A 461,373-nucleotide genomic window follows, 5' to 3' on the forward strand; every position below is an offset into this window, starting at 1 on the left:
GGAACACGAGCCCGGCACCGAGAGTGTCCTCAAGGCATGGCGCGCCGCAGGCCTCCCCCTCGGCAATCACACCTGGTCCCACATGAACCTGAACAATAGTCCAGTCGAAGCATGGGAGCAGGACCTCCAGAAGAACGAACCGCTCCTCCGCGAATACGCCACCGGAGCTGACTGGCACTGGCTCCGTTACCCCAACCTCGCCGAAGGACACGACGAGAAGCGAACCGAAGCCCGAGCCTTCCTGAAGACGCAGGGATACCACATCGCCTCCGTCACCATGAGCTTCGGCGACTACGCCTGGAACACTCCCTACGCACGCTGCGTCCAGACCCACGATGAAGCCGCCATCGCAAACCTCGAAGCCAGCTACCTCAAGGCCGCAGACGAAACCATCACCTACACCCGCAGCGCCTCCAAAGCAGTCTTCGGCCACGACATCCCCTACGTCCTCCTCATGCACGTAGGCGCCCTCGACGCCAAGCTGCTCCCCGGCCTCCTGGCGCTCTACCAGCAGCGAGGCTTCCGCTTCATCACCCTCGAAGAAGCCGAGTCCGATCCCTTCTACGCAAGCGACCGCAACATCGTCCCCGAAGCCAACCCAGCCACCTTCGAAGCAGCCGCCGCCACCAAAGGCATCAAGCTACCGCCACACCCAGCCCTACCCAAAATGGACGACCTCTGCCAGTAAGAGGCGCCCTCCAACGAGCCGAATCCACAAGAAAAAGCGGCCGGCACGCACCAAGTGTGACTGAGACGTCTCAATCAGTGCAGGAAACATCCATTTACCCTTAGGAATGGCAGTTTTCTGGGACCACAAAGACGAGCTCGAAAAGTACGAATTCATGATGGGCGTTGAGCGTGGGCGCCTCGCCGTCTCGCTCGATATCCTCACCGACGCCCTCGCACTCATAGGCCAGCACGGCGTCTACTGCGTCTCCACACGCCACCCAGGCCAACCCGCACTCGACCTGAAAGCCGTGATGGGCGGCATCAATGACGCAAAGGAACTCATCGGCTCCGCCATGGAAGAGCTCCGCAAGAACAAGGAAGCCACTGGCAAACCAAACGCACAGTAGTACACTAAAGCAACGCATCCGTAGCTCAGCTGGATAGAGCGGCAGCCTCCGAAGCTGTAGGTCAGAGGTTCGAATCCTCTCGGGTGCACCACCTTTTGAAAGCTCCGGCAACTGCCGGAGCTTTTCTCTTTCCGACACGCAAACGCAGAAAAGCCCCGGCAATTGCCGGGGCTTTTCGTTGTAAGTGCAAACGACGAGTTAGAAGAACAACTTCGCCGTGAACTGCAGCTGACGCGGTCCAAACAGCACGCTGCTCGTAGAGGTCGGATTGCCGAACGGCACTGCCGTGTAGGGTCCGATCGTCGTTGCCGTGTTGAATTGGTAAGCCGTGGTGCTCTGCGAGATGATGTGGCGGCGGTTCGCAACGTTGAACGCTTCCACGAAGAACTGCATGCGGATGTTCTCGTGGATCGGAAGATCGCGCGAGACACGTGCATCGACGTTACGGATACCCGGTCCGGGGATCGCGTTACGCTTGATCTGCGGTGCTCGCCCCGAGCTGTTGGATGCGAACAGGCTGACCTGACCGCCCGTAACGCCACCATCGATACCGCCGGTGTTGTTACCCGACATCGTTGCAGTCAGAGGCAGACCAGTCTGCTCCGTCGCCGTTCCAGACACGGTCCATCCATTGGCCGCGTAGCGAGCATAACGGTTGGCAATGTTGAACTTCGGGGCATAGACCACGCTGCCGACGAAGCGCCCGCGCATGTCCAGATCCGAACGACCATACTCACCAAGCGTACCCGGCAGCTTCAGGTTAAACGGATCGAGAATCGTGTTCGTTCCGTTGAAGGTGCCGTTCTGACCGGAGACCTGGCTACCGTCGATATTCTTTGACCAGGTATAGTTCACCAGCATTTCGATACCGTTCGACATGCTCTTACGGATCGAGAAAGCGCCGGAGTTATACCAGGTGTTCAGACCGCTGTAGCCCGTCAGGATGATGCCGTCGTTCGGGGACAAACGTCCCTGTCCGCCGGTAGACGTCGTGGCATAGAACGGAACCGTGATAGCGCGAACTGCGCCATTGGCTTCCGTGATGTTGTACGTGCGGGTAAGTGATGTGCGATTCAGATTCGAATCGATGAAGTACGGCAGACGCATACCACGCGTGCCGACGTATGCGAGCGACAGGCTGATCTTGCCCGGCAGCTCCTGCTCCACAGCGAGATCGATCGAATGGGTGTACGGGTTGCTGAACTTCTTATCCTGTCCGCGGAAAGCGAACGTCTGCGCAGCCGCAGCGCCTGCGCCCTGAACGATGGGCGTATTCGCACCAGCGAATGGAGCAGCAAGCGTCGGTCCCGGCGGCGTGAAGAGCACGTTCGTGTTCTGCGGTGCACCAGCGGCAAATGAATAGGTGGTCAGCGTATTTGCGGTCGGGCAGGTTGTCGCGATGATCGTGCAGGTTGGTGTGCTGATAACGGGGAAGTTGTACTGCTGCTGGAAGACGCCGTTCTCGACGCGTGTTGCGTAGAACGTCGAATTCGAAGTCAGACCGTAGAAGATTCCATAGCCGCCACGCACCACGGTTCCCGGGATCGGGCTCCATGCAAATCCAAGGCGGGGCTGGTACATCTTGTAGTTCGTGTTGATAGTGCTGGTAACTGCATTGCCGAGCGGGCTGGGCGCGCCGTTTGCGCTGTTGGTGTAGGGGCGCGGCGGCTGCGGCACGAGCTGCACGTCATAACGCAGGCCAAGGCTGACCGTCAGGTCCGAGCGCACCTTCCAGGAATCTTCCGCAAACACCGCGAGATCCTTGTTCCAGAAATCATCCTTGCCGGCGCCCGTGATGGGATCGTTGACCTGGGTGAAATTGGAGTAGCGGCGGCCTGCAGCCGGATTGGTATTGAACACGTCCAGTACATAGTTCTGGAACGCCGCGAGAGCACCGGTGACCGTAGCGCAACCAGCAGTTTGTACACCGGAAGCGCACTGGCCCGTCAGAGCCGAATAGGTGTAAAGACCGCCACCCTGGAACAGGTTCTGAATCTGCTCGTGGATGAAGTTCAAATCCACGCCAGCCTTGAGCGTGTGCTTACCCTTGGTGATGGAGTACGTGTCGCTCGCCTGCCAGCGGTGCTCGTCGGGGAATGCACCACGCGGCAGTGCGTTGGGCAGACCGTAAGAGAACAGGCCCGAGATGGAAACGTTCGGTCCCGGTGAGTTTGCCTGCGTCACTTCCAGATCACGCGACCACTGGAAACGCGCCTGATTGGCAGAGCTGGATGTCAGCACATGCTCCCAGTTCGCAATAAAAATGCGCTCATGGAAGTCCGCGCGGCCGTTGGTCGAAGCCGAGCTGTTGTTTGCCGTTGCAGACGTGGTGTAGCCATTCGGCTGCTTGTAGTTCTGGAAGTTGAATTCGGCAGAGATGTGGTCACGGTTGCTGAGCTGGTAGTCCAGTCGCGGGAAGAAAATATCCTGCGTCAGGTTGCGCGATGCCGCCGTGAGGTTACCCGTGATGAAGGACTTCGCAGCAGCGCACTGAATTGCCGTTACGGGAGCCGGGCAGGTGTAACCAGCCAACGTACCCGTAGGGATCGACGAGGTGTACAGCAGCGGGTTGACCTTGCGGAAACCGTCATAGGTGAAGAAGTAGAAGAGCTTGTCCTTGATGATCGGACCACCTACGGAGCCACCAAACTGCTGCTGCTGATGGACCGTTGGGGTAAGAAGGAACTGGCTTGCACCCGGCTGACGGCCCTGGAACTTCGAGAGTGGATCGAGTGCATTCAGCGAGGGGTAACGCAGGTAATAGAACAGGTCACCGTGCAGCGTATTGTTACCGCTGCGGGTGATCGCATTGATCTGTCCGCCGGCAGCCTGACCAAACTCAGCCGAGTATCCCGAAGTGGACGACTGAAACTCCTTGATCGAATCCTGCGAGAAGACATACGGGGCGCCAATCGCGCGTCCACGAGCTTCCGAGAAGAACGCCTGCTGATTGTTGGCGCCATCGATCAGGTTGGTGTTGTACAGACCAGAGACACCGCGGTAGGAGATGAGACCGCTGTTTCCGTCCGGCACCACGTTGTTCGTTAGCAAAACGAAGTTGTCATAGCGACGACCGTTGACCGGCAGGTTGCTCACCAGGACTTCGCCTACGTTCTGCGAGATCTGAACCTTGTCCGTGTCGATCAGCGGAGCCGTATCCGATACCGAAACTTCCGTCGACACACTGGCTGCTGGCAATGCCGCGTCGATAGTGACTGTCTGACCAACGTTGAGGCTGACGTTCTTTTGATCGATCTTGCCGAAGGAACCGCCACCAATTACGACTTCATACTTACCCGGCTGGAGGAAGGTGCTGGTGTACACGCCCGCCGAGTTCGTCGTAAAGGTACGGGTAGCGCCCGTCTCCGTGTTGATGATGCTGACCTGCGCATCAGGAACCGCCGCACCACTCTTGTCCGTGACGTTGCCGGTGATCGTGGCCGTACCGGCATTCTGCGCGAGCGCTGTGCCTACCGAGGTAAGACCACAGGCGAGAACTGCCGTGGCCCAGACTTTATTGGAAAGGAAGTAGTTCTTCAACTGGCGTACTCCTAAAGACTTCAATTTCCCCCGGCACCGAACGCGGTGATTCCTGGGGTTAGAAACTTCGTCCTATACCGGACGAGGGCTGCGTTCCGATCGAATAGCGTCAGGACTCACTGACAGCCGAAATCGCAAATTGGGGATTAAGTTCTACGGTCGGGCACAGTCCCGCTACCTGTCAAGCAAGAAAGATGAAGTTGAAACAAACAGCGCAAAAAAGCCTCCGAAACGGGGATAAATCCCGCTTTTCGGAGGCTTTTACTGATTTCTGTAGCCTGATTCTGTTGTGTATCGGAAGCTGACTTACTTCGATTTCGAGTGCTCTTAGTGCAGTTTGTCAGGGATGACAGCGTGCTGAAGCAGGACGTCAAACGGCACAATACGCAATGTGTTTTCGTGCGTCGCTTCCAGCACCACCGGGCACCCCGCTCCGGCTTGGTAAACCTGCAGCCAACGGGCAGCGCAGACGCACCAGCGATCGCCTGCCTTCAGGCCCGGAAAGCCATACTGCGGCATCGGTGTCGACAGGTCATTGCCAAGGTGCTTCGACACAGCGAGGAACTCCTCCGACACGATGCAGCACACGGTGTGCACGCCAAGATCATCCGGTCCTGTATCACAGCAGCCATCACGATAGAAGCCAGTCATCGGATCGCAGCCACACGTCTGCATCGGCTGGCCCAGCACGCTCTTCGATTCAGCTTTGATCGGCTCTTCGTATTCCACTGCGTCACCTCAACTACTGCCTGTAACAACAAAGTTCACAACCTTCGCACAGCGTTCCCGATAGCGCAGGTGAACATCGTGAGAAGCGTTGTGAACTCTGTGTTCGAAACTATTACTTCGCTGTCATTGCCAACTGCTGCTGATATTCCGCGTAGGGTCCCTTGTGATCGGTGACCTTGCCATGCTCAAAGTGCCACACTCGTGTGCCAACTTCTTCGATCAGATCCTGATCGTGCGTCACCAACAACAGTGTGCCCTCGTACTTCTGCAGTGACTCGTTGAGCGCATTAATGCTCTCAAGATCAAGATGGTTTGTAGGCTCATCCAGAATGAGGATGTTCGGCTTCTGCAGCATCAGCTTGCAGAAAAGGAGCCGTGCCGCCTCGCCACCGCTCAACGCTTCCGTGCGCTTGGTGCCTTCTTCGCCACGGAACAGCATCTGTCCCAGGATGCCGCGGATCTCTTCCGTCGACTTCTTCGAGTCGAAGCCGTGCAGCCACTCCGCGACGGTCGTGCCCATCTGAATGGCGGCTTTATGGTCCTGTGCAAAGTAGCCGATCTGCGCCTCATGGCCCCACTTCACGTCGCCCTGCGTGCGGTCGAAGTCGCTGTCCTGCACATCGGGGAAGCCCGACAGTAGCGACTTGATCAGCGTCGTCTTGCCGGTACCGTTACGGCCGATCAGCATGACCTTGTCACCGCGCATCAACTGCGAGGTGAAGGGAGCGAAGACAGGTCCGTGCGTGCCATCAGGAGCAGGAGTGTCATACGTCTTGCTGAGGCCTTCTACGTCCAGCACATGCTTACCGCTGGGGCGAAGCGTGTCGAAGCGAATGAACGGGCGCTGGATGTTCGACCGCGCCAACTCAGTTGTGGCAAGACGCTCCACTTCCTTCTTGCGGCTGTTCACCTGCGAGGACCGTGTACCTGCGCTGAATCGCGCGATGAAGTCCTGCAGTTGCTCGATCTTCTTGGTGCGCTCTTCGTTCTGGCTCTCGATGCGCGTACGCACGCTGACCTTCTGCAGCACCATGTCGTCGTAGCCACCGTTATAGGTGATGATCGTCTGGTAATCGATGTCGGCGATGTGCGTGCACACGGCGTTCAGGAAGTGACGATCATGCGAGATGGTGATGAGCGTGCCACGGTAAGCCAGCAGGAAGTCCTGCAGCCAGTGCACTGATTCAAGATCGAGATAGTTCGTGGGTTCGTCCAGCAGCAGCGCATCCGGCGAACCGAACAAGGCCTGCGCGAGCAGCACGCGAACCTTCTGGCCGCCCTGCAGCTCGCTCATCTTGCGCTCGTGAACAGAGTCAGGAATATCGAGGCCCTGCAGCAGAATGGCGGCATCGGCCTCGGCTTCGTAGCCATTCTCGTCGCCGACGATGCCTTCGAGCTCGCCCAGACGGCTGCCGTCTTCGTCGGTCAGCTCGGCCTTGTTATACAGGTTCTCGCGCTCTTCCAGAGCGGCCCACAGAGGAGCGTTGCCCATGATAACGGTATCGATCACGCGATACGCGTCGAAGGCATACTGATCCTGGCGAAGGATGCCGAGCTTGCGTGGGCGAACAACGATGCCCTTCTGCGCTTCCAGCTCGCCTGTGAGTACCTTCATGAACGTGGACTTGCCGGCACCATTGGGTCCGGTCAGACCGTAGCGACGGCCTGAGATAAATTGCGTGGATACGTCTTCGAAGAGAATCTTCGAGCCGTACCGCATCGTGACATTCGAGACTGAGATCATCGTCTCTTATTTTCTCATGCGGTGAACACAGGGCGAAACACGCACAAGTTCCGGTGCTCTACGCGCATCACATGATGCGTGATGAGTGCGAAAAAAGCAGCAGCCAAGTCAACTGAGATCAAGAGCGCAAAGCAGCCGAAGCCGGTCCTGACCGAACGAGAAGCCGCGCGCAAAGTGAAGGAAAAAGCCGCGAAAAAGAAGGCCAGCATGAAGGCCGCTCGCGAGCAGCAGAAGACTGCGGCGGAAGAGCTCGAGCAGCGCCGGCTCGATAATCCCATGAGTTTTTGCGGGTGGCCTGCTACCGATGACGATGGCCTTACGATGCCTCCCTTCCCCGCGGATGCGATGCGTCTTGGCTTTCCTGTGAAGGTGATGGGGCGTAGCGATTTGAAGAGCAACGACACGCGTCGTTGGCAGCAAAACCCGCATCTACGGGTTTCGCTTGGGTATCTGTGCGAGATCTTTGGGTATCTGCGGCAGCATGACATCCGTATGTACCGGATGAGCAGTGACTTAGCGCCCTATTACACGCATCCGGATATGCCGCAGTTCCACAACATGGTTGAGGAATCGCGCGGGGATCTGGAACATATTGGCAAACTGGCGCGGGCGCAGGGGTTGCGGCTTAGTTTTCATCCTTCGCAGTACATTGTTTTGAATAGTGGGAACCCGGCTTTGACGAAGCGGTCTGTGGCGGACTTGGAATCGCAGGCTAAGATGTTGGATTACATGGAGTTACCGCCGGAGGCGATCATGGTGATCCATGTGGGCGGTGCTTATGGGGATCGCAGGGCCGGGTGTGACAACTGGGTGAAAACCTGGAAGACTTTGAGCGAGTCGGTGCGTCGGCGGATGGTTCTGGAAAATGATGACATCCGCTTTTCGGCGGCGGATGTCCTTTCGATTCATGAACGTACGGGTGTGAAGTGTGTCTTCGACTACCAGCATCACTGGTGCATGAACCCCGAGGGATTGCCCCTGGTGCCTACGCTGGAGCGGTTCCTGAAGACGTGGCCGACGGGTGTTCGTCCAAAGCTTCATTTCAGCTGTGCGCGCACGGAAATGCGCGAAATGAAACGTCTCAGTAGAAAAACGGGTTTGAAGGAGACGGTTCTGGTTCCGCCCATCTGGACGGGGCATGCCGACTTCAACAATCCCTTCGAGACGATCACGTTTCTGCGGAGCATTCAGCACCTGGAGACGGACATCATGCTGGAGAGCAAGGCGAAGGATCTGTCGCTGCTCCGGTTGCGGAAGGACATCGCCCGCTATGCTCCGGAGCTTGCGCCCCGGTATGCCATCAAGCTGGATCAGCCGGTGGAGGATGCCGGTGAGGTCGTGGAAGAAGAGATGGAAGAGAGCGCGGAATAAGCGCTGGTCTTAAGTATGAGTTCAGGTATGTACTGTCTGCTGATCTGACGTTCTGCAAGCGTTGACCTACTGGAGTTCCGCCCTCATGAAGAAGTCGTCCATCGCGATCCTCTTTCTCCTGCTCGGCATGCTTTGTCTGCCGGTTTATGGCTGGCTGTATCTGAACTACGGACATCCGCCGGTTGCCGTGGCCGATCCTTCATTCCCGATGGAGGCGCAGATCGTGCACAAGCCTCTGTCGCACCGCATCAGCAAAGAGATGCCGGCGGCTTCACCTGTACCGATCCATGAGGAGACGCTGACGGCTGGTGCGGGTGTGTACATGAAGCAGTGTGCGTTCTGCCATGGCGTTCCGGGTGCGACCTCAAAGGTTGGCGAGCAGATGTTCCCGGATGCGCCGCAGCTTTGGGAGAAGCACCGTGGCGGCGCGGTGGTTGGGGTGTCGGATGATCCGGTTGGTGCGACGTACTGGCGCGTGAAGAATGGCATCCGGCTTACGGGCATGCCTTCGTATGTGAAGGTGCTGAGCGATACGGAGATGTGGGAAGTAAGCAACCTGCTCTCGGTTGCGAACAAGCCGATGTCAGCGGATGTGCAGAAGATTCTGACGCAAACGGGCAACTAGACGATCTGCTCAACTTTTGCTCACTGCGCGTACCGGCAGTCACCTGCCGGCGCTCCGGCTCGTCCAATAGGCAGGAACGAGAAGGAGTTCAACATGCGCACCATTCCTGGAACGATTGCAGTAGCTGCTCTGCTTGTAGCTGCGCCCGCTTTTTTCGCGGGCACGTGTCAGGCGCAGAGCGTCCACACGGATTATGACCATCATGCGGATTTCAGCCGCTACCACACCTTCTGCGTCGATCGGGTGCATGCCGCCGATCCGCTATATGAGGGACGCCTGCGCGACTCGCTGGGTGTTTCGCTGACGCACCGCGGCCTGAAGCAGTCGGGACAGACGCTGCGGACACGCAACGATCCGGGCGCAGCGCCTGTGGAAGTGCAGAGCGGTTGCGACCTGGCTGTGCGTGCCATTGGCAGCGTGCGGAATCAGCAGGAGTACACGACGTTCTACAACGGCTTTGGTCCCGGCTGGGGCTATGGCGGATGGGGCGGCGGCTATGGCTTTGGCGGCGGATGGGGTGGGCCGTGGGGCGGCTTCGGTGGTGGCCCGGCGATCACGCGTGTAGAGCAGATCCCCGTCGGTACGCTGGTGGTCGACCTGTATGACACGCGGACGAAGAAACTGGTCTTTCGCGGCATCTCGACCTCGAATGTGAGCAGCCATGCGAGTACGAATACGCGGCGGCTGAATATCTCGATCGACAAGATGTTCAAGAAGTTTCCGCCGAAGGACAAGGACAAAGGCTAGGCCAGCAGAGTTCATTTGAGAGAGCGCCCCATGTGGGCGCTCTTTCTGCGTTGCGGACAGGTTTGGGAAGCAAAGTGGTGCGATTCAAGCGCAATGCTCGATACCGCACAACTCGCGCGGTCGCGGGGGACTCCCACTGAGCTGAGGTAATCCTGTGAAAACAATTTTGAAGGTGTGGATGCCGGTCGCGGCTGCACTTGTACTGTTTTTCGGCACTGCGCCGGCTGCACCTGCCCAGATCTCTTTCGGAGTGAACATTGGCGGCGGACCACCGCAGTGTCCATACGGTTATTACGACTATGCGCCGTATAACTGCTCGCCTTACGGGTACTACGGACAGGATTGGTTCAACAATGGCGCGTTCTACGGCGCGGGTCCGTGGTTCCGTGGTCCTGCGGGCTTTCGCGGCTCGGTGAATCGTCACTACGACCCACACTTCGGCTATCGCGGAGGGTTCCCGGGCCGCGGTGCGCCTGGCTACTATCGCGGCGGTGAGATCCATGGCTTCGCGGGTAATCAGTACCGTACCGGCAGCGGGGCCTATCGCGGCGGTGGACGGCCCGGTGGTGGCTTCCAGGGTGGCGGACGTCCTGGTGGCTTCCAAGGTGGTGGACGCCCCGGTGGTGGTGGATTCCAGGGTGGTCGTCCCGGTGGCGGTGGTTTCCAGGGCGGTGGTCGTCCCGATGGTGGCGGCGGTCGTCCTGGTGGCGGTGGACACGACGGCGGCGGTCGTCGCTAGGATCGCCTGATGCAAACGGAACGCCCACCCGATGGTGGGCGTTCCTGTTGGTGCGAACTTATAATTCCGGCAGTTAGCAAACTATGTGAGTGGGGTGGGACTGTGCGGACACGGATGATGCTGTTGTTGCTTTGCTCGAGCCTGGCGGCGTATGCCGGGACGGCCAAGGAAGTTTATAAGTACCCGCTGAAGACGATCGATGGCGAGAAGACTTCGCTGGCGCCTTATAAGGGTAAGGTCCTGATGGTCGTGAATGTGGCGAGTGCGTGCGGCTACACGCCGCAGTATGCTGCGCTGGAATCGGTCTATGAGAAGTACAAGGACAAGGGTCTGGTGATTGTCGGCGTGCCGGCGAATAACTTCGGCGGGCAGGAGTCGGGTACCGAGGCGGAGATCAAGACCTTCTGCAATCGGAAGTATCACGTGACGTTTCCGATGATGTCGAAGGTATCGGTGCTGGGTGCGGACAAGACGCCGCTGTACCAGTACCTGACGGACAAGACGACGGATCCTAACTTTAGCGGTGAGATCAAGTGGAACTTCACCAAGTTCCTGATTGGCCGGGATGGTCAGCCGGTGAACCGGTTTGAGCCGGCGACCAAGCCGGATTCGCCGGAGGTAATTGCGGCGATTGAGGGTGCGTTGAAGAAGTAAGTATGCTGGGTCTCAAGGTCGCGGCTTCAGCCGCTGAGGGACGTTTGGGATTGCCAAGCAGACCTCAGGGGCTGAAGCCCCTTTCATTTTTGGGGGCTGGTGCGGCACGGCTGAAAGCCGTGCCCTTACGATTCGTGCCTTCCTCCGCATCTTTCGAGCGATGTTATAGGTTGGGCTTTCAGCCCTCTGGGGCTTGGGCGATGGCGTACCCAGGCCTTCGGCCTGGGCTAAGATGGGTCGCGCCTTTGGCGCTCATTGCTGCGGAGCGGCATGTTTAGCAGTGCCATCGATCTGGCCAACAGGAACAGGCTTCAGCTGATGAGGGCAAATCCCTCAGGGGCTGAAGCCCGGTTTTCTTTGGGAGGTAGATGGCATGGCTGAAGCCATGTCCCTCCGAAAGAGGTTCGCGCTTTGCGCGAATAACCCACCCTTTCGCGATAGTGCCGCGAAAGAATGGGGCACCCGTTTCGTGCCCACGTTGGGCGGACTGTAAACGGTTCTTCATCGGCGCGATGCAGCTCATTGCGGGTCCGCAGAAGATTGTGCTGAAGGATGTGTCAATCGACTCATCCGTTAGCTTTGGGCCGGTGGCCGATGGTGGCAAGGGCTTCGGCATTGGCGTGGACATGGTCATTCATCTGCCCGGTCTTGAGCGGGAGCAGGCTGAGAAGCTGGTGCATGATGCGCACGAGGTTTGTCCGTACTCGAACGCTACGCGCGGGAATATTGATGTGAATCTTTCGGTGGCTTGAAGGTCCGCTCGCAGGACAGTAACAGGCGCCGACGGGCGTCTGTTACTGTCCTCACTTCTCCCGCGTTTTACGGCGGCCTCGAACGCGCATCGGTGTCAAGGCGTCTCTACTCACGGTGAGTCACCAGTGAATTGCGCTTGCAACTTTTGCCGCTGAAAATGTTCTATAAATAGTTCACCTCATGGCAAATACTTCCGACCCATCGCTCTTGCTGCAGCAGCTTTTCCGGGACGACCTAAACCAGAAGTTCAAAGCTCTGATTGAAACGAAGCATTTATATCAGCGGGTAAAGCTCGAAACCGATCGATCTCAGGTTCCGCACGACAAGAACTCGCTTTGGGCCGAATCAGGCGTACTAGACCGTTTCGACGCTTACATCTCCCGCCCTTTTCAATTGCTCCGATCAGACGAGGACGTGGACGTGAACGCGCGACAACCGTTCATTGTGCTGCGAAACATGAAGCTATTCTGCCCAAGTTGCAAATGCAGAGAGGCATTTGCGGAGATATACCATCAGGACATTACTCGGTCTCATAACCCTTTCGCCGAAGTGACGGTTAAGCTTCAAGCGCCACTTTCCGATTCACTGCAAATCTTTTGTATCGCTTATCAATGTCAGATATGCAAGGGCGACCCGATCACCTTTATCATTCGGCGAACGAAGACACACCTCTCCATTGATGGCCGGTCTCCGATTGAGGGAATTGCAGTGGCAAAGTACATTCCGGAAGAAGAACGAGGCTACATGGAAGCCAGCATACTCTCGCACCAATGCGGAATGACTCTAGCTGCGATTCTATACCTGCGGGTCTTTATCGAGCAGTTTGCCCGTCGCGTGACCAGACTTGAAGGCCGCACGACAGGGGACGAGTTACTCGACGCTTATTCTGCCCTTTTAGTTGAAACGCATCGGGCAGCCATGCCGTCTCTGAAGAGCTGCTATGACCGGCTTAGCGTCGCAATACACGGTGGAGTCGATGACTTGGAGATGTATCAGGATGTGAGCAATCTCGTGAATAAGCACTTTGATCTCCGACGGGCCCTGGGGACTACGCTTCCGGTCGGCCCTAAATCTTGAGAGCCCTTTCGGCGTCTTACTGCTACATGGCCAAGCTATGACGCGTTGTTCCATTACAAAGCATTGACGTTTGGAAGTAGTCCTACCATTAGCACTCATGACTCTTGGCCCTAGTCGCACCATAGATACCTAACTACTGTTCGTGACTGCCGGACGATAATAATAAGGGTCGACAAACGGTCGGCGAATGCTGGGTGTAGATACCTTTGAAGCGGTATGCTGTTCGTCATGAAGAGAGTGGTTGCTGCTGTCGTGTTGAGTCTTTCGCTTGTTGCGTCCACCGTGTCTGCGCAGGCAGTCAATACGCTTACCCAAAAGGAGAAAACCGAGGGTTGGCGGCTGTTGTTTGATGGCAAGACGACGGATGGGTGGCGGAGTGCCCGGGGTGGTGGCTTTCCTTCGACGGGGTGGGCGGTGCAGGATGGCACGCTGACCGTGACGGAGACGGGTGGCGAGGAGGCGGGCAATGGTGGCGATATTGTTACGACGCGCACCTATGAGAACTTTGAGCTGCAGGTCGACTTCAAGACTTCGCCGGGTGCTAACTCCGGGATTATGTACTTTGTGGACCTGGACCTGATGCCGTGGCATAACGGGCATGGGTCGCCGATTGGGTTTGAGTACCAGGTGCTGGATGATGCGCTGCATCCGGATGCGAAGCGCGGCAAGGATGGCGACCGGACGGTGGCGTCACTCTATGACATGATTCCGGCGGCGAAGGATAAGCCGATCAAGCCTGTAGGCGAGTGGAATACGGCGCGCATTGTGGTGCGTGGGCAGCATGGCGAGCACTGGCTGAATGGTGTGAAGGTGCTGGAGTATGACCTGGATTCGCCGGAGTTTCAGGCGATTCTGGCAGGGAGTAAGTACAAGGTGTTTCCTAGTTATGGGCATGGCGGGAAGGGCTACATCCTGCTGCAGGACCATGGGTTTCCGGTGTGGTTTCGGAATGTGAAGGTTCGGGAGTTGGCGGGTAGCGGGCGGTAGATCCCACCCGTTCTAAGGTCTTCGCTGGGTGCGTGCCGGCTGATAAGAAATCCCTCAGCGGCTGAAGCCGGTTTTGTTTTGGGTTTGTAATGGCATGGCTGAAGCCATGCCCCTCCGAAAGAAGTCGCGCTTCCGCGCGATACCCACCTTAGCTGCGCGAAGGTGGGGCACCCAGTCGGCTTCCCCGCTTGTTTTATCGGTAGCTGAAGAACCCACGTCTCACGTGCGAGACGTGGGGCACCCGGTTGCATTTTGGGGCTATGCTGTTTGGCATGAAGAGAGCGCTTGCTGCCGTTGTGTTGAGTCTTTCGCTTGCTGCGTCTGCTGTGTCTGCGCAGATGGTGAACACGCTTACGCCGAAGGAGAAAGCCGACGGGTGGCAGCTGCTGTTTGATGGCAAGACGACCGATGGGTGGCGGAGTGCCCGCGGTGGTGGCTTTCCTGCGACGGGATGGGCGGTGCGGGATGGCGCGCTGACCGTGACGGAGGCGGGCGGTGAGGAGGCGGGCAATGGTGGCGACATTGTGTCGACGCGCACCTATGGGGATTTTGAGCTGTCGGTGGACTTCAAGCTTTCACCGGGTGCGAACTCCGGGATCAAGTACTTTGTGGACCTGGATATGACGCCGGGCCACGAGGGCCATGGGTCGGCCATTGGGTTTGAGTACCAGGTGCTGGACGATGCGGTGCATCCGGATGCGAAGAAGGGCAAGGATGGCGACCGGACGGTGGCGTCACTCTATGACATGATTCCGGCGGCGAAGGATAAGCCGATCAAGCCCATCGGTGAGTGGAATACCGCTCGTATTGTGGTGCGCGGGAAGCATGGCGAGCACTGGCTGAATGGTGTGAAGGTGCTGGAGTACGACCGCGATTCGCCTGCGTTTAGGGAGGTTGTGGCGGCGAGTAAGTTCAGTGGCTATCCGGGGTTTGGTGCGAAGGATAGCGGGTACCTGCTGCTGCAGGATCATGGGTTTCCGGTTTCGTTTCGGAATTTGAAGATTCGGGAGTTGGGTGGGGGTGCGAGGTAGGTCGCACGTTTGAGGCTCTCCGCTGGGTGCGTGCCGGCGGATCAGAGATCCCTCAGCGGCTGAAGCCGGTTTTGTTTTGGGTTTGTAATGGCATGGCTGAAGCCATGCCCCTCCGAAAAAGGTCGCGCTTTCGCGCGATGCCCACCTGAGCTGCGCGAAGGTGGGGCACCCGGTTTTGTGGCTTCCCGCTTGTTTCTACGAAGCTAAAATACCCACGTCTCAGGTGCGAGACGTGGGGCACCCGGATTTGTGCGCTTCCTGTATGAGTTGTCAGGAAAGACAGAACTGGGCCTGGTTGCTGGGTTACTTTTCGGTTGCTGCTGTGATGGCTGCTTTGAGGGTTTCGTAGTCGAAGGGGGCGTCGTGGCGGAGGCCGTTGAGGAAGAAGGTGGGGGTGCCGTGGACGCCGCTGGCTTCTCCGCTGGCGATGTCCTTCTCGATGAGTGCGGTGAAATTGCTGCCGTCGAGGGCTTCTTCGAGCTTTTGGGGGCTTAGGCCGAGCTCGGAGGCGAGTTCAGGGAAGAGATCGCCGCTCATCTCGGATTGGTTTTCGTAGAGGGCGTCGTGCATCTCCCAGAACTTGCCTTCACTTGCAGCGAACTCGGCAGTCTCCGCCGCGGGTTCTGAGTAGCGGTGCATGGTCAGCGGAAAGTTGCGATGGACGAAGCGGAGGCGATCGCCGAAGTGCTTCTGCAACTGCTTGACGATGGGGTAGGCGACGCCGCAGGTGGGGCACTGGTAATCGCCGTACTCGACGAGTGTGACGGCGGCGCGGGCGTTGCCCTGGGCGTGGTCGTCTTCACTTACCGGGAGAGAGAGTTTTTTGGTCATGATGCTCCTGTGGCTCGCGTGCGGTGCTGCGGCCTTCACGGGGTGTGATGCGGGAATGGGACGAGGGTCCGTGCGCCACCGCGAGTCATAAACGGTTGGAGTTTGCGATACCAAGCAGAAGGGCCGACTCTTTCGAGTCGGCCCTTCTGGTTTGGAGCGGTTGTGGCTGTCCGTTATTCGGCGGCGAGCTCTTCCTGCTCGCCTTCCATACGCATTGCTTCGAGCTCGCGCTCTTCGGCGTCGTGCGCTTCCTGGACTTCCTGCTGGATCTTCGCTGCCGCCTCTTCCAGCTCGGGTGAGAGCTGAACGTTGCGGTAGTACTCCATGCCGGTGCCGGCGGGGATGAGGCGGCCGACGATGACGTTCTCCTTCAGGCCGCGGAGGGTATCCACGGCGCCGTTGATGGACGCCTCGGTGAGGACGCGGGTCGTCTCCTGGAAGCTGGCGGCCGAGATGAAGCTGTCGGTGGACAGCGACGCCTTGGTGATGCCGAGCAGGAGCGGACGGCCGGTGGCGATACGGCCACCTTCCTTGGCAACACGATCGTTCTCCGCGTCGAAACGGAAGCGGTCGATCTGCTGCTCCATGAGGAAGTTGGTGTCGTTGACTTCGTCCACCTTCACCCAGCGCAGCATCTGCCGCACGATGGTTTCGATGTGCTTGTCGCTGATGGCCACGCCCTGCAGACGGTAGACTTCCTGGATCTCGTTGACCAGGTACTTCTGCAGTTCCTTCTCGCCGAGAACAGCCAGGACGTCGTGCGGGTTCAGCGGGCCGTCGAAGAGTTTTTCGCCGGCTGCCAGACGCTCACCTTCCTGCACGTTCACGTAGATGGAGCGGGGTACGGAGTACTCGCGCTCTTCGCCGTTGTCGCCGGTGATGTAGATCTTGCGCTGACCCTTCACCACATCGCCGAAGCGGATGACACCGTCGATCTCAGCGATGGTGGCTGTCTCACGCGGCTTACGCGCTTCGAACAGTTCCACAACGCGGGGCAGACCGCCCGTGATGTCCTTGGTACGGGTGGACTCACGCGGGATCTTGGCGAGGATGTCGCCGGGGGCGACCTCTTCTCCATCCGCGATCATCAGGTAAGCACGCGACGGCATCAGGTAACGCTTCTTGGAACCGTCATGGCCGTTGATCATCAGAGCGGGCTGACGCTTTTCATCGGGAGCGTCCGCAACCACCAGGCGCGACAGGCCGGTGACTTCGTCCACTTCGTCGTTGAGCGTGATGCCTTCCTGAAGATCCTTGAACTGGATGACGCCGCCGATTTCGGTGACGATCGAGTAGGTGTAAGGATCCCACTCACCGATCGTGGTGCCGATGTCGACCTGAGCTCCATCTTCCACGCGCAGCTTCGCGCCGTAGACGATGGGGTAACGCTCACGCTCACGGCCCTTGTCGTCGATGATGGCGACCTGGCCCGAACGGTTCATGGCAACCAGGTTGCCGTCCTTGGCGCGCACGGTGTTCAGGTTGATGTACTTCAGCATGCCGGCGTTCTTGGCGTCGAGGCGCGACTGATCCGAGACACGCGATGCGGTTCCACCGACGTGGAAGGTACGCATCGTGAGCTGGGTACCAGGCTCACCAATGGACTGTGCCGCGATGACGCCGACGGCTTCGCCCATTTCGACCATCTTGCCCGAACCGAGGTTACGGCCGTAGCAAAGTTTGCAGACGCCGCGCTTGGATTCGCACGTGAGTACCGAGCGGATCTTGACCTTCTCAACGCCGGCAGCCTGAATGTCGGTCGCCTTCGTCTCGTCGATCTCCTGGTTCACGTTGACGATGACCTTGCCATCGACATCCTTGAACTGCTCCAGCGTGACGCGGCCGATGATACGGTCACGCAACGGCTCGATGATCTCGCCGGCTTCAATGATCGGCGTGACATAGATGCCCTGCGTGGTGCCGCAATCGGACTCGGTGATGATAACGTCCTGTGCCACGTCGACGAGGCGGCGGGTCAGGTAGCCCGAGTCAGCGGTCTTCAGCGCGGTATCCGCCAGGCCCTTACGAGCGCCGTGGGTCGAGATGAAGTACTGCTGCACGGTGAGGCCTTCACGGAAGTTTGCCGTGATGGGCACTTCGATGATTTCGCCCGACGGCTTCGCCATCAGTCCACGCATACCGCTGAGCTGACGAATCTGCTGCTTGGAACCACGCGCACCGGAATCGGCCATGATGTAGATCGGGTTCATGACTCCTTCCTTGTCAGCCTGCTTCATGTTGTTGAACATCTCATCGGCGACGCGCTCGGTAACTCCCGACCACATCTGGATGACCTTGTTCGAACGCTCGCCGTTGGTGATGGCGCCGTCCAGGTACTGCTGCTGCACGGCGATGACCTGCTTTTCGGCCTCGTGCACAACGGTGTACTTGGAAGCCGGGATGACCATGTCATCGAGACCAACGGACAGACCCGAACGCGTCGCGTAATGGAAGCCGAGTTCCTTGATGCGGTCGAGCGCCTTCACCGTGACTTCGAGGCCCAGGTTCAGGTAGCAGTAGTTGATGAGCTGTCCGATGCCCTTCTTCTTGAGGAGGCCGTTGACGTACGGCATGCCGTCAGGAAGAGCGTCGTTCAGGATGGCGCGGCCGACGGTCGTCGAGATGAACTGCTTGTTGTACTCGACAACTTCCGTGTGCGTCAGATCCTGGTCGTCATACGCGGTCGTCAGATCGAGCACGGGACCGGTGTAACGCAGACGGATGGGCGACAACGTCTCAACCTGCTTGGCTTCGAGCGCCATCAGCACTTCTTCGATGTTCGCGAAGACGCGGCCCTCGCCCTTCGCGCCAACCTTGGCCTTGGTCACGTAGTACAGACCGAGGACGAGATCCTGCGTGGGGACGGTGATGGGCTGACCCGATGCGGGCGACAGGATGTTGTGCGCAGCGAGCATCAGGACCGATGCTTCGACCTGTGCTTCCGGCGACAGCGGGATGTGAACGGCCATCTGATCGCCGTCGAAGTCGGCGTTGAAGGCCGTGCAGACGAGCGGGTGGATCTTGATTGCCTTGCCTTCAACGAGCACCGGCTCAAACGCCTGGATACCCAGACGGTGGAGGGTTGGTGCGCGGTTCAGAAGGACCGGGTGATCCTTGATGACCTCTTCTAGGATGTCCCAGACGATGGGCTCCTGCATCTCGACCATTTCCTTGGCCTGCTTGATCGTGGTGCAATGACCAGTCTGCTCAAGGCGGTGGTAGATGAAGGGCTTGAAGAGCTCAAGTGCCATCTTCTTCGGCAGGCCGCACTGGTGGAGCTTCAGCTCTGGTCCGACGACGATAACGGAACGGCCCGAGTAATCGACGCGCTTACCAAGAAGGTTCTGACGGAAGCGGCCCTGCTTGCCCTTGAGGGTGTCGGAGAGCGACTTGAGCGGACGGTTGTTCGCGCCACGCAGCACGCGGCCACGGCGGCCGTTGTCGAACAGAGCGTCGACTGCTTCCTGCAGCATGCGCTTTTCGTTCCGCACAATCACTTCAGGCGCATGGAGGTCCATGAGCTTCTTGAGGCGGTTGTTACGGTTGATGACGCGGCGGTACAGGTCATTCAAATCGGAGGTTGCGAAGCGGCCACCATCCAGCGGCACGAGGGGGCGAAGCTCAGGCGGGATCACGGGGATCACGTCGAGAATCATCCACTGGGGCTTGTTGTCCGAACGACGGAAGGCCTCAACGACCTTCAGGCGCTTGGCATACTTCAGCTTCTTCTGAAGGCTCTGCTCGACCTTCATCTTCTCGCGCATTTCAATGGCGAGCTCTTCAATCTCAACGCGCTTGAGCAGTTCCTTGATGGCTTCTGCGCCCATCATGGCCTTGAAGCCCGAGGGACGGTACTGCTGGTCGAGCTCGCGGAAGCGGGTCTCGTCCTTGATGATCTCGCGCTCCTTGACGGGCGCATCACCGGCGTCGATGACGACGTACGATTCGAAGTAAAGAACAGCCTCGAGCTCGCGCAGCGAGATGTCGAGCAGGTGGCCGATACGCGACGGCAGGCCCTTGAAGAACCAGACGTGCGAGCAGGGCGAAGCCAGCTCAATGTGGCCCAGGCGCTCACGACGGACCTTCGACAGTGTGACTTCAACGCCGCACTTGTCGCAGATAACGCCGCGGTGCTTCATGCGCTTGTACTTGCCGCAGAGGCATTCCCAGTCGGTGATGGGTCCGAAGATACGCGCGCAGAAGAGGCCATCGCGCTCCGGCTTGAAGGTACGGTAGTTGATCGTCTCGGGCTTGGTCACTTCACCGTGCGACCACGAACGGATCTTCTCGGGGGAAGCGAGAGAGATACGGATCGCGTCAAAGTCGGTGATGGGGCCGGACAGTTCAAAGGGGCTCGAACGGAACATGTTGTTAGTCTCCGTGCAGTCGCGGCGGTTTGCCGGTCCTGCGGTTGTGCTGCTGTTCGCGGTCACTTGTGGCGGGCCGCATGCCCTAATCCAAAAAGTTTGCGCGTGAGGTGAGCAGGGGAGGATGAGTCCCCTGCTCTTCACACGACTTAGTCAGCAGCAGCTGCGATGGGCAGCATCGGGATCTTCTTGAGATCCTCCTGCTTGACCAGCTCGACATCGAGGCAGAGCGACTGCAGCTCGCGGATGAGCACGTTGAACGACTCCGGCACGCCGGGCTCGATCGCCGCCTCGCCCTTCACGATGGCTTCGTAGATCTTGGTACGGCCGAAGACATCGTCGGACTTGGCAGTGAGCAGCTCCTGCAGGATGTATGCAGCGCCATAAGCTTCAAGCGCCCACACTTCCATCTCACCGAAGCGCTGTCCGCCGAACTGTGCCTTACCACCCAGCGGCTGCTGCGTGATGAGGGAGTACGGTCCGATGGAACGCGCGTGGATCTTGTCGTCCACAAGGTGGCTCAGCTTCAGCATGTAGATGTAGCCAACGGTGACCGGCTGTTCGAACGGCTCGCCGGTCATACCGTCGAACAGTTCGGACTTGCCCGAGGAGGGCAGACCAGCCGCTGCGAGGAGCGCCTTGATCTCCGTCTCACGTGCGCCGTCGAAGACCGCGGTGCCGAACCAGATGCCACGCTTCATGCCGGCCGCAACACGCACCGTCATTTCGTCATCCAGTTCCAGCAGCTGGTTGAGAGCAGCCGTGTCCTTGAAGCGCGCCTTGAAGAGCTCGCGGATCTCGTTGGCATTCTCAGCCTGTGCTGCCATCTCGGCGATCATGGCGCCCAGCTTGTGCGCGGCCCATCCAAGATGCGTCTCGAGGATCTGACCGACGTTCATACGCGAAGGCACGCCAAGCGGATTCAGCACGATCTCAACGGGGGTACCGTCGGGAAGGTACGGCATGTCCTCTTCCGGCAGGATGCGAGCAACGACACCCTTGTTACCGTGACGGCCTGCCATCTTGTCGCCGACTGAGAGACGGCGCTTCATCGCGATGTACACCTTGACCATCTTGATGACGCCCGGGCTCAGTTCATCGCCCTTCTGCAGCTTGCTGATCTTCTCATTGGTGATCTTGCGCAGAACATCGATCTGGCGCGAGGTCATCTCTTCGATCTCATCGATCTGCTCGTTCACGCGGGGATCCTTGTCGGCGTAACGGATACGCTTCAGGTTGCGCGTGCTGATCAGCTCGATGGTATCGCGGTCGAGGTTATCGCCCTTCGAGAGCAGCTTCTTGTTGGTGCGCTCGTCATGCAGGTCAGCCTGCACTTCCTTGCCACCCAGGATTGCCTCAAGGCGCTTGAGACGCTCGTCCGTCAGAATGCGGATTTCGTCAGCCAGGTTCTTCTCCAGCTTCTCAATCTGCTCCTGCTCGATGGACTTCGCGCGCTCGTCCTTTTCCTGACCCTTGCGGGAGAAGATGCGGATGTCGACGACGGTGCCTTCGATACCGGGAGGGCACGTGAGCGAAGCATCGCGAACATCGCCGGCCTTTTCACCGAAGATGGCGCGGAGCAGCTTCTCTTCCGGCGTCAGCTGGGTTTCGCCCTTAGGCGTTACCTTGCCGACGAGGATGTCGTTGTGACCAACCTTTGCACCGATGCGGATGATGCCCGACTCGTCCAGGTCACGCAGAGCGTGCTCGGAGACGTTGGGGATATCGCGCGTGATCTCTTCCGGTCCCAGCTTCGTGTCGCGCGCTTCGATCTCGAACTCCTCGATGTGGATCGAGGTGTAGTAGTCCTCGCGGACCAGCTTTTCCGAGATGAGGATTGCGTCCTCGAAGTTGTAACCGCGCCACGGCATGAAGCCGACGAGCACGTTACGGCCAAGACCCAACTCGCCCTGCTCTGTGCAAGGACCATCTGCGATGACCTGGCCCTTCAGAACACGGTCACCCTTGCGGACGATCGGCTTCTGATTGATGCAGGTGTTCTGGTTGGAGCGCTTGAACTTCGTGAGCTGGTAGATGTCCGAACCAACCTCACGCGACAGCTGCGTGGGGTGATGCTCGCCTTCTACACGGACGATGATGCGCTCGGAGTCGACCGAGTCGATGATGCCGTTACGACGGGCAAGGATCACAGCGCCGGAGTCGCGCGCGGTGACGCCTTCCATGCCGGTACCGACAAACGGAGCCTCTGCGACGAGCAGGGGAACCGACTGGCGCTGCATGTTGGCGCCCATCAGTGCGCGGTTCGCGTCATCGTGCTCAAGGAAGGGCACGAGCGATGCGGCCACGGAGACGAGCTGCTTCGGCGAGACGTCGATGTAATCGACCTCAGCCTGCGGCACCAGGACGAAGTTACCCTGGCGGCGAGCGTTGACCAGATCTTCGGTCAGCTTGCCGTTCTCATCGAGCGTGATGTTTGCCTGCGCGATCGTGTGGCGATCCTCTTCCCATGCGGACAGGTAGAACGAGAACGGCTCGGTCTCAAGGACACGCTTGCCATCCTTCGCCAGCTGCTGCTTGAGCGCGTGCGACTCGTTGATCTCAATCGGATCACCCTGACGGAAGCCGCTCTCACCCGCGTTGGTGACGGCGACGTAGTCGACGACCTGACCGTCCTTGACCTTGCGGTAAGGCGACTCGATGAAGCCGTACTCGTTGATGCGCGCGAAGCACGACAGCGACGAGATGAGACCGATGTTCGGGCCTTCCGGCGTTTCAATCGGGCAGATACGGCCGTAGTGAGTGGGGTGAACGTCGCGGACTTCGAAGCCAGCGCGCTCACGCGACAGACCACCAGGTCCAAGGGCCGACAGACGGCGCTTGTGCGTGATCTCGCTCAAGGGGTTCGTCTGATCCATGAACTGCGACAGCTGCGAGGATCCGAAGAACTCGCGGATGGCAGCCATCACGGGCTTGGCGTTGATGAGGTCGTGCGGCATCGCCGTCGACATCTCCTGGTAGACGCTCATCTTTTCCTTGATGGCGCGCTCCATACGCACAAGACCGATGCGGAACTGATTCTCCATCAGCTCGCCAACCGCGCGGACGCGACGGTTGCCAAGGTGATCGATGTCGTCCACAAGGCCGATGTTGCGACGCAGCTTGAGCAGGTAACGGATGGTTCCGTAGAAGTCTTCCGGCGTCAGCGTGCGCTTGTCCAGGTTGGTTGCGTCCTGGCTCTCGTACAGCTTGATGTTGAACTTGAGACGGCCCACGCGCGAGAAGTCATACTTGCGCGGATCGAAGAACATGCCTTCAAAGAGAGCGGTCGCGGTGTCCAGCGTCGGCGGATCGCCCGGACGCAGCTTGCGGTAGATCTCGATGAGAGCTTCCTCAGGCTTGCGCACGGAGTCACGCTTGAGCGTGTTCGTGATGATATTGCCGACGTCATCCTTCTCCGGGAAGAAGACCTCAAAGCCCGTGGAGCCGGTCTGCAGAATCTTGTGCAGCTTGTCCGCGGTGGCTTCCTGGTTTGCTTCGTACAGCAGCTCGCCCGTGGTCAGATCGACCACATCGGCAGCGAAGATGGCATTGTCGAAGTCGCTCTGGGCAACTTCGATTTCCGTCACGCCGCCTGCGCGCATCTTGGCCAGCAGGGACGAGCTGATCTTGCGGTTTGCCGCAACGATCTCCGTGCCGTCTGTGCCGTTGATGGCATTTGCCGGCTTGATGCCGACGATGTTGGTCGTGCCCTCTGCAGGGATCTGCCAGTACATCTTGCCGTCACGCAGCGAGATGTTGTCTGCCGTGTAGAAGGTCTTGAGGATCTCCTCGTCCGTACGCAGGCCGAGCGCGCGCAGGAAGATGGTTCCGAGGAACTTGCGCTTGCGATCGATGCGGACGTACAGGATGTTCTTCTGGTCGTACTCGAACTCAACCCACGAACCGCGGTACGGGATGATCTTGCCGAGGAAGTAGGTACGGTTGTTCGCCGTCTCAAAGAAGACGCCGGGCGAACGGTGCAGCTGCGAGACGATAACGCGCTCGGTGCCGTTGACGATAAACGTACCGTTGGCGGACATGAGGGGGATGTCGCCGAAGAAGACTTCCTGCTCCTTCATGTCGCGCAGGGTCTTTACGCCCGTCTCAGGATCCTTGTCGTAGATCTTGAGCCGGATGGTGACTTTCAGCGGTGCGGCGTAGGTCATGCCGCGCTCTTCGCATTCTGCCTGGTCGTACTTCAGTTGCAGACCGACCGGGTCACCGCACTTGGTGCAGAAGTCAGGGGTGTTCTTGTTGTAGGTACCGCAGAAATGGCAGAGCACGTCGCCCGGGTGGAAGGGGTCGGTGATGACCATGTGGCCGCAGTTCACGCAGGCCGTGCGCAGGTGGTTCAGGCCCTTGAGGTAACCGCACTTACACTCCCAGTTGCCGATGGAGTAATCGACGAACTCGAGCTCGGAGACGTTGCGGAAGTCGGTGATTGGAAACACGGATGTGAAGACCGACTGGAGTCCATTGTCCTCGCGCTCCTGGGGGAGCTTGTCCATCTGCAGGAAGCGCTCATAGCTGCGGCGCTGTACCTCGATGAGGTTCGGGATCTGGATTGCGGTTGGGATCTTCGAAAAATCGAGACGGCTGCGAAGGGCGCGCGTTTCGGTGTTGCTTGCCATACGTTGAGACTCCCCTGGTTCGTGCCGAGGCCTCTCTTGTCCACGTCGCCGCATCCGATGCGTTGACTGACTTGAGAGCCGGAAGATGCCGTGTGGGCGGCTCTTCCGTGGGTGATGTGCGCTTTGAAGACTGCCGGAGTTCTACCTCGGTGAGAACCCTGGCGCGCAGTGAAATGGGCAGAATACCCGGTGGTTGATACGAAAGTCGTTCGGTTGCTACAAAACTGGGTGAGTGTCTTCGTGCTCTCTGGTTCCTGGGACCATTGCGAACAAGTGCCGGACTACTGCGGCCTTCCGGAAAATTTCTCCGGGGACGCGAAATCGCTCACAGGGACAGGAATGCCCGTGAGCGCAAGATCCGACTTTTGCACTGAATCGATGATGAAAATACCTGCCGCCCCTTAGTGAGGTTGCCCGCCTCAGGGTTGCTGCCGCTATTACTTCCAGACTGCACCGCAAACCTCCGCCGCCCGAGGTTTGCAATGGCCGGCTCACAGATGAGCCGGATGAGGTTCGATTGTCGTTTGTGTTCGACCGTCGCGCCGTTACGCAGTCCTACGCAGGGCGGTCATCTTCCAAAAGTAAGGATACTGCGATTGGAAGATTTGTGCAACTTATGAAACACGACAAAGCGGCTCCCGGCTGGAAAGCCGGGAGCCGCATGCCGGAACTACTTGATTTCGACCGTTGCAACGCCGTCGAACTTCTTGGCAACCGCAGCTGCCTCGTCCTTCGAAACGTTCTCCTTGAGGGGCTTGGGAGCGCCGTCAACGAGGTCCTTCGCTTCCTTCAGGCCGAGAGCCGTAACTTCACGCACCATCTTGATGGTGTTGATCTTGTTCGCGCCGGCATCCTTGAGGATGACGGTGAACTCGGTCTTCTCTTCTGCAACGGGAGCTGCAGCGCCGCCGCCTGCTGCGGGTGCTGCAACAGCTGCTGCTGCTGCCGAAACGCCGAGGCGCTCTTCAAGCTTCTTTACAAGTGCCGAAGCCTCGAGCAGGCTCAGGCTAACGATCGCGTCTTCCAACTGCTGGATGTCTGCCATGATGTTTTCCTTTTAGATCAATCTGGTGATACAAACTCGTGTTGCTGATTACGTCTCCGAAGCGTTCGTACTGCTTCGGCTGCCCTGCTCTTCCGGAAGGTTTCCGATGCGCCCAGACTGCGCACCTTCTGGTTGAACGGAGCGAATCTTTATGCGCCTTCGGCTGGAGCCTCGGTCGCTGCAGCGACCGCCTGCGGCGATGCACCCTCGGTGTCTTCCGCTGCCGGAGCAGCTTCGATCTGAGGTGCTGCCTCAACTGCCGGAGCCTCTTCCGCCGCGGGAGCTTCTGCAACGGGTGCGTCGGCACCCTTTGCAAACTTCTCCTTCTCGACGCCCTGGTTGATAACGACTGCGAGGTCGCGACCAGTTGCGTTGATGACGGTTGCCAGACGCTGTGCCGGAGCATTGATGAGCCACAGCAGCTTGGAGAAGAGCTCTTCCTTGCCCGGCATGGTTGCCAGAGCCTGGACTTCGCTTACGTCGAGGACCTGGCCGTCGACGATGCCCAGCTTAAAGGTGAACTGCGAGTTGTCCTTCACCCAGCCGGCAAGTGCCTTGGCGAGTGCAACGGGGTCGCCCGAGGTGTAAGCGATGGAGCTGACACCCTTGAGACCGCCGAGTGCGCCCTCAATCTTGGTGCCCGCGCCGGCCTTGGGAGCCAGCTTGTTCTTGAGCACGCTGTACTTACCGCCTGCGTTGCGAACAACCTTACGGAGGTCAATGTCCTTGTCCGCGGTCATCGCGGAGAAGGTGCCGATGATAGCAGCGGTCGCGCCCTGGAGGTCTGCTGCCAGTCCCGCGACCTTCTGGTGCTTCTTTGCTTTGGTCAATGCCATGGTTCAATCCTCTGCTGGGCTTTGGCCCAGATAACCGGGCACAGTGGCCCGATCGGAAACATCTGCCGCGCTTTGCGGCGAAAGTCGTTACGCCTTGGCGGCGAGATCGGCGACAGCCTGATCCAGCTCAATGCCAGGGCCCATCGTCGACGAGAGATAGATCGCCTTGATGTACTTGCCCTTTGCGGCGGAAGGCTTTGCCTTCACCACAGCACCGATGACGGTCATGGCGTTCTCGACCAGCTTGATCGCGTCGAAGGAGCTCTTGCCCACGGGAACGTGAACAAGCGCAGTCTTATCTGCGCGGAACTCGACCTTACCGGCCTTGATTTCCTTGACGGCAGCGGCCACATCCGTGGTCACCGTACCGGTCTTCGGATTCGGCATCAAGCCGCGGGGTCCGAGAACCTTACCGAGACGACCGATGGAGCGCATCATGTCCGGCGTTGCGATCAGGGCGTCGAAGTCGGTCCAGGATTCCTTCTGGATCTTCTCAACGAGCTCTTCACCACCAACGATGTCGGCACCAGCCTCAGTCGCCAGGCGCTGGTTTTCAGCGGTGGAGATGACGGCAACCTTCTTCGTTTTGCCAAGGCCGTGCGGCAGGATCACAGTCGCGCGGACCATCTGGTCGGCGTGACGAGTATCCACGCCAAGGCGCAGGGTGATGTCGACGTTCTCATCGAACTTCGCATACTTGATCTTCTGCAGAAGGGGGACCGCGTCGGTCAGGGCGTAGGGGCGGGGCTCAACAGCCGCGCGCGCCTTTGCCAGATTCTTCGAAATCTTACGAGCCATTTGCTATTCCTTTGTCTCCCACCGCACGAACCATTGGACAAAGCGGGCTGATGGATTCTTCTAGCCCAGTGGGTATGCCTCGCGTTGACTACAGCTTTTCGCTTTCGCTCAAGCTCCCCAACGAGGGCCCCACCCTTTGTCCGCAGCGTTACTTCTACGCTGAACCCGCCCCGAATTGCGATTACTCAACTGCTGCGGGGGACGAGCCGTTCGGCCGTGGTGATTGACGAAGCTGCTTGCGCAGACTTCGATGTGCAAGAGGACCGGCGGTACAAAGACACGCACGGAGGCTCAGACACTCTGACTAGTATCCCCGGATTCAAGTGAAATGTCAACGAAAGGGAGAGATTTCCAGCAAGTAGGGCAGTTTGCTGCAAAAGAGTGCGCAATACCTCAATTGTTTACCCGGTCATATCTTCCACCGGGTGGCGTAGTTTGTTGCGCATTGAGAAACATACCGGACGGTTGTATTTGCGATAGATCGCTTGGATAGAACAACTTACCGATGCATAGGACGATGGTCTCTACCGTGCACTTCCTTGTTTGCACTAATACATGTACTGGAGACGATTGCCGCATGAACCTGATCAAGACGTCCGCTTCACCGAAAAACAACCAATACGCATGGCTTCCGGTGTTCTGTGGCATCGCGGTGATTTGCGTGGAGTCGACGAACAAGATGGGGGCCGGTCAGACCGGCATCTGGTTGCGGGAGCTGTTGGGGCTGTTTGGTACCGGTAGCGCTACGGCTGTAGAGATGTTGAACCACTATCTGCGTAAGGGTGGCCACTTCACCGGCTACGGCCTGCTGGGGCTTTTCTTCGCAAGCGCGTGGCTCTCCGTTCTGCGTGGCAGGTATGCCGGCACCTGGAGCACGTTGCGGCTGCGTGCGGGTGCCTTCGGTGTTGCTTCCACGCTGGTCGTTGCGAGTGCCGATGAGATCCACCAGATGTTTTTGCCGTCGCGCGGTGCCTCGATCTGGGATGTGTTACTGGACACGAGTGGCGCACTGACGTTGAACCTGATCGTCTTCGCCTACCTTGCGATGCGCCGCAACGCGATGGTGCAGACGGGACCGGTTCTGACATTAGGACTTTCGATGGTGGGGATTCCACGGCGTATGGCTGGATCGCGTCGTGTGCGCGGTTTTGTGCGTCGGTCGAATCGTAGCGTCTCAGCGATGAAGCGGACGATTCGTCGGAACAACGCGGACCGCTTTCACGCGGTGATTCATGATTAGTGGATTTGGATGATTTCCAAGTACCAGGGGCACGGCTTATGCCGTGCCCCTGGTGCATTACAGTGCATTACCAAAGCCTGTTCACCACTATGCTTTTCTATTGACGCCGAAAAGCCAGGTCACAGAGACAAGCGAGATCAGTACGACAGCGCCGGCTGTGTCAAGAAACACGTCGGTGACCATGCCGGTACGGCTTGGTAAGAAGCTCTGGTGGACTTCGTCGAGCGATGCGATCAGCATGGTGCAGAAGATAGCCATGGCGATGCAGTAGGCGCGCCATGTCGCCGTGGACAGATGCTTCATGGGTGTCACCCACGTGAGCAACCATGCCCGTAACCAAACCAGCCCCATGCTGCCGTAGCCGAGGAAGTGCCCCGTCTTACGGATGTAGTGATGAACCTCGGGCCAGCGGGCATCTGGCACGGCGCCGAAGAGTGCTTCGAAGCTGGTTCGCATCCACGTGGATGTGTGATCTGCGGAGAAGTTGGGCGTCGATTCCATTACGATGACGCCGAGCGCGACGATCACGGGTGTCCACACGAGCAGGAACCAAAGGACAGCCGAACCGGAAGCCAATGGCTTGCGGCCGCCAAGCAACGCGGGGCGCGTCAAGCGCGGCACTCGCGTAAAGGCGATAAAGCGTTAGAGGGGTGCAAAGGTAGAGGGCGGGACGCGTTCGACGAGCTGCGAGACACTGCGGAACATGGAAGGTTTCTTCGTTGCACAGGATGATGATACTAAGTCGCACGCAATGCGGGATGAATCGCCTACCCACGCCGCGCGCGACTTATTACTTCACGCCCGGAGTGGCCGGCGCCGCTGCAGCTGGTGGCGAGGTGAAGAGCTTTGCCGCGTTGAGTCCGGTCTTGTAGACGCCCCAGGCCAGCGGCAGCGCTACGAGGAGCCAAGCGCCTGCAATCAAGGCGGGGGATGAGGTGCGTGCTTCTGTCATGCAATCTCTTTCGCGGTGCGTTAATGGGCGGGGGCGTCAACTGCACCGGCGAGAGTCTCGCGCATCCAGTACTTTTCAGCGACGGGACGGACCAACAGGTTGGCGATAAAGCCGACGACCAGCAGACTTGCCATGATGTACAGGACCAGGCGGTAGCCGTCGAGACGGTTGAGGCCGGCGGTCTTGTAATGGTCCAGGATGCCGTTGACGATGAGCGGTCCGATGATGCCGGCGGTAGACCATGCAGTCAACAACCGGCCATGGATGGCTGAGACGTTGAAGCCGCCAAAGAGATCCTTGAGATATGCCGGGATCGTCGAGAAGCCGCCGCCATACATGGACAATGCGAGGCAAGCGAGGACCACGAATAGCGGGACCGAGTTGATGTGATCGGAACCGGTGTACGGCATCAGGAAGTACAGAACCGGACCAAGCGTGAAGAAGCAGAAGTACGTCGCCTTGCGCCCAAAGCCGTCAGAAGCACTGGCCCAGAAGAAGCGGCCGGCCATATTCAGGAGGCTGAGCATGCCCACGAATCCGACCGCTGCGCCGGGCGTGATGCGGCCCTTGAACAGATCTTGAATCATGGGTGCGGCTTGCTCGAGAATGCCAATGCCGGCCGTGACATTGGTGCAGAGGACAATCCACAACAGCCAGAACTGCGGTGTACGCCAAGCCTGTTCGACCGCTACGTTGTGGGTACTGACCAGACCAGTTGCAGCCTTGGGTACGTAACCGGCGGGCTTCCAGTCGGGCGGGGGCACACGCATGGTGAAGACGCCAAACATCATGAACAGAAAATAGAGCGAACCCATGGTGATCCAGGTGAGCGGGATCGGGTTCGCGTGACCTGCAGCTTTGAAGTAAGCCATGAGCGTGTTGCCCAGGGGCGCACCGATGAGTGCGCCACCGCCAAAGCCCATGATGGCTAGTCCCGTCGACAGGCCCGGACGGTCTGGGAACCACTTGATCAGCGTGGAGACAGGCGAGATGTAGCCCAGGCCGAGGCCCATGCCACCGACGACGCCGTAGCCAAGGTAGATCAGAGCGAGACTGTGTAACGAAGCACCGAGCGCTGCAATCTGAAAGCCCGCACCGAAGCAGATGGCGGCGTAGAACATGGCTCGGCGCGGGCCGGCCTTTTCAAGCCAGGCACCAAAGACGGCGGCGGAGAGCCCGAGGACGGCAATGGCAATGGAGAAGATGTAACCGACTTCCTTCAGAGACCACACCGCACCGTCTGCGCCCTGCAGTGCGAGTAACGGGTTCTTAAAGACAGAAAAGGCGTAGACCTGACCGATGGACAGGTGAATCGCTAAGGCTGCAGGGGGTACCAGCCAGCGGCTGAAACCCGGTGCAGCGATGGACCGCTCACGGTCAAGGAAACTGATTGCCATAAGGACTGATCTCTAATCCCGGGGCACGGGAAGCGATTGTGAAGGAACTGGGGGAGTCCGGGCGGTTGTCGAGTCGTCTTGCGACGCAAACGCAAAGAGACCGCGCGCCAATGGCACACGGTCCCTTTTGTGATGCAAGAACGGAGTTGTGCGGACAGCTTACGCTGCTTCGCTGTTGCCTTCTTCGCCGCCACCCTGCTCGGCGAGCTGCTTCTGCAACTCTTCCTGCTTCTTGGCCTTGGCTTCTGCACGCTTCGTTGCCTTCGCGTCCAGCTCCTGCTCGGCGCCGAGCAGTTCGATCACGGCCTTTTCGCCGCCATCGCCCTTACGGAAACCGGTGTGGATGATGCGTAGGTAGCCGCCCTGACGGTCGCTGTAACGCGGCGCCACGGTGGCGAACAGGCGGGTGACTGACGCGTCGGTCATCATGAATGCGAGTGCCTGACGGCGCGAGTGAACATCGCCCTTCTTACCGAGGGTGATCATCTTCTCGACGAGCGGACGAACTGCCTTGGCCTTAGCCAGGGTGGTTTCGACACGGTCTTCAATCAGGACCGAGGTGACCAGGTTGCGCAGAAGTGCGCGACGGTGGCTGGGGTTACGTCCGAGTTTATTTCCTGCTTTGCGGTGACGCATGGCTCTTGCCTCTTATCTGAAATGCAGGAATCAGGGCATTCGCGCCGCATTGTTCCTGTACTGCTTGCTGATCGCTCAGCACTTGAGTCATAAAACTAAGTCCGGAGCAGACGGTGCGAACCCGTCTGCCCCGGCGGTAACTAGAAGTTCTCCGTCTCCGGCAGAACCAGATCGTCCTCGTCCTCATCTTCGTCTTCTTCGTCATCGAAGTTGCCGAAGGATGCGGCCAACGTTGCTGCAGGCAGAACCGACGTCGGTCCGGGGACCGGGTTGCCAGACTCGTCGATCTTCATGCCGAGCGAGAGGCCCATCTGAGCAAGGATTTCCTTGATCTCATTCAGGCTCTTGCGGCCGAAGTTCTTGGTCTTCAGCATCTCGGCTTCGGTCTTCTGGATCAGCTCACCGATGGTCGAGATGTTGGCGTTCTTGAGGCAGTTGTAGCTGCGGACCGAGAGCTCGAGTTCCTCAACCGAACGGTTCAGGTTGTCGTTGCGCATGGCAGGACCGTCGTGCGATCCGTCCAGTCCGCTCTCCATCTCTTCTTCGAAGTTGATGAAGATCGTCATGTGATCCTTCATCAGCTTTGCCGAGAGACCGAGTGCGTCGGCGGGCAGAACCGTGCCGTTCGTCCAGATCTCGATGGTCAGCTTGTCGTAGTCGGTGATCTGACCGAGACGTGCTGCCTCGACGGCGTAGTTGACCTTACGCACGGGCGAGTGAACCGAGTCGACCGGAATGAAGCCGATGCCGAGATCCGGATCGAAGTTCTTGTCTGCCGAAACGTAGCCGCGGCCACGCTTCAAGCGCATTTCCATGTCCAGCTTGCCACCCTCAGACACGGTCGCGATGTACACGTCCTTGTCGAGGATTTCGACGTCGCCGTCGGCTTCGATCATGCCGCTGGTGATCACGCCCGGCTCATCCGCGCGCAGATAAAGGGCCTTGGGGCCATCGCCGTTCAGCTTGAACGGGATCTGCTTCAGGTTCAGGATGATGTCGGTCGCGTCTTCCACCACACCGGTGATCGACTGGAACTCGTGCAGTACGCCTTCGATCTTCACGGCGGTGACAGCGGCGCCTTCGATCGAGCTAAGCAGGGTGCGGCGCAGGCTGTTGCCTACGGTCGTACCGAAGCCACGCTCAAAGGGCTGTGCGCTGAACTTACCGTACTTTTCCGTCAGCGTTTCGGTTTCGACCGCAAGACGCTTCGGCTTTTGAAAACCTCTCCACAACATGGGTACTCTCCTCATTTCCTGGCTCTATCCAAGACCGCGAAGCATTCTGCGGTTGGTAAAGGTCGGATCCTGCAGTTGAGTGACTTCAAGAAACTGCCGAGGCAATTTCTAAGTGGCACTTACGGCCATAACATCGAGTGGCCGCATCTCGAACGAAGAACTGATAAGCAGGGCATGCGAGCCGGAAGATACCGGCCCGCAGCCTGATTACTACTTCGAGTAAAGTTCGACGATCAGCTGTTCGTTGACCGGCAGCTGGATCTCTTCACGCTTCGGCAGGGCGATGATCTTGCCCGTGAGTGCCTCGCGGTCGATAGAAATCCATGAGGGCTGCATCAGGCCGGCAGCGAACTGCTGCGAGCTTGCCAGGATCTCGAGCTTCTTGCTCTTCTCGCGGATCTCGATGACGTCGCCGATCTTGACCTGGAAGGAAGGAATGTTCACCTTCTTGCCGTTGACCGACACGTGACCGTGGCGGACGATCTGGCGAGCCTGGCGACGGCTGATGGCATAGCCGATGCGGTACGCAACGTTGTCGAGGCGACGCTCAAGCTGCTGCAGAAGCAGTTCGCCGGTAACGCCGGTCTTGTTGGAAGCCTTCTCGTAGTACGCGCGGAACTGGGTCTCGAGCGTGAAGTAGATGCGCTTTGCCTTCTGCTTTTCACGCAGCTGCAGGCCGTAGCCGACGATCTTCTTCGCGCGAGCCTGACCGTGCTGGCCTGGGGGGAAGTTGCGCTTGTCGATGGCGCACTTCTCACTGAAGCAACGCGAACCCTTGAGGAAAAGCTTGACGCCATCGCGACGGCAAAGCCGGCAGACAGCTCCTGTATAACGTGCCATTACTTACTCTCTTTCGATAATTTCCGGTGACGATCGGTTTACAAGGCTGGCAGCCTCTCCATCCCGATCCACTTGCATTTGTCATCCGGCAGCGAAGCTTGCACCTCGCTGCCGGATGAGTACTTATACGCGGCGGCGCTTGGGCGGACGGCAGCCGTTGTGCGGGATCGGCGTAACGTCGCGGATGCTGCGGACGTCGATGCCCGCGGCAGCCAGCGCACGTACTGCCGACTCACGTCCCGAACCAGGACCGGAGACGCGCACGTCTACCGAGCGCAGACCGTGGTCGCGAGCAGCGGTGGCGGCATTCATAGCAGCCTGCTGCGCCGCGAACGGCGTGCCCTTACGCGAACCACGGAAGCCGAGCGAGCCCGAGCTCTTCCAGGAGAGTGTGTTGCCCTGCTGGTCCGTGATGGTCACGATGGTGTTGTTAAAGGTCGCCTGAATGAATACCAGACCGTACGGGACATTTTTCCGTTCCCGCTTCTTGAACTTCTTGCCTTTGCCGGTCTTACCGGCCGCACTCTGCTGCTTAGCCATTACTTGGTCGCCTTCTTCTTGCCGGCAACCGTGCCCTTACGGGGACCCTTGCGCGTGCGTGCATTGGTGTGGGTGCGCTGTCCGCGGACAGGCAGGCTGCGGCGATGACGCAGGCCGCGGTAGCTCTGGATTTCGATCAGGCGCTTGATATTCAGGCCGATTTCCTTGCGGAGATCGCCCTCAATGCCGCCTTCCTGCTCGATGACAGAACGGATCTTGTTCAGCTCGTCTTCGTCCAGCGTCTGGATCTTGCGAAGCGGATCGATCTCCGCCTTGCCAAGGATTCGCAGCGCGCGGGTTTCGCCGATGCCGTAGATATAGGTGAGGCCGATGCGTGCCTGCTTGTTGTTGGGCACATCGACGCCAGCAATACGTGCCATGGTGTCTTCCTTTAGTTCTCTGCCGTGACGATGTCGTACACGGCTGTTATGCGGAGATCCCGGGGTTCATCGCAAGCCTTGACTTCGGCTAACTCGCCCCAGAAGACCACTCCCGAAGGAGTTATTGGGTTCCGCGTGGTTACTGCACTTACAAACTGCGCAGGATTAACCCTGGCGCTGCTTGTGCTTTGCGATCTCACAAATGACCCGAACGACACCCTTACGGTGGACGATCTGGCACTTGTCGCAAATCTTCTTGACGCTTGCGCGTACCTTCATTTTGCTGCTTCCTAACTTCAGACGGGACTTACCCGACTGACTGCTGACTCGCTACGGTTTACTTGTAGCGGTACACAATGCGCCCGCGGTTCAAATCGTACGGGCTCAACTCGATAGCGACGCGATCACCGGGGAGGATGCGAATGAAGTTCTTGCGCATGCGGCCGGAGACGTGGGCCAGCACCTGGTGCTTGTTCTCCAGCTCCACCTTGAACATCGCATTCGGCAGGGTTTCGACAACCACTGCCATCACTTCAATTGCATCTTCCTTCGGCAAACCGTCTCCTTATAACTTCTCGACTACCAACTGCACTTACAAACTCTGGTTAACGCGTCAGAACGACCGGGCCATCCTTGGTCACAGCGACCGTGTGCTCAAAGTGGGCGCTCATGCTGCCATCCACCGTCACCGCAGTCCAACCGTCCTTCAAAACCTTCACATCCGCACTGCCGGCGTTGATCATCGGCTCAATCGCCAACACCATCCCCGCCTTCAGCTTCGTGCCCTTGCCCCGCTTGCCGTAGTTCGGCACCTGCGGGTCTTCGTGCATGCTCTTCCCGATGCCGTGGCCCACGAAATCGCGGACTACGCCGAAGCCTTCAGCCTCGCACATCTCCTGCACCGCAGCACCCACGTCGCCCAGGGTATTGCCTACCTGGACTTCCTGGATCGCCTGCATCAGGCTCGCCTGGGTCACATCCAGCAACTTGCGCGTCTCCGGGCTGATACTGCCCACGGGATACGTCATCGCCGCGTCCGAGTAGTAGCCGTCCAGAATCACGCCGCAGTCGACCGACACAATGTCGCCCTCCTGCAGAACACGCTTGGCCGAGGGAATGCCGTGGATCACTTCGTTGTTCACCGACGTGCACAGGCACGCCGGGTAGTTGTTATATCCCTTGAACGCCGGCTTCGCGCCAAGTTCCTTGATTTTCGCTTCGGCAACGCGCTCCATGTCCATGGTGGTCGCGCCGGGCTTCACTGCCTGCTCGACTGCCTGGTGCACCTGCCGCAGGATGGCGCCGCTGGCGCGCATCTTCTCAATTTCCTGCGGTGTTTTGATCGCAATTGCCATTCGCTTCTGCTACACGCCTCTGCTGTTACGCGGTTCTGTGCCGCAGACGCTCCAGCGCCGTGGCGATACTTGCCGTCACAGTTTCGACGGACTTTTCTCCATCAACAACCTCAAACCTGCCGAGGCCACGGTAGTGCTCGATGACCGGCGCTGTCAGCTCAGCGAATTGCTTCATTCGCTCCGCAAAGACCTCTTCGGTGTCGTCGGGCCGCTGCACCAGCGGCGTTCCATCTACATCGTCCAAGCCCTCAACCAGCGGCGGATGCGTATAGATGTTGTAGATCTTCTTGGAAACAGACCCCGTGCGCCGCCCCGTGATGCGACGCAACAACTCATCATACCGAACTTCGATACTTACTGCAATGACCGGTAGCCGACCGGCAGCCGTCATGTCGCCATCCGCGCCCGGAAAGCCGGGGCCGTCAAGCTGCTCGTCCAGCCATTCTGCCTGGCCGAGTGTCCGCGGGTAGCCATCCAGGATGTAACCGCGGCCCACATCCGGCTTCGACAAGCGTCCCTGCACCATGCGGTTGACCAAGTCGTCCGGCACAAAGATGCCCTGTGCCACCAGATCCTGAAACTCACGGCCAACAGGTGTTCCCTGCTTGATGTTCTCCCGGATGATGTCTCCGGTCGAAATCTGGGGGATGCCCCACAGATCCATCAGGATTTGAGCCTGCGTGCCCTTGCCGACGCCCGGTGCTCCCAGAAGAAGAACCGGCCCGGGGATGAAACCATCCGCCGGGACCGGAATTGTGTTCGTGTTCGTCTCCGTCACGTGCGCTTACCAGCTCCGCCGACCGCGTGTGCGACCGCTCTTCGGCGTGAAGCCGTCGTAATGGCGCATGATCAGCTGCGATTCGACCTGCTGCACCGTGTCCATGGCCACACCCACCACGATCAGCAACGACGTGCCGCCGAAGTAGAAGTTGACACCCAGACCGTTGGTGATCCAGCTGGGCAAGCGGTCGAACGCCGAGCCGACCAGCCAGAGGTGATTCAGGTGGATACCCGAGATCAACATCTGCGGGATCAACTGGATGACGATCAGGTACAGAGCGCCGACCAACGTGATGCGCGTCAGGATGTCGTTGATGAAGTCACTGGTGCGGCGGCCGGGGCGGATACCAGGAATGAAGCCACCGTACTTGCGCAGGTTATCCGCGATGTCATCCGGACGGAAGACAATGGAGATGTAGAAGTAGGCGAAGAAGATGATCGCAGCCATCGAGAGCAGCTGGTACCAGGGCTCGCCGGGCTTCAAGCCGTCCGCGATGACGCGCAGGAACGTGTGGTTCTGTACGAACTGCGTGTTCGCAAAGAGCAACGGTGCCGACAGAATCGAGCTGGCAAAGATGACCGGCATAACGCCACCGGAGTTCACCTTCAGCGGCAGGTGCGTCGACTGGCCGCCCATCATCTTGCGGCCGACGATACGCTTGGCGTACTGCACCGGGATGCGTCGCTCAGAGCGCTCGACGAAGACGATGAAGTAGACCACAGCGATCATGGCTGCGATAAGGATGGCGATGGCCAGCGGCGTGAAGCCACCCCATGCGCCGTCGCGTGCCTTCTCGTAAAGATCGTTGATGCCGTTCGGCAGACCAGCCACGATACCCGTGAAGATCAACAGGGACATACCGTTGCCGATACCGCGCTCGGTGATCTGCTCACCCAGCCACATGATGAAGGCCGTACCGGTTGTCAGCGTCAGCACGCAGAGCGCGATGAACTTGCCCGATCCCATGGTGACCATGGGCGCGCCTGTCTGGGACTTTGTCAGAGTCAGCGCAATCGCGAACGACTGAACGATCGCCAGCAGCACCGTCACGTAACGGGTCCACTGCGTGATCTTGCGGCGGCCGACTTCGCCTTCCTTCTGCAGCTTTGCCAACGGCTCATAGATGACGGTCAGCAGCTGGAAGATGATCGACGCGGTGATGTACGGCATGACGCCCAGCGCGAAGATGGTCAGACGACGCAGCGACCCACCGGTGAAGAGATCCACCAGGCCGAGCGACGAGCCGGCATTCTGCGAGAAGTACTGCGCGAGCAGCTCTGCATTGATGCCGGGTGTGGGAATGTGTCCGCCGAGACGGTAGACGGCAAGCAGGCCCAGCGTAAACAGCACACGCGTGCGCAGCTCGGGGATGCGGAAGATGTTGGCAATCTTGTCGAACATCGGGCGGTGATTTCCAGTCGGGCCTTGAGGCCCTTGTTCCTAAACTTTGTTCGGAGGGTCTACGGGCAAAGGCCGAGCCAGATGGCTCGACCCTTCTCCCATGATTTCGCGTACCGCCATTCTACGCCCGTGGGGGCGAGATAGGCTTACGCTGCGGCCGCTTCCGACTCAACTGCTTCGCCGAGAACGATAGCCTTGCCGCCGGCATTCTCGATTGCGGTCTTTGCAGCCGCCGAGAACTTGTGCGCGTACACGGTGACAGCGGTCTTGATCTCGCCGTTTGCCAGCACCTTCACAAGTGCGCGCTTCTTCTTCAGCAAACCATTCGCGCGGATCGACTCCAGCGTGAACTCGGTCATATTGCGGGTCGAAGCAACGAGCTCGATCGTGTCGAGCGACAGAACCTGGTACTCCACGCGGAAGATGTTTGTGAATCCACGCTTGGGGAGGCGGCGGTGCAGCGGCATCTGGCCGCCTTCAAAACCGCGCATCATGCGCGAACCGGAACGCGAACGCTGACCGTCATGACCACGGGTCGACGTCTTACCCATGCCCGAACCCATACCCCGGCCGACGCGCTTTTTGTTGCTGTTTGCTCCCTTGGGTGCACCAAGGTTTGAAAGATTGAGTGCCATGGTATTTCCTCGCTAACGCCAGCCGTAAAGGCCGACTCGCATTGCCGGGTTGTCCGGCAGGTTATGCGGGCTGCATTGCTACAGCCCGGGTCCAGTGTCCTCGATGGTGCCGAGGACGGTACAGAGTACTTACTCTACGACGCGAACCAGGTGAGGGATCACCGCGATCATGCCGCGGATCGAGGGGGTATCCTCGCGCTCCACGATCTGGTTCAACCGGGTGAAGCCCAGGCCCTTGACGACGAGCTTGTGCTTGACCGGTGTTGCGATCTTCGAGCGGAAGTACTGGATCTTGATCTTGCCCGTTGCTTCTGCCATTGCCTTATCCTCTTTGGTCGGGCAGGAGACTCTGTCCCCTGCCCGCCGAATTGCTTACAGTTCCGAAATGTCCTTGCCACGCAGAGCGGCAACCTGAGCCTTGTCGCGCAGCTGAATCAGTGCGTCGAACGTAGCCTTGATCACGTTGTGCGGATTTGCGGTGCCGAGCGACTTCGTCAGCACGTTCTGCACGCCTGCCGAGGTCATGACTGCACGAACCGCGCCGCCGGCGATGACTCCGGTACCTTCCGGTGCCGGCTTCAGCAAAACCTGGCCCGAGCCGTAACGGCCCAGAACGAGGTGGGGGATGGAAGTCTCTGTGAGGTTGATCTTGTACAGATTCTTCTTCGCCGCTTCAATGCCCTTGCGGATTGCCTGGGGCACTTCCTTCGCCTTGCCGCTGCCGTAGCCAACAATGCCCATGTCCGAATCGCCAATCACAACCAGCGCTGCGAACGACATATTCTTACCGCCCTTAACGACCTTGGTCACGCGGTTGATCGCGACGACCTGGTCCTTCAGGTTCAGCTTGCCTGCATCAATCTTCTTGCGAATCGCCATGTAAATCCTCTTGGGGAACTCTGTCCCTGTCTCAACTGTTTCTCGAACCGTCAGGCTCTCTTAGAACTCGAGTCCACCTTCACGAGCAGCATCGGCCAGAGCCTTGATGCGGCCGTGATACAGGTAGCCACCGCGGTCAAATACGACACGGGTAACGCCCTTATCCTTGGCGCGCTCGGCGATCAGCTTACCTACCGAAGCGGCTGCTTCGATGTTGCCGCCAGACTTCTTGTCCTCACCCTTCTTGGTGACGGTAGAAGCCGAAGCCAGCGTCGTTGCCGAAGCATCGTCGATGAGCTGCGCGTAGATGTGGTTGAGCGAACGGAAGACGTTGAGGCGCGGACGCTCTGCGGTGCCCGATACCTTGGCGCGGACACGCGCGTGAACCCGCTTGCGGATTACATTGCGCTGAGGTGCTGTGATCATGGTCTTTTTCCTTCCCTATCGGCGCAGCCACCCAGTGGCCGCGTTCGGTTCGGTGAGCGATGGCATCTTGTCCATCGCCTCGGTGTTGTGCAACTGCGACTTCTGCAGAGTGCTTTGAGTTTTGAACCGGCTCGCCCGAAGCGAGCCGGCCCATCCATTCCATTGCGGTACGCGCACACCGCGAATAGCGGCAGCGAGAACCGCGCGAAGTGCTTACTTCGAGCCGGTCTTACCGACCTTCTTCTTCAGCTTCTCGTCCGAGTAGCGAACGCCCTTGTTCTTATACGGATCGGGCTTACGCAGCGAACGCATATCGGCAGCAACCTGGCCGACCTTCTGGCGATCGATGCCCTCGACCGTGACGTGGGTCTGCTTCGGATCGATGGTGACGGTGATGCCGGTGGGCAGCGGGAACTCGATGGGGTGGGAGTAGCCGAGGGTGAACACGACCATATCCTTACCCTTCAACTCAGCACGATAACCAATGCCGACGATGTCGAGATCCTTCTTCCAGCCGTTGGTCACGCCCTCAACGGCGTTGAAGACCAGGGCGCGAGCCAGGCCGTGAACAGCCTTCTGCGAATCGTTGTCGCGAACCGCGTGCAGGAAGCCGTCCTTCTGCTCCAGACGGATACCCGTCGGCAGCAGAGCGTTCGTCTGACCCTTGGGTCCGGTTACTTCTACGATGTTGCCGTTCACCGTGTACTTCACGGTGGAGGCCATCGGAATCGGCTTCAAACCAATACGTGACATGTGTTTCTATCCTTGCGGCTTGCGAGTCCCGGAGAAAGCTTCTAGCTCTTAGCCACTAGCTGTTAGCCAACTCGTTCCACTGCAGCCAGTGCGACAATTGCCGCACTTACAACTCAAACTTGATACTTGCGAAAGTCGGATCCGGATCGCCCGAAGCGATCCGGCCCATGCATTTCATCCCGGTAGTCTCACGCCGCGAAGAGCGGCGTCGAGAACCGCACGAAGTGCCTACCAGACGTGTGCGAGGACTTCGCCGCCAACGTTTTCCTTGCGAGCGGTGCGGCCGGTCATGACGCCCTTGGGGGTGGTCAGGATCGAGATGCCGAGGCCACCCTGCACGCGACGGATTTCGTCGCGGCCGATGTACACACGCGAGCCAGGCTTGGAGATACGCTTCAGGTCCAGGATTGCAGACTCACCCTCGGCGCTGTACTTCAGATACACACGCAGAATACGGTGGCCGTCTTCTTCCAGCGCCTTGTAGTTTGCGACGTAGCCCTCTTCCTTCAGGATGCGGGCAATCTCAATCTTCAGGTTGGAAGCGGGCACGTCCATCTTCTGGTGGCGCGAACGCATAGCGTTACGGATGCGGGTCAGGAAGTCTGCTACGGGATCGGTCAGGTTCATGGGTCTTCTCTTCTACCTCTCGTTTGCTGCGGGCGACATACGCCGGCAGAACCTGCAGAGGATTTCGTTGTGCTACTTGGTGAGTTCCGGACCGGCCCACGGCGAGGTGAGCCAGCCCGAACTGTTTCCCTGGGTAGTGCTTACCAGGAGGACTTGACGACGCCTGGAATCTCGCCCTTGAGTGCAAGGCTGCGGAAGCACAGACGGCAGATGCCGAACTTGCGGAGGAATGCGCGGGGACGGCCGCAGAGCTGGCAGCGGTTATGCTGGCGGCACTTGAACTTGGGCTTCTTCGCGTCTTTTACGGCTTTGGCGGTGGTCGACATGCTTTATTACTCCGATCTCTGTAAGGCTATGCGCGGAAGGGCATGCCGAAGTGCTTGAGGAGGACGCGCGCGGAGTTATCATCCTTCGCCGTCGTCACGATGGTCACGTTCATGCCCTTGAGCTTCTCAACCTTGGAGTAATCGATCTCCGGGAAGATGAGCTGATCGCGCAGGCCCAGCGTGTAGTTGCCGCGGCCGTCAAAGCTCTTGCTGGACACGCCCTTGAAATCGCGAACGCGGGGCAGAGCCACGCTGATCAAACGATCCAGGAACTCGAACATCGACTCGCCGCGCAGGGTAACCATGGCGCCGATGCTCTGGCCTTCACGAACCTTGAACTGTGCGATCGACTTCTTCGCCTTGGTCATGACCGGCTTCTGACCGGTAACGGCCGCCAGATCGCTCACAAGGGGATCGAGAATCTTGTTGTTCTGCGTCGCCTCACCGAGGCCCATGTTGATGACGATCTTCTCGATCCGGGGAACGGCCATGACGTTTGCCATGCCAAGTTCCTTCTGGACCGCCGCCTTCAACTCATTGTTGTACTTATCGCGTAGACGTGCCACTTAGCTACTTCTCTTTCTCCACGGTGCCGGGGTAGGCCGCGAGGCCCTTGTACCGTTTCGTGGGGTGCTCCATTGAGTAGGGAGTCCTAGCCTTCAGTCGTAGAGGCTGCGGGTTACGCTAACAACTCAGACTTCAAACTAAGACTTCGGGCTACTTGACCTTCGGGTAAGCCAGAACTTCACCGGTCGTCTTGGCGAAGCGGATCTTCTTGCCGTCTTCGATGCGGAAACCAACGCGGGTCGGCTTGCCGTTGCCATCGACCAAAGCCACATTCGAGAGGTGGATGGGAGCTTCCTGCTCCGCGATACCGCCCTTGATGTTTGCCTGGGGATTCGGCTTGACGTGCTTCTTGATCATGCCGACGCCCTGCACCAGGACCCGATCCTTCTCTGCAATGATGCGCAGAACGCGACCAGTCTTACCCTTGTGCTTGCCAGCGATCACGAAAACCGTGTCGTTCTTCAGAACATGTGCCATGTAGTACTCCTTGTCCCACACCGTGGTCCCGGTGGCTGGGCCTCTGCGAGTACCTCCGCAGGTCGAGGTTGAAACATTGGACCAAACTTGTCTACTCTACGCGAAAACCCGCTGCGAGTAAAGCAACGCGCAGTATATTTTCGGAATCGGGATCCAAGTCCCTTCGATTCCATAAACCGACCGCAGCGAAGCGATCACCAGCCACGAAAAACGGAGACCGCATTCACGGTCTCCGCTGATCACTTTTGTCGAACTGGCGTTAGATAACTTCGGGCGCCAGCGAGACGATCTTCAGGTACTTCTTGTCGCGGAGTTCGCGGGCCACGGGTCCGAAGACGCGGGTTCCGACGGGCTCGCCGGAATCGTTGATCACAACGGCTGCATTCTGGTCGAAGCGGATGTAGGTGCCATCCTTGCGACGGGCTTCCTTGCGCAGGCGAACGATGACAGCCTTCACAACCTTGCCCTTCTTCACGGTGCCATCGGGCGAAGCTTCTTTCACCGCAGCGGTTACCACATCACCCAGACCAGCTTTCTTACCTAGGCCGCCACCGAGGGGCAGGATCACCTGCAGACGACGGGCGCCCGAGTTATCGGCAACGTCCAGGATGGAACGCATTTGTACGGACATTGTTTTCTCTCCTGACCCGACTGGCTTTCCGCCCGGGCCGGGGGCTGTTCGCCCCAAATATTCTTGATGGTCGCGGCCGCGGAGAGGATCGCTGTACAACATCTACAACGTTCGTCGCGCAGGACGCGTCGTGCCCTAGCATGGTGCCGAACGGTGCCGACTCCGGGCAAACTTTAGGGGTCCCCATCTCAGTATCGAGATGGGGAGGCCCAAACTACTTGGCGGCAGCGGCTGTCGCTTCGCTCAACGAGAGCGACGAGCGACGCACGATCTCTTCGAGGTTCCAGCGCTTCAGCTTGCTGGTGGGACGGGTCTCGCGGATACGGACCTGGTCGCCAACGCGTGCCGAGTTCTGCTCGTCGTGCGCATAGAACTTCTTGTTGGTCTTGACGACGCGCTTGTACTTCGGGTGCGCCTTGCGCATTTCCACCGAAACAACGATCGTCTTGTCCATTTTGGTCGAGGTCACCAGGCCGATCTTCTCGGTGCGGTGGCCAATCTTCTCTGCCGGAGCAGTAGTCGTAGCAGTTGTCTCAGCCATCGTTATGCCTTCTTCGCCTTGGTCTTCTTCGCGGGTGCAGCCGACTCGGTCGGAGCCGTTGCCTGACCGAGCGCACGCTGGCGTGCGACGGTCTTAATGCGCGCGATATCTTTCTTCAGTTCGCGCAGCTTGTTCACGCCTGCCGTATCGCCCAGGCTCTTCTGGAAGCGAACGCGGAAGAGCTGTTCGCCCGCCTGGGCTTCCTGCGTCTTCAGTTCGCTATCGGTAAACTCTTTGATCTTGCTCAGTTCCATCGGTATCTCTCTCGGTGCGCCAGACTCAAGCGGTCTGCGCCAAACTCTTAGTGCCGGAACAGCGGACTACGCTGTTGCAGCCTTGCCTTCGGTCGCAACCTTCATGCCAGGGCGCTCAACGAATACGGTGCGCAGGGGCAGCTTGTTGGAAGCCAGACGCATTGCTTCCTTCGCAACCTCAACCGAAACGCCTTCCATCTCGAAGAGCAGCTTGCCGGGGCGAACAACCGCAACCCAATGGTCAAGTGCACCCTTACCAGATCCCATTCGAACTTCTGCGGGCTTCTTGGTGATGGGCTTGTCCGGGAAGATCCGCAGCCAGACCTTACCGCCACGCTTGATATAACGCGTCATTGCGATACGGCTTGCTTCGATCTGGCGATCCGTGATGTAACCGCACTCCACAACCTTCAGGCCGAAGTCGCCGAACGCGAGTTCGGAACCGCGCCATGCCTTACCGCGCATCTTGCCCTTTTGCTGTTTGCGGTACTTGACCTTCTTTGGCATCAACATAACGTGCTATCTCCGGCTGCGGCCTTGGCTGATATGACTCAGTCAGTCTCCGCGCGCTTTCTTTTCTTGATGATGGCGGACCGGCTTACACCGGTCCGCAGTTACTGAAAACCTACTTAGAACGCACCTGTGGTGGTCACAACGTCGCGGCGCTTCTTCTGCTCGTAGATGTCGCCACGGTAGACCCAGGTCTTGACGCCGATGATGCCGTACGTCGTGTGAGCCTCGGAGAAACCGTAGTCGATATCAGCGCGCAGCGTGTGCAGCGGCAGACGACCCTGCAGATACCACTCGGAACGTGCGATTTCGTTGCCGTTCAGGCGGCCCGAGACGCGGACCTTAATTCCCTTGCAGCCGAAACGCAGGGCCGAATCAACCGACTTGCGCATGGCGCGACGGAACGAAACACGCTTCTCAAGCTGCAGTGCAATGTTCTCACTGACCAGCTGTGCGTCCAGTTCCGGCTTGTTCACTTCGAGAATATCGATGAACACTTCGCGGCTGGTGCGCTTCTGGATGTCTGCCTTCAGCTTGTCGATCTCAGCGCCCTTGCGGCCGATGATGATGCCCGGACGCGCGGTCTTGATGATCAAACGGAGCTTGTTGCCTGGGCGCTCGATCTCGACGGACGAGACACCAGCGGCCTTCAGCTTTTCACGCAGCTCAGCCTTCAGCTTTACATCCTCAACGAGGAGCTTGTCGTAGCCGCGCTCTACAAACCAGCGCGACTTCCACGGCTTGTTGATGCCGAGGCGGAACCCATACGGATGGACCTTCTGACCCATAACTTATCCCTTCACTTCGCGTCCGCGGACGTTGCCGCGAACTTACTCAGTACTTACTCGCTGCTAACTGCTCAGCGCGCCGGGCCGGCTTACAGCCCGGCCTATGAACTTACGCGGTTGCCTTTGCTGTCTTCTTGGCAGCGGCCTTCTTCGCCGGTGCCTTCGTAGCAGCCTTCTTCGGCTTGCCGGCTGCCTTGGTCTCTGCGGGTGCTGCAGCAGAACCAGTCTCAACCGTCTTGCGCTCGGTGACCGTCACGATGATGTGTGCCATGCGGCGCTGATAACGGAACGCACGGCCCATGGGGGCAGGGCGGATCCGCTTCATACGCGGGCCTTCGTTTGCTACTGCCTGCTTCACAACAAGGCGATCGATATCGAGATCGAAACCCTGTTCCTGGCTCAGGTAGTTCGCATTCTGCACGGCCGAACGCAATGCCTTCTCGACCACGGGGGCGATGCGCTTCTTGGTGAACATCAGTGTGTTCAGCGCGGACTCCACGCTGAGGCCCTTGATGGTATCCAGCACCAGCTTCGCCTTTTGCGGGCTGACTCGCTGGAACCGCGCTTCCGCGCGGAACTCTCGTACTGCACTCTTCTCGGCTGTCTTCGCCATAACTTCTTCCTTATCGCGGTCGCAGGCTTACCTGCTGAACCGCTGACTAACTAACTTGCTGTTACTTACCCTTGGCCGTTTCAGCCTTGGCAGCATGACCCTTGAAGGTGCGCGTTGCGGAGAACTCGCCCAGCTTGTGTCCAACCATGTTCTCCGTCACGTAGACCGGAATGAACTTGCGTCCGTTGTGGACGGCAATGGTGTGGCCGACAAACTCCGGAAAGATGGTGGAGCGGCGTGACCAGGTCTTCACCACTTCCTTCTTGCCCGCTTCGTTCAGCACTGAGACCTTGGTCATCAGGTGCGCGTCGATAAACGGTCCCTTTTTCGTAGAACGTGCCATATATCCCTCTCGCTCCCTGAATTACTTGCTGCGGCGGTTGACGATAAATACGTCGGTCCGCTTGTTGTTACGTGTCTTGAATCCACGGGTTGGCTGTCCCCACGGGGTCACTGGGTGACGTCCGCCAGAGGTCTTACCTTCACCACCACCGTGCGGGTGATCGACAGGATTCATCGAGACACCGCGGTTTGCCGGGCGGATACCGCGCCAGCGGCTGGCGCCGGCCTTACCGAGCGAGATGTTTTCGTGGTCCGTGTTGCCAACCTGGCCGATGGTCGCCATGCAATCCACCAGCACGCGGCGGGTCTCGCCGGAGGGTAGCTTCAGCAGGGCGTAGTCGCCTTCCTTGGCGATCAGCTGTGCGGACGAACCGGCGGAGCGCACCATCTGCGCGCCCTTACCAGGACGAAGCTCAACTGCGTGGACCGTCGTACCAGCCGGGATGTTCTTCAGCGGCAGAGCGTTTCCAACCAGGATGTCGGCTTCCGGACCGCTCATGATCTGCATGCCAACCTTGAGGCCGACCGGCTGGATGATGTAGCGCTTCTCACCGTCGCGGTAGTTGATCAGTGCGATGCGCGAGCTGCGGTTTGGATCGTATTCGATCGTTGCCACGGTGCCCGGGACGCCGTACTTTTCGCGCTTGAAGTCGATGAGACGAAGCTTCTGCTTGTGACCGCCGCCGTGGTGGCGCATGGTCAGTCGGCCCGAAGAGTTACGGCCGCCGGTACGCGGCTTCACTGTCAGAAGCGGCTTGTACGGCTCGTTCGTCGTGATGTCCGAGTTCACCAGCTTCGACTGGAAGCGCAGTGTCGGTGTAATGGGTCGGAATGTTTTGATCGGCATTTCTATTTCCCTTGCCTTCCGCATAGCTAGTCAGGCGCGCGGATCTCATAACTACTTACTCGGATATCAACAAGCTTCACCTGCCACGAGACCTAGCCGACTAGCTGACTCGCACACTTGTTAACTCACTACTTACAGGCTTACAGCGAGTTCACGTACTCCGGCATCTTCTCGCCCGGCTGGAGGCGAACATACGCCTTCTTCCAGTCCGGCTTGAAACCGGTGAACTTACCGCGGCGGCGTTCCTTGCCAAGGAAGTTAGCAGTGCGAACACCAGCTACCTTTACCTTGAAGAGGTTTTCCACGGCCTGCTTGACTTCGGTCTTGGTTGCGTCGCAGGCGACCTCAAATACGAGGGTTCCTTCGGATTCCTTGGCAACCATGCCCTTTTCAGTGATCAGCGGGCGACGAATGGTGGTGTAAAGGGTAGCCATTACGCAACCTCCTTCTTCGCAGCCAGCTTACGGCGCGACACATTCTTCTTCAGCACATCCTGCAGCGCCTCAATGGCAGCCTGCGAGAAGATGGCGTGCTCATAGCGGAGCAGGTCGTAGGGGTGAACTTCCGAGCTCAGAACCAACTCGACGCCGTCCAGGTTACGCGAACCCAGGAACAGGTTCTCCGTCAGCTTCTGGCTTGTCTCAACCAGCAGGGCAGTCTTCTTCGCGTCAAGGACGTCCAGAGCCTGGCGGTAGAGCTTGGTCTTCGGCTCAGCGGTTTCCAGTGTGGAAACAACCGTCAAACGACCGTCGGCCAGCTTGGAAGCGAGTGCCGATGCAAGTGCACCCAGCAGCTTCTTCTTTGGGAACTGGTAGTCGTAGGAGCGGGGCTGGGGTCCGTGGACCGTACCACCGTGGCGCCAGATAGGCGAACGAACCGAACCCACACGGGCGCGACCGGTACCCTTCTGCTTCCAAAGCTTCTTACCGGAACCTGAAACAAGCTTCTTGTTCTTGGTTGCGGCTGTTCCCTGACGCATGGAAGCGCGGTAGTGGTTCACCGACTCCCAGAGCAGGGCCTTGTTTACTTCGACGCCGAACACCTCGTCCGCAAGCTCCAGCTCGCCGACCTTGTTCCCGCCGAGATCGACCACATTGATCTTTGCCATCTCTTATTCCTTCGGCTGCCGTTCTATTGCGGCGGCCCTACTTCGCTTGTGTCATCCCGCTGTCGACTGGCTCATGGAGCAGTCCGCGGCAATGCAGGTAATACGGTATTGCTTGAAACTGCCAGACAAACCGAGGAGGCTGTCATCCGCGACGAAGCGGAGGGCCTGCTTTCGCATAGCCGCTCCGCTCACGCGGCAAAAGTTACTTCTTCTTGCTCGGCGAAGCCTTCTTCGAGGCCTTCAGCGGATCGAGCGTACCAGCTCCGGCAAATCCACGACGCTCGCGCGGCGGGTTCTTTGCCTTTGAGATCAGGATCGTTCCCTGACGCGGTCCGGGTACTGCACCCTCGACGAGCAGGAGCCCGTCTTCCAGGTCGATACCGCGGATGCGGAGGTTGCGAACCGTGATCTGCGCGTCACCGAAGTGACCCGGCATACGCTGGCCCGGGAATACGCGCGACGGGAACGACGATGCACCGATCGAACCCTGAATCTGGAACATGTGACCGTGCGACTTGGGGCCGCCGGCGAAACCATGGCGGCGAACAACACCCGCGAAGCCGCGGCCCTTGCTCTTGCCAATGATGTCGACGAACTTCTCGCCGTCGAAGATGTCGACCAGAACACGATCGCCAGCCTTGACCTGATCCTCACCCTCGGTGTTCGTACCTGAAGCCGACTCGATGCCGACCTCGCGGAGCTCACGAACCGGCGGTGCATCTGCCTTGGCGAAGTGACCCGTCATCGGCTTGTTGATCTTGGAAGCCTTCACGAACTCGACGAGGCCGATCTGGGCGGCATCGTAGCCGTCCTTCGCCTGCGTCTTGAGCTGCGTGATGACGCAGGGGCCGACCTTGATCACGGTTACCGGGTGAACCACACCGGCATCGTCGAAGATCTGGGTCATGCCGATCTTCTTGCCCAACATACCTGTTACTGACATCTTGACTCCTCATCATGCCGTGCGAGTCGTTCCGCAACAGCACTGCCGGGTTTACCCGAATCTTGTTTGCTTGCGCTTTCGCGCGGGTGCTACCTGCAGACCGCTCTTAGCGAGTAACGGTCTTGATCTCTACGTCCACACCGGCCGGCAGGTCGAGCTTCATCAGCGCGTCCACGGTCTGCTGGGTGGGTTCAAGAATGTCGATCAAGCGCTTGTGCGTACGGATTTCGAACGCCTCACGCGACTTCTTGTCGACGTGGGGGGAACGCAGCACGCAGTACTTGTTCTTCATGGTCGGGAGGGGAATCGGACCCGCAACCTGTGCTCCGGTGCGCTTCGCGGTCTCGACGATCTCGCCGGTCGACGTGTCCAGGACACGATAGTCATACGCCTTCAGGCGGATGCGAATTCTCTGCTGTGCAGCCATTGTTCTACTCTCTATCTACGCAAAGATCTGCTTGACGCGGGAGGCCTTTAGGCCAACCTTACGAATATACCGTGATCCTGATCCCGACGCAAGAAAATGTAGCCGAAATATGGAGGAAAGGGGCGCCTCGCCGCGAAAGCGCCCCGCCTTGTTCTGCTCGAACCACTGCTACCCCTCTCATGCTCCTCCGACATCTGCCCGTCTCACCGAAAAACCTCCAGGTACCGCACACCACTCGATGTCGTATCGTTACCGCTCGTAATCAACACCTGGCCGTTGCTCAGGAGCGTCGCAGTCCCACGAAACCGGTTCGAAAGTGTGTTGGGCCCGTTCGTTGCGATCTGCGTCACCGGGTCAAAGATCTCCGTGGTGGCGCTCGGATACTCGACCTCGTCATATCCATTTGCCAGCAGAAACCGCCCGTCCAACAGCCGCACCAGCGCATGAAACGTCCGGCCCACGTGCAGCGTTCCAAAGTCAGTGAATTTACCGGTTGCGGGATCCCAGACCTCGACCTGCGCCACCTGCTGCGTTCGAATGTTCTGGTCTTCGTTCGTCATCCCGCCAAAGATGACCACACGCCCGTCGTCCAGCACGCCCGCCGAATGCCCGGAACGACTGATGCGCAGGCTGCCGGTGGAAGACCACTTGTTCGTCGCCGGGTCGAAGATCTCTGCCGTCTTCAACGCATCGAGCGAGCAGGTCGCGGCGCAGTTATTCGGCCGCCCACCCACCACCAGCACACGACCATCCTTCAACCGCGTCGCTGTGTGCTGCCACCGTCCGTCCTTCGTGGACGGCCCCACGTCGAACCTGCCCGTCACCGGTGAATAGATCTCACTCTCCGTGTTCGATGAAAAGTCAGGACCGTACTGCGAAATGCCGCCCACCACCAGCACGCGCCCATCCGCCAGCAGGGTCATCGTATGTTCACGACGGCCCCGGTTCATCAGAGGACCCGCGGTGAATCGGTCTTGCGCGGGATCGTAGATCTCTGATGTCTTGAAGACCTCGCGGAAGAGGTTGGCGCTCGTGATGCGGTCATAGCCGCCCGTCACCAGCACCTTGTCATCGGCAAGCGAAACCGAAGCATGCCCCTGCCGAGGCGTCACCATCGTCCCCGCAGGCACCACACCGGCCGAGCCGTTCAGATACCGCTCTGCCCGCGTATGCAGAGCACCGGTTCCCCATCCACCGATCAGCAGCACACTGCCATCCGGCAGCAACTCCGCCGTATGTCGGTCGTACCCTTCGGGCGTCCCGCCCTTGTCGCTGATCATCTCCGCGTAGCCGCTCACCTGCACCTGGGCTTCCGCGTACTTGGTCGGATCGGCAACGCTCCATGCGCGGACCTTGGCGGTCATGGCTTTGTTCGGCGCGACATAGAGACCGCTGGTGCTGGCGGACCCGCCATTGACCACTTCGAAGGCCACACGCGTGTCCGCCGTGCCCGTTACCGTGGTGGAGAACTGCTGTTTCTCCAACAGGAAGAGCGAGACGCTGCTCGGTGCAATCGCTACGGTCACTGTTGCCGGTGCTGGTGTTGGTGTTGGATCTCCACTGCGTGGCGACCCGCCGCTACCCGCGCCGCCGCAACCCGTGAGCGTCGACAGCGCGACACTCAGAAACAAACTACATAAAAATGAAAGTCTCATCCCCCATCTCCTGGGACTGACTTCGGCGCGAAAGATCCGCAAGGCCAAAGCAGCTTCTGTCGTGATGCCGGCGCAATGGGGGGAAACGCCGACGTCAGATTGTATGAATTCCGTTGGTTAACTTAATGATCGGCAAAAAAAACATCGAACCGAAGGCGCGCAATTAACAGGGCGGTGCAAAGACCTGGCCATGCTTTCTGGCGATCGCAAGGACGCGCTCAATCTCTGCACCATTCGGCGGAATGCGCGGCGCGCTTTCACCCAACGGCGTTCCTGCCTCTGACAGAAAGGCCTCCAGGCCGCTGGTGCATGCAATCAGAACATGTGCGGTTTCAGGGTTACTGTTTACAAATCCGTGCAATGCATTGCTCGGGACAAATCCTCCCTGTCGCGCACCGATCTGGAAAGACTCGATAACATCGTCCGTCTGGCGCAGGACCGTAAGGGATCCCTCCAGCACATAGAAGAATTCAACGTCTGGATGTGAGTGAACGGGGATGCCGACGTTATGCGGAACCAATGCCTGAAACAGCGCAAACTGGCCATCCGTCTCTCCGCTGGATACAAGCGGTGTAACCGTAACGCCGAGCACCTCCATGGAGGAAAGCGGGTCGGCCTCAACCAGCCTTGCGGCCGGAACGTAAGTTGGAGCGAGCATGTGAATCTCCTTTGTTGGATTGATCTTTTTCGTGATGAAGACTGGTTAAAAGCGCGGATACCGCCCAGCGCACAGCCTGCGCGGCATCATCCGAGGAAAGCGCGCCACGGTCTCGCATGAGCTGCCATGCGGGCGCACTATATAAGGCAAGAAATACAGCCACAACCTGCTGCCGCTTCTTCGATGAAAGATGTAAGGTAGCTGCCTTCAGAGCAGACTGAAACGCCGGCCGCCCCTCAATCGCTCCCTGATCGCGAACGGCCATCCCGACACCCGAACTTAGAAATGCCCGGACCAGCGCACCGTTCTGATCGAAGTTTTGATAGAGCTGCGGCGCGAGCGAAAGAATATCCGCCTCCGTCTCCGGAAAGCGTGTATCTGTCTCTTCTTTCAGCCGCTCCCAGGTAGCCGCGATCAGTGCGTCTTTCGAAGGAAAGTGACGGTACACCGTCCTGGCTGAAATGCCGGATGAAGCTGCAATCGCTTCATGACTCAGCTCGCCCGTGTCGCTTAGCAACACCATGGCGGTCGTGATGATCTCTTCTCTTGTCGAGTCCTTGTGACGCTGTCGAAGAGAGTCCTGGGGGGAAGACGTTGCACTCATGTCATAAAACTGACATCACGACACTTCTATGTCAATCGAAAACGACACAACCCGAGACGAAATCGGGAAATGCGAAACTAGGTAAGTTCTGGAGCCCTTAACGGCCCGCGTGAGGTTACACCCAGCGAGTGTTCGCCGCGCCGGTGCTGCCGAGGCGAACACCCAAGCACCCGCCGAAACGCCTTACTGAATGCACTCTCTGAGTCATAGCCCAGCGAGCATGCAATTGCCGCAATCGGCTCTGCAGACGTCTTCAACTTCTCGCCGGCAAGCAGCATGCGCCAACGCGTCAGGTATTCCATCGGGGTAGCACCCGCAGTCTGTTTGAACCGCAGCGCAAAGATCGACCGCGACATCCCCACGCGCTCCGCCAGGCTCTGCAGCGTCCACGCGCGACCCGGCTCCTCATGCATGCACGCCAGCGCCGCGCTCATCTGCTTGTCGGTCAGCGCAAACAGCCAGCCCGTCCCGGCCTTCGCGTCATCCGCCAAATGCAGGCGCAGTGCCTGGATCAGCATCATGTACGCCAGTTGCTGCGTAATCAACGCGCCGCCCGGCTGCGGATTGCGCAGCTCTTCCCTCATCCGCTCCAGGGACCAGCGCATCACGGCTCTGTCCGACTCCTTCGCGATGTGGACGATGGGCGGCAGCGATTGCAGCAATACAGAAGCGTGGCTGCCGCTGAGCATGAAGTGCCCACCCGCAAGGTAGTTGCCGGTGATCTCCCGTTCGGGTAATGCAGCAGCGGCCCGAATCTGCGGCAGCAAAGTGTAGAAGTCGATCGGCGTCAGCGACAGATCCGTTGCCAGGCTGAACGGCAGACCGCGCGGCAGGATGAAACACTCCCCTGCTATCAGGTGCACTGGCTCCGGCACGCCCTCCACCCGCAACCAGCAGTGCCCCGACACCACCGCATAGCACTTGATGCCCGCATGCTTGCCAAACTGGATGGCAAGATCAACGCCCACACCAAACCCGCCGGACGAGTAACTCTGCGGCTTCAGGAGCGCCAGCACCTCAGACAGTGGATCCATAGCAGCCCTCCGGACGATCGCGCCAGAACTACGGACGCACAGCATAGATCGTACCGCTCCTGGATCCCATCTGAATCCCACAGGCCGCGAGAGCACCTGACTTCCACGAAAAGGAAACACCCCATGCGAGTCTTCCTCACCGGCGCCACAGGCTTTATCGGCACCTACATCATCCCGGAACTCCTCCAGTCCGGCCATCAGGTCATCGGTGTCACACGCTCAGAGGAAGGTGCCAACACCCTTCGAGCCGCAGGCGTGGAACCCTTCATGGGCACGCTGGAAGACCCAGCAGGCCTCGCCCGCGGCGCAGCCCAGGCCGACGGAGTCATCCACTGCGCCTTCGATCACAACTTCACCAACTTCGCCGCCAACTGCGAAAAAGACCGCGCGGCCATCTCAGCCATCGGAGAGGTCCTCAAAGGCTCAGACCGCCCCTTCCTCGTGACCTCCGGCGTCGGCATCGGCTCCTCCGATGTACCCGGCGAGCCCGCCACGGAAGACAGAATCAACCTCGCCCACCCCAACCCGCGCACCGCATCGGAGCAGCTCGCAGTCTCCCTCGTTGAGCAGGGTGTGAACCTCTCCGTCATCCGTCTCCCGCAGGTCCACGACACCGTGAAGCAGGGCCTCATCACCTACTTCCTCACACTCGCGCGCGAGAAGGGCTACGTCGCCTACCTCGGTGAGGGCCAGAACCGCTGGTCCGCCGCCCACGTCACCGACACCGCACGTCTCTACCGCCTCGCACTCGACAAGGCGACACCCGGCGCTCGCTACAACGCCGTAGCAGAGGAAGGCGTGCCCGCCAGGGACATCTGTGAAGTCCTGGGCCAAGGCCTGAAGATGCCCGTCAAGTCCCTGTCAACGCAGGAAGAGATTAGCGACTACTACGGCTGGATGGCCATGTTCGCTGGCATGGACCTGCCCGCATCCAGCGAGCAGACGCGCAAAGCCCTGGACTGGACCCCAACCGGCCCCGATCTCATCACCGACCTGAAGAACATGCAGTACTAACCAGACACACCGTCAACGCAGAAGGGAGAGGCTTTCGCCTCTCCCTTCTGTCATGCTCTCAATTTCCCGCGCAAAGACTAAGCGCGTCTCCGGTGCCGCGAGTGCTTCTTCCCGCTGTGCGGAGCAAACGTCCACTGCCGCACCGGGCCGACATCCACGTGGATGAACTGGCCCTTGGGGTAGTACCCAACACCGCCCGCGCCCAGCGACAGCGCGGCATCGCGCAGAGTTGCTGCCGAAACACCCGGCAGGCGAAGATCAATGGCCTTGGCCTCAATGTGCTGCGAATGCTCCGCGGCGTTTGTTGTGCCGCTCGCGCGCAGTGCATCATTGGTCTCCTGGGTACGGTAGGCCGACAGGATATTGATCACACCCGTCGACTTTCCCACCTTGGCCAGCATGGTGTGCAGCACATCGAAGGTGCGCGGATCAAACGTGGTGACTTCCTGGTTGTGGCTGTCGCGCAGGAAGTTGCTGAGCTTATCCAGCGCCTCGGGGACATACGTATCACCCACGCGGTAGACGACATCGATCATCTCGCCGCTCGGATGCACCAGCTTCAACTCGTACTTCTGTCCCTCGACCGGTAGTTCCGCTTCGTCATCCGGCAGCAGCCCCATGCCGGGCAGTGCAACATTCACGAAAGCATGCGCAATGGCCCGCAGGCGAGGATGCCGGCGCGATTCAAATCGGCGAGCGCTCGCCGAAGGGGTGACCGCACCAAGCAGCACAACAACACAGAGTGTGGAGAGAAGACCAACAGAAGCGAACGGACGGAAGGGCCGGGGGAGACGCAGTGTCAAAAGCAAAACTCCTGGATTTGATTCGCACCGCCAACGCTGGGAACAGACCTTCGCCTATCCGCGAAGAACTGCCAAGGCCGAACGGGAGAGGCGGTGCACACGAACGACAGCCCTCCCCTCGATACTAATCGACACAAACGCGTCTCCCGGAGTCCGCCGGCCCACATCCGGGGGAGCGCCCACGCCAAAATGGGGAGTATCCGATGCAAAAACCGGGAAAACCGTTACTAAGTGCCCATCTACGGTGCCACACCCGGCACTAAATGGCGCGACGGTGCAGACGTTTCAGGCCGAAAAGCTGGGCCGACGGTCCTCACGCCCTAGGTTCCCGTTGCCAAACCCTGCGCCGCAGGGCTACGGTTTCTGCTAACGAAAAAGATCTCTCAGAGCGTAGTCATAGGTGACACCTGTGCCTACGGGGGCATTCCCTTGATCCTGAAGTATGTGCGGTCCGTTGTAGTTCTCGTCCTCCTGGCACTCTCTTACGCAACACCCATGCGGGGTGACGACTTTTATGTCTCTCCAAAGGGCGCGGACACGAATCCCGGCACAAAGGCGCGGCCCTTCGCCTCACTCGAACGCGCAAGAGACGCAGCACGAGCAGCTAAGCATGACGCCCCCATCACCATCTGGTTGCGCGCTGGCGACTACCGCAGAACAACAACGTTCGCCCTCACCTCAGCAGACAGCGGGACCGCAGCCATGCCCGTGGTCTATCGCGTCATGCCCGGAGAGAAAGCACGCATTGTTGGCGGCGCGACGGTCAGCAAATTCAAGAAGTGGAGCGGAGAGATCCTGCGCGCCGATCTACGGGCACAAGGCATCACCAGCTACGGAGATCTCCTATCGCGCGGCATGGGCCGGCCGAACCTCGCAGCACTGGAACTCTTCTTCAACGGCAAGCCGATGACGCTGGCACGCTGGCCAAACACGGGCTGGGCCTACACCGGCGCAGCCACGAAAGACAAAGCGCCGAACCAGTTTGCCTACCAGGGCGACCGCGCAGCGCGGTGGGTCAACGCACCCGATGCATGGGTGCACGGCTACTGGTACTACGACTGGGCCGATCACTACGAACGCATCGCCGCGATCGACACGGCGCACCATCTCATCGACACCGCAGCGCCTAATCCCACCTATACCTACCGCGCCGGGCAGCGCTGGCAGGTGGTGAACGTCCTGGAAGAACTGGACGAGCCGGGCGAGTGGTATCTGGATCGCACAGCGGGCGCGTTGTACTTCTGGCCGCCGTCTCCCCTCCCCTCGGGAACGACAGAGGTCTCCTTACTCGACAGGCCGCTGGTCAGCATCGAAGGCTCGTCCTACGTGGAGTTCCGCGATCTCGATTTCGAACTGACACGCGCCGATGGCATCGTCATCCATGACGGCAACCACAACCGCATTGCGCACTGCACCATCGCCAATACCGGCAACGCAGGCGTGGTCATTCGAGGCGGAGCAAACGACTCCGTAGAAGACTCAGAGGTTCGCGCAACCGGCGATGGCGGCATCGTCCTCGATGGCGGAGACCGCAAGACGCTCACCGCCGCCGCACACCTTGCAGCACGCAATCACATCCACGACTACGGCCGCTGGTCGCGCACCTACACACCCGCCGTCAACGTGTCGGGCGTGGGTAATCGCGTCGTCGGCAACACGATCGACCACGCTCCACACTTCGCCATCTGGGTGCACGGCAACGAGCACCAGATCGAGAACAACGACGTCCATACCGTCGCGATGGAGTCAGGCGACGTGGGCGCTTATTACATCGGCGCAGACACCACCGAACGCGGCAACACCGTGCGCGGCAATTACTTCCACAACCTCGGTCTCGGAGACGTCAACGCCGTCTATCTCGACGACGAATCCAGCGGGTCGCTCGTGACAGGCAATGTCATTCGCGGAGCCGCTCGCGGCGTCAAGATCGGCGGTGGCAACGACAACGTCCTCGAAAAGAACCGCTTCGTTGACGACGACATCGGCATCCACTTTGACGCACGGGGCATGGGCTGGCAAAAAGCCTACTTCGACGGCACCAACCCCGCTCTCCTCAACCGCCTGAAGGCAATGCCCTACAACGAAGAACCATGGCGCAGCCGGTACCCCCAACTCCCACGCTTTCTCAACCAGACGCCAGGTCTCCCCACCGGAAACGCCATTCACGACAACGAGTGCTGGTGCAGGCTGTGGGTCGACTACCGGGACAAGCTGACCGAAAAGAACATGGACTCCTCCGGCAATCAGGTCCACACCGAGAAGGCCGTGTGGAACCCCGACTGGGTAAAAGGCATGGGCCTCGACATCGATACGCCCCTGGTCACGCGCCGGCTGACAGGGGTCAGTCCGACGCAGGCAAAGTTGACCATCGAGAACCAGGGACGCAGCACGCAGTCCGGCGCGTTTGCCCTCTGGATCGAACCCGGAGCAGATGCCAGAATCGTAACGCCACCGGAGATTCCCTTCTCCCTCAAGCCCGGAGAAAAGACCGAACAGACAATCACCATCGAGCACCGTACCCCGGTTCACCTCGGCGCCTATCTCAAGGGTGAAAGCTTTATTCCCGCCGGCATCACGATGAAGTAACGCACCGTCTTGCCCACATGCTTCTACTAGGGATGCAGCGCAGGAGTCTGCGCTCGCAACCACTGCAACAGACCCGCTGGATCATCCGTAATGATGGCGTCCACATGCGCGTCGGCCATGCGCTTCCAGCCTTCCGCTGTGTTGATCGTGTACGGCGCCACTTGCAATCCAGCCTTGTGCGCAGCAGCCACCGACTCCGGCGTCACCAGCGAATCATCCGGACTCAGAATGCCCGCGCCCGATACCTCCGCGATATGCGGAAAGTCCTTGTTCGAATCCTTGATTCCCATCAGCGAGTCATACTTCGCCATCCCAAACAACGCCGACAACCGGATCTCCGGATCGATCTTCTTCATCGCAACCAGCGTGCGGAAATCGAAGCTCTGCAGGATCACGCGCGACTGTAACTTATGCTTCCGCACCGCAGCATCGATCATCCGCACGAACTCCTCCGGCGTAGGCGTGTACTCCGGATGCAGTGGCGAGATCTTCGTCTCGACATTGAAATCGAACGTACCCTGCGGAGCCAGGTCCAGCACCTCATCAAAGGTCGGGATCGTCGTATGCGGCACCGCCACCTGCTGCGGGAATGCCTTGAGCGTCCTCGATCCGCAGTCATACTGCTTTAGCTGCGCCAGCGTCAGCGAGTGAATCAAAGTACCCGGCGCAACCACCGGCCCCACACACTGCCGTTCATTCGCCAGGACGGACTTCATGAAGGCATCGTCAGTCACCGGCGGTGTCAGGTAAGGAAAGTGCGACACCACCAGCACGTTATCCTTCGTCACTGCCAGATCAAGCTCCAGCACGTCCGCGCCATTCTTGATCGCATACTCAAACGCAGGCAGCGTATTCTCCGGCCGCGCCGCACGACCACCACGGTGCGCATGAATCAGAATGGTTTCACCAAGACCGGACAGGGTAACGAAGAAGAGACATGCAAATACGAAGAGCGAAGACACTTTCTTGGGCATGACTTACATCTACGCGGACCACATGAAAGCCGCGTCAAGTTCAAAGACAAACGCGTGAAGACAGGCGCGGAGGCGGTAAATCTGGCAACATGCCAACCTACGCCACCAGCTGAAAACGGACCAGGTACCTCGGTTAGGATGGGGCACCCACCAATTCCCCCTTGGAGCTGTCATGCCCCGCATCTTGTGCCGCCCTCTCTCTTTGCAGCGCTGCGTCCTTGCAGCGTCTCTGACGTTCGCCGTCACGGCCGCCGCACAGGTAGTCACAGTCGACACCAAACCCGTCGTCGGATCCTCAAACCCTGCCACGGCAGAGCCGCCAGTAACACGGCCTACCTCCGCGCCCTGCACCGTCACACTCTTCGACAATCAGGTCTTCAAGGACTACAGCGCCAAGCCACTTACCTATGCACCGCCCACCGGTTGCCGCGGCCACTGGGCGAAGGTCGTCCTCACCGTCGACTTCACCGTCACCGCCGGCCGCCAGTTCGACCGCACTGCTTCGCTCTACCTCGGCAACGCCAACATCTTCTACGGCACCACGGCCGAACCGCGCGCGGCTCTGAGCCCGTCCTGGCACGTCGAGCGCGATGTAACAGACCTCTCGGCTCTCTTGAAGACTTCGCAGTCGGGACAGGCCATCGTCTACAACGTGGTCGACAGCACCTACACCGGCATCATCTACGGCACGGCGAAATTGCTCTTCTATCCTGCCGACTTCAGGAATCCACCCGCGGTCGTTCCGGACGTCGTCATCCCGGTCAGTGGCACCAACAGCCCATACGAACTCGACACCACCAGCTCGCAGCTCACCACCTCGGTGGTCGCTCCGCGCAACACCGTTAAGGCCTACCTGGACGTCATCGCGCAAAGCCAGTCCAGCGACGAGTTCTGGTACCTGTGCGCCCCGAACGACGTCGCAGCCAAGCTCCAGAGCTGCCCCAGCACCGCCTTCCGTGAAACTGAAATCACCATCGACGGCAAGCCTGCGGGCGTCGCTCCCGTCTATCCATGGATTTATACCGGCGGCATCGATCCGTATCTCTGGGAGCCCATCGTCGGCGTCCAAACGCTCAACTTCAAGCCCTACCGCGTAGACCTCACTCCCTTCGCCGGCGTGCTCAGCGACGGCGCACCGCACACCGTGGGCGTTAGCGTCTACAACGCCACCAGCTACTTCCTTGCCACGGCAAACCTACTGCTCTACACCGATCCCTTCCGCGCGCAGACAGGCGGCGGTCTGCTTGAAAACACACTCAGCCTTGCACCCACGCCGCTGGTCGTTGAGAAACTCACAACAGACGCCTCCGGCACCACAACAGGTACCGTCACCGTCGACTCCGCACGCACCTTCACCGTCAAGGGCTACGTCAACAGCGCTCTCGGTCGCGTCGAAACCACCGTCGAGCAGAAGGTCAACTTCAACAGCGCACAGACCTTCAACGTTGGCACCAACGACATCCAGAACGCCGTGCAGACCAGCACGGTCAGCAGCAAAACGACTAGCCAGTTGGGCTTCCTGAAGGAGACAACGGACAAGCAGATCTCGTTCCCGCTGACGCTCAACTATGCCTACACCGTCAACAACGACGGCACCTCGGCGCAGGTAGTCACGAGCGATCAGAAAGACGTTGAGACCGAGACGAAGTCCATCAACGGCCTGCCCATCTTCGGCAGCAGCCGGAACGAGGTAGTACACACAACCGACACGCTCAACTACAGCGCAGCCGGTGCGCTCGTCTCAGCAACACCAACCAGCGCCTCGGCCACTTACAAGGCAGAAGACACACTCGGTAAGTGCTTCAGCCGCCAGGTAACCTCCACAGCCCGCGCCGTCACCAATGTCACCGATGGTGCAGGCTGCCCGGTGAAACGCTGATCCAACGCAACAATGAGAAAGCCCCATGTCGGAGACCGGCATGGGGCTTTCCACTTCGTGCCGCACTCGAACAAAACGCGAGTCGCGCATGAATGCAGTAGAACCCTCGTGGTCGCGGAACTCTAGCGACCATGCGACGGATCGCGTTCCGCTGCAACGTCCAGGTCAAGCAGCATCCCCGGCAACTCCGGCACGTAACAGTTGCCGTCACTCGCGTAGGTCTTCATGCAGGCCCGCGTTATGGCAGGCCGGCGAGGACTCTGGGAATACTGCCAGGCAATCGCTCCTGGTGTTCCACTCGCAGCCATAGGCGGTGGCGTCACCGTGCATCCGTTCGAAGGCGGACAGCTGTCCTGAGCGACGAACAGCGCAATCGGATGGAGATGCTTCGCCGCCACCACCTCGCGAACATTCTGTGCCGTCGTAATGGTCTTACCCGGTCCGTCCGAAACCGGCTGGCCGCTCACATAAGCCCCCGCACGGAAGCCTCCGGCGCTAACGGCCTCTGTCCACGCAAAGAGGTAATCCGCTTGCTCCGCGAGCAGACGGCCACCCTCTTCCTGATCAAGGAACAGCGTTGCCCCCGAAGGGAATCCCTCCCGTAATGCCGCCTGTATCGCGTCGTGAGCGTCGGCCTTGCCGAGTGCAACAGCAGAAGTACCGCGCTTCGCCTTGGCCAGGATCTCCTTATCAAGGCGACCGTTCCACAAAACCAGGAAACCCAGATTCTGCGACTTGATCAGCGTCCGCTTTCCCTGCCAGCCGTTCGACTGCATGCCCGGCGGGTTGTTGAGCCAGTAGCCAACAAAAGCAAAGCGCTTCGCGATCGTCGGCAGGACCTGGTCGCCCGGGTACAGGTTTCGGTCGAGCCCCAGAAAACTACCCGCCGGCTTTTCAGAAGAACCCATCTGGGCGTGGGCCTGTGCAACGGAGCAGCATGCAAGCCATCCCGCAAAGAGCATTGGCGTGAAGCGGTGGACCAGGCTGCGCTTGAACATGCAAACTCCTCGTTGCGAACGCCGCCCTACGATCGAAATGGGTCGCGTCTGGCGCTCGCTCCAAGAATGATAGGCGAGTCTGGATCTTGCTCAGCAACGCAGCGCAAAAGCAGTTCCGCAAAAGCAAAGGCCGCAGCGAACTGCGGCCCTTACTGTTGCACGAACTTTCTCGTCAAGCGTAGGCGCTTACACCGCCTGCCCTAGCTCGGCAACGACGGCAGCGAACTTATCGAGGATCTGGTTCCAGCCCTCGACCTGGCCACTCGTCTTCGCAGTCTCCATGCTCTCGTTTCCAATGAGCGTGAGCTTGGTCTTACCGTTCCCCAGATCCTCAAACGTAATCACGTCGTTGGCATCCTCGATCGCCTCGTGCTCCATGCCGTAGTGCTCAGGCTCGACCTTGTTCCCCTGCGAATCGGCAAAGTACATCGACAAGACAATCTTCTCGTTGGGAACAATCTCGCGATATTCCCCACCATTCCAAAACTCCTGCCCGTCCGGCGACTTCATGCAGATCAGGAACTTGCCGCCCACTCGAAAATCCATCTCGTAAACCGGCGTCGTAAAGCCCTTCGGCCCCCACCACTGCATCGCGTACTTGGGGTCAGTCCACGCCTTCCAGACCACTTCCCGTGGAGCGTCGAACACTCGTGTGACAACCATCCGCTCTGTCTCGCTAACCGCGTCTTTCGTCATCATCTCTTCCCCTCCGTCTCTTTCATTTGCTTCACAACCACATCCAGCTTGTCGAAACTCTCTTCCCAGAATCTGCGATAGGAAATGGCCCAATCGCTGACTGTCTTGATCGCCTCAGGACGAAGTGTGCACACACTCTCGCGCCCACGCTTCGTCTTCATCACAATGCGCGCCCGCACCAGGTACGCAATATGTTTCGAGATCATCTGCTGCGACAACGAAAATGGTTCCGTCAGGTGATGAATAGAAGCAGGCCCCTGCGAGAGCCGCTCGACCATCGCCCGTCGAGTCGGATCAGACAAAGCCGCGAATGTCGTACCCAATCTATCCACAACCATATGGTAGTGGGTTTCTTCCATCTGTCAAGACGGTTTTTCGTCGTTTAACGACGAGCAGCAGAAAGGGCCGCAGCTTTCGCTACGGCCCTTTCTGTTATTGCTTCTGAGTCCCGCCTAAGCCTTCATTTCCGTCCTTGAACACGTCGCGCGAGCGACGTCGAGAACGGCACGAAGTGCCTACTTGATGATCTCGGAGATGGTGCCAGCGCCGACGGTACGACCGCCTTCGCGGATGGCGAAGCGGAGGCCCTTTTCCATGGCGACGGGCGTGTGCAGCGTGATCTCCAGAGCGATGTTGTCGCCCGGCATCACCATCTCCGTGCCAGCCGGCAGCTTCGCCGATCCGGTCACGTCAGTGGTGCGGAAGTAGAACTGGGGACGGTAGCCGTCGAAGAACGGGGTGTGACGGCCGCCCTCTTCCTTGCTCAGGACGTAGATCTCGCCCTTGAAGGTGGTGTGCGGCGTGATCGAACCCGGCTTGGCAAGAACCATGCCGCGCTCAACGTCGTCCTTGGCGGTACCGCGGAGCAACAGACCCGCGTTATCACCAGCAAGACCCTCGTCCAGCTGCTTCTTGAACATCTCCACGCCGGTAACGGTCGTGTTCTGCGTGTCGCGGAAGCCAACGATCTGTGCCGGCTCGCCGACCTTGATCTTGCCACGCTCGATACGGCCGGTAACAACCGTGCCACGACCCGAGATCGAGAAGATATCTTCGATCGGCATCAGGAACGGCAGGTCGACCAGGCGGTCAGGCTGCGGAACGTTCTTGTCGACAGCGTCCATCAGCTCGTCGATCTTCGCTTCCCACTGGGCTTCGCCGTTCAGTGCGCCAAGCGCCGAACCACGGATGACGGGAACGTCATCGCCAGGGAAGTCGTACTTGCTGAGCAGCTCGCGAACTTCCATCTCGACCAGGTCGATCAGTTCTTCGTCTTCAACCGCATCGCACTTGTTCAGGAACACAACGATGTACGGCACGCCAACCTGGCGAGCGAGCAGAACGTGCTCCTTCGTCTGGGGCATCGGGCCGTCGGTGGCCGCCACTACGAGAATGGCACCGTCCATCTGCGCTGCGCCCGTGATCATGTTCTTGATGTAATCGGCGTGGCCCGGGCAGTCAACGTGAGCATAGTGACGGTTCGCCGTCTCATACTCAACGTGCGACGTCGCGATCGTAATACCGCGCTCGCGCTCTTCCGGTGCGTTGTCAATCGTGTCGAACGAACGGAAAGAGTTCTTCGGGTTGTGCTTGGAAAGAACCTTCGTGATCGCAGCCGTCAGCGTCGTCTTGCCGTGATCGATGTGACCAATCGTGCCCACGTTAACGTGCGGCTTGGACCGGTCGAACTTTTCCTTACCCATGATGTTTCTCCTCTTGCCTTACGGCGAAGTTCTGAAGCTAAACCCGTACGGCGTACGCCGCGTGAAGCTTACGCAGAAGTGGCACAGCAAAGCTGTGCCCCCTCTTCAAATCAGGTTCTGAAGGCCGGGCACAAAGCCCGGCCCACAGAACGATGTACTGCCGACACCTAGCGGGTATCGCGGCCCTGTGCCTTCGCGATGATCTCTTCCGAAACCATGCGCGGCGTCTCCTCGTACTGCTTGAACTGCATCGAGAAGTTACCGCGGCCCTGTGTGGATCCACGCAGGTTGGTCGCGTAGCCGAACATCGTGCTCAGCGGCACCGTTGCCTTGATCGCCTGAACGCCGCCGACCATCTCCATGCCTTCGATACGACCGCGGCGGGAGTTGAGGTCACCAATAACCGTGCCCATGTAGTCTTCCGGAACGGTCACTTCGACCGACATCACCGGCTCCAACAGGACAGGCTTTGCCTTGCGAGCAGCTTCCTTGAACGCCATCGATCCGGCGATCTTGAATGCCATTTCGTTCGAGTCGACGTCATGATAGCTGCCGTCGTACAGGGAGACCTTCACGTCCACCATCTCGAAGCCAGCGAGCACACCACCGGCCATGGCTTCCTGAATGCCCTGGTCGATCGGTTTGACGTATTCCTTCGGAATCGCGCCGCCCTTGGTGTCGTTCGTGAACTCGTAGCCCTTGCCCACTTCGTTCGGCGAAATGCGGATCTTAGCGTGACCGTAGTTACCCGAACCACCCGACTGACGGATGTACTTACCCTCAGCCTCCGAGTTGCTGCGGATCGTCTCGCGGTAGTTCACCTGCGGCTTACCGACGTTCGCCTCAACCTTGTGCTCACGCATCATGCGGTCGACGATGATTTCCAGGTGAAGCTCGCCCATGCCCGAGATGATCGTCTGGCCATTAGTGATGTCCGTGCGAACGCGGAAGGTAGGATCTTCCTGCGCAAGCTTGGCCAGCGCCATGCCCATCTTCTCCTGATCGGCCTTGGTCTTCGGCTCAACGGCAACTTCGATAACCGGCTCCGGGAAGTCGATGGACTCGAGCACGATCGGCGCCTTGTCGGTGCAGATCGTATCGCCCGTCACAAGGTTCTTCAGGCCCACAGCGGCGCAGATATCGCCGGCCAGAATCTCCGTGATCTCTTCGCGCTTGTTCGCGTGCATCTTCAGCAGACGGCCAATGCGCTCCGTCTTGCGGGTACGCGGATTCAGAACGGAGTCGCCCGTCTTCAACACACCCGAATACACACGGATGAAGATCAACTGACCGACGAAAGGATCCGTCATGATCTTGAAACCAAGTGCGGAGAACGGCTCGGTATCTTCCGGCTTGCGGATGATCTCGACTTCAGCATCTTCCGGATCGTGACCGATCATCGGCGGGATGTCCAGCGGGCTGGGCAGGTAGTCGACAACCGCATCCAGCAGCGTCTGAACGCCCTTGTTCTTGAACGACGAACCCATCAGAACCGGGAAGATCTTCATGGCGATGGTCGCCTTGCGGATCGCGTTCTTCAGTTCGGCAACCGTCGGCTCTTCGCCTTCCAGATACTTCTCCATCAGCGCGTCGTCCGAGTCCGCAACGGCCTCGATCAGGTGCTGACGGAACTCCTTCGCCTTGTCCAGAAGATTGGCGGGAATCTCTTCCACGTCATACTTCGCGCCCATGGTCTCGTCGTGCCACAGGATGGCCTTCATCTCGACCAGGTCGACCACGCCGGCAAACTTCGCCTCAGCGCCGATCGCAAGCTGGATCAGGACAGCATTCGCACCAAGACGCTCACGGATGGTGCCCGTTGCGTACTCAGCGTCGCCGCCGTTCTTGTCCATCTTGTTGATGAAGCAGATACGCGGAACCTTGTACTTGGTAGCCTGGCGCCACACGGTCTCAGACTGCGGCTGCACACCGGCAACGGCATCGAAGCAAGCCACGGCGCCGTCCAGCACGCGCAGCGAGCGCTCCACCTCGGCCGTGAAGTCCACGTGGCCGGGCGTATCGATGATGTTGACGCGGTAGTTGTTCCACGTGCAGGTCGTCGCAGCGGACGTGATGGTAATACCGCGCTCCTGCTCCTGCTCCATCCAGTCCATGGTGGCAGTGCCTTCGTGAACTTCACCAATGCGGTGATTCACGCCGGTGTAGAACAGAATGCGCTCGGTCGTCGTCGTCTTACCGGCGTCGATGTGGGCCATGATGCCGATGTTGCGGCATTTGTCGAGTGTGATAGTGCGTGCCACGTTGTGTTCTTCTTCTCCGGAACTAACTTCCGGTGTCCTTCGCAGATTCAGGAGTAAGCCAGACCGCCTGACTTACTCCTGATTTGCTTGACCAAACTACATTGAGTTACTCGCGAGAGTGCGCAGCGCCTACCAGCGGTAGTGAGCGAAGGCCTTGTTGGCCTCAGCCATGCGGTGCACGTCTTCCTTCTTCTTCATCGCGGCGCCGCGGCCATTGGCAGCGTCCAGCAGCTCGGCCGTCAACTTGTCGACCATGCCCTTCTCGCCGCGCGAACGGCCGTACGACACGAGCCAGCGGATTGCCAGCGAGGTGCGGCGCTCCGGGTTCACTTCGATCGGCACCTGGTAGTTCGCACCACCAACACGGCGGGACTTCACTTCCAGAAGAGGCTTGACGTTCTCAACAGCCTTCTTGAAAAGCTTCAGAGCCTCGTCGCCACCCTTTGCTTCCAGGTTCGTCATGGACTCGTAGAAGATCTTCTGTGCGGTCGACTTCTTGCCGCCCCACATCATGCTGTTGACAAACTTTGTAACGAGCTGCGAACCGTACACCGGATCCGGAGCTACCTCGCGCTTGGCGATATGACCTTTACGTGGCATCTTTCTCTCTCTTCTTCTTCCTCCAGCGCCGTAGACCTCTCAAGCATCTGGACCTGTGGTTCAAAGCAGCGGGCAGAACTCAATCCACCCGCTGCCGGAATTCCTTGAATCTCAAAACTACTTCGCGACAGCCTTCGGACGCTTTGCGCCGTACTTGCTGCGGCTCTGCTTGCGCTTCGCAACGCCAACAGAGTCAAGCGTTCCGCGAACGATGTGGTAACGCACACCCGGCAGATCCTTCACACGACCGCCACGAATAAGGACGATCGAGTGCTCCTGCAGGTTGTGGCCTTCGCCCGGGATGTAGCTGGTCACTTCGATACCGTTCGTCAGACGAACACGCGCAACCTTACGGAGCGCCGAGTTCGGCTTCTTCGGTGTCTGGGTATACACACGGGTGCAAACACCACGCCGCTGTGGCGATCCCTGCAATGCCGGGCTGGCCGTCTTGTAGTTCGGCGCAGTGCGGCCCTTCTTCACAAGCTGATGAAACGTAGGCACGGTAACTCCCTGAAACTCTTGTCTAAACTGCTGAACTTTGGGTGTCTGCTTGAACCGCGCACTGTCAGGAGTGGCGATCTCAGGCTTTCTCTGACGGGCTGCGGCGCCGAAAAAAGCACCTGCAAACCCCTCCAGCCCTCGCAGTCGCAACCTACACGCACCACGGGACGGAAACCTCGGAACCCTTCTACTGTAGCAATTCACCGCTGGAGCGTCAACGAACGGCGCGAAATCTGTTGACAACCAATCCCACTCCAACTGAAATTGTACTCAGGCCCGAGCGGATTGGCGTCCGCCCGGGGTTTTGAGGTGATCGACTCACCTCAGGAAGTGCTTCAGAATGAGCAACGCAAGTCCAATCAGCGCCAGAATTACCTTCTCTGACGCAGAAACAGACAGGCGAAGCCCAGGTTCTTTGGGCATCATCCACCTCTCACAATGAAATGCGCCTTCGGGGACTTCATCTCCCCGAAGGCGATTCGCTTTTCAGGGCGAATGTCGTCTGTTCGGGGTGCCCGTAAGCGCCGCCAACACTGTGAGTGGTGACGGCAGTATTCCTCAACAGCCCTGTACTATCTGCCGCTTACCCGCCGCTCGAATCCTGAAGCCTGCAATGATCTACCCCGTAATCCACCCGATCAAAGCCCGATTCACCGCCTCCGGTTGCTCCAACGTCGATCCGTGTCCACAGTCCTTCACGATCACCAGGCGAGCACCCGGAATCGCCAAAGCCATCTCCTGCGCGCGCTCCACCGGCGTCAGAGCATCGCCATCCCCCACCAGCACCAGGGTCGGCACCTGGATCGCCGCCAGTCCCGGCACGCTGTCCGGTCTCTCGATAATCGCCTCCGTCTGCCGCTTGAAACCCTCCAGACCAACCGCAGCAATCATCCGTTCCGACACCTCCCGAAGTCGCTGGTCGTTCTGACGGTCCGGATGAAAGATCGCCATGGCCACCCCGGCGGCCAGCGTCTGAAAGTCCTCACTCTCCGTGCGAGCCAGGATCGCCCGCCGATTCGCCGTCTGCTCCGGCGTATCCGGCCGCGCAGACGTATCCAGCAGCGCCAGCTTCATCACGCGCTCCGGAGCCTGCCGCAGGATCTCGAAGCTTAGGTAACCGCCCATCGAAATACCGGCAAGCGCAAAACGCGGCGGAGCATTCTCCAGAATCGACGCCGCAATCTCGCCCATGGTCTTTCCAGTCAGCGTCGACGCAACGGTAACCGGGCCGTAAGGCCACAACGCCTCCACCTGCGATCCAAAAACCTCCGCAGAACACAACAATCCAGGCACAAGAACAATCGGTGTCATTCACCCTCCCCTGCCTTGTTGGATGCACCACTCCAAACCTCGCCCGCCCTTCGATTCCTCGCGCGCTATGAAGCCGTTCACTTCCATCGTGCCGCAAAGAAAAGCCCACGGACGTTGACCGGCTATGCGTCCTAAATTGTCTTGCCTCCCGCCTTCCCTTCCCTGCTAGCCTTTCCCCATGCGCTTTCCTGTACTTGCCTCCACGGCCACACTGGCTGCCAGCCTACTCGTCGCTCCGAATGCCACGGCCCAGCGGCCCGGATCGGACACAACGAATGTCTTCACACCCGAGATGAAGTTCTTCGCCAATCCCGACCCGCGCATCGCGCAATACGAGGCATCGCAGGGCACAGGAACACCCGTCCGCTCCATCGGCGCCGTAGAACTCTCGCCGGACGGCAAGAAGATCGCCTGGATGGTCGCCAATGAACCGGTCGCTGGCGCTCGCCGCGGTGGCGGCATGCAGCTCCACATCAGCCCGGCACTCTCGCCCAGCCCGTCCGAACCGGCCATCTCCGCAGGCGACGGCTGCTTCAGCAGCCTGCCCCGCTGGTCGCCCGACGGCGCAACCCTCGCCTTCGTCGGCACCTGCGCCGACCACCAGCCGCAGATCTACCTACGAAACAGCGCAGGCAAGGTCTCCCAGCTCACCCACATCAAGGGCACGCTGACCTCACCCGCATGGTCGCCCGACGGCTCCTCCATCGGCTTCCTCTACGTTGAAAACGCCACGCGCTCCGCCGGCGCACTCGCCGCCATGAAGCCGCCCGCCGGCGTCATCGGCCAGGACGGCGTTGAGATCCAGTGGGTCGCCGCTGCCAACGCCAAATCCGGCGAGATCAGCGTCGTCACACCCAAAACCCTGCACGCCTATGAGTTCGACTGGGCGCCCGACTCGAAGCACATGGCCTTCGTCGCCGCCAACCCGCCCGGCGAAAACACCTGGTGGATCGCGCAGATGTACACCGTCGCCACGGGCGATCCGGCCAGCGCCAAGTCCATCCTGAACCCCGTAACCGCAGGCGGCTCGCTGCACGGCCTTCAGATCGCCGTCCCCCGCTACTCGCCCGACGGCCGCAACATCGCCTTCATCGGCGGCCTCATGTCCGACCAGGGCTCCACCGGCGGCGACATCTACCTCATGGGCTCCGACGGCAGCGGCCTGCAGGACCTGACCACCGGCCGCAAGTCCACACCCGTCTACATCGCCTGGGCCGACAACGACCACATCGCCTTCTCGGAAGATCAGCCCGGCAAATCGCACCTGAGCGTCCTCGGCACCAACGGCAAGGAACTGCTCGAAGGATGGACCGCGCCACAGTCCATCAGCAGCGGCCGCGCCTCACTCTCCTTCTCCTTCTCGCCCTCCGCCAAGATGGTCGCCTTCGTCTCGGCAGGTCCGGACAAGGCAGCCGAGGTCTACGCAGGCGACCCGCGCGGCCTCCGCGCCGTCACCCAGATCAACGAACACGCCACCGGCGCCGCCAGCAAGACCGTCTCACTCGAGTGGGAAAACGAAGGCTTCCACGTTCAGGGCTGGCTCACACTGCCCGAAAACTACGACGCCAACAAGAAGTACCCCATGATCGTCAGCGTCCACGGCGGCCCATCGTCTGAGGTCGGCCCCGGCAACGCAGGCGGTGGCAACGGACTCTACGCCCATCTCGGCTACTTCGTCCTCTCGCCCAACCCCCGCGGCTCCTACGGTCAGGGCGAAGCCTTCGTCCAGGCCAACCGCAAGGACTTCGGCTACGGCGATCTCCGCGACATCCTCAAGGGCGTCGACACCGCCGAAATGAAGTACAGCATCGACGACAAGCGCCTCGGTCTCACCGGCTGGAGCTACGGCGGCTTCATGAGCATGTTCGCCATCACTCAGACCAACCGTTTCCGCGCCGCCGTCGCAGGCGCCGGCATCAGCAACTGGCAGAGCTACTACGGCGAAAACTCCATCGACCAGTGGATGGTGCCCTTCTTCGGCGCCACCGTCTATGACGATCCGGCCGTCTACGCCAAGTCCTCCGCCATCAACTTCATCAACAAAGTCACCACACCCGAACTCATCCTCGTCGGCGACCGCGACGGCGAATGCCCGGCACCGCAAAGCTACGAGATGTGGCACGCACTCCGCGCACTCGGCAAGAAGACCGAACTCGTCGTCTACCCCAACGAAGGCCACGGCTTCAGCAACCCCGCCCACTCCGCCGACCGCACCGCCCGCACCGTGGCATGGTTCGAAGACAACATGAAGTAAGCGCTCCACAACAAAGCAGGAAAGGCCCGGCGAATTCTGCCGGGCCTTTCCTGTTCACGCAGCTTCACAGGAAGCGAATCCCAGGAAACCGCACAAAAATTGCTGTGACTGCTATCCGGCATGGCGTCTCTCAGACACCGGCGGAGTGCAACGCCCCTCGTTTTGAAACCCTCCATCTCAACAAGAGCCCAGCCTATTCCGGCTGCCCGCTCAACAGTTACTTGGAGACACAAGCAATGAGTTCCAGCAAGAACCCCATCTCGCGCCGCAAAGTCGTCACCAATCTGGGCGCAGGCATCGCAGGCGCCGCGCTGACCGGCGCTATGCCCGCCGCAGCGCAGGCCCAGACCAAGGGCGGTCCCACCGTCGCACCCTTCGTCGATCCCACCACCAAGTACCCCAGGCCGCCCTACCCCGGCCAGACGCAGCCTTGGCCCGGCCTCGCTAGCAAGATGACACCGCGCCCCGACCACGGCGAGACCAGCTACAAGGGCTCCGGCCGCCTCGCAGGCCGTAAGGCACTCATCACCGGCGGCGACTCCGGCATGGGCCGCGCCGCAGCCATCGCCTACGCCCGCGAAGGCGCTGACGTCGCCATCAGCTACTACCCAACCGAAGAACCCGACGCACAGGAGGTCATCGCACTGATCAAGGCAGAGGGCCGTAAGGCCGTCGCCATCCCCGGCGACCTCCGCGAAGAGAGCTACTGCAAGTCCCTCGTTGCCAAAGCCGTCGCCGAACTCGGCGGCCTCGATATCGTCGTCTCCAACGCCGGCCGTCAGCAGCAGTGCGAAGATCTTCTGCAACTCACCAGCGAAGCCTTCGACGCCACGATGAAGACCAACATCTACGCGCCCTTCTGGATCATCAAGGCAGCGCTGCCGCACCTCAAGCCCGGCGCCTCCATCATCGGCACCACCTCCGAGCAGGCCTACGATCCCTCTCCCAACCTCTACGACTACGCCCAGACCAAGGCCGCGACCATGAACTACATCAAGTCGCTCGCCAAGCAGCTCGGCCCCAAGGGCATCCGCGTCAACGGCGTCGCACCCGGCCCCATCTGGACACCGCTGCAGGTATCCGGCGGCGCCACCCAGAAGAAGCTCATCAACTTCGGCGGAGACTACCCGCTCGGCCGCGCCGGCCAGCCGGCTGAACTCGCCAGCATCTACGTCCAGCTCGCCTCCAACGACGCCAGCTACACCAACGGCAACATCTACGGCGCAAGCGGCGGCGGCGGCCAGCCGTGAAACTCACCAAAGCGGCTTTAGCCGCCGGGATAGATACAGCTGCCAGGTAAGAGCGGCTTCAGCCGCCGGGATAGAAACAGGTACTACGTAAGAGCGGCTTCAGCCGCCGAGATGAGCATCTCGGCGACTGAAGCCCTTTTCTCTGCCAATGACTCGGAGCATTCACAGACGCCAGATCACCCGGGAGTAAGCTCATGCCAAGGTGAGCATGAACGTACTGGTCCTCAACGGCGGATCGTCCTCGATCAAGTTCTCGCTCTTCCACGTCACCGACGGCCAGGCTGAACCGAAACTCCTGCTCGACGGCGAACTCAGCAACATGGCCGAGCCGAAAGCGAAACTCACGCTCTCCCACCCCAAACAAGAACACTCCGTGCCAGGCGCCGGCACCCACGCGGAAACCATCGCCATCGTCCTCGACGCCGTCGAGAAGGCAGCCGCCGGCACCATCGAAGCCGTCGGCTACCGCGTCGTCCATCCCGGTCCACACCTCCACGACCACGCACTTATCACCGACGCCCTCCTCAAAGAGCTCGAAGCCGCAGCCGACTTCGCCCCCTTGCACGATCCCGAAGCCATCGCCATCATCCGCGAAACCATGCAGCGATTGCCCGCCGTGCCGCACGTCGCATGCTTCGACACTGTCTTCCACCAGACGATGCCGCCTGAAGCCAGCACTTACCCCATTCCCAAAGACCTGCGCGATCGCGGCATCAAGCGCTACGGCTTCCACGGCCTAAGTTGCGAATCCGTCGTCCGCCAGCTCCAGCAGACAGGCCAACTCCCGCACCGCATCGTCATCGCCCACCTCGGCAGCGGCTGCAGCGTCACCGCAGTCCTCGACGGCCAATCCATCGACACCACCATGGGCTTTACTCCAACCGGCGGCATCGTCATGGGCACACGCCCCGGCGACCTCGACCCCGGCCTCATGCTCTACCTGCTACGCCAGGAGACCGCCACCGATGCAGCGAGCAAAGTGGAACAGATGTTGAATCACCGCGCTGGTATGGTCGCTCTCACCGGCCTCGCAAACGACATGAAAGCCGTGCGCGAAGCGGCCACCAACGGCGACGAAGCCTCACTCCTCGCCATCAAGGTCTTCACCCGCAGCATCCGCAAGGCAATCGGCGGCTTCGCCTGGCTCATGGGAGGCCTCGACGCCATCGTCTTTACCGGCGGCATAGGCGAGCACGACGCCGCCACTCGCTCCGAAGTGATGCAGGACACAGAAGTCTCGCTCGATTCATCGCACAATGCGACACAGGGTACGGGCATTCGCCGTATCAACGCACCACACTCCAGGACGGCGGTCTACGCCGTTACCGCCCAGGAAGATCTTGTCATCGCCCTGCACGTGAAACGCATCGTCTCGGCAAACGCATAGAACGACCATCCGGTGCCGCGGTCCGGGCATCGCACGAGGCCCAATCGCATGAGCTCCATGGAAATCATTCCCGCCGCCGACGTACTCTCCGCAGAAGAACACCGCAAGATCGACGCCTACTGGCGCGCCTGCAACTACCTCTGCGTCGGCATGCTCTACCTCGTCGCCAATCCCCTGCTGCGCGAGCCGCTCAAGCCCGAACACATCAAGAACCGCCTGCTCGGCCACTGGGGCTCTGACCCGGGCCAGACCTTCGCATGGGTCCACCTCAACCGCCTCATCAAGAAGTACGATCTCAACCTGATCTACCTCTCGGGCCCCGGCCACGGCGCACCCGCGACCCTCTCCAACAGCTATCTCGAGGGCGTCTACTCCGAGGTCTACCCCGATAAGAGCGAGAACATCGAAGGCCTGCAGAAGTTCTTCAAGCAGTTCTCCTTCCCCGGCGGCATCGGCAGCCACTGCACCCCGGAGACACCCGGCTCCATCCACGAAGGCGGCGAACTGGGCTACAGCGTCTCGCACGCCTTCGGCGCAGTCTTCGACAACCCCGACCTCATCGCGGCCGTAGTCGTCGGCGACGGCGAAGCAGAGACCGGCCCTCTCGCCACCTCCTGGCACTCCAACAAATTCCTGAACCCCGTGCACGACGGCGCGGTCCTCCCCATCCTTCACCTCAACGGCTACAAGATCGCCAATCCGACCATCCTCGCCCGCATAACACCAGAAGAGCTGGAGCAGCTCTTCCGCGGCTACGGCTGGGATCCCTACATCGTCGAAGGCGAGGATCCCGCCCTCATGCACCCGTTGATGGCGCAGGTCACCGAACACTGCATCAACCAGATCCGCGCCATCCAGACCAGGGCCCGTACCGCAGCCCCCGGCACACCCGTCGAGCGCCCACGCTGGCCCTTGATCATCCTCCGCTCGCCCAAGGGCTGGACCTGCCCCAAGGAAATCGACGGCCACAAGCTCGAAGGCTCATGGCGCGCCCACCAGATGCCCGTGCTCGATCCCGTCACCAACCCCGCACACCTCAAGCTGGTCGAAGACTGGATGCGCAGCTACCGTCCCGAAGAGCTCTTTGACCAGGGCGGCGCACTCATCCCCGAACTCAAAGCCATGGCCCCCGTCGGCGACCGCCGCATCACCGCCAACCCGCACGCCAACGGCGGCAAGCTGCGTAAGCCGCTCGACCTGCCCAACTTCGCCGACTACGCCGTCAAGGTCGACCGGCCCGGCAAGACATTGCTCTCTTCGACCAATACCCTCGCGCACTTCCTCTGCGACGTCATGCGCCGCAACATGACCAGCTTCCGCGTCTTCGGCCCGGATGAGACAGCCTCCAACAAACTTCAGGCAATCTACGAAGGCAGCCACGGCAAGACATGGATGGCCGCCCTGCTGCCCCAGGACGCCGACGGCGGCGACCTCTCCACCAGCGGCCGCGTCATGGAAATGCTCAGCGAACACACACTCGAAGGATGGTTTGAAGGCTACGTCCTCACCGGCCGCCACGGCTTCTTCTCCACCTACGAAGCCTTCGTCCACATCATCGATTCCATGTTCAACCAGCACGCCAAGTGGCTCGAAAAATCCAAGCTCGAACTCCGCTGGCGCACGCCCATCTCCTCCATCAACCTGCTCATCACATCGCTCGTCTGGCGGCAGGATCACAACGGCTTCACCCACCAGGATCCCGGCTTCCTCGACATCGTCACCAACAAGAGTCCGGAAGTCACGCGCATCTATCTCCCGCCAGACGCCAACTGCCTCCTCAGCGTCGCCGACCATTGCCTGCGCAGCACCGATTACATCAACGTCATCGTCGCCGACAAGGCCGAACACCTGCAGTACCTCACCATGCCGCAGGCCATCGACCACTGCACCAAGGGCATCGGCATCTGGGAGTTCGCCAGCAACGACGACGGCATCGAACCCGACGCCGTAATCGCCTGCGCCGGCGACATACCCACCTCCGAATCACTCGCAGCCGTAGCCATCCTGCGCGAGCGCTGCCCTGACCTGAAGATCCGCTTCGTCAACGTCGTCGACCTCTTCCGCCTCATGCCGGAACGCGAACACCCGCACGGCCTCTCCGAACGTGAATTCGACAGCCTCTTCACCATCGATAAGCCCGTCATCTTCAACTTCCACGCCTACGCCTCGCTCATCCACAAGCTCACTTATCGCCGCAAAAACCACGACAACTTCCACGTCCGCGGCTACAAGGAAAAAGGCAACATCAACACACCGCTCGAGCTCGCCATCCTCAACCAGGTCGACCGCTTCAACCTCGCCATCGACGTCATCGACCGCGTACCAAAGCTGCAAGCCTCCGCCTCGCACACCAAGCAGTGGCTGCAGGACCAGATCATCGAATGCGTAAACTACGCCCACGCCAACGGCATCGACGCACCAGCCCTCCGCAACTGGACCTGGAGCTCCATGCCACCGAAGTAACATCCGGTCGCAGACAAGCCGCGCAATAGAAAACCGCCGCAACGCAATCGCGTAGCGGCGGTTCTCTCTATGGATGGATAGCGAGATCAACTCCCCCAAGAAGCTTGTCATCCCGTAGCGAAGCGGAGGGATCTGCATGTAAGCCCCACCGACAATCCCCTACCGGCATGCCAACATTCCAACCCCGTTTGCGCGAAGCGCGAACCTCCACGGCCCCAAACGCCTCTGCCCCTACAAAACCCTAAGGCAATAAAAGCCCCGCCCCCTGCGGCAACGTTAACGTATCCCCCAAAGGCCGAATCTCCGTCCGAACCGTCTCCTGCTGCTTCGTCAGCGACTTCAACATCAAGATCTTCCCACCCATATGCACGCTCATCGACCGAGTCTTCCACTCGGCGCCCTTCACCGGCGCACGCTCCAGTCGAAAGTTCCCGCCCTGCTCCACCTTCCCGATTAGCCCAAATCCAAACGTAACCGGGTGCGAGATCGTCGCCTGCAGCGTGCACAGCCGCTCCGCCGGCTCCATCACCGACACCGTACCGGCCATCGCCGCACCGACACGCTCTTCATACGTCGATGGCTGAAACTTCGGATCGGGCACAAAGCGGAAGACCCGGCAATCGCCCTGCATCCCCTCGGACGTAATCAAAAAAGCCCGCGGCAATAACTGCAGCAACCGCGCCGCGTGCAGTTCATCATCCTTGTGAGCCTGGCCCTGCCGACGATACTCCTCAGGATTCGCCACCAGCGCCTGCAGTCGCTGCTCCTCGGCAGCAGCCTGCTGCGCCGTCAGCGGATTTCCATCGACCGCGACCAGCCGCCGCAGCATGCCGTCGCCCACCTCCACCACATGCTCCCGCCACAGGTGGCCTCCCGTGCGGTCTGACCGCTCCTCGGCCGTGTACGCAAAGTGCCCGGCATGCTGCCGCGACGCAACCTCGTTGGCCGCCATCGCACTGATTGCCGCAGGCACCTGCGCAACACACACCGACGCAGCAAACACCAGGCCGGAAAACATCGTTGCAATCGACGGAACGCTTACGCTTCGGGCCACATGCTGCCGGGGAGTGCAGATCATCGTCATCGCTTCCTTCTACCAGACCACACTGGCATCGGAGCATGAAACGCCCTGGAAAGGTTGTGACAGCCAAAAACGCTTCGCGCACTCCTTGCAGCCATTTGGAAGCCACGCGAAAACTCTTTCCAGCGCAAAGAAGCCCCGGCACCGCACACAGCCCACCAAGCGCACCCAGCGCACCCGCGCGTCCAACCCACCCGGAGCACCCAGCCCACCAAGCGCACCAAAGGTGCGCGCTATCCCAGCCCAGGGCAAAGCCCTGGGTCACGGCACAACAACCGATCTGCGGGCTGTAGGCCCGCGCTAAATCCCGAACGATCGCAAACGCAAAAGCCCCCCAAACAAGGGGGCCTCGCACGCCGGGTGCCCCATTCATGACGGCTTCATCGTCATGAGTGGGTTCGCAGAAGCAGTCGCCGATGTCGCGACCAAGCGCAAGTACTCACAGCGCACCAGCGCACCGAGAGCACCCGCGCGTTCAACCCACCCGGAACACCCGGAGCACCAAGCGCACCAAAGGTGCGCGCTATCCCAGCGCAGGGCAAAGCCCTGGGTCACGGCCCAACCACAGCTCTGCGGGCTGTAGGCCCGCGCTAAATTCCGAACGGCCGCAAACGCAAAAGGCCCCCAACAAGGGGGCCTCGCACGCAAAACCAACAGTCTTAGTGGCTCGGCCCAATCTCCTGCACCGGACGAATCCAGATATTCCGAAAGCTCAGCGGCTCGCTCTTATCGCCATGCGCCTGCAGCTTGATCGGAGCCATGTCGTACGCCTTGTAGACCGGCTTGCCCACGTACAGTGTCTCGCCCTTCAACTCGAAGTGGTTCTCCACCAGCACGCCATTCTCAAACACCGTCACATACGCCGGCTTCAGCACCGTGCCATCCGCATTGAAACGCGGCGCAGTCCACACCACGTCATACGTCTGCCACTCACCTGGCTTGCGCGCAGCGTTCGCCAGGGGTGCCGTCTGCTTGTAAATGCTGCCCAGCATGCCGTTCGTGTAGGTCGGGTTGTTGTAGCTGTCCAGGATCTGCAGCTCATAGCCCGCATCGCCCTTACCCGTCGACGCCAGGAACAGGCCGCTGTTGCCGCGACCCTGGCTCTCGCCCGTAATGCTCGCAGGGATACGCCACTCCAGGTGCAACTGATAGTCCTTGAACCTCTGCTTGGTCTCGATGTTGCCCACGCCGCCCTTCTTCACGGTCATGATGCCATCGGCCACAGTCCAGTCCGCGGGCGAACCATCCTTCACCGCCACCCACTCCGACAGATCCTTGCCATCGAACAGCTTCACGGCATCCGACGGAGCCGTACCTACCGTCGCGGCGGGCGTCACCACCGGAGGAACCGGCTGGTAGAACTCCGTATCCTCATGCTTGGGGCCGGCGGCGGCGGGAGCCTGCTGCGCAAAGGCAGCAAAAGGAGCAGCTGCAACGGCAGCCAGGACGATCAGAGACGAAAAATTAGCACGCACCATAGTGCGGGAAGAATATACCGCCCACCCAACACTTTGCATGTCCTATGTCCGCACCACCCCTCCAGCCAGGGAAATTTGGTGCCGTAGATTGCACGTCCTCGTCCGCACCGGGGTCTCTCCACCTGATTTACACTGAGGAGCAGACATTTTCGGGCACTTCCCGTCCCACGTAGAGACCGCGGCACAGCTCAACGGGCTGCTGCGGGGAGGTTTTTCTTGCAGCGTCGTCTTCTTTCCTTGTTCGTCATCCTGTTCTTCGCCGTGCCCGTGGGCGTTTCCCTTTCCGGCTGCGGCGGCAGCAGGAGTGGTAGCAGCGGCGCCTTCTGCAACGGCACCATCGGCCCTCGGGTCGGCGATGCGCAGAGCATCGTGCTCCAGCCCACCGTTGGCGGCGTCAGCCTCGGCTTCACGCAGACCTCTTCCGTGACCACACCCACGGCGACCGACTGCCAGGGCAACGCGGTCACCATCGCGAAGTACACCTACGCCTCCTCGAACCAGAACATCGCGGACGTGAATCCCAACACTGGCAGCATCTGCGCCGGTCAGTGGAATCGCAACAACGCCAGCGGCATCCCGGACTACACCTTCTGCACCAACACCACCAACGTCAGTGGCGTGGCAGAACTGACGGCATCCGGCGGCGGCGCCAACAGCAACAAGGTGCTCGTCTACGTCCATCCGCAGATCACCGCCATCACGCTCGGTGCCAAATCAACCGACTGCGTCAACGATCCTGCGACGAACTGCCCCGCGTACACCGCAACGGCAACGACCTCGGCTCCGGCCTACGACCCCAACACCTGCATCTCCTTCAACCAGAGCGCGCAGCTCGTCGCACGCTTCTTCGCCGGATCGAGCAACATCACCTACAGCGCTGGTCACGCGAACTTCTCCGCGCAGACCGCCGGCTTGGTCACCTTTGAAAACACCAGCGGCGTAGCCACGGCCCTCGCCCCCGGAACGACGATCGTCACCGCGACCATCGCCAATTCGACCTCGACCGCCGGCCTCATCTCCGTCTGCCCCCCCAAGACCATCACCATCAGCACGCCCAACGCAGTCAATGGCGCGGTCACGGTGAACCCGAACAACACCGAGCCCATCACGGCCACCGTGAAAGACATCAACGGCGTTACGCTCACCGGCCTGAACCTGACCTACACCTCGACCACGCCGGTCTCAGCACCTGCCTCCAGCACCGGCATCGCACCGGTCTTCCCGGGCACCGCCGCCATCAACGCCTTCTGCCTCCCGCCCAACTGCAATCCGTCGCCCTACGGCAACGTCGGATTCCTGGGAACGGGTAAGCCGGTCGCCTCCAACACCCTGCTCTCCACCACGCCCGGCAATAGCAGCACCCGGCTCTGGATCGGCAGCACAGACTCCAAGTACCTCGTACCGGTCGACCTCACCACCGGCGTCGTCCCGTCGCCCACCGCCCTGCCCTACACACCAAACTCCATGGTGCTCTCGCAGAACGGTGCCACCATCTTCATGGGATCGCCCTTCGGCCTGATGACCTTCACCACGGCCTCCAACACGATCGCCAGCGTCTCCACCACGCTCCAGGGAACCGTGCTCGCCGTCTCGCCTGACAGCGGTACCGTCGTCATCAGCGACTCCACCCGGAACCAGATCTCCGTCGTCAACACGGCAACGTCGACCGTCACCAGCACCTTCACCGGTATCGGAACACGCGCCGCTTACACCCCCGACGGCGAGACACTCTACGTCACCACCGCAGCCAACCACCTGCTCGTATACTCCGCCTTCACCAGCTGGCAGGAGTACGACCTCTCCGCAACCGGCGGTGCCAATGATGTCGCCGTAGCCATACCCAGCGTAGGCGCCTTCGTCGGTGGCTCAACTGCCATCAACGGCCGCTCGTACTGCCCCACCACCGTTGCAAGCCGGACCGTCTTCTACCCGCAGGCCTCGCTCACCACGGTCTCGGCAGCAGTTGGTGACCGAGTCGCTTCTACCAACGACGGCCGCCACCTCCTCGACGTCCGGCTGGCCGCCAGCGGTGGAACGCCCATCGTGAACGACGTGACCTTCCCCACCTCCACGGCAAACGACGGTGCCAACGGCTCGCGTACCTTCACCAACACGCTGCCCACCGGCGACTGCCCGGAGAGCGGCCTCCCGCCGGCCTTCGGTACCGCCGTTAACACCGCGGTACTCACCGGCGTCACCACCACCGGCATCACCGGCGTCTTCCCCGCATCGGACTCCAGCATCGCCTTCACCACCTACCTGCCTACCGCAACCGCGGCAGCAGGTGCGATCCTGCCGGGCTACGTCCCCGCCGCATCGGGCACAGGCACCACACGATCCATCGCCCTCACTGGCAGTGCAACCGCACCGGTCTCCGGCGTCTTCTCTTCCGACAACAAGTTCTTCTTCACCGGAACAGCAGGCGACAATCAGGTCCACGTCATCACCCGCAGCACCCTGACGGACACCAGCCAGATCGCACCCAGGCTGCCCAGCAACACCAACACCACGGGCACCGCAACCCCCAACCTGCTCGTCCAGTACCCACGCACAGTCACCAACAACTAAGCAGGGTAAAAAGTAGCAAAGAGAAGGCCGCCAGCGATGGCGGCCTTTCCACTTCCCACACGCACCCACCAGGCGGGTGCCCCATGTCTCGCTTCTGAGACATGGGTTCAAACCCATCCCATCCGCAAAGACAAAACCCCACATCTCCAAGAGACATGGGGCTCCATTCCTACTCCAACAAAATCAAGCCAGACGCTTCGCCATCACCGTCCGCGACACCGCATCCAGTACCCCGTTCAAAAACGTAATGCTCTCCGGAGCAGCATACCGCCGCCCAACCTCCAGCGCCTCATTGATGATGATCGGGTGCGGCGTACCCTTGTACCCCAGCATCTCCGCAATCGCCATCCGCAACAGGTTCCGGTCCACCACCGCCATCCGGTGTACCCGCCAGTGCTGCGAGTGCGTCTCGATCAGATCATCGATCTCGTCACTCCGCTCCACAGCCACCCGGAACAGATCCTCCGCAAAGCTCTGCGTCTCCAGATCAACCGTCTGCGCGCCCTCATCATCCGTGCGGCTCTGCCAGAACACCTTGCGAACCTCGTTCGCCGTCTGCTTGCCCAGATCACTCTGATACAACATCTGCATCGCCAGCTCGCGTGCCTTACGCCGAGCGCCCATTAATTTCCACCTTCCACTGCACGGTCCACATCAGCCTGCGCCGCACGACCAGCAGCCACGCCGCTGCCCTCATGCTCACCTGCAGCCACATGCCCGATCTTGCGTGCAATCGATACCATCTCGATCGCCGCCACCGCTGCCTCAAACCCCTTATTGCCGGCCTTCACACCCGCACGATTCAGCGCCTGCTCCAGCGTCTCGCACGTCAGCACGCCAAACGCATGCGGCACGCCCGTCTCCTGCTGGCTCTGCCCAATCCCGCGCGCCGCCTCGTTATAGATCGCCTCATAGTGCGCCGTCTCACCGCGCAGCAGGCAGCCCAGGGTGATGATCGCGTCATACTTCCGCTTGCCATCCGTATCCCGCAGATCCGCCATCATCCGCGCCGCCGCAGGAACCTCCCACGCACCCGGCACCCGCACAATGTCGATATCCTCGCGGCGCCCACCACTGCGCAAAATCCCATCCAGCGAACCCTGCAGCAGACGATCCGTGATCACGGCATTCCAGCGAGCCGTCACAATTCCAAACCGCATCCCAGCCGCGCTCAGATCACCCTCAACGGCAATCGGCACACCCGCCAGCACATCCTCGCGCTCCCAGAACCCAAATACCAGCCCAGGAAGCGGGTGCCCCACGTCTCGCTTCTGAGACGTGGGATCGACTACTGAGGACGTCGAGGGATTCGCGTCACTCAAATCCACCGTAAACATCCGAGACTTCCAATGCGTCTCCACCACATCCGAAAGCCGCGAGCCAAGTTCCTCAGCAGCCAGCCAACGCTTCACAACACCATGCACGATCTCGATCTGCGTGCACTCCACCAGCAACTCCGGCACAGCCGGCGGACGGCCCGTAACAAACTCCACATTGCCCAAAGGCGCCAGAAACGCCGAGCCCTTACCCGCACCATCATCCCAGCCACGGCCCGGCTCAAACCCAAGCTCACCAAACAGCGACGAAAGCCGCTCCCAGGCCGCCGCCGAACCCACCGGCTTCACCACTGTCAAACCCTTGATCATCCCTTGATTGTACGGAAAACACCGCCTCAGCACGTCAGCAACTCAGCAGCACCCTCCAACCCGTCCCCCTCTTTCGGGGCGTCACCAAACCGGGTGCCCCACCTTCGCGAAGCTAAGGTGGGGATCGCTCCGAAAGGAGCGACCAAAACCTCTCACCCTCCCCAACTAACAGGAAGGCACAAACCGGGTGCCCCATTCTTTTCCAAAGGAAAAGGGTGGGTTATTCGCGCAAAGCGCGAACCCCCTCGGAGGGGCACGGCTTCAGCCGTGCCATCACACCCAAACCCAAACAGGCGCGGCCAATCCCAAACACAGGAGAACCCTGCAATCCCCGCGCCCACACACCGCTCACGGCTGGCCCAACCACAGCAAAAGCTATCATTCAGGAATGGCCCGCACACCCTCCAACACCGATCTCCCCCTCGGCACCCAGTGCCCCGCCTTCGAACTCAAGGACGTCCTCTCCGACCGCGGCATCGGCCGTGACGACATCTTCGGCGGACCGGACGACCTCACCGAGCGGCGCGGCCTCCTCGTCCTCTTCCTCTGCGTCCACTGCCCCTTCGTCCAGCACATGGAGCAGGCGCTCACCGCCCTCATCGCCCGCTACGCCGACCGCATCGCCACCGTCGCCATCATGTCCAACGACATCCTCGAGCACCCCGAAGACGGCCCCGACTACATGCGCGATCAGGCCACCCGACTCGGCTGGGACAAGCTCGGCATCCCCTACCTCCTCGACACCACCCAGGACACAGCACGCGAGTTCCACGCCGCCTGCACCCCCGACCTCTACCTCTTCAACACCAACTACGAACTCACCTACCACGCCCAGTTCGACCGAACCCGCCCCTACCGCGAATCCGACGCAAAGAACGGCCTCGAACGCCACCCAGAAATCCACGCCCAACCCAACGGAGCCGACCTCGAAGCAGCCATCCAGGCCCTCCTAACCAACCAACCCCCAATCACCCCACAAATCCCAAGCCTCGGCTGCAACATCAAGTGGCGCTGAACAGCTCCAAACAACCAAAGCGGGTGGCCCCACGTCTCGCTTCTGAGACGTGGGTTCGCAGGACAGTTACGGCCGACAAGATACTTAGGCACAAGCGGCTAGTGCGACAAACCATAAGTTGGATTTTCGGGAATTCGCACATCCCAGGCCATGTCGCTCTTCCAGGAAGCCTGAGTCTCCTGCGCGCTAAGCCGCTTGAGAATTCGCCCGTCAGCAACGTTTAGTACATAGCCAACGACTTGGCACATGATTCCGCCATAGGAACTGCTGCAGGGAACCTCCGCAAAAACATGAATCGCAGATGAGTCGGCACTCCACGCAATACCCGACATATTGAACTGCGGGTTTTCTTCAATGCGCTTGCACGTGGCTTCGTCGCCATTGGCGGCCTTGCACGGCGGGAATTGCGCAACCATGTCTCTTTGCGCGACACCCGTTAAGTTTTGTCGATGTGGCGTACTGTTGGCGTTCAACGTATAGACATCGACAAAAAATCCCGCATAAGAAGTAGTTCCGCCCGACACGAAAAACGCCTCCGAATTAGGTGCCCATAGCAACTCATGCGCCCCCTCCTGCAGTGTGATGACGTGTGCCTTCTTCCCCTCGATAATCCGCAGCGAATAGGGGAAATTACCATGCTTATGGCCACAGAGCACCCGCGCCGAGCTCTTGTGGTCTGGAGCAACAATGCTGTGGGTCTCCTGCGCGCAGCTAAGGTCCAGGATGCTCGCATGCTTCGACCAGATTGGTCTTTCAACCGCCGCGTGATCAGCTTGAGCTAGCAACTCACTACCGAGTAAGGAAAAGAACACTAGTAAAACCTTCAAAAGGCCCTTCGACATGGGATCAACTTACACCGAGTGAGTTCCAGAATGGACATATCGCTGCTCAGCAGGCTGAGGGCCCGCGCTATTACAGCCCGGGCTTGATATCGTGGCCGGGTGCCCCACGTCTCGCTTCTGAGACGTGGGTTTATAGGATGCCAGCCCTCGGATCAATCCGCATCGGCAACCCACCCCGCTTCCGAGCCGTCCATGGCGACTCCACCTCCACCGGTCCTTCGACACCGGTACTCCAGTGTCGAAAGCTCGACCAGTCCCATAACTCCGGCGACGTCACCAGCCCGCGAGTAACCGGGTTGCGATGTATGTAGCGTCGCTTCTCAATGATTTTTCTCTCCGAGAAGACGTTGAAGTCGTAGTATCGCTTCTGCCAGAACGGGCGCTGCGCATTCTTCACCGCCACGGATATTTTCAGGGCCTGCAAAGCCTTCGCGAGCGGCACTCCCAGTGGCTCTGTGAGCAGCAGATGGACATGCTCAGGCATGACGACGTAAGACATTACAAAGAATCCATACCGTGCACGCATGACTTCCAGAGACTGCACGAAGATATCGCGCGAGGCCGCCGCCCGAAGATAGGCCTTTCGTTCAAAGCAGGAGAAGGTGACAAAATGCATGTCCCCTTCCTGCTGGTATCGAGCGAGACCCTTCGGCATGTCGGCATCGTACTGGGGTCGATCAGAAATGTGTCACGAGTAATTCAGGACTCGCTCGCCTGCGTCCCGAATCCGAACCACCATCTCACTTCCGAGACGTCGCTTTGCAGGATGCAGACCCATTCGCGCAAAGCGCGAACCAAAGGGAGCAGTGGCCTTCAGGCCACTAGAATCTGGCCCTATCGCAAAGGGCTTTAGCCCTGGACCCGTCGCATAAAAATCAAGCAACGAGGCGCACTGAAGGTGCGCGACTTCCCAGCCCAGGGCAAAGCCCTGGGTTTCCGTAGAAAGCGGCAGTGCGGGCTGTATAGGCCCGCGACAAGATCCCGCCATCCACACACCTGCTTCCCCGAAGCCGAGATCGCAAACGCACCACCCGCCCCGAATCCATCTTCCCCCGCCTCAGGCAGTCGAAGAATGGATGGGATAGTGCGCAGCGGGCTGAAAGCCCGCGCTATCCTAGCCCAGGGCGAAGCCCTGGGTCAGCGTCCACCACAAAATTGCGGGCTGTAGGCCCGCGCTAAACCCAACCGCCACACCGCATCACAAGCAGGGTCACAAACACTCCAACCCATTCGCGCAAAGCGCGAACCGGAGCGAGCAGTGGCCTTCAGGCCACTGGATCCCGTCCCATCGCAACAGGGGCTTCAGCCCCGGACCCGTCGCATAAAAGTCAACCAACCAGGCGCACTGAAGGTGCGCGACTTCCCAGCCCAGGGCAAAGCCCTGGGTCAAATTCAGGAAGAGGAACTGCGGGCTGTAGGCCCGCGACAAAAACCCTCCGGCCACACCCGTGTTCCACAAACAGCCGAAGGTCTCGCGCAAAGGCCACTGCATCCCGCCCCATCGCAACAGGGGCTTCGCCCGCGAAAGCCGCCTCCCATCAACGCCAATCGACCTGTCAAGCCCCCGCACGTCTCCGAATCGCCCTAACTCTCAGCAAGAAAGCCACTTACAACCCAAACTTTGTTGGCGGTCTATTTCCACCAATTCCCTAAAATAGAAATAGACCCAGAAAGAAACAAAAGCGCGCCGCAAACATCGCGGCGCGCTAAGTCGTTTGTTATCTAATTTTTACCCGTAACTCGTTTGGAATCTAATTTTTGCCGTTTCGGGAATCGTCAACTCCTTTGTTTTCTGATTTTTACGAAAACTAGGGGGAGGGGGGTCTACGGATTGCTCGGCGTCTGCGGCTTGCCGGCCGCCGGCACAAACGGAGCCAGCAGGAAGTCCCGCGCCGACACCGTGCCGTTGCCAAGCACGCGGTTATAACCCTTCGGCGTCGTGTAGTACAGACCGTTGAAGCCCGGAATGCCCTGGTGGAAGACGTTCCGTGTCAGCCCAATCTGGTGCGACAGAGCCAGCGCATAGATGTAGTAGTTCTCATTGCCCATGCGAGTACCAAAGCGCTGCACCGCCAGTGCCGTAAGACCCGCAAAGTCCGGCGCCGAAGCACTCGTGCCGATCACGCCCACCGCCTGGCCGCCGATCACCGCAACGTCCGCGCTGTCATCCGCACCGCAGGAGATCGCACCGCCCGGGCAGCCGCCCATGTGTAACGACACGTCCGGCACCGTACGGAACCGAGCATTGCCCGTGTTCGTCAGCGCCTGGAACAGCGGCTTCTTGAACAGGACACTGTCGCCGCCGCCCGATCCCCAGTACTGGCCCGTCGATGACGTGCCATAGAAGATGTCGCCCACCAACGGGTCCGCAAAAGCCGACTCACGCACATACGCCGAGTTCAGGTCCGTGCTCGACGTATACGTCGTCACCAGGTTGGTGCCACCCACGCCCACCACGTTCGGGCTCGACGCCGGGAACATCGCAGAAGGCAGCGCCGCACCGCAGTCCGGAATGCCATCGAAGCACGCCACCGGGAACGAAGTCAGCGCGCCCGCATCACCGGAGCTCGCGACAAACGTGATGCCCTGCGCAACGCCCTGCGCCATCAGGTCGTTCTCTTCCTGCAGCAGGTACGTGTAGTCGGTGCCGCCGTTGTAAGCCGCCGTGTAGAACGCCTCGGGCCCGCCGAAGGACATGCTGACCACGTCCGCCTGGTTGTCGTTCACAATCTTCGCCAGGCCAGCCAGGATGTTGTCATCCGCAAGATCCGGCACGTTGTACAAGATGACATTGGCGTTCGGTGCCATGCCACCGCTCTGCTGCAGATCCAGGTGTGTCTCGAACGATCCATCCGGATCGTACGGCGCTCCACCGTTGATCTGTACCGTCGAGAACTTCGGCGTCGCCAGCTTCTCATGGCTGAAGTACTGCGTCATATCCGCCGGGTTAAAGTCGCCCGCCATCAGAATGCCGATCGTCGTTCCCTTGCCCGTGTACGTCTTGTACGAAGGCCAGTTATAAGCCTGCTTCAGATCGGTAAACCAATACGCGCCCGTCGGACTGTACCGATTGCTCGGGATCACAGAAGCCGCTTTGTGCGCGAACGCACGCATCCGCACAAAGCCGGACAGTCCGCTGATCACCGCACCCTGCTGGGCAAGCGCACCGCTCACCACCGGCTGGGAAGCAGCCATCACCGTCTTCCTGCCGTTAGCGAAGGAACCAGCATGCAACTGCGTCTGCAACGCCGACTCCACAGCGCTCGCCGGCCCACTCACCTGCAGTCGCTGCGGTCCCACCGCGGTCGCGGTCAGTCCCTGCGCAGCAAGCTGCTTCTGCACCGCAGCCACCTGCGCAGCCGTCGGTGCAAACTTCGCCGTGAACTCCGCCGGCGTCATCCAGTGGTGGTACTGCGGAGACGAAGAATCATGAATCTTCGCAATCTGCGACTCAAGCGCAGCGCGGTTCTGCAACGGCAGATACACATTAAACGAGACAGACTGGCCTGCCGCAGCGCGGCCCTTGTCCATCGCCTTTTCGGCGGCGTGCAGGGCTCCTGTGGAAACGGCAACAAGGCAGAGAGCGACAACTGACCTGGGAAGAATCGTACGGATCATAGAACCTCAAAAGGCGGTACGCGAGAGCCTTAGCTGGCTCCGGGCAGTGATGCATGGGGGAGGGTGAGAAGGACTATCTCACCACGTCTCACAACACACAACGCCCATTGGTCCCGGGCCTAATGGGTGTAACTGGCAGTCTGAACACCACCCCTAGGGAGGCCACTGAGTGCACAAAACCTGCAGCAGACGCGGCTTTCCGCGCAATTTCATTCAGCCTCGCAGACACTCAACGGAGGGCAGTGCAAGTCGAGCGCTATGCAGCGATCCACCATCCCGACGCAATGGCGGAGGATGACGCGGGAAGAATTCATCCGACAGAAATGAGAAAGGACGCAACAGGAACCCGATCGGTTCCTGCTGCGTCCTGTCCGTGCAGACTGCTGCTGAGGTTACGACTTCATCTTCATCGCTTCCGGATCCCAGCGAACCGCCGTTCCCTTTTCCAGGCTCGCCAGGCAAAGCAATGCAGCCCCGGCCGCACGATAGCCAAACGTGGCATCCTCAACTGGTTCCTGCCGCGTCCGCATGCTTGAGAAGAAGTTGCGGAAGTGATCCACCGTGTCGTTGTAGCCATTCGGCAACAGGTACGTCTCTGTCGTGTTGTCCGTAATGGTGTTCCGCGGATCTTCCGGATGCTTCTTCAAGTAGTCGTCACGAAGCTGCTTCTGCATGCCCAGCGTAAAGCTGTCGATCGACATGCCCGGTCCCTTCTCACGCGGCACACGGTTCAGGATCAGGCCCTTGCCGTTGATCTCCAGCGTGCCTTCCGATCCCGTAAACGTGAAGCCCTCACCCTCGGCACCGCCGTCCACAAAGTTGACACGCAGCTCCAGGTTCCAGTCGCCCCCCGGACCCGAATAGTCGAACAGTCCCAGCAGCACATCCGGCACATCGCGGCCATCCTTCCAGAAGCGCAGACCACCCGTCGCGTATGCCTTCGTCGGTCCATGCGATCCCGTGATGAAGTGCGTTCCGCTGAACAGGTGAACGAACAGATCGCCCGCAACACCCGTGCCGTAATCCTTGTACTTACGCCACTGGAAGAAGCGTTCCGCATCCCACGCATGCTTCGGCGCCGAACCCTGGAAGCGCGGCCAGTCGCAGGTCTGCGTACTCGCATCCAGCGGCACCGTGTACTCCCACGCACCCTGCGCGCTGTTGCGATCCCAGTGCGCCTGCACCATGTTCAGCTTGCCGATCGCGCCGGAAGCCAGCAGCTCCTTCGCCTTGGTATAAGCGATGTTCGACACACGCTGCGATCCCACCTGCAAAATGCGGCTGTGCTTCTTCGCACTCTCAATCATCAGTGGGCCGTCAGCATACTCGTGGATCATCGGCTTCTCGCAGTAAACGTCCTTGCCTGCTGCCATCGCGTCCAGCGACGCCTGACGATGCCAGTGATCTGGAGTCGCGATAATGACGGCATCGATATCCTTGCGCGCCAGGATCTCCTTGTAGTCGCGCGTCGTCATCACATCCGCGCCAAAGACCTCCTTCGAGTGCGCCAGGCGACCGTCATAACAATCGGCCACCGCCAGCAGCTTCACACCGGGTACGGACAGCGCGTTGCGCGTAATCGACTGGCCACGCCCGCCGGCGCCAATCAGTGCAACCTGGATAGTGTCATTCGGCCCAATGCGGCGCTGCTCCTGCGCAAACGTCAGCAGGGGGAACTGGGTTGCAGCTGCGGCAAGACCCGCGTGCTTCAGAAAAGATCGACGATCTAACGGCATACAAGAACCCTCAAAGGAACACCGTCATCCTAAGCGATCTTGTACTCCACTTGCGAGCGCGACAATGCTTTCGCTTGTGCAGCCTGCGATCGTCCAGACCGCCCCGGTCCGAGGACGCGACCGCCATGCCAGCGCATGGAAACCCTCTCCGTTCTGCGCTACGCGATCAACAACCCGATCAAGCGGGCAAATTAAGGCCCCACACTTCACGCCATCACCTGACGCCCCAAGAATCCCCGCAACGTTTCTGTAAATTTCTTCTACATTGTTTGCAGACCGTGGCCGCATGCGACCAGGGAACACCAAGGGAAGCCTCACCTATGAATTTCATTCTTCGCTCCGCTCTTGCGGCAGCAGCAGTACTCGCACTCACCGCGCCCATGGCGACGCCGGCTCAACAGATGACCCTCGCAATGGACGGACAGAGCCCCTCCATCACGGTCCCCAAGGGCGGCATCTCCATGGACGTGAACGCCATCGACAAGTCCGTCGATCCCTGCACGGACTTCTACGAGTACGCATGCGGCAACTGGCGCAAGAACAATCCCATTCCCGCGGACAAGGTGCGCTGGGGCCGCTTCGACGAACTTGGCGAGCACAACCTCTACAGCGTCTATGCGCTGCTGCAGCAGGCCGCCGACAAGCCGGCAACGCCGCTCCAGGCAAAGTACGGCAACTACTTCGCTGCCTGCATGAACGACGATCTGGCCAACACCCTCGGAACCAAGCCCATTCAGCCCGTCCTCGACAAGATCGGCGCCTGGAAGGACAAGACCGCCCTGGCCAAGTTGCTTGGCACGCTCGAAGATCAGCACGGCATTGGGATGTTCTACAACTTCGGATCCGAGCAGGACCAGAAGGACAGCCAGAAGCAGATCCCCGCACTCATGCAGGGCGGCCTCTCGCTGCCCGACCGCGACTACTACCTGCAGGATGATGACCGCATGAAAGGCATCCGCGAAAAGTACGTCGCACACGTCACCAGGATGTTCACGTTGCTCGGCGACACGCCGGAACAGGCCGCTACGGAAGCGCAGGCCGTAATGCGCATGGAAACTGCGCTCGCCAAAGGATCCCTGCCACGCGTGGAGATGCGCGATCCCAACAACATCTACCACGTAAAAACCCTGGCCGACCTGCAGGCGACCACGCCCACCTTCCGCTGGTCCGACTACTTCGGCTCCATCCGCGTCCCGGTACAAACGCTCAACGTGGCCACGCCCAACTACTTCACCACGCTGAACTCAGAGCTGCAGAACGCATCCATCGCCGACCTCAAGAGCTACATGCGCTGGCACGTAGTCCACGGCGCCGCCGGCAACCTCTCCAAGCCCTTCGACCAGGAGAACTTCGCCTTCTTCAACCAGACACTCTCCGGCCAGAAGGAGCAGGCACCCCGCTGGAAGCGCTGCACACAGGCCACCGACCGCGCATTAGGCGAGGCCGTAGGGCAGGACTGGGTCGCCAAGAACTTCACACCCGCTGCCAAGGCCAACATGCAGGAACTCGTGCATGAACTCGAAGCCGCCCTCGGCGAAGACATCCAGGGCCTCGACTGGATGAGCCCCACAACCAAGGTCGAAGCGCACAAGAAGCTCGTCGCCTTCCGTGACAAGATCGGCTACCCCGAGGTCTGGCGCGACTACAGCACCGTCACCGTAAAGCGCGATGACCGCGTCGGCAACGCCTCACGCGTCGCCATCTTCGACGACCGCCGCGACCTCGCCAAGATCGGCAAGCCCGTCAACGAAAAGGAGTGGGGCATGACCCCGCCCACCGTCAACGCCTACTACGACCCGTCCAACAACGACATCAACTTCCCAGCCGGCATCCTCCAGCCGCCGTTCTATGACTTCAAGATCGACCCCGCCGTCAACTTCGGCGCCATCGGCGTCGTCATCGGCCACGAGATGACCCACGGCTTCGACGACCAGGGCAGCCAGTTCGATCCCCAGGGCAACGTCCGCATGTGGTGGACACCGGCCGACAAGGCCGAGTTCGACAAGCGCACCGCCTGCGAGGTCAAGGAGTACGGCGACTTCGAACCCGTCCCCGGCCAGAAGCTCAACGGTCAGCTCACCCTCGGCGAAAACACAGCCGACAACGGTGGCCTCCAGGTTGCTTACGTCGCCCTGCACAAGGAACTCGCCAAGCTTGGACCCGACGCCTCGAAGCCCATCGACGGCTACACCCCCGACCAGCGCTACTTCCTCGGCTTCGCTCAGGTGTGGTGTGAAAACACCCGCGACGAAACCGCTCGCATGCGCGTCAAGACCGATCCGCACTCCCCCGGTCGCTTCCGGACCAACGGTGCTGTGCAGAATTCCGCGAAGTTTGCGGAGGCCTTTTCCTGCAAGCAGGGTCAGCCCATGGCACCGGTCAACGCCTGCCGCGTCTGGTAAAACTCCTTACAATCCAGCAAAAGCAGGAGCCTTCGGGCTCCTGCTTTCATTTCGCAGCATCGTCCGTCTACACCCTACGGAACCACACCAGGAACTAAGCCATGTCCTTGCCCAACGGGCGCCGGTAGCGGAATCTCGCCTCGGCGCATACAATCTTAGGAGCATTTCACTTCCCGGAAACAGCGAGCCTGCATGGCGTCTTTCGATGCGCCGCGGCCGAGTGGGAATCGAAGGAAACACATGAAGTTGAGCGGAAACGGCCGGTTTGTTCTGGCCTGTGTGGTATCGGGTGCCCTGGCCCTGGGTATGACCTCATGCGGCGGCGGCACCATCGGCTATCTATGGGTGATGGAAGCCAAAGCCACAACCAACGGCGCTGGAAACACCATCACCGGTTACAAGGTCGACAACTACTCCGGCAACCTGACCGAGATGGTGCACTCGCCATTCTCCTCAGGCGGCAACAGCCCGGTGATGGCTGTCGTCAAGCCCGGCGGTCGTTACCTTTACGTCCTGAATCAGAATGACGGCGTAAGCTCCGTCGTCCAGTTCAGCGTTGGCGGCGACGGTGTGTTGACCTCGCAGCAGGCCTTTGCCTCTCAGGGCGGCACGCCGCAATGGATGGACATCGACGCCTCCGGTAGCTACCTCTACGTCCTGGATAGTGTCTCGCCGGCACGCGTCACCACCGGCACCACTACCACGGCGCCGAACTGCACGTCCGCCACCGGCCTGCTCGCAGCTCCCTGCGGCGCCGTCACCGTCTTCTCCATCGATCCGGACACCGGTCGCCTCACGCTCGTGCAGAACCAGTCGGTACGTGTCAACGGTACCTACCTGACCTACACCTCCACCGGCCCCAATCCGAGCCGTATCAAGGTCACCTCGGCCGGTTCGGTCCTCGTGGTCAACGGCGATCAGACGATCACCTCGCTCGCAGTCGGTACCGGCGGTCAGTTGACCGTGGGTGCAAACTCCACGCAGGTCATCGACACGCCTGTCGCAGGTCAGACCGTTCCGTACAACTACACCTCCATCACCAGTGGCGGCACCTACATCTACCTGACGGATGGCACCAACAACCGCATCCTGCAGTACACCGTCAGCACCTCGGGCGTTCTGCAGCCGGTCACCGGCGGCATCGTCAACAACTTTGTGGCAGGCGTCACACCGGTGTGGACGTACACCGATTCGTCGAACAAGTTCTTGTACGTGCTCAATCAGAACAATTCGGTGACCACGTCGCCCAAGAGCAGCATTGCGGCGTACACCATTCAGAGCAACGGCGTCCTGGCGCAGCAGTCCAACAACCTGAACCCCTACGCTGTTGGATCAGGTCCCGTCTGCATGGTGGAAGATCCCACCAAGCAGTGGGTCTACACCTCCAATCAGGACGGCACGGTGACCGGCTACCATATCGATCACGACCGCGGCACGCTGAATGTACTGATCCACGGTTCCACCTTCCAGGCACAGGGCAAACCCTCCTGCCTGGTCATCAGTGGCATCACCAGCTAAGTCGGTATCACGCGGCTGCCCGGCTAAACGCCCGGCAGCCGCACATGCATCAAGTTTGAGGAAACGCATCGCATGAAGTTCAACCAGATCTGCCGCATCGGCGCGGCCTCCGTGCTTTCGCTCGCCGCCTGCCTCGGCCTCACAGCCTGCAGCCGCGATTACACGGTCGGCTTTCTCTACGTCACGTCGTCGCGCGGAAGCACCAGCAGCGCCAACGGCGTTCTGAATGAGTACGGCATCGACTACCAGACCGGATCCCTGATCCGCCTGGCAAGCTCCGGCCAGGACACTGGCGGCCGCAACCCCGTGGCACTGACAATCACGTCCAATCAGAAGAGCGTCATCGTGGTGAATCGCGATGATTCGAACCTGGTCGTCTTCGCCATCGGCACCGACGGCAAGCTGTACGCCAAGACCACCACCACGGTCGCAGGTAGCTTCCCGACGGCAGTCGCCCTCTCCGGCGACAACAAGTTCCTCTACGTTGCGTTCACGTACAAGCCTGGCTTCACCACTGCGAACCCAGGCCCCGGCGGCGTCGAAGTCTTCCCGTTGACCTTCGATAGCGAAGGCACCGCCGCGCTTGGCACACCCGTTGCCAACGGTGCGCTGAACTACTTCCCGCTGGGTTACGCTCCCACCGGCATCGCCGTCTCGAACAACGTGAATAACACCACGACGACGGGCGTCAACGGAACCTGCTCAGACACCACCTGCTCCAGCTACGTCTACGCGATCGGCCAGGATCCCAACACGGCCATCACGAACAACCTGCTGGCCTTCAAGCGGACCATTAGCACAGGCGCCATCGCTCCCATCGGCAATACTGTGATCGGTACGGGCACGGCTTCGTCCACAGGCTACAACTCGGGCATCCAGGCCAGCTCCATCACGATCGCTCCGCTCGGGAACTACGTGTACGTCACGGACCGCTCCGGCAACCAGATCATCGCGTACAGCATGGCCTCAGGCGGCATCCCCACGGCCATCACCACGGGACCGTTCGCCACACAGTCGCAGCCCACGGCCGTCACCATCGACCCGCGCGGCAAGTTCCTGTACGTAGCGAACTACAACTCCAACACGGTGCAGTCGTTCGCCATCGCCCAGTCCACTGGCGCGCTGTCCGCAACGGCCGGCTCCTCAGGCGCATCCATAGCCACCGGCACAGGTCCCACCTGCGTCACGGTTGAAAACGCTCTGGGCATCTACGTGTACACGTCCAACTTCCTGGATAGCACGGTGACCGGCCTGCAGCTCGACTCCGCCACCGGCCAGCTCGTGAAGGTGCGCAACACACCGTTCCCGGCCTCCGCAGGACCATCCTGCGCAGCCGCAATCGCAAACGGCTCGCACTCGACACAGTTGATCCAGTAGCAAGCCAGCAAGCCAGCAAACGGGATGCGCACACAGCGCATCCCGTTTTTCTTTGCAATCCCCCCAGCCGCCGTCATCCTGAGCGAAGCGAAAGACCCCGTCGCCGCTGGCGCACGCGAAAACCCTCCTGGGCTTTCGCTGCACAATCGATCCTGCCCGCAGAAACAAGTCCTACAACAGGCGCCGCCGGCAAATAAAATCAAACCATGCACCGAGTCCACCTGATCACCACCGGCGGCACCATCGAAAAGCGTTACGTCGAGCAGGATGGCTCCATGGAAAACACCGTCCCGCAGATCCGCCGCTGTCTCTCCATGCTGCGCCTGCCCGACACGGCGATCACCGTGGAAGAGTTGATGAATATCGACTCGCTCGTCATGACCAACGACCACCGCAAACTCATCGCTGAGAGAGTCCTCGCACAGGCCACCGAAGGCACACCTGTCCTCGTCACCCACGGCACCGACACCGTCGTTGAGACCGGCAAAGTCGTCGCAGAAACGCTTGCGCAGCACTCCGCCGCCGCCACCGTTCCCGTAGTCTTCACCGGCGCCATGACTCCCTTCGGCATCGAGGGCTCCGACGCCCTGCAAAACCTGACTGAAGCCCTGCTCGCCACCCGCATGCTACCCGGCGGTGTCTACCTCGCCTTCCACGGCCAGGTCTTCCCCATCGCAAACGTCCGCAAAGACCGCGAAAACAGCCGTTTCCTCCGCATCGACTGAGATCGCAGGTGTAAGCGACAAATTCGCCACCAGATCCTGACCGGGTTAATACCACGGCGGTTATGCCTAATGTCCGAAAGTGCGCGTTCAAGGCCACGACTTCCTAGCCACGGCAAGAGCCCTTGGGGATGCTTTGCACCCAAAAGTGCGGGCTGAAGGCTCGCGACTTCCTAGCCCAGGGGCAAGGCCCTGCGTATGCGCACATGCCGAAAGTGCGGGCTGAAGGCTCGCGACTTCCTAGCCAAGGGCAAAGCCCTGCGTATGCGCACATGCCGAAAAGCGGGCTGAAGGCCCGCGACTTCCTAGCCCAGGGCAAAGCCCTGGGTGTGCTTCGCGTCCCGACAATGCGGGCTGAAGGCCCGCGACAAAAGGCCTGAATCTTGGAATACCGTCCCGCCCGGACGAGGCGTCGCGGTCCTCCTTCGTACTCCAAAGGCGCGACGAGATTAGCCCAGGCGACACAAAGGCCATCACCGACCACACTCGCAAAACCCCCGAAATTGGAACATCCGACTGCCGCAAGCATCCCCGGCCAATCGGCAGTAAACTAACAAAGGCCGCGGGAGTGGCGAAATTGGCAGACGCACTAGACTTAGGATCTAGCGGAGAGATCCGTAGGGGTTCAAGTCCCCTCTCCCGCACCAAGATTCCCGCAACACCAGAGAGATCATGAGCGACAACACACAGATCGAACCGACCCTCCGCGTCACCCAGTCTGACGACTACAACGACGTGTACGCAAACAGCGTGCAGATTCGCATGAGCGTCTGGGACTTCCAGCTGGTCTTCGGCACCATGCAGTCCAACTCGCCCGATGAGGTCACCTTCCTCACCAAGCAGGGCATCTTCCTCAGCCCGCAGCAGGCAAAGGCTCTCTTCAACGTTCTGGGTCAGAACCTGGCTCAGTACGAGGGCACCTTCGGCGAACTCAAGCTCGAGCCCCAGCAGATGGGCAACGGCGGACCCATCAACTAGTCCTCGGCGCAGCACTCGCTGCGTCTGCGCTGACTTCTTTGCTTTCGGAGGGGCATGGCTTCAGCCATGCCATAACCGCCGGAAAAGAATTTGGCTTCAGCCGCTCAGGCGAGCTCGCTGCGCTCGAAGCAAGCTGATCGTTTCATCCCCTGCGCGTGCGCCTATGGTGCACGCGCAGAGGTTTGTTACAGCTGACATCGCACGGAACGCAGGACCGTAAGAGCAAATCGGCGTTAGCCGCTGAGGTACGTTCTCCGCAGCCACAGCGAGAGCGCCAAAGATTGAAAGCGCCACGACCGGAGAAGCCATCCATGCTGAGAGCGACAGACAAACAACGTCCCCCCTTGTCGCTCCCCCTGCTCTTCGCTCCGGTCTTCATCGCAATCGTCGCCTTGCACGCCACACTCCTGCGACTGCCCTACTTCTGGGATGAAGGCGGCTACTACATTCCCGCCGCGTGGGACTTCTTCCGTCTCGGCACCCTCATCCCCGAGACGACCATGCGCAACGCGCATCCGCCGCTGCCATCCGTGCTGCTGGCCGCCTGGTGGAAAATCGCCGGCTTCCACATCCTCAGCACACGTCTCTTCGTCTGCCTCATCACAACCTTCGCGCTGCTGGCTGTCTTCCGCCTCGCACGCATGTTCGCAGGTGATGCGGCCGCACTGGCCGTCATGATCCTCACCGCCATCTACCCCGTCTGGTTCGCACAGAGCACCCTCGCACACGCCGACATCTTCGCCGCTGCCTTCACGCTCTGGGCGCTCGCCTTCTACGCTGACCGCCACGGCTGGACGCTACGGACACCAACCTCCACGCCAACTGCCAACGCGATCAGCACCGGCCTGCTCTTCACACTCGCGTGCCTCTCGAAAGAGACGGCCATCGTCATCCCGGCGGCACTCTTCTGCTTTGAGTTCCTGCTACTTGCCGATCGCATGCCCGCGGTCAAGCATCGCATCAGGCAGCAACTCCCCACGACATACGCAGCAGACGCTGGCCCCGAACATCGGCTGGATGGCCGCATGCTCCTGGCACTTGCCACGCCCGCAGTCTTCCTTGCGCTCTGGTACCTCTATCACCACCACAAGACCGGCTTCACCTTCGGCAACCCCGAGTTCCTCCGCTACAACGCCACGGCGAACATGTCGTTCAGCCGCATCGCGCTCTCGCTGCGCCACCGTCTCGTCCACCTGACGGTTCACATGAACCTCTATGTGCCCATGCTGGCCCTCAGTGCGGTCTTCCTGCTGCCCTCCCGCTACGCCGAAGGCCGTCGCTTCCTCCCAGTCCCCGCGCTGCGCATGATCGTCGTCCTCATCGTCGCCCAGTGGATTGCCTTCTCCATCCTCGGCGGTGCTCTGCTCACGCGTTATCTGCTGCCCGCCTATCCGTTGCTGCTGATCGTCTGCGTCGCCGCATGGAAGAGCCGCGTCCGCCTCTGGCACGGCATCGCCGCACTGACACTCGTCGGCTTCGCCATCGGCTGCGAGGTCAATCCGCCCTATCCCTTCGCGCCGGAAGACAATCTCAGCTACCGCGACATGATCGTCGTCCACCAGCACGCCATCCGTGTGCTGCAACAGAAGTTTCCCGGTGCAACCGTTCTCACCGCATGGCCTGTTCTCGCCGATCTACAGCGCCCCGAACTCGGCTATCTGAAGACGCCCGTGCGCACCACACCCATCGAGAACTTCAGCGCAGAAGAGATCGCCAAGGCAGCCTCCAACGCCGGCTCCTTCGACACTGCTCTCGTCTTCTCCACGAAGTACGACCCACCACCCGGCGGCCTCAACCTCGCAGGCACCAGCCGCAAGGACGACAAACGCTTCTACGACTACCACCAGGACATGCTGCCCGGCGAAGTGGCCCGCGCCCTCGGAGGCAAAGTCGTCTGGCAGGAAGAGCGCAAAGGCGAGTGGGCCGCCGTCCTCTACTTCCCCCGAAGCTACGACGTACAGCTCAAAAAACCCGCACGACTGCCGCGATAGCAGACTTGATTGCACCAAGAAACCCTTCTGGGAATCGCAAAGTCGTCACGGTCCGTTGTGCTCAGAAGTCCCGCTCCGGCCAACCTATAATCAACTCGATGCGTCTTGTACCCCTTCTCCGGCGTTCGGCTGCCGCTGCCCTGCTCATTCTTCCCACGTCCGCCGCGCTCGCGCAGGCAGACGAGGCTGGTGGCCGGGTCGTCCTCGTGCTGCCCTTTGACAATCGCTCCGGCCAGTCCAACATCGACTGGATCGGCGAGTCGTTCGCCAACACGCTCAACGCCCGCCTGCGATCCGCCGGCTTCCTCACCATCTCGCGCGACGACCGTGTCTATGCCCTCGACCACCTCGGCCTGCCCACCGGCTTCCGTCCCTCGCGTGCCACCACCATCCGCATCGCGCAGACTCTCGACGCGCAGTTCGTCATCGTCGGCAACTACTCGCTCAAAGACGGCAACGTCATAGCGCAGTCCCAGGTCCTCGCCGTCAACCAGCTCCGCATGTCCGCCCCCATCGAACAGAGCGCCGGCCTGCCGCGTCTGCTCGATGTCGAGAACAACATCGCCTGGCTCAGCGCACGCAGCATGGACCCAAAGTTCGCCGTCGCACAGAACACCTTCCAAGCAGCCTCCGCCGGCCTGAAACTCGACGCTTATGAGAGCTACATCCGTGGCATTACGGCAACAACAGACGACGAGCGACTGAAACGTCTCAAAACTGCCGTAGAGCTGTCTCCAACCAACGCGGATGCGCTCCTCGCGCTCGGTAAAACCGAGTACGCAAACGGCGAGTACGACAACGCCGCAGCCGTCCTCGCAAAGGTCCCCGCCAACGACCGGCTCGCGCTGGAAGCAGGCTTTTACAGGGGTTTAGCCAGTTTTAACAACGCAAAATACGCCGAAGCAGAAGCAGCCTTCGCAGCAGTAAGCATCAAGCTGCCACTGCCCGAAGTAACAAACAATCAAGGCGTAGCCATGGCCCGCCAAAGAAAAGACGCAACAGCCCTGCTACAGCGCGCCTCCACCGCCGATCCGCAGGATGCCGACTACCACTTCAACATCGCCGTAGCTCTGCGCCGCCGCGGCGACAACCTGCACGCCAAGACGCAGATCGATCAGGCCGTAAAGCTCCGCCCCAACGACGCGGAAGCCAAACAACTACAAGGAGTTGTGACCGGCGCCACGCCGCCGGCTCCCGGCTTCGATCCGCAGGAACGCATCCGCCGAACTTACTCCGAAGCCGCATTCCGCCAGGCCGCCTTCCAGATCGATCAACTGCGGGCCGCACGTCTCGCAACGCTGCCCCCCGCGCAGCAGGCCACCGAATACACGCAAGCCGGGCAGGACTATCTGAACCAGGGCCTCGTCCTCGAGGCCGAACGCGAATTCCAGTCAGCCCTCGCGGCCGACGGAAATTCCCCAGCCGGACACCTCGGCCTGGCCACAGTGCGCGAGCGCTCCGGCAATGCCGACGACGCCCGCAAAGAGGCCCAGGCCAGCATCGCCAGCAAGCCCACAGCGGCCGCCTGGCTCCTGCTCGCACGCCTCGACTTCAGCGCGAATCAGACCGCAGCCGCAGCCTCGGATATCAGCAATGCGCTCCGCCTCGAACCGACTAATCCCGCGGCGCTCAGTATGAAATCGTCCTTCCAATCGCGGGGGATCACCGTCCAGTGAAGAGCATGTCGTTCCGGCAATCACTCTTCCTCTTCGTAGCGTTCTTCATGGCCCTTACGCCGCGAGCCTGGAGCGCCATCACGCCACCTCATCCTCCCGCCGTAATTCGCGTAGATTCCATTGAGCTGCACGATACGCTGCAGCCAATCCGTGCCCGCGTCTTCGCATCTGCCATCGATCGTGCGAATCACGACGGCGCACGTGCAATCCTCGTCAGCCTCAGTACACCCGGCGGCATCGACAGCGCCACCGACACTATGGTCGAGGCGATGCGCCGCTCGCACATTCCCATCATCGTCTGGGCGGGATCACCGGACACGCGCGTCACCGGCGAAGGCGTGCGTCTACTGGCAGAAGCCGACGTCGCCCTGATGGCCCCCAAGACTTACCTGACACCGCTATGGACTGAGCCGACGCGCAGCATCTCCGAGACGGTCCACGCTGCCTACGGTCGAGAACTGGCAGCCAGCCTCTCGGACAGCTTGGCCGCACACGGCCGCAAGCCAACCGCAGTCAACGAGCTCTCTGCCGGCATCCACTGGTTCAGCGCGGAGGAGTCTGTTGCCGCAGGCTTCGCGGATGGCATCGTATCCCTGCCAGCCGAGGCCTTGCGGTTCGCCGCCGAGCATCCTATCCGTCGCCGCTCAGGGATTGTGACAGCGCCCGAGCTGTCTACCGCCGATATCAATTCCATCAGCACCGGCCCAACCGACCTGCTGCTGCTCTCGTTGATGAACCCGGATCTTGCCGTGCTCCTGCTGACGCTGGGTCTTCTCCTGATCTACCTAGAGATCAACACCCCCGGCACTATCGTCCCCGGCGCGGCCGGCCTTACACTCGTCCTGCTGGCGGCCTATGCGCTGCACCTGTTGCCTCTAAGCACCCGCGGCGTGCTGCTGTGTGTGCTGGCGGCTGTGCTCCTACTGTGGGAGTCGCGCGTTCCGCGACATGGCATCCTTGCGACGCTCGCCGTTGTCGCGCTGTCTGTAGGCCTTGGCCTGCTGGTTCGCGGCCCCGTCCCGCAGCTTGAGGTCAGTTGGGAGACCGCGGTAGGTGCGGGGATGGGCATTGGTGGTGTCACTGCCTGCCTGCTCGTCCTGGGAGCACAGGCGCGCCGCGCAAAGATCAAAACTGGCTCAGAGGCGATGCTGGGCTGGCTGGCGGTTGCGCAGACGCCACTTTGCCCGGATGGGCAGATCCTAGTCCGCGGCGAGCTCTGGCAGGCCCGTCTGACCAGCAGCGTCTCGTTCGTCGCCGCTGGCGATCGCGTCAAGGTCCTTCGCGCCGACGGCCCGACCCTGGAAGTAACGGCCGTTCCGCTGACCCAATTCTCCTGAGAAGTCAGGCACGGGCAGGGTGCTCGAAAAGTTACTGCTCCCGACGCGACCAGGCCGGTTCTTTCCAGAATCTCCCGCGTCCATCAAATACGCTCGATGCCGAGGTACCTGGGTGCCGTTGCTCTCAAGTAAACTGAACAGAGCCGGTGCATCCACCCGGCGCGAGGTCTTGCAGTTGATGCTAAAGCGGTATGCTTCCCTTCTTGCTCTTCTTCCCGTCCTGTCGGCCGTGACGCCCATGGCCCTGCACGCTCAGGACACCGCTGCCGCACCCACGCGCGCCCGCCGCGTGCTATCGCACTTTGATATCGGCGTCTCCGGCATCGCCTTCTTCACAAAAGATGTCAGCGGCACCGTTGCCAGCAGCTCCTTTGGGCAGAACTATAACTTCACCCAGAGCGCCAGTTCCGCAGCCGGTGTATTGGCCACGATCCGCGCGCAGAAGTCGCCGTGGAAGGGCCTCGAGTTCAACTACGGTTATGGCCGTACGACCGAGAGCTACACCTGCTGCAACGTGAGCAGCAACAACGGTACCTACCTGGGTCCATTTCAGAGCCAGGCGACAGCCAGCGAATACACCATCGGCTACCTTGTACGGCCCGACCGCAAGATCTTCGGCTTTCAGCCTTACGTCGCTGCGGGCGCCGGCGTCTACGAGTTCAAACCCACAAAGAATGGTGGTCAGGGACTGCAACCTCAGGCTCGCGCGACCTATTATTATTCCGTCGGCGGCGAGAGCATGATCACTCCCTCCTTCGGTATCCGTGCCGGCTTCCGTCAGCTGTATTACAAGGCTCCGGATTTTGGTCAAAACTATCTGAAGATCACCAAGACCACCTTCACCTCTGAGCCACAGGTCGGCATCTTCTACCACTTCTAAACCCCGTTCCCCCACGGAGCATGCAACACATGAGTCCCACGTTCGGCGATACGGAAGATGATGTCACCCTGCGGGGCCGCCGCATGGACGAGCGCCGCGGCAAAGAGGTCGACGATGCTCCGGCCGACCGCGAGGTCACGCTGAACACCGGCACCGTGCTGGCGCTGTTCTTCACGCTGGCGCTCATCTGTGCGGTCTTCTTTGGCTTCGGTTATTCGATGGGCCGCAAGTCCAATCAGCCCGCCGTAGTAAGCACCAGCGACAGTGCCCCTGCACCCGCACCGGTCGAGGCCACAAACACCTACAAACCCTCACCCGGCTCGCCGGTCATCCAGCCCGTGCCCGGCTATCAGGGTTCGTCCGCAGCTGAAACTAAGCCGACTCTCGCCGTCAAGCCCGCTCCCGCACCCTCTGCTGCCGCGACGCAGTCTGCCGACGCCGCCTCGGCGGTGGTGCGCAAGCCGGTCAAGCCGGTCACAGCACCCGACCCAGCCGAAACGGCAGCGGTCAAGCCGGCGCCTACCGCCGCTCGCACACCCGCGCCCGCTGCGGTGCCGGTGACGACGTACAACAGCGCCGTCCCAACCGCCGGTATCACCTACGTGCAGATCGCGGCAGTCAGCCACAGGGAAGACGCCGACGTCTTGCTAAGTGCGTTACAGCGCCGCGGTTACAAGGTGCTGGCCCGGACCGACACGGCTGACAAGCTGATCCACGTGCAGATCGGTCCGTTCACCGACCGCAAACAGGCCGAAGTGACCCGTCAGAAGCTACTCGGCGACGGCTATAACGCCTTCCTGAAATAAGCCGGCAATCGTGGTTGATCCCACGTCTCATTCTGAGACGTGGATCAAATAGCCCGACAATCCAACCCAGGAATCGAAGCGTGACCGCTACTCCGCAGAGGTTTCCAAAGGCCGCATAGCCTCCGGTAAAGCCTGCTCAATCGCCCCGCGCACCGCGGCGATAAACTCGGCGCGATTCTTGTACATGGCAGGATCGACCGCGGGCAGGAATTCCACTCGAGCCACGCCCGGATAGACCTTCGCAGAACCCTTGTGCATCATGCTCTCCGTTCCAGAGATCGCAACCGGCACAATGGGCGCACCGGTCGACTGCGAAAGATGAAACGGCCCCGCCTTGAACGCCTGCAGACGCCCCGTGCGTGAGCGCGTTCCCTCAGCAAAGATCAGCATCGAGAGGCCGCCGCGAATCACTTCCGCGGCATAACGAATCGACCGCACGCCCGAATCGCGACCGCCCTCGCGATCGATGGGCACGTACTTCGCCATGCGCCACGCCTTGCCGATCACAGGGATCTTCAACAGCTCCGCTTTAAGCATGATGCTGGGCTCGCCCGGGATCAGCGGCACCATCAGTGGCGGGTCAAGATTCGAGACATGGTTTGGCACAAAAATGCAGGGTCGATCGGGGATGTTCTCCCGTCCGACCTGTTCCACGCGGATGCCTGCGGCGCGGAATCCGACCGAGCAGATCCACTTGCCAACGCGGTACATCGGCTTGATGTCCCCGGTGAGAAACGTCCACGGAATCATCACCAGTCCGGCGGGTATTCCAAGACCGGCAAATGCCAGCACCATCTTGATAGCAGCCCACATCAGCTTGCCTTTGGCGACGAAGACACCTCAATGGCCCTCGGAAGTTTGTTGTAGATGTCGCCAAAGCCGCCGTTGGAAAGGATCGCAACGACGTCTCCGCTCTGCAGTTCCGGCGCCAGGGCAGCCGAAATAGTGTCCGCATCCGCCAGCAACTGTGCGGGCACACCGGCAAGATTCAGCGCGCCCACCACGGCTGCCGGATGTAGTCGCTCAGCTGGCGGGATGCTCTCACTTTGGTAGACCTCGGCCAGCACCACGCGGTCGGCGATTGCCAGACTCTCAATCACCTCGCGTTCAAAGACGTTGCGTCGTAGCGTGTTGGACCGCGGCTCCAACACCGCAATCAACCTGCGGCCTGGATATGAACCGCGCAACGCGCGCAGTGTTTCGCGGATCGCCGTAGGGTGGTGCGCAAAGTCGTCAATGACGGTGATCCCGTTGATCTCGGCACGCACCTCAAGCCTGCGCTTCACACTGCGGAAGGTCTTCAACGCCTCTACGATGGAAGCAGCGTCCACGCCCTGCCCCGCAGCCAGCGCGGCTGCAGCGGAAGCATTCAGCGCATTGTGCTCGCCCGCCATGGGCAACTCAAGCTCCGCAAACAGCTTACCCTGCCGCAACAGCTTCCAGCGCGACACCGGCCCTGCCTGGAAGTCCGTCAATCTCCAGAATGAACTGTCCTTGAAGCCATACCGCTCCACCGGGCAAAATGCCTTCGCGACGCACTCGCTTACATTCTCACTGCCGTCGAAGGCGACCAGCCGGCCGCGCCGTGGAATCAGGTTCACCAGCCGCTTGAAGGCGGTCTTCACCTGGTCCAGATCCTTGTAGATGTCCGCATGGTCAAACTCCACATGAGTCAGGATGGCGGCATCCGGGAAGTAGTGCAGGAACTTCGGCCCCTTGTCGAAGAAGGCGGTATCGTACTCATCACCCTCCAGCAGAAAGGGCTTCGTCTCACGCACAGCAAAGCTGGTACCGAAGTTCTCCGCAACACCGCCGATCAGGAACGAAGGCGCCAGCGCCGGATTTTTCTGCGAAGCGACCTCGTAGATCCAGGCCAGCAGGCTGGTGGTGGTCGTCTTGCCATGCGTGCCAGTTACAACCAGCGGCTCGCGGTTACGAAGGAACTCATCGTGGATCAGCGCTGCCATGCTGGTGAACGACAGCCGGCGATCCAGCACGGCTTCCAGCTCGACGTTACCGCGCGAGATCGCATTGCCAACCACGACCAGGTCCGGAGCGGGTTCCAGGTGCGCCGCATCGTACGGCTGCATGGGCTCAATGCCCATCGCGCGCAACTGGTCGCTCATCGGCGGATACGCCGCCGCGTCGGACCCCGTCACACGGTGCCCCTGCCCCTGCAGCATGCCCGCGAGCGATGCCATCGCCGTGCCGCATACGCCGATCAGGTGGATATGTTTTGCTTTTGTTGCTGCGCTCTCGCCAACCATCGGTCTTTACTTTACCGCCGCAGGCGTCGCATCGACTGCGGCTTCCATCACTTGCAATGAAGCCACCTCGGTACACTGCAGCCGCGCGCGCACACCCAGCGGCAGCGTCACGTTCGGCGTATTTACATGACCGCACTGCAGGCCGATGGAAATTGGTCCCTGAAAGTCACGCAGATTATGAAGCAGCGCCCGCTCCAGCAGATCGTTCTCCGCGGCATCGTCCACGCACTGCGCCATGTCGCCGAACACGATGCCTTTCACTCGATCCAACAAACCCGCATACCGCAGGTGCAGCATCATGCGATCCCACTGGTACGGCTTGGTACCGACCTCTTCCACGAAGAGGATGATGTCACCCTCAGGCATCGTCATCGCGTACGGCGTCCCCAGTGACTCCACCAGCAGTGCCAGGCATCCGCCATACAGCGTGCCTTCCACGGTCTCGCCCGCACGCAGGACACGCATGCCCTCGCGCCGGTCCAACGACCACGGCTCCGTGCGCTCCAGCGCATGACGCCAGCTGTACAGATCCACGCCATCCGCCAGCACGTCACCGCGCGCAAAGTCCGGCGAAATCATCGGCGCATAAAACGTTCCCAGTCCGCACGTCTGCGCGAACCAAAGATGCAGCGAGGTGTGATCGCTGAAGCCAATGAACGGCTTCGGATTCGCCTTGACCAGCGCGGCATCCAGATGCGGCAACAGCTCCGCCGTACCCCATCCGCCCCGCGTGCAGATGATCGCATCGATCGTTGGATCCGCAAACGCCGCATGCAGATCTGCAACACGCGCAGCAACATCGCCGGCGTAGTACAGCGGCCCGCTTACAAGCGCCGACGGATAGAGAACGGGCTCATATCCCAAGGACGCAAACCGAGTCATCCCCCAGCGCACCAGCTGTTCCTTGGGAGTGCTCGCCGGCGACACCACAGCAACGCGCGCACCAGCCTTCAGTGCCTTTGGACGAATCAAGAGGCCAGCCCCTGCAAACTTACCTCGCCCTTGCAGACGATCTCGGCTGGCCCGGTCAGCATCAACTGCTCGCCGTCATTCCAGACCACCTGCTGCGCACCGCCCAGCGAACTCGCCGTCAATGACCGATCGCAGCCAAGCAACACGATGCTGGCCGCGGCCGACGCGCTCGTACCTGTGCCGGAAGACTGTGTGGGACCAACACCGCGCTCGTAGATGCGGAACGCGATCTCGCCCTTCGAAATCACGCGGACAAACTCAACGTTCGTGCCCTTCGGAAAGTCCTTGTGCGTGCAGATCATCGCACCAAGCTCTTCCCATCCAAGCCCGCTCGCACGGAACGCAGGGTGATCCGTGAAGATCACAAAGTGCGGATTGCCGACATCGACCACGGCACCCGCGACCTCTCCGACACCATCCACGACAACGGCCTGCTCCAGCACCTTCGGAACGCCCATTGATGTCTGGATCAGGAAGTGCTCCTCATGCGCGTCGTCGCCACACTCGATCACGCGGCACTGCTTTGTGCCGCCGGGCGTACCCATTGTCGTATCGCGCAGGCCTTCGCTGTACGCAAGCCAGGCCGCAACGCAGCGCGTGCCATTGCCAGAGAGTTCCGCCTCCGAACCATCCGCATTGAACAACCGGAGGAAGAACGTGCCGTCATCTTTGCGAGCCAGAAACTCGACGCCATCCGCGCCCACGCTGTAGTTTCGCGAACACAGCAGCCGAGCCATGCCGGCATGATTGTTATTCGCCAGCGTCTCTTCAACAACCAGAAAATCATTGCCGCACGCATGCGCTTTTACAAACGGAATCATCGCGCTCCTCCGAACATGGTGCTGCGATAAATTCGCGCACAACCCTGCCCGCTGTTACAGATCACTTCCAATTCCGACAGACCTTCCGGATGCGCGGCAACTGCCTTCGCCACCGGATCGCCGTCGATTGCAATCACCAACTGCGCGTACTTCGCCGGCAACTGGCTCGCCTGGTCAAAGCTTTGCGAATCCAGCGGACTCACCAGCCGGCGCAGCGGAATACCCGCATCCTGCACAGCGCCCATGTGGTCGTTCGTATTGAACATGATGGTCGCGCCCGGCCCGGCGTTCAGCATCTCCTTTGCCAGCGTGGTCTCGAAAGGAATGCGCGTGATCGAATTCATCAAGCCTTCCTCAAAGACCAGCGGCGGCGCCGTCAACCACTTCGGAACCTTTGCGTTCTCACCGCGCACACGCTGCAGCATCGTGCCAAACGTACCCATCATCGCCACAACATTGAAAACGATGCTGAACAGGACCAGGAAGAAGAAGAGGTCCGCCTGCTTCTTACTCCGCGCACGCAGCCACTTCTCCACCGCAGCGAGCACCAGCGCCGTAAAGATCGTCAGCGCAGGCAGCAGCTCCATCCCATAGCGCGAGTTGTAATACGACCCCGGATAAAGCTGCGGGATGAACATCGGCACGTGTCCCCACGCGATCGAGTACACATAGAACGGCAGTGGAAGCCACAACAGCAGCGTGATTCGCGAAAGCTTTTGCTTCCACGCCATCCACCCACCGGCCAGCGCGGCAAACATCACGCCAAAGCCGAGCTCATACGCCGCCGCATCCACCTGCGCAGCGCGCGTGAAGTAGATCAGCGCCCAGCCAGGGTTGTGCATGCCACGTCGCGGTGCCGATCCTGCAGGCGTCGTCTTTTCTTCAATCGCCTTGGCAGAGTAAGGCCCACGCATGAAGTCGAGCCAGTCATGCTGATACACCGCGTTATAAGCAAACCAAAGCACAGGTCCCATGGCGGCCAACACGGTCATGATGAGCAAGCTCGACTTGGTAGCCTGCTTTGTCGCGTCGCTCGAACGCCACCACGCCAGCGCCAGCACCACCCAGATCGCTGCACCTACAATCCAGCCGTCGTAGCGCGTAAATACCATCGCCATCGTCAGCAGACCGCTTAGCAGCATCCGCGTCTTGGCAGTCGAAACCTTGTTCGCGCCAAGCGCTTCCACGGCTTCGTACGCGATGACGGTGGACCACAGCAACAACGCGAGAAACAGCGGCTCTGTCATCGCTGTCGTCGACAGGTAAAGCAGGTTCGGATTCAGCGCAAAGAACGCCGTCGCTGCGAACGCCCAGGTCGGCGTGACCAGCTTGCGTGCCAGCGCATAACATCCCGCATTGCCGAGCACATAAGCAGCCAGCGAAGGCCACGCGCCCGCAATACCGTTCTGCCACCAATCCATGCGCTGCACAAAGGGCAGCATCAACAGATGCGGTAGCGGCAGCCAAACGCCGCCCAACTGCGCCAACCCCGGATAGCGAGCATCGAGAATCCGACGTGCAATGCCCAGGTGCGCGACGGCATCGCCATACAGCAACATCCATCCGCGCGAGGCAGAGACCAGGAGCGCAAGAAAAGCCAGGATTACCGACGCCAGCGCGATCGGCATAATCTCCTGCCGGTTCGCGGGATAGACCGTGTTTGGATCCTGCGGTGCACGACGCGGTGGCGCCGCCCGGCGCATCGCAGCACGCGGCGACTGCATCGTCTGACCGGAAATAGTCTTACGCGGCATCGAGATCCAAATGCGAGATCTGCCGGAAGAGTCCGAAGCGCTCATCGATCTCCTCACGCGTTGTGTTTTCCAAACGCTCCGTACCAAAGCGCTCCACGGCAAACGAACCCATCACGCCGCCGTAAAACAACGCTGTGCGAAAGACACGCGGCGTCAGCTTCGGCTGCGACGCAATGTACCCATAAAACCCACCGGCAAACGAATCGCCCGCGCCTGTCGGATCGACCACCGATTCAATTGGCAGCGCCGGCGCACGGAATGGCACCAGGCTCACGCCACCGTCTTCAAACGAACGATCGCTGAAAAAGGCCGTCGCTCCATACTCGCCATGCTTGATCACCAGCGACTTCGGTCCCATCGCCATGACCTTCTTCGCAGCCGTCACCAGGTTATGCTCGCCCGTTAGAAGACGCGCCTCACCATCGTTGATGATCAGGATGTCCTCCACGGCAAGCACCTTGTCCAGGTTCGCGCGATGATCGGCAATCCAGTAGTTCATGGTGTCACCGGCAACCATCTTTACGTCCGGCATCGCCTGCCGCACACGCAGTTGCAGCACCGGATCGATGTTCGCAAGAAAGAGATAGTCAGTGTCCTTGTAGCTGGCAGGGATCTTCGGATCGAACGAGCCGAAGACATTCAGATCAGTGCCAAGCGTCTTCGCCTCGCCCATCGTGCCTTCATAACTGCCTGTCCAGTGGAAGGACAGACCATCGGCATGCTCGATGCCGCTGGTGTCGATGCCCTTTGAAGTCATGACAGCCTCGTGCTCCGGCAGGAAATCCTTACCCACGACACCGACAACGCGCACATCAGTGAAGAATGAAGCAGCAAGCGAGAAGTGCGTCGCTGCCCCACCCAGCACCTTAGTGCGTGAGCCGCTGGGGGTGGTCAACGTGTCAAACGCTACAGAGCCAACAACGAGAATCGACATTCGTGCCTTTCCTTGATGGCAGGACAGCCTCGCGCGGGCTTGCTACTGCCGGAGTTTCGTGGAGATCCTTCGCCTCGCTCAGGATGACGATCAATCGTGAGTAAAGTTACTTGTCGTACTTATCGAGAAAGATCGCGAGTTTTTCCCGCGTCGTCGCCGGGATCATGCTCTTGTCCGTCATGATGGCCCACTGCAGTGCGCTAGCGATCGGCGTTCCGCTGTTGTCCTTTGGCAGTGCCTTCACGGCACCGGTCAGCACACGCTGTGCATTCGAAGAGTTCTCATGCACGACCTTGATGACCTGTTCGACGGTCACATCATCGTGGCCTTCATACCAGCAGTCATAATCGGTAACCATCGCCAGCGTGGCATAGCTGATCTCGGCCTCGCGAGCCAGCTTGGCCTCCTGCAGATTCGTCATGCCAATCACGTCGGCGCCCCACGAGCGGTACAGATTCGACTCGGCACGTGTGCTGAACTGCGGGCCTTCCATGTTCACGTACGTTCCGCCCAGCTTGCCGACGACACCGGCTTCCTTGCAGCCCTGCTCGAACGCCTTTGCCGCAACCGCGCAAACTGGATCGCCAAACGCCACGTGCCCCACGATGCCATCGCCGAAGAACGTGGCATTACGCGCAAACGTGCGATCGATGAACTGGTCGGGAATGACGAAGTCCGTCGGCTTGTGCTCTGCCTTCAAGGAACCTACTGCTGAGATCGAAAGGATGAACGACACGCCAAGCTTCTTCATAGCGTAGATGTTCGCGCGGAAGTTCAGTTCCGTCGGCAGAATGCGGTGACCGCGGCCATGGCGCGCCAGGAACGCGACCTTGCGACCCTCCAACGTGCCCAGCACAATGGTCTCGGACGGATCGCCGAACGGCGTCTCTACCTTGATCTCACTGGTGTCTGTCAGTCCCGGCATGTTGTACAAACCACTGCCGCCAATGATGCCGATCTCTGCCTGTGCCACGTACGTTCTCCTTGATGGTGTTGCGTTTCTTATTGAACTAGCCGATGCGTCGCATCGATCACAGCGCGCGGCACTCCTATGCCCGGCAGCAGCGACCGAAAGCCCATCGTCAACTCATGCTGCGGCATCTGCGAACCCGCCTGCATCAACGGCCCACGACCCTGTGCCTCGCGATACTTCGCTTCCAGCTGCTTCGCCATGGCGCGGTCATAGCCCTCGCTGATGAACACGCCTGTGTCCTCCAATGACAGCCAGACATCACCTTCCGACGTGCTGTAAAGCAGGTGATCTTCATCACCATTGGGCAGATCCACCTTCTTCAACGCGCTGTATTTACGAGCGAGAGCGCCCGCATAGATCTTCAAAAAGCTGCGCGCGGAATCGCGGTTTTTCCACTGTGAGTAGTAGATCGTGCCGATGGATGCCGGCGTCTGCTTCACTGCGGGCGCGGCATTCCGGTTCTGCGCCGCAAAATAGATGCCGCCATTCCACGCGACGGCAAGCGGACCCGCCATCTGCTGTCCGCCGAACAGCTCCGTGATGATCCGGACATCCAACTCGCCCATCACACCCACGTCATACGGATCCCAGTCTTTATCCAGCAAGCCATGAATGTCCGGCATCGTCAGCACCGGAACAGGCGTCTTTGCCAAGTAATCCTGCGCATGCAGGATCTCGTGCGACGATCCGGGCGGACGATCCAGTGCGCCGGCGAAGGCCACATCCACGCCACCCGACTGCAGCAACTGCTGCTCAAATCCAAGTCCTGCGCCGTAGGGAAACAGCAATGACTCCTGCAGCAGCAGTGGCGCGCGCGCCAGAATCGGCGAGCCCGCAGTGTCACTGGCCATCTCACGCATCCGGTCGCCAATCTCCGGTGAATCCGCCAGCGTCTTTCCCAAGTCCTTCAACTCGTAGTCGACGAAGACGGCCATCGCCTGGCCCTCCGTTACACTCTCACGCGCAGTCGAAGCCTCGTCCAGCTGGATATGCCGGTTGTCGTCGCCAACGTTCTTGCTGATGTCGGTCGGCCCCGGCGTGCCCCACTTCTCCAGATGCACGCGGTCGTCCTGTACGGCATGCGTCAACTCATGCGCCAGCACGGACTTCTGCTCGTCCGGCTTGACCCAGTCCAGCATGTTAACCGTACGCGTCTTCGGGTCGTAATACGCGGCCACCTGCTCGGTCAGCAAGCTCAGCAAAAACGGCTTCAGCGCAAAGTCGCGATCCAGCAGCCCGAACTTCTTCAACACCAGTTCGCTGCGTTCCAGACGCTTTGCGCCCTCGTCTTCGCTCATCTTCGAACGCAGATCGCGCTGCACCTGGTCGCGCGTCAGCAACTTGCGCTTCACCGGCCGCGAAGCCTTCAGGTGCGAATCCTTCGCAACAAACGCCAGGATTTCGTCAACCGAGCGGAAGAGCTCTGCCGCCTGGTCCTTCGTCATGGGAGCCTTGGACTCGCTCAGGCCACTCTCGCTGTGCGTCGTCGACGTTACGGGCGGCGGTGCAATCGGCTGCGGTGGCACCGTCTGCGCGGGGAGCGAGGCGGTGGCGGCGAAAAAGACGGCAGCAAGGGGACACAGTGGGAGACGGCGGGCGCGCTTCAAGACAGTGACAACTCCAGTGGGACGCGAGCGGCGCGCGCGGGCCATGGGCCGTCGCGGAACCTATAATCCAGTGTACGGGCAAGCGGGCCTTCGGGCCGCGATGCAACGCCCACAGAACGCACCATGACAGACTCCTCACTCACCACCGTCCGTCCTACCGACCAGCTCGCCGCCCTGCGCACCGGTGCGGGCCTCGCTGCGCTCTCCGCAGGCTGGATCGCCGTCACCGGAGGCGACCGCGTCCGCTGGCTCAATGGCATGGTCACCAACTCCGTCCAGGCACTTACGCCCGGCGAAGGCGCCTACGCCTTCCTGCTCAGCGTTCAAGGCCGTATCCAGGGCGATGCCACCGTCTGGGCCGAAGCCGACCGCCTTCTGCTGCAGACCGCGCCCGCACAGATCGAGCCCATGATTGCGCTGCTCGACCGCTTCATCATCATGGATGACGTGGAACTCGCCGACCTCTCCGCGGAGAAGCACGGCCTGCTGGTCGCCGGCCCTGCCGCAGTCGAAAAGCTCGCCGCCATCGGCGTTGCCGCGCGGGCCTCGCGCCTGCTGAAACGACAGAACATCGACTGGCAGGGCAAGCCGCTCGTGCTCATCACCGCACACAGCCCGCTTGTGCCACGCTTTGAGCTTTGGGCAGATTCCGCCACGGATATCTCCGATCTCACCGCAGCCCTGCAAAACGCCGGCGCGACAATTTGCGACGAGGCCGGCCTGGATCTGCTGCGCATTGCTGAGGGCACGCCGCGCTTCGGCACCGACATACGCGACCGCGACCTGCCCCAGGAGACGGAACAGACCCGTGCCCTGCACTTCAACAAGGGCTGCTACCTCGGTCAGGAGATCGTGGAGCGCATCCGCTCGCGCGGTAACGTCCACCGCACCTTCACCACCTTCGCGCTGTCCGGGGAGATCCCGGCGCCCGGCACCGCGCTCACCGCAGACGGCAAGGCCGTCGGCGAGCTGACCAGCATCGCCGCAGAACCCATCGACGGCCAGCGCCTCGCGCTCGGCTTCGTCCGCCGCGAAGCCATCGACCGCGGCCTCCCGCTGACCTTCGAAGGCGGCACCGCAGAACCCCGTACCGCCGCAGCCGCATCCTAAGGCCAATTAAGAGAGTTTGAGAGAGAGCAATGTCAGAGCAGGAGCAAAACAAACCCTTCGTCATCAACGACCGCCGCAAGTTCCGCATGGACGGTGAACCGCGCGAGACACCCGCGGAGAGCCCCGCAGCCACGGTTGCAGAGACACCGGCAGCCGCGACCGAACCAGTCGCCGCAAACGTGACGGAGATGCCGGCGCCCGCGGTGACCGAGCCTGCGGAAGCTCCCGCGCACAAGCACCACAACGAGCCCATCCCCTTCAACAGCGCGCACTCCATCACACCCGTGCCCGAGCCCGCGGAAGAGGAGACCGCAGCAGCCGAATCAACCGAAGGCGAACCCGATCTGCCGCCGCCGCCCACCGAAGAGGAGATGCAGCAGGTACGCCTCGCCTACGAGACGACCTCGGAGCGCCTCGACACCATGGTTCGCTCGCAGAACCTGGGCGCAGAGCACCCGCCCGCCATGGACTTCACACAGCTCGTGCAGTCCATTTACATGTCGGCCATGATGCAGCTCGGCGCAGGCACGCAACAGGGCCAGCAGGCGCGCGTCGACATCCTCGGCGCAAAGCAGAGCATCGACATGCTCGGCATCATCGGTGAGAAGACCTCCAGCAATCTCACGGACGTGGAACGCCGCCTGATCGACGCTGCCCTCTTTGAGCTGCGCATGGGCTTCCTCGAAATCACGCAGCTGCTCGCCCGTCAGGCGCAGGCCAAGCAGGGACCGCCACCCGCAGGTCCCGGTACTGGCGGCAGCGGCTTCGGCGGCGGCGGGTTCACCGGTGGCGGTCCCCGGATTGTCCGCTAGCAACACAAACAGCGGCGCAGAACTCCTCTTCCTGGGAACGGGCACGTCCATGGGCGTGCCCACCCTGGGTTGCAAATGCGCTGTCTGTCACTCGACCGATCCACACAACAACCGCATGCGTTCCTCCATCGCCCTGCGCTACCACGACGCCGCACACGACGTCCGGCGCACCGTCCTGATCGACACCGGTCAGGAGTTCCGCATGCAGGCCATCCGTTTCGGCATCGACCATCTGGACGCCGTCCTCTACACCCACGGCCACGCTGACCACGTGCTGGGCTTCGACGACCTGCGGCCCCTTACCTTTGGCCACGCCGCGCATCTGCCCATCTACGCAGACGATCCCACAGCAGACCTGCTCGAGCGGATCTTCGACTACACGTTCCGCAAGGTTGATCGATACCCAACCAGCGCCCGCGTCGATCTGCACCGCCTCAGCTCCGAACCCGGCACCACCGTCGAGCTCTTTGGCGCAATGATCGAACGCATTCCCGTCCGGCACGGCCATCACATCATCGCCGGCTATCGCTTCGGCGACGCGGCGTACCTCACCGATATGAGCGACCTGCCCGAGGCCAGCTACGATCGCCTGCGCGGCCTCGATATCGTCGTGCTCGATGCCCTCCGCCGCGAACCGCACCCCAGCCACTCGCATCTGGACAAGAGCATCGCCATCGCCCAGCGCATCGGGGCGAAGCAGACCTACTTCACCCACATCTCACACGACCTCGAACACTCTGCCACCGAAGCCGAACTGCCCGAAGGCATCCACATGGCCTACGACGGCCTGCAACTGAACTTCGACATCGCAGCCTTTCCAACCGAGGGAGACGCAGCATGATCGTCTTCCGCTCGCTCGCTGAAGTGCCCGCCGACTTCGGCCCCAGCATCGTCACCATCGGCAACTTCGACGGTTTGCACTGCGGCCACCGCACCGTCATCACCGAGGTCGTCGCCCGCGCCCGTAAAAAAAACGCTAAGGCAATCCTCGTTACACTCGATCCGCATCCCGCGCGCGTCCTGCGCCCCGAGTTCCCGCTGCGCCTGATCACCCCGCTCGACGTGAAGCTGGAACTGCTCGCTGACACCGGCCTCGATGCCGTCCTCCTGCTGCCCTTCACGCAGGAGTTCTCGCGGACCACCGCCCGCACCTTCTGCGAAACTGTCCTGCGCGACACGCTCCACGCCGCCGAGGTCCACGAGGGCGAAAACTTTCGCTTCGGGTACGGTGCCGAAGCCGACATGCACTCGTTGGAATCCCTCGGCAACGGCTGCGGCTTTACCGCGCACATCTTCGCGCCGCTCACCATGGGCCGGCAGACGGTCTCGTCCAGCCGCATCCGCACCGTCATAGGCGAAGGCAACATGAGCGCCGCCCGACACATGCTCGGCCGCCCCTTCGCCGTCGACAGCACACCCGCACGAGGTCGCGGCTACGGCACCCAGTACGCCGTACCCACCATCAATCTCGCTCCCTATGCCGATCTATTGCCGGCGAACGGCGTCTACGTCACGGACCTGCGCGTCGGCACCGGCGCCTCTGCTATCACCTTCGAAGGCGCCACCAACATCGGAAACCGCCCCACCTTCGGCGAAGACTCCTTCGCAGTCGAAACCTACCTGCTCCGCTTCCACCCAATCCCGCTCGACGAACAGACGCCACTCCGCATGACCTTCCACAAGCGTCTACGCGAAGAGAAAAAATGGCCGTCCCCTGAGGCCCTGAAAGCCCAGATCGGCCAAGACGTGGCCCGAGCCGAGCGCTGGTTTCACCTGCGCAAGGCACTCGCTAGGGCGCCAGGCGCAACGAGATCCCGTTGATCGGAAGGGCACAGCTTCAGCTGTGCCAAGAATCAACTCTGGAGCCCGGCTTTAGCCGCCGAGGTTTAGCTTTACGATCTGGACTCGCCAACATCGCTCCAGAAAGATTCTGCACCCTACCGGGGAGCAGGCACCCGAGGTGGCTCGGTCGTCGTGCGCGGCGCGGCAGGCTTTGCCCCCGTATACGGCCGATAAGGCCCTAAAGGCGATGCCACGTAACCCTTCGGCGACGGCGCAACCTTCACACTACCGGCAGAATCATCCGGCATTGCATCCGGCGCAGCCTCCGGTGTCTCCCGCACGACCGGCGCGGGAGCCTTCACAGCGGGCTTCTCCGCCGAATCGTCATCGTCATCCGAATCATCATTCGGCACCACTGGCTGCTTCTTCACTACGGGCGCCACACTATCCGCACCTGCGTTCACTTCCAACGTCTTCTTCGCCGCCGTCGGGAAGCTCTCCACCGGCGTCCGCGCAATAGCCGCCTTCATGAAGTCGATCCACATCGGTAGCGCGGCCTTGGCGCCGGTCTCCTTCTCGCCAAGCGACTTGCGATCGTCGAAGCCGATCCACGAGCCCGCCGTGACACTGGGCGAAAAGCCGATAAACCACGCATCGGTGTAGCTGTTCGTCGTACCCGTCTTGCCACCCAGCGGATGCTTCAGCGTTGCGCCTGCCACCGCAGCCGTACCGTACTGCGGCACCGCCTCCAGCAGCTTCATCATCGTTCGCGCCGTATCGACCGAGACCACTTCCTTCACCTGAGGCGCCGACTGCTTCAGTGGCAGGCCGTCCGCCTGCACAATGCGACGAATGACATGCGGCTTGATCAGGATGCCGTCGTTCGGAAATACCGAGTAAGCGCCCACCTGCTCCTGCAGACTGATGCCCGCCGAGCCGATCGCCACCGGCAGAAACGACGGTAGATTCGAAGTCACACCAAACCGGTGCGCAACCTCGATCACCTTCTTGATGCCCACCTGGTTCGCCAGCTTCAGCGCCGGGATATTCCGCGACTCCGCGAAGGCATTCAGGATCGTCATCGCGCCCTTGTAATCCGCCTCGTAGTTATGCGGAGTGTAGGGGCCGTTCGGCGTATAGAAACTTGTCGGTCCGTCGACAATGATGTCCGTCGGCTTCGTGTGCAGATTTTCGATCGCCGCCGTGTATACATACGGCTTGAAACTGGAACCCGTCTGCCGCTCGGCCTGCGTTGCGCGGTTAAACTGCGACAGCGAGAAGTCGCGGCCGCCCACCATCGCAAGCACCTCGCCGTTGTTGTTATCCACCGCCATCATCGCGGCCTGCGCGCCGGTATCCTGTTGCAGCGTCGCATGCATCGTCTTATCGCCGGACGTCGCATCCTCGATCCGCACATAAGCAATGTCGCCGCGCTGCAACAGCTTGTCGCCATTGCCCATCGTCGTCCACGCCCAGTCGGCTGGAGTCATCTCCGCATACCGCTTGCCGATGCGCACAATCACGCGCCGCGCCGTCGCCTCTGTGACCAACGCGTGGAAGTAAGCGCCATTCTCCACCGACTGCGTCCAGTCCGGATGGACGTACGTCTCCAGGTCCGCGCCGGTCGCCGCAATGTTGACCAGCTTCGCCTTCCATCCGTGCCGGCGTTCGTACGCCGCAGCACCATCCATCACGGCCTTGTTCGCCGTAAGCTGCAGGTCGAGATCCATGGTCGTGAAAATCTTCAGACCCGAGCCATGCACAGCATCTGACCCGTACTCCTGCTCCAGCTGCCGGCGCACCTCTTCCACAAAATACGGCGCAACCGTGTTCGTCTGAGGTTCGATGTGCAGGCCCATCGGAGCGGCCTTCGCTTCTTCATATTGCGACCGCGTAATGTCCCCGTCGCTCAGCATCTCGCTCAGCACCAGGTTGCGTCGCTTCAGCGCACGCTCCGGATGACGCAACGGCGAATACGAAGTCGGCCCCTTCGGCAGCGCTGCCAGCAAAGCAGCCTCCGGCAGCGTCAGGTCGTGCACCTTCTTCGAAAAGTAGTACTCGCTGCCCGCCTCAAACCCATAGACGCCGCTGCCCAGGTAGATCTGGTTCGCATACAGGGCAAAGATCTGCGGCTTGGTGAAGTGCCGCTCAATCTGAATCGAGAGCAGAATCTCCTGGATCTTGCGCGAGTACGTCTGATCCATCGACAGGAACAGGTTTCGCGCAAGCTGCATCGTCAGCGTCGAAGCGCCCTGCCGCCGCCCCTTTGACCGCAGATCGACGTACGCCGCACCTGCCACGCGGAACGGGTTGATACCCGCATTCTTCTCAAAGCTCTTGTCTTCGATGGACAAAATGGCGTCGTGCAGCACCTTCGGAAACTCGCTGTACGGAACCACAACGCGCCGCTCCAGCGCAAACGATCCGATGCTGCGGCCATGCACATCCAGCAGCTCTGTCGTGGTCGCCGGATGGTAATGCTCCAGATCTTCCATCTGCGGCAGATCGGTCGTGTTGACCAGCGTCAGCCCGACCAGGCTGCCAAAGATCGCCGAACAGCCCAGCAGACCGTAGAAGATGCCGCGCCGGGCCTTCGCCCGCGTTGGAAAGTACTTCGCCCACCTTGTACGCGCGTACGGCACACGGGGCGATCCGGCACGCTGCGTCTTGCGCTGCTGCGCCGTTTCTTCGTCGCGAGTGAACAGGGATGGCACAGTTTTTTACGGTAGCACGGAGGCGCCCAGGGGGTGGATAACCGATAGGAGTGAGGACCGACCGGGGAAGTTGTCACGGACGCCAACAATCTTCATCGCACCTCCCTTTAACCCCATCAGCTTTGGGCTGGAAAGGAAAGGGTGCCGCTAAGAGCGGCACCCTTTCAGAAACAAGAAACTAAAAACCAGAAACCCTCTTACGCCGCCTTGGCCTTCAACAGATCCAACGCCTTATTCAATTGCTCATCGATCTGGGCATTCGGCTTCGCCACCGGCACCGCAGGCTTTGAAGAGTTCACCGTCTGCGTGCTCGAAGCACCATCCGGAGTGTCCTCGTCGTCCTCGTCTGCAGTTACGACTTCAATCGCCGAAGCCACAGCGACCGGCGGCGTCAAACCCTCGTCCTGGAACTTCTTACCGCTCGGCGTCTCGTACTTCGCAACGGAGAGAATCAGCGCTGCACCGTCCGGCAGTTCAAACGTACGCTGCTGCGATCCGTCGCCAAACGTCTTCTCGCCCACCAGCTCGCTTCGCTTGGAATCAAGCAGGGCGCCGGCGACAAGCTCCGCCGGTCCAGCCGTGCCGTGGTTCACGAGCGTCACCATCGGCGCAGTTGCATTCACGCTCTTACCTGGCTCCGCCGTAAACGTCTGCTTCGAGACCTTCTGACCCTCCAGCATGGCAAGCGTGCCGGTCTTGATGAACAGATTCGCCATGCGCAACGCCTCGACGTTGTCGCCGGTCGAAACATCACGTAAGTCCAGCAGAATCTTCTTGGTATTCGTCTTGCCCATGTTCTTCAGCTTCGACTCAACCTGCTGCACATGCTCCTTATCCAGCGTCACCGGCTTGATGTACAGGATGCTGCCGCTCTCGTAGAAGACCTCACCAGTCGGCGCATGCGCCACTTCCGCACGAGTAATCGTCAGCTTCTCCGGCACAGACCTGCGAGGACGAATGACCGAAAGGTTGACGTTCGTTCCCTTTTCGCCCTCCAGCATCATCTGCACCGTGGCCAGCGACAGGTCGCGCGTACTCTTGTCGCCGATCGACTCGATCATGTCGCCATCATTCAGGTTGGCCTTATCTGCAGGGCCACCCGGCACAACGGAAACAACGGTCGCATACCCAAACCGCTTGGCCACGTTCAGGCCAATCTGCGCCTTCGGCTTCTCGCCACGCGCCTTATACGCCTTGTACTCTTCCGGTGTCAGATAGCTCGAATTCGCATCGAGCGACTCCAACAGACCGCGCAGGGCAGCATCTGTCACCTTGCCCATATTTGGGTCGACTACATAGTCACCCTGGATATGCCGCAAGACCTCGCTATACACCTGCATCTGCCGGTACGCACCCTCCTGTGGCTGCCCCGCCGCCCGTACACGGCGGGCGTTGGCACCCAGGAACATCGTCAACAACAGAACAGCAGAGACAGCGAGCGTAGAGATCTTAAGCGACTTCGGCATCGGCAGAGCGTACCCCGGGAGACGGACTTATGCTTCACCAGGTTAGACGCACCCCGGTCGAGATAGCATACGCCCGATTTGGCGTTAGAGTTGGTGCACAGGAGCCACATTTCCAGCCCCCATGCGCGAAATGGCCGTAAACTTCGGAGATTCTGTTTTGAGGGTGTCCGCATGCGTTTCGCCAAACGAACCGGCCGGCTACTCCTGTTGCTGGCGATCGCCTATCTGTCTTCCCTCGTTCTGTTTGTGGGCGGCATGCGGTTCGCCACTGTCGCCTACCGCCATCGCTGCGCGCGCCTGATGGCGGACTTCCAATCGTTGGAGTTGCACAAAACATCATGGTCGGAAACCCAGCGGATGATGACCAGGTGGGGACGTCACGGCCGGTATGAGGGCACCTGCGACGCGAACTTCTGCCGCTACACCATCCGTTTGGGAAGTCCCATCGAACAAGCGTTTAAGACCTCGACCTCATTTGCGGCCTCTAGTCGGTCCCTCCTGATACCGTTGGCTCTGTACTTCCATCCAGCGATCATCTTTGGAAATCGCCCCGCCAGCTTCATGGTTTCATTTGTTGTTCAGGGAAATGTTGTGTTGCGTAAAGGCGATAGTTTCACTGTTGGAGGAAGCGGAGAGTCCACGCTTGTTGCAACCAGCCACTCAGCGGACCGTGTGAACGGGGGCGATCCAGGCTGGCTCATCTCCGGAACAGAGCAACTGGCGACGCATCCTTACTATTCGGTCAGCCGCCCGGGCGGCTGTTCGACCTGCTCCATGGTGCAGGTCGTCTTTAGTCTGCAGACACCAACGGAGCAGGCGCGAAGCCTCACACGCTTCAACTTTGAATGCATCGGCCGTATACGTCCCTGCAAATACATGGAGGAAATCTTCCCTGCGTCGGCCGAGTGGAATCTTTACGATCGTCAACGGAGCGATAAGCCAGATCCCGAGAACAAAGCGGAACTACCCGTCGATTGCCGCGTTCCTCTTTTCGCCCGGGCTCGGGAAGCGGATGCGGTTTTACGCGTTATGTCGCTTGCTCGAAAGGAAGCATCAGATCCAGATCCTTTGCGTCCACCAACGACCATGGAGCAAGCCCACGTGCGGATTATAGAAAAACTAAAGGGCGGGGAAGGCTGGCAAATAGGAACAGAGTTGCTCGTATACACCCACCCATCCTTGGCTTATCAACCAAGAAAAATCGAGGTGCCGCTCACAGCGGGTTCTACCTTCTATCTGCTACAGACAAAGTATCCAATGGAGGCGCCAGACACAGTCGAGAGCGGACGCTGTCTGACCATTCCTGACCTTCCCGGCGTGCGCGCACAACTCCGGCAAGGCATCCAGAAAGAAACGCCGCTCCGCGTTCCCGATCCGTGGCGGGGCTACTTCAAATGGGGAGGCTAAGACGGGGATCTTGGTGGCGGTGACTGGGCTCGAACCAGTGACCTGCGGGTTATGAGTCCGCCGCTCTAACCAGCTGAGCTACACCGCCATGGGTGTTGGGGAGTACCGTCTGTCTGCGGCGGGAGCCGCGAGGCACTCCATGTAGTTTACTGGAAGTCGGCCCGCAGACCAAACCGCTGGCCCGGAAAAAGCATGCCAATCACCCTCGGAGTCATTCCCGCCCGCCTCGCCTCCACCCGCCTGCCCGGTAAAGTGCTGCGCCCACTCCTCGGTCGCCCCATGCTGCAGTGGGTCGTTGAGGCTGCCCTCCGCTGCCCGCAACTCGACGCTGTCGTCGTCGCCACCGACAGCGAGCAGGTCGCCGACCTCTGCAAAATCAACGGCTGGCTCTGTCAGATGACCGACGCCGATCTGCCCAGCGGCACCGACCGCATGCGCGCCGTCGCCCTCCAGCGCGAGGCAGACATCTACGTCAACATCCAGGGAGACGAACCGCTCCTGAAGCCCGAGCACATTGACGCGCTCCTCCGCCCCTTCGCCCGCGGTCCCCAGGTCGAATGCACCACCGTCAAAACCGTCTGCGCACCCGAAAACATCACCAACCCCAACGCCGTAAAGGTCGTCAACGCCACCGACGGCCGCGCGCTCTACTTCAGCAGGGCCACCATCCCCTACGATCGGGACGCCAATCTCGCCGGCGACCTCGCCAACGGTAAAGCCACCTACTGGAAGCACCTGGGCCTCTACGCCTACCGCCGCCCTGCCCTCCTGCGCTTCGGAACCCTCGAAGCCAGTCCGCTGGAACAGACCGAACGCCTCGAGCAGCTGCGCCTGCTCGAAAACGGCCTCGCCCTGTACGTCGAAGCCGTTGATTTCGACACCGTAGGCGTCGACACCGAGGCCGACATTCCTCGAGTAGAGGCCCTCCTGCGCAAACGATTCGCGCTGTAGATTGAGCTGCATGCGCTAAAGTCGGCAGTCTTTGCCGGAGCCGCATGTACGGCAGACACAATCCGCAGCCAATGCCGCAAGTGTTAAGGATCACGAACGCGAACAGCGCCAAAGGCCTGACCGGGGTAGCCGACGCTATGAGGGCCGAGGGCCGGACCGAATCTTAGCCTTGAGCAACGCGCTAGGTTGGTGCCGTTTCTTGATGCACAAGCGCCAACGGCGCGCCCTATAGGGCCGCGCCGTTGGTGCTGCTTTCATAGAACGAGACGCCAATCCTACTCCGCCACAACGCCCTTGATCTTCCGTGCCAACGGAATCGTAACCTGTAACCCTTCGGCCTCAACCTCAACCTTCACCACCGCCAGCGACCGCGCAATCCACGTCGCCGCCTTCAACTCCGCGCGAGGCGTGGAGCTGAGCACCGCCAGCACCCGGCAACCAGCGCCCAGCCCGGAATTAACCCCCACCACCGCATCTTCCGCGACGATGCACTCCTCCGGGGCGAACCCCAGCATCTCGGCTCCGCGGCGATACGGCTCTGGATCGGGCTTACCCTTGGTCACCATGTCAGCTGTAACCAGGTTCTTCGGCCACGGCAGACCTGCAGCAGACAGCCGCCCCTTCAGCAGGCGCTCCGTGCAACTGGTCACAATCGCCCAGCGCTCCTGCGGCAGCTTCGTCAGCAGCTCCATCACTCCCGGCAGCACCTGGATATCGCCTACATCCTCGATCTCCATGTCCTCAATGATCCGCAGGCCCGCATCCGGATCCAGATCGGGCCGCAGCATCTGAACGATGTCGCGAGCGGGAACACCATGCGGCAGCACAAAATTCTTCGCATTGGGCACGTCATGCATCATGGCCCAGCGCCGCCAGCAGCGCGTCGCACTTGCAATGGAACTGATCAGCACACCATCCAGGTCAAACAGGAAGGCCTTCGCCTCGGTCGTTACAGCAGCCAACTAACCCTCCAACACAAACTGCTCAGCAGCCTTCAAAATTTTCGTCACAGCATCCTGCGAATTCGATTCGCAGTACACGCGCAGCAGCGGTTCCGTGCCACTCGCACGCAACAGCAGCCACGTCTCCGCCGCGTTCTTTAAACCAAACGACGCAGGATTCTCCAGGTAGAACTTGATGCCGTCCATGTCCTCGGACTTCAGCACCTTGTACCCGGCGATATCCGTCAATCCGCTGCTCGCCCGCTTGATCGCCGAATGCTTCAATTGCTCATTGATATGCATGTCGATGCGGCCATACTGGTGCTCGCCAAACTCCGCCTGCAGCATCGCAACCAGCTCGCCCAGCGTCTTCTTCTCTTCCGCCATCACGTTCGCAATCAGCAACGCATTCAGGATGCCGTCACGCTCCGGCAGGTGCCGCTTGATCCCGACCCCGCCCGACTCCTCGCCGCCGATCAGGATGTTCTTGCTCTCATCCAGCATCAGGTCACAGACATACTTGAAGCCAATCCCATGCTCGTACAGCTTGCGGCCATACTTCGCCGCGATGCGGTCCAGCATCTTCGTCGTGTTGAATGCACGCGTCACGTCGCCGGGCCACTTCTTCTTTTCCAGCAGCCACCAAAGCAGGATCGAGTAGATCTTGTGCGCATCCACCACATTGCCATGCTCATCGACTGAGCCGATGCGGTCCGCGTCGCCATCCGTCACCAGGCCTGCCGCGCACTTCTCTTCCACAACCTTCTTCTGCGTCAGCGCAATATGCGGCAGAATCGGCTCCGGATTGATACCCGGAAACAGCGGGTTATGCTCCGCACGAATCTCGACACACGGCACGCCCGCGCGCTCAAAGATGCCCTTCAACACGCCCGCGCCCGCACCAAACATGCTGTCAATCAGGAAGCGCTGGCCGCCCTTGGCAATCAGCGGTAGGTCCGCAAACGCCTCGACGGCCGCAACATAGTCCGGCATAAAATCCACTTCGGTAATTGCGCCAGGCGTCTTTGCCTCAGGCAGCGGCACGCCCAGGTAGCCCTCAATCTGCTTGATGATTCCCGGCGAACCCGACCCGCCATAGCTGGCCTTGTACTTCACGCCATTCCACTGCGCGGGATTATGCGACGAAGTGATCATGATTCCGCCCGCCGCGCCCAGCTTCCGCACGCCATAGCTCAACGCCGGTGTCGCCGTAATGTCCTTCGCCAGCAGCACGGGAATGCCGGCCTGGCTGATGACCTCCGCCGCCAGGCGCGCAAACTGAGGCGACCCGAAACGGGTGTCATACCCGATACAGACGCCCTTTGAGGCATCCTCATGCGCAACAACATAGTTCGCAATCGCAGTTACAGCGATGCGCACGTTGGCATACGTAAAGTCATCGGCAATGATGCCGCGCCAGCCGTCGGTGCCAAACTTGACGGCGCTAGGGGTTGTAGGGATCTTCGTCGTTTCACTCATCGGAATGCTTCGATTATCCCATCCGGGGGGGCCGGGAGCCACAAAACTGCCCCCCCATCCGCTCCGAGGAACAAAAGCGCCTTTTACCGCGGCATCCAGATCCTTCGCCCCGTCAATCAGCGGCGGACATCGCTTTGAGAACAAGAATCGCCTTTGCACCAAATCTGGTGCAAAGGTCAGCTGTACAGCACTCCGGCCTTAACTGAGCGGATCCTCCTGCGTCGTGCATGGCTCACAGCGTCCACAGCAAGACGATCTTCCACAAGTCGCCGCGCGTGCTATCCAGTTCCTGGCTCGGAGGACAAAAGCAATGCCCCGGCAAGCCGGGGCCATTGCGTGTCTTCAAGGGCTTAAACAAGGTCCTTGCGGCCCGAGTGGCTCAATTCACTAACTACACGCCCAACCTCCTGCGAGTGCGCCCTCGTCGTGATCAGAAGGGCATCGTCTGTCTGCACAACGACCAGGTCGCTCACGCCCAGCAAGGCCACCGTCAATCCCGGCGCAAAGACATAATTGCCAAAAGCATCCATGTGCAGCATGCTTTTGCTCTCCACCACGTTCGCATGGCCCTTGCTGCCGCCCTTCTGCATGGCATGTTCGTGCAAGGCATTCCACGATCCCAGATCGTTCCAGCCAAAGTCGGCCGGTAGGCAATAGATATGCCCCGCGGCCCCCTTCGCCGATCGCGGCTCCAGCACCGCATAGTCAATGCTGATGTTCTCGATCGCCTCGAACTCTGCAGCAAACACAGCCTCAAACTCCGGCGTGCCAAAGGCTGCAGCAATGCGCTCCAGAGGAGCGGCCATCGCAGGGCGGTGCTCGCGGATCGCATTCGCGAGCGTCCGTGCCGACCAAAGGAAGATACCCGCATTCCACGAGTAGTTACCGTCCGCCACAAACTCAATCGCTCGGTCGATCTGTGGTTTCTCCGTGAACCGCTGCACCGAACGCGCCGCGATTGACGCATCAGCAAAATCTGCCGGAGCACCCTCTTGGATGTAACCGTAGCCAGTCTCTGGCCGAGTCGGCGGCGCGCCCAAAACCACAATGTTCTCGCCTGCCGCTGCGATCTGCATCCCCGAGCGAATCACCTCGGCAAAGCGTGCGTCGTTCGCCACCACATGGTCCGACGGAAATATACCCAGGATCGTATTCGGCGCTGTGCGTTCCACAATCATTGCTGCCAGCGCGCATGCAGGCGCCGTGTTCCGCGCAAACGGCTCACACAGAATCCGATCCTCGGGCACCTCCGGCAACTGCCCTTTGATCGTCGCAGACAGCAGATCATTGGTGATCACCAGAAAATCTTCAATCTGCGCCAGCGGACGCAAACGCGCCACCGTCTCCTGGATCATGGTCTTGCCGCTTCCCGAGAGCGGCAGCACCTGCTTCGCGCGAGACTTGCGAGACCGCGGCCAGAAACGTGTGCCGCTACCGCCTGCAAGCACAACAGGAACCAGCGCTACCACCTTGTTATCAATTGTGTTTGCCATGATCTAAACGAGCCCTCCGAAGAACGTACGCATCCGCTCAAGACCCTTGTCGATCACATCCGCTGACGTCGCATACGAGAAACGCAGATGCTCCTCCGTACCGAACGCCTCACCCGGCACGCACACTACATGCGCCTCCGACAGCAACCGCGAAGCAATCTGTGAAGCGGTAGAAGCGTCCTTCTTGTCAAAGTACGCGCTGACATTCGGGTACACGTAGAAAGCGCCCTGCGGCACCGTGCACGTGATGCCAGGAATCGTCTTGAACCCAGCCAGGATGCGGTCGCGCAGCTCGACATACCCCTTGCGCATCTCCTCCACGCAATCCTGCGATCCGTTCAGCGCAGCAATGGCCGCGTACTGCACCGGCGTCGAAGCGTTGCTGGTACTCTGCGACTGCAGCTTGCTGATGGCGGCAATGATCGGCTTCGGTCCCAGCGCAAAACCCGCACGCCAGCCCGTCATCGCATACGTCTTTGACAGCGTGCCGCAGATCACAATCGAATCGCGGCAATCCGTCACCGATCCACCGGACGTGGGCTTCCCCTCGCCCTCAAAGTTCAGGTAGTTGTAGCACTCATCCAGCAGCACCACGATGCCACGACGGTGCGCCAGGCGGATGATGCTCTCCATATCCGCCGCCGGAATGATCGACCCCGCAGGATTCGTCGGCGAGTTCAGGATGATGCAGCGCGTCCGCTCGGTAATCGCCGCCTCTACCGCCGCAGCGGTCAGGCGAAAATCCTGCGCCTCATCCGTCTTCACAAACACCGGCGTGCCGCCCGCGAACTGGATGATGTCCTTGTACGAAACCCAGTAAGGCACCGGCACAATGACTTCGTCACCGTGGTCGACCAGCACCTCAATCGCATTGAACAGCGCCTGCTTGCCACCCGTGGCAAAGCAGCACTCGTCAATCTTGTAATCCGTGCCGAAGTCCGCGGCATGGCGGGCGCAGATGGCCTTGCGAACCTCCGGAATGCCCGCAACCGCGGTGTACTTCGTCAGGTTCTTTTCGATCGCATCGATCGCAGCCTGCTTGATGTGCTGCGGCGTTGCGAAGTGCGGCTCGCCCGCACCGAAGTCAGCCAGGTCGATGCCCGTGCTCTTCAGGCGCAGGGCCTCGGCGGTAATCGCCATGGTGGCCGACACTTCAATGCGGTTGATGCGGTCGGAGAAGATTTTGGTCCCGGAAAGGACTTCTGCAGCAGCTGCGCTCATACGGACGATTCTAGCAATCGAGGCGCTCTCTCGAATATGTAGAGTTGGCCTAAACTTCGCCCGGAACCTCTCCGCCCAGCGGAGCGACATGCGCCGCGCGCTTTTGCTGCAGCCGCTCCAGCACCAGCGGGGGCACCAGCTCGCTGATATCGCCATTCAACTGGTAGACGCCCTTGATCAGTCGCGAGGAGACATACGTGTACTTTTCCGCAGGCATCATGAAGACGGTCTCCAGCGTCTTGTCCAGCTTGCGGTTCATCATTGCCATCTGGAACTCGTACTCATAGTCCGAAATCGCGCGAATACCTCTCAAAACCGCCTTCGCCCCCTGCTTACGGGCAAAATCCACCAGCAGACCGTCAAAGGTCTCCACCGACACATTTCCAAAGGAATGCGTCGCCTCCCGCAACATGTCCACACGCTCAGACGTCGTGAACAGCGGTGCGCCCTTGCTGGAGTTCCGCAGCACGGCAACCACCAGGTGATCGAAGATCGTAGACCCGCGGCTCACCAGGTCAAGGTGCCCATTCGTGGGCGGATCGAAAGTTCCGGGATAAATCGCGCGGACGGTCTGCATGCACCTGTGAGCATACCGCGACAGCGCAAACCAGGGGTAAGCCAAAGGCCCTGAAACCGCAACACGCAGCCATTGATGATCCTGCGAACACGCACTCAGACCGAATCGGCAGATGGACGTGATCCGTCACTAGGAAGCCCACGACTCGAACTCGTCAGACATTTGACCGTCAGTTAAGATTTGGCCTTCTTGCGGCGAATGACGACATACCAACTCATCCCCACGATCAGATAGGAGACATAGATCAAGGGGAGATAGCGATAAGGCGCTGGCGGAATGGGATAGATAGAGAGAAGGACGGCCAGGAAAATGATCAATGTTGCGCCCAGCGAGAGCGCGATCCTGCCAGCGCCGAGACGACCGCGCTGGTAGAGATGAAAGGGCATCGCAGCTGCAACAACGCCATAGGCAGTGAGAAAGCCGAAGACTGCAACGGTGCCCAGCAAACCGTAGACCTCCGCGCCGGTGACACCTCGCAAGGTAAGGGCGGTAACGGGAGCGTCCATGGCGAGAACGGCGATCATTGCCGCCGCAACCGGCGTTTCATTCCGGGCATGCGTCTTCGTCAGCCAGACAGGCAAGAGACCATCATGCGCCATGACCAGAAGAACCCGGGCCGAAGCAATGATGCAAGCGATGACTCCGGAGAACAGGGCTACCAGGACTCCAACGTCAATAAAGACGCCAAAAAGCGGAACGCCGCCCTCGGATGCGAGGAACCGTAGTGGGGCGCTAGCCTCGCCAAGACTTCTGCCAGCAGAGTGGAACCCCGCGGTCTCCGCGTAGCAGCAGAGGATAAAGAAAACCCCTGCGACAAGCGCGCTGCCGAGGATCGCCTGCGGGATCGTGCGCAGTGGGTCTTTCGCCTTTGAGCCAAGCGCTGCCGCGCTTTCAAAGCCCACAAAGCCGAAGATCGCAAGCATGACGCCAAGACGAGCGCTGGAAAATGTAACGCCCCTAAGGTGCAGTTGGGCCGGGTCGATCGCGAAGCCCCTCTTCCAGAGCGTAATCATGATCACGATGAGAATAAGGCTCAACGAGGCAGCCTCCACCCAGAGCATGATCTGGGCTGAGACTTTCACTTCGCGGTAGGCAATAGCGAATGCGATAACCACGATCAGAGAAGGCAGCAGCAAGGGGATCACTTGGACGTGCCAGCCAACTAAGGAACTGATAATGGCTCCCATGATCGAAGACGCCGTCGAGATGTATGCGAACAAGAGTCCCCAGGCGACGACAGCGGCAAAGGCGGGCGGCAGGTTGCCGCGGACGTACACATACAAAGAACCAGGCGATGACGAATCACGCGCAAATACCGAAATACAGAGACCTACCAGCATCATCGCGGCCATCGCCACAATGTAGACAAGCCATGCCCCGTTGCCGGCAAGCCCGGCGACCATCGGCACCGCAAAGACTGGAATGGTGCTGGGTGCTATCGCGGCGACAGACTGGGCAAAGACTTCGACCGGCGAAAGTGCATTCTGACGCAGACCGTACCCCGCTGCGGGCTGCGCCGGCGCTGGCTCTTCCGCAATCGCCGCGGAGGATGACCCGCGGACCACATTAGGGGTAGGCATGTGACGAATTACAGGCGGGATACTGGTTTATGTCAATCAACGAGCTCATCAGACCTGAGCCGTGTCCTGACGTCAGCAATTCGCGCTGAAGCTAAGTCCCACGATGCGATCTCCCGATTGGGACGTTCGTAAGGGCAACTTTCCCAACGGAAATTCGTTCAATCACGAGGCCGCATGGCACCCGGGAGCAACTGACGAGCACCTGCGATCCCGCCGGCGCGATTCAGCCCAGGAAGGCTGAATGCCGTGGACAGTTCTGCGTCTGAGACGTTTAGATCACGATCCTGCACATGAAGGTTGATCTGGTAAGGCGAAGCCGCGACAGCCAACAGAGACCACAACGCAGCGCGATCTGTTCCATAGACATCCAGCAAGCGAACGCCCGCTCCGCTCTTCTCAAGGAAGCTTATCGCCGTCGCAATGTCTTGAATCCGAGCCTGATCGTCGCTGACGTTGTAGGTGACAAAATAAGCGCCGCTCCGGTCCCGATTCGCAACCGCGGTGGATGTCTGAAAGACGTTCAGTAAGAGAATGGGCCGATGTGCAGCCAGCAACGTGCGGGCAGTCTCGCTGCTCAAGGCTGCATGTGCACCGGCGGGATCGACGACGATCGCAGGTGTGCCGCGACCGGGAATGTAGGTAGCACTCACTCGGTCACCTGCTCCAGGGCGACCCAGTGTGAGCTCTCTCCCCTTCTGTTCACTTAGCACCCGATCCGGCCACTGAACTCCCAGGGCAAGCGTCAGCGCAGTGCGTTTTACCCCAGGACTCGCGCTCTTCAGGGCATCCTGGCCCATCAGACGCCATTGGTCGAAGACACCTTCGAAGCTCAAAGCATTCGCAGGTAAGGGACGAGCCGACGTAGCCATCATCTCCTGAAGCTTGTGGGCCTTCATCGGCTTTTCCACGATCGAAGCCGCGTCGGAGCGCTTCAGAACCCGCTTTGCAAAGAAGCGATACACGGCCTCACGGCTGGCCTGGTTGAAGTTGTGATTCTCGTGGATCTGCACCACCTCCACGTCGTCGCGCTTGCCGTAAAGGTCGTAGATCGCCTGGATCGCGGGGAACTCTTCCCTGGGTACGTTCTGCGTCCAGTCACCGGTCGCTGAGACAAGCAGCATCGGCTTCGGTGCAAACATCGCTGCAATCTCTACGTTGTTTGTCCCCACGCGAAGACCCGGCGCATTCTCACAGACATCGCCTCCCTGCATCATGGCTGAGACCATGTTCACTGGCGCAGCAAACTGGATACGATCGTCAATCGCCGTGAGCAAAAACGTCTGCGTCCCACCACCGGACGCGCCTGCCATTCCAATCTGTTGTGCATCGACATCGCTCAAAGCGGAGAGGAAATCCAAGCCGCGTGTCGAGTTCCATAGTTGCAGACCAAGCGGCGTAAACGACCATAACTGCCGCGCCGGATTCGCAAAGTCGTGCGGCGTCTGGATCGTGTCCGTGTATCCGACCATGTCATAAGCAAAGACAACGAATCCAAGTTGCGCCAGTGTGACTCCGAACGATTCGCCAGAGTACAGAGGCTGATTCTCCAGGCGGCCATACTGCCAGTGCCCATGGGGATTCAGGACTGCAGGATGCTTCTGTTTGCCGTCCTTCGGCCGATAGAGATTGCCACCAAGATAGTAGCCGGGCATCGTCTCAATCAGAACCTTTTCAATGGTGTATCCATCGCCCTCTATGCGGTCGAAGATCTGCGGATGCAGTGGTGTCTTTTGCGGCATGGAATAAAGACCACCCGCGCTCAGCACCTGATCCCGCAGGTGTTTCTTTCTCGCCTCCCAGGAGGAAAGATTCTCGAAGTGAGGCACCGCGACATGTGTTTTGACATCGGGCGTATGGGTGTTCCGCAGATCCACCGAGGGGATCTGAGCTGCGGACGGCAGAGCCAGTGATCCCAGAAAAAGCGCAAGGATCGAAACGGAGACATTCCTACAAGTACGCTTCAATTGCATCGAATCAACCCCGGCGGAGAAGTACAAAGGAAGGCCAGCAAGTGCTGGCCTTCCCTTCCGTTCTAAAACGTTATCTTCGCACTGAGTTGCAGAATACGCGGATCAAGTGCGCTTGTGATGGTTCCAAACTGTGCGGAGTTCTGAGTCACGTTGGGCGCCGCAAAGTTCACGTTGTTCAACAGGTTAAAGACCTCACCGCGGAGCTGGAAGTTCATTCTTTCCGCGATGTGTGTGTCCTTCACAATCGAGAAATCCGAGTTGAAGTAGCGTGGGCTTCGAAACTGCCCCTTCGGCGAGTTACCGAAAGTCCCTACGGTATTCGGCGCAAAGGCCGCAGTGTTGAACCAGCCCGCTGCCTTCGCTGCGTGTCCGCGCCCCTGATCCAGCGTGACAGCAGTGTTGTTGTACTGCGCATGATCCCTGCCAACACCCGAGAAGCTGCGGTCGGCACCACTCAGCACGGTCAACGGAAACCCGCTCTGCCACACGACAATCCCGTTCGTCTTCCAACCGGTAGTAAGTCGCTGCACAAGCCCGCCACCGCCCCTGTACCCCGGAATCTCCCAGACGGCGGAGAACTTCAGGTTATTCGTCACGTCGCCTGCCGACGGACCATAGTCGAGCGTGCGTGAGTAAGGGCTGCTCCAACCAAGATCGTCCAATGACTTAGCCCAGCTATAGTTCACGAGCAGCAGCAGTCCCTTATGCATGCGCTTCTCGTAGGCCACCTGCAAAGCGTTGTAGTTCGAATTGCTTGAAGACTCCAACTGCGCGATGCTGCCGAAGAGCGTATTGGCGCGCCGTGCATTGGTATTGCCCGTGGTCGACGCAGCCCCGTTGTAAATAGCCGGGTTCAACTCGCGGGTCTGCGACTCCGACAGATGATAGCCCCGGTTGCCAACGTAGCTGATGCGGGCGAACGAAGAAGAATCAAGCTGGCGCTCGACAGCCAGGTTCCAGCTTTCGGTGACGGGAGGGCGAAACTTCTTCGCGAAGCTGCCCTTGATCTGTACCGGCAGAGTAAAGGCAGCAGAGGTCGTGGGTGTGGTGGGACCGTACTGCGCAGGAAATGGATTCCCGCCTGCAAAGCCCGCGTACGGATCCGCAACATCCACATTGTTCAACGTGTACTGCGGCGAGAAGGGAGCAGTATCGGCCATGCCGTTGTAGTCTCCCGATTGAATTGGCGTGTAATACATGCCGAAGCCGGCGCGCAACGACGTCTTACCATCATTCGTCAGACGATAAGCCAGACCAAGGCGAGGTCCCAGTTGCGCCCAGAAGGCGTCGGAGCCAGCCTTGGGACAGGACGCATCATGGTCGTCGCCACCAAACGTTACCCCCACGGGCGCATTTGGATAACGCACAGACTTAGCCGAAGGGGTATAGCAGACAACGCGGCCCTGGCGGTCATAGTAAGGCAACCACGGATCCCAACGGAGACCTGCATTCAGGGTAAGCCGTGAGGTCGCGCGCCAGTTATCCTGCGCGAAGAGGCTCCATTGCACGCCGGAGAAGTCCTTGAACTCGCCTCCGCCCTGCAGCATCGTCTGCACTCTTCCGGTAACGAAATCAGCAAGACCGTTTCCAGTCAACTGACCGTTGTAGGTGTAACGACCTGATTGCAGAAAGGTATTGTCAATCGTGTTCGAGACACGCAGAGCCTGACCGCCGAAGTGTAGTTCGTGGGCGCCCATGACCTTCGTCACCGATTCACGAACCGAGAGGTCGCCGCGGTTGAACGTACCGCGATGATTCGTGGAAAGCGTAAAGCCGCTGGTGATTCGTACGTCCAGCTCCGGCGGTGCGGCCTCTGAAATCTTTGCCCCGGCTTCCGCCATTCCGAAGGGAGCGCTGGATCCAGAACCGCCTCGCTGCAGATTCAATCCGAACGATGTCGTAAATTGCAGCGTGCCGCTCGGGCTATAAGTATCAATCGCCGAGATCGTCTGAACCTTCACATGGTTCGCAAGGTTCGTGGCGGCAATCAGATTGTCCGTTGCAACCGACGCGGGGGAATCATAGACCGTGAAAAAGTAATGGCCACTGATGCGGTGCTTACCAACGGAGTAGTCCAGCTTCGCCAGGGCCTGATCGTCGGTCGTCCGCTGTGGAGTGCCGCTGTAGGTCAAGCGACCTGCCGCACCATTTGGAAGCGGAATGAACTTGAGGATGTACGCAGATACCGGACTAACCGGAATCTGATTGCGCACATAGTTCGCGCCAGTAACCGGATTTTTCAACTGCGTCCCAAGAGCGCTGAAATCTCCCGTACGCTGCGCTGCAGTTGGAACAAATGTAACTCCAGAAGCAGTGGTTGAGCTGACGCGCGTTCCCTGGTACGTTCCAAAGAAGAAAAGCTTATCGTGTAGGACCGGCCCACCCAACGTCACGCCGAACTGGTTCCGATGGAGCGAATCGTGTGTCGTTCCAAAGTAATTCTTTGCGTTGAGCGAACCGTTGCGAAGATATTCAAAGGCGCTGCCATGGATCTGGTTGGTACCAGACTTCGAGACAATGTTCACAACACCGCCGCCAGCATTGCCATACTCTGCACTGAAGTTAGCGGCCTGCAACGCGAACTCCTGAATTGCATCGGGATTCGGAAACGGCAGGCTGGCATTCAGATAGGTATCGTTGTGGCTGACACCGTCCAGTTGATAGTTGATCTGGGTGCGCGTGCTGCCATTGACGCTGGCCGTTGCCTCGCCCGGATAAACGGCACCCTGGGTCGCAATGGGGTTCACATTCCGTGCAAGATCGACCGCGCCAGGAGCAAGCTGTAACAGAGCTGCTGCGTTCCGACCATTCAGCGGTAGGTTCTCAAGAAACTTCTCCTGGATAACGGTATTGATGACCGCATCCGTGGTGTTGACGGTGACAGATCCACCTTCCACCGTGATGCTCTGATCCGTCGGCCCAACGCTCATTCGAACCACGAGGCTCTTGTTATCGCCAACGTGCAGAACAATGTTTTCTACCTTCGTAGTCGCGAAACCTGGACTATCTACCTGCAGCGAGTAAGTTCCGGGCATAACTCCCGGGATGGTGAAAACACCATCACCGTTCGTTTCAGAGACGCTCTCAGTCCCGGTCATCGTATTGACAAGCTTCAGATTGACTCTCGCGATGAGAGCATCCTGGGCATCGTGGACAACGCCGCTCACGGTTGCACTGCTGGCTTGTCCCATCGCTGAGGCAGAGCTGACGAGTAGAACGAGGCCGGAGAGAACCCCTTTTTGACGCACGTCGAACCTTCGGAAGTACATGGCTTCCCTCTTGGTGAAGTTGGTTATGAATTCTTAGTTTTGCGGTGGCAACGTACCGGTAACGGCGCTGCCAGGACTCCCGGTGGGCAAGGCACTCTCCACCAGGACGGATTCTTTTCGTTCAACAGTCCACAGATGACCCGGCTTGGACCGATCCCAGTCGAAGGCCTGCCCTCCCGTTGGAAGCGACAGAGTGCTCACATACTCCAGGCGAGCACCGGCAGCGGGAAGACGCAGTACATACATCTCCGGCAGATCGTGCCCGGTAACGTACAGCAGTCCTCCGCGACCCCAGCGCCCGCCCGATGCGCTCATGTGGCCGAACTTATCGAGCACATTCTCAGGAAATAACCACGATGCCTCTGCAACAAACTGAGCGTTGAATTTCACTAGTGTCGTCGCGGTGTGATTCCGTGCTGGATCGCCACCCCTGTTGTCATAGTTTGCGAAGCACGCCCACCACGCACCATCGTGCCAGTCAATCCAGGTCAGCGAACCACTCGTCGGACCGAAGCTATGTGTGCGCACATGCTGCATCGTCGCCGTGCTGAACCACTCCACAGAACTGATCATGGGCAGGTTTGGAAAGTTGGACATGGCGCAGACAAGCTCGGCAGCCAGAACCGAGCAGCTATTCATGTGGATGAAGACCTTTGGATCTCCCTCAAAGAGCGCCACACGCTTGCCGCTGACTTTGTCGTACTTGCCAATCTTGCTGTCTTCAATGGCATAGACAAAGCGAGCATCCGTCGCGACGCCCTGTCTCGCCTCTTGGGCTGGGAGACGCCGCAACTCCCGATACCCGGGCGCAGTCTCAGCCTGAGTGGCGATCACTGCAAGCAAAGCCGCAAGAATCGCAACCGCATAGGCTTTAGCGTTCCCCATCATTGGCATACTCCTCTCCCATGTAAGTGGTCGTGTTCAGGTAGCGACGAATGCCGAACGCTTCCGCCTCGTATTGATGGTGGCTCACCGCACCGGTACGCGTCAGATCGACCGCGAGGTTCCGGCCTTGGATCCCCGTCATGCGCACATGCAACAGAGCCGCCATCGTTGCGGTCAGGTCGATATTGCCGGAAGGCTCCTGCAGCGTGCGAGTGCCCTGAAAGTGAGGTCCCATGCAGATCAGCGGAATGTGCTCCATCCACGGGTTCAGCCCGCCGTGCACACCGGCGTTCTCATTCGGGGCATCCGTGTCCTGCAGGATGGGCACACTGCCACCTTCGCCAAAGGCGTTCTTCTGCCCCGTTGGGCGCATACTCACCACCAGATCGGGGCCGTCGCCCGTGCACAGGTGAACCTTCTCCAGAGCAAAGGTCCCTGCAACCGACCCCTTCGATGCGCCCGCCTTGCAGCCCTTACCCGTCATGGATCGCGTAAAAAGAAGCTGCACATCCTGCCGCCTGGCCATCGTCGTCGTCAGGGATGTCAGCTTCTTCTGAAAGTCTGCGCCGGCATGCGGGTGAACATAGAACGACGAAGTCGGACTGTCGTTCAAAGCTGTCACTTCATCCGGCTGAAGCCCGGCCTCGCGATAGATCGTACGGAGATCGATCGTCCCGGCGATATCGCCGAAGCCGTGGTCCGCCGTAATGAGGATGTCGGTCGACGAGAGCTCGTCACGTTCACGCAGCGTCGCGAGCAACTTCCCAACTTCTGCATCGACTGCCTTCAGAGCAGCAACCGCCTGAGGCGATCCCACGCCATACTTATGCTGCGCACTATCCGGCTCCGTCATCCAGTCGATCACCAGATCATGCGGCAGCTCAGGCAGGATGTACTCGCGCAACACCTTCTGGGTCCACAGCACAGAGGTGAGGCCCTCATGCGCCGGCTGCACACCAAAGCGCTCACGAATCGTGCGATCGACATCTGCCGGGTACGCAACAACTTTGCCGTCGGCCAAACCCGCGTTGATCAGCGTAGCCGTGCCGTGCCGCGCCTCCGGTGCAAGCAACGTAGCTGCACCGGAAGATCCAGAGGTAATACCGACAAAGTGCTTCCCATCCGCAGTCATCATTTCGCTGAGGGACGGCTTCGCAAGGATATGGTCGTTACGCGAGGCGGCGCGAAGGATCAGGTTGCGCGACTCTCCCGTCGTTAAAGGCTGCTTCGAAGTCTCGGGCATATAGAGCATGTTCGAGAGAATCCCATGGTCGTCCGGATAGCTACCGGTGGCAATCGTCGAGGCGTTCACGCGCGTTACCGTGGGATAGATGGCGTGATGATCTGCAAACACCACTGAGGTCTGCTGTAGCGCGAACAGGTTCGGCATCTTCGCCTGCGTGATCTGATCCGGCCGAAGGCCGTCGATAAGGATAAGCATCACGCGGTTGTGCTTCTGCTGGGCGAACCCGCTGCTGCACAGACAAAGCATTAGGGGCAGATACCCGAGTCGTCTTGAAAGTTTGTTTGGCATGTCTTGATGTCCGGAGCGTAGGGCAACCCAAAGCAGAAACGTAAGACATTTCACCGTCATACGACTGTTAAACGTATAAACCGCATGCTTTCAGTGGCTTTGCGAGCAACGAAGCCATGTTAAATGTGCCGGACCAACGTGTGATTTACGATTCCGTAATAGTCGAAGGCCATCATGGAACTACGGAAGGGCCCACGTGCTGCAGGAGTTACGATCTCCCGGCGACGCAACCGACTCTCTGTCTAGGGAGGGAGCGGTCGATCGCGAACTCCTGCGCCGCATCGTGCTCTCGATGCCGTTCGCAAAGTCTCCTCGGCTCTCTCACTTCCTCCGCTACATCTGCACCGAGGCAGAGGAAGGCCGACAGAGCGGGATCAACGAGCAGCGTATCGGCAGCGCCGTCTTCGGACGAGACCCGGATTACGACTCTGCGATCGACAGCATTGTTCGGTCACATGCCAGCCGACTCCGCCTGCGCCTGCGCGAATACTTTGAGACAGAGGGTCTCCATGAGCCGGTAATCCTGACCGTGCCCAAGGGTAGCTACGTGCCCCGCTTTGAATCGCGCGTGCTCCAACCACTCCGAGAGACCGAAGAGGAGGCCGGCGACACACCGCAGGTTGAGCCTGCCCAGCTCATCGCAGCCCCCTACCCGCAAACGGTGCCCTTTACCCAAAATGATGCGCACGAGGACCGTCAAGCAGCGGTTTCGATCAACAACTCCAGCCGCTGGCGAATAGCGTTCACCGTCGCAGCCACGATCGCAGTCGCATTGGCGATCACCCTCGGCGCGCACCTCTGGGGACCTCCCCACCACAAACATCACATCTTATGGAGCGACTTCCTCGATCCTCGTCATGGCCACATAACGCTCGTCGAAGCAGACAGCGGACTCGTCATGCTGCAGCACTTCACACACCGTCCCGTAACGCTCGCGTCTTACATCAGCGGCGACTATCTCCGGGACGTAGCCTCCGCAGACCAGAGGCCGGAAGTAGTCTCACGCCTCGGAAGCCGACGCTACACGCCTGCGGTCGACAGCGCCATCTATCAGAAGGTCTCTCATCTACTGCCTGACACGCAGGAGAGCATCGACGTCCGCTACGCTCGCGATCTGCGCCTGGACGACCTGAAGCAGGGAAACGCAATCCTTCTCGGCACGCATGAGTCCACCCCATGGGTTGAGCTCTTCGAGAATTCCATGAACTTCACCTTCCAGAATGATCTTGCCGCGGGAACGACCGCAATCGTCAATCGTCATCCGCTGGCGAAAGAGCAGGCGATCTACCCGATGTTGCCCGCCGACCCCGATCACACCGTCTACGGCCTGGTCGCCTATCGCCCCAACCTGACACACACGGGGCATGTGCTGATCATCGAAGGAGAGACGATGGCGGGCACACAATCTGCATCGGAGTTCCTGCTCGACGACGCGCATCTGCTGCCCTTTTTAAAGTCCATCCAGAGGCGCGACGGCACCATCCCTCACTTTGAGGTACTCATCCGATCCAGCAGTCTGGGCGGCGAAAGCTCCCGCATCGCACTCGTCGCCTTCCGATCCGAAGCAGACTGAGTGAATTGATCTCATCGCAAGCGGCCGTTCTCCATCGTTAGGAACGGAAGGTATCCTCTAGTCGGTGGAACCACAATCACGATGACAAACAAGCAAGCCAAAACAGCAGTCGACCTGACGACCTCAAGCCCAGTGAACCAGGTCACGCCCTCAGAAGCACTCCTGACACGACGAGAAGTCCTCGGGATGGTCGGCATGGCCGGCGTCGCAACCTTGACCGAGAGAGCATTCGGGGCAGTCGCGGAAGTTCCGCAAAAGCGCCCGCGAATCGCGTGCCTGGTCAGCTTTTGGGGTGCGCCCGGATCACACGCAGACTGGATCATCGACAAGCTCATGGACGGCTATTGGTGGAAGGGAGTCGATACACCTTCAAGAGTGGAAGTTGTGTCGGTCTACCTGCATCAGTTCGACACCAGCCTGCTCGGACAAAAGGTCTGCAAAGCAAACAACATCCCCATCTTCAAGACAGTGGGAGAAGCTGTCACGCTCGGCGGCACCGACCTTGCGGTGGACGGTGTTGTGATTGTCGGCGAACACGGAAACTACCCCACCAACCTGAAAGGACAGTGGCTGTTGCCTCGCTGGTGGATGTACCAGCAGGTAGTCCACGTCTTTGAGAAGAGCAAGCGCTCCGTACCCGTCTTCAACGACAAACACCTGTCCTACAACTGGGATGAAGCGAAGTGGATGTATGACAAGTCGCGCGAACTCGGGTTCCCTCTAACGGGAGGTTCCTCCATCCCAATCTACTTCCGCACCCCGGAGGTTGAACTCGCCATCGATACCCCCATCCAGAACTCCATCGTCATCGGCGGCACCGCGGACGAGGGTGCGCTCTTCCATTGCATCGACGTGCTGCAGGCGTTCGTCGATCGCCGCAAGGGCGGTGAGACTGGCGTGAAGGCCGTCCAATGTATTCGCGGATCAGAGACGTGGAAGTGGGTCGAACGTACTCCCTGGGCCGCTACTCTCCTTGAATCCGTGCGGAAGAAGTTCAATCTGCCGGCGGGCCACTTCCAGGCAGGAAAGAACCCGAATGTCTGCATCGTCGAGTACAACGACGGAACGAACGCGGCGGTGATTGCAGGTACCGATGTGGGCTGGACCTACGCCGCTGAGATAGCGGGCCAGAAGGCGCCGACCATCATCTCCATGCTCGGCTGGCCGGGTCCGTTCTCGCAATACCACGCGTCCAATGCGCACTCGCATTGGCTGATCGAGATGATGGTCACAAAGAAGGAGCCCTTCAACGCCGAGCGGTTGCTCTTGTCCACCGGCATCACGGACTACAACATGGATTCGTGCTGGGAGAACGGGCGCTACTCCGAAGTCGGACGCCGGATCGAGACCCCGTTCCTGAACATGACCTATCGCTCCACACACGGCCCGCTGTTTGAAACAGGACCGCGTCCACCGGCTCTTCCGTACCGGCGGGGCTTCGAATCCTAGAACGCGTCGCGGTTATGCCGTCGCCTGGGTAAAGGCACGTCGTAGATTGCCACCGAGGAACTTGCGGATACGCGTCTCGGTGTAACCCCGACGCAGCATGGCTTCGGTGATCATGGGCAGATCGCGGACGTCACGCATGCCGCGTGCAAGTGTTGGGCCGCCGTCGAAATCGCTGCCAAGCGCGACGGCATCTTCACCAACCAGTTGAATCGCGCGATCTACGACGCCAACCCAGTCATCGATGTGCATCGCAACCTCATCCGGCACATCAGCGCCCAGCATTGGGAAGGTCGGCCCCATCAGTTCGTCGATCTCGTAGATCGTCTTCCCTTTCGTGCGCTCCGGGATGCTGGTGGTATCCCAGAAAGTCTTCTTCCGATGCGCGGTGAGCCATGTGTACTCACGTGGATAGGCGAACTCACTGCCGATCTGAAAACCGATGACACCACCTCGGTCCACAAGCTTCTTCAACAGGTCATCCGGAATGTTGCGTGGAATGTCATTCACTTGGCGAAGTCCTTGATGGGTAGCGATAACGGGACGTTCGCTGGCATCGATCACCTGCGCCATCGTACTGTCGGCAGAGTGCGATACGTTGATCACCATGCCCAGGCGATTCATCTCCCGCACCACATCGCGGCCATGCGGCGTCAGCCCTTTCCACTGCGCGGCGGAACAGCAGGCATCGGCATAGTGCTGGTTCCAGTTATGCGCGGAGACCTGCGCAGAACGCAACCCAAGCTGATGGAGTGAGCGAAGGACGCCCAGGTCGCCATCGAGATCGTAGCTGCCTTCGATGTCGAGTACTGCGGCGACCTTGTTCTCTTGTTGCAGGCGGACAAGGTCGCGACCATTCAGGGCTAGGCCAAGCTGCGGGTTCGCCTTATGCACCTGATCGAGCGCGTGATCGATGCGGCGCAGTGCCTGCTTCGTCTCGTAGCGACCAGGGTAGTACTCCTCCGGCACATAGACCGAAAGGAAAAATGCATCGATGCCACCCTCCTTCGCCCGAGGCAGATCCCATTGGCCAATCGCAACGCGGTCAGTGATGTTGCCGCCATGATAGAACTCACGGTCGAGCGCATGCACGTGACCGTCGAACACATACGCACTTCGGTGCAACGCCGCAGCTCGCGCGGAGGTCGCGCCAAGCGCGGGCACAGGCAGCGTGGCCGAAGCAGCAGCAAGGGCGGCACGCTTCAGGAAATTGCGGCGATTCAGAACGTCGGACGTCATCATTCTCTTCAAGCAAAACAATACGCCAGCAACGGGAGTCCGGCTTACCTCCCCGTTCACACGGTTGATGCAACCTCATTCCGCATCAACAGCATGTAAAGCCCACCCGAGACAAACAGCCCGACAAACCAGGCGTAGTCATACAACGGATGAAGCGCGGGAACCACAACGCCGATCAAGGCGGCCATGACACCTGCGATGAGAGCGATCACCGCCTTCGGATTGAAACCACGCGAATACTCGTAGATGCCATCGTGACGGTACAGCGCATCACGATCGAGACGCGTCTTGCGCAGCAGGATGTAATCCGACACCATGATGCCGGCGACAGGCCCCAGCAGTCCCGAATAACTGACAAGCCAGCCGATGTAGTTGGTGTGGCTCGCCATCAGCTTCCAGGGCTGCACGGCCAGCCCCAGCAGGCCTGTGATCAGGCCACCCGTACGAAAGCTGATGTAACGCGGTGCCACGTTGGAGAAGTCGTTGGACGGGCCAACGACGTTCGCGCTGATGTTTACGTTGAGCGTTGCAATCAGAATGCTGATCAGTGCAAGGAAGGCAAGCACAGGCTGGTGGAAGTGACCCAGCAGAACGATGGGGTTCCAGATAGGCTCGCCAAAGATAACCGTAGAAGCAGAGGTGCACGCGATGCCGATGAAACTGTAGAGCACCATCGCGATCGGTAAACCAAAGGCCTGCCCGACGATCTGCGACTCCTGCGACTTCGCATACCGCGTAAAGTCCGGGATATTGAGCGAGAGCGTCGCCCAGTTCCCAACCATGCCCGTAAGCGACAGAAAGAAGAAAGCCCAGAAGGCCTTGGTCGACGTGAAGTGACTCGGCGCGTGAAGAATGGGGCCGAGACCGCCTGCCTTGTGCACCATGAAGAAAAAGAGGCCGAGGGACATCGTCAGCAGAAAAGGTGCGGCGACGCTCTGCAGATGCCGGATAGACTCAATACCGAACCAGATCACGATCATGTTCAGCAGCCAGAAGCCACCGAAGGCAAACCAGATGACAGCGCCATTGCCGATGGTCGAAGGCCAGATGACATTGATGATGGCGGAGATCGCCTGGCCGCCAATCCAGGACTGAATACCGAACCAACCGCAAGCAACAAACGCGCGCAGCAGCGCCGGAATGTTGGCGCCACGTGTACCAAAACTTGCACGCACAAAAACAGGAAACGGGATGCCATACTTGGCGCCGGCATGAGCGTTCAGCACCATCGGAATCAGTACGATCAGGTTGCCGAGCAGGATCGTCAGGATCGCCTGCTTCCAGTTCATGCCGCCAGCAATCAGCGACGACGCGAGCATAAACGTCGTGACCTCCATCGACATGGAGAACCACAGCGCCATGTAGTTATAGGTGGTCCAGGTCCGGCCCGCTGGTGCAGTGGGCGCAAGGTCTTCGTTGTAAAGACTGCTATCAGCATCAAGCAGGACTGCGGTACCGCGAGGCGCTATAACCATGACCAACCTTTTCCCTGGGGGACGATGGAATCTGGTGCGGCCACGGAGCAGGCGAGAACGCCTGTCCGATGGACGCGTGAAGCTGAATGCTGATGCTCCACGTATATCATCAAGTTAATCGTTTAACCCTGATTGGCCTTGCGTACCGCCATACTTTTGGCGCAAGAACTGGAGATTCGTTTGCTTTCCTATCGACCGCAGATGTGGTGTTCCGCAGGCGTCATCCTGGCGTCGTCCCTGGTTTCCGCGCTGGCGCAAAGCGCTGTAACGGCCTCGCCGAACCCGCCCAGTCTTCCGAAACAAGCAACGCTGGCAGTTCTGCCCATGCCCTCCCACGTCACCGCCGGGACCGGCCAGTTCGTCTTTGATCGCGGCTTTGACGTGGTACTGTCGGGCTACCAGGAGCCGCGTCTCGATCGGGCGCGCATGCGCTTCCTCCAGCACCTCCGACGGAAGACCGGGATTCTTCAGTGGCCCCAGGCTTCTGGCCTACCGCAAATCGTGGTGGAGACGAAGTCTTCCAGTGCGGCCGTGCAGCAGGTCTCTGAGGACGAGTCTTACCGGATCGATGTGACGCCGATGAAGATCGTGCTCACCGCTGCCAACCCTATCGGTGCGTTGCGCGGACTGCAGACGATCCTGCAGTTGATCCACACCACGCCGCAGGGGTTCGCGATTGCTGCGATGCAGATTGAGGACAAGCCTCGATTCCCATGGCGCGGCCTGATGATCGATTCCGGACGGCACTTCATCACGCCCGATGTGATCCGTCAGACGCTCGATGGCATGGAACTGGTGAAGATGAACGTGCTGCACTGGCATCTGGCAGATGACCAGGGCTTTCGCGTTGAGAGCAAGGTCTTCCCTCGCCTGCAGGGCATGGGATCGGACGGCCAGTTCTACACGCAGGAGGAAGTGCGCAGCATCGTCGCCTACGCGCGCGACCGCGGCATCCGCGTGCTGCCCGAATTTGAGATGCCGAGCCATGCAAGCTCATGGTTCGTGGGCTATCCCGAGCTTGGTGACAGCAAGGGGCCATACCGTCTGAAGCATGCGCTCGGTCAGTCCTGGGAGAGACCGCGCGACGCTGCCGAGGATTCCTCGATGGACCCAACGCAGGAGTCGACGTATAAGTTTCTGGATCGCTTCGTCGGCGAAATGAGTTCCCTCTTCCCGGATATCTACTTCCACATTGGCGGCGATGCGGAAGACGCCATGATCGAATGGAAGACCAATCCCCGCATGAAGCAGTACATGGATGCGCATGGCATGAAGGATCCTGCAGCGTTGCAGACCTACTTCGACCAGCGCGTTGAAAAGCTCATTGCGAAGCATGGCAAGCGCATGATGGGCTGGGATGAGGTCTTGCAACCAGACACGCCGAAGAGCGTTGCGATTCAATCGTGGCGCGGGCTGGACTCCCTCGCGAAGTCTGCAGCAAGTGGACACCCTGCCGTACTGTCGTGGGGCTATTATCTGGATCTGAACGAACCAGCCTCGCGTCACTACGCGGTCGATCCGCTGGCGGATGCGGCAGGCGCCTTACCGGAAGCGCAGCGTGCCAACATTCTCGGCGGTGAGGCCGCGATGTGGTCAGAGTACGTAACAGCGGAAACAATTAGCGGGCGTCTGTGGCCGCGTGCTGCGGCGGTAGCGGAGCGCCTCTGGTCACCGCGAGAAGTAAGCGATAGCGCATCGATGTACAGGCGTCTGGACACGATCGCGCAGGAGCTCACCTACGCTGGTGTGCCTTATGTTGCCGCTCGCGCGAGCGCCTATGACCGCTTAACCACAACTGTTCCCGCTGCCGCATTAAACGTACTGGCAAGTGTCGTTGAGCCGCCAAGAGGGTACCCGCGAGGTGGCAGCAGAACCTATGACTCTTTCTCACCGTTGAATCGTCTGTCCGATGTTGTCCCTGCCGAGAGCGATCTGGGGCGAGAGTTCTGTGCGGTAGCTGGTCGCATCGCGTCTCACTCAGCGAATGCCGAGGATCTGAAAGACGCACAGAAGTGGCTGGAGCAGTGGCGTGACAACGATACCCTGCTTGCGCCGGGCCTCGGGCAATCGGCATTAACGGCTGAGTTGGTCCCGCTGTCGAAGAACCTGAGCCGTGTTGCATCGATCGGTCTGGCTGCGCTGGAACGTATGAATCATCCGGGCGCGAGCGCTGCGGATGCAGAGACCTTTAAGAAGAATCAACTGGCCGCATTGAAGACGGCCAGTGCACAGACGGCAGAGCTTAATTTCGCGATCACGCCTGGGGTCGAGGCATTGGTTTCCGCGATTCAACGATAAGTTCCTCAAAGCAAAAAAAAGGGGTAGTGAGAGATCCTCACTACCCCAGCTTCGTGTGGAGGCCCACTAGAAGATCAGTTTGCCGGCCAGCTGGATCGAACGTGGATCCGCAGCATTGGTGATGACACCGAACGAGCCGCTCGTGTTCGCTCCGCCGCCAACGCCGCTGATTGGGTTGGCACCGGCCGTAAAGGTGGTGTTGGGCAGACCGTAGTTCACATGGTTCAGCACGTTGAAAGCTTCTGCACGAATCTGAAACTTCAGGCGCTCTGTGATCTCTGTCGTCTTGAAGATCGAGAGGTCAAAGTTCTGCGTTCCCGGTCCGCGAACATGCGGCAGAGTGCGTGGCACGTTGCCGTACGTGAAGTCCGAAGGGTTCTGGAAAGCAGCGGTATTGAACCACTGGTTACGCGTCTGGTTCGGCACGGAGACCGACGCACCGGGCACGTAGTTGGGACGTGTCGCAGTGAAGGCATTCGCGCCGGAGATCGTAAGCGGCGTGCCGGTCTGCATCACGCCAATAACATTGACCTGGAATCCACCCACAACGCGGTTGACGAAGCCGTTATGTGTGTCGAACTTCTGACCGCGACCGAAGGGCAGGTTGTAGAGCAGGCTAAGCGTGCCTCGCTGCGAGACATCCGAGGGATCCAGACCGTATTCCGCACTTCGGTTGTAGACGTTCTGATAACCGCTGGTGCTGAAGCCGGAGATACCGTTGATGTAGCTAAGTGCGGACTGAACGCCATTGCTCATCAGCTTGCCCATCGTGTATCCAAACAGAACCGTGAGGCCCTTGCTCGCCTGACGTTGCGCCGTAAGTTCAAGGTAGTGCGCGATCAACATGCCGTCATGCGGATACGTGACAGTAACCGTGCCGTATGCAGGCAGCGGCAGCAGCGACTGCTGGCGCGTGATCGTTGCAGAACCCAGCGAGCCGGGGATCTTACCAGCATTGGGGTTGGCAACAGTCGCCGTCAGTGCCGCACGGCCCAGCGAGAAGTACTTGGGATCAAGCTGGTTCATGTTGTAGTTACCAGCGACGATGTGCACGCCGTGGTTACCCACATAGCTCGCCTGAACCACAATGCTGTAAGGCAGTTCGCGCTGCAGGCTAAGCGTGTACTGCTGCGACGACGGAGTCTTCGCGTTGCTTGGCTGGTAGGCAGCAGCCTGGCCAAGGAAACCGAGCGGTCCCAGTGCGGCGCCGAGCGGCTGCGTTGGCGCATACGGGAAGCCATTCTTGAACTGGAAAGCCGCGAGCCGCGTGTCGTTGCCAGCAGGGTTGTAAGTGGTGGAGGTAGTCGCGAATCCGTTCGTGATGCCGGTATAAACCGAACTGAAGGTGTTCGCGTAGTAGATGCCAAAGCCGCCACGCACAACGGTCTTGCCGTCTTCTGTCAGGCGAAGCGCGAATCCGACGCGGGGACCGAAGTCACGATAGTTCTCACGCAGGAAGTTACGGCCCAAATCATTCGTTGCGGCATAGTAGGTGGCGCCGGTAAAGCCACCGCTCGACGCAGTCGGATCGAAGTTGCTGTATCCGTTGTTCTGCTCATACGGCTGCTGCTGGTAGTCATAGCGCAGGCCCAGATTGAAGGTAAGCCGGCTGGTCGCCTGCCAGTCATCCTGCAGGAAGAACGACGTGCTGAAGGCACGGTCGGCCTGTCCCAGATTGGTTGCGATCGTAGCGGAACTCACCGCACCCGAAAGAAACGTCGCGTACGTGTTGCCGCTGTTGACGCCACCTGCAGGAGCCGCCGCGCCCGACGGATCCGTCGTCAGCGCTGCAGCGAACGAGAAGTTGCCGGAGGGAGCATTGCGCTGCAGATTCGCGCCGACATTGAAACGAAGATCCGTGCCGAAGGTCAGTGCATGTCGCCCAAGAACCTTCGTCACGGTGTCGGTGATCTGCGGATTCGTATAGGCGCGATATCCAATCTGCTGGTTCGCTGCGGGCAGACCATTACCAACGATGGGGATAGCAAAGTTCGGCACATTTGCAGGAAGACCAAGCTGCTGCGGAATATTCAGCCCGGCACTCGCCGCTGCGAAGGGCAGTTCCTGCCGCGTCATCGAGAAGCGCAGATCATTGATCAGCGTGGACGAGAAGGTATGGGTAAGTCCAACAATCGCGCTCTTGATGTTGTAGTTGTCATACCGATTCGCAACGATCGGATTCGGATAGTACGTGCCACCAGACTGTCCGCCATTGGTGAACTGGTTGAAGTAAGCGAAGCGAATCAGCAACGCGTCCTTCTCCGTCACGCGATAGTCCAGCCGTCCCAAAGCCTGGCGCATGTTGCTGACACCGCGCTGCACAAACAGGAAATTATTCGTGTTGGTGAAAGCATTCGTCGGCGTGACATTTGGCAGCGGATAGAAGGCATTCTGGTACGCCTGCGCAACAGGATCGATGTTGGTGATCTGGTTGTTGGCATAGGGCGTACGACGCGCGATCGTTCCCGTAACCACAGTGCTGAACGGGTTGTAGAGCTGAATCGGCTTGCCCGTGGAATCGCGCAGACCCGAGAAATCACCGGCCCGCTGCGCTGCTGTAGGCACGCTCAAGAACTGCGGAGTGCCCTGGATGAAGCGATACTCTTCGTAATTACCAAAGGCGAACGCGCGATCCTTGTAGACAGGTCCGCCAAGCGATCCACCGAACTGGTTGTACCGCAGCACAGGCTTGCTCACGCTCGCAGTTGCAAAGGCATTGCGAGCATTCAAAATATCGTTGCGCCAGAACTCGTACGCGGTACCGTGGAACTTCGATGTACCGGAGCGGCTGACAAGATTCACCACACCGCCCAACGTGAAGCCATACTGAGCGGAGAAGATGCCGCTCTGCACCTTAAACTCTTGAATCGCATCGACGGTCGGGTTGATCGCGATCTCGCCCGTGGTCGCAGCCAGATTGTTCTGTCCATCGAGGATGTACGAGTTGGAGCCAGTCGGTGAACCGTTGATGGAGATAGCCGAAAGGTTCGTGCCGCGGTTTGCGAATCCGCCCTGAGCCACCGTGGTGGTAATGCGCACACCAGGAGTCAGCGTCGCAAGCGCAATCGTGTTGCGGCCATTCAACGGCAGGTCTTCAATCGACTTCTCACCGATCAACACACCAAGCGTTCCGCTGGTCGTGTCGAGCGAGGCCTGCGATGCCTCAACAGTAATAGACGCCTCCGCAGAGCCGACCTTCAGTTCCAGATTTGCTTCCACACGACTGCCAACCGTAACGGCAATCCCTGTCACCGTCGACGATGCGAAGCCCGGCTTGCTCACTGAAACCGTATAGTTGCTGCCAAGCACAAGCGGCGGTGAGTTATAAAAGCCTGCGCCGTTGCTGGTGAGATGGATGACGGCATTGCGATCGGTGTCCTGGATATCGACCGTCGCGCCCGCCACAGCGGAACCCGTGCTGTCGCGAACCACACCGATGATGTTTCCTGTTCCCTGCTGCGCATGCGAGACGGCCGCAGCGGCAAGGCTGGAAACAACCAGCACAGTTCGGACAGAGGGGCGGAGAGAACGAAAGCTTAATGCAGACCACGGCCTGGAAGAGTTCAACATGTGGTGCTCCTGAATTGTTTTGGAATCGTGCCCGTACTTACGGTGCTACCCAGAACTCGAACGACTGCGGTGGTACGGTAATGTCCATCGAACGGCCGCTTGCTTTTCCAAGCGACTGATCGAGCGCGGAGATGGTGTAGCGGTGGCCCTCCAGCGACCTGGAGGCCATACCAGACAGATGAAACGTATAAGGTGCCGTGCCGCGGTTTGAAAGTGCGATCCCAAGCTTGCCGGTCTTGCTGCGCCACACCAGGATGCGTTGGTCATGCTGCACCACACTCTCGTCCACGGTCAGCCGCGTGGAGTCCCAGGGCAGATACTTCAGGAAACCTGCGATCGCGTTATAGTTCGGCGCGTTGTAGTCCCAGTGCCCCGCTTCAATTTCAGGACGCAGGTTCTGCTTCAACTCACCCTGCGGCCTCCAGAAGCCGAGCGCATAGCCCGAACCCTCCAGATTGGTGACCGGCTTCAACGCATGCAGCCAGTACCAGGTCGGCGAGTTCTCGAAAACCATCCAATTCATGATCGACTGACCGGTGTTCATGAAAGGCGATGCAATCTTCTTCAGGTCCGCTGGCTGGTACTCAAACTCATTGGAGTACACAGGCTTGTCGCCGGCACCCTTCATGTACTTCGCCTGCAGGTCGATCTGGTCGTTGGAGTTTGATCCCACCTGGTGCCACGTCCACGCATCGATCTGCTTCAGCAGCTCAGGATCCTTGCGCAGCTCCGCGGCATAGGTACCCGCCGGGCCATCCCAACTGTTCGCATGAATATGCAGCTGCGGCGACAGCTTGCGAAGCTTCGGCACAACATAGTGCAGTGTCTTTGCGTAATCCTCGGGACTATAGAACGCGATCGCATACGGCATCTTCGGACGCTCGCCTGCCTTCGGCTTGTCGCCGTCCAGCGGTGTCATGCCGAACACTGGCTCGTTCTGAAGACCCCACTGCGCCACATGGAGCCCATGTGCCTGCAGGTAGCGCACGTCCTCTACCAGTGCATCAGAAAACGCATTAAAGAATGCGGGATCGTTGCCGCCAAGTGTTCCACCGTAATAGCTCTTGCTCTCTTTCCAGAAGGGCGGCGGCGACCAGTACTCCACGTCGAAGCCTTCAATGCCAACGGCATCCTGCATGGCGCGCAGGTCGTCCATCTGCCCGGGATAGCGCTCGATGATGTGTTGCTTCGACGCGTCATTCCCGCGGAGATACAGTCCCATGGCAAGACGCGTGTAGCGAAAGCCGTGCAGCATGTCCTTGTAAAGACGCGTACGCTCCGAAGGGATCAGGTCATGCGGTACAGCAACCACTTCCTCGGGCATGCCCTGATTCAGCGAGCCGATGCTGTCGCTCTGAATCTCAAAGCCAAGCCCCTTGATCACCTGCTGCGGCTTGTCCGGGCGGATCCGGTACGACGCGCCTGGCTGCTGCGACGTAGCCGCAGTGGTCGCGTTTAGGCAACATGCCAGTACCAAAGCCATGGACCGAACAGGCCACTTCGCGAAAGCCAGCTTCGACATCAAACCCTCATTGCTGTTTAGTTAAACGGTTAACAATGGGCCAAGCATAGAGGTCAGTGTTTTGAGTGTCAAGACATTTGTCATTCCCTGTTCACCTATTGTCTTTCGCCGCGTGGTTACGGGCCCGTGCGCAGAGGGTGCGGGTGAGAAAATGGCCCAGGAGAATTCCTCAATACTATGGCTGCACCCAAGCTAGGTGACATTGCGAAGCGCGCCGGCGTCTCCATCGCTGCGGCATCGATTGCACTGAACAACCCGGACACCAACCGCGTCAGCGCCACCAAGCGTGCAGAGATCCTGCGGATCGCGGAAGAACTTGGCTACGTCCCCAATGAGCTGGCCAAGGCGCTTACGGAGCGCAGAACCCGGCTGATCGGCTTGATGGTTCCGCTGAAGGACCCCATCTTCTTCAACCACTTCATCGCGCAGGTCCTTGGCGGCATCCAGGCCACGGTCATGCAGCGTGGCTATAACCTGCTCATCTACTCGCCCACCGGCAAGCCCGGCCGCTTCACCCGGGACCAGATCCTTGAAAGCCGCTTCTCCGACGGCCTGATCTTCATCAACACGCGCTTCTGCCTCACACGCGATGTCGCGGAGACCATCCGCGAACTTGACCGCGCGAAGATCAACTTCACCATGGTCAACTCCTACTACGGCCGGGCTGACGTGAACTATGTGGGTGTCGATGACCCCGCGCTTGGCGAAGCCGCCGCGCAATACATTGCCGGTCGCGGCCATCGTCACATCGCCTTTTTAAGCGGCTCCAGCGATCTCCCCACACACATTCACCTGCTCAAGGGGTTGCGCAAGGGCCTTGCAGAGGCCGGCCTCGAACTGACCGACAGACATATCGGCTGCACCGGCTACGACCAGGCACGTGCCTACGAGATTCTTGACAGCTGGTTTGCCGAGAAGCGGGCCAGGCCATCGGTCGTCTTCTGCGGCGACGATCAGTTACTGATGCATCTCTACGATTACGTGGAAGCGCGCGGCCTGAAGATCCCGGACGATCTTGCAGTAGTCGGCCGGGGAAACATCGGCGTCATCTCCATGCTTCGGCCCCGCCCAACCTCGTTCACCATCCCTGCGTTCGAGGCCGGAAAGCTCTCTGCTGAAATGCTCATTGACTCCATCGAACGCCCTGAAACGAAGAAGCGGCGGGTTTTGCTCCCCTTTACCTTCTACGCCGGCGAAACTGCCTGAGCTGTCGCGCTCTGGCACAGTGGCCGAAATAATCCCTGAAAGTTCCATGGTTAATCGGTTAATGTAGTGGAGTGTTAAACCCCGCTGGCATCGGCGATCTCTCCACACCGGTCGCGTCGACCGTTCACGATGAGCGATCGACGAATGGTACCCACCCCATTCGCTGGCTCTTTGCCGGGCTGCTCCTACTCGCCTCGGTGATGAACTACATCGATCGACAGACACTCTCTGTGTTGGCCGTAACGGTTCAGCATGAGATGAAGCTCACGGATGTGCAGTACGGCTATGTGGTGCAGTGCTTTCTGCTGACCTATATGGTGATGTACGTCGTGTCGGGCCGGCTGGTAGATCGTTACGGCGCACGACGCACGCAAGGCGTCTTTCTGCTCAGCTGGTCGTTGGCGAATGCATTGACAGGCTTTGCCACAGGATTCGTCTCCCTCATGGGATGCCGAGCCATGCTGGGCGCGGCCGAACCCGGCAACTACACTGCTTCCCTGCGCGCCGTGAACGATTGGTTCTCTGCAAAGCAGCGCGCGCTCGCCGTCGGTATCTACAGCATGGGCGGCACCCTCGGCGCTGCGATTGCCGTTCCTCTTACGACCACACTTGCCCTTCGGTACGGATGGCGTAGCGCCTTTGTTGTAACTGGTGCCATGGGCGCCGTCATCGCCGTGCTCTGGTTGCTCGTCTATCGGGACCCGCCAAGGCGTGCTGAGCAGCCTCTGCTGCCTGCCGTACCCTGGAAGACCGTCTTGCGCCAGCCGCTCCTGCTGGAAATGCTGGGCACCCGCATGTTGACGGACTCCGTCTGGTACTTCTTCCTCTTCTGGATTTCGAAGTATCTGCAGGAGTCGCGCGGCTTCACACTTGCTGAGATTGGTGCCAGCGTCTGGGTACTCTTCGTCGGTGCAGATCTCGGCGCGCTCGGCGGCGGTGCTGTCTCAGGCCTCTTCGTCGCGCGACACGGCCTGCTGAACGCGCGTCTGCGCACCATGCTGCCTGCCGCCATCTGCATGTTCAGCCTGGCAGTGGTTCCCACGCTGCATGACCGTGTTGCCATCCTGAGTCTGCTCACGCTACTGGCCGCGTGCCACATGGTGTGGATGACCAACGTGACCACCCTCACGCTGGATCTCTATCCACGCACAATGGCAACCACCATCCAGGGCCTGATCGGCGCTGCCAGCTCCATCGGAGGCTTGATCTCCGCGGGGCTGATCGCACACACCATCCAGACGCATGGCTACCGTCCCGTATTTCTGATCCTCGCGTTGATGCATCCCATCGCCGCCACAGTTTTGTTTATCCGTCTGCGTCCGCTCATGCGGCGCACGGAGATATCCATGGAGAAAACTCAAAGCAATGAAGCTTGAAACCAGGCAGTATGACGTAGTGGTGTGTGGTGGTGGTTTGGCCGGTGTCAGCGCGGCAGTGGCCGCCGCGCGCGGTGGCGCGAGGACATGCCTCGTGCAGGATCGTCCCGTACTGGGCGGCAACAGCTCGTCCGAAGTCCGTGTGACACCACATGGCGCTGCAGCCTTCCACGCCTACGCACGCGAAACCGGCATCATCTCGGAACTGTTGATTGAAGAGCGCGCCGTCAACCACGAAGAGATCTTTGAGAATGGCTGGACGAACTCCGTCTGGGACATGGTCATCTACGACCTCGTCGAACGCACGGAGAACCTCACCCTCTGCCTGAACACCGCCGTCCTTGGCGTCGTCGTTGAAGGCCGCCGCATCACTGCGGTCAAGTGCCGCATCGCCAATGCTGAGACCGATCTGACCCTGGAGGCAAAGACCTTCATCGACTGCACAGGCGACGGCCTTGTCGCGGCAGAAGCAGGCTGCGAGTGGCGCATGGGCAGCGAGAGCAAGGCAGAGTTCAACGAGCCGCATGCACCCGCCGTCGCCAACGGCGACATCATGGGCAACTCCATCCATTTCAAGACGAAGGACATGGGCCGTCCCGCTCCGTTCAAGCTGCCGTCATGGGCAATCGAGCATAAGGATGGCAGCTTCTTCTACGATCAGGGCCGACTTCCGAAAGAGGTTCGTGGCGGCTATTGGTGGATTGAGATTGGCGTTCCCTATGACACCATCCACGACTCGGAGACCATCCGGCATGAACTGACACGTCACACCCTGGGCGTCTGGGATTGGATCAAGAACAAGGATCCGAAGACCATGAAACTCGCCGAGAACTACGCGCTCGATTGGATCGGCCAGGTTCCCGGAAAGCGCGAAAGCCGCCGCATCATGGGCCGCTACCTGATGAATGAGTGGGACGCCATTCGCTGCACGCTACATCCCGATGAAGTTGCGTTCGGCGGATGGTTCATCGACCTGCACACACCGGGTGGTCTACTGGCGGGCAGCAGTGAGCCGGCCAGCGCGGAAGGCTACTCCGAGACAAGCGAGTACGCGACGCGCTCCTATGCAGGCCCTTACGGTGTGCCACTGCGCATGCTCATCTCGAAGGACATCGATAACCTGATGATGGCCGGCCGCAATGTCAGCGCTACCCACTGCGCGCTGGCGACGGTACGTGTCATGGCGACGACCGCCCTGATGGGCCAGGCCGCCGGTGTAGCGGCTGCGCTGGGTGTCACGCGAGGCTTGGATGTCGCTGCGATCTCGGACAACGCCTCGGGTGACGTGCAGCAGTTGCTGCTCCGCGACGGCTGCTTCCTTCCCTCAGTCCGCAATCAGGACCCGCAGGACAAGGCGCGTTCCGCCAGCGTCACAGCGTCTTCTTCGGCAGTCTTCAGCGGCCTGACGCCGGAGAGCGTAGGCGCGCACGAGGGCCTGGCCTACTGGCGCGATCAGGCCGTGCCTCTGCGGGAAGAACTCACGCAGCGCCGCGGTCAGTGGCTCGCACTGGGTGGACCTTGCCCCCAAAAGATCAGCTTCTGCCTCTCCAACAAGACGCAAAAGCCGCAGCAGGTTGGCGTCTCGCTGATGAACGTCAACCACGTGTGGGACTACCGCGTCGCCGGCGAAATGATCGCCGCCACAGGCGTGCTAACAGTAAACCCTGGCGAGAAACAGTGGGTCGCGTGGCAGATTCCCGCCGATGCAGAGCTGCCAGGCGAGGGCTACATCCGCCTGGACCTGTCCGCGAACGACGCAGTCTCCTGGCACGTCGCAGGCGCCGTCGAACCCGGCCACGTGTCGGCCTTTGAAATGGCTCCCGGCAAAATGCGGCGTTACTCGAGCGGCGTGACACTTGCCATGCTCGTCGAGCCGGCACAGTCAAGCTATGCAGCGTCCAACGTTCTCTCTGGCCACACGCGGCCCTACGAAGGAACCAACCTCTGGCGCTCCGATCCGGCGCAGTCCTTCCCCCAGACACTCGATCTGCAATGGAAGAACGCACACACGATCCAGTCGGTGGAGATCACCTTTGCCGGTCACCTCCTGCGCGAATATCACGCGTATGCACCGTTCTATAAGGACCCACAGTGCGTTCGTGATTTCGACATTCAGGCGATGGTCGATGACAAGTGGGTAACCGTGCAGGAAGTTCGCGGCAACTACCAACGCCTCGGCAAATACACTCTCGCCCACCCAGTCGAGACAGCCGCTCTTCGCCTTTACATCATCGCGACGAACGGTGATCCATCGGCTGCCATCTACGAGGTACGCGCCTACTAAGACCCCGTAAGGGATGCGTCAGGAAGCGAACCATCGGAAGGCAAAGCACTGTCCTGAGGGTCTCCCTCAGGACAGTGCTACGAGACCGGCACTAATTCGGCGTAGGCCTCGAAACGCTATCCACCACGATCACATTCACCGGCACCTTGCCGGACTCCAGCTTCAATCCAAACTGCTCCACCAGCGCCGGAAGCAGCGGAGGCGGCACGTCGCCGCTCTCAGGCGGTGGCGGAGCCTTCTGCAAGCCCATCTTGATCGCCTGGTTATCGTCCATCTGGTACTTGAGCGTTCCCCCATAACGAACCGCGCCAAGCCCCGTCTGATCCACCACGGGATGGTCCAGGATGTCCGACTGCAGCAGACCGCAGAACTCCTTCATGGTCGCGTTGTTAATGCGCAACTGCCCGGGAGGCAAACCGAAACCAGGTATATCCCCCGCGTCAGCAGGCGCTGGCTTCATCTTGATACCGCCCTTGGCCACACTCAACGAAAAAGCGGTCATCACGCGCGACTCCACGTGATATTTCAGCCCATAGCGTTCCGCCGTCAGCTTCGCTACCTCGCTCATAAACTGCTTCAGACTTGGCGCTCCAGGCGTCTCAGGCTTGGCGTCAATGTCGTACTTGTCCTCCCTCGCCCAATCCGGCAAACCGACGATCTGCGCGGCATTCAACGACAAAGAAATAGTCATAAGCTTTTCAAGCGTCAGACCACGCCCGATGAAGTTTCCGCGGTTCAGCAGAAACGCAAAATTGCGCTCGCCCGGAGCCTGCGGCTTGATCGTCGCCACCTCAAAGCTCGGATCGGCATTCGGATCCATCTTGGCCTGCGGTGGCGGAGGCGCAGGGATCTCCCATGCAGTCTCCGCCGTCGCACGCACAAACACCAGCGGCGCCTTGTTATCGCCCGAAGTACGCGTACCGCCGATCGAGTCGCCATCCGGCGACATCTTCCCTTCGTACGTAATGCCAACGCGCTCAATGTCCAGACTCAGCGTCCCACCACTCCAACCCACCTTGTCGATCGGTATCGCCGGCGACTTTTGATCAATAAACCAGAGCGTCCCCTTCCAATCCGTCCCTGCCTTCTCGATCTTCACCACCCACCGGTTATCCCGACCATCAGCCTGGCGCACCCCACCCTGCCACGTGCCCGCAAGATTCAGCGCCACCGGCGCCTGCGCCGCAACAGCAGCCTGCGCCGCAACAGCCGGAGCCTGCGCCGCAACAGCAGGAAGTGTTACAAACGCGAACAACGAAGCGAACGCAAACAAAAGCGATCGGAGTGGTGAGGAAGACAAGACGCGCATACAGACCTCGCAGAAAGGGATGCGGCAGAAATCACGAACATCATACGGCCTCCCAGGCCGAGCGACTACAAAGTATGCAGCGACATTCAGCCCTCGAAGTCGCATTTGGGAAACAGCGGCTCTGTAGGGCGTGACAAAATCTTGATCATCCCGCGCACTTCTTCTGCGCTCAAAATTGGCCTCAGGCGAGAAAGCACAACCGCCCAGGTGTTTACATGGAAGAATCACATGCCATCCACCCTCTCCATCGCTCGCACGATTGCTACCTGTGTCGCATGCGCGGCAGCCTTATTTCCACTCACCACAATGGCGCAGAAGCCCGCGCCATTCAGCTCCGATGTCGTGCCAAAGGCGACGACAAGCGATTACGCAAAGGAAGCCAGGGACGGCGAGTACGTGCTGCATGACGTAGTCTTCGGCAGCGGCGAAAGGCTCGCAACCCTGCGCCTGCACTACAAGACTCTCGGCAGCCCGCATCGAAACACCGCAGGCCGCATCGACAATGCCGTCCTCATCTTGCACGGCACCGGCGACAGAAGCGGCAGCATGCTCACGGACGACTTCGCAGGTCCACTATTTGGACGGGGCGATCCGCTCGATATCCAGAAGTACTACATCGTACTGCCGGACGACATAGGCCACGGCAAATCGAGCAAGCCATCAGACGGATTACACGCAAGCTTCCCGCATTACGATTACGACGACATGGTGCAGACGCAGCACCGCATGCTGCTGGAAGGCATGGGCATTGCGCATCTGCGCTTAGTACTTGGTGTCTCCATGGGTGGCATGCAGGCATTCGTCTGGGGTGAGACCTATCCCGGCTTCGCCGACGCACTGATGCCGCTGACTTGTCTGCCGGTGCCGATTGCCGGCCGGAACCGCATGATGCGGTACGCCGCGATGCAAGCCATTCGCAACGACCCCGCCTACCGCAACGGCGAATATAAGACGCAGCCGCCCAGCGTTCATACCGCCAACACGATGACCTTCGTGATGGGTTCCAGTCCGCTGGTTTTACAAGAGGCCGCTCCCACTCGCGCTGCTGCAGAAGCCTATGTGGACCGCGCGCTGGCACAGCGCGATGCAACCACCGATGCAAATGACTTTCTGTATTACATCGACAGTTCGCGCAATTACGACGCGTCCCAGCACCTCGATCGCATCACGGTTCCCATCACATGGGTGAACGCTGCAGATGACTTCATCAATCCGCCGGAGCTACACATCGCAGAGCACTACGCACCGCAGTTGAAAAAGGGCCAGTTCGTTCTGTTACCGATATCGAAAGACACACGTGGGCATGGAACCAACATGCTCGCAAGGATCTGGCGCCCGTGGCTGGTTGCACTGATGCAGCGCTCGGAACCATCGCACCCAGTCCACCGCAAGAGTGGCGGGAACTAATCTGCGACCAAGAACCTAATTGTGCAATTTGTAGAAGAAACTTCCGCCCCCGATGCCCCACCCGAGAAAGCGTTTGAGAGAGCAGGGTTTCTAACCAGCATCCTGTTAATCATCGAGTGACCTTTCCCTCAGACCTGCTACCAAGGACAGTTCTACAGACGATCAAAGACCTCGGGCTTGAGCGGCGCTGGGGTGGCGCAAGCCTGTCCTGCCATGGCTCACGTACTGCGGCCTCTACTTCGTTCCGAGCAGCAGCGGTTCTGTTTCGATCAGCCTCAAAGACTTCACCATTGAGGCGGTCACGGTCTTGTACTTCTTGAAGTGTTCCGATCGCAGGTGGGCTTGGTAGCCAGCTGGACTGGCATACGTCTCGAAAAGACGTATCTGGTTGGGCTCGCCCTTCACGACGACTGCGTAAAGTGCGAGCACGCCGGGCTCTCTTTGAATGGAGATTTCGATCTCTTCACGGAGAGCTGCTTTGTAGGCGTCCAACTGCGCCGGATTGATCTCCAGTTCAGCCAACCGTACGACCCTTTCCGGTTGCTTCTGGGCCACGATGGGAAATGGATTCCAGAGAGAAGCCACGATCAGCGAGACCGCAGCGGCGATCATCAGGGTCTTTGCTTCCATGTCTTGCCTCCTGGCGCAGACCGCCCATCAAATTTAGCGCACGCCTCATCAAACGATAAACGCTGCGCTTGCGACCTCTGCACCTGATACTCCCGCAAAGTCGGGTTTCTGGAAACATTCGTCGCGGAGTTGCCGAAAACACCGTTTTCAGGGAGGGGCCTCCGGCGTTCGGGGATGAATGAGTATGCCGCGTGTGAAGATTAATGGGGACGGACCTCGGGCTTGATCCGGGGGGATGGGGTGAGAATATGCGCTCATTGACACCAGCAGTTCTAATCGCAGGCCTTATTTCGTGCACATTGTCATTCGGACAACCGAAGAAAGGCATCCCCGATCTGAGCTTGATTCTGGAGCCCGGACCGTTAGTCGATGGCGTGCCGCAGACGTTCACGTTCCGCTTGACGAACATAAGTGCGCGGGATCTCCTCATACCCCGGCCGAACATAGGCTGTAGTGAGCCGACTGCCGCTGGCAATCTTTGGATGAAGGAATCTTGGCAACCTTTGGCCGGGAAGGAGCTAGGAAACGGTGTAGCCTACTGCGACTTCGGATACGCACGGAAGCCGCCTCCGACCGTCTTGGAATTGGCCCGCAACTGGACGCGGCTTCAGCCAGGAGAGTCGATCTCCATTACTGCGACCAATAGAGAATTACGTTTTGAAACTCAAGGCCCTGGCAAGTACTCGTTCTTAGGTGAATACCTGCCCCCAGCAATGAGCGAGGCCGACCTTCAGATGTTGAACTCTGCGGGCATCGCGGTCCCACAAACGAAGACCATCAGTGGGAGCCTTCAATATCAAAGGGAGGCTTTGGGTCTAAACTGGATGACTGTTTTTTCAAAGCTGGGCCGCTGCAGCTGAATGCGTGCTCTATCGCATGTCAATTCACTTGTAGGAGCCTATCCCGGGAGTTTCCGAAAACACCGTTTTCAGGGATTTAGGCTTGAAACGTATGATCGTTCAGTGATTGATGCTTCGCTGAACCCGTGGAGACCGATCTCTTCTGTTCTAGTGGGTGTAGCCGCTTTAGTCGCTACCGTAGTTACATTGGCACTCTTCAAGAGCGGGATTTGGCGCATATGCTTCTGGTGTGATTTAACGACTGCGGAGCTTTCGTCGCTGTCTGTCATAGCCTCATGTGCCGTGGCGACTGGAGTTGGATGGGCTTGTACAGCCATCGTTCGGCGGCGGACACCAGTCGGCTTTTGGGAAAGCATTGATTGGCGTCCGACTTGGCGCGGCATCCTTACGGGTAGCGCGATTGGTGTCTTCTGCTGCCTTCTCACGATGCTCATCTCCACCAGGCGAAACGACCTGTCTCTTCACGTAGCAGTCATAGATAGACCCTTACTTCTGGTGGTTCTCAGCGTTGTTCTTCTGGAGCCTCTGACGGAAGAGATCTATTTCCGCGGCATCCTCTTTTGTGGCCTGAAGAGCAAATTGAACCCCTACCTTAGCGCTGGGATCGTCACAGCCATCTTTGCTTTCCTACACCCTCAGCATCGGGGGATCGTCCTGCCAATAGCCCTGACGCTAGGAGTTTTTCGCATTGTGGGCCGTTCGACCAGCAGTTGCTTTGCCTTGCATTTGGCCTACAACCTGTCCATGTTGCTGTGGGGCTTTAGATAAAAAGCCTAGGCGCTCCCACAAAGTCGGGTTTGCGGAAACTGCGGTCTTAGAGTTGCTGAAAACACCGTTGTGCGGGAACGGTGATCCTCTAGAATGCGATTGCGCAAACGAATATGCACTTCTTGATCTTCATGGACGGTCTCCCAGCGGATCTGGTCTGGTCCGCCTACGCTATTCTGCTCATCGTCGCCTTGTCCCTCCTTCGAGCGTCGAGGACAGCCGGGGCTTGGCGACGAACGTTGATGCGTCTCACAGGCTTCGCCACATTGATATTGTTTTCCAGCCTCACAGTGATCTTTGCGCTTGGCAGTGCCCTTGGCGGCGATCCACCACGCGAACATAACAAGTTCATTTCGCCTTCCGGTAGCCGGTTCGCCCTCCTCAGTCACAGCGCTCTGCGCGACGGCGCGGCAACACAAGTGTCCTTGAAGGAAGGATGCTGCCGACGGTGGATCCCGTATGAATACTTCGGGAGCGGGGATGACTACATGGATGGCAGTTCGCTGAAATGGATCGACGATCATCACCTTCTGATCAGATACGCGCTTGATGCTTCCGGAGAGCAACGATGCGATCAAAGAGCAGGTGACGTGACGATCTCTTGCGAACCACTGCCCGATCCGTTTCCGGCCACGTCCCCTAGAACAAAACCGTAATGCCTGGAAAGTCGGGTTTTGGTGTGCGGCACATGGCATAAGTACAAGGCTCAAAACGCCTAGCTCCGACTCGGTCTCGATCTTCCCAAGAAGGCAGTCGGATTTCCGGAGACAGCGATACAGGAGCTGGCGGTAACCCCGTTTTGCGGGAACACGTCTTCTCCCGAGCTAGCGCCTCTGCACGCGTGAGAATATGGCTGCATGAAGTGGAAGATGCACTCAGGGTCGGTGGAACGGTTGCTGCCGTTCTCGCGGTTTGGGCAGGCATAGCCATTTTCGACATGTGGCTTCTTGTCCCGCTTGATCCCGCGCTGACGGATGGTCAAGCCATCTCAATCAGGCTGGAATATACGGGGGTGTTCGCAGTGGCTTTCATCCTATTCGGCGCATTATCGCGGATGGCCTTCAAGAAGGTCAAAAGCGAGCCTGACCAGAGTGCATAGACGTTCGACGCAGTTTGACTTTGCCACACTCCCTGAAAGTAGGGTTTTCGGAAACGGTTCAACCAGCTCTCGAAAAGCGTTTGTCGTCAACCGCACGGAGAACAAGTCTCGCGTACTAGTAGCAAGCAGTTAGAACCGCTTTCGAAGAACCCAAGTCGTCATACACCGGTAATCCTGCACAACCGTAGTCTTCAACGGATCCACCAGCACCGCATCCAGCTCCTCGGTCAGGTGGAGCAGCGTCTCCTCGTCCACCAGGTACCACTCCGACCCATCCGGAATCAGGAACAGGCCATTCCGCAATTGCTGGAAGTCCATCCCGATCCGCGACCCCAGTCGAACAAACAGCAGCCCACCCGGGCGCAGCGTCCGCCAAAGCTCCGCCAGCATCGCGTGGAACTGGTCATCATCCTGCGCAAAGTGCAGCACCGAATTGCAGATCACAACATCCGCAAACTCATCCGGAAACGGCATCGCCTCGATCTCCGCCACGCGAAAGTTCTCAGCTGGCAGCGTGCTCCCCAGTGATGCCGAAAGCGCCCGAACATGCGCCACAGCCTCCGCGCTCACGTCACACGCGAAGACATCAAAACCCGATCGCAGCAGGTAGACAAGGTTCCTGCCAAAGCCGCAGCCCGCGTCCAGCACCCGCATTCCCGGCGCGATATTGCCGCGCAGGATCTGGTCGAAGACATAGATGTCGATCTGGCCGAACTGCTCCTGCAGCGTCAACGCGGTATCTGTAGCAAAAGCCAACTCGTATCCCTCTCGAACGTCGATCCGCTATGCGCTCCAGCGCGTTGCACCACAAAGCAAAAGGGCCGCAAACGCGGCCCTTTTCAGTTTACTGCTCAGACACTAGCGACGCGAAGGCTTGACGATCTCTTGTGCCTTCACTTCCCCGTCCTCAGGCGCAGGCGGCAACGGCGCAGGGGGGGCGCCAACGCCAATGGCCATCTTCGCGCGAAGCTCCTTGTCCATACGGGCAAAGATCTCGGGATTGCTCTTCAGGAAGTTACGAACATTCTCACGGCCCTGGCCGATGCGCTCGCCAGAGTAGCTGTACCATGCGCCGCTCTTGTCCACGATGTTCTGCACAACAGCCAGATCCAGCACATCGCCCTCACGGGAGATGCCTTCGCCGTACAGGATGTCGAACTCCGCCTCACGGAACGGCGCCGCAACCTTGTTCTTCACAATCTTCGTCTTGGTACGCGAACCGACGACAACGTCGCCTTCCTTCACCGCGCCGATACGGCGGATGTCGATACGGACCGACGAGTAGAACTTCAGCGCGCGTCCACCGGTCGTCGTCTCGGGATTACCGAACATGACACCGATCTTTTCGCGGATCTGGTTGATGAAGATCAGGCACGTGCGGCTCTTCGACACGGTGCCGGTCAGCTTACGCAAAGCCTGCGACATCAGGCGGGCCTGCAGGCCCACGTGCGAATCGCCCATCTCACCATCGAGTTCGGCCTTCGGCACCAGTGCCGCAACCGAGTCGACGACCAGGACGTCAATCGCGCCGGAACGTACCAGCGCTTCGGTAATCTCAAGTGCCTGCTCGCCATAATCCGGCTGCGAGATCAGCAGGTTGTCCGTATCCACGCCCAGCTTGCGCGCATAGACAGGATCGAGCGCATGTTCTGCGTCCACGAAGGCTGCCAGGCCGCCGGCCTTCTGTGCCTCTGCGATGATCTGCAGCGTGATCGTCGTCTTACCCGACGATTCCGGTCCGTAGATCTCAACCACACGTCCGCGGGGCACACCGCCCACTCCCAGCGCAGCGTCAAAGGAAATCGATCCCGTCGAGATGACGGAAATCGGCACAATGGCATCCTTCGCGCCCAGCCGCATGATGGAGCCCTTGCCAAACTGCTTTTCAATGCCTTGAAGGGCAAGTTCTACGGCTCTAGCGCGATCATCAGCCACGGGTAATTCTCCTTGTTTGTCGAGTCATCCTAGCATCGGTCGAGGGCAATAGCAAACAAAAGGCGAACATGCACTCTCCCACAGAAAACTTGCCCGCCGGCTGGTCGAGACCAGCCGCTTCAGGCGACCGCTGATGCCTCGACCGCCGCAGCAACGTCCCGGTCCAGCTTTGGGCTGGGGGTTTCGTCGTGAAAGTACCGCTTCAGCGACAGTATCGCTTTCTCAAAGTATTCATACGACAACACCGCGATGAGCACTGAGGCAGCGAGGACGATGAAGCCGTGGGCCAGAACCAATAGCAACTTGGAGTGCGTAACACTGCGCAGAGGTGGTCCAAGCAGGTCATCCATCGCTGACTTGAGTGAGTAGTGGTAGATATACAGGCCATAGCTGTACTTTCCAAAAAAACGCAGCACAGGATTCGAGAACACCGCGGCAAATCCACTGGTCGTGTTCAGCGAGGCCGCCAGCAAAGACGCAAAGGTCAGCCCAAGCACCGTGAGGCCAACCGTTCCTACGACAGCGTTCCCCAGCGGAATAAAGCTGCCGTACCAGACCCCATAAGCCACAAGGAGTGACGCCCCCGACAAGAAAGAAAGCCAGGCCCAGCGTAGAACCGGAACGCGGAAGCGCGAACGGATCGCAAGCGCGACAAGGCCGCCAATCAGCAGCGCATCGAATCGCGATGGACTCCAGGAGTAGATGCTGTAGGGAAATTTCGCTGTGACGCCGCTGAACTGCAAATACAACCGCAGCAATAACGTGCTCGTAGCCACGATAAGAATGGCTGTCGCAATCTTCCTCTTGGTCTTCAACCAGTAAATCACCAGGGGCCAGGCCAGATAGAACTGCTCCTCCACAGCCAGCGACCAGAAGTGCTCCACGTTGACCCATGGCGCATTCGTCGCGGCAACAGCACTCATGGACAAGCTCGTCGTGTAGGTCAGGTAATACAGGGCGCCCGGAAAGAACCAGTGGTAGCCGCGTGCGTAACTGATCCCGATGATGAGGAAAAGAAATGCGTAGTAAAGCGGAAAGATGCGCAGCGTACGACGTCCGTAAAAGTTCCGGAAGTAATGCTTGCTCGACAGCGTGTCATACAGAATGCCCGTAAGCAAAAACCCCGAGAGCACAAAAAACAGATCGACACCCACCCATGTGCTCGATCTCAGATTCGCGATCAGCCGGACAAGAAAACTTCCCTCGGGATTTGGGTTGGACCAGAACAGGTGGTCGAACAGAACCAGGAGAATCGCCGTACCCCGCAGTCCATCAAGCGCGGGAATGTGTCGTCCCGTGGTGGAGTCGTCCAGAGTCCTGGTCATTGTTGCTCTCTTCCCTAACGTTGCAGTAAGTCTATGGGCTCATGCGGATCACGGATGCGGAAGTGCTTCGCCAGCGACGGGTACGCACGCGCCACCTCGCGATACATCTGCCAGGCAACGTTGCGATAGCTCCAGTGCCCCGCGGGTGTCGACCGCAGTTCGCTGATGTAAACGGCCTCCGCAAAGTCCATGGTGAAAAGCGACCGGCAGCGCGTCGCCAACGGCAGAACATAGTCCGCAACACTGGTGCCATCTACCGGGGCCACAGCAGCCTGCGTCTTACCCGCAAGCGGCGCACCCCACGCCATCCGAACACCGCCCTCACCAAACTGCGGCACCGGCACCGGCGCAGGCGAATGAGCGCTCAGTTTCGGTGTCGTTGCAACCGCCGCTGCGGGCACATCTACCCCGGTCACATTGCCATGGAATCCAAACGCCCGCTCCACCAGCTCCGTATACCTTGCAAAGACAGGCGACACAGACACATGCGGCTGCCCCGGGAAGTCCGGCACATCGTACCCATGCACCGTCGTGCAAGCCTGCAGCAACTGCGTGCAACGGCGATGACGATGCATGTCACGGAAGCCGCCAATATCCATCAGGATGTCGAATCGGAGACCATTCGCCGCAGCAAACGCGCGCGGCAGCTCATCGTGACGGCCGCGATGCTCCAGCCCAAGCTCGATCAACTCCGCAATACGCACTTCACTCAGCGAAGCGACCGCATCCCGCACCTGCCGGAAGCGGTAGTGCGTGTGCGGATACAACAGCGAAGCTGCAAGATCGATCTCCAGCGACATCGCCTCACCCGCGGGCGGCGAAATCAACTCGACATTCGGAGAGTCCGCGGGCATCGGCTCAATCGCCGCTTCCCCCATCAACTCCCGCGCAGCCTGCCGCAGCACCGGTCGGCTCTTCGCCTGAAACTCGCTCGGCGAGGTGTACTTCACCAGCGTCGGGCTCGTACGAACCTCCCGCAGCAGATGCTCACCGGCACGCGCAGCCAGATCCGCATCCATCGTCCGGATCTCTTCCAGGATCTCGCCCGCAGCGCCATGGTTCACATTCCAAGCCGGACCCGCCGCAGCAGCCCGCAGCTTCTCACCCAGGTCCCGAATTTCGGCATAATCACTTCCCAGCAGCCGGGCGATCTGGCCCTCAAGCGTCCGGGCGTTCGTAATCTGGCCCAGCGATGTGTTCGTCGCCAGCGGCAGCAGGTAGCGAGCCATGTCATATGCACGAGCCTTCAAGGTCCGTGTGTAGCTCGCCTCGTCCATGCCCTCCGGCCGAGCCGTATGCGCCTTCAACTCGGCCAGCATGCCCTCGCCAACCTCGGTGTAGCCGTCAAAAAGCGCATCTACGCATTTGGTGTACTCATCTGCGGACTGAATCGATTCAAAACGCGGCTTATAGTACCCGGATTTGCGGAAATTCTGGTACCGCGTCGACCGTTCCTGACCATCCCAGCGAGGCTCATCCACCAGCGAAATCGCAGCCAGCAACGACAGCCGCTCAATCGCAAAAGCCACATGCGCCAGATCCGCAATCGACCGGTGGCCATAGGCGAAATAGAAGGTATTCAGGAACTGTTCAGCCTTCTGCGCACTGATCTCAGCCAGCGATTCGCGCAGCGTCAAAGCGCTCCGCGAGTACTTCGCCATGGCATACGCCAGCACCTCGGGGTCGGCGCCGTGAATAGCGTACACATCGGTTTCGTTGGCCGGGGCAGTTGTCTGAACGTCGCTCATGGGATCAACAGAAGAATACCGCGAGCCCGTCAACCAGCCAGTATCAAGCATCGGATAAGCATGAAAGATGCCCCCGTTGAACTCCCGCCAGCACCCCATCGCATGTGGCGCCTGCGGCAACGGTGGTCGCGACTGCTCTTCGCGCACTGGCCAGTACCGGCAGCGCATGTACAGGCAAAACTGCCTGCCGGCCTGATCGCCGATACCCTCGATGGCACCGCCTGGCTCGGTGTCGTTCCTTTCACTATGGACCGCGTGCGTTTCCGCAGCGTGGGCGAGCACGCCTTCCGCGTCCCCACGGCGCACGCCTTCCCGGAGCTGAATCTGCGCACGTACGTCCGCACACGCGATGGCCGAACTGGCGTCTATTTTTTCTCGCTGGATGCCGCCAGCCTGCTCGCTGTCGTCGGCGCTCGCGTCGCCTTTGGCCTGCCATACTTCTGGGCGAACATGTCCGAGACGATCTCAGTAGACGGCGTCATCGACTATCGTTCGGAGCGTCTGCTGGGCGGTCGACACGCCCCGGCAAGCTTCGCCGCACAGTACCGCTCGCTGCGCAAGCTCAGTGCAGATGACGATCTACGCCGCTTCCTCACCGAGCGCTACGCAATGTTCGTGCGGCGCTTTGGCTCAGTCCAGGTCGGTCACATCCATCACGGACCATGGCAACTGGAAGAGGCCGAGGCGGAGATCCGGATCAATACGCTGCCACAGAGCTTTGGCTTCACGCTGCCGAACCGCCCGCCAGTGCTGCACTACTCGGAAGAAATCGAGATGCAGGCGTGGACTCTGCGCCGTCATCCCTGACGCATTTACACTTTGACCAGTTCCGCTGGAGCCACTGCCTGATGCGTCTTTTGCCACTCTGTTTCTCCGCCTTTCTTCTTGCCACCACGCTCCACGCACAGGCTGATCTCGCTTTGCCGACTGCTGCACAAGCCGAGGCCAGGAGCATCGATGCTCAGCGCCTGCGCGAGCATGTGAAGACACTCTCAAGCGATGCGTTCGAAGGCCGCGCGCCCGGCCAGCCCGGTGGCGAGAAGGCCGCGCAATACGTCGCGAATGCCTTTAAGGCAGCAGGCCTGGAACCAGCCGGTGACAACGGCACCTACTTCCAGAAGGTCCCGCTCGTGGGTGTAAAGACACGCGCAGCAGAAACGAAATTCGCACTTGTGCCCGAAAAGGGCGAACCGATGAATCTCACCTTCGGCACGGACTACGTCACCAACAATCAGACACACACCGAGAGCGCCGACATCGACGCGCCGATTGTCTTTGTGGGTCACGGCATCGTGGCGCCGGAGTATGGCTGGGATGACTACAAGGGCATCGACGTGGAGGGCAAGGTCGCTCTTGTCGTTGTGAATGAGCCCGCAAGCGATGACCCGAAGTTTTTCAACGGTAAGTCGCTCACCTACTACGGGCGGTGGACTTACAAGTTTGAGGAAGCAGGCCGCCACGGCGCCGTGGGCGTGCTAATCGTCCATCGCAGCGATCTGGCCAGCTACGGCTGGCAGGTGGTGCAGAACTCATGGAGCGGCGAGCACAGCTACCTGCGCAACGATCCCGACGCGCGCCTGAAAGCGGCAAGCTGGATTCAGCACTCGGTTGCGGATAAGCTGCTTGCCAGCATCGGCATGACGGCCGACGAAGCCATTGTTGCGAGTGACAAGCGCGGCTTCACCGGACGCGATCTGCCCGTGCGGTTGAAGGCGCATGTTGCCAGCGACATCCACAACTACGAGTCGGCCAACGTGATCGCGAAGATCACCGGCGCAAAGCCGGGCCACGACGTTCTCTACACCGGCCACTATGACCACTTTGGCATCGACCGCACGCGCACCGGCGACCCCGTCTTCCATGGTGCTGCCGACAATGCGACGGGCACGGCGATCGTGCTGGAGATGGCGCGCGCCTTCGCCTCCGGGAAGGTACAACCTCCGTCGACCGTGATCTTCGCCGCTGTCACGGGAGAGGAGCAGGGCCTGCTGGGATCGCAGTACCTGGGCACGCATCTGCCGGTGCCTGCCCGCGAAGTCTCGCTGGATCTGAACTACGACGAACTGCTGCCGCTCGGCGATGTCGCCAGCGTCAGCGCCGGCGGCGCACAGCGCACGACCGTGTATCCGCTGATCGAGTCACTGGCGAAGAAGGACAGCCTGGAACTCCGCAAGGGCGGGGTTGATGCCTCGGGCGGCTACTACCGGTCCGATCACTTCAGCCTGGCTCGCGTCGGCATCCCGGCGTTCTCTGTCGGCCAGGGCAGCAAGTTCGTCGGACACGATGAGGCCTGGGCTCGCACGCAGGAGAAGGACTTCAATGAGAACAAGTACCACACGCCCGCAGACATCTACTCGGACAGCATGGACTTCACCGGCAACGCCCGCATCGCACGCTTCGGCTTCGAGCTCGGCTGGCTGGTGATGAACCAGCCAAAGCGCGTGGAGTGGCTGAACGGCGATGAGTTCGCGGCAGCGCGGAGGAAGAGCGACGCGCAGTAGCACTTGCGTGTTCTTTCTCCGTATGTGACCGTCTTGACGTCGCGTTCACCGGCCATGCGTTGATCGTGTTCCAGCGCCAGTTCGTATAATCGCCCTTGAAAGTTGAGGGTTCAGCAAGCATGGCAGCAGGTCTTGAAGGTCGCGTCGCACTCGTCACTGGAGCATCGCAGGGTATCGGCAGGGCGATCGCGCTGGAGCTGGCGAAGGCCGGTGCAACAGTCGCTCTGGCGGCTCGCAATGAGGGCAAGCTGGCCGAGGTGAAGGCCGAGATTGAGGCGGCCGGCGGTACGGCTGAAGCCTTCGCTTTGGATGTGTCGAACGAGGAGGCCATCAAGGCTGGCGCGAAAGACATCCTCGCGAAGCTGGGCGCCGTTCATATCCTGGTGAACAACGCGGGTGTGACTCGCGATGGCCTGGTGCTGCGGATGAAGTCCGCTGACTGGGACGATGTTCTGACGACCAACCTGAAGGGTGCGTTCCTGCTGACGCAGGCGCTGCTGCAGCCGATGATGAAGGCTCGCTGGGGCCGGATCATCAACATCTCGAGCGTCAACGGTGAGCTGGGCGCTCCGGGGCAGGCGAACTATGCTGCTTCGAAGGCGGGCCTGATCGGCCTGACGAAATCGCTGGCACGCGAATTTGCGAGCCGCAACATCACCGTGAATGCCGTGGCACCGGGCTTCATCGAGACGGATATGACGCACGTACTGACGGAAGACCAGAAGAAGGCGATGCTGGGTGCCGTTCCATTGGGACGCGCGGGCACCGTGGACGACATTGCCGCAGCGGTCCGGTTCCTGGCAGGCGAAGAGTCGAGCTATATCACCGGTCACACGCTGGATGTGAACGGCGGGCTGTACATGGGGTAGGGGTACCCCTCCCCCCATTTTCGTAAAAATTACTTTCTAAAGGACTTAGCAGGCAGGGTGTCTGTAAAAATTAGATTCTATTGGGTTTACACGCAAAAATTAGATTCTAAAGGACTTAACGCCAGAGGCTCATCCCACCCTCCTTCTGCTGAAGGGCCTATTAAAAGGATAGAGGAATTGGAGAAATAACCCGCCAACTCTATGTCGTTTGTAATGTGACAGATGCGGGATTTGGGGCTTGACAGCGATTTCGTAGCTGCCCCGGTTGGCGATCTGTGGCAATCTTTTCGCATGGCCGCACCTTCCGACGCGACGATCACGATCCGCCCCGCAGTCTGGCCACAAGACCATGCTGTCGCGACGCTCCTGTTGCATCACTACGCACGCTTCCTTGTCGAGAACCCGGCTGGACCGGTAAACATCTGTCTGGTGGATTACGACAAGGAGCTGGAGCAACTGGGCCAGCGGTACGTCGAGCCGCATGCTGCCCTGCTGCTTGCTTTCCTTGGGGACCAGCCGGCTGGCTGCGTTGCCATCAAGTTGCGGCCGGACCGTCCTGGAGCGACCGAATTGAAGCGTTTGTGGACTGAGCCGCTTGCTCGAGGCAGGGGCATGGGGCGTGCGCTGGCGGATGCGGCTATCCAGTGGTCCCGAAGCCACGGGGCAGAGTCCGTACTGCTGGATACGGTGGCGAACGCCATGCCCGATGCTGTGCGACTCTACCGTGCGCTGGGCTTCGCCGAGACCGACCGGCACAATGACAATCCCGTGGACAACCTGCTGTTTATGGAGCTGCGTATCGGTCCTGGATGAGACCGGTCGGAATGCAGGGCAGCGACAGTTCGATGGAATGTACCGAATTTTCCACTGGAGAAAATAAACTTGTACGCGACGCACGCAGATGCACGCCATCCGCTACAGGATGGGCTTGTCTGTCCCGCTAACCCTAGGCGCTGTGTTGCAATGCTGGTCATGCGCAGCAAAGGTATCGACTGCGCGACTCCGTCTCAGCCTCGTCACGAATCCGCGGTGGTTCGCGCATTCCGCCGGAGTTGAAGTTTCCCCTTGTCAGCGATTTCGGCCCTCGTTACTTTGTGGTCAATGGCTGACATGCACATGATGATGCCGGTGGCACTGCCAACGGCAAGAGCAACGGGACCCGCGGCGATGAATATCGGGACGACGATTCGCGGCTACCGCCTGCAAAAGGGCATGTCGCAAGGTGATATCGAGAAGCGCACGGGTCTGCTGCGCTGCTATCTTTCGCGCGTAGAGAACGGGCATACGGTGCCGTCGCTGGACACGCTGCAGAAGATTGCCGGCGCGCTGGACCTGCCGCTGAGCCAGTTTTTCGCGGACGACCCGGTGAGCCGCGACGTTGCGGCAATTGCGCTTTCAGAGGACGAGATCCGGTTCCTGACACAGATCCAGCGGTACAGCGCTCACCTGTCGGACAGTGATCGGAAGCTGCTGCTGGCGATGGTGCGAAAGTTTGCCCAGACGACGCTGACATAATCGTTGACGTCCGGAGTATTGCTCAGAGGGACGCCTCGCAGGCTCCTCCAAGAGCGCCCGGGATCCTACGGGTACCACTAACGCGACTACAGCTCGCTGACGATCCACCAGATGCATCCGGCGTGGGCATGACGTTGCCTTCAGCCCGCCCTTCGACTGTCCTAAGTCCTGCTTCCCCAAGCTGATGTAAATGAGCGTGCCTCAAAGCCGCCTGGCGTGTCTGGCACGCCATCGCTGAGGCTGTCTACTGCAGGTGGGATAGGAAGTAGCCGAAGAGTGCCATGGCGAGCGCTGCGCCGGCGAAGGTCATCTTCTGGCGCGTGAGGTAGCGTTCGCGACCGCTGGTCATGCGCGGGACGAGCGGCACGGCGATGGCAAGGCCGCTGGTGAAGCCACCGATGTGCGCCATGTTGTCGATGTGCACGTCTGCCATGTGAATGCCGCGCATGAGCGGGCCGACGTTAGTGCTGAGACCGATGACAAGGTTGAGCACGGCAAACTGGATGACCGAGCGGCGGATGGCCCGCAGATCTTCCAGAGGGATGCCACGAAAGCCGGGACGCGGCTCTGAGAGCCGCTTGTTGCTGAAGAGGACGATGAGCACGCCGGCGATGCCGAAGACGGCTCCTGAGGCGCCTGCGCCAACCTCCCCTGAGGCACCGGTATAGAAGTTGACCGCGACGGAGAGCAGGTTACCCGCGGCGCCGGTGAGCAGGTAGACGCTGAACATGCCGAGCACGCCGAGCAGCGGCTCGCCGATGACGCCCAGGTTCCAGAGGCACCACATGTTCAAGCCGAGGTGGACGATGCCTACGTGAACGAACATGGCGGAGAGGATGCGAAACCACTCGTGGCCACCGAGGACTGCTTCGGCATTGTTTGCGCCGAAGCGCATGAGGTCATCGGGGGTGGGTGTGAGGGCATCGACACGCGCCAGCACCATCCACACATAGACGGCGATGTTGATGCCGAGCAGGATGTAGGTCGCGGGCGCCTGCGAGAAGCGGCGGAAGCTGCTGCTACGCCGCCGCTGAACAGGCGCAGCGGCCTGTTGCAGAGCTTCGTCCTCGCGGCGTACATCTGCCGTTGAAGTGCCGGGAAACGGATTGAAGTTGGACTCGGTGCCGGGGGCGGTTCATGAAAGCGCGCGGTGCGGCCGCTGCTACAGGTCGCTCTCGCGGCCGTGCGAGAGGCGGCGCTGCTGCACGGTGTGCGAGATCAGGCCGGGCGCGGGCGTTGCGATGGCAACGAGGATCCACATGAGCACCGAGATGACGAGGCCAGCGACCGCAGCAGTCTGCAGCGTGAGTGCCATGGAGAGATGACGCATGTGCAACTCGGCAAAGGTCATTTGAGCCCAGGGGCCGCGATGGACGATCATGGTCGCCAGCAGGAAGGCAAAGGCGGAGAGGGTGAAGAGAGACAGCAGCACCACGTCGATGGTCCGATGCAGACGCTGACGTGCGCGGCAGTGCCAGCACTCCGCCAGATGAGTCTCGTAGACACCGAGCACTTCGGTCGAGACCGACGAAACGTCATAGCGCCAGCCGGAGAGGATGTCACCGACGACCTGGTCGCAGCAGCCTTTGTCGCTGCCAAGCAGCGCTCCGGCAACGCCGTGTGCTTGCAGGTCCTGCACGTATCCTGTGGGCTCTTGATTCATCATCGCTTCACGTTCCATCTTATTAGGTTCGATGCACTGATGCCAGTACCGATTCAAGAACCCGGCAAAGTCGACAGGGGTCCAGACGGCAGTCTTAGAGGCAGAGGCTTTCCATGGGGTCAGACTGGGGTGCCAGGAGCACCCGGTTGCCGAGCAGGCTGAGGCGGTCTCCGAGGGCCTGTTCGGCTGCCAGGCGGGCCAGTTCCGGCATGTTGTTGCTCTCAGAGAGATGGGCCAGGACGACGTAGCGTGCGCCGCCGTCGTAGTCGCGGGTGAGGAACTCCGCCGCGGCCGTATTGGAGAGGTGACCGACGCGGGAGAGCACGCGCTGCTTAACGCTCCAGGGGTACGGACCGTCGCGCAACATCTCAAGGTCGTGGTTCGATTCCAGAAGCAGGACGTCGCAGTTTTTCAGCGCAAGTTTCACGTTTTCAGGAACATAGCCGAGATCCGTGGCGTATCCGAAGCGCAAGCCCTCTGCGGAAAAGACGAATCCGCAGGGGTCCGCGGCGTCGTGCGGGATGGTGAAGGGCAGGATGTCGATGTCGCCGATGGCGAGGTGGCGGCCCGCACGGAAGTACTCGACGGCGGGCAGGTAGCTGGGATCTTCGCGGAGGCTCTTCTTCGTCTCGGTGGAGAGATCGTCGCAGAGATCGTCCTGTGTGGCGGCGATGAGTGCGCCGCCGGGATCTGTGGTGGCATCGATGCCGGGGCTCGGCGGGTTCGCCGGAATTTCGATCGGGTGAAATGGCGACGTGCGCGCGGCCGCGTCGACATCGATATCGTTCGCGAGAAAGTTTTCCAGAGGCTGGTCGTCTGTTTCGCTGGCTTCGACGGCGATCTGGTGGGCGAGCGCCTGGGCTTCAAGCCGCTCCTGCTTTTCGCGGGCGGTCTTTTCCAGCCACTGTTTGTAGCTCATGGTGGTGCGCGGCGTCATCTGGCGAACCCAGGCGCGGTGGGTCGCCTCAGTGAAATAGACCGGGATGCCGAGCTTACGGGCCATGACGGGCAGGCCGCTGACGTGGTCGGCGTGCTCATGCGTGATGAGGATGGCGTCGAGTGCGTAGGCATCTTCGCCCACGGCAGCCATACGGCGCATCAGTTCGCGGCAGGAGAGACCTGCATCGACGAGGATGCGCGTTCGCGACGAGGCGATGACGGCGCTGTTGCCTTTGGACCCCGAGGCGAGAACCGTCATCCGCATCATGGGTGCTAGTTTACCGATTGGTGACGTGGATTACGAGGTAGTAACTAGTGTGGTTCGGCTTATCGGGCCCAGGTGGCGACGACGGTCGCTGATGCCGCGATCCGGCAGACCCAGTCTTCACGAACTCAGGCATTGCGCATGGGCGCCAGGAACTTCACCGTGCTCTTCATCACGACTTCGTCGCGCTGGTTGAAGGTGTTGGTGAAGATGGTGACGAGACCGTACTGCGGGCGCTTTTGCGAGGGGCGGAGGGCGATCACTTCGCTTTCGGTGCGGAGGGTGTCGCCGGGACGGACGGGCTCGGTCCAGCGAATCTCTTCGACGCCTGCGCCGATCATGCCGCCGTGGACCTTGATGTTTTCGACACGCATTCGCATGACGATGGCTGCGGTGAGCCAGCCGGAGGCGGCCAGGCCCTTGAAGAAGGTGCTTTTGCCGGCGGCTTCGTCGAGGTGAAAGGGCTGCGGGTCATACTTTTCCGCGAACTCCGTGATCTCCTGCGCGCTGACCTTGGTGCTGCTCATGGAGGCGAACTTGTGGCCGAGCTTGAAGTCTTCGAAGTAGAGTTCGTCCGACATGGGTAGCACTCCTGTGCAATGCGAGATGGGTTCGGCGAAGGCCGTGTGCGCGGGCGTTGGATCTAGCCCGCGAGGTCTGCTTGAGGCGCAGGAAAGTGCCCTGCGCGAGAGAACCGAAGTCTACCAAAGGCAGTGCGGAACGGGCCGGGCTGCGGAGCGGTATCCGGCCAAGTGGAACGTGCAGTTACGGTTAAGCGGCGTGCCGAACATGTGATTCACTGTTGCGAGGGGAAGCGAGTTCCCCGGGGAATCGAGTGACTCATGACTGACCTTTACACACGCGCACGCGCTGCTGCGGACTACCTTGCCGCACAGACCCTACACCGGCCGCGGCTGGGCATCATTCTGGGGTCAGGTCTGGGCGACTTTGCGGAGAGCGTGGAGGATGCGGTTGCCGTTCCGTATGCGTCGATTCCCCACTTTCCACAGAGCACCGTGGAGGGCCACAGCGGGCGCATGGTGCTGGGTACGGTGGCGGGTGTACCGGTTGCCGTGATGCAGGGCCGGGTGCACGCGTACGAGGGCTACCCGATGGACGAGGTGACGTTTCCGGCGCGGGTGCTTGGGTTGCTGGGTGTGACGTCGCTGGTTGTAACGAATGCTGCGGGCGGCATCCGTGCGGACTTTGCACCGGGGTCGATTGTGGGCATCAGCGACCACATCAACCTGACGGGCACGAACGCTGCCCTGGGTGCGAATGAGCCGCGCTTCAGCGTAGCCGAGGGCGCCGGTCTGCGCTTCTTTGACATGACGACTGCGTACACGCCGGCTTTGCTGCATTTGGCGAAGAAAGAAGCTGCGACGCAGGGATGGACGATGCAGACGGGCGTGTACCTGGCTGTGCTGGGGCCGAGTTATGAGACGCCTGCGGAGATCCGTGCGTTCCGTGTGCTGGGTGCGGATCTGGTGGGTATGAGTACGGTGCATGAGGTGATCGTGGCTCGGCACATGGGGATGCGGGTGCTTGGGTTGTCGCTGGTGACGAACGCTGCGGCGGGGGTGACGAGCGAGAACATCAATCATCTGGAAGTGATGGAGATTGGTGCGCAGGCGGGGGCGCGGTTCGGCGCGTTGCTGAAGGCGCTGGTGCCGCAGATTGCCGCGACGGGTGCCGCGTAGGCATGGCAGAACAGCTTACGTTGAGCGGTGTGATCCGGCCGGTGGTGCTGGCGGTGGGTGGCTGTTCGGGCAGCGGGAAGACGACGCTGGCGCGCGAGCTTGCGGAGCAGTTGAATGCAGTCCTCTTCCCTCTGGATTTCTACTATCGGTCGCTGACGCACCTGTCGCGTACGGAGCGGGACCACTACAACTTCGACCATCCGGATTCGCTGGAGCACGATCTGATCGTGCGGCATGTGGAGGCTTTGCGTGAGGGCGGCGCGATCGATCGGCCGACCTATGACTTCAATACGCACTCGCGTGTGCCGGGTGTGACGGAACACATTGCGGCGACGCGGTTTCTGATTGTGGAGGGGATTCTTGCGCTGCACTACGAGGATCTGCTGCCGCTGTACGACTTTACGGTCTACGTCGATGCACCGCATGAGGTGTGCCTGACGCGCCGGATCCATCGCGATGTGCGGGAGCGCGGCCGCACGGAGGCGAGCGTGATCGAACAGTTCAACACCTTTGCGCGGCCGATGGCGGAGCAGTATGTTCTGCCCTGTCGCGAGAGTGCCGACGTGACGGTGGCGGGGACGGAGGCGCTGGACTGGTCGATTGAGCTGGTGCTGGGCTCGCTACGCCGTCGCGGTCTGCTGGTGAGTGATGGCGCTGTCTAGACAGCTGCTGTCGAGGCCGTCGTAGCTGAGCAGTGCGACGACTTCTTCGCGGGCGGCGATGGCTGCCCTGGCACGGTCGGTTGCGGCGATCGGTGCCGCTGCGAAGCGCACGTGGGCTACTACGTCGTTTCTGCCGGCGAGCCGGAACAGGTGCGGCATGAGTGTGTCGTCGCCGAAGTACGCTACGGTTCGTGCGGCGTTTTCGCCGTCGAGGAAGCTGTAGGAGACGGAGGCGGGCCAGACTTCAGCGCCCTGCCGGATGGCGGATTCGAAGAGTGCTCCGTGGAACGGGAGGACGCGGTCGCCGGCGGTGGTTGTGCCCTCTGGAAAGATCACTACGGGAACGCGCTCTGCGAGGGTCTTTGCTACGACGCGGTTTGCCTCTGCTGCGGCGCGTGCCCGGCCGCGCTCGAGGAAGATGGTGCCGCCGCGTGTGATCAGCGGACCTACCAGGGGCCAGCCGCGGACTTCAGACTTTGAGACGAAGATGGCGGGCAGCACGGAGCCGAGCGTGAGGACGTCCACGTAGCTCATGTGGTTTGCGACGACGAGGCCGGAGGCTGGGGGGCGGCCTTCGATCACCATTCTTATGCCCAGTGAGCGGAGGATGTAGCCGGCCCACATCCCTCGCCATGCGCCGCGTTCGGCGAGGGTACGCGGCCGCACGATGCAGCCATGTACCCAGGCCGCGCACATGGTGATCAGCATCCTGACAAGTCGTACGATGGTCATCAAAATGTTCTTGCCAGTCCGATCTTTCTGCGGTGCTCGTTAGAGGTAGCGGCGGGCGATACGCGGGTTCATGGTTTCGAGATCGATCATGGTGAGGAAATCGATGGTCTTGAAACAGCGGTCGATGGCGGGTGAGGAGCAGATGCGTGCTCCGACAGCCAGGTAGGCGCGCAGGAGGCGTGGAGCTTCGGCCTCGTCCAGCAGGGCGTCTTCCAGGGTTGGCATGGCGTAGGTGGCGGTGGGCTGCGTCATGAGCGTGGGTTCGATGCGGTAGGCGAGCAGCGACTCGTAGACGGCGCTGCCTTCGCGCGGGCACTGCGAGGTGAGCGAGCAGCAACCCATGAGGTAGCGGCTGCCGCGCGCGACGGCGTAGCGCATGATGCCCTTCCACAGCAGGTTCAGGACTTCTGAGGTGCGGTGGTCGCGGTGTACGCAGGCGCGGCCAAGCTCCACGATGCGCGAGCGCATGGACTCGTAGGGCGTGAAGTCGAACTCCTGCTCAGAGTAGTAGCCGAAGTTGCGTGCGGCCGTTTCGCCAGACTGCATGCGATAGGTTCCGACGACTGCGCCGGTGCGCGTGTCTTCGACGATCAGGTGGTCACAGACATCATCGAAGTGATCGGTGTCGAAGCCCGTCTCGTACGCGGAGTCGAGACCTTCTTCGAGTTCCAGATTGAAGACCATGAAGCGAAGACGGAAGGCTGCATGCCGCTCTGCATCGGTGGTCGCAAGCCGGGCGCGATATGGCCCGCACTCTGCGATGACGTGCGGTTGAGCGAGAGGCATGACCAGTGTGACCGGTATCGAATGTTGCGACGGCGTGAGAACGCTGTTCAGCATGGCTTCGGCTCCAGGCGATGCGCGGCGTGAAACGCGCTTGGGATCGCTTCTGATGCAGAGTTTGGCCTGCCTTCGCAACGATGCCGCGAATACACGGTAAAAGTGCGTGTACGGAATGGTTGCAATGCGATGAAACGGCTGTAACCCGCTGCGGGAGCGCGCACTGTAGGCTGTTCGAGGATGATCACAAAGCTTGAAGATCGACGGCACAGCTGGGCATGGCGCAAGCTGATCGAGCCTGTGGTGCGCATGCTGCGGCATGGTGCGTCGCCGCAACGATTGGGATGGAGCCTGGCAGCCGGCTTCATCATTGGGGTGAATCCGATCATTGGTTCGTCCACGGTGCTGACCGTCGCGGTGACTCACCTGTTCAAGCTGAAGCACGCAGCATCACAGATCGGCGTACACGGCGCATACCCCATGCAGTTGTTGATGTTGCTGCCATTCCTGCACGCAGGCACGGTGTTGTTTGGGACTGATCCACTGCCGCTGGAGAAGACGGAGTTGCTGCGGCTGATTCATGAGCATCCGCTGCAGCTGCTGCGATCGCTTTGGATGTGGGAATGGCATGCGCTGGTGGTGTGGCTTGGGTTTGCAGCGGTGCTGATGCCGGCGCTGGCGATGCTGCTGGGGCACATGCTGGAGCGGGCTATGCGGCATCCTCGGTCAGCAGTCGTGTCGGAAAGCTAAACCTCAGGGGCTAAAAGCCCGGTCCGCGGGAGGGCGTTATTGGCACAGCTTAAGCTGTGCCCTTCCGATCAATCGGCATCTGTGGCTTGTCGCGATCTTGCGACGTGCGGAACCACTGTACGATCTGCGGTTTTTCGCACAGCGGAAACTTGCTCCTAGACGATGACCGGGATCTTTGCGATGCCGGCGAGGCCGAAGATCTTGCGGTAGTGTTCGACCAGTTCCGGCGGGCCGCTGGCCTTCTCGTAGTTGTCAGAGAGTTTGACGGCTGCGCGGCCTTCTGCGGAGGTGAGTTTGCAGACGAGCGAGATGGGCTCCAGCGCGTCTTCGTTGCGGGGATGGCAGCCGCGGAAATCGTTCGTCAGAAGTGTGCCCCAACCGGATGAGAAGCGGATGCGGCGTTCGTGGCGCCACTTGCGACTGTCTTCAAAGTCGGCGGCGCTGCGGAAGTCGCGGACGCTGACACCGGGCGTGACGATGCCGGCGAAGTAGGCGTGCAGGCTGAGAATCTCGTGCACATCGAGGCCATCACTGGCGATGAGCAGTTTGTTCTTCGGATCTTTGCCGCGCGATTCGAGCCATGCGATGTACTCGTCGCCGGCGACGAAGGGATCCTTCGAATCCACACGTTGGCCGGTCCAGTCGGCTACCCAATCCGGAGCGCCTTCGAGGAACTGCGTGGTGCCATAGGTGTCGGGCAGCATGACCTGCAGTGAGCCGCCGTAGGTCTGCTGCCATAGCTCGAGCATGCGGTACTGCGCGGTCTTGATGTGCTCATCGTTCGAGGACATGGCAGCCATCGCCATGGGCAGTTCATGCGCGTTGGTGCCGATGGCTTCCATGTCGTGCTTGTAGGCCAGGAAGGTGTTGCTGGTGCCGGTGAAGGTGCCCTTGAGTTCGCTGTGCATCGCTTCAACGACGAACTCCTGCCAGAGGAAGGAGTGGCGGCGGCGTGTGCCGAAGTCTGCAACGGCGAGGCCGGGAACGCCGCGCAGACTTTCGATCTTGCCCCAGAGACGGGTCTTTGCATGGGCGTAGAGGATGTCGAGTTCGAACTCGCTCATGCCCTTAAGTGCGGCGCGCGTCTTCAATTCATTCAGGATGGAGAGCGCGTAGATCTCCCACATGGTGACTTCAACCCAGGTTCCCTCGAAGACGAGTTCGAACTGGCCATCACGCTCCGAGAGTTGGAAGTCAGAGAGGCGGAAGTCGTTTTCGAGCCACTCGAGGAACGCCAGTTCGAAGATGCCGCGGGTGCCGTAGAAGGTATTGCCGGCGAGCCAGATCATCTCGGATTTGCGGTAGCGCAGGCGGCGCACGTGTTCGAACTGGGCGAGGACGGCCTCGCGCGGCACCATCTCGGCCAGGCGGAAACGCGCAGTGCGGTTGCGCAGGCCAAAGGTCACGCGGGTGTTGCGAAAGTGTTTCCAGATGAACTGGAGCATGAGCAGCTTGTAGAAGTCGGTGTCGAGCAGCGACCGCACGATGGGATCGAGATCCCAGTTATGGTTATGCGCGCGCTCAGAGAAGTTAATGATCATGCTGTCTTTAAGAGCGTACCAAGCGGCGGGTGGACTCAGAGATTGCCTTGCAAAATATCGGTATCGTTCTGCGGCGGGTCTAACATCACCCTGAAGGGAATTACCTCATGCCGTATCGCATCTCGCGCAGGACCTTTGGCCAGCTTGCCGGCTCGCTAGTAACCGCAGCTGCCCTGCCGTTTCGTATGTTTGCCGCACCCTCTGTGTCGCGCGCCACCGCGACCGGTGACCGCCGCTTCCCTGCCGGGTTTCTTTGGGGATCGGCTACGGCGTCGTACCAGGTGGAAGGTGCGGTGAACGAGGACGGCCGGGGCAAGACGGTGTGGGATACGTTCAGCCATACGGCGGGCAAGACCCATAACGGTGATACCGGCGATGTGTCCACGGACAGCTATCACCGCTATGCCGAAGATATTGCGCTGATGAAGGACCTGGGATTGAAGACGTGCCGGTTCTCCGTGGCGTGGTCGCGGATCTTCCCGGACGGTGCGGGGCAGCCGAATCCCAAGGGCATCGACCACTACCGGAAGTTTTGCCAGGCGCTGCGTGCGGCCGGAATTGAGCCGTGGTGCACGCTGTATCACTGGGATCTGCCGCAGGCGCTGGAAGACAAGGGTGGATGGCAGAACCGCGAGACGGCGAAGCTGTTTGCCGATTATGCCGGGTACACGGCGGGCAAGCTGGCGGACGTCTGCTCGCACTTTATGACGATGAACGAGATCAGCACGTTTGTGGAGCTGGGCTATGGGAACGGCATCCACGCGCCGGGGCTGAAGCTAAGCCGCGGGAAGCTGGCGCAGGTGCGTCATCATGCGGTGCTGGCGCATGGGCTGGCGGTGCAGGCAATTCGCGCGGCTGCTCCGCATGTGAAGGTGGGATCGGCGGAGAATCTGACGGCGGTTGTTCCGGTCTTCGATTCGCCGGAGCATGTGGCGGCGGCGAAGAAGGCGACGGTCGAGGAGAACGCGGGGTACCTGACCGTGATGCGTACGGGCAGGTACACCGACCAGTATCTGCAGACGCTGGGAGCGGATGCGCCGGAGTTTACGCAGGAAGAGATGAAGGCGATCGGATCGCCGCTGGACTTCCAGGGCTTGAATATCTACACGGCGACCTATGCCCGCGCGGTGAAGAATGCGAAGGGATATGACATTGTGGGGAATCCTGCGAGCTATCCGCACATGGAGAGTCCATGGCTCACCGTGGGTCCGGATGCGCTGTACTGGGCGCCTCGACTGGCGAACGAGTGCTGGGATCTGAAGGAGATCTACATTACGGAGAATGGCTGCTCGTCTGCCGATGTGGTGGCGGGTGATGGGCACATCTACGACACGGATCGCGTGATGTATTTGCGGAACTACCTGACGCACCTGCAGCGGGCGACGAGCGAGGGTGTGCCGGTGAAGGGGTATTTCCTTTGGAGTCTGCTGGATAACTTCGAGTGGGCGGACGGGTATGACAAGCGCTTTGGGATTACGTATGTGGACTTTAAGACACAGAAGCGGACGCCGAAACTTAGCAGTGAGTTTTATAGGAACTTGATTGCGCGGAATTCGCTGTAGCCGCTCTCAGACGTTGCCGCCTAACTTTCACAGCTGTCATCCCGCATCGAAGCGGAGGGATCTGCAGGTGTGCCGGCCCGCCAAGCCGATCCGATGCAGCGGGCGAGGACATACACCCATTTGCGCGGGCGCGAACCGCTACTCACGAGCGCGCTTCCAGTCGTACTGCGGGGTCTCGACCCCACGAGTCCAGCCTTCTGCGAGGTCGCTCCACGAAGGGTTCCCCTTCTCGATGAGGGCGACCTTGCGTTCCCGCCGCCAGTCCTTCCAATCTTTCTCCCGGGCGATTGCGTCCTGAATGTACTGGAATGACTCGAAGTGGACCAGCCTGGCCACTCGATAACGCGTGGTGAAGACGCTCCCTTTACCGTCTCGATGTTGCAGCACACGGTGGACGAGACTGTTCGTTACGCCGACGTAAAGAGTTTTTGAGCGACTCGACAAGATGTAGACCCAGTAGCCGTGGACCTTTGGCATGTGCGGGATCGTAACAAAGTTCGTGCTGCGCACGAACGGATTTATTGCGTTGCCCTCTGGGATGGGATGGACGGGCTGGCTTACATGCAGATCCCTCCGCTTCGCTGCGGGATGACAACTTTAAAGGAAGATGACAACGGGAGCATGGCGCGTGCTGAGAACGACGCTGGCGGCGCCTCGCCCGTTCGCAGAATCTTCATAAAACCCGCGTTGTTAAAGGCGAGGACACGATAAACTGGAGAGCGATATGGCGACGAAACAGGAACTCCTCCAGACCCCGATTAAGCACATCGACATCAGCGAGCACAACGTTGTTCCGCTGGTCGATGCGATGGCCTCCATGGCCTACTCCTCGCGTGACCTTGCTCGTGCCGCGACCATTTACGACATGATGCTGCGCGATACCGAGTGTGGCGTGATCCTTTGCCTGGCCGGATCGCTGATCTCTGCGGGCCTGCAGAAGGTGATTGTCGACCTGGTGCGCAACAACATGGTGGACGCGATCGTTTCGACGGGCGCGAACATTGTTGACCAGGATTTCTTTGAAGCGCTTGGCTTCCGCCACTATGTGGCCGGCGAAGAATACAAGTATGGCGCGGGCGATGCTGAACTGCGCGAGCTGATGATCGACCGCATCTATGACACGTTCATCGATGAGGAAGAGCTGCGGATCTGCGATGAAGCGACGCACCAGATCATCAACAGCATGAAGCCCGGCGTCTACTCATCGCGCGAGTACATCCGCGAGATGGGCAAGTACCTGGTGGACAAGGGTCGCACGCCGAAGAACGGCAATGCGGATTCGATCGTGCTGGCCTGCTACGAGAAGAATGTGCCGATCTTCTGCCCGGCGTTCTCGGACTGCTCGTTCGGCTTCGGCATTGTGGCGCATCAGCATGCGCGCCAGGGTAAGGCGATGTGCTCGATCGACTCCGGCAAGGACTTTTACGAGCTGACGCAGCTGAAGCTGGAGAATCCGACGACCGGTCTGCTGATGATTGGCGGCGGTGTTCCGAAGAACTTTGCGCAGGACATTGTGGTGGCTGCGGACATTCTGGGTGTTGAGGCCAGCATGCATAAGTACGCTATCCAGATTACGGTTGCGGATGCACGCGACGGTGCCCTTTCGGGATCGACGCTGAAGGAAGCTTCGAGCTGGGGCAAGGTCGACCTGACGTGGGAGCAGATGGTGTTCAGCGAGGCGACGATCGCCCTGCCGCTGATTGCCGGCTATGCCTTCCACAAGAAGGCTCATGCGGCCCGGACCGGCAAGAACTTCTCGCAGGTTCTGGAGCCCGTCACGGCGTAACTGCTTCATAACATTCTGCATGGAAGATATGCCGGAAGTGCCCCCTTGGGCTCTGCCGGCATTTTCCTTTTGGCCTGCAAACCTTTTGCCGAGAAAGGCAGTCTCTTTCGTGGAAGTGGCCATCCCACGGAAGCGGTACGGTCGCCCCGAATGGCACGTCCTAAGATGATTCCTGTATGCACCGCATTCTGCTGATCGACGACGAAGATGATATCCGCGAGGTCGCCTCGCTGACCCTGGAAGCCACTGCTGGGTGGGAGGTCATCACGGCCAGTTCGGGTGCCAGTGGTATTCGAGCGGCGATTGCGGAGCAGCCGGAAGCGATCCTGATGGATGTGATGATGCCCGAGATGGATGGGCCCACGACCTTCCGCGAGATGCAGAAGAATCCGCTGATTTCGCAGATTCCCGTGATCCTTCTGACGGCAAAGGTGCAGGGTGTTGACCAGCGCCGATTCGCTGATCTTGGTGTTGCTGCAGTCCTGTTCAAGCCATTTGATCCAATGACGTTGGCGGCGCAGATCGCACAAGTCCTGGATTGGGATCCGGTCGCAGCGTAAAAGTTACGCAGTCCTGCCAACCCTACGGCGTGTCGGCCCATCTTCCCCAATATGACCGACGCACTGCAAGCCTCGATCGCCGCGATATGGCAGAAGTCCATTCCGCAGACACGCGAGCGTCTGGCGATCCTGCAGCGGGCCGCGGATGACCTGGCGAACTCGCGCACGATCGATCCGGAACAGCGTGCCGAAGCGCTTTCTATTGCGCACAAGCTGGCGGGATCGCTGGGTATGTTTGGCTTCAACGATGCGACGGAGCATGCGCGCGCCATCGAGCTGACCCTGGAGAATGATGGGCTGCCGCAGCCGGAGCGGCTTGAGAAACATGTTGCCGCCCTTACCGCGTGCATGCAGCCGCGTCTTGAGAGCTAAACCACGCCGCAGGACAAAAGCGCGATCGCTCCGCGCAACCCATCGCATTGCGATCCCTTCCAAAGCTCTATGCACCTTCTACTGATCTGGATCCTTAGCGCGTTGTCGCTGATGGTTGCCGCTTATCTGCTGCCTACCGTAGAGATCGAAAGCTTCGGCACGGCGATGATTGCCGCTGTGCTGATCGGGCTGTTGAATGCGACGCTGGGATTTCTGATCCGGGTGATGGCGTTCCCGCTGACCTGGCTGCTGCCTGGACTGATGTATTTAATCTGCGACGCCATCATGATCTGGATTGTCTCCCGCTTCCTGCGTGGCTTTGCCGTGAAGAACTTCACGGCTGCGTTCCTGTGCGCGCTGGTAGTGGCCGTTGTGAATATGCTGCTGGGCGGGCTTGCCTAAGGCCAGCAGGTAGCATAAAGGTATGAATCCCGGGGCCGGCCAGGACAACACCGACGAAACACCCATGCCGGTGGCAAGGCCTGCCGGTGATTCCCCCGCAGGTGTTGCAGCGGTTCCTGCAGTCGAAGGGCCCGAAGTTCCGGGCGGCAGCAGTGATGGCTTTGCGCCGCTGAGTATCCCGCTCTTCCGTGATCGCTGGATCGCCTCGACGGTATCGGGTGTGGGCACGTGGATGCAGGACACTGCCGCCACGTGGCTGATGACGGCGCTGACCGGATCGCCACTGCTGATTGCGTTGATGCAGACGGCGGCGAGTGCGCCGGTGCTGCTGCTGGGCCTGTTCGCCGGCGCCACTGCCGACATCTTTGAGCGGCGCAGGCTGCTGATCTTCTGGCAGACGTGGCAGATGGCTGCGGTGGCGCTGATGGCGGTGCTGGCGCTCTTCGGTGTGATCAGCCCGGTGATGCTGCTGGCGCTGACGTTCCTGATGAACATCGGCTCGGCGATGAACAGCCCGGCGTGGCAGGCGATTGTGCCCGAGCTGGTGCCGCTGGACCAGTTGCCCAATGCCGTCTCACTGGCCGCGGCAAGCAACAATTTGGCGCGCGCCGTGGGGCCTGCACTGGGCGGCCTGATGGTGGCGGCGTTTGTAAAGGCGAGCACCGGTGCGGGGTGGGTCTTTGCGTTGAACGCGGGGTCGTTCGCCGCGGTCATCTGGGTGTTGTATGTGTGGAAGCGTAAGCCGCTATTCAAGTCGGCACTACCGGCGGAGCGCATCATGGGCTCGGTGGGAACGGGTTTGCGCTACCTGCGGTATGCGCCAACGTTGCAGGCGGTCTATCTGCGGTCGTTCCTGTTTACCTTTTCGGTGGCCGCCGTGTGGTCTCTGCTGTCGGTTGTTGCGCGGCGCGAATTTGAGCACGGGCGTATCTCAGGTGCGCTGGGCTACGGCATTCTGAACGGTTCGATGGGCCTGGGTGCGGTGATTGCCGCGGTGATGCTGGCGCGGGTGCGGGCACGCTTCAGCGCTGACCGAATCCTGGCTGCGGCGAGTCTACAGTACATCGCGACCATGCTGGTGCTGGCGTATGTGCACTACGCATGGCTCGACATCCTGTTCCTGATCGCGGGTGGATTCGCGTGGACGAGCACGATGTCGACGCTGAATGTCAGTGTGCAACTGTCTTCGCCGGGGTGGGTGCAGGCACGTGCGCTGGGCATGTACCAGATGGTCTTTCAAGGCGGCCTGGCGCTGGGCTCGATTGCGTGGGGCGCTGTCGCCGAACATACCAGCGTGACGGTTGCGCTGGCCAGCAGTGCCTGCATGATGGCGCTATGCCTGCCGCTGACGCTGCGGCTGCATGTGCTGCGCGGCACGCTGCCCGATCTGTCGCCTTACCAGTGGAAACGTCCGGCGCCGCACCTTGAGATCGAGCCGGCACCGCAGGACGGCCCGGTGCGCATCCTGATCGATTACGTCGTGCCGGTAGAGCATTACAACGAGTTTGTGAAGAAGGTCCACAAGGTGCGCGATGTGCGACTGCGTGCGGGCGCCATTCGCTGGGGTGTCTTCCGGGACGGCAACGATCCTGAGCGGCTGGAGGAGACCTTCGTGATGGAAAGCTGGCTGGACTATCTGCGCAGCCGCGAACGCATGACCACGGACGACTTCACGCTGCTGCAGGCCGTGCGGGACATGCATAAGGGCGATGATCTGCCGCGCGTGACCCACCAGGTCTACGCGAAAGAGATCACCGACGAAGCACACCACGCCTAGACGACAGGCAGGCTGGGAGGACTACTCCCAGCCTGCCAGCACGATCTTGCCGATGGAGCGGCCACTCTCAAGCCAGGCGTGCGCCATCTTCAGGTTCTGCGCGTTGATGGCGCCGTAGTTCTGCGTGATGGTGGTCTTCAGGGAGCCGAGGTCCATCAGCTTTGCAACTTCGGTCAGGGAGTCATGCTGACGGAGGATATCCGGCGTCTCGTAGTAGGAGCGCGTGAACATGAACTCCCAGCAGATGGAGCCGCTCTTGCGCTTGAGCGGGCGTGCGTCGACGGGCTTCTGCGGGTCGTCGATGATGGCGATCTTGCCCTGCGGCGCGAGCAGCTCCGCGATGCCGGGATAGTGCGTGTCCGTGGCTGAGAGAAGCGCGATGTACTCGACCTCGCCGAGGCCGAGTTCCTGCATCTGGGTGCGGATGTCGCGGTGATGATCGATGACGTAGTGCGCGCCCATCTTGGTGCACCACTCTGTTGTCTCGGGGCGGGAGGCCGTGGCGACGACGGTCAGCGGTGTGAGGTGCGAAGCGATCTGCATCAGCATGGAACCCACGCCGCCCGCGGCGCCGATGATGAGGATGGAACCCTTGCGAGTGGCGTTGTAACTGATGCGGCGCTGCTCGACGCCGAAGCGGTCGAAGAGAATCTCCCAAGCCGTGAGCGACGTGAGCGGGAGGGCGGCGGACTCGGCGAAGCTCAGTTTCTTGGGCTTGTGCGCGACGATGCGCTCATCCACGGTGTGGAACTGTGCGTTGGCACCCTGCCGCGCGATGCAGCCTGCGTAGAAGACCTCATCGCCTTTTTTAAAGAGAGACGTCAGCTTGCCCACACCGACGACGACGCCGGCGCAGTCCCATCCGAGGACCTTGTAGTCCTGACCGTCGTCCGGGTTCACAGCCTTGCGCTGCTTGGTGTCGACCGGGTTCACGGAGATGGCTTTGACCTCAACCAGCAGATCGCGATCTCGCGCGATCGGCTCGACGAGCTCAATGTCGAGGAGGGCATCCGGATTGTCGATTGGAAGCGGTGTCTTATAGCCAACAGCCTTCATGCACTGAGTCTAAACGCAGGTCGCCCGGGGTCAATGCACCGCGCGAACGTTGAGACGTACATGTTGCGCCGGGCTATAGGAGATATGGAATCCGGACGTTGGGCATGGTCTCGCTGAAGTCTTTGGTATTGCGAGTTACGAGCGTCAGATCGTGCTCGAGCGCTGTGGCGTAGATGATGGCGTCCGGCAGCTTGAGCCTAGTAGTCCGACGTAACAGTGCCGCGCGTTCGGCAATTTGGATGGACAGGTCGAAGGTCGCGAACAGATCGAGCAGCCTTCGTGTCTCCCGCGCGTTTTGCTCCACGACCCCGGCGAGTACTTCGATGAAGTTGATACGGCTGATGAACCGTTGATCGTGCTGAGACACCTCGAGACTCGCCTCAGCGTGGCCTCTTGAGAGATCAATCAGAATGTTCGTATCGAAGAGGGCACCGGGCTTCATGCCTTCTCTTCAGTCCATTCTGGATCCCACTCCCTTACCCATTCCTGTCGCATTCTTTCCTGATATGCCAGCCCGTCCTCGGGAAAGTCCTTCCAGGAACCAAAGGCTGCCTGCAGGATCGCGTCTCGTTCTTCGGGATCTTTGACAAGCGGTTCGGGTAGTTGCTCGGATTCGGTGGTCAGGAATGCTCGCAAAGCCTGCTGCACAATCTCTTCACGAGACGCGTTCGTCTTCACGGTCAGGCGGTCAAGCTCGCCTAGTTCCTGCTCCGGAATGTCGATCGTCAGCTGCATCTTGCGGAAATGATACACCCGGCACAAACGCGGTCAGGCCGGGCCAAAGGCCCGGCCTGACTGGTGTTTCCCCTATTGGGACTACTTCTTGCCGAGGGCGAGTTCGAGCAACATCTTCTCTTCCAGCTCGTGCGCCTTGGCCGAGCCGGTTGCCGGGCTGGCTGCAGCGGAGCGCGACACACGCAGTACGCGGCGGTTGCCGGCGGTGCGCTTCAGAAGTGGGTACGCGTAACTGAGCGCGCCCATGTTGGCCGGCTCTTCCTGCACGAATACGACTTCTTCGGCGGAGGGGTACATGTTGAGCGCCTTTGCCAAGGCCTCTTCCGGCCAGGGGTAGAGTTGCTCGACGAAGACGATGGCGGTGGAGTAGTCGCCACGCTTGGCGCGTTCCACACGCAGGTTGTGACCGATCTTGCCGCTGCACACCAGGATGCGCTTTGGGTCCTTGGCTTCCGTATCGGCGAGCACGGTCTGGAAGTGCTCCGCTCCGAAGTCTGCGATGGGCGAGATGGCATCGGGGTGGCGCAGCATGCTCTTCGGTGTGAAGACGACCAGCGGCTTGCGGTATTCGCTGAGTGCCTGGCGACGCAGCAGGTGGAAGTACTGCGCGGCGTTCGACGGCTGCGTGACGTACATGTTGTCGGTCGCGCAGAGTTGCAGGAAGCGCTCCATGCGTGCGGACGAGTGCTCCGGGCCCTGGCCTTCATAGCCGTGCGGCAGCAGCATAGCGACGCCCGAGTACAGATGCCACTTGGCTTCACCGGCCGCGATGAATTGATCGATGATGATCTGCGCGCCGTTGGCGAAGTCGCCGAACTGAGCTTCCCAGAGCGTGAGTGTCTCCGGGAAGTCGCGCGAGTAGCCGTACTCGAAGCCGAGGACACCGGCTTCGCTCAGCATGGAGTTGTAGGCCTCGAACTGGCCCTGGTTCGCATTGATGTTCTGCAACGGCGACCAGCGCTTTTCGGTCTCGACGTCTGTAAAGAAGCTGTGGCGCTGGTTGAAGGTTCCGCGCTGCGAATCCTGACCGGAGAGGCGCACAGGTGTGCCCTTTTCCAGCAAAGATGCGTAGGCTACAAGCTCTGCGGTTCCGTAGTCGAAGGGTTTGGTACCTGCACCCATCTCGTCGCGCTGCTTCAGCAGAGCCTTGACCTTGGGGTGAACGTTGAAGCCTTCCGGTGTCCTGGTGATCAGCGACGTCAGGCGCTTGATCTCGTCGACCGGGAGACCGGTGACGGCGGGATCAACCTGCGGCAGATAGCCGCCCTTGTACTTGTTCCAATAGTCCGGCAGTTCGGCCAGAGTGGGTGGGTGCAGGGCTTCCTTGCCCAGCGCCTGGTCGGCGAGAAGCTTGTCGCTGGTCGCCTTGATCTCCGATGCCGCGTCTACGCCAATGCGCTTTGCGTAGCTCTTGTACAGCAGCTCAGTTTCCTTGATCTTCGCGTAGCGGCGCGGCTGCGTGACCGTGGGGTCATCCACTTCCGAGTGGCCGTGCCGGCGGTAGCCGATAAGGTCGACGACGACGTCCGAGGCGAAGGTTGCGCGATACTCCGCAGCGATAGCGGCGACGCGGACGACGGCGTCCGGATCTTCCGCGTTGACGTGGAAGATGGGGATTGGCAGGCGCTTCGCCATGTCAGTTGCGAAACGCGACGAGTTGGACTCAAGCGGCTCTGCCGTGAAGCCGAGCAGGTTGTTCACGACGATCTGGATGGTACCGCCAACGGTATAGCCGTTGATGGTGGCAAGGACCAGAGTCTCTGCCCAGATGCCCTGGCCTGCAAAGGCTGCGTCGCCGTGGATGATGATCGGCAGCACCTTCTTTGGGCCGTCCGCGCCAAGGCGGACCTGGCGAGCACGTGCGCGCCCCATGATGACGGGGTCAACTGCCTCAAGGTGCGATGGGTTGGAGGCGAGGTGCAGCTTGATGTTCTTACCGTCGGGTGCCGTATATGTGCCCGTTGCGCCCTGGTGATACTTCACGTCGCCGCCGCCAAGGTGGCTGCGCGGATCGACGTCCTCAAACTTGGTGAAGATATCCGCTGCGGAACGGCCGACGGTGTTGACCATCACGTTCAGACGGCCGCGGTGGTTCATCGCGAAGTGACAGACTTCCACGCCGAGCGCTGAGCTGACTTCAAAAGTGCGATCGAGGTACGGGATCAGTGCAGTGAGGCCTTCGAGGGAAAAGCGCTTGGTGCCGAGGTAACGCTGCTGGATGGTCTGTTCGAAGATGTCAGCCTTGATGAGGCCGGTGAGGGTCTGGGCCTGCTGCTGCGGTGTTTCTACCGGCAGTTGCTCCATCTTCTGCTGCAGCCACTCACGCTTTTCGGGCGACGCAATGTGTGAGAACTCGAGTGCGATGTTGCCGCAGTAATAGCGGCGTGCCTCTTCGGCGATTGCGTCGGAGCCTTCAGGCAGGTCGATGGGAAATGGCTCCGCGGGCAGGTACTGCTTGAGCGGATCGAGCGTGGCCTGGAGGTAGCCCCAGCGCCGGAAGATTTCAAAGACTTCCGTCCGCAACTGCGGGTTGCTCAAGGTTTCCTCTGTCGCTGCGGCTGCTGTCTGCGCCGCCGCTGCTGCCTTACCGATTGACTTCGCCCTGTTCGCCATGCTTCCTCGTGTTCATAAGGATAGACCTTTGCGTTATCGCATGGGGAGCGCGGGATGTGCGATTTACGGTATCGATGTTCGTTATTCGGCCATTTCTTCCCCATTAAGGGGATAGCGTTCCGAGTCACGGAGACAACGCGTTTTCGATCAAGGACGTCAGAACGATAGCGAACAGAAAGCGAACACGGAGGCAGTCATGCAGGAACGCACAATCGAATTTGAAGAGCCGGTGATCCAGGACGAGAGCCAGCAGGCGCTGCAGGTTGCAACCGAACGTGCAGAGCGGGCGGAGGCGGAGTTGGCGAAGTTGAAGTCTGCGCAGCAGCACACGTCGCACACCGTGGCGGAGATGGACCTGAAGCAGCCACCGTCACCCAGCACCGCACAGAGTGCTGCTCCTGTTGCAACTGAAACGGATCGCGGTTCAGCGGATGAAGGCGGCGAGGCCGAGTTGCGCAAGGACCCGATGATGGCCACGCTGTTGGACGCGCTGGATGGGGGCAATGACGTCGGCCATTACGGCCGGTTGGTGTTTGCGATGGTGGCTCGGCATTTCCTGCCGCATGACGAGGTGCTGGCGTGGCTTACAAAGGATGCCGACTTCTCGGACACACAGGCACGCGCGATGCTGCAGCAGGTGGAGGGTCGCGACTATACGCCGCCCAAGCGCGAACGTCTGATTCAGTGGCAGGCTGAGCAGGAGTTCCAGTTCATCGATGCGAATGATCCGGATAGTGGGAATCTCTATCGGAACCTGAAGTTTCCGAGCGAGATCTACGAGCACATTGAGCACTACCAGGAAGCGAAGGCCTAAACAGCCTTTGCTTGCAGGACAGCTTCAGCTACCGGGATGTGGGTTCCGGCGGCTGAAGCTTTTGTTTTATGCGGAGGGCTTTGCGCCGTGCTCCGCGCCCTGGTGGTCGGCTTTGAAGCCGTAGGTCTCGTAGTGGGTAGTGAGCCTGCCGTTGCGCACGGTGCAGACGGTGAAGCCCTCGGCGAAGCCCATACGCGCACCCTCCCACCAGTTGCCGCAGACGGCGCCGCTGGTGAGGTACTGCACGCCCTTCCACTCGACGCGTTCGTTGATGTGCGTATGGCCCTGCAGGACGCCGATGACATTCTTGCCCTCGAAGAGCGGGTAGATCTGGTATGCGTTTGAGACGGACAAAGTGTTTCGAACGGCAAGGGGCGCCTGCATCTCCATGTATTGCGGAAATGCGGTGACCAGCGGCATGTGCGTCGTGACGATGATTGGCGTGGCGGGCGATTGCTTGGCGAGGTCTGCCTTCAGCCACGCGATCTGCGCGTCGTCGATGAAGCCGTAGTAGCTGCGATCCGGTGCGATGCCGATGGAGTCGAGCACGATGAAATGCACGCCCTTGTGGTCGAAGCTTTGGTAGAGCGGACCGACGTGATCCTGAAAATAGCTCTTGCCGAAGCCCGCATCCTGGGGACTCATGCCGCTCTTTGGGTTCAGACCGACGACGTCGTGGTTTCCGATGGCGTGGTACGTCTTCAGTCCGAGTTGCTGCTCGGTCTCCGCATAGAGGCTGTAGAGTTCTGTCGAGCGTGCGGCGGGTACGGCGAGACCGTCAAAGATGTGATCGCCGCCCTGAATGGCGAAGTCGGCGTGGAGTGTGCGCGCTTTCTTGAAGGCCATTGCGCAGCCGGCGGCAGCGTGCAGTTCGGGCTGGAGATGCGTGTCGGTCACGTGCAGAAAGGTGAAGTCGTGCGACGGCGCTTGCGCGAGCAATGAAGCGGGCGCGGCGGCGACAGCGCCCGTGGCGGCAGCGAGCGACAGAAATCGGCGACGGGAGAGAGGTGGCATAGGCCAAGAGTGTAACGCCCGCTGCGCGGCTGGAATATGAACGCTCGTCTTCATCTCGTGGTGAAGGGTGGCTAGGAGAGTGACACTTCTCTTCACAGCATGAAAGGGCCTGCTCTGGCGCATCGCATTACACGTGCCGTGACGCTGCGAGCCTTCGGATCACGTTAAAGTAAGTCCCATGCCCCTCTCCCCAGGCTTTCCCAAGGCGCTCGCGCTGTGTGCGATGGCGCTCGCCGCTTCGTTGAGCGGATGTACGACGAAAGTGACGGCCATTGTCCCGGCGACCCCGGTCGCAACAGCCAAGCCAATCTGGGTTGGCGCGTGGGGAGCTTCCATGAGTAACGCCGAGGCTTTCAATGACAACACCGGCGGCAACGAACGCAGCTACCGCTTCCTGGTCACGTCGACGATCGATGGCAGTCAGGCTCGGGTGAAGTTTTCAAATGTATACGGCAGGTCGCCGGTCACGCTTGGGGCGGCGCGACTGTCATGGGGCAAGGATGGATCAGCGGCGATCGACACCGCACATGACACAGCGCTGAAGTTCAACGGCAGCAGCAGTGTGACCATTGCACCGGGCGGCACGGTCACCTCCGATCCTGCGGACTTCGCCTTTGGAATGGGACAGGTGCTGGCCGTTTCCGTTTATCTGAAGGGGACGTTCGATCCAGTAAGCCGGCACGATGCCTACTTCATCAAGAACTACACGACGGCCGATGGCGCGGGCGATGTGACCACCGATGGCACCGGCGCCGCCTTTACGCGCACGCTGCCCGATTGGCTGCTGATCAACGAGATCGATGTGTACGGCGAGTACCAGGGAACGCTGGCGATGTTTGGCAGTTCGACTACGGACGGCTTCAAGGCGGATTACAGTTCCGACCGCATCTACCCTGCGCCCAATGTCCCGATAGCCGATCAGCATGCGAACCGCGTGACGGATTGGATGGCGCGACGACTGAATGCGGCGGGATATCGCATCGGTGTCCTGAACGCCGGTATTCCCGGCAATGCTGTGACAGAGCTTCCAGGCTTTGCGCCGACGCCCATCAAACGGTTCGCGCAGGATATCCAGACGATGCCGAACCTGCTGGGCGTTGTGAGCTACTTTGGCTCGATCGATCTCCGCTCCTCCGATTGCGTGAGCGCACCGGCTATGGAAGTCGCGACACAGCAACTGGTAGCGACCGTCGCCGCGGCGAAGTTGCCGCTGGTACTGACCACGCTGCCTCCCACCGGGTTGTGCAACAACCCGGCACAGGCAAACTACGGTCCGCTGCCGTCGGCGGCAAACCCATACGCCGGCGGCCTCACGCCGGGACCAGCCAATGGTGCCGAGGTGCAGCGTGCCGCGTTCAACCAGTGGATTCTGTCCACCGGTGCCAACCTGCCGGGCGTGGTTGGGATCGCCGATTACGATAAGGCCTTGAGCGACCCTCAGCATCCCAGTTTCTTACTACCTCAGTACAATTCTGGCGATAACTTCCACATGAACGGTATGGGTTACGGCGCTGAAGCGGCCGCGGTACCGCTCACATTCCTGCCAAAATAGGACCTTTGGTTCGTGAGATGAACGTGTCGTGAAATGTCAGCGGCGCGCTTGAAACTTCAGGGCCGCGTAGACGTTCTCTCACCCATGCGATTCCCCGTGAGAACTCACCGCATTGGCCTTTTTCTGAGGATCTGCACCGTGTTTATAGCTGCTGGGACGGTGTTGAGCCTGAGCAGTTGTACCAGCACACCTACGGCGCAGACAGCGGCTCCCGCTACGCAGCCGATGTGGGTAGTGTCCTGGGGTGCGGGGAGTGAGAACAGCCTGGCGTCTGCGGCGAATCCCGGCGGTTCCGAGCAGAGCTTTCGCTTCATCGTGTTGCCCACTACAGACGGCACACAGGAGCGGGTGCACTTCTCCAACAGGTTGAGCAAAGGACCGGTCACCATCGGAGCAGCGCGGCTTGCCGCGGCAGTGAATGTTGGCCCCGCGATCGATCCGGCACGCGACGTCGCGTTGACCTTTGACGGCAGTCCCTCGGTCACGCTTGCTGCGGGCCAGGAGGTGGTCTCCGACCCTGTGAACATCACCTATAAATTCGGCGAGAAGCTGGCTGTCAGCATGTATCTGAAGGGGACGTTTGCGCCGCTGACGCAGCACACCTCGGAGGTGCAAACGAACTTCGAGAATGCATCCGGCGGAGGGAACGCCACGGCCGATACCAGCGGCGCTTCCATGGGGACGACCATGACGGACTGGCTGATGGTGAACGGTATCGACGTCTACGGCAGCTACCAGGGTACCGTTGCGATCTTTGGCAGTTCTTCGGTCGATGGCCACGGTTCCGGCGATGGCAACACCAACAGCTATCCGGTTGCGAATGTCGCTGTCCCAGGGCAGGACAACGACAGGCCGTCCGACTGGCTTGCCCGACAACTTCGTGCTGCCGGCTATCAAATGGGTGTTTTGAACGCTGGCGCGATCGGCGATCCTGCTGGGGAAGATGGCACAACTGCGGCCGGCAACAGCATCGCGGGCATCGACCGCATGCAGCATGATGTGTTGCAGCAGGCCGGTATCAAGACCGTGATCATCTACTTCGGCGGCATCGACCTGCGGTCCGATTGCAAACTGGCCACCGACATCGAACCATCGCTGACGAATATGGTGCAGCAGGCGCAGGCGGCAGGTGTCCGTACGATCCTGGCGACACTACCACCGTCGGAATACTGCCAGGGCGCTTCTGCCTCGCTGATTCCATCCAGTGGCAATCCGTACGCGGGCGACGTCAATCCTGGCCCGGAAAACTCTGGCTCGACGCAGCGACGCGCTCTGAACGACTGGATCAGGACCTCGGGTGCCGCACTCCCAGGCGTGGTCGCAATTGCAGACTTCGATAAGGCTCTCGCCGATCCGGCCCATCCGGATTTCATGATCCCGAATCTCAACTCAGGCGACAACTTTCATCCGAACGGTGCGGGTTACGGCGTACAGTCCAGCTCGATCCCATTGGACAAGATCCTGGGGCAGTAGAACGCTCGCGAACAGACAAAGAGGCCGGGCTATCTGCCCGGCCTCTTCTGTTGCTGTACATCAGGTCTTTAGCGGTCCTTGGAGGCTGCCAGCTTCTCTTCCGCAACGCGAATCTCTGCGCGCGCGTAGTCGTACTTCTCCGCGTCGTCGCCAGCTTCCGTCCAGTCCTTGTTTGCTGCGTCGAGCTGCTGTTGTGCCTGAGCCGGATCAATCTCGGTGGGCTTCAGTGCGGTCTCGGCGAGCACGGTAACGCGCTCAGGGAGAACTTCAACAAAGCCCCACGCGACAAAGAACTTCGCATCGCCGGAGTTGCCGCCGTGCAGCTTGACTTCGCCTGCGCCCAGTTCTGCGAGCAGCGGAGCGGCGCCGTACAGCGCTTCCATGTAGCCCGAGATCGCCGGCAGCTCAATCGCGTCGGCCGTGGTGTCCACCAGGACGCGGTCCGGTGTGACGATGCGGACTGCGAGCTGGCCGTGTGTGCTTGTTTCGTCTGCCATGGCGTTTCTTGGTTTCTTGTTTCTTGTTGCTGGTTTCGTTGAACAGCGGAAGAGTTGGGATTGTTGCCGGCCTCTGGAAACCAGAGGCCAGCAACAAGAAACTCTCTTACGCGTTTGCCTTCATCTTCGCAGCAGCTTCCAGAACTTCCTCGATGCCACCCTTCATGTAGAAGGCCTGCTCCGGGATGTCGTCGTGCTTGCCTTCGATGATCTCCTTGAAGGAGCGGACCGTATCGGCAACCTTGACGTACTTGCCGGGGTTGCCGGTGAAGACTTCTGCGACGTGGAAGGGCTGCGACAGAAAGCGCTGGACTTTACGCGCACGGAATACGGTGAGCTTGTCCTCTTCCGAGAGCTCGTCGATACCGAGGATGGCAATGATGTCCTGCAGATCCTTGTAGCGCTGCAGAATTCCCTTCACCTGCTGAGCCACGTTGTAGTGCTCCTCGCCCACGATGCGGGGCGAAAGAATGCGCGACGTGGAAGCCAACGGATCGACGGCCGGATAGATACCGATTTCCGTCAGTGCACGGTTCAGAACGGTGGTTGCGTCCAAGTGGGCGAACGTCGTGGCCGGAGCCGGATCGGTAAGATCGTCGGCCGGTACGTAGATGGCCTGCACCGAGGTGACAGAGCCCTTCTTCGTGGACGTGATGCGCTCCTGCAGCTGACCCATTTCCGATGCAAGGTTCGGCTGGTAACCCACTGCCGAGGGCATACGGCCCAGCAGCGTGGAAACCTCAGAACCAGCCTGCGTGAAGCGGAAGATGTTGTCGATAAAGAGCAGCGTGTCCGCGCCTTCTTCGTCGCGGAAATGTTCCGCGATGGTGAGGCCGGTCAGCGCCACGCGCAGACGCGCTCCTGGCGGCTCGGTCATCTGCCCGTAGATCAGCGCAGCCTTCGACTTGCGCCAGTCGTTCGGATCGATAACGCCCGACTCCTGGAACTCGACCCAAAGATCGTTACCCTCACGGGTACGCTCTCCAACGCCGGCGAATACCGAGTAACCACCGTGCTGCATGGCGACGTTGTTGATCAGCTCCTGAATCAGAACCGTCTTGCCTACACCGGCGCCGCCGAAGAGACCGATCTTGCCGCCCTTAAGGAAGGGCTGGATCAGATCGACGACCTTGATACCAGTCTCGAACATCTCTTCGCTGGTGGACTGCTCGTCAAACGCGGGAGCCTGCCGGTGGATGGGCATGCGCTTCTCTGTCTGAACGGGTCCGAGGTTGTCGACGGGCTCGCCAATAACGTTGAGCACACGGCCCAGCGTCTCGCGGCCGACTGGCACCATGATGGGTGAGCCGGTGTCGTAAACCTTCATGCCACGGACCATGCCCTCCGTCGCTTCCATTGCGACGGTGCGGACGCGGCCCTCGCCAAGGTGCTGCTGCACCTCAACGATGACGGACAAGGGGTTCGGAATGTCGAAGCCTTCCGACGTGATGCGCAGCGCCGAATAGATCGGCGGCATATGCTTCTCGTCGAACTGAATGTCAACGGCCGGGCCGCTGATCTGGATTACTTTACCGATGTTCTCTGCCATAAGTTCTCTCTTGCCAGCGCGCGATTAAAGCGCCGCGGCTCCTGAAACGATCTCGATAATTTCCGTGGTGATGGCTGCCTGGCGCACGCGGTTCATGGTCAGCGTCAACTTGTCGATCATGTCGCTGGCGTTGCTGCTGGCGGCGTCCATGGCGGTCATACGGCTCGCGTGCTCCGATGCCACCGACTCCAGCAGAGCGTGATAGATCTGCGTGGTCACGTAGCGCGGCAGCAGGTGGCGGAAGAGGCGCGAAGGATCCTGATCGTACAGGTAGTCGACGTCGGCCGTGCCGAACTTCTTCGCTTCCTGCTCCATCTGGGACTCTTCCGGCGTGTTGATCGAGACGCCGGCGGTTGCTGCGGCGTGGGCCGCTGCTTCCTTCTGTTCTTCCGTCATCTCTTCCGAGACGGTGATCTCAGGCGAGCCGAGCTTGCGGATCGGCAGCAGCTTCTCAACCACAACGCGCTGCGCGATGACGCTCTTGAACTCGTTGTAGACGATGTAGACGGAGTCGATCTCGCCGCGTTCGTAGCGGTCGATGATCGAATGCGCGCACTTGTCGACGTCGCCGAAGCTGAGTTTGGCGAGCAAGGAAGACAGGTCATGCGTGAGTTCGATAGGCTGCTTGCGCTCGCGGAGATCTTCCACGTGGTGCGAGAGACCGTTGTCGTACTCCTCATCCACGTGCTTCCAAGTGGCCTCGGGGTAACGACGCTTGAACATGTCGCGCGCCTTGCGACCTACCGTCTCGACGTCGATGTTCTGCTCGCCGGGCATGGGACTTTCTTCCGTCTGCGTCTTGGGTGCGCGGCGGTAGTCGATGAACTTCTGTGCGGCCTTGCCGATGTTCGAGTTGAACGCGCCAGCGAAGCCCTTGTCGCCCGCAATGACTAGGACGAGCACGTTCTTCTCTTCGCGCTCGACGAGCAGCGGGTGCATCACATCCGCACCGTCTTCACCGTAGAGGTCGGCGCGGCGGACCAGCGACTGCAGAACATTCGCCAGCATCTGGGCGTACGGCCGAGCCTGCAGCGCGCGCTCTTGCGCACGGCGCAGCTTAGCCGCCGAGACCATCTTCATGGCCTTCGTAATCTGCCGCGTGTTTTTAACGGAGCGAATGCGCCGCTTGAGATCCAGTACGTTTGCCATGGAACCCTACGCCGTTGCCAAAGCCGGCTGCTTCTCGTTCAGGCTCGCTTTGAAGCTGGCCTTGTAATCGTTGATTGCGTTCGTCAGGCGCTTGGTAATGTCATCGTCGAGCGCCTTCTTGCTCATGATGTCATCCAGAATCTGCTTGCCCGTCGTGCCCATGTACTGGTGGAAGCCAGTTTCGAACGCCTGTACCTGCTTCACGTCGATGTCATCGAGCAGGCCCTTGGTACCAGCGAAGACGATGGACACCTGCTGTGCGGCGGTCAGCGGCTGGAACTGGGGCTGCTTCAGAATCTCGACCAGGCGCGAACCACGGTTGAGCTGCTTCTGCGTTGCAGGATCCAGGTCCGAACCGAACTGCGCGAAGGCTGCGAGTTCGCGGTACTGTGCGAGGTCGAGCTTCAGCGTGGCACCGACCTGCTTGGTCGCCTTCATGGCGGCAGCGAAGCCGACACGCGATACCGACAGACCGACGTTGACTGCGGGGCGGATGCCCGAGTTGAAGAGATCGGTTTCCACGAAGATCTGGCCGTCCGTGATCGAGATCACGTTGGTCGGAATGTACGCAGAGACGTCGCCAGCTTGCGTCTCGATGATCGGAAGAGCCGTCAGCGAACCGCCGCCGAGCTTGTCCGAAACCTTCGAGGAGCGCTCGAGCAGACGCGAGTGGAGATAGAAGACGTCGCCGGGGTATGCTTCACGACCCGGGGGACGGCGGAGCAGCAGCGAGATCTCGCGGTATGCCGCAGCGTGCTTCGACAGATCGTCATAGATGATCAGTGCATGCTTGCCGTTATCGCGGAAGTACTCGCCCATGGCGGTCGCAGCGTAGGGAGCGATGTACGACATCGGAGCAGGCTCAGATGCGGTTGCAGCGACGACGATGGTGTAAGCCATGGCGCCATACTGCTCGAGCGTCTGCACGATCTGTGCGACGGACGAGCGCTTCTGACCAACTGCGCAGTAGATGCAGATCAGGTCGTTCTTCGCCGAGTTAATGATGGTGTCGAGCGCGATGGCGGTCTTGCCGGTCTGACGATCGCCGATCAGCAGTTCGCGCTGACCACGGCCGATCGGGATCATGGTGTCGATGGCCTTGATACCAGTCGCCATGGGTTCCGTAACCGACTTACGGTCGATGACGCCGGGAGCGAGACGCTCTACGGGCGACGAGAACTCCGTAACGATGGGTCCTTTGTCGTCGATGGGCTGGCCAAGTGCGTTCACGACGCGGCCGATCATTGCCGGGCCAACGGGCACGGACATGATCTTGCCGGTGCGCTTGACGGTGTCGCCTTCGCTGATCTGCGTGTAGTCGCCCAGCAGGACGGCGCCGACCTGGTCTTCATCCAGGTTCATGGCGAGGCCGCTGATGCCGTGGGGGAACTCGATCAGTTCGCCGGCCATGACCTTGTCCAGGCCGTGAATGCGGGCGATACCATCGCCCAGCGAGATGATGGTGCCGACTTCGTCGACCGCAATCTTGGTCTCGTAGTTCTCGATCTGCTGACGAAGCAGTTCTGTGATCTCGTCTGCGTTGAGCTGTGCCATGTGTCCCTTTTCCGTCTGTCTGCGCCGCAACCGCAGCGCCTTGCCAAAATTCTGTTACTGCAAAACCTATACAGGCTGCGCGTTACGCGCCGGCCAGATGCGTCTTCAATCCCTGCAACTGCCCACGAACCGAACCGTCGTACACGCTGGATCCGAGGCGAATCACCGCTCCGCCCAGCAGCGCAGCATCCTCAGACCAAGTGACGCGAACCTTGCTACCAGCCAGCTCGGACGCCTTGTTCTCCAGCAGATTGCGCTCGTTGCTCTCGAGCGGCTTTGCGCTGGTGATCTCCACGTCTGCAATGCTGCTAGCCTCGTCGGCCAAAGTACTGTACTCCGCGGTGATGTCCCGCAGGGAGTGCATGCGGCCGTGATCCATCAGGACTGCGATGAAGTTGCGAACGGTCTTATCCAGACCGACGCGTCCCGCGAGAGCGTCCAGAACCTTCAGCTTGTCCGCCTGCGGCAGAGCCGGATTCAGCAGGAACTCACGAAGGTCACGACTGGTGTCGAAGGTTGCAGCAAAGTCCGCGAGCTGCGAACGTACCGCATCGATGTTCATGCCCTGTGCAGCGGTGACCTGCTGAAATGCGCGAGCGTAGCGAAGCTCAAAGGCGGCCATTAGTTACGGCTCCCTTCTGTGAGCTTGCCTGCGAAGTTCGCGATCAGCACGCGGTCATCTTCGGGCGTGATATTCAACTGTGCTGCGGCACGGTCCACCGCGATACCAGCGGCATAGGCACGCAGGTCGCGCTGTGCGGCTGCAGAAGCTGCAGCAATTTCCTGCTCAGCGGACTGCAGGATGCGCTGCTTCTCTTCTTCGATGGTGGCGTGGATGTGGGCTTCTTCTTCCGCGGCAGCCTTATCGTTTTCCGTGCGGAGCGCGGCGATCTCGCCGTCCAGCTTGCCGAGGCGATCCTCAACGGCGGCCAGGCGGGCCCGAGCTTCTTCGGTTGCGATGCGTGCTTCCACGATGTTCTTCTGGATGCCCTCGGTACGTGCGCGGAAGGCCTTCGGCAGCATCTTTGCGAGACCGTATCCGACCGCGGCAAAGAGGACGAGCGCATTGAACCACTCAAACACAGCCGAAGCCGTTCCTGGGTTCATGCCGAGCATGCCGCCAAGCTTGATGACCGAAGGCGACTTACGGAAGGCCTCTTCGCCGCCCTCAGCTTCCTTCTTCGAATCCTTATCGTTGGCTTCCGGCTCGGAGCGCTGGCCAGAGGCCGTCGACGCCGATGCGGGGGCAGCTTCCTGCGCACGCAACACGGGCGTAGAGGTCGCCAGCGTCAAGGCCAGCAGTGCAGCGAATACAAACTTCATCTTTGGGGCAGTCGTCATGAGCTTAGGCAGCTCCCATTCCCGAGCGATGCGGCAGGATGGCTGCGAGCACGCTCTGCGAGAGCGAGGCTGCGCCGGCCTCGAGTTGCGCCTTGGCTTCAGCGCCCGACCGCTCGACGGACTCGCGCGCGGCGAGGATGCGACGCTGTGCGGCTTCGCGTGCTTCGGCAACTGCCTTGTCGCGCGCATCGCCCGCAGTTTTTGCGCGGGCATTGCGGGACTCGATGATCTGCGAGCGAGCCGAGCGCAGTTTCGTCTCGTACTCAGCCGTCTTCGCTTCCGCGGATGCGATGGCAGCTTTCGCTTCGTCCATGGCGCCGCCGGTGCGGCCATGACGGTCTGCCAGCGTCTTTTCCAGCGGCTTACGCACCAGGACCTGGTACGCCGCTAGCAGAATCAGGAAGAAGATCACGGTCGGCACGGAGCCGAGCACAAGATCGCCAATTGTTTTCAGAATCTCTTGCATGATGGACCGTGGGCCTCGTCCGAGGAACTCCGGGCCTTTTGCGACGACCGGGGACGGCCGTACAGGCGGAGCGTAAGGGACACAGGCAACCCTCTTGTTATACCAATCCCGGCTGGTGAGGTCAATGAATCAGGCTGTGAGGAAGACAGGTATGGGGCTTGGATTCCCGTGAATTTTCAGCGATTTCCGCAGTTTTCGGGCAGATGTCACACTGGAACGGTGAATGACACAGCCGCTCGCCCCCAGGAACCCGTAACGCGAACCCAGAAGCGCATTGTGATCGCCAGCTTCGGTTCGCTTGGCGATCTGCACCCGTTCCTTGCGCTGGCGGTGGAGCTGCGTGGACGCGGTCATTCCGTCACCATCGCCACGGCACCGCACTATGCGGATCGCATTGCTGCGCTGGGGTTTGCGTTTGCGCCGATTGGGCCAGAGATCTCGCCGGAAGATCCTGCCCTGCTTCGTCGGTTGATGACTACCGTGCGGGGGCCTGAGTATCTCTTTCGGACGCTGTTCCTGCCGCATCTGCCGCAGATGTATGCGGACCTGGAACGGATCTGTGCTGGTGCGGATCTGCTGATTGCGGGTGAGGTAGTTTTTGTGGCGCCGTTGCTGGCGGAGAAGACTGGGTTGAAGTGGGCTTCGGTGTTGCTGTCGCCGATCTCATTCCTTTCGGCCCATGATCCTTCGGTGCTGCCGCCGCTGGCTCGTTTCGGCGGGCTGCATGGCTTGCCGCACTTCGCACAGGTTGCGTTGCGGGCGATGACACGGATGGGCTTCCGTCGCTGGTCTGCGCCTCTGCACAAGCAGCGTGCGGCGCTGGGGTTGCCGCATAAGGCGAACGCTCTGCTCGAAGGAAAGCTGGAAGCGGACCGCGTGCTGGCGATGTTCTCAGAGCACTTTGCGAAGCCGCAGCCTGACTGGCCTGCGGGAACGGTGCAGACGGGTTTTGCTTACTTTGATCAGACTGCTGCGCAAGAGGCTGCGCCGTTGACGCATGATGCGGCTGCGCCGGTGACTGCTGCGAGTGCGCGTACTGCGGAGCGTTTACGCGAGTTTCTCAGTCAGGGCGAGATGCCTGTGGTGTTTACGCTTGGGTCTGCGGCGGTGCATGTGGCGGGCGATTTCTTCCATGTGAGTGCGGGTGCTGTGTCTCGTTTGAACCTGCGGGCTGTGATGATTACGGGGCGCACGGATCTTCGGGGGCTGGAGACGGAGCGCATTCTTACGGTGCCTTATGCGGACTATCGGACGCTGTTTCCTTATGCTGCCGCGGTAGTTCACCAGGGTGGCATTGGGACTACGGCGGAGGCGTTGCGGGCTGGGGTTCCTTCGCTGATTGTGCCGTTTAACTTCGATCAGCCGGACAATGCGGCGCGGGCTTTGCGGCTGGGTGTGGCGTTGTCGTTGCCCCGCCGGAAGTACAACCGGCGGCATGCTTATTACGCGGTTCATCGGCTTTTGCGGGATGAGAAATTGCGGGGTCGTGCGGAGGCGCTTGGTGAGGCAATTCGCGCGGAAAACGGCGTAAATCACGCCGTTCAGGCCATCGAAGAGCTGCTTTAAGGCAGGGTCTGCGCAGGAATGAATCGATTCAGTGCGAGGCCCGGGACTTATGGGTCCGCCAAACCACGCCTGTCACGAATTTTTCTCTTGCAGTGCCGGCAAACGGGCGTAGCCTGAAGTCACTCCTAGACCCGTTCCAGGGTCCATCAGGCCGCGAGACCCGGGAAGTTCCTCCACTCCCCTCTCCCGCGGCCTGATCCATGTCCGGCACCCGCCTATCGGAATCCCATTCCAAACTCTGAGAACCGCCTAGTGAGCCGGCACCATGACGGCGTTCTCGTCCACCTTCGGTATTCCGAAGTGTCCCCCCAGATGCAGCAGGTCGAGCGGTCGCAATGTGCAGTCGACGTTGATGACGGTCATGTTGCGGTCGCCGCGGTTCAGGACGGTGAGGCCGTTGATATTTGCTCCCGTGTAGTGCAACCACAGATCGGTGATGGTGGTGGCGTTCCTGCCGTTCGCGTTGACCAGGTGCTTCCATCCGGCTGCGCGATATTGGCCGTCGATCATGGCGAGCGCACCGGGGTCGTAGCGTGCGTATTCATTCGCGTGGAAGGTACGGACGCTGATGCTGTTGAGACCGGCGACGATGCGTCGCGTCTCCGAGTCCTGGCCTGCGAAAAAGCTGTCGGTCAGTCCCAATAGATTGCGGTCGAAGGTGAAGGCCGTCTGCGAGGCGGAGCTGGTGAGCACCGAGTCAAAGGTGGGTATCCAGCCTGCGGGCGGTGGGGGGCCCGGCGGTGGCGGCATGGGCGGCGCCTGCTGCACGGTGGGGTACGAGTTGGGATCGCTGGGACTGTAGACGTTGCCGTTCTGCACGGGCGGCGGAGCCTGGGTCTGCGGCGCGGGCTGTCCCAGCATCTGCGCGTGAGCTTTCCCTGGGGCCGCTGTCGTGAGCAGGGTGGCAGCCAGAAGGACAGCGACGGAAGTGGGCGAGGCAGAGCGAGCGATCCCCATAGGTGGTTGGACACCAATTTCACTCAATGGTCGCGGTTGGTCGTGCGCTGATTTACGACACAGGAATCGGACAGGCGACACCGTTGGGTCACTGCCAAGGCGGGCCGCCTTGCGCTATGATGATGCGCATGAAGCTGCTTCGCCGCCGACGCGCAACCCTACACGACCTGGAAGCCAGGCTGCAGGAGAGTATTGCCCAGATTCCCGCTGCCGTTGAGGCAGCCATGCCGCGCAACCGTCACAACAAGGTGACCGTTACGGTCGCCTGGATCGCGGGTGGCATCGGCGTTTTGACGCTGGGCCTTCTCGCCGGTCGCGAGTTGCGTGTTCGCTATAAGTTCAAGCGCCGCACGCCGTATGACTACTACGCGCATGCCGGCGACCAGACGCCCGATCTTGAGTTCGGCGTCGGCATTTAGATCCGATCCGGTTTCTCCGGGTACAAGCCGGGCGCCCCACTGAAGCCTGTCCTGCGGTATCGAAGGACGAAGCTAAGGTGGGGTTTGCTATGTGCGGCCATCAAATTCTGAAAAGGTAGAAACGACTATGAGCAACATCGCATTCCTCTTCCCCGGCCAGGGGTCGCAGACAGTCGGCATGGGCCGCGATCTTTTCGAGAAGTTTCCCGCTGCGAAGGCTGTCTTCGAAGAAGCGGACGAGGCATTGGGTTACAGCCTGTCGACGCTGTGCTTTGAAGGCCCGGAAGAGCAGTTGAAGCAGACCGAGTACACGCAGCCCGCGATCCTGACTGTGTCGGTGGCGGCCGCGCGGGTGCTTGCGGAGCATGGTGTCACGGCGGCGTTTGCCGCGGGCCATTCGCTGGGTGAGTACAGCGCGCATGTTGCGGCGGGTACGTTCTCGTTTGCCGATGCGGTCCGTACCGTGCGTTCACGAGGCCAGTTCATGCAGCAGGCCGTGCCCGAGGGCAAGGGTGCGATGGCCGCGATCCTGGGCATGGACGCTGCGCGCATTGGGGAGCTGTGCCAGCAGGCCAGCGACGAGATGGATTGTATGGTGGCGCCGGCCAACCTGAATGCTCCGGAGCAGACCGTGATCAGCGGTGATGCAGCCGCCGTGGCGCGTGCGAGTGAGCTCTGCAAGGAAGCAGGCGCGAAGCGTGCTGTTCCCCTGCCGGTATCTGCACCGTTCCATTGCAAGCTGATGGAGCCGGCCGCAGATAAGCTTGCGAGCGAGCTGGAACGCGTGGTGTTTCACGATCCGACGATGCCCGTGGCGAGCAATGTGGACGCTCGATTTGTCTCGCGCAGCAGCGAGGTTCGCGACTGCCTGATTCGCCAGGTGACCGGCGCCGTTCGCTGGACGGAGTGCATTGCGCTGTTAAAGGACGCTGGCGCGACAACGTTTGTCGAGGTTGGGCCGGGCAAGGTGTTGAGCGGTCTGATGCGGCAGATCGACCGTGCGCAGCCGATGTTGAACGTGGAAGATGCAGCGAGCCTGGAAAAGACGCTGGCTGCGTTGAACGCTGTCTAGTTACCGATCGTCTGATGGGGCTTCGCTCTGTGGGTCGCGTGAACGCTGCCCGGGCTGAAGCCCCATTTTCTTTGTGGATCGGATTCAGCAGGCTAAAGCCCGCTGCTGGCTCTCCTGTGGTGAGTGCGATAGGGTGGTTTGGGTTTGTAAGACAGGACAAGATGCACGAGGCAGCCTTGAACGAAGAGTTGCATGAAGCGGCGATTCGCCGTGCGCGAGATGAATCGAATCGCGCGATTGCGCGACGGGATCTGGCTGGCGTTGGGGACTCACTTGGCGAAGACTATGTGGGAGTTATTGGTGACGGGACGTTCGTCGGGTCGCGCGCCGAGTATCTCAGGTTATTCCGGGAAGGCTTTAACTATCCGAAGCAGAGCATGACGTATGTACGCACGCCTGAGGTTGTCGATGTCGCAGAAGACAGGACGCTGGCCGCCGAGCATGGCAACTGGGTTGCGACGATCCCTTCGGGGGCCGTCGTTTATACCGGCAGCTATGCTGCGATGTGGCGGCGAACAGCCGCTGGGTGGAAGATTCGATCCGAGATCTTTGTGACCCTGCATGGCTGACTACTTGGCCGTTGGGGAAGGTCGCTTTACCGATGTGAAGTTTTGATTGCATGATGGTCGGACCCGGCAGTTAAGAAGAATCAGCGGATGCTGGAGAGATTGAGCGAATGAGAGCTTTTCCGGCAAAGAGTTTGACACTGCCGCAACGCGTCGGTCTGTGGCTGTTGGGTTGTGTTGTTGTCATCATCTTCGCCGTGGCGAACGTTGGTACGGATCTGTCGCTTTCCCAGTTCTCCGCGCCAGCCGAAGCGCCCTCTTCGAACACTTCCGTCGATCAAAGTCTTTACGTGACGGCTCGCAATCTTGCGGCGCTCGCGGCTACGCCGCAGGAGCAGCAATACGCGGTACTTGCGATGCGTTCGGCGGATCACGAACTCGATCAGAGCTTCGCGTCGGTCATTCGCAACTCGGCAAGCCAACGCCTCGCCCTAACACCCGCAGCCGTGTCTGTGCTTCAACGTGCCGCTGAGCTGAAGCAGGTGATCCAAGCCGACCGCGCAGCGGTTGCAGCCGCGAGTGCAGAAGGATCGGACGCTCCTGATGGCGGCGACGAACGGCTGCGTACCGCGCAGGCACAGCTCGTTCTGGACCAGGATGAGCTTGAGAATGTGCAGCAGGATATCGCTCAGATGGGTGGCGATCCTCAGACTGATGTTCAACAGGCCTTCGATCAACACCGCGCCCTTGAAAGTCAGGCAGCGATACTGCCGAGAAATGCCGCACCCGCAGCGCTCGAGTCGTCGCGGTCGCTGCATTCCGTTGTGGGGAAGGTGCGGATCCTGGCGTCTTTGAAAGAGCGGCGCAGTGCGCTAATAGAGGCACGGACGAAAGCGTTGGCTGCTCAGCATCGTTTGCAGCAGCAACATGAGGTTCTGACGAACAAGAGTTCTGTCCCCCCATCGGGGAAAGATCCTGCGTCGAGGGCAGGCAAGCTTGCCAACCTGCAGGCTGCGGCCGAACGCGAGAAGGACATGACGGTCCTGGACAAACGAGTCCGCGACCTGGGGCAACTGGCGGCCGTCTACGAGGACTGGATCCATCTCATGCAAAGCCAGCGCAGGGCTCTGCTCGCGTCACTGGCAGGCGATTTCCTGACAATCGTCATGGCGGTGCTTGGCGTCTTCGCGCTGAGCGGCCTTGCGCAGTACCTGATCAATCGCTGGGAGAAGAGCCATCACCACCGCCTGAAGCATCCCCGTGTGGTCATTACGCTCTTTCTGGAGGTGGTGGTCGTCGCGCGGATCGCGGTTGTGATCTTCGGCATGCCGGGTGATGTTTCCACGATCATAGGTTTCGTCACCGCGGGGATCACGGTTACGCTGAAGGACTTCCTGGTCTCATTCGTGGGGTGGTTCGCTTTGATGGGACGACGTGGGGTTCAAGTGGGCGATTGGGTTGAGATCGACGGGACGCAGGGAGAAGTTCTAGAAGTCACTGCACTCCACACCTACCTTCTGGAAGTTGGGAACTGGGCAACAAGTGGACAGTTCACCGGCCGGCAGGCGGTGTTTATGAACAAGTACGCGGTGGAGAAAAAGTACTTCAACTTTTCGACTTCGGAACAGTGGATGTGGGATGAGTTAGTCATTCCCGTGCCCGCGACCAAGTCGATCACACAACAAATGTTGGCCCAGGTGCAGCAATTGATTGCCGCCGAGACGCAGGACGATTTGGCGGCCGCTGAGGCTTCCTGGGGAAGGCTGGCTGCAACGAATGGCCTGGAAGAGCGGAAAGGCGCACCCACGGCGGTCGTTCGCACTTCCGCGACCGGGCTTGAGGTGGTCGCACGATATGTCACTACGGCCCCTGCACACTTCGCTACGGCTGTTCGCCTCCGCCAGGTGGTGCTTGGAGCACTGGGATTGGGTTTGACTGCCGACCCTGACGTTCTGAACAGTCCATCGGCCACTTAGGCCGACCCCACTGGTACCAGGCGGTCGGCTTGCAGGGGATGCACCTGAGCTGGCTCGATCGCGTCTGACTGAACTTATGCACCAGCAAGACGAGTGGGCTGCTGCCCGGAAGCAATCAGGAGATGCTGATTGCTTCCGGGTTTTGCTTTGCGCGGTAGTCGGCGAGGAAGCGGGCGATGCGGCCGATGGCTTCTCGCAGGTCAGTCTCGTGCGGCAGAAAGACGATGCGGAAGTGATCGGGGTTAGGCCAGTTGAAGCCGGTTCCCTGGACGAGCAGGACGCGTGTTGCTTCGAGTAGTTGCAGGAGGAACTGGCGGTCGTCCGCGATGGGATAGATGGCGGGATCGAGGCGCGGGAACATGTAGAGCGCTGCCTGCGGCCGGACGCAGGTGATGCCGGGGATGGCTGTGAGCAGCTCATAGGCGAGGTCGCGCTGTTTGCGCAGACGGCCGCCTTCGCGGACGAGATCGTTGATGCTTTGGTAGCCGCCGAGCGCGGTCTGGATGGCCCACTGGCCGGGGACGTTGGCGCAGAGCTTCATGTTGGCGAGCATGTTGAGGCCTTCGATGAAGTTGGCGCCGGCTGCCTTATCGCCCGAGACTACCATCCAGCCTGAGCGATAGCCGCAGGCACGGTAGCTCTTGGAGAGCGAGTTGAAGGTGAGCGTGAGGACGTCGGTGGAGAGGCTTCCCATCGCGGTGTGCCGTGCGTCGTCGTAGAGGACCTTGTCGTAGACTTCGTCGGCGAGGATGACGAGTCCGTGCTCGCGTGCGATGGCGACGATGCCCACGAGGATGTGGTCGGGGTAGACGACGCCGGTGGGGTTGTTTGGGTTGATGACGACGATGCCCTTGGTGCGCGGCGTGATCTTCGCGCGGATGTCGTCGAGGTCGGGGTTCCAGCCGTTGGCCTCGTCACAGATGTAATGCACGGGCTTGCCGCCCGAGAGGCTGGTGACGGCTGTCCAGAGTGGATAGTCGGGCGCGGGCACGAGTAACTCGTCGCCGTCGTCGAGCAGCGCGGTGGCGGCCATGGCGATGAGTTCGGAGGCGCCGTTGCCGAGGTAGATGTCGTCGAGCGTTACACCCTGGATGCCCTGCGTCTGGGTGTAGTGCATGACTGCCTTGCGAGCGGCGAAGATGCCCTTGCTGTCGGAGTAGCCTGCCGAGTTTGGCAGGTTGCGGATCATGTCAAGGCGGACTTCTTCCGGTGCTTCAAAGCCAAAGACGGCGAGGTTGCCGATGTTGAGCTTGATGAGTTGCTGGCCCTCCTCCTCCATCTGTTTGGCGCGGTCCATGATGGGTCCGCGGATGTCGTAGAGGACGTGATCCAGCTTCCGTGATTTGTTGATCTTCTTCATGAGTCGCTCGCGTGCAGGTTTGTGGGAAGCGCGGCTGCGAAAGCTTTGCTGTAACCACCATACCGGGTTCAGCGGGCGGAGGTCGCCGCCTGAAGTTGCGAATCGATTTGTTTCCAGGTTCGGGGCAGAGCGTTTGTCGTGTAAGAAGTGACAAATGGATGAAGCAAGGATGACATCCGCTTTGTAAGGCGAGGCCTACGTTGGTTCCCTGCTACTGCAGAGGTATGTCCGCACGGTGGAACGATCTGCAGGGTAAGAGGAGAACCCGATGAAACGCTCTTGGAACGTCAGCAACGTGGTCCTGACCAGCTTTGCATTGCTGGGCTCGATCGTGGTGTCATCCCCTTTGTACGCCCAAGCACATCCGCCTCTGATCGATCCGATTCCGGCGGCGATCCCTGCGTCGAATATCACGGTCAACCTGACGACCGTGATGTCGAACCTGGTGCAGCCGACCGCAGGTACGACGGCTCCTGGTGATGGAGACCACCTTTACATTGCCGACCAGATTGGCCAGGTGTGGAGCGTGGATGTGTCCCGCCATGGTGCCTCGTCGTCACCACACTTATTCCTGGATATTCGCAGTTTGATTGTTCCGCTTGGCCTTGGACCAGCGAAGTATGACGAGCGCGGGCTGTTGGGTATTGCGTTTCATCCTAACTTCCGTCGGAATCATCTTTTCTATACCTTTTCGTCGCAGCCGGTGAAGGGCACGGCGACGTTCAGCACGCTGCCTGCGGGTGCCGTTCCGAACTGCCAGAACGTCTTGCAGGAGTGGAAGGTGATGGACATGGGCGACGACAACTATGTGGTCGATACGTCCAGCGTTCGTGAGGTGATGCGGGTGGATAAGCCGCAGTTCAACCACAATGGCGGTGCGATGTTGTTTGGCCCGGATCGTCTGATGTATCTGTCGATCGGAGATGGTGGCGGTTCGAACGATGTTGGAGTGGGACACGCCGCGGCAGGCAATGCGCAGACGCTGGCGCCCGGGAATGTTCTGGGGAAGATTCTGCGCATCGATCCACGCGGTCATAACTCGGCCAATGGGCAGTACGGTATTCCGGACGATAATCCGTTTGTTCGTTCCACACTGTCGCCGGCGCCACAGCCCGAGATCTATGCCTATGGCTTCCGGAATGCGTGGCGGATGTCGTTCGACGCAAAGACTGGTGCTCTGTATGCGGGGGACGTAGGCCAGAACGATGCGGAGGAAGTGGATATCGTTCGCAAGGGCAGGAACTACGGATGGCCAGTGAAGGAGGGCACATTCCTATTCGATGGCTTCCTGCCGGGGCGTACGGGCGCAGGGTATGTCTGGCAGAACAGCCCGGGTGCGCCAAGCGGATTGATCGACCCGATTGCGCAGTATGACCACGGCGAGTCAGAGGTCGCTCCCCTGCACTCTGGTGTGCATGTGCGTCAGGCGGTCATTGGTGGATTTGTCTATCGCGGCGAGCGTTCGGAGGCGCTGGAGGGCAAGTACATCTTCGGCGATTACGGCTCAAATACCTCACCGATTCAAGGACATCTGTACGTTCTGCGGGGCCGCGACAGGCACATCGAGGAGTTACAGGTAGAAGGCCGGTCTACGCTGAATCTGGCGGTGATGGCCTTTGCGCAGGGCCGCGATGGGGAACTCTATCTGCTTGCGAGCCAGACGGGAACGGTGCTGGGAAACACTGGTATCGTGGCGCGGATCGGGTCCAACAATGCGGGACACGACGATGACGATGATCATGGGCACGGTCATGATCATGATCATGATCATGGGGACGACAGGGACTAATGATGATCTATGGGTCCAGGAGTTATCGCTCCTGGACCTGTAGCTGTTTCGATCGAGTTACTGCTCTTTATGCGAGCCGGATGGAGTTGCGGCCTTCCTGCTTGGCTACGTAGAGGGCGTCGTCGGCTCGGCGGGTGAGTGTGGCGATGTCGTCGCCCGGGAGTTTTGCGGTGAGACCGATGCTGACGGATACGGTGACGAGCCGCGCGGCGACGCCGGATCGGATGCGCTCTGCGACAGCGATTGCGTCGTGTGCGTCGGTGCCGGGCAGCAGGATCAGGAACTCATCGCCGCCGAAGCGACCGACGTAGTCGTAGGGGCGAAGCGAGGCGACGGCGAGTTCTGCGACTTCGCGCACGATCCTGTCGCCTTCAGAGTGGCCGTCTGTGTCGTTGATGCGTTTGAAGTAGTCGATGTCGATGAGGCCGAGTACCAGGGGTTCGTCGCGGCGGCTGCTGCGTACCAGTTCGGCGTGCAGGGCGCGTTCGATGCCGCGGCGATTGAGGGCGCCGGTGAGGAAGTCGCGTTCCGCCTCGTCTTCCAGCTTGCTCATGAGTTCATCGTTGAGCAGCAGGAAGAGCAGGAGGCCCGCTGCCATGAGGAAGAGGAGATAGAGGAAGAGGACGGAGGACTGGATGAGGTCCGGGCGCATGTAGTCTGCGGGCGCGCCTGTTAGGAGTGTGCCGACGGCCTGCCAGAGGCTGACCGCGGCGAAGAGGAACATGACCCACGCCAGGGCGTGCTGGGAGCGGCGCTTGCCGTGCCGCACGAGATCCCTGCCGGTCATGAGCCGGATGAAGAAGCCGTAGAGGGCGAGGATGACGATGCGCGCGACGAGCGAGTCGCGGACTTCTGTGTAGTAATACAGCAGGAAGAATGGGATGAGCGGGAGCGCGCCGATCATCCTGCGGTGCACCGAGAGACCGAGGTTCGACCGGATGCCGAGCTGCAGCAGCGTGAGGAAGACGCAGACAAGGGTGTCGCCGACGATGGTGTTGAGGAATGTTCCCCACCATCCGTTGGCCGCTACGAAGACAAAGAGGGCGCAACTGATGGCGCCCGCGCCGAAGGCGGCGGCGAAGTATCCAGCTCCCTTTGTATTGCGATTGGTGAGCTGCACACCGGCAAATGCGCACGCCAACAGGATGGCTGCGGCGAGCAGGCAGAAGAGAATCGTCAGATTGTCCAGGTGCAAAGTTGGGTTCCTGACACTCAGGGTAACCCGCCGAAGGCACTTGGTCTCGACAGCACAGCCTGCGCATCCGCGGGTATTCTGCCGATATAAGTCTCTGTCACCTGGCGAGATCCGCCCGTATTATGCCCTTTAGGCGTGACACACGGATTGCGTCGGTTCCGAGAAGAAATGATCTGCTGCAATGCAGCAGATCTGTCACTCGGAATGAGGTGAAACATGGCAGACGCGACGGAGGTTTTATGCAACCCACAGTACAAGAGCAGGACCAGGGAATCATGTCGTACCTGAAGTATCCCGTCCATTTGCCTGCGGATCTTTCAACGCTTCGAGAGCAGTACAAGAACGCCAAGCCCTTTCCTCACCTTGTCCTTGACGACTTTTTCGATGAGAGCACGCTGAAGGCGCTCTGTTCTGAGATTCCGGGCGCTTCGGATGAGACCTGGGTGCACCATAGTGATGACCGTCAGGAGAAGTTTGGCCTTCGCTCCGCGATCTCACTGGGACCGGAGGGGTATGCATTTGCTTCGTTCCTGCATTCCGCGAGCTTCCTTTACCTGCTGTCCGAGATTACCGGGATCTGGGGGCTGCTGCCGGACCCCTATTTGCAGGGCGGAGGGTTCCACATGATCCCGCCGGGCGGGTACTTCGATGTACATGAGGACCGTAAGACGGACTACACAACCTCGCTGCAGCGACGCCTTGTTCTGATCACCTACCTGAATGAGAACTGGGCTCCTAACTACGGGGGCGAACTGGAGTTGTGGGACAAGACGGGCACCAGGTGTGAATCGAGGCTCGCTCCCCTGTTCAACCGGGCCGTCCTGTTTGAAGTGGCTGATAACAACTACCACGGGAACCCGAATCCAGTGGCCTGCCCCGTCGGTCGTACACGCAACAGCTTTGCGACGTACTTCCATACCGTGCCGCAGGAGGGCGACGGTAAAGTGGATCGCTTTTCCTCCAAATTCGCACCGAAGATGTATCGCAAAGAGCAGGCGGCGTGGAAGAAGATCGCAAGGAGTTTCCTGCCTCCCATTATTTGGGAGGTCGTGAACAAGGCCCGCCGAAGCTACTAAGGCTCGCGGGCTTCGTCCCGGACGCCGCCCTGACAGAGCTCCTTCGTTTGGACGGCCTGAAGCGACCCGATAGACTGACAGGGTGCAGGTCAGACCGCCTACGGGTGGTTTGTTAAACGGGAAGCTGGTGTGAATCCAGCGCTGTCCCGCAGCGGTGATGGGAACGAAAGGTTGCGCGGCGCGAGCCAAGCACTGTCTCTTGTGAGATGGGAAGCGGCAACGGAGTAGGGTGCCCAGAGTCCGAAGACCGAGCCTGCCGCCACCACCATGGAAGTGCAGATGCGCTGACCGTGGGTGCGCTTGAGGCTACCGTTCTCGTGGACTGGACCGGTGACCACTGCAAATCTCCGTGCGTGAGCGCGGCGGATGGGCCTGCGCATGGGTGGTTCTTTCACGCTTCAGGAGAGAACCGAGCATGGCTGTACCCAATGTTTTATCGTCACCCCCCTCAACACTGAAAACTGCGAACCTTGGATTTCCTCGCATGGGTCGCGAGCGTGAACTTAAGTTTGCGCTGGAAGGTTACTGGAACGGCAAGCGTACTGCCGATGACCTGGCGGCTGTTGCGAAGAGACTGCGTGCGAGCCACTGGCAGTTGCAGCAGGCGGCGGGCATCGACTTCATTCCTTCGAACGATTTTTCGCTGTATGACCAGGTGCTGGATACGCTGGTGCTGATCGGCGCAACGCCCGAGCGCTTTGGAGCTGGGCCGGTGACGCCGGACCGCTACTTTGCGATGGCGCGCAACAGCCACGAACAGACGGCGATGGAGATGACCAAGTGGTTCGATACGAACTATCACTACCTGGTGCCGGAGTGGTCGGCGGGCCTGACGTTCAAGGTGGACACGGCGAAGCTGCTGCGTGAGGTGGGCGAGGCGCGTGAGCTTGGGATCGAGACGCGACCTGTGCTGATTGGGCCTTTGACGCTGTTGCTGCTTGGCAAGGGTGTGGATGGGTTCGATGCGTTGACGCTGCTGCCGCGGGTGATCGCTGCCTATGTCGATGTTCTTGCCCAGTTACACGTGGCGCGTGTGGAGTGGGTGCAGATCGATGAGCCGATCCTGGCGACGGATCTGCCGGAGGGTGCGGCCGAGGCATTCCGTACGGCGTATGCGGCTTTGACGAAGTCGCCGGTGAAGCTGATGCTGACGACCTACTTCGATGCGCTTGGCAGCAATCTGCCGCTGGCTGTGGAGCTTGGCACTGCGGGTATTCACATTGACGCGGTGCGTGCGCCGGAGCAGGTGGATACTGTTGTTGCAGCGTTGAAGCCTGCGCAGATGTTGAGCGTTGGTTGCGTTGAGGGACGCAACATCTGGCTGACGAACTTTGCGCATGCGTCTTCGTTGCTGTCTGCGGCGGTTGCTGCGCTGGGTGAGGATCGTGTGATCGTTGCGCCGTCTTCTTCCCTGCTGCATGTGCCGCACGATCTTCACAGCGAGACGGAGCTGCCGTCGCGGCTGCGCGGATGGCTGCGGTTTGCGGAGGAGAAGCTGGACGAGGTGGTGGCGCTTGCGCGCTTCGATACCGTTGCGGCTGCAAGGAATGCGCTGGCGATTGCGGATCGTGCTGCGGCAGAGACGACGGTGAATCCTGTGGTGCGTGCGCAGCTTGCAGCGCTGGAGTCGAAGGACTTTGCGCGTGCCGCGGTGTACGCGGAGCGGACCGCCGTGCAGCGTGCGGAGCTGGGACTGCCGTTGTTTCCGACGACGACGATCGGATCATTTCCGCAGACGGCTGAGGTGCGCAAGCATCGTGCGGCGCATAAGCATGGGCACGAGACGACGGAGCAGTATGAGGAGTTTCTTCGGGTCTCGATTGAGGACTGCATTCGCCAGCAGGAGGCGATTGGCCTGGATGTGCTGGTGCATGGCGAGTTTGAGCGCAATGACATGGTGGAGTACTTTGCGGCGTTCCTGGATGGCTTTGCCTTCACGGAGTACGGCTGGGTGCAGAGCTATGGGTCGCGTTGTGTGAAGCCGCCTGTGATCTTTGGCGATGTGGCGCGGCCGAACCCGATGACGGTGAAGTGGACGGAGTATGCGCGGTCACTGACGAGCCGACCGATGAAGGGCATGCTGACCGGACCGATCACGATCCTGCAGTGGTCATTTGTCCGCAACGACATTCCACGCCAGCAGACGGCGTGGCAGATCGCGCTGGCGCTGCGGGATGAGGTGCGTGACCTGGAGGCTGCAGGTATTCGGATCATCCAGGTGGACGAGCCTGCGCTGCGAGAAGGTTTGCCGTTGCGTCGTGCGGACTGGGATGGATACCTGGATTGGGCGGTGGATGCGTTCAAGCTGGCGACTAGCAGCGTGGGCAACGAGACGCAGATCCATACACACATGTGCTACTGCGAGTTCGACGACATCCTGCCGTCGATCGCGGCTCTGGATGCGGATGTGATCTCGATGGAGACGGCTCGTTCTCAGATGGAATTGCTGGAAGCGTTCCGTGCGCATGGGTATCCCAACGAGATTGGGCCCGGTGTGTATGACATTCATTCGCCGCGTGTGCCGGATACGGTCGAGATGAAGAAATTACTCGACCTGGCGCTGCAGGTGTTGAAGCCCGAGCAGATCTGGGTGAATCCTGACTGTGGTCTGAAGACCCGTGCGTGGCCGGAGACGTTGGCCGCGTTAACCAACATGTGCGCAGCGGCGGTGGAACTGCGCGCGAGCATGGGCGCCTGACACCCGGCTGCTCCCGAACAGGCGGCGCGCATGCTTGCGTCGCCTGTTCCGGCTAGCGGGAAAAGCGTTTGCTCCTTGATCTACAGCAAAGATTCCAGGTGATTGCGCTATTGTGCGCAGTGTCCCCCTGAAGCGGTATGTACCTCCTTCTTCGAGGGGCATAGGTTGCTCTTAGGGCATCCCTGCATGTGCTAACGACGAGTGTCGTGATCGATTGTGGTGATTTGTGGCGGGTGCCTGATGGTCTTACCTGCGGCGTTATTTGCGGCAGAGCGTCGTGGAGGAATTGCGTGTTGGCAACAAGTGTAGAAGTGCTCGAATTCAGCAAGATCAGTCTTGGAGAGTTAATGAGCCTGTCAAACGAAGCGATTGATGCGCTTCCGTTTGGCGTGGTGGGCCTGTCGCGCGAGGGTGTGACTGAGGTCTATAGCCACACCGAATCGAAGCTGGCGGGTATTCCGCCTGAGTCGGTCCTTGGCACTCATTTTTTCCTGAGCACGGCGCAGTGCATGAATAATTTCATGGTGGCCCAGCGTTTGGACGATGAGGCCGAACTGGACACGGTGGTCGATTATGTGTTGACCTTTCGCATGCGGCCCACGCCGATACGCCTGCGGTTGTTGAAAAAAGCCGAATACCCGAGATCGTACTTACTCATCCAACGCTGAGAGAAGCCGTCCGCTGTGCAGTGGGGCCGCATCGTTGCTATAAACACATGCGGGACTGCATGCAGAGGATACTGAAAGCGTGATGAAGAAGACGTATGAGTGCTGAGACGGCAACCGAGAACGAATTACTGCTGCAGTTTCTATATGCCTGCCCGGTGGGACTGGTTGAGATAGAAGCGGACGGCGCGATTGGCATGATCAATCCGCTGGCGATGCAGTTGATGGTGCCGCTCATGCGGCCGCCGCAGGGCATGAACTTCTTCGACATCATGGAGCCGTACGCGCCGGAGCTGCGCAACCTAGTGGAGGAGTTCACAGCTCTACATGGCGAGGTATGCAGCAACCTGCGCATCTTCATCAGCCCCGGGACAAAGCAGAGTGGGTACCTGGCGCATGTGCTCTCCTGCACGCTGGTTCGGCTTGCCGCGGACCGCTTCATGGCTACGCTTTCGGATGTGTCGAAGGTGGTTGCGCAGGAGCGCCGGCTGGGCGAGGCAGAGGTATGGTTCTCCTCACTGCTGGATGGCGTGAGCGATTTTGCAGTGCTGTCGCTGGATGCGCAAGGGCTGATCGATGGCGTGAGCGCGTCGGCGCTGCGGCAGACAGGCTTCTCCAATGAAGATCTTCTGGGGAAGACGCTGGATGTATTCGACTCCCCTACTCCTGCGACGAGTGCGGTGACGGTGACGGAGCAGATCAGCCTGGCATGCCGCGATGGCTGGTACCTGATCGAGGGCTGGCAGAAGAGGAAAGATCTGCCGGCGGACTGGTGCCAGCGCCTGATCGCTGTGCGCAGCGAAGAGGGTGAAGAAGATCGCACCGTGACCGGCTATACCGTGATCCTGCGCGAGGTGGTTCGACAGAAGCACGATGCGTTGGAGCTGAAGCAGATGCTGACGCGCGACCATCTGACGGGCGCGTCGAATCGCGCTCATTTTTTCGAGATCGCCGGTCGGGAGTGTTCGCGATTCGTGCGGTATGGGCACTCGCTGTCTGTCGTCGCGTTGGACATCGACCATTTCAAGTCAGTCAATGACACGTACGGCCATGCAGCCGGAGACAAGGTGTTGCGTGAAGTGTCCCGACGTTGCATGGTGTTGTTGCGCCCGGCAGACACGTTTGCGCGGGTCGGCGGCGAAGAGTTTATGGTGCTTTTGCCCGGCACGGATCTGCGTGGAGCGCGACTGCTTGCTGAGCGGCTTCGAAGTGCGCTCGAAAACATGACGGTGAGTTACGGCAACGAGATGATTACGGTGACCGGGAGCTTTGGCTGTGCCGAGGCGGTACCGGATACCTCGTCGCCCGCGCCGTTGATGGAATCCGCAGACAGGGCCCTATACAACGCGAAACAGATGGGCAGAAACATGGTGGTTCTGGCGGTAGCGGGCGAGGTGCCGGGTGAGTGAATGCGGTGCGCTGCTCTCGCGACCGGCTTTGGCGAGAGTGCTGCAAAGCCTGCTGGTGGCAGCACTGAAGACATCGAGAGGAAGAGCACAGAAGAAGGGCGAGGATCACGGTCTGGAGTCGTGGCCTGAGACCTTTGCACTTGGCGAGGGAGAGACCTCGCTGGGCTGTGATTCGCTCGAGATGCTTTGGATCTCCGCAGCGGTGAACGAGATGTTCCATCTGCATGAAGCGGGCCTGGAATTGGAGTTGCTGCAGGCGGCGACGTTTGGCGGCTGGATGGATGCCATCGAAGAAGCCTGGTCGCGCGGTGTGAGCGACCTTACGTTCTGCACATCGGGCACGACGGGAGCAGCGAAGCGTTGCACACACAGCTACGCGTTTTTGAGCGAGGAGATGGACTTTCTCTCCAATTACTTTGCCAGCGCGCGACGCATCGTGGGATGTTCGCCGGCTCATCATCTGTATGGATTTCTGTTCTGCGCGATGCTGCCAGACCGCCTGAGTCTCGGCGTGACTACGGGCCTGCCGAAAGGGAATGGTTCTGCGTCGGGTGCCGTGCGTGAGGGCGATCTGATCGTGGCGGTGCCGGAGATCTGGCGTTGGCTTGAGCGATCGGTGACGTGCTGGCCTACAGGTGTGCAGGGTGTGGTGTCCGGCGGCCCGTGCGATCGTGAGGTGCTGCGATCGTTGGTGAAGCAGGGGCTTGCTGGGATCACCGAGGTGTATGGCTCGTCCGAGACGGCCGGCATTGGTGTCAGGTGCTGGCCGAACGCCGGATACCGCCTGATGCCGCAGTGGTCGCCGCGAGACACGGACGCTGTGCCGCAGACATTGATTCATTCGTCGGGAGTTCGCGTGGACCTGATGGATCGTGTCGCGTGGTCACCGGATGGAACATTTGAAGTCGCAGGACGGCTGGATGGCGCGGTGCAGGTGGGCGGCGTGAATGTCTATCCGGAACGGATTGCAGAGAGGCTGCGCGAGCGGCCAGGTGTACGGACCGTCGACCTGCGGCTTCGATCGGCTGAGTTGGGCGGACGGTTCGAGGCGACGATCGGACTGCAGGAAGACGCGACAGAGGATCAGATCCGCGCAGGGCTGGAGGCGTGGATGCGTCTGCATCTGACCGTAGCGGAGCAGCCGAAGACGCTTGCCTTCGCGAGAGCTTGATCAGGCCTGGAATGTCCGCTGCGCACTAAACTGAACGCATGACGCCTTTGCTCTCCGTTGAGAACCTTTCCATCCGATTTCGCGGCGATGGCCCCGCTGTTGTGGACGGTATTTCGTTCACGATCGGTGAGGGGGAGGTGCTTGGCCTGGTGGGCGAGTCGGGGTCGGGCAAGTCGGTGACTTCTCTTGCGATCCTGCGGCTGCTGGCGCCGGGATCTGTCGTGTCGGGTGCGATCCGGTTTGCGGGGCACGATCTTCTGCAGCTCTCAGAGAACGAGATGCGGGCGCGGCGTGGGCGTGAGATTGCCATGATCTTTCAGGAGCCGATGACAGCGCTGAATCCGTCGATGCGCATTGGCGACCAGATTGGCGAGGCAGTGCGTGTGCATCATCCGGAGATTCCGCGCGGTGAGGTTCGCGAGCGCGTGATCGAAGCATTGAACGATGTGGCGATGCCGGAGCCTGCGCGCCGCTACAGCGACTATCCGCACCAGTTCAGCGGCGGGCAGCGGCAGCGCATCATGATTGCGATGGCCGTGGTGAACAAGCCGCGGCTGCTGATCGCAGACGAGCCGACGACGGCGCTGGATGTGACGGTGCAGGCGCAGATCCTGCGGTTGCTGCGCGATCTGCGGGAGCGGCATGGGTTGAGCATGCTGTTCATCTCGCACGATCTGGCGGTGACGGCACAGACGGCAGATCGCGTGGCGGTCATGCGGCGCGGACACATCCTGGAGAGCAACACGGTGGATGCGATCTTTCATCACCCGCAGGATGCGTATACGCGGGCGCTGCTGGCGGCGGTGCCGACGATGACGACGGACCGGTCGCGGCCTTTGGCGACGCTTTAGGGTAGGGAACAGGGATCAGATTTCCGGGACCTCGGCACTTTGCGGGCCTCCGATCCCACGTCACAGAAGCGAGACGTGGGGCACCCACCTCTTTCCTCTTCCCTGCTCCTTGCTTCCTGCTCCTTGCTCCCTGCTCTCTGCTCCCTGCTCTCTGCTCCCTGCTCCCTGCTCCCTGCTCCCTGCTCCCTGCTACCCAGTGGACTGTTCGGTTAGCATGAGTAGGTTCGCGCGAAGGCGCTGACGACCGTCCTCAAAATGCGCGCACTGATCCTTTCCGACATTCACGGCAACCTGGAAGCACTGCAAGCCGTTCTGGCTGCTGCGGCCGGCGGCTATGACACTGTATGGAACCTGGGGGATGTGGTGGGGTATGGCGCCAGCCCGAATGAGGTGACGGACGTGGTGCGGGAGATCGCGTCGGCCAGCGTGCGTGGCAATCATGACAAGGTGTGCTCGGGCGTGGATACGGCGGAGACTTTCAACACTACGGCGCGTGAGGCGGCGATGTGGACGCGCGAGCATCTGCGGCCGGACACGGCGGCGTGGCTGCGGGAACAGCCTGCGGGACCGCTGGTGCCGCCTATGACGGATGTTGCGCTGGCGCATGGGTCGCCGATCGACGAAGACATTTACATCCAGAACATTCGCGATGCGTGGCTGCCGCTGCAGAGCATGCAGCAGCAATGCACGTTCTTTGGGCATACGCATGTGCAGGGCGGATTTGGATGGGAGGACGGCCGCTGGTTTGCGGTGACGCCGAAGCACTCGCGCAATGGTTCGCCGAGTGCGTGGGCGTTATCGATCCAGGCTGGGCGGCACTATCTGCTGAACCCGGGCTCTGTCGGGCAGCCTCGTGATGTGGATCCGCGCGCGGCGTATGCGCTGTATGACAGCGTGGCCTCTACGGTGACCTTCCACCGCGTGTCGTACGACATTGAGCTGGCGCAGGGGCGGATTCTGCTGGCGGGTCTGCCAGAGCGGCTGGCGAAGCGGCTGCGCGAAGGCCGATAGGTCTCGCTGGCAGAGGCTCTGCTACAGAATGGCCATCTTGCCGTCGGGCGTCTTGCGGAAGGCGTGGAGCTGGTTTGCCTGCGCGCCTACGTGCCGGACGACGAGGGCGTCCTTTGCCATTTCAAGATGGGTGAAGCCGATGACACGGTCGCCGAAGGGGCCGCGCTTTTCGGGCGGGATGGACCAGTTCACAAGCTCTGCACCGCCGCCGCCGCTGATGACGAACGAGGTCGGGTGGCCATCGAATTCGATGTGCTGCAGGTCGTGGTCGTGGCCGGTGATGTACAGGTCGACCTTGTGCTGGCGCAGCAGACCGTCCCATCGCTGGATGAGCGTACGGTTGTCGCGGTGGATGCCGTTGGTGAAGAGCGGATGGTGCGCGATGACGGCGACGAAGGGCGTGGTGCGTGGCTTGGCGAGTTCGGCGGCGAACCACTGATCCTGCGCGTCGGCGTCGCGGTGGCTCATGACGTAGCTGCTGAGCGTGAAGTCGAATTCCTTTGTGCCGGGCAGGTTGCTGTCGAGGCAGATGAAGGTGACGATGGGATCCTTCTCGGGGTACTTGAAGGTGTAATGCCGGTCGGGCATGGTCCATCGCGTCTTCTTCTGACGGGGGTAGTCGATCTGAATCTGCGCCTTGTCGAAGGTGCGCTTTTCGTAGTCGTGATTGCCGAGCACGGCGTAGGCGGGCCCGGGAAACAGGTTAGCCGGGTACATGTCTTCGAACTGGGTCTTCCAGCGGGCGTCGTTGACGCCGTCGTGCATGTGGCCGTACCAGTTATCACCGAGGAGGAACATGGCGCCGGGTGCGCTGCGATTGTTCTGGCCCCAGCGGGCCATGGAGGAGGCGACGGCACGCTGCTGGTCGATGTACTTGTCCGTGCCCCAGTCGCCGATCATGAACATGTGCTGCGAGGCGGGGTTGGGTGCAACGAAGCCGCCCTGGGCGAGCAGTGTGCCGGGGCGGAGGGCGGCGACCGCCGAGAACGCGAAGCTTTGCCGCAGAAATGAGCGGCGCGAGAGAGATGGGAAATCCGCCAAAGATCTGCTCCTGTATCGGCGGACCAAAAGCCGCTTCTTTGAGTGTGGTGCCCTGAGCTTAATGAAGAGTTAAGCGGGGCCCATTCCGCGCAGATTGGCGCGTCTTTCAATTCCGATGCGTGAAGCGGCTTTTATGGGTGCCTGTGGAGCAGGTGGCCACATCTTCGTTGTGGCTGGGCGGAAGGTATGTGTTTCGCTTGCGGCGAGGTGAAGGATGTGGCTCCCAAGGGGGGAAGCTAAACCTCAGCGGCTGAAGCCGTTTCGTTTTTGGGGGTTGTTGGCACAGCTGAAGCTGTGCCCTTCTTAACGGATGTATCTGAGGCTGGCTGATGGCGGTGCGTGTTGCGCACTGCCTTGGACATTGGTGTCGCGACCTGCGGAATGCAGGGCCTTCGACTGCATTTCGCTGCGCTCAGGATGACAAATGTTTGGGGCAGTAAAAGAACGGCTAGCGGGCCATGTGGCCTGGGTCCGGCACGAAGTAAAGGAAGGCTCCGAGCGCGATGAGGAGTGCCAGGTAGCCTGCGAGGGTGCCGACGCTGTTCTCTTCGGGGGCATCGTTGGTGAACATGCGCCAGCCCATGCCTGCGGCGAGGAAGAGGAAGACGCCTTCGCGCATGAGTGCGAAGAGCACCAGGCATGAGGCCAGGATGAGGCCGCGTCCGAGTTTGTTCAGGGCGTAGGTGGCCTGCGCGCCGTCGAGGCCGAGGACGGGGATCAGGTTCAGAAGGTTGATCCATGCACCGGTGTAGGCGAGCGCCTGAAAGAGCGGGTTGTGCGTCGCGAAGAAGAGGCCGAGGCAGGCGAGGGCTGCGCCGAGGCCCCAGAGCGGGCCGGCGAGCGCGATGGCGGCAAGCTGGTCAAGCCGCATGCCCTGGTGGAACCAGCGGACGTAGGCACCGAGTCCCGGCAGGAACATGGGCAGATCGGCCTTGAGGCCGCGGCGGCGGATGGCGACGTAGTGGCCCAGTTCATGAATCAGGATCGAGATGGTGAAGCCAAGCGCGAACTTCCAGCCGAAGAGTGCCCAGTACAGACCGAAGTAGCCCAGGAAGCCGAGCAGGAACTTCATCTTGAAGAGGACGAAGAGGACGCTTTTGAACTTGGCGGCGGCGACGACGATGGGAAAGAGCGGGCCGAGGCGCTTCTTCCACTTGGCCTGTCGGTCCTGCACGGCGGATTGGCGACCGATGAGCGTCGCCATGTGCGTGCGGATCTGTTCGGCCTGCGCGGCGTCTGGCGGCAACCATGCGAGCGCGCTGTTCCAGATCTGGTGCGCTTCGGCGAATTTGCCTTCCGACTCGGCCTGCGCGGCGGCGGCGCCGATGCGATTCAGGTGCGCAGCGTAGACGAGTGTGCCGCAGTCCGGGCATGCGAGCACGCCATCGTTGATGTAGTGCTGGCAGCTGGGGCAGGAGTAGATCTGCTCTGGCGGAGGGATGGTTTCAGCGGCCGGCAGGATCTCAGGCGAAGTGGAACTCGAGTTTGTGGCTGTTTCCAAAATATGCTCAACGCTGATTTTACGCTTCGGGACCCGACGCGGAACGGGGTGCCCCATGTCTCGCTTTTGAGACGTGGGTTTCGAGACTCCGTTCGAAGCGTGCGGTGAAAGAAAAACCCCACATCTCAGAGGCGAGATGTGGGGCACGCGATTTCATTGACCAAAGGAAGGCTGTGGGCTGCTGCTTACTGACGAGTGTTGGCGCAGGCTGGTGTCCAGCAGGAGGGCTTCGGGTTCTTGCCGAGGCTGAGGAGGTTGGCCATGATGCGGAAGCTGCCGGGGACGCCTTCGGGCATTTCGCGGAAGAAGGCGTAGGCCAGGTAGGCGTAGTACCCCTTGCCGTACTGGGCGTAGAGCAGACCGCCCTTTTGCGGGTCCTGACCGGTGTCGTGGACTTCGGTCAGTGCGGTCCACTCCGGCCCGAAGGACTTGGGGAAACCGTGGCCTCGCTCCTCAACCCAGTTGTCGAAGTCGGCCGGGACGATCTTGTTAGGCCAGGTCATGACTGGGTCGTCCGCGTGCAGGAGGGTGACCTTCGCGTCTTCTTCGACGACGGTGTGGCCCTGGTCGCCGGGGACAGAGATTGGGAAGGGCGCGTAGTCGTGGTCGTAGGTGGCGTCCTGGTACTGACTGATGACGACACCGCCGGCTTTGACGTAATCGAGCAGGCGACTGTTCGCGGCGCGGATGGCGGGGCGTGCGGTGTAGGTGCGGACGCCGAGGATGATGGCGTCGTAGCTGTTCAGGTCGCCGCGCTGCAGGTCGGTGTCGCTGAGCATGACGGGGTCGACACCGATCTCATGCAGGCTGTCGGGTACTTCGTCGCCGGAGCCCATGACATAGCCCACCTTCAATGCCTGCGCCACCTTCACATCGACGCCAGTGATGCGGCTGGTGGAGGGCGCGTAGCGCGGGTAGGGACGAATGCCGGGGTAGCCGATGGTGGTGAAGCCCTGGGTGTACTGCTTGCCGTTGTACTCGGCGACGGCGGTGATGGGGTAGGTCTGCGTGGCGAGGCCGGGCGTGGTGACGCGGAAGCGGAGGACGACGTCTTCGTTATCGCGCATGGTCTTGAAGGTGGCGCTGGCGGGTTCGGAGGTCCAGCCCTTGGGCAGTTCGAGCTTCAGCGTGCCGCTGGCGGGGCCCTTGACGCTGCTGTGAATGGTGATCTGCAGCGGCAGTGCGGTGTTGGTGAGCGGAAGGATACCGCTGGCGGGCGAGACGCTGACGGAGATGGCGGGTGCTACGAGCAGGGGTTCCTGCAGAACGCCGAGGCCGTTGTATCGATGCGGCGTCTGCACGACGCCTGTCAGTGTGGCGTGCGTGCCGGCGAAGGTGTAGTTGACCTGTGCGGAGAGCGGATAGGGCTCGGTGGGCAGCGTGAGGAAGCGCGGGTCCTTGATGTCGTAGAAGCTCTGTTCAAGGCTGGGCCGCGAAAAGTACGGTGCGGTGGGCGCGGCGTCTGCCGGCACGGTTGCGAGCAGGAAGGCGTCGGTTGCGACGCCGGCGGCGAGCGGGCCGATGGGCGGCGGTGTTGGCGCGGCGGCGAGGCGGCTGCCGCGGCCCTCCGCCGTGGAGGCTACGGGCGGAGCTTCACCGCCGGTGGTGGTTGCGGATGCTGCGGGTGGCGGCGGTGCCGGTGCTAGGGGCGGGGGCGGTGTGCGGACCTTCCAGTCGCCACCGAAGGACGGGACCAGCGTGATGGCGTCGACGGCGACGGGCGTGAGGCCCTGGTCGGCGACGTGAATGTTCACGCCAAAGTTCTCACCGGCGACGACGGTCTGCGAGATGACTGGCTGCGGCGGGCCACCGGGGCCGATCTGCTGCGGGCCGCTGGGGCCTGCCTGGACGGTGGCAACCATGCTCATGCCGAGCGACTGTGCGAGCGCCTGGTTGAACTGACGCTCCTTGGTCTCAAGCTCGAAGATGGCGTTGTAGCGGGCCTCTTCCGGCAGCTTTGCCTTGCGAAGATCGGCGATGAGGGCGCGTGTGAGATCAAGCCCCTTGGCCAGCGCGAGTGCGGATTTTGAAGGGTCGTTGGCGTCGAAGCGGGCGTTCGCTTCCCTTACCTGTGCGTCAATGGCAACCAACTGCGTGCGGGCGGAGCCCTGTGCGGCGGTGGGCAGAACGGACGCGATGGCCGGGAGTGAGGTGTCGATGCCCGCGAAGAAGTTGTCTTCCTGCTGAGGGAGTCTGGATCCGCCAACGCGCGAGGCATAGAGATGGTAGCTGGCGTCAGCACGGCCGGGCGGCGGTGTGGCGACGCCGCCGTTCTGGGACTTCTGCTGGTTCAGGCCTTCGCGCGAGATCTGCGCGTAGCTTTCCCCGAAGAGTGCGTTGTAGGTGCCGCCGGGAACGGTGACGGTAGCGGGCGGGACGAAGTCCATCGTCTCGCCGGTGATGTAGTTGCGGTAGAGCAGCGGCTCAGTTTTGCCGGTGGCGTAGTCGTAGACAGTCTTGCCGGTGGCACGGGCGAAGGGCGAGCGTGCGTAGACCTTAAGCGGCGACCACGGCTGCAGGCCTTCCTTGATCTGTTCGGGGAACATCTTCGGATCGCCGGCGGCGTTGTAGACCTCCTGCGCGGTGACGCCGGCGGTCTGGTGATGGCCGTGACCGTCCGAGGAGTTGCCGGAGAAGACGCTGGTGATGACCATGGGGCGGGTCTCGCGGACGACGCGGACGGCATCGCCGAGGACACGTTCGTGTCCCCACTGGCGCAGCGTCTCTTCGCGAGTTTTGGAGAAGCCGAAGTCGGCGACGCGCGTGTAGTAGAGGTTGACGCCGTAATAGTGGTTGGCGGTGAGGTGTTCCTGCGTGCGCAGGATGCCGAGACCATCCCAGAACTCGGGTGTCATGACATTCTGGCCGCCTTCGCCACGGTTGAGGCTGAGCAGCGAGACGGTGGCGCCGAGACCGCGGCTGACGTAGGCGAGTGATGCGCCGTCCTCATCGTCAGGGTGCGCGTTGATCTGCAGGAGCGTGGCGCGCGTGGAAAGCTTGCGCAGCGACTGTGCCAGGCCCGCGGCACCGCGATCAAAGGGCAGCGGCGTTGCGAAGGCGTTCTGCTGGATGTGAAGTTCCTCAGCATCATGCTGTGCCTGAGGGCGGGCCATGGCAGGCACGGCGAGAACAGCGCACACGGCGAGGGCCGCGTAGATGGGTTGCAGAACGGTACGCTTCACCATGTCTCCTGCGGCTGTGGGTGAACCACGCCGGTGCTTAATTATTTGCTGATACACAGGACTGTAACCTAGCGCATGAGGTTTTGAAAGGTTCTTTAGAAAGTTCTTTGCTGCGGCTTCCGGAGAGCGGCGCACGCTGTCTGCGAGCGCGGGTGGCGCGGGTCTTGTCTAGCTTGCAGCAGCTACGAGCCGACCGATCTCCGCGAGCATGGCGTTGCGTTTGTCTTCGGAGCCGGGGCACTGCGTGATGTAGGCGGCGACGATGAGCGGTGCGCGGCCGCCGTTGGGCCACAGAACGGCAATGTTGTTTGTGGTGTGCTCGCCGTTGGAACCGGTCCTGTCCGCGGCGCGCCAGCCCTTTGGCAGCTTTGCGCGGATGCGGGTGAGGCCAGTAGTGCTGGACTGCATCCAGTCGAGCAGTTGCTGGCGTGAGTCGGGCTTGAGGGCGTCGCCGAGCAGGAGCGATTGCAGGTTGTGCACCATGGCGTCGGGCGAGGTGGTGTCGCGCGGGTCGCCTGCGAGGGACTCATTCAGCGCGGTCTCTGTGCGGTCGAGACGGGTGACGGTATCGCCGAGGGATTGTGCGTAGGTGGTGATTTTGCCGGGGCCGCCGATCGTTTCCAGCAGGACGTTGGCTGCGGTGTTGTCGCTCCTGATTAGGATGGCGGAGCAGAGGGCGCCGAGTGTCATGGAGGTGCCGGCGTGCTCGGCTGTGAGTGGGGAGTTGCCAAGAAGAGGTTTGGGCGGCACATCGACCTGGCGGCGCAGGTCGTCTTTGAGGGTGTCGACGCGATGCAGAACGGCGGCGGCCAGCAGGAATTTGAAGGTGCTGCACATGGGAAAGCGCTCGTCTGCGCGCCAGGCTGCGCGCTCGCCGGTGGCGGTGTCGAGCAGGCTGACGCCGATGCGGCCTCCGTTCTTCTTCTCCATCGCGGCGATCGCGGTGGGCAGCGCTGTGTAACGGCCGGGTGCGGCGAAGGTGAAGCGGGGCAGCGCGAGGGCGACGGTGGCGGTGGCGAGGAAGCGGCGGCGTGTGAGCATGTTGCTTTGAGCGGAACAGGTGTTGGCCGCAGATGCGAGTGCGGAGTATGGTTCCTCTCTTTGGGAAGGCAAACTGCTGCGCTGCGAATGACAATCCCTGTCCGCGAAGAGGATGGGGTGAACGATCGCGCAATGCGCTTGCACCTCGTGCGGAGACGCGCGCATCTTTATAGTCATGCGTTCCTTCGATGTACGTCTCGTGAAGCGTTCGGTCCTTCTTGCCGCTGCTGGTGCAGCCCTTGCCCTGTCCGTTGCCGGATGCAAGGAGAAGTCGCCTGAGGCGACGCCCGCGACGACTGCCGCAGCCACGCCTGCGAAGGTGAAGCCGCCCGTTGTGACTGCTCCCCCGGCTGTGAAGGCGCACCTGTATGACGACGATGCCGACCCGAACAAGCAGATTGCCGATGGTCTGAAGCAGGCGAAGAAGGAACACAAACGCGTGATCCTGGACTTTGGCGGCGACTGGTGCGGTGATTGCCAGGTGCTGGATATCTACATGCACCGCGAGCCGAACGCGGAGTTGCTGAGCAAGAACTTCGTCGTGGTGCACATTTCGGTAGGCCACATCGACAAGAACCTTGAGATTGGCGACCGTTACGGCGTGGCGCTGCACAAGGGTGTGCCCGCGCTGGCGGTGCTGGATGCGAATGGCAAGGCGCTGTACGCGCAGGCCGGCGGCGAGTTTGAATCGATGCGTTACATGCAGGAGTCGTCCGTTACGGAGTTCCTGAACAAGTGGAAGGCGTAAGCAAGCCGCAGGCTGACATGGCGGCGGAGGCTTCGCCGGTGGGTTCTCGGTCGCGTACGGTCCAGAACGGATCGCAGGTCGACAGCACAACGGCGCGGTCGACCCAGCCGGCGCGCGAGCTTCGTTCTGCGCTGATGCAGCATGCGCGGACAGCTCGGTCGCTGGGGCATGACTGGGGTCATGAGGGTTTGCGGCTGAGCGATAAGATCCGCCTGGCTTACTGGAACGCCTTTCAGCATGACTGCCTGACGACTGCGAAGGCCACGGCTTATTCGGCGATTTTTGCGATCTTTCCCGCACTTGGATTTTTCGCGGCGATGGTGACGCTGCTGCCCTACTCCGGACCGGTGCGGTCACAGATTGCGATCTTTCTGAACCGTGTTTTGCCTGCCAGCGTCGCTCCTTTGTTCGAGCAATACCTGATCAACGCGCATAGCTCTCCGAAGAGTACGGGTGTTTTGCTGGGCGCGGCCGTCGTGAGTGTGGTGGGTGCGGCCGGTGTGCTGGGGACGCTGATGGAAGGCTTTCGTCGTGCTTACAATCTGACCGAAGAGTGCTGGGGGCCGGGAATCCGTGGCGTTGTGCGGAAGCAGGTTCAGTCGTTTCTGCTGGTGCCGATTGCGCTGGTGCCGCTGACCGTGGCGAGTGTGCTGGTCGTCTTTGGGCACCTGATGCTGCTGGGGCTGATGCGTTTTTCGCCGAGCGGCTGGGACAGCGGCCTGTACTTTACGGCGAACACGGTTCGCTGGATCGGGTCGTTGAGCGCGACGGCTGCGGTGCTGGCGTTCATCTACCGCTATGCGGTCCCGGTGCGGCCGACCTGGCGAGATGTGGTGCCGGGCGCGGCGTTTGCGACGGCGACGTGGTTTGTCTCGACGCTGGCGTTTGGCTTTTATGTGACCCACTTTGCCAATTACTCGCGTGTGTACGGGTCGCTGGGCACCGGTATTGTGCTGCTGGTCTGGTTGTTCCTGACGGCGCTGACGGTGCTGTGCGGCGCAGAATTGAACGCGGAACTGGCGCGTGATGCCAACCTGGTGGTACGGCCTGCGCCGGCGCCGGTTGTGCGGTAAGCATCGGAATCCACGTCTGCGACGTGAGACGTGGGGCGCCCGCCTCATCTCCCCTGCAGGAATTTTCACGGTCGCGAATTTCGCACAGCTGGATTGCCGGATGCGCTTTGGTTCTCGATAATGCGTAAGGTCCTACTACAACCTGCCGTAACGTTTCAAACGGACCGTCTAGAATGAACAGCAGCGAGCGCCGGAGCGGCGAACGTTTTGGAGAGCAATGAGCGACAGCAGCGGATTTCTGGGCAACGGGCGCAGTGCAAAGATTGTGGCCACACTGGGGCCTTCGTCTTCAAGCGAAGAGGTTTTTCGGAGCCTGGTACGTGCCGGCCTGGATGTTGCCCGGCTGAACTTTTCGCACGGATCGCATGAGCAGAAGGCCGAACTGATCGCGATGGTTCGCAAGGTGAGCAAGGAAGAGGGCAAGCCCATCTGCATCCTTGCCGACCTGCAGGGGCCCAAGATCCGCACGGGCAGGCTGGTTGGCGGCAAGCCCGTACTGCTGGAAGCGGGCAAGCAGCTCATCATTACGCCGAACGAGATGGAAGGTACGGCCGAAAAGGTCAGCACTGTCTTCACGACGCTGGCGGAGAATCTTAGCCCTGGCGACACCATCCTGCTTTCAGACGGCCTGATCGAACTGACCGTGGCCGAGATCCAGGGCACTGACGTGGTGTGCGACATCATCAACGGCGGCATGCTGGGCGAAAAGAAGGGCATCAACCTGCCCGGCATTGCGGTGAATGTGCCCGCGTTGACCGAGAAGGACGAAGAAGACCTGGTCTTCATTGCGACGCAGGGCGTGCATGCGCTGGCGCTGTCGTTTGTTCGTACCGCAGAGGACATTCGTTATGCGCGCCGCCGCATGAAGCAGTTGAACTGCACGGCGTGGGTCGTCGCCAAGCTGGAGAAGCCGCAGGCGATTGAGAACCTGGAAGAGATTCTGGAAGAGACCGACGCGCTAATGGTTGCACGTGGCGATCTTGGCGTGGAAGTGCCACCGGAGAAGGTGCCGGCGATCCAGAAGCACATCATCCGTCGTGCCCTGGCCTATCGCAAGCCGGTAATTACCGCGACGCAGATGCTGGAGAGCATGATCGACAACCCGCGCCCCACACGCGCGGAAGTCAGCGACGTTGCCAACGCTGTGTATGACGGCACAGACGCCGTGATGCTGTCTGCCGAGTCTGCTGCGGGTAAGTATCCCGTGCAGGCCGTTGCCATGATGGCGAAGATCATCGTGGAGTCGGAGGCGCAGATGGCGCTGGACCGCTCGACCGGGCCTCGTCCCCTGCACCATGCACGCGGCGCCAAGCTTAGTGTTGCAGAGACGATCTGCGAAAGCATGGCGCACTCAGCCGAAGACCTGGACCTGAGCGCAATTGCCATCTTTACGGAGACCGGCACGTCCGCACGCCTGATTTCGATGTACCGGCCCAACGTTCGCATCTTTGCGCTGTCGAACGACGAAGAAGTAATCGGCAAAACGATGATGCTGTGGGGCGTGCATTCCCTGTCAGTGGATCGTTTTGGCGCCGGTGATCTGCAGGTTTCTATGGCCGAGGAGACGCTGCGGACACGCGGTTTTGTGAAGGCTCGCGAGATCCTGGGAATCGTCGGCGGTACGGCGAGCCGCATTGGCGGCACCAACTTTATGAAGCTGCACGAGGTCTCAGACCAGTAGCTTTTGAAACCGCAATAAAGCTGAAGGGCACGGCCAATGGCCGTGCCCTTCTTCTTTGCAGTAGAGCTTATTGCGGTGCGGGAATGCGGATCTGTGTGGCGCCGCAGGTCCTTACAGCGGAGCAGCTTTGGGCCTTCAGATTCTTGTCCATACAGACCTCGACGGCAGTGAGGTAGTTGTTGCCGCAAGTGAGTGCGATGCTGCCGGCCGGGAGCGATGGATTACTCTGCCGGAATAACGAGATGATCTGCTCTGGCGCGAGAGCGGTGGACTCCGTCAAGCCTCCCAGTTCGGCGGGGATCTGGATGGACCGTTCGGCGCGGCGTGCGAGCGTGAGGAACTGGTCCGCGGGGAGGCCGGAGCAGGTGCCGTGCGTCTGCCACTCATGCTGCAGGAGTGACGCGTCCGGGTAGATGTCTGCGTACTGCGAGGGAGCGTTGGGGCCGGGCGCTTCGCTACAGTCTCCCGGATAGGTGCCGTCATGGTTCTGCGGCCACAGGCCGTGCAAGGTGAAGGCACGGTGCTGTGCGCATTCCGCCGCTGCCGGATGGGTGTGGCAGAACTCGGGCGACCAGGACAGGTTGAGTAGGTAGAAGTCGAACTGCCCGGGCGCGGCAGTGAGCGCGTGGCTGTTGTGGTGGCGGTCTGAGCGTGGCTGCGGCGCGGTTCGCCGGTCGCTGGCAGGAGCTTCTGCAGTCGCGTCTTCCCGGTCGTAGCTCTCCCAGTTATCGTCCTTCGCTTCGCCTGACCTGCCGTGATGGTGACGATGGCGCGATTCGGCCTGATAGCGGTCGTTGTACTGGTCATCGCGATCGGAAGCACGACCGCCTATGGAGACCTGAGTCTGCTGGGCGGATCTGCAGCCACTTACAAATAAGGTGAGGGTAACCAGAACGAATGTTGCTGTAAGCCGATTCATCAACAAACTTGGATGTGCTCGGCTTGTAGGCGGGTGTACCGGTAGGTCGAGTCGGCTACGTCTGCCTTGAATTCCGTCTTAGTTGGTTACGAAACGGCCAAGCGTGCTATGCATAATTTTGCACATTCATTCCCAATACCAGCCCGGCCATAACTCCCTGCCGCGATTTTTTATCTCGTGAAACCACTTGTTAGCCAGACTTACGTGCGTCACCCACTAAGTGAACGCCGTCACTGCTGCCGTGACGAGCTTCTTTCATAAGCCGGAACCGCGTGATCTTTTCTTCGATCGCTTTGGTCACAAGGTAATTCAGCGAAACGCCCTGTCCCCGTGCAACAAGTTCCGCGTGTCTTCTAAGGGAGGCGGCAAGTTTTACGCGGACAGTCTTATCTCTGACGACAGGGGATTCAAGAACAATAGGCTTACCTGGGGGCGCGTTACTAGTGTCATCCTGCATGACTCACTCAGATTGCTCTTCAGATGTGCGCAGACAGCATTCTTCACCGGCGCTTGATCGAACTATCTCTTTATGTTCTGGACCGTGTAAAGGCTTCAACCTTCCCTGATATCAGGGGTGATATCCAAATGACATTCTGTTTTACTTTGAAGGTGATTTACAGTACTCAGGAATGCAGTCCTTGCTGCATGCTTGTGAGACGAGTTTTTATCCCCGCGACTGGATGACGAAATGGCCGGAGTGCAATCTTCATCGAGAGCGGATGCAAGCAGCCTTACCCGTACAGAACTGGGCAGTCTTGCCGAAATTATTGCTGCCCTCACAACTGCAATTGATCTGGCCGAAGATAACGGTACGGGGCACACGCTGCGCACCTGCATTATTGGCATGCGTATCGGTCGAAGGATTTCGCTTACGCCTCCGGCGCTTAGCGATCTCTACTACGCGCTGTTATTGAAAGACATTGGCGGCTCTCACACACAACTGTGGGAGAGGAAAGCTACAGGTCAAGACGGTGTGCTGGCACGGCGTCTGTTACGCGAGGGAATGGGCAGTATGTCCTGGCTCGAGGGCGGCCGGGCTGCGCTTGGCCTTTATGGAGCCGAGCCGCTCTCACGCCGCGTGAGCAAGCAGCTCGGATTTTTATGGAAGCAAAAAACACTTCGATCCGAAGCAATCAATCTTCGCTCTGCGGTTGCCGGTCAGCTTCTTGAGAAGCTGGGAGTTTCGACCGCGACGCGCGCGGCTGTCTGTTCCATCGATGAACGGTGGGACGGTCGTGGTGGCCCGGACGGCATGGACGGTACATGCATTCCGGTGATCGCTCAGATTGTGAAGCTCTCGCAGACGATGGAACGCTTCCACGCACAGGGCGGCAGCAACTGCGTGATCCCATGGCTTCACCGCCGTTGCCGCGGGTGGTTTGACCCAGGCCTGGTGGCCGCAGCGACCCGTCTGTTCGAGACACCCTCTTGCTGGTGGCAGCTTGAACAAAAGGATCTGCAGGCGTACGCCATTTCGCTGGAACCAAGCGAACATATGCTGGCCGCGAACAGCCATACGATTGATCAGATTTGTGAGGTGTTCGCGGAAGTTGCTGACGCGCGCTCCGAGTACGGCTTCGCGCATTCCTTCCGGGTGGCGGATATTGCCGTGCGCATGGCGCGTTCGCTGCAGATGAGTGAGCGACAGGTGAATACGTTGCGCCGTGCCGCTCTGCTGCATAGCATCGGTAAACTCACCGTACCGCGTGAGCTACTGGAAAAGCAGGGTCCACTTACAAAAGACGACCTGCCTGTGCTGCGCAATTATCCCCTTCGCACCTGCGAGATACTGGAACGCATTCCTGAGTTTCGTGAGGTGGCATTACTCGCGATGATGCACCACGAACGACTGGACGGCAGCGGTTATCCGAAACACCTTTCAGCCGAACAATTGAGTCTGTCCGCTCGAATCCTTGCGGTCGCCGATGTCGCTGAGGCGCTTGCGGCAGAACGTTCCTTTCGACGAAAGTACACACGGCAGCAGATCTACCAGATTCTGATCCGGCAGACGCCGCATGCGCTGGACAAGCACTGCGTTCATGCGTTCTTTCAGAGCAGCGCGATGTCACGCGTGGCTTAGGAGCACACGTCGGGCTTGCTGATGTTATTGCGTGATCGGCATGGTTGAAGCGGCGGTGAATCGCAGCGTATTCTTCGGCAGCACTGGAAGCCCCAGGTTAAAAGAGTATGTGACGGTCACCCTGACCGAACATCCCGCCGCGTTGATGCCGTTGCCTGTGTAGCAGGCCGTGCCGGCTGCCGTCGTGCCAGGCCATGTGGTTACTACGGTTGTGTTAGCAGCCCTCACACCGAGTGGCGCTATGGAAAGCAGGAAGGTCTTGACCGAGTTGCTGGTCGCGGTGCAACTGTTACTCGTAGGTGTGGCGCAAGCAGCACCTCCCCAGCCGGCACCACGCACCATGGCATAGCGGGCTCCCTCGAGCGCAGCGCTGGCGACATAGTGGTTGGCGTAGAGCGCAAGCGAACCGTTGACGATGCCGAGGATCACCGTCATGATTACACCGATCGCAAACGCAAACTCCAGCAGACCGCTGCCCGCGTTGTCCCGCAGACAGAGATCCAAGGCTTGCGCGATGAGACCAAACCGTTGCCGCCCACGCGGATGGATTGCCGAACATTTCATTGGGCAGACCTTATGCGAGCTTCACTTCGCATTGCGATGGTTGCCGGAATGCCTGGATACCTCAGGAGCGGCCTGTAGGTTGTTGTGGCGACGACGTCAACGTAGTTGAGGACGTTGTAAGTGCAGAGTGGACCGACGGCGCACGAAGCAACAGCCGAGCTTCCGTCAGAACATTCGCAGCCGAAAGTTGCCGTGGTTGAGATTCCCGAGATACCCGCCGCATTGAGGGTGACGGCGCTTGCAATACCGGTTAGATCCGTGGGAGTTTGCGAGCCGTAGAGTGCAGCAGCATGGGTCGCGGAAGCCAGTTGTATCCCGACGACGTATGCCCGGCCAAAGTCAATTGCAGCGATCAAAACGAGGATGAGTGCGGGCATCACCAGCGCTGCTTCCAGCACGCTGCTGCCGCAGTCTTCCCGCAGAAGGTGCGCAACAGAATGCCTCTGCATGAGATTGTCCTTTTCGTAATCGCTTCGCGTTTTCACTGGACAAGCACCGCAGTGTCCGACTGCAGTGGCGAACCGTTGGCGAGCGCGGAGTAGTTGCTGCCGATGGTGCTGATCACCTGCCCAGTAAAGTTCAGTTGATCCGCCACCAGGATGTTGTAAGCCGAACTGAGTGCGCCAACTGCGTAAGCTACTTTCGCGCTTGGCTGGTAGATGGCCCCTTCGAACTTACCTCCCCCCAGCAGGCTTCCGATGTAGGTTCCGGTGGTGGTCACACCTTTGGCCTGCCACATGAGAACACCGCCGTAGGTTCCGCTGGTGGCTGCGGTGAAGACAGTCGTGCTGACGAGGGGCACCGGCGCCGTGATGGAGAAGCCACCAAGGCTGGATGCAGGCGCTGCGACATTGCCCTGGTTGTAGAACATGACCCCATTTGCGGTCACAGTGGAAAGTAGAGGCAGCGTCAAGTTGAGGCCTCCCTGCGTTCCAAGGCCGAGGATGCCGGGGCCGTCGCGGATGATGTAAATGCCGGGCTTGAAGGTGATGTTCGCAGCGATGGCTGCGGTGAAGTTAATTCCGCCGCAATAGATACCGGGGTTGAATGTGTAGGTTCCGGGAAGCGTGATATTGACCGCGTACTTATTCCCAGTAAAGGTGTTGACGCCCACCGTCGTGGGGCATGGGGAGGATGCACTGGCAGGCACGGGAAGATAGGCCAAGGGGTCGGCGGGGGTTGGGACAGGAACGCCTGTATTCGGTTTGGGAGTGGAGCCGCACAACAGGCCCGAGGTTCCACCCGTAACGTTGATTTTCGGTGCGCTACCGAAGGCTGCGAGACATGTAAGCGCGGCGGGGCTGTCTGACTCGACGACAATGCCACACGTCGCGTTAAGAGCGAGAGCGACGGGAAAGGTGATGGAGCCGGCCGCATGCGGATTGAGTGCGTAGATGCATGGCCCGGTGCCGCGTCGGGCCTCGGCGCGTGCGCTTACCTTGACGTGGTCATAACCGACGACGCGCGCGAAGTAAGTGCGGACCTCCTGCGTGACGACTACTTCGACGAATTTCGTATTGCCCGTGTTTGGGTCTTTGGCGCTACCAAGCGCGCAGGGTGGATCGTTCAGCGTAACGGTGATACCGGTGCCGGCTGTGGCACAGTTCGTCAGGAAGGAGACGCCTGTCTTACCGTTCTCCTGTAGCGCGTTTTTTACTGCGGCCTGCATGGCCGGACAGCTTGCTGTGGCCGCGCAGACACGGATTTCCAAACCTCCAGCCATGGCTGCGGCGTCGGCTAGGGTTTGTACCTGGCGACGCACGAGCCTCAAATGACCCACGTCAATCGCCAGACCAAGGAAGCCGAGCAACACCACGAAGCAGAGTGCAGTCACGACGAGCACCTGGCCCGAGTCGTCCTTCAGAAAGGCGCGCAGCGGTTTCACGGGGCCTGCTCATTGTTGATGGATTCCAGAAGCAAGGCGTCGCCGATTTGTAAGTCGAACTGTGACACAAAGCCCGCGGGTAGTTCCAGAACACTGCGTACAGCGGTGCTGACAGGGGTCACACGCCATGGTTGCAGTGACTGCCAAAGGCGCACGATGCGATGGTGTCTGTCGAGGCCGATCACATCAATTGCGAATCGCATGCCGAAGGTGTGAACGCCGGAGGACGGCTTGATCCAGAGGCCGGCCCCCGTGTCCAGTTTTGTTCGTCCTAACAGGCCCCAGACGCGGAGCCGCGAGGTGTCGGCGACCTCAATGGAGTCGCTGAGCCGTACGGTCCGTGCCTGGTTCCAGATAGCGATGCGTTGCAACGTGCGACCTCTCGGTGTGCGTTAGATGGAGCTCTTCTTACGGCGATAGACGATGACAGCGACGACGATTGCGGCGAGAACAGCGGCGACGATCCTTACCAGATCCACTGAGTCCATATCGGCGATTCCTCCTTCCATTGAATGTTTAAGCGTTAGAAGTCTTTACTTACCGAAGCCGCTTAATGAGCTGGTCATGGTGAGTACTGCAGGCGCTAGCAGCACGATGAAAAGGCAGGGGAAGATACAGAAGACCAGGGGAAAGACGATCTTGATCTTCGTCCTGGCGGCTGCTTCCTCCGCGTGCTGCTTCCGCTTGATTCGTAGGTCAGCGGCGAAGCGACTCAGTGCACGCACGATGGGTGTACCGAAGCGCTCCGTCTGGTTGAGCATGCTGACGAAGGCAGTAATCTCCGGCAGCTTGACTCGTTCGGCCAGATGTTCCCATGCCTCCATGCGCGGCCTCCCGGCCTGCTGCTCCAGCTGCACTCGCATCAGCTCATCCTGGATGTCCGGGTGACTTAGAGCCAGCTCCTTGCAGACACGGAGCAGGGCCTGATCGAGTCCGAGGCCAGCATCGACGCAGATGACCAGCAGGTCAATCGTGTCGGGCAGACTGCGGCGGATTCTTTCTTTCCGCCTGCGGACCTTTTCCGTTAGCCAGAAGTTGGGGGCGACATAACCAGCAGCAGCAAATGCGAAGATCCAGAACCATGTGTTGCCTGCGATAAAGCTGCCGAGGAACGCGCCCACCAAAGGCGTTAGAAACTGTGCGGCGAAGAAGATATCCGGTGCCGAGGAGGTGCGTATCCCCGCAAGCGTCAGGCGCTTTTGTAACTGCGAGCTCAAAGAGATGCCAAGGCGTTCGCGCATCCCGCGCGACAAATGCAGAACGGCCTCTTCTACCTGCTCCTTCTGCGTGGTGCTTCGATGATCTGTTCTTTCTGTCTCAACTACAGAGAAAATGCGGCGCGCCTCCGCATCCGGGCGTAACAGCACGGGTGCTACGACGAGTGCCGAGATGCAGAAGACAGTGAATGCGGCGGCGAAGAGGAAGACAGTCTCCATGCGCTAGACCTCAATCCCATTGACGATGTGGCGAATGATGAGGCCACCGATGGCGAGAAGGACGATGCTGCTGTAAAGCAGCTTCTGCCCGAGTGGATCGTGGAAGAGCATGCTGGAGTAACCCGGGCTCATCAGGTTGATGGCGCCCAGCAGCACGACGGGCATCAGGCAAAGGATCCAACCGGAGAGGCGACCCTGCGCGGTGTGGACCTGTATCTCTCCCTTGATGCGGATGCGGTCGCGAATGACGGTCGTGGTGTGATCCATGATCTCGGCGAGGTTGCCGCCCGTATCTTTTTGGACCATGATGCCGGTGACGACAACGCGCAGGTCCGCAGAGGGCATGCGGTCCATCAACTGCATTAGCGCATCGCGTATGGGCAGGCCGAAGTTCTGCAGGCGAAAGACTTCGGCAAACTCGGACTTGACGGGTTCCGGTCCCTGCTCAGCGACGTTGCCGATGGCGCCAATCAAAGAATGACCTGCGCGCAGAGACCGCGCGCATAACTCGATCGCGTCCGGCAGCACCGCATCAAAGGCAGCGATGCGGCGCTTGCGGCGCATCTGCAGCCTGAGTATGGGGAGGTAGGCAAGGCACGCGGCGATGGCGAGCGCTGCCAACAGGTTTCCGGTAATCCAATCGGTAAGCACGAGCGCGGAGAGGCCGATGCCGCTGCTGGTAAGGATCAACGCGGAGACGGAACCGTCTACCCTCGCCTGGCGCTTCAACGTCTTTAAATTCTCGAAGAGTTGCGCCTCTGCGAGCATGTCGTCTGACCAGCCAAATGCTCCCGTCTGTGCTGAGGGCTTGAGGAGTAACTCTCCAACTCCTGCGGGCATTGTGTCCTGCGAGACGAGGGCTGCCAGACGCTGATTGAGTGCAGTCTGCTCGGGTCGCGGCCGCAGCAGGATGGCAAGCGCGCAGAAACACATGGTGGACGTCGCGAAGAAGACGAGGACAAGCAGGGTCATAACACGCCTCAGATCTCCACCGAGTGGTTGACCAGGCCCGCGGGCAGTGCGATACCGGCTGCTGTCAGCTTTTCCGCAAAACGCGGCATGATGCCCGTGGAGTAGAAGCGACCGCGAAGTCTTCCATTCGGACCTGTTCCCTTTTTCTCAAAGAGGAACAAGTCGTTCATGCTGATGGCTTCGCTGTAAGCGCCTGTAAGTTCTGTAATGTGCGTGATGCGGCGTGAGCCGTCTGCCATGCGCGCCACCTGCACGACCATGTGAATCGCGGAGGCGATCTGCGCGCGAATGGCCGCCTCCGGCAGACGCATCTCGCCCATCATTGCCATTGTTTCCATACGCGCCAGTGCATCGCGCGGTGAGTTGGAGTGGATGGTTGTGAGTGAACCGTCGTGGCCCGTGTTCATGGCTTGCAACATGTCGATGGTCTCTTCGCCACGCACTTCGCCAAGGACGATGCGGTCCGGCCGCATACGGAGCGCGTTGATCATCAGTTCGCGCTGTCGCACGGCGCCGCGCCCCTCCATGTTTGGAGGTCGCGTCTCCAGACGGACGACGTGCTCCTGTCGCATCAACAGTTCTGCAGAGTCTTCAATGGTGACGATGCGTTCTTTGCTCGAGATGAAGCCTGAGAGGACGTTGAGTAAGGTGGTCTTACCCGCGCCTGTGCCACCGGAGACGACGATGTTGATGCGCGCTTCCACGGCTCGCTGCAACAGTTCCAGCATCGGCTTGGTCAACATCTGCGTGCGTAAGAGATCGTCGGGACCCAGCGGCGTGCTGCCGAAGCGGCGAATCGACAGGATGGGGCCGTCGATCGCAAGCGGTGGGATGATGACGTTAACACGCGAGCCGTCGGAGAGACGTGCATCCACCATGGGCGAGGACTCATCGACGCGTCTGCCCACGGCAGAGACGATCTTGTCGATGATGTGCATGAGGTGCCGATTGTCCTTAAAGACAACGTCGGTAAGTTCCAGCACGCCGCGGCGTTCGACATACACGGAGCTGTACGTGTTGACGAGAATATCGCTGATGGTGGGATCACTCAGCAGCGGCTCGATGGGTCCCAGGCCGAAGACTTCGTCGAGAATTTCCTGCGAAAGCTTGTCACGCTCAGCGCCGCTAAGGGGCACGGTCTGCTCGCCAATCAGTCGTTGGATCGTGAGCAGCAGTTGCTGCTGGCCGGCGCGCGTCTCATTCATCTCGCTCAACCGGTCCAGGTCAAGCCGCTGCACAAGCTCCCTGTGCACCACGGACTTCAGGTGTTGCTGCACGCTATCGGGCACGCTGCGGCCCGTGCGCAGAGGCGCGTTTACTGGCCTGGAGAAGAGGATTTCTGATGTTGCCATGGCGTGCCCTCGATCAGTTCGCACGCGTCAGTGCGATGCGCGGTGGAAGGCCCTGCTTCATCAGCGAGATAAGACCGTTCTTTTTCGGCGCCGCCTTGACGCGGCTGGAAGTACCAACGATGGCATCTGCCCACTTGACCATGGCCTGCGCGATCTCAGACTTTGCGCTGGGAGAGATTGGCTCGCCCAGGTTCTGGGACCGCACCAGCTCGGGATAACAATCGGGGAGATGAATCGATACCGGCAGCTTGACCGCCTTCTCAATCTGGTCGACGTCGATGGCGTGCTGGGTCGCGGAGCGGTTCAGTACGATCTTGAGTTTCTCCGTGAACGAATCGATTGGCGCAAGTCTGTCGATGTAACGGGATAGGTCGCGCACGGAGCCAATCTCAGGACTGGCTACGACATAGAACTGCGAAGATGCCTCAAGGATGGCAACGCCGACGTCATCCACCGGCGCTACACTGTCGATGACCACGTAGTCATACTCAGTGCGAAGAAATGCCAGGGTGCGTGTTATCGCCTCTGCCGTCAGTGGAGTTCCTCGACCACTGACATCCGGCGACGAAAGTACATCGAGGCCGCTGGGGTGATGCCCAACGAATCCCCGCAACAACTCACTATCAAGCCGATTAAAATTTCGTACCACTTCGCTGAAGCGGCATCGGCTGCCGTCCATGCCGAGGTAGACACAGACGTGGCCGAGTTCCGCATGTTGATCTATCAATAGTGTCCGCTTGTTATGGCTTTGCACCAGGAACATTGCCAGGTGGACTGCAAGCGTGGTCGTTCCCACGCCGCCCTTCGTGCCGAAGAGCGGCAGGATCGAGCCCTGCGGCATCGCCTGCATGCCCTCTGCATTCAGCCATCGTGTCTCAAGGCGGTCGAGCAACTCGTTCAGTGCAGAGGAGGCAGGATCAGAGAGAAACTCGCTGCAGCCGGACCGCATGGCAGCTAGCATTAATTCGGGGTTGAGCGATGCGCCAACCGCTACCACCGTGATCCGGCCCGCGAATGTCTGTGAGAGGTACCTTGCTGCTTCCGATGCCTGCGCGGTCGAACTGTCAAAGTCCACGAGCGCCACATAGACACTGGAAGATCTCAGGCCCGTGCCAAATGCGGGACGACGTGCGCTCGAGACGTAATCTTTGTGGTGCGAGTAAGAAGCATCCCAATTCTTGTGGGCGATTGCTTCTTCCACAAGGTGAGCGGTCCTGGTCTCCATGGCCACGGTGAGTACCACGACGGAGAGCCCATCGGCGTTGTAAGTTGTGTGGGACAACGAATGATCTCCTGTCATAACGCTCCTAACTCTTCGGCTTTATCTTTGGCATTGCCTGGTCGAATTCTTTTTCGTCGAGCACGGGTACGGGCGACTTTGGTTCTTCCCACGTCGATGTGCCGGACATGGGATCCACGATCTCCGGCGTGACGAGGACGAGAATCTCAGTGGTCGATCGCTTGATGTCTTTCGACTTGAAGAGCGCACCCAGTACCGGCACGCTGGCGATCCCCGGCGTCTTACCTAGCTGGTCTGTTGTCCGCTTATCCAGTAGGCCGGAGATCGCAAAGCTCTGACCGCTACGAAGTACCACCTGCGTCTCTGCACGGCGCGTGGAGATGGCTGGAATGGTGTACCCGCTAATCTGCACCGCATTGGTGTAGTCCAGGGCACTTACTTCCGGCGCAACCTTCAATTGGATGCTGCCGTCCGGATTCACAACAGGAAGAAATTCCAGGCGCACACCATAAGGCCGGAACTGAATGGTGATGGAAGTGAGCCCGCCTGCACCGCCCTGAACGACGGGGAATGGAAACTCACCGCCTGCAAGGAAGTTCGCCTTCTCGCCGCTCAGCGTTGTGATGGTTGGTTCGGCAAGGATCTGGAGCACCTGGCGCGATGCAAGATCCTGCAGGGTGGCTCCCACGTTGAACTGCGAACTGTAGAGCAGGAAATTCAATGGGTTGGTAACTGAAACCGTCTTATTGCCCACAGACGAACTGCTCGCGCTGGCGCTACCCGCAGAACCGGTGGTCGACGCATTGAGGTTTGTCGGGAACTGTGTCGTGGTCGTCTGAGCCAGGTTGTTGCCGCCAGCACTGAAGAAGTTGAAGGCAAACTGATCCAGCTTGGAGCGATCGACTTCAACGATGCGCACCTTCAGGCGTACCTGCTTGATGGTGGAGGAATTGACGACGAGCGTGTTCGACACGTCCTTGGAATAAAGACCTGCCATCTTGTAAGCGGCGTCATACAGACCGGCCGTGCTGACGCTGCCGGTAAGTACAACGCGCCCCTCTTCCGCCTGGACGTGAATGTCTTCAGTCGGCATCGCGCCCTTGATGGATTTGCGCAGGGTGTCGGTATCGATGTCGGAGGAGAAAAGGTAGGTCTGCGATCCGCCCTCTTCATCCCATAACGCGACCGAACTGATGCCCGGCTGCTTCGAGGTCAACAGCACTTCATTCGGGCTTGCGGTGTAGGCGTAGAGCACAGCTGGATTGGTGACGTACACCTTCGCAAGTCGATGGGCCGTGCGCAGCGAGACCGATCGCCCGACGGTGATGTGCTGCATGTCACCGGAGAAGTTGCTGCTGGTAAAGGCTGCATCATTTGCAGGAGATGCAACCACGACGGGCTGCTGCCCCACGCACGCAAGGGCGCCGCAAAGACCGACGTGCATGGCTGCCGTGAGACGCATGGGATGGAAGGCTTTACCCATCAGAAGCTCTCCATGGTCTGCTTCTCACCGCGGACGACTTCAACGCGATACGGCCTCGGGCTTGCAGCCACCTTGGTGGCGGATGCTCTGACCGGCGCAGGCTTCGCAATCAGCGCCGCTACATGAACCGCCGCACCGAGCGAAGAGAGCTGGGTTGGCGGGTCGTCATGCAGCGCGTGATCGGCGCTGTTCCGAAGCACAAAATGAACGGTTCCCTGTGCGCTTGCGAGTACGACCTTCTCCGCATCTGCTGGTGTAACCAGCAGTGTGACAACGTCCACCGTGGATGCTTTGCCATCTGGATCCGGCTGCATCTTCTGGCCAGCGGTTAGGATCTGCGCATCCTGCAGAACGGTCGATGTCACGGCATCGGGCGACGCGGGGGTGTGGAATGTGACGAGCACATCCACGCGCGTGCCGGGCAGCAGATACCCCGCCACACCAACCACCTGGTCCGACTTGAGCGAGAGTGCGCGCATACCCTGCGGGATGCGTGTTGAAAGGCCGGTACCAGCGCCCACGGCAGAAACCTGACGGTCAAGCACCGGCTCCCCTCCCGCAACGGGATACATCGCGGTGCGGCCCACAACGTCTTCCGTCTTCTGGAAGGCGCCCTTCAACGGCTGGCTGGCGGGCCAGTTCACCATGGTCAGACTTGCGGGTTCAAGTACCTGTCCTGCATCGAGATTCTTCGCGGTCGCGACATACCGCAACTGAGCGGACGATGACTCAGGTTTGGCGAAGCGTCGGCTAAGCCAGTAGGTGAAGAGCCCGGAGATGAGAAGGGCAACACACAGCGCAAGGATAAGGCGGCGAGCAATCATGGTCAGCCACGCCCCATCGCAACCAGGAGGCAGCCCGCAGCGATTGCGACGCCATACGGCAGACGAAGCGAAGACAGATTCCGCACGTGATGGACTTCGTGCGGCTCGAGACCTTCGTGCCTATGGTGGCTGACAAGCGTGCCTACATTCGACAGCGTCTCTCGCAGGCGACGATGCCGCAGGGCGAGAAGGACCGCCATGACCCCGCCGGCAAGTGACGTGAGTACAAGCAGGTATGGCATGTTGGCGAAACCGTAGAGTGTCGCTACGGCAGCCATAAGCTTGACGTCTCCACCACCCATGCCACCGGCTAGGAAGAAGGCAAAGAAAATAGCTCCTGCGACGAAGCCTGAGAGCAGAGCGGCAAGCAAGCCGCGCCAGCCATCGAAGACTACGTGCAGAACAAGGCCGACCGTAAAGGCAACCAGAACAAGGCGATTCGGGATCCTGCGGGTTGTTACATCCCAGATGGCAGCAGTAAAGGCAGCAAGGTTGGCGGCGGTCGCATACATAAGATCTCGTTCGATATGGATCATGGACCTGTCCGAAAGTCAGATTTTCCGGCAGCGCGCAGCACGGGCGGTTGCCCGTGCTCTGCCGACAAAACTAAACGCCCGTAAGCGAAGTGGTGATGGTGGTGAAGAGACCCGCAATGGTTGTGCCGAGCGTACGCAGTGTAGCGATGGCGACGAGGCCTACCAGCGACGCGATGAGGGCATACTCGATAAGGTCCTGTCCGGACTCGTCAGAAAGCAGATTCTTGAAATTAACAGTGAGGGTCTTCATGGGTTTTCCTTTGGGGTCAGGGCTCTTACGAACTTGTTACATTTGAGAGAGAAAGTCAGCAAAACCACCTGCAGACGCTTTCAATAGTCGTGAGACTATCACTGCAAAACAGGTCAAAAATCGGCTCGACGACTTAAATGCAACATTGGATATCCCCTGTGATATCACGGGTCATGAAAGTCGAATTGACGCAGGAAACTCGCACGGGCGCGGCCGCAACTTAGGTTAAAAACAAGAGGTAGTTTCTTGTCTCAGGTGCCGACGGCTATTGAATTAACTTAGCCCACGTCGATAAGGATTCGCCCCGTGATGGATTTCCTATCCCCTTCCTTTGCGGGTTACAACGCCGCTCGAATGCTGGCAATGCTGGTGGTGCCGACTCTGACGGCATACACCATCCTGGAATTGGCTCGGCAGGTGCAACGGTCCACTGGATCGCGCCGGGGGTTGTGGCTCGGCTGCGGCTCCCTGGCGGTTGCCATGGGTGTCTCCTGCACCATCGAACTCTCCGCGGGATACCGTATCGGCACTTCTCCCATACCTTCGCCCGATCACCTGCTGCAGGCGCTATGCTGCTGTATCGGCTGTATATTGGCACTGTTTTCCCTGAGTCGTCCAAAGGTGCCGACCGGATGGGTGATCGCCAGCAGTTTGGCGCTCGCCTTTGGATTCACTGCTGTGGACGATGTCTCCGGCCTCTTCCGCACGCATCGAGACCTCGCGGAGTATGAGGCTTCCGGTCTGAGCTTCCTGGTGGCCGCCGCTGCCTCGTATCTTTTTTTGAAGATTGGCGCCCTTGCCAAGCTTCAGCAGATGTCATCTCCCGTCCGCAAACTGGGAGCGACGATGGCCATGGGCCTGCTTATGGCAGGTTGTCTTGTATTTACGTTCCAAACGGACAAGTCGGTTGCGCTGGTGGGCACGGAAGACTTTCTGGCAGGCGGCTTTCCACTCACAGCGTTATGCCTGGGTACGATTAGCGTGCTGGTAATTGCACTGGGCGCTACGAGCGTCAGCAGGCAGACCTTCCTCCTGACTAAGGAATTGCAGAGCAGCCTGGATCAACAGCGCATGCGTGATGTGATCGTCGATCAACGCGTGACGCGGCTGCAGAACGAAGCACTGCTGCAGGAGATGCAGGAACGGCAGAGTGCCGAAGGGCAACTGCTGTTCGCGGCATTTCACGATAGCCTTACCGGTCTTGAGAATCGTAGCTCAGTCTCGCTCAAATTGGAGGACCTGCTGCCGACGCGGCAGCGACAGCAATCACGTCCCTGGGCCCTTCTCTTGAATCTGGATGACCTTAAGGGCGTGAACGACCTGGTCGGTCGATGCGCCGGCGACATGGTCCTGCAGGAAGTTGCGAAGCGACTGGCCCGCTTCACCCTGGAAGAGGATGTACTTGCCCGCGTTGGTGGCGATGAATTCCTGCTGCTGTCGAAACACATCCCCACGGTGGAGCAGGCGCTTCGCAAAGCGCACCTGATGCTATCCAGCGTGGAAGAGCAGATCGCTGCAGCAGGTGTGGTTGTGAATCTCTCCGCGAGCATTGGTTTGTGTGAGGTGGGCACCAGCCAGCACAACTCGGAGGACGTCTTCCGCGATGCCGACACTGCTGTGCAGGTCGCGAAGCGTGAGGGCGGCGGCCGATGCAAGCTGTTCGTCTCAACCATGCGTGATGACGTGCTCGAGGCGCAACGGAAGAAGATGGAATTGAAGTCTGCCGTTGAGCTGAAAGAGTTTGTTCTCTACTATCAGCCGTTTGTCGACATGCGTGATCGCAGTATCTATGGTGTCGAGGCACTAATCCGGTGGAATCATCCAACTAAAGGCCTGGTCGGACCGGGCAGTTTCATTCCGCTTGCGGAAGAGACCGGACAGATTCTCGCCATCGGACTCTGGGCGCTGCACCAGGCCTGCCGCGAGTTTGCGGTCCTACAGGCGAACTCTTCAAGAGACTTGCTCGTCTCCGTCAACGTATCGCCGCGGCAGCTCTTCGAGACACCCTTTCTGAAGATCCTTCAGGACGTTCTGGATGACACTGGCATGCCGCCGTCGCAGCTTCAGCTTGAGATCACAGAAAGCATTTTCATCAAGGATGCCACGTCGATCGGCTCGCTGTTGCATGATATCCGTGCCCTCGGCGTTAAGGTGGCGTTCGATGACTTTGGCACAGGCTACTCCTCGCTGAGTTATCTGACGCGTTATCCGATCGACACCTTGAAGGTGGACCAGTCGTTCGTGCGTGCCATGAACCTGAGTGAAGGTGGAACGAACCTGATCCTGTTCATCGTCGCTCTTGCGCATGAATTCAAGATGTCGGTAACGGCTGAGGGCGTGGAGGAAATCGAACACGAGAGTGCGCTGCTGAAGCAGGGATGCATGCACGCTCAGGGCTATCTCTACAGCCGACCCGTCCCACTGGACGCGATGATCAGCCTGCTGCGGACCGGCCTGGCGCTCAGCAAGGCTCCGAAATCGATGTCGGCTACCGCAAGCAGGCTTCTGCTGGTGGGCGGCGTGGCAGCCCTTCCCACGCCTTAATCGTAGTGCTTTCGAACCGTTCCATGAGGCTGCAGGCGATGCCGGCATCCTGCGACAGCCGACCCCGGAAAACAAAAATACACCGCATCCCTGGGATGGAATGCGGTGTCGGAAAGTCATTCAGATGAACCTGATTGGCGCAGCCGCATGCCTTATGCGGCTACTGCTTAACGGTCGGGTGACGCTACCTTCGGCATGAAGGCTGCTCGCCGATTGAGCTGGAAGCAGGCTTCGTCTTCCGCGGTACAAACCTGCTTCTCCTTGCCGTAGCTGATGGTGTCGACGCGGTCGGGTGTGACTCCGTTCAGAATTAGGGCATCGCGGGCTGCGGTCGCGCGCTTCTCTCCAAGTGCGAGGTTGTAGTCGGCACTTCCCCGCTCATCGGAATACCCGCCGACCAACACCTTCACTGCCGGGTGCAGCTTCAGGAAGGCTGCGGCCTCCTGCACGGCCTGTTGCGCATCGGGGCGCAGCGCGTAGCTGTCGTAGTCGAAGAGCGCGTCCTTGATGTTCTCGTGGAAGGCTGCTTCGCTTACGGGAGAGTTGTCCACAGCAGCGGCCGGTGCCGGGGGAGGTGGTGGCGGCGGGGCAGGTGCTGCAGCGGTGGCCGGCGGTGGCGGCTTCAATGCCTGCATGTCCATGTCATGCATCGCCCGGTTCGCATCACGGCGCTGATTGCCGGGATCCGGTGTCCATGTCTTAGTGCGCAGATGAAGGACCAGGCCCGCGCCGATCACTAAGTGACTCTGCGAATTATTCGCTGCGTTGGGAAATCCGGTGTGGAGATAGTTCACTTCCACGACTCGGACCGCGAGTCGATGTGTCAGTGCGTAATCAAAACCTCCGCCAAGCTTGTACGCAAAGCTGTTGGCAGAAGTACTGTACGTTGTGTTGGTTGGAAAGTAAGAGTCGCTGCCATGTGCCGCACCGAAGAGACCATGTGCAAAGGTCTCGATGCGGCGGCCGTGCAGAACGACCTGGGGGCCACCCATGTAAGTGAGCAGCGTCAGGTTCTGGCCCAGCGCGCCGATGGTGTTGGCGTGGGCGCCTCCAACATCGACGACGGCACGAAGCCAGTAGCGAAGGGTGACGCCGCCCTGGATGGAACCGCCATTCAGACTGAAGCAGTCACAGCCGGCGGGCGGAGCATTGGCGCGGATGTAGTTGTACTCCCCCGCCAGTGTGAAGCGGGGGACGGTGGGTGCTGGATCGTAGGCCCCCACCTGCGCGTGCGCAAGTGGGAGGCCGAAGAGAACCATTAGCAGTGGAGCAGTGATCGAACGCATGACTTATACCTTTCCCTTGCCGGGTGATTGCCCGGTCGTGCGGCTTGCCGCGTTAGTACAACAGGGCGATGTAGGGTGACGTACCCACTGCATCGGTCTGAAGAAGGACGAACCTGCCGGGGGCGATGGCGTAGATGGTGCCGTAAGCTCCCAGCGTGTAGCGTCCTGCAATTGCGTCCCTCAGGGTGTAAGTCGTCGATCCGGTAACACCGAGCTGCAGGACGTTGAGGGTGCCAACGCCTATGTTCTCGTCCAGGGTCGACGTTGCGTTTCCTGCACCGTCGGCGGTGAAGTTACCGGAGCTGCGCAGGGTTGCGATGGTGCTGGCCGGGACCTGGTCATAGACGAAGACCCCGTTCAGCGTTGCCGTGGTGAAGGGAGAACCAACCTGCGGCTCGATGGTGCCGATGCCCGCATAGCTGCTCTCAAGGAAGTAGCCGTTGTTCGGTGAAACCAGGTAGAGGATGCGTGGTGCCGGTGTGACCGCCTGTACTCCCAGCAGGGCGAGGAGGTTCGTCAGGATCGAGCCCGGCGGCGGGTAGTTGAGTACCGTGCGGCCGTTGGCTGCGACAGCGCACGTGTTGCTGCCGGTCGTCTGGTAAGTGCCCAGCAGATCGCCGATCAGCGGTGCGCCGCCACCGACTGCGCCGGCGATGGCGTTGACCAGGCCGGTCGTTCCGCCTGTGTCAACGTTGGTGGTGGTGCAGATACCGGCACCGTTCCCGGATCCGCGGAAGATGGTGGCGGAGGACAGGCTGGCTACGCTCTGCAGCGTGCCGCCGACCAGACCAGGGTTGACAGGCGAGTTCTCATAGCCGACGTAGGGCGCGCCCATCGACGTGGCGTCGAAGGTGGCCTGCGTCTGCAGCTGAGCCGTACCGGCCTGCAGGACGAAGGAGGAGTGCTTGTCCGTCGACAGAACGAACAGGTGGCTTGCATCGACTACATAGACCGCGTAGTCGGTTGGGAACGGCACGCCGTTCAACTTGGAGGTAGCCATGGAAAGCTGTACACGACCATTTGCGTCAGCCGAGCCGTAACTGCCAGTCAGTGTGGACTGTGCGAAGTTGGTTGCAGCCAGGTTGGCATCACCCGTTCCGGAGATGGTGCCACCCGTCGCGGTGAACTGGCCGACCGAAGCAGCCGGTCCTGCAACCAGACCCACCGTGCAGGTTGGGAAGCAGGGCGCGTCACCCTGCAGACCGAAGACATAGCTGCCCGTCAGGCCCGCGGCAAACTTCGTCGTGTCCTGCAGCAGCATGGTTCCGGAGCCCTTGGTTCCGCCAAGCTGGTTGCTGTCGAACTGCACCATGCTTGCGACTGCGGATACCGTGACCGGCGAGACCGGTGCGCGGAGTGCGATGGCGTACGTGTTGGTGGACTGCACGGTGCCATCTGCGGCAAGCGTGCTGAGTGTGAGCGATCCGCGAAGATCCGTACCGATGGTGTAGGTACCGAGGAATTCGCGAGTCGCAATGGTGTTACCCGGTGCGAGTGACGTCTGGTGATTGCTGTCCATCTCACCCGCACTCACCACGCCCGTGCCGTCTGCCGTGAAGCTTGCAGCCGTAGCCGTGCGGTAGGCGAAGACACCCAGCAGGATGTCGTCATTGCCCTGGAAGAGATACGCGTACTGCCCCTTCAGCTTGGCGTCGTCCGGTGTGGTTGGGTAGACCACCAGCAACACCAGCGGCAGGCTTGCGGTCTTCGGCGTGCCCTCCGAGTCGGTTGCGGTGATGGTGAAGCTGCTGGCGCCCGGTGCCGTCGGCGTACCGCTGATGGTGCCGTTCGTTGCGAGCGACAGACCGTTGGGCAGCGCACCGGCAGTGACCGTGTAGGTGTAAGGACCAACGCCACCCGCTGCCTGCAGCGTCTGCGTGTAAGCCACTCCCACGATGGCGTTGGGCAACGACCCTGTCAGCGTCAGCGCAGGGATCGCCTGCACGGTGATGGTGACGGGAGCCGTCGTAACGTTCGCAGGATTTGCCGAGTCGGTTGCAGTTACGTTGACGTTCGTGACGGCTACCGTTGTCGGCGTTCCGGTGACGGAGCAGTTCGCGTTCAGGGTCAGTCCAGCCGGCATCGTTCCCGCAGGAACCGTGCAGGTGTAGGGTCCGGTACCGCCCGTGACACCGATGGTGCCCGTGTACGGAACAGTGACCGTGGCCGTGGCAGGAGACGTAAGCGTGAGCGTCGTCGTTGCCGCGTTCACCGTGATGGTGGCGGTGCCGGTCTTCGTCGCAGCCGGTTGGCTCGAGTCCGTTACCGTCACCGTGATAGGCGTTGCCCCGGGCGTGGTGGGCGTTCCGGTAATGGAGCAGTTACCGTTCACCGTCAGGCCGGGTACCGTGCCGCTGACTACCTGGCAGGTATACGGGCCCGTTCCACCCGTGACCGGGATAGTACCGGTGTAGGGCACGTTCACGGTTGCGGGAGTTGGGGAGCTGATCACGAGTGTGGATGGAGCAGCAGCGATGGTGATGCTGACCGGTCCAGCCGTTGTCAGTGCAGGATTGCCGCTGTCAGAGACGTTGATAGTCGGCGTGCTGGTGCCGGCCGTCGTCGGTGTGCCGGTGACCGTGCAACCAGCGCCCAGTGTCAGGCCCGCAGGCAGCGTGCCCGCACCCAGCGTGCAGGTGTAGGGTGCTGTGCCACCGCTGACCGGCAGCGTTGCCGTGTACGTCGTGCCGACAGTTCCGTTCGGCAGTGCGCCCGTACCAAGCACCAGCGCAGCAGGGCTGATCGCAATGCCGATGGTCGGTGTGATGGTCTGCGGCGGATTCGCCGAGTCGTGGATGGTAATGGTCGGTGTGCTGGTACCGGCCGTCGTCGGGGTGCCTGTGACCGTGCAGCCTGCACCGAGTGTCAGACCGGCGGGCAGTGTGCCCGAGGTCACGGTGCAGGTGTAAGGACCAGTGCCGCCAGAGACGGGGATCGTCTGCGTGTAAGGGACACCAACCGTGCCACCAGGCAACGAGCCCGTGCCAACCGTGAGCGGTGCCGGATTGACGGTGATGCTGACGACCGGCGTGATGGTCTGCTGTGGGTTCGATGAATCGTGAATGGTAATGGTCGGCGTGCTCGTGCCGGCTGTCGTCGGCGTTCCGCTTACGGCGCAGTTCGCGCCGAGCGTAAGGCCTGCAGGCAGCGTGCCCGAGGTGAGTGTGCAGGTGTAAGGTGCCGTTCCACCCGTGACCGGGATCGTCGCCGTGTAGACCGTGCCAACCGTGCCGGCAGGCAGCGTTCCGTTACTGACAGCAAGAGCGCTCGGGTTAACGGTGATGCTGACGACCGGCGTGATGGTCTGCTGTGGGTTCGATGAATCGTGAATGGTAATGGTCGGCGTGCTCGTGCCGGCTGTCGTCGGCGTTCCGCTTACGGCGCAGTTCGCGCCCAGCGTAAGGCCTGCAGGCAGCGTGCCCGAGGTGAGTGTGCAGGTGTAAGGTGCCGTTCCACCCGTGACCGGGATCGTCGCCGTGTAGACCGTGCCAACCGTGCCGGCAGGCAGCGTTCCGTTACTGACAGCAAGAGCACTGGGGTCGATCGTGATGCTGATCGCTGACGTAATGGTCTGCTGTGGATTCGACGTGTCCTTGATGGTGAGCGTCGGCGAGTAGGTTCCCGTCGCACTCGGTGTTCCCGTGACCGTGCAGTTTGCATTGACCGTCAAGCCCGGGGGCATGGCGCCCGATGCCAGGACACAGGTGTAAGGAGCAGTGCCGCCGACGATCGGAATCGTCTGGCTATAGAGCGTGCCAACCGTACCGTTCGGCAGCGTTCCATTTGTCACCATGAACCCGCTGGGATTAATGGTGATGCCGATGGCCGGCGTGATGGTCTGCTGTGGGTTCGAGGAGTCGTGGATGCTGATGACCGGCGTGCTGGTACCGGCCGTCGTGGGAGTTCCGCTAACCGTGCAATTTGCACCCAGCGTCAGGCCCGCAGGCAGCGTGCCTGAAGACAACGTGCAGGTGTAAGGACCGGTGCCGCCGGTGACCGCGATCGGCTGCGTGTAGACTACGCCCACCGTGCCCGGAGGCAAGGTGCCGCTGCTGACGGTCAACGCCGCAGGAGCGATCGTGATGCTGACCGTCGGTGTAATCGTCTGCTGCGGGTTCGACGAGTCGTGGATGCTGATGACCGGCGTGCTGGTACCGGCTGTCGTGGGAGTTCCGCTAACCGTGCAATTTGCACCAAGCGTCAGTCCCGCAGGCAGCGTTCCCGAAGACACCGTGCAGGTGTAAGGTCCGGTGCCGCCGGTGACTGGAATTGGCTGCGTGTAGACCACGCCAACCGTGCCCGAAGGCAAAGTGCTGTTGCCAACGCCAAGTGCAGAAGGTGCGATCGTGACGCTGACCGTCGGTGTGATCGTCTGCTGCGGGTTCGACGAGTCGTGGATGCTGATGACGGGCGTGCTGGTGCCGGCTGTCGTCGGCGTGCCGCTGACGCTGCAGTTTGCGCCGAGTGTCAAGCCCGCAGGCAGCGTTCCTGAAGCCACCGTACAGGTGTAAGGACCGGTGCCACCGGTGACAGGAATCGGCTGCGTGTAAACGGTGCCAACCGTGCCGCCAGGCAGCGGACCGGCTGTGACCGTTAGCGTCGCAGGAGCGATCGTAATGCTGACCGTCGGCGTGATCGTCTGCTGTGGGTTCGACGCGTCGTGGATGCTGATCACCGGCGTGCTGGTGCCGGCGGTTGTCGGCGTGCCGCTGACGCTGCAGTTCGCGCCAAGTGTCAGGCCTGCGGGTAGGGTGCCCGATGCCAGCGTGCAGGTGTAAGGCCCTGTGCCTCCAGTGACCGGGATCGTCTGCGTATAGGTGATGCCAACCGTACCCGATGGCAAGGTGCTGCTACTGACGCCCAATGCAGGGGGTGCGATGGTGATGCTGACCGTCGGAGTGATCGTCTGCTGTGGGCTTGACGAGTCATGGACGGTGATGGTGGGCGTGCTGGTGCCTGCCGTCGTCGGCGTACCGCTGACCGTGCAGTTGGTGCCGAGTGTCAAGCCTGCGGGCAGCGTGCCGCTGGCCAGCGTGCAGGTGTAGGGCGACGTTCCACCCGTTACCGGCAGGATTGCGCTGTAGACCGTGCCAACCGTGCCGTTTGGTAGTGTGCCACTGCTGAGCGCCAGGCCTACGGGGTTGATCGTGATGCTGATAACCGGCGTGATGGTCTGCTGCGGGTTGGACGCGTCCTTGATGGTGATGGTCGGCGTGCTGGTGCCTGCCGTCGTTGGCGTGCCCGTAACTGTGCAGTTCGCACCCAGCGTCAGGCCTGCAGGGAGTGTGCCACCCGTCACCGTGCAGGTATACGGCATCGTTCCACCCGTGATTGGGAGTGGAGCGCTGTAGACCGTGCCAACCGTGCCGCTCGGCAGGTTCACGCTGGTGATACCCAGGCCGCTGGCAGCAATGGTGATGCTGACATTGCCCGTGGTACTCAAAGCCGGGTTTGAGGAATCGGTCGCACGAACGGTGAGCGGGCTTGTGCCCGTAGCCGTTGGCGTACCACTGACGGCGCAGCCTGCACCGAGCGAAAGCCCCGCTGGCAGTGTCCCGGTAACGATGGAGCAGGTGTAAGGTCCAGTACCGCCACTGACGCCGATCGTTGCGTTGTACGGCAGGCTCACCGTGCCGTTGGGCAGTGTTCCCGTGGTGATGGCGAGCGTGCCGTTGGAGGCGCCCGCAGTGACCGCGATCGTGAACGAAGCACTCGCGCGGGTGCCGGTTGCATCGGTTGCGGACGCTACAAACGTCGAGCTGCCAACCGTGGTCGGATTACCCGAGATCACGCCAGACGTCGAGAGCGTAAGACCAGCCGGGAGTGCGCCCGACGAAACCGCCCAGCTATATGGCTGGGTTCCACCCGCTGCCTGCAGTGTGCTGCTGTAGGCGGTGCCCACAACGCCCGCAGGGGGATTGCCGCTGACCGTCAAGGCTGCGCCCGCTGCAGTGATGGTGATCTGTCGCAGGGACGTGACGGTGGCAACGACATCGCTGCGGTCGACCGCCTGGATCGTAAAGTTTGACGTGCCCGCAACAGTCGGCGTGCCGCTGATTCTGCCAGTCGACGGATCAAACGTCAGGCCGGGAGGCAGCGTGCCAGCGACCAGGCTCAGCGTGACGGGGGTTGTGCCACCCGTGCTGCTGACGGTCGCGCTATAGCTTGTACCCACAACACCAGACGGCGTATTGCCCGTGATCGCCAGTGCCGGATTCACCGTAATGGTGACGACCTTTGTGCTCTGCGTTCCGGAGACCATAGCCGTCAACGTAACCGTAATCGGCGTGGAAACATTGGTTGGTGCGGTGTAGATGACGCTGGACGAGCTATCGCCCGCAGCCACCGTTCCACATCCAGCGCCGGAACAATTCGCACCGCTCGCTGTCCATGTAAGTGGCAGATTCGTTGGGTTTGTTGCGGCAACGCTGAACGACTGCCCAGCGTCGATCGTTGCCGTGCTCTTCGAAAGACTGGTGATGCCTATGCCTGCGTAACCACCGCCACCGCAACCGGATAACATCCCCGCAAAGCCGGCAATCACGACCATCAACAACACGGGCAGGGATTGTTTCTTGCTCTTGTGGGATCTCGGTGTTCCACCCCTCCTGGAAGAAGGGACTTCGATCACCGGTTGGTGGTCCGTATGTGTGTCCAATACGGGGAAAGCGTAAGGAACAAAACGGGGGATTTCCATGGCAGCTCCTAGCAAAAAGGCAAGTCAAACAGTTGGCACACGATATGAGTGCGGACGTGTCTCTCTTTGCTTGTAAGCCCCATAAGGGGTGCTTGACTGCGGAGCGGAACATAAACATCAGTTTGGATATCACGCTTGATATCAACGTCTTCTAAGAAGCAAACGTCAGGCGGCAAAGCTCGTCGCATAGGCTGCGCGACCGCAAAAGATCACAGACGTGCGCCCCGTCAATAACAGTGAGTTCAACGCACCCTCCGTCCGACTAAATTGCAACGGCTACTTGAAAGTTCTGCGACTGCGCACTTCTTTATTCCCAATTTGGGAACAGGAGGACTGGCCAAAACTGTTTGCATTGCGATATCTTCACGAAATAAATACGGATGTTTGGCGCGTCAATCTAACACTTTAGCGGTGTTGCTCCTTCAATTCGCAGCATGGGAAGCTCGGTTTGTTGCCTGGCGAACTCTGTACGGTAGGCAACATAACGCGGACGGTCCGGAGCCCTCTGCACACAACTTTCACGGCACCGTTTCAGCAAGAGAGATGCAAATCCCCCAGTCGAATGATCGAAACGCGGATCATCGATTAAATGCAGTTCCACTTGTCATTGGCAAGTCACCTTTGTAGAGCGCTCGCATCCCATGGGGCAGCCGAGGAAACATGGATCAGAAACGCGCTTTATCTTTTCCGCTACGTCTTTGCCCCTCCATCCGGCAGCAGGCGACTGAGATTGCAAATCAAGAAGGCATCTCACTCAATCACTTCATCAGTCTCGCTGTGGCCGAAAAACTCAGCCGGCTGGAACATGACAGCTGGATCCGGCAGAACGACGCCAAAGCCCCTTCGCCGACCGCGATCCGCGCCAACGCCCCCACGGCACAGATCCGAAGGCGCTAGGCCTGACGTGTAAACGTACAACCTCAACAGCCTGAGGGGTATAGCCGTGCACGACGCAAAGTCCGAAAGCAGACACAAAAACAGCTTCGATGGAAAACCAATTTGGGGTAATTTGCCTCGTATTAGTGGTAGGCGTGTGGCGACAACGTTTCCCCCTGCACACGCCCAGAGGCAGATCACACTTTTGAAAAATCATTTGTTAAGCATCTTTCCCGTCAACGGGCAAGAAACATATGTGCGTGTCAGTTGCATAGCGTTGACCGAGGTGACTTTCAGTTGCGCAGACCCTTTCACTTGTAATTCACAGGACGCACTCCGAACCTGCCTTTTGGCTTGTTTCACCGAAGCAGAAGTTGACGATGTAATAAAATTAATCGATGGTGGAGAGACAGTTCACCGGCAACTGACCGACGCGGACGCCCGCGCGCTCGGATTTCAACCTAACATCCATTAATGCATTACCGCTCTCGCATTACGCATTGCGGTCTCCACAGGAAATGATTTGACCGCTTCGCTGCAAATACCAGAAATTCTGTACTCCAAGATCGTGGCTGTTGCTGGAGCGCAAAGCTTATCCGTTGAAGAATTCATGATTCTTGCAGCCGCCGAAAAACTGGCAGCCCTGCAGCACCATGATTGGCTCAACGGTAAGTCACAGCCAGCCCAGGAAAACCCCTGCGGCGATTCCTGACGTTGAGGCTTCCAAAACGTCGGGACCTCTCATCGTGCTCGCGTAACAGCTTTGAATCCCACATCCCCACGAGATAGCCGCGCGCCCGCATGGCTTACAAAAACTCTCAGGATCCGCTAGCACTTCCTGTTCATTGCGCCGGCGGAACGAGCGGCAAACGCCCGCGCTGCAATTAGCGTGTTTTGGTCAGTGAAAGGCCGTCTCTACGGCGAGTCCCAGCCTGCCCGCAGCCCGCCCGTTTGGCTTCTGAAGAACTGTGATGTACCATTCGGCCATGCAATCCTCCTGGATTTCCGACCGTGCGTTCAGTGAAGATTGTCAGCTTTGTTGTTGTTGTCGATGAGACCGTTGCTCGTCCAATAACAGCATGTGCTCCGGCACGTTCTGCCCCCTAGACTCCCCATATCAGCAGCGAACGCGATCGTGCTCCTGCGCGATGTTGCGCGTTTCCTGCAGAGGATTCCGATGCAGAATCACCCCTTCGACACGGAAGGTCGACGCAAACTTGCGCGATCTTCATCCCTTCGTTCCAATCACCTTGTCCTGGCATCGGCTCTTCTGCTTGGGTCTGCGACAGGCCTTCAAGCACAGGTGGATACGGGTTCTCTCGCCGGAAGAATTACCGATGCAACCGGAGCTGCACTTCCTGATGCCGATCTGGTGCTGCGCGAAGAGGCAACGGGAGTCACGGCCCGACTGCGCTCCGGCAATGACGGCAGCTTTAATTTCAGTCCTCTGAAGCTTGGTACGTACTCGCTCACGGTCACGCGTGACGGATTCAAGCAGAGCGTTACCAGCCACCTGAATGTGACGATTCAATCGCGCCTGGAAGTGAACCCACACTTGGAAATTGGGGCCGCGGGAGAAGTCATACAGGTATCCGCAGGCAGCCCGCTGCTCGACACACGATCCTCGTCGGTGCAGCAATTGGTTGAGGAGCGCACCATCAACGCACTGCCCCTCAACGGCCGGAATGCCACTTTCCTGGCGCAGCTTTCACCCGGTGTGACCTTCGCGCAAAACGACTCGCGAAACCTGCAGGCCAGCGGATCCTTTACTGCCAACGGTGCGCGTCGCACCCAGAACGACTATCTGCTGGACGGCATGGATGACAATGCCGCCATCGCCGATCTCGTGAATCAAGGGCAGTACGTCGTCATGCCACCACCCGACGCACTGCGTGAGTTCACCGTGCAGACGAGTACTTACTCGGCAGAGTTCGGTCACTCTGCGGGCGCCGTCCTCAACGTCAGCACAAAGTCCGGCGACAACAGACTGCACGGCAACATCTGGGAATATCTGCGCAATGACGCGCTGGATGCGAAGGACCGCTTCGTTCTTCCAACGCAACGCAAGCCCGCCTTCCGGCAGAACCAGTTTGGAGGCACGCTCGGCGGTCCAGTCGTGATTCCGAAGCTGTATGACGGCCGCAACCGTACCTTCTTCTTCGCGGACTATCAGGGCACGCGCGTCGCCCAGGGGAAGACCTATACCAGCACCGTACCGACGCTGGCAGAACGCAACAGTGGCTTCACCAATCTTCAGGATCTGATTGCATTGCAATCGGGGACCCTTACCGATGGCCTTGGCCGCACTTTTCCAACTGGCACCGTCTTTGATCCGTCGACGACGCGCGCTATACCGAACGGTGGAATTGATCCCATCACAGGTCTGCGCGGCACTGCCGGCGCTTACGTCCGCGACCCTTTCTACAGCGGCTCGCTGGGTGGTGTGACAAACTTCAATACCACCGCCAATCGCGCACTCCTGAACCAGATTCCTGCGGCACGCCTCGCATCGAATGCTGTTCAGTTAATGAATCTGTACCCCGCACCCACCGGCAGCACGCTGCAGAATAATTACGTTAGCAGCCCGGTAAACCGCACCACCACGAACAGCTTCGATGTGCGCTTCGACGAGACGCTCAGTCAACGTGACTCGGCCTTCGTGCGCTACAGCTTTGTGGACACAACGCAGGTTGTTCCCAGCCCGTTTCCTGGCGTGGCGGACGGATCAGCTTCGCGCCCAGGGAACGGCCGCACACAATCGCAGAACATTGCCTTCAGTGAAACGCATGTGATCACACCGCGGCTCGTCAATGAAGCTCGCATCGGCTACAGCAAGGTTCGCGACACGCGACTGCAGTTGAACGCCAACACACTCGGTGTTCCCGCGCAGTACGGCATCCCTGGCATTCCGCAGGTCGCCGGCAACGGTGGCTTGCCTCAATTTACCTTCGGCCAACTCAGCGCACTTGGCACGCCCGGCACACTTCCGAGCGACAAGTCGAGCAAGGTACTTCAGTTCACGGAAAACCTCACCATCGATCGGGATCGACATCAGATTCGCGCGGGTGTCGAGTATCAGCACGTCGCCTTTCCAACGCTCACGCCCACGACGTCACGCGGAAGCTTTACCAACAGCGGCCTTTACACCTCCATCGTCGCAAATACCGACGCATCCACAGACCGTGCGCAGTTTCTGCTGGCTCCGCTCCCGGTCTCTGGATCCAGCCTTCAGAGCTTGGGAGGATCCAACGCTGTCACTGCCTCCAGCTTCTCGCCTATCTTCAACCTCAAGCGTCAGTACGTCGGAGCCTACGCACAAGACAGTTGGAAGGCATCGAAAAGTCTTACGCTGAACTATGGGGTCCGCTGGGAGTTTCTTGGTATCCCGGCGGAAAGCAGTGGCCGTTTCGCAAACTTCGTTCCAGCGCAGACGGGCGATACGCGCGACAACACCTCGCGCTTCTACGTTCCACAATCGCAGGTGGCGAACGTCCCCGCCGCATTTCAATCACTGCTCGCGCAGGACGGAATCGTCTTCACCCCAATGGCAGACAACGTACTCGGTTACGCGCAGAAGGGTAACTTCGCACCACGGGTAGGATTCTCATACCAGCCGAAGGACAAGCTGGTCATTCGCGGGGGTTATGGCCTCTTTTACCAGGGATACGAGAATCACGGCCTGAGTATCAGCCCATGGGTCAACTACCCTTTTCAGATCACGACGAATTACACCGCGGGAAGCTCGGTCGCCCCCGTGACCGCGAACAACTCTGTCGGCCCTATCTCGAACGGCCTGTTGAACGTTCCGTTGACTGCAGCGAATGCCTCGCTTGGATCGATCTCACTCTTTGGCGAACCACGTAACCCCAAGACCACTTACAGCCAGGCGTTCAACCTGCAGGTACAGTATGAAATCGCACCCAACACGTTAGCCTTCATCGGGTATGTCGGCAGCAACGGCAAGCACATCATGTCGTCGATGGCCTCCAACGCAGTGGGTTCGATCCTTGCACCCACTGCGAACACCCGGAACAACTCCTTCTTCAAGAGCTTTGCCTTCGGTGGAAACTACGTCTCGCGCGGTGCTTCCATCAACTACAACTCACTGCAGGCGGGTGTAGAACATCGCTTTAGCCACGGCTTTAGCCTGCTCGCTAACTTCACTTACTCGAAGTGCCTGGGCACGGCAAGGGATCTGCTCGATAACGGAGTTGGTGGCTATCGTGCACCCTACGTTGCCGGTTATGGCATTGGTGCAGACTACGCTCCATGCGATATCGACGTTCGCCGCATTCTGCATACCAGCGGCAGCTATGAACTCCCTTTCGGCAAAGGCCACGCATACGCTACGTCTGGCATTGCCTCCGCGCTCGCTGGCGGATGGCAGATCAACTGGATTTTCTCCGCACAGGACGGGCAGCCCTTCTCCGTTGCATGCACAACTACGACCGCCGCAGGCCTGGGCTGCTTTGCGCTAAAGGTCCCTGGCCAGCCGCTCTACGGCAGCGGGAATCGCGTGACGAATTTCCTGAACCCAGCAGCCTTCGCGAACCCCGCAGCCGGCAGCCTTGGGGGGCCGCCTGCACAGGTAAGTGGACCACCCTTTCGGCGGCTCGACTTTTCACTCTTCCGCCGATTCAACCTGGGCGAAGCGCGTTACTTTGAGTTCCGTGCCGAGAGCTTTAACCTGACAAACACACCGAACTTCGCCCAGCCAGGCAGCCTCAACTTCACTTCGCCGAACTCCTTCTCATCTATCAGCGCGACGCGCGACAATCCAAATGATCCGCGCGAACTGCAGGCGAGCCTCAAGCTCTTCTTTTAGCCAAGTCGACATGATTTCGAAGTTTGTAACAGGAGGCATAGATCTATGAACCGTCGAGATTTTCTAGTACAAAGCGGAGCGGCTGCAGCCGCGTCAGTATCTCTGGGTGCCGATGCTATCGCGCAGTCAGCAGCAACGAACACGGGCGCGAAGGCACCGGGGAGAAAGCCAAACATCATCCTCTATCTGTCCGATCAGTTTCGATGGGACTTTGTCGGCGCCAACGGCGCAAACAGCTCCACCAAAACCCCGAATCTGGATGCAATGGCAAAGCGTGGGAAAAACTTCACGCACGCAGTAACCAATCAACCCGTCTGCGCCCCCGCACGATCTGTGTTGATGACCAGCCGCTACGCAACCGAGACTGGCGTGTGGCGTAATGGCCCTGCACTCGACCATACGTTGCCGACACTCGCGGGTGAGCTGCGCAAGGCCGGCTACACCTCCAACCTCATCGGTAAGTGGCACCTGGCTCCCAGTGCAGAGGCAGCAGGAGGTGGCCCGGGTTACGTGAAGCCCGAGTATCGTGGCGGCTTCCTCGACCTATGGGAAGGTGCGAACGCGCTGGAGCATACATCGCATCCTTTCTACGGCTCGCTCTTCGATGGAGATGGCAAGGAGATCAAGTTCCAGGATCAATACCGCGTCGACTTCCTGACGGACCGTACCGAAAGGTTTCTGCGCCAGAAGCACGAGAAGCCTTTCTTCCTCTTCGTCTCTCAGCTCGAGCCACATCAGCAGAACGACGAGAACCGCATGGTTGGACCGAAGGGATCGGCTGCTCGCTTCATCAACGCGCATGTACCACCGGACCTGCGCGCGTTGCCCGGCGATTGGCACCAGCAACTCCCGGACTACTACGGCGCATGCGAGAGCATAGATGCTTCCGTTGGCCGCATTAAAAAAGTTCTTCAGGAGACTGGCCAGGCCGACAACACTATCTTTGTCTTCATCAGCGATCACGGCTGCCACTTCATGACACGCAACCAGGAGTACAAGCGCTCGACGCACAACAGCTCTGTGCGCATTCCACTCATCATCGATGGTCCGGGCTTTGAAGGTGCCCAGCAAATCCCAGAACTTGTAGGACTTATCAACGTTGCACCCACCCTGCTCGAAGCAGTGGGCGTGCCCGTACCATCAAGCTGGAAGGGCCGCAGCGCTCTGCCACTCCTGAAGGACACGGCCGCCCGCGAAGCATGGCCGAATAAAGAGCTGGTGCAGATCAGCGAGTCAATGACAGCACGCACTATCAAGACGCAGGACTGGACCTACTGCGTGGCAGATATCTCCGGCGCAAAGAAGGCCGCAAGCCCAACCTATCTCGAATGGCAGCTCTATGATCAACGCAACGACCCGCACGAACTGGTCAATCTCGCAGGTCGCAAAGAATATCTGGAAGTCGCAAAACAATTGCGAGGCGAGCTGGTTGAGTTACTGAAATATGCTGGCGAAGGCTCACCCGAAATTCAACCTGCAACGCTCTACCCGTAAATTACGTTTTCGTAAAAGAGGAGATGCCCGCATCGCTGCGGGCATCTCTTCTTTCGTGACAGTGACTTATCGCCAGAGGTTGGTTTTTGCCATGTCGAGGACCTCGTGACCGTCTCCATGCAGCATGGCCTTCAACATGTAGAGGTTGAAGCCGGCAGCCTGCGCCAGCGTGATGGTAGGAGGCAAGGAAAGCTCCTGCCTTGCAACGACAACGTCGATAACGGCCGGACCGGGGTGAGCGAAGGCTTCCCTGAGTGCGGGTATCACCTGCTCAGGCGTCTCAACGCGCCATGCGCGTATGCCCGCACCCGATGCGATGTTCGCAAAGTTTGTCGGCGTGAAGCCGGTGGCATAGGTTTCGACACCGGCCGCCTTCATCTCCTGCTCGACGAAACCCAGCGCACCGTTATTGAAGACGACCACCTTCACGGCTAGATTGAGCTGCCGCAGCGTAAGCAGGTCACCGAGCAGCATGGAGATGCCGCCATCGCCTGAGAGTGTGACGACCTGGCGAGAGGGCGCCGCGGACTGGACACCAATGGCCTGCGGCATGGCATTCGCCATGGTGCCATGGTTGAAGCTGCCGATAAGGCGGCGCTTGCCATTCATCTTGAGATAGCGAGCTGCCCAGGTGGTTGGTGTCCCTACGTCGCACAGGAAGACGGCGTCCTCGGCAGCGAGATCGCTGATGCATTTGGTAAGGTACTGCGGATGGATCGGTGACTTGCCTCGCTCACCCACGGCGCGCTCATCGAGCTCCTTACGGATCTTCCGGAAGCGCTCGGTCGAATCTTTCAGGTGGCTGCTATTGTGCTTTGTCAGAAGTGGCTTCAGGGCGTGCAGTGTGTATTTCACATCGCCAATAAGACCAACATCAATTCTTGTACGGCGGCCCAACTGTTCGCCGCGAATATCAACTTGAATGACGTTGATGCCTTCCGGATAGAACTGTGAGTACGGAAAGTCAGTACCAAGCATCAGGAGCGTGTCGCACTCCTGCATGGCGCGGTACGCCGAGGGCATACCGATGAGACCGTTGAGTCCGACATAGTATGGGTTGTCGTACTCGAGATACTCTTTACCGCGCAAGGCCACGATGATAGGGGCCTGCAGCACCTCGGCGACGGCAAGCACTTCTGCACGAGCCTCTGCACAGCCGGCGCCAGCGAGGATCGTGATCTTCTTTGTCTCGTTCAGAAGTTTCGCTGCGTCTGCCAGAGACTGCGCAGGTGGCAGAACAGACGCAGCCGGACCGGAGATACCAAGGCCAATCGCCGGAGACGATGCAAGCTTCGTAAGGATGTCTCCCGGAATAACGACAACAGCAACACAACGCTTTGCAATCGCTGTGCGCATCGCGATGGCGAGGACGCGAGGAACCTGCTCGGGCGTGGAGATGACCTCACAGAAATCGGAACAGGAAAGAAAGATCTGCTCCGGATGAGTCTCCTGGAAGTAGTTCGTCCCCATCTCCGCACTGGGGATCTGAGCAGCAATCGCAAGGACCGGGACACGGCTACGGTGACAGTCGTGCAGGCCATTGATGAGATGGAGATTTCCCGGGCCGCAGCTTCCGGCGCACACCGTCAACTGGCCGCTGATCTGAGATTCACCACCGGCGGCGAATGCAGCCACTTCTTCGTGTCGCACCATCTGCCACTCGATTCCCTCGTGCGACCGTATGGCATCGGTGAAGCCATTCAGCGAGTCACCGGCTACGCCATAGACGCGCTTGACTCCTGCTTTCATGAGCGTTTCGACAAACACATCAGCAACTTTGGCGAGAGGATCTTTCTTCCACATGAATGGATGCTTCCTTTTCCGATACGAGGATCTTTACGGTTGGATGCACGAGTTGATGGAGGTTGGACCGCCACAGCCGCGATTGGCACCATTGATTGATCGCCAGGCTTGGATCGTAATGGCGAAATCGCTCAAGCCAGTCCGCCATCCCGTTGTGTATGGTGTTTTGAAGCCATGAGTCAGCCAGACACACGCATCCAGCCCAAGCAGCACTTCGAAATTCTTGACGGCCTGCGGGGCGTTGCCGCCATGATGGTGGTCATCTTTCACGTGTGCGAGACATGGAACGGCGGAGACCACGCGCGGCAGATCATCAACCACGGCTATCTCGCCGTGGATTTTTTCTTCATGCTTTCCGGCTTCGTAGTCGCCTACGCGTACGACGATCGCTGGCAACCTGCCAATGGCCGGCAGCGCATGACGCTTTGGGACTTTTTTAAGCGCCGGATCATCCGCCTGCAGCCGATGGTCATCATGGGCAATCTTCTCGGCGCACTGCTCTTCTACCTGAGCGCCAGCCCTAAGATCTTTCCGCTCGTCGCGACCACCCCCGTGTCGAGGCTTATCCTCATCACGCTCATCGGCTGCACGGTGATCCCGATCCCCATCTCCATGGACATTCGCGGCTGGCAGGAGATGCATCCACTCGCGGGCACAGCCTGGTCGCTCTTCTTCGAATACATCGCCAACATCGCCTATGCGCTCGGTCTGCGCAGGGCTTCCAATCGCGTGCTCGTGGTTTTCGCTGCACTATCCGCGGCCGCGCTTACGCACTATCTTGTCACCACGCCGCGCGGCGACATCACCGGTGGCTGGTCCGTGAACGCCATGGAACTTAAAGTCGGCTTTCTCCGGCTGCTCTATCCATTCCTCGCCGGCATGCTTGTGCAGCGGATGCACAAGCGACTTCACGTCCGCAACGCGTTCCTGTGGTGCAGCCTGCTGCTCGTTCTCACCTTTGCGCTGCCACGCTTTGGCACACCGGCCACACTCTGGAAAAACGGACTGTATGAGGCACTCATCATTATCCTCGTGTATCCGGTCATCGTCGCTATGGGCGCGGGCGAACAGATCAATGGACGCACCGCCACCCGGCTCTGCCGTTTCTCGGGTGCGATCTCGTACCCGCTCTACATCACGCACTATGCACTCATCTACATCTACACAGCCAAGGTCTATGACGGGAAGCTCACTCCGGCACAGGGTGTGGGCTGGGGCGTGGCTTTGTTCTTCACCTCGATCGCCATCGCCTATGCCTGCCTTAAGCTCTACGACGAACCGCTGCGCCGCTGGCTGAACAAGCGCTTCCTGCTCACAGGGGTTACTACAACGTAGTTTGAAGCATTGACAGACTGCCCTACTCTCAGCGTTTAATGGCCACGACCAAAAACGGCAACTTTCCGGGTTGCCGAAATTGGACGCTTAGGAGAGCCTTCATGAACGATTCCCGCAGGTTATGGTGTGCCGTAGCACTTGCGAGTCCCCTAGCCTTAATCAGTGTTTGTGCTCACGCACAAAGCAGCTTCGGACAGATCTCTGGCGTTGTCGCGGACCAGACCGGCGCAGCAATTCCGAACGCAACGATTTCGATCACATCAATCACAACCCAGTCGACCCGCACGGCAACAACGGATTCGGACGGAAACTATATCGTCACGAACCTGCCCATCGGGGAATACGTCATCGCCGTAAAGCAGGCGGGCTTTCGAACCGCTCAGCAGTCCAACGTCACCATCACGGCAGACGCAAAGGTGACATCGAACTTTGCAATGCAGATGGGCCAGGTCTCCGAAGTCGTCGAGGTCCAGGGCGGAGCCATTGAAACCCTCAACACGACCTCTGGAGAACTCTCCCGCGTCATCGATGCCAAGCAGGTTGAAAACCTCGCACTGAACGGTCGCAATTACACACAGTTGCTCACGCTGGTTCCTGGCGCGGTCGTAACCAACCCGGATATCTTCGCCGTCACGACCTCGCTTGCCTCGAACAACCAGACCATCAACGGCAATCGCTCCGACTCCAACAACCTTACGGTGGACGGCGCGTACAACCAGGTGGCCGGCTCCAACGGCTCACTCATGAATAACGTGGGCCCTGACTTCATCAGTGAGGTCAAGATCAATACGTCCAACTCGTCTGCGGAATACGGACGCACGCAAGGGCCCACCTTTAACATCGTCACCAAGAGCGGCTCCAACGCCTTCCATGGAGGCGCCTTCGAGTTCCATCGCAACAGCTATCTCGATGCCACAAACTACATCGCTCGCAAGAAGACGCAACTGATCTACAACGATTTCGGCTTCTTCCTCGGCGGTCCCATCATCCGCGATAAACTCTTCTTCTTCGTAGGTGAGGAGTGGAAGCGGCTGCGCCAGCAGGCGACGGCAAGCACCTTCACCGTGCCAACAACGGCCATGCTCAACGGCGACTTCAGCTCTCTCTGCTCGGCAGCAAAGGATGGATCCGGCAATCCTGGTTCCTTCAACGGCGCAGGCGTTTGCTCGGCGGCCAGTGGCACTTTTGGCCAGCTCTACTATCCGGGTACCAGCACGCCCATCCCCAACAACAACATCTCGTCGTTGATGACGCCGGACGGCAAGGCAATCGCCAACGTCTACAAGACGATCATCGCCGGCGGCCTGAGCTACCGTGACGGTGGCATCCCATCGAACAATCTCACCCTGGCTCCTTCGAATCCGCTCGACTTTCACCAGGATCTCGTTCGAATCGACTATGTAATAAATCAGCAGCACTCTCTTTTTGCGCGTTGGATACACGACCAGAACACGCTGATCGACCCCTATGGCACCTTCTCAAACGGAGGCATCCTAAACACAACACCAACGACACGCAACCGCCCCGGGCAGAGCTACCTGATCAGTGAAACCTGGAGCATCCGCCAGAACCTGATCAATCAGGTACAGGCCAACGCAAGCTGGGCCGCGCAGCGCATTCCTCCTTACGGCAATAACTGGAAGCGTGAGACGTACGGCTTCGGCTTCAACAAGCTCTATCCTGGCGTCGGACCATATCCAAACGGCATTCCGATCACAAACATCAGCAACTACGCCGGCTTTCAGGGTCCTAACTTCTCCCTGATATCACCGTCCACAGATATTCAGATCGCAGACAACATCACCTATGTAAAGGGTGATCACAACATGAAGTTTGGCATCGCCTACATTCGCGATCGCGTCGATCAGAATGGTCGGTCTAACTACACCGGAACGGTGGGATTTAGCCAGAACGGAACAGCTACAGCACGGTCCAGTAACTGCGGCCAGGCCGCCTTCAATACAACATGCTACTCACTGTCCGACGCCTTTCTCGGTAACTTCCAGTCGTATTCTGAGAACAGCGCTGATCCGGTTGGCCACTTCCGCTTCAATCAGATTGAAGGGTATGTACAGGATCAGTGGCGTGTTACAAGACGCCTAAGCCTCGACCTTGGCATGCGCTATCAGTGGCTGCAGCCCTTCTACGCGCAGGGAAACAACCTGACCAACTTCGATCCGGCTGCGTACAACGCGGCGAATGCGGTATCTGTGACGGCGGGTGGATCGCTAGCAAATCCGGGCGCCGGCAATCCCTATAACGGCCTGGTCCGGGTGGGAGACGGAGTTCCCGAGGACCAGCAGAAGCGCGTAACGAACGTAAACTCTTCGATCTTCGGCTTGATACCTTCGGGCGCACCCCGCGGCTTCTACAAGATGAACGGTGCCGTGGGACCGCGCTTCGGCTTTGCCTATGCCGCGAATGACAAAACATCCATTCGTGGCGGTGCAGGACTGTTCTACTACCGCCCGCAGGGAAACCTCGTCTTCAGCCAGCTGAATCTCCCACCCTTCCTGCAGAACACGCAGTTTGGCGTTGGCAACCTGGCCACACTTGGTTCCCTCTCGGCAAACAGCACCGGCCTGCAGGCAGGTATCAGCGCGGTTGATCCTAAGAACAAGACGCCGTATACGTGGCAGTACAGCGTGGGTGTCCAGCGTCAGTTGCCCGGGAAGGTACTGCTGGAAGCCAGCTACGTGGGCAGCGTTGCCCATCACCAGTTGCGTCAGCCAAACATCAACATCCCGGATCTAACACCGGTTTTCGCAAATCAGAACTCTGCTACGCCTAACTCCTCGATCGCTGCATTCAATCCCTACAAGGGTTTCAACGCGATCAACTCCAACCGCTTTGATTCCAACTACAACTACAACGCACTGCAGGTCTTCGCTTCCAAACGCAGCGGAGCCATTACAGCCACGCTCTCGTACACTTACTCGAAAGCGCTGGGTGACTCTGCAGGAAACAACATAACCCTGGAGAACTGGCGAGATCTGGCCTATAACTACGGCCCGCTCTCCAACGACCGTCGTCATGCCTTTGTGGCAAGCTTTACGATTCAGGCACCGGAACTCAAGGGCCGTAACTTCCTGCTGCGGGAGATCGCAGGAGGGTGGCAACTGAGCGGTGTGGCACGTCTGCAGAGCGGCGCTTATTACACCATCCAGCAGACATCGACGATTCAGCTTGGCACAACGCGCGCCGATTTCGTCGCGGGCCAGGGCCGCGTCTACAACGCACACGCAGGCATCTGCGGCTACCTGAATAACGGAGCCGGCGGCGTCTGTAACGACAGCGCGAAGCCCTATGTGACGACGCCCAAAGCGCAGGCCAACCACTATGGCAACGCGCCCGTTGGAGGCGTGGTCGGACCCGGTCTGGCACAGACGGATGCGACTCTCTCCAAGACCTTCCCCTTCGGAGAGATTGCTCGTCTTAAACTGCAGGCCGATATGTTCAACGTGCTGAACCGCACCAACTTCAACGGCATCAACCTGAACACGAGCAGCAGCAACTTTGGCACCATCTCGTCGGCGTTCCCACCGCGGCAGATGCAACTCGGCGCCCGCATTCTGTTCTAAGAAGGCGGTTAGACAAACAATAAGGGGAGCGGCTCATGCGCCGCTCCCCTTATTGTTTGTGACCTCACTTACTCAGCCTTGCCGATGGTGTGTCCTTCATACGCTTTACGGACCACCTCGAAGGCTTTCTTCTTTTCCATCTTCTCGGAGAAGAGGCCCTTCCGGTTATAACCATCCTGCAACTTAGGAATGTTGCGCGTTGTCGAGCGGAAGTCCATCAGAACCCACGGTGTAACACCGCGCACCTGCGGGATCTTCCGCATCATCGCGAACTGATGCTCGTAAACATTTGCTTCCTGCTCCTCGGTCCAGCGATCGTGGTCCCCGCCATGATTACCGATCTTTGCCTCAGCACCGAACTCCGAAAAGATGACCGGCTTATTGACCGCAAACGTCCACACTTTACGATCGGCCTCTTCCGGCTGCCCCTCATACCAGCCGATGTACTCGTTCTGGCCGACAACATCAAGAGCCTGCATCAATGGGTCTTCCTGGCGGATCTGATCCTCACTCACCTTTGGACCAATCAATGCTGAGGTGATCAGGCGGGTGGGGTCGGTGCGACGCGCCTCATTCGCCAGATCCGTAAGAAACTTCGTGCGTGTTGGATTGTTCGGAGTCTCGTTCGAAACGGACCAGAAGATCACCGAAGCCTTATTGCGATCGCGGCGGATCATTTCATGCAGCATGACGACTGCCTTGTCGTACACATCGCTCTTATCGAACGAGATGCGTTGCCACAGTGGAATCTCAGACCAAAGCATGATGCCATCGCGGTCCGCATAACGCTCCATTCGCTCATCGTGCGGATAGTGGCACAGTCGAGCGAAGTTGGCATGCAGATCATGAAGCATGCCGAAGAGATTCTTCACGTCCTCATCCGTATTCACACGGCCACCACGCAGTGGAGCCTCAGCGTGAACGTTGGCCCCCTGCAGAAAGACCGGCTTGCCGTTTAGTAGGATCTTCGTGCCATCCACCCGCAGATCGCGAAATCCGATTTCGTCCGCAACCTCATCGGATCCAGAGGCGAGACTTACCCGGTAAAGCTTTGGAGAGGCAGGAGACCACAAGGTCAAGGAAGAAGCGTCGGCCGTAAACTCGGCGCGTCCATTCGCATCCGTTGTCACAGTTTTATTGACGCCCGCCTCAGGAATGCGGATCGTCACCGAAGTTCCAGCGGTTGCGTCCTGCACATGGACGTAGCCACTGAGAGTGCGTGCGGCCTTCTCCGAAAAAACGTTGCCGTGTTGCAGATGGACATCGTAGTCATCGATGAAATGATCCGGAACCGTAACAAGAGAGACGTCGCGCGTGATGCCGCCATAGTTAAACCAGTCATAGGAGACTGTCGGGATGTCATCTTTGTGCCGCGTCGAATCGACGGCGATCACCACTGCATTCGTTCCGGCATGCGCCGCCGCTGTGACCTCGCAATCAAACGGCGTGAAGCCGCCTTCGTGCTGGCAAATGCGCTTTCCGTTGACCCAGACGAAGGAGCGGTAGTTCGCCGCGCCTACATGCAGAAACGTACGGCTCCCCGGCTTCGGTTGAAACTGAAATTCGCGCTGGTACCAGACCACACCCTCGAAGCGGAAGAGAGTGGGATCCTGAGAGTTCCAGTCGCCCGGCACTTTGAGTGTCGGCGCTGCGTAAAAGTCATACTCTGAATTGTGCGGTCCGGTGCTGATGTTGGGTCGTGTGTTTTGCGCGTACCCGCTGTCGCGCACGTTCCCCTGATCGTCATACAGTTCGCGGGCGGGAGGCTGCTCAATCAGATAGTGCCACGGGCCATTCAAGGAAGTGGTCTGACGATGATCCACTCCCACAATCAGTGTCCGCAGCGGCTGTTGAGCCAGACCAATTGAGAAGGAAGCGCCGAGGGCGACGATCGAGCAAACCCGCAGAAACAGCGTTCGGGAAGAATTGGCCACGTGAGAGGCTGGCATGCAGCTCCTTGGAAAGTAGAAATCCGTTGCGCAGCGATGCTACTACTTTGCAACTACGGAAAAGAAGCAGCACGACTTGCTACGCGCGCTCACCATTCAGACTTCAGCCGTTTTCGTCCGTGATACCTGTTGTCTCCGCGATCAATGAAATGCGATCATCGGAGCCACCATGTTGAACCGTCGAAGCTTTCTGCAGAATGCCGCCGCACTCACCGTGTTGTCTTCCCTACCCGCGCGAGCTGGCACACGACTGCCGATCCGTATGGCTGTTGAGTACAACATGCTGCCCGAAAAGCTGTCGATTCTGGACCGCTTTCAACTCGCTAAAGATTGCGGCTACCAGCAGATCGAGTGTCCGACGACACCAAACCCGGCCGACGCGCAGACGATGAAGTCTGCTTCCGAGAAGGTCGGTCTGCCAATCCATTCCGTGATGAATATGGATCACTGGAAGTACCCATTCACCTCCGCTGATCCGGCAGTGGTAGAGCGAAGCCTCGAGGGAGCCCGCACATCCATCCACAACGCACACCTGTGGGGTGCGTCCACCGTTCTACTGGTTCCGGGCGTCGTAAACGCAGGCACGCCCTACCAGGACGCATACGTTCGCTCACAGGTGGCGATTCGCAAACTCATTCCTCTTGCTGAAGAGTTGAATGTGACGCTCGCGCTTGAGGAAGTATGGAACAAGTTTCTCCTCAGTCCACTGGAGTTCGCTCGCTACATCGACGAGTACAACTCGCCGCGGGTACGTGCCTACTTCGACGTCGGGAACGTCGTTCTCTACGGCTATCCGCAGGACTGGATTCGCACGTTAGGTAAGCGCATCGTCAAACTGCACATTAAGGACTTCAAATTCATCCGCGGTAAGGACGGAGCAGACTCCGTGGCCCGCTGGGTCTCGCCCGGCGACGGCGATATCGATTGGATGTCCATTCACGCGGCACTCGGTGAGATTGGCTATCAGGGCACGGCAACTCTCGAACTCGATCCAGGCGACACGGATTACCTCAAAGATATGCGCCGCCGGTTCGACCTCATCCTTTCTGGCGAGATGCATCCCAGGGCGTAACCGGCGGTCCGGCACCCATGGAAAAGTACGGATGGCACGTGCCTGTAATATCCCTTCGGAAGTATCATTCACCACATGCAATGGCCTCGTCTTTGTCTCCTGCTCATGGCTGGCATCGCTCCTCTGACTGCACACGGGCAAACACCCGGTGCACTGCCGGATGGTCAGCACCGCGACACGGTGCAGCGCGCCTGCTCCGCCTGTCATACCGTGCAGATGTTTGCCGGACGCAGGATGAGCCGGCAACAGTGGGGCGCGACTGTCTCCAACATGATCGGTCGTGGCGCAAAGATCAGCGACGACGAGTTCGACCAGATCGTCGGGTATCTTGCAACGACTTTTCCGGTCGATGGCAAACCGGGCGCCACAACGGCGCAGACCAAAACTCCGCGCAAGCCCAGCTTGATCGATCAGGCTGGCTCTGACGACAAACAGGTTGTGGATGAAGATGCCGCCGCGCGTGGCAAGACGGTCTACATCGCAGGATGTATCACCTGCCATGGCACGCGGGCACGCGGTGGCGCACGCGGTGCCGATCTGTTGCGGTCTGTGCTTGTTCTGCACGACCGCTACGGAAGCACGCTTGGACCCTATCTCGCGCAGGGACACCCAAAGGCCAGGCCGGTCAGCCTGAGCAAGGAAGAACTGGTCGACCTCTCGCACTTCCTGCATCAGCAGATTGGTGACACGCTGCGCACCGGCCCGAATAATAGCCCTCTGAATATCCTGGTGGGCGACGCCCGGGCTGGCAAAGTCTATTTTGAAACCACGGGCGGCTGCACGCAGTGCCATTCAGTTACGGGCGACCTACAACACATCGCCAGCAAGTACGATCCACCCGCACTACAGCAGAAGATCGTCTTCCCCGATAACCGCGCCATCACAAAGCAGGGAACAGCATCGCGTCAGCACAGCGCCGTGACAGTCACCGTCACAACGCCCTCAGGGACGACGGTAACTGGCGAGCCGACCGATATCGACGACTTCCATGTTTCACTGCGCAATGCCGAAGGACGTTACTTCACCTTTACCCGCAGTGCCGATCTCAAGGTAGAGAAGCATGATCCGCTGGCCGGCCATCATGCTCTGCTCGACACCTACACCGACAAAGATATTCACGACGTGGTGTCGTACCTGGAGACCCTGCAATGAAGGTTCTTTCCGCGCTCTTCCTTGCTCTGTTCGCCCTCGCCACGGTGCCTACCGCGAGCCCTCAAATCGGTGGCGGGCTTGATCCGGCGGCGCTAGTGCATCCGACATCGGATTCGTGGCCGACTTACAACGGTGACTACTCTGGGCGGCGGTTTAGTGCACTCACCCAAATCAACGACAAGAATGTGAAGTCGCTCAGCCTGGCGTGGCTCTACCAGTTACCCAATCTCGGCGACGGCCTGGTGCGACGCCTTGCCGGTACGCCAGTCGTCGTAAACGGCGTCATCTACATCACCGTGCCTGACCATGTTTGGGCGATCGACGCACGCACCAGCAAGCCCTTGTGGCATTACGCGTGGACATCAAAGGGCGGTATCCATCTTGGCAATCGCGGCGTCGGCATCTCCGGAGATTCGGTGTACTTCGAGACGCCGGACTGCAACCTGGTCGCGCTGAACATCGCGGATGGTAAGAAGCTGTGGAGCCAGTCCATCTGCGATCTGGACCAGATGTACTACGCATCGGTCGCGCCCCTGGTCGTAAAGGACCATGTCATCACCGGCGTCAGCGGCGACGATCTGGACCGCCCCGGATATCTCGAGGCGCATGATCCCAGGACGGGCGCGCTACAGTGGCGCTGGTCGGTTGTCCCGAAGCCGGGTGAGCCGGGCTCCGAGACTTGGCCCAATGCCGACGCGATGGCACACGGCGGCGGCATGACCTGGATCTCGCCCACCTACGACCCTGCATTGAACCTCGTCTATATCGGCACCGGAAATCCGCAGCCAGTCATCGCCGCCAGCGGACGCAACGGCGCGAATCTCTACACAGAGTCCATCGTCGCGCTCCACGCCGATACCGGCAAGATGGCCTGGTACTTTCAGCCGTCACCGCATGACACCCATGACTGGGACGCAGTGCAGACGCCCATCCTCTTCGACGGCGTGATCGAAGGTAAGCCCCAGAAACTCCTCGCACAGGCAAGCCGCAATGGCTGGTTCTTCGTTCTGGATCGCGAGACCGGCAAGAACTACGTCAGTTCCGAGTTTGTAAAGACGAACTGGACGAGGGGCATTGATGCCAAGGGTCAACCCATTGCCAATCCCGCCAAGGAACCACAGATCGCCGGCGTGCTCGTCGCGCCGGACGCATCCGGCGGCGTGAACTGGGCGCCTTCCACCTTCAGCCCGGCGACCGGACTCTTCTACATCAACGCGACCCATTCGTATTCCATGTTCTACATCTTCGACGACAGCGATAAGCCAGAAGGCTGGGGCGGCCACGAGATGGGACACTACACCCAGGCCATGCTGCAAGCCGTGGACTACCGCACCGGCAAAATCGCGTGGAGTCACAAGTGGGAGACACCGGGCGGCGAAAGCGGCCTGCTCAGCACGGCCGGAAACCTCGTCTTCGCCGGCGACTCAAACAACAATCTCATAGCGCTGGACGCGAAGAACGGTACGCCGCTCTGGCACACCAACCTGAGCACCGGCATGTCCAACGGACCCATCACCTACGAACTGGACGGCCACCAGTATCTTCTGGTGGGTGCCGGCGACAAGCTCTTTGCCTTCATCATGAACTAGGTACCCACAGACGCAACGCGGCTAACTGGTGGCCAAAGACGGGATCGAACCCGACGCGAAGGCCTTTCCAGGCCCGCGGGCATACCACAAAGCTACGCTCGAAGAGCGCGGCTTGAAGAGTTTTGGATGTAGGAAGAGTGGTGGCCAGAGACGGGATCGAACCGCCGACGCCGGCCTTTTCAGGGCCGCGCTCTACCACTGAGCTATCTGGCCGTGGGTTGTGCCACTTCTGCTTTGGGGGCTGAAGCCCGGGGTCCCTTGGTGCCGCCGGTGATTCCAAATCCTCTACATACTGCTGCGGCTGGAACGACTTCCTGAGTATACCAACGGAGTCGCAGAGCGCCAAATCGGCCAGTGCGATTCGCTGAAAGGCCCGCCATTTTCACCGGACCGCGAGGCTCTGTCAGCTATGCTTAGGCATCGTTCCCAAACTGCGCAAAGTGCCGCTATCTGCGGCCCGCATGCGCCTTGCGAGGTCACTACTGATGCTTTTCTGGAAGAGTGTGTTCTGCGGTGCGCTGCTGGGTGCGGCCATCGCAGGCAGTGCAGGCGCATCGGCTCAGACGGCGGCCGGCAGCAACGAAGCGCGTACCGCCGCACGTGTGGAAGCACTGCGAAACAACCCCGCCGCACTGCGCGCCCTGCTGGTCTCCATGCCCAAGGGCGGCGACCTGCATATGCACCTCTCCGGCGCCGTCTATGCCGAAACCTTCCTGCAGAACGCCGCCGCCGACAATCTCTGCGTTGACCCGGTCAAGGGCGTCCTGCTGCCGAACCAGGGCCTGACAAAAAGCCTGCCGCCAAAGCCTGTCTGCGTTGAAGGCTCGCAACCCGCCGCCTCCGCCTTCACCAACCAGACGCTCTATGACCACTTGGTCGACAGCTTCAGCATGCGTGCCTTTGTACCCAGCGCCGGCGTTAGCGGACACGACCAGTTCTTCGCCACCTTCCCGCGCTTTGGCGGCATCGCGAAGTCCCACCAGGGGGAATGGGTGGATGAGGTCGCGACACGCGCAGCCGCACAGAACGAACAATATCTTGAACTGATGACGTCGCCCGACTTCAACGGTGCGATTCGTCTCGCCATACAACAGCACTGGGACGGTAACCCTGCGAAGATGCGCGAGGCCCTGCTCGCCGGCGGCCTCCGCGACAACATCGCGGTCGATCGCGCAGAGCTGGACGCCATGGACGCAACGCGCAACGCACGCGAGCACTGCGGCACGCCCGAAGCAAAGCCCGCATGCAAGGTGCAGGTGCGCTACCTCTACCAGATCCTCCGGTCTGGGCCTCCGGAGCGTGTCTTCGCGCAGACCCTGCTTGGCTACGAGGTCGCCAGCGTGGATCCCCGCGTCGTCGGTATCAACTTCGTACAGCCCGAAGACACCTACCTGTCGATGTCGCAGTACGACAACCACATGATCATGCTGCAGTACCTGCACACCATCTACCCGAAGGTGCACCTCTCGCTGCACGCGGGTGAGCTTGGCCCGGGCATGGTGCCGCCGGAGGGGCTACGCTTCCACATCCATGACGCAGTCGAGAAGGCCGGCGCGGAGCGCATCGGCCACGGCGTCGACATCATGTACGAAGATGGTGCCGACGCGCTCCTGAAAGACATGGCAGCGAAACACGTGATGGTCGAGATCAACCTGACATCCAACGACGTCATCCTCGGCGTCACCGGCACACGCCACCCGTTGCACAGCTACCTCGCAGCAGGTGTTCCCTTCGCACTCTCAACCGACGATGAGGGCGTCTCACGCATCGATCTGACCAACGAGTATGTGCGAGCAGTCGTCGACCAGGGCCTGACCTACGCACAGTTAAAAAGCTCCGCACGAGCCTCGCTGGAACACGCCTTCCTTGCAGGCAACAGCCTGTGGCAGGCACCAGATAAGTTCACCACCATGCGACGCGAATGCAGCACCAGCAAGGGCAACGCACCCGCTGGCGCATGCGAGGATTTCCTGAAGACAAGCGATAAGGCCCGGCAGCAGTGGGAACTCGAAAAACGCTTCCGCGACTTTGAAGCTGGCACCAAGAAGGAGACACGATGAGAACGGCACTTGCAGTTCTGGGCCAGACGCTACTGATGTTTGTGGCAGCGCTCGGCGGATTCATGGTGGGCGCGGCAGTACCGGCACTCCGCATCTCGCGCGTGACGGCGCATACAGACCTCTACACACGCACTTATGACTTTGACTGGCTGATTGCGGTACTGCTCGTCTACGCAGCGCTGATCGCCTATGGCATCATGCGCAAGCGCACTAAAACCTGCGCTATCTCCGCCACCATCGCGCTCGTCATCACCGTCGCCATCGTCGTCTTCTTCACCCAGATCGGCGTGAAGGAAGTCTACGCAATGGCCTAAGCGCGAATCGATTGCCGTACTCATGGCATGTTGACGTGCTGCGTCATCTCGCAGGGCTTCAAAGATCTTGGGGTGGCAGGGCCTCGGCCCTGCCTTTTTCAACCTCTCGAGGGCAGGGCCCCGGCCCAGTCTTTCAATCGTTCGGAGGGGCAGGGCTTTAGCCCTGCCTTTTTGCCGTTAATGAGACGGGGCTTCAGCCCCTGAGGGAAAGGCTCAGGCGAACCACCTATAGCGCCCTGTTCGACTGCTCAAGCCACGCCAACGGCGTAACAAACCGAAGTCCATCCCGCTCCAGCAGCGTACGCGTCACGATAAGCGTGTCCGCACGCGATGCAGGCTCCGCACCATCCAGATGCGACGCATCGTGCAGCAGAACGTTCGACGCAACGCACCGCTTCGCATTCGCATGCAGACCCTTATCCACGCGCGCCTGAATCGCCGTCGCGCCGATCGTTCCCCAGTCATGCGCCGTCACATTCCACATCACGGGCGTCAACCCCAACGATCGTGCGATACGCAATACGCCGGGCCGCCGCGCGCCATAAGGCGGACGAAAGAGCACCGGCGAAACGCCAAGCGTGTCCTCGATCGTCTTCTGACACGCCGTCAACTCTTCCCGCACACGCGCATCGCTCTTCTTCCGCAGATTGGGATGCATCGTCGTGTGATTGCCAATGGCATGGCCACCCGCAACCACGCGGCGAGCCAGCTCCGGATGCTTCCGCACATGCTCGCCAATCAGGAAGAACGTCGCGTGCGCGCGGTGCTCCGCCAGCAGGTCAAGCAGCGCAGACGTATTGCGCGGGCTAGGTCCGTCATCGTAGGTCAGCGCAACCGTATGGGTCCCGTCCGTGCTGTCAGGCCCCGCGATCAACGTCCTGCCGAAGATCTGTGACGTGGGCCAGTTCGCCGCATAAGCGTAACCACCCGCCAGCAGTCCCACCGCAGCCGCGCCCACACCGACATCGAACAACGCATTCATCGGCCTAGTGTACCGACTGCCGCCGGCGGGTCAGGACTTCTCGCACACCGTAGACGGCTAGTCCGCTCACCAGCACAAACGCCACGGGCCGCAATTCAACCAGCAGACGCGGCCGCGACAGCAGGATGTAGACAAAGCCACACATGGCCAGCAACGTCGGCAACGGATACAGCGGCATGCGGAAGCGGCCTTGCTGCCGGCGCTCGGCACGGTGCTTCGGCATCATCACCGCCACGCCCTGCAGCAGGAACTGGAAGACGATACGCACAACCACCAGCGACGCGATCACCTCCTGCAAACGGAAGAGGCAGCACACCATAGTCACGCCGCTCAGCGTCAGCAACGCCACCGTCGGCACGCGATGCTTCGGATGCAGCCGCGCAAAGACCGCGGGAAAGTTACCATCCTCGGCCGCCGCATACGGGATGCGCGAGTAGCCAAGTAACAACGCAAACACGGAAGCCAGCGACGCCACCGCAATCAGCACGACGGCAAAGCTTGCCGCCGTATGCGACCAGGCATGCGACGCAAACGCAGTCTGCGTAAAGATGGCGATGGTGTACTGCCGCGCGCCCGCATCCTCATGGATCAGCGACTGCCACGGCAGCACACCCAGCACCGCCGTATTCATCAGCAGGTACAGCGTTCCTACAATCGCAATGGATCCAAGCACCGCGCGAGGAATCGTCCGCGCGGGATCGCGCACCTCTGCACCCAGGAAGCAGACGTTGTAGTAACCCCAGTAGTCGTACGCTGAGATCAGCAGACCGCCGCCCAACCCCAGGAAAAATGCATGTCCCAGGTGAAACGCTCCCGGCGGAAACGACAGCGCCATGGTCGAGGAGAAGTGCGTGAAGCCGATGACGATCACCGCAACCAGCGTCAGCAACACCACGATGCCCAGCGCCTTCGTCGCCTCGCTCACCTTGCGCACCGGCTGAAACAGCAGTGCGGTGCAGGCTATGCAGGCCGAGATCGCGATTACCGTCTGCACGGTGTGCGATGCGCCCGGCAGAAACCAACTGACATACTGCGCGAAGCCAATGCAGCCAGAAGCGATTGACAGCGGCGCGGAGAACAGCAGTTGCCACGCATACAGGAACGAGAATGCACGTCCCCATCGCGGTGAAAAGCTGTGTTTCAGATACGCATACGATCCACCGGCCTCAGGGTGAGCTGTTCCCAGCTCGCTCCACGTGCAGCCATCTGCCATGGACAGCAGCGCACCCAGCAGCCAGCCAAGCATCGCCTGCGGCCCACCCATGACGCCCACGATAAGAGGCAGGGTAATGAACGGCCCGACACCGACCATGTCGATCACATTGGCGCCCAGTGCGCCGGCGGTGCCCATACCGCGCTGCAGACCAGCGTGATGAGGCTTGGGTTGTGGGATCATTCGGCGATGGTATCGCGTCCACGCACCGCGCGGCTGCCTCAACTGGTCGTAGCGGGCGATTTCCGGCTGCATCGTAGCCTACCTACTGCTGCGACCGTCCAATCAGGCATGCGATTCTGCAGCCCTGTCTCCGCGTTGAGTTTGCTTCTGTGTGCCTCTGCTGCGAACACACCCCACGCACTCGCCCAATCGGCAACACAGGCCGACGCCGTCTCACAATCCACAACACTCAAGGTCGATGCCCGTCTGGTCGTCGTGCCCGTCACTGTCCGTGACAGCAAGGACCACTTCATCCGGACGCTCACCAAGGAAGACTTCACGCTGACCGCAGACGGCAAGCCGGAGGCGATCCGCTACTTCGACCGTGAAGACGATCTGCCTCTGACCGTAGGCCTGCTCGTCGACGTCAGCGGCAGCCAGCGCACCGTTCTGGACGCGGAACGCACCGCCTCGTCCGCCTTCCTCGACGGCATGCTGACGCCCGGCCGCGACCGCGCCTTCGTCGTCCAGTTCGGCAAGTCGGCTGACCTGCTGGCGGACGTGACACCCTCCCTGCCAAAACTGCAGGCAGGCCTGCAAAAGATCGAGGCTGACTCCGACAACCGACCCAGCTTCCGCAACGGCGATCCAAACGAAAACAGCAACGACCCCAGTGACAACAGCAACGGCGGCCGGGACAACGGAGGCTACGGCGGTGGCCGTCACGGCGGTCGAGGCGGCCCGGGCGGCGGCCCCGGTCGCGGCGGTGGCACCGTCTTGTACGACGCCGTCTACCTCTCCTCGAACGAGGTGCTAAAGAAGGCGCCCACATCCACTCCCGCGAACAACGCAATGACAACCGACGAAGCTCCGGCTAAGACGCCAGCTATCAACGGCCCAACGCGCAAGGCGATCATCCTGCTAACCGACGGCGACGATCGCGGCAGCAAGGAATCCATGACCGACGCCATCGAAGCAGCCCAGCGCACAGACGCCACAATCTACGCCATCTACTACAAGGGCGAAGAGGACCGCGGCGGCGGCGGAGGCGGCTTCCCCGGCCGCATCCCCGGCATGGGCGGTGGTGGACGTGGCGGCGGCGGCTTCCCCGGCGGTGGCGGACGCAGCGGCGGTGGCGGCAACCGCGAACGCATCGACGGCAGGAAGATCCTCGAGCGCATGGCCGACGAAACCGGCGGCCGCGTCTTCGAAGTCACCAAAAAGATGACTCTGACCGAGATCTACCGCGAGATCGCCGAAGAACTCCGCAGCCAGTACCGCCTGGGCTTCTCACCCGCCAACAACGACGCCGGGTACCACAAGCTCATCGTCGACGTCCCCAAACAGAAAAAACTTATCCTGCAGGCGCGCGACGGCTACTACACCGGCAACGAATCCAAGTAGCCGGAAAAAAGCGGATATCCCCACGTCTCGCGTCTGAGACGTGGGATCAAGGTCCAGCTCCGATCCTTACAGATCCAGCGAGTTCCCCTGCGGCTCAACCACTTCACTGATCTGCAACACGGGCTGGATGTCCGTCGCATTCGCCACATCGCCCGTCACCTCGGCACCATGCGCCGCCATATCCGCCGCCAACGCCTCTGCCGACGGGAACTCAAGCAGCGTAATCACCTCATACGCAGCCGCGCTGCCATCCGGCGCAGACACACCACGCATTACCGTCGACTTCGTCATGCTGCTGAAGCGAGCCGCGGCCAGCGGCATGTGCTTGGTCAGGTAGTACTCATAGTCAAAACGCGAGCCGGCAGACTTCGGGTACAGAACAGAGAGAACGATCATGCGGAGAGTATAGGTCGCGCCACCTCCCTCCGTCCTGCCGCTAGGCACTCAGCCCCAGCGTCTGTATCTCCTCCGTAAACTCATCCAGAAACACATCGGCAGAAGCCGGGTGCGAAGGCAGCCCCCGCAACCAGTGCATCAACCCATGAACGGCCACCGCAGCTCCCACGGCCTCTGCCACCCGCCACACATGCGTGCCCGCCCAGTGCTCCAGCGTAATCATCAGCAGGATCAGCACCGGCACGCCGAAGATGTAAGTCGCCAGCGTCATCGGCAGACTGCTGCGCCCCGGCAACGGCGGACGCGTAAACGGCACATGCGCCTCCAGGTAGAAGAAGACATCGATCAGCAACACCGCGCAGATCACCCCATAGACACCCTGCAGCCAAAGCTCCACACCACGCCATCCACACGCCGCAAGCGCCAGCAGCAACATCACAATCAACGCGCAGCACCCACCAAAGACAAACAGCTTCGCGGTCGAGATCACACGCTGCGTCTGCAGACCCGCCAGCCGAAAGACCCACCGAGCCCCCAGGTCCGCCGGCAGCGAAAACGCCGTCTTCAAACCCGCGACCATCCAGAACAGCAGCAACGGCAGCACCACCTGGGCACCCGTCTGGATAAGACTTACACGCAGGCTATCTCCCAGCACCTCAACCCGAAACGCAGCCGTCAGACTCAGCGCAACACCCGCGCCCGCATACGCCGCCAACCCCACGTGATAGCGGCTCAGTCGAGCCAGCGACTGCCGCATAAAGTGAAACACCGCACGACCATCTGTCGTACGCAATACCGTCCCATGCACCAGCCCCGCCCACACACGGCCGTCGCGCAACTCCGCACTCCGCGTGCCCTCCAGAGCCATGCGCTGACGCCGCGCCCACGCCGCCGGATACAGCGACACCGCACACACCAACAGCACTGGCAGACAAAGCCACGCCTCCCGCGCCAGCATATACGCATACGGCGTCGCAGCAGGCCCGCCAAGGCACACCTCATACACCGCCAGAAACCACAGCGGCGGAAACCAGCGGCCAACATCGCTCTGCCCTGACAGCAGCACAGGCAAACTCTCCGTCACAATCCCCATCCTCAGAAACAGCACCAAAAACGCCGACACCAGCACGGCCTGCACAACGGGAGCCACATAGCGAAACAGCCGCTCCGGCACCATCGCAACCACAAGCGACTCCAATGCCAGCACCCCCAGCGCCGAAGCCGCTCCCGCCGCAAACACCGCCACCGCATGCGCGAACATGGCAACCGGCAGCCTACGGCCTGCAAGCACCGGCAGCAGCAGCGTCCCAAAGACGTTCGCAGCAAACAGAAACAGCAGCAGCAACACCGCAACCGCCCGCAGCTTCGCCGCAAAGATCGTCCAGCCACGCAGCGGCATCGGCAGCAACACAAGAAAGTCCATGCGTTCCGGAAACAGCCGCTCCCACTGCAGCGTCGTCACACATCCCATAGCGCAAAAGGCATACAGCACAAACAGGTAATGGACGCCCGCAGCACCCCATCCCCGCAGCGCACCCGCCAGCGTCACAATCCAGAACGCTGTAATCAGCATCGGCGCAGCCACACCCGCCAGCGCGCGCACCATCGACGTCTCCGCCGCAGCCGCATCGCCGCCCTGAAAGAACTGCCGCAGAAAATGCCCCATCAACGCCCGCTGCGGTGTCACCCGTTCCGGCCGCAACAGCCCGCGCACAACCGCCCGCACCCGGCTAAACAAGCGCACCCCGCATCACGCTCACCAAGTCCTCCGCAACGCCCGCCGTATCGCGCTGCTGCACCATCTGCGCAAAGACCCGCTCCAGCGTCGGCTGCGACGTCATGCGCGTCAGTTCACCCGGCGACGCATCGGCCACCACCTTCCCCGCCGCCAGAATGATCACGCGATCGCACACCTGCTCCACCACCTCCAGCACATGCGAGATGTACAGCACCGCCTTCCCCTCCCGACGCAGCACCACCAGCAGATCCTTGAACAGCCGCGCCGTCACCGCATCCAGGCCACTCAACGGCTCGTCAAAGATGATCAGCTCCGGGTCATGCAGCAGCGCCGCACTCAACAACACACGCTGCTTCATCCCCTTGCTGTAGTCGCTGATCGGCGCCTCCACCGCGGCCTTCAACCCGAACAGTTCCAGCAACGCACGCGCCTTTCGCTCGATCGCCTCCTCGGGCATCGCACGCAACCGCCCAGCAAGCTGCAGATACTCCAGCCCGCTCAGATGCGTGTACACCTGCGCCTCCTCCGGCACATAACCCAGCCGCGCCCGGTACGCCGGCAGATCCTCGTAGATGCTCTGCCCACGGAACGAAATCGTCCCATGCGTCGGCTCCACCATGCCCGTGATCATCTTCACCGTGGTCGACTTGCCCGCGCCGTTCGGCCCCAGGTAGCCCAGCACCACACCCGCCTCCAGGCAGAAGCTGACATCCTCAACTGCGGGAATCCCCCGATACCGTTTCGTCACCTGTCGCAGCTCCAGCAAGCAGCACCCCCTATGTAGCATTCTTCATACACTTGACGAACCGGCATGGTCAAGTAGCAAACTACATAGGTCAGATCGGAGGACTTCGACGTGTCCGAAACCGTTCGCCTCTCGCACTCCGCCGCGCTCATGCTCAAAACCCTCAAAGAGGGCCATGGCTACGGCTTCGACATCATGAACATCACCGGCCTGCCCAGCGGCACCGTCTATCCAGCACTCCGCCGCATGGAAAACGACGGCCTCATCGACGGCACCTGGGAGAGCGAGCAGAAGGCCCAGAAAGAAGACCGGCCCGCCCGCCGCTACTACAAGGTCACCGCCGCAGGAAAACTCGCACTCGTCGAGGCCGAAAAGAAGTACCCGCTGATCGCGCAGTTCGCGCGGCCAAAGGCTGTGAAGGCATGAGTCCGCACCAGCAACTGCGCAGCCTGCATCGCCAACTTGGCCGCGCAGCGAAGGTTGTCCCACGCATCAAGCGCGAGACATGGCAGGCAGAGTGGGTCGCGGAGCTGAGTCATGCCTACGCGCAAGATCCGGCAGCGGCAGCCGAACTCGCGCAGGGGCTCGTGCCGGATGCCATCATGATGCGGCGCATCCATCTCCAGCACCGCGTGGAAGCCATCGACTGGCGAAGCCCGGAATTTTGCCTGCGCATCCTGCTTGGTGCCTTTGCTGCACTCGCCGCCGGCGGACTCGTGCAGCCGCACTTCCGGAATGCAGTGTTCTCAAGCTGGGGTCTGATCACCTTCGCATGGTTCTTCACGCTCGCAATCCTCACCGTACCGTCGACAGTAGTAGTCTCGCGATTCAGTGCGCACGATGCATACGAAGGTGAAGCGGCATCCATGCGTCAACGCGCGGGCCGATGGTACTTCCTTGGTGCCAAGCTTCTCTTGCTGGTCATGAGCGTTTACCTGCTGGCAGTACACCTGACCTTGCCGCTCGTCCATCTCATCGGAAGAAGCGCGAATGGCCTGCTCATTCCCTGCGGCCTGGTCTTCAACGTGATTGTGATTGGATGGGCCTTCAACGATCAGCGGGAGCGTTGCCCCACCTGCATGCGCCTTCTACGCAGCCCCGCACGCATGGGACCGCCTTCGTGGAGCCTGCTTGATTCCAACGCTACTGAAGAGATGTGCGATCGCGGCCACGGCCTGCTGCATCAGCCGGAGTGGCAGACGAGCTGGTGCCAGAATGCACGATGGCTGCAACTGGATGGCACATGGCGAGAGCTGTTCCGGCCCTAGCGGATCGGTGATAGGGCACGGGGCGTACCGCAGTACGAGGCCTCGCTGAACTGCGGCTTACCGCCGAGATAGCCGCCGCGCAGACCGGCATCAATGCCGGACTTAAGTTTCAGCGGATAGTGCCGATAACCCGTTGGCTCCTATCTCGGCGGCTGATGCCGCTGATCCCCAAAGGTCAAATCAATGCAACAGACTCAGACTTCGCTAAATCTTGACCGTACCCTCGTCTTCCCCATCCCAGTAGGTGATGCGGTCCGCATGGGCCTTAATGAGAACCATGCCGGGAGTATCGATGCCCTGCTTGAACCACCGCTCGAGTTCGGGCTTCCAGTGCTTCTCGAACACGGTTTTGTCGCGAATCAACTCTGCCGTCGCTTCCATGGCAATGAAGAGGGGCGGCTTGCCCAGCAGGTGTCCCTTGCCCTGCAGCGACAGGCCCACCTTCGGGTCAACCTTGATCTCCTGGACCATGCGTGACTCCTCAAAGGTGAAGAACCACGAGTCGCCATCAAACTCCACATCACCGTTGTTACTCATGGGACGAGCAGCAATCGCGCCGCCCTCCGTCTTGGTCGACAACATGGTGAAGTCAATGTCGCCAATCTTCTCTGCAATGTCCTTCATGCTCAGTTCGTTCATGCCCAATCACCTCAACGCTGAAGTGAGATGCACGTTGAAGGTGTGCGCACACACGTCATTTCATCGCAACAAACAGGACACCATCGAATGAAGTAACACCAACGGAGAACCACCACCATCAATAGAGCGGGTGCCCCACATCTCGCTGTTGAGATGTGGGATGGAATCTCGGAAGAAGTTCGCGGAGGGTACAGACGCAAGCAAGCCCGGCGCGAGGCCGGGCTTGTCCACGCGAAGCGTCGAGAACAGCACGAAGTGCTCACGCGAAGCGTCGAGAACGGCACGAAGTGCCCTACTGCTGCTGTTGCGCCTGCTGCATCTGCTGCATGCGCTTGATGCTGTCGGCAACAGGCTGCGGCGGTGGCGGCACCTGCTGCGCCTTCTCCACCAGCATCGACCAATCCTCAGGAACCGGCAGCTCCTGGTCCGGCAGCGGTGTGCCCTCACTGGGCGAGACGCGCACCGCAACCGTCAGGTCTGTATTCGCCGATCCGCGGAAGATACCGTGCGTCGGCGGTACGTCGCTGTAGTCGCGGCCGATGGCCGTCCGGATGTGTCGATCGCTCGCAATCAGCCAGTTCGTCGGATCAAGCCCCACCCATCCAAACTGCGGCAGATATGCCTCGACCCAGGCATGGGTGGCACTCGTCGCACTGCGATCCTTGTCGCCCTGCCCGTGGTACAGATAGCCGCTGACATACCGGCAAGGAATGCGCAGCCGCGACCGCACCAGAGCAATCATGATGTGCGAGAAATCCTGGCACACGCCGCTCTTCTGCTCCAGCGCCTTGTCGATCGGCGAGTCCGCCTCGGTCGACTTCGGCACGTAATCGAAGTAGTGAAACAGCTTCTCATTCAGGTCGTGCAACACCATCAAGGGATCGTCGCGACGGCGCACATCCAGCTTGTCGCCAAGCTGTTCCAGCAGCGGCGTTGGCATCGTGAACTCACTCGGAAACAGAAACTCCCAGAAGTCGCCATCCTGCACATCCGCATCCAACGCCGCCCACGCGTCGGGCGACAGGAACGATGGCACCATCGGCGCGGGCTCCATCTCCACCAGGCTCTCTGCCACAATCACCAGTTGCTCATGGGCACCCGGAATGTCGAAGTGGTGCACATGATTCGCCAGGTGATCGCGATAGCTGAACACACGGCAACGCGGGCTGACCGAAAGCTGAAAATTCAGGCAACGCTGCACAGCATCCGACCGCGGGTGCATGCGTGTCTCCATGATGCTTTCGCTCACCGCATTCGAGTAGACGAACTTCGTAAGATGCCGGACCGTGTAGTACATGGGGACTCCGTGTTTCTTCCTAGTGATCCTAGTGCCCGGGAAACCTATTAATCTTTCAGCCGGCAACTAGAAACAAGAAACCAGCACCAAGAAACTCCCTACCCCGCAAGCGCCGCCTGGATCGAATAATCGACATACAGCTCATAGATTGCGTTATGAATCTCGCGGCACTGCATCTGGATGTCTCGCAGATACATCACCACATCGCCAGTCATAATCTCTTCCACGCTGGAGTAACTCAGCGTCGCACGCAGTCGCCCTGAAATACGACTCAGGTTATGCGAACGCACGCCGCCGCTGACATCCTGCACAGCCTCCAGCGCATGTTGCATCGCATCGATGGAGAATCGCAACGAGTGCGGAAAGTCTTCATCAAGCAAAAGAAATTCCAGGATCCAATCCGGCGCAAGATCCGCGGTGTACACCTTGCAATAAGCTTCAAACGCGGTTGCACTCCGCAGCAGACCCATCCACTCCAGGTACTCATTGCTGTCCGGCAGTGCGTCGTGCTTCGCCCACAGCTCCGGCTGGTAGGCCTCCATCAGCATGGCCGTTGCGGAAGCACGCTCCATGAAGCGGCCCACCTGGATAAACTGCCAGCCCTCGCCGTGGCTCATCGTGGAATCGGTCACACCCTGGAACTGGTGGACGCCCTCCATCACCTGGCCCAGAAATTCAGTCGGCCCTTCACTCTGCTGCAGCAGCGCCTCGGCATGCATGTCGCTCTGCATCTCCGGCCGCGTCACCTGCAGATACAGACTGTTCAGTTTCTGCCACATCTCGGTGGAGATCTGTTCGCGCACATGCCGCGCGTTTTCCCGCGCCGCAATGATGCATGACAACACGCTGGAGTGCACGTCCTCATCGAACGTCAGGCAACGCGCCAGTGCAATGGCATCGCCCTCAAACTTCACGCCCTTCGGCGAACCCAGCGCCTGCAACACGCGCTGCCAGCGGCGATCCGCGCTGCTCTGCGGCTCATCCAGCATCAGGTTCAGGTTCACATCCAGCAGCCGCGTCGTATGCTCCGCGCGCTCCAGGTAGCGACTCATCCAGTACAGGCTGTCTGCAACTCTTGAAAGCATCTAGCTCGCCTTCTGCAGCTTCTTGCTGCTTCGTTCTTCGATGCTTCGCTTTGCTGCTTCGTACTCCTCTGCGGTGAGCGGCGGGATATCGGAAAAGTCAATCTCACTGTCGGGACGGGATGCCAGGCGTCGTAGACGCTCAGCATCTGCAGGTGTCCTAGTAATTCGTGCTCCTGCTTGCACTGTCACGATAGAGCCTTTGCTCTCGTCGTTCTGCAGGTCGTGCTGAGATGATCCGGACTCGTGTTTGCTCATCATCGCCTCGTAACGTATGTGCCACCATCAATAGAAGAACACCGCCCGCCTGACCAATTGCCTGATGCCGAAGCTCGCCTTCGTAGATGCGATCTGGAAGGTAGAAGAGGTTTGGGTCTTCCAGAGCCTCGCGGGCGTCATCGAAGCTTACCTCGTGCTTGCGCAGATTCTTTTCTGCCTTCGCTTCATCCCACTCGTATGTCGTCATGCAGTCTGGTGCTCCGGCTACATGGCGTTAGTCCATACAGTGTAGTGCAGTCTTCTTCGAGGCCTAAAAATCCATATGCGCCCGTAACGAAGGCACCCACACCGGTCCACGGTCGCGGTTATAGCCGGGATTGTTGATGTGGGACACACCTGTCGCAAAGTACGAACCACGCCACACGTGCAGGTTGTAGTACCCCTCCACAATGTTTTCGCGACCATACCGCAGGTTGCCATCGCCCAGGATGAAGCCGGCGCCGCCACTCGCCAAATATTGCTGGTGATAGCGCTTGATGGCATTCGAGCTGAACGCCAGGCCCAGCTTGTCGTCGGCACGGCCCCACTGCTTGCCGTCGTAGCTCGCGCCCGCCAGCGCCGACTGTTCAATCTCCGTATAGGCAAACGACTCGGTCTTACCGTCGTTCCATCCCACGCGCCCGGCCACCGTCAGGTGATCGGTCACCGCCTGCTCCATGTTGTAGCCGAAACCGTACTTCACCGAATCCGGGTGCCGATGCAGGGAAATGTCCGGGGTCGCATCCGCCCCATTCCGGAAGGCCGTAATCGCCTCGCGATAGCTGCCCATGTTCGCATTGTTCACAAAGGCCAGCACCCGATGCGTGCCTTTCTTGCCAGGCAGAAAGCCGCGCCGCAGCTCGAACTCCATATTCTGCCCGCGACTGCGCTTCACCGCCCAATCCAGATCGATGCCGTTGGCCACCGTCGGCATCAGCATCAGCGCATAACGCACCGCCCAGTTGCGATCCTGGTAGTCCAGCGTCGCGCCATAGCTGTAGCCGCGCGTGTCCGCCGCGTAGTCCCACGCACCGTTGTTGTCGATGCTCCAATTCGTGAACTGCAGATGGCTGTCGCTCAGCACGCTGTTGATGTCGAAGACATCCGGCGTCGACATCTTGCCCACACGCACTTCCAGCCGCCGCACCGGCACCTTCGTCGCCAACGCCAGCGGACCGCGCGTATTGTCCGTCATCTCATCCGTAAAGCCGATGGTCTGGTGCACCATCACGCGCGCAATATAAGGTTTCGATCCAAGATTCGGATTCCGAACCACATCCAGATTCGTAAAGCCCGCAAGACCCAGCGCCTGGCTGATGCCGCGGCCGCCCGTCGCCTCCACATGCAGGATCAAATCCGTGTTGTAGCGCAGCGCCTTCGTCGACTCGCCGCCCTCCAACAACTGCCACGGCTGCAGTCCCAGGAACAGCGTACCCACCAGCGAAACCTTGTACTCGCCGCGTGAGACCAGGCTGTTCAAACCCTCATATGGCGAGTGAAACGCCCCGTGCCCCTGCAAAATACTGTTCGCCTGCCCCGCGATATACCAGGGCCTCGTCTCCGAGTGCGGAAACATCGTCGGCGCCGCCGTCTGTGTCGCGGAGGCATCCGCCGCAGGGGTCGTCGCCGAAGGTTGCGGTCCGGCGGGAACCTGTGCCGCCGCACTCAATCCAAACAGAAACACCACACCCAGAAGCGAAGACCGGAAATCCATTACTGACTCAACACCCACGTATCCTTGCTGCCGCCACCCTGCGAACTGTTCACAACCAGCGACCCCTTCTTCAACGCCACGCGCGTCAAGCCGCCCGGCACGATGCTCACCTTATCGCCGTACAGCACATACGGCCGCAGATCCACATGCCTCGGCTCGAACCCATTACCAAACAGACAGGGTGCGCGGCTGAACTGAATCGTCGGCTGCGCAATGTAGTTCCGCGGATCCGCCTCGATCTTCCGTGCAAACTCCTCACGCTGCGCCGCGGTGGACTGCGGCCCAATCAACATCCCGTACCCGCCGCTCTCACCCACGGCCTTCACAACCATCTTGTCCAGATTCGCCAGCACATGCTGCCGCTCAATCGGCCGCGCGCACAGATACGTCTCCACGTTCTTCAGCACGGGCTCTTCGCTCAAGTAGTACTTGATGATGGCCGGTACATACGCGTACAGCGCCTTGTCATCGGCAACACCCGTTCCAAAGGCATTCGCCAGCGTCACATTGCCCGCGCGATACGCATTGAACAGCCCCGCCACGCCCAGCATACTGTCGCCGCGGAAGCTCATCGGATCGATGAAGTCGTCATCCACGCGCCGATAAATGACATCCACGCGCCTCAGACCGCTCGTCGTACGCATGTACACGACGTTGTCGTGTGTCACCAGATCGCGTCCCTCGACCAGCTCGATGCCCATCTGTCTGGCAAGATACGCATGTTCGTAGTACGCACTGTTAAAAACGCCCGGCGAAAGCAGAACAATATTCGGCTCCGGACGCCCCTCAGGCGCCAGCGACCGAAGCGTTCCCAGCAGCAACTGCGTGTACTGCTCAATCGGTCGCACGTTGTACTTGCGGAACATCTGCGGAAAGATCCGCTTCATCACGCGCCGGTTCGTCAGCATGTAGCTCACGCCGCTGGGCACGCGCAGATTATCTTCCAGCACGACAAACTCGCCGTTCTCCAGCCGGATCAGGTCCGTCCCAACCACCGCGATATACACATTCCGCGGCACCTGCAGCCCGATCATGTGCCGCCGAAACTGCTTGCAGCTGTACACCAGCTCACGCGGCACCACACCCTCTTTCAGGATGCGGCCCTCCGTGTAAATGTCCTTCAGGAACAGGTTCAGCGCGGTAATCCGCTGGGTCAGGCCCTTCTCCACCGTCGCCCACTCTGTGCTTGTGATCATGCGCGGCAGCAGGTCATACGGAAAGATCTTCTCCGTACCCTCATCCCGGCCATAGACCGTAAACGTGATGCCCTGGTTCAGAAAGGAGAGATCCGCAGCCTGCTTTCGGCGCTCGACTTCAGCACGCGGCAGGGCAGAAAACTGCTCCATCAGAACTTCGTAGGTGCCGCGCAGCTGGTCAGGCCCGGCGAACATTTCGTCGTAGGCGTTATCCAGCAGGTAGTCGTCCAGGTTGGGGCGAAGCGGCTCGAGATTGTCCATCGGTGGCCTCAGTATAGAGGCGAGAGGGCATCCCGGCAGCATCCCACGGCAGGACAGCTATCGCAGCATCATAACCGGGGCCGGTGTCGCACGTGGCTCGACCGCATCACCCAGGGCGCTCCGTCGCTTACTATCCGGCACCATCGTCAACGTCTGCTCACGCCGCTCGCGGATCACGGTCATCACCACGGGACGACCTTTGCTCTCATGCAGAGCACGCGTCCAGTCCTTCTCCGTCGCCACTCGACCACCATTCATCCGCGTGACCACGTCGCCCGCACGCAGACCCGCCGCAGCCGCCGGGCTGTTCGTCTCCACCTCGTGCACCAGCAAACCCTTGCCGTCTTTCACGCCAAAGTAGTCGGCCAACTGCGCGCCCATGGCATCCACCGTCGCCCCCGTATAGGTCGGCGTCGGCAACAGATGTCCCGTAATGAAGCCATTGCCGAATCTGCTCTTCGGCGCCGGCGCCTCCGGCGGTGCAACAACAATCGCCGTGTCGTCCACTGGAACCGGCACAATGTATCGCTGCCGAGCCTGCTTATCCACTTCCTCACGGGTCGACATCACCGCCGTCACCGTCTGCTCCGCACCGCCGCGGCAGATGTACAGCGCAATCGACTTTCCGGGCGGCATGTCATGCAGCATCTTGCGCAACTGCTCTTCGCCATCGACCGTGACGCCGTTTACGCTCAGCACAACATCGCGCTCACGAAGTCCGGCCTTACCCGCAGGTCCATCATGATCCACCATGACGATCACGGCGCCGTGGCCGTCCTTCAAGTGCATCGACCCGATATCGCCGTCGCTGACATCATGGAATGCAATCCCCAGGTATCCCGCTGCTGGCTGCGAGTGACCACCAGCCGCCGCGCCGAAACCCGCTCCCGCGAACATTGCATCGATTTCCGCAGCGCTGCTCATCAGCACCTGCGTCGTCTGCGCCCCGGCTGCTCCCACCGAAAACGCTACCGCCAGACCCGCAATCGCAAACTGCCTACTGAATCCCATCGACGGTCCCCAGCGCCTGCATGGAAGCAGTGCGAATGTAAGGATTCTCGTCTTGCGTCGATACCGTGTGCAGCACCTGCCGAACGCTCGAGTCGCCCTCGACCGGCTCCAGCATCCCGATGGCATGCGTCCGCACATCTGCGCTGGAATCCCTCATCAGGCTCTCCAGTACGACATCGCGGACCTTCTGATCCTGCGCGATGTACGGGCCCAGACCCTCCAGCGCACGCAGCCGCACGGCCGGACTCTTGTCATACCGCAGGCTCACCAGCAACGCATCCCGGAAACCCGTTGCATCGCCCTCGCCGTGCTCACACACATGACCGGCCTTGCACTCTTTCGCCAGCAGATCCACGGAGATCGCGCGGATGCCATTATCGCTATTGTGCTGCGCCGCCAGCGTCAACAACCGGCGCAGTTGCGGCTCATCCAGACGGCCCTGGAACATCATCGGGACCATCTGCGTGTACTTCACCTGGATCACATCCGGATCCGGCGTCGTTACAATCCCGCTAATGTTGCCAATGATCCCTTCACCCTCGGTCGCGACCAGCCCACCATGAGGTTGCGGCGCATGCGCCACCTGGTACCGGGTAAGCATGTTGCCACCCAGAAATCCAACGCCCACCAGCAGTGTCGCCAACGCAGGTGCCGCGTAAAGATGTTGCCAGGTGCCCTGCAGCGCAGCCCGAAGGCGCATGCTCCACGTGCTCTTCCCAGCCTCATCCAACGCCTCGTCCAGACGCATCCGGCTGGCCGCCAGCATATTCGGCGTCACCACCGGCACAGACTCCTGTGCCAGCACGTTGGTCATTGCATTCAGGGCTTCGGATTCTTCCTGGCAGCCTGCACATCCCCGCAGATGGAGCTCCAGATCGGCCCGCTCCGCTTCACGGAGCTCGTCGTAGGCCAACAGTACGAGTTGTTCTCTCACTTCTTCGCAATTCATGGCGCGTGTTCCTTGTATGGCTTCCAAAAAGATGTTGCGTGCTTCTATCCCGGCCGGTCGTACGTGTCTCGATCGCCTGCCGTGGTCTGGGTAAAACTCCCCGCGCCGGCCTGTGCCTGATCTGCGGGGTCCTGCTTCTTCGTCTTAGTTCTTAGCTTGAGTTGCAAGTGAAGCGCTTAATCTCAAAGAAACTAAAACTCCAAACTAAAACTTGTCCTAAGCGTCCGCCAGATTCGCGCGCAGCTTCCGCGTCGCGCGAAACAGCGTATTCTTTGCCGTCTCTTCCGTGGTCTGCAGCATCTCGCCAATCGCGCGAAGCTTCAGGCCCTGGTAATGCTTCAACTCAAACACCATCCGCTCACGCGGCGTCAGCTGATTCAACGCCTCCTGGATCCGCAGATGCAGCGTGTTCCGCCGCAGCTCCAGCTCCGGGTTCGCACCCGCACGGTCATCGCTGATGTTGCTCATCAGGTCGATCGCGTCACCGCTGCCGTCCATCACAACTGCCGGATCTTCACGACGACTCTTACGCCGGCGCAGCGCGTCCAGGCAAAGGTTGGTCACAATCCGATACAGCCACGTATAGAACGAGCACTCAAACCGAAAATTCGACAGGTGCCGGTAGGCCTTCAGGAACGCCTCCTGATGCACATCCTGCGCGTCCTGCTCATTGCCCAGCATGTGCAGCGCCAGCCGTAACACCGCGCCATCATACCGGCGCACCAACTGGTCGAACGCGTCACGTTCGCCGCGTTGCGCCTGTCGGATGAGTTCGTCATCCTCCAGCCGCTGCTGCGCACGGGCTTCCATCTGCGCTGGAGTAAGCGCTGCCCGTCCCGCCCGACCTGCCGCTGCCTTCGCCACTGCTGGCGATTCTACCGCGACAGCACCCGCCGCCAATGCCCCGCCTCCGGCAAAACCGCCGGTATTTCCAGCAAAGCTGGCATTTGAAGCAAAAGCGCCGCCACTCATCGTGTCACCAAAAGCTGTTGTACCCATCGTGCACTGACTCCGGAGTCAGAAGATCGATCTCACAGTAATAGACCGGGCAGATCGGAAAAGGTTAGTGGGACGTCCGTGATCGTGAGAGCCCCGCCACAGGTAGATATTTCGTCAGAAAGAGCAAAGTCCGTTGCTCGGCGTCGGCGGCGTCTCCCGGGCGGTAGCTCTCCGAGTCTTGCTCTTCGAAACCAGCTCTCGCGTTCACGTAGACCTTCAAATCCGTGGTTTTGCGAGCGCGCTTCATGGCTGTCGCGAACGTATTAATCCCATCACGGTCCACTTGCCCCAAGGCGCTGAAGTTTCCGAGAACGGCTGCTTTAAGTCGCGCGACCGAAGCAGGATCAATTGGCAACTGCCCGTCATTCGTCACCAGGACCTTAACGTTTTCCTCGGCTACGGCTACGTCCGCGGAGAGTGTTGCTCCCTCATCCCATCCAATTACAGCAATTTTTGAGGGATCCATCATCCAAGCCTCTAGATAAACCAGCGCGTACTCAATTCTTTCAACGTTTTTGTCGTGCGGACCCTCGGTCCAAACGGGCTTCCCCACCAACTTGGTCGGAGCAGTACCGTCGGTTGGATCCAGCGCAAGAACCTTGTACCCCTGAGCGGCCAAGGCCGAAGCCGCACTCCTGATGGAGTCCGTGAGACCACCGCGACCCGGCACCAGAAGGACGCTCGGCCAAGTGCCAGGTTTACCACTGGCCGGCTGGAACTCTTCGCCAGTCCCTCCATCGCCCTGCGTGATTGACATAAAGCGGACGGATCTTCCGCGTACGAATGCCTTGGCGGGACCCACATCCTCAGCAGGCGGAGCGCTTTGACCGGACGCTGCTGAGGACGCTAGGCACACAAGAGAGATCAACAGAAAAGATCTGAACATGCCTCATTATGTCTGAGCGAATCACTTGGAGGCGCAATTCAGCCGCCCCAGATGTACCTGCGCGATCCAATTCCGGTGCATCCTTCTACCTATGAGCACAAACACCCTCGGCACCACCAGGAAACTCGGCAACTCAGATCTCGACCTCACCGCCATCGGCTTCGGCGCGTGGGCCATCGGCGGCGGCGGATGGCAGTTCGGCTGGGGCTCGCAGGACGACCAGGAATCCGTCGCGGCCATTCGCCACGCCATCGGCAAGGGCATCAACTGGATTGACACCGCAGCCGTCTACGGCCTGGGACACTCCGAAGAGGTGGTCGCGCATGCTCTCGAGGGTGTCAGCGAAAAGCCCTATGTCTTCACCAAATGCGCCATGACCTGGGGCGAAGATCGTCAGATCGTCCGCACCCTGAAGCAGATCCGCCAGGAGTGCGAGGACAGCCTCAAGCGCCTGAAGCTGGACGCCATCGACCTCTACCAGATCCACTGGCCCATCCCCGACGAAGAGATCGAAGAGGGCTGGGGCACCATGGCCGATCTGCAAAAGGAAGGCAAGGTTCGCTGGATCGGCGTCTCCAACTTCAACGTCAGCCAGATGGAGCGCGCCCTCAAAATCGCCCCCATCACCAGCCTCCAGCCGCCCTACTCCATGCTGAACCGCACCAACGAGGCGGAAATTCTGCCCTTCTGCGAAAAGAAGGGCATCGGCGTCATCAACTACTCGCCCATGCAAAGCGGCCTGCTCACCGGCAAGATGACCAAAGAGCGCGTCGCAGCCTTCCCGGACGACGACTTCCGCAAAAAAGCCAAGGCGTTCCAGGAACCGCAGCTCACCAGGAATCTGGCACTCGCGGACAAGCTCAAGGAGATCGGAGCAAAGCACGGCGTGGAAGCTGGAGTAGTCGCAATAGCCTGGACACTCCACAACCCCGCCGTCACCGCAGCCATCGTCGGTGGCCGCAGCGCCCAGCAGGTGGACGGAGTACTACCGGCAGCAACCTTCCGCCTCTCCGAAGCAGAGTTCAACCAGATCACCGAAAGCCTGTAAGGCCCACAACACCGGGTGCCCCATTCTTTCGCGGCTTCATCGCGAAAGGGTGGGTTATTCGCGAAGCGAACCACAAGGCTCATCCCCCTCAGATGAAAGAGGCGTCGCCCGGCCGAGCGGCCAGAATCCTGTCAAGCCCCAAACGCACCTAAACCCAACATTCAAAAGGAAATAAACTTGGCGGGTTATTTCCCCAATCTATCTACAATAGAAATAGGGCAAATCACAGACATCTGTGATTTGCCCTAAGTCCTTTGTTTGCTGATTTTTACCCGTAAGTCCTTTGGAATCTAATTTTTGCCGATTCGGGAATCGTCAAGTCCTTTAGAATCTAATTTTTACAGGAAAAAGGGGGGGGGTACCCCGCCCAGAACTAGAGAGGGAACGACTTCAGCCACTCGCGGAACTTCGGGCCTAGGTCGTCACGCTTCAGTGCGAACTCAACGGTAGCCTTCAGGAAGCCGAGCTTGTCGCCTGCATCGTGACGCTTGCCCTCGTACGTGAAGCCGTAGACGCTCTCGTACTGCAGCAGCGCCTTGATGCCGTCCGTCAATTGCAATTCGCCACCGGCGCCAGGCGTCAACTGCTCCAGCAGGCTGAAGATGCGCGGCGTCAGGATGTAGCGACCAATGATCGCGTTCTGGCTCGGTGCCTCGCTCGCCTTCGGCTTCTCGACCATGTCGCGAACCTTCAGCAGGCGCTCATCGCCTTCAACCGGTGCGCAATCCAGGCAGCCGTATTGCGAGATCGCTTCACCCTCCACCACTTCGCTGCCCAGGATCGACGATCCGGTGCGGTTGAAGGCTTCGACCATCTGCTTCATGCACGGAACGGTCGCATCGACGATGTCGTCTGGCAGCAACACGCAGAAAGGCTCATCGCCGACCAGTTCCTTCGCCATCAGAACGGCATGGCCCAGGCCAAGTGCCTCCGGCTGGCGAACGTAGGTGATCTTTGCCAGCTTCGAAACCGACTGTGCAATCTCCAGCAACGCGGTCTTGCCACGCTTCTCGAGCGAAGCCTCAAGCTCCGGTGCGCGGTCGAAGTGATCTTCCATCGTGCCCTTGCCACGGCCGGTCACGATGATGATCTCTGTGCAGCCGGCGGCTACGGCCTCTTCCACGCCGTACTGGATCAGCGGCTTGTCGACCAGCGGCAGCATCTCCTTAGGAGTGGCCTTGGTAGCGGGGAGGAAGCGGGTGCCCATACCAGCGGCAGGAAATACAGCCTTGCGAATCGTTTGCGTCATGCTTGCCATTTGTCCAAACACTTTCCGAGAAGTCTTGCAGTCAACTCAATTGCCCAATGCTACTGAACGGCTCTGCAGCAGCCTATACCGAATCCGTTGTACGTCGATGACGTCCATGTGCAGGACAATCATCTACCCAATTCATGCATTCCATTGCAGTTCAAAGCACAGGAGACCCATCGTGAAGCATTGCCTGTCGCACGATCTTGATCGGAACCGGTCCCTGTCGCATCAACGTGTCATGAAAGTCCTGCAGGTTGAATCGAGCTCCCTGCTTCGCCTTAACGTCCGCGCGCAGCTTGAGTATCTCTAGTTTACCTAACGTGTAATACAGATACGTTGCATCCGAAGTGCCACGCTTCGTCTCCACCTTGCCAACCGACGGCGACTGATAACCCTCGGTCACGAAGTACTGCTCAGCCTGATCCGTCGTCCAGCCTTCCGTATGCATCTTGATAGCCACGGTAAAGCGAGCGTTGCGTAACAAAGCATCCTGTAACTGTCCCAGCCGAACCAGCTTCAACGTCCGCTCATCCGCGCCCGGTATCGAGAAGCCTTCGTCCAGCATCATCTGCTCACAGTAGTGAGCCCAGCCTTCCACGTCGGTCGCTGCCATCGTCAGCTTCCGGATCTTCGACGGGAACTTGTCCTGCCAAAGGAACTGCGTGAAGTGACCAGGAAATGCCTCGTGCACGCTGGTGCTCACAATTGTTCCCACGTTGAACTGAGCCATATGTTCTGCAACATGTTCCGGAGTCCAGTCCTTTTCTGGAAGCGTGACATTGAAGTACGCCTTGGTGGAACCTGTCTCAAAGGGTCCGGGCGAGTCCATGCTGGCCGACGTCGTAGCCCGCTCGAACGGCGGTGTCTCTTCCAGCACAGGTCGAACGCTGCTCGGCAGCGTGATGATGTGGTGCGACTGGATGAATGTGATCTCCGCGTTGAAGCTGTCACGGAAAGCATCCAGCAGCTTGTCCGGCGCCGGATGGATGGTCGCCAGCTCTGCCAGTACCTCGGTCGGTGTCTTCTTAGAATCGAGATCTTTCGCAATCCGCGCGAACTCGGCCTGATTGGCCTTCATGTTCGCATCATTCACGGCCAGCAGCTTGTCCAGCGGCGTGTCGACCATCTCGTCGTACAACAGCTTCTTGCGGTACGTATCCACGCCGAACCGGAACTCGCCGCCCGACCGCGGCAGCAAATCCGTCTTCATCCAGGCCGCGTAGCTCTTCATGGCTTCGACAACAGCAGCGTTGGTCTTCGCAAACTCCGCTTTCGCCGCAGCATCGGTCGCGTCCGCAAAGGCCAGCGGAACATCATGCTGGAAGAAGCTGATATTACCGTCGATCTGTTCCAGGGCGATCTCGGTGTAGATCTTCGGTGGGTTCTGCAGGTTCTTGCGAGCCTCCGCAAAGACCTGCGGAATCAGCTTCTCGCGCGCAATCGCCGCACGGAGCCGCGCATTCACCGGCGCGTAAGGACGCTCCATCAACGTGAAGATAGAACCTGTTACACCGCTCGAATAGTTGTCCGGATTCTTCTGCCACATCCGGATCGTCTCCAGACTCAGCAACTGCGACTTGATGGAGTTCAGCAGGATCTCGCGATCCGCGGCAACTGGAGCATCAAGACCATCCGCCGGAATCGCCTCCAGCTTCGTCTGGTACTGATGCAGCGCTGCCGTCTGCTTCGCAATCGCACCAGCCGAGTAATCCTCAAGCTGCGTGTCGTATTGGTGATACCCCACGGTCGTCCCGCTCGTGGGATTGAACTTGAAGTAAACGTCGTCGAAGTATTGATCAGCGACGAACCCAAACGTTTGCGTCGCACCATCCGCGCTGATGCGCTGCGCACGCACAGGAACAGAAAGAGTTGCAAGCAGTGCCAACGAGACGACAACAGAGCGGAGTGAAGAGCGCATAGTTGCGAACATCTTATCGCGGCAAGGTCTTCGCGCAAGCGGCGAGCATGCGCCACTTACAACTTCGACGCACGCTTCTCTGCGGCATCGCACAGCTTATCGATCCGCTTCGCGCGTGACTCAGGCGATTGATATGCCGTGACGGCGAACAGCTCCATACGGCGCTGTGTCGGTGTCATCGCGGGCCAGCCAGACTTCGCCTTCGGCCGCGCATCCAGCGCCTTACGGATCGCAGGTGGCAATTCTGCCTCGGCTTCCATGGTGAAGAACATCCGCTCGGCCATCGTCTGCGCGCGACGCATACGTGCCTCATCACTCTTGACGTCGGAGACCCATTTGCCGATCTCGCGCCGCGTGTACTCCGTCAGCGACTCGTACCACGCACGCAGCCCGTCTTCGTCATCAAGCAACGCATCGAGTTCCTCCGGCAACTCCGCCTCGCGAGGGTCAAGGTCCGGCTCAAGCACGAACATCGCGACATGGCCCGGCGTCACCCCGGCACCAGCCTGCATCGCCTTCGTCACCAGCAGGAAGTACTTTCCTTCTTCACCAGCGAACGGAAACAGCGAGGTACGAAATACGAAGCCGTTGATCGTTCCCTTCACCCGCGAACGAATGCGTTCTTTCCAGACGACGGCTGGGTCGAAAGGCACACGCGCCATCGTCCAGCCCAGCACGCGATCACCTTTCTCCACCGTGGCTCGGAAGTGCTGTTTCATATCAGCTACGAATTGAACCACGAACGGGAACGAGAACCAAGAGTCTCCCACATAACTTTGGGCATTTACGAACGTCACGGATTTGGCAGTGGACATCTACTGCATCAGGACGCTGGTGGCTTGCGTTTCGCGGCTGCGGACCTTCTCCTTTGCGAGTATCCACAAACGGCAGGGCGTCTCAAAGTACACGAGGCTCAGCACGCTGAGTGCTGTCACAAGGCAGGCGTAGGCCAGGAATGCCGGGGTGCCATAGTGCTGCAAGGGACGCCGCAGCATCGTGGCAATGGGCATGTGAATGAGATACAGAGCGAAACTCGCTTCGCCCAACACCACAAGCCACTTCGGCGAAAGCAATGAATCGATAAGGCGGTTGCCGCTGGCAAGGGCAACGATGACGACCGCGAAAAGCGGAGCCAAAAGCCCATGCTGCAAGCCGTTTTCAGAGATCGGAAGCTGGAAGACAGGAATCGCAAGGAAGGCAGCAAGACTTACGACGATCAGGTAAGGCGCGCTCCGCTCCAACGCCCGCCTTCGCTCAGACTCTTCCATGACCCATCGGAATGGTGTTGCAAGGTTGATTCCAAGCAGGAAAACATACAGGTGCGGCAAGGGAGAATAAGTCTGGCCCGAACCATGAAGGGCATGCACCATCCCGGCACCAGTGGCGTAGATCAAGAGGCCTGCTACGAGCGATGTGCGCAACCGCAGCTTCGCCAGAAGTGGACCGATCAAAGGGAAGCAAAGATAGAAAAAGGCTTCCGCAGACAAAGACCAGCCAGGGATGTTCAGCCCCGTCAACGAGGGCGACCATGCCTGAACAAGAGCGACGCTGGCAGTCACGACACCAACCGCATGCATTGAAGTCGCACCACTTGAACGAAACGTATGAAGAAAGTGAGGCAAGTCCAACAGCAGAGCCGCAATATAAAGAGGATAAATGCGAGCGAAGCGGCTAACGAAAAAGCGCCTTGGCTGCACCGGCTTACCCGAGCCAAGGTAGACGATGGCCAGAATAAAGCCGGAAAGCATGAAGAAAAAGCTCACACTTACATACCCCAACCCGATGAAGCGGGAAAGAAGGTCATGCTGATCCCGATGGGAAGGAATGATTAGCCAACCGTGATAGAAGACGACAAACATGGCAGCAAAAAATCGTGCCGAAGTAAGAGGGAGAATCTTGGAACCGAAAGATAGGGGAGCAGACTTCGTCACAGTTTGACCTTCATCACACGGTCTTCGTACGAATGTCGTGGATGCGGCGAGACTACACAGCCGCAGGCGCTAGATCAAGCTGCTCCAGCAGAGCCTTCGTCTCTGCGATTACATCTGCTGACTGAGCCGAAGATAGCGGCCAGCGCAGCACTCCCTGGGGCGTAAACTGTGCGCCCTTCTTCGTATTGCGCGAGACCAGCTTCATCAGCATACCCGGATCGATCTTCGCCTTCTGGTCAAACTTAAGGATCAGCATCTCACGGAACACCTTCTGCCTGTTCTCTTCAAGTTGCACACGCTTGCGGTCAAGCTGCGCGATGCAGATGCGCTCACATTGCAGACGTACTTCCGCTGCAGCAAGCAGGTTAACAACGCTTTCCGGTAGCTCGCCGTAGCGATCGATCATCTCCGCGCGCACGTCCGCGAGCACACCCGTGTCGGTCGCGCCGGCGATGCGCTTGTACATACGCAGACGCTGGTTCTCCTCCGGAATGTATGTCGCATCGATGCGCAGAGAGATACCCAGGTTGAGCACGACCCCGGGACGTTCATCCTGACCTTCGCCCTTGATCTTCGCAACGGCCTCTTGCAGCATCGACGTGTACATCTCGAAGCCGATGGCTTCGATGTGGCCACTTTGCTCGCCGCCCAGCATGTTACCGGCGCCGCGCAGTTCCAGATCGAGTGCTGCAATCTTAAAGCCAGCACCGAGATCGCTGAACTCCTTCAATGCCGCCAGACGTCTGCGAGCAATCTCCGTCAGTTCATTCTCCGGCGGAATCAGTAGGTACGCATACGCGCGTCGATCGCTGCGTCCAACGCGGCCACGTAACTGGTAAAGCTCGCTGAGGCCGTGACGATCTGCACGGTTGATGATGATGGTGTTCGCGCGCGAGATGTCGAGACCGTTCTCGATAATGCTGGTCGCGCAAAGCACATCGTACTCGCCATCCATGAACGCGAGCATCGCCTTCTCCAACTCACCCTCGCCCATCTGTCCGTGCGCGACGATAGTGCGTGCCTGCGGCACAAGCTCACGAATCTTGGACGCGAGTTCGTAGATCGTCTCGACGCGGTTGTGCACGAAGTAGATCTGGCCGTTGCGCTCCAACTCCACCTCGATGGCAGTGCGCAAAAGCTTCTCGTCAAACTTGGCAACGATCGTCTGAATCGCCATGCGGTCCTTCGGTGGCGTCTCGATGACGCTCATGTCGCGCAGGCCGAGAAGGCTCATATGCAGTGTGCGTGGAATCGGAGTCGCCGACATCGCCAACACATCGATGTGCGCACGCATCTGCTTCAGACGCTCTTTGTGCCGGACACCGAAACGCTGCTCTTCATCGACGACAAGCAGGCCGAGGTCCTGAAAGACCAGGTCCTTCGACAGCAGCCGATGTGTGCCGATGAGAATGTCGACCTTGCCAGCGGCCGTGTCTTCAAGGATCTTCTTCTGCTCCTTCGCGGTGCGGAAGCTTGAGATCATCTCGACGTTCACAGGAAAGCGTGCGAAGCGCTTCTTGAATGACTGAAAGTGCTGGAAGCTGAGTACCGTGGTCGGCGTCAGCACCGCAACCTGCTTGGAATCCTGCACAGCCTTCAACGCCGCCCGCATCGCTACTTCTGTCTTGCCATATCCGACGTCGCCGCACAAGAGACGATCCATCGGCTGCGTCGACTCCATATCGCGCTTGATGTCGGCAATGGCCGCTAGCTGATCGTCCGTCTCGTTGTAGTCGAAGGCATCCTCAAACTCGCGCATCATCTGCGAGTCCGGCGTAAAGGCGTAGCCAAGCGCCGCCTGCCGCTGCGCGTACAGCTTCAGCAGCTCGCCGGTCATGTCCTGCATGGCCTTCTTGACCCGGGCTTTGGTCTTGCCCCACGCAGCGCCGCCCATCTTGTTCAGCTCAGGGGCCGGACCCGCCTCAGCGCTGCGATACTTCTGAATCAGGTCAAGACGCGTCAGCGGAACGTAGAGCTTGGCCTGCTCCGCGAACTCCAGGATCATCAGTTCCAGCGGCGTGCCGTCCTGGTCGATGGTGCGCAGGCCCATGTACTTCGCGATGCCATGCTCGACGTGCACGACGAAGTCGCCAACTGTCAGGTCACGGAAGTCGCTGATGAACGCTGAGGTCTTCGACTTGCGCTGCACCGGCCGCGCATTGACGTCAGCTTCGTCATTCAGGTCCTGCGCGCCGACGATGATGAACTGCCGCGCGGTCGCCTTCTCTAGGTCAAGAAACTGCACGCCACTTGCGAGCGCCGTGCGAACAATGACTGGCGTACGAATGTCGCCGGTTAGGTAGCTGCTTTCGTCATAGACGGTTGCGGAGCCGCTGGCCTGCTGTACACGACTTCCAATGCGATAGGCGACACCGTACTCCTGGAACAGGCCGGCAAGACGCTCAACCTCACCCTGGTTGTGTGCCGCAATGAGTACGCGTGCATCCTGGCTTTGCAGGGTCTTCAGGTGTTCTGTGAACTGCGGTATCGAGCCGTGGAAACGCATCGTCGGGCGCGTCGCAAACTCGATCTCGCTCTGCGATGAGCTTTCTGCTTCCAGTACGTCGACCGCGCCGAGTTGATCCAACTCGACGCCGGGATACATGCGCACGCGATCAGCGAAGTCCCACGGCGAAAGATAGACATCGTCCGGCTTCACCAGCGATCCGATGCCGCTGCGGTCGTGCCGCTGCTCGACCTTGTTCCACCAGCGCTCACCCTGGTTCTTCACCATAGCGGGCTCTTCCACGTAGACGCGCGTCTTCGGTCCCAGCAGGTCGAGTACCGTGCCATGTGCACCAGCGACCGGTGCGAAGAACTCCCACCCGGGGAAGACCGAGACCTCACCCACGCTGGTCTGCAACTCGCGCGGCTCTTCCCCGCCCTCGAGCTCGGCACCGGCGCTGCCGCCACGTACCAGCCGCGCATGCACCGCGCCCAGCAGCTTTTCAGTGACAGGCGTTTCGGTGAGCGGCAGCAGTACGATCTCGTCGACGGGCGAAGAGGAACGCTGCGTCTCCGGATCGAACTTCCGCATGCTCTCGATCTCGTCGCCGAAGAAGTCGATGCGCACCGGCCGGTCCATCTCCGGCGAGTAAACATCCATAATGCCGCCGCGCAACGTGACCTGGCCGGGCATCTCGACCACATCCACGCGCGTGTAGCCAACGGTCAGCAGGTGCTCCAGCAGCATGGCCGTGTCGTATTCTTCGCCGCGCTTCAGTTCCAAAGCCAGCGCTGCGTAATAGTCGCGGCTAAACAGGCGCATGCAGGCTGACTCCAGCGGCACAATCACAATGCGGACGGCGCCGGTGCAGATCTTCCAGAGTGTCGCCGCGCGCTGTTCCTGAATCTCTGCGTGTGGAGACAGGTTCTCGAAGGGCAACACATCGTGCGCGGGTAGCCGCAGCACTTCTTCGCACTTTAGAGCACCGGTCAGATCGCACGTGGCGTTCAGAAGCGCATGCAGCGCCTCCGCAGCCTTGTTGTCACTCACCAGAATGAGCGCGGGTGCATTGCTGGCGCGCACCATCAGCGGCAAGTAGATGGCGCGGGCGGTGGCCGTAAGTCCGGACACACGACGGCGTCCACTGCCCGCGCTCAGGTGGCGGCGGACTCGTTCGAAGGCGTCGGTGTGTTCCAGGTCCGCGATCATCTCGCGGACAAACGGCAGAATCATGCTTTTACAGTCTAGACGGCTTGCCGGATGCTGCCAGGGATGGGCCACAGTTGGCCGGTAATCACGCTTACGATCCAGCAGACAAAACGGGGAACGCCTAAGCGCTCCCCGTCTCTCCGTCCGTGATTTGACCTACTTCACGACCGGTGCCTCGATTGCGGCCTTTTCCGTCGGGCGTTTCAGCACAATGGATCCGTGATCCTTCGCTTCGAAATCACCATAGAAGGTGCGAAGACCCTGGTATTCGGTTAGCGGAAAGTACATGTCTCCCATCGTAAGGTCACGCCGCAGGGTAATGCTATTGGGTGTCTGCGATGCGGTCAGTGCGTAAAGCGCCAGGTTCTCGTACTTCGCCTGCTCCTTCGTCGGGGCAGACTCCACCGTGAAACCCGGTGGCAATTTATAGCGGACCGCGTCTTGCAAAAGCTGTGCGTACTCAAAGTAAACAGCCTGGTCTCGCTTTTCATGCGGAAAGGTCGGCCTGGCACCAGCTTCAAAGAGCGATACCGGCAGCATGACCCGCGACCCTACTGCGTTGCCGACGTGGCCATCTACCGTCGCAGTCACCTTCAGCGGCACCTCGCCATTATCGATGCCGGTGATGCCAGTTACTTTGACCTCAGTACCACCCGGCATCCAGCGTTCCAGTGCCTTCTTCATCTGCTCGTGCACTTCCGCTTCGTCGTTCCTCAATGCAACATGCCGCCAGCGCAGCGCCGGGCTGCCCTCATAGGTGAGCGTGACCGTGCCGGTCATGTGACCATCCTGCTCCAGCTGTACATCTGCAACGCGGCTGGTGTGCGAGAATTTAAAGCCCTCAGACGGTGTTGGCAGAAACATCTTCGTCTTGTCTTTGCTGTCCTGCAGTACACCGCCAGTCAGAGTGTGATCCCACTCCAGATGCCCGAAAGGGCAGTAGCGGCTGCCGGGGTCCAGGTAATGTTGCGCTCCGCCGTAGGTCAGCACCGCGATCTCATCGGTCAACTGCGCTTCAAAGTCCTGCCAGTTCACGTCCAGCAGCAGGTAGCTTCGATCGGTGACGATCATACTGCTGGCCTGCAGACCGGCAGCGCGGGCCAGTGCAATGTAAGTCTTGGCAATCTGATTCGAGGAGCCGCGCTTGCGTTTCAGCACATCCTCGGCGGACTTGATCTCAGCCTTATCTTCGGCACTGGAACGTTGACGCGTGTAGTCGGTATTCTCCAGCGTCATGGTGAAGGCGTAGAGCTTGCGCGCCTTCTCCTCTTCGCCAGTCGCGCCTGCAATGGTGGTTGTCGCGGTCTGCCGCACCAGGTCACTCACCGTTGCGAAGTGATTGGCATCGCTGCTCCAGTACTTGATCTCCGTGTTCCAGAAGTCGACCGAGTCATAGTACGGCGTGTAATAGAAGAAGACGTGGTAACGCGAGGAGCGGATCGGCGGCATGAACTCCTCCGCCCGGAATGGAGAGATGCTGGCTACGTCCAGATCAAGCCTTACGCGGTTTGTCGGCGTGTGGGTCAGCTTCACTTCGGTACCGGCCGGGAGGGATTTCGCCCACACCAGCCGCTCGCTGATACTTTCGCGACCGCCGCGGCGTACCCCTATCAACTCTTTATTGGTGGGCTTCCAGGTGAAATGCCCTTTTCTAAGGTAGAGGTTCGTCTGCACGATCCAGTTCGGGCTGAAGAAGGTATGGTCGTCCCATCGGACGGTGTACCGATACTCGATGATCCTGCCGACCTTCACCGCCGGCAGGGAGAACACGCGTGCAGAGTATGAGTTCTCAAAATCCTTCCGCAGCACCTTATCGAACGGCTTCCCTGTAAAAGGGACGATCGTCCCGTCAGGCTGCACCGTCCGGGCCGAGATTTCCCCAATACTGTTGCCGCGCGAATCACGACGCTTGTCGTAATCCAACTCCACGTCGCCAAGCTCCAGGCCCTTCTCCGTCAGAATCTTAATGCGGAAGTAGATGGCGCGCATGTGGTTGTCGTCGTCGTCGAGTTCATCGCGATTCAGGATGATTGCTTCCGAATCCGGCGCTTCCGGCGCCGACGTCATATGCAGCTCTTCCTGCGTCGGCGGGATGAACCAGGACTGCGCCTCCATGCTGCGTATTGAAACTGCCGAAAGTAAAAGCACCGCATGGATCCCAACGGACCACCATCTGAATCTCATCCTGCCCTCCTCGAGGCAATGAAGCGTTTTGTTTTGGGGGCTACTTTGTGCGTTTCAGTACGGCGCTGCTTTGTTCGTCGCCGGCGATCGTCCGTGCCAGCTTCTGGACATCCGGATAGCGATCGGCCGGCAACGTAAGTTCCCGGACGGTATACGTGCGCGTGTAGTGAATGCTGTGGTTCTCTACCTTGCTTGCGCTGCGATAGGAGGCAAAACCGAGATCGAGGTCGACGGCTGGCGGCAGTTCATCCACGTCGTATCCGGCGGGCAGCCCAATGGTGAAGTCGTCATGCACCTCACGCGTCATCTCCAGATCGATGGGCACTTCGCGCTTCTTCGCATCCACGCGCAACGCCTCACGACCGAGCACGCGCGGACGGACGCCCAGCAACTCACCCATGGGCTGTGCGAAGCGGTCGGCCTTCACGGAATAGCTGAAAAGAAGATCGTGCTCCAGCTCCGCTGCATGCTCCAGCTTTACATCACCCACGTGGAAGCTGAGGAGATCACCGGCCAGTGCGTGATCAAGAGAATCCTGCTGCTGCTTCTCGTCTTCCATCGAAGAATAGCGCCGATCCCGGGCGATGTCCCCAAGCTGATTCTCAGTCACTTTGCCGTCGAGAGAGCCGTCCGCCGCAAGCTGAAAGCTCGCCCTCCGCTCGACCCGGTTCTGCTCTGGCTTAAGGATCGGAAGACGGATGGCCTGGCTGTTTGCGCCGTCCACCAGCAGCGCATCGCTGCCCTGCAACTCGCGTTCCAAGTGGCCGAAGGGCGTCTTCTCCCATGTCGGATCGAAGATCAGAAAGCGCTTGCCGCTATTCTCCGTAACGATGCTGTACATCCCCTCGGGCTTGTAGTCCGCAGGCAGTTCGATGGCAGCGATCATGTGATTGCCCATCAACGAAGGAGCATCGCTGCTGATCATGCCTCGCTCCGTATCCACCAGCACCCATGTCGATCGGATACCGACCGCGTTCAGCATTGCGCTCAGCAGTGTCGCCTTGTCCTTGCAGTCACCGTAGCGCGCACGGAAGACGTCCGACGCATTATGCGGCTGCATCCCGCCGATAGCAATCTCGATGGCCACGTAGCGGATGCCGCTCTGCACGAAGCTGGCGATGGCATCCACGCGTTCGCGGAAGCCCGCCTTGCCAGCCACCAGTTCCTGAGCCTTCGCGGTGATCGCAGCGTCCGGCTTGTTCCGATCCTTCGCCAGTCGCTCGAACCACTCGCCGATACTCTGCCAGTCGGCCGTCATGGCGCCGTACTGTCCTCCAGCGCCAGGCCCCTGGAAGTACAGATCCATGCGAGCGGCGGACGCAAGCTGATTCGGCGCCAACGGAGGAGCGTCCTTCACGTGCAGGCCGGCCTGATTCAGCACATCCCACGCCGTCCTGCCGTGCTCCAGGTCCTGCGACTGCGCCAGAGCCTTGCCCTTCCAGTGGGTCTTCATGGTGAAGCCAGGTGGCAGATCCACCTGGAAGTGCTCCTGCGCGACCGGTACGTTCTCGCCCGGGAACCACAGAATGTGGTTCGAGTAGGGATGCTCCACAACCTCATATTCGATGGCTGCGACCGCGCCGGGATCGAGAGCGGGCGGCTTCCCGCCACGGGCACGGCTGTCGCTGTAGAGCTCAAAACCCTCGCCGCGGCCCACCTCGGTCAGTTCGTTGTCCTTGACGGCGTACTCCTTACCGTCGGGACCGATGCTCCAAAGATGCAATGACTTGATCTTGGAAGTGCTGTTGAATCCCGCAAACATGCTGCCGTATCTGCGGCCCTGGGGCCTCAGGATGCGGACTACCTTTCGCACGTGTTGGGTGATGGTGCCGTCCGTAGCGACCGTGTAGGTAGTGTCTTCCAGCAGAAAGACGGCGTCGCTGTCCGCCGGAATCTCCGGCGTCTTGGTTGCCGCCGCTGTGCGGACCCAGTCCGGCACCTGGTCCTTGGCATGCACAGGAGCGCACGCGGCGGCGCACAAGACGCTCGCGAGCAATAGAGACAGGGGGCGAGAGGAAACCTGGGGTAGTGAAAAAGGCAGCACAAAAACCTCACAGCAAATCGAGAAAGACGTGATGCCTTCAGCGCAGCCGGAAAAGGGGAATCAATGGATAGTGGAGTGATATCCCAAAAAGCAGGTGATAGCAAGAACTCTTCGTCACGCAGGGGGCAAAATTATTCCGTCGCGCCTCAGGACGGAAGCGGCGCGGGCATTTCGCTAGAATCAGAGGTGATATGTCTCTCACCGCCGCACTCTCTCCGGATGTTCTCGCGAAGTACCAGCCCGTCATCGGGCTTGAGGTTCACGTGCAGTTGCTGACGCAGACCAAGGCGTTCTGCGGCTGCATCAACCGCTACGGCGGCGAGCCGAATACGCACGTCTGTCCGGTCTGCCTGGGCTTGCCCGGTGCGCTGCCGGTGCTCAATCGCCAAGCGGTCGAGTTTGCGGTGCTCGCGTCGAAGGCTCTGAATCTGACCATCAACGAAGAGAGCATCTTCGCGCGGAAGAACTACTTCTATCCGGACTCACCGAAGGGCTACCAGATCTCGCAGTTCGACCGGCCGCTGGCGGAGAACGGCTGGATGGACGTCAGCGATGGCAAGGGCGGCACACGCCGCATCGGCATCACGCGCCTGCACATGGAAGAGGACGCCGGTAAGAGCATCCACGACGGCTTTGCCGACTCCGCGCGCAGCACCTACATCGATCTGAACCGCTGCGGCACTCCGCTGGTGGAGATCGTCAGCGAGCCAGATCTGCGCACGCCGGAAGAAGCCTACGAGTACCTGACCAAGCTGAAGGAGATCCTTCTCTACACCGGCGTCAGCGACTGCAACATGGAAGAGGGTTCGCTGCGTTGCGATGCGAACGTCTCCGTCATGCTGAAAGGTGCCGCAGAGTACGGCACGAAGGCTGAGGTCAAGAACGTCAACAGCTTTCGCTTCATCCGCGAGGCGATCCACTTCGAGATCGAGCGTCAGATTGAAGTGGTCGAGAGCGGCGCGCGCGTCGTGCAGGAGTCGCGTCTCTACAACTCAGCCGAAGGACGCACGTACAGCATGCGCAGCAAGGAAGCCGCGCATGACTATCGCTACTTCCCTGAGCCGGATCTTCCTGCGCTCTTCGTCGACAACGCGTGGATGACGAAGATTCTCGCTGACTTGCCGGAGCTTCCTGAGGCCCGCCGCGCACGCATGATCGCGGACTACGATCTGACCGCGCAGGATGCAGCGACCTTCGCCAACACGCGCAGCTTTGCGGACGCCTTCGAAGCTGCGGCGAAGACGGCGAAGAGCCCGAAGCGAGTTGCGAACCTGATCCTTGGTGAACTCGTCGGCCGCTTGAATGCTGCAGGCCTCGAACTCTCGCAGTCGCCCGTTTCGATGCAGGGCATTGTGCAGGCTGCGGATCTTGTCGAGGATGGCAAGCTTTCGAGCAAGCAGTTGAAGGGTCTGTTCGACATCGCGTTCGAGAAGAGCGAAGACTTCGCTGCAGTCTATGAGCGCGAGAAGCCGCAGCAGATCAGCGACACCGGTGCGATTGAAGCGATGATCGATGAAGTCATCGCTGCAAATCCAAAGCAGGTCGAACAGTTCAAGGGCGGCAAGACAACCGTCTCTGCCTTCTTCGTTGGCCAGGTGATGCGGCTGTCGAAGGGACAGGCAAATCCCGCGCTGTTGAATGAGCTTGTGATGAAGAAGCTCAACGCAGCATAGTCGTTCGAAGGACTGCAAGACACGAGGCACAACGATCATTCGTTGTGCCTCGTGTGTTTTGTGGTGCATCGTGTATCGCCGTGGCGATGCAATGTTGCATCGTAGATGTTGCATGCGTACATCGTCTTACCTTCGACTGTCTTCCCTGTTGCTGCTCGCCGGATGCGCGAGCAACGCTGGCGTTGAGCGTTCGATCGCTGGCGATGCAGCTGCAGTTCCACCGAACACGGTGATGCTTTCGCAGATGATGCGTGAGCTATCCGCGCAGCCGGGCTTCACGGAACAATTGCTCAGCTTCATCAACAAGGGCGAGAAGAACGGTGCGTTCCTGACGCCGGACCTCTTCGATACCTTCCGCAAGCTGGTGCTTGGCAAAGACTGGAGCGGCCTCGATCGCTTCCCGGGATGGACCATCCATCGCGTGACGCAGACGGTCCACATCGGCGAGAGCCTGATGTCGAAGAGCAACGATCCGGTTGCGGCGAGCGATCGCGTTCATCTCGGTCCTTATGCGCTCGACAAGACGATGACCGAGTCACTCGATGCGCCAAGCGATCGACCAGCCTTCTCCGATCAGGGTCTCGTGACGAAGCTGACGGCGGACGTGACCAATGGTGATGGTGGCGATCCTAAGATTGCACCGATGCATGCCGAGAGCGCGCGTCTTGCCGAGGTGATGAATCGGCTGTCACTCAACGGCTACCAGTCCACTGCGCCGTTCACCGCAAGCATCAACGGCGAGACAGCGACGAGTCCGCAACAGCTAGTCCAGGCACTTGTGGCGACAGGTCACGAGGTCACCGTTGCCGATGCGCGCTACTTCGCCAACTTCGGTCACTTCCACTACAACGGCAAAGACGTTGAGATGCCGTTCTTCCTCGACAGCCAGATCGCCGTGCCAACCGATCATTGGTGGCAACGCTCGCATCGTCTGCTGGTGCCGGTTGCGCATGCCGAGTACGAGTGGCTGGTGCGCGGACCGAAGATCAATGCAGACGTCACGTTCTACTTCGGCATCGACGGACGTGCAGAGTTCCGTACCAACGACCAGCTCAATCAGCCGTGGGTGATGGGTCGCCACGCCCATGAGTACACAGGCGCAGATGCCATCGAGGTGACGCGGCTGACCGGCCAGATGATGCGGGCGTACGCGTATCTGCATGCAGCGCATCCGCAGTTGCCGTTCGGTGGTTACTACACGCTGGGTGTCTGCCAGGATGTTGTGGGCGCCATCGAGATGCGGATGACGGGCAAGACAACACTCTTTCCCAACACAGCGAAGACAGAGTTCTTCCGCGATCAACCCGATGCTGAGATCACGAAGCTGATGGATGCTGTGCCGCATGACACCAGCGGCACGCCGCCTGCGTTCGAGCGCGTCTTCGGTTCGCTGCCGACTACGGACATGAATGCAATCACGATTCCGGGGTTGCGTGACGATCTGTTGCGTTCGCAGGCAGCGCTGCAGCGGGGTGATCTGCGGCATCGCTATGTACTTACTGGGCAAGTCCTGTCAATTGCAGGTGTATTGATTGCCTCCGGTCTTGTAGTTTGGTTGCTGCGGTTCCGCCGCAGTCGTCGTTAACGCAACAAAGTCACAACGCGCGAGGCACCACGCAAACGCGTCGCAACATGCACGAAGCACCACAGGGAGAAGTAGTCATGGCAACAAAAAAGGCAAGCGCTAAGAAGACCGCAGTAAAGAAGACCACCGCAACGAAGGCAGCTCCGGCGAAGAAGACCACCGCCAAGAAGGCAGCTCCTGCAAAGAAGACCGTAGCGAAGAAGGCTGTTGCAAAGAAGACCGTTGCGAAGAAGACCACCGCAACCAAGGCCTCTGCAAGCAAGGCTCCTGCAACGAAGACTTCTGCGAAGAAGGTTGCTGCGAAGAAGACCGTTGCCACGAAGGCAGCGAAGAAGACCACCACGCGCAAGTACTCGCCCGCTGCCGGCAAGCAGGTTGGCACCGAGATGCGCGAGATGAAGAAGGGCACGCTGAAGAGCGGCCGCGGCGGCAAGAAGGTCACGAACCCGAAGCAGGCGATCGCCATCGGTCTGAGCGAAGCTCGCAAGGCTGGCAAGAAGGTTCCGCCGGCACCGAAGAAGAAGTAGTTCCAAGCAATCAGCTACAAGCAACGCGAAGGCCGCAATGATGATCATTGCGGCCTTCGTGTTTCTGTTTATGTTCTGTTTCTACTTCGCTGGTGTCGACGTCGAGGCCGGAGCGCTGGGAGCGGATGGTGCCGCTGCCGGTGTGCTGGTGGACGAAGATGAATCCGGAGACGACGTGCTTGCTGGTTTGCTGTCACCGGAAGCGCTGCTGCCTTCACCGGAGGTGGACTTTGCAGCGGCCTTATTGCCGTAGCCGTCTGCGTACCACCCACCGCCCGAGAACTGGAACGACGGTGCGCTGATCTGTTTTTCCAGACGACCGCCGCAGTGCGGGCACTCCGTCAACTCCGGGTCGGAGAACTTCTGCCGCTTCTCCAGCGCGCGTCCGCAATCGTTGCACTTGTATTCATAGATCGGCATAGGGGCTCTCCTCTCGTTTCGGTGTTGGTCAGGGCAGTTCGATGGCGCGTACGCTGGCGATCGCATCCACCTTGCGCAGAGCGGCGACGACGTCCGCAACCTTTGCGGGCGATGCCTCAATCTGCACCACGGCGAGTGCCTGACCCTGCGGTACCCGCTGGCTGCGTACGCTGCGGCCCAGTGCGAAGTTGGCGATGTTGACGCCATGCTCGCCGAGTACGGTGCCGATGCGGCCGATGACGCCGGGCACATCGTGATTCCGGATTGCAAGCAGCGTTCCCGTCAGCGGCGCTTCGATGTCGATGCCATCGAGCGAGAGCAGACGCGGTGCGTTGCCGTGCAGCACCGTTGCCGAGGCCGACGCTTCCCCCTCTGCCGAGTGCAGGATCAGCTTCAGGACCGATCCGGCGCCGCCGCTGGCGAACTCCTTCTTGTCTTCCTGTACGCGGATACCGCGCTCCGTTGCAACGGCCGTCGCGTTGATGCGGTTCACATCTGCATCGTTCAACACACCGGCGAGCACCGCGTTGCGGATGAGGTCGGTCTTGCCCGTTGCGAGACGGCCCGAGTAGGCGATCTCCATGCTTTCAAGATTGCCGGGGGTCGCGTGGCCCAGGAAGATGCCGAGGCGGTTGGCGAGGTCGATGTAGGGTGCAATCTCGACATACTCTTCACGCGAGAGCGACGGTACGTTGACGGCGTTTTGTACGACGCTGTCCTTGAGGTATGCGCTGACCTGCTGTGCGAGCTGGATGCCGATGGCTTCCTGTGCTTCGTCGGTCGAGCCGCCGAGGTGCGGCGTGAGGATGACGTTGTCGATGCCGAAGTATGGCGACTCCTTCAACGGCTCGGTACGGAAGACGTCCAGCGATGCGCCGCCAACCTTACCGCTCTTGAGGCCTTCGACCAGCGCCTCATCCACGATGAGTTCGCCGCGTGCGCAGTTCACGATGCGGACGCCCTTCTTCATGATGGCGATGGAGTGCTGGTTGATGAGGCCTTCGGTCTGCGGCGTGAGGCCCACGTGCAGCGTGAGGTAGTCCGACTGCTTGAAGATGGTGTCGATGTCGACGAGGGTGACGCCGTTCTCACGCGCGATGACGGGAGCGACGAAGGGATCGTAACCGATGAGCTCCATGCCAAAGGCGCGGGCGCGGCGGGCTACTTCCAGGCCGATGCGACCGAGGCCGACGATGCCGAGCGTCTTGTTGCGAAGCTCCGTGCCCTGCAGGCTCTTCTTCTCCCACTTGCCGTTGTGCAGCGCTGCGGTCGCCTTGGGGATCTGGCGCGCCATGGTGACCATGAGGCCCAGCGTGAGTTCGGCGACGGCGACGGCGTTGGCGCCGGGCGTGTTCATGACGACGATGCCGCGCTTGGTGGCAGCTTCTGCGTCAATGTTGTCCACACCCACACCGGCGCGGCCGATGACGCGCAGCTTGGGAGCGTGCTCCAGCAAAGCGGCATCTGCCTGCACGGCGCTGCGGACGACGAGCGCATCCGCATCGGCGAGTTCGGCCTGGAGGTTGGTGATCTTGTCGGCAGTGACAACCTGCCACGAAGGCTCCTGTTGAAAGACGGCGAGCGTTGCGGGGGAGACCTTCTCGGCGATAACAATCTTCATTCGGACTTCTTTCTCTGGTGGCAGTTCGGATCGAGAGGGAGGTACCCCTCCCCCTGTTTCTCGTAAAAATCAGATTCGAAAGGAGTTGACGATTCCCATTTCGGCAAAAATTAGATTCCAAAGGAGTTACGGGTAAAAATTAGATTCCAAAGGAGTTAGCGCCACGGGTGGAGGTGCGGTGCTCCTGAGAAATCGCTCTGTATCTATTGTAGCGATTTCCGCGGAATTACCCGCCACCTGTAAGTCGTTGTCCCCGCTGGGGTTACGTGTTTTCCCTATTGACAGCATTTCGGAAGCCGCGCGAGGCGGCATTTCGCGGTGCGATTTGGGTCGGGCTTTCAGCCCTCTGCATTTCTTTCATCCCCCTGCCCAGGCCTTCGGCCTGGGCTGAGATGTGTCGCGTCTTTGGCGCTTGGTTCGGTGCCTGGCGGACGGCCTCGTACCAATGAGCGGTCTCAAGCGATGATCCTGGGCGCGGTTCAAACGATGGTTCGCGCCGAGCTGAAGGTCCGCGGCCGATGGCAGAAGATTCGGATACCTATGGCGGCCAGTGGAGTTTGTCGCGGGCCTACAGCCCGCATTTTTCTCCCTGTTCCCGAAACCCAGGGCTTTGCCCTGGGCTAGGAAGTCGCGGACCTTCAGTCCGCTGGGAGCCAGACGGTATGCGATTGAACGGTGCACGAAGCCGGTGCGCGAAGCCGGTGCGCGAAGCCGGTGCGCGAAGCCGGTGCGCGAAGCCGGTGCGCGATTGGATGGCGCGCGTTCGGCGTAGCTTGCGCTCGTCTGCGAGGTCACATTGGGCGATACTGCCGAGATGATGTCTGAAACCGATCCTCATCAAGCGCCTGCGAGCGTAGAAGAACTCGATGCGTTCCTGCGCGCGTTTGAGGCGGGCAGCCTGCCGAAGTCGCGATGGACACACGAAGGGCACCTGGTGGCCGGGGCGCATTATGTCTACCTGTTCGGCGAAGCACGCGCCATGGGTCACATGCGCGACCGGGTACGCGCCTATAACCACGCCGTGGGGACAGCAAATACCGCGACCAGCGGCTATCACGAGACGCTGACGCGGATGTGGATCGGGGCACTGGTGCGTCTGCTGCGTGCTTCGCACGGGACGTCACGGCTCGGGTTTGTGCAGCTTGCGGTGGAACGCTTTGGGCCGCGGCGTGATCTGCACACGCTGCTGTACGACTTCGATGTGGTGAAGGACCAGCGGGCCCGCGCGGTGTGGGTGGAACCGACCGGCCAGTTGCCGGTGGACTTGTTTCGATAGCTTCTTGGAGGGTTAGCGGCGCTGCGGGTTGCGCGGCGCGCGATAACCCACCCTTTGCTGCGCAAAGAATGGGGCACCCGGTGTGGTGGCGCTGCGCAAAGGGTTGGAGCACCCGGAGTGCTGGAGCTGCGATTCGGCTGAAACGTCCTAAACTGCATAGGTCTATGTCAAAAGCGAACCAGGCCGACGGAACCGTACCGCAGCAGATCGACGCACTGCGCACCGAGATTGTTCACCATGAGCACCTGTACTACGTGCTGGATCAGCCGACGCTGACGGATGCGCAGTACGACAAGCTGGTGAACCGGCTGAAGGCGTTGGAGACGGAGCATCCGGAGCTGGTGACGCCCGATTCGCCGACGCAGCGTGTGGGCGGCAAGGTGAAGGATGGCTTTGCTAAGGTGGCGCATTCTCGACCGATGCTTTCGCTGGATAACGCCTACAACGAAGAGGAATTGCGCGCATGGGCCGACCGTGTGCGTGGCGCGCTGCACTCGAGCGATGTGCTGGAATTTGTCTGCGAGTACAAGCTGGATGGTCTTTCGCTGGCAGTTGAGTATGTTCCGGGAAGCCATCGATCGTCTCATGCTGGGAAGCAAGTGACCCCCGCCGCCTATCTCGACAGAGCCATAACACGGGGTGACGGTACGACGGGAGAGGATGTAACCCTCAACGTCCGTACGATGCATACCGTTCCGTTGTCGATACAAGGCGGCAAGCTTGCCCAACTAGGTATGCCGGACTCCTTCGAAGTGCGCGGAGAAGTGATCATGCCTCACCGCTCTTTCCAAAGACTCAACAGAGAGCGTAAAGAAGCTGGACAGTCTGAAGCTGCAAATCCCCGTAACGCCGCTGCGGGAACGGTCCGAACGGTAGATCCTCAGATCGTGGCTCGAAGGGGCCTAGAGTTTTGCCCATACTTCCTCTTTGTGCAGCGGGACGATCTTTACTTCCAAGAAAAGCAGCACATCTTTGAAAAGCAATCTGACGCGTTGAATGTGCTGACGGATCTTGGGTTCAAAGTAAATCCGAATAGGCTCCTGACGTCGAGTATTGCGGAGGTTCTTTCCTTCATTGCAGAGGCTGAGACGAAGCGCGACACGCTTGGCTATGAGATTGACGGCATCGTGATCAAGGTGAACGCGGTTGCGCAACAGCGGCGGCTTGGATTTACGGGCAAGGCACCGCGATGGGCGATTGCGTATAAGTTTCCTGCGCGTGGTGCGGTGACGAAGCTGCTGAATGTTCTGTTTCAAGTGGGTCGGACGGGCAAGCTGACGCCGGTTGCTGCGCTGGATCCCGTGGGGATTGGTGGCATTACCGTTGGGCGCGCTACGCTGCATAACCCCGACGAGATTGCGCGTCTGGGTGTGCGCATTGGCGACTATGTTGCCGTGGAGCGTGGCGGCGATGTGATTCCAAAGATCACCGAGGTGGTCGAGGACGCGGAGCATCCGCGCGGCACGAAGGAGATTGTCTTCCCGACGCATTGCCCCAAGTGCAAAGAGCCGGTGGTGCGCGAGGATGGCGAGATCGATTTTCGCTGTGTGAATGCGAGCTGTCCGGCGCGATTGAGCGAAGAGTTGCTGCACTATGCCTCGCGTGGCGTGATGAACATTGAGGGCCTGGGCGAAGCGATGGTGGCGCAGTTGCTGGGTCATCCGCTGAACGATCCTGTCTCGCTGGCGGATGTGGAAGCGCCGGATGCGCCGATGTCACTGGATGTGCGCGATGCGGAGATGGTGGAAGAGTCGAACGACACGACGGCCGATGAGCCGACGCGGACGGCGCTGGTGCATACGGTTGCGGATCTTTACACGTTGACGACCGACGACCTGCTGAAGCTGGAACGTGTGGGGCCGAAGACTGCGGAGTCGTTGATTGCGCAGATTGACCGGTCGCGATCTGCGCCGCTGTATCGGGTGCTGCTGGGTCTGGGCATTCGTCATGTGGGTGAGCGCACTGCGCAAGACCTGGCCGATACGTTTGGCAGCATGGATGCCATCATGACCGCCACGGAAGAAGAGCTGGTGCGCGCGGAGGGCATTGGACCGATCGTTGCGAAGACGATCGTCGATTACTTCAGCATCGACAAGAATCGTGCGCTGGTGGAAGCGCTGCGTGCGCAGGGTCTGCAGTTCACGGCTGAGAAGCGCGTTGTCGGTACCGCGCTTGCAGGCCTGACCTTCGTGCTGACCGGCACACTGCCGACGCTGACGCGCGATGAAGCGAAGGCTCGCATCGAGGCCGCGGGAGGCAAGGTGTCCGGCACGGTGTCAAAGAAGACGAGTCATGTGGTCGCTGGAGAAGAGGCTGGCAGCAAGCTGGATAAGGCCCGGGATCTGGGTGTGAGCGTGTTGAGCGAGCAGGATCTGCTGGAGATGCTGGGAAAATGAGCCAAATGCGGCAAAGAGTTCCTGAAATGCGTGGTTTTCTCGCCGTTTTGGAAGATCTTTCCCGTAGAAAGTGGTGCATCTGAAGGTCTAGTCTTCACAAACGATGAGGAGGTAGACCGAATGAATCTTCTGAAATGGATGTTGGCTACGGCCATGGTTCTGGATGTAGCCCTGATGATGACGGGCACCGTGAATGCAGCTTCGTCGAGCCCGGAGCAAACGGTTGGCTACACAGTCGATAGCGCGAGTACCTCCACCGCCTTCAACCTGAATCCCAGCATCCGGTAGTTCAAGTGAGGTGGCGCATCACGGCCCACCGATGCTCCTGTTCTGGAGAGCATTGTGTATAGGGGCCGCAGATGCGCCGCTCGCTTCCCCCAGCAAGTTCTTGAGGCTAGCTAAGGCTTTGCGCCCGTGGCTGCCGTGCGGATTGCGTAGAGCGCAGTACGCGCGCCGATGTACAGCGTCTTTCCGTCGGCACCGCCGAAGGCCAGCGAGCCGGGGCGTTCCGGCACTTCAAGTGTGCCGAGTAGTTTTCCCTGTGGTGTGTACACGAAGACCTGAGCGCCTGCGATGTAGAGGTTGCCGGCGGTATCGCTGACGACTGAGGTGCCGCTGCGCGGGAAGAGTGTGGCTGCGCTGAGGTGCGTCAGTGAATCGAGTGTGAGTCGGTAGACCTTATCGTCTTCTTCGCTGATGGCATACCGCGATGCACCCTGTTTGATGGGGGCGAGTTGCACCGCTTGCAAAAGGCCCTTCCAACTGCCACCTGCCATGATGGCCGTGTCGGTACCCGGAGCGTAGTAGAAGCTGCGTGGTTCGTCTTCGACCGCGTGCATGAGTGCCATGTTGCTGCGTGGTGCGTAGACGTAGCCCTGGTGCGCGACCATGCGTTGCACGCTGCCGATGTCGTTATGGAAGCCGGTTGGCAGCATGAGTGTGGTGTTGGCGCGGGCGTCTTCTGCTGCGAGCTTCTTTGCGGAGTTGGTATTCGTGTCGATGGCGTAGACGGCCTTGTCGAAGTCGAGCGCGAGCAGTGTTCCGTGGCCTGCGTAGCCGAGTGCCATGGGTGTTTCGACTGATTTGGTCACGGTCACAACGGCTTTGTTCGCTGCGTCCCAGCGGGCGATGGTGTGCATGGCTGCGTCGGTGAAGTAGAGGTCGCCGTGTTCGCCGGGGACGAGGCCGGCGATGTTGCTGAAGGTGCCTGCCGTGGTTCGTCGCTGGAGAGACGATCCTGCTTCAAAGGCGGCGGGCACGGGTAGCGGCGAGCCGGGATGGACGGTGTTGTTGAGCGTGAAGGCGGTGAAGTCGTGGGTGCGGATGCTGACGTTGCGTGTGCTGTCGATGAGCGCATTGTCGAAGGCGAGCCGCGTCATGCTGAAGACGTGCATGTTCGCGAAGCGGATGTTGTCCGCGCGTGTTGCGGTAACGGCCGTGGGCTGCGGGATGACGTTGCGTGAGACGCGGTAGTTGAAGAGGTTGGCGAAGGTGATGTCGTGGGAGTCGATGAGTTCGAGGGGCATCGCCTCTGCGCCGTTCGGCTTCTCTTCTTCTGTCTGCAGTGCGTAGACGGTCCAGTTGGCTGCGTGGTGGAACTGGACTTCGTTGTGCATGTGGTGTTCGCACGAGATCTGGTAGGCGACGGAGGGCGTGGTGGTGTTCTCAATGAGCAGGCCTGCGTTGGCCGTGGTGTCGGCCGTCCATACGTCGCGGATGATGCCGCCACCACCATCGCGCACCCACAGGCTGGGGTGCTGCGAGCTGCGCATATCTGGCCCCTGCGGGCCTTGTGGATTGAACGGCCGTTGCGGGTATTTGGGCGCTAGCAGTGGTGAGCCGCGAAGGCCTGCGGGGAAGTTCACGTCCTGCAGGAAGGACTTGGGTCCGCTCTTCCACACGATGCCTGCGGCACGCGGCGCGACGCTGCCGGTGAAGATGCCGATGCCGGTGACGATCTCGTGGCCTGCGGTGGAGGATTCGATGAGGGGGATGGGCGCGCCCTCGCCCATGAAGTTGGGGTCGTTGTCGTTGAGCACGATGGCTGTGGCGACGGGCGACAGGCCGATCAGAACGGAGTCCGCCTTGAGGTGCAGTGTGCCGCGGACGCGGTAGAGACCCATGGGGAAGTAGAGGACGGGATGCGTATCGATGGCGTGCTGCAGGGCCGTGGTGTCGTCGGTGCCACCGTCGCCTGTTACGCCGAGGGTGCGCACGTTGGTCCATGCGCTGACGGGCGGCAGTGCCGGAATGTCGGTGGCGACGGCCTTAGGCGCCGCGGTCAGTTTGTGTTCCCTGTGGCGCAGGGCGATCGCGCCTTCGCGGCCGTTGGCATCGATCTCCTGACCTACGGTGAGGCGATCTTCCACGAAGTGTGGGGATGGCGCGTTGATCGGACTGAAGGCTGCGATGTTGTTGTGCGTAGCCTCGAGCAGCTTTGCGACATGCGCGCACTGCATGTGGTCAAGCGTGACCTGGTGATGCTGGCTGGTGGTGTCGCCGAGGACGATGGCACTGCGTGTGATGTCGCGCAGCAACAAGTCGCGGGCGTAGAGCTGCTCCGGCATGTTGACCGGGATTTCGATGGCGATGGGTGTGCGCTCGATGGTGTCGCGCACGAGTGTCATGCCGACTTCCTGCGTTCGAATGGCGGCGACGCGCTGACCACTGAGGTGCGAGTCCATCAGCAGAAACTGCCATGCGGGCGAGGTGCGCACGGAGACGATGCCGTAGTCACCGCCGTCGATTTCGAGCGTGTCGGCCTGGTTGCCGACGTCTTCTAATGCGGCGCGGCCCTTGCCGACGGCGAAGTGGATGTGCGAGAGGAACGAGTGCTGCGCGACGTGGAAGCGGATGCAGATGGCTGCGGGATTGCCATCACCAACCTCGAAATCGACATTACTCACACCGCTGTAAAAAGTGAACTCATTGGCGTCGACGATCTCGGCACCCGCAGCGACCTTGCGCGAGGCGAATTGCAGCATGTAGCGACCGGTGCCGAGGAAGTCGTGTCCTGTCTGGTAGCCCGGGGTGTTGGGTGCAAGGGTGAGTACTGGCCGGCTCGCACCATAGCCGATGAGGCGGACGCCGGACCAGAGATGCAGCGTTTGCGTGACGCGATAGCGGCCCTGTGGAAGGAAGACGATGCCCTGCCCCGTGGTGTCCGCAACACGATCAATCGCAGCCTGTAGCGCGGCTGTATCGTCTGCGATGCCGTCTGCGTGAAGGCCCATCGTCGCGTCTGCCGTGATGGCCAGTGGGTCCGCCGGTCGTGCGGTGTACAGCGACTGCGCGGCCGCGGGCAAAGCCAGCAGCAGAAGTACGGTAGCAAAGAATTTCATGTTGGCGGCGACTCCGGTGGGTTTCATCGGTCGGCCAACATCGTACCGGAGCAACGAGTCACAAGACACTGCCTGGCGCGACTTTATTCGTGTAGCGAAGTAAGTCGTTACAGAGGGGTGCTGGTCGATCCCGCGATCGGGTGAAACATGTGAGGCGTATGTTTGGAGATCATGTGGAGGAAGAGCGATGGCATTGGATAGCAACAGCACGTCCGCTAACGTGTGGCCGGAACTGGCCCAGAGCGCGTGGAGCGATAGCTGCGTCACGCTGCAGCTATGGACACAGGTTGTCGGCAAGATCCGGCTGGCGTTGACGCCTGCGCAGAATCACACGTGGAGCGTTGCCCTGTATCCCACGGCGCGCGGTCTGACGACGTCGCCCATGTGGCACGACACACGCGTGCTGCAGATCGACTTCGACTTCATCGATCACAAGCTGATCCTGCTGACGAACGAAGGAGACACGCGGCACATTGCGCTTGGACCGATGTCGGTCGCTTCCTTCTACGGCAGAGTGATGGAGGCGCTGGAATCGCTGGGGATGCCGGTCCGCATCTGGCCGACGCCGGTCGAGGTCGCAAAGCCGGTGCCATTCGACCAGGATCTTGCACCACGCGCCTACGATCCGGAGTATGTGGCGCGCTTCTGGCAGGTGCTGCTGCAGACGACGCGCGTCTTCAACGTCTTTCGCGCACGGTTCATCGGCAAGGTGAGCCCGGTGCATCTGTTCTGGGGTGCGCTGGATCTTGCCTGCACGCGCTTCTCAGGACGAACGGCGCCGCAGCATCCGGGCGTGCCCGGACTGGCGGACCGCGTTACGCGTGATGCGTACTCGCATGAGGTGAGCAGTTGTGGCTTCTGGCCCGGCGCACCGGGGATTGAGCCGCTCTTCTACAGCTATGCGTACCCATCGCCTGAGGGTTTCAAGGACGCGCCTATTCAGCCCGCAGAGGCGCGGTTCGACACGACGCTGGGCGAGTTTGTGTTTCCGTACGAGGCGATGCGGCAATCGGCCGATCCAGACGCGGCGTTGCTGCAGTTTCTGCAGAGCACGTATGAAGCTGCGGCCGATACTGCGCACTGGGACCGGCAGGCGCTGGAGTCACCTGTACCCCGGAAGGGCGATAGCTAATCCTTGCTGAAGGCTGTGGCGGACCGCTCGTCGTGACGTTCGACGGCGAGCGTGATGAGGCGGTCGATCAGTTCCGAGTAGCCGATGCCGCTTGCCTCCCACAGCTTGGGATACATGCTGATGCTGGTGAAGCCGGGCATGGTGTTGATTTCGTTCAGATAGATCTTCGGTTCTTTTTTTGAGCCGGGATCGACGGCTTCCATGAGGAAGTCGACACGGGCGAGGCCGCTGCAGTCGCACGACTTGAAGGCGGCTACGGCCATGGCCTGCATCTGCTTCGCCTGTGCGCGGGTGACCTTTGCCGGGATGATGGGTTCGCTGGTGCTGGTGCTGTCGTACTTGCTGGCGTAGTCGTAGAATTCGCGGTCTGGAACGATTTCGCCGACGACGCTGGCGATGGGGTTGTCGTTGCCGAGTACGGCGATTTCGAGTTCGCGCGGCTTGCCCTTGCCCTTCTGCTTGCCGACTCCGGTGACACCCTCTTCGATGACAATCTTGCGGTCGAAGGACGCGGCTTCCTCCATGGCTTTGGCCAGTTCGGCGCGTTCGCGCACCTTGCTGATGCCGACGGATGAGCCGAGATTTGCGGGCTTGACGAAGACGGGGTACTTCAGTGCGTCTTCGAGGATCTTTGTGCACTTTTTCGGACTTGCCTTCCATTCGCTGCGCAGGAAGGTGACGTGCTTGACGATGGGCAGGCCGGCCATGGCGAACATCTTCTTCATGGCGTCTTTGTCCATGCCGACGGAGGAGCCGAGAACTCCGGAGCCGACGTAGGCGACGTTCGCCAGTTCGAGCATGCCCTGGATGGTGCCGTCTTCGCCGAAGGTGCCGTGCAGCACGGGGAAGACAACGTCGAGGCCAGCGGTGCTGGATGCCGTGGCCTGAAGTGCGAGGCTGGTCTCAACGGATTTCTTCGCGGCGGCCTTGCCAAGCTTCAGCGGTGTTGCGCCGCCGAGCAGCGCGGTCGATTCTGTGTGGCCGAGCCATTGGCCGGTCTTGGCGATGCCCATGGGGACGAGGTCGTACTTGTTGCGATCCATGGCCTGCAGGATGGATGCGCCCGAGCGCAGCGAGACTTCGTGCTCGCCCGACTTGCCACCAAATAACACACCTACGCGCAGTTTCTTTGCCAACGGACATCCTCTTCCGGGCGCGCATCGATCAGGATACGAGCCATCCTTTGCATGGTAGCGTTTGGCGCGCGCCCGAGTGGTGGCGATGTACCGGGGAGGGTACGGGCCGGGAGGAAAGCCTGGGGCCGGGGCCGCTCAGCGAAACTTCTTTGGGTTCGTCCTTCGTTGCGCTACTGTGCAGACATGCGATTCTTCCCTGCTCTACCCCGCCGCGTTGCCGCGTGTGTTGCCGCGTCTGTTCTTACGCTTGCCTTGACCGCTACGTTGCAGGCTCAGACGGCCGAGGCGAAGGTGCAGACGTTGAGCGCAAAGTTCTGGGAGTGGCGGGCGACGGAGCAGCCGTTTACCAATGACGATATCCCCCGGATGGCGCGGCCCGCAGGGTATGCAAGCCACTGGTCTGCGAGGGATGTCGCCGGGTATGAGGCGCGCATTGCGGAGTTTGAGGCGCAGTGGCGCGCGCTGGACGTGAGCGCCGCGCCGGTGCCCGTGCAGGTGGACTACCGGCTGATTGGTTCGGCTATTGCACGTGTGCGCTGGGAGCTGGAGGTGATCCCGGACTGGAAGCGGAACCCCTTCTTCTACGTGGACCAGGGTCTGACCGCGACGTACACCCTGATGCTGGAGAAGGCGCCGATCAGTGCTGCGCGTCAGCACGAGATCGTGCTGCGGCTGGAGAGCGTGCCGCGCCTGCTGGATGAGGGTCGCGCAAACCTGACGGATATGCGGCAGCCGTACGCGGTGATCGCCATGGGTGACCTGGCGCAGATTGAGTCGCGGATGCAGCGGTTTCGCGATGGCGTGCACGCTGCGGCGGGCTTTACGCCGGAGAACCTGGCCGCGTTTGACAAGGCGGAGGATGCTGCGGCGAAGTCACTGGTGGCCTATCGGGAGTGGCTGAAGCCGCAGGTCGCGAACCTGAAGATGGAGACGGCCGTGGGGCGTGAGGGCTATCTCTACTTCCTGCGAAACGTGGCGCTGATGTCGTACACGCCGGAGCAGCTGCTGGCGGATGGTGAGATTGAGTTTCAGCGTGCGGTGGGTTTTGAGGCGCTGCAGCAGGCGGCGAACAAGGGTGTGCCGGAGCTGCCCGTATATGCGTCGCTGGATGCGCAGATTGCCGATGAGAAGAAGCAGGAGCTTGCCATGCGGAAGTTCCTGACGGACCGCGGCGTACTGACGGGCGATCCGGCCGGCGTGAAGCATTATCTGTATGTGCCGACGCCGCCTTACATTGCAGCGCTGGGATTCCTCGGTGTCGAGGATGACCTGACGAATCCGATGCGGCTGGACGAGGACGGCACGAGTTACAAGGGAACGCCGCGTCTCGGCGGCTTCTGGGCCAACATCACATCGCGCGATGTGCGGCCGTTGACCAACCACGAGGGCATGCCGGGCCACTACTTCCAGATGGCGTGGAGCATGCACCACCCGGACCCCGTTCGCCGGCACTACTACGACTCGGAGTCGCAGGAGGGCATCGGCTTCTACGCGGAAGAGATGATGATGATCGCGGGCCTGTATGACAACACGCCAAAGATGAAGGAAGCCATCTATGCGTTGAATCGGCTGCGCACGCTGCGCGTGACGGTGGATGTGAAGCTGGCGCTGGGTCAATTCACGCTGTCGCAGGCGCAGGCGTACCTGACCAACACCGTACCGATGGACGAAGGCACCGCGCGCAGCGAGGCGTTTATGTTTGCGTCGACGCCGGGGCAGGCGATCACCTACCAGATTGGCAAGATGGACATCCTGAAAGGCCTGACGATGGCCAAGCTGCAGCAGGGCGCGAAGTTCAACCTACAGACGTACCAGGACTTCGTGTGGCTGAACGGCAGCGTGCCCTTCAGCCTGCAACGGTGGGAGCTGTTGGGCGACAAGACGGATGTCCCGGTGATTCCGGCGACCTTTGCGTGGAGCGGCAAGTAGTCGCGGGGGTATCGCTTCGCGATATGCTGCAGGTATCCCCGCGATCGTATCGCCACTGCCCTGAGGTGCCTATTTTCATGAGCGGCTTCCCCCGCGCGATTGCTGTCGCGTCTCTTGCCTGCGTTGCTGTGAACGGTTCTGCGTCAGCCCAGACTCTGCCCACGCCACCGCCAGTTCGCGCTCCGCATGCCATGGTGGTCAGCGTGCATCATGAGGCTTCGGATGCGGGGCTGGCCGTGCTGAAGCAGGGTGGCAACGCCGTGGATGCGGCGGTCGCCGTGGCTTTTGCGCTGGCCGTGGTGTATCCCGAGGCAGGCAACATTGGTGGCGGCGGCTTCATGCTGATCAAGCCGGCGCATAAGCGCGGGGCGAAGAAGCTTGGCGACGGCAAGGCGCACTTTATCGACTATCGCGAAGAGGCGCCGGCTGCTGCATCGCGCGATATGTATTTGGACAAGGACGGCAACGTCGTCAAGGGCATGAGTACGCAGGGATATGCAGCCAGCGGCGTCCCGGGCACCGTTGCGGGCATGGCGTATGCCGAGGAGCACTACGGCAAACTGGGCCTGAAGGCGGCGATGCAGCCTGCGATCAAGCTGGCTCGCGATGGCTTTGTGGGGACCGAGGAAGAGCTGAATGTGTGGCACTCTGCGCTGCTAAAGAAGAACGCGGAGGCCTATCGCATCTATCAGCGCAACGGCGATTTTTACAAGGCGGGCGAGGTGATCAAGCAGCCGGAACTGGCCGCGACGCTGGAGCGCATTGCCGCCGATCCGAACGAGTTTTATCACGGACGCATGGCGGACCAGATCGCCGAAGAGATGAAGTCCGGCGGCGGGACCATTTCGAAGGCCGACCTGGAAGGCTACTCCGTGAAGGATCGGGCCCCGCTGGTCGGGCGCTATCACGGCTACGAGATCACGACCGCACCGCCACCGTCTTCCGGCGGCATCGTCCTGCTGGAGACGCTGAACATTCTCACGGGTTACGACCTGAAGAAGATGGGTGGCGACCGCAGTCCGCAGCAGGTGCACCTGATCACCGAGGCTTTTCGCCGTGCGTTCATGGATCGCAGCGACTATCTGGGTGACCCGGACTTTACGAAGATGCCGCTCGCGCAGATGAGCAATCGGAAGTACGCCGAGGCCTGGCGCAGGACGATTGATCCGGTGAAGGCGAGCGTTTCGAAGGATCTTGTGCGGCCTGCCGGCTTCATGCCGGAACCGCCGAAGCAGAAGGGCGTGACCGACCACACGGAGACTACGCACTTCTCGGTGGTGGATGCGGATGGCAACGCTGTCAGCAACACCTACACGCTCAACTTTTACTTCGGTTCGGGCGTAGTGGTGAAGGGTCTTGGCTTCGCCATGAATGACGAGATGGATGACTTCACCAGCAAGGTTGGCGTGCCCAACGGCTTTGGCCTCATCCAAGGGCCGAACAACGCCATCGCACCGCACAAGCGGCCGCTGAGCGCGATGACGCCGACCGTGGTCACGAAGCGCGGTAAGCTGCGGCTGGTGCTGGGATCGCCGGGCGGACCGACGATTATCTCGACCGTGACCAACGACCTGATCAGTGTTTTGGACAACGGCCTGAACGTGCAGGAAGCGGCGGACGCGCCACGCTTCCACAACCAGTACCTGCCGGACGAGCTGCAGGTGGAGAAGCGCTTCTCCGCCGCGACTGGTGACGTGCTGAAGGCGAACGGCTACAACGTCAAACGGTCGGGTGAGTTCGACGAACACAACCCCGGCATCTGGGGCGATAGCGAGCTGATTGCAGTCGATCCGAAGACCGGCGAATTGCTGGGCGGGCATGACACGCGTAAGGGATTTGGGAAAGCAAGCGGATATTGATGTGGAAGTTGTTCCGCGTCCGGACCGAAATGGGATGACTGGATTCGTCGAGGACCAATTGATCGGATTGGCACCGCTTCAGCTGTGCCAATCTCGTTCCAGTCTTGTGCAACACACGAAGCTTGCTGCTCGGAAGGGCACAGCTTTAGCTGTGCCAATATGACATCCCTTTGAGATCCGGCTTTAGCCGCTGAGGTTCACCTTTCGCGATGTCCGCTCCTGCGAGGACGAGTCAGGAGGGCACGTTCTTCGTCACCACCGTCTGCGCGGAACGGAAACGCGTCTTCCAGAGGGACACGAGTGCGCGGCTAATGTTCGATGTTCTGCAGCATTACCGTTCCATCTATAAGCTGCATGCGTTCGTCATTATGCCGGAGCATTTGCATGTCCTTCTGACACCGATGGTCACGCTGGAACGCGCGATGCAGTGCATCAAGGGAGGCTTTTCCAAGCGATATCACGATGCCGGCGGAAAGCATGCCCCGGTCTGGCAGCGCGGCTTCGCGGATCATCGCGTGCGCGATCGTACCGACTACGAGTCACGAAAGATGTACATCGAGCAGAATCCCGTTTCGCGACGGTTGGTTGAGGATGCCGCGAGCTATCGATGGTCGTCGGCGTATTGGAAGAAAGCCGACCTCAGCGGCTAAAGCCGGCTCAATTTTGAGGGCTGTATTGGCACAGCTGAAGCTGTGCCCTTCCGAGCGGATAGATCTTCGCTCGGCGGGCGTTTCGTATTGGCGAAGCTGAAGCTGCGAGATTCAGAACGGATAAACCCTCATGAGGTTGGCTCACGGAGTGTCTCGACTCCCGAAGCCGGTATCCTGATAGCGCAACTAAGGAGAAACCGCCATCGTTATCGCAACCTGGAATGTGAACTCGATCCGTGCGCGGATGACGCATGCGCTGGCTTTTCTTGAGGCTCGTCGGCCGGATGTTTTGCTGATGCAGGAGTTGAAGGGGCTGGAGTTTCCGGCGGAGGACTTCCGCGCTGTCGGCTATGAGTCTGTCGCGATTGGGCAGAAGAGTTACAACGGCGTGGCGATCCTCTCGCGGCTGCCGATTGAGATGGTGACCAACAGGCTCGCGGGGGATGATGAAGACACTCACGCTCGCTATCTGGAAACCATTATCGATACTCCGACGAAGCTGCGCGTGGTGAACATCTATCTGCCGAATGGCAATCCCATTGGCACGGAGAAGTTCTTCTACAAGCTGCAGTGGATGGACCGCCTCATCCAGCAGATGCTGGTGTGGAAGAACGACCCCATCCCCACGATTATCGGCGGCGACTTTAACGTGATCCCGGAAGAGATCGATTGCGACAAGCCTGCGAACTGGGTTCGTGATGCGCTGTTTCAGCCGGAGCCGCGCGAGCGTTATCGCGCCATGAAGGCGATGGGCTTTGTCGATGCGTTCCGAACGCTCTACCCCGACACGGCTGATGCCTTTACCTACTGGGATTACTTCCGGCAGGCGTTTGAGCGCAATCGCGGCATTCGTATCGATCACTTTCTGCTGTCGCCCGCGCTTGCTCCACGCCTGACCGCGTGCGAGATCGACAAGACGCCGCGTGCGCAGGAGAAGCCGAGTGATCACACACCGTTGCTCGTAACCCTGGCGTAAGTCGGCGCGGCGTTGCATGCACGCGCGGGACTTCGTACACTGGCGAACCACAGGGGTATCCGCTTCATGATTCGTTCTCTCGCTATCGCTTCCGCGGCTGCATTAACGTCCTGCCTTGCTCTGAACGCACAAAGCACTACTGCCGTCGCTCCCGCCCCAACGACGACCTCCGTGTCTGCGCCGCAGCCCATCGATCCCGTTCTGACGAAGGATCCCGGGACGCTGACACCGGTTGAGATCAAGGGACTGCAGACGAAGCTGGCGGACTATGCTCAGCTGGCGCGGTACCGCGAGGAGAACAAGACGCTGGCGGCAGCGGAGCCGGGCCGTGTGGTCTTCTATGGCGACAGCATCACGGACGGCTGGTCGCACCGTAACAAGGCCGTTCCCTTTTTTCCGGGTAAGCCGTACATCAACCGTGGCATCGGTGGGCAGACCACGCCGCAGATGGTGATCCGCTTTCAGCAGGACGTGATCGCGTTGAAGCCTGCCGCGGTGCTGATCCTGGCGGGAACGAATGACATCGCGGGCAACACTGGCATCGCATCGCCCGAGAGCACGCAGGACAACCTGCGGTCCATGGCGGAACTGGCGAAGGCGCATGGCATCAAGGTCATCCTTGCCAGCGTGTTGCCGGCGGACGATTACCCCTGGCGCCGCGGCCTTGGGCCTGCCGAGAAGATCCGCACCATGAATGCGTGGATCCAGCAGTACTGCGCGGCCAACGGCTTTACCTATCTGGACTACTACACGGCGCTGACGACACCGGCGGGCGGTATGAAGCCGGGCACGGCGATCGACGGTGTGCATCCCACGCCGGAGGGTTACGCCATCATGGCGCCGCTGGCACAGGCTGCCATTGACCGCACGTTAGCGGCTCGCTAAGCGCCGCCAGCCCGTCCATGGCGGGAACCATGGCTGGTGCTCCGTCCGCTCCCGTCACCTGCTATCGTTTTGGGTGATGATGAAGCGTTCCATCAGTACCCACGTGTTTTTGCAGCAAAGACTTCACGCCGGCCTGCTGGATGCGATGGTGGGCGCCGGCGCGCAGTCGATTGAGCTGTTCGCCGCTCGGCACCACTTCGACTATGTCGACCGCACCGAGGTGAAGGAACTGGCCAAGTGGTTCCGCAGCAACGACTGCCGTGCCACGCTGCACCAGCCCATCTTTGACGGACGCGGCGCGAACTGGAGCAAGCATGTGCCGCCGTCGATCAACCTGATTGACGTCGAAAAGACGCGACGCATCGATGCGATGGATGAGGTCAAGCGCGCGCTGGAAGCAGCGGAACAGATCGACATCGACAGCATCGTGTTGCACCTGGGGACGCAGAACGACACCTGGAACGAGCGGACGCTGGATATTTCGATGACGGCCATCGAGCACATCAAGGCCTTTGCCGCGCCGCTTGGCGTGAAGACGCTTATCGAGACCCTGCCCAACGACGTGACCACGCCGGAACACCTGATGGAGATGCTGCGCATCGGCCACCTGGATTCGGTGAACGTATGCCTCGACGTTGGCCACATGAATCTGCACGGCATGGGCGGCGTTGCGTCTGCCTTTGAGATCCTGGGCGATCGCATCAAGCAGTTGCACCTGCACGACAACGGTGGCGAGAAGGATGAGCACTGCTGGCCGGGAGAAGGCACCGTCAAGTGGGACGAGGTTCGCGCCGGCATCGCCGCGCTGAAGCTGCCGCCTACCGGCACGCTTGAGATCCGCTATGAGCCGGAGATGGATGCGAAGACCATGAGCGCCAACGCTGCCAAGGCATTCCACATGCTGGAGCAGCCCGTGCCTCAGCCGCAGTCCTGACCGCGCAGCAGGCAAAAAATCAAGGGCAACATGCGGGGTGCGCATGTTGCCCTTGTTCATTGCGACGGTCAAGACTGCCGTCTGAATTGTCTGCGTTCTAAGCTTCGCTGGTGCCGCTGAGCGAAGCGACAGCACAGGGAAGCAGCAGCATCGTGAGGAAGGCAAGTGCAACAAAGAAGTCGTACATGTGTTTTCTCCGGTTCTGCGGACGAGATACGATGCCCCCTCCTGCAAAACCAGAATCGCTCGTTTGCTGCTCTGTTGCCATCGCCCAAAGGCGTGCCGGCAATATCGTTCGTGTAGTTGCCGTGACGCCTTCCCGCTCCGAGCTACCACCAACGGGGCAGTCGGTAGGAGATGGAAAGCAACTGTTTGCTTTCCCCTGCCGCTGACATGCGCCATCGCGGTCGAACTTTTCAGCCGGGCATACACTGGACAGTGTCATGAGCACTGAAAACACCGCACCCATCACATCCATTGCAAACATCGGCACGCACGTTGGCCAGACGGTCACCGTCCGCGGCTGGCTTTATAACCTGCGGGCCAGCGGCAAGCTGCTCTTCCCGATCTTTCGCGACGGCACCGGCACCATCCAGGGCATTGTGCCCAAGGCTGCTGTGTCCCCTGAGGTCTTCGACACACTGAAGGATCTGCAGCTTGAGTCGAGCCTGACGGTGACCGGCAAGGTGCGTGCGGATTCGCGCGCGCCCAGCGGCTACGAGCTGGACGTGGAAGATGTGAAGGTGCAGCAGGCCGTGCGGGCCGACCAGCCCTTCCCCATCACGCTGAAGGAGCATGGCCCGGACTTCCTGATGGAGCATCGCCACCTGTGGATGCGCACGCCGCGCCAGTCGGCCATTCTGCGTGTGCGCGCGACCATCATGCGCGCTGCTGCCGAGTTCTTCGACACGCAGGACTTCACCCGCACCGATCCGCCCATCCTGACGCCCGCCGCGTGCGAAGGCACCAGCGAACTGTTCGAGATGAAGTACTTCGACGAGGGCAACGCCTACCTGACGCAGAGCGGCCAGCTCTACATCGAGGCCACCGCGCTGGCGCTTGGCAAGGTCTACAGCTTCGGCCCGACCTTTCGCGCGGAGAAGAGCAAGACGCGGCGCCACCTGACCGAGTTCTGGATGATCGAGCCGGAGGTCGCTTATGCCGACCTGGATGACCTGATGGTGCTGGCGGAGAACTTCCTGACGCACATCGTCACCCGCGTGCTGGAGAAGCACCGGATTGACCTGAAGACGATCACCGGCGCGGAAGACAAGGCTGCAAAGCTCGAGAAGATCAGCGCGCCGTTCCCGCGCGTGAGCTATGACGATGCGCACGCGATGCTGGAGAAAGCCTTCGCGGAAGGCCTGATCGAGAAGCCGCACGTCTATGGCGATGACTTTGGAGCGCCGGACGAGACGTACATCTCCAACCAGTTCGATCGGCCCGTGATGGTGCATCGCTACCCGGCAGAGGTGAAGGCGTTCTACATGCAGCCGGACCCGAAGGATCCGACGAAGGCCCTGTGCGTGGACGTGCTCGCACCCGAGGGCTACGGCGAGATCATCGGCGGATCGCAGCGTGTGGACGACTATGACCTGCTGAAGGAACGCATCCTGTCCCACGGCCTGCCGCTGGAAGCCTTCGAGTGGTACCTGGATCTGCGCAAGTATGGCAGCGTACCGCATAGCGGTTTCGGCATGGGTATCGAGCGGTGCGTCGCCTGGATCTGCGGCCTGGACCATGTACGCGAGACGATTCCGTTCGCTCGGACGCTGAACCGGATCTATCCGTAGCGCAGTCTTTGTGCTGGGTCTTAGTTGTTAGTGCTTGAGCTTCTTACTAACAACTAAGACTGATTTCCGTGCGCCAGCCGGTTGATCGCACCGGTATTCCAGTAGCGCTCCGCGGGTGTTTCACGCACGGCGCGAAGCATGGCGCGGCCTACGGTTTGCGTGTTTGTGGCGAGCTTCGGGAAGCGGCCCAGCAGCATAATCAGCGGGTAGAGCGCACGGTACAAGAGGTTGTAGAGCTTCACCTTCGACTGGATGCCGTTCTTCGGCACGATGATTCCCGGGCGGAACATATACGCCGCGCGAAAGGGCATCGACAGCAAGGCATTCTCCGTTGCGCCTTTTACCCGCGCCCACATGGTTTTGCTGCGTACGTTCGTCCCCTCACCCGAGACATAGATAAACACCATCGTGGGATTCTGCCGGGCAAGCACTCGCGCGGCGGCCAGTGTCAGGTCGCGTGTGACGCGTGTGTACGCCGCCTCTTTCATGCGAAAGGAAGAGACGCCCAGCGGGAAGAAGCACGCGTCGAAGCCGGTGAGTTCCTGGGCGATGGGCGTGAAGTCGAGATCGGTGAAGACGTCAGGCCGGACGAGTTCGCGCAGCTTCGGACTCTTGCGGTCCACCGCGCCGTCCACCGAACGGTCGAGCGCGCTGCGGCCTACGCAGAGCACCTCAACTACCTCGGGGTCTAACAAGCACTCCCGAAGGACGCCCTGCCCTACCATGCCGCTGGCGCCAAAGATTACGATTCGCATTCGCAATCCGATGCAGCGAGAGAGGTGCGAGATTCCTATTTACACCGGACGCAGGACCTCGGTGCTTATGGCTCTATAAGTAATGACACGGAATCCCGTTTCGGGACTATGCTCACTCCGGACGATGTCACCGCGTTATCATCGCCTCGCGTTGATTGGTGAGGTGTGGGATGCGTCGGTGTGCAGCGTGGATGATGGGCCTGGTGGCTTCGGTGGCAGTGGCGCAGGCGCCGGTGAAGACAGAGAGCGGCGACCTGACCGGCGTGCGCAGCGGGAATGTTCGCACTTATCTTGGCGTCCCGTTCGCCGCGCCTCCGGTCGGCAACCTTCGATGGAAGGCGCCCCAGCCGGTCGTTCGCAGCGCTGCAGTGCTCGCCGCGGACAAGCCGGGACCGGCGTGCGTGCAGGTTCTGTCGCGCAGTCATCTGCCGTGGACCGAGGCCTTCATGGTGCAGAACAACGCGAGCGAAGACTGCCTCTCCGTTAACATCTGGGCGCCGGCCAAGGGTGGCAAGCACGCCGTGCTCGTCTTCTTCCATGGCGGCGCTTTTAACGAAGGCTCCAACAGCATTGCCAGCTACGACGGCACAGCGCTCGCCGAGCATGGCGTGATCGTGGTCGACGCGAACTACCGCCTGGGCATCCTGGGCTATCTGGCAACGACGGCGCTGGCGGAAGAGTCCGGCCACGGCAGTGCAGGAAACTACGGCCTGGCCGACCAGATCGCAGCGCTGGGCTGGGTGCAGCGCAACATCGCGGCGTTCGGCGGCGATCCTGCGCGGGTGACCATCGCGGGTCAGTCAGCGGGCGCGCAGAGCGTTGCGCAACTGATCGCATCGCCGCGTGCGAAAGGTCTCTTCGCAGGGGCCATCATGAACAGCGGCCCACCGGTGTGGCCGGCGACCTCGATCACCCGGCTACCCGAAGCCGAGGCGGCCGGCGACAAGTTTACGCAGGCGCACGGCGGCAGCCTGGCGGCGCTGCGAGCCATGGCTGCAGAAGACTTGTTGAACGCGAAAGACGCTCCACCCCGGAGGCCGGTTGTGGACGGATGGTGGCTGACCGAAGAGCCGGGTGATGACCTGCGTACTCCGGTCGGCAGCGACGTGCCGGTCCTGGCAGGCTGGAACGCCGACGAGGGTGGCACTGCCGTGCCGAACGGCAAGACCGCAGACGCGTATCGTGCGGATGCCGAGAAAAAGATGGGCGCGGACGCTACACGCTTCCTGAAGCTGTACCCGGGCGAGGATGATGCGCAGGCCGCGAAGTCGCAGGTGACCGCAGCACGCGATCGCAACTACGCCATCGCCGCCCTCTATGCGGACGCCTACGTTCGCCGCCGCGCCTCCGAGGTTTATCTGTACGACTTCAGCCGGGTGCCCCCCTGGAAGGCACATCCGGAGTTTGGCGCACACCACACGGCCGAGCTGCCGTACTTTTTCGGCACGCTGGATCGCGTGAAGGATCGCGACTACGACGCGACGGACCGTGCGGTCAGCCGTGAGGCGGTGGCGGCATGGGTCGCTTTTGCAGAAAGGGGCAGGCCGGGGCCGCCATGGGTACTGGCACACAACGGCGGCGGTCCATTTAACGTGCTGGGCGACACCTTCAAGGTAGAGTCGAAGCTGGACAGCCTGCGCGCCGCGTTCTGGAAGTCGATTCTGTCGAAGCCGTAGCGTCCACATCCCTTCCAGGTGCGGGCACCCGCTCCGGCGGTGGGTGCGTCTTACGAGATCTGGAAGTGGAGGCAATCAGCATGGCAGAGCGCGATGAAGACGATTTTGTAACGGTGGCGAGCTACTCGGAAGTGGGCGAGGCAGCCCTGGCGCAGAGCGTGCTGGACGGAGCGGGCATCGACTCGTTCCTTTCGGGTGAGGAAGCAAACATCCTGCTGCCGATGAGCGGTGCACGCCTGCAGGTGAAGGTCGCCGATGTGGAGACTGCGCGAGAGCTGTTGAACACTGTCGCCACCACCACCGATGAGAATGGCGTGGACCGTGGCAGCACGCCTGCGGGCGCTGCCCTGGCCGATAACGGCGACGACCTGTAGCGCCGTAGAATCGAAGGATGAGTTCCCAGGCAAATCCTCGCGACAAAGCGGTCGTCTGCCTCTCCGGAGGCATGGATTCGACGGTCTGCGCGACACTTGCGGCCCGCGACTACGACGCCTACGCGCTGCACTTCTCTTACGGCCAGCGGACGGAGGCGCGTGAGTTGCGCTCCGCTCGTGGCGTTGCGGAGGCGCTTCGCTTCAAACAGTTCCTGCCGTTGCGGATGGATCTGTTCCGCCAAATCGGCGGCTCTGCGTTGACTGACACCTCGATCGCCGTGCCAGACGCGCCGGCCGAAGATTCGACGATTGGCGATGCGATCCCGGTAACCTACGTCCCCTTTCGCAATGCGCACTTCCTCTCTGCCGCGGTCAGCTGGGCAGAGGTCATTGGCGCAAAGGTGATCCTGATCGGAGCGGTCGAGCAGGACAGTTCCGGCTACCCGGATTGCCGGCCGGCCTATTACGACGCCTTCAACGCGTTGATTCGTCAGGGCACAGCTGTGGGCGATATTCGGGTGGAAACACCACTGATTCAAATGCGCAAGCGCGATATCGTGGCACTGGGTGTTGAACTTGGTGCGCCGTTACATGTAAGTTGGTCCTGCTACTCAGGCGAGGAGTTCGCCTGCGGCGTGTGCGAAAGCTGCGTGCTGCGGCTGCGGGCATTTCGGGAAGCTGGCACCACCGATCCCATCCCGTACGCTCAGACCTGACGAGCCGAAACCCGGGCCGCGAACCGCCCATTTCAAGGGCGCAACAATGCCCACAAGATTGCGTTTGAACCCATGGGACGGTCACTGCGCCGCCCAGCCAAGGAGTACGACATGAACCGCCGCTTCCTTTCCTCTACCGCATTGCTGGCAATGCTCTCGCCGGCCGCCATCGTTCTCGCGCAGGCTCCCGCACCGGGCAGCATCCACGGCCACGTGCAGAACGCCGCCGGCATGGCTCAGAACACCGGTGAGGTCAAGCTCACGACCGATCGTAACCCGGACGCCAAGGCACGCAAGTACCAGTACACCTTCCCCGTCGACGCGAATGGTGATTACAAGGGTTCGGACATCGCCCCGGGCAAGTACATCCTCTTCTACATCGTGAAGGGTGACTCGGTCGACTTCATCGACAACGTCGAGATCAAGAGCGGCGTTGACCTGGCACAGAACGACGACATGACCCGCGAAGAGTTCGTGAAGGCCATGACGCCCGAAGCGAAGAAGCAGATCGAAGAGTTCAAGAAGCAGAATGCTGCCACGATGGCCGCGAACAAGGCCGTTGGCAACATGAACGCGCTGCTTACCCAGGCTCGTGAGAACGAAAAGGCCGGCAAGTACGAAGACGCCGTCACCGAGATGCAGCAGGCAACCGCGCAGGGCCCGAACGAAGCCATCCTTTGGCTGGAACTGGGCAATGCACAGCTCGGCGCCAAGAAGTTTGACGATGCCGTCGTCTCCTTCCAGAAGGCCGCTGATCTGAATGCTGCCAGCAAGAAGCCGAACCCGGCTGTCTCCGGCAGCGCGTACAACAACATGGGCCAGGCGCTGGTCGCCGGCAAGAAGTCGCAGGAAGCTCTTGCAGCCTATGACAAGGCCGCTGCGGCTGAACCCGCGAAGGCAGCGACCTACTACTACAACGAGGCTGCCGTGATGTACAACGCCGGCGCGCATGACCAGAGCGCTCAGGCTGCCGACAAGGCCATTGCCGCTGATCCGACCAAGGCGGATGCGTATTACATCAAGGGTCAGAGCCTGATCGACAAGGCTTCGATCGACTCGAAGACCCAGAAGATGACGGCACCGGACGGATGCCTGGAGGCGTACCTGAAGTATCTCGAGCTGGCGCCCACCGGCTCCCACGCTGCGGACGTCCAGGGCATCGTGAGCGCCTTCGACCAGAAGCAGGTCTCGGACTTCAAGGCGAACGCCAAGAACAAGAAGAAGTAGTTCAACAAGGCAGGAACAGGACGGCCCCGGAGCGATCCGGGGCCGTTCTGTTTGCGGCACCCGGCGAGACCTTTCGGCGTTAGGGCCTTTGCCGCGATAGACTAAATCCCGTCATGGAAGAGAACACACTGGTCCCAGCGACCGCAGCGGAAGAGCGGCACGAGACCCTGCCAGAGTCCCTAGCCGGACTCGCATACGTTCTGGTCATCGGCCTGTTTGTGATGACGTTTCTCTTCCAGAACTTCGCGATTCCCTCCGGCTCCATGGAGAAGACGCTGCTGATTGGGGACCACGTGGTGGTCGACCGCATCACGCTGGCACCCCGCACCATGTGGATGCCGCTGGAACACCAGCGCCCCGTGCAGCGCGGCGATGTTATCGTCTTCGTCAAACCGAACACCGAGATTCCGGACATGATCCTGGTCAAGCGCGCCATCGGCCTACCCGGCGACCGCATCCACCTGGAGCACGGCATCCTGTACCGCAACGGTGAGCGCGTGAATGAACCACAGATCTCGCTGCCCGACGGATCCGAAGGCCACGACTACGAGACGGCACGTGATGACTTTCCGCGGGATCTGGAAGGCATTGCCGCAGATGCCGCGAACAACAACGCCGCCGGTTGGTCGCTTGAGATCCGGAACCATGTTCAGAACGGCGAACTGATCGTTCCGCCGAATTCCGTCTTCGCCATGGGCGACAACCGACTGCAGAGTCTCGACAGCCGTTTCTGGGGCTTTGTGCCGATGCAGAACCTGATTGGCCGCCCCATGTTCGTCTACTGGTCCTTCATCACGCCGTCCGACCAGGAATACAAGACGGGTGCCAGCAATTCGCTCGCGTGGATCGGCCATGAAGTGACCCACTTCTTCAGCGATACACGTTGGAAGCGGACCTTCCACCGGATACAGTAGGGCGCATGCAGAGCAGTACGCCCCAGGTGCACGAAGAAGACGCCCCGCTGTGGACGCCGGTACGACGGCGCCGAGCCACCTACGTGGCAACGGCGGTACTGCTGCTGACGCTGCTGATCATTCTGCCGCCCTACATCTCCATCAGCCACTACCAGCGGCGCGTAGCCGCGGCAATCTCCGGCGCCCTGGGACGCCCGGTGCACTTCTCCAGCATCCAGATGCACGTGCTCCCGCTGCCGGGCTTCACGATCAAGTATCTGGTGGTAAGTGAACTGCCGGAGTTCGGATCGGAGCCTGTCATGGTCTCCGATACCGTCGAGGCACGGCTCCGCATCAGCTCCCTCTGGCGCCGCCGCATCGAGGTCTCGCAGATCTCCCTGGAAGCGCCCAGCATCAACCTGGTCCGCCGGACTGACACTGGCCGCTGGAATCTGCAGGGCATTGTCACGCAGGCGTCGCAGATCAGTTCCGCTCCCACGGCACAGGCCAAAGCAGGCGATGCTCCGCGTTTCCCTTACATCCAGGCTACGGACGCTCGACTGAACATCAAGAACGGCGATAACAAGCTCCCGTTCAGCGTGAAGGAAGCCCAGTTCTCGCTCTGGCTGCCGGAAGAGAGCGAGTGGCACCTGCGCTTCAGCGGCAAGCCCGTCCGTACCGATACCGACGTAAGCGACGTGGGCCTGCTGCGGGTTGAAGGCACGCTGGGACGTGCAGCCGATCTCTCCGCCACTCCCGTCGACATGCAGGCGAGCTGGAAGCCGACGCCGCTGGGCGAGGCGGGCAAGCTGACCGTTGGCCGTGACATGGGCTGGCGCGGCGAAGCATCTGCCGCCGCCACTCTGAAGGGCACACTGGCCCAGGCCAAGCTGTCGGGCGACCTGCACCTGCTGGCGCTGCGCCGGGCCGACTTTGTGCCGGAGAACACGGCCGAGATCAACGCGCACTGCGAAGCCACCACCGCCGGGCTGCTGCGCAGTCTGCACGACATCAAGTGCGCCGTGCCCACCGACGAAGAGACCTCGATCTTTAGCGCCATGGAATTTCTGCGGCGCACCGTGCCTACCGGCCACGACCTGCCGGACGCATCCGCGAAACCCGGCGTGCTGTTGTTGCGGGGCGACGTTCCGGACGTCATGCACTGGGAGAGTGTGAATCTGCAGGCTTCGTTGAAGAACGCACAGGCGAACTACGCGCTGGCGTGGCTGCGGCTCTTTTCCAAGCGAATCCCACGCAATGCGGGCCTCGGCGGCACCGTCGACCTGACCGCCTGGAAGGAAGACAACGGCTCGGCGAAGGATCGCTGGGGCGGCACACTGGTCTGCGCGTGCACGCTGCCGCCGCCGCCCGTTGTAAAGGGAGAGCCCGCGACAGCAGGGGCAACCAGCCAGCAGGCGAATCGCTGGAACCTGGTGCTGACCTACGGCGCGCTCGGCGTTCGTGGAGAAACACCGGCTGGCGCCATCACCGTGAATGCCTACCGCCCGTCCCCAACGGACGCAGGCAGGCCCGGAACGACCATCCCGAAGATGGCAGGCGACGAAGCTGTCTCCGGCCAGCTCGGACCGAACGGCTACACCCTGATCTACAGCACACGGGCGACTGCAGAGCAGGCAGCGGCGCTGTTGCCGCCACTGGGCGATGGTATGCCTGCACTCGATACGAGCACTGCCCTGGAGGCCGAACGCACCTGGGGCGGTCCGCAGACATGGACGGTGGCAGCACCCGTCAAGCCGGAACCACGCGCACGCCGTCGCCGCTAGTCGCCACTGCGGCCGCTTCGCGCTGAGTTAGTGTTGTGCGGGAAGACTCGTGATCGTTCGGCGGTGCGTTGTAGCGCGAAGCTCCGGCACGGAGCCGTCATTGACGACAACCTCCTGCGGATCCGCCTCAAAGGGCACACGGATGGTCGCGCGGCCGTGGGCCGGCACGCGCAGCGGTAGCGTGTTCATCAGGTCGCCCGCGCGAACAGTCACGGGAACTTCCGCGTCGGCATCGCCTGCATTCTGAACTTCAACCGCCACCAGCCAGGATCCGATCGCGGGTGCAATCCGGTCGCCAGGCGTGATGGGCTTGCGCTCCGCCTCATAGGTCGGATCGCCGACCTGCGGCACCGGCTCTGCGCCGATGGGACCGCCGACCGCCTTTCGAGCCGGCAGGTAATCGATCGGAGCATTCCGCTCGACGCGGCGCGGCGCGATGGTGACGATACTCAGGTCAGGCAGTGTATGGCCCGTGTCGATCCAGCTCCGGAAGAACCACCCCAGGTCTCGCTTGCCGGCGACCTGCTGCAGCATCTCTTCCATGTCCTTCGTCTCGGTCGCGGATGCGTGTAGAGAGGTTGCGTCCGCAGCTTGCCCTTGGCCATTCGACGGTGCAAGGCGCTGACGCCAGCCCGAGATGGCCTGCTGCAGGCCGCCGTCACCGAGCATGCCGCGCAACATCTCGAAGACGTAAGCGGCGCGGTCGCGCGCACATGCCGGGTCGGCGCAGGCAGCAAGGGCCGGGACCGCCTGTGTGGTGAATGCATCCTGAGACGAGGACGAGACCGGCTCTGCAACCGGAGCAGCCTGCGCCTGCAGCCCTGCGGCGTTGGCAGCGAGGCCGCGGAGGGCCACTGCCCTGCCCTGGGATCGTTCCGTCCAGACCGTCTGCAGGAAGGTAGGGATGCCCTCGCGTAGCCACGCGGCTTCCAGGTTTGGCGGCATCCACGCAGCAGCTACGGGCTGCACCAGTGTGGCGGCCAGCGCGGCCGCGGGTGCCGTTCCCAGGTGTGCAACGAGAAGTGTGCCGTCCGAGAAGCCAGCAGCGCCGGGAATCGGGAGGTCGAGCACATCGATCGAGGAGAGAGGCGCTGCGCCCAGCCACTCCGACATCATGGGTCGCAGCCGTGTCGCGGCTTCGCCCAGTGCTGCGACCGTGTCCGCACGGTCGGTCACGACGCGCAGGAGGCCGTTGGCGGCGGTGTGTGGCTCGCCCTGCCCGATAAAGAGGGATGGCGTGTGCGGCCCCAAAATTTTACGGTTCCAGCTCGCTGTGACCACACCCATTTCCGTCGGATCGGGCGATGCGCCACTGAGACGATTCAAAACCGCGCGCTGGCCGCAAAAAAACGCCGCTTCGGGGCGGTTTCCGGTGTATTCCAAGGTCAAATCCAGCCGAAAACTGCTCGCAGCATCCGCAAGCCGAGCAGCCGCAACAGCCTGCGGGACCGCCTCGCCATTCCGCAACAAAGCCGCCGGCGCAGTCACCGGATACCAGAGGACATCGCCCATGCCGCGCAGGCCCGTGAAGGTGTCTGTAACGGTGTCCCAGTCGGTGAGGGCGGCACGGCCTTCGGGCGCGCCCATGGCGGTCAGCCGGCCTGTGCTGGCGTTAATCGTGCCGCCGTAATACAGGTCGAGGGCTACCGTTGCACCGGGCGCGACCAGGTCCGGCAAGGTCAAAAGCAGCTCCGTACCAACGCCAGTGTGATCGAGGTCATCGGCGATGTGGTGCTGCTCGAGTGCGAGCGGGGTGTTGCCCGCACGGGCGCTCTCCCAGTGCAAAGCGCCGGAGACGCGGAGCGGCAGACGCGTCATGGCAGTCGTGCCGGTGTTGCGAACGACGAGTTGCGCGCGGGTCTCGACCGCGACGGTGTGGGAGTTCAGGTGGAGGTCGAGAGAGGTACTTACGATCTGCGGCGCGGTGCGCTCGGCTGCTGTGACTTTGGCAGACGCGGCGAGGTCAGCTGCGGTGACGACGATCTCTTCTGCCTGGGGGCTGCTGCTGGAGACGGTCTCGGCGGGGGCTTCGGTCACGACGGCCGGCGGCGCGGGGGCTGCAGTTTCGTCTGGGGCGTCTGTCCGGCGCTTGAGTGTGCGGCGGTTGCGATTGCTGGAGGAGACGCCTGGCTTTCCGGTCGGCTGCGGTGTCGCCGTTTCGGGCGTTGGCACGGTTTGTGCTGGATCCGGGTCCGGGGCGGCTGCCGGTTCGTGCCGTTCAAAGAGCACCTTGCCCTTGGGCAGAGGTGGCTGCGGATCGGCGGGCGCACTCTGCTGCTGAGCGCTGCAGGCCACCGTCGCAAGTGCGAGCGCGCCGAAGATCCGGGTGCCCCACAGCCTGAGGGGGCGGGGAGTCTTATTGCGAACAACAGGTGCGATCTGCGACGCGGGAACCCATGTCTCAGGATCGAGACGTGGGGCGCCCGAGACGGCGTGATTTGGCTTGCTATGGAACATTTTCACCAGTGAACCCGAGCTATGAGCCCAGGCCCTTCCTTGGCTTGGACGGCTTGGGTGCGGCTTCGGCACCGGCCGGTGCGGCGGCCCGGCGGCGCTGGCGAGCGGCCTCGTACATAACGACAGCGCCTGCGACCGACACGTTCAGCGACGGCACGGCACCCGCCATGGGCACCCGCAGCAGGAAATCGCAGGTGCGCTTGGTCAGGTCGTGTAGCCCGGCGCCCTCGCGACCGAGTACCAGAGCGACATCGGTGTTGAAGTCGAACTGGTCGTAGTCCATGGTGCCGCGTTCATCCAGACCGATGATCCAGATGTTCTGCTTTTTCAGGTCTTCGAGCGAACGGACGAGGTTGGTGACTTTTGCGACGCGAACGTGTTCCGTTGCGCCCGCACTGGCCTTGGCGACGGCGCCAGTGATGGGAGCGGAGCGACGTTCCGGGATCAGGACGCCGTCGACGCCGGCACCGTCGGCCGTCCGCAGCAGCGCACCCAGGTTGTGCGGGTCTTCGACACCGTCCAGCGCCAGCAGGAAACGCTTTGCCGCAACGGGCTTCAGCAGGTCTTCAATGGTCAGCGCCTTGCGCTCGCGCAGGAAAGCGACGGCTCCCCCATGATTCTCGCTGCGGCTCATCCGTTGCAGTTCCTCACGGCTGGCCGAGCTGACGCGGATCTTTTCTGAGCGGCACAGGTCCATCAGCGCGGCCACGCGGGGGTTGGGCGGCCCGGACAGCACGGTGACGTGATCGAGATCGGCCGGCCTCATGCGGACGGCTTCCGTTACGGGATGTACACCAAAGATGATTTCCATGAGCAATACCGGTCGACCACGCGTGTGCGCAGTTTGCCGAAGATGATCTCCACCCATCAAGTCTACTTGTTACAAATCGTTACCCACAGCGCCAGATAGCCGCTCCTATAATCGCGCCAGCGACCCCCTACGCACTTGAATTTCGAGGCGACACCATGCTGGAAGAAAAATCTTTCGCTGTCCGCGTCTTTCCCGCACAACATCGCGTCAACAAGGGCGTGCAGACCCTGCCCATGACGGCGGCCATGATCGAGGCGAATGAGGCGGAAAACGCTGACATTGCGCGTGGATTGAAGCGCCAGGATCCGGAGCTGCTGGATCGCCTGATTGAGACGTATCAACACCGCCTGATGCGCTACCTGACCTTTCTGACGGGCAAACGCGAGGTCGCGGAAGACCTGTTTCAGGAGACCTGGATGCGTGTGCTGATGCGTGGCGGCCAGTACAACGGCAAGGCCCGGTTCGATACCTGGCTGTTTACCATCGCCCGCAACCTGGTCATCGATCTGTCGCGCAAGCGCACCATGGCTTCGCTGGACGAACTGCAGGATCCGACCAAGGACGAGCGGCCGTTTGAGATCGCCATCGATGGACCTTCGCCGTTTGAGCAGTTCTGCTCGCGCGAGGACGCCGCCGAAGTGAGTGCCGTACTTCTGGAATTACATGCCAGCTATCGTGAGGTGCTGGTGCTACGCTTCCACGAGGAGATGGCTCTGGAAGAGATCGCCGCGGTAACGCGGGCTCCGCTGTCGACCGTGAAATCGCGGCTCTACCGCGGATTGGCGACGTTGAAGCCACAGCTTGAAAAGCTGCGGCGCGAGCGGAACCAGGGTCGCAAACCGGCTGTCACCGGAGGGTTCTGTTGAGCATGGCGCTATCAGACGACCAGCACGTAGCTCGAAAGGGATTCGATGCACGTGCCTCGGTCGTGAATCGTACGCACCGTATTGTGCGTGCGCGGGCGGTCGCCATGCAGGCACGCAAGCGCACGGTGCGCGATTTGATTGTGCCTTTTGCGATCTGCTCGACGATTCTGCTGTTGATCGCAACCGCTGTGTGGTCCCTGGGCGATGAAGGCCTGGCTGAATTCCAGGACGGCGTTGGTAAGCGAATTCTTGAGCTTGGCGGAGATGCAGGCAATTCCATCAGCATTGTGCTGGTGTGGTTTCTCCCCCTGTCCGTGATCACGGCTGCGATCGTGATGCTTCGTCGAAGCCGCAACCAGGATCGCAACGATGAGGTGCAGCGCTAATGGCCTGGGAGACCGATCCGCAATCGCGTCCGGACGTGGAAGATGGCAGCAGCGATCTGAAGATGATCCCGCTGTGGTCTGTGATCCTGTCGCTGGTCGTCTTTTCGGGTGTGCAGGTGCTCAACTTCTGGGGCCGGCAGGCCTCCATGCCGCACCGCAACCCGGTGATGCACGTTGTGGGCAGCTATAGCTGGGGCGCTGCGCTGGCGAGCTATGTGCTGCTGATCGGCTACATCAGCCGCGACGTGAAGCGCCGCAACATGAGTGCCGGCATCTGGATGTTGATCGTGCTGGTGATGCCCGGCGGCATTGGCGCGATTGTGTACTTCCTGCTGCGGCAGCCAATGATGACTCGTTGCCCGTCTTGCCGGACGGAGGTCGCCAGCGGCTTCCATTTCTGCCCGCAGTGCCGTTTCCAAATGAAGCCGGTGTGCGGTCAGTGCTTCCGCGGCGTCCACATTACGGACGTGTTCTGCGTTCAGTGCGGTCATGACCTGACCGGGGATGACATGCCCGCACGGCTGCGATCGTATAGCGACTAGCGAAACCCATGGTCTCTTCCTGCGTAATGCACTGGCAGGATCTGCACCGACTCTGGTGTCACACGGAAGATCAGCGTGACTCGCCCCTTTGCTGCGCCGACCGTACGCACTCCGGGTCTTTCCGGCACGCGTGGAGTACCTCGCACGGGAGCGAATTGAAGCGTGAAGCAGTCTCTTACGACTGTTTCTGTGAATGCATCTGCCCGATCGGGGCCGTCCTGCTTCGCAATGTACGACCAAATGGAAAGCAGGTCGTTGCTGGCGGACTTCGTGAAGCTTACCCGGTGTCGCTTCATGCGCCCCGAGCGGAACGCCGGTGAGCTGCAAGGTCATTACGGACGGCCTCTGCTGAGAGAGTGTCCTCCTCTCCTCGATCGAGTCGGTCAATCAGTTCTGGTATCCCCGCAAGCATTTCGTCGAACGACCCAAGCGGCTCGACGGGCAATTGACTCCACAGCTCTTGCTCTTCCACTGCGTGGAGCACAGCAGCTTCCTGCGACTGAAACTCCCCGGTCCTGACCCGCGCACGAATGCGTTCCATCAAAGAAGTCGGCACTTGGATACTGACGATCTCTATCTCCGGGCTATTGTCGACACGTGACATGAGCGGAACCTCGCTGACATCATCTTAGCGGCGACACCTTCGCTGGCGCACGTAAGATTCCGCCTGCCATCCTCCGGCGTGGTGCGTACTTGATACAACAGATCAGCGGAAGCTTTCTTCTTCTGGAGTTGTCAATCATGCGTCATGTTCTGCAGGCGGTATCTGCCGTTGCCTTAACGTCCCTTTCCCTTTCCATCGCGGCGCAGACGCCCGCTGCTTCCCCTGCGCCGGCGGCCGCGGCGATCCAGGTGCCGCTGGAGAAGCTGCCCTACTCGCCTGTGCTGAATGTGAACAATCTGGATCGCAGCGTGAATCCCTGCACGGACTTCTACCAGTTCAGTTGCGGCGGCTGGATGAAGAACAATCCCATCCCGGCGGACCAGTCTTCCTGGAGCGTCTACGGCAAGCTGGGCTATGACAACCAGCAGTTTTTGTGGGGCATTCTGCGCGATGCCGCTGCCATGAAGGATCGCAATCCGAACCAGCAGAAGATCGGCGACTATTTCGCAGCGTGCGTCGACGAGACGGCGGTCGACAAGCGTGGCGACGCCCCGATCCAGCCTGTGCTGACGCGCATTGCCGGCTACAAATCGCGCGAAGCGCTGCTGCGCGATCTTCCTGCCTTTGCCGCCGATGTGGATGGATCGTTCTTTTTCAATGCCGGATCGACGCAGGATCCTGAAGACTCGGACAAGGTCATTGCCGAGCAGAGTGCCGGCGGCCTGGGCCTGCCCGACCGCGACTACTACCTGAAGACCGATGCCAAGAGCGTCGAGATCCGGCAGAAGTATGTTGCCTATATCGCTCAGTTGCTCAGCATGAGCGGCGAACCGGCCGCGCAGGCAAAGGCGGATGCGGAAGCTGTTCTGAAGCTGGAGACGGCGCTGGCCACCGCTTCCCTATCGCGCGTCGACATGCGGGATCCGTACAAGACCTTCCATAAGTTGACCCTGGCAGATCTGCAGAAGCAGGTGCCCGCGGTGGACTGGACTGAGTTTTTCAAGCGTTCTGGCGCGCCCACCTTCACGACGATGAACATTCAGCAGCCCGCTCTGAACGCTGCTTTGCAGACGGTGCTGACCACGACTTCGCTGCCAGCGTTGCAGGCGTATGAGCGCTTCCACGCGTTGACCAATGCTGCGCCTGCGATGAGCAAGCCCTGGCAGGATGCGCAGTTTGCATTCAACAGTCACTATCTGCGCGGCACGCCCACGATGGCTCCGCGTTGGCGTCGCTGCACCGCACAGGTCGATCGGTTCCTGGGTGAGGCTCTTGGACAGGAGTTTGTCCGCCGCACCTTCTCCGCCGACACCAAGGCGAAGACCTTGCTGATGACCAAGGGAATCGAAGACCAGATGAAGCTGGAGATTGAGCAACTGGATTGGATGAGCCCCGCGACCAAGGCCGAGGCGCTGAAGAAGTTGAGCACCATTCGCAACAAGGTGGGCTATCCCGATACTTGGCGCGACTATAGCGCGTTGAAAATTGATCGCACCGACTATTTCGGCGACCTGCATCGTGCGAATGACTTCGCCAGCCGGCGTGAGTTCGGCAAGATTGGCAAGCCGATGGATCGCAACGAGTGGGGCATGACGCCGCCCACGGTCAATGCGTATTTCGATCCACAGAACAACGACATCAACTTCCCAGCGGGCGTGTTGCAGCCACCGCTCTACGACCCCAAGGAAGATGAAGCGGTGAACTACGGCAACACGGGATCGACGATCGGCCACGAGTTGACGCACGGTTTCGACGATGAGGGCCGCCAGTTCGACGCGAAGGGCAATCTGCGTGACTGGTGGACGAAGGATGATGCCAAGGGATTCGAAGACCGCATCAACTGCGTGCGCGACCAGTTCGCGACGTACACGGTCGTCGATGACATCCACATCAACAGCAAGCTGACGAGCGGCGAAGACGTTGCGGACCTTGGCGGTACGCTGATTGCATACCTCGCCTGGCGAGACGCAACAAAGCTGCAGCGGCTGGCGCCAGTTGAGGGTTTCACGCCGGATCAGCGGTTCTTCATCGGGTTTGCACAGTGGGCCTGCGAGAACAAGCGGCCAGAGGAACAGCGTGTGCGTGCGGCGACCGACCCGCACTCGCCTGGTGAAGCGCGGATCAACGGCATCGTGACGAATCTGCCGCAGTTTGCTACTGCCTTCAACTGCCCGAAGACTGCGCCCATGGTGAAGGCGAATGTGTGCAAGGTCTGGTGATAAATAAGGTGTGATGGTTGCCATCGCGGAATAATGCGTTTCAGGCAACATCACACCGCGACCTTCCCTCCAAGGGAGTGTTCTTTCCAATGCTGCTGGAGAACGACGCAGCCGTTGTTGGAAGAGAGGGAGCTCGATGAAGATGAATGCCCGTTTTGCCGCTGTAGTTCTTGGCGCCGGCCTGTTCCTGGTACCGGCAGTTACGATTGCGCAGGGACCGCCGCCGGGCGCTGGCTATGGCCAGGGTGGCTACGGTCAAGGCGGCCCCGGCTACGGACAGAGACCGGGTGGGCCCGGAGGCCCGGGTGGATGGGATGCTCCGCCGTCCGACTACACGCGTGATATCCAGCGCAATGGCTTCCGCGACGGAATGCAGGGAGCACAGCGTGACTTCGATAATCGTCGTCGGCCAAATGTAAATAATCGCGACGAGTATCGAAACTACCGTGGACCCGAGCGCCGCGTTTATCGTCAGGCATTTGATCGCGGTTACCGCGCCTGGTGGGATCACTCGCGTATGGGTGGACGTCGGCCTTACTAGGTCGTCCCTGTCAATATCAAGATGCGACGGCCCGTTCTCTTCGGAGAATGGGCCGTTGTCTTTCTAGCGAGGCTTAAAACCTGGCGACCAACCAGACGCCACACACCATCAGGGCGCCACCGAGGAGGCGCATGGGCGACGCTGTATGCGGCCTCATGCCGATCAATCCAAAGTGATCGAGCAGAATACTTACGATGACGGATGCCGTGATGCTGATGCCGGTAAAGACTCCAGATCCGAGCTTCTGGGCGAGCATGAGTCCAACGACGGTCGCGATGATCGAGATCAGGCCGCCCGTCCATGCCCACCATGGCACGGACGATGTCTGCGCAGAGGATGGCAGCGGCTCACGCAGGAATGCCTGCAGCAGCAGTACGCCAAGCAGACCGGTCGCGTAGACCCACAGTGTCGCCCAGAGTGGCTGAGCGAGCTGGGTCTTCAACGCGGCATTGCTGCCTGATTGAAAGGGATTGGCTGCGCCCGCCACCAAGGCAAATACGATCGCGATCCATTGCATGGATGATTGGACGCAGATCTGCTGGCAATTGTCAGGCGTTGATGGTGGCTTATTCGCTGTTAAGATGCGGTCCGCTTCGGCTGATACTCCTCGTTGAAGCGACGTCCTGCGGCCAGGCGTTCCACGGCCTCCAGCATGCGACGCTCACGCGTCTCCGACCGCTTCGCGGTCGTGATCCATTCGAGATACTCGCGCCTGCAACTGGGCGGGAACGCTTCGAAGTTTCTGGAGGCGACCTTTGACTTTGCGAGCAGTGCCGCGAACTCCGGCGGGACCGGGATGGGAGCCTTGGCGGAGGTGCGTGGCCGGCTGGCGACGGGACTGGTCGCAGCGCCCGTTCGAGCGAGGTCGGCGGCATGCCGTATGTAACCAAGCATTTGCGGGCGTGGCGGCAGATCGTCCATTGATGTGATCCGGCCGAACGAGCCGGAGGCATCCATGCCCTCGATGCCATCAGCCTTCAGCAGCGCTGTCATCTCCGGCGACCAGAAGCCAAAGCCACAGTGCTTCGTGAATGCCGACATCTGGCAGACGAGAACGCCGCTCACCGAAAAGAATGGGCGGCTCCACTTCACTTCTTCGACTGCGTCTGGTGCGGCTTCGTGTACGAGCGCTCGCAACTCGCGCAGAATGGGTTGGGCAAACGGTGCGGCCTTCGCGATCAGCGCATCCACGGCAGAATTCGCACCGTCGACTGCAGGCTTTTTGGTGTTTTTTGTTGACGTGACTGTGGGCATGTTGCGCGCAGTATAGATGCCCGCGACTTCGAGAATCACTCAAAATTATTTAACGACTCGATCAGGTATTCAGGCTAATGCCTTGTCACGTCGGTGCCGCGGGCTACAGGAAACTGCCTCCTGTAGCCCATGGCATCTTGTATCAGACTGCGGTCCTGAACTTACAGAGCTGCCGTGGCGGCCGGACGTCCCAGGAAGGTGAGCAGGTCGTCATTCAGCTTCTGCGGTGCGGTGGCGTTAAGGCCGTGCGGCTCTCCGTCGTACTCGATCAGTTCCGCATTGGCGAGCAGAGACACTGCGCGACGTGCGGAGTTGTCGATCGGCACCGTCTTGTCGCCAGTGCCGTGGATGATCAGAGTCGGGATCGTGATCTTGGCGAGGTCGCCACGGAAGTCGGTCTCGCTCCATGCACGGACAAGCTTGATCGTCGCCATCGGCGATGCCGCCAGGGCCATCTCCTGCGAGAACTCCAGGAACGCCTCAGAGACCGGATGACTTACCAAGCCGACGCCGTAGAACGCCTTACCGAAGGTCTTGAGAAAGTCCGGCCGATCCTTTTCGAGCTTCTCCACGATGCCGTCGAAGGTCTCCTTCGGCAGGCCGTCTGGATTGTCTTCGGTCTTGAGCAGGTAGGGCGTCACAGCGCTGATGAGCACTGCCTTGGCGACGCGCGTGCTGCCGTAAGTGGCGAGATAACGTGCAACTTCGCCGCCGCCCATGGAAAAGCCTACGAGCGTGGCGCCCCGTAGATCCAGCGCCTCCATGAGGTCGTTCAGGTCGGAAGCCAGCGTGTTGTATTCGTAGCCTGTCGCTGCCCAGTCGCTGCGTCCAAAGCCGCGGCGGTCGTAGGCGATGACGCGATAGCCGTTGTCTGCCAGAACGCGCGCCTGCGCCTCCCAGCTGGCGGACGAGAGTGGCCAGCCGTGGATGAGTACGACGGGTGTTCCGGTTCCCCAGTCGTAGTAGTAAATCGCGGTCTTGTCCTTAGTCTGCAGGTAGGGCATGTCAATCTCCTCGAAGCTGTTGGATGCTATGCGTGCGCGGTTATGCTTACACCCCAGCCGCGCCATAAGCGACCGCGCTTCAATCACTTCGGCTTTGCGGTGAGGCTTTTTACTTTGCCGAAAGGCAGATGTTCTGCATTGTGAAAACGGTGGCAACTTCGCCGGGGCAGTCACAATGAGGCTCTCCGCTGATCTGGTGCCGTACTGCGCAGGCGCGGGTGTGGAATTCGCTTGCGAAAAGCGTCCTGTTCGGCGCACTATAACTGTCCTCAGCTCTGGTTTTCCGGAGAGGCGTTATGTTTCCCCCAATTAGAACGGCACTGCTCCTTCTTATCGCTACTGTTCCAGCCTTTGCTCAACAGGCTGCTTCTTCGGTAGCAGGCCCGACCGAAACAGCCGTAGCAACGACCGAGATCAAGCCTCCAACGATCGCCGATCCGGCGCTCGTCCAGCCGCCGAGCGAAGGTATCGGTGATCTGCTGATGGCGCGCGGTCGTTACCTGGCAGCAATCCATGTGTACGAGCAACTGACTCCCACCGCGCCCATCCTGAATAAGCTGGGCATGGCGTGTGAGCACATGCTGATGTTTGAACGAGCAAGGCAAAGCTTCGACGGCGCGCTGAAGCTCAATCCGAAGTATGCCGAGGCTTACAACAATATGGGCACGCTGGCCCACAGCCAAGGCGATCTTAGCCGTGCCGAGAAGATGTATAAGAAGTCGCTGAAGCTGAAGCCGAGCTCCGCAAACACCATGCAGAATCTGGGCGCGCTCTATTACGCGGAGCACAAGTACAAGAAGGGCGACGCAGCCTACAAGGAGGCGCTCGCGATCGACCCGCAGATCCTGGAGCACTCAGCGCACACCGGCATCCAGACCAACACGAAGGCAGACGCGGCCAGCGAGCTGCACTATCACATGGCTATGACCTACGCGCAGGCAGGCAGCCGCGCCATGGCTCTTGACTATCTCCGTAAAGCCATCGGCGAAGGCTTCAACGACCGCAACCGGCTGCTGCATGACAAGGAGTTTGCCGACCTGCGGACGACGGATGTCTTTCTGAAGATGGTCGACGATCTGAAGAAGAACTGACCGGCTCCACTACACTCAAAGGCATCCCGCTTCAAGGAGTGCCCTGTGAGCCGCGAGTACTTCGCACGCAATCCCGACTATCCCTTTGCCGACGCTGTACTCATTGACGGCAAGACCCTGTACCTCTCAGGCCGTATCGGCTTTGTGCCCGGAACAACTACCATTCCTGACACCGTGGAAGCGGAGGCTCACGCCGTGTTGCGAGATCTGCGAAGCGTGCTGGCCATGGCGGACATGACGATGGACGATCTTGTCTCCCTGCAGGTCTTCTGCTCGGATGTTTCATTATGGGAGCCATTCAATGCGATTTATCGCACGTACTTCGCCGGTCCGCTGCCGCCGCGGGCGTTCCTTGGCAGTGGCACGCTGCTGTTTGGTGCACGATTTGAACTGATGGGTATTGCGGTCAAGGATAATTAGCCTAACTATCCCAGATGGATGTGAGGTTATGCTCTCAAGACGATCGCTTGTGAAGAACAGTGGTGCTGCCATGATGGCTGCGAAGTCGCTTGTATTTGCGGCACCCGCGGCTGCAGCTACGGCGACCGGTCCAACTGCGCTGCCGGTTCGTGACCAGTTTGTGACACCGCAGTTTGAGGTGTGCCTGAACAATGCGCGGTGGCATCCATTGAGCAACGGCGCACGCAAGGCGACGGAAGCGTACCTGGAGTACAAGGCCCGCGGCGTCTTCAACCAGAGCAGCCTGACCAGCCCAGCTTCTCTTGCGGTGCGCGCAAGTTTTGCGTCGCTCATCAACGCGCATGCGGATGAGATCGCCTTCGTCAACAGCACCACGGCGGGCGAGAATCAAGTGGTTGCTGCGCTTGGGCTAACGCGGCCTGCGACCTCTGGACCGCAGCCTAACATCGTGACCGACGCGATGCACTTCGAGGGATCGCTCTACCTGTATGGCGAACTGAAGAAGCGCGGTGTCGATGTCCGCATCGTCAAGCCGCGCGGTTGGGCCATCGACAAAGAAGACGTGGAGCGTGCAGTCGATAAGAACACACGCCTGATTGCCGTTTCGCAGGTGTCCTGGATCAACGGCTTCACGCACGATGCGAAGTGGCTTGCGGACCTTGCACACGCGCACGGAGCAAAGCTGTTTCTGGATGCCGTGCAGGCCGCAGGCTGCATGCCCATCGATGTGCGCGCCAGCGGCGTGGACTTCATTGCATCGGCCAGCTACAAGTGGCTGATGGGCGACTTCGGCCTTGGCTTTCTGTTTGCGCGAGCGGACGTGTTGCCCACACTCGAACGCACGCAGTGGAGCTTTCGGCAGTTCCGCGAGATGCAATATCACGCACTCCCCGGAGACGCTCCTGGGCCCTTTCCCGCGACCTTTGATCAACTACAAACAGCGGCAGGACACTTTGAGGTGGGCACGTATGCGAACGCGGTGCTGGCGACGCTAAGCGATTCCCTGCCGTGGATTCAGCGCATCGGCGTGACAAACATTCAGGCTCACGCACACCAGTTGAACAGCACGCTGCGCCGCGAGATGCCGCGGCTGGGCTATGAGTGCATCACGCCCGAAGACGCAGGTGCGTCCATCATCAGCTTCCGCGTGAAAGACGATGCGGCCACGGCATCAAGGCTGAAGAAGGCGAACGTGGATGTCTCGTTGAACCCCGGCCGGATGCGTGTGTCGCCGTCTGTGTACAACAATGAATCGGACATCCAGGCGCTGCTGTCTGCGCTCGCCTGAGTCCTATCGTTTGCGCGCTGTGACGAGCAGATAGGTGTTCGGCACAAGCGTCGCATGTTCTGGATCGGCCGCGATGTTGGCCGAACTCCACAGCTTGACCAGGTCCGCCTCAAGCGCTGACTTGCCCGCATCATCCAGCCGTTCGAAGGCCATCTTTGTGGGTCCGAAGTAAGTTCGGAAGGTGTTCACGGCACCCGCAGCGTTCGTATCCATAACGAAGTTCAGCGGGATCAGGTCCGCCTGGATGTTGTTGAAGCCGGGGGTCAGCCGCTCGCGTGCCTTGTCGGGATCGCCCCACTGCACCGGTGGTGGAACGCCCGGTGGGGGCGGCACGTGCTTTGCCCCGGCGCGGAACATGCGGCCGGTGAAGCTCTCAGGATTCCAGTTGGCCATAGCGAGCAAGCCACCCGGTTTTAAAACTCGAGCCAGTTCTGCGGCCACTCGATCCGGACGCGGTGCGAACATGGCACCGAACATCGTCGTCACGGCGTCGAAGGTGTCATCGGCGTAAGGCATCGCCTCCGCGTCTCCCTCGTCGAACTGGATTGACAGGCCGACTTCTGCGGCACGCTCGCGTGCCTGGTCCAGCAGGTTTGGCGCAATGTCCAGACCGGTGACGATACAGCCGGAGCGAGCCAGTGGCAGCGCCACGTTCCCCGTTCCCGTCGCAACATCCAGCACCTTACTTCCGGACGGAATTGCGAGTCGCTGCACAAATTCCTGTGCGCTGCCGTAGATTGTCTTTGCGATGACGCCGAAGTCACCTGCAATCCAGCTGGCTCGCATCGCCTTCTTGATTTGCTCTATGGGGGGCGTTGTTTGAGGCATTGTGCTCATGCATGCTCTCCTTCGTTCGCACCCAAATTACTCCCGGCCGTTCAGCAGGTCACGCAAAAATTCGCGCATACCGTTGGAAATCGGCGGTCGCGAAACTAGTGAACAGCGTCTGCACGGTTCACCAGAGTGACGTTCGAGAAGACGCCCGTATCAAGCTGATCGGCGACGTGCGGACAGAAACCGATCCCGACATAGAACGGACCGTCGAAGTGCGTGGTGATGGGCGGCCCGAGCGGCTGCATGGGTTCGCCCTTCAAACTGACGAAGAGGCGCACCTGGTCACCATGCTTCTCAATGCCGATGCGCTGCGCCATCACACCCTTGAGCAGGCCCCCGAAGGAGTATTCGAGGTCGCGGCTTTGTGCGGCGCGGTCTGGACGCTCTGCCAGGTGAACCATGCCGGTGCCGTGTTCTGCCGCTATAGCTTCCTTACTGTCGTCGTCCAACGTTTGGCGCAAGACGAGCACGAGTTTTCGGTCTGAGTGCGGCTCCGGATTCTCAAAGCGCACATCGGCCGCGAACGAAACATCCCCGGACATACGCTTCCAAAGGAATCGAAACTCGTCGCGTTGATACCAGATGTTGTAACCAGACGAGGTGATGCGATAAGTACCGGTGACTTTGTCGAAGCTCAAAGAACCGGGTACAAGCGGGCCGCCGATCTCCGATATGCCTTCAAAAATGCCCGTTGCAACATTCTCCGTCCGTGTCGGACGATGGAAGTCTGCTGGCGGCGGCACCTGTTTGTGCGTTGCGGAGCCGGGGATCGCCCAGTCCGGGACTGACGGCGTTGCAGGAGTCTGGCCGGCTGCCGTGAGGCCATGGGTCAGGGCAAGAAAGCAAACAGCGACGCACCGGCAAACATGCATGATGCAGAGCAATGTACCGTCTTACCGCGGACTTTCACAACCAACATTGACGTGGCGCATCGCGAGAGACAACGCGCTTATCTGGATACACCGAATTCGCCTCCGCGCGGCATCTGCCATTCGAGCGGTGCAACACACCGCGCGTGTACGCATCTCCCTTTGAATGAGTTTTCTCTCGATGACGCTCTACTGGATTTACAGCATTCCCAACTGGCTCTTCGGCCTGCTCTGCACGATTGCCTTCATTGCCTTTGGTGTTGCCGGCACGTATCTGACGCGCGAGTTTGTAAAGCGCGTGCATCGCGAGGATCACTCGCACAACGACATCGTTGGTTACTTCCTCGCCGCGATTACCGTGTTCTATGGGGTGACGCTTGGCCTCGTCGCGATCGGCACCTGGAACAACTACTCGGCGATCCAGGACAAGGTGGACACCGAGGCGCAGAATGTGGCGTCACTCTATCGCGATGTCAGCAGCTATCCTGAGCCGGTTCGCTCCCAGCTTCGGCTGGACCTGAAACAGTATGTGCGTGAGGTGATCGACCATAGTTGGCCGCAGCAACGCAGAGGCCTGGTGCCCGCCGGCTCCGCCACCTACATCGACCATCTGCAGGAGCACCTGCTGCAATATTCGCCGCAAACGTCAGGCCAGCAGGTGATCTACCAGGAGAGCTACCGGCAGTTCAATGAACTGATCGAGAGCCGCCGCGCACGACTGGATAGCGTCAACACGTCATTGCCACGGTCGATGTGGTGGATGGTGATCCTGGGCGCGCTTGTTTCCATTACGACCACCATGTTCTTCGACCTGCGCAGCTTCCAGATGCACCTGTGGATGACCGCTTTGATGAGCGGCCTGCTGGGCCTAATGATCTTTCTGATCGCTACGCTGGACAATCCGTTCCGCGGTAAGGTGAGCGTCAGTCCGATTGCATTAGAGCGTGTGTATTCGCAGCTGATGCGGTGATTGGTTGGGCACGTAAGAAGGGCCGCCCGAATGGGCGGCCCTTCTTGTTGTGTGCTCGGAAGAACTAGTCGCCTGCGACGAGCTCATCCTTGTTGATCATGTTGACGACTTCGACGTTGGAAGCCGCCGGAGCCGGTGCTGCGGGCTTGATGCCGCCCAGGCCACCGATCTCGCCGATGGCGACGAAGCCGCCGGGCATCTCGGGTTCCTTCAGGATTTCCTTGCGGTAGAGCTTCGCCATGCGGGCGTTCTCTGCTTCCTGCTTCAGCTTTGCATCGCGTGCGCGGATCTTCTCTTCCCGTGCATTCTTTGCAATGCCGCTCTTGTCGAAGGTATCGTTTGCAGCCGAGTTCACGTGCGCCTCGTTGAGAACCAGGTCATACTTCTCCTGCTTCTCGATCGAGACCTTCTTGCCGCCGGCGAAGATCTCGTGACGACCGTGCTCCTCGTACCACTTGGTGAGCGACGACGTCATGTGCATCTTCTCGATGATGTTGCGCCAGCCAACGCCCGTGTTGTACGCGCAGAAGCTGATCTCGCCTTCCTGCGTGGCGTAGGGGATGATGCACTGCTCGGTGCGGCGGAAGTCGTAGTTGAACAGATCCTGGAACCACATGCCTGCGATGAACAGGAAGTTCCAACGATCGGCGCGACGCATCTTGATGTCTTCCATGGTGCGGTCAGCAGTCACCTTGCCGTAGTTGCGGCCGGTGGCGCCAAAGCACTTGTCAAACTTCTGCAGCAGATCCGAGATCTTGAAGTGGGTGGGTGCCTTTGCAGGATCGTAGTTGCGCAGCAGCGCAAGCGATACACCCAGGATCGTGAGGAACTTGCCACGAGCAGCGTCGTTCACCTTCGCTACATCCTTCGCCAGACGGTCGGCGTTGATGAAGGCAGTGACGGGAACGGCTTCCTTAGTTTCCTTATCGATCATCAGCGCCATGCCGATACCGCAGTTCGGGTGGCAACCGCAGGAGAGTTGGCCCCAGTCGTGATCTGGTCCGTGAACCAGGTCGGCCCAGTCAGAGAAGGTCGACATGAACGAGATGGGGAACCAGTCGCGCGTGGACTCGCCGAGGCCGGTCTGGGTCTTGACGTCGTGTGCCAGGTGGCTCAGGGTGTAGCGCTGCGCCATGCGGCGCTCATCACTGACAGCCTCATCGCGGCCCGTGAAGCTGACCGGCTGGAACGAGAGGAAGTTGATCTTCTTTGGGTTGTCCAGAGCGAACTCGATGATGCGGCCAACCTGCTCGTTGTTGATGCCATTGATGATGCAGGTGACGGGAACGATGTCGACACCAGCCTCGTGCAGGTTGTGGATCGCCTGCAGCTTTACGTCGAACGAGTTGCCGACCTTGCGGTGGCTGTTGGCAGCGTTGCCGATGCCGTCAAACTGCAGGTACGCGTAACGCAGACCAGCTTCTGCCGCTGCCTTCGCGAATTCCTTGCTCTTGGCGAACTCGATGCCGTTAGTGGCAGCCTGCACCGAGGTGTAACCGACCTTACGTGCATAAGCGACGGCATCCAGGAAGTACGGGCTCAACGTCGGCTCACCGCCGGAGAACTGTACGGACATCTGGCGCTTCGGCTTGATCTGGACGGCGTTGTCCAGCATGGTCTTGATCTCGTCCCACGTCAGTTCGTGGACGAAGCCGACCTGGTTGGCGTCCATGAAGCAGGGATCGCACATCATGTTGCAGCGGTTCGTCAGATCGATGGTGAGAACCGAACCGCGGCCGTGCGTGACGGTGGACGTACCGTGGTTGTGGAGCTTCTCATCGTTGTGCGCGCGGATGTCGCGGCCCGGGAAGACGTCTTCCAGGTGCTTCATCATCGGCGGATCGATGGACATAAGGTCTTCGAAGTGGCCGTGGATCGGGCAATCCTTCACCATCAGGATCTGGCCGTCGCGCTCGATGATCTGAGCCTTGATTTCGCCGACCTTCTCGTTCAACAGGATCTCGTGGGGCAGCTTGCCGTCAATGATCTGCTGACGGATCTCGGGAACGCAACGCGGGCAGAGGGAGTCAGTGGTACGCGGCCAGCCAAGGGGCGGCTTCTCCTTCTGGTAGCTCTTGAGCAGGGGCTTGTCCGACCAGCGCGGCGTGAATGAGGCATTTGGGCTGATACTGTTCAGCTTTTCAAACACCGCCCAACCTGCCTTTGCGACGAGTGTGAGGGACTTTTCTGCAAGCTTTGTGGCCTTGGACATTGCTTCTCCTGAAATGTGTGGTGCTTCGTACGGTGGTCTCGGATTGTTTCCTATGACGAGGTTAGGATGCTCCGGTTCACACGCGCGTCTCAAATCTTATGGACGAACCCGCTCAGTTACAGCAGTTTGCGTCTCCCTGAGGCTACCCCTCACAAAGGCGAATGAGCAGCCGCATTTATGGAACCGCAACAATCCGCAGCGAAGTGCAAAGATCAGCAGCGAACGGCAAGAGATAGACGGCGTACAAAGCACAGGGCCAGCCCTGTCGGCTGGCCCTGTGGCGCGAGATTTCGCTGAGAGGCTACTTGCGGATATGCACGAGCTTGAGAGCATCGTCCAGGAACTCACTGACTTCAAAGCCCAATGCCGCACCGACCAGGGAGGTCCCCCAGTTCTGCATGGTGTTGCTGGCTCCGCGATCCTGATCCGGGTAGTAGACGTTGTTCAGACCAGCGGTTGCACCGTATCCCAGCAAAAGCGGGACGTTGACCTTGTTCTTCATGCTGTACGACGAGCGTGTGACCACGACCCGCGATGCAGCGTAGAACACACGATTGACGAAGCGGTGACCGTCGCCCAGGGCGTAGTAGCGAGGATCGTCGTGGAACATCGGCGAGAAGAGCGCGTCGGTCGCCATTGTCTGAACGGTACTGCGCAACGCGGCGGCGCCTTCACGCTTGCCGAAGGCTTCCATGTTGGTGCCATAGTGCGGCTGCGAGTCGATCAAGTGCGACCAGCCCGCGGAGACAGTAACGCCTATGAGCTGCGTCAGATTAAAGGAATCGTGCAGGCCGTAGACGACCTTCTCCATGCCGTGCAGCGGTACGGAAGTCTGACCGGGCAGAATGATCGTCGCAAAACGCGGTGCGACCGGGCCCACGCCTACGCCGGAGGGAGCCTGGCCGAAGTCAAATGCGGGTGCGGCGAACGCTGGAGCGTCCGGGGCTGGAGCAGCGGTCGCGACGGCGCTCGGTGCATCCGGAAGGCTGCTGGAGATGGTGCCAGCGTCGGCCGGCAGGAGGATCGGCGTCTCAACGGCAGCGATTTGAAGAGTAGCGGGCGCCGGCGCGGGAACAGCCTGCGCCGCAAGAAGTGGTGCGAACGCAAGTAGAGCGGCGAACGAAAGCGAACGAGTCATGAATTTCCCTTTTGTATTGGTGAGGCATGCCTCGAAGGCCCGCGGATCACGTTATTCAGTACTTTGAGGCCCATTCGAGCAGCTAAGTTGCATAGTAGCGCGGTCCCGCATACCGCACTTTCGGGGGACGCGGGTTTTAAAAGTACCCTTTCGAGCAGTAACCAGCCGGGCACTGTGCCTGCTTTTCCGCCAGGCAAGGCCTGTGGACTTCGCTCTAATTGCAGGTGGATGCGTGCGCCCGGACAACGGCCGGCCGCAGAGGAGAGCACGATGGCGGATTGGAATAAGGAAGTTGCGGATGCCACAGAGCGCGCCGAGGCCGAAGTGCGGCGAGTGATCCGCTACCTGAACGACGAAGTTGTTCCCGAGGTGCGCCAGCAGAGTTCCAGCGCCCTGCGCTCAGCCGCAGAGCAGCTGACGAAGCTGGCGGAGAAGATGGATGATCGTAAGTAACTGCGGCAGCAGCGTGAATCGCGGCCTTCTGCGCCGGTACACGGTTGCGTGCGGCGCGCTGCTTATTCTGCTGATGACCACTGGCTGTCACCACAAGGCAAAGGTCAGCCGCTATCACCCTCCGCCACCACCATTGCGCACACAACCCCGCGCACCGTCGAGTGCAGGCAGCAGCGTTCCGCGCGGCATGCATGGCGGCCCGTTGCCGTCGTACGCCATCCCGGACCCCAACGTTAATGACAATGCGATTGCCTCCGGCCACGTAAGTTCAACGGAGACAGGCCTGGCGAGCTGGTATGGCCCGCCGTATCACAATCGCCAGGCAGCCAACGGTGAGGTCTTTGACCAGAACGCCTTGACCGCCGCACATCGCACGCTGCCGATGGGCACCGTCGTTCGTGTGACCAACCTGACGACACAGCAGAGCGTGACCGTTCGCATTACTGATCGTGGTCCGTTTGTGCATGGCCGCCTGATCGATCTTTCGCTGGCAGCAGCGAAGGAGACGGGCATCTACCGCATGGGCCTGGCAAAGGTACGGGTGGAAGTGCTTCAAGAGCGTCCGGGCGCCGACCTGGGCGGCAAGTGGTGCGTGCAGATTGGGGCGTTCCTCGACAAGAACAACGCCTGGCGATTGCAGAGCGACCTGCAGCGTCGCTACGCGACGAGCGCGAAGGTCATCGAGTTCCAGGGACCGACGGGCCACTGGGTCCGCATCAATCCCATCAGCGCGTCGCGCACGCAGGCACTTCAGATCGCCTCGGCCATCCGTACCGCCGAGCCGGATGCACAGGCTTACCTGGTGCGGCTGGACTGACCTTCTGGAGTTGCCTGTAACGCTATGGCAGACTATGGGCAGCAGATGAGGCCATGAAGGCGTCAGAAGCGCTTGACCTCCACCGTGAGGAAATCCGCCGGATCATCCTGGCGAATAAGGCTGAGAATCCTCGCGTCTTCGGGTCAGTGGCCACGGGACTCGACGACGAAGATAGCGACCTGGACATCCTCCTCGATCCCACGGATGGCATGGATCTGTTCGATCTGAACGGTCTCGCCAACGATCTGGAGGAGTTACTCCATGTTTCGGTGGACGTGATCACGGAACGCAGTATCCGGCCCCGCTTTCGCGACAGCATCTTATCCAGCACGCGGCCGCTGTGAAGCATCCGGATCGCATCGCGCAGCGATCTTGAAGTCGCGTGGCCCGTCGCCACCGTTCGGCTCCCTCGACTGCGTCTGCTGACAGTCCCGGTTCTCCTCCAACTCGATCTCAACTCGCTACACTTCTAAGCATGGCTACTGACTGCATCTTTTGCCGCATCGTTGCGGGGACCATACCGTCGACCAAAGTCTTTGAGGACGACCGCGCGCTTGCGTTTCGCGATCTGCATCCGGCTGCGCCGGTCCATGTGCTGGTCATCCCGAAGGAACACATCGCATCGACCGCGCACGCTGTGGTGACGCACGAGACGCTGCTGGGACACCTGATGCTGACTGCCGCCAAGGTGGCCGATCAGGAGGGCCTTGCGAAGGGATTTCGCATCGTGGCGAACACCGGCGCAGACGGCGGACAGACCGTCGATCATCTGCATCTGCATGTGCTGGGTGGCCGATCGATGACGTGGCCGCCGGGCTAGAGGCAGCGGCGTTGATTCAGGAGAAGCGCGACTAAGAGACGGACTGCAGGCGGAAGGTAATCGTTCCCCACAGCAGCTTGGCGCGGATCTGTACCGGCAGGTGCCGCGCGTCGTCTGAGTACCAGATGGTGATGGTGCCGCGATGCTTCACCACGCCGACATCGGCTGTGGGCTGTACGCGGATGGCACTGAAGGTGCCCGCAGGCGTCTTCACATCCTCGCGCGCTTCGACCTTCATGGTGACGGCGACGGTACGCATGGCATCCGCCAGCGGCAGCTTGAAGTCCTGGCCGACGGTCAGCTTTTGCGAGCCGACGTAGAAGATGCCGGAGAGCGAATCGATCACGCATGCGGGGATCTGTCCGTCTTGATGCTTGACCGTGTTCTTCACTAGATTGCGTTCGTTTAAGCTCTGCGTACCGAGCACCGGTGTGGAGCTGCTGGCAGGTGCGGGTGCTGTGGCGCCAGGCGTAAAGACCAGGTCGCTGGAGACCTTGCGGCGGCCCTCCTGCGTCTGCTTGCTGAAGCCTGCAGAGCATCCTGTCACGGGATTGAAGCTGGACTGGAAGCGGTCGATGACCTGATAGATCATGTTGGTCGCGCCTACGGTATCGGCCGTGGCCTGCACCTTCATCAGCGGTCCCTGCTGATCCAGTTGGAAGGTCACACTGCCGGCGGTGAAGACACGCCAGTCGACCGCGAAGGTCAGTGTCTGGTGTTGCGGAAAGGTGTAGCCCTGCATGGGCGGCGTCACGGGCGGCGCAGAGGCCGGGGGCACGCCCTCTTTCTGCGCCTGCGCACCAGAGGCGAGCAGGCAGGCAGCCAGCAGAAGGGCTTTTCTAAGCGATTGCAAGCCGTCGATGCCCCTTCTCATTGGTCTGGAACTGTCATGCATCAGCGTGCGCCAAAGTGTATCCGCGCCCACATGAGCAAAAGCAGCGTGGCGTACAGGGCAGCCGCGCCCATCACCGAATTGTACTCGCGGTGTTTGCGATAGCGCTCGGGTGAGAACGCGGCGGCAGGTGCACTCTGCCCCGTGGGAGCGGCCGTCAGCCGCGGGAGAAGTCGAGGAACGCGGGCTGCATACGCATCGAAGTCCGGAAAGTGCCCACGGAGAAAGCGCTCCTCCGACAGGATGACAGGCCCGTAGATTACGAGAAAGAGCACTGCCAGCAGGACGATGAGGTACCACTGACGCGACGCGAATGCGAACCCGAACGCAGCCAGGATGGAGCCCAGGTACAGCGGATTGCGAGTGTATGCGTAGGGGCCGGTCTGCGTTAGTTCGGCGTTTTTCTTTACGTAGCCTGCTGCGTAGCCGCGCAGCCATAGGCCCGGGATCACCAGCAGAAGGCTAAGCGCGAGCGACATCAATGAGGGCCGCGCGCGCCATAAGAAAACTGCCGCAAAGACGAATCCCAGCGGCACACGAATGCGCCGCACCAACCGCTCGCCCTTGCTCATCTCTGCTGCCATGCCTCTGTCATTATCCATGCGCGGGCGGCATCAGGCCCACGGCGGCCTTGATAACCTCATCCACACTGATCTGCAAAAGCCCTGCTTCGGGCTCGCGATGACGACGATGGTCGGTGATGCTGGTCGCATGGCGGAGGACGCGCGCGTGGGAACCCCATGGCCCTGTACGCACCGGATCGGTTGGTCCGAAGATGCTGACCACCGGCACGGCAAGCGCTGCAGCGAGATGGAGCGGCCCCGAGTCGCCCGCGATCAACAGGGACGCTCGACGTAGCAGCGCGGTGAGCTGCGGCAGCGTGCAGGGCACCGCCGAGGCCGCACCGTTGCTGAACGAAACAACGCTGCTGGCGACAGCATCCACGTCAAAGGGCGAGGCATTCACGAGCACCGTGCAGCCGCGTGCTGCGAGTGCTTTTGCTACAGCACCGTAGCGCTCGGCTGGCCACTCTTTCGCGCCCCAGCCTGCGGTGGGCGCGAGGATCACCAATGGTCCTGAAGGACGATCGAGTAGCAGCGCTTCGCACCACTGCTCTGCTTGCGGATCGATGGGCAGATCCACCACAGCTGATTGGATTGTCAGGCCCATTACGGCGGAGACGATCTCAGCGGCTTGCTCCACGACGTGCGCGCGCTGAAGTCCGACGCTCTGGCTGTAAAGCCAGCGGGCCTGTGATTCGCGTGTGGTGGCGCTGCCTACGACACGACGCGCGCCGCTCATGCGTGCGATTACGGAAGAGCGGATGGAGCCCTGTAGATCAATGGCGATGTCGTAGTGCTGTGCGCGAAGTTCTCTTCGCAATGCGAGGATGCTGCGGAAGGTAGCGATTGAGAATGGCTTTTTTGACCACGTTTTTGTTGGCACAAAATGCACGCGATCCACGAGCGGCATTGCTGCGGAACGTGGCACCGCATCTTCCGAGGAGCGCAGCAAGGATGACCACTTTGGCTCGATCGCCCACGCGATCTCCGCGTCTGGCGCGGCTTTGCGCAGTGCTGCGACTGCGGGCATGGCATGCAGGACGTCGCCCATGGCGCCTACTCGCACGATGAGGATGCGGAGTTTTTCGGTCATGGTTTTGACCACCATGCTTTTATCTGTGCGACGACTTCGGTTACGCATTGTTCTTCGTTGCGTAGCGTGACGCGGATGTCGCCGATGGCGATGGGTCCTATGGACTCGAGTTGGCGGCGCAGGTTGGGCGTTAGTTTTACTGCGTCTTTTGCGGTTGTGATGAAGCCGTTGGCGTGCGCGGCTTTTGCGCTTGTGATGAGTTTCTGGATGGTGGCTTCGTCGTAGGTCTGATGGTCGCGGAGTGCGGTAAATCCTGCGGGGGAGATGGCTTTTTCGGTGAGGGCGGTGCGGAAACCTTCTGGTCTTGCGATGCCGCAGAAGGCGAGCGGACGGGTGGCCGGAAGGCCGTCAATGACGGCAAATTTGCGCTCTATGAGCCACACTGGGGGCAGTTCTCTGCCGCGTTTGAATCGATTCAGTAGGGGTAGCAGCTTTTCTGCCTCTTCCTCGCGCAAAACTATGACCGACGCCCGACGTAAAGCCCGCATTGGCTCGCGAAGATCCCCTGCGGGCAGCAGGGTGTCGCGCGCGTCGGCAGCTGTGAGGAGGACGATGTCGACGGCGCGGGCGAGTTGCCGGTGCTGAAAGCCGTCGTCGAGCAGATGGAGGGCGAGGGTCTTGTCGTCGCGGAGATGGTGCCGGTCGCGCTCGGCCCATCGGCCGGCGTCGTAGCGGTTGCGAGCGACGTAGACGGGGCAGCCGAGACGTTGGGCGAGGAGCAGGGGTTCGTCGCCGAAGTCGGTGGCGCTGCCGAGCGGGTTGACTCGCAGGACCTCGTCTGGTGTGCGACCTGAGGTGCGGCCGTAGCCTCGCGAGAGGACGTCGATGCCGTGGCCGGCGCGGCGGAGTGCTTCGGCGAGTGCGATGACGAAGGGTGTCTTCCCTGCTCCACCGGCGGAGAGGCTGCCGACGCTGATGACCGGCTGCTGCAGTCGTTGTGCGCGTTCCGGGTGCTGGTCGAAGGCGCGGGACTTCCACGCGACGCCGGCTGCGTAGAGCGGGACCAATGGGAGCAGGAGCGGACGCTTCATTGCGCGCTCCGATTCAGCAACTCCACAAGAGCGGTGACGGTGCGTTCGGTTGCACCGGTCATGGATGCGGCGAAGGCGCGGCCTCGCTCTCCGAGGGCGCTGTCTTGCGGTGCTTTGAGCAGTGCTTGCAGTGTGTCGCAGATGGTCTCGCGTGTGACCAGCCGGATCGCCTGTGCGGTGGCCATGGCGTCGACCATGCCGCGGAAGTTTTCGTAGCTCGGCCCCATGACGACGGGGACGGCGAAGCGTGCAGCCTCTAACGGGTTCTGGCCACCGTGCGGCACGAGCGATCCGCCGATGAAGGCGACGGAGGCGAGGGCGTAGAGCGAGGAGAGTTCGCCGACGGTATCGACCAGCAGGATGGCGCCGAGCGGGATGGGGCCGGGGGCGATGCGCCACCGGCTGAGACGGAAGATCGTCAGCCGCTGATCCTTCGCGATCTGTTCTACCGCTTCGGCGCGTTCGGGATGGCGTGGCGCGAGGATCATCACACGGTCCGTCTGCGGCAGAGACTTCCAGCAGTTGAGGAGGAGCGATTCCTCGTCGTCGTGGGTGCTGCCACAGATGAGGATCCTGCATTGTGCCGGGAGGTGCTTTCGTACTAGGACTGTGAGGGGTGTCTCGGCTGCGATGCGGATGTCGTATTTGAGATTGCCGGCTGCGACGACTCGGTCAGCGGGTGCGCCGATCTTGCGCCAGCGGCGTGCGTCTTCTTCGCTCTGGGAGAGGAGCAGCGAGAGCTTGCCGAGCAAGGGTCTCCAGAGGACGCGCAGTTGCATGTAACGCGGGAGTGAGCGGTCGCTGACACGTGCGTTGACGACGGCGACGGGCACGGCTGAACGTTCGCATTCGACGAGCATGCGCGGCCAGAGTTCACTCTCCATGAGGATGACGAGCTTTGGCTGCAGGGCGCGCAGGTAGGGACGGATGGCGAAGGCGAGGTCGAGCGGGTAGAAGAAAACTCGGTCGACGCCGAAGCGTTCTCGCGCAACCTGTTGGCCGGTGGGCGTGGTGGTGGAGAGGACGATGGCGTGGCCGGGCAGGGCGGCTTCGAGTTCTGCGATGAGGCGGGTGGCGGCGAGTGTTTCGCCGACGGAGACTGCGTGCAGCCAGATGACGGGGCGACCCTGTATAAAGTCGCGCAGACGCAGCGGCACATCGCCCAGACGTTGCTGGAGGCCCTGGCGGTAGCGGCCCTGTCGCAGCATGCGCCAGCCCCAGACCGGCGCGCTGAGCACCAGCGTCACGGTTACGGCGAGGCTGTAGAGAAGCATCATCTTCGGGCAGATCACCAGGCGACCGGAGGGAGTCACGGCTGCTAGGCCACTTTACCCTCTTAGCCGTGGCATTCGATAATGACCGTGCGATACGGCGGGGCGCGTGAACCCGCTGGGCCCACTGTAACGTCATACCGATATGCGCTTCTCCCTTCCCCCAAGTCGACTGCCGCTGCTGGTTGCGCTGCTGCTGGTAAGCCCTGCGGCGTTCGCTGCCGCGAAGAAGGCGCCGCCTGCACTGGCTGCCACGGCTTACCCTGCGCACGAGACGCATGAGAAGGAACACGTGACGATCGCCGCCGATCCGCTCGACGGACGCGGCCAGGGCGACTTCTTCCGGCTTGATTACCTGGGACACAGCGTGTTGCCGGTGCGGCTGGTGATTGCGAATGATGGGGATGCTCCGCTGGACCTGAACCAGGCGCGCATCCAGTTCATTGCGGCGGATGGCACGAAGCTGCCGGCAGCGACGCCGGACGAGCTGAACCGCAGGCTCTTCCGATTTAAAGACATCAAAGAGAAGCGCATTCCAGGCACGCCGATTGCGTACCGGCCGACGCCGGTCGACAAGAAGATTTTGGAAGATGACAAGGATTTTGGCTTCTCGCAGACGGTGATTCCACCGCACACGACGGCGAGCGGATTTCTGTTCTACGACATCAAGGATCTGGACGATCCACCACTGCGCGGGGCGGAGTTGTACGTGAAGATGATCCACACGAAGACGGACGCGAAGGACGTTGAGCTGTTCGGCTTCAGCGTGCCTTTTGACAAGTACCTGGCGATTGCCGACGCGAAGAAGAATGCGGAGAGGGCTGCAGCCCGCGCCAAGGCTGAGGCCGACGCAATGGCTGCCGAAGCGAAGGCCGAGAAGGACAGCAAGGCCGCAGAGAGTACGCCGAAGGACAAGCAGTGAGCCTGACGATTCGTGATGCGGTGCCCGCCGATGTGCGTGAGATGGTTGCGCTGATCCGCGACCTGGCGATCTACGAGAAGGAGCCGGATGCCGCCGTGGCCACCGAGGCGGACCTGCTGCGCGATGGCTTTGGTCCTGAGCCTTACTTCCACTGCGTGATGGCGGAGTGGGATGGTGCTGTGGCCGGGTTTGCGCTGTTCTTCTTTCAGTACTCCACGTGGGAGGGCCGGCCAGCGCTGTACCTGGAGGACCTGTTTGTGCGGGAGCCGTTTCGGAAGCGCGGGATTGGTGTTGCGCTGTTTCAGCGGCTGGCGCAGATTGCGCTGGAGCGGAAGTGCACGCGGTTCCAGTGGGAGTGCCTGGATTGGAACCAGCCGGCGCTGGATTTCTATGAGAGTGCCGGTGCCAAGGTGTTGCGGGAGTGGTTGAATCTGCGGGTTACGGGTGAGGCTTTGGAACGGTTGGCTGGGGCTTCGCGGTAGGCTGCGTTGGTCCGGGTCGCGTGAACGCGGCGCGGACCTTTTGAGAGGGGTCAGGTGGGGTTCTTTCCCTGCCTAGACAAATGAAAGCTAAACCTCAGCGGCTAAAGCCGACCTTCTGTTGAAGATCATGTGGCATCGCTAAGGCGATGCCCTTCCGAACGAAGGAAGCGGTGCCGAGTCAGAGGCCATGCTTCCCCCGTGCCTCGTCAGTAGGTGTGAGCATTTGGGTCGCGCTTCGCGCGAGACCCCACCCTTCGACGGGCTCAGGGCAGGGTCCTTTGCTTCGCAAAGATTGGGGCACCCGGCCCCGGTGGCCCCGGAATGGATGGGTGCCACCGTCGTAGGGCCTGTTAGTACGTGCGGTAGGGCTGGTAGACGTTGCGGTAGCCGTAGTAGCGGGCGTGGCGCCAGTAGGGGTCGTAGTAGCTGTAGGCGCCGTACGGATATGCGTTGAACGGGTAGCCGCTGCAGTAGGGAGCGCCGTAGTAGTTGTATGGCCCGTAGCCGTTCCAGTAGTAGCGGCGGGTGAACAACAGGACGATGAGGATCAGGCAAAGCATCAACGGGCCTCGGTGCGGGTTTCCAGAAGCCTACGTCCGCACAGGTATTCCTACGCTTTCTGCTGGGAAAAGTTCACAAGAAACGTCTGACAATCTTCACGGGTTTTGGGTGGATATATACAATGTCCATACGTGGACGAGCTACATCAGCTAGAGGATATGCGGTTCGTTTGGGATGCGGATAAGGCATTCGCGAATGTGACGAAGCATGGCCTCAGCTTTGAGAAGGCGTGCGAGGTCTTCTTCGACCCGCTGATGCAGCTATGGGACGCCTCCCCAAATGACGACTCGCGGCTAGCGGCCGTTGGCGCCACGATGGATCGTGAAGTTTTGTTTGTAGTTCATGTCGACGTTGAAGACACGCTTGTCCGAATTATCTCGGCGCGTCACGCAACCAGAACGGAGAGAGAACGCTATGAAGAGCATCAGTGAGCGCATCCGGCGCCGGATGGTGAAAGACCGGCCCATGACGACGATTAGTATTCGTTTGCCTGAAGACGTGATTGACGACCTGAAGGAGATTGCCCCTATGCTCGGCTTCTCCGGATATCAGCCGTTGATTCGCTCCTATATCGGCCAGGGACTGCGCGTTGACCTGGAAAAGCTGGGTGGTACCCATGTGCAGTTGCTGACGGACAGCCTGCGCGAACAGGGTATTCCAGACGAAGTTATCTCTAACGCGATTGCTGCTGCCCATTTGCGGGTGGCGTAGGTGAGTTTGAAAACGATCAAAGTAATTGGCGGTGGATTGGCCGGCCCTGAGGCTGCGCTGCAGGCTGCGCGTGCGGGTTGTGACGTTACGTTGTACGAGATGCGACCGCATCGTTCGACCGAGGCGCACCAGACGAGCGATTTTGCCGAGCTGGTTTGCTCCAATTCGCTCAAGAGCGAGAGCGAGAATACGGCACCGTGGCTGCTGAAGCAGGAGATGCGGCTGGCCGGTTCGGTGCTGCTGGCGGAGGCGGATGCGTGCGCTGTGCCTGCGGGCCATGCGCTGGCGGTGGATCGTGTGGAGTTTTCGCGGCGGGTTGCGGAACGAATTGCGGCCGAGCCAAAGATCACGGTTGTTCGCGAAGAGGTTACCTCGATTGAAGAGGACGGCGATCACATCACGATGCTGGCTAGCGGGCCGCTGACTTCGCCTGCGTTGACGGCGGATCTGCAGCGGCTGACGGGCGCGGATCACCTTTCGTTCTATGACTCGATTGCGCCGGTGGTGGATGCGACGACGATCAACATGGACCGCGTGTACTTCAAGGCTCGGTGGGATAAGGGCAGCGCCGACTACATCAACTGTCCGTTTACGAAGGAAGAGTACGACATCTTCTACGATGCGCTGATTGCCGCGCAGGAGGTGGAGGCGAAGGACTGGGAGAAGCTGGATTACTTCGAGGGCTGCCTACCGATTGAAGAGATTGCTCGGCGCGGCAAGGACACGCTGCGGTTTGGCTGCATGAAGCCTGTGGGTCTGCGATATCCGGGCACGGAGATTACGCCGTATGCCGTGGTGCAGCTGCGCCAGGAGAACCTGCGTGCGGACAGCTATAACCTGGTGGGCTTTCAGAACCACATCAAGTATGGCGATCAGCAGAGGATTCTGCGGTTGATTCCGGGGCTGGAGAATGCGACGTTCCTGCGCTTCGGACAGATCCATCGCAACACGTATATCAACAGCCCGACGCTTCTGACGGAGACGCTGCAGTTGCGCGCGCATCCGCAGGTGATGATTGCGGGGCAGTTGAGTGGTGTGGAGGGTTATACGGAGTCGATTGCGGGCGGGATGCTGGCGGGGCGTTTCGCCGCAGCGCTTGCGCGTGGCGAACAACCGACACCGGCGCCTCGGCTGTCCGCGCATGGATCGTTAGTTCACTACATTACCCATACGGATGCGAAGCGCTTTCAGCCGGCGAACGTGACGTTTGACCTGCTGATGCCACTGGAAGAAGAGTTGCGGAAGAAGATTCGCGATAAGAAGGAACGTCACCGGATTCAGTGTGAGCGTGGTTTGAATGCCTGGAAGGCGTGGCTGGCGGGTGTGCCGGAAGACGTCGCTGTTCCTGCTTAGAGGTGGTCTCTGTCTTGCTTTTGAGACCTGGGAGCTAAAGCGGGCGCGAGGTATCGTTAAGCTTTCGGAGGGGCTTGGCTTTCGCTACGCCACCCTTCAGCGCGTTGAAAAGATGGCTTTGGCTGCTGAGACGAAATCCCTCAGGGGCTAAAGCCCAACACTTTTTCGCATGAAGAACGGCATGGCTAAAGCCATGCCCCTCCGAAAGACATAACGTAACGACTTACGGGATCCCACATTCCTTCAGGATGTGGGGCACCCGTCTAAGCGGTAGTAGAGACGAGCGCGAAGTTTCCACCTTGGGGATCGATGCCCTGCACGATGCGTGAGCCGCCGGGGACGTCTGCTGGCCCGTGTGTGATGGTGCCACCGTTGTCCGTGATGCGCTTGGCGCCTGCGTCGGCATCAGGGACCTGGAAGTAGAAGAACCAGCCTGGCTTTGCCTTCATGAAGGGCGCGATGTTCATCATGGCGCCGATGTACTTGTCCGTGTCGGTGCGGAAGGTCTGGTAAGTGCCCATCTCCTTCATGTCTATGGCGAAGTCTTTTTCCCAGCCGTAGTGCTTGCTGTAGAACTCCCATGCCTTCTGCCAGTCGGTGGTGGCGAGTTCGTTCCAGCCCACGTTGCCGACTTCATTTTGTGCGAGCCTGGGCGGTGCGGAGCCGGGGCCGGGTTGGAAGAGCAGGTACTTGGCGCCCTGCGGATCGGTGACGACGGCGAAACGGCCGACGCCGGGGATGTCGCGTGGTGGCTGGATCTGGGTGCCGCCGTCCTTCACAACGGAGGCTACTTCCGCGTCGACGTCGGTGGTGTGGATGTGCGCGACCCACTCGGTCGGCAAGTCCATGCCCACGGACTTCCAACTCATCATGCCGCCGACGTCTTTACCGTCCTTGCCGAAGAGGAGGTATTGCATGCCGGGCATGCCGCTGTCTTTCACATCCCATCCGACCACATTTTTGTAGAACGCGACCTCGGGGTCCAGGTCGCCACTCGTCATCAGTTCGTACCAGACAAAGCCGCTCTTGTTCATTTGCAGTCACTCCTTCGTTTCCGCTGTACGGTCTATGTGTACAACGTCCACAATGTACTCATGCCTGTGTGTTGTGTCCAGCGGTGCGGTTGTGAATTTTGGTTAGACTTGGAAGTAACTGCATGCCACGAGCGATCAAACCGCGCACGGACCTAACGTCAGAGGAAGGCTTGAACGTGGCGGAAGCGCCTTCGACGGCGCGGACGACGTTTCGTCATGGCGATCTTCGGCGCGCGCTGCTGGATGCGGGGATCGACATGGCGCGTGGCGGCGGGCCTGAGGCGGTGGTTCTGCGGGAGGCGACACGTCGTGCCGGCGTGGTGCCGAACGCTGCGTATCGCCACTTTCACAACCAGGCGGAGCTGCTGGCGGCGGTGCGGTCTGCTTCGATCGCAGCGCTGGCGGTTGCGATTGAGACGGAGCTGAATACGGTTCGTCCGGGCAAGGATGCCGCGAGCTTTGCGCGGCGCAGTCTGCGTGCGGTGGGCAAGGCTTACATGGATTTTGCGCTGCGCGAGCCGGGGCTGTTTCACACGGCGTTCAGCGTGCCTGCGCCGGTGTTTCAACCGACGAATCCTGACAATGTCGGGCATACCGGAATGAATCCATTTCAGTTGCTGGGACTGGCGCTGGACCGGATGGTGGAGGCGGGAATTCTGAGGCCGAAGGAGCGTCCGGGCGCGGAGTTCCTGGCGTGGTCGACGGTGCATGGGATGGCGATCCTGATGCTGGATGGGCCGCTGCGCGGGATTGACGAGGCTACGGCGCAGCACTTTGGCAAGCGGCTGCTGGACATGGTGGAACGCGGGCTGGCTTAGCTGATCGACGTACCCGTTACTCGACGCGCGTTATTCGACATACCAAGGGACGTTGATGACCATCATGCGCTTGGTGCCGCGCAGGAAGAGCAGCGCTTTGAGCATGGCGGCTCGCTGGTTATGCAGGATGTGGTGATACCAGCGGCGTTCGACCAGCTCTGGCACCATGACGGCGATGAGGCCCTGCGGGTGTTGCTGCTCAATCTGCCGGACGAAGTGCAGGATGGGCAGAAGGACGAAGCGGTAGGGCGAGGGTACGACGGTGAGCGTCGGCGGATGTACGCCGGCCCGATGCGCCGGGGTTTCGACCATCTCTTCCCATTGGGATTGCAACATGCTGTGCGCGCCCGTGCCGGCGACGTGGACGACTCGGACGTCGTCGGAGATGCGCATGGCGAAGGCGAGTGCCTTGCGAGAGACGCGGGTCCAGCGTTCGATGGGGAGGACGACGATGGGGTCGGCCTTGGAGCGGACGGTGAGTGGTGCGGTGGTGAAGATGGCGGTGGAGATGCGGTGATAGTGGTGGCGGATGGCGACCATGAGGCCGCAGAGCGTGGGCACCAGCAGCAGGATGATCCACGCGCCGTCAACGAACTTGGCCACCATGACGATGCATACGGTGATGCCGGTGGCGACGGCTCCTACGCCGTTGACCAGGGCGAGGCCGGGGCGATTGAGCCTGCGCCAGTGCACGACCATTCCTGCCTGGGACAGGGTGAAGGCGAGGAAGGCTCCCACGGCGAAGAGCGGGATGAGCCGGTCTGTGACGCCGCGGAAGCCGACCAGGAGGAGGCCGGCAAAGATGGTGAGGGCTACGACGCCGTGGGTGTAGACGAGGCGGCGTCCGCGGACGCTGAAGACGGTCGGCAGGAAGCGGTCGAGGGCGATGACGCGGCAGAGGCGCGGGAAGTCTGCGTAGGAGGTGTTGGCAGAGAGGCAGAGCACCAGCGCGATGCTGCACATGGCGACGTAGTAGAAGATGCCTCGGCCGGCGACGGCTGCGAGGAGGATTGAGAGGACGCTTTGGTAGTGCGGGCCGGCGGGGTCGGTGGCGGTGACGTGGTAGCCGGCGACGAGGAATGCGAGGCCTGCCAGCAGCGCCATGAGGATGCCGATGATCATGGTGAGGGAGTGCTTGGCGCGGGCGGTCACGGGCTGTTGAAAGGCGCCGACGCCGTTGCTGACGGCTTCGACACCGGTCATGGCGGTGCAGCCGCTGGCGAAGGCCTTGAGCAGCAGCCAGAGGCCGGGGACTGCGAGTGTGGCGGCGACGGGCACGGGCGGTGCCACGACGGGCACGGGGTGGCCGCCGGAGATGAGAACCTTCCATGCTCCCAGAACGATGAGCGCAAAGAGTGAGGCGACGAAGACGTAGGTGGGGACGACGAAGGCTGCTCCCGTGTCCTTAACGCCGCGCAGGTTGAGGAAAGCGATGAGCAGCAGGATGCCGATGCAGAGCGCGACCATGTGCGGCTGTAGCGACGGGACTGCGGAGACGATTGCGCCTACTCCGGCTGCAATGCCGACGGCGACGTTGAGGATGTAGTCGATCATGAGCGCGGCGCCTGCCAGCAGACCAAAGCCTGAGCCGAGGTTGCTGCCCGCTACGGTGTAGGAGCCACCGCCGCCGGGGTAGGCATCGATGGTCTGCCGGTAGGAGAAGAAGACCACTGCCAGCAGAAGGATGACTACGAGCGTGATGGGGCCGAGATAGACACTGCCCATGACGCCGAGCGGAAGGAGCAGTGTGAGTGCGGCTTCCGGGCCGTAGGCGGCCGAGCTGAGGGCGTCGAGGCCGAAAATCGCGACGCCCTTCTTGGCGGAGATGCGCTGATCGTGCTCATCGGCGGTAGCCAGCGCGGAACCGACGACACGATCGAGGATCGACATGCGGTGTTCGCCTCCTCCGCTCGAATTGCAGCGGACACTCGCAAGCATAGGGAAATGGGCATAAGAAGTTCGTAAAAAGCCTCAGCCCGCCTTGTTCGAGCGAAGCTATACTTTTTCGCATGGACTACGAGATCGAGTTCGAGCAGGAAGACGACGGCCGCTGGATCGCCGAGATCCACTCGCTACCCGGCGTGATGGTCTATGGAGCGACTAAGGCTGAGGCTGAATCAAGGGTTCAGGCGCTTGCGTTGCGCGTTACTGCAGATCAGCTGGAACGAGAGCAGTCTACGACGGATCACGTTGGTTTTGCAGCCGCGTGAGTATCTGGCCTAGTTCCAAGGCAAAGCGGGTACTGCGCGCGTTGAAATCCATCGGCTGGGCCGAGGGGCCGCGTCCTGCGGTGGGATCTCATCTTCAACTTCTGAGGTCCGGTTTCCCGCCATTTACATGGGCCTTTCATGATGGCGAGGAGATCGGCCCTAAGATGCTCGCAAGGATCGCGAAGCAGACCGGTTTGCAGCCTAAAGATCTATAGCTCCACTCCGCGAAGTTTAATCAGCGTGGGCGTGACCCTTCAGCGGGGCGCGTGTCACTGCCGTGGACGTGTTTTCCGAAGACGAGGCCGACGGTTGTGCCGAAGGAGCTTGAGCCTGGGCTTACGCCGAAGCGGGTGCCTCCGTCGATGCCGAAGGAACTGTTGAACGGGTGGTAGAAGCCTGCGAAGACGTAGGTGCCGGGCGGTGTGTTGGACTGTTCGTTGTTCTGCCCGAAGACTTCGCCGTAGAGCCGTGTGGACCTGGTGATGTGGTAGCTGACGGCGAGGGATTGCTGGCCGCCGTAGTGGCATCCGGTGGTGTCGCGGCAGCCCTCCTGCACGATGGAGCCGTTGATCATGATGTCGAGCGCGCCGTTTTTGCCGTAGTGGTGGTTGAGCAGAAGGATTGCCTGTTGCCCGTAGCCCTGCAGGTCGTGCTTTGAGGCCGTGGGCAGTTCTGCTTCGTACTGCACGGCGATGCCGGGCGCCCAGCGGTGGTAGCCCTCTTTTTTGAGGGCCACTTTGCCGCCGAGTTGAATGGTGCTGACGCCGTTGGTGGTGGTGCCGTCGTCGTTGACCTCGTGCGAGAAGGCGGACCAGATGAAGTCGAGGCGCAGGCGGTCGAGCGGGGCGTAGTAGAAGGCGGTGTCGACGGTCTGCATGGCGCCGGGGTAGGCGTCGTAGCCTGTCTCCACCTGGACGGTTCCTTTGCCCTGGATGGCGGCGCTGTTGGCGACGGTGGGGCGCGTCGGATTCATCTCGGTGGACTGGGCGCGGGCAGCGGCTGAGCCCGATGCGATGGAGATCGCGATGAGTGCCAGGGCTCTTGCTGAAGTTCGCTGTGGGCGTCTCATGCTTCGAATCACCTTACAGCGAAGACCGCCCAGATGCCGGAAAGGTCCAAAATCTGCCCTCCGCCACTTCCTGCCAGCCAAAATCCGTAAAATAGAACACATCGTGACACTCGACTTTCTTGGACAGCACCAGCGCACGCACATGTGCGGCGACCTTCGTTCCGCCGACGCCGGCCAGACCGTCACCCTGATGGGGTGGGTCAACCGCCGCCGCGACCACGGCGACCTTATCTTTCTGGACCTGCGCGACCGCACGGGCATTACGCAGATCGTTGTGGACAAGTCACGCTCGGGCCATGCGCTGGAGAAGGCCGAGGCTTCGCGGCCGGAGTTTGTGGTGGCTGCCATCGGTACTGTCCGCACGCGCTTTGAGGGACTTGAGAACCCGAATATGCCGACGGGCGATATCGAGGTCGTCTGCACGGATCTGCTGCTGCTGAGCGACGCGAAGACACCGCCGTTCTCGCCGGCGGAAGACGCGATTGGCAATGAAGAGTTGCGGCTGCAGTATCGCTACCTGGACCTGCGCCGGCCGGAGATGCAGGCGAACTTCCTGCTGCGGCATAAGGTCGCACAGGCCGTGCGTAACCAGCTTTCGAGCGAAGGCTTCCTGGAGATCGAGACGCCGTTCATGACGCGGTCGACGCCTGAAGGTGCACGTGACTACCTGGTTCCTTCGCGCGTTCACCCCGGCGAGTTCTATGCGCTGCCGCAGTCGCCGCAGATCTTCAAGCAGATCCTGATGATCGGCGGGTTCGATCGCTACTTCCAGATTGCGCGCTGCTTCCGCGATGAAGACCTGCGCGCCGACCGCCAGCCGGAGTTTACGCAGATCGATCTGGAGATCAGCTTCCCGACGCAGGAGACGGTTTTCGGCGTGGCCGAGCGCTTCCTGGTGGCTGCGTTTGCTGCTGCGGGAACAACGATCCAGACGCCGTTTCTGCGGATGACGTACGACGAGGCCATCAGCAAGTACGGCATCGACAAGCCGGACATGCGTCTGCCGCACATGGCCGATCTGACGGCTACGCTGACGCCGGAGATCCGCACGACTCTGAAGATTGAGCACGATCTGCCGGTCTATGGCTTCGTGATCCCGAAGGTTGGCGAACTGAGTGGCACCGCACGGAAGGCGCTGCTGAGCGAGATCCGTACGTTCTTTGGTGAGAGCGGTCTGGACATTCTCGACCTGGTCCGGTTGCGTACTGCGGAAGCGTTTATGCCGCTGGCCGAAGAGATCGGCAGCCACCTGAATGCGACGACCATCGCGTTCAACGGCGACAGCTTTACGACGGATGATCTTGCGATCGTGATCACGCCGAAGCTGGGCACGCCGGCGATGTGGAACTTCGATCGCCAGTGGATTCCGAAGCGTGTGGGCGCGCTGCGGCTGGAGCTGGCAAAGAAGTACGCCGACAAGCATAAGCTCTTCGAGAAGAAGGGCACCGCGGAGGACTACAAGTTCCTTTGGGTCACAGACTTCCCCATGTACGAGTTCAACGAGGAGAAGAAGACCTGGGACGCTGCGCACCATCCGTTTACGTCGCCGCATGAGGACGACATCAAGAGCGGCGCGCTGTTCAACGACAAGGGCATTGTGCGCGCGCTGGCGTATGACGTGGTGCTGAACGGTCTTGAGCTTGGGTCGGGGTCGATCCGTATCCATCGGAAGGATGTGCAGCAGGAGATCTTCCGTTCGCTGGGCATGGATGAGGCAGAGGCCAAGGAGCGGTTTGGGTTCTTCCTGGAGGCTCTCGAATACGGAACGCCTCCGCATGGTGGGATCGCGCTGGGTCTGGACCGCATTGTGATGCTGCTGGCCGGGGCTACTTCGCTGCGTGAGGTGATTGCGTTCCCGAAGACTGCCAAGGCCGTGGACATGATGGTGCAGGCGCCGAGCGAGCCTACGGAACAGCAGTTGCGCGAGTTGCATCTGCGGACGGTGGTTCGTAGCTAAGGCCATGGGTGTGGCACGCGACGTTGTGCCACACCCATAGTTTCCTACTTTGTACTGAGCGCCACCTTCACAAGTTCCCGTAATCCGAATACGCCATTCTCTGCGTAGGTTGTGGGCTTCCATAAAGGATTCATCGACAGGTAAGAGCTGTTGTCGGCCAGCAGTATGCCCACGAAGGTCTCTGCCACGATCCTTCCGCCGACTGGCCCGAGTTTTCTAGTGCGGGTGTCCTTTGGGTCCGGCACTGTTTCGGCCAGCACGTAGGTCCATAGCGGACAGTTATCGGCGAAGACCGCGCCAGCAACACTCACGATGTCTCCCTTCACATCTGCATCGTCACCCGTGTCAAATTTGCCGATCAGGATCTCCTTGTCCGCGAGTGGTTCAATTCCCATGGCTCGCGCAACATCCTGACCACTTGGTAGCCTCATGCGCCAACCGCGCAGCAGATTGCGTTCTGCGAGAGACGGGATGGGGCGCCCAAACGCCACCTCGGGCAGTGTTTTCAACGGATCCGCGAGGGATGTATCGATGCGGTAGGCCAACTGCATACGAAGCTTGTTCATGGGATCGTTTTCATTTGTCGATCCGGCGGAGCGCGATTCAAGTGGCAGGAACTTATTCCAATCAATTGCCCAGTTGTCCGGGAACTTACGGAACCCTGTAAGCGAGGGTTTCGCGACTGGATCGTCACTAAAGATCGGGAGCAACGTTTCGGCATTCAGGCGGTAGCCGGGTCGCACCATCGAATGGCCGAAACGATAGGCCGCAGCGGAAAACTCCAGCGGCATAAATGCAAATTCCCTGGCGTGGTAATACGCCAGCACCGGCTTGTCCGTAACGACGTTCGTACCCTTCTGCAGGTGTGGCAGAACCGATTGCAGTGGACCGTCGCTTACGATGCGCGGCAGAAAGTCATTCACCAAGATCCACTGATAGTGAAAGCGCACTATCTGCTGCGCTAACTGGAAGCGCTTCTCTGCGGGGACGCCGTCTTCCTGTAAGTCCGCAATGACTTTGTTATGGAAACGGTGAAAGATGCCCTGCAGTTGCGAGACGATGACGTTCTCGTCATTGCGAGGATCCCCGATGATCGCGCGATGTTCCTCCGGCTTGTTATCCGGGGCGGAGGTCCGAACAAGATCCGTCGCGTGCGGGTTACCTGCTCCACCTTTGAGCGGCAGGCCTCGCTTCAGAGTCATGCCGTCATGCGAATACATGTAGGGCTGATCGTCCGGGCCGCGACCGTAGATATTGTCCAGGTCAAAACGCGGTGTACGGTAGTCCACCAAGGCATCCGGATCGTTCTGCTTTTGCAGACTACTTGCAGGATCGAAGGTAAGGTCGTGGTCGACAAACTGACCAAAGTAAGTGTAGCCGGATGGGATACCGCTCTCCTCGTTGTCGGCAGCGTCCTTCGGCGTGTCAGGGGCCGACACCATGGCTTCAGCAAGTTTGTGCAGAGCCTGCATTGCGTGATGCTCATTGTTGCCGAATCCGGCAGGTGGCAGGGCGCGAAACATGCGTCCGAAAGGTCCTGCAAAGAGTTGCGATGCGGGCGAAAGTGCGATGCCGCGAACGAGCGACCCGTGCGGTCTGACCGTGGTTTGCAGTGCCATACTCACTCCTTAAGGTATAAGTCGCCACGCGGCCAGTATTCGTTGCGGGAGTAACTACAAAACGCGGGGAAGCAGCTGGTTCGGGCTGCAATGCAAACTACGTCCTGCCTAACTGCTCGTCAACATTATTCGCTTGAGTTATTTTTTTCGCAGATCCGTATCGCGAGGCGCAGGAGATTTGGACCCTGGCTCCGAATGAGACCACTTACTTCAGCCCAACATTGGAACGAAATGAGCAGACATTCGCAAGGAGCGAACGCTGCTTTCAGCTCTGGTTCTTGAGGAACGGTATGGGTTAGTAAACGAGCCTGGGCGGCGAGGCTTACTTCGCGGGGCGTCAGACCGACGCTGCAAGTTGCGGTTACGAATGCGTAGCGCGCAGGCCTTTTTCCCGTCGTGTTTCATCACACGTCGACCAGCCGAGTGCTGCGTAGAGGGGGCAGAAGCGGTAGACCGCGCTGAAGAGGGGTGCGAAGCCCAGCAGCGCCAGCCATCGCCAGTCGCCCTGCAGGAAGGTGGCGAGCGTGAAGAGGAGCATTGCCAAGAGGAAACGCACGAACATATCGAGAGCACCGACGTTTACTTTGTCCATGGCACTCACCTCCGCGCGGCCGCATCGGCGACCGGCGGAGATCTTGTACGCCTGCGTGTGAATTGTTGTCCAGTGGCGCGTTCCGGAGCCGGCACGCGTCGCGAGATCTTGTCATGGCGCTTTTGCAGCGATGGCGGCGTGGCCAAAGGGCTGTCGTCATCCGGGAGCGTACAGCGCCGTCGTAGAATCCACCCAGATAAGTGTGGGTGGAACGATCCGTTTGCGGGCAATGCACCGTATCCCAGTGCTTATCCCAAGATTGAACGGGGTACAGGATGCAAGTTTTCAATGTCTGGCACGGCTGGTTCGTGCCCTTCTTTCTGCTGTGCGCGGCGCTGGCTTTTTCGAATGCGATCCACTGGGTGCTGTTTCGCGTTGTGCATCGCAGGCAGGAGAGCGCCTCGCAACCGGGTGGCTTCACACCGGGCCTGGGTCTGCAGCGGCACCTGGGCAAGCCGTCGCGAGCCATCTTCATCACCACGTGCCTGTTCCTGGTGCTGCCGTTTGTGCCCGCAGCGCAGCGTATCCAGGAGAACGTTCGCGAAGTGCTGGCGCTGGTCATGGTCTGCTCCATGGGCTGGTTTGCCGTGGGCGCGGTCTATGTCCTGCAGGGTGTGCTGTATCGCCGGTATGACATCAATGCGGAAAACAACGTGGATGCACGTCGCTTTCGTACGCAGTTCCAGTTGCTGCGCCGCATCGTGGTCGCATTCATCATCGTGGTTACGCTGGCGGCGTGCGCCTACACCTTTCACGACGACCGGCTGTGGCGCGCGGGTACGGGACTGCTGGCGTCTGCCGGGCTGGCTTCGCTGATCCTGGCAAGCGCGGCGAAGTCCACGGTGGGGAACTTTCTGGCGGGCATGCAGATCGCGCTGACGCAGCCGATTCGCATCGACGATGTGGTGGTGGTGAATGGAGAGTGGGGCCGCGTCGAGGAGATCAACTCGGCCTATGTCGTCATTAAGATCTGGGACCTGCGACGGCTGATTGTGCCGCTGAGCTGGTTTATCGAGAACAGCTTTACCAACTGGACGCGGGACTCATCGGACATACTGGGCACGGCGTTTCTTTATCTGGACTACTCCGTTCCCGTGGAGCCGTTGCGGCAGAAGCTGCTGGAGATTGCACGCAGTACCAGGCAGTGGGATGGCAACGTCTGCGGACTGCAGGTGACCGATCTGCGCGAGCACACCATGGAACTTCGCTGCCTGATGAGCGCTCGCAATTCGAGTGAGAGCTTTGACCTGCGTTGCATAGTGCGCGAAGAGATGATGAAGTTCGTGCGCGAGAACTATCCGGATGCGTTCCCGACGGCGCGCTTTGTTGCGCAGGCGAAGGACACGCCGCCGGTGGCTGCGATGTGAGCCCTGTTTAGGAATCTCTTGCTCTACCGAAATCCTGCACCGCGCGTTTGCAGACCCAGCAGACTGTAGAGAGGGCAGAATCGGAAGATTGCTGTCAGCAGTGGCACGAAGCCGATCAACCCAATCCACCGCAGATTTCCTGGCAACAACACGAACAGGCTCAAGAACGCCGCGGCGAGAACCAAGCGCACCACTACATCGATCGGTCCCACATTTTTCATGGTCTATCCCTCCACACCTGTTCTAGGTCTGTGGGGGTGAGAGAGCAGTGATCGGCGTCACCCAGGGCGGGGCTGGCGCGCGGCATGGCAGTCCTACGTTCGCAGCGAGACGTCGTAACATCCTTGCCGCCACGGCACTACAGCTTGTAGGTTTCGCTCTCCACGATCGCTGCGCGCAGCGTGCGGAGATCTTCGGTCATGGTCGCGGATACCCATTCCCTGGATTCGACAAGCTTGTCCTTGCCGTCGCCGGCGGCGCCCTTCATGTGCTCGGGCTGGATTTCCACGGGGCCGTTGAAGCCGATCTCGCGCAGGACGGCGTTGGCTCGCGTTAGCTCTACGTTGCCGTGGCCGAGCGGCAGGTAGTGCGGCAGCCAGCGGCCGTCTGCTGCTTTCTCTGGCAGCGAGTCTTTCCAGGAGACGCCACGGATGTATGGTCCCGCTGTGCGCAGGTTCAGCTCCCAGGTGCGCATGCCGCCGGCGTTGGTCATGTGGCAGCTGTCCCACTGGATGCCCACGAAGCGCGGGTCCTGGTCCTTCAGCACATAGAGCAGGTCCCACATGGGGCCGCTGACGAAAACCTTGTCGTTGACGGTGTGTTCGCCGCCGAAGCAGTGGTACATGGCAGTCATGCCGTACTTCTCATTCAAGCGCGCGAGCTTTGCGACGCGTGGCCGCATGGCCTCAAGCTGCGGCAGGATGGGCTGGCCCTTGACGTACTGGAATGATCCCCACCAGTAGGAATGAATGCCGAGCGATGCAGCCGTCTCCAGGATCTCTTCCGCGTGGGGTGAGTCGGCGTCGGCGATGGGCGCTGTCACCATGTGCACCTCGACCCCGTTGCTGCGGACGGCCTGCACAAATGGCGGCAGATCCTGCTTTACCCTGGCCGGATCGATGTGACCGGGATACGGACGGACCGTAATGTCGAGGCCGTCGTATCCCATGGACTTTGCGGCTAATGCAACCTCATGAGGATCGCGCAGGAACTGCAGGTGCTTGCTGTAGATGTCGATCTTCCAGGGCATTGCGCCGGTGACGGGTGTCGATGCGGCTGGTGGCGGAACGGCATCTGCATACGACGAGCCTGGGAGCGCAGCCGCGGCAACTCCGGCGCCCGCGCCGCGCAACATGAATTCACGACGATTGAACATGCGGGCCATTCTAGTCTCGCAAGGCAAGCCTTTTCGAATGTCTCGCGCCCTCAGGGCAGCAGGCCTGCCTTCGGCTGCTTGCCGTGGTTGACCCAGTCGACTAGCTCATCGAAGGCTCGGCCTGTCTCCTCGCCGGACATGGTGCAGTGTCCGTCGCGGTGGACGTACTGCTGCACGAAGTTCTGTGAGAAGCCTGCGGCTGCGATCATCTGCGGATAGCTTGTGATGGTTGCGGCGGGGATCAGCGGATCGTAGGTGGTGGTGAGCGCGAGCATCGGCTTCAGCACTTTGCCCGTTGGCGTTACGTTGCGGACGAGGTACTGGTGCGCGTTGGAGTCGGCGGCGTAGCGGGCTACGTGATCGTTGAGGTCGTTGTCGCTGGCGGAGTCATCGGGGTCTGTGCCGTTGTAGATGAGGTCGCGATTGTCGAATGGATTGCCGCCGGCCCGCTGCTGGTAGTCCGCGATGATGAAGCCGATGTAGGAGATCATGTGCGCGACGTCTTCGTCGTTGTGCAGATGCATCAGGTTGCGGATCTTGCGCGCCTTGGTGGGGTCGGACTTGAGTGCGGCTGCGACCTTCGCGCGATTCGCGTCGGTGTCCATGTAGTCGGCGGGTGTGGGCACCAGCGGCGGCATGAGGCCCGGGAAGTAATAGTCGAAGGCTGCGCGGAAGGCGAAGCGCTGCTGCATGGGTGGGTCAGTCGGTCCGAGACGTCCGCAGAGTGCGAGTGCGCCGTCGTAGACCTCAGGTCGCTGCTCCAAGGTGACCATGGTGAGAGCGCCGCCCATGCTGCCGCCGGTGACGAAGGTCTGCTTTGGCTTGCCGTAATGCTTTACGAAGTATTCGCGAAGCCGGTCGGTCTCTGGCAAGGCCTGTTCGAGGGCCCAGCCTGTGCGCGAGTAGGCGGACTGCACGATGGCGTAGCCGCGGTCATACTCCGGTGTCTGCTGATTGCTGAGCGGCTTGTCGAGTTCTGGCCCGAAGGGGACGTAGGAATAGCCGTGATAGAAGACGACGAGCGAGCCGTTCCAGTGTGCAGGGATTTCGATGCGATAGGGTACGCCGCCGAGTTCGCCGTGTTCGCTGGTCGCGCCCGCGGCCGGGTGCGTGACGCGCTGGTTGGTCACGAGTGGCGCGAGGGCCGATGCGGGTTGTGCCTGGACACGGCACGCGCCAGCCGCAAGGAACGAAAGCAACAGGGCGAACGAGAGCTTCATAGCTTCGAGTCTAATCAGTCGACTTGGCAGCCATGGTGAGGCGGAGAACTACTTGCGCAACTCCGCACCGCAGGTCTGCACGCCCAACAGATCGTAGAGCGGGCAGAAGCGGAAGAGCGCAGTCATCATGGGCAGGAAGCCTGCGACCGCGATCCAGCGTTGTCCTTCTCCGAGGACGGCGTTGGCGCTGAAGAGAACCGCTGCCAGGGCGAAGCGCAGCAGCATGTCGATCCGTCCTACATTCCTTGCCACTGGTTCCGCTTGCATGGCTTTGTTGTACGGTTCGACACACGCTGGTTGCGGTGACGGTGGTCACACGGCGTCGCACTTTCGCTTTTAGAGGCGCACCACCCAGGCCGTAAACGCGTGCCACCAGGCCCAGCCGTTTGCGAAGTTCGCACCGATGCCGAGTGCGGTGTTCGCGATGAGCGCGACGATGTAGGGCGCACGCACCTTGCCTCGGCGGGCGTCGTCCAGCAGCAGCACGATGAGGATGAGACTCATGAGGCCCATGGCCATGTTGACGTCGGCCGGCATGCTCTTGCGGAAGACAGGAAGAATGGGCATGGCGCGGACGATGGCGGGCGGCATCATCAACAGCACGGTGGATGCGATGTAACGCGCATGCAGGTCTGTGTTGCGACCGTAGTAGATGGCGAGACCCACGTAGGTGGGAAGCAGCAGAAGGGCGCCAACATCAAGGAACGCCAGATGATTGATCATGAACGGCGGGATCGCTGAGGCGATGAGCATACTGCGCATCATGAGGAAGCCCACGACGACGATGGCCGGTACCAGCAGGAATGCACCCCAACGGCCCAGCACGCGGTGCCAATACAGCTTTCCACGCTGGTAGAGGATGGGCTGCACGATCAGAAGCGCAATCCAACCGCCCATGAGCGCGCCGTGGATGTGGTGAAGCAGGGCTTGTGTGCGGATGACCGCGAAGTAACTCTGGGCGAAGCCAAGCCACGTGGTGGCGATGGCTGCGAGGAAGTACCACTGAGCATGCGGATACAAGACGCCGCTACGCTGCCCGATTGCGCGAGGAAGTGCGGTGGTTGCCATCGTACGGACTCCCATACAGACCTAGGGTGTTAGGGGGGTGTGTCCATACTGAGCCGCGCGACGGTGGCCTGCAAGAAGATTTTCTGTTCCGGCGACACATCCTGAGATGTGAGGGACAGCTGTTTTGTTATGAGAAACAGCTGTTCGGCTTCGGGTGACCTACTTTGCAGGCAGTGTTGGCTGCGTGTTCTTCGCCCAGGACGGTCCGGAGAGTTCTACGTCGTAGACCGTGCCGCCGTTGTAGAGTTCGCCGTTCATGCGGATAAAAGTGGGTGCGTCGCCGCCGAGGGCCCAGATGTGCAGATCGCCCGGATCTTTGCCGATGATGGGGGCGATGACGCCGACGATGCCGCCGAGTTCAAAGTGGACCTTGAAGGTGTCCGCCTTGCGGCGTTCGCCACCGATGGTGAAGCCGCTCTGGCCGTCGCGCGAGATAGCGAGTTTGATGAGTCGTGGCTTTGGCGCGCTGGCGACATAGCCGACCTTCACCTCGTCGACGCCGCTTGGGAAGTTCTGGATAACGAGCGGCAGCAGGCCGTTGGCGAGATCGAGTGGCAGGTCCATGTGGTCGGTCTTCACCTCATCTTTGCCGTCTTTCATCTCGTGCCAGGTGACGTTGCCACTGGCTGCGTTGACGGTGGTGTCAATCGGTTTTGGGAACGACGGTCCCTTCTGGATGTGGTGATCGCTGACGACACGAAGATTCTTGCCTTGCGTGTAGACGGTGGTTTCATCATCGAGCGACCCGTCACGAAAGCGCATGGTGAGGCGCGAGACCCAGGTTTTTCCACGCGCGACATTGGTATCGTCGGCCACGCCGACCAGCTTGCCGGCTTCGTTGTAGATCAGAAGCATGGCATGCACGGATCCCTGCCGATGTCGGGCGGGGATAGTTTCGCCGGAGGCGAGGCCAATGGAGAGAAGAGGGCAAAGCAAGAGCGACAGCGATCGGTGCACGTATGTCCGTTCCGGTCCAGGGTTGCACGTCGCGCTGTGCGTACCTGTGGGATGCGTAATTTCATGATTGCGTCTGCCGGCATGGCACATACATTTGGCACGCGGCTTTATCATGGGGCTATGCCTTTTCCTAAGAAGACGTGCGCCGTGTGTGGCGAAGAGTTCGAGCTAAGGCCCGACAAACCGGGTTTTGCCAATCGCTGCCCGGAGTGCACCGCCGAAGAGCTGGAAGCCGCAGCCGAAGCCGCGAAGAAGAGCGGCATGGATGCAGACGAACGCCGCGAAAAGAGTGAGATGGATGCGGCCCGGCGAGAGACGATCCGGAACATGCTGTATCGCAAAGACAGCTAGCGGCAGACTTGATCCAATGAAATCGGCGAAGGCCGCTTCGCGCCAGGCACTTTCCTATACGGTTCGAATCGCATAGATTCGTAGCATGCCGTTTCGTGAGAGTTCGACCCGGCTGCGCCTGTGTGCACTTGCCCTGGTTGCCTGCACCGTGCCTGCAGCCCATGCACAGATCGCCGGGGAACTGCGCGGTCGCGTGGTGGACCGTACCGGCGCATCCGTTGGTGGTGCACGCGTTACGTTGACGCAGACGGCTACATCGGTGCAGCAGTCTTCGACCAGCAGCGCCGACGGCCTGTATAACTTTCCGCAGCTTGTCTCGGGCAGTTACAACCTGCATGTGGAGCACGCCGGTTTCGCCTCGTACGATCGCAACGGCATCACCATTGCAACGGGCGGAACAGTGGGCTTGGATGCGACGCTGGCCGCAGCCGGTTCCGATGCGGTGACCGTGAGCGCAGACGCTGCGCTGCTGCAGTCGCAGACATCGAACATTGCCACCACGATCGCGAGCGGTACCGTGCAGGCGATTCCGCTGAACACGCGCAACTTCATTCAACTGGCGCAGCTGGCGCCGGGTGTGTCGCTGCCGCCGGGAACGCTGCTGCCGCGCATCAATGGCGGACGTCCGCGCACGAACGAATACCTGTTCGACGGCATTAGTGCGTTGCAGCCGGAGCCCGGGCAGGTCGCGTTCTTTCCGATCCTGGACAGCATCAGCGAGTTCACCATTGTGACGAACAATGTGCCTGCGGAGTACGGCCGCTTCAACGGCGGTGTGGTGAATGTGGCGACGCGGAGTGGTTCCAACCAGATCCACGGCAGCGTCTTTGAATACTTCCGCAATGAGGCGCTGAACGCGCGGAACTGGTTTGCGAATTCCACCGCTCGTAAGCCGATGTATCGTCGCAACCTGTTTGGCGCGACGCTGGGCGCGCCCATCCTGCATGACCGGTTGTTCTTCTTTGGCGATTACCAGGGCGTGCTGCAGCGCATTGGTGTGACGCGCATCTCGACTGTGCCCACGGTAGCGCAGCGGGCGGGGATCTTCACCGGCACGCGCATCTATAACCCGAACACGACGACCACGGTGGGTGGGCGTCTGACTCGTACCGAGTTTCCGAACGATGTGATTAATGTGCCGCTGGATCCTGCGGCGGTTGCGCTGCTGGCCCGTTATCCCCTGCCCACGTCCGCGGGTGCGGCGAACAATTACACGCGCGTAGCGAATGATGATGACCATCAGCAGCAGTTTGATGTACGCGTGGATGGCGCACGCGGACAGCATGACCGCGGCTTTGCACGGTACACCTACTACCACGAGGTCGAACAACCGGCGACGCCGCTGCCGGATGGTTCCGGTGCGATCACGGGATCGGTACTGGGTGCGGGGAATGTGACGGGGCTGACGCACATTACGGGACAGCAGGTGGTGCTGAATGAGACGCATACCTTCAACAACGCGCTGCTGAATAACTTCCGGCTGGGATATACGCGGCGCGGAAATACGCAGGCGGGCACAGCGCTGGGCAACACGGCTTCCAACTCGCTTGGCGTTCCGGGTATTCCGACGAATGCTGCGTTCAGCAATGCTTTGCCGCTGTTTACATTGACAGGACTTACGCAACTTGGGTCGAGCGGAAGTACTTTCTCGCAGTACCAGACTTCAGTGGGCGAAGTAGTGGATACGCTGCAGTGGGTGCGCGGGGCGCATAGCGTGAAGGCCGGCTACGATGGCCGCCGCTATGAGTTGAATGCGATTGCGCCGCCGAATCCGACGGGATCGTTTGCCTTCACAACGACGGGCACCAACATCCAGGGCACGACGGGAGCGACGGGCGGCAATGCCCTTGCAAGTTTTCTGCTGGGACAGGTGGATACGTTCTCCATTGACCTGCAGGCGCGCACCATTCGTCCGCGCGATTACATTCATGAGTTCTTCGTGCAGGATGACTGGCGCGCGATGCCGAACCTGACGATCAATGCGGGTTTGCGTTGGTCGCTGCATATGCCTTCGACCGAGGCGCATAACCAGGGTGCGGTCTTCAACCTGGCGACGCAGCAGCTTGACTACCTGGGTGTGAATGGTAATTCGCGCAGCGCGCGTGAACTGCACTGGGGCAACGTGGCGCCGCGCTTCGGCTTTGCTTACTCACCGGATACGAAGACGGTGATTCGCGCAGGCTTTGGCATTGTCTTTATCGATCAGAGCGGCATTACTACCCCGTTCACGACGCCGCAGTATCCATTTATCCAGAACGTGCAGCAGAAGACGACCGACAGTTACTCCGCGCCGTTCAAGCTGTCGAATGGGCCGACGGTTTCGCCCATCGCTTATACGCCGGATGCGGGCCTGGGACAGAGTGTCTACACGGCAACTCGCAAGGCTGGCAGTGGTTATGTGCAGCAGTGGAATTTGGCGGTGCAGCGTGCACTTACGAACAATCTTTCCGTCGAGGTTGCTTACGTTGGATCGCACATTGTGCACGTGGGTATTCCGGACAGCAACCTGAATCAGCTAACTGGAGCACAGTTGGCGCAGGGATCTGCGTTGACGGCAACGGTTGCGAATCCTTACTTCGGGATTCTGCCTGCGTCGAGTCCGCTGGGTACGCGAACCATTGCTGCGGGCCAGTTGCTGAAGCCGTATCCGCGTTTTCAGAATGTGTCGATCTACCGTAACAACACCGGCCAGACGAACTACAACGCGATGGAAGTGAAGGTGGAGCAGCGCATGTCGCACAACCTGTCGGTCTTGTTTGGTTATACGCATTCGAAGCTGATTGATGATGCTTCGTCGGTCTTCTCTTCTACGGTGTTGTCCTCGCCTAACTCCTCTTCGTTAATTGCCGCAGATACTTATCGTCCTTACCTGGAGCGTGACTCTTCCAACGGCGATATGCCCAATGTGCTGACGCTGGCCGCGGTGTATGCGTTGCCGAAGTTTGCGGGTCACGGTTTTGCAACCGTCGCGCTGGGGGGATGGACGGTGAATACCGTGATCACGTTGCAGAGCGGCATGCCCGTGACTGTGACGCAGGCCACCAATACGAACAGCTTCGCCGGTGTGGCGCTGATGCGGCCGAACCTGGTTGCGAATCCATCGTTGCCGAAGGAGCAGCGCACCAAGGCTCGGTTCTTCAACACGGCGGCGTTTGCGACGACGCCTCAGTTCCAGTTCGGTTCCGCGTCGCGTAACCCGGTGCGTGGACCGGCCTATCGCAACGGCGATCTTTCGCTGATTAAGCACACGATGCTTGGCGAGAAGACGGACCTGGAGTTTCGCGCGGAGTTGTTCGATGTGACGAATACACCGGGGTTTGCGCAGCCGAATGGTTCGTTTGGTACGGCTGCCTTTGGAAGCATCACGGCGACGGTTACGGATCCTCGTGTGGCGCAGTTTGCTTTGCGGTTGAGCCGGTAACGCGCGTCGGAACGGGACGTCGATCTTTCCCGATTAAGAAAAGCTCAACCTCAGCGGCTAAAGCCGACTTTCATTTCATGCACTGTTGGCATGGCTAAAGCCATGCCCCTCCGAAAGCGAAATGACGGCTAGATCTGGTTCTACCGTCGGCTGAAGATCAGCCAGAGGATGCCGAGGAGTACCAGCAGGCCGATGCCGCCGGGCCAGATGAAGAAGCCGCCGTTGCTGGAGTAGCCCATCATCACGCAGCCGCTGAGTGCGCTGCAGGCACTGAGTCCGGTGATCAGCAACACCGTCGTACGAATCGATTGCTTCATGCCTGCTCCTTTGCTTCGCGCCAGGCGCGGGTTGGGTCGTCGTCCGGGTCGGGCGTGCCCTGTGCGGGGCGCTGATCTTCCGGCACGTTTCGCAGGTTGATCCGGATGCGGTACCAGACGTAGGCCGATCCGCGCATGCGATCGACCAGCACATCATCCGGCGCGAGCAGCGCAGCCGCTTCGGGGTGCTGCTGCTTCCATCGCTCCAGTCCGGCCTCTGCGGCGGCCTTGTCGGCTGACTGCGCGATGACGATGAGCGGCATCGTGGATTGTCTGCGGCCGGCGGCTGCGCGCTTCTTTGGAGCGGGGCTTTCTTCGGAACTCTCACCCTCTGCGACTGCTTTCTTGGCGGCACTCTTCTTCGCGCCGCTGCGGGCTTTCGAGGGTTGCACGCGGGCGGGCTCGCCTTCCATCTTGCGGAAGTGCGGCGGCCAGGGTGCGTCGCCGATGCCTTCGGCCTCATCGCGCGCGGCCATCTCCAGCAGCGCGTCGAGCGTGCCTGCGTGGTCGTCCATTGCGGCCTGCGGGTCGCCGATCTTTGCGAAGCGGTCGGGCACGGTGTGCACGGTGAAGTCCGCGGGGTCGCAGGACATGACCTCGTCCCAACGCAGCGGCGTGCTCACGCGCGCGTCGGGCAGTGGGCGCACCGAGTAGGCGGAACACGTGGTGCGGTCCTTGGCGTTCTGGTTGTAGTCCAGGAAGACGCCGTGGCGCTCTTCCTTCCACCACTTGCTGCTGGCGAGTGGCGACCGGCGTTCGACCGCACGTGCCAGTGCGAGTGCGGCGCGGCGGACCTCTGTGAAGGTCCATTGCGGCTGGATGCGGACGTTGATGTGGATGCCGCGCGAGCCGCTGGTCTTGGGCCAGCCGACCAGGCCGAGTTCGTCGAGCAGGGCCTTCACTTCCATGGCGACGGAGCGCACATCGTCCCAGGCGATGCCGGGCTGCGGATCAAGATCGACGCGCAGTTCGTTGGGGTGGTCGAGATCGCCGGTGCGGACGGGGTGCGGATGCAGCTCGATGCAGCCGAGGTTGACGATCCAGGCGAGGCCCGCGGCATCGTCCACGACGACTTCTTCCGCCGTGCGGCCGGATGGGAATGAGAGGGTCGCGGTCCGCAGCCAGTCGGGTTTATCGGCTGGGGCACGCTTCTGGTAGAAGGGCTCCTTCTCGGCGCCGTCGACGAAGCGCTTGAGCACGATGGGGCGGTCGCGGATGCCATTCAACGCGCCGGGCGCGACGGAGAGGTAGTAGCGCACGATGTCGATCTTTGAGAGCTGCACGCCGCGCGTGAAGTACGGTTTGCGCGGGTTGGAGACGCGCACGGTGCGCCCTTCGATCTCGAGCAGCTCTTCTTCGCCCTTCGCCACGTTGGCCTCCTGAAATGCAATGAGTGTGATGCGGCACAGCCTGAGATCGTTCGTGACGCTGGCCTATGAAGCCTGCGTATGGGGTGGCTGCTAGCATCGGACTCGGTGATGGTCCCAATGTCCAGACAAATGTTGCAGCAGGCCGGCGTTCGACCCGCATCGCCTGCGTTGGTGCGGGCGTTCGCGGTGATTGCGCGGCGGCGTCTTCGGGGAGGCTTTCGTGCGCTCCGCATGCTGCATGCGGAGCGTCTGGCTCAGGCCGGCACGGGACCGCTGATCGTCTATCTGAACCACCCCTCGTGGTGGGATCCGCTTCTGTGCCTCACGTTGGCAAGGACGCTGTTGCCCGATTGCATGCACCACGCCCCCATGAGCGCCGCATCGCTGCTGCGGTATCCCATGTTCGGCAAGCTGGGTATGTTTCCGGTCGATCAGGGTTCCGCGCGTGGCGCAGCGCAGTTTCTACGCAGCAGCCAGTCGGTGCTGGCAGCAGGGGGCGTACTTTGGATTACCGCACAGGGCCGCTTCAGCGATGTTCGACTTCGCCCCACGACATTGAAGGCAGGCCTTGGAACGCTGTTGCATCGCTTCCATGACACGACATCGATCACGGTGCTGCCGCTGGCAGTGGAGTACACGTTCTGGAACGGAGTGAAGCCGGAGGCACTTGTTGCCGCAGGAACACCGATTCCCGTGCATCGCATGGAGACGACGCACACCGCACGAACCTGGACGCAGCTGCTGGAAGAACACTTACAGACCACACAGGACGAATTAGCTGTTGCAGCCATGGACCGCGATCCGGCGATCTTCCAGACACTGCTGGACTCGGAGGGCGCCAGCCTGTGGCAGCGGCTGCGTGCCCGCATGCGTGGGGAACTCGAAATGCCGGGCGCGGATCACACGACGGAGCCCCACTGATGCTCTTCGCATGGACAATCGCTTCCGCTGTGTGTGCTGCCATCCCCGCCGTGATGACGGTGATGAACCTGCGTGAGTATCGCGAGCCGGCCGCAGCGACAGGCGAACGGCTGCCGGCGGTGACGGTCGTCATCCCCGCGCGCAATGAGGCGGCGGGCATCGCAGCGTGTGTGAGCAGCGTGCTGGCGTCGACTGGTGTGGATCTGCAGGTCGTCGTTGTGAACGATGCATCGACCGACGACACCGCGGAGATTGTGCGTGGCATGGCGAGGCAGGATGCGCGGCTGCGGCTGGTCGAGTCGGTGACGCTGCCGGACGGGTGGAACGGTAAGCAGCACGCCTGCTGGCAGGGCGCACAGGCTGCTACTTCGTCGTTGCTGTGCTTTCTGGACGCCGATGTGCGACTGCATCCGGATGCGCTGGCTCGCACCGTGACGAGTATGGTGCAGGAGCGCGCGGCGTTGCTCAGCGGCTTTCCCCGGCAGATTACCGGTACGTGGCTTGAGGCGCTGCTGCTGCCGTTGATCCACTTTGTGCTGCTGGGGCTGCTGCCGATGCGTGCCCTGCGGCGCACGACCAAGCCCGCCTATGCTGCGGGTTGTGGGCAGTTTCTGCTGGTGGATCGGGAGGCGTACACGAAGAGCGGCGGCCATGAGGCGATTCGTCACACCATGCACGACGGCCTGCTGCTGCCGAAGCTGCTGCGTTCGCACGGCTATGCGACGCGGCTGGTCGACCTGACGGAACTGGCCGAGTGCCGCATGTACACCAGCGCGGCTGCCACCTGGAATGGCCTGAGCAAGAACGCGACCGAGGGCATGGCGGCTCCGGTTCGCATCGTGCCGATGACGTTGCTGCTGGGACTGGGGCAGGTGTTGCCGCTGCCATTGTTGTGGATGGCATGGGAGCGGACGCCTTTCATCATCCCATTCCTGGGACCGCCGATTCGCATTGGCATGGCACCGGTTTGGTGGAGTGCGATCGCCGTTGCGCTGAGTTATCTGCCGCGGGTGATCAATGCCGCGCGCTACCGCCAGAGCTGGCTGAGTGCGCTGCTGCATCCTGTGGGTGTTGCGGTGCTGCTGGTGCTGCAGTGGGTGGCGCTGGGTCGCAAGCTGCTGGGCCGGCCGGCGACCTGGAAGTCGCGGGCTTATCCCTCGAACTGACACCCGGCGGGTGCCGCGAGCTACCGGCGGTAGATTTCGCTGTCTCTCGACCGCAGGGCCACGACGCAGGGCAGGATCAGCACCGCAAAGAAAACAACACCGGCGAAAAAAGAGGGCATGGCACGAAGCTTCACTTTCGCGGAGACGCTCGCGGCCTCCTGATACCAGAAGCATCGGCCAATTTCGCCAGAAGCAACATAGCCCCGCGGTGCAACAGGCGAGACAATTTGGGGATGCCTGGTGCTGCGTTTGGGTGAGGCCAAAACCGCTATCAGATGCCAACGGGATCGCGCGCCGATACAATGACGGTTGTGCCGATGAAGCCAGGCCGACGTGCCTCCACCGCAGTTCGCCCGCTCCTGCTCACCGCCGCGTGTGCCTGTACCGTTTTTCTGACGGGCTGCCCGCAAGCTGGTACCCCCACAGTGGCCGCAAAGACGCCCGCCAATGCCACCGCGCCGGCGCTGCCCAAGACCGTGGGCGGGAACAATGTGCAGACGGCGGAACAGACCTCGACGAACCCGCGGGTGGCCAGCCTAATTGCACAGGTGGACCGCAGCTATCGGAGCGGCGTCACCAACTATCGCAACGGGCAACTGGACGCGGCGCGGCTGGACTTCGACTTTGCCGTGGACCTGATGCTGACCAGCGGCATCGACATCAAGGCGGACAGCACGCTGAGCGACGAGTTTGAGCGCACCGTGGATGCCGTAAGCGCGCTGGAGATGGACGCGCTAAAGCAGGGCAACGGCTTCAGCCCCAAGACGGAAGAGGCACCGATCGACGCGGTGGGCGAGCTGACCTTCCCGGCCGCATCGCCGGAGTTGACGGCCAATCTTAAGAGCACGTTGAACGTCACGTCGGACCTGCCGCTCGTCATCAACGACGAAGTCGCGGGCTACATCAATGCGTTCGCCAACTCGCCCGCCTTCCACGCGCACATGCTGCGTTCGCTGGAACGCGCCGGCAAGTACAAGGACCTGATCCAGTCCGTGCTGAAGCAGGAAGGCGTGCCGCAGGATCTGATCTACCTGGCGGTTGCCGAATCGGGCTTCCAGCCGCAGGCGATGAATGCCAGCAGCGGTGCGGGCGGCATGTGGCAGTTTATGCCGACGGGCGCTTACGGGCTGGCGCGCAACGGTTACTTTGACGAGCGCTTCGATCCGGAGAAGAGTTCGCGTGCGTACGCGCGATATATCAAGGGTCTCTACAACCAGTTTGGCGACTGGTATCTCGCGATGGCCGGGTACAACTGGGGTCCGGGCAACATTCAGAAGGCCGTACAGCGCACGGGTTATGCCGACTTCTGGCAGCTCTACCGCCGCAACGCCATGCCGCGCGAGACGAAGAACTATGTGCCGCAGATCCTGGCCGCCATCATTATGGCGAAGAACCCGGAGAAGTACGGTCTGGACAAGATGAATCCGGATGCGCCGGTACTCTTCGACACGGTGCATGTGGACTACTCCATGGATCTGCGCCTGGCCGCCGATGTGACCGGCACCTCGCTGGCGAATATCGTCAGCCTGAACCCGGCGCTGCTGCGCCTGAGCACGCCGCGCGACATTGGCTATGACCTGCATCTGCCGCAGGGCACCAAGGATAACTTCACGGAGCGCATCGCCGCGATCCCGGAGGAGAAGCGTGTTTCCTGGCGCTTCCACGAGGCTGTCGCGGGCGAGACGCTGGACCAGGTGGCGCAGCTCTTCCACGTGAGTTCCTCGGACCTGCTGGCGGCGAACGATCTGCCGCCGGACGCAACGATCGAGACGGGCGATGACCTGGTGATTCCAGTTGCCAACAGCAGTGGTGGCGGTGGCGCACATCCGTTGCAGTACACCCCGCGCCGTGGCGACACACTGGTCACCGTAGCCGATCGCTTTAATGTGTCCACGGAGAACCTGCGCGACTGGAACCACCTGTCGAGCTCGTACCTGCCGGCGGGACGCAAGATCTATGTGGCGGAGCCGGTGCGACTGGGACCGAGCCGAGGTCGTCGCGGTCGCTCTGCATCCGCGCGCTCCGCAAACAGCCGCGGCAGTTCGCGCGGGGCGTCAGCCCGCGGTGGGAAGACATCTTCCCGCGGTAAGGCGGCGGTGGCCAAGCCTGCGGCGAAGAAGAGACGTCGCTAGGCGCTTTCCTGTCGCTCATGAAAAAGCCGTCCTCCCTGCAAGGAGGACGGCTTTTGATTTGGTTGAGACTGTCTACCCTAACTTCATGGCGGCGATGGCTTCTTCCCTTGCCTTGCGCAGCGTTGTTACGGTGTCGCCCTGCGACATGAACTCCATGCAGATGTAGCGGTCGTACTTCAGTTCGGCCAGCTTGCGGTAGATGTTGTTGTAGTTGACCTCGCCGGTGCCCGGCTGGTGGCGGCCCGGGACGTCGGCGATGTGTACCAGGCCTACCTGGTCGATGTTCTTCTCGAGCTTTTCGATCAGGTTGCCGGTCTGCTTCTGCTCGTGGAAGAAGTCGTAGAGCACCTTGATGCGCGGGCTGCCGACGAGGCGTGTGATCTCAAAGGCCTCGGAGACGCTGGGCACGGCTTCAAGCTTGTACTCGAGTAGATCGATCGGCTCCAGGACGATCTCGATGTCGTCCTTTTCGAGCATGTCGGCCGCGTACTTCAGTGTGTCCACGATGGCGGCGCGCTGGTCTTCCGGCGTTTGTCCCGGGACGCGGGTGTAGGCCGTGTAGATGAACTGCTTGCAGCCAAGCTGCTTGGCGCCGGGGATCGCCTTCTTCAAATCTTCAGTCAGCGCAGGGCGCTTGGACTTGTCGGCCAGGGCATTGCGGCCGGGGACGGCGGAGTCCACCGCGATACCGAGCTCGTGCTGCTTGGCCAGGTTCGTCTTCCACTCTTCCGGCGTCCACTTCTCGTACTCGTTGCCGACCTCAACGCCGGTGAAGCCTGCGTCCGATGCGAGTTGCAGTTGCTGCACGAAGGACAGGCCCTTAGGCAGCGTCCACAGCATGACGGAGAACTTGTGGCCGCCATTGCCGGCGACGGTCGCAGGAGCGTTCGCAGCGAACGCGGGAAGGCTGGGCAGCAGCGACGCGGCAGCAGCGCCCATCGAAAGTTTGTGAAAGTCGCGGCGGTTCATGGGTTCTCCGTAAGTCATGCCCTGCGTGGGCGATTGCAAGTCGATGTCAGTTTACGCGGATTGCATGGCGGTGAGGGCTTCGGCCTTCGCGGCCTTCAACTCTGCCACAGCGTCGCCTTGAAAGTAGAACTCCATGGCGATGTAGCGGTTGTACTTTACCGCTGCCAGCTTGCGATAGATGTTGTCGTAATTCATCTCGCCCGTGCCCGGGCGACGTCGCCCCGGAACGTCCGCGATATGCACCAGGCCTACGAGGTCCGCGTTCTTTTCGAGCGTGTCGATCAGGTTTCCGGTGCCGCGCTGCTCATGGTAGAAGTCGTACAAAACCTTGATGCCAGGATCGTTCACGGAACGCACGATGGCGAAACCGTCCACGACGGAGTTGACGAACTGGCGCTTGTCTTCCAGCACGTCGATGGGCTCCAGCAGCACCTCGATCTTCGCGTCACGGCAGACGTCCGCGGCCACCTTCAGGCCGTCGGCGATGGACTGGCGGCCCTGCTCCGGCGACTGCCCTGCGATACGTGCGCCGGACTTCATGGCGAACTGCCGGCAACCGATCTCCTGCGCGATGGGAATGGCGGCGGCGATCTCCTGCTTGAGCTTTGTGCGCTGCTCCGGATCGACGAGTGTGGTCAGGCTTGGGAACATGACGTCAAAGGTCAGACCGAGTGCGTTCTTCTTCGCGACGATGCGCTTACGGTCTTCGGTGGACCACTTCATCCACTCGTCGACCATCTCGGCGCCTTGGTAGCCGGCGGCGGCGATGGTTTCAAGCCGCTGCTCCATGGTGGAGTTACGGCCCATGATCCAGAGCATCACGGAGAACTTCACGCCCGGTGCCGCTGTCTGCGACCACGCCGTTTTGCGCAACAACGCGCTGCCCGCGCCTGCGATTGCCATCATTCGGCTGAATTCACGCCGGTCCATCGGTACCTCCTACAAGCGGGGCAAGTATAAAGGAGTGCTCCTGACATGAGACGTATCAGGGGCGGCATAATAGCTGAGACGTATGGAAGTCTGCAGGGAGCGGAGCGAGTGAAGAGGTTCGACCACAGAAGAATCATCCTGGCAGTGGCGGCATGTGGCATCGTTGCCCCACTTTCAATGCACGCCCAGTTCCCCAGATCCATCACGGAACCGACGGCTGTCGAGCGTGGCGCGAAGCTGTACGCGAATGCCTGCGCACGCTGCCACGGCGACGACACGCGCGGCATGACGGGTGGAGCGCCGGACCTGCTGCGGTCGACGCTGGTGCTGCATGAGCGGCGCGAATCGCTGCATGGCAAGGAGTTGTCGCCGTATCTGAAGTCCACGCCGCCGCATAAGTTTGATTACAACGACAAGCAGGCAGACGACCTGTCGCAGTTCCTCTCGGCATCGGTCAACAAGATCCTGCGCAGTGGCTATGACGACCATCCCACGCACCTGACCGAGGGCGATGTGAAGGCAGGCGAGGCTTACTTCCACGGCGCAGGCGGCTGCGACAAGTGCCACTCGACCACGGGCGATCTTGCGGGGATCGGCAAGCGTTATTCCGCAGCAGCGCTGCAGCAGAAGTTCCTCTTCCCAAATTCGGGGCTCGGCAAGAAGGCAGCGATCACGGCAGTGGTTAAGTTTCCAAACGGCACGACTGCGACGGGCGATGTGGTTCGCATCGACGACTTCACCGTGCAGTTGCGCGATCACACCACGGGGGCGACGAAGTCGTTCAATCGCACCGCTGGCATGAAGGTCACCACGACCAATCCGTATGCGGGCCACGAAGCGCTGCTGGAAAAGATTACCGACGCCGACATTCACAACCTGACGACCTACCTGGATACGCTGAAATGACGCGCCGCACCCTGCTTGCTTCCCTCTCCGTTGCCGCGCTGTCCGTGAGCCTGTCCGCGCAAACGCCGACGAACGCCACGAACCCGCATGACACCACCAAGCGCGATACACCAGCGCCCGCAGCCGCGAAAGCGCCGGTACCGGCAAGCGGTACCGTGGGCACGCTTGCCGGTGGCGAGTGGACGACGTACAACGGCGACTACAGTGGACGGCGCTTCAGTCCGCTCACCAAGATCACACCCGCCACGATCGACAAGCTGAAGTTGGCGTGGACCTTCCGCGTGACGACGACGACGGGCGGCGGACGGCGCATCTCTGCGACGCCCCTTGAGGTGAATGGTGTGCTGTACTTCACCGTGCCCAGCCATGTGTGGGCAGTGGACGCACGCACCGGCACGCAGCTTTGGCAGTTTGACTGGCCGAGCAAGGGCGGCGAGACCATCGGCAATCGCGGCGTCGCGGTGCAGGGCACCACCGTTTACTTTGAGACGGAAGACTGCAACCTGGTGGCGCTGGACATTGCCACGGGCAAAGAGAAGTGGCACGCGACGATCGGCAATCCGGACCAGTTCTACTTTGGTTCGGTCGCACCCGTCATCGTCAAGAATCATGTGATGGTCGGCGTCAGCGGCGATGATTTCGACATTCCGGGCTACATTGAAGCGCACGATCCGGAGACGGGAGCGCTGCAGTGGCGCTGGTACACGCATCCGGAGCCGGGCACGCCCGAGGCGAAGACATGGCCGAACGACGAGGCCATGCTGCATGGCGGCGGCATGACCTGGGTTGCGGGAACGTACGATCCGCAGTTGAACCTCTACTACTTCGGCACCGGCAACGCGCAACCCGTGATCAACGGCGATGCGCGCCCCGGCGACAACCTGTTCACCAGCACCATCTGCGCGCTGAACCCGGATACCGGCAAGCTGGTCTGGTACTTCCAGCCGAATCCGCATGACACGCACGACTGGGATGCGGTGCAGACACCCGTACTGATCGACACCGTCATCGCCGGCAAGCCGCGCAAACTAGTGGCCCAGGCCAGCCGCAACGGATGGTACTTCCTGCTGGATCGCACGGACGGCAAGGCACTGGTGAGCACGCCCTACGCCATGCAGAACTGGACGCTGGGGCTGAACAGCAAGGGCCAGCCGATTCCGAATCCGGCGAAGGTGGCGAAGCCCAACGGCACGCTGGTGATGCCGAACCAGGCAGGCGCTTCCAACTGGTACCCGCCCAGCTACAGCCCGCAGACCGGCCTGTTCTATGTGCCGGCCTATGACGCGGCCAGTGTGTACTACGTCTTCGACAACAACAAGAAGCCCGAGGGCTGGGCCGGCAATGATCGTGGCGGCTTCTCGCGCGCTTCCCTGCGTGCGCTGGATGCGAAGACCGGCAAGGTTCGGTGGAACCACGAGTGGGCTTCGCCGGGTGCGCGTTCCGGCATTCTGACCACGGCGGGCGGTGTGCTCTTCACAGGTGACCCGTCGTCGAACCTGGTCGGCTTTAACGCTGCGACCGGAGCCGTTTTGTGGCACGCGGGTCTGGGCGGTTCGGTCAGCAACGGGCCGATCACCTTCCAGCTCGACGGCATGCAATATGTCGTTGCGTCATCGGGTGACACGCTGTACTCGTTCGTTCTGAAGTAGAGGCAAGCTGGAACCCACGTCTCAGATGCGAGACGTGGGGCACCACTCCTCTTGCGCGACCACCCCGTTACTGGAAGTCCGACATCTCGTAGAACGGCCTGATTTCGATCTCGCTCGGTCCGGGCATGGGATTGGGGCAGCGCTTGACCCATGCGACAGCCTCATCCATATTCTTTACCTCCCAGATCCAGAAACCGGCGACCAGCTCGCTGGTGGCGACGAAGGGACCGTCGATGACGGTGCGGCCGGTGCCGTCGAAGGCGATACGCTTGCCCTGCGATGTGGGCTTGAGGCCGGCGGCGTCGCGGAGAATGCCAGCCTGCACCAGTTCTTCGTTGAACTTGCCCATTGCCTCGAGCAATTCGGCTGACGGAAGTGTGCCCTTTTCGCTCTCGCCGGTCGCCTTCACAAACACCATGACACGCATGCTTTCTAACCTCTCGTGGGGGATATAGGACTGATGGAGGATGATAGCAAGAGTATGTGGACGCCATCCACATCAGTCGGCGCTCGATTTAGTTCGGGCCCCGGTGATAACCTTCCGCCGGATTGATGACAGGCTCGTCGCGTGTTGCGAAAGTGCGAGCCGTAATGCGGAGGGTGCGTGGGCACTGGTTGGAATCGTCGTAGTTTTCTTGGAGCCATTGGGACCGCGGGCGCAGGCCTGGCGGCAGGCATCGCACCGCGTGAGAGTGTTGCGCAACCTTCGATGGCGCGGCCGACGGGCGTTGCTCCGCTGAAGATTGAAGCCGTCGATCTGCTTGAGCTGCAGGGCCACTACACATCCCGCAGCGGCCTGAACAAGCAGGCGCAGGTGAATCCGGAGGATGTCTACGACAGCCTGCGACCGCCCGTCTACGTCGACAAGCCGGGTAGCGAGAACACCGTGAAGTACGGTGCGATCTACCTGCGCATCCGCGCGACCGGCGGACTGGAGGGTCTGTACGGCCCCATTGAGAAAGAGCCCGCCATCATCGTCTATGAGCGGCTGCGGCCCTTCCTGATCGGCAAGGATGCGCTTGCCGGCGAGGTGCTGTGGGACCAGATGTATCGCAGCGACCGGCACAGCCGCGATGGGTATTACATGATGGCGATCTCCGCCGTGGACAATACGCTGTGGGATCTGCGCGGCAAGCTGTACGGCGTACCCGTCTATCGGCTGCTGGGCGGACCCTCACGCGACAAAGTGGAGATGTATGTCTCGGCGCTGGGGTCGTCGCTTGAGCTGGACAAGGTGCGCACACGCGCGCTGGAGTTGAAGCAGCAGGGCTTCCGCTATCAGAAGTGGTTCGTTGCCTACGGCCCGGGCTCTGGGCCGGAGGGCACGCGCAAGAACGTGGAACTGGTGAAGACGCTGCGCGAGACGGTGGGCGACGACACGGAGCTGATGTTCGATACCTTCAGCGGCTGGGACCAGAACTACGCGCTGGAGTGGGCCCACCGCGTGGAACAGTACCGCCCGCGCTGGATGGAAGAGGTCACCCATCCGGAGAAGATCGGCAGCTTTGCCGAGATGCATCGCAGCACATCGATCCCCATCGCCAGCGGCGAGCACTTCTACGGCCGGTGGGAGGCACATCGTTACCTTCAGGCGAATGCTCTCTCCGTCGTGCAGGCCGATCCGGAGTGGTGCGGCGGCGTCACCGAACTGCTGAAGATCGGCACGGTCTGCTCGCTCTACGATGTGCCGTTGATCCCTCACGGCCACAGCCTGCGCGCGGCAGTGCACACCATCTTCAGCCAGTCACCCATGACGTTTCCGCTGGGCGAGTATCTTGCCATCAAGATGCAGCACTATCACCACTTTGAGAAGAACCCGATGGTGGTGGAGAACGCGCATATTGCGCTGCCTACTGGCGCCGGTTTCGATATCCAGCTCGACCCGGCGAAGATCGATGCGCAACGGGTGATGACAGCGCCGGAGTAAGCGGCTGCCTTTTCGGATTGGGTGTTCCGTGAAGACAGTTGATCGGAAAGGCATGTAGATCGAGCCTTCAAAGGCAGGTAGATCGAGACCTCAGCTGTTCGGAAGGGCAAGCCGATCGGAAGGGTTAGTTGATCGGATAAGTTGGTTCAACGGAAAGGTTAGTTCATTGGAAAGGTCTGTTGATCTGAAAAGTTGGTTCATCGGAAAGGTAGTTGATCGGAAGGGCACAGCTTCAGCTGTGCCAATGACTTCCGGCGAGGCACCGGGCTTTAGCCCCTGAGGTTTAGCTTTTCGTGTGCGGTCGTGACAAGAACGCTGAACCTCAGCGGCTAAAGCCGGTCACGTTCTGACGAGGTATCGGCACAGCTGAAGCTGTGCCCTTCCGAGCGGACAAATTGCAGGCGGCGCATCGAGCAACAAAGGTCAGACGCACGAGCAATGCGATGAGCAGAACAATGCAAGGCGTGAGGGGCCGTGGATGCACCTACATCTGAACCCACGTCTCAAGTGCGAGACGTGGGGCACCCGACTCTATCTTGGGGTGCAGCGCGGTGCTAGATTCATAGCACCGCCCGCGCCTCCAGGATTCCGTTGATGAAGCCTTGCACTGCCGCTGCTGCTCTCTTGTTCGCCGTCGCTGCCACCCCTGCATTCGCGCAAAAGAGCGCGGTGAGTTCCACGATGCCCGAACCCGCACGATGGTCTGCGCACGCAAAGGCCATCACGGTCACGCGCGACAACTGGGGCATTGCGCACGTGCACGGCAAGACCGATGCGGACGCCGTCTTCGGCATGATCTACACGCAGTGCGAGGACGACTTCAATCGCGTGGAGAACAACTATCTCGTCAACCTTGGCCGGTTGGCCGAGGCGGACGGCGAGGCGAAGATCTGGCAGGATCTGCGGCAGCAACTCTTCATCGATCCGCAAGTGTTGAAGCAGGATTATGCCGACAGCCCGCAGTGGCTGAAGGCGTTGATGGATGCGTGGGCCGACGGCGCGAACTTCTACCTGAGCAAACATCCAGAGACGAAGCCGCGCGTCCTGACACACTTTGAACCGTGGATGGCGCTAAGCTTCACCGAAGGTTCGATCGGTGGCGACATCGAACGCGTGAACCTTACCGAGCTGGAGAAGTTCTACGGCGCGAAGAGTACGGCACAACGCAGCATCGACGAACAGAACGCGATGGCTGCGCAGCTCGCGCAGGTCAACCGCGATGTCGAACCCAGTGGATCGAACGGCGCCGCGATTGCGCCGGGGAACACGGCCAATCATCATCCGCTGTTGCTGATCAACCCGCATACCTCGTTCTTCTTTCGCAGCGAACTGCAGATGCAGAGCGATGAAGGCCTCAACGCGTATGGCGCCGTGACCTGGGGACAAATCTTTGTCTACCAGGGCTTCAACGATCGCGCCGGATGGATGCACACCTCGTCGAACGTGGATGCTGTCGATGAGTTCCGCGACACACTGATGCGCGTCGACGGCAAGGTGCTGGGCTATCGCTATGGCAGCGACACGAAGCCATTCAAGACGCGCGCCATTACGCTGCAGTACAAGGCAGCCGACGGCAGCATGAAGTTGCGTAGCTTCGATGCGAAGTTCGATCATCGCGGCCCCATTGTGCGTGCGGATGGCGATGCGTGGGTAAGCATCGAGTTGATGAACAAGCCGGTGCCCGCGCTGCAGCAGAGTTTTCTGCGGACCAAGGCGCGCAGTTATGCCGACTACAAAACGACGATGGAGCTGATGGCGAACTCGTCGAACAACACCATCTTTGCGAGCGCCGACGGCGACATTGCTTACTGGCACGGCAACTATATTCCGGAACGCGATACACGTTACGACTTCACCAAGCCCGTGGATGGCAGTAACCCCGCGACCGACTGGCAGGGCTTGATGCCGCTGGCGCAGATACCGCAACTGCATAATCCGCATAGTGGCTGGCTGGAAAACGTGAACAATGCACCGTGGTCCGGCGCGGGTGAGAGCTCGCTGAAAAAGGCGGACTATCCGCCGTACGTGGAACAGAGCATCGAGACAGCGCGCGGCCTGCACATGGTTAAGGTTCTTAACGATCGCAGGGACTTTACACTCGACAGCCTGCTTGCTGCAGCGTTCGATCCTTACCTGCCATACTTCGCGCGCACCGTACCCGTACTGCTGAAGGCGTACGACGCGCTGCCGCAGGATGACGCGCAACGCAAAGCGCTGGCACCACAGATGGAAGTTCTGCGTAAGTGGGATTACAAGTGGGGCGCGGACTCCGTCGCAACGTCGCTGGCAATCTATTGGGGCGAGGCGACGGGCTCGCCCGTTGCCGGCGAAGCCTATCGCGAACACACGCTGTGGGAGGACTACGTGGCCACCAAGATACCAGCGGCAACACTGTTGACGGGACTGCAGACCGCAACGGACAAGCTGACCGCAGACTTTGGCGCCTGGCAGAAGCCGTGGGGTGAGATCAACCGCTACCAGCGGCTGGATGACAGCATTGTGCCGCATTTCGACGACGCGCAACCAAGCATCGCAATTCCCTTCACCGCATCGGTCTGGGGCTCGCTTGCGTCCTCTGCGGCGCGTGCTTATCCCAATACGAAGAAGCGTTACGGCACGCACGGCAACAGCTTCGTTGCCGTTGTCGAGTTCGGGCCCAAGCGAGTCAGCGCACGCGCCATCACCTGCGGCGGCGAGAGCGGCGACCCCAGCTCAAAGCACTTCAACGATGAGCAGGATCGCTACGCCAGCGGCGACTTCCGCGAGGTGATGTACTACCCTGACCAGCTCAAGGGCCACATCGAACGCACGTATCATCCGGGCGAGTAAGCGCACTTACTCCGAAGCGCTCTCCGCCCCGATGCCGGACCGCGTCATCAGAACGAAGTCGCACTCTGCGGTCGTCTTTCCGCAATAGACGACCGCGTCGCGCAGAACACGAGCCTGTGATGCGGCGGGCACGGCGCCTGGCATTGCCAGCTTCTTCACCGACTCCAGTTCCGCCTTGAGTGGTTCCGCGCCCGTTACCAGGATGGCGTCCGCCACACCGTGGCGGTCGATCTGCAGGCGCACCGTTCCGCCGCCCTGCGCGCCTGCTGCCTTGGGGATGTGAAAGGTACGCATGGCCAGCAACTGTGCCGAGTCGTCCGGTGCCTTCACACCTGCCTTCTCCAATTTCTCGGCGTGTGCGGTAGCCTCCGCAAACTCCTCCTTCGCATTTTTTGCGAATTCCGTCTGAAGGGCGAGCCGGAAGATGCGGAGGGCCTCGGCCTTCTTGCCCTGCGCCTCGTACGCCAATGCAAGGTGATCGCCCTTCACGATGTCCGGCGACTGGAACCAGGCCGCATGCAGATACGGCTCAGCGTCCGCTGCCTTCTTCTCGATGAGGAAGATGTATCCAAGTGTGTCCCACGCTGCCACCATCTCCGCCGACAGGTTGAAGGCTTCCGTGTTCGCTTCCTGCACCGTCCCACTGCCCGTTGCCTTGGCGAACAGATCGATTGACTTCTGCGACTGCTCCTCCGCAAACGGCAGATCCGCCTTCATCTCCGCCAGGAAGTAAGCGTTGTTGTTGATGACGTTCGGATCGTCGGCGCCATCCAGCGCTACATGTGCGGCTTCCACCGCCTCCGCATTCCGGTGCATTTGCTTCAACAGGCTGACCGCACTGGTTTGGAGATTCTTGTCGTCCGGTTTGTTCGCGATGGCACCCCGTATCGTTGCGAGTGCTCCTTCCATGTCGCCACTCGCCTGTTGCGCGGACATCAACAGGCCGAGCAAACGCAAATCGTTACGGCTGGAATATTGCTTCAACAGATCGATCGCGTCAGCATATTTCTTCTGCGTCACGTACGCACCAGCGAGCAGGCTGACGATGTTGCTGTCGTCATCTGGATGTGCCGCCAGTTCCGCCTTGAGGCCTGCAACGGCTTCGTCGTATTTGTGGTCGTGTAAATCCACGTAGGCCAGCATGCTGTCCACATACGGCTCGCTGCTGAATCTCTCCTTCAGACGCGTGGCAAGGCGTCGTGCGCCTGCCCAGTCCTGCGCCTTCTCAAGCGAGAGGATCTGCACTTCCAATTCTTGATGCGTTGCGGTATCCGCGGAGAAGTTCGATGCGGGTGCGGCCTTACCAGCAGCCGGAATCAGTACCGCATACTTTTCGCCATCTTCAAAGCCCGCTTCCTTTGAGAAGGCGAGGTAGTCCTTCCATTGGTCCTTATTCAGCTTCTGCTGCTTGATGACCAGGGTGCGCTCTGCAAGGAACTTGCCATCGGCGAAGCGGTACTTCTTGTCGAAGGTCATGTAAGGCCGCTCGGCATGGACGGCGCTGGGCAGCTCCATTCGGTCGCCCGCTGGCACGGTAAGCGTGCTGCGCGCCACCAGGGTGCGCGGTGCGCCAAGGTTGATGTTGTAGTCCGGGGCTTTGTCCTTATCGAGGGTCACTACTTCCAGCGTGGGAAAGTTAGCGAAGATGCGGTTATTCTTCCAGTCCGCAAAGTCTTCGCGGGTGTAGTCGAAGCCCAGATGCACCGGCCCGGCCGGGTCGTCCTGGCGGAGATCCGCATTGGTCACCTTGCCGCCGAAGTTCAACCCCGCAGCGATATAGCCCATCGCTTCATCCCACTGCGAAGGCGAGAGCCTCTGCATCATGCTGCGAACAGCAAGCTCTGAGTCGGAGCGCACGATCATGGAGATGTGGGTCTTCAGCACTCCCTTGTCGCTGAGCGTCCCCACAGACTCGAAGGTTTCGCTGTAGGGAAATGGCGGATCGGCCGGGGTCTTCATGAGCGTTGCGGGACCGTTGGCGGGCAACACCAGAGCCTCCTGATCACGGATGCTGGGCGACAGAAGCCTGAAGGGCGCAACCTCTGCCGTGGTGTCCAGCCAGATGCGGCCTGTTCCCGGCAGATCGACCGTTGTGATCTCGTGGTTGAAGTTTGTAGGTGACGGCAGATCTACAACCGGTGCGATGCCCGCGCCGATGAGCGCTGGCGCCGTCGTAAAGCCCTTGGCACGCAGCAAAGCCTCAAACAGCGTGTCTTTGTCCTTGCAATCACCATAGCCATTCGCCAATACGTCAGCGGCAGCATGTGGCTGAATGCGACCGACGCCAAAGCCGATGCCGACGTAACGAATGCCCGTGGCCACGAAGCGATACAACGCCTGAACCTGCGCCTCCGGTGACTTGGCTTCCTTCGTCAATTCCTCCGCCTTCGCACGCACCTCCGGTGTCGGCTGCGCCCGGGGATCGATCAGGCCGCGATACCACTTACCTACGTCATCCCAGCTGCGAAACGTGGTCCACGCCACAGACGGCAGCGATCGTCCCTCGGCATCCGTGTCCGGATCCTTGATATCCGCGGGCGTCATCTTGCCGTTCTCGTCGCGCTGCGATGGCTTCAACTGCGATGAGGTCCAGGTCCATACCTTCAGGCCGTCCCGTGTGACCGGCGTGGCCGGATGCTTCGGGCTATAAACCTGCACGTAGGTGTCAACGGGCACAGAGAGAGACACGGCCTGCTGCAGGACTACAGCGCCCGCCGCTACAAAGTGCGTTCCACCCCAGAACTGTCCTGGGGCTTCCGCTTTCGTCAATACGACACGCGCCTGGTAATCCAACGTGTCGCCAACCGACAGGGCGCGCACGGGCAGGTGCTTCTCCTTGAGATCGCTGTAGACCGGCGCCTGCCGCGACACATCCGAAGACATCTCCATGGTGTCAGCCACGGGCGTCTCCACTGTCGTTCCGTCCTTCTTATGCACTCTTACGAAATCGTAAGCAGCCGTCTGAGTCGCAGAAGCGAAGCTGAGGCTTAGTACACTCAGACTCCGCGCCGTGCCCTCCGACTGCACCCGGACCACAAGGTGCGAAATGATTTCGCCCGTGCCGTCCGCCTTCATGCGTGTGTCCGTGTCCAGCCGCTCAAAGACCAGCGGCTCGTCGCGATAGGGATCGGTCGCCGGCGCGGACTTTTGGGGAGCCGGCACGGCTTGCGCCGCCGGATACGTCGTGGCGGCGACGGCCAGAACGGCCGCCGCGAGAGCGCGGATGGGTTGCAGATTCATGGAGTAAGAGCTGGTATAGCAGAAAGATGCACCGCCGAACAGGCTACTTTGGAACCATGCCCGGCGGATGCTGGGCAGCGCCGTCTTCCGTCGTGCATCGTCCCGAATCGGGCGCGACCTGCAGCCATGCGTGCTTTTTCCCGGAATCTGGAGTAACCTTACAGATGGCCTGCGAGGCCTGGGAGCGGGGTGTTTTTACATTGGCAGAAGTTCGTCTGCAAGAGGGTGAGCCCCTCGAGAATGCTCTTCGCCGCTTCAAGCGCAAGGTGCAGCAGGAAGACATCATCAAGGAAGTCAAGCGCCACTCCTTCTACCTGAAGCCCGGCGAGAAGAAGCGCGTCAAGGAAGCCTTGGCACGTAAGCGGAATCGCAAGAAGGTTCGCAAGGAACAGGACTAGTGCTTCGCACCGCTCTCGACGCGCTTTGCGCGTGAGTCTGGTGCCAGTGCTAACAGTCACAGGAAGTCCGGCCTCGCGCCGGGCTTTTCTGCGTTTGTGCCCAGTTGAAAGGGAGAGGCCCGCGATTGCTCGCGGGCCTCTCCTCTTCACAATCCTTGCGATCTGATGCTTGTATGGTTACTGCTTCGGCAGCACCGTCAGCGTGCCACCGGCGATACCGCCCGTGAGTTCGTTGTCGCCATAGGAACCGACGAAGCCTCCGGTGCCGATGCTGATGCCACCGGTATTGAAGAGGATTGTCGATCCCACGATGCGGGCCACGGCGCTTGCGCTCGCGGTGCCGGAGACAGACAGGCCGGGCCCGCCATTGGATGAGGCCGTTGAGTTGACCAGCGTGAGCTGCGCCGCTGCTCCAGTGGCCGTCACCGCGAACCCGCTACCGGAGTTATTGGAAGACACGGAGTTACGGATGGTGACGTTGCTGTTGCTGCCCGCCACCACGCCCGAACCAGCCGTTGTCCCGCTGAAGACCGAATCGGTCGCTGTGACCTTGACGAGGCCACTGGAACCGGCGCCACCGGCCACGAGTCCTGCCGTGCTGTTACCGCTGGTGGTGGCGCGACTGAGCATTGCCTTGGCCGTAGCCGCCGGTGCAATATTCACGCCAGTCGCAAAGCCTGTGATTGTAACGTTCTCAAGCGCGAATGAGCCGACGCTTGTGACGTTGACTCCGTTTGTACCGGTGCCAGCACCGTTGATGGTCAGGTTTCGCAGGGTTACAGTATCGCCGGCCCCTGCGTTGATGTTGACGCCGTTTGTGCTTGAACCCAGGATGGAGCCGATCTGCCCGCCACCGTCGATGACGATGGACTTTGTGATGGTCACGGTGCCGAAGCCTCCGGGATCGAGTGCGTCAATCTCGCCACCGGCCGCCGTCTTGCTGATGGCGCCGGCAAACGTCTTACAAGGGGCGGTCCGGCTGCAGGGGTTCACATCATCACCGACACCGGAAACCCAGGTGCGGCTAGCCTGCGCGGAAGCAAAGGCTGAAGACATGGCAAAGGTAGCGACCACGAGGAAGCTCACGTTGGAACGCATCAAGGGGGATCTCCAAAGCAGGGGGTGTAAGTGCGCTGCAATTATAGGAGCCGACAGTTACACCATGGGCATATACTTCTCGCAAATCTGCATTACCAAGCGCAGGAACGCAATTAAGGAGACCTCCCCCAAATGAAATTGAAGGAAGCGACATCTGTACAGGCTATGACAGCGCACAAGAACACCAAGATCTGGATCGCACCACAGTTAGAGGTGGCCAGGATTGCTGTAGTGACCAAAAGCGGCACCAACAATGCCAGCGACGACTTGTTCACTTTCGCGTCCTAATGAACGGGCATCAGAGTGGAGTGGCTCGCGGATAATTGCGGGCCATTAAATTCGAAAGCCCGGCGCAAGGCCGGGCTTTCTTTATAACGATCGTGGAACCGCAGACAAACATGCCAAGCATGTCGAGAACGGTGCGAAGTCCTAGGCCAGTGCAGCCTTGCAGTACGCCAGGCACTTGGCGACTTCCTTCACTGAGTCGGATCCAGCCGGGATCGGGTACTCGAGTTCGATCGTCGCCGGGAACTTCCAGCCTTCCTTCTTCATCAGTTGCAGCGCCTGCTTGATGGGTGTATCGCCCTCGCCCCAGGGGGTGTTGGCTTCGCCGTGCGCGGCAGACTTGCGGTCCTTCACGTGGAAGCTGGTGATGCGGGCGTGGTTCTTCTTCATGAACTCCAGCGCAGATTCCGGCGAGTTGCCGGCAGCGATGAAGTGGCCGATGTCGAGGTTTGCGCCGTTGTAGGGCGACTGCGCCATGGCCTCATCCCACGTGGTGGGCGTGGCCTGCAGGTGGGCGTGGTAGCCCACCCACAACTTGTACTTGCTGGCGAAGTCGCCGATGCGCTTGGTCAGCTCCGGCTGCCCGTCCGGCATCTCCATGGTGATCTGGTTGGCGCCGCAGGCCTTCGCTGCCTTGAAGGCGTAGTCGAACTCAGCGTCCTTCATCTTCATGTTGAGCGTGATCTTGAACGCGTAGATCTCGACGCCAGCGTCGTTGTACATCTTGCGCAACGCCTCGTACTTGCTCATGGGCACGGAGAGGCGGAAGGCCGTCAGGTCTTCCGCGAACTTCGCCTGTGCGGCCATCTGCTCCGGCGACATCTGCCGGCGTGGCGGCGGTCCACCCGTCGGCGGCCCGGTCTGGGCAGTCTGCCCGCTCGGGGCCGGAGGACGCGGCATCATTGGCCGCTTCGGCGCGCCGGCCCACTCTTCCTGCACATTCTCAAGCTCGACGGCGTTGATGCCGTTCTCAACCGCATAGCGCAGAACGGCATTCGCGTTCTGAGTCTGGAAATCAGGCATCTGCCGGTAGCTGTAGCTGATGACGCCAAGCTGCACGCCGCCAACCTTTGAGTTGGGCTTGGCCGCAGCGAACATCGTTGCTGGATTCGCAAACGCAGCAACAGCGCCGGTAGCGGCTGCAATCTTTCCAAAGTGCCTTCTGGTGACGATCATGATCTTCCGTAACTCCGTGTCGGTATGGGTTGCAAAGTGTAGGCAAAGCGTAGAAGGAGACTTCTCCGACGGGCGCCTTGCATAAAGTGTCGGCGATGAAATGGCCGCATCGTGTGAACGCTGCGGCGCTGCCGTTGAAAAACCGCTGCGCGTCGCATTCTAGGTCGCGCGGAATACGATGCGCAAGCGATTATCAATAATCCAACATTGCCAAACACAAAGAGCCCGTGGAGGAAGTCTCCCGGGCTCTTCGTGTGTGGTGAGGCGGGTTCGTTAGAACTCGTACTTCAGCGCGAACTGGAAGAGGCGCGGCTGGTACGAGGCAATGGTGGAGGTGAGCGCGCCGAAGGTGGACGGCGTGGTTACGCCGGTCGACGGGTTGGCAAAGTTGGTCTGGTTGGCAAGGTTAAAGGCCTCAGCCCGGAACTGCAGCTTGGTCTCGCGATAGACGGTGAAGTCCTTGAAGAGCGACGCATCCCAATGACGGAAGTGTGGTCCGTGATACGGGTTGCGGCGCTCGTTGCCGAAGGTTCCTGCAGCCTGTGGAGCAAATGCAACCGCACCGCGTGCAGGATCCGTATTGCCGTTGAAGAACTGCAGAGCGCCGGAGGTGTTGCCGGTGCCCGGACGGATGTTCGAGAATGGATCGCTAAGTACGTTGAGACGGTCCGCCGATCCACCCGGGCTGGTGCCGCTGATGTTCGAGGCATTCAGCACGGTGAAGGGCAGGCCCGTCGACCACAGGTTCAGCACGTTGACGTGCCAGCCGGCAGTTAGCGCGTTGCGGAAGCCAGAGGTTCCCTTGCCCCACGGAATGGCATAGTTGCCGGTTACGACGACGCGGTTACGAACATCGAGATCGCCGTTGCCGTAGTCATCGAAGTTCTGCGTTGCCAGTATCTGGCCGACACCGTTGCCATTCTGGTTGTTGATGTTTGGAGCGTTATCGAGCAGGTGCGACCAGGTGGTGTTGACGTTGAAGCCAAGGCCATTGGAGAAGCGGCGCTCAAACGTCGCCTGCAGCGAGTGGTAGGAGGAAGCGCCCGTGCTGAACGTCTGCGTGATGGTCGTGACGTTCGGCAACTGTGTGGCAAAGCGGCGAAGCGCCTGGCTGCCGGATACATTGGCAGGTGCGCGGTTGATATCGAACCCGGTGGACAGCTTGCGGCCTACCTGACCAACGTACGAGACCGTGATGGCGTTGCCCTTGAAGTCCTTCTGCACGGTCAGGTTGAACTGCTCCAGGTAGCCCGAGCCGAAGTTGCGGTCGATGGTGGCGGGAATGGAACCAACGATAGCAGCGCCTGCCGTGCCGGGAGTCATGTTCGGCAGCGGAATGCCCTGGCGGAAGAGCCTGAAGTTCTGGTTGCAACCGCTGGTACCTGCCGCGGACTGGAAGGTGGAGCAGTTGCCGTAGATCGAAATGTTGGGCGTGTTCTTCAGGTTTGTTGGCGACTGGTAGTTGCTGGGAAAGAAAGCCAGACCGAAGCCACCGCGGATGACCAGGCTCTGCATGGGCGTATAGGCAAAGCCCACGCGCGGTGCAAGGTTGGTGTAATCCACCTTCACGCCGGCCGAACGGCTGACGCCATTGACACCCGCCTGGAGGATGCAGGCGCATGCCGGATCGAAGTTGGAGATGTGGTTGTTCTTCTCGAGGAAGGGTGTGTAGACGTCATACCGCAGACCCAGGTTCAGGGTCAGGTTCGACGCGACGTGCCAGTCATCCTGGAAGTAAAAGCTGGGCTCCCAGGTGGTGTAGTACGGCGTGTAAAGATTCACGTTGCGGACGGCTGCTGAGAAGATACCTTCCAACAGACCGGGTGCGCCGGCACGGAACGTCCACGAACCGTTGCCGTTGTTGTCCTGCTGGTTGCGTGCGATACGGCGGATACCGGCAGCGCCCATGCGGAAGCTGTGGTTGCCACGGGTGTAGATCACCTGACCGTTCAACTGGTAGCTGTTGTCTTTGTTGAACAGCGGCACGAAGTTACCGCCGTTGCCCAGACCCGTGAGTCCGGTCGGCAGTGCCAGTGCAAGGCCCGAGGTCGCATCGCTGATATTGATGTTGGGCTGCCCGAGCTTGGTGTTCGGGTTTACCTGGTAGTTCAGCGGATTGGAACCACCGTTGATGAACGTCCAGCTTGCACCAAGAGTCGTCAGCAGGTTTGAGGTGAAGGTGTGTGTATAGATCAGCGCGGCATTCCGCGCGATCTGCGGTGACGTGCCGAAACCATTGCCCGTCTGCGGATCGATGGCAAAACCATTCGCCGTAGAGATGGGCAGAGCACCGGGCGACACCGTATACACATCGTTCACGATGTACTTGGCGAAGAGCAGGTTCTTCTCGTTGAAGTGGTAGTCGACGCGAGCGTCGTACACAACGGAATACTGCTCGTTATTGCGGACGTTCACATAGCCGGTGCTGCCAACATTGGGCCGTGGGTACAGGCGGAAGTAGGCAAGACCGATCGGATCAAGGAAAGCAGCCGGGATCTTGTTCCCGACGAGAGGATTTCTCAGGTAGCCGGGCGATGCCGGATTCGGGTCGTAGACGCAGCCTGTGGTCTGGTTCTGCGTGGGATCGGTGACGTTGGCTGCGATGACTGCGCATCCGTTACGCGTAACACCGTCTGTCTGCAGGATTGTGCCGGTAGGGATGGCGTCCGAGAAGTCGCCCGGATTGGCCTGCTGGAACGCGGTTGGCACGTTCAACTGGCTGGGCAGGCTGCCGCGGATCTGGCGGAAGAACTCCGCGTCGCCGTGGAAGAAGGCCTTGTCCTTGAAGATGGGCCCGCCAAGCGATCCGCCGAACTGGTTCTGACGCAGACGCGGCTTGGCGCGGCCGGCACCGTACTGGTACGCGAAGGCGTTCAGCTTATCGTTGCGGAAGAACTCGTACAGCGTGCCGTGGAAGTTGTTGGTGCCGCTCTTAGTGATGACGTTGATGATCGCGCCACCAGCGCGGCCGCCATCCGCCGAGAAGCTGTTGGTGAGGACGCGAACTTCCTGGATGGAATCGATTGAAGGACGAATGCCAATGGTGCCGATGACGCGCTCATTGTTGTCGAGACCGTCCACGAGCTGGTCATTCAACACTTCCGATTGTCCGTTGATGGAGACCGAAGAGCTCTGACGGCGATCGTCCGGACGGGTGCCGGAACTGATGCTGTTGGGGGCGCCTTCCGTGGCGCCCGGGATGATCTGGACCAGGTTGATGAAGTTACGACCGTTCAGCGGAAGATCCTGCACGGCGCGATCCGTCACATTGCTGCCAATGGACGATGCGTCCGTCTGCAGGACCGGTGCTGCCGTGGTGATCTCAACGGTCTCGTTCGCTCCGCCGATCTTCAGCGCGGCGTCGGCACGGCGGCGATCACCGGCGGCAACGACCAGGTTGGAGATAGCGGCCGTCTGAAAACCGGGTGTCTTGATGCTGACGGAGTAAGAACCGGGGTTCAGCTGCGGGACGGAGTATGCGCCGGAGTCCGTGGTGGTGACCACCGTGGTGACGTTGGTCGCCGTGTTGGTGATGGTGACTTCCGCCTTGGGCACGGCGGCGCCCGACGGATCGGTGACGTTTCCGAGGATGGTTGCGGTCGTGTCCTGCGCCACCAGCGCGCGGCCGGCGAAGGCTGCGAGCAGGGTGAAGAGAACCACGCGGATGATGAGGGATGATCTGCTGAAGTTGCCGGCGCTCTTCTTGGGCGCCTCGTGTCCACGTGGGACAGGATTTAGTGTCATTGGTTCCATGTTGTTCTGGCCTCACAACCGCAACGCGATGGTTTACGTTGCGGGCGGCATAATAGGCCCGAGGCGGAACGAAGGGCAACATGATTATTGATAATTATTTTAGATTTGCAGTCTCCCGTTTTTCATAGGCCTCCAGCCCGCCCTGCCGTTGGCTTTAGGAGCGTCAGGTGGCTCAGCTTCGGTCCGTTCGACCGGTGGATAACACCGCCAGCTTTCCCGGCTTACTCCTGACGTAGTCAGCCTAGAATCCGTACCGAAGACCGAACTCAATGCGGCGTCCGGTATCTGCGAAGTAGGGCTTGTCGAAGAGCGGAGAACCCAGGACGCCACCCACCCGGCGGACATTGGTGTGGTTGAGAACGTTGGCCGCGCGTACATTGGCGCTCAGCGTCTGAAGACGGTCTTTCGCGGCGTGCGGCGTCAACGTGAAGCTGCGGCTCAGGTTCATATCGACGTAGGCGGCCCCGGGCATGGTGCCGACGTTCCGTGCGAAGACTGCCGTTCCACCTGTCGTAACGAGGTTGCCGAAGCGGGTTGCGACCGCCCGTGGATCGCCGGGTGCTGCGTACATCGGCCGGTCGTTGAAGTTACCGTCGTTGTTGTTATCGAAGCCAGTGGTCACGTTGTAGCGGCGGCCGCTGCGCAGGTTGGTCTCGGTCGACAGGTCGAGCTTGCCGGGCAGGTGCAGTGTCCCATTCAGAATGAGCTGGTGGCGGTTCTGGTTATCGCGCATAACGTATTCGCCGGCGTCAGAGTATGCGCTCTGCGGCTGCATGAAGGTATCGTTGCCGCCCGTGTCGAAGACCTCTGCAAAGACGTAACCGACAAACAGGTTCATACGCTTGATGCTGTGCTCTTCCGCACTGAAGAAGAGCGCGTGACCGTAGCCTTTGCCGCTGTTCTGCGATTGCAGGATGTTGCTGTTGGGCGCGAGCGGCCGCACACCGTCGATGGGTGTGTTGATGTTACGGACACGCGCTTCGTTCCATAGGTGCAGCCAGTACCAGGCGGCATTGAGATTCCATCCGCGCATGGAGTGCTCCACATTCACCTGCTCCTCACTGAACCATGAGTTACCGAACTTTGGAGCAAAGGTCCGTACCGTCGTAATTGGCACAGCGCCTGCCGAGAACGGGTTGCCGTAGACAGGCGAGTAGACGAGGTTGCTCTGTCTTGCGGTACCGTTCAGGCGTGCCCACTCGGTGGCATCTTCCGTGCTGTAACGGCCGTTGAACATGCCGGCGTGGGCGCGCAGAGTCCACGTCGCTTTCTTGTCCGGCGACCACGCGATGCCGGCGCGCGGCACGAGATCGCCGGTGACGGAGGGCAGACTCTGCGCGTAGTAACGCAGACCGAAGGAGAGCTTAAGATTCTCCAGCAGTTTGTAGTCTTCCTGCACAAAGAGCGAGGTGCGTGTCTGCACGAAATCGATGCGTGGCGAACCGGTCAGGCCGGTGTACGCCGTCGGCGTCCCACCCGCCAGGTTCAGTTTCGCGCGGCGATACTGCTCCAGGCCCGTGATGACGGTGCTGCTGCCTGCGACGGGTTGATTGTTCGCATCCAGCACGGGTGCGGCACCACCGCCGAAGATATAGGTGCCGTTGAAGTCTTGTGTAATCTGCTGGCGCTCGCGCGCGCTGCGCAGGTCCATGCCGAACTTCACAGTGTGTCTGCCGCGTGTGTAGATGGCATCATCCAGTACTTCCAGCAGGATTTCGTGCTGCCGCTGCGCGCCGATGTTAGCGCCGCCACCGGTGAAAGCTCCACTTACCTGCACCTGCGGTGTAAGGCTGGCGGGCGTATCGTCCTCGCCGCCAAAGCGCAGACTGGCGCGTGCTTCATGCATCCAGTGTGCCGAGATGGTGGTGATATCGGTGAACCGCACAATGTGCTCATAGCGCGTCGCGTTGTAGCCTGCCTCCTGCGTCGTGGTTCCACCGACACCCAGGTTCTGAAGGTTATTGACGTTCGCCGAGTAAGTGGCGATGAACGTATTCTTTGGTCCAAGCTGCCAGCCCAGGCGCGCGCTCGCGACCCACAACCGCTCAGTCTTCGGGACACTCGCGGTAAGTGGCACGGCGTTGCCGTTAGCATCCAGCGTGACCGCATTGACGACGGCGATGTTATCGATGCTGCGATGTTCCAGGCTGAGCGCGAAGTCACTGCCCTGCCTGCGGACGGGACCGCTCAGGTCAAAGCCGAAGCGCTGCTTGCCCAGCGTGCCTTTCGCGACGGAGAAAGGATCACGCGCATTCAATGCGGAGCCACCGTAGGTCATGAAGATGTCACCATGCAGCCGCGGCTGGCCCGGCTTGGTATACACCTCGACACGGCCACCCATGTAGGGCGGTTCTTGATACTCCGCTGCGAACTGGTCCGGGTTGATGCGGATATAGGCGATGGAGGATTTCGGCGGCAGCTTGGTTGGTGACTGGAAGCCATCGACAGTAATCATGGCCGATTCAGGATCGCCGCCGCTGCCTGCCGTCATGTTCTGCAGTTGCCGCAACAGATCGTCGGGATCGTCGGCGAGTGCCTTCAGGTCGTTGCCCTGCAACGTGCGTGAGGCGCCGCTGTTCTCAGCATTGTCCACGCCGTGCGGTGTCTCCGCATCACTGACGTCGACGTTCTGCTGGACCTCACTGGGGTGCAGGGTGATGCTCAGCTCGGAACGAAGGCGAGCCGCGGTATTCAGGTCCGTGGGCGCAAAGCTCTCTGCGGCGACATGCAGACGATGGGCAGCGTTGGTCACGCAGCCGAACCGGAATCTTCCGTCGGGAGCGGTTTGAGTGGTGACACCGTTGTCGAGGGTGACCGCAGCCTGCGCGATGGACGCGCCGGTGCCGTCGCGCACCATGCCGATCATGGGCGCGCCGTCCGTGCATGTAGCCTGCAGCGTCTGCAGCGTTTGCAGCGTCTGGGCTGAGGCCGGATTCGAGACGTGCGAGATCGAGAGCGCCGCGAACCATGCCGCGGCGGCAAGTGAAGTCTTCATGATGTGTTCCTCAGGCTGCGAAAACCGGTGCGGCGATGCGTGTCCTACTGCAGCTACGCATCGCGAAAAGTACGGGAACGCAGAATCAACGCGAGCAATCGAAGGCCTGCGCGTCCATGCTGTCTGGTTCTAAAAGCCCTTACGCAGGCGGTTCGATCGTGGTTCCACATTTTTTTGCAGAAGCGCAACGAGCCTGTCCCTGGCAGGAAGCATTACGCTATGCGAATGCCTATCGAGTACCTCGCCACCGACGACGACGAACTGATCCGCGGACGCGCGCGCATCGGCGATGCGGAGATCATCGTCTGCACCGACGGCACCTGCCGCTTCGACGGCGGCGCCATGTTCGGCGTGGTCCCGAAGACGATGTGGTCCAGGCGGATGGAGGCCGACGAACTCAACCGCGTGATGCTTGGCCTGAACTGCGTGGTGGTCCGCATCGGCGGCAAGACCGTACTAATTGAGACCGGCTTCGGCAACAAGCTGACACCCAAGATCAAGGAGATCTGCGCCACGCAGGAGCAGCTGCCCGCATCACTGTCTGCTGCCGGCATCGCACCGGCCGACATCGACCTCGTGATCAACACGCATCTGCACTGGGATCACTGCGGCTGGAACACCGTGCTGCAGCACGACGGCCGAGCCGTCCCCTTCTTCCCGAACGCCGAGTACATCACGCACGTCGGCGAGGTAGAACATGGTCGCCGCCAATTCGAGCGCGACCGTGTCTCCTACGTCGCGGATAACTATGAACCCATGATCGCGAGCGGCCAGATGCGGCTGATCGAAGGCACCGCCGCGGACATCATGCCCGGCATCCGCACCGAATGCTTCCCCGGGCACACCGCGCAATTGATGGCAGTCCATATCGAGAGTGGCGACGATCACGCCTGCTTCATCAGCGATCTGCTGCCGACCACGGCCCACCTCGACGTCAGCTGGGCCATGGCATTCGATCTGGACCCGCTGCGAACCATCGAGGAGCGCAAGCGCTTTTACGCGCGCGCCGTCCCAGAGAAGTGGCTGGTCCTCTACCCGCACGACCATCACGTCCCGATGTCCAACGTTGGAATCGACGAACGCGGACGATTTCATGTCATCAACAATTCCATGCGCCTACCGTAAGAACGTCTGACCCTGGACCCCGGAAGCGTGTCCCGTCTAGCGGTATAACGGTGTGTAAGGCATGTGGAACGAGGCATATTCACGATGACGCCATCTACACTTCTACATTCCGACGAGGTCATCTCGGAGACTCCGCGCGAGGCCCTGCTCAACCTGCTGGGCCTGGCAGACGCTTCGCCCGAGGATGAGTTTGACGAGATTGTCGAGCTGGCCACCGCGATCTGCGGTAAACCGCTTGGCGCCATGTCGCTGCTGACCGATACCGAAAACTTCACCAAGGCGACCGTCGGCCTACCCGCTGCGCGCGTCCCCATGAAGGAATCCGTCTGCCGCTTTACGGTGCTGCAGGACGACGTCATGATGGTCGAAGATACCCACGCTGACCATCGCTTTGACGAGCACGGTCCGATGATCCACAGCGAAGGCGGCATCCGCTTCTACGCCGGCATGCCCTTGGTCACGGTCGATGGCACGCGCATCGGATCACTCTGCGTGATGGACACAGCCCCCTCGACGTTGACGCGGCAGCAGATTCGCGCGCTGAAGGTGCTGGGCCGGCAGATCAGCAGTCGTCTGCAACTGCGCGAGCGCGCCGCGACCGTAGCCAAGATGGCAACTGAACTGGAACGCACCCACGTCATGTTCGACACCATCCTGAACAACGTGCCCGTCGAAATCTATCTGAAGGACAAGACCGGCCGCATCCTCTTCTACAACCAGAAGCTGGCAGACCGCTTCAACGTCTCGCCAGTGGAGTGGATTGGCAAGACCAGCTACGACCTGTGGAACAAGCAGACGGCAGAAGAAATCGTGCGTGAGGACGAGTACGTTCTGCGCAGCGGCAAGCTGCAGGAGAGCTTCGTGGAAATCCCGGAGCCAAACGGCACCGTGAGCTACTGGCGAAGCATGAAGGTCGCGTGCCAGATCCCACCCGACACCAAGCTGCTGGCGTGCTGCTCTGTCGACATGACGGAACACATGGTGCGGGAACGCAAGCTGCAGGAGATCCAGGATGCGTTGGAAGAAGCCAACCGTAAACTCAACTCGCTGGCGCTAACCGACGAGTTGACCGGCCTCTGGAATCGACGCGCCTTCAACGCCCAGGTGGAAACCTTTGTGATGGGTTCGCACCGCAGCAAGCAGCCCATGGCGCTGATGCTGCTGGACGTGGACGACTTCAAGAACGTGAACGATCGCTACGGCCACCCATACGGCGACGTAGTGCTGCAGCATGTCGCCTCCGTCTTACAGCGCGTGAAGAGAGCTGAAGATATTGCCTGCCGCTTTGGCGGTGAGGAGTTCGCCATCCTGTTGCCCGGAACCCCTATGGAAGGTGCGCAGCGGCTGGCCCAACGAATCCTGGACGCGATGCACGCCTTTCCCTGGGAGAAGGAATGCATCACGGTAAGCATGGGCCTGGCCATGTGCAAGGCCCAATGCACCTCCGATGACCTTGTCGACGCCGCCGACGCCGCCCTGTACAGCGCCAAGCACGCGGGCAAGGACCGCATGATGTGCGAAGGCTGCGAGCGCTAACTCGCTGCCCCCGCACAGCCTTATTCGATCGTCACCAGTTTCGTCTTCTTACCCAGCTTCACCGTCAGCGTAACCGGCAGTGCAGGGACAGCGAAGCGCACATCTGCTGCGGTCTCACCATCGATCTTCACGGCATTCTCGCTGCGCTTGCGGCGAGCCTCACCGTTGCTCGCGGCAAGGCCTGCAGCGGCCAGCATACGGTCGGTACCGATGGTCTGCGTCGCCTCGTCAAAGGCAAGATCGTCCTTGCCCAGCGAGACACGTTCCGTATCCTCGCTGACGCCGCCTTTCTGGAACTGCGTACCCCAGTTCTCTTCGGCACGCAGCGCCTGCTCGGCCGATGAGAAGCCCGCCGTAATCGTCCGAGCCATGGACTTCTTGGCTTCCATGGGATGCAGCGTTCCTGCGGCGACTTCCTCCCGCATCGCGTCAATCGCGCTCTGTGGCAGATCGGTCAGCAACGTCCAGTAACGCCACATCAGTTCGTCGCTCACCTGCATCAGTTTGCCGAACATCTCAAATGGCGGCTCGTTGACGCCGATCGCGTTGTTCAGCGACTTCGACATCTTCTGCACGCCATCCAGACCCTCGATGATCGGCATCATCAGCACAATCTGCGGAGGCTGGCCGGCACTGCGCTGCAGGTCGCGGCCACGCATCAGGTTGAACTTCTGGTCGGTGCCACCCAGCTCCACATCACTCTGCAGCGCGACCGAGTCATAGCCCTGCGCAATGGGGTACATCAGCTCATGCAGCGCGATCGGCTCTTCCGCGTTGAAGCGCTTGTGAAAGTCCTCGCGCTCCAGCATCTGGCTCACCGTGAACTGAGCCAGCAGCTTCACCATGTCGTAGTAGTTCAGCGCGTCGAGCCACTCAGAGTTGTAGCGGACCTCGGTCTTGTCCTTGTCCAGGATTCGAAAGACCTGTTCCTGATACGTCTTTGCGTTCTCAGCAATCTGTTCGCGCGTCAGCGGCTTGCGCGTCGCGCTCTTGCCCGTGGGATCGCCGATGAGCGCCGTCGAATCGCCAATGAGGAAGATGACCGTGTGGCCCAGCTGCTGGAAGTGCCGCAGCTTACGCATCAGGACCGTGTGGCCCAGGTGCAGGTCGGGCGCCGTAGGATCAAAGCCGGCCTTGATGCGCATGGGCTTGCCCGTGGCAAGTGACTGCTCAATGCGCTTCTTGAGCTCATCGATGGGAATGATTTCGGCAGCGCCCTTGGTGATGAGGTCCAGTTGTTCCTCAAGCGGCGGAAAATTGTTCGGCGGAAGATTTGACATCGCCATCCAAGTATAGAGTTCATGCCCGACCGCAAACCCAAATCGCAGCACAGCCCCGGTTCCCACGCCGACAAGACCTGTGCCGCATGCGGCCGTACCATCACCTGGCGCAAGAAGTGGGAGCGCGACTGGGACAACGTAAAGTTCTGCAGCGACGCCTGCCGATCGCATAAGCCGGGTGCGCAGGACAAGCTGCTGGAAGAGACAATCCTGCGGATGCTGCACGAACGCGGCGCGGGCAAGACCATCTGCCCCAGCGAAGCCGCGCGCACGGTGGCGGGCGACGGCAAACTATCGGACGAGCGCGAACGGTGGGAGCCGCTGATGGAGCCCGCACGCGCCGCAGCACGCAGGCTGGTGGCCGCGCAGAAGATCGTCATCACGCAGGGCGGACACGTGGTCGATGCTTCCACTGCAAAGGGAGCCATCCGTTTGCGACTGCGCTAAAAGCCATTGCTCACGAAGGGAGAACGCTGGCCGCCTACCGTGCCTCTAAGCTTCCATGGCAACGACGAAGAAGTCCGCAGCGAAGAAATCTCCCGCAAAGAAGTCTCCCGCGAAAAAGACCGCAGCGAAGAAGGCACCAGCGAAGCGCACACCCGCCAAAGGCGCGACGAAGTCTGCCTCCACTAAAACAGCGGCCAGCCGTCGTCACATCACTGGCGCCGACACGAAGAAGACTCCCGGCAAAAAGTCCGCAGCGAAGAAGAGCGGCAAGAAGAGCAGCTCGGCCAATGCCTGCTGGCCCGGGTACGAACCGGTTCCCGGCAAGGCGCAGGGCGAAAAAGGCAGCTGCAAGCCGAAGAAATCGCAAAGCAAGGCAGAGCGCAAGGGCGATCAGAAGGCGGCTGCAGCGAGCAAACTGAGCGGCCAGCGTCAGTAACTTATCTGACAGAACGTTACTGACATTTTGCCCGCAGCGAATCATGTTGGACCAGGCGCGACTTATGGGAAAATTGCGGCGTCATGTGCTCCGCGTCGATTCGCGCGCTGGTCCTCGCTGCCCTGTGGCTGCCGACATCTGCAATGGCACGGCAAGCGCAGACGACACCGACCGCATCCGCGGATGCCGCGGCGGCGCAGGGGCAACTGTTCGTCGCAGCCTCGCGCTATGAGGTGCTTGCCGGGCAAAGCATCGATGTCACTGCTGCCCTGAACAATGGAGCTACGGTCGACCGTACGACTGCCGCGACCACACTCTTCCTCGATGGCACGGCGGTGCGCACCGGTAGCATCGCGAACGCAGACACTGTGACCTTCTCCGGCATCAACATCGCCGCCGGTCCGCATGCACTCTACGTCTCGACGGCCGCCACCGCGACCATGCCTGAGGTCAGGTCAGCGGATGTTGTCGTCGCCGGTGTGACGGATCCGGCCGGCAATCTAGGCGTGGCTGCGGATCCTGCGGAGAAGATCCTTTTGCAGGTGGCCCCGCTGATCAACGTGGGCTCGCAGATCTCGGCACAGGTGGAATGCCGTCTTGCCTCCGGCTCTCTCATCAACGGCAGCCTGCGCATCCTGGACAATGACCGCATCGTCGTCGACAGCCAGGATGCGGGCACGCGAGTGGTCAACGCCACTTTCTTTGCCGCGCCCGGGCCACACATCTATCAGTGCGATTACACCAATGGCATCCATAGCAGCGCCCTGGGCGCACAGATGGTGGCGCCCGTGCTGCAGCCCGAAGGCCTGACCTTCGAGGTCTTCTCTCTGCCGGACCCAACGAAGTACGGCGATCCCGTCACCATCGGCGGAGCTGCCGCGCCATTCTCAAGCAGCATGACGGGCAGGCTCCGCATTACGGAAGGAACCGCCGTCGTCTTGGACCAGGCGCTCGATGCCACCGGCAGAGCGACCACGACCAACGCAACACTGTCGCCCGGGATCCATACCTTCCGCGGTGAATTCACCATCACGGACTCCACCACTTCGATACGCTCAGGGCGCAGCTTCACACAGACCGTGCGCGGCGCGCCTACACAGATCCGTCTGACAGCAAATCCCACGTCGGGCATTGTTGGAATCACACCGGTCACGCTCACCATCGCGACGACTTCCAGCTACGCAGACACACCCATCACAGGCACGGTTCAGTTGCTGCGTGATGGCAAGGCGCTCAGCGTAGCTGGCGTGACCAATGGAAGCGTCCTGCTGCCGCCGGGAACACTGCCCGTCGGTACATCCCTGCTGACCGCCGCCATCCACGGCGGGTCGATCTTCGGTAGCAGCACATCGAACGCAGTCTCGATCGTTATGACAGCCCGCGAGCCTCCAGACTTCAGCGTCACATTGAGTACACCATCGCTCGCCGTGGCACGTGCGCATCACGCCGAGGTCAACATCATGCTGAAGTCGATCAACGGCTTCAACGGTACCGTGCTGCTCTCTTGCAGCAACCTCCCGCCCTTCGCAACCTGCAACTTCAACGCTGCCAGGTACGCACTCTCCTCCTCCGCACCGGCCACACTTACGGTGGAGACATCCGCTGCGCCAACCTACAAGTCGAGCCTCAGACCGCATGCGGGCGCAGTACTCGCCTGCGCTCTGCCCCTTTCACTGCTGCTTTTGTTACGCGGCCGGTCCGCTGCACGGCGTTGCCTGTTGCTATTGCTGACCACAGCTCTCGCACTCGCGAGCACTGCGTGCAGTGTCGCGCCTGTGCCCGCCTACACACCACCAGGCACCTACGCCATCACAATCAGCGCAACGGGCACCAGCGGCGGCACTACCGTAACACACACCATCCCATTACGACTGACGATAACTTCGGACTAAGTGGCTTACTTCTTTGGCTACTTACTCTGTCCAGTTACAGCGTCGACTAGACTGGTAACAGGAGCCACGCAAAATGCCTCTTCGGCGAAGTTGTCTCCAGTGCGAAACTAAGGGCCCCAACTGCTTCTGCTCGCTCGACCGCGTTGCTCTGGGGCGTCTGGAGAGCGTCGGCCACTGGCTGCGGCTGGAAGCCAAACAGGAAGTGCTGCGAGAGGGCTACGCTCCGGACCACGTCTATGTCGTCTGCAGCGGCACTCTGAAGTTGACGACGTCCTCCATGGATGGCCGTCTCCTCCTGCTGCGCATCGTCGGTCCGGGCGATGTGCTCGGACTCTCCGCCGCGCTACAGCGCACACGCTATGAGGCCTCGGCGGAGACGCTTGAGCTATGCCAGCTGAAGGCAATCCCGCGCACGCACTTCCTCCTCTTCATGGAGGAGTTTCAGGCAGTCGCCCGCAACTCGCTGATGGCGGTCACCCGCGAATATGGATCCGCGGTGCTCAGCGCACGTCGCCTTGCACTCTCCACCTCAGCCGCTTCGAAGCTCGGCAGTGTTCTGTTGGATTGGGGCGGACTCGTCCTTGCAGGAGAACATGAGTTGATGGGTGGCAGCGCTCCCAACACCGTAAGCTTCCACATGCCGCTGACCCATGAAGAACTCGGCCACATGGCCGGTATCTCGCGCGAGACAGTTACTCGTACCCTCACGGCGCTGCGGCGCGATGGCCTGCTGTATCTCGAGAACGACCAGATGCAGCTTCGAGACATCGCACGGCTGCAACAACAAGTGGGCTAGGACGTATCGATCAACAGCTTTTCGCTGCGTACACCTGATGAGGCAAACAGTTCCCGCTGCATAACTGCTGATAATAGGTAGGCGGCCTGAAGGCACGCGACTCCCTAGCCCATGTCTGCTTCAGCGAAGTTAGACGCACCCGACTTCTAAGCCCAGGGTGCTTTCTGCGGGCTGAAGGCTCGCGACTTCCTGGCCCAAGGCGAAGCCCTGGGTTACCTTGCGTCTTGGCGCTGCGGGCTGAAGGCCCGCGACAAAGGATTGACTAACCGATACCTCCCGAGCAGCGGAACGACTCGGTCGCCAACCTCAATCCAAAGGGAGGCCGACAGGTCCGCAAAAAAGCGGCCCGCCCCGAAAAGGACGAGCCGTAGGGGTAGCTCACGCGTTTCATGCAGCGCTTCGTGCTGTCTTGCCCTGCTCAGAATCCATCCAACCGTAGTCATAGGCCTCATGCGTAACCGTCGGCGCCGACGCAAAGTTCTGCGTGATGGGCGGTGACAGCGTCTCCCACTCCAGGCCGTAGGCATTCCATGGATTTGGTCCGGCAACTGGCCCGTACTTCAGGGACCACAGCAGGTAGATCATGGTCATGAAGAATCCTGCACCCATCACCGTTGCTCCCGCCGTCGACATAACGTTCAGCACTTGGAACTCTGCTGGATAGGCCGCATACCGCCGCGGCATGCCCATGTAGCCCAGGACAAACTGCGGTCCAAACGTGATGTAGAAACCCACAAAGATGATCACCGCAGAGGCCTTCGCAATGCCCTCCGGATACATGCGCCCGAACATCTTCGGCCACCAGAAGTGGATGCCACCCAGGAAGGCCATCAGCACAAAGCCCACCATCACGAAGTGAAAGTGCGCCACGATGAAGTACGTCTCCGTCAGGTGGACGTCCATGCCCAGTGAGCCAAGGAAGACGCCGGTGCATCCACCCACCACGAACAGCCCCAGGCAGCAGATCGCATAGATCATCGGCGCAGCGAATGTGATGGACCCCTTGTACATGGTGAACGTCCAGTTGAAGACCTTAATCGCAGAAGGCACCGCAACAAGCATGGTCAACATGCTGAAGACCAGCGCTGAGTACTGCGACACTCCCATGATGTACATGTGGTGTTCCCAGACAAAGAACGAGAACATGGCAATCGCAATCGACGAGAACGCAACCGCAGCGTAGCCAAAGATACGTTTACGGCAGAAGCACGCCATGATCTCGCTGATGCAGGCCATGCCCGGCAGCAACATGATGTACACCGCGGGGTGCGAATAGAACCAGAACAGATGCTGGAACAGCAGCGGATCGCCACCCTTAGTGGGATCGAAAAAGCCAAAATTAAAGAGACGCTCCACCGCAACCAGAACAATCGTGATGCTGACCACGGGTGTAGCCAGAACCATGATGACGCTGGCGGAATACATGCTCCAGATGAACAGTGGCAGCCGAAACCACGTAAGCCCCGGCGCGCGCATGCGATGGATCGTCGCAATAAAGTTCAGCCCGGTAAAGATGGACGAAAACCCGGCTACAAACGCCGCCAGCCCCGCGCTGATCACATTCGTATTCACATAGTGCGTGCTCAAGGGCGTCGTGAACGTCCAGCCCGTATCCACACCGCCCGCACCAATCGTGTAGAGCAGCAGCAGGGCCGCAACACAGTACAGGTAGAACGACAGCAGATTGATCTTCGGAAACGCCAAATCCCTCGCGCCAATCATCAGCGGCACCAGAAAGTTTCCAAGGATCGCCGGCACCGCCGGAATCAGCACAAAGAAGACCATCACAATGCCATGCATCGTGAAGGCCTTGTTGTACGTGTCGGGGCTCATCAGATCGGCCTGCGGCGTCAACAACTCAAGCCGCACCGCCATGGCCAGCAAGCCACCCACCATGAAGAAGATCGACACGGCGACCATGTACATAATCGCAATGCGCTTGTGATCGCCGGTCAGCAGCCAGCTCAGCAAGCCGTGTTCCTGATTTAAATAGTTATGTTTGTTGTATCCGGCGGCCGCCTTTGTCTGCGGCGGTAGAACGGCAGTTGCACTCATCGGCACGCCTCCACCGCTTCAAATGCATGCGTCGCCAGCACCGCCAGCACAATCAGCGGAGGGCAGTTAGAAGATGTGCCATAACCCGAGCACTTCCCCATGCAGGGCTGATTCGAATTCGGGCAGACTTTGTTGGTCACGATACGCATCACTGGAAACCTCTGTGCGTATCCTCCAGTCCAGCCCCCGCAAGGGTCTGTGATGACCATCACAAGCTCTGTCAGTCTTCTGTAACAGCAGTGGCAGAACTTATACCCCCTCACCTTTGCACGCCCATCCGCAGATACCGCCGTATGGGTGTTAGCCTTCGTACCATGTGCGGAATCGTTGGTTACATCGGCCCAAAAGATGTCGTGCCCCTCATCGTCGAAGGCCTTCGCCGGCTTGAGTACCGCGGCTATGACTCCGCAGGCATCGCCGTCGCAGGCGACCTCCTGAACCCCACCGCGCTCGACGTCCGACGCGCCCCCGGCAAGCTCGGCAACCTCGAAGCCGTCCTCCGCGACCACCCCCTGCACGGCACCTACGGCATCGGCCACACCCGCTGGGCCACCCACGGCCGCCCCACCGAAGAGAACGCGCACCCCCACCGGGACGGCACCGGCACCCTCGTCGTCGTCCACAACGGCATCGTCGAAAACTACATCGCGCTCAAGAACGACCTCATCAAGCGCGGCCACCGCTTCGTAAGCGAAACCGACACCGAAATCATCGCCCACCTAATCGAAGACGAACTCGAGAAAGCCGCCGCCTCGGCAGACAAAACTCCGGACACCAACAACGAAGCCAACTCCGCCGAAGCCATCCTGACCGCCCCACCCAGCACCATCTCCCTGGAAGAAGCCGTAAGGAGAGCCGTCAAGCGCCTCACCGGCGCCTTCGCCATCGGCGTCCTCTCCGCCCGCGAACCCGACAAGCTCGTCGCCGCCCGCTCCGGACCGCCCGCCGTCATCGGCATCGGCGACGGCGAATACTTCCTCGCCTCCGACGTCCCCGGCATCCTCCACCACACGCGCGACATCATCTTCCTCAACGACGGCGAGTGCGCCATCCTCACCAAGACCGGCGTCACCTTCACCGACTTCGAAGGCGTCCCGCACCCCCGCACGCCCACCCGCATCACCTGGGACCCCATCCAGGCCGAAAAGGCCGGCTACAAGCACTTCATGCTCAAGGAGATCAACGAGCAGCCACGCGCCGTCCGCGACACCACCCTCGGCCGCGTCTCGCTCGACAGCGGCCAGGTCTTCCTGCCCGACCTCAAACTCTCCCAGCAGGACTTCCAGAACGCCACCAGCATGACCATCGCCGCCTGCGGCACCTCATGGCACGCAGGCCTCGCGGGCAAGTTCATGATCGAGCGCCTCGCACGCCTCCCCGTCGACGTCGACTACGCCAGCGAGTATCGCTACCGAGACCCCATCCCCGGCTCCCTCGGCCTCCTCATCACCCAGTCCGGCGAAACCGCCGACACCATCGCCGCACAGGCCGAGATGATCAGCAAGGGCACACCCACCCTCGCCATCTGCAACGTCGTCGGCTCCGCCATCACCCGCAAAGCGCAGGGCGTCATCACCACCAACGCCGGCCCTGAAATCGGAGTAGCCAGCACCAAGGCCTTCACCGCCCAGCTCACCGCACTCTTCACCCTCGCGCTCTACATGGGCCAGCAGCGCGGCCACGTCTCCTCCGAGCAGTCCAAACACTATGTCGATGAGTTAGCCAAAATCCCGCTCAAGTTAGAAGACGTGCTGCGCTCCGTCGACGACCAGTGCGCCAACCTGGCCAAAACCTTCAGCACCGCCAACGACTTCCTTTTCCTCGGCCGCGGCATCCACTACCCCATCGCCCTCGAAGGCGCGCTCAAGCTCAAGGAGATCAGCTACATCCACGCCGAAGGCTACCCCGCCGGCGAGATGAAGCACGGCCCCAACGCCCTCATCGACGAGACGCTCCCCGTAGTCTGCATCGCCACCAAAGACCCCGCAGATCCCACCAGCGTCCTCAAGTACGAAAAGACCCTCAGCAACATCCAGGAAGTAACCGCCCGCAGCGGCCGCGTCATCGCCATCGCCACCGAAGGCGACGAAGAGATCGGCAACTTGGTCGAAGCCGTCATCCACATCCCCGCAGCCCCAGAGCTACTACTCCCTATCCTCGAAGTAGTCCCTCTACAGTTATTGGCCTACCACATAGCAGTCCGCAGGGGCTGCGACGTCGACCAACCGAGGAATCTGGCGAAGAGCGTGACCGTCGAGTAAAGTTCCCTCAGTCCCTTTTGCGAAATGGTATAGTCCGCGCCGACATGAAGATCACGTTCGACTATGACCCGCGCAAGGCAACAACCAACCTCACCAAGCACGGCGTCAGCTTCGAAGAGGCGGTCACCGTCTTCGGTGATCCGCTCCGATCCGCCGTCCCGGACGACCAGCACTCCCTCGACGAGGAGCGCTTCCTGACCGTCGGCCGATCCACCCGGGGACGCATTCTCTTCGTCGTTTACACTGAGACCGACTCCACCGTGCGCCTCATCGGCGCACGCGTCGCCACCGCGACCGAGCGTGAGCAATATGAAGAAAGCGCCTGAACTCGATCCCCTCGCAGAGCGGCCCAACGTCGACTTCCGCAAGGGCGAACGCGGCAAGTACTCCAACCTGCTCGCCAAGGGCACCAACGTGGTCATCCTCGACCCCGCGCTGCTCCCGCACTTCCCGGACTCAGAGTCCGTCAACCAGGCCCTGCACGCGCTCCTCGCGCTGAACAAACAGGTTCAGCACATCACGGCAAAGCCAACCCGCCGCCGCACCACCGCCGCCTAGCAATATCCAAGAAGTAACCGCCCGCAGCGGCCGCGTCACCGCCACCGCCACCGAAGGCGACGAAGAGATCACCAACCTCGTAGAAGCCGTCATCCACATACCCGCAGCACCAGAGCTACTACTCCCCATCCTCGAAGTCGTCCCGCTACAACTCCTCGCCTACCACATAGCCGTCCGCCGGGGTTGCGATGTCGATCAGCCGAGGAATCTGGCCAAGAGCGTCACGGTGGAATAAAAATTAGAGACTATCCGGCCGATAGCCGCTACGCTATGGACGCATGCCTCCAATCGGTATCCAGACCCCGCCAGAATTCTGCCAATACGCCTCCGGTCCTTGCGATCAATCCTTCGCGGACGTCCCGCCGACCCACGCGCACGTTTATTACTCAAGCAAGCCCGAGGTCATTGGTAGCGCAATTGAAGAGGCCGTCCGGCTGCTGTCGATTTCTAGTCCCGATTTGAAAATCAAGACCTGGCGCGACTTACCAATCGCGGGCCAGATCATTTTCTGTCAGATATGCAAGTCTCAACGGTTCACGCAAGTTGCGGTCATCGATGTCACAACGATGAACTTCAACCTAATGTTCGAACTTGGATACGCGCTTGGACTTGGCGTTCCAGTTGTAGCGATTAGGGATACCTCGTGCACCCTGGACGCGATGGAATTTGAAGCGCTTGGCTTAATAGACACACTTGGCTACGTCAATTTTGAAAACAGCCAAGAGCTTGCTAGTAAGCTTCCCGATGCCATAGCGAATGCCAAAATGCCAGTGACTCAGGCATATACGCCCAGCAGAGCGCAACCTCTCTATTTACTTAGGAGCCCAATAGTCACAGACGGCCTCATCAAGGTCATTTCAACAGTCAAGAAGTCCGGACTTCGTTTCCGCGTTTACGATCCTAAAGAGCAGCCCAGACTTTCGTTGCAAGACGCCTTCAAACAAGTGAAAACTTCATTAGGCGTCAGCGTCTATCTGCTTTCTTCTTGGCGAAAGGGCGCCACGGTTCATAATGCCCGAGGCGCCTTTGTTGCTGGCTTAGCGATGGCCTCAGGATGTTCTGTTTTTGTTCTGCAAGAAGGGCCCGATCAGCAGCCAATAGATTACCGTGACGTCGTCCAGAGGCACAGTGATGCGGCACAGGTCCCGCACCTAATGTCCCCTTTCATAAAAGGCCTTTATGAAGAGATCCAAAGTACGCGTTTTGTGCCGATCACGCTACCGCTGCGTCCCTTGGAAACTCTTGACTTTGGGGACGTAGCTGCTGAGAACGAGATTAATGCACTAAAGTCCTATTTCCTTCCCACCGCCCAATACAATGATGCGAAACGCGGACACGCTCGACTGGTCGTCGGCAGGAAAGGGGCAGGAAAGACAGCAATCTTTTATGGCGTTCGGAGCGCATTCTGGTCAAGCCAAAGCCAGTTAGTCTTGGATCTAAAGCCAGAGGGTCACCAGTTTCTCACTTTGCGCGAACGCCTCCTGAGTTCGATCAGCTTGGGTTTGCAAGAACACGTGTTGACCGCTTTCTGGAATTACATCTTGCTCATAGAACTCGCTGCGAAGATTGTCGAACAGGACTCGCGATTCGCCTCGAAGCAACCCCAACGCTTCGAACTATACGAAAAGCTGAGGAGACTGATCGAAGGTGAAGGGGAGGCAGAACAAGGCGACTTCTCTGATCGCCTTCTACTACTCGTCGACCGAGTGCTACTAAGAAAGGACGAGATAGAAAGCCTTATCGGCTCCGGACAAATAAGCAAACTCATTTACGAGAAAGACATTAAGGAGGTTCAAGCGGTACTTAGCGAATACTTGAAGTTCAAAGAAGGTGTTTGGATACTTATTGATAACCTTGATAAGAGTTGGCCCGTCAATGGTGCAACGAAAGAAGACATCTTAATCATTCGGAGCCTCATGGAAGCTACACGGAAGCTCCAGCGTCAACTTGAGCGCAACAACGTTGAGTGTCGGGCTATTGTCTTCATTCGGAATGATGTATACGAGCATCTCTTGGGCGAAACTCCCGACAAGGGTAAAGACAACACCATTCTTCTTGACTGGACCGACGAAGAGGTGTTCAAGCTCCTCATTCACCGCAGAATGATGGCCAGTACGCGTCTTGAGCAGCCATTCGAGGAAATGTGGCCGATGTTTTTCGAGTCCTACATCAAAGGGGAACATTCCTTTAGCTACATCTTAAGTCGGACAATGATGCGACCACGAGACCTCATCAGCTTCTTACGGCAGTGTATAAATGTTGCCGTTAATCGGGGAAATACTAAGGTTTTAGAGGCGGACATCTTGCAAGCTGAGAAGCAATACTCCGAGGATCAGTTGCAAGGAATATTCTTTGAATTGAGCGACACGAAGAGGGAGTTTGCGGAACTCCCTTACGCTTTCATTGGGTCCCCTTCCCTCTTAGACCGAAACGAGATTGAAGCGAAGGTAACCGGTTTTGGAGTGCCACAGGCAATCGTGGAAGAGGCCGTCCAAATTCTCTTGTGGTTTGGTTTCTTAGGAATGATTGGAACGGACGGAGAAGAGAAGTACGCCCATATGTATCAATACGGCGTTCAGCGGATGCTGCGGGAAGCCACCCCCGGAACCAGATGGGTGATCCATCCCGCTTTTCGATCAGTTCTTGGCTGCGAGGCAAATTAGGCGGGCGGGTGGCCCATACATGAAGTACGTGACTCACCGATCCCGTGCACGGCTTCGCCATCTGGGGGCGCCCAGGCCCCTCCATCTGCAATCCCGATCTCTCGCGTCCACAAATCCCCCCAACACAGTGGATGCCCATGCATGACAGCTACATCGTCTTGAAGCGGCCCTGGGCCTGTCGAAGGATGGGCTTTCGCGCGAGAACGCGAACCAGACGTTGACTCAACTCGGAATACAACATCTTCCCTGTTTGGAACGCGCTCGCAGCAACTTTCCCACTCACATCCGCCGCGCCCTCAATTATTCTTCTCCCGAGGTGCGGCGTGGCGGAAGCGGACAAGCAGAATTTCTGGACCACGATTCCCGGCATCCTGACCGGTCTGGCAGCGGTACTGACGGCCGCCAGTGGATTCTGGCTGGCCGTCCATAACCGAGCGGCTGAGGCTTCGGACCCGGCGAACCACGCACCCATCGTCACGGCAGATTCGCGTCCCGCACCGGATGCGCCGGTTGCCACCACGGCGACCAATCCCCTGTCGCCGCCCGCGCCCGTACCCGCCACGGCCAACGCCGGGAAACAGGGCTCGGTGACGCTGCGATCGCGCGCGGGCGACACCACGCAGCTCTCGCTGAAGAGCTTCAAACACAACATGACCGAGGACACCATCCAGCTCACCAGCGGCCAGACCATCGCCTTTGAGAAGATCCACCAGCTCGACTACCTCACGGTGGATGGCGACGCGCACACCATCGGCCTGAAGCTCACATTGACGGATGGCCGCGTGGTCGACGGCACCATCGCCTCAAACTACGCCTACAAGGGCGAGAGCGACCTCGGCCCATTCACCATCTTTGTGCAGGACGTAAAACAGATCGTCTTCAACCGCTGATGCAAATGAGCGGCGCATTTCACTCCGCGAAACGTGTCAAACGAGAGGTTCATGGGATCTCAAAGACAGAATTGACAGAAATAGCGACTGCCGTCGCACCAATCTGCTTTACATTCGGACCGCTCCCCTTAGGTACAAATCCTTCGTCGCGAGGTCTTGGTCCATGCGTTGGCTCATTACGAACCGTGAATACAAAGACGGTAACTTCGGCAGTCACTTCGGCTCACTCACCTACTGGACGCTAAAAGACGGCGGCAGCGCAAAGGACCCCGCGAGCTGGCTGCCGGTCAGCATCGACCAGTTCCGCGACGCACTGCTGGCCGTCGTCAATCGGACCTTCCCGGCTGTCGTCGCCAACGGCGAAAGCACGCCCTCAGACCAGCAGAAACACGTATGCCTCTTCATACACGGCTACAACAACCCCTGGGTCGACGTGATGAGCCGCTACGAAAATGTGGCTGCCGGCCTCTTCGACGGAGCCAACGGTCTGGGCGAGTGCATCGCCTTTGACTGGCCCTCCAAGGGCGCCCTCCTCGGCTATCTCTCCGATCGGTCCGAGGCGCGGCGCACCGGCGAAGACCTGAACAACGTCCTCTCCGAACTCTATGACTGGCTGATGACCATGCAAAGGGTCGCAACAAAAGACCCGTCGAACGCATGCCGTGCAAGGACCTCCATCATCGCGCACAGCATGGGCAACTACGTTCTGGAGTACGCCCTGAACGCCCTTTGGACCCGTAAGAATCGGCCGCTGCTCGTAAGCCTGATGCAGGAGGTTCTGATGGTCGCCGCCGATGTCGACAACGATCTCTTCCGCAACGGCGAACAGGTCAGCCACGGCGACGGCGAAGGTCTCTCCAACATGAGCTATCGCATCACCGCACTCTTCAGCGGCCGCGACGACGTCCTGGGTGGCTCCGCCGGCCTCAAGCACTTCGGCAAACGCCGCCTCGGCCGCTCCGGACTCGACCGCACCGTGCCCGTACCCGACAACGTCTGGGACGTCGACTGCACCAACCTGCTGCCCCAGGTCGACGGCATCAAGATCCACGGCGCCTACTTCGACCCGCAAGCAAAGACCTACGCGCTCATGCGCGGCATCCTGCAGGGCAAAGACCGCTCCATCCTGATCCAGGAAGGAATCGTGCCAGACGGTCTCTCCCGCACACAGCAGTCCTCCGCCCCCGGAGCTGTCCCGGTCGTCCCGGCCCCAGTGCCACCACCCACCCCGCAATAGATCGCACCCAGCTACGCGAGGTGCGGCTTCCCCTCGCGTAGCTCGCCGTGCAGCGCGACACGATCCTTCACGCGCTCGCCTCCAGCAACACGGTACGATCCATCGCGGCCGACCTCCGCCTTCGCTGATCGGAAGAGCAACGCGTAACGTCCCCTCGATCGGAAGGGCAACGCGTAACCTCCCCTTGATCGGAAGGGCAACGCGTAACGTCCCCTCGATCGGAAGGGCAACGCGTAAACGTCCCTTGATCGGAAGGGCACAGCTTAAGCTGTGCCACAAAACCCACCAGGAAGCCCGGCTTTAGCCGCTGAGGTCAGCTTCTTTCGAATTCCGTGCGGAACCTGTCAAGCCCCAGAACAATCTATCCCTAACAAAGCAAAGGAAATAAAGTTGGCGGGTAATTAAGTCGAACTCGCTACAATTGAGATAGGCCTCACCCCGCGCACACGGCATAACGCAAGGCCCGGCGCCGCTAAGTCCTTTGGAATCTAATTTTTGCCCGTAACTCCAATGGAATCTAATTTTTAGCGACACCCCTCCAGCTAAGTCCTTTGTTTTCTAATTTTTGGAAAATTCGGGGGGGGGACCCGACCCACTCCACCCCGCCAACAAGACACAGCCGGAATTCGATCCGGTCGCGAAGTCACCCGCGAGGCATCCCCGAGGGTGGCTGTCCGGCGTCCAAGCAATGAATGCCGATTCCAGCTCCCGCAATCACCACGACCGATGTCGCACGCTTCCCCCAGATCAAGTCGAAGGACCTGAACGGCCACGCGGTGACGCTGCCGCAGGACCTCCCGGGCGAGCGCAGCGTCGTCATCCTTGGCTGGCAGCGAGACCAGCAACCCAGCATCGAAAGCTGGGCAAAGGCCATGGCACCCTCAGCCGGCGCAGCCTGGCTAAGCGTCCCCGTCATCGACACCTCGAACCACTTCCTCCGCATGATCATCAGCAGCAGCATGCGCCACGGCATTCCCAACCACGCCTGGTGGCCCCACATCGTAGCCCTCTACACCCGAAAAGCAGACTTCAACCGAACCGTCGGAGTAGCCGACGAGGCAAAGGTCCAGGCGCTGGTAGTAGACCGAGCCGGCAACATCCTGGAGCGAGTAGTGGGCGACTACACCGAAGCAGGCGCAGACCGCCTAAGAGCAGCCCTCCGCTAGACCATCGGCTCCAACACCACCGCCGGCTCCAGGGCCACCTGCTCCTGCAAAGCTTCGCTACCCTTACGAACACGCATGGCCGTTAGGCGAGAAAGAGAACGGAAATGCCATTGTTTGCCATTTTTTGATGACGTAAAGTGGAAAATTGGTGCCATCGAAATGACAAGCATCGCAACAAACATCAGCGCAGCTGGCAAAAATAGGAAAATCATCGGGAGCTCCTAAGCAGAAAAGTGGAAAGCTAACCCGCGGCTCATGCAAAATGTTTTTTGATTGCATACAACTTCGTCGGATATGAATGCAACCGATTGCATGCTCTTGGCCAAATGTGCGAACGGCAACGTTTATTAACAAGAAGCGTTTTCCCAGAGTTTTAAGCTCCTTCCTCAGCATTCCTTAGTTCGCTGCAGGTCGCCTGGTCTCCCTCGATTCGCAACTATTTCTCGCCAAGTGCGCTGCATAACTATGCGCACGGCCGCATACTTACACATTAAGCCATTCTGAATGTGCGATTTACAGGGAATTCACTGGACTTTGGCGACGCTGCCGGGGAGACTGAACACGTAAGTCAAAGGCTTTGTTATGTTCCACAAAAATGCAGCAAACTCCATCCGCAACAACTTCTCTGACGGTCCTCGTCTCGTCTCCAGCACAACGAACGTAGAAAAGTGCACAGCTTCGGCAATGCCGGAGTTGGTGGCGATCGCATCGCGCCGCTGCTCGTCCTTCTTTGCCGAGGCGGCGGTGTTGGTGCTGGTCTTCGGCATACTGGACTTCTTCCTGCAGCGCGGCCACATGGATCTGGGTTGGGTCGCGGGCGCGCTCGGCATCAGCGTGGCTCTGCTGGCCGCCAGCGTCGCCACGGACTTCGGTGCCCGCCGCTGGCTTGGAGCGCATCCCTAGCGTTCCCAGCGACCACGATGACTGAGCGGGGCGTGGGGCGGTAGAATCGCAGCTATGAGCGACGAGACACCGAAACCGCCCGCGGCACCCGCGAAGATCAAGATTGGCGGCCTTAGCCCCAAGGCGCAGAAACTGCAGGCGCTACGTGACAAGGCTGCCGGCGTGACCGCAGCAAAGGCCCACAGCGCGAACCCCAACTTTGCCTTCAAGGGTAAGGACGCTTTCGCAGGCACCAAGAAGTCCAACTTCCAGCGCAAGGCCACCTAAGAGGCTTGCGCCTTTGCCGCCGTGCGCTTTCAGTAGCGCTTTATCACTGTGTGGTTGCGGCGCAGGTACCAACAGGGTGACATCACTCCCCGATCTGTCAGCATAGGCAACACGCTGCGCGGACAGGCGAGCGTGATGTCGCCGTCGAAGTAGTACTCCTCACGATCACGCTTGAGCGTAGCAATGCTCACGCTGGTTACGGCGACCTCGTCCATGCCGTTGCCGCGAGCGATGCGGACGCGCCACACGGCCCAGTCCGCTGCGTAGAACAGCACTGGCAGCAACAGCAGACCTGCGATGATGCGAATCACGATGCGAGCCATGCCTGTTCCCCAGTCGTAGTTTGCATTGTAGAGAGCAGATTGTGCGGCGCGCCGGCGGCGGTGCGTGCATCGAACGTAGCGTGTCCACGCCTGCCCACACTTCAGCCGCCCCGACCACTCACGAACCTTTTGATTTCGCCGAGTCTGCCGCGCTGGAGATGCAGCGGGAGGGATTCGATCTGTCGCCGGTTGAGGGCAGCGATGCGCAGCTTGCCGCGATCATTGCCGGCCACGTCGACGGGGCCGCAGACCATCGTGAGGATCTTCGGTCGCTCTCGTGGTCGTCAATCGACAACGACAGTTCGCGCGACCTGGACCAGGTGGAGTGGGCGGAGACCATCCCCGGCACTGGCGCGATACGCGTTCGCGTCGGCATTGCCGATGTAGCCGCGACGGTCGCACAGGGTTCGCCCATCGACCTGTTCGCGCAGCGACAGTCACAAACTGTGTACACGGCCGTGCGCAACTTTCCAATGCTTCCCTTCGCGTTATCGACCGGCCTTACGAGTCTGAACCCGGCAGAGGATCGGAACGCGCTGGTCGCGGAATTTGTCGTTGCGCCGGATGGCGGCGTTACCGATCGTCGGCTCTTCGCGGCGAGCGTCCACAACAATGCGCAGCTTGCTTACAGCCACGTTGGGCCGTGGCTGAACGGTGATGAGCATAGCGCGGATTCGGTGCTGAACGCCGCGCCTGCAGTGCAGTTGCAAGTGCGTCTGCAGGATGAAGCGGCGCAACGACTGCGCGCGCATCGGCAGGCGGCCGGCGCGCTGGATTTTCGGCGGGCAGAAGCAATGCCGGTCGTCGCGGATGGCAAAGTGATGTCGCTGGAGAGTGCGGTTCACAACCGCGCGATGGACATGATTGAAGACCTCATGATCGCGGCGAATGAGACGGTCGCAACGGCGCTGTCTGCGGCCAGGCGCAGCGGGTTGCGGCGCGTGGTCAAGAACCCCGAGCGCTGGCAGCGCATCGTGGACCTGGTGCACACGGCGACCGCGAACCTGCCGCAGCCAGTGACGTTGCCCGCTCAGCCCGATGCAAAGGCACTGAACGAATTTCTCTGCGCGGAGCGTGATCGCAATCCCGATCACTATCCGGACCTGGCGCTGGCCATCATCAAGCTGATGGGTGCAGGCGAGTATGTGCTGGCGCGGGGCGATGATCCGGACCCGCCGGGCCACTTTGCGCTGGCCGCGCAGGACTATGCGCATTCGACCGCGCCGAATCGACGGTTTGCGGATCTGGTAACGCAGCGAGTGGTGCATGCGATGCTGGCCAACGCACCGGCGCCCTACACCGATGACGAACTGGCCGCCATCGCACTGCATTGCAATGAGCGCGACAAGGCTGCACGCAAGGTGGAACGAGCCATGCTAAAGCGTGCGCAGGCGCAGGCCTTGAGTCACAGCATCGGACATCACTATAAGGCAATCGTTACGGGCGCAGGACCGAAAGGGATTTTCGTGCGTGTGCTGCAGCCGCCGGTCGAGGGCATGCTGGTACACGGCGGCGCGGGGCTGGATGTGGGCGATCGCGTCAACGTGACGCTGGTGCATACCGACGCGGCGAAGGCCTTCATCGACTTCGCACGCGTGTAACTAGTGGCCCATAGAAAAGCGGAGACGATCGTCGCTCTTCTTCTTGTCCTCTCGCTCCCACACGATGGCCATCACGGTCAGGACCGCAGTGAGTGCGGCAACGACTGCGCTGGCGAGCGATAGGGTCCGATAGCCGAAACCGTGCGTGAGCACCACCGCTCCCAGCGCTGCTCCTAGAGCGTTGCCAAGATTGAAGGCGCCCTGGTTCAGCGTAGAGGCGAGGTTTTGCGCACCGCGCGCCTGATCGACCACGCGCGTTTGCAGTGGCGCTCCAACGGCGAAGTGCAGCATTCCCCATAGCGCAATGACGAACAGCATGGGAATGATGCGCTCTTCCGCCAAGGGCATCAGCAAGAAGAGCACAGTCAGAACCACGAATCCAACAGCCACAGCCCGGAAACCCTGCGAGTCCGCCATGACGCCGCCGAGAAGGTTCCCGACCGTGATCGCGACGCCGAAGAGGACAAGCACACCGGTAACACCGTGCGGCGTAATGTGTGTCACGACTTCGAGGATGGGCGTGATGTAGGTGAGTACGCAGAACATCGCGGCGGAAGACATGGTGCTGATGAGCAGCGTGGTCAGGACCCCGCGGCGCATCACAGACCTGAGTTCGTTCTTGAGGTGGACCGGCTCAGAGTGCTGGTGCGGAACGAGCGCCCACACGCCTGCCCCAGCAAGGATGCCGATAGGAACGATAGCCCAGAAGGCCGCTCGCCAACCGAAGGCCTGCCCCAGCGCGGTGCCGGCGGGCACGCCGAGGACGTTGGCCAGTGTCAGACCGCTGAACATGATGGCGACGGCGCGTGCTCGCTGCTCGCGTGGCACCACGTTCGCCGCGACGATGCTGCCGATGCCGAAGAAGGATCCATGCGAGAGTGCCGTGCAGATGCGCGCGAGCAACAGAAGATGGAAGTTGGGCGCAAGCGCGCAGGCCGCGTTGCCCACGATGAAGATACTCATCAGAAAGATCAGCGCGCGTTTGCGGTCGACCTTCGCCAGCGCAAGCACCAGCAGCGGCGATCCAATGGTCACAGCCAGCGCATAGGCGCTGACGAGCGTGCCCGCCTTCGGAATGCTGACGGCAAAGTCCCGCGCCAGGTCCGGCAGCAGGCCCATGATGATGAACTCTGTTGTGCCAATGCCGAAGGCGGCAATGGCGAGTGCGAGCAGCGGCTTACGCATACTTTAGTGCACGCATGTGGTGCAGGCGCGGCAGAAGGTGTGATTCATCCGGTGCGCCGCAATCATGAGGGAGCTACCCAGGATAGTGATGGCGACCTCGCAAAGATGCGATGGCAAGGCGTCTCCGAACCAGGCTCCGAAGAAGATGCAGGCGAGTCCGAGGGCCATGAGCACCAGGATGCGCGTGCGGCCATGCACACGGAATCCGCGGATGAGAGCGATACCGCCGGCAGCCGCTACCAGCGTAGCCAGCGTCCGGTGAACGCCCTCCTCGCCCGGCAGCAGATGCGCAAACACCGCGGAAGCCGAGACGAGGATGGGCGTCGCGATGCAGTGCACCACGCACATCGCAGACATCCAGATGCCGATGCGATCTGCCAGCGAGGGCTGCTGCACTGCCGCTTGAATCTTAGCCGTCATGCGTCAGGCACTCGCTGTCGCGGGCAGGATCTCTTCCACGTCGACCCACTGCGTCGGATAATTGCCGGTGTAGCAGGCGGTGCAGTAGCCCACGGGCTTTGCGTCGCCGGTAGTGCAGCTATGCACCACGCCTTCGAGAGATAGGTAGGCTAACGAATCCGCTTCAATAAACTGGCGGATCTGCTCGATGGAGTTGTTCGCTGCGATCAGGTCACGTGTGCTTGGCGTGTCGACGCCGTAAAAGCAGGGCGAAATCGTCGGCGGGCAGGAGATGCGCATGTGCACTTCCTTGGCGCCGGCTGCACGCACCATGCGTACAATCTTGCGCGAGGTCGTGCCGCGGATGATCGAGTCATCGATCAGGATGACGCGCTTGCCTTCCAGCAGTGCTCGTACCGGGTTCAGTTTCATACGCACGCCGAAGTCGCGCACGCGCTGCTCCGGCTGGATGAACGTGCGGCCCACGTAGTGATTGCGGATAAGTCCAAAGTTGAACGGGATGCCGCTTTCGCTGGCGTAGCCGATGGCAGCGGTCACACCGCTGTCCGGCACGGGCACGATCACGTCGGCGGGTACGCCGGACTCGCGGGCGAGCGTGCGGCCCATCTCATCGCGGCTCTTCTGCACCCAACGGCCGAAAATCTTCGAATCGGGCCGCGCAAAGTAAACGTGCTCAAAGATGCAGCTCGCCTGCTGGACTTCGCGATTGAAGTAACGCGAGGTAACGCCGTCTTCGCTGACCATGACAAGTTCGCCCGGCTCAACGTCACGCTCGTATTTGGCGTGCAGCAGATCGAAGGCGCAGGTCTCTGACGCGAAGACGAAGGTGTCGGGCATGCCATCCACACCGGGAATGCGGCCCATGGACAAAGGACGGAACCCATGCGGATCGCGCGCCGCGAAGATGCGGTTGCGCGTCATCATGACGATAGAAAACGCGCCATCTACTTGGCCGAGCGAATCGGCGATGCAGTCGACCAGCGTCGTGTGCTTGGAATGCGCGATGAGCTGGACAATGATCTCGGTATCGCTCGTGGTCTGGAAGATCGCGCCATCGCGCTCAAGCCGTTCGCGTGCCGTGCCCAGGTTCACTAGATTGCCGTTGTGCGCAATCGCAATGAGGCCCTTGGTCGACTCCACCTTGATGGGCTGCGCATTCAGCAGCGCGGAATCACCGGTCGTGGAGTAGCGTGTGTGGCCAATGGCAAGATTGCCCGGCAGCTTCGCCAGCACGGGATCGGTAAAGATCTCGCTGACAAGACCCATGCCCTTCAGGTCATGAATGTCTTCGCCGTCGGCAGCGGCAATGCCGCCGGATTCCTGGCCGCGATGCTGCAGCGAGTACAGCCCCCAGTACGTGAGACGCGCTGCGTCGGGATGGTTGTAAATCGCCATCACACCGCATTCTTCGCGCAGTTTGTCGAAGTGGTCGTCGGCTTCGTTGTCTTCGAGTTCGATTGCGTCAGTCACTTGCAGGGGAGTCAACTCCAGTTCATCGATCATGCGAGCACCAGTTCTGCCGCAAGTTGTTCTTCCAGCGAGCCGGTCCAGGCTGCTGCAAGTTCCGATGTGCTCGCATCGATGACGGATTCACCATCGAGCACAATCTCCACGCGATCCGCGATGACCTCGCCCAGCGGCGCAAGGAAGACGCCCGGGATTCCAGCAATCACCGCACGCGCCTCTTCCATCTTGGCGGGATCGAGTGTGGCGATGACAGACGAGCCAATCTCACTGAAGAGACGCTCGATGAACATCGAGCGATCCTTGCCGACCTTCATCTCAACACGGACACCGAGGCTCTTCGGGAAGGCGCCGCGAGCGAAGGCAGTCACACAGCCACCGTCTGAAAGATCTGCCGCGCTGCGCAGCAATCGCTTGTCTGCAAGAGCGATCAGAGCCTTGTGCAGCGCAGCTTCCTCGTTCAGATCGAGTACCGGCGGTGCGCCCCACATCTCACCCAGGACAGCCTGCGCGTATGCCGACGATCCAAGATCCTGCTGCCACTGGCGGCCTGCTCCGCGGAAGGCGGAGAGGAAAACGACGGTGTCGCCAACCTTCTGAAACGCATTCGGTACGGCCTTGCTGGCGTCATCAAGGATGCCGACGATACCAATCACGGGTGTCGGGTAGATCCCCTCGCCCTTCGTCTCGTTGTAGAGCGAGACGTTGCCGCCGGTGATGGGCGTGCCTAGCGCAGTGCAGGCGTCGCTGATGCCGTCGATAGCGTTCGATAGCTGCGCCATGATTTCCGGCTTCATGGGGTTGCCGAAGTTCAGGCAGTTGGTGGCCGAGACGGGTGTTGCGCCAGTGCAGGCGACCTTGCGTGCAGCCTCAGAGACTGCGTGCATCGCACCCAGCTTTGGGTCGAGATAGCACCAGCGACCGTTGCCGGCCAGCGCCATGGCAAGGCCGCGTTCTGGCTTGCCGTCAGCGCCTGTGCCCTTGATGCGGATCACGCCTGCCTCAGAGCCAGGGCCTTGGACGGTGTTGGTCTGCACCATGCTGTCGTACTGCTCGAAGATGTGGCGCTTGTCGCAGATGTTCGAACTGGCCAGCAGCTTCTTCAGGTCGGCGGTGTAATCACGCGGCTTCTTCAGTTCGTCCAGCACCCATGCGGGCGGATCGAGCGAGACCGGCGCCTTCCAGGTGCCGACGGGACGGTGATAGACCGGTGCGTCATCCGTCAGCGATTCATTGCTGAGGTCAGCAACCAGTTCCCCACCTTGGCGAACCTTCATGCGGTTCTCCGGGATCACCGTGCCAATAACAGCAGAGTCGAGTCCCCACTTGTCGAAGACATCGAGAATTTCCTGCTCACGGCCGGCGTGCGCCACCAGCAGCATGCGCTCCTGCGACTCGCTCAGCATGATCTCGTAGCTCGTCATGCCGCTGTCGCGCTGCGGCACCTTGTCGAGCTCGATCTCCAGGCCGACACCGCCGCGTCCGCCCATCTCGCAGGTGGAGCAGGTCAGGCCAGCCGCACCCATGTCCTGAATGCCGCTGACTGCGCCCGTCTTCATCGCTTCCAGGCAGGCTTCCAGCAGCAGCTTTTCCAGGAACGGATCGCCCATCTGGACATTCGGGCGCTTCTGTTCGGAGCCTTCGGTGAACTCCTCGGAGGCCATCGTTGCGCCATGGATACCATCGCGGCCCGTCTTTGCGCCGACGTAGATCACGGGATTGCCGACGCCGGTGGCCTTGGCATAGAAGATTTCGTCGTGGCGAACCAGGCCGAGCGCGAAGGCGTTCAGCAGCGGATTGCCGCTGTAACAGGCCTCAAAGCGCGTCTCGCCACCAACGTTGGGCACGCCAAAGCAGTTGCCGTAACCGGCCACGCCGTGGACGACGCCTTCCATCACGCTGCGGTTCTTCTCGTAATCGATAGATTCCGGTGCGAGCGTGTCATCGTCCAGATCCGGCATGCCCTCCGCAGCGGTCAGGCCCAGCGGGCCGAAACGCAGCGAATCCATCACGGCCATCGGACGTGCGCCCATGGTGAAGATGTCGCGCAGAATGCCGCCAACGCCAGTCGCCGCGCCCTGGTAAGGCTCGATGTACGAAGGGTGGTTGTGGGATTCGATCTTGAAGGCGCAGGCCCAGCCTTCCCCCACGTCGATGATGCCGGCGTTCTCGCCAGGCCCCTGCATCACGGCGCCGGGACCGCTCGTGCGGGTGCCTTTGGTGGGCAGACGCTTCAGGTGCACGCGGCTGCTCTTGTAGCTGCAGTGCTCGCTCCACATGACGGAGTAGATACCCAGCTCCGTCAGCGACGGCGTGCGGCCCATCGTTGCCAGGATCTTGGCGTATTCCTCGTCTGTGATGTTGTGCGTCTTAAGCAGCGCAGGCGTGACGGTGCAGGGCTTCGGCACGTCGTGAGAGATTGCGGCGGATGAGGTCGCGACCTCTGCCTCTTTTGGGATGGCTGTGGGCTGGCTCACGCATCTAGTGTCGCATGGCCATCGAATTAGGTTGGTCGAAAACCGGTGCACAACCACAGCAGCCCGCCGCTTCCGGAACGCATCGGAAGGCTTATGTCCTCGTCCCGCAAGAGCATCTACGCCGCCATTGCTGCAAACGTCGCCATTGCGGCCGCCAAGACGGTGGGCTTCGTCTTCACCGGATCGTCCTCCATGCTGTCCGAGGCGATCCACTCTGCCGTGGACTGCGGCAACGGCGCACTGCTGCTGGTCGGCCTCAACCAGAGCGCCAAACCTGCGGACGAGACGCACCCCTTCGGCTACGGCAAGGAACTCTACTTCTGGTCCCTGATCGTCGCGGTGCTGGTCTTTGTGCTGGGCGGCGGCGTTTCGCTGTGGGAAGGTTTCGAACACGCACGGCATCCCGTGCCGCCATCCAGCCCGGTCTGGAACTACGCAATCCTCGGCTTTGCCTTCCTATTCGAGGGCTACGCCCTGATCGTCAGCGTGCGCGAATTCAAGCAATCGCACCAGGGCACCGGCCTCATCGCTGCCATTCACGCCAGCAAGGACCCCAGCGCCTTCACCGTCATCTTTGAAGACGCCGCCGCGACACTCGGCCTTGTCGCGGCATTCATTGGCGTGTGGCTCAGCAACAGCTTCGGCTGGCACCGCGCGGATGGCATCGCCTCCATGGTGATCGGTGCCCTGCTGGTGACGGTCGCAATCCTCTTAATCGCAGAATGCAAGGCGCTCATCGTAGGCGAAGGTGCGGACCGCGATACGCTACGGGCGATCCGGGCGATTGCAAAAGCCGACCCGGACGTAACATCCGTCGGCCTGCCGCTGACCATGTACTTCGGCCCGCACAACGCCTTGCTCACCATGAATGTGCAGTTTCGCGACGGTCTGGAAGGCGACGCCATGTACACAGTGGTCTGCCGCATCGAGTCCATCATCCAGCAGCGCTACCCCGACATCAAGCAGATCTACCTGGAAGCCGGCTCAATGAGGACATCCTCCGAGCGCTTTCCTACGTCCTCTGCGAACTAGCGCCAGCCAGTAACGTCCGTCCCGCCAAAGACGCGGTCGCGACGCAGCATACCGGTAAAGAACATGTACGGATGCACCAGTTCCAGTGCACTCACTTCGTTCAACTTCGCCATTTGGTCCGACGTCAGCGTCACGGCGAGCGAGGCGATGTTGTCCTCCAACTGCTCCACCTTCGTCGCGCCAAGGATCAGCGACGTGATGCCCGGCTGTGCGGCAGCCCACGCAAGTGCTACCTGCGCCATCGGCTTTCCGACTTCCTCAGCCACATCGCGCAAGGCGTCCAACGTCTTCCAGTTGCGCTCTGTGTACTTCTGGAACGCAGGATTATTACCGCCGGCCAGCAGTGCCAGCCGACCATCGCCACTGCCCTTACCGTCATCGCCGCGCTTGTACTTGCCTGCGAGAAAGCCGCTGGCCAGCGGACTCCACGGCGTGATGCCCATACCGAACTCACGGGCGCAGTCCACGTGCTCACGCTCGATGGTTCGCTCGGTTAACGAGTACTCCAACTGCAGCGCAATCGGTCCCGGCACATTGTGCGCCTGCGCCAGTGTCGCAACCTTCGCCGCGTACCAGGCGGGCACATCGCTGAAGCCGAAGTAACGAATTTTCCCAGCGCGCACCAGGTCGCCCAGTGACTGCAGCACCTCTTCCGCAGGCGTAACACCGTCCCACGCGTGCATCCAGTACAGGTCGATGAAGTCCGTCTTCAGCCGGCGCAGCGATGCGTCCAGCGCCCGGTACAGGTTCTTCCGGCCATTCGCGCTGCCATTGGGATTGCCTGCCTGCTCCCCGGCAGACATGGTGAACTTGGTAGCCAGTACGACCTTGTCGCGCAGCTTGCGTTTGGCAATGTAACCCGCCAGCAGCTCTTCGCTACGCCCAACGGCATAGGCATCGGCCGTATCGATGAAGTTGCCGCCCGCATCGATGTACGCGTTGAAGATCGCCTCGGAGACATCATCGGCCGATCCCCAGCGAGGCGTGCCCATCGTCATGGTGCCAAGGCAAAGCGGCGAAACGATCAGGCCAGACCGGCCAAGCGAGCGGAAATCCGTAAGCTTCATACGCCGCATTCTAAGCGCATCGCTTTGCAGAAGACGTGCGCCTAATTGTGCCCAGTAGAACCAAAGCCGCCTTCGCCGCGATGGGTCGCATCCAGGTCGTCAACCTCTTCAAACCTCGCTTCAATCTTCCGCACCATGCGTAGTTGCGCAATGCGGTCCCCGGCGTTCAGCGCGATGGGCGCGTCCGTGATGTTGATGAGGACGACCTTGATCTCGCCGCGATAGCCGGGATCGATGACACCCGCAAGCGTGGTGATGCCTTTCACGGCAAGACCGCTGCGATCCTCAATCAGCGCGCCGTACTCCGCGGGGAAAGCCATGGCGATGCCGGTGGGCACCAGCGCCGTCTTGTGCGGCTCAATGTAGGCGCCGGCGACGCTGTACAGGTCCGCCGCCAGGTCGCCGAAGGGACCTGTGTGCGCGTACTTGGGCAGCTTTGCTTCCGGGTGAAGACGTTTTACGGGGACGTACGGTTCCATCCGTCCAGAATACCGGCTCGCTACTCTGGCGGCATCTCATTCCACCGCTTGATCACACGCACGCCACGATCGACACCCAGCACGCTGATGCTTGCCGTCGACAACAGCAGGTGTTCGCCGAAGACGCCCTCCTTGATCAGGAACATACCCGCAAGCACGCGAAAGACGTGCGCATGCGCGATCAGGGCGCAGCGGCCGCCGTTGTCCATGCAGCGTTCAATGACGCGCTCCGTGCGAGCCTCAACCTGCGCAAGCGTTTCACCACCCGGATTCTCACTGCGCCACACGTTCCAGGTGGGATCGGTCTCACGCACCTGCGCTGTGGTCACGCCTTCGTGAATGCCGTAGTTCCACTCCTGCAGATCTTCATCGATCTCCGCACGATGATGAACGCCAGCAAGTTCCGCAGTTACGGTAGCGCGCTGACGCGGGCTGGTCAGGACCAGATCGAAGTCCACCTTGCCCAGAACGGGTTGCAGACGCTTGGCCTGCTCGACCCCGAACGGAGTCAGCGGCAGATCGGTGAAGCTGGTGTGCTGGCCGCTCTTCGACCACTCAGTTTCGCCGTGGCGGATGAGCCACAGCTCGGGGGTTCTCTCACTCATGTGTTGTCTCTGTCCCGTTCTTCTAGCGGTGTGCGATGACGTCGATGGCAACGCGACTATCGCGTGGCAGAACGGCGGCAACGGTGGTGCGGGCCGGTGGATTGGCGCCGAAACGGCCGACATACAGCTCGTTTAGCGCATCCCAGTCGTCAATGTTCCGCAGATAAACCGTCACCTTCAGCACCTGCTCCATGCTGGATCCGGCGTTGATCAATTCCTTCTCGATCTGATCCAGCACATGCTTCGTGCAGCTGCGAATGTCCATGGGGTCCGGCGCATTCCACGACGTCTTGCCCGCGACAAACACCAGATCTCCAAAGGCCACGGCCGGCGTGTAAACGGCGGCGTTCGGAAAAGGGTTCGTCGCGCTGAAATACTCCCGCTTGGGGCTGCTCTCGTTCGACATACTTCGATTCTCTCGCCGGACGAGCCGCACGTCTATCGCACGGCTCCTTCCTCGGCATTAGAGATACGCGACGACGTCGATCTCAACCAGGCTCTCCCGCGGAATGATGGCCGCCACCGTGGTGCGTGCGGGAGGCTCCTTCGCAAAGGTCGCGGCAAACACCTCATTCATCGCGGCATAGTCGTCAATGTTGCGCAGGAACACCTGAACCTTCAGCACGTTATCCATCGAAGAGCCCGCGTTCTTCAACTCCTTCGCCACCTCATCCAGCGCGTACTTTGTGCAGACGCGGATGTCCTTCGGATCGGTCGCGTTGTAGCTCGCCTTACCCGAGACGAAGACAAGGTTTCCGTAGGCCACTGCGGGCGAATACGGCGGCTTTGGTGTTGCATTCGGGTTGGCCGCAAGCACCTTCTTGCGCAACGTCGCAGCAGCGCGAGCAAAGGGCGTAAAAGCGACCGCACCAAGGGCGGCGGCAGAGCTGGCAAGCGTGCGGCGTGTCATGGACATGGACTGTCCCTCCGGAAGAATCTACAACGTGCGCAGAGCGCGGTTGATCTGTACTGACTCCGATTGCAGCTTACCGATCATCGACTCGTCACCCCGGCGTTCGGCCTCTGCGAGCATCGACTTCAACTCACGCTGACGGCGCTCCAGACGCCGGCGCTCCAGCGTATGCAGCACGTTACCGACCTCGACCAGCATCATCGACGGGTCGCTGACCTGATCCTCGCTCAACAAACGCGCCAGCAGTTCACGGCTACGATCATCGGGCGCCACATCGAGTGGATTGCCCTCGACTGGAGCACCGGCCAGCGCCTCCATCAAATCCGCCGCGGCCATGCCCTCGAGCCATTCGGGATGCGCGGCCAGTTCGCTCGCCGCACGTTGCCGCGCCTTATCCGTCTCCGGCAGGACTAACGCACGCAGCAGAATCCGCTCCGTCTCATGCATCTGCTGTGCCGACGTGCTGCGAACACTCTCCAGCCGGTGTGTCGCTGCGTGCTGCAACTCCTGTCGCATCAACGACGAATCGATGCCGAGCTTCTGCGCCGCATCATCTACAAACTGCGTGCGCTGAATCGCGGATGGCAGGCGGCGAATGTGCGGCAGCAGAAAGTTCACCGCCTTTACCTTCGCCTCAGCCGTGCGCTGCGGGAAGAGCGCGCGCGCACGATCGACCAGATACTCCGCGTGCGGCTTCGCGGTCTTCAGCGCATCTGCGTAAGCAACGATGCCCTTCTCCTGCACAAAACGATCGGGATCGAGTCCGCCATCCAACGTAACGATGCGCACCTCGAACTCCGCTTCCGTTAACAAAGCTAATGACTTCTCCGCAGCATTCGCTCCGGCAGTATCTGGGTCGAAGTTAACGACGACCCGCTTCGTGAACCGCCCCAGCAGGCGCACCTGGTGCTCCGTAAAGGCCGTTCCACTGGTTGCTATCACCGGCTGAATGCCCGACGTAAACACGCGAATGCAGTCCATCTGTCCTTCCACCAGCAACGCATAGTCCTGCGTGCGAATGGCAGACTTCGCCTTATCAAGATTGAAGAGGACCTGGCCCTTCGTATACAGCGGCGTCTCGGGCGAATTCATGTACTTCGGCCCGCTTTTCTCGTCACTGTCCAGAGCACGCGCGGTGAAGGCAATCGTCTTGCCCGCCTCATTGCAGATGGGGAAGGTGATGCGCTTGCGAAATCGAGAGTACATGTTGCCGGTGGGACGGCCTTCGTCATTCTGTTCCTTGCTGCTGAACAGGCCGCTGGCGCGCATGGTCTCGTCGTTGAAATGCTTCCCCAACGCATCGCGCATATGGTTGAAGTCATCCGGCGCGTAGCCGATGCGGAACTGCGCAATCGTCTCCGATGTGATCGCGCGGCTGCTGATGTACTCACGCGCGCGCGCCGCCTCCGGTGACTGCAGCGCCTGCTGAAAGTACTGCGTCGCAGCCTCGTGGATGTCGATCAACTGCCGACGAAGGCCCGCCTGCGCCGCCTCTTCGGGCGAGTTCCACTCGCGCTTCGGCAGCGGGATACCGCTCTTCTGCGCAACCGCGCGGACCGCCTCCGGAAAACTGATGTTCTCAATCTTCTGCACGAAGGTGAAGACATCGCCCTTGGCGTGACAGCCGAAACAGTAAAAATAACTGTGCTGCACATTCACGCTGAACGACGGTGACTTCTCCTGGTGGAACGGACACAGACCGCTGAAGTTCTGCGCGCCACTCTTGCGCAGGCGCACGTACTCGCCGATCACCTTCACGATGTCGGTCGCCTGCTTCACGGTCTGTGCAAAGTTGTCAGCCACGGCTCACTGCAAGGGTAACAATCAATCGACGTCGGAAAAGCCGTAACGAATGGGAATAGAGAGGAAGGGCGCAGCTACAGCTGCGCCGATGCCTTCCCTTAAATGAGACCGGCTTTAGCCGCTGAGGTTAAGCTTTCTTGTAGCCGAGTAGATTTCCCGGCCTGAAACCCAACGTTCTCGCTCAATTCATTCGACTTCTACGCGGGAGTACGGTCACCATGGCTCGGCGGCTGGCTGGTAACAACCATCCGAACCGGCGCTCCACTACGGTTGAGCGCCTGGTGCGCCTGCCCGGGATGCACCTCAACGCCCTTGCCCGCTGCGATCACAAAGTCGTGATACTCAACCTCAAGGGTTAACTCGCCTTCCAGCACAAAGAAGAACTGCCGGGACCGTGCGTGGGCATGCCGTTCCTCCCTCGTCCCCGGTGGCATCAATTCCTCAATGACGCTCAGGGTCTCGGTCTTCACCAGGTGCCAGCCGTCGCAATCTGTGCCAGACGGTCCGCCCCACTTATAGTGCTCCGCGTTGGTGGTGTCGATGATCTTAGTCGGCATGAGTCCCCTCATCTCTCCCGAAGCCGTGGCATCAGGTCAACCAGATTGCATGGCGTGTTGCGACTATCCAGCAGCGGCAGTAGTAACTCATCCCACGCATCAACCACTGCGCCCGGCGAGCCGGGCAGAGCGAACAAGTAAGTGCCGGCAGCAACACCGGCGACTGCCCGGGATAACATCGCGCTCGGCCCGATCTTATGAAATGAGATCATCCGGAATAGCTCGGAAAATCCTTCGATCTGCTTCTCCAGCACACGGGCGAAGGCTTCCGGTGTCACATCACGACCAGTGATTCCCGTACCTCCGGTGCTGATAACGACGTCAATGGACGAGTCCTCGATCCATCGCTTCAGAAGCACTTCGATCACGTCCGCATCATCGCGTACCAGCTCCCGAACGGCCAGCGTATGACCCGCTTCCGTAATGCGCTGCACCAGAACATCACCGGAGCGATCTGTCGCCGCCGTGCGTGTGTCACTTACCGTAAGTGCCGCGATACGAACAGGCGTGAAGCTACGTTCGGGACTAAGTGCCATGAGTTCTTTCTATCTCAGAAATAAGTGAGGGCACCCGAAAACGGGTGCCCTCCTGTAAGTCAGCACAAATTACTGGTTGAAGTTCGGCTCGTGCTCATCCTCAGCACCGTAGCGGCGCAACAGGTTGGGCAAATTCTGTGAGAAGGCCGCGCGCGGCATCACCGAATCACAACCAGCCTCCACCGCCTTCGCCTTCAGGTCACCCTGCAGATGCGAGAGGAAGCCGACGATGGATGTGCCCTTCTTCAGCTTGCTCTTCAGCTTCGGAATCAACGTCAACGGCTTTGCAGCAACGTTATTCAGATCGAACACAATCAGCGACGGGTGCTCAGGATCGGGCAGTTCTGCCAGGTGCGCCACGATGTCCTTATCCGGCTTCATGAACGCAACCTTCACGCCCTGCTGACGCGCGGCTTCCTGGATCTTCGCGGTGAAAAACAGGTCTTCAATGAAGAAGTAGATGTGCGTTGGCGCGCCTTCTGGAATCGCCACTGCGCGATAGTTCGTCAGCAGCTCCGGCGGCATCCGGTCTTCATTGTGATGATTGTTATTCCGATGGTTGCTCGGACGGCGACCGCCGTTGCCGTGCAGCTCAATCGTGCTGGCCGGCACGTCGGCGTAGTTACCGTTCGCCTCGCGATAGCTGTGATCCATGGGGCCAACAAAGGCACGGGGACCACGGCTCTGCTGCTTGCGATTCCGGCCACGTGCGCCCATGGAGCTGGTGCTGCCCTGCACGCTGTTGCCGGGCTCGGGACGCGGCTGACCATCGCCACCACCGGCGCGACCGCCAAACTTCTTCTTCTTCCAGCGCTTGCCCTGGCTCTGCGCCTGGCCCTGCCCCTGCTGATTGTTCGCGTTCTGCTGGCGCGGACGCTGCTGCTGTCCGTTCGCAGGCTGCGGCTGACTGTTTTCTGCTGCCGCAACCGGAGCAGCGGCTTCGCCACCTTCAGCACTTGCGGCCGCCTGGGGAGCGGCGCCAGCTTCACCGCCGGGGCGGTTCTTGCGCTTACGACGACGGCGACGGCTCTTTCCCGGGGCCGCACTCTGTGATCCGTTGGTGGCGCCCTCCTCAGAATCGTGCGAGGGAGGCGGCGGAGGCGCAACGGAGACGTGCGACTCAGGAAGGTTCTGCTCTGCGTTCATGCTTCTTCTTTCTTCTCTTCAGGCCATTTGCGCAGGCACGCGCGGAAGGCCTTTTTTCTGGTCACGTCAGCAACCGCTTGTCGGGCGGGCGGCGAACGGCCGGCAGATTCGGGATGCGGTAAGAAGGGAGGTGCTCAAGCTCTCACTCGAAATCCGAGCGCACGCCAAAGGCTTTTCGTCTGGGCGGGCAATCTCTTGGTGCAGCGTGCTGCCTGGCCGGCATTCTTGCCGCGGGGCAGCGTGATCACTACGGAATTGCAGACCATGGTCGCCTTGGAACGGAGGGCCTGCAGAATGTGCCTGCGAGCCGGGTGCGATCCTCTGCGCCTCGATCCTCTTGTCTTCGCGCCAGGCATGACCAAACCCGGATCGGAAGGAATCAACTTTCTTTGTCGATGTCGTTCGGCCTGCAGGCTCTTTGAGCCACCGTTTTAGCGAGCGGTCGTTCGCGGCTATTGGCGAACCGTGCGTCAGCATCTTCGTCAGGCAATGCTGATGCTACTCCAGGTGCCGCTACCGGTCAAGCGGGCAGTTTTGCACAGAGACCGATGCACCCCAGCCCAACGCACTCCCCAAATGGAAAAACGGCCACCGCTGAAGTGGCCGTTCCTGTCCATAGTTCGAATGGCCTGTCACGGCCTCCTGAAATTGTCCTGCCCTCCGGTGAGTCCGCCGTCTGCTCAGTTCTGGCTCTTGGCCCGAATCTGGCGCGGTCTGCAACTCCCCGGCCTGGTTCTCTCGTACATTGGAACCGCTGAATCATGTCAGCAGCACCTATCCGCACGCTCTTCCCGCAATGCCTTATAGCAGTTCGCGTGCCAAAGCCATGAATCGCTGTTTTCACTGGAATTTGAGGTTTCCGCGCCTCCATCAAAACCGAAGATTCCAGATTTAATACAGGGCAATCTATAGAAAACCGTAGATTGAATCGCCTGGCGGAACGCCAGCAAAACCGGATCCCCACTGCGCCCTCTGCAAACTGCGATAATGAGTTGCGATGCGCATTACCCCTGCCGACCTTATTCCCGATCCTTTGCCGATTGCTGAAGTCATTCAGCCCGGCGCCATCGACTACGCCCCGGACGTCCGCCAGACCACTCCCCTGACTGTGAAAGGCGAGGCTGACCGGATCGAGGAGCATCGTGGCCCGAAGGATGTTGTGGAAGACATCCGCATACGGGCAAGCTTCGTCGGCGACTTCGAGCTCCTCTGCGCTCGCTGCCTCGAACCCATCTCCTATCACGCGGACCAGGATTTCGACCTGATCTTCCGGCCCTCCGGCGTCGACGCTGAGATGGGCGAACGTGCCATCAGTGAAGCGGAGACAGAAATCGGGTATTATGAAAAGAACGGCCTTCTCCTGGAGGACGTGGTGCGCGAGCAGGTGTTGCTTTCCCTGCCCGATCGCTCACTTTGCCGGGACGATTGCAAGGGTATTTGCGCACGCTGTGGCGGAAACCTGAATGAAACAGTCTGTAACTGTGTTGAGACGGAAGTCGACACACGGTGGGCTGGGCTTCAGGGATTCGGTGCGGCGGCCAAGTCCGAAAGCAAGTAACTCGACGCGCAGCCACTAAGCGCGGGAAGCCGATCAAGGTTTGAAGCACTCAGCTTTCGAACACGCGAACGATTTTTTGCGTGAACGGGAGTGATTGTGCTGATTTTTAGCGTTTCTGAAAGGTAATACGATGCCGAATCCCAAGCGTCGCCATTCCAAGCAGCGGACCGCCAAGCGCCGCTCGCACGACTTCCTCACTGTTCCCAACTCGGGTAACTGCCCCAACTGTGGCGAGCGCAAGCTGCCGCACCACGCCTGCCCCAAGTGCGGCGAGTACCGCGGCCGCGCCGTGGTTGCCGCTGCAACGAAGGAAGCGTAAAGAGTCGAATCCCACCGGATGCTGACTGACATTGTTCTAGACGCCATGGGCTCTGATAAGGGCCCGGACCCGGAGATACGCGGCGCCATCGCCGCGTGCCGCCAGTTCCCAGTCCGTGTGCACCTCGTCGGGCCGGAGAACATGATCCGGCCGCTGCTGGAGGAACATCTCCGCGGCGAACGCCTGCCCATTCACGTGGTTCACGCCAGTGAGTGGATCAGCATGGACGACAAGGCTGCAGCGTCGGTTCGCTCCAAGAAAGACTCGAGCATGCGCGTGGGCCTTAAGCTGGTCCGCGAGGGCAAAGCTCGGGGTTTTGTCACAGCCGGCAACACCGGCGCCGCCATGGCCACGGCCAAAATGGTGCTTGGCACGCTTGACGGCGTCGATAGGCCAGCGCTCGCGACCATTCTGCCCACGCAGACTGGTTCGCCATGCGTCATGCTAGATGTTGGCGCCAACGTCGACAGCGATCCGCAGAATCTGGTGCAGTTCGCCCTGATGGGTCAGATCTATGCGCAGAACGTGCTTGGCATCCCCAAGCCGCGCGTCGGCCTGCTCTCCATCGGCGAGGAAGACAGCAAGGGAAACGCGCTAACCCGCGAAACCCTTCCCCTTCTCCGCGCGCTTGAGGGCGAGCAAATCTACCACTTCATCGGCAACGTGGAAGGCCGCGACCTCTTCAACGGCCGTTGCGACGTCGTCGTCTGCGACGGTTTCGTCGGCAACGTGGCCATCAAGACCACCGAAGGTGTCGCCAAGCTCGTCTCCGAAATCCTGAAGCAGACGCTCAAGGCGACGATCACCTCACAGGTCGGTGCCCTTCTCAGCCGCAAGGCCTTCAAAAACTTCAAGCGCCGGCTCGATTACTCCGAGTACGGCGGAGCGCCACTATTGGGCGTGCGTGGTGCCTGCATCATCGGCCACGGATCGTCGAACGAAATCGCGATCCTGAACGCGATCCGCGTCGCGTCGCAGTTCGCACAGGCAGATGTGGCACGCCACATTGAAGCCTCGTTGAGCCGCATCAAGTAGCTACACCCCCTATGTAGATTTTTGTAGTCGGCGATGCAGTGCGTCCGGCACAATCCTGTGCATGACGCAGGATTCCCGCTCGACCGATCCCCGCTCGCTGCAGTGGCAGTCCTGGGCCATCCCCATGGCGGCTGGCTTTGTCTTCTCGTCGCTCGTGGTCCTGCTGGCTGTACCGGGCCCGGCGCACATCTTGTCGTGGCGAGGACTCTTCTCGCGCTCGGCGGGTTTGATGGCGCTGGCGGCTGCGGCCTCGCTCGCGATGCTCTGGGCCGTCGCGCGCACCTTTCGCGATCAGATCGCCGAACCCACCGCATCCCTGCGCGCCTATGCGTGGAGCGCCGCCATCTGGCTGCCGCTGCTCTTCATCCTCTGGTCGGAGCATGCAGTGTGGGTCATCCTCGCACCCGTCCCCATCGCCGCCATCCTCACGCACTTCACGCGGCGCCAGTGTCTCGCTGCAGAAGTCGCGCCCGTCCAGGACGACATGGAGACTGGCTATCCTGCCGCAACCGCGCAGACTGGCAGCGTCTCACTCACACGCTTCCGCAGCGCGATCTTCTCCGCGGCCGGTAGCGGAGCGGACGCTCTCTTCGCCGCAGCGACTGCGCCACGAACCATGATCGTCGGCTTGCCGGCCGTGGTCATCGCACTGCTGCTGCAAGCCGTCGCGTTCACCTTCGCCATCGGTCTGCCCGCACTCTCCGAGACGCTGTTGATCCTTCTCACGGCGGCAACCGTCTGGCTCTTCACCACCGTGGCGCCGCAAGAACCAGGTTCCACCTCGCTCGCAGGCACACGCGGTCGCCGAGCTGCCGTGCTTCCCTGCTTCCTGCTGACATGCCTGGCACTGACGCCGCTGCTGCAGGCTGGACTGAACGCAAGCGCCTTCAGCCACGCCGTCATGGCGGGTGCACGAGCAGTCACGCCGCCGGCAATCCAACGCGATCCAGGTCATGCCTACACCGGTGTCGTCCTGCTCGCGCCGCCGATGCCCCGGCGCAAGATCCTGACGCCCGCACCCGTCAGTCTGCAGACACACAGCTTCCGGCCGGCACGTCCGCTCGTCATTCCGTTCGACGGTGCCTACCGCTATCTGGCGCTCTATCCGCAACGCGGCGCACATGAACTGCTCACACAACGCGGCGATCCCGTCATCGCCAACGTCCACACCACCGATAACTCACCGCTCACCATGGAGGCACGTCAGCGGCTCGGCGGCCGCATCCAGGCAAGCTGCTGCCGCGGCATCGACGTAGACGTAGTCAACGGCGACGACCGCTTCGGCCGCATCGACATCGAGATGCTGCTGGAAGACGTGACACCCGGAGGCAAGACGGTGACACGATCCCTCGGCACGGCGCCCGTACGCTCCAGCCTCGAGAAACGCATCTCTATCAACCGCGCACCGATCAACGAAACGCTGCACTTTGACATCGCCGCCAATGCGTCTCAGATGCAGTTCAACAACATCCTTCTACGCTTCAAACTCTCAGAACACCGCAACCGCGCAGGAGCGAAGGTTCGCATCAAGGACTTCCGACTAACTCCATAAGTGAAGTGCATCCTGTAACCGCAACACCAAGGCCAGAGCGAATGCTCTGGCCTTGTCTTCTCAGACACCGAGTAACTTACTTCACCGCCTCAATCATCGCTTCCACCTGCAGATGCCGCGTACTGCCCACAATGTCGATCTCCCCCAGTGATACGGACTTACCGTCGGCAAGCGTCGTTACGCCCTC

The 461,373-nt window shown here is 60.5% G+C and carries 395 protein-coding genes, 4 tRNA genes, 1 pseudogene and 1 riboswitch (2 of these 401 only partly in view); of the genes and pseudogenes, 175 read left to right on the top strand and 225 right to left on the bottom strand.

Translation table 11 applies throughout. The annotated features are described in order from the left end of the window. The 3 genes from TERRO_RS18030 to TERRO_RS18040 all read left to right on the top strand — a co-directional run. A protein-coding gene (locus TERRO_RS18030; protein ID WP_014787142.1) for a polysaccharide deacetylase family protein crosses the window boundary here: on the top strand, window positions 1–688 show its 3' portion. The gene continues 221 nt to the left of window position 1, outside the view; only the last 688 of its 909 coding nucleotides appear in the window; its start codon lies beyond the left edge, outside the window; it ends in the stop codon at window positions 686–688. 106 nt (window positions 689–794) lie between these two features. Continuing rightward, window positions 795–1,076: a hypothetical protein gene (locus tag TERRO_RS18035; RefSeq protein ID WP_014787143.1), complete on the top strand. Its 282-nt coding sequence runs from the start codon at window positions 795–797 to the stop codon at window positions 1,074–1,076. A 14-nt stretch (window positions 1,077–1,090) separates the two neighbouring features. Further along, window positions 1,091–1,167 (top strand) — tRNA-Arg (locus tag TERRO_RS18040). Window positions 1,168–1,274: 107 nt separating this feature from the next. Here the strand turns inward: TERRO_RS18040 and TERRO_RS18045 are convergent. From TERRO_RS18045 to TERRO_RS18055, 3 genes are all read right to left on the bottom strand, one after another. Then, complete coding sequence (locus tag TERRO_RS18045) at window positions 1,275–4,616, bottom strand: TonB-dependent receptor (RefSeq protein ID WP_014787144.1); 3,342 nt, start codon at window positions 4,614–4,616, stop codon at window positions 1,275–1,277. 327 nt (window positions 4,617–4,943) lie between these two features. Continuing rightward, the gene (locus tag TERRO_RS18050) at window positions 4,944–5,345 is read right to left on the bottom strand and encodes a DUF2237 family protein (RefSeq protein ID WP_014787145.1); all 402 of its coding nucleotides are present in this window, start codon (window positions 5,343–5,345) and stop codon (window positions 4,944–4,946) included. Between the two features lie 112 nt (window positions 5,346–5,457). After that, complete coding sequence (locus tag TERRO_RS18055) at window positions 5,458–7,089, bottom strand: ABC-F family ATP-binding cassette domain-containing protein (protein WP_014787146.1); 1,632 nt, start codon at window positions 7,087–7,089, stop codon at window positions 5,458–5,460. 81 nt (window positions 7,090–7,170) lie between these two features. Between TERRO_RS18055 and uvsE the strand changes: the two genes are divergently transcribed. From uvsE to TERRO_RS18100, 9 genes are all read left to right on the top strand, one after another. Continuing rightward, the gene (uvsE, locus tag TERRO_RS18060; RefSeq protein ID WP_014787147.1) at window positions 7,171–8,460 is read left to right on the top strand and encodes a UV DNA damage repair endonuclease UvsE; all 1,290 of its coding nucleotides are present in this window, start codon (window positions 7,171–7,173) and stop codon (window positions 8,458–8,460) included. A gap of 85 nt (window positions 8,461–8,545) precedes the next feature. Further along, a complete protein-coding gene (locus TERRO_RS18065) occupies window positions 8,546–9,085 on the top strand; it encodes a c-type cytochrome (protein WP_014787148.1) in 540 nt (179 codons plus the stop codon). Between the two features lie 93 nt (window positions 9,086–9,178). Beyond that, on the top strand, window positions 9,179–9,832 hold the full coding sequence (locus tag TERRO_RS22360; protein ID WP_014787149.1) for a DUF4136 domain-containing protein: 654 nt from the start codon (window positions 9,179–9,181) through the stop codon (window positions 9,830–9,832). Window positions 9,833–9,986: 154 nt separating this feature from the next. Continuing rightward, window positions 9,987–10,571, top strand: coding sequence for a hypothetical protein (locus TERRO_RS18075; RefSeq protein WP_014787150.1), 585 nt, complete (start codon window positions 9,987–9,989; stop codon window positions 10,569–10,571). Between the two features lie 102 nt (window positions 10,572–10,673). After that, a complete protein-coding gene (locus TERRO_RS18080; protein ID WP_425358494.1) occupies window positions 10,674–11,225 on the top strand; it encodes a glutathione peroxidase in 552 nt (183 codons plus the stop codon). Between the two features lie 512 nt (window positions 11,226–11,737). Then, on the top strand, window positions 11,738–11,977 hold the full coding sequence (locus TERRO_RS23520; RefSeq protein ID WP_052313388.1) for an OsmC family protein: 240 nt from the start codon (window positions 11,738–11,740) through the stop codon (window positions 11,975–11,977). A gap of 181 nt (window positions 11,978–12,158) precedes the next feature. Then, window positions 12,159–13,055: a hypothetical protein gene (locus TERRO_RS18090; protein ID WP_014787153.1), complete on the top strand. Its 897-nt coding sequence runs from the start codon at window positions 12,159–12,161 to the stop codon at window positions 13,053–13,055. A 228-nt stretch (window positions 13,056–13,283) separates the two neighbouring features. Then, window positions 13,284–14,042: a 3-keto-disaccharide hydrolase gene (locus TERRO_RS18095; protein ID WP_041593500.1), complete on the top strand. Its 759-nt coding sequence runs from the start codon at window positions 13,284–13,286 to the stop codon at window positions 14,040–14,042. A 272-nt stretch (window positions 14,043–14,314) separates the two neighbouring features. Beyond that, the gene (locus TERRO_RS18100; RefSeq protein WP_245536145.1) at window positions 14,315–15,073 is read left to right on the top strand and encodes a 3-keto-disaccharide hydrolase; all 759 of its coding nucleotides are present in this window, start codon (window positions 14,315–14,317) and stop codon (window positions 15,071–15,073) included. 303 nt (window positions 15,074–15,376) lie between these two features. Here TERRO_RS18100 and TERRO_RS18105 read toward each other — a convergent pair whose 3' ends face one another. The 6 genes from TERRO_RS18105 to rplA all read right to left on the bottom strand — a co-directional run bounded on the left by TERRO_RS18105 (window position 15,377) and on the right by rplA (window position 27,581). Then, window positions 15,377–15,904 carry a DsbA family protein gene (locus TERRO_RS18105; protein ID WP_014787156.1) on the bottom strand — a complete coding sequence of 176 codons (528 nt, stop codon included), beginning with the start codon at window positions 15,902–15,904 and terminating at the stop codon, window positions 15,377–15,379. 173 nt (window positions 15,905–16,077) lie between these two features. Next, window positions 16,078–20,271, bottom strand: coding sequence for a DNA-directed RNA polymerase subunit beta' (gene rpoC / locus TERRO_RS18110; RefSeq protein WP_014787157.1), 4,194 nt, complete (start codon window positions 20,269–20,271; stop codon window positions 16,078–16,080). 149 nt (window positions 20,272–20,420) lie between these two features. Next, on the bottom strand, window positions 20,421–24,902 hold the full coding sequence (gene rpoB, locus TERRO_RS18115; protein WP_014787158.1) for a DNA-directed RNA polymerase subunit beta: 4,482 nt from the start codon (window positions 24,900–24,902) through the stop codon (window positions 20,421–20,423). Window positions 24,903–25,572: 670 nt separating this feature from the next. Continuing rightward, window positions 25,573–25,947: a 50S ribosomal protein L7/L12 gene (gene rplL / locus TERRO_RS18120; RefSeq protein WP_014787159.1), complete on the bottom strand. Its 375-nt coding sequence runs from the start codon at window positions 25,945–25,947 to the stop codon at window positions 25,573–25,575. Between the two features lie 149 nt (window positions 25,948–26,096). Next, a complete protein-coding gene (rplJ, locus tag TERRO_RS18125; protein WP_014787160.1) occupies window positions 26,097–26,783 on the bottom strand; it encodes a 50S ribosomal protein L10 in 687 nt (228 codons plus the stop codon). Window positions 26,784–26,870: 87 nt separating this feature from the next. Further along, complete coding sequence (gene rplA / locus TERRO_RS18130) at window positions 26,871–27,581, bottom strand: 50S ribosomal protein L1 (protein ID WP_014787161.1); 711 nt, start codon at window positions 27,579–27,581, stop codon at window positions 26,871–26,873. 577 nt (window positions 27,582–28,158) lie between these two features. Between rplA and TERRO_RS22365 the strand changes: the two genes are divergently transcribed. Further along, window positions 28,159–28,821, top strand: a complete 663-nt coding sequence (locus TERRO_RS22365; RefSeq protein WP_014787162.1) for a VanZ family protein — start codon at window positions 28,159–28,161, stop codon at window positions 28,819–28,821. Window positions 28,822–28,908: 87 nt separating this feature from the next. On the opposite strand, the gene TERRO_RS18140 is transcribed toward TERRO_RS22365, so the two are convergent. From TERRO_RS18140 to TERRO_RS18320, 38 genes are all read right to left on the bottom strand, one after another. Then, window positions 28,909–29,442 carry a VanZ family protein gene (locus TERRO_RS18140; protein ID WP_157178436.1) on the bottom strand — a complete coding sequence of 178 codons (534 nt, stop codon included), beginning with the start codon at window positions 29,440–29,442 and terminating at the stop codon, window positions 28,909–28,911. A 169-nt stretch (window positions 29,443–29,611) separates the two neighbouring features. Continuing rightward, the gene (locus TERRO_RS23455; RefSeq protein WP_014787164.1) at window positions 29,612–29,773 is read right to left on the bottom strand and encodes an MFS transporter small subunit; all 162 of its coding nucleotides are present in this window, start codon (window positions 29,771–29,773) and stop codon (window positions 29,612–29,614) included. 20 nt (window positions 29,774–29,793) lie between these two features. Beyond that, window positions 29,794–31,170 (bottom strand): OFA family MFS transporter, encoded by a 1,377-nt coding sequence (locus TERRO_RS18145; protein ID WP_014787165.1) that lies wholly within the window; start codon window positions 31,168–31,170, stop codon window positions 29,794–29,796. A gap of 159 nt (window positions 31,171–31,329) precedes the next feature. Then, window positions 31,330–31,806: a 50S ribosomal protein L17 gene (gene rplQ, locus TERRO_RS18150; RefSeq protein ID WP_014787166.1), complete on the bottom strand. Its 477-nt coding sequence runs from the start codon at window positions 31,804–31,806 to the stop codon at window positions 31,330–31,332. Between the two features lie 140 nt (window positions 31,807–31,946). Further along, window positions 31,947–33,041, bottom strand: coding sequence for a DNA-directed RNA polymerase subunit alpha (locus tag TERRO_RS18155; RefSeq protein ID WP_014787167.1), 1,095 nt, complete (start codon window positions 33,039–33,041; stop codon window positions 31,947–31,949). Between the two features lie 210 nt (window positions 33,042–33,251). Further along, the gene (rpsD, locus tag TERRO_RS18160; RefSeq protein WP_014787168.1) at window positions 33,252–33,881 is read right to left on the bottom strand and encodes a 30S ribosomal protein S4; all 630 of its coding nucleotides are present in this window, start codon (window positions 33,879–33,881) and stop codon (window positions 33,252–33,254) included. Between the two features lie 123 nt (window positions 33,882–34,004). Beyond that, a complete protein-coding gene (gene rpsK, locus TERRO_RS18165) occupies window positions 34,005–34,421 on the bottom strand; it encodes a 30S ribosomal protein S11 (RefSeq protein WP_014787169.1) in 417 nt (138 codons plus the stop codon). After that, complete coding sequence (rpsM, locus tag TERRO_RS18170) at window positions 34,421–34,801, bottom strand: 30S ribosomal protein S13 (RefSeq protein ID WP_014787170.1); 381 nt, start codon at window positions 34,799–34,801, stop codon at window positions 34,421–34,423. Before rpsM ends, rpsK begins: the two co-directional genes overlap by 1 nt. A gap of 165 nt (window positions 34,802–34,966) precedes the next feature. Further along, the gene (rpmJ, locus tag TERRO_RS18175) at window positions 34,967–35,080 is read right to left on the bottom strand and encodes a 50S ribosomal protein L36 (protein WP_014787171.1); all 114 of its coding nucleotides are present in this window, start codon (window positions 35,078–35,080) and stop codon (window positions 34,967–34,969) included. A gap of 58 nt (window positions 35,081–35,138) precedes the next feature. Then, the gene (infA, locus tag TERRO_RS18180) at window positions 35,139–35,357 is read right to left on the bottom strand and encodes a translation initiation factor IF-1 (RefSeq protein ID WP_014787172.1); all 219 of its coding nucleotides are present in this window, start codon (window positions 35,355–35,357) and stop codon (window positions 35,139–35,141) included. A gap of 49 nt (window positions 35,358–35,406) precedes the next feature. Next, window positions 35,407–36,156, bottom strand: a complete 750-nt coding sequence (map, locus tag TERRO_RS18185; protein ID WP_014787173.1) for a type I methionyl aminopeptidase — start codon at window positions 36,154–36,156, stop codon at window positions 35,407–35,409. A gap of 25 nt (window positions 36,157–36,181) precedes the next feature. Continuing rightward, window positions 36,182–36,934 (bottom strand): adenylate kinase family protein, encoded by a 753-nt coding sequence (locus TERRO_RS18190; RefSeq protein WP_014787174.1) that lies wholly within the window; start codon window positions 36,932–36,934, stop codon window positions 36,182–36,184. A 6-nt stretch (window positions 36,935–36,940) separates the two neighbouring features. Further along, on the bottom strand, window positions 36,941–38,338 hold the full coding sequence (secY, locus tag TERRO_RS18195) for a preprotein translocase subunit SecY (RefSeq protein WP_014787175.1): 1,398 nt from the start codon (window positions 38,336–38,338) through the stop codon (window positions 36,941–36,943). A 146-nt stretch (window positions 38,339–38,484) separates the two neighbouring features. Continuing rightward, the gene (rplO, locus tag TERRO_RS18200) at window positions 38,485–38,973 is read right to left on the bottom strand and encodes a 50S ribosomal protein L15 (protein WP_014787176.1); all 489 of its coding nucleotides are present in this window, start codon (window positions 38,971–38,973) and stop codon (window positions 38,485–38,487) included. Window positions 38,974–39,102: 129 nt separating this feature from the next. Then, the gene (gene rpmD / locus TERRO_RS18205; protein ID WP_014787177.1) at window positions 39,103–39,291 is read right to left on the bottom strand and encodes a 50S ribosomal protein L30; all 189 of its coding nucleotides are present in this window, start codon (window positions 39,289–39,291) and stop codon (window positions 39,103–39,105) included. Between the two features lie 54 nt (window positions 39,292–39,345). Next, the gene (gene rpsE, locus TERRO_RS18210; protein ID WP_014787178.1) at window positions 39,346–39,852 is read right to left on the bottom strand and encodes a 30S ribosomal protein S5; all 507 of its coding nucleotides are present in this window, start codon (window positions 39,850–39,852) and stop codon (window positions 39,346–39,348) included. Between the two features lie 60 nt (window positions 39,853–39,912). Continuing rightward, a complete protein-coding gene (rplR, locus tag TERRO_RS18215) occupies window positions 39,913–40,278 on the bottom strand; it encodes a 50S ribosomal protein L18 (RefSeq protein ID WP_014787179.1) in 366 nt (121 codons plus the stop codon). A gap of 213 nt (window positions 40,279–40,491) precedes the next feature. Beyond that, entirely contained in the window at window positions 40,492–41,031 is a 540-nt protein-coding gene (gene rplF / locus TERRO_RS18220; RefSeq protein WP_014787180.1) for a 50S ribosomal protein L6, read from the bottom strand. Window positions 41,032–41,259: 228 nt separating this feature from the next. Further along, window positions 41,260–41,658, bottom strand: coding sequence for a 30S ribosomal protein S8 (gene rpsH / locus TERRO_RS18225; RefSeq protein WP_014787181.1), 399 nt, complete (start codon window positions 41,656–41,658; stop codon window positions 41,260–41,262). Between the two features lie 140 nt (window positions 41,659–41,798). Beyond that, complete coding sequence (locus TERRO_RS18230; protein WP_014787182.1) at window positions 41,799–41,984, bottom strand: type Z 30S ribosomal protein S14; 186 nt, start codon at window positions 41,982–41,984, stop codon at window positions 41,799–41,801. 26 nt (window positions 41,985–42,010) lie between these two features. Beyond that, entirely contained in the window at window positions 42,011–42,550 is a 540-nt protein-coding gene (rplE, locus tag TERRO_RS18235; RefSeq protein ID WP_014787183.1) for a 50S ribosomal protein L5, read from the bottom strand. 151 nt (window positions 42,551–42,701) lie between these two features. Then, the gene (gene rplX / locus TERRO_RS18240) at window positions 42,702–43,028 is read right to left on the bottom strand and encodes a 50S ribosomal protein L24 (RefSeq protein WP_014787184.1); all 327 of its coding nucleotides are present in this window, start codon (window positions 43,026–43,028) and stop codon (window positions 42,702–42,704) included. 259 nt (window positions 43,029–43,287) lie between these two features. After that, a complete protein-coding gene (rplN, locus tag TERRO_RS18245; protein ID WP_014787185.1) occupies window positions 43,288–43,659 on the bottom strand; it encodes a 50S ribosomal protein L14 in 372 nt (123 codons plus the stop codon). Window positions 43,660–43,873: 214 nt separating this feature from the next. Beyond that, window positions 43,874–44,200 (bottom strand): 30S ribosomal protein S17, encoded by a 327-nt coding sequence (gene rpsQ / locus TERRO_RS18250; protein ID WP_014787186.1) that lies wholly within the window; start codon window positions 44,198–44,200, stop codon window positions 43,874–43,876. A gap of 2 nt (window positions 44,201–44,202) precedes the next feature. Continuing rightward, complete coding sequence (gene rpmC / locus TERRO_RS18255; RefSeq protein ID WP_014787187.1) at window positions 44,203–44,454, bottom strand: 50S ribosomal protein L29; 252 nt, start codon at window positions 44,452–44,454, stop codon at window positions 44,203–44,205. 66 nt (window positions 44,455–44,520) lie between these two features. After that, a complete protein-coding gene (gene rplP, locus TERRO_RS18260; RefSeq protein ID WP_014787188.1) occupies window positions 44,521–44,967 on the bottom strand; it encodes a 50S ribosomal protein L16 in 447 nt (148 codons plus the stop codon). A gap of 116 nt (window positions 44,968–45,083) precedes the next feature. Further along, window positions 45,084–45,752, bottom strand: a complete 669-nt coding sequence (gene rpsC, locus TERRO_RS18265) for a 30S ribosomal protein S3 (RefSeq protein WP_014787189.1) — start codon at window positions 45,750–45,752, stop codon at window positions 45,084–45,086. Between the two features lie 109 nt (window positions 45,753–45,861). Further along, window positions 45,862–46,365: a 50S ribosomal protein L22 gene (gene rplV, locus TERRO_RS18270; protein ID WP_014787190.1), complete on the bottom strand. Its 504-nt coding sequence runs from the start codon at window positions 46,363–46,365 to the stop codon at window positions 45,862–45,864. A 61-nt stretch (window positions 46,366–46,426) separates the two neighbouring features. Next, complete coding sequence (rpsS, locus tag TERRO_RS18275; RefSeq protein WP_014787191.1) at window positions 46,427–46,708, bottom strand: 30S ribosomal protein S19; 282 nt, start codon at window positions 46,706–46,708, stop codon at window positions 46,427–46,429. 21 nt (window positions 46,709–46,729) lie between these two features. Beyond that, window positions 46,730–47,554, bottom strand: a complete 825-nt coding sequence (gene rplB / locus TERRO_RS18280) for a 50S ribosomal protein L2 (protein WP_014787192.1) — start codon at window positions 47,552–47,554, stop codon at window positions 46,730–46,732. 140 nt (window positions 47,555–47,694) lie between these two features. Next, the gene (locus TERRO_RS18285; protein ID WP_014787193.1) at window positions 47,695–47,988 is read right to left on the bottom strand and encodes a 50S ribosomal protein L23; all 294 of its coding nucleotides are present in this window, start codon (window positions 47,986–47,988) and stop codon (window positions 47,695–47,697) included. After that, window positions 47,988–48,662, bottom strand: coding sequence for a 50S ribosomal protein L4 (gene rplD, locus TERRO_RS18290; RefSeq protein WP_014787194.1), 675 nt, complete (start codon window positions 48,660–48,662; stop codon window positions 47,988–47,990). The genes TERRO_RS18285 and rplD overlap by 1 nt, the downstream gene beginning before the upstream one ends. A 202-nt stretch (window positions 48,663–48,864) precedes the next feature. After that, a complete protein-coding gene (gene rplC / locus TERRO_RS18295) occupies window positions 48,865–49,605 on the bottom strand; it encodes a 50S ribosomal protein L3 (protein WP_014787196.1) in 741 nt (246 codons plus the stop codon). 106 nt (window positions 49,606–49,711) lie between these two features. Then, window positions 49,712–50,032, bottom strand: a complete 321-nt coding sequence (gene rpsJ / locus TERRO_RS18300) for a 30S ribosomal protein S10 (protein WP_014787197.1) — start codon at window positions 50,030–50,032, stop codon at window positions 49,712–49,714. Window positions 50,033–50,235: 203 nt separating this feature from the next. After that, the gene (locus TERRO_RS18305) at window positions 50,236–51,687 is read right to left on the bottom strand and encodes a Kelch repeat-containing protein (protein WP_014787198.1); all 1,452 of its coding nucleotides are present in this window, start codon (window positions 51,685–51,687) and stop codon (window positions 50,236–50,238) included. Between the two features lie 163 nt (window positions 51,688–51,850). Further along, the gene (locus TERRO_RS22370; RefSeq protein ID WP_014787199.1) at window positions 51,851–52,345 is read right to left on the bottom strand and encodes a cupin domain-containing protein; all 495 of its coding nucleotides are present in this window, start codon (window positions 52,343–52,345) and stop codon (window positions 51,851–51,853) included. Then, window positions 52,305–52,949, bottom strand: coding sequence for a TetR/AcrR family transcriptional regulator (locus TERRO_RS18315; RefSeq protein WP_014787200.1), 645 nt, complete (start codon window positions 52,947–52,949; stop codon window positions 52,305–52,307). The genes TERRO_RS22370 and TERRO_RS18315 overlap by 41 nt, the downstream gene beginning before the upstream one ends. Before the next feature lie 77 nt (window positions 52,950–53,026). Next, window positions 53,027–53,983 (bottom strand): AraC family transcriptional regulator, encoded by a 957-nt coding sequence (locus TERRO_RS18320; protein ID WP_014787201.1) that lies wholly within the window; start codon window positions 53,981–53,983, stop codon window positions 53,027–53,029. 123 nt (window positions 53,984–54,106) lie between these two features. Here TERRO_RS18320 and TERRO_RS18325 point away from each other — a divergent pair, with 123 nt between their 5' ends. After that, entirely contained in the window at window positions 54,107–54,997 is an 891-nt protein-coding gene (locus TERRO_RS18325; protein ID WP_014787202.1) for an SDR family oxidoreductase, read from the top strand. 77 nt (window positions 54,998–55,074) lie between these two features. On the opposite strand, the gene TERRO_RS18330 is transcribed toward TERRO_RS18325, so the two are convergent. Beyond that, a complete protein-coding gene (locus TERRO_RS18330) occupies window positions 55,075–55,800 on the bottom strand; it encodes a YcbK family protein (RefSeq protein ID WP_014787203.1) in 726 nt (241 codons plus the stop codon). A 429-nt stretch (window positions 55,801–56,229) separates the two neighbouring features. Here TERRO_RS18330 and TERRO_RS18335 point away from each other — a divergent pair, with 429 nt between their 5' ends. Further along, a complete protein-coding gene (locus TERRO_RS18335; RefSeq protein WP_014787204.1) occupies window positions 56,230–58,386 on the top strand; it encodes a right-handed parallel beta-helix repeat-containing protein in 2,157 nt (718 codons plus the stop codon). 26 nt (window positions 58,387–58,412) lie between these two features. Here the strand turns inward: TERRO_RS18335 and TERRO_RS18340 are convergent, their stop codons facing one another. After that, window positions 58,413–59,360 (bottom strand): glycerophosphodiester phosphodiesterase family protein, encoded by a 948-nt coding sequence (locus tag TERRO_RS18340; protein WP_014787205.1) that lies wholly within the window; start codon window positions 59,358–59,360, stop codon window positions 58,413–58,415. 172 nt (window positions 59,361–59,532) lie between these two features. Between TERRO_RS18340 and TERRO_RS18345 the strand changes: the two genes are divergently transcribed. Beyond that, window positions 59,533–61,239, top strand: a complete 1,707-nt coding sequence (locus TERRO_RS18345) for a peptide-N4-asparagine amidase (RefSeq protein WP_014787206.1) — start codon at window positions 59,533–59,535, stop codon at window positions 61,237–61,239. Between the two features lie 122 nt (window positions 61,240–61,361). Here TERRO_RS18345 and TERRO_RS18350 read toward each other — a convergent pair whose 3' ends face one another. The 8 genes from TERRO_RS18350 to TERRO_RS18385 form a co-directional block, all read right to left on the bottom strand. After that, window positions 61,362–62,237, bottom strand: a complete 876-nt coding sequence (locus TERRO_RS18350) for a glycoside hydrolase domain-containing protein (RefSeq protein WP_014787207.1) — start codon at window positions 62,235–62,237, stop codon at window positions 61,362–61,364. 186 nt (window positions 62,238–62,423) lie between these two features. Next, on the bottom strand, window positions 62,424–62,936 hold the full coding sequence (locus TERRO_RS18355) for an SRPBCC family protein (RefSeq protein ID WP_014787208.1): 513 nt from the start codon (window positions 62,934–62,936) through the stop codon (window positions 62,424–62,426). After that, a complete protein-coding gene (locus TERRO_RS18360; RefSeq protein WP_014787209.1) occupies window positions 62,933–63,292 on the bottom strand; it encodes an ArsR/SmtB family transcription factor in 360 nt (119 codons plus the stop codon). Before TERRO_RS18360 ends, TERRO_RS18355 begins: the two co-directional genes overlap by 4 nt. A gap of 156 nt (window positions 63,293–63,448) precedes the next feature. Beyond that, window positions 63,449–64,636 carry an elongation factor Tu gene (tuf, locus tag TERRO_RS18365; RefSeq protein WP_014784803.1) on the bottom strand — a complete coding sequence of 396 codons (1,188 nt, stop codon included), beginning with the start codon at window positions 64,634–64,636 and terminating at the stop codon, window positions 63,449–63,451. Window positions 64,637–64,803: 167 nt separating this feature from the next. Then, the gene (gene fusA / locus TERRO_RS18370; RefSeq protein WP_014787210.1) at window positions 64,804–66,897 is read right to left on the bottom strand and encodes an elongation factor G; all 2,094 of its coding nucleotides are present in this window, start codon (window positions 66,895–66,897) and stop codon (window positions 64,804–64,806) included. Window positions 66,898–67,026: 129 nt separating this feature from the next. Further along, window positions 67,027–67,497, bottom strand: coding sequence for a 30S ribosomal protein S7 (rpsG, locus tag TERRO_RS18375; protein WP_014787211.1), 471 nt, complete (start codon window positions 67,495–67,497; stop codon window positions 67,027–67,029). 117 nt (window positions 67,498–67,614) lie between these two features. Beyond that, window positions 67,615–67,998, bottom strand: coding sequence for a 30S ribosomal protein S12 (rpsL, locus tag TERRO_RS18380; RefSeq protein ID WP_014787212.1), 384 nt, complete (start codon window positions 67,996–67,998; stop codon window positions 67,615–67,617). Window positions 67,999–68,616: 618 nt separating this feature from the next. Continuing rightward, the gene (locus TERRO_RS18385; RefSeq protein WP_014787214.1) at window positions 68,617–69,309 is read right to left on the bottom strand and encodes an alpha/beta fold hydrolase; all 693 of its coding nucleotides are present in this window, start codon (window positions 69,307–69,309) and stop codon (window positions 68,617–68,619) included. A 178-nt stretch (window positions 69,310–69,487) separates the two neighbouring features. Here TERRO_RS18385 and TERRO_RS18390 point away from each other — a divergent pair, with 178 nt between their 5' ends. The 4 genes from TERRO_RS18390 to TERRO_RS18405 all read left to right on the top strand — a co-directional run bounded on the left by TERRO_RS18390 (window position 69,488) and on the right by TERRO_RS18405 (window position 76,663). Further along, complete coding sequence (locus TERRO_RS18390) at window positions 69,488–71,563, top strand: S9 family peptidase (RefSeq protein ID WP_014787215.1); 2,076 nt, start codon at window positions 69,488–69,490, stop codon at window positions 71,561–71,563. 236 nt (window positions 71,564–71,799) lie between these two features. Further along, complete coding sequence (locus TERRO_RS18395) at window positions 71,800–72,813, top strand: SDR family oxidoreductase (RefSeq protein WP_014787216.1); 1,014 nt, start codon at window positions 71,800–71,802, stop codon at window positions 72,811–72,813. A gap of 208 nt (window positions 72,814–73,021) precedes the next feature. Further along, window positions 73,022–74,200: an acetate/propionate family kinase gene (locus TERRO_RS18400; protein ID WP_014787217.1), complete on the top strand. Its 1,179-nt coding sequence runs from the start codon at window positions 73,022–73,024 to the stop codon at window positions 74,198–74,200. A gap of 48 nt (window positions 74,201–74,248) precedes the next feature. Next, window positions 74,249–76,663 (top strand): phosphoketolase family protein, encoded by a 2,415-nt coding sequence (locus TERRO_RS18405; RefSeq protein WP_014787218.1) that lies wholly within the window; start codon window positions 74,249–74,251, stop codon window positions 76,661–76,663. 241 nt (window positions 76,664–76,904) lie between these two features. On the opposite strand, the gene TERRO_RS18410 is transcribed toward TERRO_RS18405, so the two are convergent. Further along, complete coding sequence (locus tag TERRO_RS18410; protein ID WP_157178437.1) at window positions 76,905–77,747, bottom strand: hypothetical protein; 843 nt, start codon at window positions 77,745–77,747, stop codon at window positions 76,905–76,907. A 656-nt stretch (window positions 77,748–78,403) separates the two neighbouring features. Continuing rightward, window positions 78,404–79,222, bottom strand: a complete 819-nt coding sequence (locus TERRO_RS18415) for a 3-keto-disaccharide hydrolase (protein ID WP_041592709.1) — start codon at window positions 79,220–79,222, stop codon at window positions 78,404–78,406. 216 nt (window positions 79,223–79,438) lie between these two features. On the opposite strand from TERRO_RS18415, the gene TERRO_RS18425 reads away from it, so the two are divergent. Further along, window positions 79,439–81,790, top strand: a complete 2,352-nt coding sequence (locus TERRO_RS18425) for a hypothetical protein (RefSeq protein ID WP_014787221.1) — start codon at window positions 79,439–79,441, stop codon at window positions 81,788–81,790. 183 nt (window positions 81,791–81,973) lie between these two features. Here the strand turns inward: TERRO_RS18425 and nusB are convergent, their stop codons facing one another. Beyond that, window positions 81,974–82,414: a transcription antitermination factor NusB gene (nusB, locus tag TERRO_RS18430; RefSeq protein WP_014787222.1), complete on the bottom strand. Its 441-nt coding sequence runs from the start codon at window positions 82,412–82,414 to the stop codon at window positions 81,974–81,976. Continuing rightward, a complete protein-coding gene (gene ribH / locus TERRO_RS22835) occupies window positions 82,414–83,436 on the bottom strand; it encodes a 6,7-dimethyl-8-ribityllumazine synthase (protein ID WP_014787223.1) in 1,023 nt (340 codons plus the stop codon). The genes nusB and ribH overlap by 1 nt, the downstream gene beginning before the upstream one ends. Window positions 83,437–83,824: 388 nt before the next feature. On the opposite strand from ribH, the gene TERRO_RS18440 reads away from it, so the two are divergent. Continuing rightward, window positions 83,825–84,451, top strand: coding sequence for a thioredoxin family protein (locus TERRO_RS18440; RefSeq protein ID WP_014787224.1), 627 nt, complete (start codon window positions 83,825–83,827; stop codon window positions 84,449–84,451). Between the two features lie 98 nt (window positions 84,452–84,549). Here the strand turns inward: TERRO_RS18440 and TERRO_RS18445 are convergent, their stop codons facing one another. The 4 genes from TERRO_RS18445 to TERRO_RS18465 all read right to left on the bottom strand — a co-directional run bounded on the left by TERRO_RS18445 (window position 84,550) and on the right by TERRO_RS18465 (window position 90,647). Then, the gene (locus tag TERRO_RS18445; protein ID WP_014787225.1) at window positions 84,550–85,293 is read right to left on the bottom strand and encodes a hypothetical protein; all 744 of its coding nucleotides are present in this window, start codon (window positions 85,291–85,293) and stop codon (window positions 84,550–84,552) included. A 130-nt stretch (window positions 85,294–85,423) separates the two neighbouring features. Then, window positions 85,424–85,948, bottom strand: coding sequence for an REP-associated tyrosine transposase (locus tag TERRO_RS18450; RefSeq protein ID WP_014787226.1), 525 nt, complete (start codon window positions 85,946–85,948; stop codon window positions 85,424–85,426). A 1,169-nt stretch (window positions 85,949–87,117) separates the two neighbouring features. After that, a complete protein-coding gene (locus tag TERRO_RS18460; protein ID WP_014787229.1) occupies window positions 87,118–88,911 on the bottom strand; it encodes a S53 family peptidase in 1,794 nt (597 codons plus the stop codon). Between the two features lie 392 nt (window positions 88,912–89,303). Beyond that, a complete protein-coding gene (locus tag TERRO_RS18465; RefSeq protein ID WP_014787230.1) occupies window positions 89,304–90,647 on the bottom strand; it encodes a Gfo/Idh/MocA family protein in 1,344 nt (447 codons plus the stop codon). Window positions 90,648–90,967: 320 nt separating this feature from the next. On the opposite strand from TERRO_RS18465, the gene TERRO_RS18470 reads away from it, so the two are divergent. From TERRO_RS18470 to TERRO_RS18525, 11 genes are all read left to right on the top strand, one after another. Beyond that, window positions 90,968–93,049 (top strand): M13 family metallopeptidase, encoded by a 2,082-nt coding sequence (locus TERRO_RS18470; protein WP_014787231.1) that lies wholly within the window; start codon window positions 90,968–90,970, stop codon window positions 93,047–93,049. A gap of 240 nt (window positions 93,050–93,289) precedes the next feature. Beyond that, window positions 93,290–94,567, top strand: a complete 1,278-nt coding sequence (locus TERRO_RS18475) for a lactonase family protein (protein ID WP_014787232.1) — start codon at window positions 93,290–93,292, stop codon at window positions 94,565–94,567. 72 nt (window positions 94,568–94,639) lie between these two features. Then, entirely contained in the window at window positions 94,640–95,944 is a 1,305-nt protein-coding gene (locus TERRO_RS18480) for a lactonase family protein (protein ID WP_014787233.1), read from the top strand. 206 nt (window positions 95,945–96,150) lie between these two features. Next, entirely contained in the window at window positions 96,151–96,669 is a 519-nt protein-coding gene (locus tag TERRO_RS18485) for an asparaginase domain-containing protein (protein ID WP_014787234.1), read from the top strand. A gap of 559 nt (window positions 96,670–97,228) precedes the next feature. Next, window positions 97,229–97,313 (top strand) — tRNA-Leu (locus TERRO_RS18495). A gap of 25 nt (window positions 97,314–97,338) precedes the next feature. Continuing rightward, window positions 97,339–97,644, top strand: coding sequence for a DUF3467 domain-containing protein (locus tag TERRO_RS18500; protein WP_014787235.1), 306 nt, complete (start codon window positions 97,339–97,341; stop codon window positions 97,642–97,644). A gap of 344 nt (window positions 97,645–97,988) precedes the next feature. Continuing rightward, window positions 97,989–99,635: an ArnT family glycosyltransferase gene (locus TERRO_RS18505; protein ID WP_245536146.1), complete on the top strand. Its 1,647-nt coding sequence runs from the start codon at window positions 97,989–97,991 to the stop codon at window positions 99,633–99,635. Between the two features lie 98 nt (window positions 99,636–99,733). Further along, complete coding sequence (locus TERRO_RS18510) at window positions 99,734–101,311, top strand: tetratricopeptide repeat protein (RefSeq protein WP_014787237.1); 1,578 nt, start codon at window positions 99,734–99,736, stop codon at window positions 101,309–101,311. A gap of 5 nt (window positions 101,312–101,316) precedes the next feature. Then, the gene (locus TERRO_RS22375) at window positions 101,317–102,648 is read left to right on the top strand and encodes an NfeD family protein (protein ID WP_014787238.1); all 1,332 of its coding nucleotides are present in this window, start codon (window positions 101,317–101,319) and stop codon (window positions 102,646–102,648) included. Between the two features lie 178 nt (window positions 102,649–102,826). Next, the gene (locus TERRO_RS18520) at window positions 102,827–103,528 is read left to right on the top strand and encodes an outer membrane beta-barrel protein (RefSeq protein WP_041592714.1); all 702 of its coding nucleotides are present in this window, start codon (window positions 102,827–102,829) and stop codon (window positions 103,526–103,528) included. Between the two features lie 29 nt (window positions 103,529–103,557). Next, entirely contained in the window at window positions 103,558–104,334 is a 777-nt protein-coding gene (locus TERRO_RS18525) for an SPOR domain-containing protein (protein WP_014787240.1), read from the top strand. Between the two features lie 87 nt (window positions 104,335–104,421). Here TERRO_RS18525 and TERRO_RS18530 read toward each other — a convergent pair whose 3' ends face one another. From TERRO_RS18530 to TERRO_RS18565, 8 genes are all read right to left on the bottom strand, one after another. Continuing rightward, window positions 104,422–105,147, bottom strand: a complete 726-nt coding sequence (locus TERRO_RS18530; RefSeq protein WP_014787241.1) for a lysophospholipid acyltransferase family protein — start codon at window positions 105,145–105,147, stop codon at window positions 104,422–104,424. Next, a complete protein-coding gene (gene mpl, locus TERRO_RS18535; protein ID WP_014787242.1) occupies window positions 105,147–106,601 on the bottom strand; it encodes a UDP-N-acetylmuramate:L-alanyl-gamma-D-glutamyl-meso-diaminopimelate ligase in 1,455 nt (484 codons plus the stop codon). Before mpl ends, TERRO_RS18530 begins: the two co-directional genes overlap by 1 nt. A 6-nt stretch (window positions 106,602–106,607) precedes the next feature. Next, window positions 106,608–107,573: a S66 peptidase family protein gene (locus tag TERRO_RS18540; RefSeq protein WP_014787243.1), complete on the bottom strand. Its 966-nt coding sequence runs from the start codon at window positions 107,571–107,573 to the stop codon at window positions 106,608–106,610. Continuing rightward, window positions 107,570–108,394, bottom strand: a complete 825-nt coding sequence (gene dapF / locus TERRO_RS18545; protein ID WP_014787244.1) for a diaminopimelate epimerase — start codon at window positions 108,392–108,394, stop codon at window positions 107,570–107,572. Before dapF ends, TERRO_RS18540 begins: the two co-directional genes overlap by 4 nt. Beyond that, the gene (locus TERRO_RS18550; protein WP_014787245.1) at window positions 108,391–110,148 is read right to left on the bottom strand and encodes a hypothetical protein; all 1,758 of its coding nucleotides are present in this window, start codon (window positions 110,146–110,148) and stop codon (window positions 108,391–108,393) included. Before TERRO_RS18550 ends, dapF begins: the two co-directional genes overlap by 4 nt. Next, a complete protein-coding gene (locus tag TERRO_RS18555) occupies window positions 110,138–111,082 on the bottom strand; it encodes a PfkB family carbohydrate kinase (protein ID WP_014787246.1) in 945 nt (314 codons plus the stop codon). The genes TERRO_RS18550 and TERRO_RS18555 overlap by 11 nt, the downstream gene beginning before the upstream one ends. A 106-nt stretch (window positions 111,083–111,188) precedes the next feature. Further along, window positions 111,189–112,055: an S-methyl-5'-thioadenosine phosphorylase gene (mtnP, locus tag TERRO_RS18560; protein ID WP_014787247.1), complete on the bottom strand. Its 867-nt coding sequence runs from the start codon at window positions 112,053–112,055 to the stop codon at window positions 111,189–111,191. Between the two features lie 29 nt (window positions 112,056–112,084). Beyond that, window positions 112,085–113,662, bottom strand: a complete 1,578-nt coding sequence (locus TERRO_RS18565) for a hypothetical protein (RefSeq protein ID WP_157178439.1) — start codon at window positions 113,660–113,662, stop codon at window positions 112,085–112,087. Between the two features lie 123 nt (window positions 113,663–113,785). On the opposite strand from TERRO_RS18565, the gene ygfZ reads away from it, so the two are divergent. From ygfZ to ribF, 4 genes are read left to right on the top strand one after another with little or no spacing between them, the layout of a single operon-like run. Further along, complete coding sequence (gene ygfZ, locus TERRO_RS18570; RefSeq protein WP_014787249.1) at window positions 113,786–114,772, top strand: CAF17-like 4Fe-4S cluster assembly/insertion protein YgfZ; 987 nt, start codon at window positions 113,786–113,788, stop codon at window positions 114,770–114,772. A 29-nt stretch (window positions 114,773–114,801) separates the two neighbouring features. Next, window positions 114,802–115,584 (top strand): DUF1844 domain-containing protein, encoded by a 783-nt coding sequence (locus TERRO_RS18575; RefSeq protein ID WP_014787250.1) that lies wholly within the window; start codon window positions 114,802–114,804, stop codon window positions 115,582–115,584. Next, window positions 115,574–116,425: an MBL fold metallo-hydrolase gene (locus TERRO_RS18580; protein ID WP_014787251.1), complete on the top strand. Its 852-nt coding sequence runs from the start codon at window positions 115,574–115,576 to the stop codon at window positions 116,423–116,425. The genes TERRO_RS18575 and TERRO_RS18580 overlap by 11 nt, the downstream gene beginning before the upstream one ends. Next, on the top strand, window positions 116,422–117,405 hold the full coding sequence (gene ribF / locus TERRO_RS18585; RefSeq protein ID WP_014787252.1) for a riboflavin biosynthesis protein RibF: 984 nt from the start codon (window positions 116,422–116,424) through the stop codon (window positions 117,403–117,405). The genes TERRO_RS18580 and ribF overlap by 4 nt, the downstream gene beginning before the upstream one ends. A 116-nt stretch (window positions 117,406–117,521) precedes the next feature. On the opposite strand, the gene TERRO_RS18590 is transcribed toward ribF, so the two are convergent. Beyond that, window positions 117,522–120,080, bottom strand: a complete 2,559-nt coding sequence (locus TERRO_RS18590; protein ID WP_014787253.1) for a penicillin-binding protein 1A — start codon at window positions 120,078–120,080, stop codon at window positions 117,522–117,524. A gap of 197 nt (window positions 120,081–120,277) precedes the next feature. Beyond that, entirely contained in the window at window positions 120,278–121,546 is a 1,269-nt protein-coding gene (locus TERRO_RS18595) for a S41 family peptidase (RefSeq protein WP_014787255.1), read from the bottom strand. Window positions 121,547–121,717: 171 nt separating this feature from the next. Between TERRO_RS18595 and TERRO_RS18600 the strand changes: the two genes are divergently transcribed. Continuing rightward, window positions 121,718–122,953 carry a hypothetical protein gene (locus TERRO_RS18600; protein WP_014787256.1) on the top strand — a complete coding sequence of 412 codons (1,236 nt, stop codon included), beginning with the start codon at window positions 121,718–121,720 and terminating at the stop codon, window positions 122,951–122,953. Window positions 122,954–122,964: 11 nt separating this feature from the next. Here the strand turns inward: TERRO_RS18600 and TERRO_RS18605 are convergent. After that, window positions 122,965–123,041, bottom strand: a tRNA-Met gene (locus TERRO_RS18605). A gap of 104 nt (window positions 123,042–123,145) precedes the next feature. Here TERRO_RS18605 and kdsB point away from each other — a divergent pair. Beyond that, a complete protein-coding gene (gene kdsB / locus TERRO_RS18610; RefSeq protein WP_014787257.1) occupies window positions 123,146–123,904 on the top strand; it encodes a 3-deoxy-manno-octulosonate cytidylyltransferase in 759 nt (252 codons plus the stop codon). A 275-nt stretch (window positions 123,905–124,179) separates the two neighbouring features. On the opposite strand, the gene TERRO_RS18615 is transcribed toward kdsB, so the two are convergent. The 10 genes from TERRO_RS18615 to TERRO_RS18660 all read right to left on the bottom strand — a co-directional run bounded on the left by TERRO_RS18615 (window position 124,180) and on the right by TERRO_RS18660 (window position 138,760). Next, a complete protein-coding gene (locus TERRO_RS18615; protein WP_014787258.1) occupies window positions 124,180–124,866 on the bottom strand; it encodes an HAD-IA family hydrolase in 687 nt (228 codons plus the stop codon). Beyond that, the gene (locus TERRO_RS18620; protein WP_014787259.1) at window positions 124,867–126,324 is read right to left on the bottom strand and encodes a phosphoglucomutase/phosphomannomutase family protein; all 1,458 of its coding nucleotides are present in this window, start codon (window positions 126,322–126,324) and stop codon (window positions 124,867–124,869) included. 350 nt (window positions 126,325–126,674) lie between these two features. After that, window positions 126,675–127,817, bottom strand: coding sequence for a mannose-1-phosphate guanylyltransferase (locus tag TERRO_RS18625; RefSeq protein ID WP_014787260.1), 1,143 nt, complete (start codon window positions 127,815–127,817; stop codon window positions 126,675–126,677). A 3-nt stretch (window positions 127,818–127,820) separates the two neighbouring features. After that, window positions 127,821–129,038: a pyridoxal phosphate-dependent aminotransferase gene (locus TERRO_RS18630; RefSeq protein ID WP_014787261.1), complete on the bottom strand. Its 1,218-nt coding sequence runs from the start codon at window positions 129,036–129,038 to the stop codon at window positions 127,821–127,823. A 49-nt stretch (window positions 129,039–129,087) separates the two neighbouring features. Further along, window positions 129,088–129,615: a pantetheine-phosphate adenylyltransferase gene (coaD, locus tag TERRO_RS18635; RefSeq protein ID WP_014787262.1), complete on the bottom strand. Its 528-nt coding sequence runs from the start codon at window positions 129,613–129,615 to the stop codon at window positions 129,088–129,090. Between the two features lie 173 nt (window positions 129,616–129,788). Continuing rightward, window positions 129,789–131,195, bottom strand: coding sequence for an APC family permease (locus tag TERRO_RS18640; protein ID WP_014787263.1), 1,407 nt, complete (start codon window positions 131,193–131,195; stop codon window positions 129,789–129,791). A gap of 158 nt (window positions 131,196–131,353) precedes the next feature. Further along, on the bottom strand, window positions 131,354–132,934 hold the full coding sequence (locus TERRO_RS18645) for an alpha/beta hydrolase family protein (RefSeq protein ID WP_217164400.1): 1,581 nt from the start codon (window positions 132,932–132,934) through the stop codon (window positions 131,354–131,356). A gap of 293 nt (window positions 132,935–133,227) precedes the next feature. Then, window positions 133,228–136,434, bottom strand: a complete 3,207-nt coding sequence (locus TERRO_RS18650) for a TonB-dependent receptor (RefSeq protein ID WP_014787265.1) — start codon at window positions 136,432–136,434, stop codon at window positions 133,228–133,230. A 33-nt stretch (window positions 136,435–136,467) separates the two neighbouring features. Next, window positions 136,468–137,322 carry a hypothetical protein gene (locus TERRO_RS18655; protein WP_014787266.1) on the bottom strand — a complete coding sequence of 285 codons (855 nt, stop codon included), beginning with the start codon at window positions 137,320–137,322 and terminating at the stop codon, window positions 136,468–136,470. Beyond that, window positions 137,306–138,760: an alkaline phosphatase family protein gene (locus tag TERRO_RS18660; protein ID WP_041592715.1), complete on the bottom strand. Its 1,455-nt coding sequence runs from the start codon at window positions 138,758–138,760 to the stop codon at window positions 137,306–137,308. Before TERRO_RS18660 ends, TERRO_RS18655 begins: the two co-directional genes overlap by 17 nt. 289 nt (window positions 138,761–139,049) lie before the next feature. Between TERRO_RS18660 and TERRO_RS22380 the strand changes: the two genes are divergently transcribed. After that, on the top strand, window positions 139,050–140,426 hold the full coding sequence (locus TERRO_RS22380) for a hypothetical protein (protein ID WP_014787268.1): 1,377 nt from the start codon (window positions 139,050–139,052) through the stop codon (window positions 140,424–140,426). A gap of 81 nt (window positions 140,427–140,507) precedes the next feature. Beyond that, window positions 140,508–141,875: a hypothetical protein gene (locus tag TERRO_RS18680; RefSeq protein WP_014787269.1), complete on the top strand. Its 1,368-nt coding sequence runs from the start codon at window positions 140,508–140,510 to the stop codon at window positions 141,873–141,875. A 12-nt stretch (window positions 141,876–141,887) separates the two neighbouring features. Here TERRO_RS18680 and TERRO_RS18685 read toward each other — a convergent pair whose 3' ends face one another. Continuing rightward, window positions 141,888–143,114, bottom strand: coding sequence for a dipeptidase (locus TERRO_RS18685; protein WP_014787270.1), 1,227 nt, complete (start codon window positions 143,112–143,114; stop codon window positions 141,888–141,890). A gap of 53 nt (window positions 143,115–143,167) precedes the next feature. Further along, window positions 143,168–144,586, bottom strand: coding sequence for an NCS1 family nucleobase:cation symporter-1 (locus TERRO_RS18690; RefSeq protein WP_014787271.1), 1,419 nt, complete (start codon window positions 144,584–144,586; stop codon window positions 143,168–143,170). Between the two features lie 180 nt (window positions 144,587–144,766). Between TERRO_RS18690 and TERRO_RS18695 the strand changes: the two genes are divergently transcribed. Beyond that, window positions 144,767–146,884, top strand: a complete 2,118-nt coding sequence (locus tag TERRO_RS18695; protein ID WP_014787272.1) for a beta-N-acetylhexosaminidase — start codon at window positions 144,767–144,769, stop codon at window positions 146,882–146,884. A 66-nt stretch (window positions 146,885–146,950) separates the two neighbouring features. Here the strand turns inward: TERRO_RS18695 and TERRO_RS18700 are convergent, their stop codons facing one another. Together TERRO_RS18700 and TERRO_RS18705 are read right to left on the bottom strand one after the other, a co-directional pair. Then, complete coding sequence (locus TERRO_RS18700) at window positions 146,951–150,454, bottom strand: TonB-dependent receptor (RefSeq protein ID WP_014787273.1); 3,504 nt, start codon at window positions 150,452–150,454, stop codon at window positions 146,951–146,953. Window positions 150,455–150,491: 37 nt separating this feature from the next. Then, the gene (locus tag TERRO_RS18705; RefSeq protein WP_014787274.1) at window positions 150,492–151,976 is read right to left on the bottom strand and encodes a glycoside hydrolase; all 1,485 of its coding nucleotides are present in this window, start codon (window positions 151,974–151,976) and stop codon (window positions 150,492–150,494) included. A 177-nt stretch (window positions 151,977–152,153) separates the two neighbouring features. Between TERRO_RS18705 and TERRO_RS18710 the strand changes: the two genes are divergently transcribed. From TERRO_RS18710 to TERRO_RS18720, 3 genes are all read left to right on the top strand, one after another. Continuing rightward, window positions 152,154–153,182: a LacI family DNA-binding transcriptional regulator gene (locus tag TERRO_RS18710; RefSeq protein WP_014787275.1), complete on the top strand. Its 1,029-nt coding sequence runs from the start codon at window positions 152,154–152,156 to the stop codon at window positions 153,180–153,182. A 71-nt stretch (window positions 153,183–153,253) separates the two neighbouring features. Then, a complete protein-coding gene (locus tag TERRO_RS18715; protein WP_014787276.1) occupies window positions 153,254–154,558 on the top strand; it encodes an MFS transporter in 1,305 nt (434 codons plus the stop codon). Beyond that, window positions 154,548–156,842 (top strand): FAD-dependent oxidoreductase, encoded by a 2,295-nt coding sequence (locus TERRO_RS18720; RefSeq protein ID WP_014787277.1) that lies wholly within the window; start codon window positions 154,548–154,550, stop codon window positions 156,840–156,842. Before TERRO_RS18715 ends, TERRO_RS18720 begins: the two co-directional genes overlap by 11 nt. Window positions 156,843–156,933: 91 nt before the next feature. On the opposite strand, the gene TERRO_RS18725 is transcribed toward TERRO_RS18720, so the two are convergent. After that, window positions 156,934–158,097 carry a TIGR03435 family protein gene (locus tag TERRO_RS18725; protein WP_157178442.1) on the bottom strand — a complete coding sequence of 388 codons (1,164 nt, stop codon included), beginning with the start codon at window positions 158,095–158,097 and terminating at the stop codon, window positions 156,934–156,936. A gap of 282 nt (window positions 158,098–158,379) precedes the next feature. Here TERRO_RS18725 and TERRO_RS18730 point away from each other — a divergent pair, with 282 nt between their 5' ends. Then, window positions 158,380–159,558 carry an alpha/beta fold hydrolase gene (locus TERRO_RS18730; RefSeq protein ID WP_014787279.1) on the top strand — a complete coding sequence of 393 codons (1,179 nt, stop codon included), beginning with the start codon at window positions 158,380–158,382 and terminating at the stop codon, window positions 159,556–159,558. A gap of 234 nt (window positions 159,559–159,792) precedes the next feature. On the opposite strand, the gene TERRO_RS18735 is transcribed toward TERRO_RS18730, so the two are convergent. Continuing rightward, window positions 159,793–160,188 carry a putative quinol monooxygenase gene (locus TERRO_RS18735; protein WP_014787280.1) on the bottom strand — a complete coding sequence of 132 codons (396 nt, stop codon included), beginning with the start codon at window positions 160,186–160,188 and terminating at the stop codon, window positions 159,793–159,795. A gap of 1,286 nt (window positions 160,189–161,474) precedes the next feature. Between TERRO_RS18735 and TERRO_RS24010 the strand changes: the two genes are divergently transcribed. The 3 genes from TERRO_RS24010 (at window position 161,475) to TERRO_RS18755 (ending at window position 162,915) form a co-directional block, all read left to right on the top strand. Then, entirely contained in the window at window positions 161,475–161,816 is a 342-nt protein-coding gene (locus TERRO_RS24010) for a CPBP family intramembrane glutamic endopeptidase (RefSeq protein WP_041592721.1), read from the top strand. Between the two features lie 239 nt (window positions 161,817–162,055). Next, a complete protein-coding gene (locus tag TERRO_RS18750; RefSeq protein ID WP_157178444.1) occupies window positions 162,056–162,472 on the top strand; it encodes a hypothetical protein in 417 nt (138 codons plus the stop codon). Between the two features lie 206 nt (window positions 162,473–162,678). Beyond that, complete coding sequence (locus tag TERRO_RS18755) at window positions 162,679–162,915, top strand: hypothetical protein (RefSeq protein ID WP_157178445.1); 237 nt, start codon at window positions 162,679–162,681, stop codon at window positions 162,913–162,915. A 129-nt stretch (window positions 162,916–163,044) separates the two neighbouring features. Here TERRO_RS18755 and TERRO_RS18760 read toward each other — a convergent pair whose 3' ends face one another. From TERRO_RS18760 to TERRO_RS18775, 4 genes are all read right to left on the bottom strand, one after another. Next, on the bottom strand, window positions 163,045–163,671 hold the full coding sequence (locus TERRO_RS18760) for a class I SAM-dependent methyltransferase (protein ID WP_014787284.1): 627 nt from the start codon (window positions 163,669–163,671) through the stop codon (window positions 163,045–163,047). Between the two features lie 102 nt (window positions 163,672–163,773). Next, complete coding sequence (gene recA, locus TERRO_RS18765; RefSeq protein WP_014787285.1) at window positions 163,774–164,850, bottom strand: recombinase RecA; 1,077 nt, start codon at window positions 164,848–164,850, stop codon at window positions 163,774–163,776. A gap of 119 nt (window positions 164,851–164,969) precedes the next feature. Further along, window positions 164,970–166,175: an acyltransferase family protein gene (locus tag TERRO_RS18770; protein ID WP_014787286.1), complete on the bottom strand. Its 1,206-nt coding sequence runs from the start codon at window positions 166,173–166,175 to the stop codon at window positions 164,970–164,972. Window positions 166,176–166,189: 14 nt separating this feature from the next. Beyond that, complete coding sequence (locus TERRO_RS18775; protein ID WP_014787287.1) at window positions 166,190–167,923, bottom strand: FAD-dependent thymidylate synthase; 1,734 nt, start codon at window positions 167,921–167,923, stop codon at window positions 166,190–166,192. Window positions 167,924–167,983: 60 nt separating this feature from the next. On the opposite strand from TERRO_RS18775, the gene TERRO_RS18780 reads away from it, so the two are divergent. The 5 genes from TERRO_RS18780 (at window position 167,984) to TERRO_RS18800 (ending at window position 172,808) form a co-directional block, all read left to right on the top strand. After that, window positions 167,984–168,730, top strand: a complete 747-nt coding sequence (locus TERRO_RS18780) for a YqjF family protein (RefSeq protein WP_014787288.1) — start codon at window positions 167,984–167,986, stop codon at window positions 168,728–168,730. A gap of 41 nt (window positions 168,731–168,771) precedes the next feature. Next, a complete protein-coding gene (locus TERRO_RS18785) occupies window positions 168,772–170,424 on the top strand; it encodes a M28 family peptidase (protein ID WP_014787289.1) in 1,653 nt (550 codons plus the stop codon). Window positions 170,425–170,543: 119 nt separating this feature from the next. After that, window positions 170,544–171,293 (top strand): 3-oxoacyl-[acyl-carrier-protein] reductase, encoded by a 750-nt coding sequence (fabG, locus tag TERRO_RS18790; protein ID WP_014787290.1) that lies wholly within the window; start codon window positions 170,544–170,546, stop codon window positions 171,291–171,293. A gap of 291 nt (window positions 171,294–171,584) precedes the next feature. Beyond that, window positions 171,585–172,106 carry a GNAT family N-acetyltransferase gene (locus tag TERRO_RS18795; RefSeq protein WP_052313393.1) on the top strand — a complete coding sequence of 174 codons (522 nt, stop codon included), beginning with the start codon at window positions 171,585–171,587 and terminating at the stop codon, window positions 172,104–172,106. A 297-nt stretch (window positions 172,107–172,403) separates the two neighbouring features. Further along, a complete protein-coding gene (locus TERRO_RS18800; protein ID WP_052313478.1) occupies window positions 172,404–172,808 on the top strand; it encodes a helix-turn-helix domain-containing protein in 405 nt (134 codons plus the stop codon). Between the two features lie 244 nt (window positions 172,809–173,052). Here TERRO_RS18800 and TERRO_RS18805 read toward each other — a convergent pair whose 3' ends face one another. From TERRO_RS18805 to TERRO_RS18820, 4 genes are all read right to left on the bottom strand, one after another. Further along, entirely contained in the window at window positions 173,053–173,751 is a 699-nt protein-coding gene (locus TERRO_RS18805; protein ID WP_014787293.1) for a rhomboid family intramembrane serine protease, read from the bottom strand. A gap of 219 nt (window positions 173,752–173,970) precedes the next feature. After that, window positions 173,971–174,489 carry an Asp23/Gls24 family envelope stress response protein gene (locus tag TERRO_RS18810; protein ID WP_245536147.1) on the bottom strand — a complete coding sequence of 173 codons (519 nt, stop codon included), beginning with the start codon at window positions 174,487–174,489 and terminating at the stop codon, window positions 173,971–173,973. Between the two features lie 76 nt (window positions 174,490–174,565). Next, entirely contained in the window at window positions 174,566–175,678 is a 1,113-nt protein-coding gene (locus TERRO_RS18815) for an MBL fold metallo-hydrolase (RefSeq protein ID WP_014787295.1), read from the bottom strand. Between the two features lie 125 nt (window positions 175,679–175,803). Continuing rightward, a complete protein-coding gene (locus TERRO_RS18820; protein ID WP_014787296.1) occupies window positions 175,804–176,256 on the bottom strand; it encodes a MaoC family dehydratase in 453 nt (150 codons plus the stop codon). A 261-nt stretch (window positions 176,257–176,517) separates the two neighbouring features. On the opposite strand from TERRO_RS18820, the gene TERRO_RS18830 reads away from it, so the two are divergent. Together TERRO_RS18830 and udk are read left to right on the top strand one after the other, a co-directional pair. Continuing rightward, complete coding sequence (locus TERRO_RS18830; RefSeq protein ID WP_014787297.1) at window positions 176,518–177,375, top strand: purine-nucleoside phosphorylase; 858 nt, start codon at window positions 176,518–176,520, stop codon at window positions 177,373–177,375. 2 nt (window positions 177,376–177,377) lie between these two features. Beyond that, window positions 177,378–178,037 carry a uridine kinase gene (udk, locus tag TERRO_RS18835; protein ID WP_014787298.1) on the top strand — a complete coding sequence of 220 codons (660 nt, stop codon included), beginning with the start codon at window positions 177,378–177,380 and terminating at the stop codon, window positions 178,035–178,037. Here udk and TERRO_RS22385 read toward each other — a convergent pair. Further along, the gene (locus TERRO_RS22385; RefSeq protein WP_052313394.1) at window positions 177,996–178,769 is read right to left on the bottom strand and encodes a lysophospholipid acyltransferase family protein; all 774 of its coding nucleotides are present in this window, start codon (window positions 178,767–178,769) and stop codon (window positions 177,996–177,998) included. The genes udk and TERRO_RS22385 overlap by 42 nt on opposite strands. A 39-nt stretch (window positions 178,770–178,808) precedes the next feature. Continuing rightward, window positions 178,809–179,609: a GNAT family N-acetyltransferase gene (locus TERRO_RS18845; protein ID WP_014787300.1), complete on the bottom strand. Its 801-nt coding sequence runs from the start codon at window positions 179,607–179,609 to the stop codon at window positions 178,809–178,811. A gap of 180 nt (window positions 179,610–179,789) precedes the next feature. Here TERRO_RS18845 and TERRO_RS18850 point away from each other — a divergent pair, with 180 nt between their 5' ends. After that, window positions 179,790–180,299 carry a DUF2062 domain-containing protein gene (locus TERRO_RS18850; protein ID WP_014787301.1) on the top strand — a complete coding sequence of 170 codons (510 nt, stop codon included), beginning with the start codon at window positions 179,790–179,792 and terminating at the stop codon, window positions 180,297–180,299. A gap of 155 nt (window positions 180,300–180,454) precedes the next feature. Here TERRO_RS18850 and TERRO_RS18855 read toward each other — a convergent pair whose 3' ends face one another. Beyond that, window positions 180,455–181,840 carry a nicotinate phosphoribosyltransferase gene (locus tag TERRO_RS18855; protein WP_014787302.1) on the bottom strand — a complete coding sequence of 462 codons (1,386 nt, stop codon included), beginning with the start codon at window positions 181,838–181,840 and terminating at the stop codon, window positions 180,455–180,457. Between the two features lie 107 nt (window positions 181,841–181,947). On the opposite strand from TERRO_RS18855, the gene TERRO_RS18860 reads away from it, so the two are divergent. Continuing rightward, window positions 181,948–183,402 carry a GH1 family beta-glucosidase gene (locus TERRO_RS18860; protein WP_014787303.1) on the top strand — a complete coding sequence of 485 codons (1,455 nt, stop codon included), beginning with the start codon at window positions 181,948–181,950 and terminating at the stop codon, window positions 183,400–183,402. Between the two features lie 138 nt (window positions 183,403–183,540). Here TERRO_RS18860 and TERRO_RS18865 read toward each other — a convergent pair whose 3' ends face one another. Beyond that, window positions 183,541–183,879 (bottom strand): GIY-YIG nuclease family protein, encoded by a 339-nt coding sequence (locus tag TERRO_RS18865; protein WP_014787304.1) that lies wholly within the window; start codon window positions 183,877–183,879, stop codon window positions 183,541–183,543. A gap of 247 nt (window positions 183,880–184,126) precedes the next feature. Here TERRO_RS18865 and TERRO_RS18870 point away from each other — a divergent pair, with 247 nt between their 5' ends. The 5 genes from TERRO_RS18870 to TERRO_RS18890 all read left to right on the top strand — a co-directional run bounded on the left by TERRO_RS18870 (window position 184,127) and on the right by TERRO_RS18890 (window position 188,299). Further along, window positions 184,127–185,188 (top strand): 1,9-bis(guanidino)-5-aza-nonane synthase, encoded by a 1,062-nt coding sequence (locus tag TERRO_RS18870; protein WP_014787305.1) that lies wholly within the window; start codon window positions 184,127–184,129, stop codon window positions 185,186–185,188. A 176-nt stretch (window positions 185,189–185,364) separates the two neighbouring features. Then, the gene (locus tag TERRO_RS18875) at window positions 185,365–185,748 is read left to right on the top strand and encodes a response regulator (protein ID WP_014787306.1); all 384 of its coding nucleotides are present in this window, start codon (window positions 185,365–185,367) and stop codon (window positions 185,746–185,748) included. Window positions 185,749–185,799: 51 nt separating this feature from the next. Next, window positions 185,800–186,120, top strand: coding sequence for an Hpt domain-containing protein (locus TERRO_RS18880; RefSeq protein ID WP_014787307.1), 321 nt, complete (start codon window positions 185,800–185,802; stop codon window positions 186,118–186,120). Window positions 186,121–186,189: 69 nt separating this feature from the next. After that, window positions 186,190–186,522 carry a phage holin family protein gene (locus TERRO_RS18885; protein WP_014787308.1) on the top strand — a complete coding sequence of 111 codons (333 nt, stop codon included), beginning with the start codon at window positions 186,190–186,192 and terminating at the stop codon, window positions 186,520–186,522. Between the two features lie 22 nt (window positions 186,523–186,544). Continuing rightward, on the top strand, window positions 186,545–188,299 hold the full coding sequence (locus TERRO_RS18890) for an MFS transporter (RefSeq protein WP_014787309.1): 1,755 nt from the start codon (window positions 186,545–186,547) through the stop codon (window positions 188,297–188,299). Between the two features lie 21 nt (window positions 188,300–188,320). On the opposite strand, the gene TERRO_RS18895 is transcribed toward TERRO_RS18890, so the two are convergent. From TERRO_RS18895 to TERRO_RS18910, 4 genes are all read right to left on the bottom strand, one after another. Then, complete coding sequence (locus tag TERRO_RS18895) at window positions 188,321–189,355, bottom strand: zinc-binding alcohol dehydrogenase family protein (protein ID WP_014787310.1); 1,035 nt, start codon at window positions 189,353–189,355, stop codon at window positions 188,321–188,323. Window positions 189,356–189,428: 73 nt separating this feature from the next. Beyond that, on the bottom strand, window positions 189,429–189,797 hold the full coding sequence (locus tag TERRO_RS18900; protein WP_014787311.1) for a type II toxin-antitoxin system VapC family toxin: 369 nt from the start codon (window positions 189,795–189,797) through the stop codon (window positions 189,429–189,431). Further along, complete coding sequence (locus TERRO_RS18905; RefSeq protein ID WP_014787312.1) at window positions 189,794–190,090, bottom strand: ribbon-helix-helix protein, CopG family; 297 nt, start codon at window positions 190,088–190,090, stop codon at window positions 189,794–189,796. Before TERRO_RS18905 ends, TERRO_RS18900 begins: the two co-directional genes overlap by 4 nt. An 81-nt stretch (window positions 190,091–190,171) precedes the next feature. Further along, window positions 190,172–192,703: a 2-oxoglutarate dehydrogenase E1 component gene (locus TERRO_RS18910; protein WP_014787313.1), complete on the bottom strand. Its 2,532-nt coding sequence runs from the start codon at window positions 192,701–192,703 to the stop codon at window positions 190,172–190,174. Window positions 192,704–192,899: 196 nt separating this feature from the next. On the opposite strand from TERRO_RS18910, the gene TERRO_RS23525 reads away from it, so the two are divergent. Further along, window positions 192,900–193,517, top strand: coding sequence for a hypothetical protein (locus TERRO_RS23525; RefSeq protein ID WP_014787314.1), 618 nt, complete (start codon window positions 192,900–192,902; stop codon window positions 193,515–193,517). 66 nt (window positions 193,518–193,583) lie between these two features. Here the strand turns inward: TERRO_RS23525 and TERRO_RS18920 are convergent, their stop codons facing one another. After that, window positions 193,584–194,531, bottom strand: a complete 948-nt coding sequence (locus tag TERRO_RS18920) for a metallophosphoesterase family protein (protein WP_014787315.1) — start codon at window positions 194,529–194,531, stop codon at window positions 193,584–193,586. A gap of 178 nt (window positions 194,532–194,709) precedes the next feature. Between TERRO_RS18920 and TERRO_RS18925 the strand changes: the two genes are divergently transcribed. Then, complete coding sequence (locus tag TERRO_RS18925; protein ID WP_014787316.1) at window positions 194,710–196,083, top strand: GDSL-type esterase/lipase family protein; 1,374 nt, start codon at window positions 194,710–194,712, stop codon at window positions 196,081–196,083. Window positions 196,084–196,221: 138 nt separating this feature from the next. Further along, entirely contained in the window at window positions 196,222–197,556 is a 1,335-nt protein-coding gene (locus TERRO_RS18930; protein WP_014787317.1) for a GDSL-type esterase/lipase family protein, read from the top strand. Between the two features lie 68 nt (window positions 197,557–197,624). Here TERRO_RS18930 and atpC read toward each other — a convergent pair whose 3' ends face one another. From atpC to TERRO_RS18965, 7 genes are all read right to left on the bottom strand, one after another. Then, entirely contained in the window at window positions 197,625–198,053 is a 429-nt protein-coding gene (gene atpC, locus TERRO_RS18935) for an ATP synthase F1 subunit epsilon (RefSeq protein WP_014787318.1), read from the bottom strand. A gap of 106 nt (window positions 198,054–198,159) precedes the next feature. After that, window positions 198,160–199,602, bottom strand: a complete 1,443-nt coding sequence (atpD, locus tag TERRO_RS18940) for a F0F1 ATP synthase subunit beta (protein WP_014787319.1) — start codon at window positions 199,600–199,602, stop codon at window positions 198,160–198,162. A 24-nt stretch (window positions 199,603–199,626) separates the two neighbouring features. Continuing rightward, the gene (locus TERRO_RS18945; RefSeq protein ID WP_014787320.1) at window positions 199,627–200,751 is read right to left on the bottom strand and encodes a F0F1 ATP synthase subunit gamma; all 1,125 of its coding nucleotides are present in this window, start codon (window positions 200,749–200,751) and stop codon (window positions 199,627–199,629) included. A 6-nt stretch (window positions 200,752–200,757) separates the two neighbouring features. Next, window positions 200,758–202,305 (bottom strand): F0F1 ATP synthase subunit alpha, encoded by a 1,548-nt coding sequence (gene atpA, locus TERRO_RS18950; RefSeq protein ID WP_014787321.1) that lies wholly within the window; start codon window positions 202,303–202,305, stop codon window positions 200,758–200,760. 82 nt (window positions 202,306–202,387) lie between these two features. Beyond that, entirely contained in the window at window positions 202,388–202,927 is a 540-nt protein-coding gene (gene atpH / locus TERRO_RS18955; RefSeq protein ID WP_014787322.1) for an ATP synthase F1 subunit delta, read from the bottom strand. Beyond that, window positions 202,927–203,646, bottom strand: coding sequence for a F0F1 ATP synthase subunit B (locus tag TERRO_RS18960; protein WP_014787323.1), 720 nt, complete (start codon window positions 203,644–203,646; stop codon window positions 202,927–202,929). The genes atpH and TERRO_RS18960 overlap by 1 nt, the downstream gene beginning before the upstream one ends. A gap of 4 nt (window positions 203,647–203,650) precedes the next feature. Beyond that, on the bottom strand, window positions 203,651–204,112 hold the full coding sequence (locus TERRO_RS18965) for a F0F1 ATP synthase subunit B (protein WP_014787324.1): 462 nt from the start codon (window positions 204,110–204,112) through the stop codon (window positions 203,651–203,653). 219 nt (window positions 204,113–204,331) lie between these two features. On the opposite strand from TERRO_RS18965, the gene TERRO_RS18970 reads away from it, so the two are divergent. Further along, on the top strand, window positions 204,332–205,678 hold the full coding sequence (locus tag TERRO_RS18970) for a glycosyltransferase (protein ID WP_052313396.1): 1,347 nt from the start codon (window positions 204,332–204,334) through the stop codon (window positions 205,676–205,678). Between the two features lie 249 nt (window positions 205,679–205,927). On the opposite strand, the gene TERRO_RS22395 is transcribed toward TERRO_RS18970, so the two are convergent. After that, complete coding sequence (locus TERRO_RS22395) at window positions 205,928–206,635, bottom strand: hypothetical protein (protein WP_014787326.1); 708 nt, start codon at window positions 206,633–206,635, stop codon at window positions 205,928–205,930. A gap of 128 nt (window positions 206,636–206,763) precedes the next feature. Here TERRO_RS22395 and TERRO_RS18980 point away from each other — a divergent pair, with 128 nt between their 5' ends. The 4 genes from TERRO_RS18980 (at window position 206,764) to TERRO_RS18995 (ending at window position 210,608) form a co-directional block, all read left to right on the top strand. Further along, window positions 206,764–207,054, top strand: coding sequence for a hypothetical protein (locus TERRO_RS18980; protein ID WP_157178447.1), 291 nt, complete (start codon window positions 206,764–206,766; stop codon window positions 207,052–207,054). Between the two features lie 127 nt (window positions 207,055–207,181). Further along, entirely contained in the window at window positions 207,182–208,126 is a 945-nt protein-coding gene (gene fabD / locus TERRO_RS18985; RefSeq protein ID WP_014787328.1) for an ACP S-malonyltransferase, read from the top strand. Window positions 208,127–208,287: 161 nt separating this feature from the next. Beyond that, the gene (locus TERRO_RS18990) at window positions 208,288–208,695 is read left to right on the top strand and encodes a YybH family protein (RefSeq protein ID WP_014787329.1); all 408 of its coding nucleotides are present in this window, start codon (window positions 208,288–208,290) and stop codon (window positions 208,693–208,695) included. Window positions 208,696–208,802: 107 nt separating this feature from the next. Continuing rightward, window positions 208,803–210,608, top strand: a complete 1,806-nt coding sequence (locus tag TERRO_RS18995) for a mechanosensitive ion channel domain-containing protein (protein ID WP_014787330.1) — start codon at window positions 208,803–208,805, stop codon at window positions 210,606–210,608. Window positions 210,609–210,723: 115 nt separating this feature from the next. Here TERRO_RS18995 and TERRO_RS19000 read toward each other — a convergent pair whose 3' ends face one another. Then, a complete protein-coding gene (locus tag TERRO_RS19000; protein ID WP_014787331.1) occupies window positions 210,724–211,968 on the bottom strand; it encodes a pyridoxal phosphate-dependent aminotransferase in 1,245 nt (414 codons plus the stop codon). Window positions 211,969–212,236: 268 nt separating this feature from the next. Here TERRO_RS19000 and TERRO_RS19005 point away from each other — a divergent pair, with 268 nt between their 5' ends. Next, window positions 212,237–213,757, top strand: a complete 1,521-nt coding sequence (locus TERRO_RS19005; RefSeq protein WP_014787332.1) for a PQQ-dependent sugar dehydrogenase — start codon at window positions 212,237–212,239, stop codon at window positions 213,755–213,757. Window positions 213,758–213,824: 67 nt separating this feature from the next. Here the strand turns inward: TERRO_RS19005 and TERRO_RS22400 are convergent, their stop codons facing one another. Beyond that, a complete protein-coding gene (locus TERRO_RS22400; RefSeq protein WP_014787333.1) occupies window positions 213,825–214,952 on the bottom strand; it encodes a GGDEF domain-containing protein in 1,128 nt (375 codons plus the stop codon). A gap of 239 nt (window positions 214,953–215,191) precedes the next feature. Between TERRO_RS22400 and TERRO_RS19015 the strand changes: the two genes are divergently transcribed. The 7 genes from TERRO_RS19015 (at window position 215,192) to TERRO_RS19045 (ending at window position 223,833) form a co-directional block, all read left to right on the top strand. Next, window positions 215,192–216,028: a 2OG-Fe(II) oxygenase gene (locus TERRO_RS19015; RefSeq protein ID WP_014787334.1), complete on the top strand. Its 837-nt coding sequence runs from the start codon at window positions 215,192–215,194 to the stop codon at window positions 216,026–216,028. Window positions 216,029–216,097: 69 nt separating this feature from the next. Beyond that, window positions 216,098–216,299, top strand: a riboswitch (cobalamin riboswitch). Window positions 216,300–216,443: 144 nt separating this feature from the next. Beyond that, entirely contained in the window at window positions 216,444–218,726 is a 2,283-nt protein-coding gene (gene metE, locus TERRO_RS19020) for a 5-methyltetrahydropteroyltriglutamate--homocysteine S-methyltransferase (protein WP_014787335.1), read from the top strand. 290 nt (window positions 218,727–219,016) lie between these two features. Then, window positions 219,017–219,394 carry a phosphonate transporter gene (locus TERRO_RS19025; protein ID WP_217164405.1) on the top strand — a complete coding sequence of 126 codons (378 nt, stop codon included), beginning with the start codon at window positions 219,017–219,019 and terminating at the stop codon, window positions 219,392–219,394. Between the two features lie 95 nt (window positions 219,395–219,489). After that, window positions 219,490–220,800 (top strand): sensor domain-containing diguanylate cyclase, encoded by a 1,311-nt coding sequence (locus tag TERRO_RS19030; RefSeq protein ID WP_014787337.1) that lies wholly within the window; start codon window positions 219,490–219,492, stop codon window positions 220,798–220,800. Next, window positions 220,793–221,971, top strand: a complete 1,179-nt coding sequence (locus tag TERRO_RS22405; protein ID WP_014787338.1) for an AMP-binding protein — start codon at window positions 220,793–220,795, stop codon at window positions 221,969–221,971. Before TERRO_RS19030 ends, TERRO_RS22405 begins: the two co-directional genes overlap by 8 nt. 38 nt (window positions 221,972–222,009) lie before the next feature. After that, the gene (locus TERRO_RS19040; protein WP_014787339.1) at window positions 222,010–222,822 is read left to right on the top strand and encodes an ATP-binding cassette domain-containing protein; all 813 of its coding nucleotides are present in this window, start codon (window positions 222,010–222,012) and stop codon (window positions 222,820–222,822) included. 255 nt (window positions 222,823–223,077) lie between these two features. Continuing rightward, complete coding sequence (locus tag TERRO_RS19045; protein ID WP_014787340.1) at window positions 223,078–223,833, top strand: metallophosphoesterase family protein; 756 nt, start codon at window positions 223,078–223,080, stop codon at window positions 223,831–223,833. 21 nt (window positions 223,834–223,854) lie between these two features. On the opposite strand, the gene TERRO_RS19050 is transcribed toward TERRO_RS19045, so the two are convergent. The 4 genes from TERRO_RS19050 to bla form a co-directional block, all read right to left on the bottom strand. Next, window positions 223,855–224,874 (bottom strand): metallophosphoesterase, encoded by a 1,020-nt coding sequence (locus TERRO_RS19050; protein WP_014787341.1) that lies wholly within the window; start codon window positions 224,872–224,874, stop codon window positions 223,855–223,857. Window positions 224,875–225,322: 448 nt separating this feature from the next. Next, window positions 225,323–226,375, bottom strand: coding sequence for a site-2 protease family protein (locus TERRO_RS19055; RefSeq protein ID WP_245536148.1), 1,053 nt, complete (start codon window positions 226,373–226,375; stop codon window positions 225,323–225,325). Between the two features lie 185 nt (window positions 226,376–226,560). Continuing rightward, window positions 226,561–229,560 carry a PIG-L family deacetylase gene (locus TERRO_RS19060; RefSeq protein WP_157178448.1) on the bottom strand — a complete coding sequence of 1,000 codons (3,000 nt, stop codon included), beginning with the start codon at window positions 229,558–229,560 and terminating at the stop codon, window positions 226,561–226,563. A gap of 165 nt (window positions 229,561–229,725) precedes the next feature. After that, a complete protein-coding gene (gene bla / locus TERRO_RS19065; protein WP_014787344.1) occupies window positions 229,726–230,598 on the bottom strand; it encodes a class A beta-lactamase in 873 nt (290 codons plus the stop codon). Between the two features lie 199 nt (window positions 230,599–230,797). Here bla and TERRO_RS19070 point away from each other — a divergent pair, with 199 nt between their 5' ends. The 3 genes from TERRO_RS19070 to pyk all read left to right on the top strand — a co-directional run bounded on the left by TERRO_RS19070 (window position 230,798) and on the right by pyk (window position 234,100). Next, window positions 230,798–231,346, top strand: a complete 549-nt coding sequence (locus TERRO_RS19070) for a thioredoxin family protein (RefSeq protein WP_245536149.1) — start codon at window positions 230,798–230,800, stop codon at window positions 231,344–231,346. Beyond that, window positions 231,334–232,419: a YihY/virulence factor BrkB family protein gene (locus TERRO_RS19075; RefSeq protein ID WP_245536150.1), complete on the top strand. Its 1,086-nt coding sequence runs from the start codon at window positions 231,334–231,336 to the stop codon at window positions 232,417–232,419. The genes TERRO_RS19070 and TERRO_RS19075 overlap by 13 nt, the downstream gene beginning before the upstream one ends. A 217-nt stretch (window positions 232,420–232,636) precedes the next feature. Next, entirely contained in the window at window positions 232,637–234,100 is a 1,464-nt protein-coding gene (gene pyk / locus TERRO_RS19080; RefSeq protein ID WP_014787347.1) for a pyruvate kinase, read from the top strand. A gap of 67 nt (window positions 234,101–234,167) precedes the next feature. Here the strand turns inward: pyk and TERRO_RS22410 are convergent, their stop codons facing one another. Further along, window positions 234,168–235,019, bottom strand: coding sequence for a ribonuclease T2 family protein (locus TERRO_RS22410; protein WP_014787348.1), 852 nt, complete (start codon window positions 235,017–235,019; stop codon window positions 234,168–234,170). 688 nt (window positions 235,020–235,707) lie between these two features. On the opposite strand from TERRO_RS22410, the gene TERRO_RS23460 reads away from it, so the two are divergent. After that, a complete protein-coding gene (locus TERRO_RS23460) occupies window positions 235,708–237,099 on the top strand; it encodes an HD-GYP domain-containing protein (protein ID WP_014787350.1) in 1,392 nt (463 codons plus the stop codon). 24 nt (window positions 237,100–237,123) lie between these two features. Here the strand turns inward: TERRO_RS23460 and TERRO_RS19100 are convergent, their stop codons facing one another. The 12 genes from TERRO_RS19100 to TERRO_RS19155 form a co-directional block, all read right to left on the bottom strand. Next, entirely contained in the window at window positions 237,124–237,663 is a 540-nt protein-coding gene (locus TERRO_RS19100) for a TadE/TadG family type IV pilus assembly protein (RefSeq protein WP_014787351.1), read from the bottom strand. Continuing rightward, on the bottom strand, window positions 237,660–238,112 hold the full coding sequence (locus TERRO_RS19105; protein WP_014787352.1) for a TadE/TadG family type IV pilus assembly protein: 453 nt from the start codon (window positions 238,110–238,112) through the stop codon (window positions 237,660–237,662). Before TERRO_RS19105 ends, TERRO_RS19100 begins: the two co-directional genes overlap by 4 nt. Window positions 238,113–238,144: 32 nt before the next feature. Further along, complete coding sequence (locus tag TERRO_RS19110) at window positions 238,145–239,548, bottom strand: pilus assembly protein TadG-related protein (protein ID WP_014787353.1); 1,404 nt, start codon at window positions 239,546–239,548, stop codon at window positions 238,145–238,147. Then, window positions 239,545–239,919 (bottom strand): DUF192 domain-containing protein, encoded by a 375-nt coding sequence (locus TERRO_RS19115; protein ID WP_014787354.1) that lies wholly within the window; start codon window positions 239,917–239,919, stop codon window positions 239,545–239,547. Before TERRO_RS19115 ends, TERRO_RS19110 begins: the two co-directional genes overlap by 4 nt. Before the next feature lie 162 nt (window positions 239,920–240,081). After that, window positions 240,082–240,984 (bottom strand): type II secretion system F family protein, encoded by a 903-nt coding sequence (locus tag TERRO_RS19120; protein ID WP_014787356.1) that lies wholly within the window; start codon window positions 240,982–240,984, stop codon window positions 240,082–240,084. A gap of 3 nt (window positions 240,985–240,987) precedes the next feature. Then, the gene (locus tag TERRO_RS19125; RefSeq protein WP_014787357.1) at window positions 240,988–241,956 is read right to left on the bottom strand and encodes a type II secretion system F family protein; all 969 of its coding nucleotides are present in this window, start codon (window positions 241,954–241,956) and stop codon (window positions 240,988–240,990) included. An 8-nt stretch (window positions 241,957–241,964) separates the two neighbouring features. Continuing rightward, window positions 241,965–243,308, bottom strand: coding sequence for a TadA family conjugal transfer-associated ATPase (locus tag TERRO_RS19130; RefSeq protein ID WP_014787358.1), 1,344 nt, complete (start codon window positions 243,306–243,308; stop codon window positions 241,965–241,967). A gap of 13 nt (window positions 243,309–243,321) precedes the next feature. Further along, window positions 243,322–244,590 (bottom strand): CpaE/TadZ family protein, encoded by a 1,269-nt coding sequence (locus tag TERRO_RS19135; RefSeq protein WP_052313399.1) that lies wholly within the window; start codon window positions 244,588–244,590, stop codon window positions 243,322–243,324. Window positions 244,591–244,615: 25 nt separating this feature from the next. Beyond that, window positions 244,616–246,031 carry a type II and III secretion system protein family protein gene (locus tag TERRO_RS19140; RefSeq protein ID WP_014787360.1) on the bottom strand — a complete coding sequence of 472 codons (1,416 nt, stop codon included), beginning with the start codon at window positions 246,029–246,031 and terminating at the stop codon, window positions 244,616–244,618. Next, on the bottom strand, window positions 246,031–246,855 hold the full coding sequence (cpaB, locus tag TERRO_RS22415; RefSeq protein WP_014787361.1) for a Flp pilus assembly protein CpaB: 825 nt from the start codon (window positions 246,853–246,855) through the stop codon (window positions 246,031–246,033). The genes TERRO_RS19140 and cpaB overlap by 1 nt, the downstream gene beginning before the upstream one ends. A 2-nt stretch (window positions 246,856–246,857) precedes the next feature. Beyond that, window positions 246,858–247,391, bottom strand: a complete 534-nt coding sequence (locus TERRO_RS19150; protein ID WP_014787362.1) for an A24 family peptidase — start codon at window positions 247,389–247,391, stop codon at window positions 246,858–246,860. Window positions 247,392–247,461: 70 nt separating this feature from the next. Then, window positions 247,462–247,641 (bottom strand): Flp family type IVb pilin, encoded by a 180-nt coding sequence (locus TERRO_RS19155; protein WP_014787363.1) that lies wholly within the window; start codon window positions 247,639–247,641, stop codon window positions 247,462–247,464. Window positions 247,642–247,950: 309 nt separating this feature from the next. On the opposite strand from TERRO_RS19155, the gene TERRO_RS19160 reads away from it, so the two are divergent. Next, window positions 247,951–250,185: a putative bifunctional diguanylate cyclase/phosphodiesterase gene (locus TERRO_RS19160; RefSeq protein WP_014787364.1), complete on the top strand. Its 2,235-nt coding sequence runs from the start codon at window positions 247,951–247,953 to the stop codon at window positions 250,183–250,185. 167 nt (window positions 250,186–250,352) lie between these two features. On the opposite strand, the gene TERRO_RS23745 is transcribed toward TERRO_RS19160, so the two are convergent. Both TERRO_RS23745 and TERRO_RS19170 read right to left on the bottom strand, forming a co-directional pair. Next, entirely contained in the window at window positions 250,353–251,471 is a 1,119-nt protein-coding gene (locus tag TERRO_RS23745; RefSeq protein ID WP_014787365.1) for an OmpA family protein, read from the bottom strand. Window positions 251,472–251,523: 52 nt separating this feature from the next. Continuing rightward, on the bottom strand, window positions 251,524–258,021 hold the full coding sequence (locus tag TERRO_RS19170; protein ID WP_052313401.1) for a beta strand repeat-containing protein: 6,498 nt from the start codon (window positions 258,019–258,021) through the stop codon (window positions 251,524–251,526). An 807-nt stretch (window positions 258,022–258,828) separates the two neighbouring features. On the opposite strand from TERRO_RS19170, the gene TERRO_RS19175 reads away from it, so the two are divergent. The 4 genes from TERRO_RS19175 to TERRO_RS19190 all read left to right on the top strand — a co-directional run bounded on the left by TERRO_RS19175 (window position 258,829) and on the right by TERRO_RS19190 (window position 265,363). Continuing rightward, window positions 258,829–259,065 carry a toxin-antitoxin system HicB family antitoxin gene (locus TERRO_RS19175; protein WP_014787367.1) on the top strand — a complete coding sequence of 79 codons (237 nt, stop codon included), beginning with the start codon at window positions 258,829–258,831 and terminating at the stop codon, window positions 259,063–259,065. Between the two features lie 502 nt (window positions 259,066–259,567). After that, the gene (locus TERRO_RS19180) at window positions 259,568–259,756 is read left to right on the top strand and encodes a hypothetical protein (RefSeq protein WP_041592731.1); all 189 of its coding nucleotides are present in this window, start codon (window positions 259,568–259,570) and stop codon (window positions 259,754–259,756) included. A gap of 465 nt (window positions 259,757–260,221) precedes the next feature. Continuing rightward, window positions 260,222–263,869, top strand: coding sequence for a TonB-dependent receptor (locus TERRO_RS19185; protein WP_014787369.1), 3,648 nt, complete (start codon window positions 260,222–260,224; stop codon window positions 263,867–263,869). A 45-nt stretch (window positions 263,870–263,914) separates the two neighbouring features. After that, window positions 263,915–265,363 (top strand): sulfatase-like hydrolase/transferase, encoded by a 1,449-nt coding sequence (locus tag TERRO_RS19190; protein WP_014787370.1) that lies wholly within the window; start codon window positions 263,915–263,917, stop codon window positions 265,361–265,363. A gap of 66 nt (window positions 265,364–265,429) precedes the next feature. On the opposite strand, the gene poxB is transcribed toward TERRO_RS19190, so the two are convergent. After that, the gene (gene poxB / locus TERRO_RS19195) at window positions 265,430–267,166 is read right to left on the bottom strand and encodes a ubiquinone-dependent pyruvate dehydrogenase (protein WP_014787371.1); all 1,737 of its coding nucleotides are present in this window, start codon (window positions 267,164–267,166) and stop codon (window positions 265,430–265,432) included. Between the two features lie 174 nt (window positions 267,167–267,340). Here poxB and TERRO_RS19200 point away from each other — a divergent pair, with 174 nt between their 5' ends. After that, a complete protein-coding gene (locus TERRO_RS19200) occupies window positions 267,341–268,501 on the top strand; it encodes an acyltransferase family protein (protein WP_014787372.1) in 1,161 nt (386 codons plus the stop codon). A gap of 101 nt (window positions 268,502–268,602) precedes the next feature. Further along, window positions 268,603–272,082, top strand: a complete 3,480-nt coding sequence (locus TERRO_RS19205) for an outer membrane beta-barrel protein (protein WP_014787373.1) — start codon at window positions 268,603–268,605, stop codon at window positions 272,080–272,082. A gap of 68 nt (window positions 272,083–272,150) precedes the next feature. Here the strand turns inward: TERRO_RS19205 and TERRO_RS19210 are convergent, their stop codons facing one another. Beyond that, window positions 272,151–274,031: a glycoside hydrolase family 2 protein gene (locus tag TERRO_RS19210; protein ID WP_014787374.1), complete on the bottom strand. Its 1,881-nt coding sequence runs from the start codon at window positions 274,029–274,031 to the stop codon at window positions 272,151–272,153. 169 nt (window positions 274,032–274,200) lie between these two features. Here TERRO_RS19210 and TERRO_RS19215 point away from each other — a divergent pair, with 169 nt between their 5' ends. From TERRO_RS19215 to TERRO_RS19225, 3 genes are all read left to right on the top strand, one after another. Continuing rightward, window positions 274,201–275,103: a sugar phosphate isomerase/epimerase family protein gene (locus tag TERRO_RS19215; protein WP_014787375.1), complete on the top strand. Its 903-nt coding sequence runs from the start codon at window positions 274,201–274,203 to the stop codon at window positions 275,101–275,103. Between the two features lie 75 nt (window positions 275,104–275,178). Continuing rightward, the gene (locus TERRO_RS19220) at window positions 275,179–276,255 is read left to right on the top strand and encodes a c-type cytochrome (protein ID WP_157178450.1); all 1,077 of its coding nucleotides are present in this window, start codon (window positions 275,179–275,181) and stop codon (window positions 276,253–276,255) included. Continuing rightward, window positions 276,252–277,844 (top strand): acido-empty-quinoprotein group A, encoded by a 1,593-nt coding sequence (locus TERRO_RS19225; RefSeq protein WP_014787377.1) that lies wholly within the window; start codon window positions 276,252–276,254, stop codon window positions 277,842–277,844. Before TERRO_RS19220 ends, TERRO_RS19225 begins: the two co-directional genes overlap by 4 nt. Window positions 277,845–277,982: 138 nt before the next feature. On the opposite strand, the gene TERRO_RS19230 is transcribed toward TERRO_RS19225, so the two are convergent. After that, window positions 277,983–278,057, bottom strand: a tRNA-Phe gene (locus tag TERRO_RS19230). Window positions 278,058–278,329: 272 nt separating this feature from the next. Here TERRO_RS19230 and TERRO_RS19235 point away from each other — a divergent pair. Together TERRO_RS19235 and TERRO_RS19240 are read left to right on the top strand one after the other, a co-directional pair. Next, window positions 278,330–279,904, top strand: a complete 1,575-nt coding sequence (locus TERRO_RS19235) for an adenosine deaminase family protein (protein WP_014787378.1) — start codon at window positions 278,330–278,332, stop codon at window positions 279,902–279,904. Beyond that, window positions 279,901–280,218, top strand: a complete 318-nt coding sequence (locus TERRO_RS19240; RefSeq protein ID WP_014787379.1) for a hypothetical protein — start codon at window positions 279,901–279,903, stop codon at window positions 280,216–280,218. Before TERRO_RS19235 ends, TERRO_RS19240 begins: the two co-directional genes overlap by 4 nt. Before the next feature lie 226 nt (window positions 280,219–280,444). On the opposite strand, the gene TERRO_RS19245 is transcribed toward TERRO_RS19240, so the two are convergent. Then, window positions 280,445–281,200, bottom strand: a complete 756-nt coding sequence (locus tag TERRO_RS19245) for a polysaccharide deacetylase family protein (RefSeq protein WP_014787380.1) — start codon at window positions 281,198–281,200, stop codon at window positions 280,445–280,447. A gap of 4 nt (window positions 281,201–281,204) precedes the next feature. Then, complete coding sequence (locus tag TERRO_RS19250) at window positions 281,205–282,596, bottom strand: APC family permease (protein ID WP_041592732.1); 1,392 nt, start codon at window positions 282,594–282,596, stop codon at window positions 281,205–281,207. 108 nt (window positions 282,597–282,704) lie between these two features. On the opposite strand from TERRO_RS19250, the gene TERRO_RS19255 reads away from it, so the two are divergent. Further along, entirely contained in the window at window positions 282,705–283,979 is a 1,275-nt protein-coding gene (locus TERRO_RS19255; protein ID WP_014787382.1) for a VWA domain-containing protein, read from the top strand. Window positions 283,980–284,045: 66 nt separating this feature from the next. Here TERRO_RS19255 and TERRO_RS19260 read toward each other — a convergent pair whose 3' ends face one another. Genes TERRO_RS19260 through TERRO_RS19270 form a run of 3 tightly spaced genes read right to left on the bottom strand, consistent with a single transcriptional unit; the run spans window position 284,046 to window position 286,879 of the window. Next, complete coding sequence (locus tag TERRO_RS19260; RefSeq protein ID WP_014787383.1) at window positions 284,046–284,375, bottom strand: EthD family reductase; 330 nt, start codon at window positions 284,373–284,375, stop codon at window positions 284,046–284,048. Between the two features lie 40 nt (window positions 284,376–284,415). Then, on the bottom strand, window positions 284,416–286,119 hold the full coding sequence (locus TERRO_RS19265) for an LTA synthase family protein (protein WP_157178451.1): 1,704 nt from the start codon (window positions 286,117–286,119) through the stop codon (window positions 284,416–284,418). Next, entirely contained in the window at window positions 286,106–286,879 is a 774-nt protein-coding gene (locus tag TERRO_RS19270) for an ABC transporter ATP-binding protein (protein WP_014787385.1), read from the bottom strand. Before TERRO_RS19270 ends, TERRO_RS19265 begins: the two co-directional genes overlap by 14 nt. A 90-nt stretch (window positions 286,880–286,969) precedes the next feature. Between TERRO_RS19270 and TERRO_RS19275 the strand changes: the two genes are divergently transcribed. Together TERRO_RS19275 and TERRO_RS22425 are read left to right on the top strand one after the other, a co-directional pair. Further along, on the top strand, window positions 286,970–287,284 hold the full coding sequence (locus TERRO_RS19275) for a PadR family transcriptional regulator (RefSeq protein ID WP_014787386.1): 315 nt from the start codon (window positions 286,970–286,972) through the stop codon (window positions 287,282–287,284). Then, window positions 287,281–288,126, top strand: coding sequence for a hypothetical protein (locus TERRO_RS22425; protein ID WP_014787387.1), 846 nt, complete (start codon window positions 287,281–287,283; stop codon window positions 288,124–288,126). Before TERRO_RS19275 ends, TERRO_RS22425 begins: the two co-directional genes overlap by 4 nt. A gap of 204 nt (window positions 288,127–288,330) precedes the next feature. On the opposite strand, the gene TERRO_RS19285 is transcribed toward TERRO_RS22425, so the two are convergent. From TERRO_RS19285 to TERRO_RS19335, 10 genes are all read right to left on the bottom strand, one after another. Continuing rightward, complete coding sequence (locus TERRO_RS19285) at window positions 288,331–288,765, bottom strand: pyridoxamine 5'-phosphate oxidase family protein (protein ID WP_014787388.1); 435 nt, start codon at window positions 288,763–288,765, stop codon at window positions 288,331–288,333. A 292-nt stretch (window positions 288,766–289,057) separates the two neighbouring features. Continuing rightward, window positions 289,058–290,062: a transglutaminase family protein gene (locus TERRO_RS19290; protein ID WP_014787389.1), complete on the bottom strand. Its 1,005-nt coding sequence runs from the start codon at window positions 290,060–290,062 to the stop codon at window positions 289,058–289,060. Between the two features lie 98 nt (window positions 290,063–290,160). Further along, the gene (locus TERRO_RS19295; RefSeq protein ID WP_014787390.1) at window positions 290,161–291,147 is read right to left on the bottom strand and encodes an alpha-E domain-containing protein; all 987 of its coding nucleotides are present in this window, start codon (window positions 291,145–291,147) and stop codon (window positions 290,161–290,163) included. Between the two features lie 157 nt (window positions 291,148–291,304). Beyond that, entirely contained in the window at window positions 291,305–291,610 is a 306-nt protein-coding gene (locus TERRO_RS24015) for a BrnT family toxin (protein WP_014787392.1), read from the bottom strand. A gap of 63 nt (window positions 291,611–291,673) precedes the next feature. After that, entirely contained in the window at window positions 291,674–293,116 is a 1,443-nt protein-coding gene (locus tag TERRO_RS19310) for a carbohydrate porin (protein WP_014787393.1), read from the bottom strand. Then, window positions 293,116–294,573, bottom strand: coding sequence for a circularly permuted type 2 ATP-grasp protein (locus TERRO_RS19315; protein WP_014787394.1), 1,458 nt, complete (start codon window positions 294,571–294,573; stop codon window positions 293,116–293,118). The genes TERRO_RS19310 and TERRO_RS19315 overlap by 1 nt, the downstream gene beginning before the upstream one ends. 57 nt (window positions 294,574–294,630) lie before the next feature. Then, complete coding sequence (locus tag TERRO_RS19320) at window positions 294,631–295,584, bottom strand: PDZ domain-containing protein (RefSeq protein ID WP_014787395.1); 954 nt, start codon at window positions 295,582–295,584, stop codon at window positions 294,631–294,633. Further along, the gene (locus tag TERRO_RS19325; RefSeq protein WP_014787396.1) at window positions 295,571–296,533 is read right to left on the bottom strand and encodes a HEAT repeat domain-containing protein; all 963 of its coding nucleotides are present in this window, start codon (window positions 296,531–296,533) and stop codon (window positions 295,571–295,573) included. Before TERRO_RS19325 ends, TERRO_RS19320 begins: the two co-directional genes overlap by 14 nt. Before the next feature lie 216 nt (window positions 296,534–296,749). Further along, window positions 296,750–297,532, bottom strand: a complete 783-nt coding sequence (locus TERRO_RS19330) for an RNA polymerase sigma factor (RefSeq protein WP_014787397.1) — start codon at window positions 297,530–297,532, stop codon at window positions 296,750–296,752. A 64-nt stretch (window positions 297,533–297,596) separates the two neighbouring features. Further along, window positions 297,597–298,289 (bottom strand): dienelactone hydrolase family protein, encoded by a 693-nt coding sequence (locus TERRO_RS19335; protein WP_014787398.1) that lies wholly within the window; start codon window positions 298,287–298,289, stop codon window positions 297,597–297,599. Window positions 298,290–298,509: 220 nt separating this feature from the next. On the opposite strand from TERRO_RS19335, the gene TERRO_RS19340 reads away from it, so the two are divergent. Continuing rightward, window positions 298,510–299,466 (top strand): aldo/keto reductase, encoded by a 957-nt coding sequence (locus tag TERRO_RS19340; protein ID WP_014787399.1) that lies wholly within the window; start codon window positions 298,510–298,512, stop codon window positions 299,464–299,466. Window positions 299,467–299,839: 373 nt separating this feature from the next. On the opposite strand, the gene galU is transcribed toward TERRO_RS19340, so the two are convergent. From galU to TERRO_RS19380, 7 genes are all read right to left on the bottom strand, one after another. Then, a complete protein-coding gene (galU, locus tag TERRO_RS19345; RefSeq protein ID WP_014787400.1) occupies window positions 299,840–300,715 on the bottom strand; it encodes a UTP--glucose-1-phosphate uridylyltransferase GalU in 876 nt (291 codons plus the stop codon). A gap of 160 nt (window positions 300,716–300,875) precedes the next feature. After that, window positions 300,876–302,636, bottom strand: coding sequence for a DUF885 domain-containing protein (locus TERRO_RS19350; protein WP_014787401.1), 1,761 nt, complete (start codon window positions 302,634–302,636; stop codon window positions 300,876–300,878). A 56-nt stretch (window positions 302,637–302,692) separates the two neighbouring features. Continuing rightward, complete coding sequence (locus TERRO_RS19355; protein ID WP_041593554.1) at window positions 302,693–303,355, bottom strand: YdeI/OmpD-associated family protein; 663 nt, start codon at window positions 303,353–303,355, stop codon at window positions 302,693–302,695. A 96-nt stretch (window positions 303,356–303,451) separates the two neighbouring features. Beyond that, window positions 303,452–304,567 (bottom strand): acyltransferase family protein, encoded by a 1,116-nt coding sequence (locus TERRO_RS19360; protein WP_169315319.1) that lies wholly within the window; start codon window positions 304,565–304,567, stop codon window positions 303,452–303,454. 52 nt (window positions 304,568–304,619) lie between these two features. Next, window positions 304,620–308,246, bottom strand: a complete 3,627-nt coding sequence (gene mfd, locus TERRO_RS19370) for a transcription-repair coupling factor (RefSeq protein ID WP_014787404.1) — start codon at window positions 308,244–308,246, stop codon at window positions 304,620–304,622. Window positions 308,247–308,378: 132 nt separating this feature from the next. After that, window positions 308,379–310,337, bottom strand: a complete 1,959-nt coding sequence (locus tag TERRO_RS19375) for a DUF3857 domain-containing protein (protein WP_052313402.1) — start codon at window positions 310,335–310,337, stop codon at window positions 308,379–308,381. A gap of 109 nt (window positions 310,338–310,446) precedes the next feature. Continuing rightward, window positions 310,447–312,363, bottom strand: a complete 1,917-nt coding sequence (locus tag TERRO_RS19380; protein WP_052313403.1) for a DUF3857 domain-containing transglutaminase family protein — start codon at window positions 312,361–312,363, stop codon at window positions 310,447–310,449. 278 nt (window positions 312,364–312,641) lie between these two features. On the opposite strand from TERRO_RS19380, the gene gatB reads away from it, so the two are divergent. From gatB to TERRO_RS23755, 3 genes are all read left to right on the top strand, one after another. Then, window positions 312,642–314,123, top strand: a complete 1,482-nt coding sequence (gatB, locus tag TERRO_RS19385) for an Asp-tRNA(Asn)/Glu-tRNA(Gln) amidotransferase subunit GatB (protein ID WP_014787407.1) — start codon at window positions 312,642–312,644, stop codon at window positions 314,121–314,123. A 112-nt stretch (window positions 314,124–314,235) separates the two neighbouring features. Next, window positions 314,236–315,708, top strand: coding sequence for a hypothetical protein (locus TERRO_RS19390; protein WP_014787408.1), 1,473 nt, complete (start codon window positions 314,236–314,238; stop codon window positions 315,706–315,708). 77 nt (window positions 315,709–315,785) lie between these two features. Next, the gene (locus tag TERRO_RS23755) at window positions 315,786–316,235 is read left to right on the top strand and encodes a DUF6496 domain-containing protein (protein WP_014787409.1); all 450 of its coding nucleotides are present in this window, start codon (window positions 315,786–315,788) and stop codon (window positions 316,233–316,235) included. 81 nt (window positions 316,236–316,316) lie between these two features. Here the strand turns inward: TERRO_RS23755 and TERRO_RS22860 are convergent, their stop codons facing one another. Further along, window positions 316,317–316,655 carry an FmdB family zinc ribbon protein gene (locus TERRO_RS22860; protein WP_014787410.1) on the bottom strand — a complete coding sequence of 113 codons (339 nt, stop codon included), beginning with the start codon at window positions 316,653–316,655 and terminating at the stop codon, window positions 316,317–316,319. A gap of 28 nt (window positions 316,656–316,683) precedes the next feature. Then, window positions 316,684–318,276 carry a phosphoglycerate dehydrogenase gene (gene serA / locus TERRO_RS19405; RefSeq protein WP_014787411.1) on the bottom strand — a complete coding sequence of 531 codons (1,593 nt, stop codon included), beginning with the start codon at window positions 318,274–318,276 and terminating at the stop codon, window positions 316,684–316,686. An 814-nt stretch (window positions 318,277–319,090) separates the two neighbouring features. Here serA and TERRO_RS22440 point away from each other — a divergent pair. From TERRO_RS22440 to TERRO_RS19420, 3 genes are all read left to right on the top strand, one after another. Beyond that, window positions 319,091–319,552, top strand: coding sequence for a hypothetical protein (locus tag TERRO_RS22440; RefSeq protein ID WP_157178452.1), 462 nt, complete (start codon window positions 319,091–319,093; stop codon window positions 319,550–319,552). Between the two features lie 164 nt (window positions 319,553–319,716). Then, window positions 319,717–321,948: an NAD-dependent DNA ligase LigA gene (gene ligA, locus TERRO_RS19415; protein ID WP_014787413.1), complete on the top strand. Its 2,232-nt coding sequence runs from the start codon at window positions 319,717–319,719 to the stop codon at window positions 321,946–321,948. Window positions 321,949–322,068: 120 nt separating this feature from the next. After that, window positions 322,069–322,236, top strand: coding sequence for a hypothetical protein (locus TERRO_RS19420; protein WP_014787414.1), 168 nt, complete (start codon window positions 322,069–322,071; stop codon window positions 322,234–322,236). A 110-nt stretch (window positions 322,237–322,346) separates the two neighbouring features. Here TERRO_RS19420 and TERRO_RS19425 read toward each other — a convergent pair whose 3' ends face one another. Then, window positions 322,347–325,316, bottom strand: a complete 2,970-nt coding sequence (locus tag TERRO_RS19425; RefSeq protein WP_157178453.1) for a glycoside hydrolase family 55 protein — start codon at window positions 325,314–325,316, stop codon at window positions 322,347–322,349. A 160-nt stretch (window positions 325,317–325,476) separates the two neighbouring features. On the opposite strand from TERRO_RS19425, the gene TERRO_RS19430 reads away from it, so the two are divergent. Then, entirely contained in the window at window positions 325,477–326,421 is a 945-nt protein-coding gene (locus TERRO_RS19430; protein ID WP_014787416.1) for a DUF5996 family protein, read from the top strand. Here the strand turns inward: TERRO_RS19430 and TERRO_RS19435 are convergent. Next, window positions 326,418–327,557 (bottom strand): D-alanine--D-alanine ligase family protein, encoded by a 1,140-nt coding sequence (locus TERRO_RS19435; RefSeq protein ID WP_014787417.1) that lies wholly within the window; start codon window positions 327,555–327,557, stop codon window positions 326,418–326,420. The genes TERRO_RS19430 and TERRO_RS19435 overlap by 4 nt on opposite strands. Window positions 327,558–327,740: 183 nt before the next feature. On the opposite strand from TERRO_RS19435, the gene TERRO_RS19440 reads away from it, so the two are divergent. From TERRO_RS19440 to asnS, 7 genes are all read left to right on the top strand, one after another. Next, on the top strand, window positions 327,741–329,486 hold the full coding sequence (locus TERRO_RS19440) for a DUF885 family protein (RefSeq protein ID WP_014787418.1): 1,746 nt from the start codon (window positions 327,741–327,743) through the stop codon (window positions 329,484–329,486). Between the two features lie 77 nt (window positions 329,487–329,563). Next, the gene (gene ggt / locus TERRO_RS19445; RefSeq protein ID WP_014787419.1) at window positions 329,564–331,345 is read left to right on the top strand and encodes a gamma-glutamyltransferase; all 1,782 of its coding nucleotides are present in this window, start codon (window positions 329,564–329,566) and stop codon (window positions 331,343–331,345) included. A 209-nt stretch (window positions 331,346–331,554) separates the two neighbouring features. Then, window positions 331,555–331,995, top strand: a complete 441-nt coding sequence (locus TERRO_RS19450; RefSeq protein WP_014787420.1) for an REP-associated tyrosine transposase — start codon at window positions 331,555–331,557, stop codon at window positions 331,993–331,995. A 208-nt stretch (window positions 331,996–332,203) separates the two neighbouring features. After that, complete coding sequence (xth, locus tag TERRO_RS19455) at window positions 332,204–332,971, top strand: exodeoxyribonuclease III (protein WP_281047905.1); 768 nt, start codon at window positions 332,204–332,206, stop codon at window positions 332,969–332,971. A gap of 66 nt (window positions 332,972–333,037) precedes the next feature. Next, window positions 333,038–333,856 (top strand): SGNH/GDSL hydrolase family protein, encoded by an 819-nt coding sequence (locus TERRO_RS19460; RefSeq protein ID WP_014787422.1) that lies wholly within the window; start codon window positions 333,038–333,040, stop codon window positions 333,854–333,856. Window positions 333,857–333,932: 76 nt separating this feature from the next. Continuing rightward, the gene (locus tag TERRO_RS19465) at window positions 333,933–334,790 is read left to right on the top strand and encodes a sugar phosphate isomerase/epimerase family protein (protein ID WP_014787423.1); all 858 of its coding nucleotides are present in this window, start codon (window positions 333,933–333,935) and stop codon (window positions 334,788–334,790) included. Between the two features lie 443 nt (window positions 334,791–335,233). Next, window positions 335,234–336,583, top strand: coding sequence for an asparagine--tRNA ligase (gene asnS, locus TERRO_RS19470; RefSeq protein WP_014787425.1), 1,350 nt, complete (start codon window positions 335,234–335,236; stop codon window positions 336,581–336,583). A gap of 53 nt (window positions 336,584–336,636) precedes the next feature. Here the strand turns inward: asnS and TERRO_RS19475 are convergent, their stop codons facing one another. Then, on the bottom strand, window positions 336,637–337,338 hold the full coding sequence (locus tag TERRO_RS19475) for a Rossmann-fold NAD(P)-binding domain-containing protein (protein WP_014787426.1): 702 nt from the start codon (window positions 337,336–337,338) through the stop codon (window positions 336,637–336,639). 170 nt (window positions 337,339–337,508) lie between these two features. Between TERRO_RS19475 and TERRO_RS19480 the strand changes: the two genes are divergently transcribed. The 6 genes from TERRO_RS19480 to TERRO_RS19505 all read left to right on the top strand — a co-directional run bounded on the left by TERRO_RS19480 (window position 337,509) and on the right by TERRO_RS19505 (window position 344,008). Continuing rightward, window positions 337,509–339,014 (top strand): carboxylesterase/lipase family protein, encoded by a 1,506-nt coding sequence (locus TERRO_RS19480; protein ID WP_014787427.1) that lies wholly within the window; start codon window positions 337,509–337,511, stop codon window positions 339,012–339,014. Between the two features lie 80 nt (window positions 339,015–339,094). Beyond that, entirely contained in the window at window positions 339,095–339,388 is a 294-nt protein-coding gene (locus tag TERRO_RS19485; RefSeq protein ID WP_014787428.1) for a hypothetical protein, read from the top strand. 17 nt (window positions 339,389–339,405) lie between these two features. Beyond that, window positions 339,406–340,104, top strand: a complete 699-nt coding sequence (gene queC, locus TERRO_RS19490; RefSeq protein WP_014787429.1) for a 7-cyano-7-deazaguanine synthase QueC — start codon at window positions 339,406–339,408, stop codon at window positions 340,102–340,104. A gap of 111 nt (window positions 340,105–340,215) precedes the next feature. After that, window positions 340,216–341,331, top strand: coding sequence for a tetratricopeptide repeat protein (locus tag TERRO_RS19495; protein ID WP_014787430.1), 1,116 nt, complete (start codon window positions 340,216–340,218; stop codon window positions 341,329–341,331). Window positions 341,332–341,444: 113 nt separating this feature from the next. Then, window positions 341,445–342,245: a signal peptidase I gene (gene lepB, locus TERRO_RS19500; RefSeq protein ID WP_014787431.1), complete on the top strand. Its 801-nt coding sequence runs from the start codon at window positions 341,445–341,447 to the stop codon at window positions 342,243–342,245. 5 nt (window positions 342,246–342,250) lie between these two features. Next, complete coding sequence (locus tag TERRO_RS19505; protein ID WP_014787432.1) at window positions 342,251–344,008, top strand: AsmA family protein; 1,758 nt, start codon at window positions 342,251–342,253, stop codon at window positions 344,006–344,008. A 27-nt stretch (window positions 344,009–344,035) separates the two neighbouring features. On the opposite strand, the gene TERRO_RS19510 is transcribed toward TERRO_RS19505, so the two are convergent. Together TERRO_RS19510 and rlmB are read right to left on the bottom strand one after the other, a co-directional pair. Further along, window positions 344,036–346,465 (bottom strand): gluzincin family metallopeptidase, encoded by a 2,430-nt coding sequence (locus TERRO_RS19510; RefSeq protein WP_014787433.1) that lies wholly within the window; start codon window positions 346,463–346,465, stop codon window positions 344,036–344,038. A gap of 19 nt (window positions 346,466–346,484) precedes the next feature. After that, a complete protein-coding gene (gene rlmB / locus TERRO_RS19515; RefSeq protein ID WP_014787434.1) occupies window positions 346,485–347,276 on the bottom strand; it encodes a 23S rRNA (guanosine(2251)-2'-O)-methyltransferase RlmB in 792 nt (263 codons plus the stop codon). Between the two features lie 155 nt (window positions 347,277–347,431). Here rlmB and TERRO_RS19520 point away from each other — a divergent pair, with 155 nt between their 5' ends. The 3 genes from TERRO_RS19520 to TERRO_RS19530 are packed head-to-tail and all read left to right on the top strand — an operon-like array spanning window position 347,432 to window position 349,070. Continuing rightward, window positions 347,432–348,142, top strand: a complete 711-nt coding sequence (locus tag TERRO_RS19520; RefSeq protein ID WP_014787435.1) for an RNA polymerase sigma factor — start codon at window positions 347,432–347,434, stop codon at window positions 348,140–348,142. Between the two features lie 2 nt (window positions 348,143–348,144). Then, window positions 348,145–348,528 carry a hypothetical protein gene (locus TERRO_RS19525; RefSeq protein ID WP_014787436.1) on the top strand — a complete coding sequence of 128 codons (384 nt, stop codon included), beginning with the start codon at window positions 348,145–348,147 and terminating at the stop codon, window positions 348,526–348,528. Then, window positions 348,528–349,070, top strand: a complete 543-nt coding sequence (locus TERRO_RS19530) for a zinc ribbon domain-containing protein (RefSeq protein WP_014787437.1) — start codon at window positions 348,528–348,530, stop codon at window positions 349,068–349,070. The genes TERRO_RS19525 and TERRO_RS19530 overlap by 1 nt, the downstream gene beginning before the upstream one ends. Here the strand turns inward: TERRO_RS19530 and TERRO_RS24020 are convergent. Beyond that, window positions 349,067–349,366, bottom strand: a complete 300-nt coding sequence (locus TERRO_RS24020; protein WP_014787438.1) for a type II toxin-antitoxin system RelE/ParE family toxin — start codon at window positions 349,364–349,366, stop codon at window positions 349,067–349,069. The two genes, TERRO_RS19530 and TERRO_RS24020, sit on opposite strands and share 4 nt — an antisense overlap. Before the next feature lie 445 nt (window positions 349,367–349,811). Between TERRO_RS24020 and TERRO_RS19545 the strand changes: the two genes are divergently transcribed. After that, the gene (locus tag TERRO_RS19545) at window positions 349,812–351,893 is read left to right on the top strand and encodes a M13 family metallopeptidase (RefSeq protein WP_014787440.1); all 2,082 of its coding nucleotides are present in this window, start codon (window positions 349,812–349,814) and stop codon (window positions 351,891–351,893) included. Window positions 351,894–352,029: 136 nt separating this feature from the next. Further along, window positions 352,030–352,434, top strand: coding sequence for a hypothetical protein (locus tag TERRO_RS19550; protein WP_014787441.1), 405 nt, complete (start codon window positions 352,030–352,032; stop codon window positions 352,432–352,434). Between the two features lie 73 nt (window positions 352,435–352,507). Here the strand turns inward: TERRO_RS19550 and TERRO_RS19555 are convergent, their stop codons facing one another. From TERRO_RS19555 to TERRO_RS19565, 3 genes are all read right to left on the bottom strand, one after another. After that, a complete protein-coding gene (locus tag TERRO_RS19555; protein WP_014787442.1) occupies window positions 352,508–352,951 on the bottom strand; it encodes a DMT family transporter in 444 nt (147 codons plus the stop codon). A 59-nt stretch (window positions 352,952–353,010) separates the two neighbouring features. Beyond that, window positions 353,011–353,688 carry a YdeI/OmpD-associated family protein gene (locus tag TERRO_RS19560; protein ID WP_157178454.1) on the bottom strand — a complete coding sequence of 226 codons (678 nt, stop codon included), beginning with the start codon at window positions 353,686–353,688 and terminating at the stop codon, window positions 353,011–353,013. 161 nt (window positions 353,689–353,849) lie between these two features. After that, window positions 353,850–354,692 (bottom strand): alpha/beta fold hydrolase, encoded by an 843-nt coding sequence (locus tag TERRO_RS19565; protein WP_014787444.1) that lies wholly within the window; start codon window positions 354,690–354,692, stop codon window positions 353,850–353,852. Window positions 354,693–354,988: 296 nt separating this feature from the next. Here TERRO_RS19565 and TERRO_RS19570 point away from each other — a divergent pair, with 296 nt between their 5' ends. The 3 genes from TERRO_RS19570 to TERRO_RS19580 are packed head-to-tail and all read left to right on the top strand — an operon-like array spanning window position 354,989 to window position 357,491. After that, window positions 354,989–355,783 (top strand): tetratricopeptide repeat protein, encoded by a 795-nt coding sequence (locus TERRO_RS19570; protein WP_014787445.1) that lies wholly within the window; start codon window positions 354,989–354,991, stop codon window positions 355,781–355,783. 45 nt (window positions 355,784–355,828) lie between these two features. After that, window positions 355,829–356,203 carry a RidA family protein gene (locus TERRO_RS19575; protein WP_014787446.1) on the top strand — a complete coding sequence of 125 codons (375 nt, stop codon included), beginning with the start codon at window positions 355,829–355,831 and terminating at the stop codon, window positions 356,201–356,203. Window positions 356,204–356,231: 28 nt separating this feature from the next. Then, on the top strand, window positions 356,232–357,491 hold the full coding sequence (locus tag TERRO_RS19580) for an aminotransferase class V-fold PLP-dependent enzyme (RefSeq protein WP_014787447.1): 1,260 nt from the start codon (window positions 356,232–356,234) through the stop codon (window positions 357,489–357,491). Between the two features lie 3 nt (window positions 357,492–357,494). Here TERRO_RS19580 and TERRO_RS19585 read toward each other — a convergent pair whose 3' ends face one another. Both TERRO_RS19585 and TERRO_RS23530 read right to left on the bottom strand, forming a co-directional pair. Further along, window positions 357,495–358,328, bottom strand: a complete 834-nt coding sequence (locus TERRO_RS19585; protein ID WP_014787448.1) for a class I SAM-dependent methyltransferase — start codon at window positions 358,326–358,328, stop codon at window positions 357,495–357,497. A gap of 95 nt (window positions 358,329–358,423) precedes the next feature. Then, complete coding sequence (locus tag TERRO_RS23530) at window positions 358,424–359,197, bottom strand: hypothetical protein (RefSeq protein WP_014787449.1); 774 nt, start codon at window positions 359,195–359,197, stop codon at window positions 358,424–358,426. Window positions 359,198–359,360: 163 nt separating this feature from the next. Between TERRO_RS23530 and TERRO_RS19595 the strand changes: the two genes are divergently transcribed. After that, on the top strand, window positions 359,361–360,164 hold the full coding sequence (locus tag TERRO_RS19595; RefSeq protein ID WP_081490690.1) for a bestrophin-like domain: 804 nt from the start codon (window positions 359,361–359,363) through the stop codon (window positions 360,162–360,164). Between the two features lie 64 nt (window positions 360,165–360,228). On the opposite strand, the gene TERRO_RS19600 is transcribed toward TERRO_RS19595, so the two are convergent. Then, complete coding sequence (locus TERRO_RS19600) at window positions 360,229–362,376, bottom strand: radical SAM protein (protein ID WP_014787451.1); 2,148 nt, start codon at window positions 362,374–362,376, stop codon at window positions 360,229–360,231. A 301-nt stretch (window positions 362,377–362,677) separates the two neighbouring features. Next, a complete protein-coding gene (locus TERRO_RS22445; RefSeq protein ID WP_014787452.1) occupies window positions 362,678–363,514 on the bottom strand; it encodes a hypothetical protein in 837 nt (278 codons plus the stop codon). Window positions 363,515–363,784: 270 nt separating this feature from the next. Between TERRO_RS22445 and TERRO_RS19610 the strand changes: the two genes are divergently transcribed. The 4 genes from TERRO_RS19610 (at window position 363,785) to TERRO_RS19625 (ending at window position 365,604) form a co-directional block, all read left to right on the top strand. Continuing rightward, window positions 363,785–363,967, top strand: coding sequence for a hypothetical protein (locus TERRO_RS19610; protein WP_014787453.1), 183 nt, complete (start codon window positions 363,785–363,787; stop codon window positions 363,965–363,967). Then, window positions 363,954–364,784 (top strand): septal ring lytic transglycosylase RlpA family protein, encoded by an 831-nt coding sequence (locus tag TERRO_RS19615; protein WP_014787454.1) that lies wholly within the window; start codon window positions 363,954–363,956, stop codon window positions 364,782–364,784. The genes TERRO_RS19610 and TERRO_RS19615 overlap by 14 nt, the downstream gene beginning before the upstream one ends. A 53-nt stretch (window positions 364,785–364,837) precedes the next feature. After that, complete coding sequence (locus tag TERRO_RS19620; protein ID WP_014787455.1) at window positions 364,838–365,128, top strand: nucleotidyltransferase family protein; 291 nt, start codon at window positions 364,838–364,840, stop codon at window positions 365,126–365,128. Between the two features lie 131 nt (window positions 365,129–365,259). Next, on the top strand, window positions 365,260–365,604 hold the full coding sequence (locus TERRO_RS19625; RefSeq protein ID WP_014787456.1) for a histidine triad nucleotide-binding protein: 345 nt from the start codon (window positions 365,260–365,262) through the stop codon (window positions 365,602–365,604). Window positions 365,605–365,635: 31 nt separating this feature from the next. Here the strand turns inward: TERRO_RS19625 and TERRO_RS19630 are convergent, their stop codons facing one another. The 5 genes from TERRO_RS19630 to TERRO_RS19650 are packed head-to-tail and all read right to left on the bottom strand — an operon-like array spanning window position 365,636 to window position 370,496. Beyond that, window positions 365,636–366,457: a DUF3108 domain-containing protein gene (locus TERRO_RS19630; RefSeq protein WP_245536151.1), complete on the bottom strand. Its 822-nt coding sequence runs from the start codon at window positions 366,455–366,457 to the stop codon at window positions 365,636–365,638. Window positions 366,458–366,498: 41 nt separating this feature from the next. Beyond that, window positions 366,499–367,080, bottom strand: a complete 582-nt coding sequence (locus TERRO_RS19635; RefSeq protein ID WP_245536152.1) for a methyltransferase family protein — start codon at window positions 367,078–367,080, stop codon at window positions 366,499–366,501. 10 nt (window positions 367,081–367,090) lie between these two features. Then, a complete protein-coding gene (gene waaC / locus TERRO_RS19640) occupies window positions 367,091–368,152 on the bottom strand; it encodes a lipopolysaccharide heptosyltransferase I (protein ID WP_014787459.1) in 1,062 nt (353 codons plus the stop codon). After that, window positions 368,149–369,183, bottom strand: a complete 1,035-nt coding sequence (gene lpxK, locus TERRO_RS22450; protein ID WP_014787460.1) for a tetraacyldisaccharide 4'-kinase — start codon at window positions 369,181–369,183, stop codon at window positions 368,149–368,151. The genes waaC and lpxK overlap by 4 nt, the downstream gene beginning before the upstream one ends. After that, the gene (locus TERRO_RS19650) at window positions 369,180–370,496 is read right to left on the bottom strand and encodes a 3-deoxy-D-manno-octulosonic acid transferase (protein ID WP_245536153.1); all 1,317 of its coding nucleotides are present in this window, start codon (window positions 370,494–370,496) and stop codon (window positions 369,180–369,182) included. The genes lpxK and TERRO_RS19650 overlap by 4 nt, the downstream gene beginning before the upstream one ends. Before the next feature lie 103 nt (window positions 370,497–370,599). Here TERRO_RS19650 and TERRO_RS19655 point away from each other — a divergent pair, with 103 nt between their 5' ends. Together TERRO_RS19655 and TERRO_RS19660 are read left to right on the top strand one after the other, a co-directional pair. Further along, a complete protein-coding gene (locus TERRO_RS19655; protein WP_014787462.1) occupies window positions 370,600–371,376 on the top strand; it encodes a hypothetical protein in 777 nt (258 codons plus the stop codon). Further along, the gene (locus tag TERRO_RS19660; protein ID WP_014787463.1) at window positions 371,373–371,858 is read left to right on the top strand and encodes a GNAT family N-acetyltransferase; all 486 of its coding nucleotides are present in this window, start codon (window positions 371,373–371,375) and stop codon (window positions 371,856–371,858) included. Before TERRO_RS19655 ends, TERRO_RS19660 begins: the two co-directional genes overlap by 4 nt. Window positions 371,859–372,208: 350 nt before the next feature. Here the strand turns inward: TERRO_RS19660 and TERRO_RS19665 are convergent, their stop codons facing one another. Next, entirely contained in the window at window positions 372,209–372,418 is a 210-nt protein-coding gene (locus tag TERRO_RS19665) for a hypothetical protein (RefSeq protein WP_014787464.1), read from the bottom strand. 132 nt (window positions 372,419–372,550) lie between these two features. Between TERRO_RS19665 and TERRO_RS19670 the strand changes: the two genes are divergently transcribed. Genes TERRO_RS19670 through trmFO form a run of 3 tightly spaced genes read left to right on the top strand, consistent with a single transcriptional unit; the run spans window position 372,551 to window position 374,483 of the window. Next, a complete protein-coding gene (locus TERRO_RS19670; RefSeq protein ID WP_245536154.1) occupies window positions 372,551–372,850 on the top strand; it encodes a BrnT family toxin in 300 nt (99 codons plus the stop codon). Beyond that, window positions 372,834–373,130, top strand: a complete 297-nt coding sequence (locus tag TERRO_RS19675) for a hypothetical protein (RefSeq protein WP_014787466.1) — start codon at window positions 372,834–372,836, stop codon at window positions 373,128–373,130. Before TERRO_RS19670 ends, TERRO_RS19675 begins: the two co-directional genes overlap by 17 nt. Window positions 373,131–373,136: 6 nt before the next feature. Next, on the top strand, window positions 373,137–374,483 hold the full coding sequence (gene trmFO, locus TERRO_RS19680) for a methylenetetrahydrofolate--tRNA-(uracil(54)-C(5))-methyltransferase (FADH(2)-oxidizing) TrmFO (protein ID WP_014787467.1): 1,347 nt from the start codon (window positions 373,137–373,139) through the stop codon (window positions 374,481–374,483). A 263-nt stretch (window positions 374,484–374,746) separates the two neighbouring features. Here the strand turns inward: trmFO and TERRO_RS19685 are convergent, their stop codons facing one another. Next, the gene (locus TERRO_RS19685; RefSeq protein WP_014787468.1) at window positions 374,747–375,517 is read right to left on the bottom strand and encodes a VOC family protein; all 771 of its coding nucleotides are present in this window, start codon (window positions 375,515–375,517) and stop codon (window positions 374,747–374,749) included. A gap of 122 nt (window positions 375,518–375,639) precedes the next feature. Between TERRO_RS19685 and TERRO_RS19690 the strand changes: the two genes are divergently transcribed. Beyond that, on the top strand, window positions 375,640–376,335 hold the full coding sequence (locus TERRO_RS19690; protein ID WP_081490691.1) for a TetR/AcrR family transcriptional regulator: 696 nt from the start codon (window positions 375,640–375,642) through the stop codon (window positions 376,333–376,335). 30 nt (window positions 376,336–376,365) lie between these two features. Here the strand turns inward: TERRO_RS19690 and TERRO_RS19695 are convergent, their stop codons facing one another. Further along, on the bottom strand, window positions 376,366–378,225 hold the full coding sequence (locus TERRO_RS19695) for an APC family permease (RefSeq protein WP_014787470.1): 1,860 nt from the start codon (window positions 378,223–378,225) through the stop codon (window positions 376,366–376,368). 119 nt (window positions 378,226–378,344) lie between these two features. Here TERRO_RS19695 and TERRO_RS19700 point away from each other — a divergent pair, with 119 nt between their 5' ends. Both TERRO_RS19700 and TERRO_RS23850 read left to right on the top strand, forming a co-directional pair. Beyond that, a complete protein-coding gene (locus TERRO_RS19700; protein ID WP_014787471.1) occupies window positions 378,345–378,545 on the top strand; it encodes a type II toxin-antitoxin system HicB family antitoxin in 201 nt (66 codons plus the stop codon). Continuing rightward, complete coding sequence (locus TERRO_RS23850; protein ID WP_157178455.1) at window positions 378,542–378,760, top strand: type II toxin-antitoxin system HicA family toxin; 219 nt, start codon at window positions 378,542–378,544, stop codon at window positions 378,758–378,760. The genes TERRO_RS19700 and TERRO_RS23850 overlap by 4 nt, the downstream gene beginning before the upstream one ends. Before the next feature lie 20 nt (window positions 378,761–378,780). Here the strand turns inward: TERRO_RS23850 and TERRO_RS19705 are convergent, their stop codons facing one another. Further along, the gene (locus TERRO_RS19705) at window positions 378,781–379,614 is read right to left on the bottom strand and encodes a hypothetical protein (protein ID WP_014787473.1); all 834 of its coding nucleotides are present in this window, start codon (window positions 379,612–379,614) and stop codon (window positions 378,781–378,783) included. 142 nt (window positions 379,615–379,756) lie between these two features. Here TERRO_RS19705 and aspS point away from each other — a divergent pair, with 142 nt between their 5' ends. After that, window positions 379,757–381,571: an aspartate--tRNA ligase gene (gene aspS / locus TERRO_RS19710; RefSeq protein ID WP_041593574.1), complete on the top strand. Its 1,815-nt coding sequence runs from the start codon at window positions 379,757–379,759 to the stop codon at window positions 381,569–381,571. Window positions 381,572–381,615: 44 nt separating this feature from the next. Here the strand turns inward: aspS and TERRO_RS19715 are convergent, their stop codons facing one another. Together TERRO_RS19715 and TERRO_RS19720 are read right to left on the bottom strand one after the other, a co-directional pair. After that, window positions 381,616–383,190, bottom strand: a complete 1,575-nt coding sequence (locus TERRO_RS19715; RefSeq protein WP_014787475.1) for a peroxidase family protein — start codon at window positions 383,188–383,190, stop codon at window positions 381,616–381,618. Window positions 383,191–383,551: 361 nt separating this feature from the next. Then, window positions 383,552–383,782 carry a YgaP family membrane protein gene (locus TERRO_RS19720; RefSeq protein ID WP_014787476.1) on the bottom strand — a complete coding sequence of 77 codons (231 nt, stop codon included), beginning with the start codon at window positions 383,780–383,782 and terminating at the stop codon, window positions 383,552–383,554. A 275-nt stretch (window positions 383,783–384,057) separates the two neighbouring features. Between TERRO_RS19720 and TERRO_RS19725 the strand changes: the two genes are divergently transcribed. Further along, entirely contained in the window at window positions 384,058–385,149 is a 1,092-nt protein-coding gene (locus TERRO_RS19725) for a mechanosensitive ion channel family protein (protein ID WP_014787477.1), read from the top strand. A 23-nt stretch (window positions 385,150–385,172) separates the two neighbouring features. Here TERRO_RS19725 and TERRO_RS19730 read toward each other — a convergent pair whose 3' ends face one another. From TERRO_RS19730 to TERRO_RS19755, 6 genes are all read right to left on the bottom strand, one after another. Further along, window positions 385,173–385,370, bottom strand: a complete 198-nt coding sequence (locus TERRO_RS19730; protein WP_014787478.1) for a YgaP family membrane protein — start codon at window positions 385,368–385,370, stop codon at window positions 385,173–385,175. A 137-nt stretch (window positions 385,371–385,507) separates the two neighbouring features. Further along, window positions 385,508–386,524 carry a sugar phosphate isomerase/epimerase family protein gene (locus TERRO_RS19735; protein WP_157178456.1) on the bottom strand — a complete coding sequence of 339 codons (1,017 nt, stop codon included), beginning with the start codon at window positions 386,522–386,524 and terminating at the stop codon, window positions 385,508–385,510. Window positions 386,525–386,574: 50 nt separating this feature from the next. Then, window positions 386,575–387,744, bottom strand: a complete 1,170-nt coding sequence (locus tag TERRO_RS19740) for a DUF6351 family protein (protein WP_014787480.1) — start codon at window positions 387,742–387,744, stop codon at window positions 386,575–386,577. Between the two features lie 48 nt (window positions 387,745–387,792). Next, complete coding sequence (locus tag TERRO_RS22870; RefSeq protein WP_014787481.1) at window positions 387,793–388,011, bottom strand: YgaP family membrane protein; 219 nt, start codon at window positions 388,009–388,011, stop codon at window positions 387,793–387,795. Between the two features lie 69 nt (window positions 388,012–388,080). Next, window positions 388,081–388,812 (bottom strand): hypothetical protein, encoded by a 732-nt coding sequence (locus TERRO_RS22455; RefSeq protein WP_014787482.1) that lies wholly within the window; start codon window positions 388,810–388,812, stop codon window positions 388,081–388,083. A 159-nt stretch (window positions 388,813–388,971) separates the two neighbouring features. Beyond that, the gene (locus tag TERRO_RS19755; protein ID WP_052313407.1) at window positions 388,972–389,667 is read right to left on the bottom strand and encodes a hypothetical protein; all 696 of its coding nucleotides are present in this window, start codon (window positions 389,665–389,667) and stop codon (window positions 388,972–388,974) included. 222 nt (window positions 389,668–389,889) lie between these two features. Here TERRO_RS19755 and TERRO_RS19760 point away from each other — a divergent pair, with 222 nt between their 5' ends. Then, window positions 389,890–390,120 (top strand): hypothetical protein, encoded by a 231-nt coding sequence (locus tag TERRO_RS19760; RefSeq protein WP_014787484.1) that lies wholly within the window; start codon window positions 389,890–389,892, stop codon window positions 390,118–390,120. Window positions 390,121–390,205: 85 nt separating this feature from the next. After that, complete coding sequence (locus TERRO_RS19765; RefSeq protein WP_014787485.1) at window positions 390,206–393,541, top strand: TonB-dependent receptor; 3,336 nt, start codon at window positions 390,206–390,208, stop codon at window positions 393,539–393,541. A 140-nt stretch (window positions 393,542–393,681) separates the two neighbouring features. Here the strand turns inward: TERRO_RS19765 and TERRO_RS23325 are convergent, their stop codons facing one another. Together TERRO_RS23325 and TERRO_RS19770 are read right to left on the bottom strand one after the other, a co-directional pair. Next, the gene (locus TERRO_RS23325) at window positions 393,682–393,858 is read right to left on the bottom strand and encodes a hypothetical protein (protein WP_014787486.1); all 177 of its coding nucleotides are present in this window, start codon (window positions 393,856–393,858) and stop codon (window positions 393,682–393,684) included. Further along, the gene (locus tag TERRO_RS19770; protein ID WP_014787487.1) at window positions 393,855–395,228 is read right to left on the bottom strand and encodes a DNA polymerase domain-containing protein; all 1,374 of its coding nucleotides are present in this window, start codon (window positions 395,226–395,228) and stop codon (window positions 393,855–393,857) included. Before TERRO_RS19770 ends, TERRO_RS23325 begins: the two co-directional genes overlap by 4 nt. A gap of 117 nt (window positions 395,229–395,345) precedes the next feature. Here TERRO_RS19770 and TERRO_RS19775 point away from each other — a divergent pair, with 117 nt between their 5' ends. Both TERRO_RS19775 and TERRO_RS19780 read left to right on the top strand, forming a co-directional pair. Continuing rightward, window positions 395,346–396,149, top strand: coding sequence for a lysophospholipid acyltransferase family protein (locus TERRO_RS19775; RefSeq protein ID WP_157178457.1), 804 nt, complete (start codon window positions 395,346–395,348; stop codon window positions 396,147–396,149). Then, on the top strand, window positions 396,149–397,315 hold the full coding sequence (locus tag TERRO_RS19780; protein WP_014787489.1) for a glycosyltransferase family 2 protein: 1,167 nt from the start codon (window positions 396,149–396,151) through the stop codon (window positions 397,313–397,315). Before TERRO_RS19775 ends, TERRO_RS19780 begins: the two co-directional genes overlap by 1 nt. Before the next feature lie 20 nt (window positions 397,316–397,335). On the opposite strand, the gene TERRO_RS23535 is transcribed toward TERRO_RS19780, so the two are convergent. Further along, entirely contained in the window at window positions 397,336–397,578 is a 243-nt protein-coding gene (locus TERRO_RS23535; protein ID WP_157178458.1) for a hypothetical protein, read from the bottom strand. Between the two features lie 54 nt (window positions 397,579–397,632). Here TERRO_RS23535 and TERRO_RS19785 point away from each other — a divergent pair, with 54 nt between their 5' ends. After that, window positions 397,633–399,447 (top strand): lytic transglycosylase domain-containing protein, encoded by a 1,815-nt coding sequence (locus tag TERRO_RS19785; protein WP_157178700.1) that lies wholly within the window; start codon window positions 397,633–397,635, stop codon window positions 399,445–399,447. Window positions 399,448–399,519: 72 nt separating this feature from the next. Here the strand turns inward: TERRO_RS19785 and TERRO_RS19790 are convergent, their stop codons facing one another. After that, complete coding sequence (locus tag TERRO_RS19790; protein ID WP_014787491.1) at window positions 399,520–400,416, bottom strand: TIM barrel protein; 897 nt, start codon at window positions 400,414–400,416, stop codon at window positions 399,520–399,522. Window positions 400,417–400,467: 51 nt separating this feature from the next. Next, window positions 400,468–401,346: a TIM barrel protein gene (locus TERRO_RS19795; protein WP_014787492.1), complete on the bottom strand. Its 879-nt coding sequence runs from the start codon at window positions 401,344–401,346 to the stop codon at window positions 400,468–400,470. 177 nt (window positions 401,347–401,523) lie between these two features. Here TERRO_RS19795 and TERRO_RS19800 point away from each other — a divergent pair, with 177 nt between their 5' ends. Together TERRO_RS19800 and TERRO_RS19805 are read left to right on the top strand one after the other, a co-directional pair. After that, the gene (locus TERRO_RS19800; protein ID WP_052313410.1) at window positions 401,524–402,252 is read left to right on the top strand and encodes a c-type cytochrome; all 729 of its coding nucleotides are present in this window, start codon (window positions 401,524–401,526) and stop codon (window positions 402,250–402,252) included. Beyond that, a complete protein-coding gene (locus TERRO_RS19805; protein ID WP_014787494.1) occupies window positions 402,249–403,901 on the top strand; it encodes an acido-empty-quinoprotein group A in 1,653 nt (550 codons plus the stop codon). Before TERRO_RS19800 ends, TERRO_RS19805 begins: the two co-directional genes overlap by 4 nt. Window positions 403,902–403,968: 67 nt before the next feature. Here the strand turns inward: TERRO_RS19805 and TERRO_RS19810 are convergent, their stop codons facing one another. Then, entirely contained in the window at window positions 403,969–404,328 is a 360-nt protein-coding gene (locus TERRO_RS19810; RefSeq protein ID WP_014787495.1) for a YciI family protein, read from the bottom strand. 177 nt (window positions 404,329–404,505) lie between these two features. On the opposite strand from TERRO_RS19810, the gene TERRO_RS19815 reads away from it, so the two are divergent. Continuing rightward, window positions 404,506–405,828: an enolase C-terminal domain-like protein gene (locus TERRO_RS19815; RefSeq protein WP_014787496.1), complete on the top strand. Its 1,323-nt coding sequence runs from the start codon at window positions 404,506–404,508 to the stop codon at window positions 405,826–405,828. A gap of 594 nt (window positions 405,829–406,422) precedes the next feature. Continuing rightward, the gene (locus tag TERRO_RS19820) at window positions 406,423–408,657 is read left to right on the top strand and encodes a penicillin acylase family protein (protein ID WP_014787497.1); all 2,235 of its coding nucleotides are present in this window, start codon (window positions 406,423–406,425) and stop codon (window positions 408,655–408,657) included. A 6-nt stretch (window positions 408,658–408,663) separates the two neighbouring features. Here the strand turns inward: TERRO_RS19820 and TERRO_RS19825 are convergent, their stop codons facing one another. Continuing rightward, entirely contained in the window at window positions 408,664–411,897 is a 3,234-nt protein-coding gene (locus tag TERRO_RS19825) for a DUF3857 domain-containing protein (RefSeq protein WP_014787498.1), read from the bottom strand. A gap of 200 nt (window positions 411,898–412,097) precedes the next feature. Here TERRO_RS19825 and rpsU point away from each other — a divergent pair, with 200 nt between their 5' ends. Then, entirely contained in the window at window positions 412,098–412,295 is a 198-nt protein-coding gene (gene rpsU / locus TERRO_RS19830; protein WP_041592738.1) for a 30S ribosomal protein S21, read from the top strand. A gap of 177 nt (window positions 412,296–412,472) precedes the next feature. Here rpsU and TERRO_RS19835 read toward each other — a convergent pair whose 3' ends face one another. Continuing rightward, window positions 412,473–413,393, bottom strand: coding sequence for a right-handed parallel beta-helix repeat-containing protein (locus TERRO_RS19835; protein WP_014787500.1), 921 nt, complete (start codon window positions 413,391–413,393; stop codon window positions 412,473–412,475). Between the two features lie 132 nt (window positions 413,394–413,525). On the opposite strand from TERRO_RS19835, the gene TERRO_RS23335 reads away from it, so the two are divergent. Continuing rightward, window positions 413,526–413,681 (top strand): hypothetical protein, encoded by a 156-nt coding sequence (locus TERRO_RS23335; RefSeq protein ID WP_014787501.1) that lies wholly within the window; start codon window positions 413,526–413,528, stop codon window positions 413,679–413,681. 141 nt (window positions 413,682–413,822) lie between these two features. Here the strand turns inward: TERRO_RS23335 and TERRO_RS19840 are convergent, their stop codons facing one another. The 3 genes from TERRO_RS19840 to TERRO_RS19850 form a co-directional block, all read right to left on the bottom strand. Beyond that, a complete protein-coding gene (locus TERRO_RS19840) occupies window positions 413,823–414,854 on the bottom strand; it encodes a sugar phosphate isomerase/epimerase family protein (protein WP_014787502.1) in 1,032 nt (343 codons plus the stop codon). 273 nt (window positions 414,855–415,127) lie between these two features. Next, window positions 415,128–418,607, bottom strand: a complete 3,480-nt coding sequence (locus tag TERRO_RS19845) for a TonB-dependent receptor (protein ID WP_014787503.1) — start codon at window positions 418,605–418,607, stop codon at window positions 415,128–415,130. 241 nt (window positions 418,608–418,848) lie between these two features. Next, window positions 418,849–421,602 carry a TonB-dependent receptor gene (locus TERRO_RS19850; RefSeq protein ID WP_014787504.1) on the bottom strand — a complete coding sequence of 918 codons (2,754 nt, stop codon included), beginning with the start codon at window positions 421,600–421,602 and terminating at the stop codon, window positions 418,849–418,851. 225 nt (window positions 421,603–421,827) lie between these two features. Between TERRO_RS19850 and TERRO_RS19855 the strand changes: the two genes are divergently transcribed. Both TERRO_RS19855 and TERRO_RS19860 read left to right on the top strand, forming a co-directional pair. Continuing rightward, entirely contained in the window at window positions 421,828–422,727 is a 900-nt protein-coding gene (locus tag TERRO_RS19855) for an MBL fold metallo-hydrolase (protein WP_342612524.1), read from the top strand. 84 nt (window positions 422,728–422,811) lie between these two features. Then, window positions 422,812–424,263, top strand: coding sequence for a sensor domain-containing diguanylate cyclase (locus tag TERRO_RS19860; protein ID WP_014787506.1), 1,452 nt, complete (start codon window positions 422,812–422,814; stop codon window positions 424,261–424,263). A 20-nt stretch (window positions 424,264–424,283) separates the two neighbouring features. Here TERRO_RS19860 and tyrS read toward each other — a convergent pair whose 3' ends face one another. After that, window positions 424,284–425,543, bottom strand: a complete 1,260-nt coding sequence (gene tyrS / locus TERRO_RS19865; RefSeq protein WP_014787507.1) for a tyrosine--tRNA ligase — start codon at window positions 425,541–425,543, stop codon at window positions 424,284–424,286. 21 nt (window positions 425,544–425,564) lie between these two features. Here tyrS and TERRO_RS19870 point away from each other — a divergent pair, with 21 nt between their 5' ends. From TERRO_RS19870 to TERRO_RS19885, 4 genes are all read left to right on the top strand, one after another. Then, window positions 425,565–425,990, top strand: coding sequence for a DUF2256 and DUF3253 domain-containing protein (locus TERRO_RS19870; RefSeq protein WP_014787508.1), 426 nt, complete (start codon window positions 425,565–425,567; stop codon window positions 425,988–425,990). A gap of 55 nt (window positions 425,991–426,045) precedes the next feature. After that, the gene (locus TERRO_RS22955) at window positions 426,046–426,426 is read left to right on the top strand and encodes a hypothetical protein (protein ID WP_014787509.1); all 381 of its coding nucleotides are present in this window, start codon (window positions 426,046–426,048) and stop codon (window positions 426,424–426,426) included. A gap of 143 nt (window positions 426,427–426,569) precedes the next feature. Next, window positions 426,570–428,318, top strand: a complete 1,749-nt coding sequence (locus TERRO_RS19880) for an Ig-like domain-containing protein (protein WP_157178461.1) — start codon at window positions 426,570–426,572, stop codon at window positions 428,316–428,318. 73 nt (window positions 428,319–428,391) lie between these two features. Continuing rightward, window positions 428,392–429,114, top strand: a complete 723-nt coding sequence (locus tag TERRO_RS19885) for a Crp/Fnr family transcriptional regulator (protein WP_014787511.1) — start codon at window positions 428,392–428,394, stop codon at window positions 429,112–429,114. Window positions 429,115–429,501: 387 nt separating this feature from the next. On the opposite strand, the gene TERRO_RS19890 is transcribed toward TERRO_RS19885, so the two are convergent. Next, window positions 429,502–431,169, bottom strand: coding sequence for a cytochrome c oxidase subunit I (locus TERRO_RS19890; protein ID WP_014787512.1), 1,668 nt, complete (start codon window positions 431,167–431,169; stop codon window positions 429,502–429,504). 314 nt (window positions 431,170–431,483) lie between these two features. On the opposite strand from TERRO_RS19890, the gene glmS reads away from it, so the two are divergent. From glmS to TERRO_RS19920, 7 genes and pseudogenes are all read left to right on the top strand, one after another. Continuing rightward, on the top strand, window positions 431,484–433,430 hold the full coding sequence (glmS, locus tag TERRO_RS19895) for a glutamine--fructose-6-phosphate transaminase (isomerizing) (protein WP_041592739.1): 1,947 nt from the start codon (window positions 431,484–431,486) through the stop codon (window positions 433,428–433,430). Between the two features lie 44 nt (window positions 433,431–433,474). After that, on the top strand, window positions 433,475–433,756 hold the full coding sequence (locus TERRO_RS19900) for a BrnT family toxin (RefSeq protein ID WP_014787514.1): 282 nt from the start codon (window positions 433,475–433,477) through the stop codon (window positions 433,754–433,756). Then, window positions 433,740–433,988 carry a hypothetical protein gene (locus TERRO_RS19905; protein ID WP_014787515.1) on the top strand — a complete coding sequence of 83 codons (249 nt, stop codon included), beginning with the start codon at window positions 433,740–433,742 and terminating at the stop codon, window positions 433,986–433,988. The genes TERRO_RS19900 and TERRO_RS19905 overlap by 17 nt, the downstream gene beginning before the upstream one ends. Further along, window positions 433,987–434,223: pseudogene (locus TERRO_RS23760) on the top strand (glutamine--fructose-6-phosphate transaminase (isomerizing)); the annotation flags it as partial. The gene TERRO_RS19905 and the pseudogene TERRO_RS23760, both read left to right, overlap by 2 nt. Before the next feature lie 43 nt (window positions 434,224–434,266). Beyond that, window positions 434,267–436,651 (top strand): P-loop ATPase, Sll1717 family, encoded by a 2,385-nt coding sequence (locus TERRO_RS19910; protein ID WP_014787516.1) that lies wholly within the window; start codon window positions 434,267–434,269, stop codon window positions 436,649–436,651. 323 nt (window positions 436,652–436,974) lie between these two features. Further along, a complete protein-coding gene (locus TERRO_RS19915; RefSeq protein ID WP_014787517.1) occupies window positions 436,975–437,541 on the top strand; it encodes a hypothetical protein in 567 nt (188 codons plus the stop codon). Between the two features lie 163 nt (window positions 437,542–437,704). Further along, window positions 437,705–438,778, top strand: a complete 1,074-nt coding sequence (locus TERRO_RS19920; protein ID WP_014787518.1) for an alpha/beta hydrolase — start codon at window positions 437,705–437,707, stop codon at window positions 438,776–438,778. An 11-nt stretch (window positions 438,779–438,789) separates the two neighbouring features. Here TERRO_RS19920 and TERRO_RS23855 read toward each other — a convergent pair whose 3' ends face one another. Beyond that, the gene (locus tag TERRO_RS23855; RefSeq protein WP_281047881.1) at window positions 438,790–438,918 is read right to left on the bottom strand and encodes a hypothetical protein; all 129 of its coding nucleotides are present in this window, start codon (window positions 438,916–438,918) and stop codon (window positions 438,790–438,792) included. Between the two features lie 552 nt (window positions 438,919–439,470). On the opposite strand from TERRO_RS23855, the gene TERRO_RS22460 reads away from it, so the two are divergent. Beyond that, window positions 439,471–439,944, top strand: a complete 474-nt coding sequence (locus TERRO_RS22460; protein ID WP_014787519.1) for a hypothetical protein — start codon at window positions 439,471–439,473, stop codon at window positions 439,942–439,944. Here TERRO_RS22460 and TERRO_RS22465 read toward each other — a convergent pair. After that, window positions 439,941–440,156, bottom strand: coding sequence for a hypothetical protein (locus TERRO_RS22465; RefSeq protein ID WP_014787520.1), 216 nt, complete (start codon window positions 440,154–440,156; stop codon window positions 439,941–439,943). The two genes, TERRO_RS22460 and TERRO_RS22465, sit on opposite strands and share 4 nt — an antisense overlap. A 370-nt stretch (window positions 440,157–440,526) precedes the next feature. On the opposite strand from TERRO_RS22465, the gene TERRO_RS19935 reads away from it, so the two are divergent. Further along, window positions 440,527–440,847: a hypothetical protein gene (locus TERRO_RS19935; RefSeq protein WP_014787521.1), complete on the top strand. Its 321-nt coding sequence runs from the start codon at window positions 440,527–440,529 to the stop codon at window positions 440,845–440,847. A gap of 54 nt (window positions 440,848–440,901) precedes the next feature. Next, a complete protein-coding gene (locus tag TERRO_RS19940) occupies window positions 440,902–441,114 on the top strand; it encodes a hypothetical protein (RefSeq protein ID WP_014787522.1) in 213 nt (70 codons plus the stop codon). 29 nt (window positions 441,115–441,143) lie between these two features. Here TERRO_RS19940 and TERRO_RS19945 read toward each other — a convergent pair whose 3' ends face one another. Further along, window positions 441,144–441,437: a hypothetical protein gene (locus tag TERRO_RS19945; protein ID WP_014787523.1), complete on the bottom strand. Its 294-nt coding sequence runs from the start codon at window positions 441,435–441,437 to the stop codon at window positions 441,144–441,146. A gap of 80 nt (window positions 441,438–441,517) precedes the next feature. On the opposite strand from TERRO_RS19945, the gene TERRO_RS19950 reads away from it, so the two are divergent. Continuing rightward, window positions 441,518–443,038, top strand: coding sequence for an RNB domain-containing ribonuclease (locus TERRO_RS19950; RefSeq protein ID WP_245536155.1), 1,521 nt, complete (start codon window positions 441,518–441,520; stop codon window positions 443,036–443,038). On the opposite strand, the gene TERRO_RS19955 is transcribed toward TERRO_RS19950, so the two are convergent. From TERRO_RS19955 to purL, 4 genes are read right to left on the bottom strand one after another with little or no spacing between them, the layout of a single operon-like run. Beyond that, complete coding sequence (locus TERRO_RS19955; RefSeq protein WP_014787525.1) at window positions 443,039–444,223, bottom strand: MFS transporter; 1,185 nt, start codon at window positions 444,221–444,223, stop codon at window positions 443,039–443,041. Between the two features lie 3 nt (window positions 444,224–444,226). Then, window positions 444,227–444,643, bottom strand: coding sequence for a MerC domain-containing protein (locus TERRO_RS19960; RefSeq protein WP_014787526.1), 417 nt, complete (start codon window positions 444,641–444,643; stop codon window positions 444,227–444,229). A gap of 3 nt (window positions 444,644–444,646) precedes the next feature. After that, entirely contained in the window at window positions 444,647–446,146 is a 1,500-nt protein-coding gene (gene purF / locus TERRO_RS19965) for an amidophosphoribosyltransferase (protein ID WP_014787527.1), read from the bottom strand. Further along, window positions 446,143–448,584, bottom strand: a complete 2,442-nt coding sequence (purL, locus tag TERRO_RS19970; protein WP_014787528.1) for a phosphoribosylformylglycinamidine synthase subunit PurL — start codon at window positions 448,582–448,584, stop codon at window positions 446,143–446,145. The genes purF and purL overlap by 4 nt, the downstream gene beginning before the upstream one ends. Before the next feature lie 93 nt (window positions 448,585–448,677). Between purL and TERRO_RS19975 the strand changes: the two genes are divergently transcribed. After that, a complete protein-coding gene (locus TERRO_RS19975) occupies window positions 448,678–449,616 on the top strand; it encodes a cation diffusion facilitator family transporter (RefSeq protein ID WP_014787529.1) in 939 nt (312 codons plus the stop codon). Here the strand turns inward: TERRO_RS19975 and TERRO_RS19980 are convergent. The 9 genes from TERRO_RS19980 to TERRO_RS20020 all read right to left on the bottom strand — a co-directional run bounded on the left by TERRO_RS19980 (window position 449,613) and on the right by TERRO_RS20020 (window position 456,722). Then, entirely contained in the window at window positions 449,613–450,683 is a 1,071-nt protein-coding gene (locus TERRO_RS19980; protein WP_014787530.1) for an aldo/keto reductase, read from the bottom strand. The genes TERRO_RS19975 and TERRO_RS19980 overlap by 4 nt on opposite strands. Before the next feature lie 41 nt (window positions 450,684–450,724). Next, window positions 450,725–451,162, bottom strand: a complete 438-nt coding sequence (dut, locus tag TERRO_RS19985) for a dUTP diphosphatase (RefSeq protein WP_014787531.1) — start codon at window positions 451,160–451,162, stop codon at window positions 450,725–450,727. A gap of 20 nt (window positions 451,163–451,182) precedes the next feature. Further along, complete coding sequence (locus tag TERRO_RS19990; protein WP_014787532.1) at window positions 451,183–451,767, bottom strand: histidine phosphatase family protein; 585 nt, start codon at window positions 451,765–451,767, stop codon at window positions 451,183–451,185. A gap of 22 nt (window positions 451,768–451,789) precedes the next feature. Continuing rightward, on the bottom strand, window positions 451,790–452,173 hold the full coding sequence (locus tag TERRO_RS19995) for a RidA family protein (RefSeq protein ID WP_014787533.1): 384 nt from the start codon (window positions 452,171–452,173) through the stop codon (window positions 451,790–451,792). 57 nt (window positions 452,174–452,230) lie between these two features. Continuing rightward, window positions 452,231–452,683 (bottom strand): RidA family protein, encoded by a 453-nt coding sequence (locus TERRO_RS20000; RefSeq protein WP_014787534.1) that lies wholly within the window; start codon window positions 452,681–452,683, stop codon window positions 452,231–452,233. Window positions 452,684–452,704: 21 nt separating this feature from the next. Next, window positions 452,705–454,483: a DNA primase gene (gene dnaG, locus TERRO_RS20005; RefSeq protein ID WP_014787535.1), complete on the bottom strand. Its 1,779-nt coding sequence runs from the start codon at window positions 454,481–454,483 to the stop codon at window positions 452,705–452,707. A 197-nt stretch (window positions 454,484–454,680) separates the two neighbouring features. Continuing rightward, window positions 454,681–455,040 carry a cupin domain-containing protein gene (locus TERRO_RS20010; RefSeq protein WP_014787536.1) on the bottom strand — a complete coding sequence of 120 codons (360 nt, stop codon included), beginning with the start codon at window positions 455,038–455,040 and terminating at the stop codon, window positions 454,681–454,683. A gap of 8 nt (window positions 455,041–455,048) precedes the next feature. Next, entirely contained in the window at window positions 455,049–455,576 is a 528-nt protein-coding gene (locus TERRO_RS20015) for a molybdopterin-binding protein (protein WP_014787537.1), read from the bottom strand. Window positions 455,577–455,645: 69 nt separating this feature from the next. After that, window positions 455,646–456,722 carry a hypothetical protein gene (locus TERRO_RS20020; RefSeq protein ID WP_014787538.1) on the bottom strand — a complete coding sequence of 359 codons (1,077 nt, stop codon included), beginning with the start codon at window positions 456,720–456,722 and terminating at the stop codon, window positions 455,646–455,648. Window positions 456,723–457,719: 997 nt separating this feature from the next. On the opposite strand from TERRO_RS20020, the gene TERRO_RS20025 reads away from it, so the two are divergent. The 4 genes from TERRO_RS20025 (at window position 457,720) to TERRO_RS20040 (ending at window position 461,186) form a co-directional block, all read left to right on the top strand. Next, complete coding sequence (locus tag TERRO_RS20025) at window positions 457,720–458,280, top strand: YceD family protein (RefSeq protein WP_014787539.1); 561 nt, start codon at window positions 457,720–457,722, stop codon at window positions 458,278–458,280. Window positions 458,281–458,410: 130 nt separating this feature from the next. After that, on the top strand, window positions 458,411–458,599 hold the full coding sequence (rpmF, locus tag TERRO_RS20030; RefSeq protein WP_014787540.1) for a 50S ribosomal protein L32: 189 nt from the start codon (window positions 458,411–458,413) through the stop codon (window positions 458,597–458,599). Between the two features lie 18 nt (window positions 458,600–458,617). Further along, on the top strand, window positions 458,618–459,634 hold the full coding sequence (plsX, locus tag TERRO_RS20035) for a phosphate acyltransferase PlsX (RefSeq protein ID WP_014787541.1): 1,017 nt from the start codon (window positions 458,618–458,620) through the stop codon (window positions 459,632–459,634). A 61-nt stretch (window positions 459,635–459,695) separates the two neighbouring features. Beyond that, window positions 459,696–461,186: a hypothetical protein gene (locus tag TERRO_RS20040; RefSeq protein ID WP_014787542.1), complete on the top strand. Its 1,491-nt coding sequence runs from the start codon at window positions 459,696–459,698 to the stop codon at window positions 461,184–461,186. 76 nt (window positions 461,187–461,262) lie between these two features. On the opposite strand, the gene TERRO_RS20045 is transcribed toward TERRO_RS20040, so the two are convergent. Next, window positions 461,263–461,373 carry the final stretch of a hypothetical protein gene (locus TERRO_RS20045; protein ID WP_014787543.1) on the bottom strand. The gene runs 639 nt beyond the window's last position, so 111 of the gene's 750 nt are visible here — the last part of the coding sequence; its start codon lies beyond the right edge, outside the window — the gene reads right to left on this strand; its stop codon occupies window positions 461,263–461,265.

The organism is Terriglobus roseus DSM 18391, assembly GCF_000265425.1.
GTDB classification, from domain to species: Bacteria; Acidobacteriota; Terriglobia; order Terriglobales; family Acidobacteriaceae; genus Terriglobus; species Terriglobus roseus.

Bases quoted from the DNA above. Each gene is read 5' to 3' on its own strand.
- TERRO_RS18035 (WP_014787143.1), top strand. From the start codon at position 795: ATGGCAGTTTTCTGGGACCACAAAGACGAGCTCGAAAAGTACGAATTC.
- TERRO_RS18055 (WP_014787146.1), bottom strand. From the start codon at position 7,089: ATGATCTCAGTCTCGAATGTCACGATGCGGTACGGCTCGAAGATTCTC.
- uvsE (WP_014787147.1), top strand. From the start codon at position 7,171: ATGAGTGCGAAAAAAGCAGCAGCCAAGTCAACTGAGATCAAGAGCGCA.
- TERRO_RS18065 (WP_014787148.1), top strand. From the start codon at position 8,546: ATGAAGAAGTCGTCCATCGCGATCCTCTTTCTCCTGCTCGGCATGCTT.
- TERRO_RS22360 (WP_014787149.1), top strand. From the start codon at position 9,179: ATGCGCACCATTCCTGGAACGATTGCAGTAGCTGCTCTGCTTGTAGCT.
- TERRO_RS23520 (WP_052313388.1), top strand. From the start codon at position 11,738: ATGCAGCTCATTGCGGGTCCGCAGAAGATTGTGCTGAAGGATGTGTCA.
- TERRO_RS18090 (WP_014787153.1), top strand. From the start codon at position 12,159: ATGGCAAATACTTCCGACCCATCGCTCTTGCTGCAGCAGCTTTTCCGG.
- TERRO_RS18095 (WP_041593500.1), top strand. From the start codon at position 13,284: ATGAAGAGAGTGGTTGCTGCTGTCGTGTTGAGTCTTTCGCTTGTTGCG.
- TERRO_RS18100 (WP_245536145.1), top strand. From the start codon at position 14,315: ATGAAGAGAGCGCTTGCTGCCGTTGTGTTGAGTCTTTCGCTTGCTGCG.
- TERRO_RS18105 (WP_014787156.1), bottom strand. From the start codon at position 15,904: ATGACCAAAAAACTCTCTCTCCCGGTAAGTGAAGACGACCACGCCCAG.
- rpoC (WP_014787157.1), bottom strand. From the start codon at position 20,271: ATGTTCCGTTCGAGCCCCTTTGAACTGTCCGGCCCCATCACCGACTTT.
- rpoB (WP_014787158.1), bottom strand. From the start codon at position 24,902: ATGGCAAGCAACACCGAAACGCGCGCCCTTCGCAGCCGTCTCGATTTT.
- rplL (WP_014787159.1), bottom strand. From the start codon at position 25,947: ATGGCAGACATCCAGCAGTTGGAAGACGCGATCGTTAGCCTGAGCCTG.
- rplJ (WP_014787160.1), bottom strand. From the start codon at position 26,783: ATGGCATTGACCAAAGCAAAGAAGCACCAGAAGGTCGCGGGACTGGCA.
- rplA (WP_014787161.1), bottom strand. From the start codon at position 27,581: ATGGCTCGTAAGATTTCGAAGAATCTGGCAAAGGCGCGCGCGGCTGTT.
- TERRO_RS22365 (WP_014787162.1), top strand. From the start codon at position 28,159: ATGAACCTGATCAAGACGTCCGCTTCACCGAAAAACAACCAATACGCA.
- TERRO_RS23455 (WP_014787164.1), bottom strand. From the start codon at position 29,773: ATGACAGAAGCACGCACCTCATCCCCCGCCTTGATTGCAGGCGCTTGG.
- TERRO_RS18145 (WP_014787165.1), bottom strand. From the start codon at position 31,170: ATGGCAATCAGTTTCCTTGACCGTGAGCGGTCCATCGCTGCACCGGGT.
- rplQ (WP_014787166.1), bottom strand. From the start codon at position 31,806: ATGCGTCACCGCAAAGCAGGAAATAAACTCGGACGTAACCCCAGCCAC.
- TERRO_RS18155 (WP_014787167.1), bottom strand. From the start codon at position 33,041: ATGTTGTGGAGAGGTTTTCAAAAGCCGAAGCGTCTTGCGGTCGAAACC.
- rpsD (WP_014787168.1), bottom strand. From the start codon at position 33,881: ATGGCACGTTATACAGGAGCTGTCTGCCGGCTTTGCCGTCGCGATGGC.
- rpsK (WP_014787169.1), bottom strand. From the start codon at position 34,421: ATGGCTAAGCAGCAGAGTGCGGCCGGTAAGACCGGCAAAGGCAAGAAG.
- rpsM (WP_014787170.1), bottom strand. From the start codon at position 34,801: ATGGCACGTATTGCTGGCGTCGATGTGCCCAACAACAAGCAGGCACGC.
- rpmJ (WP_014787171.1), bottom strand. From the start codon at position 35,080: ATGAAGGTACGCGCAAGCGTCAAGAAGATTTGCGACAAGTGCCAGATC.
- map (WP_014787173.1), bottom strand. From the start codon at position 36,156: ATGGCAATTGCGATCAAAACACCGCAGGAAATTGAGAAGATGCGCGCC.
- secY (WP_014787175.1), bottom strand. From the start codon at position 38,338: ATGTTCGACAAGATTGCCAACATCTTCCGCATCCCCGAGCTGCGCACG.
- rplO (WP_014787176.1), bottom strand. From the start codon at position 38,973: ATGGCACTCAATCTTTCAAACCTTGGTGCACCCAAGGGAGCAAACAGC.
- rpmD (WP_014787177.1), bottom strand. From the start codon at position 39,291: ATGGCAGAAGCAACGGGCAAGATCAAGATCCAGTACTTCCGCTCGAAG.
- rpsE (WP_014787178.1), bottom strand. From the start codon at position 39,852: ATGGCGATTCGCAAGAAGATTGATGCAGGCAAGCTGAACCTGAAGGAC.
- rplR (WP_014787179.1), bottom strand. From the start codon at position 40,278: ATGATCACAGCACCTCAGCGCAATGTAATCCGCAAGCGGGTTCACGCG.
- rplF (WP_014787180.1), bottom strand. From the start codon at position 41,031: ATGTCACGTATTGGTTTGAAGCCGATTCCGATGGCCTCCACCGTGAAG.
- rpsH (WP_014787181.1), bottom strand. From the start codon at position 41,658: ATGAACCTGACCGATCCCGTAGCAGACTTCCTGACCCGCATCCGTAAC.
- TERRO_RS18230 (WP_014787182.1), bottom strand. From the start codon at position 41,984: ATGTCGACCACCGCCAAAGCCGTAAAAGACGCGAAGAAGCCCAAGTTC.
- rplX (WP_014787184.1), bottom strand. From the start codon at position 43,028: ATGGCACATGTTCTGAAGAACGACACGGTTTTCGTGATCGCTGGCAAG.
- rplN (WP_014787185.1), bottom strand. From the start codon at position 43,659: ATGTCCGTACAAATGCGTTCCATCCTGGACGTTGCCGATAACTCGGGC.
- rpsQ (WP_014787186.1), bottom strand. From the start codon at position 44,200: ATGGCTGAGACAACTGCTACGACTACTGCTCCGGCAGAGAAGATTGGC.
- rpmC (WP_014787187.1), bottom strand. From the start codon at position 44,454: ATGGAACTGAGCAAGATCAAAGAGTTTACCGATAGCGAACTGAAGACG.
- rplP (WP_014787188.1), bottom strand. From the start codon at position 44,967: ATGTTGATGCCAAAGAAGGTCAAGTACCGCAAACAGCAAAAGGGCAAG.
- rpsC (WP_014787189.1), bottom strand. From the start codon at position 45,752: ATGGGTCAGAAGGTCCATCCGTATGGGTTCCGCCTCGGCATCAACAAG.
- rplV (WP_014787190.1), bottom strand. From the start codon at position 46,365: ATGGCGAAGACAGCCGAGAAGAGTGCAGTACGAGAGTTCCGCGCGGAA.
- rpsS (WP_014787191.1), bottom strand. From the start codon at position 46,708: ATGGCACGTTCTACGAAAAAGGGACCGTTTATCGACGCGCACCTGATG.
- rplB (WP_014787192.1), bottom strand. From the start codon at position 47,554: ATGCCGATCAAAACATTCCGACCCATTACACCGACACTGCGCTTCCAG.
- TERRO_RS18285 (WP_014787193.1), bottom strand. From the start codon at position 47,988: ATGGCTACCCTTTACACCACCATTCGTCGCCCGCTGATCACTGAAAAG.
- rplD (WP_014787194.1), bottom strand. From the start codon at position 48,662: ATGGCAAAGATCAATGTGGTCGATCTCGGCGGGAACAAGGTCGGCGAG.
- rplC (WP_014787196.1), bottom strand. From the start codon at position 49,605: ATGTCAGTAACAGGTATGTTGGGCAAGAAGATCGGCATGACCCAGATC.
- rpsJ (WP_014787197.1), bottom strand. From the start codon at position 50,032: ATGGCTGCACAGCAGAGAATTCGCATCCGCCTGAAGGCGTATGACTAT.
- TERRO_RS18305 (WP_014787198.1), bottom strand. From the start codon at position 51,687: ATGAGACTTTCATTTTTATGTAGTTTGTTTCTGAGTGTCGCGCTGTCG.
- TERRO_RS22370 (WP_014787199.1), bottom strand. From the start codon at position 52,345: ATGCTCGCTCCAACTTACGTTCCGGCCGCAAGGCTGGTTGAGGCCGAC.
- TERRO_RS18315 (WP_014787200.1), bottom strand. From the start codon at position 52,949: ATGAGTGCAACGTCTTCCCCCCAGGACTCTCTTCGACAGCGTCACAAG.
- TERRO_RS18320 (WP_014787201.1), bottom strand. From the start codon at position 53,983: ATGGATCCACTGTCTGAGGTGCTGGCGCTCCTGAAGCCGCAGAGTTAC.
- TERRO_RS18325 (WP_014787202.1), top strand. From the start codon at position 54,107: ATGCGAGTCTTCCTCACCGGCGCCACAGGCTTTATCGGCACCTACATC.
- TERRO_RS18340 (WP_014787205.1), bottom strand. From the start codon at position 59,360: ATGCCCAAGAAAGTGTCTTCGCTCTTCGTATTTGCATGTCTCTTCTTC.
- TERRO_RS18345 (WP_014787206.1), top strand. From the start codon at position 59,533: ATGCCCCGCATCTTGTGCCGCCCTCTCTCTTTGCAGCGCTGCGTCCTT.
- TERRO_RS18350 (WP_014787207.1), bottom strand. From the start codon at position 62,237: ATGTTCAAGCGCAGCCTGGTCCACCGCTTCACGCCAATGCTCTTTGCG.
- TERRO_RS18355 (WP_014787208.1), bottom strand. From the start codon at position 62,936: ATGATGACGAAAGACGCGGTTAGCGAGACAGAGCGGATGGTTGTCACA.
- TERRO_RS18360 (WP_014787209.1), bottom strand. From the start codon at position 63,292: ATGGAAGAAACCCACTACCATATGGTTGTGGATAGATTGGGTACGACA.
- tuf (WP_014784803.1), bottom strand. From the start codon at position 64,636: ATGGGTAAGGAAAAGTTCGACCGGTCCAAGCCGCACGTTAACGTGGGC.
- rpsG (WP_014787211.1), bottom strand. From the start codon at position 67,497: ATGCCACGTAAAGGTCATATCGCCAAGCGCGAGGTAGCTCCGGATCCG.
- TERRO_RS18385 (WP_014787214.1), bottom strand. From the start codon at position 69,309: ATGACACCGATTGTTCTTGTGCCTGGATTGTTGTGTTCTGCGGAGGTT.
- TERRO_RS18390 (WP_014787215.1), top strand. From the start codon at position 69,488: ATGCGCTTTCCTGTACTTGCCTCCACGGCCACACTGGCTGCCAGCCTA.
- TERRO_RS18395 (WP_014787216.1), top strand. From the start codon at position 71,800: ATGAGTTCCAGCAAGAACCCCATCTCGCGCCGCAAAGTCGTCACCAAT.
- TERRO_RS18400 (WP_014787217.1), top strand. From the start codon at position 73,022: ATGAACGTACTGGTCCTCAACGGCGGATCGTCCTCGATCAAGTTCTCG.
- TERRO_RS18405 (WP_014787218.1), top strand. From the start codon at position 74,249: ATGAGCTCCATGGAAATCATTCCCGCCGCCGACGTACTCTCCGCAGAA.
- TERRO_RS18410 (WP_157178437.1), bottom strand. From the start codon at position 77,747: ATGACGATGATCTGCACTCCCCGGCAGCATGTGGCCCGAAGCGTAAGC.
- TERRO_RS18415 (WP_041592709.1), bottom strand. From the start codon at position 79,222: ATGGTGCGTGCTAATTTTTCGTCTCTGATCGTCCTGGCTGCCGTTGCA.
- nusB (WP_014787222.1), bottom strand. From the start codon at position 82,414: ATGGGCGCTCGGCGTAAGGCACGCGAGCTGGCGATGCAGATGTTGTAT.
- ribH (WP_014787223.1), bottom strand. From the start codon at position 83,436: ATGATCAAGGGTTTGACAGTGGTGAAGCCGGTGGGTTCGGCGGCGGCC.
- TERRO_RS18440 (WP_014787224.1), top strand. From the start codon at position 83,825: ATGGCCCGCACACCCTCCAACACCGATCTCCCCCTCGGCACCCAGTGC.
- TERRO_RS18445 (WP_014787225.1), bottom strand. From the start codon at position 85,293: ATGTCGAAGGGCCTTTTGAAGGTTTTACTAGTGTTCTTTTCCTTACTC.
- TERRO_RS18450 (WP_014787226.1), bottom strand. From the start codon at position 85,948: ATGCCGAAGGGTCTCGCTCGATACCAGCAGGAAGGGGACATGCATTTT.
- TERRO_RS18460 (WP_014787229.1), bottom strand. From the start codon at position 88,911: ATGATCCGTACGATTCTTCCCAGGTCAGTTGTCGCTCTCTGCCTTGTT.
- TERRO_RS18465 (WP_014787230.1), bottom strand. From the start codon at position 90,647: ATGCCGTTAGATCGTCGATCTTTTCTGAAGCACGCGGGTCTTGCCGCA.
- TERRO_RS18470 (WP_014787231.1), top strand. From the start codon at position 90,968: ATGAATTTCATTCTTCGCTCCGCTCTTGCGGCAGCAGCAGTACTCGCA.
- TERRO_RS18475 (WP_014787232.1), top strand. From the start codon at position 93,290: ATGAAGTTGAGCGGAAACGGCCGGTTTGTTCTGGCCTGTGTGGTATCG.
- TERRO_RS18480 (WP_014787233.1), top strand. From the start codon at position 94,640: ATGAAGTTCAACCAGATCTGCCGCATCGGCGCGGCCTCCGTGCTTTCG.
- TERRO_RS18485 (WP_014787234.1), top strand. From the start codon at position 96,151: ATGCACCGAGTCCACCTGATCACCACCGGCGGCACCATCGAAAAGCGT.
- TERRO_RS18500 (WP_014787235.1), top strand. From the start codon at position 97,339: ATGAGCGACAACACACAGATCGAACCGACCCTCCGCGTCACCCAGTCT.
- TERRO_RS18510 (WP_014787237.1), top strand. From the start codon at position 99,734: ATGCGTCTTGTACCCCTTCTCCGGCGTTCGGCTGCCGCTGCCCTGCTC.
- TERRO_RS22375 (WP_014787238.1), top strand. From the start codon at position 101,317: ATGTCGTTCCGGCAATCACTCTTCCTCTTCGTAGCGTTCTTCATGGCC.
- TERRO_RS18520 (WP_041592714.1), top strand. From the start codon at position 102,827: ATGCTAAAGCGGTATGCTTCCCTTCTTGCTCTTCTTCCCGTCCTGTCG.
- TERRO_RS18525 (WP_014787240.1), top strand. From the start codon at position 103,558: ATGAGTCCCACGTTCGGCGATACGGAAGATGATGTCACCCTGCGGGGC.
- TERRO_RS18530 (WP_014787241.1), bottom strand. From the start codon at position 105,147: ATGTGGGCTGCTATCAAGATGGTGCTGGCATTTGCCGGTCTTGGAATA.
- mpl (WP_014787242.1), bottom strand. From the start codon at position 106,601: ATGGTTGGCGAGAGCGCAGCAACAAAAGCAAAACATATCCACCTGATC.
- dapF (WP_014787244.1), bottom strand. From the start codon at position 108,394: ATGATTCCGTTTGTAAAAGCGCATGCGTGCGGCAATGATTTTCTGGTT.
- TERRO_RS18550 (WP_014787245.1), bottom strand. From the start codon at position 110,148: ATGCCGCGTAAGACTATTTCCGGTCAGACGATGCAGTCGCCGCGTGCT.
- TERRO_RS18555 (WP_014787246.1), bottom strand. From the start codon at position 111,082: ATGTCGATTCTCGTTGTTGGCTCTGTAGCGTTTGACACGTTGACCACC.
- ygfZ (WP_014787249.1), top strand. From the start codon at position 113,786: ATGACAGACTCCTCACTCACCACCGTCCGTCCTACCGACCAGCTCGCC.
- TERRO_RS18575 (WP_014787250.1), top strand. From the start codon at position 114,802: ATGTCAGAGCAGGAGCAAAACAAACCCTTCGTCATCAACGACCGCCGC.
- ribF (WP_014787252.1), top strand. From the start codon at position 116,422: ATGATCGTCTTCCGCTCGCTCGCTGAAGTGCCCGCCGACTTCGGCCCC.
- TERRO_RS18595 (WP_014787255.1), bottom strand. From the start codon at position 121,546: ATGCCGAAGTCGCTTAAGATCTCTACGCTCGCTGTCTCTGCTGTTCTG.
- TERRO_RS18600 (WP_014787256.1), top strand. From the start codon at position 121,718: ATGCGTTTCGCCAAACGAACCGGCCGGCTACTCCTGTTGCTGGCGATC.
- kdsB (WP_014787257.1), top strand. From the start codon at position 123,146: ATGCCAATCACCCTCGGAGTCATTCCCGCCCGCCTCGCCTCCACCCGC.
- TERRO_RS18620 (WP_014787259.1), bottom strand. From the start codon at position 126,324: ATGAGTGAAACGACGAAGATCCCTACAACCCCTAGCGCCGTCAAGTTT.
- TERRO_RS18625 (WP_014787260.1), bottom strand. From the start codon at position 127,817: ATGGCAAACACAATTGATAACAAGGTGGTAGCGCTGGTTCCTGTTGTG.
- TERRO_RS18630 (WP_014787261.1), bottom strand. From the start codon at position 129,038: ATGAGCGCAGCTGCTGCAGAAGTCCTTTCCGGGACCAAAATCTTCTCC.
- coaD (WP_014787262.1), bottom strand. From the start codon at position 129,615: ATGCAGACCGTCCGCGCGATTTATCCCGGAACTTTCGATCCGCCCACG.
- TERRO_RS18640 (WP_014787263.1), bottom strand. From the start codon at position 131,195: ATGCCTACCCCTAATGTGGTCCGCGGGTCATCCTCCGCGGCGATTGCG.
- TERRO_RS18645 (WP_217164400.1), bottom strand. From the start codon at position 132,934: ATGCCGCAAAAGACACCACTGCATCCGCAGATCTTCGACCGCATAGAG.
- TERRO_RS18650 (WP_014787265.1), bottom strand. From the start codon at position 136,434: ATGTACTTCCGAAGGTTCGACGTGCGTCAAAAAGGGGTTCTCTCCGGC.
- TERRO_RS18655 (WP_014787266.1), bottom strand. From the start codon at position 137,322: ATGATGGGGAACGCTAAAGCCTATGCGGTTGCGATTCTTGCGGCTTTG.
- TERRO_RS18660 (WP_041592715.1), bottom strand. From the start codon at position 138,760: ATGCTTATCCTTATCGACGGCCTTCGGCCGGATCAGATCACGCAGGCG.
- TERRO_RS18680 (WP_014787269.1), top strand. From the start codon at position 140,508: ATGACAAACAAGCAAGCCAAAACAGCAGTCGACCTGACGACCTCAAGC.
- TERRO_RS18685 (WP_014787270.1), bottom strand. From the start codon at position 143,114: ATGATGACGTCCGACGTTCTGAATCGCCGCAATTTCCTGAAGCGTGCC.
- TERRO_RS18690 (WP_014787271.1), bottom strand. From the start codon at position 144,586: ATGGTTATAGCGCCTCGCGGTACCGCAGTCCTGCTTGATGCTGATAGC.
- TERRO_RS18700 (WP_014787273.1), bottom strand. From the start codon at position 150,454: ATGTTGAACTCTTCCAGGCCGTGGTCTGCATTAAGCTTTCGTTCTCTC.
- TERRO_RS18705 (WP_014787274.1), bottom strand. From the start codon at position 151,976: ATGTCGAAGCTGGCTTTCGCGAAGTGGCCTGTTCGGTCCATGGCTTTG.
- TERRO_RS18710 (WP_014787275.1), top strand. From the start codon at position 152,154: ATGGCTGCACCCAAGCTAGGTGACATTGCGAAGCGCGCCGGCGTCTCC.
- TERRO_RS18720 (WP_014787277.1), top strand. From the start codon at position 154,548: ATGAAGCTTGAAACCAGGCAGTATGACGTAGTGGTGTGTGGTGGTGGT.
- TERRO_RS18730 (WP_014787279.1), top strand. From the start codon at position 158,380: ATGCCATCCACCCTCTCCATCGCTCGCACGATTGCTACCTGTGTCGCA.
- TERRO_RS18735 (WP_014787280.1), bottom strand. From the start codon at position 160,188: ATGGAAGCAAAGACCCTGATGATCGCCGCTGCGGTCTCGCTGATCGTG.
- TERRO_RS24010 (WP_041592721.1), top strand. From the start codon at position 161,475: ATGCTCATCTCCACCAGGCGAAACGACCTGTCTCTTCACGTAGCAGTC.
- TERRO_RS18770 (WP_014787286.1), bottom strand. From the start codon at position 166,175: ATGACCAGGACTCTGGACGACTCCACCACGGGACGACACATTCCCGCG.
- TERRO_RS18775 (WP_014787287.1), bottom strand. From the start codon at position 167,923: ATGAGCGACGTTCAGACAACTGCCCCGGCCAACGAAACCGATGTGTAC.
- TERRO_RS18780 (WP_014787288.1), top strand. From the start codon at position 167,984: ATGAAAGATGCCCCCGTTGAACTCCCGCCAGCACCCCATCGCATGTGG.
- TERRO_RS18785 (WP_014787289.1), top strand. From the start codon at position 168,772: ATGCGTCTTTTGCCACTCTGTTTCTCCGCCTTTCTTCTTGCCACCACG.
- fabG (WP_014787290.1), top strand. From the start codon at position 170,544: ATGGCAGCAGGTCTTGAAGGTCGCGTCGCACTCGTCACTGGAGCATCG.
- TERRO_RS18795 (WP_052313393.1), top strand. From the start codon at position 171,585: ATGGCCGCACCTTCCGACGCGACGATCACGATCCGCCCCGCAGTCTGG.
- TERRO_RS18800 (WP_052313478.1), top strand. From the start codon at position 172,404: ATGCACATGATGATGCCGGTGGCACTGCCAACGGCAAGAGCAACGGGA.
- TERRO_RS18805 (WP_014787293.1), bottom strand. From the start codon at position 173,751: ATGGTGCTGGCGCGTGTCGATGCCCTCACACCCACCCCCGATGACCTC.
- TERRO_RS18810 (WP_245536147.1), bottom strand. From the start codon at position 174,489: ATGGAACGTGAAGCGATGATGAATCAAGAGCCCACAGGATACGTGCAG.
- TERRO_RS18815 (WP_014787295.1), bottom strand. From the start codon at position 175,678: ATGATGCGGATGACGGTTCTCGCCTCGGGGTCCAAAGGCAACAGCGCC.
- TERRO_RS18820 (WP_014787296.1), bottom strand. From the start codon at position 176,256: ATGTCGGACGAACTCTACTTCGAAGACTTCAAGCTCGGCCACAAGTTC.
- TERRO_RS18830 (WP_014787297.1), top strand. From the start codon at position 176,518: ATGACTGACCTTTACACACGCGCACGCGCTGCTGCGGACTACCTTGCC.
- udk (WP_014787298.1), top strand. From the start codon at position 177,378: ATGGCAGAACAGCTTACGTTGAGCGGTGTGATCCGGCCGGTGGTGCTG.
- TERRO_RS22385 (WP_052313394.1), bottom strand. From the start codon at position 178,769: ATGACCATCGTACGACTTGTCAGGATGCTGATCACCATGTGCGCGGCC.
- TERRO_RS18845 (WP_014787300.1), bottom strand. From the start codon at position 179,609: ATGCTGAACAGCGTTCTCACGCCGTCGCAACATTCGATACCGGTCACA.
- TERRO_RS18850 (WP_014787301.1), top strand. From the start codon at position 179,790: ATGATCACAAAGCTTGAAGATCGACGGCACAGCTGGGCATGGCGCAAG.
- TERRO_RS18855 (WP_014787302.1), bottom strand. From the start codon at position 181,840: ATGATCATTAACTTCTCTGAGCGCGCGCATAACCATAACTGGGATCTC.
- TERRO_RS18860 (WP_014787303.1), top strand. From the start codon at position 181,948: ATGCCGTATCGCATCTCGCGCAGGACCTTTGGCCAGCTTGCCGGCTCG.
- TERRO_RS18865 (WP_014787304.1), bottom strand. From the start codon at position 183,879: ATGCCAAAGGTCCACGGCTACTGGGTCTACATCTTGTCGAGTCGCTCA.
- TERRO_RS18870 (WP_014787305.1), top strand. From the start codon at position 184,127: ATGGCGACGAAACAGGAACTCCTCCAGACCCCGATTAAGCACATCGAC.
- TERRO_RS18875 (WP_014787306.1), top strand. From the start codon at position 185,365: ATGCACCGCATTCTGCTGATCGACGACGAAGATGATATCCGCGAGGTC.
- TERRO_RS18880 (WP_014787307.1), top strand. From the start codon at position 185,800: ATGACCGACGCACTGCAAGCCTCGATCGCCGCGATATGGCAGAAGTCC.
- TERRO_RS18885 (WP_014787308.1), top strand. From the start codon at position 186,190: ATGCACCTTCTACTGATCTGGATCCTTAGCGCGTTGTCGCTGATGGTT.
- TERRO_RS18890 (WP_014787309.1), top strand. From the start codon at position 186,545: ATGAATCCCGGGGCCGGCCAGGACAACACCGACGAAACACCCATGCCG.
- TERRO_RS18895 (WP_014787310.1), bottom strand. From the start codon at position 189,355: ATGAAGGCTGTTGGCTATAAGACACCGCTTCCAATCGACAATCCGGAT.
- TERRO_RS18900 (WP_014787311.1), bottom strand. From the start codon at position 189,797: ATGAAGCCCGGTGCCCTCTTCGATACGAACATTCTGATTGATCTCTCA.
- TERRO_RS18905 (WP_014787312.1), bottom strand. From the start codon at position 190,090: ATGCAGCTGACGATCGACATTCCGGAGCAGGAACTAGGCGAGCTTGAC.
- TERRO_RS18910 (WP_014787313.1), bottom strand. From the start codon at position 192,703: ATGGCGAACAGGGCGAAGTCAATCGGTAAGGCAGCAGCGGCGGCGCAG.
- TERRO_RS23525 (WP_014787314.1), top strand. From the start codon at position 192,900: ATGCAGGAACGCACAATCGAATTTGAAGAGCCGGTGATCCAGGACGAG.
- TERRO_RS18920 (WP_014787315.1), bottom strand. From the start codon at position 194,531: ATGCCACCTCTCTCCCGTCGCCGATTTCTGTCGCTCGCTGCCGCCACG.
- TERRO_RS18925 (WP_014787316.1), top strand. From the start codon at position 194,710: ATGCCCCTCTCCCCAGGCTTTCCCAAGGCGCTCGCGCTGTGTGCGATG.
- atpC (WP_014787318.1), bottom strand. From the start codon at position 198,053: ATGGCAGACGAAACAAGCACACACGGCCAGCTCGCAGTCCGCATCGTC.
- atpD (WP_014787319.1), bottom strand. From the start codon at position 199,602: ATGGCAGAGAACATCGGTAAAGTAATCCAGATCAGCGGCCCGGCCGTT.
- TERRO_RS18945 (WP_014787320.1), bottom strand. From the start codon at position 200,751: ATGGCAAACGTACTGGATCTCAAGCGGCGCATTCGCTCCGTTAAAAAC.
- atpA (WP_014787321.1), bottom strand. From the start codon at position 202,305: ATGGCACAGCTCAACGCAGACGAGATCACAGAACTGCTTCGTCAGCAG.
- atpH (WP_014787322.1), bottom strand. From the start codon at position 202,927: ATGGCCGCCTTTGAGCTTCGCTACGCTCGCGCATTTCAGCAGGTCACC.
- TERRO_RS18960 (WP_014787323.1), bottom strand. From the start codon at position 203,646: ATGACGACTGCCCCAAAGATGAAGTTTGTATTCGCTGCACTGCTGGCC.
- TERRO_RS18965 (WP_014787324.1), bottom strand. From the start codon at position 204,112: ATGCAAGAGATTCTGAAAACAATTGGCGATCTTGTGCTCGGCTCCGTG.
- TERRO_RS22395 (WP_014787326.1), bottom strand. From the start codon at position 206,635: ATGGGGATCGCTCGCTCTGCCTCGCCCACTTCCGTCGCTGTCCTTCTG.
- TERRO_RS18980 (WP_157178447.1), top strand. From the start codon at position 206,764: ATGAAGCTGCTTCGCCGCCGACGCGCAACCCTACACGACCTGGAAGCC.
- fabD (WP_014787328.1), top strand. From the start codon at position 207,182: ATGAGCAACATCGCATTCCTCTTCCCCGGCCAGGGGTCGCAGACAGTC.
- TERRO_RS18990 (WP_014787329.1), top strand. From the start codon at position 208,288: ATGCACGAGGCAGCCTTGAACGAAGAGTTGCATGAAGCGGCGATTCGC.
- TERRO_RS18995 (WP_014787330.1), top strand. From the start codon at position 208,803: ATGAGAGCTTTTCCGGCAAAGAGTTTGACACTGCCGCAACGCGTCGGT.
- TERRO_RS19000 (WP_014787331.1), bottom strand. From the start codon at position 211,968: ATGAAGAAGATCAACAAATCACGGAAGCTGGATCACGTCCTCTACGAC.
- TERRO_RS19005 (WP_014787332.1), top strand. From the start codon at position 212,237: ATGAAACGCTCTTGGAACGTCAGCAACGTGGTCCTGACCAGCTTTGCA.
- TERRO_RS19015 (WP_014787334.1), top strand. From the start codon at position 215,192: ATGCAACCCACAGTACAAGAGCAGGACCAGGGAATCATGTCGTACCTG.
- metE (WP_014787335.1), top strand. From the start codon at position 216,444: ATGGCTGTACCCAATGTTTTATCGTCACCCCCCTCAACACTGAAAACT.
- TERRO_RS19030 (WP_014787337.1), top strand. From the start codon at position 219,490: ATGAGTGCTGAGACGGCAACCGAGAACGAATTACTGCTGCAGTTTCTA.
- TERRO_RS19040 (WP_014787339.1), top strand. From the start codon at position 222,010: ATGACGCCTTTGCTCTCCGTTGAGAACCTTTCCATCCGATTTCGCGGC.
- TERRO_RS19045 (WP_014787340.1), top strand. From the start codon at position 223,078: ATGCGCGCACTGATCCTTTCCGACATTCACGGCAACCTGGAAGCACTG.
- TERRO_RS19060 (WP_157178448.1), bottom strand. From the start codon at position 229,560: ATGGTGAAGCGTACCGTTCTGCAACCCATCTACGCGGCCCTCGCCGTG.
- bla (WP_014787344.1), bottom strand. From the start codon at position 230,598: ATGCTCACACGCCGCCGCTTCCTCGCCACCGCCACCGTCGCCCTCGCG.
- pyk (WP_014787347.1), top strand. From the start codon at position 232,637: ATGAGCGACAGCAGCGGATTTCTGGGCAACGGGCGCAGTGCAAAGATT.
- TERRO_RS22410 (WP_014787348.1), bottom strand. From the start codon at position 235,019: ATGAATCGGCTTACAGCAACATTCGTTCTGGTTACCCTCACCTTATTT.
- TERRO_RS23460 (WP_014787350.1), top strand. From the start codon at position 235,708: ATGGCCGGAGTGCAATCTTCATCGAGAGCGGATGCAAGCAGCCTTACC.
- TERRO_RS19100 (WP_014787351.1), bottom strand. From the start codon at position 237,663: ATGAAATGTTCGGCAATCCATCCGCGTGGGCGGCAACGGTTTGGTCTC.
- TERRO_RS19105 (WP_014787352.1), bottom strand. From the start codon at position 238,112: ATGCAGAGGCATTCTGTTGCGCACCTTCTGCGGGAAGACTGCGGCAGC.
- TERRO_RS19120 (WP_014787356.1), bottom strand. From the start codon at position 240,984: ATGGAGACTGTCTTCCTCTTCGCCGCCGCATTCACTGTCTTCTGCATC.
- TERRO_RS19125 (WP_014787357.1), bottom strand. From the start codon at position 241,956: ATGACCCTGCTTGTCCTCGTCTTCTTCGCGACGTCCACCATGTGTTTC.
- TERRO_RS19130 (WP_014787358.1), bottom strand. From the start codon at position 243,308: ATGGCAACATCAGAAATCCTCTTCTCCAGGCCAGTAAACGCGCCTCTG.
- TERRO_RS19140 (WP_014787360.1), bottom strand. From the start codon at position 246,031: ATGGGTAAAGCCTTCCATCCCATGCGTCTCACGGCAGCCATGCACGTC.
- cpaB (WP_014787361.1), bottom strand. From the start codon at position 246,855: ATGATTGCTCGCCGCCTTATCCTTGCGCTGTGTGTTGCCCTTCTCATC.
- TERRO_RS19150 (WP_014787362.1), bottom strand. From the start codon at position 247,391: ATGATCCATATCGAACGAGATCTTATGTATGCGACCGCCGCCAACCTT.
- TERRO_RS19155 (WP_014787363.1), bottom strand. From the start codon at position 247,641: ATGAAGACCCTCACTGTTAATTTCAAGAATCTGCTTTCTGACGAGTCC.
- TERRO_RS19160 (WP_014787364.1), top strand. From the start codon at position 247,951: ATGGATTTCCTATCCCCTTCCTTTGCGGGTTACAACGCCGCTCGAATG.
- TERRO_RS23745 (WP_014787365.1), bottom strand. From the start codon at position 251,471: ATGCGTTCGATCACTGCTCCACTGCTAATGGTTCTCTTCGGCCTCCCA.
- TERRO_RS19170 (WP_052313401.1), bottom strand. From the start codon at position 258,021: ATGGTCGTGATTGCCGGCTTTGCGGGGATGTTATCCGGTTGCGGTGGC.
- TERRO_RS19175 (WP_014787367.1), top strand. From the start codon at position 258,829: ATGGATCAGAAACGCGCTTTATCTTTTCCGCTACGTCTTTGCCCCTCC.
- TERRO_RS19185 (WP_014787369.1), top strand. From the start codon at position 260,222: ATGCAGAATCACCCCTTCGACACGGAAGGTCGACGCAAACTTGCGCGA.
- TERRO_RS19190 (WP_014787370.1), top strand. From the start codon at position 263,915: ATGAACCGTCGAGATTTTCTAGTACAAAGCGGAGCGGCTGCAGCCGCG.
- poxB (WP_014787371.1), bottom strand. From the start codon at position 267,166: ATGTGGAAGAAAGATCCTCTCGCCAAAGTTGCTGATGTGTTTGTCGAA.
- TERRO_RS19200 (WP_014787372.1), top strand. From the start codon at position 267,341: ATGAGTCAGCCAGACACACGCATCCAGCCCAAGCAGCACTTCGAAATT.
- TERRO_RS19205 (WP_014787373.1), top strand. From the start codon at position 268,603: ATGAACGATTCCCGCAGGTTATGGTGTGCCGTAGCACTTGCGAGTCCC.
- TERRO_RS19210 (WP_014787374.1), bottom strand. From the start codon at position 274,031: ATGCCAGCCTCTCACGTGGCCAATTCTTCCCGAACGCTGTTTCTGCGG.
- TERRO_RS19215 (WP_014787375.1), top strand. From the start codon at position 274,201: ATGTTGAACCGTCGAAGCTTTCTGCAGAATGCCGCCGCACTCACCGTG.
- TERRO_RS19220 (WP_157178450.1), top strand. From the start codon at position 275,179: ATGCAATGGCCTCGTCTTTGTCTCCTGCTCATGGCTGGCATCGCTCCT.
- TERRO_RS19225 (WP_014787377.1), top strand. From the start codon at position 276,252: ATGAAGGTTCTTTCCGCGCTCTTCCTTGCTCTGTTCGCCCTCGCCACG.
- TERRO_RS19235 (WP_014787378.1), top strand. From the start codon at position 278,330: ATGCTTTTCTGGAAGAGTGTGTTCTGCGGTGCGCTGCTGGGTGCGGCC.
- TERRO_RS19240 (WP_014787379.1), top strand. From the start codon at position 279,901: ATGAGAACGGCACTTGCAGTTCTGGGCCAGACGCTACTGATGTTTGTG.
- TERRO_RS19245 (WP_014787380.1), bottom strand. From the start codon at position 281,200: ATGAATGCGTTGTTCGATGTCGGTGTGGGCGCGGCTGCGGTGGGACTG.
- TERRO_RS19250 (WP_041592732.1), bottom strand. From the start codon at position 282,596: ATGATCCCACAACCCAAGCCTCATCACGCTGGTCTGCAGCGCGGTATG.
- TERRO_RS19255 (WP_014787382.1), top strand. From the start codon at position 282,705: ATGCGATTCTGCAGCCCTGTCTCCGCGTTGAGTTTGCTTCTGTGTGCC.
- TERRO_RS19260 (WP_014787383.1), bottom strand. From the start codon at position 284,375: ATGATCGTTCTCTCTGTTCTGTACCCGAAGTCTGCCGGCTCGCGTTTT.
- TERRO_RS22425 (WP_014787387.1), top strand. From the start codon at position 287,281: ATGAGTCCGCACCAGCAACTGCGCAGCCTGCATCGCCAACTTGGCCGC.
- TERRO_RS19285 (WP_014787388.1), bottom strand. From the start codon at position 288,765: ATGAACGAACTGAGCATGAAGGACATTGCAGAGAAGATTGGCGACATT.
- TERRO_RS19290 (WP_014787389.1), bottom strand. From the start codon at position 290,062: ATGTACTACACGGTCCGGCATCTTACGAAGTTCGTCTACTCGAATGCG.
- TERRO_RS19295 (WP_014787390.1), bottom strand. From the start codon at position 291,147: ATGCTTTCAAGAGTTGCAGACAGCCTGTACTGGATGAGTCGCTACCTG.
- TERRO_RS24015 (WP_014787392.1), bottom strand. From the start codon at position 291,610: ATGACGACATACGAGTGGGATGAAGCGAAGGCAGAAAAGAATCTGCGC.
- TERRO_RS19310 (WP_014787393.1), bottom strand. From the start codon at position 293,116: ATGGATTTCCGGTCTTCGCTTCTGGGTGTGGTGTTTCTGTTTGGATTG.
- TERRO_RS19315 (WP_014787394.1), bottom strand. From the start codon at position 294,573: ATGGACAATCTCGAGCCGCTTCGCCCCAACCTGGACGACTACCTGCTG.
- TERRO_RS19320 (WP_014787395.1), bottom strand. From the start codon at position 295,584: ATGGGATTCAGTAGGCAGTTTGCGATTGCGGGTCTGGCGGTAGCGTTT.
- TERRO_RS19325 (WP_014787396.1), bottom strand. From the start codon at position 296,533: ATGAATTGCGAAGAAGTGAGAGAACAACTCGTACTGTTGGCCTACGAC.
- TERRO_RS19330 (WP_014787397.1), bottom strand. From the start codon at position 297,532: ATGGGTACAACAGCTTTTGGTGACACGATGAGTGGCGGCGCTTTTGCT.
- TERRO_RS19335 (WP_014787398.1), bottom strand. From the start codon at position 298,289: ATGTCAATCACGCAGGGCGATGGAGGGACTGGCGAAGAGTTCCAGCCG.
- TERRO_RS19340 (WP_014787399.1), top strand. From the start codon at position 298,510: ATGAGCACAAACACCCTCGGCACCACCAGGAAACTCGGCAACTCAGAT.
- galU (WP_014787400.1), bottom strand. From the start codon at position 300,715: ATGACGCAAACGATTCGCAAGGCTGTATTTCCTGCCGCTGGTATGGGC.
- TERRO_RS19350 (WP_014787401.1), bottom strand. From the start codon at position 302,636: ATGCGCTCTTCACTCCGCTCTGTTGTCGTCTCGTTGGCACTGCTTGCA.
- TERRO_RS19355 (WP_041593554.1), bottom strand. From the start codon at position 303,355: ATGAAACAGCACTTCCGAGCCACGGTGGAGAAAGGTGATCGCGTGCTG.
- mfd (WP_014787404.1), bottom strand. From the start codon at position 308,246: ATGATTCTGCCGTTTGTCCGCGAGATGATCGCGGACCTGGAACACACC.
- TERRO_RS19375 (WP_052313402.1), bottom strand. From the start codon at position 310,337: ATGGAGGCGCAGTCCTGGTTCATCCCGCCGACGCAGGAAGAGCTGCAT.
- gatB (WP_014787407.1), top strand. From the start codon at position 312,642: ATGTCTCTCACCGCCGCACTCTCTCCGGATGTTCTCGCGAAGTACCAG.
- TERRO_RS19390 (WP_014787408.1), top strand. From the start codon at position 314,236: ATGCGTACATCGTCTTACCTTCGACTGTCTTCCCTGTTGCTGCTCGCC.
- TERRO_RS23755 (WP_014787409.1), top strand. From the start codon at position 315,786: ATGGCAACAAAAAAGGCAAGCGCTAAGAAGACCGCAGTAAAGAAGACC.
- TERRO_RS22860 (WP_014787410.1), bottom strand. From the start codon at position 316,655: ATGCCGATCTATGAATACAAGTGCAACGATTGCGGACGCGCGCTGGAG.
- serA (WP_014787411.1), bottom strand. From the start codon at position 318,276: ATGAAGATTGTTATCGCCGAGAAGGTCTCCCCCGCAACGCTCGCCGTC.
- TERRO_RS22440 (WP_157178452.1), top strand. From the start codon at position 319,091: ATGATGTCTGAAACCGATCCTCATCAAGCGCCTGCGAGCGTAGAAGAA.
- ligA (WP_014787413.1), top strand. From the start codon at position 319,717: ATGTCAAAAGCGAACCAGGCCGACGGAACCGTACCGCAGCAGATCGAC.
- TERRO_RS19420 (WP_014787414.1), top strand. From the start codon at position 322,069: ATGAATCTTCTGAAATGGATGTTGGCTACGGCCATGGTTCTGGATGTA.
- TERRO_RS19425 (WP_157178453.1), bottom strand. From the start codon at position 325,316: ATGAAACCCACCGGAGTCGCCGCCAACATGAAATTCTTTGCTACCGTA.
- TERRO_RS19430 (WP_014787416.1), top strand. From the start codon at position 325,477: ATGGCATTGGATAGCAACAGCACGTCCGCTAACGTGTGGCCGGAACTG.
- TERRO_RS19440 (WP_014787418.1), top strand. From the start codon at position 327,741: ATGCGATTCTTCCCTGCTCTACCCCGCCGCGTTGCCGCGTGTGTTGCC.
- ggt (WP_014787419.1), top strand. From the start codon at position 329,564: ATGAGCGGCTTCCCCCGCGCGATTGCTGTCGCGTCTCTTGCCTGCGTT.
- TERRO_RS19450 (WP_014787420.1), top strand. From the start codon at position 331,555: ATGTCCGCTCCTGCGAGGACGAGTCAGGAGGGCACGTTCTTCGTCACC.
- TERRO_RS19460 (WP_014787422.1), top strand. From the start codon at position 333,038: ATGATTCGTTCTCTCGCTATCGCTTCCGCGGCTGCATTAACGTCCTGC.
- TERRO_RS19465 (WP_014787423.1), top strand. From the start codon at position 333,933: ATGATGAAGCGTTCCATCAGTACCCACGTGTTTTTGCAGCAAAGACTT.
- asnS (WP_014787425.1), top strand. From the start codon at position 335,234: ATGAGCACTGAAAACACCGCACCCATCACATCCATTGCAAACATCGGC.
- TERRO_RS19475 (WP_014787426.1), bottom strand. From the start codon at position 337,338: ATGCGAATCGTAATCTTTGGCGCCAGCGGCATGGTAGGGCAGGGCGTC.
- TERRO_RS19480 (WP_014787427.1), top strand. From the start codon at position 337,509: ATGCGTCGGTGTGCAGCGTGGATGATGGGCCTGGTGGCTTCGGTGGCA.
- TERRO_RS19485 (WP_014787428.1), top strand. From the start codon at position 339,095: ATGGCAGAGCGCGATGAAGACGATTTTGTAACGGTGGCGAGCTACTCG.
- queC (WP_014787429.1), top strand. From the start codon at position 339,406: ATGAGTTCCCAGGCAAATCCTCGCGACAAAGCGGTCGTCTGCCTCTCC.
- TERRO_RS19495 (WP_014787430.1), top strand. From the start codon at position 340,216: ATGAACCGCCGCTTCCTTTCCTCTACCGCATTGCTGGCAATGCTCTCG.
- lepB (WP_014787431.1), top strand. From the start codon at position 341,445: ATGGAAGAGAACACACTGGTCCCAGCGACCGCAGCGGAAGAGCGGCAC.
- TERRO_RS19505 (WP_014787432.1), top strand. From the start codon at position 342,251: ATGCAGAGCAGTACGCCCCAGGTGCACGAAGAAGACGCCCCGCTGTGG.
- TERRO_RS19510 (WP_014787433.1), bottom strand. From the start codon at position 346,465: ATGTTCCATAGCAAGCCAAATCACGCCGTCTCGGGCGCCCCACGTCTC.
- rlmB (WP_014787434.1), bottom strand. From the start codon at position 347,276: ATGGAAATCATCTTTGGTGTACATCCCGTAACGGAAGCCGTCCGCATG.
- TERRO_RS19520 (WP_014787435.1), top strand. From the start codon at position 347,432: ATGCTGGAAGAAAAATCTTTCGCTGTCCGCGTCTTTCCCGCACAACAT.
- TERRO_RS19525 (WP_014787436.1), top strand. From the start codon at position 348,145: ATGGCGCTATCAGACGACCAGCACGTAGCTCGAAAGGGATTCGATGCA.
- TERRO_RS19530 (WP_014787437.1), top strand. From the start codon at position 348,528: ATGGCCTGGGAGACCGATCCGCAATCGCGTCCGGACGTGGAAGATGGC.
- TERRO_RS24020 (WP_014787438.1), bottom strand. From the start codon at position 349,366: ATGAAGCGACACCGGGTAAGCTTCACGAAGTCCGCCAGCAACGACCTG.
- TERRO_RS19545 (WP_014787440.1), top strand. From the start codon at position 349,812: ATGCGTCATGTTCTGCAGGCGGTATCTGCCGTTGCCTTAACGTCCCTT.
- TERRO_RS19550 (WP_014787441.1), top strand. From the start codon at position 352,030: ATGAAGATGAATGCCCGTTTTGCCGCTGTAGTTCTTGGCGCCGGCCTG.
- TERRO_RS19555 (WP_014787442.1), bottom strand. From the start codon at position 352,951: ATGCAATGGATCGCGATCGTATTTGCCTTGGTGGCGGGCGCAGCCAAT.
- TERRO_RS19560 (WP_157178454.1), bottom strand. From the start codon at position 353,688: ATGCCCACAGTCACGTCAACAAAAAACACCAAAAAGCCTGCAGTCGAC.
- TERRO_RS19565 (WP_014787444.1), bottom strand. From the start codon at position 354,692: ATGCCCTACCTGCAGACTAAGGACAAGACCGCGATTTACTACTACGAC.
- TERRO_RS19570 (WP_014787445.1), top strand. From the start codon at position 354,989: ATGTTTCCCCCAATTAGAACGGCACTGCTCCTTCTTATCGCTACTGTT.
- TERRO_RS19580 (WP_014787447.1), top strand. From the start codon at position 356,232: ATGCTCTCAAGACGATCGCTTGTGAAGAACAGTGGTGCTGCCATGATG.
- TERRO_RS19585 (WP_014787448.1), bottom strand. From the start codon at position 358,328: ATGAGCACAATGCCTCAAACAACGCCCCCCATAGAGCAAATCAAGAAG.
- TERRO_RS23530 (WP_014787449.1), bottom strand. From the start codon at position 359,197: ATGCATGTTTGCCGGTGCGTCGCTGTTTGCTTTCTTGCCCTGACCCAT.
- TERRO_RS19595 (WP_081490690.1), top strand. From the start codon at position 359,361: ATGAGTTTTCTCTCGATGACGCTCTACTGGATTTACAGCATTCCCAAC.
- TERRO_RS19600 (WP_014787451.1), bottom strand. From the start codon at position 362,376: ATGTCCAAGGCCACAAAGCTTGCAGAAAAGTCCCTCACACTCGTCGCA.
- TERRO_RS22445 (WP_014787452.1), bottom strand. From the start codon at position 363,514: ATGACTCGTTCGCTTTCGTTCGCCGCTCTACTTGCGTTCGCACCACTT.
- TERRO_RS19610 (WP_014787453.1), top strand. From the start codon at position 363,785: ATGGCGGATTGGAATAAGGAAGTTGCGGATGCCACAGAGCGCGCCGAG.
- TERRO_RS19615 (WP_014787454.1), top strand. From the start codon at position 363,954: ATGATCGTAAGTAACTGCGGCAGCAGCGTGAATCGCGGCCTTCTGCGC.
- TERRO_RS19620 (WP_014787455.1), top strand. From the start codon at position 364,838: ATGAAGGCGTCAGAAGCGCTTGACCTCCACCGTGAGGAAATCCGCCGG.
- TERRO_RS19625 (WP_014787456.1), top strand. From the start codon at position 365,260: ATGGCTACTGACTGCATCTTTTGCCGCATCGTTGCGGGGACCATACCG.
- TERRO_RS19635 (WP_245536152.1), bottom strand. From the start codon at position 367,080: ATGGCAGCAGAGATGAGCAAGGGCGAGCGGTTGGTGCGGCGCATTCGT.
- waaC (WP_014787459.1), bottom strand. From the start codon at position 368,152: ATGACCGAAAAACTCCGCATCCTCATCGTGCGAGTAGGCGCCATGGGC.
- lpxK (WP_014787460.1), bottom strand. From the start codon at position 369,183: ATGAAGCGTCCGCTCCTGCTCCCATTGGTCCCGCTCTACGCAGCCGGC.
- TERRO_RS19655 (WP_014787462.1), top strand. From the start codon at position 370,600: ATGCGCTTCTCCCTTCCCCCAAGTCGACTGCCGCTGCTGGTTGCGCTG.
- TERRO_RS19665 (WP_014787464.1), bottom strand. From the start codon at position 372,418: ATGCTTTGCCTGATCCTCATCGTCCTGTTGTTCACCCGCCGCTACTAC.
- TERRO_RS19675 (WP_014787466.1), top strand. From the start codon at position 372,834: ATGAAGAGCATCAGTGAGCGCATCCGGCGCCGGATGGTGAAAGACCGG.
- TERRO_RS19685 (WP_014787468.1), bottom strand. From the start codon at position 375,517: ATGAACAAGAGCGGCTTTGTCTGGTACGAACTGATGACGAGTGGCGAC.
- TERRO_RS19690 (WP_081490691.1), top strand. From the start codon at position 375,640: ATGCCACGAGCGATCAAACCGCGCACGGACCTAACGTCAGAGGAAGGC.
- TERRO_RS19695 (WP_014787470.1), bottom strand. From the start codon at position 378,225: ATGTCGATCCTCGATCGTGTCGTCGGTTCCGCGCTGGCTACCGCCGAT.
- TERRO_RS19700 (WP_014787471.1), top strand. From the start codon at position 378,345: ATGGACTACGAGATCGAGTTCGAGCAGGAAGACGACGGCCGCTGGATC.
- TERRO_RS19705 (WP_014787473.1), bottom strand. From the start codon at position 379,614: ATGAGACGCCCACAGCGAACTTCAGCAAGAGCCCTGGCACTCATCGCG.
- aspS (WP_041593574.1), top strand. From the start codon at position 379,757: ATGTGCGGCGACCTTCGTTCCGCCGACGCCGGCCAGACCGTCACCCTG.
- TERRO_RS19715 (WP_014787475.1), bottom strand. From the start codon at position 383,190: ATGGCACTGCAAACCACGGTCAGACCGCACGGGTCGCTCGTTCGCGGC.
- TERRO_RS19720 (WP_014787476.1), bottom strand. From the start codon at position 383,782: ATGGACAAAGTAAACGTCGGTGCTCTCGATATGTTCGTGCGTTTCCTC.
- TERRO_RS19725 (WP_014787477.1), top strand. From the start codon at position 384,058: ATGCAAGTTTTCAATGTCTGGCACGGCTGGTTCGTGCCCTTCTTTCTG.
- TERRO_RS19730 (WP_014787478.1), bottom strand. From the start codon at position 385,370: ATGAAAAATGTGGGACCGATCGATGTAGTGGTGCGCTTGGTTCTCGCC.
- TERRO_RS19735 (WP_157178456.1), bottom strand. From the start codon at position 386,524: ATGTTCAATCGTCGTGAATTCATGTTGCGCGGCGCGGGCGCCGGAGTT.
- TERRO_RS19740 (WP_014787480.1), bottom strand. From the start codon at position 387,744: ATGAAGCTCTCGTTCGCCCTGTTGCTTTCGTTCCTTGCGGCTGGCGCG.
- TERRO_RS22870 (WP_014787481.1), bottom strand. From the start codon at position 388,011: ATGCAAGCGGAACCAGTGGCAAGGAATGTAGGACGGATCGACATGCTG.
- TERRO_RS22455 (WP_014787482.1), bottom strand. From the start codon at position 388,812: ATGGCAACCACCGCACTTCCTCGCGCAATCGGGCAGCGTAGCGGCGTC.
- TERRO_RS19755 (WP_052313407.1), bottom strand. From the start codon at position 389,667: ATGCTTCTGATCTACAACGAAGCCGGCAAGCTGGTCGGCGTGGCCGAC.
- TERRO_RS19760 (WP_014787484.1), top strand. From the start codon at position 389,890: ATGCCTTTTCCTAAGAAGACGTGCGCCGTGTGTGGCGAAGAGTTCGAG.
- TERRO_RS19765 (WP_014787485.1), top strand. From the start codon at position 390,206: ATGCCGTTTCGTGAGAGTTCGACCCGGCTGCGCCTGTGTGCACTTGCC.
- TERRO_RS23325 (WP_014787486.1), bottom strand. From the start codon at position 393,858: ATGAAGCAATCGATTCGTACGACGGTGTTGCTGATCACCGGACTCAGT.
- TERRO_RS19775 (WP_157178457.1), top strand. From the start codon at position 395,346: ATGTCCAGACAAATGTTGCAGCAGGCCGGCGTTCGACCCGCATCGCCT.
- TERRO_RS19780 (WP_014787489.1), top strand. From the start codon at position 396,149: ATGCTCTTCGCATGGACAATCGCTTCCGCTGTGTGTGCTGCCATCCCC.
- TERRO_RS19785 (WP_157178700.1), top strand. From the start codon at position 397,633: ATGAAGCCAGGCCGACGTGCCTCCACCGCAGTTCGCCCGCTCCTGCTC.
- TERRO_RS19790 (WP_014787491.1), bottom strand. From the start codon at position 400,416: ATGAACCGCCGCGACTTTCACAAACTTTCGATGGGCGCTGCTGCCGCG.
- TERRO_RS19795 (WP_014787492.1), bottom strand. From the start codon at position 401,346: ATGGACCGGCGTGAATTCAGCCGAATGATGGCAATCGCAGGCGCGGGC.
- TERRO_RS19800 (WP_052313410.1), top strand. From the start codon at position 401,524: ATGCACGCCCAGTTCCCCAGATCCATCACGGAACCGACGGCTGTCGAG.
- TERRO_RS19805 (WP_014787494.1), top strand. From the start codon at position 402,249: ATGACGCGCCGCACCCTGCTTGCTTCCCTCTCCGTTGCCGCGCTGTCC.
- TERRO_RS19810 (WP_014787495.1), bottom strand. From the start codon at position 404,328: ATGCGTGTCATGGTGTTTGTGAAGGCGACCGGCGAGAGCGAAAAGGGC.
- TERRO_RS19820 (WP_014787497.1), top strand. From the start codon at position 406,423: ATGAAGCCTTGCACTGCCGCTGCTGCTCTCTTGTTCGCCGTCGCTGCC.
- TERRO_RS19825 (WP_014787498.1), bottom strand. From the start codon at position 411,897: ATGAATCTGCAACCCATCCGCGCTCTCGCGGCGGCCGTTCTGGCCGTC.
- TERRO_RS19835 (WP_014787500.1), bottom strand. From the start codon at position 413,393: ATGCGTTCCAACGTGAGCTTCCTCGTGGTCGCTACCTTTGCCATGTCT.
- TERRO_RS23335 (WP_014787501.1), top strand. From the start codon at position 413,526: ATGAAATTGAAGGAAGCGACATCTGTACAGGCTATGACAGCGCACAAG.
- TERRO_RS19840 (WP_014787502.1), bottom strand. From the start codon at position 414,854: ATGATCGTCACCAGAAGGCACTTTGGAAAGATTGCAGCCGCTACCGGC.
- TERRO_RS19845 (WP_014787503.1), bottom strand. From the start codon at position 418,607: ATGGAACCAATGACACTAAATCCTGTCCCACGTGGACACGAGGCGCCC.
- TERRO_RS19850 (WP_014787504.1), bottom strand. From the start codon at position 421,602: ATGAAGACTTCACTTGCCGCCGCGGCATGGTTCGCGGCGCTCTCGATC.
- TERRO_RS19855 (WP_342612524.1), top strand. From the start codon at position 421,828: ATGCCTATCGAGTACCTCGCCACCGACGACGACGAACTGATCCGCGGA.
- TERRO_RS19860 (WP_014787506.1), top strand. From the start codon at position 422,812: ATGACGCCATCTACACTTCTACATTCCGACGAGGTCATCTCGGAGACT.
- tyrS (WP_014787507.1), bottom strand. From the start codon at position 425,543: ATGTCAAATCTTCCGCCGAACAATTTTCCGCCGCTTGAGGAACAACTG.
- TERRO_RS19870 (WP_014787508.1), top strand. From the start codon at position 425,565: ATGCCCGACCGCAAACCCAAATCGCAGCACAGCCCCGGTTCCCACGCC.
- TERRO_RS22955 (WP_014787509.1), top strand. From the start codon at position 426,046: ATGGCAACGACGAAGAAGTCCGCAGCGAAGAAATCTCCCGCAAAGAAG.
- TERRO_RS19880 (WP_157178461.1), top strand. From the start codon at position 426,570: ATGGCACGGCAAGCGCAGACGACACCGACCGCATCCGCGGATGCCGCG.
- TERRO_RS19885 (WP_014787511.1), top strand. From the start codon at position 428,392: ATGCCTCTTCGGCGAAGTTGTCTCCAGTGCGAAACTAAGGGCCCCAAC.
- TERRO_RS19890 (WP_014787512.1), bottom strand. From the start codon at position 431,169: ATGAGTGCAACTGCCGTTCTACCGCCGCAGACAAAGGCGGCCGCCGGA.
- glmS (WP_041592739.1), top strand. From the start codon at position 431,484: ATGTGCGGAATCGTTGGTTACATCGGCCCAAAAGATGTCGTGCCCCTC.
- TERRO_RS19900 (WP_014787514.1), top strand. From the start codon at position 433,475: ATGAAGATCACGTTCGACTATGACCCGCGCAAGGCAACAACCAACCTC.
- TERRO_RS19905 (WP_014787515.1), top strand. From the start codon at position 433,740: ATGAAGAAAGCGCCTGAACTCGATCCCCTCGCAGAGCGGCCCAACGTC.
- TERRO_RS19910 (WP_014787516.1), top strand. From the start codon at position 434,267: ATGCCTCCAATCGGTATCCAGACCCCGCCAGAATTCTGCCAATACGCC.
- TERRO_RS19920 (WP_014787518.1), top strand. From the start codon at position 437,705: ATGCGTTGGCTCATTACGAACCGTGAATACAAAGACGGTAACTTCGGC.
- TERRO_RS22460 (WP_014787519.1), top strand. From the start codon at position 439,471: ATGCCGATTCCAGCTCCCGCAATCACCACGACCGATGTCGCACGCTTC.
- TERRO_RS22465 (WP_014787520.1), bottom strand. From the start codon at position 440,156: ATGATTTTCCTATTTTTGCCAGCTGCGCTGATGTTTGTTGCGATGCTT.
- TERRO_RS19935 (WP_014787521.1), top strand. From the start codon at position 440,527: ATGTTCCACAAAAATGCAGCAAACTCCATCCGCAACAACTTCTCTGAC.
- TERRO_RS19940 (WP_014787522.1), top strand. From the start codon at position 440,902: ATGAGCGACGAGACACCGAAACCGCCCGCGGCACCCGCGAAGATCAAG.
- TERRO_RS19945 (WP_014787523.1), bottom strand. From the start codon at position 441,437: ATGGCTCGCATCGTGATTCGCATCATCGCAGGTCTGCTGTTGCTGCCA.
- TERRO_RS19955 (WP_014787525.1), bottom strand. From the start codon at position 444,223: ATGCGTAAGCCGCTGCTCGCACTCGCCATTGCCGCCTTCGGCATTGGC.
- TERRO_RS19960 (WP_014787526.1), bottom strand. From the start codon at position 444,643: ATGACGGCTAAGATTCAAGCGGCAGTGCAGCAGCCCTCGCTGGCAGAT.
- purF (WP_014787527.1), bottom strand. From the start codon at position 446,146: ATGATCGATGAACTGGAGTTGACTCCCCTGCAAGTGACTGACGCAATC.
- TERRO_RS19975 (WP_014787529.1), top strand. From the start codon at position 448,678: ATGTCCTCGTCCCGCAAGAGCATCTACGCCGCCATTGCTGCAAACGTC.
- TERRO_RS19980 (WP_014787530.1), bottom strand. From the start codon at position 450,683: ATGAAGCTTACGGATTTCCGCTCGCTTGGCCGGTCTGGCCTGATCGTT.
- dut (WP_014787531.1), bottom strand. From the start codon at position 451,162: ATGGAACCGTACGTCCCCGTAAAACGTCTTCACCCGGAAGCAAAGCTG.
- TERRO_RS19990 (WP_014787532.1), bottom strand. From the start codon at position 451,767: ATGAGTGAGAGAACCCCCGAGCTGTGGCTCATCCGCCACGGCGAAACT.
- TERRO_RS19995 (WP_014787533.1), bottom strand. From the start codon at position 452,173: ATGTCGAACGAGAGCAGCCCCAAGCGGGAGTATTTCAGCGCGACGAAC.
- TERRO_RS20000 (WP_014787534.1), bottom strand. From the start codon at position 452,683: ATGTCCATGACACGCCGCACGCTTGCCAGCTCTGCCGCCGCCCTTGGT.
- TERRO_RS20010 (WP_014787536.1), bottom strand. From the start codon at position 455,040: ATGCCGACTAAGATCATCGACACCACCAACGCGGAGCACTATAAGTGG.
- TERRO_RS20015 (WP_014787537.1), bottom strand. From the start codon at position 455,576: ATGGCACTTAGTCCCGAACGTAGCTTCACGCCTGTTCGTATCGCGGCA.
- TERRO_RS20020 (WP_014787538.1), bottom strand. From the start codon at position 456,722: ATGAACGCAGAGCAGAACCTTCCTGAGTCGCACGTCTCCGTTGCGCCT.
- TERRO_RS20025 (WP_014787539.1), top strand. From the start codon at position 457,720: ATGCGCATTACCCCTGCCGACCTTATTCCCGATCCTTTGCCGATTGCT.
- rpmF (WP_014787540.1), top strand. From the start codon at position 458,411: ATGCCGAATCCCAAGCGTCGCCATTCCAAGCAGCGGACCGCCAAGCGC.
- plsX (WP_014787541.1), top strand. From the start codon at position 458,618: ATGCTGACTGACATTGTTCTAGACGCCATGGGCTCTGATAAGGGCCCG.
- TERRO_RS20040 (WP_014787542.1), top strand. From the start codon at position 459,696: ATGACGCAGGATTCCCGCTCGACCGATCCCCGCTCGCTGCAGTGGCAG.